Below are 461373 nucleotides of genomic sequence, written 5' to 3' on the forward strand. Positions count from 1 at the left end.
AGCAGGAACGCGGTGAGGCTGTGCCGCAGCACGGCGGTGTGCAGGCCGAGCGGGAGGGTCGTGGTGTCCTCGTACTCGCGGCGCAGCTGGTCAAGGGCCGCGCCGAGTCCGGTGAGTTGCGCGGGGCCGGGGTGCAGCAGGGGCGGGAGGTCGTAGCGGTAGAGGCCGGTGGCCTCGACGGTGGCACGCGGCAGGAAGCCGGGCTGCATGGTCAGGACGGTTCCGCGGTACTCGCTGCCGCGGGAGAACCGGTGGACCTGTCCGGGGCGGATCCACAACAGGTCGCCGGCGCCGGCCTCGTACGTGGCGAAGTCGACCATGTGCCGTACGGGGCCGGCGGTGAACAGCATGACCACGTGGTAGTCGATGCGGTGGACGCGGTGCAGCGGGGCGTCGGAGTGCCAGGTGCGGTCGGTCTCCAGCGGGCCGATCCGCATACCGACGCCGCCGGCGGCCCGGTCGGCCGGGAAGGGGAACGTTCTGATCCCGTCAGCGTCCTGCCCGCGTGCGCCGTCCTGCCCGCGTGCACCGTCCTGCTCGTCTGTTCTGTCCGCCATGTCCTGCTCGTGCCGCCCCTGTCGCCCTGTCGCGCCCGCCGCGCCCGCCGGGGTGTCCCAGATTCACCACAGGCTGACACACGCCGACCTTCCTTCCAAAAAGTCAGACTTTTAGTTTTGAACGCGTCCGGCCGACGTTTCCCCAGATTCCCGCAGCGAACGAGGACTTCTTGAAGATGAGCGCGCAAGCATCCGACGGCTCCGACGGCTTCGAGTGGACGGACCTGGACCGGCGTGCGGTGGACACCGCCCGGCTGCTCGCGGCCGACGCGGTGCAGAAGGTGGGCAACGGCCACCCGGGCACGGCGATGAGCCTGGCCCCGGCGGCGTACACGATCTTTCAGAAGGTGATGCGTCATGACCCGGCCGATCCTGAGTGGGCCGGCCGCGACCGCTTCGTGCTGTCCCCCGGGCACACCTCGCTGACGCTCTACACGCAGCTGTTCCTCGCCGGGTACGAGCTGGAGCTCGCGGACCTGAAGGCGTTCCGCACACACGGCTCGAAGACGCCCGGCCACCCCGAGTACGGGCACACGGCGGGCGTGGAGACCACCACGGGACCGCTCGGGCAGGGCGTCGCGAACGCGGTCGGCATGGCGATGGCCGCCCGCTACGAGCGGGGCCTGTTCGACCCGGACGCCCCCGAGGGCACCTCTCCCTTCGACCACACCGTCTGGGCGATCGTCTCCGACGGCGACCTTCAGGAGGGCGTCTCCGCGGAGGCCTCCTCGCTGGCCGGCCACCAGAGGCTCGGCAACCTGGTCCTCCTCTACGACGACAACCACATCTCCATCGAGGGCGACACGGCGACCGCCTTCTCCGAGGACGTGCTGAAGCGGTACGCGGCATACGGCTGGCACACCCAGCGCATACAGCCGACCGCCGACGGGGACGTCGACGTGGCCGCCCTGCACGCGGCGCTGACGGCCGCGCGGTCCGAGACCGGCCGGCCGTCGATCGTCGCGATGCGCACGGTCATCGCGTGGCCGGCCCCGAACGCGCGGAACACCGAGGCCTCCCACGGCTCGGCGCTGGGCGAGGAGGAGGTCGCCGCCACCAAGCGCCTCCTCGGCTTCGACCCCGGGCGGACCTTCGCGGTGGACGGCGACGTCCTCGCCCACACCCGCGCCGCCCTGGACCGGGGCGCACAGGCGCACGCCGCCTGGGACAAGCGGATCGCCGCCTGGCGCACCGAGCAGCCCGCACGAGCCGAGCTGTTCGAGCGGGTGAGCAAGGGTGAGCTGCCCCCGGGCTGGGAGGCCGCGCTGCCGGTGTTCGAGGAGGGCAGGCCGGTCGCCACCCGTGCCGCCTCGGGCAAGGTGCTGCGGGCGCTCGGCCCGGTGCTGCCGGAGCTGTGGGGCGGTTCCGCCGACCTGGCGGGCTCCAACAACACCACCATCGACCAGGGCAGCTCCTTCCTGCCGGCGGGCAACCCGCTGCCCGGCGCCGACCCGTACGGCCGTACGGTGCACTTCGGGATCCGCGAGTTCTCGATGGCCGCCGCGATGAACGGCGTCGCGCTGCACGGCAACACCCGGATCTACGGCGGCACCTTCCTGGTGTTCTCCGACTACATGCGCAACGCCGTCCGGATGTCGGCGCTGATGCGGCTGCCGGTGACGTACGTGTGGACGCACGACTCCGTCGGCCTCGGCGAGGACGGGCCCACACACCAGCCGGTCGAGCACCTGGCCTCGCTGCGGGCGATCCCGGGCCTGAACGTCGTCCGCCCGGCGGACGCCAACGAGACCGCGGTCGCCTGGGCCGAGATCCTGAAGAGGCACGCCACCCGCCCCGCCCCGCACGGGCTCGCGCTGACCCGCCAGGGCGTGCCGGTGTACGCGCCCCGCGAGGACGCGGCCAAGGGCGGCTACGTGCTGCGCGAGTCCTCGACCGAGGTCCCGGAGGTGATCGTCATCGCGACGGGCTCCGAGGTGCGTCTCGCCGTGGCCGCGCGCGAGGAACTGGAGGCCGGCGGGATCGGCACGCGGGTGGTGTCGATGCCGTGCGTGGAGTGGTTCGAGGAGCAGCCGCGCGCCTACCGGGAGGCGGTGCTGCCGCCGTCGGTGCGGGCCCGGGTCGCGGTGGAGGCCGGCATCGGCCTGACCTGGCACCGGTACATCGGTGACGCGGGCCGGATCGTGTCCCTGGAGCACTTCGGGGCCTCCGCCGACGCCGCCACCCTGTTCGCCGAGTTCGGCTTCACCCCCGAGAACGTGGCCGCGGCGGCCCGCGACGCGCTGGCCGCCGCGCGCGCCTGATCCGCACGTGACGAGAAAGATGATGACTGTGACCGAAGCAATCGCCACCCCGGGAGCCCTCAAGCGCCTCGCCGACGAGGGCGTCTCGATCTGGCTGGACGACCTGTCGCGCACCCGGATCGCCTCGGGCTCGCTGGCCCGGCTCGTCGACGACGCGGGCGTCGTCGGCGTGACCACCAACCCGTCGATCTTCCAGGCCGCCATAGGCTCCGGCGAGGGCTACGAGGAGCAGCTCCGCGAGCTGGCCGTGCGCGGGGTGACAGTGGACGAGGCCGTCCGGATGATGACGACCGCCGACGTGCGGTCCGCCGCCGACATTCTGCATTCCGTATACACCGCGTCCGAGGGGCGCGACGGCCGGGTCTCCATCGAGGTCGACCCGCGCCTCGCCCACCACACGGAGGCGACCGTCGCCGAGGCCAAGCAGCTCGCCTGGCTCGTCGACCGCCCCAACGCGATGATCAAGATCCCGGCCACCCGTGCGGGCCTGCCGGCCATCACCGAGGTCATCGGGCTGGGCATCAGCGTCAACGTCACGCTGATCTTCTCCCTGGAGCGCTACCGCGAGGTCATGGACGCCTACCTGGCCGGGCTGGAGCAGGCCCGCGCGCGGGGCCTGGACCTGTCCACGATCCACTCCGTGGCGTCCTTCTTCGTCTCCCGCGTCGACACCGAGATCGACAAGCGGCTCACCGCCCTCGGCACCCCGGAGGCCCTGGCGCTCAAGGGCCGCGCGGCCCTCGCCAACGCCCGGCTGGCGTACGCGGCGTACGAGCAGGTGTTCGGATCCACTGGCGGTGGAGCCCCCGCCGACGACCGCTGGCGCGCCCTCGCCGCCGAGGGCGCCCACGCGCAGCGCCCGCTGTGGGCGTCCACCGGTGTGAAGGATCCCGCATACAAGGACACGCTGTACGTCGACGAGCTGGTCGCCCCCGGCACGGTCAACACCATGCCCGAGGCCACCCTGGCGGCCACCGCCGACCACGGCGTGATCACGGGCGACACCGTGACCGGCGGCTACGAGCAGGCCCGCGCCGACCTGGCCGCCGTCGAACGGCTCGGCGTCTCCTACGACGAGGTCGTGCGGCAGCTGGAGGACGAGGGCGTGGCCAAGTTCGAGACGGCCTGGCAGGACCTGCTGGACGCCGTCGCGGCGGCCCTGGAGAGCAAGGGAGTTGACGCGTCATGACCGACCAGGCAACGCAGGCCCCCGCCGAGGAGGCGGTGCGGGTGCCCGTCGGCCCGGCGGCCGACTGGGTGAACCCGCTGCGGGACACCGGCGACCGCCGGCTCCCCCGGATCGCCGGCCCGTCGGGGCTGGTCATCTTCGGGGTGACCGGCGACCTGTCCCGCAAGAAGCTGATGCCGGCCGTGTACGACCTGGCCAACCGCGGTCTGCTGCCGCCGGGTTTCTCGCTGGTCGGCTTCGCCCGCCGGGACTGGGAGGACCAGGACTTCGCGCAGGTCGTGCACGACGCGGTGCGCGAGCACTCCCGCACCCCGTTCCGTGAGGAGGTCTGGCAGCAGCTCGCCGAGGGCATGCGGTTCATCCCGGGCGACTTCGACGACGACACCGCGTTCAAGCAGTTGCGGGACGCGGTCGTGGAGCTGAACGCCTCCCGGGGTACCGGCGGCAACTTCGCGTTCTACCTGTCGGTGCCGCCGAAGTTCTTCCCGAAGGTCGTCCAGCAGCTGAAGAAGCACGGCCTGGCGAGCCCGCCGCGGGGCGCCTGGCGGCGCGCGGTCATCGAGAAGCCGTTCGGGCACGACCTGGACAGCGCCTGCGACCTGAACGCCATCCTGCACGACGTGTTCGAGCCGGACCAGGTGTTCCGCATCGACCACTACCTCGGCAAGGAGACCGTCCAGAACATCCTGGCGCTGCGCTTCGCCAACCAGATGTACGAGCCGATCTGGAACCGCAGTTACGTCGACCACGTGCAGATCACCATGGCCGAGGACATCGGCATCGGCGGCCGGGCCGGCTACTACGACGGCATCGGCGCCGCCCGGGACGTCATCCAGAACCACCTGCTGCAGCTGATGGCGCTCACCGCCATGGAGGAGCCGATCGCGTTCGACGCGGAGGCGCTGCTCACCGAGAAGCTGAAGGTCCTGAAGTCGGTGCGGCTGCCCCAGGACCTCGGCCGGCACACGGTGCGCGGCCAGTACGCGGCGGGCTGGCAGGGCGGCGAGAAGGTGGCCGGCTACCTCGAAGAGGACGGCATCGACCCCACGTCGAAGACCGACACGTACGCGGCGATCAAGCTCGGCATCGACAACCGCCGCTGGGCGGGCGTGCCGTTCTACCTGCGTGCCGGGAAGCGGCTCGGCCGCCGGGTGACAGAGATCGCGGTCGTCTTCCAGCGGGCCCCGCACTCCCCGTTCGACTCCACCGCCACCGAGGAACTGGGCCAGAACGCCATCGTCATCCGGGTCCAGCCGGACGAGGGCATGACCGTCCGGTTCGGCTCCAAGGTGCCCGGCACCTCGATGGAGATCCGGGACGTGTCGATGGACTTCGCCTACGGCGAGTCGTTCACCGAGTCGAGTCCGGAGGCGTACGAGCGGCTCATCCTGGACGTACTCCTCGGCGACGCGAATTTGTTCCCCCGGCACCAGGAGGTGGAAGAGTCCTGGCAGATCCTCGACCCGATCGAGCGGTACTGGGCGGAGCACGGCAGGCCGGCCCCGTACGCGTCGGGCAGCTGGGGACCGAGGGAAGCGGACGAGATGCTCGCACGAGACGGACGGAGCTGGCGCAGGCCATGAAGATCGACCTGACCGACACCACGGCAAGCAAGATCAACAAGGCGCTGGTGCGGGGCCGCCGGGCCCTGGGCACCCCGGCCGTGGGCATGGTCCTGACGATGGTCATCGTCACGGACGAGGAGAACGCCTACGACTCGATCCGGGCGGCCGAGGAGGCCTCGCACGAGCATCCCTCACGGACCCTGGTCGTCATCAAGCGGCACGCGCGCACCCTGCGCGACCGGACCCACTCCCGGCTGGACGCCGAGGTGCGGGTCGGCTCCGAGGCCGGCACCGGCGAGACGGTCGTCCTGCGGACGTACGGCGACGTCACCGACCACGCCGACTCCGTCGTGCTGCCGCTGCTGCTGCCGGACGCGCCGGTGGTGGTGTGGTGGCCGGTGGACGCGCCCGACACCCCCTCCGCGGACCCGCTCGGCACGCTGGCCCAGCGCAGGATCACCGACCTGTACGCCTCCGAGCGCCCCCTGGAGATGCTCCAGACCCGGGTCCGCAACTACGCGCCCGGCGACACCGACCTGGCCTGGACCCGGCTCACCCCGTGGCGGTCGATGCTGGCCGCCGCCCTGGACCAGGCGCGGGTGACGGTGACGTCGGCGGCCGTGGAGGCGGAGGCGGAGAACCCCAGCGCCGAACTGCTCTCCCGCTGGCTGGAGGCCCGCCTCGGCGTCCCGGTGGAGCGGGTGGTCACGGCGGGGCCGGTCGTCACGGCCGTGCGCCTGGGCACCGCGGGCGGCGAGATCGTCATCGACCGGCCCGAGGGTCCCCTCGCCACGCTGACCCTGCCCGGCCAGCCCCCGCGGACCCTCGCCCTGAAGGTCCGCCCCACGTCCGAACTGATCGCCGAGGAGCTGCGGCGCCTCGACGCCGACGAGATGTACGCCGTAGCCCTGCGGGGCGAGGCCGCCAAGGAGAACGCCTGATGTCCCCCTCCCCCGCGCTCACGGCACGCCCCGAGTGGGCGGCCCTCGCCGCCCACCGCGACGCGGGCCTGCCGTCCCTGCGCGAGCTGTTCGCGACGGACCCCGGCCGCGCCGAGCGCTACGTCGTCCGCGTCGGCGACCTGTACATCGACTACAGCAAGCACCTCGTCACCGACGAGACCCTGCGGCTGCTGCGCGAACTCGCCGCCGCCACCGACGTGTCCGGGCTGCGGGACGCCATGTTCCGCGGCGAGAGGATCAACCTCACCGAAGGCCGGGCCGTCCTGCACACCGCGCTGCGCGCCCCGCGCGACGCGGTGGTCGAGGTCGACGGCGAGAACGTGGTGCCGCACGTGCACGCCGTGCTCGACAAGATGGCCGGCTTCGCGGAGCGGGTCCGCTCCGGCGCGTGGACGGGCCACACGGGCAAGGGCATCAGGAACGTGGTCAACATCGGCATCGGCGGCTCCGACCTGGGCCCCGCGATGGCCTACGAGGCGCTGCGGGCGTTCAGCGACCGCTCGCTGACCGTCCGGTTCGTCTCCAACGTGGACGGCGCCGACCTGCACGAGGCGACCCGCGACCTGGACCCCGCCGAGACCCTGTTCATCGTGGCGTCCAAGACGTTCACCACGATCGAGACGATCACCAACGCGACCTCGGCCCGCTCCTGGCTGCTCGCCGGCCTGGACGGTGACGAGAAGGCCGTGGCCCGGCACTTCGTGGCGCTGTCGACGAACGCGGAGAAGGTCACCGAGTTCGGCATCGACCCGGACAACATGTTCGAGTTCTGGGACTGGGTCGGCGGCCGCTACTCGTACGACTCGGCGATCGGCCTGTCCCTGATGATCGCCATCGGCCCGGACCGGTTCCGGGAGATGCTGGACGGCTTCCACCTGGTCGACGAGCACTTCCGCACCGCGCCCGCGGAGGCCAACGCGCCGCTGCTGATGGGGCTGCTGGGGATCTGGTACGGCAACTTCCACGACGCCCAGTCGCACGCGGTGCTGCCGTACAGCCACTACCTGTCCAAGTTCACCGCGTACCTCCAGCAGCTGGACATGGAGTCCAATGGCAAGTCGGTGCGGCGGGACGGCGAACCGGTCGACTGGCAGACCGGGCCGGTGGTGTGGGGCACGCCCGGCACCAACGGGCAGCACGCCTACTACCAGTTGATCCACCAGGGTACGAAGCTGATCCCGGCCGACTTCATCGGCTTCGCCCGCCCGGTCGGCGAGCTGAGCGGTGAACTCAAGGCCCAGCACGACCTGTTGATGGCCAACTTCTTCGCCCAGACGCAGGCCCTCGCCTTCGGCAAGAGCGCCGAGGAGGTCCGCGCGGAGGGCGTGCCCGAGGAGCAGGTCCCGCACCGCACCTTCCACGGCAACCACCCGACCACAACGGTCCTCGCCCGCGAGCTGACCCCGTCGGTCCTCGGCCAGCTGGTCGCCCTCTACGAGCACAAGGTGTTCACGCAGGGCGCGGTCTGGAACATCGACTCCTTCGACCAGTGGGGCGTGGAACTGGGCAAGGTCCTCGCCAAGCGCGTCGAACCCGCCCTCACCCGGGGCGCCGACGTCCCCGGTCTGGACGCCTCCACCACGGCCCTCGTCGCCGCCTACCGCACCACCAGGGAAGTGAACTGACATGCAACTCGGTCTCATCGGTCTCGGCAAGATGGGCGGCAACATGCGCGAGCGCATCCGCCGCGCCGGCCACACCGTCATCGGCTACGACCGCGATCCCGCGCTCTCCGACGTCAAGGACCTCGCCGAACTCGTCGAGAAGCTCGACGCGCCCCGCACCGTCTGGGTGATGGTCCCCGCCGGGCACGCCACCCAGTCCGTCATCGACGAACTCAAGGAGCTGCTCGCGGACGGCGACACGGTCGTCGACGGCGGCAACTCCCGCTGGACCGACGACGAGAAGCACGCCGCCGAACTCGGCATCAAGGGCATCGGCTTCGTCGACGCGGGCGTCTCCGGCGGCGTGTGGGGCCTGCAGAACGGCTACGCCCTGATGGTCGGCGGCGACAAGCACCACGTCGAGCGGCTCCAGCCGGTCTTCGACGCGCTCAAGCCCGAGGGGCCGTACGGCTACGTCCACGCGGGCAAGGTCGGCGCCGGGCACTTCTCCAAGATGGTCCACAACGGCATCGAGTACGCCATGATGCAGGCCTACGCCGAGGGCTGGGAGCTGCTGGAGAAGGTGTCCTCGGTGAACAACGTGCGCGAGGTGTTCCGCTCCTGGCAGGAGGGCACCGTCATCCGCTCCTGGCTGCTGGACCTCGCGGTCAACGCCCTGGACGACGACGAGCACCTGGACAAGCTGCGCGGCTACGCGGAGGACTCCGGGGAGGGCCGCTGGACCGTCGAGGCGGCCATCGACAACGCCGTACCGCTGCCGGCGATCACCGCGTCCCTGTTCGCCCGGTTCGCCTCACGGCAGGACGACTCGCCGCAGATGAAGATGGTCGCGGCGCTGCGCAACCAGTTCGGCGGCCACGCCGTCGAGTCGGCGCAGAAGGGCTGACCCCGCCGCCCATGGGGGACCCGGCCCGGCCCGGGTCCCCCATGGCTCCTGCCATCGCCGGCAGGCGTACGGGCCCCCGCGGGCGTCAGCGCCGGGGCACGCCGTACGCCCGCTCCACGTGCAGGCGCACCACCAGCCGGCGGTCGCGGACCATGGCGGCACGGTAGTCGTCCCAGTCGGGGTGCTCGCCCTGGACGTCCCGGTAGAGCCGGATCAGCTCCTCGACCGTCTCGTCGTGCGGGTCCCCGGCGACCGGCGTCAGCTCGGCCGTGCCCTCCGCGACCGCGTACGCCCACCGGTCGGCGCTGGTCACGTGGTACGAGGCACGCGGGTCGCGGCGCAGATTGCGGGTCTTGGCCCGGTCGTCGGTGACCGAGACGCGGATGATCCGCTCCTCGGGGTAGTAGGCGTGGCTGACATTGGACAGCTGGGGCCGGCCGTCGCGCCTGAGGGTGACCAGCACCCCGCCGTGGCCCTCGGAGAGCAGCGTGAGCAGGGCGTCCTGCGTCGGGTCCTGAGTCATACCGACGTCAACGCTCCGGTGCCCGTGCCACATTCCTCAGGTCTGAAGCGGGCCGCCGCCGGGTAAGCCGGAGCGGACCGCACGCGCGCGGACGGGACCGGAGGGACGCGATGGCACAGCTGAGACAGGAAGCCGATCCGGGCGAGGCCGGGCTGGACGCCAAGGCGCTGGACCGCCTCGACGGGCACTTCGCGGGCCTCGTCGACGAGGGCCGGCTGCCCGGCTTCCTGCTGGCCGTGGCCCGCGGCGGCCGCGTCGCCCACCTCACCGCTCACGGCCTGCGGGACCGCGCGGCCGGGCTGCCGGTGGAGGCCGACACGCTGTGGCGGATCTACTCCATGACCAAGCCGGTCACCGCCGTCGCCGTGCTGCTGCTGATGGAGGAGGGCCTGCTGTCCCTCGACGACCCGCTGGAGCGCCACCTGCCGGCCTTCGCCGAGCCGCGCGTGTACGACGGCGGCGAGGGCGCCGCCGTCCGCACCCGCCCGGCGGCGAGACCGGTCCTGCTGCGCCACCTGCTCACCCACACCGCGGGCCTGACCTTCGGCTTCTACCACTCCCACCCCGTCGACGCGCTCTACCGCGAGGCCGGCCTGGAGTACTCGGTGCCGCCCGGCAAGGACCTGGCCGAGACGGCCGACGTCTACGCGCGCATGCCGCTGCAGTTCGAGCCGGGCACGCGGTGGAACTACTCGGTGGCCTCCAACGTGCTGGGCCGGGTCGTCGAGGCGGTCTCGGGGCAGCCGCTGGACGCGTTCTTCGCCGAGCGGATCCTCCGGCCGCTCGGCATGACCGACACCGGCTTCCACGTCCGGCCCGAACAGCAGGGCCGGCTCGCCGAGTTGTACGGCGAGACGGAGGACGGCCGGATCGAGCCGGTGCCGGGGCTGCCGGTCCTCGGGCGGCCCCGCTTCCTGTCGGGCAGCGGCGGACTGGTCTCCTGCGCCCACGACTTCCACCGGTTCATGGAGATGCTGCGCCGGGGCGGCGAACTGGACGGCGTCCGGCTGCTGTCGTCCGCCGCGGTCGACCTGATGACCCGCAACCACCTCCCCGGCGGCGCCACGATCCGCGCCTTCGGCGCCCCCGCCCACCAGGAACCCGGCAACGACGGTCTCGGCTTCGGCTTCAACGTCTCCGTGGTCACCGACCCGTCCCGCACCCTGTCCCCGTCGAGCATGGGCACCTACGGCTGGACGGGCGCCGCGTGCACGGCCTTCTGGATCGCCCCGGCCCTCGATCTGACCGTGCAGTTCATGACCCAGGTGCGCCCGAGGAAGCTGAAGGTGTTCCCCGACCTGCGGCGGCTCGTGCACGCGGCGGTGACGGGCTGACAGACCGGCCGTCAGGACGTGTGCGCCACCGCGTCCAGATGGGGCAGGTGGTGGTCGAGGCGCTCCCGCTTGGTCCGCAGATAGGTGATGTTGCTCTCGCACGGCTCGATCAGCAGCGGCACCTGCTCGGCGACCTGGACTCCGTGCCGTACCAGGGCCTCCCGCTTGCGCGGGTTGTTCGACATCAGCCGCACCGAGCGGACGCCCAGGTCCTGGAGTATCTCGGCGGCCACCCGGTAGTCGCGGGCGTCGACGGGCAGTCCGAGGGCCAGGTTCGCCTCCACCGTGTCCAGGCCCTCCGCCTGCAGGGCCATCGCGCGAAGCTTGGCCAGCAGGCCGATGCCGCGGCCCTCGTGGCCCCGGAGGTAGACGACGATGCCGCTGCCCTCGGCGACGACGGCGCGCAGCGCGGACGCCAGCTGGTCGCCGCACTCGCAGTGCCGGGAGCCGAACGCGTCCCCGGTCAGGCATTCCGAGTGCAGCCGGGTCAGGACGTTCTCCGCGCCGATGTCGCCGTACACGAGCGCGACCTGTTCGTCACCGCGGTCGTGGTCCAGATAGCCCACCGCTTCGAAATCGCCGTACACGGTGGGCAATGGCGCATTCACGACGCGTTCCGCGCCGCGGTGGCGCGGGGACTTCTTGCCGAGGACACCGATGTTTTCTGTCATGATCTGATTCCTAAGCAGAGACGAAAGGCCGTGAAGAGATGACTGGTTCGGGCGCTGGGCCGGCGAGTGACGGGCCGTGGCCGACGGCGGGCGGGCTGGTGCCGACGGACACCACGGAAGACGTACGGACGCGGACGGCGGGCGTTTCAACTCAGGTGGCCGTCCTTCCCGTCGGCAGTTTCGAACAGCACGGCCCCCACCTTCCGCTGGCGACCGACACACTCGTCGCGTGCGCGGTGGCGCGGGAGATCGCCGCCGCGTACCCGGTGCACCTCCTTCCTCCGGTGACGGTCTCCTGCTCGCACGAGCACGCCGGCTGGCCGGGGACCGTCAGCATCTCCGCGGTGACCCTGCACGCGGTGGTCCGGGACATCGCCGACTCGCTGCGCCGCTCCGGTGTCGGCGCGCTCGTCGTGGTGAACGGCCACGGCGGCAACTATGTGCTGGGCAACGTCGTTCAGGAAGCCTCCGCGCGCGGGGAGCGGATGGCGCTGTTCCCGGCCGCCGAGGACTGGGAGACGGCGCGGGAGCGGGCCGGGGTGCGGACCTCGCTGCTCACCGACATGCACGCCGGGGAGATCGAGACCTCGATTCTGCTGCACGCTCACCCCGAATTCGTCCGCCCTGGATATGAGTCCGCTGATTTCACCGCGGACGACCGCCGTCATCTGCTCACCGTCGGAATGTCCGCCTATACCGGATCGGGTGTCATCGGCCGTCCTTCCCTGGGTTCGGCGGAAAAAGGGAAGGAACTGCTGGCGAGCCTCACGGAATCGTTCGGCGCGTACGCCGAGTTGCTCACCTCGCCGCAGGCCGAACGCGAGTAGCCGGGCTGGGCGGTGGCGGGACCGTGGCCGTCGGCCTGCGCGCCGGCGCGCAGGCCGGCGTACCAGCGGGCGACGAGGACGGCGGCGCCGGGCAGGCTCGCCACGAAGCTGAGGACGCCGTACACCACGGCGACCGCGACGCCGCTGCTCGCGCCGAGTCCGGCCGCGCCGAACGCCCAGGCGGCGACGCCCTCCCGGGGGCCGAAGCCGCCGACGTTCAGCGGCAGGCCCATGGCGGCCAGGGCGAGGACCGCGAGCGGCACCAGCACCGGCAGGGGCGCGGCGACGCCCGCCACCCGGGCCGCCACCACGAACGTGGCCAGGTGTCCGGCGAGGACGACGCCGGAGGCCAGCGCGACGCCGGGACCGTTGCGCCGGGACAGCAGACCCTCGCGGGCCTCGCCGAGGAAGGTGCGCAGGGCGCCCGCGCGGCGCGAGGGGGCGCGGTTCATGCGGACGGCCAGGACGACGGCGGCCACCCCCGCGGCGGCCAGCGCGGCCGGCGCGGCGACGGCGCGGGCCTCGTCCCGCACCGGGGACGGCAGTGCCAGCAGCACCACCGTGCCGAAGACGGTGAGCGCGATCTGCCCGGCGACGCGCTCCAGGACGACGGCCTTCACCCCGCGCCGCACGTCACCGGTGCTCTGCCCGTGCCGTACCGCCCGGTGCACGTCTCCGAGCACTCCGCCGGGCAGGGCCGCGTTGAGGAACAGCGCCCGGTAGTAGTCGGCGACGGCGCCGCGCAACGACAACCGGATCCGCAGCCCCCGTGCCACCAACTGCCAGCGCCAGGCGCTCAGGACGGTGGTGACGGCACCGATCCCGACGGCCGCGAGCAGGGCCGGCGCGTCGATCCGCCGCAGCCCGTCGACCAGCACGCCCGTACCGAGCCGCCACAGCAGGGCCGAGAGGATGACGACTCCGACGAGGGTGCCGAAGTGGGTCCGCAGGGCACGGAGTTCGAGGCGGGGACGGCGGCGCCCTGCGGGCGCGTCGAGCGGCGGCGTCGGGAATGCGGAGCCGGTGGAGGTCGCCGCCGGGGCCTGTGCGGCCGGGGCCTTCGGAGTGGCCGCCGGCGAGGTGGCCATCGGCTCTGGGCCGGCCTGCGAGTCCGTGCTCCGCGGGCCGGGGTCGGCCCTCACCAGCTGGGCGCTCATGCCGGGCCGCCTTCGGGGCCGGGCAGGGCCAGCAGGTCGTCGTGGTGGACGACGACGTGCAGGTCGCCGGACGCGCAGGCGGCCAGGCGGTCCTGGAGGTAGCGTTCGGCGCGCTCGTCCAGGTCAGGCCGCTGTTCGACGGCCGCGCCCACCCAGCCGCGCAGCCACTGCGCGGTCAGCGCGGCCTCCCCGGGGCCGAGCCACCAGGCGCTCGGCAGGACCCGCACCGTCGCCCCACGTCCGGTGAACGCCTCCCTCGCCGCGTTCACCGCGTCCGGTCCGAGCAGTCCGCCGCGCCGCTGGTGGGCGTTGAACGCGTCCATGATCTCGGCGTCCAGCGGGTCTGCCGGGCCGAGTTCGACGCGCCCGGCGACGGACAGGGTGAGGAGCGCCGGGCAGCCGGCCCCGGTGCAGGCGTCCGCCAAGGTCTCGACCTCCTCCCGGGTGAGCACGTCCAGCAGGGCCGACGCGGTCACCAGCGAGGCGCCGGCCAGCGCGTCCGCGGTCAGCCGGGACACGTCGGCGCGCCGTGTCTCGACGGTGACCCGGCTGCCGTCGGCGGCGGCCTTCGGGGAGCCGGCGGCGGCGAAGTGCAGCAGATAGGGGTCGCGGTCGTGCAGCACCCAGTGCTGGGCGCCGTCGAGGCGGGGGGCGAGCCACCGGCCCATCGACCCGGTCCCGCATCCCAGATCGTGGACGACGATCCCGCCGGCCCGGCCGGACAGCCTGGTCCTGAGCAGATCCAGCGATTCCTCCGCCCGGGCGGCCGCGTCGGCCCCTTCCCGCAGCCGCAGCCACTCGGGCGCATACCGCGCGGGCTCCTCCTCGGCCCCCTCCCGCAGCCGTACGGTCGCCCGCTCCCCGGGGCGGATGACGGGCCCGGCCCCGGCGATCACCTCGGGGGCACCGCCTCCGGCACCCGACTCAGCGCCGCCGCCCCCGCCACCCGGCGTCGGCACACCAGACCCCGAGTCCGCCTCAGGAGCACCCGAACCCGCGCCCGCCCCGGGGGCACTCGCCCAGGCGATCAGCCCCGCAGCGCCGCCACCGGCCACGGACTGAGCGGCACCGCCACCGGCCACCGACCCGCCCGCGTCGCCACCGGGCGCCGACTCACCCGTGCCGCTTGCCGAGAGCGTCCCGGCGGCGCCGGAGCCGGCATCCCTCTCGGGTGCCTCTCCCCCGGTGTCCCGGGTGAACTCCGCCGCGCTCGGGCCCGGCTGGGTCGGGACCTGGCCGGTTGCCGGTCTCGTGTGCCTCATGCCGCGCTCCTCGGTGCTTCGGGGAGTCGTTGGAGGACTCCGGCCAGGCTGCGGGCGGTGGTGGCCCAGCCGTCGAGGGCGGCGCGGCGGTCGCGGGCGGCGGCCTTGAGGCGGCGGCGTACGTCGGCCTCGCCGAACCAGCCGCGCAGTTCGGCGGCGAGGGCAGCGGGGTCCTCCGGCGGGACGAGGATGCCGGGGACCCCGCCGTCGGGGGCGCGGCCGACCGCCTCGGGCACGCCCCCGACGTCGGTCGCGAGGACGGGGATGCCGCGGGCGAGGGCCTCGGTGACCGCCATGCCGTAGGTCTCGGCGTAGGAGGCGAGGACCATCAGGTCGGCGGCGGCGTAGCTGGCGTCGAGGTCGGCGCCCGAGCGGGGGCCGGTCAGCCGCAGCCGGCCGCTGAGACCGTGCCGGGCGATCTGGTAGCGCAGTCGGGCGACGTACGCGGGGTCGTGGCCGAGGCCGCCCACGCACTCGCACGTCCACGGCAGGTCCCGTACCGCCGCCAGCGCCTCCACCAGCCGGTGCTGCCCCTTGCGCGGGGTGACGCTCGCGACGCACAGCAGCCGGGACACCCCGTCGGTGCCGGGGGCGAGCGGCGCGATGTCCGCGCCGGGCGCGGCCACGTGGACGCGCCGCGGGGCGAGGCCGTGGTGGGAGACGAGCCGGCGTACGGCCCAGTCGCTGGTGGCGATCACGGCGGGGGCCGCGCGCAGCACCGCGCGTTCGCGGGCGTCGAGGTCGGCGGCGACGGCCGGGGCGAGGCCGGTCTCGTCGCCGAGCGGCAGGTGCACCAGCACGGCGAGCCGCAGCCGCTCGGCCTCGGGGGCGACGATCTCGGGGACCCCGCAGGCGACCAGGCCGTCGACCAGGACGACCGCGTCATCGGGCAGCTCCCGCAGCGTACGGCCGAGGGCCTCGCGGTCGGCCTGGGAGGGACGCGGCCAGCCGCCGGGCACGGCGTGCCGGGTGACCTGCCAGCCGAAGCCGGGCAGGTCGAGGCAGACCCGGCGGTCGTAGGCGTTGCCGCCGCTGGGCGCGGTCTGGTCGTCGACACCGCCGGGCATGACGAAGTGCACGGTGCGCAGGGACATGGGGATGATCCCGACGTTCTCGGAGGCGGTCCCGGAAGGGGTGCCAGGGGCGGTCCCGGAGGCGTTTCCCAACAGGGTCCCAGGGGCGGTGGGCTGCCCGGCGGCGGCCTCGGCACCCGCGTCGCCCGCCGGGGCGCCGTTCTGCGCGGGCACGTAGGCGAGCCGCCGCGGCTTCTCCACGATGCTGTCGGTCACAGGCCACGCTCGTAACTCGCCCAGGCGACGTGCGACTCGTGCAGGGTGACGGTGATCCCCGCGAGGCCCTTGGCACCCTCCCCGAGGGCGCCGCGGTGGACGCGGGCGGCGAGCCGGTCGGCGATGACCTTGGCCAGGAACTCCGTGGACGTGTTGATCCCGGCGAAGTCCGGTTCGCTGTCGAGGTTGCGGTAGTTCAGCTCGGCGACGACCGCCCCCAGTTCCTGGGTGGCCAGGCCGATGTCGACGACGATGTTGTCCTCGTCCAGCTGTTCGCGGCGGAAGGTGGCGTCCACGAGGAACGTGGCGCCGTGCAGTCGCTGCGCGGGTCCGAACACCTCGCCGTGAAAGCTGTGGGCGATCATGATGTGATCGCGGACGGTGATGCTGAACAACGGACGACCCTCCAGGTGCGGCGCGTCTGGTGCCCCGGCGGTTCCCTGCCGGGGGATGCCGTGTAGTACGGCTCTTCGCTTCCCCGTGTTCAGCCCCGGGGCACCAACTTTTCTCAGGTCAGGCCGGGTCGCCGTAGCCGATGCGGTGGCACAGGGCGGGGAGCTCGCCGGCGGCGAGCCTCGGCATGACGTCCGGCAGTTCCTCGAAGGCGCTCTCGCCGGTGACGAGGGCGTCCAGCGCGGGGTCGGCGAGCAGGTCCAGGGCGAGGGCCATGCGTTCGGCGTAGCCGCGTCCGGGGCGGGCGGCCGGGGAGACGGTGCCGACCTGGCTGGCGCGTACGGTCAGCCGGCGCGAGTGGAAGGCCTCGCCCAGCGGCAGGGTGACGCGCCGGTCGCCGTACCAGCTGAGTTCGACGACCGTGCCCTCGGCGGCGAGGAGTTCCAGGGAGCGGGTGAGTCCGGCTTCGGTGGCGCTGGCGTGCACGACGAGGTCGCAGTCGCCGAGCGCGTCGGCGGGCGTGGCGAAGTCGACGCCGAGGGCCTCGGCGGTGCGGGCGCGGGCCGGGTCGGCGTCGACGAGCTGCAGTCTGAGGCCCGGGAAGCGGGCCAGCAGCGCGGCGACCGAGCAGCCGATCATGCCGCCGCCGACCACCGCGATCCGGTCGCCGATCTGCGGCCGGGCGTCCCACAGCGCGTTCACGGCGGTCTCCACGGTGCCGGCGAGCACGGCCCGCCGGGCCGGCACCCGCTCCGGCACGACGGTGACGGCGCCGGCCGGGACGACGTAGCGGCTCTGGTGCGGGTACAGGCAGAAGACGGTACGGCCGGCCAGCGCGGCCGGCCCCTCCTCGACCACGCCGACGTTCAGGTAGCCGTACTTCACCGGACCGGGGAAGTCGCCCTCCTGGAACGGTGCCCGCATCGCGGTGTGCTGGCTGCCGGGGACGCGGCCGTCGAAGACCAGCGTCTCGGTGCCGCGGCTGACGCCGGAGTACAGGGTGCGCACCAGCACCTCGTCCGGGCCGGGCGCCGCGAGGGTGACGTCGCGGATCTCGCCGTGGCCCGGTGAGCGCAGCCAGAACGCGCGTGCCGCACGGTTCATCGGCATCCTCCTGAACGATCGGGAAGTGGTTCACGTACCGAGATGTGCACAGGCCGCGCACAGTACGCGGCGTTGATCGACTCTGTCACTCGGCCGGAGGGTGAGCGGTGGCCCTGAACAACACGTTTGACGCGAGGCTCCAGCAGGAGACCGCTGTGGGAGCGGGCATCCAGATCCTGCTGCTGGCCCTGCTCGGCGCGGCGATCGGGCTGGGCCCGGCGGGCTGGCTGACCGGCCTGGTCTTCGCGGTCGCGACCTGGGCGGTCCTCTCCCGCGCCGTGCACCGCTCCCGGCTGAGTTCCTTCGGGCCCGCGAACCGGGTCACGCTCGGCCGGGCCACGCTGGTCGGCGGGGTGACGGCGCTGGTCGCCGACTCCTTCGACGGCTCGCCGCCGGTCACCCTGCTGGTGGCCCTGACCGCCGTGGCCCTGCTCCTGGACGGCGTCGACGGCAAGGTGGCCCGCCGCACCGGTACGTCGACCGCGCTGGGCGCCCGGTTCGACATGGAGGTCGACGCGTTCCTGATCCTGGTGCTCAGCGTGTACGTGTCCACGCAACTGGGCGTGTGGGTACTGCTGATCGGCGGCATGCGCTACGCGTTCGTCGCCGCCGCCCGTGTCGCTCCGTGGCTGAACGCCCCGCTTCCGCCCTCCTTCGCCCGCAAGACGGTCGCCGCGCTCCAGGGCATCTGCCTCCTGCTCGCCGGATCCCAACTCCTGCCGTACGCGGCGAACCTGACCGTCGTGGCGCTGTCACTGGCCTCGCTGGTGTGGTCGTTCGGCCGGGACGTGCTGTGGCTGCGCCGCACCGCACGGACGGCGGTGGGGGTCACGGCCGCGGCCGCGGCCGCAGTCGCCGAACGGCCGGATCCCGAGCGCGCGGCTTCCGAGCCGACGGCGGTCCTGGAGCCGGCGGCCCGCTGAGTACGACGGAGGGTGCGGGCCGGCTCACGGGGGCCCGCTGAGCACGACGAGGGGGCGGGCCCGTTCATGCCGGGCCCGCCCCCTTTACTCGTGCCATCCGCCCGCTAGGCTCGCCCCCCGCGGCCTCGGACGACCGCGAACCCGGCGGCGGCAAGCCCCAGCGCGCCGACGACCAGCCCGGCGATGCCGAGCCCGCGTGCGGTGGAGTCACTCGCCGCGGCGGCCTTGGCCGTCGTGCCGTCACCGGCCTTCGAGGTGCTCTCCGGCCCACCCGTGGAGGCTGCCGAACCGGCCCCGCCCGCCCCGGCCGTGAGCTTCAGCGCCGGTGCGGGGTTCTCCGGCTCCTCTCCTCCGGCCGGCTCCTCGATCCAGCGGACGACCTTGCCGTCGGAGTAGGTCTGCAGCGTCTTGAACGTCAGCGTGCCGGTGTCGTCGGGCAGTTGGCCGAAGGCGACGTCGAAGTCCTCGTACTGTCCGGCGCCGATCTTCCCGCCGGTCCAGGTGATCTCGGAGACGGCGTCGGTGATGGTGCCGTCGTCGGTCTTGACCGGCTTCTTCAGCTTGGCGGTGGTCACCTTGGCCGTCCAGCCGTCCTGCGGGTGGACCAGGACGCCGAGGACCGGGTGGTCGGTGGGCAGGAAGACCTGCACCTTGGTGGTGGAGGCGGAGTCCTCCTCGTTGGGGACGCGGAAGGTGAGTACGCCGTCGGTGGCCCCCTTCGCGTAGCTCTCCGGGTGGACGGTGACGTGCGCGGAGGCGACCCCGGCGGCGGCGAACAGCCCCGCCGCGGCCAGGGCGGTGACAGTGCCGGCACGGCGCAGGGTGGTGCTGATGGACTGGGACATGGGTGAGTGGATCTCCGTACGGGTGACGTGTGCGGGTGGTCGGTTCGGCTACGCCACCGTCACCGGGGGCCCACGACGACTCACCGCGTGCCGGAGCAGGGCCGGACGGTACGGCGCCGGTCCGTCGGGCGTACCAACGGCCCGCCTGTCGCTCTCGGGCAGCGGTGCGTCCCGCCACCAGGCGACGAGCCCGGGCACGAGCCGGCCGGCCCGCCGCAGCAACGCCCACAGCGCGGCCTCACCGCGCCGCAGCAGCCAGGAGGCGAGGAGGGCGGCGAGCAGATGGGCGGCGGAGGCGTGCCCGGTGAGGGCATGGGCGGTGACCGCGTGGCCGGTGTGCGCGGCCGGCGTCCCCATCCCCGGCATCATGTGGCCGGCCATGACGGAATCGCCCATGGAACGGCCGGACATGCCCGCCCCGGCGTGGGCCGCTGCGCTGATCCGGGACGCCGCGTCGAAGGCGACGTGCAGCCCCGCCTGCGTGAGCAGCATGGCCGCCCCGATCCCGGCGAGCGACCGCTCACGTCCGCCGAGCAGCCAGCACACCGCGGACACGGCGAGGAACCCGGCCCCGTCGGCCCACAGCGGCGGCAGATCCCCCATCGCGAGCCCGTGCCCGGCGGCGGCCAGCAGCACGCACACCGCGGCGAACACCGCGGCCCGCAGGCTCCGCACGGCCGCCGACACGCTCATCGCGAGCGATCCTCCCACGCCGGGGTGATACGTACGGCACGGACGCCCCGTTCAGGCCGCCACAGACCGGCACGGCGAGGTCTCAGGCCGCCGCCGCCCGACACAGGTCGACTTCAGACCGCCACCGACCGGCCCGCCGGGCCTCGGGCCCGCCACCAGCCGGCACGGCGGCTCTCGGCCGCCACCCACCGGCCCGCCGCGTCTCGGGCCCGCCACCAGCCAGTCCGCAGGGTCTCAGGCCCGCCACCGACCACCCTGCCGGATCTCAGGCCCGCCACCACCCGGCACGGCGAATCTCAGATCGCCACCGGCCGGACACGGGTGGGTGGGTGTCACGCGGCCGAAGCGGTCCCCCGGTCCCCTCCGTCCCGGTGGATCGGTGTGTCCGCGCCGGTGAGCGGGGTGCCGGTGCCGCCGCGGCGGGCCGCGACGATCTCCGCGGCGATGGACAGGGCCGTCTCCTCGGGTGTGCGGGCGCCGAGGTCGAGGCCGATGGGCGACCTGAGCCGCGCCAGTTCGGTCTCGCTCACGCCGACCTCGCGCAGCCGCCGTTCGCGGTCGGCGTGGGTGCGGCGGGAGCCCATGGCACCGACGAACGCGGCCGGCCCGCGCAGCGCCTCCTTCAGCAGGGGTACGTCGAACTTGGCGTCGTGGGTGAGGACGCACAGCACGGTGCGGGCGTCGGTCCCGGTGCGGCGCAGGTAGCGGTGCGGCCAGTCGACGACGACCTCGTCGGCGTCCGGGAAGCGGGCCCGGGTGGCGAAGACGGGGCGGGCGTCGCAGACGGTGACGCGGTAGCCGAGGAACTTCCCGGCCCGCACCAGGGCCACGGCGAAGTCGACCGCCCCGAAGACGATCATGTGGGGCGGGGGCACGCTGGACTCGACGAGCAGGGTGAGTCCGCCCGGGCAGTGGCTGCCGTCCTCCGCGATCTCCACCGTGCCGGTGCGGCCCAGGTCCAGCAGGGCGCGGGCCCGCTCCGCGGCCGCGCGGTCCAGCCCGGACTGTCCGCCGAACCCGCCGTCGTACGCCCCGTCGGGGCCCACGTACAGGGCGCGGCCGAGGAGTCCGGCCGGGCCCCGTACGACGCGGGCGACGGCGGCCGGCCGGCCGGAGGCGGCTGCCGTCATCGCCGTACGGAGGACGTCCCGGGCGGGGGCGGAGGCGCCGAGCGGGGTGACCATGATGTCGAGGACTCCGCCGCAGGTGAGGCCCACGGCGAAGGCGTCCTCGTCGCTGTAGCCGAAGCGTTCGACCACGGTGCGGCCGTCGGCCAGTGCCTCCCGGCACATGTCGTAGACCGCTCCCTCCACGCAGCCGCCGGAGACCGAGCCGATGACCGTGCCGTCGCTGTCGACGGCGAGGGCGGCGCCGGGGCCGCGCGGCGCGCTGCCGCCGACGGCGACCACGGTGGCCACCGCGAACTCCCGGCCGTCCGCCAGCCAGTCGCGCAGCTCGTCGGCGAGGTCAAGCACGCGGGGCTCCGGCTCCCTGGGCCCGCAGTACCCGGTCGGGGCGGATGGGCAGGTGGCGGTGGCGTACGCCGGTCGCGTGCCAGACGGCGTTGGCGACGGCCGCGGCGGCGCCCACGATGCCGACCTCGCCGACGCCCTTGATGCCGACCGGGTCCTCTGGGTCGGGGTCGTCGATCCAGTCGGCCTCGACGGACTGCACGTCGGCGTGGGTGGCGACGTGGTAGCCGGCGAGGTCGGCCGCGTAGAGGCCGCCGGTGGCCCGGTCCCGGACCGCCTCCTCGTGCAGGGCCATGGAGATGCCCCAGATCATGCCGCCGACGAGCTGGTTGCGGGCGGTGAGCGGGTTGACGATCCGGCCGGCCGCGAAGACGCCGAGCATCCGGCGGACCCGGACCTCGCCGGTCGCGGGGTCCACGGCGACCTCGGCGAACTGCGCGCCGTAGGAGTGGCGTTCCTTCTGCGCGAGGGCGCCGAGGGCCGCGGTGGTGTCGGAGCGGACGGTGATGCCCTCGGGCGGGACGTCGGTGCCGAGCGCGAGCCGTTCGCGCAGTTCCCCGGCCGCGGCGTTGATGGCCCACGCCCAGGAGCGGGTGCCCATCGAGCCGCCGGCGAGCATGGCGGGGCCGAAGTCGCTGTCGCCGATGCGCACTCGTACGCGGTCCACGGGCACCCGGAGGGCGTCGGCGGCGATGAGGGTGAGCGCCGTACGGGCGCCGGTGCCGATGTCGGCGGCGGCGATCCGCACGGTGAACGTGCCGTCCGGCTCCGCCGTGGCCAGCGCCGTCGACGGGCCGGCCCCCGAGTGGAAGGAGGCGCCCGCCACCCCGGTGCCGAGGAGCCAGCGGCCGTCGCGGCGCACGGCGGGGCGCGGGTCGCGGTCGGCCCAGCCGAACCTGCGGGCGCCCTCGTGGAAGCAGCCGAGCAGGTTGCGGGTGCTGAACGGCAGCCCGGAGACCGGTCCCCGGTCGGGTTCGTTGCGCACGCGCAGTTCGATCGGGTCCAGGCCGCATTTCTCGGCGAGTTCGTCGAGCGCCGACTCCAGCGCGAACGAGCCGGGTGCCTCGCCGGGCGCCCGCATGAAGGTCGGGGTCGGCACGTCCAGGGGGACGACAAGGTTGGCCGTGTGGTGGGCGGCGGCGTCGTACATCACCCGGGGGACGCCGGCGCTCGGCTCGACGAACTGGTGCACGGTCGAGGTCTGGTTCACGGAGCGGTGCTCCACCGCACGCAGCCGTCCGTCGGCGTCGGCGCCCAGCCTCAGGCGCTGCGCGGTGGGGCTGCGGTAGCCGGTGAGCGTGAACATCTGACGGCGGGTCAGGACGACGCGTACCGGGCGTTCGAGGACACGGGCCGCCATCACCGCGGCGACCTGGTGGGCGCGCAGCCCCTTGCTGCCGAAGCCGCCGCCGATGTGCTCGGAGCGCACCCGGACCGCGCTCGGGTCGAGGGAGAACATCTTGGAGAGTTCGCCCTGCACCCAAGTGGTGCCCTGGTTGGAGTCGACGAGTTCGAGCCGGTCGCCGTCCCAGCGGGCGGTCGCGGCGTGCGGCTCCATCATGCTGTGGTGCTCTTCGGGGGTGGTGTACTCGGCGTCCACGACGTGCGTGGAGGCGGCGAGTTCGGCCTCCAGGTCGCCCTTCTCCGTCACGCCGGGCAGGACACCGTCGGCCGCGCGCGCCTCGGGGCGGTCCCCGGAGAAGTCGGTGTCGTGCGGCTGTTGTTCGTAGTGGACGACGAGTGACTCGGCGGCCTCGCGGGCCTGTTCGGAGGTCTCGGCGACGACGAGCGCCACCGGCCAGCCGAGATGCGGCACGCGGTCGTTCTGGAAGACGGTCGAGGTCGGGTCCGGCGGGCCCATCATGCCCATGTACTGGGTCTCGACGCGCGGGGCGTTGCCGTGGTGCAGGACGGCGCGCACGCCGGGCATGGCGAGGACGGGTTCGGTGTCGACGGACGTGATGCGGCCGCGGGCGACGGTGGACAGCACCAGCCAGCCGAACGCGAGGTCGGCGAACGGGATCTCCCCGGCGTAGCGGGCCGCGCCGGTGACCTTGTCGCGGCCCTCGACCCGGGTATGGGCGGTGCCGACGACACCGGGCAGCGTCGTGGCCTGGGGGGTGGTGCCGGTGGGTGTCGCGGTGCCGGTCGTGGTGGTGGTCATCGGGCGGCCTCCTCGGCGAGTTCGGTGAGCACGGCCACCACGAGGTTGCGCATCAGCGTCACCTTGTACGTGTTGTCGCGCAGCGGCCGGGCGGCGGCCAGTTCGGCGTCCGCGGCGGCGGCGAAGGTGTCGGCGCCGGCCGGTGCCCCGGTCAGGACGCGTTCGGCGGCGCGGGCCCGCCAGGGCCGGGAGGCGACCGCGCCGAGGGCGAGCCGCACCTCGCGTACGACGCCGTCGTCGACGTCGAGCGCGGCGGCGACCGAGCCGATCGCGAAGGCGTACGAGGCGCGTTCGCGGACCTTGCGGTAGCGGGAGCGGGCGGCGACCGGGGCGGGCGGCAGGGTGACGCCCGTGATCAGGGCGCCCGGCGGCAGGACGGTCTCCCGGTGCGGGGTGTCTCCGACGGGCGGGTAGAAGCCGTCGAGCGGCGACTCACCGGGGCCGTCGGCGGTCTCGTAGTGGACGACGGCGTCGAGCGCGGCCAGTGCCACGCCCATGTCCGAGGGGTGTACGGCGACGCAGTGGTCGGAGGCGCCGAGGATGGCGTGGTTGTGGTGCTCGCCCTCCAGGGCGGGGCAACCGCTGCCGGGGACCCGCTTGTTGCAGGGCTTGGTCACGTCGGTGAAGTAGCCGCAGCGGGTGCGCTGGAGCAGGTTGCCGCCGACGGTGGCCATGTTGCGCAGCTGCCCGGAGGCGCCGGCAAGGACGGCCTGGGTGAGCAGCGGGTAGCGGCGGCGGATCTCGGGGTGGGCGGCGAGGTCGCTGTTGGTGACGGTGGCGCCGATGCGCAGCCCGCCGTCCGGGGTGGACTCGATGTGGTCCAGGGGCAGTTCGCGGACGTCCACGAGGCGGGCGGGGCGTTCGACGCCGGCCTTCATCAGGTCGACGAGGTTGGTGCCGCCGCCGAGGAAGCGTGCGTCCGGGTCGGCGCCGAGGAGGGCGACGGCGCCGGAGACGTCACCGGCGCGCTGGTAGGCGAACTCCTTCATGCCGTCGCCTCCGCGTCCGCCGCGCGGGAGACCGCCTGGACGATGGACATGTAGGCGGCGCAGCGGCACAGGTTGCCGCTCATCCGTTCCCGGATCTCCTCGGGGCTGAGCGGTGGTGGCCCGGCCTCGGGGCGGACGTCGTCGGTGACGGCGCTCGGCCAGCCGGCCGCGTGCTCCTCGATCACCGCGACCGCCGAACAGATCTGTCCGGGCGTGCAGTAGCCGCACTGGTAGCCGTCGAGGTCGAGGAAGGCCTGCTGCACCGGGTGCAACTCCTCGCCGCGTGCGAGCCCTTCGACGGTGGTGACCTCACGTCCCTCGGCCGCGACGGCGAGATTCAGACAGGACAGCGACCGGCGCCCGTCGATCAGGACGGTGCAGGCGCCGCACTGGCCGTGGTCGCAGCCCTTCTTGCTGCCGGTGAGATCGAGCCGCTCGCGCAGGGCGTCGAGGAGGGTGGTGCGGTGGTCGACGGTCAGCGGGTACTTCTCGCCGTTGATCTTCAGGGTGACGGCGCTGGACGTCGAGGGTGCCATGATCAGCTTCTTTCGTGTATCCGGGACACGCGGGTGGGGAGCACACGGGGAAGGAACGCTCAGAGCGGTCGGCATGGGGTCGGAACGCGTCGGGTCACATCGGGGGGCGCGCGCGGCGCCGGGCGCCGGAGGACCCGCGCATGGCGGAAAAGCGCTGCCCACCGCTAGGATGGGGGTCAACCGGACAGCTGTCCGGTATCGCGAAAACCTACCGGACACCTGTCCGCTTAGCAAGAGCGGGACCTCCGGGACACCCGAGGGGAGGACGAATGGGTGCGGGCAAGGACGCTCCCCTGCGCTCGGACGCGCAGCGCAACCGCGAGCGCATCCTGGAGGTGGCGCTGGCCGAGCTGACCCGCTGCGCGGACGCGCCGCTCAGCCTGATCGCCCGGAAGGCGGGTGTCGGTCAGGGCACGTTCTACCGCAACTTCCCCAACCGCGAGGCCCTCGTCCTGGAGATCTACCGGCACGAGATGCAGCAGGTCGCCGACAGCGCGGCCTGCCTGCTGGCGCACCGGGAACCGGACCGGGCCCTGCGCGAGTGGATGGACCGGCTCGCCCGCTTCGCGATGACCAAGGCGGGCCTCGCCGAGGCGATCCGCCAGGCCACCACCGGCCCGGGCAGCCCCGGCCGGCCGGCCCCCACCCCCCTGACGTCCGCCGCCGAACTCCTCCTCCGCGCCTGCGAGGACGCCGGCGCCATCCGCCCCGGCGTCACCGGCGACGACTTCGTCCTCGCCATCTCCGGCCTGTGGATGCTGCCCCCGGACGACGACTGGCAGGAGCGCGCCACCCGCCTTCTGGACCTGGTGATGGACGGGCTCCGCGCGGGGGCACCCGGGCGCTGACGCCTCCGCCTCACACACCTGCTCGCGGTGACCGACGGGCACGGGGACCGGGCGCCCCGCAAACGGGCGGCGGCAGTCGCCCCACTCACTGACGGTCTTCTTCAGGCCAATACTTCCCGACCGCCTGATCCGCGGAGAGGGCAACGCTGGCCGGTGCGTCACCCACCCGCACAGCGGGTGGCCACCCCCGCGAAGGGTCGCTCCAGCACAACCTGTGATCCGGGCACACACGCGGCCCCGGGCGTCGTGCCCGGCTGGGCGGAAACCGGCTTGTCCGAAACCGCGGATTTCACCAACTAACCACAAATAGAAGCAAGTTGAGACGCCTACTGTGACCACCTCGCGGACGGCAGCCGTAATGCGGTGCCGTCCCACCACCAACGAGGGGACACAGCATGCGGATCAGCGTGCACAGAAACGCCGCCGTCGGGACAGCTCTCGCCACGCTCGTCCTCGGCGGGATCGGCACCGCGACCGCGCAGGCCGCGCCGGCGACGTACGGCATCACCGTCGACCGGGCGCCGGCCGTCAGGACCGCCTACACCGGTACGGCCGCGGCGGCGCGTTGCCGGCTCAACACCCTCACGGTCACCCGCACCAGCATGTGCCTGGACATCGCGGCGCGCGTCGACCTGACCCGGAACGGCAGGCCGGTCGGCTCGGCCACGTTCACCATCAAGCACTCCATGACGCTGAAGACCAGCAAGCTCAAGTGGGCGGAGAGCTTCACGGTTGGCAAGGCCTCCCTCGTCAACGCCGGCGGCGTACGCGTCCATGTCTCCGTCGGCGGCGGCAGGGGCGTCAAGACCGCGGTCAAGTTCCCGCAGGGGTCCACCCTCGGCCCGGCCCACAAGGGAAGCGTCGGCTACGCCGCCAGGGTGGCGAAGAAGAAGCTGATAGCCGGCCCCGCCTCGTACCGGTTCACCTTCACCAAGGCCGGGTACACGCCGGGCGGCTTCGCCTACAAGTCCGCCAAATACCGCTGCGACGACACCTTCTGGGGTCCCACGAAGCGCACCAAGAACCCGGGCTGCGTCTTCCCGTCGTTCCCGCCCGTCTTCACCCTCTCCCGGAGCGACGCGAAGGTGAGGCAGTCCGCCAACCACATCCTCGACGCTCAGCGCAGGATCGCGGGACACCCGGGCGCCTCGACACCGCTGCACCGCATCACCGACAGCAGGACCATCGCCGCCCACCGCCGGGCCATGTGCGCGCACGTGCACAACCCCGACCCCAGGAAGTACGACTGCGACGAGTACCCGTTCGCCGCGAGCAAGGAGGGCGGCAACCCGCACCGGGGCAGCACCCGGATCATCTCCGCCGGTGACAACCGCAGTGCCGGTTCCCGCCTCGGCGGCTTCTACAAGAGCCAGCGCGTCCTCAACGGCGACGGCTACTTCGTCCACATCAAGTAGCACCGGCGGCGCGCCTGCCACACTGGCGCACCGCACGACGTGACCGGGCGACACCGCAAGGACGATGGGGGTTCTCCATGCCGCGTTCCACCTGGCCTCTCCTTCAGGGCCGTACCCGGCCGATCAGGATGAAGGAGTGGGGTGACCTGGCCGTCATGGATCCCGACGCCGGCAAGCAGCCGCGCGGGCGCGGGTTCCTGACCGCCGAGAAGGACTGGCTGCACATCGACGCCGGAAACGCCCTGGAGAACCCCGTCGTCACCCTCTACGCCGGACAGGACCCGGGAGCGGAGGACGGCTGGGACGAGGTCGAGGAGATCACCGTCGTCTCCACGACCGGCTTCCTCGCCCTGTGCGACAGCGGATACGAACCCGTCCGCAAGGAGAACCTCGCCACCGCGGGAGCGGGGCCCTACCTGATCCGCGTCCACGCCGGCGACCGGTCGGTGGAAGGCAGGAAGCCCCGCTTCCTCATCCAGGTCATTCCCGGTGAGGGTACGGGCGCCGAGCCCGAGCCGGACTCCCCCACGATCGAGGAGGCCGCCGGTCCCCTCCTGGTGCGGACGTCCTTCGAGCAGCCCGACGAGTGGGCGCGCCTGCTCCAGGTCCTGGAGCGCAGGCCGGGGCGGTACGAGACGATCACGGTCATCGACCATCCCCGCTACGCGAACTTCACCGCGGACCGGATCCAGGCGCGGATCGGACACGACGACGAGGGCTGGCCCGACAGCACCGTCATCCTCCTCGCCGACGAACGTGCCCTCGCGACCCCGGAGTTCCCCCTCCTGGCCGTGAACAACTCCCCCGACGATGACGACGCCCCGTTCAGGATCACCCTCGCCGCCGCCGGTTCCTTCGTCGTCAACCTGGAACTGGGCAACACGGGCTTCGGCGACTGGGGCGCCGGTGTCGAGGCCGACGGGGTCTACCGGGAGGAGCACTACGGGTGACGCATGGGGCTTCGACGGCTCACAACGGCGGCTTGCTGCCCGGAACCCAGTCGAAACCGAAGCCGTACCGCCGATCGATGAGCTCTTGATTCGACAGCCGGGCTGTCGCGGTGAACCAGCGGACCTCACGGTGAAGGTCGAGCCCTTCGCTTCCCTGGGTCAGCAGGGCGATGGCGCATGCGGTGGCACCGGTCGGGGAGTCGTCAAGACGGATGCGCCAGGTACCGCTCGGCGCGCCGACGGTGACGACTCCTCCGAGTGTCCGGAAGTCGGCGGCACCCTCGTAGAGGTACACGTAGACGAGGAGCCTCGTGAACTCGCGCCGGTGTTCGAGGTTGACGCGGACGGTTTCCCCGTCGGAGGTCTCGCCGGTCCGGTCGTCCTGGTCGACGGCGACGTAGGGCCAGGCGTCAAGGCGTCCCCGCTCATCGCCGAGCGGCTGCACCGCCGCACCGGCCCCGTCACGGGTGAGGACCATGCAGCCCAGATCGAGGTCGGCCTCGGAGGTGACCGACCAGTTGAGGTTCACCTTCAGGATGCCGCGGCCGGTGATCCGAACCGGCGACGACTGCCGGGTGAGATCCACGGGACGAGCCTGCTCCTGTGCCGCCCCCGCGTCGGGCCGCACGAGCGGCGCCCCCCGGCCCAGCTGGATGTACGTCCGCTGCCTGCCGTCACCGCTCAACGCAACCCGCCCCAGATCATTGATCCGCGTGAACTCTTCACGCCACGCTGCCTCATCCTTGTGATCTTCGTCTATTATTGCGCGGCTGGTGAAGGAGATGTGAAGGTCTCCCCGGCATGTTCTGCGTGGCGGGGGTTCACGCGGCCTCGTAATGCCGCCCTCATCACGCCTGGAACCGCAGAAGAGCCCGGTGTCACGGGCAGGGGTGGGGAATGGTCGCGGGGACACGACTCGACAGCGGGGTGACGGCGCGTCACCTCGACGACATGGCGCAGGAGCCATTGCTCGCGCCACGCGCCGACGATCTACGATCGCTCGCGCAGGCACTGGACTCCGACGACCCGGAGGCACTCGATCCATGGGCCGATCTCGACCTCATGGGGCATTTCGCGCGGCCCGAGTGCCTCGCCGAGAACACGGAAGACGGCCGCGGGGGGCGGTTCGACTCCTTCTTGGACTGGGTTCTCGGAGCACTGGTCTTCCTGCCCCTGCTCTTCACCTGGTTCGGTCTCTGGCAGGCCTCGAGCGCGTACGGAGCACTCACCGGTGACGACCCCAGGGCAGCGGGCCGGCCGTTCCTGCAGCTGTGGCAGGCCGGGTTCGACGGCCACCTGAGTGACACCTTCAGATTCGGACACGTGGCCGTGGCAGGGTGTCTGACCCTGGGGATGCTGTTCCTCCTCACCGCTGTCCACGGTTACCGTCGTACCGCCGCCGAGCGCCGGGAGGAGCGGCATCAGCGTCGGTCTCGGGCGGTTCTCGCCCGCCTCGCCCCGGTTCTCACGCGGGCGCAGCTGTGCCTCAACCGGCACCGTTTCGCGTCTCCTCAGCGTTTCGCGGCGGAGCTCAACTCGGCGGCCGGGCGACTGCAGCGGATGCACTCGAAGGCCATCGCCACGCAGGAACAGCTCACTCGTGCCGCGGAACTCGTGGGTGAGGCCATGGACAAGGCGGAACAGCGTCTTTCCCAGGCCGAGGCGTACGTGCGGCCGATCGAGCAAGTGGTGAAGCAGGTCGAGGAGACCGTCCGGGACAGCGGTACGGCCATCCAGACGGCCGTGCAGAACCTCGCCGATCCCTTGAGCCGGGCGGGACAGAACCTCACCGACGCCGTCAGCGGGCAGACCAGCGTGCTCGACAGAGCATTGGAAGATCTGCGGGCCACTGGTGACGCGATGCGTGACATCCTCGCCGGCGCCGCGGACCGACTGGAGTCGATGGTCGGCACGAACGGGGAGAACGTCCGCAGCGCTCTGTCCGACGCCGCTCAGCAGGTCGAGGACTCCCTGACGGTGCTGGCGGCCTCCCAGCGGGGGTTCACCACCGGTATCGAGGTGGTCTCGGACGTGAACGGCAGGCTGCTCAGCGACCTCGGCGCGGTGGCCGCGCGGTCCAGCGAGGCCGCGGAGATCTCGCGTGAGGCCCTGCTCGGCATCGAGGCCCGTAGCCGGGCACTGCACGATGCGGCCGACCGCTTCGCAAGCGTCACGGACGCCCTGGTGCTCGCACTCGGTGAGACGGAGGACGCGCGGGCCGACGCGACTGCGGCTCGGGCGGAGGCGAAGGCGGCACGGGCCGGCGCCGAGGCGGCCCAACGACGCGCGGAGGACGAGCTGCGGCAGGCGCAGGAGCTGCGGGCCGGCATCGGATCGGCACGGTGAGCCCGCGCAAGCAGACCACCAGGTTCAACCCCTTGCACCTGGCCGGGTGGCTCTTCGCCGACATGCTGCTCGTTCTCGCGCTGGTGTCCATGGGCGACCGCGGAGACCCACTGGCCGCCCGGGCCGCCGCTCGCCCTTCCCTCTCGGCCGACGCCAAGCCGTCGCCCGGTCCGCGTCCGACACCGACGGGACCACGGTCGGTGGAGCGCAAGCCGGTGAAGCTCCACGTGACGGCGGCGGCAGGTGACACCGCGCGGATGGTGAAGGAACTGCGCGCCGCCACAACCCGGTTCAAGGGGCGCGAAGCGGCCTTCGTACTCACCTTCGGCCAGGCCCGGGAACCCGCTGACGGTCAGGCGTACGCGCGCGAGATCAACAGATCACTGCACGCCGCGCGCGCTGACATGTTCCGCGACGCGACGACACGCGACTTCTGGAACGGCGGCGCCTCCGGGGCGGCCGACCTGGAGATCTACTTCTACACCCGCTGAGGGCGACGCCCTCACTTCCGCTCAGGAGATTCCCATGCAGATCCTGCCCTTCTACATGGTGTGTGACGAGTCGGGTTCCATGGCCGGAGGTGGCGTGGACGCCATCAACTCGGCCCTGCCGGACCTGCACCACGAGATCAGCACCAATCCGAGCGTCGCGGACAAGACCCGTTTCGCGCTGATCGGCTTCTCCACACAGGCTTCCGTGCTTCAGCCGCTCACCGACCTGAGCGAGCTCACGCAGCTGCCGTCCCTGTCGGCAGGCGGAGTCACCTCCTTCGGAGCCGCCTTCCGTCTGCTGAAGAGCACCATCGAGCAGGACGTCACGAAGCTGAAGGCCGACGGCCACGACGTGTACCGGCCGGTCGTCTTCTTCCTCTCCGACGGCATCCCCACGGACGAGGGATGGCGCACCGACCTCAAGGAACTCAACTCCTTCCGGTACGCGCCGAAGATCATCGCCTTCGGGATCAGCGACGCCGACACCGCGACCATCACGGAGGTGGCCAACTTCAAGGCGTTCCTCCAACAGGACAACTCCGTGTCCCCGGCCATGGCACTGCGTGAGTTCGCCTCCAGTCTCACCCGGTCCATCGTCAACTCCGCGACGAGCATGGCCGCCCAGGGCGGTGAGGGCTTCCAGCTCCAGGTCGACGAGCAGGTGCCCGGCTTCACCAGCCTTTCCCTGGACAAGCTGTGAGCGGCCCGGTGAACCACGAGGACTTCCCCGGCGCAGAGCGGGACGCGGTGCGTTCCGCTCCCGCTTCGGACGGCGACGACGCCGACGCGTACTACGCCACCCTGCCGCCCTGGGCCGTCGCACACGAGACGATCTCCCGTGCGGGATCGGCGGGGCCGCCCGCCCCGCGGACGCCGGTGTCCTTCGTGGACTCCGCGGAGGCCACCGGCGAGAGGCCGCGCGGAGTGCCCCAGCACGTCGGCGACCGTCCCCCCAGCTACCCGTCGCATCCCCTGTCCTGTCCCGGTGTCCGGGACGGGGACGGGTTCGCGGCATTCACGCCCGCTGTCGTGCTGGACGGAGCACAGACGGGACCTCTCACAGTCCGGGCCGCCTCGATCCGCGGTGACTCCCACAACTGGGAGGGCAGCTGCCGTCAGGACGCCATGACGGTGACGCGTATCGGTCCCCCGGAAGCCGAACTGCTCCTGCTCGCGGTGGCCGACGGTCTGGGATCCGCCAAGTCGTCCCACCTCGGTTCATACCGCGTCACTCGCCAGACCGCCGTCCACCTCGACCGGGAGGCGGAGAGCATCCATGCGGCGCTGAGCGCTCAGGACGACGGAGAGCTCCGGGCGATCGCCAACAAGGCGATCGCCGGCGCGGTCGGCGAACTGCATCTCGCCCAGGACCAGGCCACCACACTGCACGTTCTGCTGATCCCGACGGACGTCGGCATCCGCGAGCGTGCCGTCTTCAGCGTGGGCGACGGCGGTCTCTTCAGACTGCGCGGCGGCCGCTGGGAACACGGCAGCCCGGTCGGTGAGGACAATCTCCTCGACACCCGCACCGAGGCACTTCCGCATGCCTACCGCAGCGTCAAGTGCAACCGGTTCCAGACCGTCCCGGGCGAGATACTCCTCCTCGGCACCGACGGCGTCACCAATCCACTGACCCAGAAGGATCCGGAGTTCGCCCGCCACCTCGCCGACGCCTGGGGCGGCCCTGAGATCCCCTCGCTGTCCGACTTCCTGTGGCAGGCCCAGACGCGGGCCAAGTCCTACGACGACGACCGCACCGTCATCTGCGTGTGGGAAGGGGACGCATGAGCGCGGAGGACGGTGCGGACGTCGCCCGCGCGTCGCTCGCGCTGGGTGACCGGGTCGGCAGTGGCGGCCAGGGTGATGTGCACGCCCTGGGCGACGGGGCGGTGCTTTTCAAGGAGTACAAGGATCCGTCCAAGGTCAACGGCAGTGCTCTGGCGGACCTGGTCGCGTTCCGGCAGAGCCTCGGCCACTCCGACCGCGGACGCCTGGATTCTCTCGCTGCCTGGCCGCTCTGCCGAGTGGTCGACCGGGGGCGGACACTCGGCTTCCTGATGAGGCGCGCCCCCACTGACATGACATGGCGTACAGCCGCCGGGTCCACGAAGCTTCTCGAGCTCCAGTACCTGATACGACCGCCCAGGGTGGCGTGGCAGGAGGTGGCGCAGCCGGCACCGGAACAGCGCAGGGCCGTGGCTCTGGCCTGTGTGGAGGCCATCAGTTGGTTCCACAGCGCCGGGCTCGTGATCGGCGACATCTCACAGGCCAACATCCTGTGGTCCCTCGATCGGGGCAGCGCCGTCCACTTCCTGGACTGTGACGGCTTCCGCCGCACGGGACACGCGGCCGTGCAGGCCCAGGCCGCCACTCCCGACTGGAACGATCCGCTGGTGCCGTCCACGGAGGCAACGGTGGACACGGACGCCTACAAGACGGCCCTCGTGGCGGGCCGCATCCTCACTCAGGAGCCCTATGTCACCCCGGGGAAGGAGCTCGAACTCGTCGCCGGCTGCCTGAACGACCGCCAGGAGGCCGCCGTCCGCAGGCTCTTCTCGCAAGCTGCCGGGGAGCCCGGTGGCCGACCCCGGCCGGGCGAGTGGCAGACCGCACTGAGTGACCGCGGCACCATCGCTCTCAGCGCGGCCACGCCCAGGCCCCGGCCCGTCATCGACCACACGGTGCTGGACGGGGCACGGGTCCGGACTCCGATCAGCCTGCGCGCACCAGGGGAGTAGCGAGGCGTCCGGCGCTTCTCCGGCGCCGCACAGTGGGCGCGGGGCGCTCCCGGCCCCGCGCCCACTGCCTCTCCCCGCCGGGCCGGGCTCAGGCGGCTCGGCGGGTCTGGGCGCGGTGGACTCGGACGATGTCGGCGTAGCGGTGGCCACTGGACTTGATGGTGCGGGTCTGGGTGGGGTAGTCGACGTGGACGAGGCCGAAGCGCTTGGCGTAGCCGTAGGCCCATTCGAAGTTGTCGAGGAGGGACCAGGCGAAGTAGCCGGCGAGGGGCGCGCCCCTGCGGGCGGCGGAGGCGCAGGCGGCGAGGTGGCGTTCCAGGTAGTCCTGGCGTTCGGGGTCGTTGACGGTGCCGTAGGGGTGGACGACGTCGGGGAAGGCGGAGCCGTTCTCGGTGACGTAGATCCTGCGGGCGCCGTACTCCTCGGTGAGGCGGAGCAGGAGGGTCTCGATGCCGGTGGCGTCGATCTCCCAGTCCATGCCGGTACGGGGGACGTCCGGGCGGCGCACGGAGCGGACGTGGGGGGCGGGGCCGGCCGGGTCGTCGCTGACGTGGGCCGGGAAGTAGTAGTTCAGGCCCAGCCAGTCCAGGGGGGACGCAATCGTTTCCAGGTCGCCTGTGCGATACGGGAGTTCGACGCCATACGTGTCCAGCATGTCGGTGGGGAAGCCTCGCCCGTGCACCGGGTCCAGCCACCAGCGGTTGACGTGGCCGTCGTGGCGGCGGGCGGCCGCGTGGTCCTCGGGGCGGTCGGTGGCGGGGTGGACGGTGGAGAGGTTGTTGACGATGCCGACCTGCGCGTCCGGGGCGGCGGCGCGGATCGCCCGGGTGGCGAGGCCGTGGCCGAGGAGCAGGTGGTAGGAGGCGCGGACGGCGGCCGTGAGGTCGGTCAGGCCGGGGGCCATCGTGCCCTCCAGGTGGCCGATCCAGGCCGAGCAGGACGGCTCGTTGAGGGTGGCCCAGAGCTTGACGCGGTCCCCCAGGCGGGCGGCGACCCGCGCGGCGTACTCGGCGAACGCGGACGCCGTGTCGCGCTCGGGCCAGCCGCCGCGGTCCTGGAGGACCTGCGGGAGGTCCCAGTGGTAGAGGGTGACGGACGGGGTGATGCCCGCCTGGAAGAGGGCGTCCACCAGTTTGTCGTAGAAGTCGAGGCCCTTGGGGTTCACCGGGCCGGTGCCGCCCGGGATCACGCGGGGCCAGGCGACGGACATGCGGTAGGCGTTGACGCCGAGCCGGCGCATGAGGCCGATGTCCTCGCGCCAGCGGTGGTAGTGGTCGCAGGCGACGTCACCGGTGTCGCCGTTCGCGGTCTTCCCCGGGGTGTGGGAGAAGGTGTCCCAGATCGAGGGTGTACGGCCGTCCTCGGCGACGGCCCCCTCGATCTGGTACGCCGCTGTGGCCGTGCCCCACAGGAAGTCGTGCGGGAGTGCGGCGAGGTCGATGCGTGCGGACACGGGAGTCCCTTCGGGATCAGGGGTGGGGGTCACTTGACGGCGCCCGCCGTCAGACCCGCGACGAGATAGCGCTGGAGGAGCAGGAATCCGGCGACCACGGGCACGCTGACGACCAGCGAGGCGGCCATGATCTGGTTCCAGTAGACGTTGTTGAGGGTGGAGTATCCCTGCAGGCCGACGGCGAGGGTGCGGGTGGTGTCGTTGGTCATGACGGACGCGAAGAGGACTTCTCCCCACGCGGTCATGAAGGCGTAGACGGCGACCGCGACGATGCCGGGGACCGCGGCCGGGACGACCACCTTGAACAGCGCGCCGAGCGGGCCGCAGCCGTCGACGAGGGCGGCCTCGTCCAGGTCGCGCGGCACCGAGTCGAAGTAGCCGATCAGCATCCAGATCGAGAAGGGCAGGGAGAACGTGAGATAGGTGAGGATCAGGCCGCCGCGGGAGCCGAACAGGGCGATGCCGGTGGCGTTGCCGATGTTGACGTAGAGGAGGAACAGCGGCAGGAGGAAGAGGATGCCGGGGAACATCTGCGTCGACAGGACGGTCACCGTGAAGACGCGTCTGCCCCGGAAGTCGTAGCGGCTGACGGCGTACGCCGCGAACACGGCGATGACGACGGAGAGAAGCGTCGCCGCGCCCGCCACGATCAGCGAGTTCACGAAGTAGCGGGCGAGCGGGACCGTCGACCAGATGTCGATGTACGGCCGGATCGTCAGGCCGCTGGGCAGCCAGCGGAACTGTCCGGTGACGTCCGCCAGCGGCTTCAGCGAGCTGGAGATCATCACGTACACCGGGATCAGCACGAACCCGGTGAGGAGCGTGAGGAAGATCCGGCGGGACCACAGGAACGAACGCGGTGGCGCCATGGGCGAGTCGGGGCTAGACATCGGACGTCCTCCGTCCGCGTGAGGTGAGCAGGAGGTAGACACCGGTCACGACGAGGAGGAAGAGCAGCAGCAGGACCGACATGGCGGAGCCGGTGCCGAAGTTCCAGGTGACGAACGACGCCTGGTAGATGTGCACGGAGATCAGGTCGGCTGCCTCGGGGGCGGCCCGGCCGAAGAGGACGAACGGCGTGTTGAAGTCGTTGAACGTCCACAGGAACAGCACGAGGACCAGGACCTGGTTGACCGGACGCAGCGACGGCAGGGTGATGCGGCGGATCTGCTGCCACATCCCGGCGCCGTCCAGCGCCGCCGCCTCGTACAGCTCGCGCGGGATGTTCTGCAGGCCGGCCATCACGATGAGGAAGGCGAACGGCCAGCCCTTCCACACCGAGACGACGAGCAGGGCGTAGAAGCTGTTGTCGCCGATCAGCCAGAACGAGCGCTGGTCGGTGAGGTGCAGCTGGTCGTGCAGGACGTGGTTCACCAGGCCGTTGTCGTGCTGGAACATGAACACCCAGGTGATGACGGCCGCGTAGACGGGCAGCGCGTACGGCACCAGGAACAGCGCGCGGAGCAGGCCGCGGCCGCGGAACGTGTCCTGCATGAAGACCGCGGCGGCGGTGCCGATCAGCCAGCACAGCGCGACCGACAGGAGAGTGAAGCCGACGGTGACGAAGAACGAGTGGAGCAGGGCCTGACCGACGGGGGCGTCGAAGTCCACCGACACCTTGTAGTTGCCGAGGCCGGTCCAGGGGGCGGTGCCCCAGTCGCGGATGTAGAACTGGGTGAGTTCCCTGAAGCTCATCACGACGCCGATGACCATCGGCACGAGATGTACGAGGAGTTCGAGGAGCAGGGCGGGCAGGAGCAGCAGGTACGGCAGCGAGACGCGGCGCAGCCGCCCGGGGCGGCGGCGGGATTCACCCGCCGCCCCGGGGGTGGTCGCGCGCACCGGTTCCTTCAGTGCGGTGGTCGTCATCGTCTTTCTCACGCCGCCGGCATCTGCTGCTGGGCCTTCTCCAGCTTGGCCTTGACGGAGGCGGTGGTCACCGCGCGTCCGGCGGCCGCGTCGGCGAAGAGTTCCTTGACCGCCGTGCCGACCGTCGTCTCGAACTGCGACTCGGCGGGCACCTGGGGCAGGGGGGCCGCGCTGGTGGCGAGGGTGTTCTTCAGGACGGCGTTCGCCGGGGTGTTGAACGCCGGGTCGCCTTGCGCGGACTTGACCGGCGGGATGGAGCTATAGGCCTTGTTGAGGATCTTCTGTTCGGCGTCGCTGGTCATGAACTTCACGAAGTTCGTGGCGCCGTCGAGGTTGTGGGTGTTGCGGAACACGGCGATGTTGATGCCGGCGACCATGGAGTTGGTCTGCGTGCCGGTGCCTGGGGTGCCCGACCGGACGGGCACCGGGGCGATGCCGTAGGCGTCCTCGCTCATGCCCTGGGACTTGAGGTTGGCGGGGGCGGACTGCCACAGCAGCATGGCCTGCTTGCCCTTGGCGAAGTCGCTGACGGACTGGTTCTGCGCGTACTCGGCGTCGCCGGTCGGGATGACCTTGTCCGTGGCCATCAGGTCGACGTAGCCCTTGACGGCGTCGACCACCTTGGGGTTGGTGAAGTCGGGCTTGCCGTCGCCGGTGAAGAAGTCCGCGCCGTGCTGCTTGGCGAAGACGAAGACGTGGTGGATGTTCTCCGAGACGTTCGCGCCCTCGGCACCGAGTACCGTCTTGCCGCCGGCCTTGATCTTCTTGCCGTCGGCGATCAACTCGTCCCAGGTGACCGGGGGTTTGGCGATGCCGGCGTCGGCGAAGATCTTCTTGTTGTAGTAGAGGGCGTACGCCATCGAGTACAGCGGGACGGCCGCCGGGTCCTTGCCCTGCGCTCCGGTCGAGCCGAGCGGGGAGTCGACGAAGCGGTCCTTGCCGCCTATCTTGCCGAAGTTCTCGCTGTCCCAGGGCAGCAGGGCGCCGGTGGCCTGGAGGGAGGCGCTCCAGGTGTTGCCGATGTTGAGGACGTCGGGCCCCTGGCCGGAGGTGGTCGCGGTCAGGATCCGGTTCAGCAGGTCCGACCAGGGCACGACCTCCAGCTTCACCTTGACGCCGTACTTCTTCTGGAACTTGTCCAGTTCGGGCTGGAGGACCTTCTTGTCAACGGCGATGCTGGCACCCTGGTTGGAGGCCCAGTACGTGAGCGTCTTCGGGGAGTCGTTGGACCCGCCCCCGGTGGACGAACCGCCGCCGCAGGCCGTGGCCACGAGGGCGAGAGAGAGGGTGACGGCGCCTGTGGCCGCGGCTCGGATACTGCGCATGGCTCCTGGTGTCCCTTTCCGGGAGTCGAGAACCCCGAGGGCCGCTCTGTACGGATCCGGCACCCGGCCGACCTCCCCCAACGCCCTCATGGCTTAATTTAGGACGTGAGTTAATCGTTCTTGGGGGTGGCCGTCAAGGGATACGGCAGAGGTGAGCGGCGGGGAGCCCCGGCAAACCCGGCACGATGCCGTTCGCACCCCGCGCCCGGGTGGGCGCGGGGTGCGAACGGCGGCGGCCGCCCGGTTACGGCTATGGCTACGGCTACCGGGTCTGCTCCGGCACGCGGGCCGGGGTGTACCCCGCGGGGCGGGTGGTGAACGTGCCCCGGCCCTGGGTGCGGCTGCGCAACCGCGTGGCGTAGCCGAACAGTTCGGCCAGCGGCACGGTCGCGGTCAGCACCGCCGCACCGCCGCGCGTCCGCGAGCCGGTGACCCGGCCGCGGCGGGCCGACAGGTCACCGAGCACGCCGCCGACCGCGTCCTCGGGCACGGTGACCGTCACCTCGGTCACCGGTTCGAGCACGACGTGGCGCAGGCCCGCAGCGCCTCGCGCAGGCCGAGCCGGCCCGCGGTGCGGAACGCCATCTCCGAGGAGTCCTTCACATGCGTGGACCCGTCGGTCAGGGTGACCCGCAGCCCCGTCACCGGGTGCCCGCCGAGCGGACCCTCGGCGAGGGCGTCCCGGCAGCCGGCCTCCACCGCGCGGACGTACTCCTGCGGCACCCGGCCCCCGACCACGGCGGACGTGAACGCGAACCCGGTGCCGCCCACCTCGTCCCCGAGCGGCTCCACGTCGAGGACCACATGGGCGAACTGGCCCGCTCCGCCGTCCTGTTTGACGTGCCGGAAGACCAGGCCGCGCACCCCGCGCACGACGGTCTCGCGGTACGAGACCCGCGGGCGTCCCACGGTGACCTCCGGTCCGCCGTCGCGGCGGATCTTCTCCACCGCGACCTCCAGGTGCAGTTCCCCCATCCCGGACAGCACGGTCTGACCGGTCTCGGCGTCGGTGCGCACCACCAGGGAGGGGTCCTCCTCCGCCAGTCGCGCGAGCGCCGTCGCCAGCCGGCCGGTGTCCACACCGCGCCGGGCCTCGACCGCGACGGACACCACCGGGTCGGCGACCACGGGCGGCTCCAGCACCAGCGGGGCGCCGGGGTCGCACAGGGTCGAGCCGGCACGGGCTGACTTCGGGCCGGCGACGGCGACGATGTCCCCGGCGACCGCGCGGTCCAGCCGCACGTGCCGGTCTGCCATGAGCCGCAGGATCCGCGCGACGCGTTCGGTGCGGCGGGCGACCGGGTCCCACACGGTGTCTCCCTTCTCGATCGTGCCGGAGTAGACGCGCAGACAGGTCAGGCGTCCGGTGGCGCTCGCGTTCACCTTGAACGCGAGCGCGGCGAACGGCGCCGCCGGATCGGCCGGCCGCCGCACCTCGTCGCCGTCGTGGATCCCGCGTACGGCGGGCACGTCGAGCGGGGACGGCAGATAGGCGACGACCGCGTCCAGCAGCGGCTCGATGCCGCGGTTGCGGTAGGCCGAGCCGCAGAGGACGACGACGCCGTCACCGGTCCGGGTGAGGTCGCGCAGTGCGGCGCGGAGGGTGGAGGCGGACAGGGCGAGCGCGGCGGCGGCCGGTGCAGAGGGAGTTGCGTGCGGGCCGGATGCCGGTGACTGTGCACCGGATTCCGTCGATCGCATACAGAATTCCTCCAGCGCCGCCGGATGCAGCTCCGCCACCGCTTCCTCCAGCGCGCGCCGTCGCCGCCACGCCTCGACCCTCAGCTCCTCGGGAATCGGCCCCCGGACGGCCGTGCTCTCGCCGTCGGCCCAGACGAGCGCGCGCATCTCCACCAGGTCGACCACGCCGGTGAAGCCGTCCTCGGCGCCGATCGGCAGCTGGACGACGAGCGGCGCCGGGTGCAGTCGCTCCCGGATGGAGGCGACGGCCCGGTCGAGATCGGCGCCCGCCCGGTCCAGCTTGTTGACGAAGGCGATCCTCGGCACACCGTGCCGGTCGGCCTGCCGCCACACCGACTCGCTCTGCGGCTCCACGCCGGCGACGGCGTCGAACACGGCGATCGCGCCGTCGAGGACGCGCAGCGAGCGCTCGACCTCGTCGGCGAAGTCGACGTGGCCGGGGGTGTCGATGAGGTTGACGCGGTGGCCGTCCCAGGCACAGCTCACCGCGGCGGCGAAGATGGTGATGCCGCGGTCGCGTTCCTGGGGGTCGAAGTCGGTGACGGTGGTGCCGTCGTGGACCTCGCCGCGCTTGTGGGTGGTGCCCGTCATATACAGGATCCGCTCGGTGACGGTGGTCTTGCCGGCGTCGACGTGGGCGAGGATGCCCAGGTTGCGGACGGTGGCGAGGGAGTCGGTGACGTTCGGGTGCGTCGGATTGCGCACGGCCCGTGCCTTTCAGGAAGGTGCGGCGAAAAAGGGCGGCGCGATGGCCCGTGAGGCGGGCGGACATGACGGCACACCGGTCGGCGGGGTGCGCCGGAGGTGGTGGTGCCGGGGACGTCAGCGGGGCGTCACGGGGTCCGGTGCCGGCCGCGCAGCGGGCACCGGCCGGCCGAGGACACCAGGATCACCTCGTACCGGGCGCGGGGAGTGGCGACGGCGGTGTGCTCACGCACGGTCGGCTCCCCTCGGACGTCGGACGGGTCGGTGCGCACGACGGGCCCCGCCGCGGGGGCGGCGCCGGACGCAGGGCGAGTCTAGGCACGGTGATCGCCGCCGGGCACGTGGTTTTCCCGGCGCGCCGGCCGCGCCCACCGCGACCACCGCGCCCACCTACAGGCGTCGTTGACGCCCCAGCACCGTTAACGGACGTTTACCGGCTTTCCGTTGTTTTCCGGGGTTCAGTGGCGATTCACCCCGAAGGGGAAATGGAGTTCGCGGCGGGATTCGCCCGACGGGCGCGGCTCTTCGGCCGTTCACTCTTTTCCGGACATTCATGTGGCCGACATTGCGTCCCTGTGTACGACCGCCGGTCACGGGCAAGCAGGACGGCGGCGCGAGTTCCACCAGACCCCATTCCTGGCTGAAAACCGTCGTATGTTCCGCCTGAGAGGCTGGATTTCCCGGCGGGCCCGCCCGGTCGACCGCGGCCCCTGGAACGCCGTTCGCGCGGTGCGGGCCGTACCTGGCGAACGCGCGTGGATCGCGGTGGATCGCCGACGGTGTCCCGCGGGTGGCGAGAAAGCGGGTCGGCTCGCGCGCGCGTGCGCGAGCTGTCGTATCGGTGGAGACGGTGTGTCCGGATGGCCGGTGGGCATCCACTCTCTTAACGGACGGGCCTAATCTGTTGGGCGAGCAGCGTGCATGTACACGACCAGTGGATCGGATCGGACTCGATTGGACACGCAAAAGAGACGGAAGACGACGTTCGCCGCGCTGCGCCCGAATTCGACGCTTCCCGGCGCCGCCCTGATATTGATCGCGGGCACCGTCTTCTCCCGCATCGGCGACTCCCTCGCCTCGCTGGGGCTGGTCCTCAACGCCGCGGACAAGGGCATTCACTGGGGTGTGACCGAGGTCCTGCTGGCCGAGCTGCTGCCCACGGTCGTCGCCGCGCCGCTGCTCGGCGCGGTGGTGGACCGGTTCAGCGCGCGGCCGGTGTGCCTGGCGGCCCTGCTCCTGCAGTCGTTCGCGCTCGGTGCCGCCACGGCGATTCCGACGTTCCACGTCCGGGTGGCGCTCATCGCCCTGTCCGGTCTGGCCGGGGTGGCCTCGGTGGCCGCCGCCTTCAAGATCCTGCCGGCCGTGGCGGGCACGGAGCGGACGGGCCGGGCCAACAGCCTGCTGACGGCGGGCATGTCACTCGCCAGCCTGATCGGCCCGGCGCTCGCGGGCTTCCTGCACTCGGTGTCCGGTACGGCGGTCCTGCTCGGCGCGGACGCGGTGTCGTTCCTGATCCTCGCCGGGTGCACGATGCGGGCCGTGCCGCGTTCGATGGACGTGGCGATCGGCCGGCGGCCGACGTCGAAACTGTCGGACGGCTACCGGGCCCTGCGGCACACGCCCGGCCTCGGCCCGCTGATGCCGGCCATGGCGGCGGTGATCCTGGCGACCAGCATCGAGGGGGTCGCGGGCGTCTTCTACCTGCGGGGCATCGCGAGCGGCAACGACACGGTCTACGGCCTCTTCCTCGCGACCTGGGCGCTGGGCTCGGTGCCGGGAGCGCTGCTCGCGGGCCGCGCGGAATGGGCACAGCGGCACCGGACACTGATCCTGGGCGGGGTCCTGGGCATCTCGCTGGGTCTGCTGACCGTCGGGCTGGTGCCCTTGGCCGGCCTGGTCTTCCCGCTGTTCCTGGTGGCCGGCTTCGGCAACGGCGCCTGCAACGTCGGCCTGCGCAACGCGGTGCACGACCATGTGCCCGCCGAGGTGCAGGGCAACGCCTGGGCGTGCTTCCAGGCGCTGTCCCGCAGCTGCATCGGTCTCGGCTATCTGCTCGGCACCCCCAACTCCCTGATCAGCAGCCAGGGCCAGGTCATCGCCTCGGGTGCCATTCCCCTGGCGGCGGTGGTGTGGGCGGCACTGACCGGCCTGCGGCGCAAGCGGTCCGGCCGGCCGGCGCTGAACGAGACGTCCGGCTGAACAAGACGTCCGGCTGACCGGAACCGCCGTCCTTCCGCGCTGCTGACCGAAACCGCCGTCCTTCCGTTACGCTCCGCAGGTCAGCGTGGGCGTCGCCCAGTCGCCGTGGTCGTTTCCGTTGCCGTCGCCGGCGTCACCGACCCTGAGGTCGATCACCTGGGCGCCGGTGACGTCGACGTCGACCGGCACCGCGCCCTGCTTGCCGCGGAGTGTCGGCGTGGTGACCAGGGTCCGGCCGTCGGCGATCACGGAGAACGTCACGGTTCCCGCGCCGCCGGTCTCGTCGTCGACGCCGACGTCGGCCGTGAACCGCGTGCACCGTCCGCCCAGGTAGAACTGGACGTCGCTGACCGAGTTGGTGCCGAGGCCCTTGGCGTGGCGTACGCCGGCGATGGTGATCGTACGGCCGTCACCGGCCGCGTTCTCGCCGACGCTGCTGTCGCGTTCGACCGGTCCCCAGCCGTTGGTGGACGACAGGAACGGCAGGTCGCCGACGGCGTTCTGCCCGTCCTTCGGGGCGGGCGGGATACCGCCGACGATGCGTTCGTCGACACCGGTGGCCTGCCGTCCTCGCTGCGTGTAGCGCACGCCGGTGGTGAGGGCGGAGGCGGCGGGCAGGTCCGCGGCCGGGGGCTGGACCTGCCAGGTGAAGGTCGCCGAGTCGCCCGGGCGCAGGCGCCGTACCGCGGTGGGGCTCGTCGCCTTCACGGTCCAGCCGTCGGGCGTGGCGAGCGAGGCGGCCAGGCCGGAGGCGGTCGCCCCGTGCTCCGGCACCCGCACGGTCGTCGCCGCCGTGAAGGCGTGCCCCGGCTCCACGGTGTTGGGCACGTCCAGGGTGACACCAACGCCGGGCCGCTTGGGCATCGCGTACTTCGTGCGGTCGTAGCGCGGGCTGTCGTTCTGGGCGACCCGCAGGGACGAGGCGTAGCTGCCGTAGTCGGTGAGCGACACCTTGCCGAGTCCGCCGGTGCTGCCGTCGAGGTTCCACACGGCGATGGCGATGCTGTTGTGGCCGTGCGGGTTCAGGATGCCGTCGGGCACGGGGAAGGTGTGCTGCGGGCCGAGGTAGTTGACGTAGTTGCCGACCTGCCAGCCGTTGACGAAGATAGTGGCGCGGTACTTGCGGGACGGGTCGTCGGTGAAGGTCAGGCCGAGCGAGGTGTCCTGGCCCTGCGGCAGGTGCAGGTTCGCGTCGGTGCGGTACCACGACACGCCGGGGCGGGTGTCGGTGGCGGGCAGGGACACGGGCTTCCAGGTGCCGTCGGGGTAGCCGGGCAGGGACCAGCCGGCCCGCTCGCCGTACAGGCCGCCCGTGGAGAGCGGGCCGCGCACCGGGTCCTGGAGGTCCTCACCGCCGCGGACGCCCTGCAGCCGCCAGGTGACCGGGGTGAGCGGGGCTCCGGTGAGGGAGGCGCTGGTCAGTCCGCGCGCGGCCTTGTTGCCGTTGCTCGCGTTGTAGTCCTCCTCGTGCCCCATGTTCACCGTGAGCACGGAGAGGATGTTGTCGCCCTGGGCCTTGACCGAGCCGTCCGGGAAGGTGAGGTCGGCGCTGCCGGTCGTGGAGCTGCCCAGGAAGGTGCCGTTGAGCCAGGCGGAGAACGCCTGCGCCTTGCCGCCCGAGTCCGAGACGAGGTGGACGCCCTTCTCCTTGCCGGTGGTGTGGAAGCGGCCGCGGTACCAGGTGTTGCCGGTGTGGAAGCCGTAGTCGTCGGCGTAGAGCACGGGCGGCGTGTTGACGCCGGAGGAACTGTTCGTAGTCGTCTTGTCGGCGACCTGCCAGCGCGAGTCGTCGAATCCGGGGGCGGCTTCCGGGGATTCGTCGGCGTGCTTCCAGTCGGTCAGGGCCGGCAGGCGGACGGGGGCGGCGACCGGTATGTGCCCGGTGCGGCTGCCCGTGCCGGTGGCCCTCGTGTCGAGTGCGCGGCCGTTCCAGGTGACGTGGTCGGCCGCGGTGAACACCTCTATGTTCTTGTCGTCGGCGTTGTCGCCGGTAAGGGCGACGGTACGGCCGCCGTCCAGGCTGGTCGCGGTGCGCAGCAGATGGGTGCCGCGCACGAGCACCGGGCCGGTCGCCGTGTCCTGGCGCCAGAACGTCTTGGCGGTGTCCTTGTCGCCGGCGAGGAGCAGCAGGGGGCGGGCTCCGCCGCCGGTGACGCTGATGCGGGTCAGGCCCTTGTGCGTGTAGTTCAGCCGCAGATCGCCGGACTTCGCGTCCCAGGTGGTGGTGACCGCGGAGCCGCCGCTGGTCGTCACGGTCGGCTTGGCGGAGTAGTGCAGGACAGTCTCGCCGTCGCTGCCCTCGTCGCCGTAGAGGACGGCGATGTCGCGGTCGCCGATGGTGGCGTGGGTCATGATCTCCGAGGTGGAGTAGCGCAGGTCGCTGTCGCCGAGGCGGTAGTCGGCCACGATCACGTGCGAGTCGCGTCCGTCGAGCGTGATCGCGGTGCCCGGCTGCTGCGGGACGACCGGGTAGGTCGGCGTGGCGGCGTCGGCGGCCGGGACGTCCACGGCGTCGACGGACACGAAGTCGTCGGTCGACGCCTCACTGTGCCGGCCGCTGACGACGATCTTCAGTTCGTGCGACCCGGCGGCCAGGCCGGTCTTCTGGAAGATCACCGCCTGGTTCTCGCTGCCGGAATCGTCGACGGTCGACACTTTGGTGCCGTCGATATACACGTCGGCGTAGCCGTGGTTGTTCGTCTTCGAGCCGATCCAGCGGACGGCGGTGCCGTCGAACGGGACGGTGACGGAGTCACCGGCCTTGTTGGAGAAGGACTCGGTGTGCCGGTAGTCGCCGCTGGTGTAGCTCTGGTCGGCGACGTGCGACCAGGAGCCGCTGTAGTGCAGCGCCGGGTCGGGGTCGTCCCAGGTGTAGCTGGTGTCCGAGGACGGCTTGGCGTTGAAGTCCAGCGAGATGTGGGTCTTGTCGACGGACGTGGACGTGGAGTCGGCGTGCCGCAGGACGTGGAACTGGGTACCGGTGTCCGGGTTCATCCGGGCGGTGTCGACGATCGCCGTGTCGTCCGGCGACACGGCCTTGATCGGGTCGGTCTTGGTGAGCGGGGCGACCGCCTGCGTGAAGTATCCGATCAGCTTGTCCTCGTAGTACTTCGGGTCGAGCTGCCGGTTCTCGCGGATCGCCGCGCCGTAGTCGTACGACGTGTAGTTCTGCGGCATGCCCAGCCAGCCCCAGTTGGTGCCGCCGTAGGTCATGTAGAAGCTCTGCGCGGTCGCGCCGACGGCGATGTTCTGCTTGTAGAACACGTTCGCGAACTTGTCGTTGATCAGCTGCGCGCACTTGTCGTAGCCGGGCCCGCCCCAGGGGTCGAAGGCGCCGCCCTGGAACTCCGGTGTGTACAGCGGCCGTCCGGCCGGGTGGTCGTAGCTGATGTCCGGGACGCCGCGCCACTGCGAGGGGTTGGAGCAGTTGAAGCCCTGCGGGTAGGAGTCCGGGCCGTCGACGTCGAGGGCGCCGGTGCCGGAGTTGAAGGTGCCGTTGTTGTTGCCGGTCAGCGGGACGGTGATGCCGTCGGCGCGGGCCTTGTCCTCCAGGTGCTTCATGTAGGAGTGGCCGGCCGCCGAGCCGTTGTAGTACTCGTTCTCGACCTGGTAGGCGATGACCGAGCCGGTGCCGTTGGTCAGCTGGTGGCGCGCGATGATCCGGTCGATCCGGGTCAGCCACTCGTCGGCGTACTTCAGGAACTCCGGGTCGTCGCTGCGGTTGTGCCCCGCCTTGGTGGTCAGCCAGCCGGGCAGCCCGCCGCCGTCCACCTCGGCGTTGATGTACGGCGCCGCACGGGCGATCACGTACAGCCCCGCCTCCTGGGCCATGTCCAGCAGTTCGTCGACGTCGCGCACCCCGCTGAAGTCGTACACGCCCGGCTTGGGCGAGTGGTATCCCCAGTCGAAGTACAGCGAGGTGGAGTTGAAGCCGGCGGCCTTCATCTTCTGGAAGATGTCGCGCCACAGGTCCGGGCTCGGCAGCCGGAAGTAGTGGAACTCGCCGGACCACAGGTAGGTGCGCTTGCCGTCCACGAGGAACGAGTAGCCGTCGAAGCTCACCTTGTGCGCCCCTGGGCCGGGCGCCGACGAGGACGCCGCCGGCGGACCGGCGGCCTGCCCCGCGCCGGCCTGGCCCGCGACGAGCTGTCCCGTGACGAGCTGTCCCGCGACGGCCGGTGCCGTCATGCCCGCGGACAGCGCGAGGGTCGCGGCCGCCGCGAGGACGGGCCGCCACCTCGGACGGCGGCGGGGTCTCGGACTCCCGGAACCGCCTTGGACTTTGTGCACTTTGGCCTCCCCGACCGTTCGATCGCCCAACTTCAAACAGACTCAGGCAAAGTCGAACAGTAAGGGCCCGGCGGAGGCCGCACAATGGGGCGGACGGTGAGGAGTTGTGGGCGGTCAGTGGTCGCGGGTGATGGGCCGGCGTTCGAGGCAGACGGAATCCGGGTCCGCGCTCGCGCCCTGACGGCCCTTGATCTCCACATGGGCGCCCAGCCGGATGGTGTCGTAGACCCACTTCCCGTCGTGGGGCGAGAGGGAGATGGCGCCGTCCTCGAACTCGTTGCCGATGGCGTTGAGACCGGCGTCGGGGTTGAGTGCGAACGTCAGCATCCGCTGATGGTGACTGCGGTCGGTGAAGGCGACGACCCAGCGCAGGACCAGCACGTGCTTGGTCATCCGGTCAGGTGGCTGGGGAAGGGAGGGGTACTTCGCGGTGACCGTGACCTCCGTCTCCCCGATCGGGCAGTTCTCCGACGGCTTGCCGATGGGGAAGGTCTTGCCCCCGAGGGTCAGGGTGTAGGAGTCCAGATCGACCGTCACCCGCTGCGCGGGCGCCCGGGACGGGGTGGGCGTGGGGGTGCGGGACAGGGAGGCCGCGGGCGGGGCGTCCGGCCCGGACGGTTCGGCCGGAGAGCCGAGCACGCCGGTGGTGACCACGGTGACGGCCGCCGCCCCGAGCACGGTGGCGGCGAGTGCGGTACGCCGGTTGCGGCGCCGGCGTACCGCCCGGCTCCTGACCTGTGCGCCCGTGGCCGGGACCGGCGCCGTGCCGTGTGCGGCCAGGTGGTGGAGCCGGGCGGACAGATCCGCCTCGGACAGGCTCTGCGGGGGCTGCTGTTCAGGCCGGGACATCCCCATCTGCGGGGGCTGCTGTTCGGGCACGGACGTCCCCATCTGCGGGGACTGCTGTTCGGGCACGGACGTCCCCATCTGCGGGGACTGCTGTTCGGGCACAGGCTTCCCCATCTGCGAGGGCTGCTGTTCAGGCACAGGCTTCCTCCGTCGGGTGCGGTGCGTCGCTCACGAGGTGGGTGGCGAGCGCGGTTCGGCCGCGGGACAGGCGCGCCTTGACGGTGCCGACGGCCGCACCGGTCTCGGCGGCCGTCTGCTCCACACTCAGATCGCACAGGTGGTGCAGCACGATCGCGGTGCGCTGGGCCTCCGGCAGACGCCGCAGAGCCGCGACCAACGCCACGTGATCCGGGCCCGGTTCGGGCACCGGCCGCGCCGCGTGGTCGCCCCGGACCAGCTGCCACCAGTGGCGTGCCCGCCGCCAGCGGCTCATCGCGAGCCGGTGAGCCACCGTACGGATCCACGCCTCTGGGTCTCGTTCGCCGTTCAGGACGGAGGCCCGCCGGTCCCAGGCGCGTATGAACGCCTCCTGGACGACGTCCTGGGCCTCGGCGTGGTCGCCCGTCAGGGCGTACAGCTGGCCGACCAGGCGCGGGTAGGCCGCCGTGTAGAAGAGGTCGAACTCGTCCTCGGTCACGCTGTCGTGCTCTCTTCTCGCGGCGCGGGGCTCGTGACGCAGCGCCGCCGCGGCCGGGGTCATGCGGTGGGGGTGGCGCCGGTGGCGCTGTGCTCGAGCCAGCGCTTCCAGCCGAGGTTCCAGTCGCCGTAGCCGTTGCCGGCGGCGACCACGGGCTTGTGCGCCCCGGTGACCTTGATGACGTCACCGACCATCACCTGGTCGTAGAAGTCCTTGGCCGTCGTCGTGGCCAGTCCGACGCAGCCGTGGGTGACGTTGCTGTGGCCGGCGGCGGTGTCCGCGTGCGGGTTCTGGTGCACATAGGTCCCCGACGTCGTCAGGTGCAGGGCCCAGTAGTAGTAGCCGTGGTAGGTGTCGTTCGGGCCCATGCCCACGGTGCGGGAGTCCATGAGCACCTTGGGCTGCTTGTCCATGACGACCATCGTCCCGTTCCAGGTGTCCCGCCCCGGCTTCCCCGCGGTGATCGGGATGCGGCTCTTCTTCCCGCCGGTGTCGACGGTCATCATGTCCGTCGTCGTGTCGACCGTGGCGACGAGGGACCGGCCCACGGTGAAGTGGCGGACGCCGTGCGAGCCGACGCGGAGGCTGACCTTCGTGCCGGGCCGCCAGTAGGTGGTGCCGGGGCGGAAGTCGACGCGCTGCCCGTCCAGGAGGTTGTGGTCCCGCACCCAGCTCCAGGCTCCGGTGGTGCCGGAGGAGGTACGCACGCGCAGCCAGCTCTCCACGGCCGCGCGCTCGGCGACGGGCACCGGCCGCGGGAAGGTGACGGATATCGGCATGCCGACGCCGACGGTCTGCCGGTCGGGCACGTGCACGGTCGCCCGCGCGAGGACGGCGGGTTCCGGCATCGACGGGGCGGGCGGTGCGGTAGGCGCGGCGGGCGTCTCGCCCCTTCCGCCGTTCTTGTCCCCCGCGGCCTTGGGATGCGCCGCGGCGCTCGGTGTGGCGGCGGACGAACGAAGACCGGTGCCCGCGTCCGTCGAGCACCCGACGGCCGAGAGCAGAGCGGCGCCCGCCAGGAAGGCGGCGCCGAGCCGGCCGGCGGTCCGGCCGGCCGAACGTTCCACGTACATGAGTTTCCCCCGTGTGAGGTGCGGTATCGCCTCCTATACGCACGGGCGCACGGCCAGGTTGCATCGGTCCGGGGACATTTTCGGAAGGAACTGGTTCACAGCCGGAAGAGTTCGGGAAAGGAAGCGCGCTCATCCCGCCGCGCCCGGCGCTTCCGTGGCGCCGAGCAGTCTGTCCACGAGGAGTTCGGGGTAGCCGGAGGCCGGCGGGTCGATGCCGAAGATCGCCCGTACATAGAGCGGGGCGAGGAGCTGGTCCAGCATCTCCTCCACGGCCGGCGGGGTCTCGCCGCGGGCCGCGGCCCGTTCCCGGATGGCCTCGATGGAGGCGATACGGCGCCGGAAGTGCTGGACGCGTTCCGCCTGCGCGGTGGTGCTGCCGGGCATGGACAGGGCGAGGGCGCGCACGAGGAGGCGGCCTTCCGGTGTGCGGATGCTCGCGACCCCCGCCTCCACCCAGGCGATGAGGTCCCCGCGCAGGCTGCCGGTGTCCTTCAGCGGCGAGTCGCGTTCGAGGCGGGTGGTGACCACGTCGGCCAGCACGGCCTCACGGCTCCCCCAACGCCGGTAGACGCTGGTGTGGTTGACCCCGGCGCGCTGAGCGATCGCCGGGACGGTGATCTCGGCGCCGTCGGGATCGGACAGCAGGTCGATGACCGCCTCATGGACGGCCGAACGGACCTGTTCGGGGCTCTTGCGGACGCGCGCGGTCGGTTCCTTCGAAGTCACTCCCCCATCGTAAGCACAGATATTTGCTTCGCGACGCCGGAAGGGGCTACAGTCGTCGCCGTAAGCACAGATCTGTGCTTACGGCGACGAGGAGGCTGCCATGACGAACCTGCTGTTCCCGGACAACTCCCAGTTCTGGTACGAGACCCTGCGGTCGATGAGTCACATCGCCTACGGCGGCGCCGACTTCGGCGAGGTGGTCTCCACCAGCACGCGCATCACCGAGGGCGACTACGACAGCTGGCACGACGAGTGGCTGGCCACGGCCGACCGGGTCGCCGCCGAGGCCGAGAAGGCCCTGGCCGCCGGGCACCCGGTCAGCGCCCGGGACGGGTTCCTGCGGGCCTCCAACTACTACCGCTCGGCGGAGTTCTTCCTCCACGGCCACCCCTGCGACCCGCGACACGACCACGCCTACGACCGCAGCGTGGCCTGCTTCCAGGCAGCGGCGGCACTGTTCACCCCGGTCATCGAACCGGTCCGCATCCCCTACGAGGACACCACCCTGCCCGGCTACCTCTACCGGGCCGACACCACCGGCACCCCCCGCCCGACCGTGATCATGCACAACGGTTTCGACGGCACCGCGGAGGAGATGCACTTCTTCGGGGCGCTGGCCGCCGTCGAACGCGGTTACACCGTGCTCACCTTCGACGGCCCCGGCCAGCCCGGGCCCCGCCACCACCAGGACCTCGTCTTCCGCCCCGACTGGGAGAACGTCATCACCCCCGTGATCGACTTCGCCGAGACGCTCCCCGAGGTCGACCGCGGCCGCATAGCGCTGCTCGGCGCCAGCATGGGCGGCCTGCTCGCGCCGCGGGCGGCGGCCTTCGAGCACCGCCTCGCCGCGCTGATCACCCTCGACGGCCTGTACGACCTCGGGCAGACATCGGTCCGCAACGTCCCCGGCGACCGCGCCGAAGCCGAACGTCTCCTGCGCGCCGACACCGCCCCCGAACTCGACGCCGCCTACGAGCGGATCATGACCAAGGACGCCACCGCACGCTGGGCGATCAACCACGGCATGTACGTCATGGGCGTCAGCACCCCCCGCGCCTTCAACGCCTCCTACCTCGACTACACGCTCCGGGACGGCATCGCCGAGCGGATCCAGTGCCCCACCCTCGTGTGCGACGCCGCCGAGGACGAGTTCTTCAAGGGGCAGCCGGAGCAGCTCTACGACCACCTGACCTGCGCCAAGACCCTCATGGTGTTCACCGCCGAGGAAGGCGCGGGCGCCCACTGCCACCCCGGCGCGATGCGCCTGACCCTGGCCCGCGTCTACGACTGGCTCGACGACACGTTCCGCATTGCGGCCTGAACGGCGGCCGGCCGACCCGGTCTCGCGGACAAGGACACGCGCACACGCAAAGGGCCTCGACCGTACGGTCGAGGCCCTGGCCATCATGTCCAGCACTTGTGGGACGTTCACGAGATCCTTTGACCAGCCACAACAGGGCTAATTGATGTTGAGGTTCCCGCGAGTCGCAAGATCACCCCCCGAGAGTATGCACATGCAAGTTATTGTTGGGATGCATATACGCCCCGGAGGTAGTACCGTCGCACTCCTACCCGACCTCGCCGCCAGCCTGAACGACCTCTCCAAGTGGCTGGGAGCGCTGGAGCGGAACGAGGAGGGCCTGGCTGCGGTCGAGGAAGCCGACGCGCTGAGGGCTACCGCTGAACTCCACCTGACCGCCGACCGTCCGGAACATGCCGCGGAAGCGGCAGCCACTGCTTTGGACCTGTACGCCAGCGACAATCTCAACCGCGCGCCCTCTCACCGTCCTCCAGGGCGCTGATGGTAGCGTCGACAGACCGTCATCCGAAGCGAGACTGCCTCCCGGTCCGCGCGAGTGCATGACACGCCGCCGTGCAGTGCCGGACGAGTCGGCCCGCACCGGTAGGGGAACTGACCAGGGGGAGCAACGTGGAGGAGCAGGACATCAAGGCGGTCGTCTTGGCCGCCAAGCGGCTGGACATCGTCCGGTGCGGACCGGAGTCCGGGCTGAAGCGGTGGGCTCATCTGTCGCTGTGTGTGCTCGACGCGGTCTTCTCGATCAACGCCCATTACTCAGGCGTCGTGAACGTTTGCCGCAGATACGCCGATCATATGAGACTTGAGCAACGGCTGTACCCGCGCGGCACCGAGCACCCCGGTGGGGAGGAGCCGCTGTCCCGGTTCGTGGAGTGTGCTGCGGACATGCCCGCCCTGACCGCCGTCCTCAACAACTGTGGACGCACGTCTCCGAGGGGCGGCATCCTCAAGGCCGAGGCGGCCGTGGACTATGCGCGCATCCTCGTGGGCCATGGCGTGGATCTCCTCATCGACGTTGATGCACTGCTGGCCGACGACAATCGCCTCGCCAGGGTGGAGAAGGCGCTGGCCCAGGTGCCGGGCCATGGCGCCCACGGGGTCCGGCTCAGCTACCTGTGGATGCTTGCCGGCGACGACACAGGCATCAAGCCGGACCGTATGGTTCTGAACTGGCTGGCCCACGTTCTGAAGCGTCCTATGGGCGTGTCTGAGGGCCGCACACTGCTGACTGCTGCAGCGCAGATCATCGGCTGCACTCCCTGGGAACTGGATCATGCCATCTGGCTCTACCAGCGCAGCACGGGCAAGTAATTCACTTCATGGAGCGGCGGAGGTCCGACGGGGAGGAGCATCCCGCGTGGCCGCACCCCCGCTGACTACGAAGACCCGCTGATGACCTGTTCCTCGAAGTCGGCCCACAGTGGCCCGACTCGCTATGCCTCTGTCTCGAGCAGCAGCACGGTACCCGCTCGAAAGAGACTCTCGCCTTCCACCAAAGCCTCTTGCAGTTGCTCGACGAGTTGGCGCAGGCGCGCGTCGAGATCGACCTGGTCTCTCGTCTCCGCGACGATCGCTTCACGCACGTCGTCGACGAACGGCTGCCAGGTGTAACGAGCGCGCTGCGTGCACTCAGTGACGACCTGCTGTCGCTTCTCGGCCGCCGCCTTGTCATGGTTCTGGCGCGCGCGCTCCGTTCCCTGCTCATCGACGACTTTCGCCAGGTAGACGGCGAGGGGAAGCGCGGCTTCCGCGATGCCGATGGGCCGCGCCAGGTCCCGAGCCGCCTTCGCCGAACCGGCCTTCCCGCTGGCGATCTGCCCAGGTGTGTTGTTCGCGGCCTTCAACATACCGATCAACATGGTCCCGACCGTCTCGACATGTTCTGCGACACCGCCGGGCCCCGCCGGGGTCGTGTAGGCATCCTCCCCGGACCCGAGTGTGGCGACCAGCGAAGCAAAGCCTGCCCAGGAGGGTCGGGCGCGCTCTCGCTCCTTGGTCTTGCGGATTGATTGCTGCAACCGTTGGAGGCGGACCTCGTGCTTGGTGAACCACTCGTCGAGCGTGCGCTGAATCTCGGCCTGAAGTTCGTTGGCGCCGGAACTCGGCTCCCACGACCGCCGCATCACCTCTTCGACGAGACCGTCGAGGCTGGCTTGGGCGGCTCGATCGAGAGTGTCGAGTTCTCTCTCCCATACGTCGCGGCGAGCGACGCCACTGGCAGCTACTTCGGCGCGTGCCGTGTAGTCCGACAGTTGCCTCCGAAGTTCGGTCACGGTTTCGTCCAGGACCGCTGTCCAGTACCGTTGCTCGGCCCTATGTCGCCATCCGGGCAGTGCCGAAGGGGACACCGCCTCGAAAGCATCCGCAAGGTCCCTCATGCCGTCCCAGCCACGGAAGTCATCCCAGGTCTCTCGGCTGAGATGTGTATCCGGCCCTGCCGTCTGGAACGGGTCCTGCGAGACAACGAATACCGGTACCCTGTCGTCCAATTCGAACAGTTCTCGCAACTCGCGAACCTTGCGATCACTCAGTTCCCTGTACTCCGCAAGGTCGTACTCTGGGTCCACACCTGCCTCGTCGAACCGCGAGATGACGAACCACATCGTCCCTACCGGCCATCCCTGCGTGAACAGTTTCTGAAGCACGTCACGTTCGGCAGTCGCCAACTGAGGAGTCAGTACCGCAATGCCGACGTCCGTTAGTCCGACCGCCGCCATCGCTCGGCGCGAATTGCTCTGTGCACGAATGTCGGACGCACCGATCGCGAATCCGGGAGTGTCGCGAATTATGCACCCACCGACCTCGGCGTCGTTGACCTCGAAGGTTTCATGGCGTGCGCTGATCGTGAGCCAGCCGGGAACATCGCCGCCCGAATCGACGAGCAGCCGGCGGAGCAGGGAACTCTTGCCGGTGTCGTAGGAACCGAAGAGGGTCACGACCGGTCTGTCCAACTTCTCGAACGCGTCCCAGCCGTCGACGTACCGCCCGACCAACGATCCGCCTGGAAGTCGCCCCAGCCAGTCCCGCACTGCATCGATGTAGACCATTGTTACTCGTTTCTCCCCGTTGTTCCGATCAATTCGTCCGCGGTCGCGATCAAGGTCTCGACCACCTCGGCCCGCACTTTCGCCGAGTCCATCCGTTCCCTGATCGACGATTCGAGATCGAGGTGCTCGTCGAGCAATGTCTCGAGCTCCCTAGTCCGCTGTTCGAGGTATCCGACGGGACCTTCTCCGTGCCCACCATGCACGATCTCTTCGACGATCCCGGAAGCCGCTTCGTCGATCAACTTCAACGCCGCCTCCTGCTGGTTCTTGTATTGCCCAGCCTTTTGAATGTCATTAGCCATCGTAAAGGTATCCACCGCGGCAGCTATGACCCCGAGAATGACCCCGGCCTTGGCAACCTTGGCGCCGCCCTTCACCGCACCCCACGGCTTGAACTTGTGGCCAAACTGCTTGCCGATCACGTAGACCGCGTTCCGATTTCCAAGGGCTTTCGCAAGCCGCGCTGCGGCTCCTGCGACGTTGCCGGCGCCCTCGGTCAGATCCTCGTACCAGGCGTTTCCCTGCGCCTTGAATTCTGCCGCGAACTCGAGTTTCACCTGGAACTCAGCAGCGCGCATCTCGCGTACGATTGCTGATATATGGTCGCTGTACCACTCGTCCAGTTTGCGTGCCGCGTCGGCAAGGTACCGTTCAAGATCAGCTTCGAACTGCGGGGCCTTCCACCAGGAGTCGACGAGGTTCTCCAGCTTCTGGCCGTCCTTCCGATAGAGTTTCGCGACTGCGGATTTCGTCGCTACCAAGTGGCGGTCAACCATAAGGCGGGCGTCTTCTCGCAGTGAACCTTTGAGGACCACGGCGTCGTTCACGGCCGCCCGGAGGGTAGCGATCACCGGTTCCGAGAGACGCAAGTCTTTCGTGCCGTCGACCTGTACCTGGTGAAGTGTGTGCTGGTGGCGCTTGAGAGCGGTGACCGCCGCATCGAAGGCGGCCGACGACGCTGCAGCGGACAGCTGCTCGTCGGAGAGTCCTGATATGGCGCTCGTCAACGCGGCCACGCCGTCCCATAGCCGATTCTCGTCGAAATCACCGGGTTTTGCCGTTGCATCGCCTCCCACCAAGCCGAACGGATCGCCGGACAAGCAGTGGATCCTATCGATCTCGACTTTGATGGAACGAGCGGCGAAAGCTGTATGCAGTTCTTCGCATTTGCGGTCCTGCAGGTTGAGAAATGCCCCGGGTGCAGTCAGCGGATCCACGCCCAGTTCGTCGCACCGATTGACGAGGAACACCATCCGCCCTCCTTTTGCGGCAATCATCTCCGAGCCGCGCGAGAGCTCTTCCAGTATCGAGGTATTGCCGACCAGTAGATTAATGTGGACGACGACGAACACGAGAGCAGCCTCGGCGATCGCCTCAAGTGCGGCGGAGTCGTGCTGGTCATGTCCACTCTGCAAGCCCGGTGTGTCCACGAAATCAAACCGGGGCAACTGGTAGCGGATCGCGGCTGCGGTCGCGGGCAACGCCCGGATGTCGAACGCTGCGTGCGGTTGCTGGCCGCCTTCCACCATGATCCGACGGATCAACGACGACTTTCCCGAGTTGTAGTCACCGAGAACGGCAAGAGCTGGCCTTGCCCCGTCGACGCGCCAGAAGGTTCGTGCGATATCGAACAGCGCCGGGTCGCGTCGGGCCGCGTCCTCGAGGTCGTCTCGCCACGAATGAATGTTTGCCGTCGACGGTGCGCTCCACGCCGCAGCCATCGCGCGCATCAGCCGGCTACGGTCCTCCTCCCGGCGACTCGAGTACGCCTCGTAAACAGCATGGTCGATCTGCGCCGGCTGGCGGTCGACGCCAGACTCGAGCCAGTCCTCGCCCAACAAGGCCCGGGTCACCTCGGCCGGGGATCCCCCCATCCGACGCTGCGCCCGCAGCAGGACGTCGGTCACAGCGGGTGCGGGTTTGATCGAACCGGCGTAGGTCTGCAGGCTGTCGACCAACCGCCCGATCCGGCTGCGCGCCATGCGAAACTCGATCGCAGCGCGGAGCCAATCACCGGCCGCTGGAGCGAACAACCTCCACGCCGCTTCCCGGCTCTCGCGGACGAGGGCATCCTCGTAATCGACGAAGGTCTGATCCACAGCGCGATGGCAGTCTGCAATTGCCTGAGCCTTCGCTTCTCGAGCTCGTTCCGACTCCTGCCGGCTCATCTTCTTGCCGAAATGCTGCTGGAGCTGTCCTGCGATCCCGACACCCGCGACAGCCACGCCCAGTACCCAACCCGCGGGGTTCCAAAAGAGGGCCAGCGCAGGTCCCGCAAGGGCGACCGCGATGCCCGCCCCCCTGACGACATCACCCGCCACACCGCCGCCCTCGTCGCCGAGGATCATCGCGGCGTGCGATACCGCCGTCCCGTTGTCGAGGGACTTATGGTCCACCGCGACTTCAAGCTCACGCTGCAGGAACGCCCGGTAATCCGCCCAGACGGCTTCCGCCGCAGCGGAAATGGCACCTTGATCGAACACAGCCTTCGTGAACGTCGACTCGTCGATCGCTGTGTGCTCGTCGAATGCCCTCCGGATCAGATCATCCGCGTTGGCCTTCGCCTGTCGGCGGCATCCCGCAAGGTGCGAGGCAGCGAGGTGCCGGACGAAGCGGTCCAATGCCCCTTTGGTCGGCAACGTGTACGGGCGGTTCCGCGCCCGCTCGGACATGTCGACCAGATCCGCGCTGAGAGCCGCATCGTGCAGCCACTCGGCACGTTCAGCGTCTTCCGGATAGCCCAACACGGCGAACAGCGACTCGACCCCGCGTTCGAGGGACTCCGCCTCCTGCTCGATCTCGACCGCCAGGTCCTCGAGTTCGCCGACCCCTCGGCGGCACCGTGATCGGACGTCCTCGCGCAGCGCGGTCAACCGGAGATCGGCGCTGCCTTCCGCAATCGAGGTGACTATCAGGCGCTCCAGCGTCCCGAAGTTCGACCAACGATCGTGGTAGTCCGTCCCGAATTCCTCGCGTTCAAGGTGGAAGGCTTCCGAGGCTGGGCCACGGAAGGGAGTCGTGGCGCGCGCCAACAAGGCCCGTCGGCTGTGGATCGCGACGACCGGGGTGTCGGGCAATCCGATCTGTACAAGCTGGGTCCGGATGTTGTCGGCGTGCTGGCGAACCGATCCGGACAGATTCCTGCGGCCAGCCTCGGGAACTTTCGCGGGGTGGCGCCAACGCGAGTTGCGGACGTTGAGGACAGCCACCACCGGCTTTCCGTGGTCGCGGATCCAGGCGGCGATCTTCTCGAACTCCATCTCCTGCTGAGATTGGTTGTCGAAGCACAGAAGCACGATGTCGGCGATCTCGACTGCCTCACGGGCTTTGGCCTCGAGATCGTCCCGGCTCTCGGTCCGTCCCCAGCCGTTAATCCCGGGTGTGTCGAACAGCCGGCAATCCCGCCACTCGATTGGACGCACCTCGGTGGTCCAATCGCTGACACCCGGTGAAACATACTCCCCGTCGAGCTGGCCGAACGCCGACAGCAGGGTGCTCTTTCCGACGCCGGTGCGTCCGAAGAACGCGATGTTGAACGACCCGAGTGACTCACGCTCACGATCGAGATGACGTCGCAGTTCCCCCGGGAACCCACGAGTGAATCTGTCCAGTCGGGTGATCAAGTCAGACGAGGACGGTGCGACGCGTTGCCCTTGCGTAAATGCGCCGATCAGGTCGTCCGTTATGTCATCCAGGTGCGTCAGTTCCGCGTGTCCCTGCTCGACGGCCGATCGAACGGCCTCCTCGAGCGACACCACCTCTGTCGTCAACTCGTCATCGCTTTCTGCTGGCAGACCGGTCACGACGCGACGGTGATGCTCGTCGAGCTGTCCAGGGCCTGGCGGGCGACCTTCCGGAAAAGCCGGCCCGCTGACCCGCTGGCCGGGCCATGAGCAGCGGGTCCGGGCTGAACTCGGCACCGCTGGTCACTTCACGCCCTGGGGATCGACCCACTTGTGGGTCGATCCCCAGGAGGCATTTACCCCTTGTAGCGCGCACCACTGTTGAGCGGTGGCACCCGTGAGCTGAAGACCCAGACCCCTTGGGACAAGGTCGCGCCGAGCATTCGCCCAGGCGTCCGTAGCCAGGGGTTGGCGGCCTGGAGCGGCGCGAAGTTGTCGTTCGAGACGATCACCCCGTCGACGGCGTTGGCGATGTCGACGACGAGTGCGTCTCCGCGCCCCTCGGTGCCGGCCGGCGGCTGCACGACCCGGCGGGCGTCGATCGCCGCCTGTACAGCCCCTCGCTCCTCGGCGTTCACGTCGTGGCGCAGCGTCGCGTCGATGACGACATGAATGTCCCTGTTCGGGTAGCGGCGCTGCAGAGCGGCGACGCCCTCTTCCAGGACGGTGAAACGGGGTCGGCCGCCGGCGGCCCGGCTGGCGCTGGAGACCCAGGCGAGATTGGAACCGTCGACCACCAGCGGGCGATTGTCCACTGTGGCCGCGAGCCGGGCCAGTGCCGCCGGGGACGCCTTGCCAGGTTTCGAGCCCACTGTCTCGGAGGGGACGACAGGCTCGGTCCGGTGCGGGTGTGTGGGCAGGGGAGCAGTGCGCTGGGACGTCCCGCTAAGGGACATCAGGTGGGTCAGCTCCTTCTCGACCTCCGGCGACGCCCCCGTAGTGCCGAAGGTCGACACCGGTTCGTTGAGGACGATCTCGCCGGTCTTGACGAGCGTCGCCTTCACTTCGAGCAGTCCTTCCTTCGTGTAGGTGTAGTCGAGCTCGAAGGTTCCGTCCTGCGCCGAACAACGCCTTTTGTACTCGAGCGTAAGGACGGTGAGCCGAACGTTGTCCGGGTGGTCGACCGGCTTATCCGGGTCGCCTTCCCATACCTCCACCTGGAGAGAGGCCAAGTTGTCCTTGGTCGGTGTGTAGGACTTCTTGCGGATCTGCGGCAACGGCTGATTCCGCGGGATGATCATGCTGAAACTGCGCCTGCCACCGGGGTGGGTCGTCACTGTCCCCAGTGCATGGGAGTTGACCACCTGAATGATGCTGTCGAGCTCGCCGTTAAGAGAAGCGGCGGCGATTGCGGCGCCCTCCGCCACGGCCGTCATAGGATTGCACAGGTCGGCTCCGACCGGCACGCATCCCAGGGCTTCGGAGACCGCCGCGCGTACCGCTGGAATCTGGCTGCTGCCACCGATCATCAGCACAGCGGTCAGTTCGCTCGGATCCATGCGGAGGTCTTCCAGACAGGCCTCGACGGGGTCCAGGGCGCGGGAGATGAGATCCTGGATCTCCTCGGAAAACTCTTCCTGGGTGATTTCCACGCGGAGGCCATCCGGCGTGATGACAGGGACGCTGCTCTGCTGTGACAGGAGGATCTTCGAGCGTTCGATGTCGAGCCCGAACTGTCGCTGCTCGGAAGGCGTCCACTGACGGCGCTGTGGTGCTCTTTCCAGGACGAGGCGCTTCAGACGCTCGTCGATCTCGAGTCCGCCGAGGCGGTTCACTCCCCGGGATGCCTTCTCGTCGAAGAAGCCGTCGTCGTGGAGCAGGATGGTGGAGTCCATGGTCCCACCACCCCAGTCGAAGACTAGGAACTCCCCGGTCTCCTCCAGGGCGTGGGCGTACGCGATTGCTGCTGCCGTCGGCTCGTTGAGCAGGGCCTGCACGCTGATGCCCGCGACTTTGGCCGCCTCGCGGGTCCGGTAGCGCGCCGCGCCCGTCGCGTTGGCCGGCACAGTGACCACAGCGTTGGCGATGTCGGTGGCCGCTTCCTCCTCCGCCACCCTGGCCATGGTGCGGAACACTCCGGCGGCAGCCGTCGTTGCCGCGAAGCGCCGGTTCCCGATCGTGACCAGCTGCTCGTCACGGAGCATGCGCTTGCAGGCTTCCACAGCGCTCTCCGAACGGAGCTTGGCCTCCCAGCCGAACAGCGTGCCGGCGCGCAGGGAACTGGTGCCCACCACGGAGGGGAAGAGACACTCGAAGCCAGGACGTCGCCAGTCCGCGTCGAGTCCGTAGCCGCCGAGCTCAAGCACTTCCACGTATTCGCCGTTCCACTGAGCGGCTACGGAATTGGTCGTTCCGAAATCGATGCCCGTCGCAGTCACTGGCCTCCCTCCGCGACGTACGCCTCGCTGCTCGCAGCTCCCACGCGACGCAATTGACCGGCGAGGGCGAGCTTGCCCGTGGCTTCGTCCACATAGGCCGGCCGCAGAACTTCGAAGGCCTCGCCCTGCCCCTCGGTCACCACGAAAAGCTCCTGCGAGCCGGGGTCCGTGACCCTGCGGAGCTGAAGATGGCCGAGGTGCTCGGTCATGGCGTCCAGCACGGCCTGGGAGACACCCTGCGCATGGAGGAGCGCGTCGATCTCACACAGCCTGCCGACGAACTGGGCGCGGGTGCGGAACTCCGCGATGACTGCGGTGCGGACCGCTTGGGGCAACGCTCTGCTCGTCTCGGCGGCGCGCTGCTCCTCGCTGAGTTCCGCGAGTGCGGCGGGTACGGCTGCCACGATGCCTTTGATCACTTGTGCGGCGTCGAGGGGTTCGCAGGTGGCCCACGCCGTCCGGGGCTGCTGCTCCGTCGCCTTCGCGCGCCGTATCGCCGTGGCGGTGGGTTTTGGGCGTTTCTGTGTCGCCGCGGGACGAACCTGCCCACAGTGCGGACACACCTTGTGCGACCTGAAACGCTTCTCGGGCTTGGTGGCACGCTTCTTGATCGCGATACGGCGGGGCGTGTTCGGCATGACTGAGTGGCCTGGCTTTTCCTGTTGAAGGGGATGTCTCGGACTGTGTGCGAGTACTACGTGGAGCGGTGACGGTCAAGGCGCGGGGGCGCGGTACGGAAGTCCTGGAGAATCTCGACAGCGGCACGCGCGCGCACCGCCTCCATCTCCGCCCCGCTGGTGGCGGGGGTTCGCCGCGGCAACGGCTCCAGCGGCGGGACAAGGGACCGCGGTACGGCGTCGGGCGCTTCGTAGACCGTGTGGTTCAGAGGCAACCGGAAGAAGACCCCGTCTCCGGCTTCGTGTCGGCGCGCCTCGTCGAGTCGACTGCGGATCATGTTGAGCCGTGCGTACTTCACCGTGTCGAAGCGGGACTCGCGGACGAGCTCGCGGTACCGCGTCTCCCAGTCGGCGGAGCTGTGCGGCAGGCCGAGGTCCAAGTACGGATTGGTGAGAGGATCACGGGTGTTCTTAGGCGTCGCACGCCACACTCGTATGAGGGCGAGATTGTCCGACGCCTCGTCCGTAAGCGCCGCCGCGCGCTCCATCAGCCTTTCAGCGCCTTGTAGATCTTCGGCGGCGAGGGCTGCGTAAGCGGCGATGTTGAGGGCTTCGGGCAGCATGTTCGGCATGCTCAGCGGAAGTCTCTTCCCGGGTTTCGCCAGGCGGTCGAAGGCGGCAGCCTGCTGCCCCGCCTCCTCCACCCGGCCTTCGATCACTAGGTCGTAGGCCCTGCGAATGGCTGTCCACGCATGGAAGTCGCTGAGCCGCGGATCGACGGTGGAATCGGGGTCCCACAGCGTGGACATGAGTGCCCACAGGCCGCGGTCGACGAGAAAGTCTCTCGGCCAGTTCCCCTCGTAGGAACCGGCCTTCAGGTTGCGCAGCTGAATGCGCTGTTCCTCGGGAAGGGCGGCGTCCAGCTCCTGAAGGCGGGTAGCGTCACCCACCGACGCTTCGACCAGCAACTCGTAGACGTCCGGCCGACCATCGGCATCAGATCCATCGGCGTCCAGGTCCTGGCCGGACATGAAATCCGCGCGGCGCAGGAACGAGGTCCACTCCAGGGCGCGGGCCTCGTCCCGCGTCACCTTGCCCGGGACAAGCCGAGCACGCAGGTAGACCGCCTCACTGTCGGCCCGATACGCCCATGGACTGTCCTCCGGCAGGATCCCGCCGTGCTCGATGAGGTCGTCGACGACCGGCAGCGGAGCCCAGCGGAGCACCTCGGGGAGCATCTTCCTGGGCACGGGCACGGCTCCGCCCATGGCGACCGAGGTGAACAGCGAGTACGCCGGTCCTCCGGTCAGGCTCCGTGACGACCGTGCCAGCAGCAGACTAGGGGCAGTTGAACAGATGACTGCCTGACGTCCCGTACCCTCCGGCGTCAGCCACTCCACTCCCGCGGCGTGCAGTGTCCTGAGGTGCCTCAAGACGTCGGTGGGGGCGACCCGCTTCAGCAGTGTTCCGACTGCGGGCAGCAGTGAGTCGGCCTCGGGGGAACCCGCGATGGCCTTACGCAGTTGCTCTTCGTGATGGCCGCCGTCGCCGCCCGGACCGGAGCTCGCGTCCCGCAGTTCCTCCAGGATTTCCAGCACAGCGTGCACGGCCTCCTCGCCGTTCACCCCGAGCCACCGCCACTTGCGCAGGAGGAACCCGCTCGTGCGGAGCGAGGGCGCGGCCTCACGTCGCTGCCGCTGCTCGGCCAGACGACGCTTTTCAGCCGCGATGGCAGCTTTTCGGGCCGCTACCGGGTCGGTCATGTCAAACACACAGGCAGGTTAACCGGCGCCACCGACATGCGTCACGAACTGCGCTTATATCGACGACCGTAGCGACTCGACCCTGCTGGCCTGGCTCACCCGTTCCGCTCCGCGGCCTGAGCTGACGTAGCGGAGTAGGTGTCGGGCTCGTCCAGCTTGAGGTTACGCCTTGCAGCCCGCAGCGCGAGTTCCAGCTGCCGGACATGCCTACCGCCCTCGTTCGACGCATCACCCCGGGGGGTCGTCACGGCGGCCAGCCACAACTCGGCGCCGTTGATGGCCCGTGTGACCTGCTTGCGAACCGGCTCTCCCAATGCTCCCTCAAGGGGGCGGAGCTGACTGATCAGGTCCCTGGCCCGATGTCGGCGTTCCTTGTTCTCGGGTTGACGCTCCGCTGCGCCCGTCTGCTCTTCCGAGTCGGCCGCGGTACCGGCCTCCGCCGTCGAACCCGGCGAGCTGACAGCGCTCGCTCCGGTCGTCACGTCGACAAGGCCTGTCGGGCGGATGGAAGTCCGCCCGCATTCGGCGGTGGAGGCCGAAGAGGGAGACCAGAGCCCGGTGCGTTGGGCTTCGTTGGCGTTCAGCCGGATGTAGCGCTCAGCTGTCACGACCCAGCCAGTGCCGCCGTCCGCCACGACAACGCGCGCTCCGTCAGACACTCGGTAGACGTGCCCTGCGTCTGGGGGGTCAGTGTCAGCGGGAAGGGAGACGAGAGCGTGCACGACGGGACTGTCGACGGGCAACACGCAGGCGGCGATCAGGTGCCGGTCTCCGACGTCGAAAGGTGTCCGTTCCGGCACCCTGCTTCCAGGTACGGGGGCGAAGACCAGACCGCCCTGTACCGGGAAACTCGCGGTCCTGTGGCAGGCCTGGGACAGCCGAATGGTCTCCAGAGGTGGAGTGAGCAGACCCGTCGGCGTGAGAGTGCACTCCTCCAAGGGCGTCCATTGGAGCGGATGTCCTTGCGCTGACACTCCGATGTGCACGCGACGCTCGCCACCATGAGTGCTGAGACGGACCCGCAGCGAGTATCCCTGACGGTAGTGCAGTTCGTGTGTCAGCGGTCCGTCCTGCGCGAAGACCCAGTCCGCGCCATCGGCGTCGTGGGCGAACCTCTCAGCGGCCTGGCGCCAGGCGAGGTGGTCGATGGCGGCGAGTTGGAACCGCACGCGTCGTCGTGTACCTGGAACGAACACGTCCACGGCGTCGCCGGGACCGGTGCCGAGATCGCGAGTGCTGACCTTGCCTCGTAGGCCCTGCCGTGCGAGGAGCCGCTCCATGCCGCGCTTGATGAAGAGATGGTCCGCGCTGGATTCGCCGTTGGCGGTGCGGCGGCACACGGCGTTGGGATGGTGGGCGAAGTGGCACACCTTGTCGGTGTAGCGCCGGTCGCTCAGCTCACCGCCGCAGCCGCCTAGCTGGATCCCGCACCAGTAGGTGTAATTGGGGTGCAGCTTTCGCCAGTGGTCCAGCTCGTGATGGTCCATCGGCAGGATCACAGGATCGCCGGAGTACTTGTCTCCGATCACCGCCGTCTGGACGCGTCGGTGATCCAGCGGGACGGACGTCATGAGTGGTGGCCCGGAGTTCCGAAGCTCTGACGGCCGGGCGACGGTGTCTGCCCGAGCCGCATCCAGAAACGGGTCATGGCTCCCCCTCTTGCCTCAGCCTCCGAGCCGGCCGAGGCGCATTCCACTGCGCACAGCATGGGCCGCGTCGGCGCGGTCTGCAATGCGTCGCCGTTCGAGTCCGGTCAGGCCAGCGTCGCTGTGCCGCATGGCGGAGTGAGCTCCACCCACACGGTCTGTCGGGCGCGGGTCGGTGCCCCAGCGGGTCGCCGGCCGGGCCACGAGCAGCAGCCCGCGGCCGGACTCCGCGTCGCCGGGCAATCATGGACGGACCGGGGCAGCACCCGCTCGGCGCGGGTGTCCGTCACCTCCGCGCGGACCGTGTCGGGGGTTGCCCTCAGCTGGAGGCGGAAGTCCCGGCCCGGTTACGCGGCCATGCCGCACGGCGTTAGCGGCGAGTTCGGCCGCGATCAGTGTCAGGAGTTGACGGCGGAGTCGTACCCGTACCCTCCACGTGGGCGGCCTTCATCGGCTTCGCCGCATACCGGGGCGGCAAGGGCTGTGGCTTTTCCGCCTGACGCGGCACAGATCTGCACCATTTGTTCCGTCGAAATGCGATTCCTCGCTGCCTGAATTCCGGTATGGGCGGAAATGATACAGCGCTGTTAGCGCTGTTAACGCGGACACCTTGTCCATCTCCTCCAGGGTGTGTACGGTCTCGCCATGGCCGCCGACGAATCCGCCCCCGCGGCGGTCGTCACGGCTGCCGAGATCGCCCGTCTCGCCGGGGTAACCCGCGCTGCCGTCTCGAACTGGCGTCGGCGCCACCCCGACTTCCCGCGCCCCGCCGCTGGCACGGCGACCAGCCCCCTCTTCGCGCTCGCGGAGGTCCAGCAGTGGCTGGACCGGCAGGGCAAGGTCCGCGAGACCTCCGGCGAGGTGGACCTGTGGCACGAGCTGCGGGCCCAGTACGGCGACGACCTGCTCACCGCACTCGGCGCGGTCGGCGCGCGGTTGGTCGGAACCGCCGTCGAGCAGCCGCTGGCCGAGCCCGCCGCGGCTGCCCTCACCGCCTTGTCCGCGGAGCGTGACGCACACGCCCTCTACGCCGACCTCATCGAGCGCTGTATCGCTTCCACCACCCGCAGCGGCGGTGAGCCGATGACCACTCTCGCCCTGGAGCGGATCGTCGCGGCGTTCACCGGGCCGGCTGGCGAAGCAGCCGAAGCATCGGAGCGCACAGTCCGCACCGTCTACGACCCGGCGTGCGGCATCGGGACACTGCTGCTCACCGCCGTCCCGGGTGCCCACCGGTACGGCCAGGAACTCAATCCGGCGACGGCCGCCATCGCCGAGTTCCGTGCCCGGCTCGACGGCAGGACCGCCACGCTGGCCTGTGGAGACTCGCTGCGCAAGGACGCCTTTCCCGACCTCCGCGCCGATCTGGTCCTCTGCGATCCCCCGGTGGGCGTGGCCGACTGGGGGCGGGACGACCTGCTGCTCGATCCCCGCTGGGAGCTGGGCGTACCCCCGCGCTCGGAGAGCGAACTCGCGTGGGTCCAGCACTGCTACGCCCACACCGCCCCCGGCGGCCGGGCGCTGCTGGTGCTGCCCTCGTCCGTCGCCTACCGCAAGGCCGGTCGCCGGATCCGGGCCGAACTGGTGCGCCGAGGACTGCTGGCCTCCGTGGTGGCACTGCCGCCCGGTCTGATGTCCAGCCACTCGCAGCCCGTGCACCTGTGGATCCTGCGGCGACCTGCCCAGGGCGATCCCGCCCCGACACACATCCGCATGATCGACCTCAGCACCGCCGACCCGGACGGCATCGGCATCGGCATCGGCATCGGCATGAAGGACTGCGCACCGACGCCGGAGCAGATCGCGGACGTTCCGCCCGTCGACATCCTGGACGACGACGTCGACCTGAGCCCCGGCCGTTACGTCACCCCCCATCACGGCGACTACCCCGTCGAGTACGCCGTCCTGCGCGACCGCGTCCAGAGCATCGCCCGGGACCTGCTCGACCTGCTCCCCGAGCTCCCGGCCGGCCCCGGCCACATCGAGGCCGCGCCGATGGGACTCGGCGACCTCGTCCGGGGCGGTCTGGTCGACCTGGACGGCACCGAGCCGACGTCCCGGACCGACCAGCTCGACACCGACTACCTGCGCGGTTTCCTGCGCAGCGCCGCCAACGCCCGCCGCAGCACCACCGCCAGTGGCACCCTCCGCCTGAACGCATCGGGTGCGCAGCTTCCGCAGATGGACATCGGGCGCCAGCGTGAGTACGGCGAGGCCTTCCGGCGTCTGGCCGCCTTCGAGGAACTGCTGCGCGAGGCCGCCGCCATCGGCGACCGGGTCGGCGCGCTCGCGTACGACGGGCTGACCAAGGGTGCCCTGCTGCCGCCGTCGGCCGCCACCAGTGCCTCTTCGGGGGAGAGCGAGTCCCAGGAGGCGCAGGATCAGTGAACCGACCCGCTGATAACCTCGCTCTCGTCCAGCCAGGTCAGGACAGTACGGGGGCAAAGGTGCTGCAGCCGCTCAGAGCGGGCGACCCGACGACGGTCGGGAACTTCCGACTGGTCGGCCGGCTGGGGCAGGGCGCGATGGGTGTCGTGTACCTGGGTTACCGTTCGACCCGCCCGGTCGCGGTGAAGGTCGTCAGACCGCAGCTCGCGGAGGACGAATACTTCCGCAAGCGCTTCGCACTGGAACTGGAGGCGATCCGCCGCGTCGGCGGCTTCCACACCGCCGCTCTGGTGGACGCCGACCCGCAAGCGGCGACGCCTTGGATCGCGACCCAGTACATCAACGCGCCCTCGCTGCTGGAGCTGGTGGAGCAGCACGGCCCGGTCAGCGAGCTGGGTGCGTGGTGGCTGGCAGCGGGTCTCGCGGACGCCCTGATGCACATCCACTCGGTGCGTTTACTGCACCGCGACCTCAAGCCCGGCAACGTCCTGGTCGCTACGGACGGCGTCCGGGTCATAGATTTCGGAATCTCCCACGTCAGCGGCGGCACCGGCCTGACCACGGCGAGCGCGGCCCTCGGCACCCTCTCCTACATGGCACCGGAACAGGCGGCGGACTCCCGTAGGGCCGGCGAGGCGTCGGACGTCTACAGCCTCGGCGCGACGCTGGCGCACGCGGCGACCGGCCACGTCCCCTTCTACGCACAGATGCCGGCACAGCGGACGCTGGACATCCAGCCCGACCTGACCGGCCTCCCGCCCGCGCTGCTCGACCTAGTCACCCACACGCTGGCCTTCGACGCCGAGGACCGGCCGACGGCACAGAACGTGCTGGAGGAGGCGATGGGACGCCTGCTCGACTTCGGCGTGCCGACGGAGGCGCAGGCGTACCCGCCGCTGCCGGAGGCGTTCCTCGCGGCGGTGCTGGAGCGGCAGGCCACACCGGTCGAGGCACCGGATGCCGTACCGGATCCCAATGCCGCGGTGGACGCCGAGCCGGGCGGCGTTCCGGACATCGCCCCCGAGCCGGTGCCCGGGGCCGCGCCGTTCCCCAGGCCCGCGGAGCCGCTCGATCCCGGGCCCCAGCCGGACGCCATGCCGGACCGCTGGGCCGCACGATGGCGCAGTCGTATCGAGGACCGCCGCGGCGACTACGGCGGCTGACCCTGTCAAACCCGTGCACAAACCACAAACGCCCAGTGCTTGAACAGCACAGCGGCAGAGCAGCAATCGAAGGAGACCCGCCGATGACCACCGTCGCCGACAGTGCGTCAGGCAACGTCCCGGGCGATGCGTCCGGTGGCGTCCGGTTCGCCGCCGGGATGCAGGTCCGCGCCCGCGACGAGGACTGGCTGGTCGTGGAGGCCGCCGAGACCGCCAAGGACGGGACCCGCCTGGACGTACGGGGCATCTCGCCCCTGGTCCGCGACCAGCGGGCGGTCTTCTTCGCGCACGAAAGCCTCGACCAGGTGACCCCGCTGCGTCCCGAGGACACTGAGCTTGTCCCCGACGACTCCCCCGAGTGCCGCCGTTCGCGTCTGTTCATCGACGCGTTGATCCGCAAGACCCCGCTGCCCCTCTCCGAGCAGCGCCTCGCCACCGTGGGCACCCACCTTGTCGACGGCCTCGCCTACCAGCGCGAACCCGCCAAGGCCGCCCTGCGCGCCCTACGTCCCCGACTGCTGATCGCGGACGCGGTCGGCCTCGGCAAGACGCTTGAAGTCGGGCTGCTGCTGTCCGAACTGATCAGGCGCGGACGTGGTGAGCGCATCCTGGTGGTGACGCCGAAGCACATCCTGGAACAGTTCCAGCACGAGCTGTGGACGCGCTTCGCGATCCCGGTGGTGCGGCTGGACTCGGCCGGCATCGAGCGGATCAAGAACGACATCCCCGCCGGCCGCAACCCCTTCTCCTACTACAAGCGCGCGATCATCTCCATCGACACCCTGCGCTCCGACCGCTGGCGCAGCCATCTCATGCAGGTCACCTGGGACGCCGTCGTCATCGACGAGTCGCACAAGCTCATCAACACCGGGACGAAGAACAACCGCCTCGCGCAGCTTCTCGCGCCGAAGACTGACGCCCTGATCCTTGCCAGCGCCACACCACACAACGGCCAGCGGGAGTCCTTCGGCGAGCTGCTGAGCCTGCTCGACCCGACGGCCATCCCCAACACCAGCGACTACGACGAGACGCAGCTCCAGCACCTCTACATCCGGCGCCACAAGATGTCCCCCGACGTCTCGGCCGAGATCGGCCACATGTGGGCCACCCGCAAACCGCCCGTCGCCATCGACTGCACGGCGACCCCGGCCGAGCAGCGGGTGTTCGACGAGCTTTACGACGTCTGGATCAACCCGAAGGACGGCCGCAGGTCCCCTGTCTCCGGCAAGGGCGCCCGGCTCTTCCCCTACACCCTGCTGAAGTCCTTCCTCTCCTCCCACTCCGCGCTCGTCGAAACGGTCGACAACCGGATCGACAGCATCGACCGGAGCACCAACCCACAAGAACGCCAGACCGAACGCGACGCACTGGTCAACCTCGGCACCATCGCCGAGGCCATAGACATCGAGGACGCCGCCAAGTTCCGGCAGCTGGTGAAGGTCCTCAAGGAGGAGATCAAGGTCGGCCCCGGGTCCGACACCCGCGTCGTGATCTTCTCCGAACGCCGCGCCACCCTGCAGATACTGCAGGACACCCTGCCGTCGGCCCTCGGCTTCGCCCCCAGCCGGGGAAAGACCAGCGGCGCCGTCCGCCAGCTCCACGGCGGCCTCTCCGACGACGAGCAGCAGCGCACCGTCAAGGACTTCGGCCTGGCGAGCAGCGAACTGCGGGTCCTGCTCACCGGCGACATCGCCGCCGAGGGCGTCAACCTGCACCGCCAGTGCCACCAGATGATCCACTACGACCTGCCCTGGTCGCTGATCACCATCGAGCAGCGCAACGGCCGCATTGACCGCTACGGCCAGCAGCACTCCCCGGAGATCCGCGCGCTGTTGCTGCTCACCGCCGACGAGGACCCCGACCGCCCCTCGGCCGACCGAGCGGTGTCCGAGCGCCTGCTCAAGCGTGAGGACGAGGTCCACCGCACCCTCGGCGAGGCCGCCTCCATCCTCGGTCTGCGCGACGAGGACGCCGAGACGAACGCCATCATGGAACGGCTCCTGGCGAACGAAGAACCGTTCGACGCCGCCGTTCCGTCGGTCCCGCTGGATCCCTTCGAGGCGTTCCTCGCCGACCACACCCCCGACGGCGACTCGCCGGGCTACCGGGTGCCGCAACTGTTCGCCTCCACGCGCGCGTTCGTCGAAGAGGCCCTGGAGGAGGTCTATGGCAACCCGGAGCAGCGCATCGGCAAGCACTGGGACGACGACCACCCCAAGATGATGGTCTTCACCCCGGACCGGGAACTCCAGCGCCGCCTGCTGGTCCTCCCCAAGTCGTACCTGGACGAACGGCAGGTCCTGGACCAGCTCCGGGTCACCTTCGACAAGCAGTTCGGCCAGGACCGGCTGGACCGAGCCCGTGAGCGCAGCGGCAACCGCGCCAAGGGCGCGATCACCAAGCAGGAGCGCACCGAGACCTCCGGCTGGCCCGACGTCAGCTACCTCACGGACCAGCACCCGGTGGTGGAGTGGCTCACTGACAAGGTCCTCGTCAGACTCACTCGCAACACCGCCCCGATCATCACGGCGGACGTCGGCGAACCGGTGTTCCTCACCCAGGGCATGTACTCCAACGCCAAGGGCCACCCGACCGTCCTGGCCTGGACATGCGTGACGGGTTTGGCGAGCGGCACACCCACCTTCGACGACGACCTGGTGGGCGTACTCGAACGGGCCGGGGTCAAGCCGGGAATGCTCAACCGGCCCTTCACGGGCGACAGGACTGCCCTCCAGGCACTGGTCCCGGCGGCGGTACAGGCGAGCCGCGACCACATCGGCGTGCTGCGCAACGAGCAGGAAACTCCGCTGGTGGAACAACTCGTCGAGTACGAACAGCGGTTGGAGACATGGCGGAAGGCCAGCCTGTCGACGTTCGAGCAACTGAGCTTCAGCGGCATGCGGCGGAAGCACGAGGAGACGCGCGTGCACAAGACCGCGGTGGAGGTCGAGCAGCTCATCGAGCAGTTGGCCACACAGGGCGAGGCGATGGTTCGTGTGATCGGAGTCCTGGCGCCACCCGCGGCCGCCGGCGGCAACGTGATTCAGCAGCAGAGGGGCGCGTGACACCGTGGCATTCGAAGCGATCACCAACCGCGGTGAGTACATCTCCGCCCACTACCTCGCCGAGCTGTTCGCCAAGGACCTCACCGAGCTGCGCAAGCGCTGGACCTCCGCCGACCGGGCGGGCGCTCCGTCGTCCCGGTCGGGTGTGAAGGGCCTGCGTCGCGAGTACTTCAAGGCCAAGGTCCGCATCACCGAGAACAAGGCCTTCGACGGTCCCGAGGTACGGGAGCTCAACGACCGCCTGTTGGCGGCGCTGGCGTATGTCGAGCCCGAGGGCGAGGGCAAGGACGCGGAGGCCGCCGCTCCGGAGCCCGCGGGTTCCACCCACACCCGACTGCGCCGGGGCGACTTCGGCGTGATGCAGAGCGACAAGGAACGATCGGTGCCGGTGGCGCTCGCCGTCACGGGCCCTGGCGGCCTGGAACTCGTGGCCCTGGACGTCACCTGGGAGGTCGACGGCGAACTCGTCGTCGCGGACGTCGAGGACGGCGGCGCACAACTCCTCGACCCGATCCAGCTCGACGGCAAGCAGCTCATTACCAGTGCGGCCGACGCCGTCACCTTCCTCTTCGGCTGCGAGGACGGCTACGCCCCGCGCTACGTCCTGCTCCTCGCGGGCGGCGCGGTACTGCTCGCCGACCGCACGGCCTGGCACGAGGGCCGGTTCCTCGCGGTGAGCGTGGACGAGGCCCTGGACCGCAACCTCAGCGCGGACGGCGAGGAACTGGAGGCGGTGGCCGCGCTGTTCGGCGCGGAGTCGCTGCTGACGGAGGGCGGCGTCGCCGGGTACCTGGACGGTCTGGTCGACAAGGGCCGCAAGCACGCGGTGGGTGTGTCGAAGGAGCTGCGGGAAGGGCTTCGGCAGTCCGTGGAGCTCATCGCCCAGGAGATCCTGGACCGGCTGAAGGACGGGGGTGCCGATCCGGCGGAGCTGGGGGACCCGGCAGACCTGGCGAGCCGGCTCACTCGGGAGTCACTGCGGTATCTGTACCGGATCCTGTTCCTGCTCTACGCGGAGGCCCGGCCCGAACTCGGCATCCTGCCCAGCAAGGATGACGCCTACCAGGACGGCTATGGCCTGGCACGGCTCGGCGAACTGGTCTCCTACGACCTCCCGGAGGAGGCCCAGGACGGCACGCACTTCGCCGATTCGCTGAATCTGCTCTTCCGGCTGGTCGACCAGGGACACCGCCCCCTGGGCACGGACGCGGCGCCGACCGAGGGCGGCGTGACCGTCCTCGACGCGGACGGCCTGCGCTTCGAGGCCCTGCGCAGCGACCTGTTCAAGGCCGATGCGACCCCGCTGATCGGCTCGGTGTCGGTCGAGGGCGAGCGGATCGACACGCGTCTGCGCAACAAGGTGCTCTGGCGGGTGCTCAACCTGCTGATGCTCACGCAGGGGCGCCGTAGCGGGCGCGGCAAGGCCGGCGGCGGCACCGGCAAGGGCTTCATCTCGTACGCGCAGCTGGGCATCAACCAGCTCGGTGCGGTGTACGAGGGCCTGATGTCCTACACCGGTTTCTTCGCTTGGGATGACCTATACGAGGTTGCCAAGCCGGATTCGGACGGGCTGAGCGGCACCTGGGTCGTGTCCTTGAAGGACGCCGACAACTACGACGAGGACGTCTTCGTCAAGCGGACGGACGAGCTGACAGGCGTAAAGAAGCGTGTCCTGCACAAGAAGGGCAGCTTCGTCTACCGCCTGTCAGGGCGGGAACGGCAGCGGTCGGCCTCGTACTACACGCCGGAAGTGTTGACCCGGAGCACGGTCAAGCACGCGCTGGCCGAGCTGCTGGACCAGGACGGTGAGACAACGCCTGCGCGGGCGATCCTGAACCTGACGGTGTGTGAGCCCGCCCTGGGCTCGGGCGCGTTCCTCAATGAGGCCATCAATCAGCTGGCTGCGGAGTACCTGAAGCGCAGGATGGCGGAGCTGGGTGGTGAACAACTGCCTCCGGACCGGTACGAGGCGGAGCTTCAGAAGGTCAAGGCGTACCTGGCCCTGCACAACTGCTACGGCGTCGACCTCAACCAGACCGCTGTTGAGCTGGCCGAGGTCTCGCTGTGGCTCAACTCGATGCATGAGGGCCTGAAAGCCCCCTGGTTCGGACTGCACCTACGTCGCGGCAACTCGTTGATCGGGGCGCGGCGGGCTGTGTACGCGGCGGAGGCGCTGAAGCGAAAGGCATGGCTGACGACGGTACCGACGGACCGGACACTGCGGGCGGGAGCCGAGGAAGGCCAGTTCCAGGCTGGCGAGGAGATCCACCACTTCCTGCTCCCGGCAAAGGGCTGGGGCGCTGTCGCGGATGCCAAGCAGGCCAAGGAACTGGCGAAGGAGGAACGCGACGCGCTGGCGAAGTGGCGAACCGCTGTCACGGCGACGCCGTCGGTGGCGCAAGGTAAGCGGCTGCTGGCACTGGCAACGCGAGTCGAGCGCCTGTGGGAGCTGACCCGGCGCCGCCTGATCGTGAGCGAGCGGGAGGTCCGACGCCAGATCGACGTGTGGGAAGTCGACCCCGAGCGGCCGCTGGAGAAGGCGTCCGGAGACCTAACCCGCGAGCAGATCGAGAGCGCACTGAACGAGCCGGGCTCGCCACGCGGCCGGATGAAGCTGGTGATGGATGCCTGGTGCGCTCTGTGGTTCTGGCCCGTGGGGCAGCCTGAGACACCTGCGCCGCCCAGCATGGAGGAGTGGCTGTCGTTCTGCGAGGCAGTGCTGGGAGTTCCGACGGCCAAGGCGAAGGCGAGGCAGTCCAGCCGTGTCGGTGGCGGCGGGGCGGGGCTGGATGACGAGTTCGGGCTGTTCGCCGACACCGCCGAGTTCGAGAAGCTTGCGATGGACGACGAGTTCGACCGGGTGATGAGCCAATGCGTTGACCTGCCGTCCGTGACGGTGCGGTTCCCGTGGTTGGGCGAGGCGGATGCGATCTCACGACGAGAGGGGTTCTTCCACTGGGAGCTGGAGTTCGCGCACATCTTCGAGAAGGGGGGATTTGACCTGCAAGTAGGAAACCCGCCATGGCATAAGCCCGCGTGGGATGACGAGTTGGCTCTTGCTGAATATGATCCGTGGTTCGGTCTAATCAAGGAAGCCCCTGAACAAATTCGTTCGAATCGGCGCAATTCAGTTCTCAGCGCAGAATCGGCAACGCTACACTATCTTTCCGATCTGAACTCATGGGCTGGAATCAATGGCCACCTTGGGGCGTCTATGCTTCATCCAGCTACTGCCGGAATGAAGAACAACTTGTACTTGAACTTCATGGAGCAGACGTGGAGGAACCTGGGGCCCACGGGAGCCATCGGCCTGCTGCACCCAGAGGGGCACTTCACCGACCCCAAGGGCGGCCCATTTCGTGCCGCAACATATCGAAGACTGCGCAAGCATTTTCAATTTCGGAATGAAGCCCGACTGTTTGACGAAGTTCATCATGCGTTCGAATACGGGATTCACATTTACGGATCTCCACAAGATCCGAATTTCGTCAATATTAGTGGAATGTTTATCCCGGAGACCGTTGAAAAGTCGCTGCACCACGATGGCAATGGGGAAATTCCAGGGCTTCAACACGAAAGTGGCGGCTGGGACACCCGCCCTCACTTGAGTCGAGTCGTTATGGTAAATAGAGAAACGCTATCCGAATGGGCATCCCTGCTTGATGAAGAGGGAACTCCGGTCACGGAGGCCAGGATGGCGCGACCCCTAACCAGTGTTGACAGCGACGCCTTGCGCGTTTTGGCTCGCAACCCCGAACGACTCGATGGAAGTAAGCACTGGATGACGCTTGCGTTCGACGAAAAGAAGGCCAAGAAGGACGGTTACATTACATGGCGAACTGAGATTCCATCATCACTAAGCAATGTAGTACTCCAGGGGCCTCATTTCAGCATTGCTACCCCCTTCAGTAAGCAGCCAAACCCGGGGTGCAAGTCAAGAAATGACTACTCGCCGTTTTCTCTTGAGGAACTCTACGAGACCGTAATCCCTCGCACCAATTATGCGCGGTCTCGCCCACTGGAAGAGTTTTCTTCCGCGCAGCGCATCTGGGGCGAGAAGCGATCGACGGGGTATTTTCGAGTTATTTGGCGAAATATGACTTCGCCTGAACACGTACGAGGTCTACACGCTGCCATTGTCATGCCTGGCCCGACGCATGTACACGCTGTTCATACGCTCGCTTTCGCCGAGATGCGGAAAACTGCAATTACGGCTGGTCTCTGGTCTTCTCTTCCGCTCGATTTTCTCGTCAAGGCTTCAGGGACTTCAAAAGTCAGCATGGAGCTCGCTGCGCATTTTCCGGCACCTTTCATGCATCCCCTGACTACACCGCTCCTCCTCCGTGCTCTCCGCCTCAACTGTCTGACTCGCGATTACGGACCCCTCTGGGACGAGCTCTTCGAGCGAACCTGGCTCACCGACCGCTGGTCAGACCCCAGTACCCCCCGCCCCCCGATCCAGGCTGTCGAACCCACCTGGTCCATGGCAACCCCCCTCCGTACCGAGTACGACCGCCGCATGGCCCTAGTCGAGATCGACGCCCTCGTCGCCGTCATGCTCGGCCTCACCGCCGAGCAGCTCTGCGCCATGTACCGCTCCCAGTTCGCCGTACTCCGCAAGTACGAGTGGGAGATGTTCTTCGCCCCCGACGGTCACAAGATCGGCGCGGCGACCCACAACGTCGGCATCCGCCAGACCCCCGAAGAGACCGCCTTCGTCAAGGCCTGGGCCAAAGCCGCCCGCGCAGGCGACCCCACCCCCACCATCCCCGAGGGCTGGGTCAAGCCGAACCGCGAGGCCGAAATGACTCGCGCCCACGCCGACTTCACTGCCCGCCTCCACGCCGGCGAATACGGCGACTACGCCGCCTACCTCGCCGAGCACCCCCTCACCACGCCCACCCCCGCCCCGGAAAGCAGGTAGCACCCAGCCATGCTTCCCTCCCTGGCCGCCGAGGATCTGCGCCGTGCCCTCGCCGCGTACCTGACGACGAGCTTCGCGCTCGCCGATGATGACGTCCGCGAGGAGCTCGAGGCTTTCCTTGAGCGGCCGGAGAGTCGGCTCTTCCGGGGCCCATACCTCCGCGTACGGACGCCCTTCCGGTACGCGCCCCCCGGCTGGGAGAAGGCCCTGGACTGGTCGCCCAGCCTCCGCCCCTACACCCACCAGGCGACCGCCTGGCAGCGGCTGTCCAGCAAGTCCGGCCACGCCCCCGAGCCGACGATCGTCACCACCGGCACCGGCTCCGGAAAGACCGAGTCGTTCCTCGTCCCGATCCTCGACCACTGCGCCCGTGCCCGCGCCGCCGGGGTGAAGGGTGTCAAGGCGCTGCTCCTCTACCCGATGAACGCGCTGGCCGACGACCAGGCTCGCCGTATCGACGACTTTCTCGCCAAGAACGCCGCCCTCTCCTCCGTCACCGCCGGCATCTACATCGGCGGCGCATCCGGCAACCGCCCCCCGGACGACGAGGACGAGAACGCCCCCGGCTCCTACGCCCGCGAGTCCGGCGCGAGCACCATCACCCCCGCCCAACTGTCCCCCGACAGCCGCCTGATCACCGACCGTGAGGCCATCCGCGCCAACCCGCCGGACCTGCTGCTCACCAACTACAAGATGCTGGACCTCCTCCTCCAGCGCATCCCGGACGTCCCGCTCTGGCAGGACGGCGGGCTGACGTACGTCGTCCTGGACGAGTTCCACACCTACGACGGCGCCCAGGGCACCGATGTGGCGATGCTGCTGCGCCGCCTGGGCGCGGCCACCGGCAAGGCTGAGCCGGGCCGCCCCCTCGGCACGATCACCCCCGTCGCCACCTCCGCCACCCTCGGCGGCGGAACCGGCGGAGCGGGCGCAACCAATGGAACCGGCGCCGTCGGCCGCACCCCAGCCACCAGCGGCGCCCCCTCCGCCGAAGCGGCCCCCACCCCCGACGGCCCCCAGAAATCCGACCGCGAACTCCTCCTCGAATTCGCCGAGAAAGTCTTCGGCACCCCCTTCCCGGACGCCGCCCTCATCGGCGAGGACCGCCAGTCGCCGGGCGATTTCGTCGCCGAGCCCGACTTCCTCCTCCCGGTGCCCTCCCCGGCCGCCCTCGCCGCCGTCCCCGACCCCCTCGACGAACCGTCCGCCCTCCACCGACTCGCCGAACTCGTCGTCGGCAGGGACTTCGCGGATCCGATCCAACTCGGCGAGAAGCTCCGCCAGCACAACCTCATCCGCGCCCTTCTCGACGTCGCGGGCGACACTCCCGTCACCGTCCCCGAGATCGCCCGCGAGTTCGCGAAGCGCGGCGGCGGCGCGGCCTGGGACGAGGCGGCCCGGACTGACATCGACCTGGTCGCGACCGGCCTCGCGCGGCTCCTCGCGCTGGTCTCGACCGCCCGCGCCTACGACCCGATCGCCGACCGCATCATCCCCTTCCTCCGCGTCGAGGCCCAGCTCTGGGTCCGTGAGGTGCGCCGCGTGATCCGCGCCGCGACGCCGACGCCCCACTTCCGCTGGTTCGACGACGACGGCCCCACCGGCGACACCCGGCCCAACCCGGCCAACCTCGCCGTCTACCCCTCCGCCGAGGTGGACAGCACAGCCGACGCCGACACGGACCCGTATGCCCCCGGTGACGGCGCCTCCGCCCTCACCCCGGACAGCCCCGTCCCGTTCGTCCGCCCCGTCGGCCCGGCCTACCGCGCCCACCTCCCCGCCGTGTACTGCCGCCACTGCGGACGCTCCGGCTGGGCGGCGCTCTCCACGGATCTGGAGTGGCAACAGCTCAAGACCAAGCCGCTGGAGATCTACCGGGCCTCCGCCCAGGGCAACCGCGCCATCCGCTGGATGATCCGCGCCAGGACCGGCGAGCACACCCCTGTCTTCCTCCACGCCGAGGAAGCCGAACTGCGCACGGTGCCGAGCAACGACACCGTGCCCGTCATCACCGTCGCCGGGCCCCTCCCCGCCAACGCGGGCGACAAGTGTCCTTCCTGCGACCTGACCGACGGTATGCGCTTCCTCGGTGCGGGCACCGCCACCCTCGCCTCCGTCACCACCACCCAGCTGTTCTCCGACCGCGGCCTGACCGACAACGAGCGCAAACTGCTGGTCTTCACGGACTCCGTCCAGGACGCCACGCACCGGGCCGCGTTCATCGCCAACCGCAGCTTCGGCTTCACCTTCCGCGGACTGCTCGCCGAGCAGCTCAAGCCGGGCGCCCCCGTCGCCGTGCACGATCTGGCCACAGATGCCGCCGAAGCCGTGGTGACGGCGGCGGAGAAGGGCGAGATGAGCAAGCTCGCCTCGATCGTGCCGCCCGACCTGCGCGACAACCCGGAGATTCGGACGCTCCTCAGCGGCGACGGGTTCAGCGACGCGGGCGCGTACATGCTGCAGGACCGCATGGTCTTCCAGACCCTGCTGGAGTTCGGGCTGCGCTCACGCCTGGGCCGTACCCTCGAACTGACCCGGACCGCCGCCGCCGAGGTGCACCTCCCCGACGCCGCCGCCGTCGCGGCTCTGCTGCGGGAAGCCCACCAGCGCCTCCCGGGGCAGATCACCCTTCCCCCCGACGACGCCGACTACGTCGTCTACCTGCGCGGCCTGCTGGAGCGCATGCGCCTGCGTGGGGCGCTGTTCCACCCCTGGCTGAAGGAGTACATCGCCCAGGCCGGCGCCCGGCGCTGGCCGATCTGGGGCGGGCGGCCTACGGGCATGCCCGCCTTCCCGCGCGGCCTGGCCGCACCGACCTTCCCGGTCCTCGGGCGCCTCGGCACGTCCGAGTTCGACTCGCTGGCCCGTGACAACACCTGGTTCGCCGACTGGGGGCACCGCACCCTCGGCTGCGAGCGACGCGAGGCCCGTGCCCTCGCCGAACAGGCCATGAAGCTGCTCGCGCAGCGTGAGGTACTGGCGACCTACCCGGCCGAGGGCGGCTCGACCGTCTTCGCTCTCAGGCCGCGCACCATCATGGTGCACAGCCTCGCCACCGGCCCGTCGTCTCCCGACGACGGCAGCGGGGCGGATGGGGCAGGGGCCGACGGAACCGGCGTCAACGACCACGGCGTCCGCTGCGACAGCTGCACCTGGCGGCAGACCGTCCCGCCCGGCCGGCGCGAGGACTGGCTCGGCACGCCCTGCCTGCGCTTCCAGTGCGGCGGCACGTTCACCACCGATGACCGTGACTACAGCGACGACTACTACCGCCGTCTCTACACGGTCGACCGGCCCGGTGACGTCCTCACCGCCGAGCACACGGGCGCGCTCAGCCGTGCCCGCCGTGAGGAGGTCGAGCAGGCCTTCAAGAACCGCCCCTCGCCCTTCGACCCGAACGTGCTGACCTGCACGCCCACCCTCGAACTCGGCATCGACATCGGCGACCTGTCCGCCGTGCTGCTCGCCTCCCTACCGCCCGCGCCCGCCAACTACGCGCAGCGCATCGGCCGTGCCGGCCGCAGCACCGGCAACTCGCTCACTGTCACCTTCGTACCGCGCGGTGCCCGCAACCAGTACTACCTGCACGCACCCGAGCAGATGCTCGCGGGCCGGATCATCCCGCCGGACTGCTACCTCGACGCCTCCGAGATCCTGCGCCGCCAGTACCTGGCGTACCTGCTGGACCGGGCCGCCGACCGCAGCCTGTGGCAGGGGACGATGATGCCTGAGGAGCCCATGCCGCACCGCATCGGCGTCCTCTTCACCCGAGGGCTCGCCGAGGACGGCTGGTTCCGCCGCTTCCTGGACGTCGCCCACGCCCGCCACGCCGAACTCGCGTCCTCCTTCGTCCAGCTCTTCCCCGGCATGTCGCCCGAGGCCGAGCAGGGCCTGCGGCAGTTCGCTCAGCTGGAGCTGGAGCAGACCGTCGGCCAGGCCGCCACCGCATGGCGCAAGCGCCTGGAGGCACTGCGCTCCCGGTCCCGGCAGATCGGCCGGGCCTTCGACGCCCTGTCCACCGCCTCCGGGGACCGCGAACGCGACGAACAGCGCCGCCAGCTCTACGCCGAGCGCAGGTCGGTCAACCGGCGCAGGGACGCCCTGGTCGGCGAGAACTCGGTCAACGCCATGGTCCGTCTGGGCCTGCTGCCCAACTACACCCTCCACGACGACGCCACGCTGCTCGACGCGACGCTGTGGTGGAAGGACGCCGACGGCGAGTTCCAGGATCAGCTGACCGAGTACGGGCGGGGCTCACGCATGGGCCTGCTGGAACTGGCGCCCGGCAACACCTTCCACACCGACGGCTACAAGTACATCGTCAACGGCTTGGACCTGGGCGCCGGTGAGGGCGACACCGCCTACGCCAAGTGGCGGCTGTGCCCCGAGTGCGGCTACGTCGCCACCGCCGAGTCCGGGCTGGACCTGACCGCCTGCCCGCGCTGCCTGACGCCTCAGATCGCCGATCCCGGCGCGCTCCACACCGTGCTCGTGCCCGAACGGGTCACCGCCCGCGAGCGGCGCGAGGACGCACGGCTCACCGACGAGCGCGACGAGCGGGAGCGGCGCCGGTTCAACGACATCACGCTGGTGGACATCGACCCGGAACAGCCCCAGGGACTGCGCGCCTGGAAGCGGGTCGGGGAGCTGCCGTTCGGTGTGGAGTTCGCCCGCGTGGCGACCATCCGCACCCTCAACCTCGGCCCGGCCGCCGCCGCGGGCCCTGAGCATCAGATCGCCGGCGACGACGTCCAGGTGCCCGGCTTCGATACGTGCCTGGAGTGCGGGGCCGTACGCGGCGTGCACCCCCAGGCATGGGACCGGACCGCCCAGCGGATCGGTACCCGGCACGCGTACTGGTGCGGCCACAAGGACGACGGGATCGACGCCGAGACGGCGTCGATGCAGCGACTCGTCCTCGCGCACGAGCTGACCACGCAGGCACTGCGGATCCTGCTGCCCGTCTCCACGATGGAACTGCAGACCCGGCTCGTGTCGTTCAAGGCCGCGCTGCTGCTGGGCATCACCAAGCACTTTGGCGGCGCTCCCGACCACCTGCGCGTCGTACCCGCGACCATGCCGGGCGGCACCCGGGAACTGCGCCGCCGCTTCCTGGTGCTGCACGACTCCATGCCGGGCGGCACCGGCTACCTGGAGCACCTCGCCGACGCGACCGTGCTGCACCGGGTGCTCACCCTCGCCCAGACCACCCTGCGGGACTGCCCCTGCGGCAAGGAGAACCTGCGCACCCCCTGCCACCGCTGCCTGCTGCCGCACGTCAGCAGCAACGAACACCCCTTCGCGTCGCTGCGGGTCGCCAGGGAGCTCCTGGACGAGATCCTCACGGGCTGGGACACGGAGCAGGTCGACACCCTGTCCGGGGTGCGCATCGACCAACTCGCCGAGAGCGAACTGGAGAAGCAGTTCGTCCGCACCCTCGTCGACTGGGGCAGCCGCCGCCCGGAGTCCGGCTCGGTGACGCCCCGCGCCGGGGAACGTGGCATGGAGTACGAGCTGCGCTTCACCCGCCCGGACGGTAGCGGCACCCGCTGGCTCTTCCAGGACCATGTGCGGCAGCTGACGTCCGCGCCCAGCGAACCCGACTATCTGCTGACCCGGATCGACGGGCCGTCGACGCGCATCGCGGTCTTCCTCGACGGCTACGCCTTCCACGCCAGCACCGGCATCAACCGGATCGCCGACGACGCCGCCAAGCGCGAGGCACTGCGGGCCGAGGGCATGCAGGTGTGGCAGTTCACGCACGCGGACGTGATGGCCTGGAAGGCGGCGGTGGAGGGGACCGCGGACGACCGCGAGGTGCGCACCCTTGCCGAACCGCTCCTCGGTGAGGGCGCGCTGCGGACCGCCCGGCAGATCCACCAGATGCTGACGGGCGGCGCACGCCCCGACGACACCCTGGACCCGGCACTGCGCAACCCGATCGAGACGCTGCTCGCGGTGCTCGCCGATCCTGACGCAGAGAAGTGGTCCCGCAGGGCGGCGGCGCTGATCAGCGGTTTCGCCGGGGGCGGAGCGGCGCGGCAGCAGGTCGACCGGCGTGCGGTGGGCGAGCGGCTGCCGGACGTGCTCACGGGCGGCCCCCTGCCGGTCGCCGGCAACCCGGCCGCCGCCGACGCCATCGCGATGGACGTCCGCACCCTGGGCGGGCTGCGCGTCATCGGGCTGCTCGACCGGCGGGCCGAGCCCGCGACCGGGCAGCCCGGGATGTCCGCATGGTCGGCCTTCACCGTGCTGGACGACCGCGACGAGGCGGTCGCCGAGCCGGGACACCGGGCACGGTGGGCCGACTGGCTGCGGTGGTCCAATCTATTGCAGCTGCTGACGGGCGACCGGGGTTCGGCACTGCCGCGTTCCTTCCACCAGGTCGCGATGTCCACGGCCGGGCAGCTCGACCCGCACACGGTCGCCCTCCTCACGGGTGCGCTGCCCACCACCACGGGCCTGCCCGACGAACTGCCGGAACCCTGGGCGGAGGCGGTCGAGTGGGCCTCCTCGCAGGCCGAGGAGCTGCTGTTCGCCCTGTGCCGGGAAGCCCGCACCCGTCACTTCGGCGCCCCGGAGGTCGGCTTCGAGCTTGACGACCGGGTCGCACAGCAGGCGGAACTCGCCTGGCCGGACGCCAGGGTGGCGGTGTTCCTCGACGTGGACGAGCACCGTGACACCGCGTTCGCGGAGGCCGGCTGGCACGTCGTACACGCCGAAACAGTTGATGTGGCCGAGTTGGCCGAGCGTTTGGAGAATGTGTGATGTCCAAGGCCCAGGTCGTCATGGCGGACGTCTTCGGCAAGTACTACGACAAGCTCGACGGGTCGGTCCAGGCACAGGTCCTGCAGTTCATCATGAAGATGCAGCGCGACCCGGACGCCAACGGCCTCAACCTCAAGCCGCCGAAAGGCGCCGAGGACAAGCGGGTGCGCACCGCCAGGATCAACGACAACTTCCGCGCGGTCCTGATGCACTATGCCGACCGGATCTACTACCTGGTCGCGGTGCTGCCGCACGACGACGCCTACACCCTCGCGTCCCACATCATCTTCGACATCAACAAGGTCACCGGCGGCGTCGAGCTGATCAACCTCGCGAGCCTCCACGGCACCCTGAGCGGGCAGCCCGCCCAGGCACCCGCCACCGAGCAACCGTCCGTCTTCGCCCACGTCTCCGACGCCGACTTCGACCGGCTCGGCGTGCACCCCTCGGTCGTACCGGCGTTGCGGGAGATCCGCAGCATCGACGCGATACTCGGCTTCGTGGAGCATCTGCCCAAGCTCGCCAGGGACGTGATCCTCTGCCTCGCCGACGGTATGACCGTCGAGGACGTCTGGGAGCACGTCAGTTCGGTCGCCGCGACCACTGACACCATCGACCCGGACGACTACGAGGCCGCCAACGAGCGCCCCGCGACCAAGGAGTCCTTCGTCGTCACCGGCGACGTCGCCGAGTTCGGCCGGATCATGTCCGAGCCGCTGTCGGCCTGGCGGATCTTCCTGCACCCGGCCCAGCGCGCCCTGGCCGAGCGCAAGACTCCCAACAAAGGCTCGGTACGGGTCACCGGCGGCCCCGGCACGGGCAAGACCGTCGTCGCCCTGCACCGGGTCAAGGCCCTGGCCGAACGGCTGCCGCCCGGCCAGGCGATCCTGCTCACCACCTACACCACCACGCTCGCCGAACTGCTGCGCTCGCTCCTTGAGGACCTCGGCGGCACCCAGCTCACCGCGAAGGTGGACGTCCGCAACATCGACAAGGTCGCCTACGGCATCGCCAAGGAGGTCTTCGGCGCGAAGACCCCCAAGTCGCTCGGCGACGACGAGATCCGCAGGCGCTGGGAGGACCTGGCCGAGGAACAGCAGCCGCACCGCTGGGACGCGCGTTTCCTGGAGGCCGAGTGGAAGCAGGTCGTGCTCGCCCAGGACGTGCGCAGCCGCGACGAGTACCTCGTCGCCAGCCGGGCCGGTCGCGGCCGGCGCCTCAACCGCCCGGAACGGGCGCAGGTGTGGGGGCTGATCGAGGCGTTCGAGCACCGGCTGGACGCGGCCGGTGAGGTCGGCGTCACCCAACTCGCGGCGCAGGCCGCCCGGATCGCCTCGGGCTGGAGCGACGAGACCCGCCCGTACCGGCACATCGTCGTGGACGAGGCCCAGGACCTGCACGCCGCGCACTGGAAGCTGCTGCGGGCGCTCGTCCCGGTCGGCGAGGACGACCTCTTCATCGTCGGCGACGCCCACCAGCGGATCTACGACAACCGGACCGCGCTGAGCACCCACGGCATCAACGTGCGGGGCAGACGCTCCAGGCGACTGACCCTGAACTACCGCACGACCCGTCAGATCCTCGGAACGTCGCTGAGCCTGCTGGGCGACGCGAGCTTCGACGACCTCGACGACGCGACCGAGGACCTGGGTGGCTACCGCTCCGTTCTCGGCGGGGCGAAGCCCGAGTTGACCGAGTACCCGAGCACGGCCGCCGAACTCGCGGGCCTGGCCGGACGGGTCGGGGAATGGCTGGGCGAGGGGCTGAAGGAGGACGAGATCGTCGTCACCGCCCGCACCAACAAGCTCGCGGACGGGGCGGTGGAGGCGTTGCACAACGCGGGGATCAAGGCTGTCAGGGTGAAGCCGCGGCAGACTCCGGCGATCGGTTCCGGGGTGCACGTGATGACGATGCACCGGATCAAGGGCCTGGAGTACCGCGCGGTCGCCATCATCGGAGCGGGCGCGGATCACGTGCCGCAGCCCGGCGCCGTCACCCCGGCCTCCGAGGACCGTACCCAGCACGACCGCGACCTGCAGCGCGAGCGCTCACTGCTGTTCGTCGCGGCCACCAGGGCCCGCGAACAGCTCTCCATCACCTGGGCCGGACCACGCAGCCCGTTCCTGGAGGGAAGCCACTGACCTGCGGTGACGCGACACAACGCCGCCGCGTTAGAGTCACCACGGAGCCGGCCGTCGTCCGGCTCTCACCTCAGAACGGGATCCGGGCGGACGAGACATGTACCTGAAGAACCTTCGCCTACGGAACATCAGGTCGTTCCACGGTGCACGCGACGTCGACCTGGACCTGACCAGGCCCGACGGCTCCTACGCCGGCTGGACGGTCCTGGCGGGCCGCAACGGCTCGGGGAAGACGACCCTGCTGCGCGCGGTCGCCCTGACGATCAGCGGACCTGCCGTGGCCCGCAGTCTCGTCCCCGGGTTCGACACCTGGGTCTCGCGAGACGAGACGGTGGCGAAAGCCGAGGTGTGCCTGGTCCATGACCCGGAGCAGGACCAGTTCACCACCGGGCGGCGTCCGGTCCGCCCGATCTGGGCCGGGCTGCGCTGGACCGCGGCGGAGCAGACGTCTCTCTCCGGCAAGCCGGGTTCCAGCAGGGCCGGGCAGCCGGCGCTGAACGCCATCGGCTACCAGAAGGAACGCCCCGTCGCCCAGCGCGGCCCATGGGCAGACAATCCGGTGGGATGGTTCTGCGCGGGGTACGGTCCCTTCCGCAGGCTCGCCGGGGGATCGAGCGACATCCAGCGGCTGATGTCCAGCTCAGGCGCGGTCGCCCGGCTGACTAGCCTCTTCCACGAGGACGCGTCGCTGGCGGAAGGCGTGAGCTGGCTCATCGAGCAGCACCTGCGCGCATTCGAGGACCGCGACGGCGCCCGGGACCTCAAGGCGGCCGCTCTCGCCATCCTGGGTGACGACCTGCTGCCCGACGACTACCGGATCGACAACGTCGACTCCGAGGGCCTGTGGGTCGTCAACCGCAACCATCGGTTCCCGCTGCGGGAGATGAGCGACGGCTACCGCACGGTGGCTGCCCTGGTCGTGGACATCCTCAAGCAGATCCATGACGCCTACGGCGAACTCGTCCTGGACACGACGGACGGCACGCCGAACGTTCCGAGTTCCGGGGTCGTCATCATCGACGAGATCGACGCCCATCTGCACGTGTCCTGGCAGAAGCGCATCGGCGGCTGGCTGAAGGCGCACTTCCCGAACATCCAGTTCATCGTCACCACGCACAGCCCCTACGTCTGCCAGGCAGCGGACCCGGGCGGACTGATCCGGCTGCCGGGCCCCGACGAGGAGGGCCCTGTGGAGGTCGTGCCCCAGCACCTCTACGACCGCATCATCTTCGGCAGCGGCGACGACGCCGTACTCTCGGACCTGTTCGGGCTCGACACCCCCTACTCCGACCAGGCCGAAGAGAAGCGGGAAGAACTCCTCGCCCTGGAACTGGACGTCGTGCGAGGCCGCGCCAGCGAAGAGGAAAAGGACCAATACCGCCACCTGAAGCGCAAGTTGGCCAGTTCACCGGCAGCTCGCGTCGATGAAATCGCAGCCGGGCTCCACTCCCGCCGTCCACGGCGCGATTCATGATCCGAGTGACGAGGGTGCCACTCCCGCAGTCGACGCTGACTTCCATGGCCGGCTACACCGGTGACATCGGGCAGGCCGCTGCACCCAAGACGCGAGCGGGGCAGTTATGGAAGCACACGTCCGTCCGCAGGCACATACACCCCGTGCTGAGAAGCGCCCTCGCGGAGATGGCACCCGGGCTGGAGCGGTGCATGTACTGCGGGGACAACCAGGGCACGGACATCGACCACTTCGAGCCCGTCCGTGTCAATCCGTTACGGACCTTCGACTGGAACAACCACCTGCTGGCGTGCTCCCTGTGCAACAGCCACCTCAAACGTGGCCTCTTCCCCCTCGCCAACGACGGCACGCCCCTGCTCATCGACCCGAGCAGTGAGGATCCCGCTCCGCATCTACACCTCTCGCTCGCTGCCGGCGAATACATCGATCTCACCGACAGGGGCACCGCCACGATCAAGGTCTTCGGTCTCAACCGGAGAATCCTCGTCCGAGGACGGCTCAATGCTTACCGGATCACCCCGCTTCTGCTGAACAAGTGGCGTACTGCCTTCGAAAAGGACGACCTGGAGGAGGTGGCAGCCTGCGCGGCAACCGTCTGGGAGCAGCCCACCGCCGACGTTGTTCATGCCATGTTCCACCAAGCAGTCGTCCCGGGCGCCGAGGACATCTTCACCGACGAGTCCGACACCCTCGCTCTGCTGCGTGATCCGGTGATCCGTACCGGACTGCTGGGCACCTGCTAGGTCAGCGCTCTGCGCAAGGACGTTCTCGCTGAGAGCTTCCCTCGAGAGAAGAAATGGGAGGACACCGCCGTGAAGCTGAGTTCGGCGGTCGGTGACATCACCGAAGTGGCAGGCTGCACCCGGGTAACAGTCCCTGAAGTATCCGTGCGGCTTGCTGCTCCCCAGACATAGGTCAGATTCGCCGCAATCTCAGCGAGCCGCACGGACGCATCGCACAGACCCTGCTCAATGCCGTCATCATCTTCATGGCGAACCTCAGAGCGATCCGACGGTTCCTCCCCCGCGACCAAGGCATCCAGCCCCGCAAGGCCAGCACACAGAGCGCCGTAACCCAACCCGTTGAACCCTCTGCCCCGTCCCTGGCGCGACCGCTTCCGACCGGGCAGGTCGAGCCTTGGCCACGCGAATGACGCACCTCCGCCGCACCCCCTCATCGAGCCGATCATGAGGCTCAAGGCCCCAGAAACGACGAAATACCGGTGAGTCACATGACTCACCGGTAATTCGTGAACGCTTCGGGACGATCTCGTGAACGTCCCACTTGTGTCCGAGGGGGGACTTGAACCCCCACGCCCGATAAAGGGCACTAGCACCTCAAGCTAGCGCGTCTGCCATTCCGCCACCCGGACGGGGTGTGTGCCGACCGACGGGGTGCTCCCCGCGGCGACATGGACAACAATACCAAGCTTTGGGAGTGCGTTTCACCTGCGTATCCGCCGTGGCCGTGCGCCCGGCGGGCCCGGTGGCCCGGTGGGCGGGGCTCTCGTGAAGCACCCCGCCACCGGGCCGTACGTTCCGTGACGGCGGACGTACCGTTCGTGTCCCTCAGGGGGTGAGCCGGTACTCCGGGAAGTTGCCGGGCAGCCGTTCGTCCGCCGGGCCCCGGGTCACCGCACGGACGAGGAGTTCGCCGCCGACGAAGGCACCGTGCCAGGAGGCGCCCCAGCCGCCGAACCACTCGTCGCGGTCGCCGCGGGAGCGGGGGGTGCCGTGGCCCACCTTGAAGGCGCGGATGTGCGTGGCCAGCCGGTCGTAGGTCCTGCGGTCGTCGGTCGCGAGGGTGGCGACGAGGGCGCCGTTGGAGGCGTTCATCGCGGCCAGCAGTTCGGCCTCGGTGTCGACCAGGACGATCGTGTCGACGGGGCCGAACGGTTCCGCGTGGTGCAGCGGGGAGCTGGGCGGCGGATTGAGCAGGGTGACCGGGTGCAGGTACGCCGACGTGTCCTGGCCGGGCAGGAAGCGCGCCGGATCGGGCCGGCCCCGGTGCAGGGGTACGGCACCCCGGTCGACCGCCTCGGCGACCTGGTCGGCGAGTTCCTTGGCCTTGGCCACGCTGATCAGCGGCCCGAAGTCCAGCTCGGGCAGCGGGTCGCCGGGGCCGGCGACGGCGAGGGGGTGGCCGACGCGGACGGTGCGGACCGCGGGGAGGTAGGCGGACAGGAATCCGTCGAAGAGGGAGCGCTGGACGACGAAACGGGGGTAGGCGGTGCAGCGCTGCTTGCCGTAGTCGAACAGCTTGGGGATCAGCGCGGTCAGCGCGGCCCAGTCGGAGAAGTCCCACACGCCCCAGGTGTTGAGTCCCTCCTGTTCCAGGACGTGCCGGGTGCCCAGGCCGGCGACGGCGTCGGCGACGGCGGCGCCGGTGTCCCGGCCGCCGACGAAGGACACGCAGCCGATCTCCGGCGCCCGCACCAGCGCCTCGGACAGCTCGCCCCCGCTGCCGCCGACCAGGGTGACGGGCACGCCCTCGCGGGCGGCCAGCGCGAAGGCGAGGGTGAGGCAGGCGACGCCGCCGTCGGTCGGGGTCTTCGCGACGACCGCGTTCCCCGCGAGGGCCTGCACCAGCACCGCGTGGACGAGGACGCTCATCGGATAGTTCCAGCTGGCGATGTTGGAGACCGGGCCGTCCAGCGGGGCCCGGCCGGCGAGCATCGGCTCGATGCCGTCGACGTACCAGCGCACGCCGTCGATCGCCCGGTCGACGTCGGCGAGGGCGAGCCGCCAGGGCTTGCCGATCTCCCAGACGAGCAGCAGGGCGAGCAGGTCACGCTGTTCGGACAACGCGTCCAAAGTCGCGGCGATCCGGGCCCGCCGCTCGGGCAGGGGCACGTGCCGCCAGGCGCGGTGCTGGTCAAGCGCGGCGCGCACGGCCCGCACGGCGGTCGGCCCGTCGAGGCGGGGGGCACCGGCGACGGGCGTGCCGTCGACCGGAGTGGTGGCGGGCAGCACCCGGCCGTCCGGCCGCCAGGCGGCGTCCCAGAGGTTGAGGACGCGGTCGTCCCGGAAGGCCTCGGGTGCTACGGCGACACAGCGCTGCCAGGCGTCGGCATAGGCGGTCCCGGGCTTGAGGGTGAGGGTTGAGGTGGAGGCGGGACCGGGGGTGGGCTGTTGCGAGGTGAGGGTGGATGCCATGGGTCGTCAGCTCCGCTCTGGGTGAACGGTCGGGCGGGGGCGGGCGGCTGGGGGCCGGCTGTTCGAGGGACGGGGCGCGGGTGGGGGCTGGAGTGCCGGGGGGCTGAGGCGCCGGGGGGATGGCGGCCGAGATGCCGGGACCTGGGCGCGGGGCCCAGAGCGTGGGGGCCCGGGTCCCGGGACCTGGGTGTGGCGACCCTGGGCCGCGACCCGAGTGCCGGAACCCGGGCACGGGGCCCAGGGTGCGGGGCCCAGCGTGCGCGGGCCCCAGGGTGCGCGAGCCCGGGCGCGGGGCCCAGGGCGTGTGGGCCCGCGTGCCGTGCCAGGCCTCAGCCGTCCTCGAGCGTTTCCAGGGCCAGCCGCGCCGTCTGTGTAGGGGTGCGGCCCACTCGTACGCCCGCCGCCTCCAGTGCCTCCTGCTTGGCCGCGGCCGTGCCCGACGAGCCGGAGACGATGGCGCCGGCGTGGCCCATGGTCCGGCCCTCGGGTGCGGTGACGCCGGCGACGTAGCCGACGACGGGCTTGGTGACGTGTTCGCGGATGTAGGCGGCGGCCCGTTCCTCGGCATCGCCGCCGATCTCCCCGATGAGGACGACGAGTTCGGTGTCGGGGTCGTCCTGGAAGGCGGCGAGGCAGTCGATGTGGCTGGTGCCGACGACCGGGTCGCCGCCGATGCCGACGCAGGTCGAGAAGCCGGTGTCGCGCAGTTCGTGCATGAGCTGGTAGGTGAGCGTGCCCGACTTGGAGACCAGGCCGATCCGGCCCGGTTTGGTGATGTCGGCGGGGATGATGCCGGCGTTGGACTGGCCGGGCGTGATCAGGCCCGGGCAGTTGGGGCCGATGACGCGCGTGCCGCGGCGTGCGGCGTGGGTGGTGAAGGCGACCGTGTCGTGGACGGGGATGCCCTCGGTGATGACAACCGCGAGCGGGATGCGGGCGTCGGCCGCCTCCATGACCGCCGCCTTGGCGAAGGCGGGCGGGACGAAGACGACGGTGACATCGGCCCCGGTCGACCGTATACCGTCGGCGACCGACCCGAAGACGGGGACCGCCCGGTCGTCGAAGTCGACGCGCTGACCGGCCTTGCGCGGGTTGACGCCGCCGACGACGTTCGTGCCGGCCGCGAGCATGCGCCGCGTGTGCTTCATGCCCTCGCCGCCGGTCATGCCCTGGACGAGGACCTTGCTCTCCTGGGTGAGGTAGATGGCCATGGTGCGGCTCCTCAGGCGGTGTGGGCGAGTTCGGCGGCCCGGCGGGCGGCGCCGTCCATGGTGGGGACCTGCTCGACCAGCGGATGCGCGCGCTCGTCGAGGACGGCGCGGCCCCGGGCCGCGTTGTTGCCGTCGAGCCGGACGACGAGCGGCTTGGTCAGCCGTACCGTGTCCAGCGCCTCGACGATGCCGTCGGCGACCGCGTCGCAGGCGGTGATCCCGCCGAAGACGTTGACGAGGACGGACCTCACGGCGGGGTCGGAGAGGATCACGGACAGTCCGTCGGCCATGACCCGGGCCGAGGCGCCGCCGCCGATGTCCAGGAAGTTCGCGGGCCGGGCGCCGCAGCCGGCGACGACGTCGAGAGTGGACATGACCAGGCCCGCGCCGTTGCCGATCACGCCGACCTCGCCGTCGAGCTTGACGTAGGTGAGGCCGCGGGCCGCGGCCACCGCCTCCAGCGGGTCGTGGTGCCCGCCGGGCTCATCGCCCCAGCGGGCCTGCCGGAAGCGGGCGTTGTCGTCGAGGGTGACCTTGCCGTCGAGGGCGAGGACGCCGCCCCGGGCGGTACGCACCAGCGGGTTGACCTCGACGAGCAGGGCGTCCTCGCGGACCAGCACCTGCCACAGCCGTACGAGGACGTCGGCGCACCGGGCCGGCAGGCCGGCGGCGTCGGCGATCTCGCAGGCCTTGGCGGAGGTCACGCCCTCGGCCGGGTCGACGGGGACGCGCGCCACCGCCTCGGGCCTGCTCGCCGCGACCTCCTCGATCTCCATCCCGCCCTCGGCGGAGGCGATCGCGAGGAAGCGGCCGGCCGCCCGGTCGAGGACGTACGAGACGTAGAACTCGTCGGCGATGTCGACGGGTTCGGCGAGCATGACGGTGCGGACCGTGTGGCCGCGGATGTCCATGCCGAGGATCTGCCGGGACGTCCGCTCGGCGGCGGCCGGGTCGGCGGCGAGCCTCACCCCGCCCGCCTTCCCTCGTCCGCCGGTCTTCACCTGTGCCTTGACCACCGCGCTCCCGCCGAGCCGGCGGGCGATGGCCCGGGCCTCGCCGGGCGAGTCCGTGACCTCGGCGCGCGGCACCGGGATGCCGTGTTCCGCGAAGAGGTCCCTTGCCTGGTGTTCGTACAGGTCCATTTCGGCTCCTGTCTGAAAAGTGCCGCACGCCCCCTGGACACCACCCACCGGATGCGGGATAACAAGCTTCATACAGTATTCGTCGACTGTATGCAATGTACTGCCGACCGCCGACAGCATCTCGCTGAGCTGTCCGGCCACGAGCGTTCCCACCCCTACGAAGGGACAGGACTTCGCCATGCCCGACGACACACAGGACCCCGGCCCCCAGGACGTGATCTCCGGTGGTCATCTCGTTGCCAAGGCGCTGAAGGCCGAGGGGGTCGACCGCATCTACACCCTGTGCGGCGGCCACATTATCGACATCTACGACGGCTGCGTCGACGAGGGCATCGAGGTCGTCGACGTACGCCACGAGCAGGTCGCCGCGCACGCCGCCGACGGCTATGCCCGCATCACCGGCAGGCCCGGCTGCGCCGTCGTCACCGCGGGCCCGGGGACCACCGACGCCGTCACCGGTGTCGCCAACGCCTTCCGCGCCGAGTCCCCGATGCTCCTGATCGGCGGCCAGGGCGCGCACACCCAGCACAAGATGGGCTCCCTGCAGGACCTGCCGCACGTCGACATGATGACGCCGATCACCAAGTTCGCGGCGACCGTGCCCGACACGGCGCGGGCGGCGGACATGGTGTCGATGGCGTTCCGCGAGTGCTACCACGGCGCGCCCGGGCCCTCGTTCCTGGAGATCCCGCGCGACGTCCTCGACGCCAAGGTGCCGGTGGCGAAGGCCCGGGTGCCCCGGCCGGGCGGCTACCGGGCCTCGACGCGCTCGGCCGGCGATCCGGAGGCCGTGGAGCGGCTCGCCGATCTGCTCGTGCACGCCGAGAAGCCCGCGATCCTGCTGGGCAGCCAGGTCTGGACGACCCGCGGCACCGAGGCGGCGATCGATCTGGTCCGCACCCTCAACATCCCCGCCTACATGAACGGCGCCGGCCGCGGCACCCTGCCACCGGGCGACCCGCACCACTTCCAGCTCTCACGCCGGTACGCGTTCGCCCACGCCGACGTCATCGTGATCGTCGGCACGCCGTTCGACTTCCGGATGGGCTACGGCAAGCGCCTCTCCCCCGACGCGACCGTCGTGCAGATCGACCTCGACTACCGGACGGTGGGCAAGAACCGCGACATCGACCTCGGGATCGTGGGCGACGCGGGACTGGTCCTGAAGTCGGTCGACGAGGCCGCGTCCGGGCGCGTCAACGGCGGTGCCGCCCGGCGCAAGGAGTGGCTGGACGAGCTGCGCGCCGCCGAACAGGCCGCGCTCGACAAGCGGTTGCCGCAGCTGCGCTCCGACGCCTCGCCGATCCACCCATACCGGCTGGTCAGCGAGATCAACGACTTCCTCACCGAGGACTCCATCTACATTGGCGACGGCGGGGACATCGTCACCTTCTCCGGGCAGGTCGTGCAGCCCAAGTCGCCCGGCCACTGGATGGACCCGGGCCCGCTCGGCACGCTCGGCGTCGGCGTCCCCTTCGTGCTGGCCGCCAAGCAGGCGCGGCCCGACAAGGAGGTCGTGGCGCTCTTCGGCGACGGGGCCTTCTCCCTCACCGGCTGGGACTTCGAGACCCTCGTCCGCTACGGCCTGCCGTTCGTCGGCATCGTCGGCAACAACTCCTCCATGAACCAGATCCGTTACGGCCAGGCCGTCAAGTACGGCAAGGAGCGCGAGCGGGTCGGCAACACCCTCGGCGACGTGCCGTACGACGAGTTCGCGCGGATGCTCGGCGGTCACGGCGAGGAGGTCCGCGACCCCGCCGGCATCGGCCCCGCCCTGCGCCGGGCGCGGGAGTCGGGCAAGCCGTCGCTGATCAACGTCTGGGTCGACCCGGACGCCTACGCCCCCGGAACCATGAACCAGACCATGTACAAGTGAGGTGAACGCCCATGACAGCCAGGGCACTCGAGGGCATTCGCGTCCTCGACATGACCCACGTCCAGTCCGGCCCCTCCGCCACCCAGCTGCTCGCCTGGCTCGGTGCCGACGTGGTCAAGCTGGAGGCGCCGTCCGGGGACATCACCCGCAGGCAGCTGCGGGACCTGCCGGACGTCGATTCCCTCTACTTCACGATGCTCAACTGCAACAAGCGGAGCATCACGCTGAACACCAAGACCGAGCGCGGCAAGGAGATCCTCACCGAGCTGATCCGGCGCTCCGACGTCATGGTGGAGAACTTCGGGCCGGGCGCGGTCGACCGTATGGGATTCACCTGGGACCGCATACAGGAGATCAACCCGCGGCTCGTGTACGCCTCCATCAAGGGGTTCGGTGAAGGCCCCTACACCGGATTCAAGGCGTACGAGGTCGTCGCGCAGGCCATGGGCGGGTCGATGTCGACCACCGGCTTCGAGGACGGGCCGCCGCTCGCGACGGGCGCCCAGATCGGGGACTCGGGCACCGGCGTGCACCTCGTCGCGGCGATCCTCGCGGCGCTGCTCCAGCGCGAGCGCACCGGACGCGGCCAGCGGGTCAACGTGGCCATGCAGCACGCCGTGCTCAACCTGTGCCGGGTGAAGCTGCGCGACCAGCAGCGCCTGGCCCACGGGCCGCTCGCCGAGTACCCGAACGAGGACTTCGGCGACGCGGTCCCCCGCTCCGGGAACGCCTCCGGCGGCGGCCAGCCCGGCTGGGCGGTCAAGTGCGCGCCGGGCGGCCCGAACGACTGGGTGTACGTGATCGTGCAGCCCGTCGGCTGGAAACCCGTCAGTGAGCTGATCGGCCGGCCGGAACTCGCCGACGACCCCGAGTGGGCGACGCCCGAGGCCCGCCTGCCGAAGCTGAACAAGATGTTCCAGCTGATCGAGGAGTGGTCCGCGACGCTGCCCAAGTGGGAGGTGCTGGAGCGGCTCAACGCCCACAACATCCCCTGCGGGCCGATCCTGTCCGCACGGGAGATCATCGAGGACGCCTCGCTGGCCGCCAACGAGATGGTGGTGCGCGTCGAGCACCCCGAGCGCGGCGAGTTCGTCACGGTCGGCAGCCCCCTGAAGCTGTCCGACTCCCCCGTCGAGGTGCGCAGTTCCCCGCTGCTCGGCGAGCACAACGCCGAGGTGTACGTCGGCGAACTGGGCCTCGGTGACGAGGAACTGCGCCTGCTGAAGTCGAACGGGGTGATCTGAGGTGATGGCCGAGGACCGGCTGACGAAGGTGCGGTCGCTGCTCGACGCCGTGCGCGGCGAGGGCCGTACCGCGCTGACGGCGCCCGAGGGCAAGGTGATCGCCGACGCGTACGGGATCGCCGTACCGGGCGAGGCGCTGGCGGCGGACGTGGACGAGGCGGTGGCGGCCGCGGCGCGGTTCGGCGGGCCGGTCGTCATGAAGATCGTCTCGCCGGACATCCTGCACAAGACCGACGCGGGCGGTGTGGTCGTCGGGGTGCGGGGCGCGGCGGACGTGCGGGCCGCGTTCCACCGGATCGTGGAGAACGCGCGCGCGTACGACGCGGACGCCCGGATCGAGGGTGTGCAGGTACAGGAGCTGCTGCCGCCGGGACAGGAGGTCATCGTCGGCGCGGTCACCGATCCGACGTTCGGGAAGGTCGTGGCGTTCGGGCTCGGCGGTGTGCTGGTCGAGGTGCTGAAGGACGTGACGTTCCGGCTGGCCCCGGTCGGCGCCGACGAGGCCCTGTCGATGCTCGACTCCATCCGGGCGGCGCCGGTCCTGCGCGGGGTGCGGGGGCGGCCGGGCGTGGACCGGTGGGCCCTCGCCGAGCAGATCCGGCGGGTGTCCGAACTGGTCGCGGACTTCCCGGAGATCGCCGAGGTGGACCTCAACCCGGTGATCGCGACGCCCGAGGGCGCGGTGGCCGCCGACATCCGGATCATCCTCGCCACCTCGCAGCCGGAACCCCGTCGGCGGTATGCACGCGACGAGATCCTGTCGACGATGCGCCGGCTGATGCAGCCCTCCTCCATCGCCGTGATCGGCGCCTCCAACGAGCCGGGCAAGATCGGCAACTCGGTGATGCGCAACCTCCTCGACGGCGGCTTCGCCGGGGAGATCCACCCGGTGAACCCCAAGGCCGATGACATCCTGGGCCGGAAGGCGTACAAGAGTGTCACGGACGTTCCCGGTGAGGTGGATGTGGCCGTCTTCGCCATTCCCGCCCCGTTCGTGGCCGCGGCGCTGGAGGAGGTGGGGCGCAGGAACATCCCCAACGCCGTCCTGATCCCCTCCGGTTTCGCGGAGACCGGCGAGCACGCGCTCCAGGCGGAGATCGTGGCGGTCGCCGAACGGTACGGCGTCCGCCTGCTCGGCCCGAACATCTACGGCTACTACTCCACCTGGCAGGACCTGTGCGCCACGTTCTGCACGCCGTACGACGTCAAGGGCGGTGTGGCGCTGACCTCGCAGTCCGGGGGCATCGGCATGGCGATCCTCGGCTTCGCGCGCACCACTAAGACGGGTGTGTCGGCGATCGTGGGCCTCGGCAACAAGGCCGACCTGGACGAGGACGACCTGCTCACCTGGTTCGGTGAGGATCCGCACACCGAGTGCATCGCGATGCACCTGGAGGACCTCAAGGACGGGCGGGCCTTCGTGGAGGCGGCGCGCGCGACGGTGCCGAAGAAGCCGGTGGTGGTGCTGAAGGCGGGCCGTACGGCGGCGGGCGCGAAGGCCGCCGGCTCGCACACCGGGGCCCTCGCGGGCGACGACGCGGTGTACGACGACATCCTGCGGCAGGCCGGTGTCATCCGGGCGCCGGGACTCAACGACATGCTGGAGTACGCGCGCGCGTTGCCGGTACTGCCGGCGCCCCGGGGCGACAACGTGGTCATCATCACCGGCGCGGGCGGCAGCGGCGTGCTGCTGTCCGACGCGGTCACCGACAACGGGCTGTCCCTGATGGAGATCCCGCCCGATCTGGACGAGGCGTTCCGCCGGTTCATCCCGCCGTTCGGGGCGGCCGGCAACCCGGTGGACATCACGGGCGGCGAGCCGCCGTCGACGTACGAGGCGACGATCCGGCTGGGACTTGAGGATCCGCGGATCCACGCGCTCGTCCTCGGCTACTGGCACACGATCGTCACCCCGCCGATGGTGTTCGCGGAGTTGGCCGCGCGCGTGGTCGCCGAGTTCCGGTCCAAGGGGATCGAGAAGCCGGTCGTGGCGTCCCTCGCGGGCGACGTCGAGGTCGAGGCGGCCTGCCAGTACCTCTTCGAACACGGCGTCGTGGCCTACCCGTACACGACGGAGAAGCCGGTGGCCGTACTCGGCGCGAAGTACAGGTGGGCGCGGGCGGCGGGGTTGCTGGGGGGCGGTTCATGAGCTGAGTGAGCGTTGGGGCGGCCGGCGGTGCGCGCCGGCCGCGCCCGGGACCCGTGCGCGCACGAAAGGCATTGGACAGGGGGCGCTGGCCAGAACTTTCGACGCAAGGGGCACCACGAGATGCAAACCACCGATCCACCCGCCTCTCTGCTGTGCAGGGAGGTGAGGGACCGCAACGGCCGTGTGTACCGGGTCGGCGAGAGCGCCGGCGAGTTGACGGGACGCGACCGGATCTGGATGGCCGTCCTGCCCTGGCTGGGCATGACGGGCGTCGCCTGCGCCGGGTACGCGTTCCTCGCGGCGCAGGACACGCTGGGGGGCGCCCGTCCGTGGGGCGGGGGCATGCTGTGGCCGGCCGGCCTGTGGGCGGCGGCCCTGGCGGGCGCGGCCCGGTGGTCCGGGCGGCGGCGTGAGAACGGCCCGCTCTCCGCCAGCGCGGCCGTGACCGCGGGGGCGTTCGCCACCCTGCTCGGGTGCCTCGCCCTCGCCCTCGCGCCCGGTGTGCCGGTCGTCCGCCTCGGCTCCGCCCTGGTGGGCGGCACCGGTGCCGGCCTGGTGCACGCGACCTGTCTGACGCTGCCGGGCAAGTGGTGGCCGGAGCGCCGGGGCGGTCCGACGGCGTTCGTGGCGAGTGGCCTCGTCATCGGCGCCGTACCGTTCCTCCCCGGTCTCGCCGGCTGGCCGGCGGCGGACGCCGGGCAGCGCACTGTGCTCGCCGCGGCCGGTGCCGGAGCGTGTCTGGTGGTGGCGGCGGCCGGCCGGCTCCTTGGGGACCCGCCGAAGAACTGGTGGCCGCCGCACACCGACCCGCTCAGGGCTCCGGCGGCCCGGGGCGGACTGGAATCGAACCTGCCTGCCGTACGGCACTACACCCCCGAAGCGGCCGTCCGCGCCCCGGCGTTGTGGCTGCTGGGACTGTGCCTGCTGGGTGCGGCCGGCACCACCGCGCTCGGACTGCGGGGGCTCGCCCACCACGGCGCCGGCCCGGGGGCCGGCGGCGGGCTCGCGTGGGCCGTCGTGGCGGGCGGCGCGGCCGCGGCGGGCGCCGGGGCACTGTCCGACCGGCTGGGCCGGCGCCGCACCCTGGCCGCGGCCTGTCTGCTGCTGGGCGCCGCCCAGTTCGGGGCGGTGGCGGCCGGCCGGACGGACGGCGTGCCGCTGCTGGTGTGCTGTGCGGCCGCCACCGGGCTGGCCGGGGTCGCCGTCCTCGGGCTCGTCACCGCGCTGGCCGCGGACCACTTCGGTGAGAACCACCACGCGAGTGTCTACGGGCTGCTCGCGGGCGCCTGGCTCCTCCCGGCGGTCGTCGTCGGCACCGGCACCGGTGCCGACGGCCGGGACCCGCACGGCGCCCTCCTCCTGGCGGGCTGCACCGGGCTCGCATGCGCCGTACTGGCGCTGTTCCTCAAGGCTCCGGGCCGACCGAGTGCCCGGCGCATCGTCCCCAATCCCCACCCCCTCGGCGAGGAGATGGCCTGACATGACGCCTGATCCGATGGCAACCCGGAACACGCCGGCCGATCCCGGCGCGGCGAACCGCTCGTACCGCGAAGTCACCGACTCCCGGGGGCGGGTCTACCGCGTCGGCGAGACGGACCGCGACCTGCTCGGCCACTCGCGCAAGCTGATGGTGTACCTGCCGTGGATATCCATGATGGCCATCAGCGTGTCCGAGTACGCCTACGGCTCCGCGGAGGACACCCTGTCCGACGCGCACGGCTGGACGCAGAGCAACACCTTCTGGATCCTCAGCGTCTGGGTGTTCTTCCAGGCGGGCATCGCCTTCCCGGCCGGCTGGCTGCGCGAGCGGGGCATCCTCACCGCCCGCCGCGCCATGTACATCGGCTCCGCGATGTGCCTGCTGGGCTTCCTGTCCCTGTCCCACTTCGACAACGTGGCGCTCGCGATCTGCGGCTTCGGGGTCGTGGGCGGGCTGGGCTCCGGGCTGATCTACGCGACCTGCATCAACATGGTCGGCAAGTGGTTCCCGGAGCGGCGCGGTGCGAAGACCGGCTTCGTCAACGGCGGTTTCGCCTACGGTTCGCTGCCGTTCATCTTCATCTTCAACTACGCCTTCGACACCGGGAACTACAACGAGGTACTCGACCTGATCGGCGTCTACGTGCTGATCGTGGTCGCGGTGTGCGCGTTCTTCTTCAAGGACCCGCCGAAGAACTGGTGGCCGGCCGAGGTCGACCCGCTGTCGCACTCCGGGAACAGCAAGAGTGCCGCGAGCCTGGCGAAGAACCCCCCGGCGGTACGGCAGTTCACGCCGAAGGAGGCCATCAGAACCGGCATGCTCCCGCTGATGTGGATCACGGTGGTGATGACGGGAGGCGTGTCGATCTTCGGTATCTCCTTCCAGGTGGACTTCGCGAAGGACATCGGCTTCGGACCGCTGGTCGCGGCCTCGTCGATGGGCGTGATGGCCGTCATCAACGGGGTCGGCCGTGCCGTGGTCGGCTGGCTGTCGGACCTGTGGGGACGCAAGACGGCGCTGATCTTCGTGATCCTCGTCCTGGGCGTCGCCCAGTTCGGGGTCATCTGGGCCGGTGACATGAAGAGCGAGTGGCTGTTCCTGTTCTTCGCGTTCCTCTCCGGTTTCGGCGGCGGCGCCTTCTACCCGATGTTCGCCGCGCTGACCCCGGACTACTTCGGCGAGAACTACAACGCCACCAACTACGGCCTGGTGTACAGCGGCAAGCTGATCAGCGGCCTGTTCGGCGGCGGCCTGGGCTCCATGGTGGTCGGCGCCTGGGGCTACAACGGCGCCTACGCGCTGGCCGGCGGGATCTCGATGCTGGCGGCCGCGCTGGCCCTGCTGCTGCGCCAGCCGGGACGGGACGGCGGCACGGAGACGGCGCCCGCGGCGCCGAAGCCGCAGCCGGCCACCTGACCCCGGCGATTCCGCGGCCTGATCCCCGCCGTCCCGCGGCCTTCCGCCGCCCGTTCCTGTCCGGCTCGCTTTCCCCCGCCGGGCTCCCCGGTGTTCCCCCTCCGCGATCCGCTCCCGGGTCGGGGCGGGGGAACGCGGGCTGCCGGGCGGGGGGCGGCGGGCGCGCGGGTGCTTGGCGGAGGGTGGCCGGGGCGGAGCGGGGTGGCCGGGCCAGAGGCCCATGTCAAGAGGCCCGGATCGGGCCTGGGAAGGCGGGCTGCCGGGCGGCGGGTCGCGGGCGCCCGGGTTGGCGGTGCGGGGCGCGGCCACCCTCAGGAACAGCGGGTCAGGAGCGGCGGCCAGGAGCCCCGGGGCGGGATGCCCGAGGCGGAGGCCCGGGACGCGAGGCCGGCCCGAGGCGGGAGGCCGGTCCGGGTCAGGAGGCGTCGCGTTCGAGGTAGGACTGGCGTGTGTGCTCGGTGTGTTCGCGCATCAGGCGGGTCGCGCGCCGGGCGTCGCGGTCGACGATCGCCAGGATCATCTCCTGGTGCTCCTCCCAGGAGGTGCCGCCGCGCAGCCGGGCCACCGGCGTGTAGTACCAGCGGACGCGCCGGTCGACCTGGGCGGCGAGTTCGGCGAGGACCGCGTTGCCGGCCAGTTCCATGATCTTGGCGTGGAAGGCGGCGTTCAGGGCGACGGCCCGCGTGATGTCGTTCTCGGCGGCGGCGATACGGCCCTCCTCCACGATGCGCTGCAGGGCGGTGATGCCCGCCTCGCCCGCGTTGAGCGCGGCCAGCCGGGCCGCCTCGGCCTCCAGGAGGGTGCGCACGGTCAGGAGCTGGTCGGCCTCCTCCTCGGTCGGCTCGTGCACGAACGCGCCCTGGGCGGGCCGCAGATCGACCCAGCCCTCGGTGTTGAGCCGCTGCAGCGCCTCGCGCACCGGCTGCCGGGAGACGCCGAGGTGTCCGGCGAGTTCGCTCTCCACCAGGTGCTGGCCGGGCTGCAGGGCGCGGGTGGTGATCAGCTCCAGGAGGGCCTCGTAGACGCGCTCGCGCAGCGGGCCGGGACGCTCCAGCCTGGGCACGGAGCCCTGCGGCAGTCCGGTCGGCAACATGGCGATCCCCCTCCTGGGCAGGTGCCGTGTACAGCGGACGGTATGCGGTACACGGTGCACTGCTCACTATGGATTGTTTATCGTCTACAGTCTACGGCGCACAGAAGCCAGACCCGGCGCGCGTTGCGTGCGTCACGGGCACCGTACGACCTGGCCTGCGTACGAGAGGTTGCCGCCGAAACCGAACAGCAGGACCGGGTCGCCGCCGCGTACCGCTCCCTGCTCGATCAGCTTGGACAGGGCGAGCGGGATGCTCGCGGCGGACGTGTTGCCCGATTCGGTGACATCGCGCGCGACCACCGCGTTGACGGCCCCGATCTTCCCGGCGAGCGGCTCGATGATGCGCAGGTTGGCCTGGTGCAGGACGACCCCGGCGAGGGCGGCGGGTTCCAGGCCGGCCTTCTCGCAGGCCTGCCGGGCGATGGCCGGCAGCCGGGTGGTGGCCCAGCGGTAGACGCTCTGCCCCTCCTGGGCGAAACGGGGCGGGGTGCCCTCGATCCGCACGGCGTGCCCCATCTCGGGCACGGAGCCCCACAGCACCGGCCCGATGCCCGCCGCCTCGCCGGGTGCGCAGGCCTCGACCACGGCGGCGCCCGCGCCGTCGCCGACCAGGACACAGGTGGAGCGGTCGCTCCAGTCGGTGACCTCGGACATCTTGTCGGCGCCGATGACGAGCGCGCGGGTCGCCGCGCCCGCGCGGACGGTGTGGTCGGCGGTGGCCAGCGCGTGGGTGAAGCCGGCGCAGACGACGTTGACGTCCATCGCCGCCGGACCGGGGATACCGAGCCGGGCGGCTAGCCGGGCGGCGGTGTTCGGGGAGCGGTCGATCGCGGTGGAGGTGGCGACCAGCACCAGGTCGATGTCCTCCGGGGTGAGCCCCGCGGCGGCGAGGGCCTTGGCGGCGGCGTGCGCGGCGAGTTCGTCGACCGGCTCGTCGGGGCCGGCGATGTGGCGGGTACGGATGCCCACCCGGCTGCGGATCCACTCGTCGCTGGTGTCCACCAGGTCGGCCAGGTCGCCGTTGGTGAGCACGCGGGCGGGCTGGTAGTGGCCGATCGCGGTGATGCGCGAGCCGTTCATCGGGCGTGTCCCCCTCATTGCCGTGGGTAGCGGGACCCACCAGTCTCTTCGGTGACTCACGGGTACGAGGGCAACTGAAGTCACAGGAATCGGACGCGGAGATTGTCGGCTTCCGCAGCGGCGGAGCCTCGGCGCCGTGCGGGTGTGCGCGGACTCTTGTCGGCCGTGACTCCATACTGTAGACAATATTTCGTCGACAACCCATCTCGACACCCCGCCCCCACACCCCACCTCCGCGGTATCCCTCAAACCGAACGGAGTGTTCCGTGAAAGTCGCAGTCCTCGGCGCCGGTGCGATCGGCGCCTACGTCGGTGCCGCGCTCCACCGCGCCGGCGCCGATGTGCATCTCGTCGCCCGTGGACCGCATCTGGCGGCCATGAGGCAGCACGGAGTGCGCGTGCTCAGCCCCCGCGGCGACTACACCGCGCACCCGAACGCCACCGACGACCCGGCCGAGATCGGCCCGGCCGACTACGTCTTCCTGGGCCTGAAGGCCAACTCCTACGCGGCGTGCGGGCCGCTGATCCAGCCGCTGCTGCACGAGCGCACGGCGGTGGTGGCCGCCCAGAACGGCATCCCCTGGTGGTACTTCCACCGGCACGGCGGCCCCTACGACGGCCATCGCGTCGAGAGCGTCGACCCCGGCGGCGCCGTCAGCACCGTCCTCGCCCCCGAACGGGCCGTCGGCTGCGTCGTCTACGCGGCGACGGAACTGGCGGCGCCCGGCGTCGTCCGGCATCTGGAGGGCACGCGGTTCTCCGTCGGCGAGCCCGGCCGCGAGATCTCGGCGCGCTGCCTGGACTTCAGCGAGGCGATGCGCGCCGGCGGCCTGAAGTGCCCCGTCGAACCCGACGTGCGCAACGACATCTGGCTGAAGCTGCTCGGCAACATCTCCTTCAACCCGATCAGCGCCCTCACCCGGGCCACCATGCGGCAGATGTGCCTGCACGGCGGCACCCGCCGGGTCGTGGAGACGATGATGCGCGAGAGCCTGGCGGTCGCCGAGGCCCTCGGGTGCGAGGTCGGCGTCTCCGTCGAACGGCGGCTCGCGGGCGCGGAACGCGTCGGCGACCACCGCACCTCCACGCTCCAGGACCTGGAGCGCGGCAAGCCGCTGGAGCTCGACGTGCTGCTCGCGGCCGTCGTCGAACTCGCGGACGTCACCGGCGTCGAGGTGCCCACCCTGCGCACCGTGCACGCCATCTCGGACCTGCTCGCGCTGACGAGCGCCGCATGAGGAGCGTCGTATGAGGAAGCGGCAACCGAAGACCTACACCCGGCTCACCCACCCCCTGGTGCGCGACGCGCGCGACGAACCGTTCCGGCGGGCGAGCTGGGAGGAGGCGCTGGACCGCACGGCGCGGGGCCTGACACGCAACCGGGGCGCGTTCGGCATGTTCTCCTGCTCCCGCGCGACCAACGAGATGAACTACGTGGCGCAGAAGTTCGCCCGGGTCGTGATGGGCACCCACAACGTCGACTCGTGCAACCGGACCTGTCACGCGCCCAGCGTGGCCGGGCTGGCGGCGGCGTTCGGCTCCGGCGGGGGCACGTCGTCGTACGAGGAGACCGAGCACACCGACGTCATCGTGATGTGGGGCTCCAACGCCCGCTTCGCGCACCCGATCTTCTTCCAGCACGTGCTCAAGGGCATACACAACGGTGCCCGGATGTATGCGGTCGACCCCCGCCGCACCTCCACCGCCGAGTGGGCGGAGAGCTGGCTCGGGCTGAACGTGGGCACCGACATCCCGCTGGCGCACGCGGTCGGCCGCGAGATCATCCACGCGGGCCTGGTCAACGAGGCGTTCGTCGGGCGGGCGACGACCGGTTTCGAGGAGTACGAGAAGCTGGTCGAGCCGTGGACGCTGTCCCTCGCCGAGAAGGTGACGGGCGTGCCGGCCCGCGCGATCCGTGAGCTGGCGCACGCCTACGCGCGGGCCGAGCGCGCCCAGTTGTGCTGGACGCTGGGCATCACCGAGCACCACAACGGCACCGACAACGTCCGCGCGCTGATCAACCTGTCCCTGCTCACCGGTCACGTCGGCCGCTACGGCTCCGGTCTGCAGCCGCTGCGCGGGCAGAACAACGTGCAGGGCGGCGGCGACATGGGCGCGATCCCCAACCGGCTGCCCGGATTCCAGGACATCCTCGACCCCGACGTCCGGCTGCGGTTCGAGTCGGCCTGGGACACGGTGATCGAGCCGCACTACGGGCTGGACCTGACGGACATGTTCAAGGCGATGGAGGACGGCTCGCTGCGGGCCGTGTACTGCGTCGGGGAGAACCCCGCGCAGTCGGAGGCCGACACCGAACAGGCGGTACGCCGGCTGGGGGCGCTGGACTTCCTCGTCGTGCAGGACATCTTCCTCACGAAGACCGCCGAACTGGCCGACGTGGTGCTGCCGGCGACCGCCGGCTGGGCGGAGACGGAGGGCACCACCACCAACAGCGAGCGGCGGGTGCAGCGGGTGCGCCGGGCCGTCACCCCGCCCGGCGAGGCCCGCGAGGACATCGACATCATCTGCGACCTGGCGGCCCGGCTCGGCCACGACTGGAAGTACGCGGACCCGGAGGCCGTCTGGAACGAGCTGCGGTCGGTGTCGCCGGACCACTACGGGATGACGTACGAGCGGCTGGTGGAGCACCAGGGCATCCAGTGGCCCTGCCCGAGCACCGAGTCGCTCGAACCGCCGTATCTGCACGGCCGGTTGTGGGAGACGGACCCCGGCCGGCGGGGCCGGGCGGCGCCGTTCGGGCTGGTGCGGCACGATCCGCCGGTGGACCTCACCGACGAGGAGTACCCCATCCGGCTCACCACCGGGCGGCGGCTGGACTCGTACAACACCGGGGTGCAGAGCGGCGGTTTCGCCTCCCCGCTCAGGCGCGGCGAGTACGTGGAGCTGTGCCCGGAGGACGCCGAGCGGTACGGGGTGGCCGTCGGTGAGGAGGTCCGGGTGTCCTCGCGGCGCGGCTCGGTGGTGGCGCCGGTGTGGGTCGACACGGGGCTGCGGCCCGGCCTGGCCTTCATGACCATGCACTTCCCCGACGAGGTGGACACCAACGCGCTGACGATCGAGGCGACGTGCCCGATCGCGGGGACGGCGGAGTTCAAGGCGTCGGCGATCCGGATCGAGAAGCTCCCGGCCACGACGTACGTGAGGTGATCCGACGTGGACCTGCACTTCGGCGACAGCAAGCCGACGGACGAGGAACGGGCCGCCGTCGACGCCCTGTTGGGGCCCGCGGAGTCCTCCTGGGAGGGCGCCGACCGGTCGGACGCGGACCTGAGGTGGGCGCGTGGCGGCCGTGCGGCCCGTGACCGCCGCGACCTGCTGCTGCCGGGGCTGCACGCGCTCAACGACCGCGTCGGCTGGATCAGCGAGGGCGCCCTGGACTACCTGTGCCGACGACTGACCGTCCCGCCCGCGGAGGCCTACGGGGTGGCGACCTTTTACGCCATGTTCTCCGTACGGCCGCGTCCGGCGACCGTCCTGCACGTCTGCACGGACCTGGCGTGCACGGCCGCCGGCGCCGGTGAACTGTGCGCCGGGATCGAGGCACGGCTCGGGCCGGGCAGCGGGGTGGGCGTGGAGCGCGGCCCCTGCCTGGGCCTGTGCGAACGCGCCCCGGCCGCGCTCGCGATCCGGGCCGGTGATCCGGTCCGTACGGCGGTGTCGGCGCCGGCGACGGTCGAGGCGGCCGTCGCGGCGGCGACCGCGCCGGACGCGGCGCCCGGGGAGCCGCCGGCCGCGGCGGCCGTGCCGCAGGCGGGGCAGGAGGGACTCGTCCTGCTGCGGCGGGTGGGCGTCGTCGACCCGGCCTCGCTGGACGACTACCGGGCGCACGGCGGCTACACGGCGCTGCGCCGGGCCTTCGAGCTGGGGCCCGCCGGAGTGATCCGGGAGGTGACCGACTCGGGGCTGGTCGGGCGGGGCGGGGCCGCGTTCCCGACCGGCCGCAAGTGGCAGGCGACGGCGTCGCATCCCGACCGTCCGCACTATCTGGTGTGCAACGCCGACGAATCGGAGCCGGGCACGTTCAAGGACCGGGTGCTGATGGAAGGCGACCCGTTCGCGCTCGTGGAGGCGATCACGATCGCGTCGTATGCGATCTCGGCGCAGCGGGCTTTCGTATACATCCGCGGTGAATATCCGCGCGCGGTCGACCGTATGCGGCATGCCGTCGACCAGGCCAGGGCCCGCGGTCTGCTCGGCGGCGACATCCTCGGCCAGGGCTACAGCCTGGACATCGAGATCCGCCGGGGCGCCGGGGCGTACATCTGCGGCGAGGAGACCGCCCTGTTCAACTCGATCGAGGGCTACCGGGGCGAGCCGCGCTCCAAGCCGCCGTTCCCGGTGGACCAGGGGCTGTTCGGCCGGCCGACGGTCGAGAACAATGTGGAGACCCTGGTCAACGTGCTGCCGATCCTCACCCTGGGCGCGCCGGCGTACGCGGCGACCGGCACCGCCGGATCCACCGGCCCGAAGCTGTTCTGCGTGTCGGGCAGTGTCGCGCGACCCGGCGTGTACGAGGTGCCCTTCGGGGCGACGCTCGGCGAAGTGCTGGAGCAGGCGGGTGTACGTCCCCGGCTGCGGGCGGTGCTGCTCGGCGGCGCGGCGGGTGGTTTCGTCCGGCCGGACGAGCTGGACCTCCCGCTGACCTTCGAGGGCACCCGGGAGGCGGGCACGACGCTCGGCTCCGGTGTGGTGCTGGCCTTCGACGACACCGTGCCGCTGCCCCGGCTGCTGCTGCGCATCGCCGAGTTCTTCCGGGAGGAGTCCTGCGGGCAGTGCGTGCCCTGCCGGGTCGGGACGGTGCGGCAGGAGGAGGCGCTGCGCCGGATCGCCGGCCGCACGGGCGCGGGGGCCGCCGACGACATCGCGCTGCTGCGTGAGGTGGGGCGGGCGATGCGGGACGCCTCGATCTGCGGTCTGGGGCAGACCGCGTGGAACGCCGTGGAATCCGCCATCGACCGTCTGGGGGCGTACGAATGACCGCGATACCGATCGGAGTGCCGCGCCGGCTGGTCGAGTTCACGCTCGACGGGCGGGAGACGAGGGTTCCGGAGGGCTCCACCGTGCTGGACGCCTGCCGGGCCGCCGGCACGGATGTGCCCACGCTGTGCGAGGGCGACACGCTGCGTCCGAAGAACGCCTGCCGGGTGTGCGTGGTGGAGGTGGAGGGGTCCCGGACGCTGCAGCCGGCCTGCTCGCGCCGGGCCGAGCCCGGCATGGTGGTGCGTACGGACACCGAGCGCACCCGGCACAGCCGCAAGGTGGTCCTGGAGCTGCTCGCCTCCTCGGTCGATCTGTCGACGACGCCGCGGGTGGCCGGCTGGATCAAGGAGTACGAGGCGAAGCCGGACCGGTTCGGCCCGGACGCGGCCCGGCTGAACGAGGAGCCGAGGGTCGACAACGAGCTGTACGTCCGCGACTACGGCAAGTGCATCCTGTGCTACAAGTGCGTCGACGCCTGCGGCGACCAGTGGCAGAACACGTTCGCGATCGCGGTCGCCGGGCGCGGCTTCGACGCCCGGATCGCCGTGGAGCACGACGCGCCGCTGACCGACTCGGCCTGTGTGTACTGCGGGAACTGTGTGGAGGTGTGCCCGACGGGGGCGCTGTCGTTCAAGTCGGAGTTCGACATGCGGGCGGCGGGTACGTGGGACGAGTCGAAGCAGACGGAGACGACGACGGTGTGCGCGTACTGCGGAGTGGGCTGCAACCTCACGCTGCACGTGCAGGACAATGAGATCGTGAAGGTCACCTCGCCGCACGACAGCCCGGTGACCCACGGCAATCTCTGCATCAAGGGCCGTTTCGGCTACCAGCACGTACAGAACCGGGGCTGATCAGGACATGGGACGAGTCACGGAGCGGCGCAAGGTCCTGCGGGTCCGGGACGGGGCGGTCTCCACCCGGCCGGACACGCTCGTCGCCGAGGAACCGCTGGAGATTAGGCTCGGCGGCCGGCCGCTGGCGATCACCATGCGGACGCCGGGCGACGACTTCGCGCTGGCCGCGGGCTTCCTGGTGAGCGAGGGTGTGCTGGCTTCGGCATCCGATCTGCAGAACATCGTCTACTGCGCGGGGGCGACCGCGGACGGCGCCAACACCTACAACGTGGTGGACGTGCGGACCGCGCCGGACGTCCCGCTGCCCGACTTCACGCTGGAGCGGAACGTGTACACGTCCTCCTCGTGCGGGCTGTGCGGCAAGGCCAGCCTGGACGCCGTACGGACGACCGCGCGCTGGCCGATCGCGGACACTCCCCCGCTGCGGGTCACCCCGGAACTGCTGTCGAGCCTCCCGGACCGGCTGCGCGCGGCGCAGCGGGTGTTCGACCGGACCGGCGGTCTGCACGCGGCCGCGCTGTTCACGGAGGACGGCGAGCTGCTGGACATACGGGAGGACGTGGGCCGGCACAACGCGGTCGACAAGCTGGTGGGCCGGGCCCTGCAGAACGACGGTCTGCCCCTGTCGCGGGCGATCCTGCTGGTGTCGGGCCGGGCCTCGTTCGAGCTGGCGCAGAAGGCCGTGATGGCGGGGATCCCGGTACTGGCGGCGGTGTCGGCGCCCTCGTCGCTGGCGGTGGACCTGGCCGCCGAGACCGGGCTGACCCTGGTGGGCTTCCTGCGGGGCAGCTCCATGAACGTGTACGCGGGCGAGGACCGCGTCGCCCTGACGGCCGCGGCCGGGCAGGGCTGAGGCGGGTCCCCGCGGCACGGCGGCGGGGCCCCGGCCGGCGGGGAGCGCCCCCTGCGCCGCCGGGGCCCCGCCGTTCATTGTGCGGGCCCGTGCGTCTTCGGGACGGGTCGGCCGGGGTGAGCCGCGGTCATGGCAGAACGTCAGCCGTCCGTACCGGAGATCCGGGTCAGCAGGTCCGTGAAGTGCTGCCGTTCGGCCGGGGTCAGCGGGGCGAGCAGTTCGTCGTTGGCCTCGCGGGCGGCCCGTTCGCAGCGGACGAGGAGGCGGGTGCCGTCGCCGGTGAGGGAGACGGCGTTCTTGCGGCGGTCCCGGGGGTCGGGCTCGCGGACGACGAGGCCCGCGGACTGCAGGTCGTTCAGGACGCCGACCAGGTCCTTGGGGTCCAGGCCGACACCGCGGCCGAGGTCGGCCTGGGCGACGGGCGCGAGGTCCCGGACGGCGGAGAGCACCACGTGGTGCCACATCTTCATGCCCTCGGCGGCGAGGGCCTCGGCGACCAGGGCGCGGCCGCGGGCGGCGGCCCGGCCGAGGAGCCAGCTGGGCAGGGCGCGGATCGCGGGGAGGGGGGCTTCGGCCATGACGGCAGCGTACCCGGAATCGTTGGACTCCCCCATGAATACCTTGTACCGTTGGGACTCCCAACGACTTTTGGAGGTGGGCGATGCGTCGCGTCCGGTACGGCTCCCCCCGCGGCCCCCTGTTCCTGGAGGAGGTCCCCGCTCCTCGGCCCGGCCCCGGCGAGCTGCTGGTCCGCTGCGAGGCGGTCGGCGTCACCCTGCCCGTGGTCCGCAAGGTCACCGAGGCCGCCGAGCCGATCGCGCTGGGCGGGGAGATCGCCGGCGAGGTGGTGGCCGTCGGTGCGGGTGTCACCCGTTTCCGGGCCGGGGACCGGGTGACCGGCCTGTGCTTCGGGCACGGGTACGCCGACCTGGCCGTGCTCCAGGAGTCCATGGCCTCCCCGATTCCCGGGGGCGCAGGGTGCGTCGACGCGGTCGCGCTGGTGCGCAGCGGGCTGGTCGCGCTCGGGGCGCTGCGGGCGGCGCGGCCGGCGCCCGGCGAGTCGGTGCTCGTGACGGCCGCGGCGAGCGGTGTCGGGCATCTGGCGGTGCAGCTCGCGCGGATCGGGGGCGCGGGCCGGGTGGTGGGGGCGGTGTCGGACCGGTCGAAGGCCGGCTTTGTCCGCTCCCTGGGCGCGGACGACTGTATTCAGTATGGGGACGACGGTTGGGGGGAGCCTGTCGACTGTGTCCTGGACGCGGTCGGCGGTGACCTGCTCACCCCGGCCCTCGCCGCACTCGCCCCGCACGGCCGCCTCGTCGCCTACAGCTCGGGCGGCGGCACCGTCCGGGCGTACGACCTGCTGGTGGGTGCCAAGTCGGTGATCGGCTTCCAGATGGCGCTCATCGCCCGCGGCCGCCCGGACACCTACGAGGAGTGGCGCCGGGAGCTGTGGCGGCTGTTCGCCGAGGGCGCCCTGAAGCCCGCCGTGCACGCGGAGTTCCCGCTGGAGGAGGCGGCGAAGGCACACGAGGTGATCGAGTCACGGGCCAACCTCGGCAAGGTCGTCCTGCGCCCCTGACGGACGAGCCGCGAGCCGGGCTCAGCGCAGGACGCGCTGCCGCGACCGTCCGCCGCCCACCGCACCGGCCCGCTCCCGGGCGGGCTCCTCCGGGTCGCGGGCCCGGCGCTTGGCGATGACCGCGCACACCATCAGCTGCATCTGGTGGAACAGCATCAGCGGCAGGACCGCCAGCGAGGCGTGGGCGCCGAACAGGACGCTCGCCATGGGCAGCCCCGAGGCGAGGGACTTCTTCGACCCGGCGAACTGGATGGCGATGCGGTCCTCGCGGCCGAAGCCGAGTGCCCTGGCGCCGTACCAGGTCAGGGAGAGCATCACGGCGAGCAGGACCGCCTCGACGGCGAGCAGCGCGCCGAGCCGGACCGCGCTGACCTGGTGCCAGATGCCCTGGGCCATGCCCTCGCTGAACGCGGTGTACACGACCAGCAGGATCGAGCCGCGGTCGACCAGCCCGAGGACCTTCTTGTGCCGGGCGACGAAGTCCCCGAGCCAGTGGCGCAGCAGCTGGCCGGCGACGAACGGCACCAGCAGCTGGAGCACGATCTTCACCAGCGAGTCGGCGGAGAACCCGCCCGCGCCGCCGCCGATCAGGCCGGCCGCCAGCAGCGGGGTGAGCACGATGCCGGCGAGGGAGGAGAAGGAACCGGCGCAGATCGCGGCGGGCACGTTGCCGCGCGCGATGGAGGTGAACGCGATCGACGACTGGATCGTCGAGGGCACCAGGGTCAGGAAGAGCAGTCCCTGGTACAGCGGCTGGGTCAGCAGCACCGGCACCAGTCCGCGGGCGGCCAGCCCCAGCACGGGGAAGAGCACGAAGGTGCAGGCCAGGACGGTGATGTGGAGCCGCCAGTGACGCAGGCCGTCCAGCGCCTCGCGGGTGGAGAGCCGTACGCCGTAGAGGAAGAAGAGCAGCGCGATGGCGGCGGTGGACGCCCCCGAGGCCACGTCGGCGCCGGTGCCCTCGGCGGGGAACAGCGCGGCGAGACCCACCGTCCCGAGCAGCAGCAGGATGTACGGGTCGATCGGGATCCAGCTCGGCAGGCGCAGGCTTCTCACGGTGCTCCGATGGGTCTGGTCTCACGGGCCCGGAAGGCCCCCCTCCATCGTCCTCTCCCGCGGGCCGATCGGGAATCCGGCATACCGCTCTGACTGTCATCGCATATCGTGATGACCGGAGATAGTCTGCGGGGGTGTACGACCCCTCGCACCTGCGCACGTTCCTCGCCGTGGCCCAGACCCTCAGCTTCACGCAGGCCGCCCAGCGGCTGGGCCTGCGCCAGTCCACGGTCAGCCAGCACGTGCGCCGCCTGGAGGAAGCCGCCGGACGTCCGCTGTTCAGCCGGGACACGCACTCCGTGGAGCTGACCGACGACGGCGAGGCCATGCTGGGCTTCGCCCGCCGCATCCTGGAGGTGCACGAGCAGGCGACGGCGTTCTTCACCGGCACCCGGGTGCGGGGCCGGCTGCGGTTCGGCGCCTCGGAGGACTTCGTCCTCACCCGGCTGCCGGAGATCCTGGAGGGCTTCCGGCACGACCATCCCGAGGTCGACCTGGAGCTGACCGTGGAGCTGTCCGGCACCCTGCACGAGCAGCTGGCCGGCGGGAAGCTCGACCTGGTGCTGGCCAAGCGGCGCCCGCAGGACCCGCGCGGCGAGCTGGTCTGGCGGGACGACCTGGTGTGGATCGGCGCGCAGCGCCTGCGCCTGGACCCCGACCGCCCGGTCCCGCTGATCGTGTATCCACCGCCGGGGATCACCCGCGCCCGCGCCCTGGAGACCCTGGACGGGCAGGGGCGGGCCTGGCGGATCGCGTGCACCAGCGGCAGCCTCAACGGCCTCGTCGCCGCCGCTCGTGCGGGCCTCGGCGTGATGGCCCACTCCCGGCGGCTGATCCCGCCGGGTCTGGTCCGGCTGCCGGAGCGGGCGGGGCTGCCCGACCTGGGCAAGGTCGACTTCGTCCTCGTCCACGGCCCGCGCCGGGGCACCGCCCAGGAGGCGGCGAACGCCCTGGCCGCGGCGATCCTGGCAGGCGGCGACCGACTGCACCGGGGCGGAACCGGCCCGCACTGACGGCACCCCGGACGCGCTCCCGGCGCGAAACCGGCCCCCGCCGACCCCGCCCCGCACGCGCTCCCGGCGCGCAGCCGGCCCGCGCAGACGGCACCCTGGAAGGGTTCCCGGGCCATGAACCGGAGGCCCCCGTGGGCCGTAATCGGCGCGTACAGATTCGGTGGAGATTACGCTCCCGAAACTTACTGACCCGTCAGTATTGTGTCCGTCCCTTCCCCATGTGCGGGCATTTCCCGGCCACCACCGGGCCGGAACGTACGGTTTGCCCGGCTTCCTTACCCCTCCCGTCCGGCGGGCGGGTGGGGTAGCTTTCACGGCGCTGTGCGGAGCATCACGGGGATGACCTAGGAGCGAGGACCGGGAGCGGGGTTTGCGCGAGTTCACCAACCCTCCGTCGGCGTCTGCGCCGCCCGTGGGCGGTCTGGCCGACACCGTCTTCGAGCGTGCCCAGAACGACCCGCTGCACATCGCCCTGGGCCGCAAGGAGGCCGGGCAGTGGCGTGACGTGACCGCCGCGGAGTTCCGGGACGAGGTCCTCGCGCTCGCCAAGGGGCTCCTCGCGCGCGGTGTCCGCTTCGGCGACCGGGTCGCGATCATGTCCCGCACCCGCTACGAGTGGACCCTGTTCGACTTCGCGCTGTGGACGATCGGCGCCCAGGTGGTACCGATCTACCCGACCTCCTCGGCCGAGCAGTGCTTCTGGATGCTGTACGACGCCGAGGTGTCCGCGGCGGTCGTGGAGCACGAGGACCACGCGATGACCATCGCCACCGTCATCGGCCGGCTGCCGCAGCTGCGCCAGCTGTGGCAGCTGGACTCGGACTGCGTGCAGGAGCTGTACGACGCCGGCGCGCACGTGGACGACGAGGTGGTGCACCGGCACCGGCAGGCGGTCACGGCGGACTCGACGGCCACGATCATCTACACCTCGGGCACGACCGGCCGCCCCAAGGGCTGCGTCCTCTCCCACGGCAACTTCATGTACGAGGCGGACACGATGGTCCGGCGCTGGGAGCCGGTGTTCCATTCCAAGCGCGAGTCCGAGGCCTCCACGCTGCTGTTCCTGCCGCTGGCGCACGTCTTCGGGCGGATGGTCGAGGTCGCCGCGATCCGCGGCGGGGTCCGTTTCGGGCACCAGCCGCAGCTGCACGCGGCGGCGCTGCTGCCGGACCTGGCCGCGTTCCGGCCGACGTTCATCCTGGCCGTGCCGTACATCTTCGAGAAGGTGTTCAACGCGGCCCGGCGGAAGGCGGAGAAGGAAGGGAAGGCGGGGCCGTTCGAGAAGGCGGTCGAGGTCGCGGTGAAGTACGCGGACGCCGTGGAGGCCAAGGCCTGGGGCACCGGGCCGGGCCCGTCGGCGGCGCTGCGCATGCAGCACCAGCTGTTCGACAAGCTGGTGTACACCAAGGTGCGCGCGGCGATGGGCGGCCTGATCCGCAACGCGATGTCCGGCGGCTCGGCCATGGACCGCCGGCTGGGGCTGTTCTTCGCGGGCGCGGGCGTGCAGATCTACGAGGGCTACGGCCTGACCGAGTCGACGGCGGCGGCCACCGCGAACCCGCCCGAGCGCACCCGGTACGGCACGGTCGGCCAGGCCATTCCCGGCGTCACGGTGCACATCGCGGACGACGGGGAGATCTGGCTGCACGGCGACAACGTCTTCCAGGGCTACCTGAACAACCAGAAGGCCACCGACGCGACCCTGCACGACGGCTGGCTCGCCACCGGCGACCTGGGCTCCCTCGACGAGGACGGCTATCTCACGATCACGGGCCGCAAGAAGGAGATCCTGGTCACGTCGGGTGGCAAGAGCGTCTCCCCGGGCGTCCTGGAGGAGCGGGTCCGCGACCATCCGCTGGTCAACCAGTGCATCGTGGTCGGCAACGACCGCCCGTACATCGCCGCCCTGGTCACCCTGGACCAGGAGGCCGTGGAGCACTGGCTGCAGATGCGCGGCAAGCCGCGGATGACCCCGGCGCAGCTGGTCAGGGACGCCGATCTGGAGACGGAGGTGCGGCGCGCGGTCGTCGCCGCGAACACGCTCGTCTCCCAGGCCGAGTCGATCCGCACCTTCCGCATCCTGGCCCAGCCGTTCACCGAGGAGCACGGTCTGCTCACGCCGTCGCTGAAGCTGAAGCGCAAGGCGATCGAGAAGGCGTACGAGGGCGAGGTGGAGGCGCTGTACCGCGCCTGACATCCTTGGGCTGACGCTGCGTCAGTGGCCGGAACGGAATGCATTCCGGCAGCCGGTCGTTGACGATGGCAATACCCCTGTCGACAACCGAAGGATCAACGAGCTCGTGAGCAGCAAGGTCCCCCCGATCATCCTCAACAACGGCGTCGAGATGCCCCAGCTGGGCTTCGGCGTGTGGCAGGTGCCGGACAAGGAGGCCGAGCGGGCCGTCGCCACGGCGCTCGACGCCGGGTACCGCAGCATCGACACCGCGGCGATCTACCGCAACGAGAAGGGCACCGGCAAGGCCGTCGCCTCCTCGGGCCTGCGCCGTGAGGACGTCTTCGTCACCACGAAGGTCTGGAACAACGAGCAGGGCTACGACGCCACGCTGCGCGCCTTCGACGCGTCGCTGAAGAAGCTGCGCCTGGACTACGTCGACCTGTACCTGATCCACTGGCCGGTGCCGGCCCAGGACACGTACGTCGACACCTACCGGGCGCTGGAGAAGCTGCACGCCGACGGCCGGGCCCGGGCGATCGGCGTGTCCAACTTCCTCACCCCGCATCTGCGCCGGCTGCTCGACGAGACGTCCGTCGTCCCGGCGGTCAACCAGATCGAGCTGCACCCGCACCTGCAGCAGCATCAGTCGCGCGCGTTCCACGCCGAGCACGGCATCGCCACCGAGGCCTGGTCCCCGCTCGGCCAGGGCAAGGGCCTGCTGGAGGTGCCGGCGGTGGTGGCCATCGCCCGCAAGCACGAGCGCACCCCGGCGCAGGTCGTGCTGCGCTGGCACCTGCAGCTCGGCAACGTGGTGATCCCCAAGTCCGTGACGCCGTCCCGGATCCGGGAGAACATCGACGTCTTCGACTTCCTGCTGGACGACGAGGACCTCGCGGCGATCAGCGCGCTCGACGAGGACCGGCGCCTGGGCCCCGACCCGGCCGCGTTCGGGGCGAACTAGCCGCCTCGGCCCGTGACGGCCCGGTTCAGCCGCGCCGCACGTCGGCGTGCAGGACCTCGAACTCCTCCAGGCTCGTCACGGTCACGTGCGCCTTGGCGGTGCCCTCGTGCCGGGCGGACGCCTGTCCGGCACGGGAAGCGGCCAGGGAGTGCGCGTCGGCGAACAGCGTGCCGACCATGCCGCGCCCGCGCTCCCGGTCCAGGAACAGGGCGGCCCGGGCGAGTCCGGGCAGCGCTTCCAGCCGGGGCGCGACGGTGCCGCGGAAGGTGTCGGCGAACAGGTCGGCGTCCGCCGGGTCGAACTCGACCCGGGTGAGGCGCAGTCCGCCGCCCAGGGTGGGCCGTCGTACGGCGTGGAAGACGGCGACCTCGTAGTTCTCCACCGCGAGGGTGCCCGCGAAGGGCTCCAGCAGCGCGGGCCGTCGTACGCGCATCACGTCGTCGCTGTTGCGCCGGTCCGCCTCGGAGCTCCACCAGCTGACCGTGAGGAGTTTGCCGAGCTCCCGGTCGGCGAAGACGCCCGCGCCGCGGTACCCCGGGCGTTCTTCGAGCAGGTCGTGTCCCTCGCTGTTCAGGGCCCGGACGGCGGTGTCGAGCTTCGCCGGATCGCCCGTCGCGTACACCGTGCGTACGAACATGACGCCTCGCCTCCCGGGGCTTTGACCGTCGGCGGTGCCGGATATACCGGAGATGTCCGCTGATGCCAGTGTTCCGCCGGGGGCAAAAGCGCGCAATGCGCACGGATTCCGGGAGTTCGCCACCACGGGGTTGACGGGGACATGCCGTTAGGGCCACCTTGTACGGCACCCGGTAAGGAAAGTTTCCTAATAGAAGGGCTCCCCCACAGTGCGCCTTCGAACACTGACCCTCGCCGCGGCCTCCGGGGCCGCGCTGCTCGCCGCCGGGGTGCTCCCGGCGAACGCCTCCTCCGGCGCCGCGCCCGCCTCCGCGAAGGAGGGTTCCGTCAGCGCCTCCGACCTGCTCGCCAAGGTGCGGTCGTGCTCGCGGATATCGCACGGCAAGTACCGGACCGACGAGGAGACGTCGGCCACGGTCCCGGTGTGCGGCAAGAACGGCGCGGTCTTCTGGAAGGCCGACATGGACATCGACTGCGACGGCCGCCGCACCGCCAACTGCAACGAGGACCGCGACCCCTGGTACCAGGACGACACCCGCTTCCACCAGTCCGACGGCCGGCCGCTGTCGGCGGAGTCGCTGCCGTACGTGGTGGTGCCCAGCTCCAGCGGCATCTGGGACTACGCCGGCTCCGGCATCAAGGGCGGCGGGGTCGTCGCGGTGATCTACCAGGGCAGGGTCGAGTACGCCGTCGTCGGCGACACCGGGCCCGAGAAGATCATCGGCGAGGCCTCGTACGCCGCCGCCCGGGCCCTCGGCATCGACCCCGACCCGGCCACCGGCGGCGCCGACTCCGGCGTGACCTACATCCTGTTCGAGAACTCCCGGGTCTCCCCCATCGAGAGCCACAGCGCGGCCGTGTCCCTCGGCGACCAGCTGGCCAGGAAGTTCCTGCGGGACAACTGAGCACCGGCGTACGTCCGCGGGGCCGGCCAGGGGTCGTAAGGCACCGCCGCCGGCCCCGGCGGGCTGCCGGGGCCGGTGGTCACACCGGCCGGACCGCCGTGTGGACCGTGTACGCGCCGAGCACGAAGACGTCCGGGCGCCGGTGCACACCCGCCGGGTCCGCGGGATCCAGCAGCCGGTCCAGGGTGGCGCGGTCCTGTGCGTCCAGGTCGTCCGCGAGGCCGTCGCGGACGCGGGACAGGGACGCGGCGACGTAGGCGCGGGCGCGGTCGGTCGCCGGTGCCGGGAGGTCGAGCAGGAACGTGCGGGTGCGGGTGTGCTTCAGCCCGGCGGAGGTGAGCAGGGCCGGCCAGTCCTCGGTCACCGTGACGGAGCCGGGCAGGTCGGCGCGCATCCGGGCGAACCACTCCTCCTCCAGCGCGTCCACGCGGGCCTGGAGCCCGGGCCGGCCGATGCCGATGTCTCGGGGCAGGAAGCGGGTCGGCAGGCCGCCCTCCAGGAGGGCCAGGGTGCCGCCGGGGGCCAGGCGGGCGGCGAAGGCGGCGAGCGCGGCCCGCTGGTCGCCGAGGTGGTGCAGGCTGCGGCTGGCCCACAACAGGTCGGCCGGGTAGTCCAGTTCACCGAGCACGTCGGGCAGTTCACCGGCGAGGGTCTCGAAGCGGTCGGCCACGCCCTGCCGGGCGGCACGGGCGCGGGCGCGGTCCAGCAGCGGCTCCGTGCCGTCGACGGCCACGACGCGGGCGCCGGGGAAGGCGTCGGCGAACAGGCAGGAGACGACTCCGGGCCCGCTGCCCGCGTCGACGATCAGCCCGGGCTCGGTGACCTCCTGCGCGAGCCAGGCCATGGCCCGCTCGTACACGGGGGCGAACAGCTCCGCCTGCGTCTCCAGCAGGGGACCCATCTCGTTCCAGTCGATGTCGGTGTCCGCACCGCCGTGCCCGTGTCCGTGTCCCTGTCCGTGCCCGTGTCCCTGCTGGTGGGAGTGCTCGCGGTGGGGGTGCTCGTGCGCCATCGGGTCAGCCTCTCTTCCGGGTGCGGCCAGCGTGCGACAGCGCGACCCGGCCGGGCCAGTCACCTTGCCGGTACGGCAAAAGAGACAGCCCGCCCCTCACGCGCCGCCGGCCTCCGTCCTGCGGTAGGCGCGGACCGTGAACACCGGGTCGGGGCGGGGGCGGTCCTGGTCCGGCAGCCGGGACAGCCGTACGGCGAACTCCTCGGTGCGCGGGTCGCCCGGCGGCAGCACGGTGAACCAGCCGCGCCGGAGGTCGGCGATGGTCTCGCGGGGCGAGCGGCCCTGTCCGACGCCCGGGAAGGCGGCCTCGCCGCACGGAACCAGACCGCAGGCGGCGGCGTGCGCGGTGACGCTGTCGGCGGCGTCCCGGGCGGCGCGGTGCGGGCGCGGGGCGAGCACCTCGTCGATGTCGCTGCCCACGTCGTGCGCGGCGGCTTTGTCGACCGTGGTGACGTAGACCCCGCCGGGCCGCAGCACGCGGGCGCACTCGGCGACGACGGCCCCGACACCGGCGGCGTCGTCAAGCAGGTGCAGCAGCCAGATGCTGGTGACGGCGTCGAAGGCGGCGCCGGCGAAGGGCAGGCGGCGGCTGTCGGCCAGCAGGACCGTGCCGGGCAGGCGGGCGGCGGCCCGGTGCGCCATGCCGGGGGCGAGGTCGGATCCGGTCACCCGCAGTCCCGGCCGGGCGGCGGCCAGGCGGCGGGTGACGATGCCGGTGCCGCAGGCGACGTCGAGGAGCCGGCCGGGCCGGTCGGGTATCAGGCCGAGGACGGCCTCGGCGGCCACCTCGGCGCGGGGTTCGCCGCCGCGGGAGGCGTCGTAGGCGTCGGCTTCCTTGTCGTAGTCCAGCACACCGCTCAGTGTGCCCCGTGGCCCGGGGCGACGTCCTCCACCCTGCGGGCGAGGGAGAAGTCCTTCTCGGTGACGACGTCGCCCGCGCTGTGCGTGTTCACGCTGAGGGAGACGGTGTTGTAGCCGAGGGTGAGGTCGGAGTGGTGGTCCAGCTCGTCCTGGAGGCCGGCGATGTGCATGACCAGGGCCGCCGCCGCGAAGTGCGAGCCGAGCCGGTAGGAGCGGGTGAGGCGGTCCCCGTCCACCGACCAGCCGGGCAGTTCGGCGAGCCGGTCCTCGATCTCCTTCTGCGACAGCGGTTCGACGGCCATGTCCTGGTCCCTTCGTGGAGGTCGGCTTCTCGTTCAGCCTGCCACGCCCGGGCCCCGCTCACTCCACCACCGGGCCGTCCGCGCCGCCGCCGGAGGGACCCCGTCCCCCGGTCCGCCGCCCGGCGCGCGCCTGGTACGTCGACTACGGTCGACCGTATGACCCTTGCCGCGCCCGGAGCCGCCGTCACCGCCGCCGCCGTCCCGCCCGCCGACACGGGTGTCGGTCCGCTGCTGCGGGCCTGGCGGGAGCGGCGGCGGATCTCCCAGCTGGAGCTGGCGCTGCGCGCCGACTCCTCGGCCCGGCACATCAGCTTCATCGAGACGGGCCGGTCGCGGCCGAGCGAGGAGATGGTACTGCGGCTGGCCGAGCACCTCGACGTACCGGTGCGGGAGCGCAACGCCCTGCTGCTGGCGGCCGGTTACGCCCCGCACTACCCGGAGACCCCGCTGGACGACCCGGCGCTGGACGCGCTGCGCGACGGCATGGAACGGCTGATCCAGGGCTACGAGCCGTATCCGGCGCTGGTGGTCGACGCCACCTACACGGTGCTGGCCGCGAACCGGGGCATCGCGATGCTGCTGGAGGGCGTGCCGCAGGAGCTGATGACACCGGCGCCGAACGCGATGCGGCTGACGCTGCACCCCGAGGGGCTGGCGCCGCGCATCCACAACCTGCGGGAGTGGCGCGGGCACCTGCTGGCGCAGATGGAACGGCAGATCGCCCTGCACCGCTCCGGCCCGCTGCGGGAGTTGTACGAGGAGGTGGCCGGCTATCCGGTGCCCGCGGACGCGCCCGGCGCCGAACCGGACGAGCCGGTCCCGTACTTCGCGCTGCCGTTGCGGATCGAGCACGACGGCCGGATCCTGTCGTTCGTGTCCTCCATCTCCACGTTCAACACCCCCATGGACGTCACGGTCGCCGAGATCGCCATCGAGACGTTCCTGCCCGCGGACCCGGCCACCGCCAAGTACCTGCACACCCTGGCCGGATGAGCCCCGCGCCCCGGCCGGCCGCCCCCCGTGTGCGAACGGGCGGCGCGTGACAGACTGCCCGCAGGCGTCTGCGCGGAGGGGAGGGCGTGGCGTGAGTGAGCGGCGGCCCGCGCCCACCGTGGGCCAGGTGGTGCTCGGCAGGAGACTGCAGGAACTGCGCGAGGCCGCGGGGCTGACCCGCGAGGAGGCGGCCGGGGTCCTGCGGGTGGCGGCGGCGACCGTACGGCGGATGGAGATGGCCGAGGTCGCGCTGAAGATCCCGTACGTGCAGGTGCTGTTGACCACGTACGGGGTGCCCGGCGAGGAGGCGGACGCGTTCGTGCGGCTCGCCGAGGACGCCAACCTGCCCGGCTGGTGGCAGCGGTTCCACGACGTGCTGCCGGACTGGTTCAGCCTGTACGTCAGCCTGGAGGGCGCCGCCCGTATCATCCGCTCCTACGAGCCGCACTTCGTTCCCGGCCTGCTGCAGACGGAGGCGTACGCGCGGGCCGTGATGACGGCGGGCACGATCGGGCAGACCGGTCCGGAGACGATCGAACGGCACGTGTCGCTGCGCATGGAACGGCAGCGGCTGCTGGACGGGGACGATCCGCCCCGCCTGTGGGTGATCATGGACGAGACGGTGCTGCTGCGGCCGGTGAGCGAGCGCCCCGAGGTGCTGCGCGATCAGCTGGACCGGCTGCTGGAGTACGCCGAGCGGGACCGGGTCACCCTGCAGATCGCCGAGTTCGCGGCCGGCCCGCACCCGGGGACGTACGCCCCGTTCACGCTGTTCCGGTTCGCCGAGCCGGAGTTGCCGGACATGGTGTTCACCGAGTACCTGACCGGCGCCCTGTACCTGGACTCCCGCCGGGAGGTCGCGGCGCACCTGGAGGTGCTGGACCACATGACGGCGCGGGCCGCGTCGGCGCAGCGCACCAAGAAGCTGCTGCGGGAGTTCCGCGAGCGCCTGTAGCAGGTGCCGCGCTCCCCTCGCGGGAACGCGGCACCGCGGGGCCCTACGGCTCTCAGGCCAGCTCGGCCGTCAGCGTGATGGTGGTGCCGGTCAGGGCCTGGCTGACCGGGCAGTTCTTCTTGGCGTCCTCGGCGGCGGCCTGGAAGCCCTGCTCGTCGACTCCGGGCACGGTGCCGCGGACGCTGAGGTGGATGCCGGTGATGCCCTCGCCCGGCTGGAAGGTGACGTCGGCCTTGGTCTCCAGGCTGGTGGGCGGGGTGCCGGCGCCGGCCAGGGCGTGCGAGAGGGCCATGGAGAAGCAGCTGGAGTGGGCGGCGGCGATGAGCTCCTCGGGGCTGGTCCTGCCGTTCGCCTGCTCGGCGCGCGACGGCCACGACACCGGCTGCTGGCCGATGCCGGAGGAGTCGAAGGTGACGACGCCGCTGCCCTTGAGCAGGTCGCCCTCCCAGACGGTGTGTGCGGTGCGCGTGGTGGCCACGGTGGTTCCTTTCGCGTGCGGTCGCGTGGACGGCGTGCCCGCGGCCCTGCACAGGGCGCGGGGTGAGTGCCGTACCCCCCATCCGATCACATCCGGCGGCGCCGCACCGGGAACACCGGCGCGCGGGTGGTCACGCGGCGCGGTCCGGCTCCGCCTCGGCGTCCGCCGGTTCCAGCGGGACCTGCGGTCCGTTCAACTCGCCGAGCCAGCGGCGCAGTACGTGGTGCACCTGCTCGGCGCCGGCCGGTTCCCGGCCGTCGGCGGCGGGCGCGGACAGGGTGAGCGGGGAGAGCAGGAAGGGGCGGGACTGGGCGCCGCCGAGGCCGCCGTGGGAGCCGATCTGCTCCTCGAAGGCGAGGACTTCGCCGTCGGCGGGGTCGTGGCAGGAGTTGACCATGATGTCGGCGGTGTGCGGGAAGGAGTGGGTGCGGCGCACGGCGTCGGCGGCGCCGGGCCCGAACCCGGCCAGCGGTCCGGGCTCCTCGTCGAGCCGGGCCAGCGGAATCTCGGCGCCGAACGGGCCGAGGACGACGCCGTCGTGCTCCTCGCTGCGCACCAGCAGGAATCCGACGCCGGGGTGGTTGGCGAGGGTGGTGAGCAGGGCGGGGTGGCGGGCGTCGATCTCCTCCTTGGTCATGCGGTGGCCGACGTCCGGGAAGGAGACCAGGCCGAGGTTGCCGGAGGCCAGGACGAGCGGCTCCGGCCGGTGGGCGGTGCGGTGGCGGGCCGCGTCCTGCTGCTCGGGCCGGCGCAGCGCCGCCCGGACGGCCGCGCGGGCCTCGGCGCCGCTGCGGGTGCTCCCCCGGTGCTGAACGCCTGGGGGGACCCCCATGGCCTTGCGCGGGACGGGCAGCCCGCAGCCGGCGCGGACGAGGTCGTCGAGGGTGAGGCCGTAGCGGGCGTGGAAGGTCTCGCCGGGGCTCTGGCCGTGGTCGGACAGCACGACGATCCGGTACGGGCGCGGGGCGTGGTCGGCGACCTTCTCGATGAGGGCGAGACAGCGGTCGAGGCGGCGCAGCACCTGTTCGGCGTCGCGGCTGCGCGGCCCGGAGTGGTGGGCGACCTCGTCGTAGGCGACGAGGTCGGCGTAGACGGCGGTGCGGCCGGCGAGCAGGTCGCCCATGACGGCGGCGACCACGACGTCGCGTTCGACGACGGTGGCGAAGGCGCGGACGAGCGGGTAGAGGCCGCCGCGACTCACGCGGGGCCGCTGTCCGCGCAGGCGGGCGCGGGTGGCCTGGCCGGTCTCGCGGAACACCTCGGCGACGAAGGACAGGGCGGTGCGCACGGCGTTGGCGGGGTCGGAGAAGTAGGCGAAGTATCCGGCCCGGCTGCGGTTGCCGCGGCCGCGGCGGCGGGTGGCGATGGACAGGACGAGGGCCTGTTCCCCGGCGCCGCCGCTGAACAGGTTGCCGCGGCTGGCGCCGTCGACGGTGAGCAGTCCGCCGTCGCCGGTGTGCCGGACGGCGCGGCGCTGCAGTTCTGCGGCGCTGGTGGGCCGGTTGCAGACCATCACCTCACCGCGGTCCTTCTCGTACCACCGGAAGGCGGGCACGTCGAAGGTGCTCCCGTGCAGGATGCCGAGCTGGCTGGCACCGGTCTGACTGGACCAGTCGGTGTGCCAGGGGGTGAGGCGGTGGGTGGGGCGCGGGGTGGGGCTGCTGATCACTCCGGGGCCGGTGGGGCCGGTGGGCTGCATACGGTCGGCCGTGGATCGCATACCGTCGGCGAGCGCCGGGACGCCGTCGACGCCGGTGTGCAGCGCGGCGGCGGTCGACAGGATGCCATCGGCGGTCGCCCGCACACCGTCGCCGACCGACTGCACAACGCCGTCGGCCGACGGCAGGTCGTCGCCAGTCGACCGCAGGTCGTCGCCGGTCGACCGCACATCTTCGACGGCCGCCCGCGCACCGCCGTCGCCCGCCCGCAGACCGTCTTCGGTCGACAGCCAGCGGGCGACCGTCGGCATCAGGCCCTTGGCAACCGCGTCCACCAGCACGTCATGTCCCACCCCGTCCAGCTGGACGCAGACCAGGCCAGGGGTGTCGGCACACGGCGGCCGGGATCTGCGGCGGCGGTCGGCGAGCCGGGACAGCCGGCTGCGGTAGGCGTCGTCATCGCGTACGGCGAGGGCGCCGCCGGTGGCCGAGGCGACCGCGGACATCACGGCGGCCACGATGACGGCGGTCTCCGGGGCGGCCTCGCTCTGCCCGGAGGGGTTCAGGCGGAGGGCGAGCAGCAGCAGGGAGCCGTTGAGGAAGAAGACCAGCAGGCCGATGACGAGGGCGGGGACGAGCAGCAGCAGCCGTACCAGCAGCGGCCAGACGACGGCGGACAGCACGCCGAAGGCGCCGGCGCCGCAGGCCGCGGTGACGGCGATACGGGTGGCGCTGTCGCCGTCGGGGGACTGGAGCCGGAAGTCCGGCAGGAGTCCGGCGAGCGCCAGCATGGTGACGGTGGAGACCGCCCACACGACGGCGCTCCGCCCGATCCGGCCGGCGACCCGCCGCCACCGCACGCCCCACACGCCCTGTCTCACGTCCTCCCCGGCCACCTGGTCCCGCTCCCACCCTGCCACACGCTCCGACGCGGGCCCGTGGAAGTGCGGTACCAGTCCGGCGCCGGTCCCCGGCGCCCGGGTCTGAGCCGGGGGCCACCGGCTACCGGCTACCGGCTACCGGCCGTCGTATCCCGCCGTCGGCATCGACAGTCTGCGGTGCACGCGGGCCTTCATCTGGGCGTCGTAGGACGGCTCGGCGCGGCCGACCGTCTCGACCCGCACGCCGCGCCGGGCGCACTCGGCGGTGAACTCCTCCACCGAGGACAGCGCGCGCTGCAGTACCCGCAGGCTGGGGGCGACGAACACGTCGACACCGGGGCGGACGCCGTCCCACAGGGCGCAGTGGTCGTAGCGGAGTCCGCCGACGAGGAGTTCCCGGGCGATCACGTATCCGCGTTCGGCGGCCCAGCGGGCGCACATCGCGTGCTGGCTGCGGGAGTCCACGAGGAAGGGGTCGGCCTCCAGTTCCTCCAGTGGTGTCAGGCTCGCGATGGCGGTCACCCGCACCGGCGCGCGCCCGCCGGAGGCACCCCGCAGCTGTCCCATGGCGTCCCCCTCACCTCCGGGTTTCGCCGCCGACCCTACTCCTGCCCGTAGGCTTCGGGGAGTCGCGCGAAGGGGGCGGAAGAGGGTGCCGGTGGAGATCACCTGGTGGGGTCACGCCACGTGCACGGTGGAGGATTCGAACACGCGGGTGCTCACCGACCCGTTGTTCGCGCGCCGGCTGGCGCATCTGCGCCGGCGCCGGGGCGCGCCGCCGCCGGCGGAGGCCCGCCGCGCTGATCTGGTGCTGGTCTCCCACCTGCACGCCGATCATCTGCACGTGCCGTCGCTGGCCGGTCTGGCCCCGGGCACGCTCCTGCTCGTGCCCCAGGGCGCACGACGGGCGGTGCCCGGACTGCGCCGGCTCCGGCACCTGCGGGTCACCGAGGTCGCCCCGGGGGACGCGGTGCGGGCCGGTGACCTGCGGGTGCGAGTGGTGCCGGCGCGGCACGACGGGCGGCGGCTGCCGGTGGGCCCGCATCGCTGTCCCGCGCTGGGGTACGTCGTGGAGGGCGAGGCGCGGACCTATTTCGCCGGGGACACGGGCCTGTTCGCGTCGATGGCGGAGGAGGTCGGGCCGGTGGAGGTGGCGCTGCTGCCGGTGGGCGGCTGGGGCCCGTACCTCGGGGAGGGGCATCTGGACGCGGGGCGGGCGGCGCAGGCGCTGGCCCGGCTGGCGCCGCGCGCCGCGGTGCCGGTGCACTACGGCACGTACTGGCCGATCGGCATGGACGGGGTGCGCCCGCACGAGTTCCACGCGCCGGGCGACGAGTTCGTGCGCCTGGCGGCCGCGGCCGCGCCCGGGGTGGACGTGCACAAGCTGGGGCACGGCGAGGGCGTGCGGCTGGAGGTCGCGCGGTGACGTGGCTGTCGTCCGCGACGGCGTTCGCCGCGGCCACGACGTCGACGCTGCGGCCGGAGTACGCGCAGCCGGCGATCGGCTATCCGACGCTGTTCCTGCTGGTGCTGGCCGGTGCGCTGGTGCCGGTGGTGCCGACGGGGGCCCTGGTGAGTTCGGCGGCGGTGGTGGCGTTCCACCGGACGGCGACGGTGCCGTACTCGCTGGCGCTGGTGTTCGTGACGGCGGCGCTCGGGGCGTTCCTGGGGGACGCGGCGCTGTACTGGCTGGGCCGGCGCGGGCTGCGGTCGAAGAACGGTTCGCGCTGGCTGGAGGCGATCCGGTCGCGGGCACCGGAGGAGCGGCTGGCGCAGGCGCGGGAGAAGCTGGGCGAGCACGGGGTGGCCGTGCTGGTGCTGTCCCGGCTGGTCCCCGCGGGCCGGCTGCCGGTGATGCTGGCGTGTCTGCTGGCGGAGTGGCCGCTGCGGAGGTTCAGCCGGGGCAACGTGCTCGCGTGTGTGGCGTGGGCGGTCACCTATCAGGTGATCGGGATACTGGGCGGGTCGTTGTTCGAGGAGCCCTGGGAAGGGGTGGTCGTGGCGGTCGCCCTCACCGTCGTGGTGAGTGTGGCGCCCGGTGTGTGGCGGCGGCTGCGGGGGCTCACCGGCGGGCTACGGCGTCCCGGCCAGGACGCGTGACGCGCCGACCGGCAGGTCCCACAGGTCGTCCCGGTCCAGTCCCGCCCGCTCCCAGGCGGCCCGCACCCGGGTGAGCGGTTCGAGGACGGGTTCGGCCGAGAGCACGAAGGTGCCCCAGTGCATGGGGGCCATGGCGCGGGCGCCGAGGTCGACGGTGGCGCGGACCGCTTCCTCGGGGTCGCAGTGGACGTCCCTCAGCCACCAGCGGGGGTCGTAGGCGCCGATGGGCATGAGGGTGAGGTCGATGCCGGGGTAGCGGCGGCCGATGCGGGCGAACCAGTGGCCGTAGCCGGTGTCGCCGGCGAAGTGCACGCGGCGGCTGTCGGGGGCGGTGAGGATCCAGCCGCCCCACAGGCTGTGGCAGGTGTCGGTGAGGGTGCGCTTGGACCAGTGGTGCGCCGGCACGAAGTCGAAGCGGGTGCCGGAGAGTTCGGACGCCTCCCACCAGTCCAGCTCGGTGATCCGGGTGAACTTCCGGCGCCGGAACCAGCGGCCGAGTCCGGCCGGCACGAACACCGGGGTGTCGCGGGGCAGTCGGCGCAGGGTGGGGGCGTCGAGGTGGTCGTAGTGGTTGTGGCTGATGACGACGGCGTCGACGGGCGGCAGGTCGTGCCAGGCGACGCCGACGGGGGTGATGCGGGCGGGGGTGCCGAGGATACGGCGGGACCATACGGGGTCGGTGAGGACGGTGAGCCCGCCGATCCGGATGACCCAACTGGCGTGCCCGGCCCAGGTGACGGCGAGGGTGCGGGCGTCGGCGCGGGGCAACGGGGCGGGTTCGTACGGCAGTCGGGGGATGTCGGCGAGTCCGTCGGCGCGGGGCCGTACGGCACCTTCGCGGGCGAAGCGGGCGAGTGCCTTCAGGCCGGGCAGGGGTGCGGTGAGCCGGTCGTGGAACGTGCGCGGCCACACGCGGTGTTCGCCCGGCGGGCGGGGCTCGGCCAGGGGCGGGGAGGAGGGGGCGAGGGGTGCCGGCGCGGGGGGCGCCGGGGCGGAGGGCGCCGGGGCGGAGGGCGCCGGGGCGGAGGGCGCCGGGGCGGAGGGCGCGGGCGCGGACGGGCCGGCGGCCGGTCTCGCCGCCCCGGCCGTGCGGGGCTCGGTGGAGGTGACCGGCGTGGCGGACTGCGTGGCGGAGGGCGTGGCGGAGGGCGTGGACGGGCCGGGCGGTCGGCTCGGGCGCGGCGGTCGGGTCTGCTGCGTCATCGAGGAGGCTCCCATCGCTGAGCGTCGTCGCGGAGGTCTTCGAACACGGACCTCAAGGAGATCAACGCGCGTTGCACGTGTGGCAGTTCCCGCGGTGAGGGTGACGTGAGGCCTGCGGCACGTTCCTCGTCCGTGCCGCCCAGCAGCCCGGCCGTGCCGAGCCGGACGCGCAGGGCGCCCAGGTCGTCGCCGAAGCGGTGGCCGCCGGGTACGGGCCGGCCGAGCCGGGCGGTCAGCAGGTCCTCCAGTTCCTGTGCGTCGCCGACGCCTTGTGCGGCGAGCGGTTCGCGCAGCGGGTCGAGGTCGGCGTACAGGTGACGGCCGGCCTGCGGGGGCCGGGCGAGGGCGCCGCCGGCGACGACCGCCTCGTGTGCGGCAGCGGCCACGCGCGCGTGCAGGCGTACGGCGGCGGCGCGGCGCTCGGTGACGGGTTCCGGTTCGTCGAGGGCGTACCCGGCGGCGGTGGCGACGGGTCCGGCCACGCGTGCGCCGAGCACGGTGAGCACGTCGAGCACGCGCGCGTGCAGCGCGGCGCCCGCGGCTCCTTCCGGGAAGCGGGCGACGGCGGCGGGCCAGCCGGCGGGGAGCAGCGAGCCGGCCAGGTCGGTGACGACGGTGACCCGGTCGGGGAGCATCTCGGCGGGGCTGAGCAGCACGGTCTCGTGGGGGGCGTGCACGGTGTCGCGCCAGGTCTCGTCGCTGACCAGGTGCAGTCCTTCGGCGGCTGCCGCCTCGACGGTCTCGTGGAGGAGTTCGGGCGGGGCGACGGTGGCGGTGGGGTCGTCGGCGACGGACAGCACCAGCAGCCGCGGGTCGCCGCCCTCGGCGCGGACGCGGCGGACGGTCTCCAGGAGGGCGTAGGGGTCGGGTACGCCGCCGCTCTCGGCGGGGGTCGGCACGTGGAAGACGGGTCTGCCGAGGAGGCGGGCGTACGGCGCCCACCAGGCGGCGCACGGGCGGGGCACCAGGACATCGCCGCCCTGGCCGTTCTCGCCCCGGTCGCCGCCGAGCGCGGCGGTGAGGGCGAGCAGCAGGGCGGGGGCACCGGGGCCGGCAGTCACCCGGTCGGGGACGCAGGGCAGGCCGCGCCGGGTCCAGTAGCCGCAGGCCGCTTCGAGGACGGCGGGGGCGCCGCCGACCGGCTGGGCGTCGGCGCGGCCCGCCGAGGCGGCGAGGACGGCGGCGAGTTCGGGGAGGACCGGCAGGCCGTCGTCGGGAAGGGGAGGCCCGAAGCGGACGGGGCCGTGGCCTACGGGATCCGTCCGCCGCATGTCCGCCTCCGCCCGGTCCGTGCTCGCCGTCCGCTGTCCTGTCGTGCCCTGGCCTGCCATGGGCTGGCCTGTCGTGCGCCGGCCTGTCGTGCCCTGTCCCGTCGCGCCGTGTTTCCGTCGCCGGTCCGCAGGCGCCGCCCTGCCGGGGCGCGGCTGCCGTCCCCGTCGGCCATGCCGCCCGGCGCCGTTCGCGGAGTCGGCCGTCGGTCCCGTCCTGGTCACCGTCTGCCCCGTGCCGTCGGTTCGCCTGCCGCCCGCGCCCTGATAGCCGTCACCGTCGCCCCCGTCCTGGCTGCCCGTCGCTCCGTCCCGCCGCCCGGCGCCGCTCCCCCGCCCGACTGCCGTAGCGGGGTCCGGCGGGCGGGTGCGGTCGTGGTGCCCAACCGTGCGGCTGGTGCGCGCGTGGCCGTTGTCGCCGTCCTGGGCTTGTGTGTACCCGCCCGGCGGCGGTCCATGGCCGGGGGCGCCGATCCGGCCGTGCACCGGGCCCGGCTCAGCCGTCCTCCCGGCGCCGGGGCCGGTGCAGCCGGTAGGCGGCGGCCCCGCAGGCGGCGGCGATCAGGGCCGCGCCGGCGGCCAGGGCCGGTACCGAGTCGTCGAAGGTGCCGCCCTGCCCGGCCGCGACGCCGTGCTGCACGGTGGGCGGCGGGCACCCGGCGACGCCGTCGTCGCCCTCGGGGGAGCCGGGGCAGGTACGGCCACCGGTGCACGGCGACGGGCCGTGAGCCTGCCCGCAGTCCCGGCCGCCTCCGGCACAGGCCGGCCCGGTGTCCGCGGCCGGCCCGGTGTCCGCCGCCGGTCCCGGGCACTGACCGGGCTCCTCACACGGCTGGCCCGGCCGGCACTGCGGGTCCCCGCTCGTCTGGCCGCAGTCCCGTCCGGCGGTGCAGGGCCCGGTCCCCTGAACGTCGTCCGAGCCGTCGTCCGGGGCGTCGGGACGGGTGACGGAGTAGCTCGCGCTCCAGGGGCTGCCCTTGCCGCCCGAGGCCCCGGGGCAGGTTCCGTCGACGGTCCAGGCCGCGTCCGGGCCGGTGCCGGCCGGGTCCCCCTCGGCCTGCTCACCGGCGGTGATCCGGGCGGTGCCCCGGTAGGCGGGGCCGCGGTCCTCGCCGGTGACCCGCTGGAGCCGGACGGTGCCGTCCTCGAAGGCCTGGGAGGTGGCGTCGAGGGTGTCGGGTACGGTGCCGCCGATCTTGTCGCAGGTCACGGACACGGTGACGGTGCCGCCGGGCCGGACGGTGTCCGGGCTGGTCTCGGCGGCGGGGTCCGCGGTCGCGGCGGGCCCGGCCATGGCGAGCGCGGCGCCGGCCAGGGCGGCGACGGACAGGGCTCGGAAGGTGCGGCGCATGGGGCGGGCTCCTCGGACGGCGGGACGGCGACGGCAGGACGGCGAGACGGCGGGCCGAAGGTGGGGCGGCTGCCGGGTGCCGGTGCGGCCGTACGGCTGCCTGTACGGCCGTACGGCTGCCGTGGGGCACGGGGGCGTGCCCTCGCTGCCATCACAGCCCGCCGCGCGGCGCGCCGCGCGCGGCCGGACCCCATTCGCGGGACACGAACGGCCGAGCGGGTGACACCGGCCGCCGGCAGTCGGCGCGGCGGCCGGCGGGGGCGGGTCAGGTTTTTCCTCTCCCCCACCGGTGACTCGGTAGCCACTGACCGGATCGTCGTTCCCCGTACTGGACCGGGAGGTCCCTCCATGAGCACCAAGGTGTCCGACCACATTCTCGAGCGGCTGCGTGACTGGGGCGTGGAGCAGGTCTTCAGCTACCCCGGCGACGGCATCAACGGGCTGCTCGCCGCCTGGGGCCGGGCCGAGGACCAGCCGCGTTTCATCCAGGCCCGGCACGAGGAGATGGCCGCGTTCGAAGCGGTCGGCTACGCCAAGTTCAGCGGGCGGCTGGGCGTGTGCGTGGCCACCTCGGGGCCCGGCGCCGTGCACCTGCTCAACGGCCTGTACGACGCGAAGCTGGACCACGTTCCGGTGCTGGCCATCGTCGGCCAAACGAACCGGACCGCGATGGGCGGCTCCTACCAGCAGGAGATCGACCTGCACACGCTGTTCAAGGACGTCGCCTCCGACTTCCTGGAGACGGTGACCGTGCCGGAGCAGCTGCCGAACGTCATCGACCGGGCGATCCGGACCGCGTACGCCCGCCGGGCCCCCACCGCGATCATCGTGCCGGCGGACGTGCAGCAGCTGGACTACTCGCCCCCGACGCACGACTTCAAGATGGTGCCGTCCAGCCTCGGCATGTCCGACTACACGGCGACTCCGACGGACGAGGCGCTGCAGCGGGCGGCCGAGGTGCTGAACGCCGGTGACAAGCCGGCGATCCTGATCGGGCAGGGCGCGGCCGGGGCCGTGGCCGAGGTCCAGGAGATCGCCGAGCTGCTGGGCGCGGGCGTCGCCAAGGCGCTGCTCGGCAAGGATGTGCTGAGCGACGAACTGCCGTACGTCACCGGGCCGATCGGGCTGCTGGGCAGCCGACCGTCGTACGAGCTGATGCGGGACTGCGACACGCTGCTGACCATCGGTTCGTCGTTCCCGTACACGCAGTTCATGCCGGGGTTCGGCAAGGCGCGCGGGGTGCAGATCGACATCGACCCGCACATGGTCGGCATGCGGTATCCGTACGAGGTGAACCTGGTCGGTGACGCGAAGGCGACGCTGCGCCGGCTGATCCCGCTGCTGGAGCGGGACCGGGGCGGGCGCGAGTGGCGCGACACCGTGTGCGCGAACGTCGAGCGCTGGCACGAGACGATGGACCGGCGGGCCGGTCTCACGGCCGATCCGGTCAACCCGGAGTACGTGGCCCGCGCCCTGGACCCGCTGCTGCCGGACAACGCGATCCTCACCTCGGACTCGGGGTCGGTCGCCAATTGGTACGCGCGGCACATCACGATGCGGCCGGGCATGCGCGGTTCGCTGTCCGGGACGCTGGCGACGATGGGCCCGGGCGTGCCGTACGCCATCGGGGCGAAGTTCGCGCACCCGGACCGGCCGGTGATCGCGCTGGTCGGCGACGGGGCGATGCAGATGAACGGGCTCGCGGAGATGATCACGGCGGCGAAGTACCGGGACCGCTGGTCGGATTCGCGGCTCGTGGTGGGCGTGTGGAACAACCAGGACCTGAACCAGGTGACGTGGGAGATGCGCGCGATGGAGGGCGCCCCGCAGTTCCTTCCGTCGCAGTCGATCCCGGACGTGCAGTACGCGGCCTTCGCCCGGTCGCTGGGGCTGACCGGGATCCGGGTGGAGAAGCCGGAGGACGTCGAGTCGGCCTGGCGGGCGGCGCTGGACGCGGACGGGCCCGCGCTGGTCGAGTTCCTCACCGACCCCGCGGTGCCGCCGATCCCGCCGCACGCCTCCTGGGAGCAGATGGAGGCGACGGCCGCGTCGATCCTCAAGGGCGACGCCGACCGAGGATCCATGATCAGGCAGGGGCTGAAGGCCAAGGTGCAGGAGTTCCTGCCGGGCCGGGAGAAGGAGGAGTGACACGGCCGGGTTCCGGTCGCGTATCGGGTCGTCGTATCGGGGTGGCCGTAGTCGCCGTATCCGGGTCGCCGTATCCGGTGTCGGCCGGCGGGCCGCCGGGTACGCGGGGCGGACCCCGACCCCGACCCCGACCCTCGACCCTGACCTTCGATCCTCTGGAGGCATGACATGCAGCGAGGCAGTGACCGGCTGAACGTCCACCGGGATGACGAGATGAAGCACGAGCTGAAGGGCCTGCTCCGGTCCGGGCACCCGACCCGCGCCGAGGAGTGGCACGACCCCGAGCCGGCCGCCGACGACGACCCGGAGGTGTGGAGCGGGCCGGTGGGCGGTCTGGGCTCCCCGGCGTCGCTGGAGCGGGTACGGCTGGCCCTGGCCCGTGCCTGGGCCGGCACGCCTTCCCGGCCAAGGCGGGCGAGCTGGCCCGGGCGCTGCGCCGGGGCAACGCGCCCGGCGGGCTGATCGACGCGGTCGCCGCGCTGCCGCGCGGGCAGCACTACGGCACCGTCCACGAGCTGGCCGAGGCGCTGGTGGCCGGCGGCACGACCGGCGCGGAAGCCGGCGGGAAAGGGGAATGAGGATGCGGATCGCGTTTCTGGTGGCGCCCGAGGGCGTCGAGCAGGTCGAGCTGACCGAGCCGTGGAAGGCGGCGTCGGACGCCGGGCACGTGACGGTGCTGGTGTCGACGGACTCCGGTGAGGTGCAGGCCTTCGACCACTTGGACAAGGCGGACACGTTCCCCGTGGACGAGGTGGTGGGCGACACGTCCGCGGACTCGTTCGGGGGGCTGGTGCTGCCGGGCGGGGTGGCCAACCCCGACTTCCTGCGGATGGACGACAAGGCCGTCGCGTTCGTGAAGGGCTTCTTCGAGCGGGGCCGTCCCGTCGCCGCGATCTGCCACGCGCCGTGGACGCTGGTGGAGGCGGACGTCGTACGCGGCCGGGAGCTGACCTCGTGGCCCAGCCTGCGGACGGACATCCGCAACGCGGGCGGGACGTGGGTGGACGAGCAGGTGAAGATCTGCGACCACGGCCCCAACCTGCTGGTCACGAGCCGTAAGCCGGACGACCTCAAGGCGTTCTGCGACGCGTTCCTGCACGTGTTCGCCGGGGAGCCGGGCTGACGGAGCCGAGTCTCCCTCCGGAGCCGAGTCTCTCGTCGGGGCCGGCCCGCGTCGTGCGGGCCGGCCCCGACGCCGTGCGGCACACGAAGCGGTCGCTCAGGTACCGGGAGCCGCCGCCTCGCCGCAGCGGCGTTCGCGGGCGCCCTCACGGGTGCGGCCCGCACTGACCAGGCGGCGCGGGTTGCGGCGCAGGTACTCGCCCTCCAACTGCGCCATGCGCTCGTTGTGGGCCCGCAGCGCGTCGTTGGAGCCGTACAGGAGGGTGTCGTGGCGCGTGCGGTGGATCGTCTCCAGCTCTTTCATGAGCTGCTGGTCGTCCAGCCTGCTGGGGTCGACTCCGGTCATGGTGGTGCCCCGCTCGTCGTGTCCGTGTCCGTTCGGCGGTCCGGGTACCCGCCCGGCGTGCGCTGTCCCCGAGCGGATTCCGGGAGGGAGCCATGGAGCTGTTCGCGTTTCCTGAGTCCACTGTACGAACAACCGGGCGCGCGGGCCTCCGCATGCGCCGGCGCCTCGGCGCCTACCTGGCCCGCTCGACCCTGCGCTCGTCCCAGACGGGCTCGGGTGTCTCGCGGACGCGGCCGTCGCTGCCGAAGACCAGATAGCGGTCGAAGGAACGGGCGAACCAGCGGTCGTGGGTGACGGCGAGGACCGTGCCCTCGAAGGCCTCCAGCCCCTCCTGGAGGGCCTCGGCGGACTCCAGGTCGAGGTTGTCGGTGGGCTCGTCGAGGAGGAGCGCGGTGACGCCCTGGAGTTCCAGCAGCAGGATCTGGAAGCGGGCCTGCTGGCCGCCGGAGAGCCGGTCGAAGCTCTGCTCGGCCTGCTGGGTCAGCTCGTAGCGGCGCAGCCGGGACATGGCGGCGCCCCGGTCCTGGGCGTGCTCCTTCCACAGGATGTCCAGGAGGGTGCGGCCGGTCAGTTCGGGGTGGGCGTGGGTCTGCGCGAAGTGTCCGGGTACGACGCGCGCGCCGAGCTTCCACTGTCCGGTGTGTGCGACGTCCTCGCCGGCGAGGAGGCGCAGGAAGTGCGACTTGCCGGAGCCGTTGGAGCCGAGGACGGCGACCCGTTCGCCGTAGAACACCTCCAGGTCGAAGGGGTCCATCAGGCCGGTGAGCTCCAGCCGCTCGCAGGTGATGGCCCGGACGCCGGTCCGGCCGCCCTTGAGGCGCATGGTGATGTCCTGCTCGCGGGGCGGCTCCGGGGGCGGCCCGGCCTCCTCGAACTTGCGCAGGCGGGTCTGGGCGGCCGCATAGCGGGAGGCCATGTCGTGGCTGACGGCGGCCGCCTGACGCAGGGTCAGCACGAGCTTCTTCAGCTGGGCGTGCTTCTCGTCCCAGCGGCGGCGCAACTCCTCGAAGCGGGCGAAGCGTTCGCGGCGGGCCTCGTGGTAGGTGGCGAAGCCGCCGCCGTGCACCCAGGCGTCGGCGCCGGTGGGCGAGGGCTCGACGGAGACGATCTTCTCGGCGGCGCGGGCGAGGAGTTCGCGGTCGTGGGAGACGAACAGGACGGTCTTGCGGGTCTCCTTGAGCTGCTCCTCCAGCCATCGCTTGCCGGGCACGTCGAGGTAGTTGTCCGGCTCGTCGAGCAGCAGCACCTCGTCGGTGCCGCGCAGCAGGGCCTCCAGGACGAGGCGTTTCTGCTCGCCGCCGGAGAGGGTGCTGACCTGCCGCCACTGGGCGCGCTCGTAGGGCATGCCGAGGGCTGCGGTGGTGCACATGTCCCACAGGGTCTCGGCCTCGTAGCCGCGGGCTTCCGCCCAGTCGGCGAGGGCCTGCGCGTAGCGCATCTGGGCGGCTTCGTCGTCGACGGTCATGACGGCGTGCTCGGCGGCGTCGACGGCCTCGGCCGCCTGCCGGATGCGGGGCTGGGCGACCGACACGAGGAGGTCGCGCACCGTCGTCTCGTCGCGTACGGAGCCCACGAACTGGCGCATCACGCCGAGGCCGCCGCTGACGGTGACCGTGCCGCCGTGCGGTTTCAGCTCGCCGGAGATCAGCCGGAGCAGGGTGGTCTTGCCGGCGCCGTTGGGGCCGACGAGGGCGACGACTGCGCCTTCGCCGACCCGGAAGGACACGTCGCCCAGGAGGGCCCTCCCGTCGGGGAGGTAGTACTCCAGGTGCGCGGCTTCGAGGTGTCCCATGAGGAGCGATTGTGCGGGGCGCGCGGAGCGCGGGGCAAACCGATATCCGCGGGGCGCCTCCGGCGGGGTCGCCGTGGTGGCGCCGGCGGCGGGCCCGGGCGCGCGGCCGGCGCACTCCGCCGCTCGGACCTCCCGCGGCCTGGGCGAGTTTCGCTCACCGGCGCTGTGCGGGTGCCGCTGCGCCCACCCGTGCCGCCCCTAGCGGCACGCATGCCCGCAGCTGGGTGCGGCTGGGAGGGGCGCTCGGCCGGGGGCGGCCGGGCGGGCAGCTCGGGCGGGGGCCGGCTGGGTTGGACGCTCAGTTCGGTGGGGTCACGGGCTCTCCTGTTGGGCCGGTTTTGCCGGAGGGCAGGATTGTGGCGCCTGCCCAGGTCAGGGCCTTGAAGCCGGTGGTCGGGGTGCCGTCGAGGGTGACGACGCCGGTGTTCTCCAGGGGGCGGGCGGCGGCGTAGGAGACGTCGATGTTGGCGGCGCGGGCGGCGGTCCACACGCGGATCGCGGCGCCGTGGCTGACCATGACCACCGTGCCCGCGCCGCTGCCGGCGGCCTCGGCGACGACCTGGTCGAAGCGGGCCAGCGCCTCCTCGCCCCTCTCCCCGCCGGGCATGCGCAGTGCGGTGTCCCCGGCCGCCCACGCGAACACGGTGCGCATGTACAGCTCGCCCTGCGCGGAGTGGCCGGGCGCCATCTCCAGGTCGCCGGCCGACAGCTCGCGGAGGCCGTCGCGGACGAGGACCTCCAGGCCGCGCGCCTGGGCCAGCGGGGCGGCGGTCAGCCGGGTGCGGGTCAGCGTGGAGGCGTAGACGGCGTCGACGTCCTCGCCGGCGAGGACGGCGGCCAGCGCGGCGGCCTGCCGTGTGCCCAGCGGGGTGAGGCCGGGCCCCGGTACGGCCGTGTCCAGCAGGAACTCCACGTTGGACGGGGTCTGACCGTGGCGGACGAGGAGCAGGCGCATCCGGGGTTCCTCCCTCGCCGGCGGGCGCGCGGCCCGGGGGCGCGGCGCGCGGGGCCCACACCTTCGGCGCACGAAGAGCACAACAAACGGCCGCTTCAGGGTAACCGCACCCCATGACCCCAGACGTCGACCTGACCGTCCCGGCGACCGGCCGGCACGCCCTGCGCGAGCGGCTGCTCGCCCTGGACTCCCGGCTGTTCGAGGTGGCCGCGCGCCGGCACTGGCCGGCCGCCGAACGGGTGCTGCCCCGGCTGAGCCGCAGCGCGAACCACGGAGTGCTCTGGTTCGCGACGGCGGCCGCGCTGGCCGCGACCCGTACCCCGCGCGCCCGCCGGGCGGCCGTCCGGGGCGTGGCCTCGCTGACCCTGGCCTCGCTCACCATCAACACCCTCGGCAAGCGCTCGGTGCGCCGGGCGCGTCCGGCGCTGGACGCGGTGCCGCTGGTGCGGCAGCTGAAACGGCAGCCGATCACCACGTCGTTCCCGTCCGGCCACGCCGCCTCCGCCGCCGCGTTCGCGACCGGTGTGGCCCTGGAGTCCCCGGCGTGGGGCGCGGCCGTCGCGCCGCTGGCGCTGTCGGTGGCGGCCTCCCGGGTGTACACGGGCGTGCACTTCCCGAGCGACGTGCTGGCGGGTGCGGCCCTGGGCGCGGGCGCCGCGTTCGCGGTACGGCGGCTGGTGCCGACCCGTGCCGGTGCCCGGCCGCCCGCCCGGCCGCGCGCCCACGCCCCGGCGCTGCGGGACGGCGAAGGTCTCATAGTGGTGGCGAACCAGGCGTCGGGCACGGCGGAGCGGGTGCGGGCGCTGCGCGTGGCGCTGCCGGCCGCCGAGATCGGCGAGTGCGCGCCGGACCACATCGGGGAGGAACTGCGCAAGGCGGCGGCCCGCGCCCGGGTGCTCGGGGTGTGCGGCGGCGACGGCACGGTGAACGCGGCGGCGGCACTCGCCCTGCGCCACGACCTGCCGCTCGCGGTGCTGCCGGGCGGCACCCTCAACCACTTCGCCTACGACCTGGGGGTGGAGGACGAGCGGGACTTCGCGTGGGCCGTCCGGCACGGCGAGGCGGTGCGGGTGGACGTCGGCCGGTTCACCGCCGGCGACACGCGGGGCGTGTTCCTGAACACGCTGAGCCTGGGCGTCTATCCGGAGCTGGTGCGCGAGCGGGAGCGCTGGTCGGGCCGGATCGGCGGCTGGCCGGCCGGGCTGCTCGGCGCCTTCCGGGTGCTGCGCGCGGACCGGCATCCGATGCGCGTGGAGGCCGGCGGTGAACAGCGGCCGCTGTGGCTGCTGTTCGTCGGCAACGGCGTCTACCACCGGATGGGTCTCACCCCTGGCCGTCGTACGGATCTGGCCGACGGCCTGCTGGACGTGCGCGTGGTGCACGGCAGCCGCCGCCCGGCGCTGCGGCTGCTCGCCGCCGCGGCGGCCGGCCCGCTCACCCGCTCCCCCGCCCACGCGGCCGTCCAGGTGACCCGGCTCCGGCTGACCGGCGTCGAGCCCGGCACCCCGCTGGCGTACGACGGCGAGGTGGAGCCGGTGTCGGGCGAGGTGACGGTGGAGAAGCTGCCGGAGGCGCTGACGGTCTACCGCCCCCTGCACTGACGGCGGTCGACGCGGGCGACACTGGAATTGACTATCCATCAGTCCACATATCAATACGTGGTTCTCATCATGCGGTCGGCGCGCGTACCGTTCCGAGCATCGGGAGCCGGGCCGGAAGGCCCGGTGGCCGGTCCTACGAGAAGGGGGCACAGCCATGCCGGAAGCGCGGGAGACGGCCGTCTACACGCACGGGCACCACGAGTCGGTCCTGCGGTCGCACACCTGGCGTACGGCCGCCAACTCCGCGGCGTACCTGCTCGGTTCGGTCAAGCCCCACATGCGGATCCTGGACATCGGCTGCGGCCCCGGCACCATCACCGCCGACCTGGCGGAACTGGTCCCGGACGGCCACGTCACCGGCCTCGACCACGCGCCGGGCATCCTGGATCGGGCCCGGGCCACCGCCGAGGAGCGGGGCCTGACGAACGTCGACTTCACGGCCGGCGACGTGCACGCCCTGGTCTACCCCGACGACACGTTCTGCGTGGTCCACGCCCACCAGGTGCTCCAGCACGTGGGCGACCCGGTGCGGGCGCTGCGCGAGATGCGCCGGGTGACGAGACCCGGCGGGTTCGTCGCCGTGCGTGACGCGGACTACTCGGCGATGACCTGGTATCCGGCGGTGGCCGGCCTGGACGACTGGCTGGACCTGTATCTGCGGGTCGCCCGGGCCAACGGGGGCGAGCCGGACGCGGGGCGCCGGCTGCGGTCCTGGGCCCTGGCCGCCGGGTTCACGGACGTCACGGCCACCTCCGGCACCTGGACGTTCGCCACGGCCGAGGAGCGCGCGTGGTGGAGCGGGCTGTGGGCGGACCGCACCCTCGCCTCGGCCTATGCCGAACGGGCCACCGGGGGCGAGCACGCGACGGCCGAGCGGCTGCGCGAGATCTCGGCCGCCTGGCGGGAGTGGGGACGGCGCGAGGACGGCTGGTTCGCGGTCCTGCACGGGGAGATCCTGTGCCGTAAATGAGAACCGGAAACGCCCGAAATGAGTGCCGGGGACGCGCCTGAGCCGCGTGTTCCGGGAAACCCGGGCGGCAGGAGGTTCACGTCATGGTTCCCATCCTGCTCGTCCTGCTTCTGATACTGATCCTCTTCGGTCTCGGATTCGTGGTGAAGATCCTCTGGTGGATCGCCCTGGTGGTGCTCGCCTTCTGGGTGGTCGGATTCCTGCTGCGCAGCGCGAACAGTGCCGCCGGCCGCGGCCGGAGCCGCTGGTACCGGTGGTGAGCCGGGGTCACGCGCGGGTCCAGGCTCGCGGTCAGGCCCGGGGCTGCACTCGCGGTCAGGCGCGGGGCAGCAGGGGTCCGAGCGGCCCGAGGTCCAGGTTCAGGTCCTCGGGCCGCAGGCCGTAACGGTCGCGCAGCTCGGCCATCCGCTCCTCCAGCAGCATCAGGGTGAGCCCGATCCGTTCCTCCTGCTCCTCGGTCAGCTCCCCCGTGTCGAAGCGGCGCATCGCCTGCCGTTCCATGAGCTGGCGCAGCAGTTCCACCACGGTGAGGACGAGTTTCACCAGGTCCCGCTCGACGGTGTCGGGTTCCAGGTCGAGCCGTTTGCGGGCGCTCATGCGGACTCCTCGGCGGGGGGACGGGCCGGCGCGGGCAGCTCGAAGGGTGAGGGCACCTGCTCGTTCACCGAGCTGATCAGCGCGTTGAGGTCGATCCGGACGAGGTCGACGTCCGCGATCCGCAGGGTGATGTCGCCGGTGATGACGACCCCGCCGGCCAGCAGCCGGTCGAGCAGGTCGACGAGGGCGATCTCGCGGCGTTCGACGACGGTCACGGCTCCTCCCCCGTGAACGAGTAGGCCGCCCAGGGACCGGTGAGTTCCACCCGTATTCCGGGGGTCTCGTCCTTCGTACGGTCCACCAGTTCCACGAATTCCTCGGAATCCTCGCGGGACACGAGATAGGCGGCGTTGAGCACGTTCTGGCCGGCCGCTCCGGACAGCGCGGAGTTCTGCGACGGGTGCAGCCGGGAATCCTCGGCGTGCGCGGAGAGCCGCGCGTGGAGGGCCTGAGCGAACGTCCCGGCCCGCCGCCATGTCTCCTCGTGCGCGTGGCTGCTCTGCCGCCGCCGGCGCAGATAGTCCCGGCCGCTCGCGGGCTGTGCCGCGGCGGACGTGACGGCCTCGGCGGGCTCGGGCTCGACGTACACCTTCACGCCCCACTCGACACGGCCGGTCAGCCGGTCCAGGGCGCGCCGGAAGTCGTCCTCGCGGGCCTCGATCATCGTGCGTACGCCGCTGTCGTCACGGAAGACGGTGGCGAGCCGGAGCGGCAGCGGGGTGGTGACGGTGGTGAGCGCGGCGATCACGCCCTGGTGGGCGCGGGCGGTCGCGGCCAGCCAGTCCAGGTCCTCCAGCCGCTCCCGCAGGGCCTCCTCGGAGAAGTCGCCGTGCGGGACCGTGCTGACGACCGCGACCAGGCCGTGGTGGTTCAGCAGGGCCGGCGGGGCGCCCCCGATGCCCGTCAGCTGGGACTGCAGGGGGGCGCCGAAGGGGTGGCAGACGGCGTAGACGTACCGCAGTCCGGTCATGGTGCCTCCTCGGGCGCGCGGCGGGGTTCACTCCGCGTACGGCGGGGTTCACGGGCGGTGCCGCCCGGTTCGAGCTCCTCCAGGCGCGCCAGTCGCTCGCGCAGCTCGGCGTTCTCCCGGGCCAGCTCGTTCTGGCGGGCCCGGGAGGAGAGGGCCGGGTCGGTCTCCCACCAGTCGATGCCCATCTCCTTGGCCTTGTCGACCGACGCGACGACCAGCCGGAGCTTGACGGTGAGCAGTTCGATGTCGAGCAGGTTGATCCGGATGTCGCCGGCGATCACGACACCCTTGTCGAGCACGCGCTCCAGGATGTCGGCGAGGTTGGCCCCGCCGCCCTGTCCGTACGGCTCGGGAAACCGGCTGGGCATCGTCATCGACGGCTCCCGCCCTCGGTGTACTCGGGTTCTTCTTCGTCCTCGTACTCCTCGTCCGCGTCCTCGTACTCCTCCTCGTCCGCAGGCTCCCCGTCGTCCTCGGGCTCCTCCTCGTCCTCCTCGGCTTCCTCGTCCTCGGCGTCGTAACCCTCTTCGTCCTCGTCCTCGTCCACGGGCTCGTCGGACGCCTCGGGCTCCTCGGGTTCGCCGTTCTCCTCCGGCTCGCCGTTGTCCTCGGTCTCGGCGTTCTCCTCCTCGACGGCGTCCTCGTGGCTGCGGACCACCTCGCCGTCACGGATCTCGCCGCGCCAGCCGTCGTCCGCCTCGCCCTTCAGGGTGATGAAGCGGGCGTAGTGCTTCAGATCCAGCCTGGCCCTTCGGCCCTGGGCGCGCCACAGGTTGCCGGTCTTCTCGAAGAAGCCGCTCGGGTAGTACTCCATGACCAGCAGGACCCTGGTGAGGTCGTCGCCCAGGGCATGGAAGGTCACCACGCCCTTGGTGCTGCCCTTCGCGCCCTCGGAGGTCCACTGGATGCGCTGGTCGGGTATTTGCTCGGTGGTCTGCGCCTTCCAGCTGCGGCTGGACCACAGGACCTTCGCCTGCCAGTCGGAGTGGGTGTCGTCGGCGCGGTTCGCGCTCTTGACGCCCTTGGCGAAGGTGCTGAAGTCCTGGTACTGGGTCCACTGGTCGTAGGCGGTGCGCAGCGGCACCCCGACGTCCACGGACTCCATGATGACGGTGGGCTTGTTGCCCCCGCCCCCCTTGCGCTTGCCGCTGCCGCCGAGGTTCTTCACCGCACCCATGACGTTGTCCTTGACCCGCGAGGCGCCCAGCTCCAGTGCGGAGCGCAGTGGCCCCTTGCCCTCGGCGAGCTTGCGGCCGCCGTCCAGGGCCAGCTTGCCGAAGCCGGGGCTGTTCCCCTCGGCGATGTCGTTGAGCTTGACCGTGGTCTCGCCCAGTTTGCGGCCGACGCCGGTCAGCAGCCGCTCGGCCTGGGCGGTCAGGTAGTCCTGGGCCTCCTGCTTCAGGCGGTCGGCGGCCTCGCTGTGGGCGAGTGATGTCAGCGGGTTCTCCTGTGCGGCGCCGGAGGCCCGGCCGGCCGCGGATCCGAGGGTGTCGGTCATCGGTCGTCGCCGCCCTTCGGCAGCCGGTTACGGGCGCCCCGGGAGGCGCTGCCGGCCACGGCCGTCTTCTTGCCGGCGGTCCTGCGGGCCGTGCCGGTCTTCTTGGCCGCCGTCTTCTTGGCCGGGGCCTTCTTCGCGGCGGCCTTCCGTGCCCCGCCCTTCTCGGCGGCCGGCGCCTTCTTGGCGGGCGCCTTCTTCGCGGGCCTCTTCTCGCCGGTGCCGGACTTCCCGCGGGACGAGCGGCCCCGGGCCTCCCGGTCTTCGTCCCGGTCCCGGTCGTCGTCCCGATCCTGGTCGTCGTCCCGATCCTGGTCGTCCTCGTCCCGGACCTCGTCGTCCCGGACCTCGTCCTCCTCCCCATCGGAGCCAGAACCGGAGCCGGTGCCGGGCAGGGCCCCGGTGAGCTGTTCGCGGACCTCGCTGGTCCTGCCGTGCAGCCGGTCGGCGAGCGCGCTCATCTGGCGCTCGACCATGGCCCCGGAAGCGGCCTTGCCCGCGCCCCTGAGGTCCTCGCGCAGCTGGTCGCCGATCTCCTTGAACTGCGGGTTCTCCCGCAGCTGGCGGCCCGCCAGCTCCGCGACCGCCCGCGGGCTCAGGTTCAGCTTCTTGCCGGCCACCAGCGAGCCGACGGCCAGCGCCAGTTTCGCCTTCTTCGTACGTCCGAGGACGTATCCGGCCCCTATGGCGAGGCCGAGTCCCACTCGATTCATCGTGCCGTCCCGTTGCCTGTGGTGTCGCCGGAGCGCAGGGCGGTCTCCAGCCGGTCGAGCAGTTCGTCCTCTCGCCGGTCGAACTCCTCCTCGGTGATCTCGCCCGCCTCCAGCTGCTCTTCGAGGCGCGCGAGTTCGGCCCGCACGGTGGCGGGGTCGTAATAGATCCGTTCCGCTTCACGCAGCACCTGGCGGATCGCCCAGGCGCTGCCGCGCACCGGTGCGAACGGCAGCAGCAGCACCTCACCGATCAGTCCCACGGCCTACTCCTTCCGTCCGCACCCGTCGCGTGGTCGCGCCCGCCCGGTCAGGGGGCGCCGGTGTCCGCTCCGATCGTGGTGCCCGCGGGCTCGGCGGGGCCGGGCTCGACGAAGCTGTACGGCGGCAGCGGTCCGTTGACGCGCACGTCCAGGTGGGCATGGCTCTCGCGCACCTGCTGGACGGCGGCCACGAACTGCTCGGCGGTCTCCCGGGGGACCAGGAAGGACACGTTGAGCAGCCAGCCGGTGGACTCGGGGCCCACGCTCACGGCCGCCGCGGCCGGGGCCAGCCGGCGGTGGACCTCGGCGGCGTCCTCGGCCTCCTTGGCCTGGACGGCGGCCGCGACCATCTCGCCGAGCCTGATCTTGTCCTCGTAGCTGCCGCCGCCCGCGAGCCGGTTGGTCTCGGCGAGGGAGCGCAGCTCGGGGTTCTCGGCCATGACGATGTGCAGCACCGCGTCCTCGACGTGGGCGGCCTTGATGTTGTACTCGACCTTGCCGTCGAGCTGGCCGAGCCGCTCCCGGTAGTGCTCGGCGCGCTCGTCGAGGACCCCGGTGACCGCGTCGTCGTCGGGGGCGACACTGCCGAACCGCATGGGCAGCACGCAGCCGGCCACACCCGCCTCGGCGAGCACGTTCTGGTGGGCGAGCAGGTCCCTGCGCTTGGGCCGCAACCCCTCGGGGGCGTCGCTGACCACGGCGGCCAGCTCACCGGCCGTGAGGACCCGCACCTGGCGGGGCGGCTCCCCGACACCGGTCATGCCCTCGGGAAGCGCCGGGTGCGACCGGGCGGTGATCCCGTAGACGTACGTGCTCACTCCTGCTCCTCCTTCCGGCGGGCCGTGGACTTGCGGGCGCGCGGCCGGGACTCGGTCTCGCGCTCGCCACGGGCCTGCTTGAAGGCGTCGGACACGGTCTCCGCGGCTCCGGACAGCGCGCCCTTGGACTTGCCGCGGGCGCCGGACTCCGTGACCTCGCCGACGATCTCGGGCAGGCCGGGGCTCTTGTTCGGGCCGGACTCCAGGTCGAGGCGGTTGCACGCCTCGGCGAAGCGCAGATAGGTGTCGACGCTGGCCACGACGACCCGGACGTCGATCTTCAGGATCTCGATACCGACCAGGGAGACCCGCACGAACGCGTCGATCACGAGCCCCCTGTCCAGTACCAGTTCCAGGACGTCGTAGAGGCCGCTGCTGCCGCCTCCGCCGCCGGTCTGCTGTGCCGGTACTACAGTCATGCCGGCCGTGCCTCCTCGTCAGTGGTCGGTGCCACGCGATGCGCGTGGCCGCGGGACGCGGTCGGGCGGCCTAACGGCCGCCGGGCCTGCGCGCGTCGGCCCGAGCGCGCTCGTAACGGCGGACGCGCCGGTATCCGGTGAGCCGGCCGCGGGCGTCGAGGTCGAGCTGGTAGCTCGCCATGAGGCTCATCGTGTCCGGCACCCGGGCCAGTTCGAGGACCTCGACCTCCAGCGACCAGCCGTCCTCGCTGCGCTCGAACGCGGTCACGGACTCGGGGACGAGTCCGGTGAGTTCGGCGAGCTGGGCGCGCGCCTGACGAAGGATGTCGATCGGCGCCGGCTCCTGTTCGTCCGTCTCCCGCTCTGCACTGTCTGGACTGTTTGAACTGTCTGAACTGGTCTTGTTTTCTTGGGAGTTCCGGCTCTCGTGTGCATCACGAGAACTCTGAGTCTTCTGTGGTTTCTGTGAACTCTGTGACTGGGAAGTGCTTCTTGTGTTCGACATGGCCACCTCTCCCCTCGGGTGGCCGCTCCTCCGTTGGCCAAACCTTCGCGAGCACGTGACTGCCCGATCCCGCCCGGCGAACGGCCCGGGCGGGACGGAAACGGCAGGTCAGCCACGCAGTCCGGCGAGCCGGCGCCGGGCGGGTCCGAGGGCGCGGCCCCGGCCGGGCAGCACGGCCCACGGCTCGGTTCGGGCCTGGTCGAGGGCGTCCGCGATGGTCCAGCGGCGGGCGTCGAGGCCGGGCGCGTCGAGCTGGTCCCAGGCCAGCGGGACGGCGACGGGGGCGCCGGGGCGGGCCCGGACGGAGTAGGGGGCGACGGCGGTCTGCGCGTAGGCGTTGCGCTGCACGTCGAGGTAGAGCCGGCCGCCGCGCGCGTCCTTGCGGGCGGCGGTGGTGAGTTCCCCGGGGTGCCGTTCGGCCGCCAGCTCGGCGGTCTCGCGGGCGAACCGCCGTACCTCGTCGAAGTCCGCGCGGCCGTCGAGGGGCACCACGAGGTGGAGTCCGCGCGAGCCGGTGGTCATGGGCGCGCAGGGCAGGCCGAGGTCGTCGAGCAGTTCGCGCATCCGGGCGGCGGCCGACCGGACGGCGGCGAAGTCGTCGCCTTCCGGATCGAGGTCGAAGACCAGCCGGTCGGGGTGGCCGGGGCCGGCGGCCCGGTCGGTGCGCGAGAGCCAGCGGTGCAGCGTGACGCAGGCCTGGTCGGCGAGGTACACCAGGGTCGCGGTGTCGTCGCAGACGAGGTGCGTGACCGTGCCGCCCTCCTTGGCGACCTCGGCCCGGGTGATCCAGTCGGGATAGTGCTCGGGCGTGTTCTTCTGCATGAAGCGGGGCCCGCCGACGCCGTCCGGGCAGCGCTCCAGCATCAGCGGGCGGCCCCGTACGTGGGGCAGCAGGTAGGGGGCGATGCTCCGGTAGTAGGCGGCGAGGTCGCCCTTGGTGTACTCCTTCGCGTCGCCGTCGCTCGCGCCGCCGCGGTCGCCGTCACCCTCGCCGGCGCCCGCGCCCGCTCCCGGGAAGAGCACCTTGCCGGGCCGCCGCACAGTGACCGTGCGGCGGCCCGCCCGTATCGTCCGCGCCTCGTCTTCCGGGCCCGCGCTCACCGCACGACCGCCTCCTCCACCAGCAGCCGGGCCGCCGCCGCGACGGCGATGGAGTCGATGCCGGCCGCGTGCAGCTGCTCGTCGGGCGCGGCCGAGCCCGGCATGGTCCGTACGGCGAGCCGCACCAGACGGGGCACGGGCCGTCCGTCGGTGAACGCCTCCAGTACGGCGTCGCCCAGGCCGCCCTCCTCGTGGTGGTCCTCGACGGTCAGCAGGCAGCCGGTCTCCTCGGCGGCCCGGCGCAGCGTGTCGACGTCGACGGGCTTGACCGAGTACAGGTCGACGACCCTGACCTGGATGCCCTCCTCGGCGAGCCGGTCGGCGGCGGCCAGCGCCTCGGGCACGGTGACCCCGGCCGCGACGACCGTCAGCCGGTCCTGCTCGCCGGAGCGGAGCACCTTGCTGCCGCCGATCTCGAACCCCTCGTCCGGGCCGTAGATCACCGGGGTCTTGCCGCGCGAGGTGCGCAGGTAGCGGACGCCCTCCAGCCCGGCCATCGCCGCGACCAGGCGGGCGGTCTGGTTGGCGTCGCACGGGTAGAGCACCGTCGAGCCGTACACGGACCGGAACATCGCCAGGTCCTCCAGTCCCATCTGCGAGGGCCCGTCCTGGCCGATGGCGCAGCCCGCGTGCGAGCCGACCAGATTGATCCCGGAACCGCTGACGGAGGCCATCCGCACGAAGTCGTGGGCGCGGGTGAGGAAGGCGGCGAACGTGGAGGCGTACGGCACCCAGCCGCGGGCCGCCATGCCGACGGCCGCCGCGACGAGCTGCTGTTCGGCGATGTAGCACTCGAAGAACCGGTCGGGGTGCGCCTTGCCGAACTCCTCGGTGCGGGTGGAGTCGCCGACCTCGCCGTCCAGGGCGACGACGTCGCCGCGGGCGCTGCCGAGTGCGGCGAGGGCCGCGCCGAAGGCGTCCCGGGTGGCGACCTCGTCGCCGGTGTCGTAGCCGGGCAGCCGCAGCGGCTCGGTGGTGACCGAGCGGACCGCGGCGGCGGCCTGCGGCTCGCCCACGCGGACGTGCAGGTCGCGCTGCCCGCCCAGCTCGGCGATCGCCTCGTCGGCCTCGGGCAGCGGCTTGCCGTGCAGACCCTCGCGGTCCTCCACGGCGGCGACGCCCTTGCCCTTGAGGGTGCGGGCCAGGATCACGGTGGGCTGCCCGGTGGTCGACAGGGCCTCGCCGTAGGCGCGGTCGACGGCGTCCACGTCGTGGCCGTCGATCTCGATCGTGTGCCAGCCGAACGCCTGGAAGCGGCGGGCGTAGGCGTCCAGGTCGTGTCCGTGCCGGGTGGGGCCGCGCTGGCCGAGCCGGTTGACGTCCACGATCGCGGTGAGGTTGTCGAGATGCTCGTACGACGCGTGCTCGGCGGCCTCCCAGATCGAGCCCTCGGCCAGCTCGCTGTCGCCGCACAGCACCCAGACGCGGTAGCCGGTGCGCTCCAGCCGCTTGCCGGACAGGGCGATGCCGACGCCGACGGGCAGGCCCTGGCCGAGGGAGCCGGTGGCCGTCTCCACCCAGGGCAGCCGGCGGGGCGTGGGGTGCCCTTCGAGACGGCTGCCCAGTTTGCGGAAGGTGACCAGCTCGCCGTCCTCGATGGCGCCGGCCGCCTTGTAGAGGGCGTAGAGCAGGGGTGAGGCATGGCCCTTGGAGAGGACGAAGCGGTCGTTGGCGGGGTGTTCGGGGCGCTCGAAGTCGTAGCGCACGTGGTGGGCGAAGAGGACCGCCACCAGGTCGGCGGCGGACATCGAGGACGTCGGGTGCCCGGACCCCGCCGCGGCGGCGGCCCGCACGCTGTCCACGCGCAACTGCTGCCCGAGTTCGGCGAGTTCGGCAGTGTTCATGAGTCTCCTTCGGCGGCCCGCCCCGGCAGGTCGTCACGCTTGACGGGCCCGGGAGCGGGATGGTCGGGGGCGGGGTGATCGGATTCGGCGTGATCGGCGGGCTGGTTCTTCGCGGGTTCGCCGCCGGGCCGCTTCTTCGCGGGCTCGGCGCCGGGCTGGTTCCTGGCGGGCTCACCGCCCGGCTGGTTCTTCGCGGGTTCGCCGCCCGGCTGGTTCTTCGCGGGCTCCCCGCCCGGCTCGTTCTTCGCGGGCTCGTCACCCGGTCCGCCCGTCGTCGCGCCGGAGGGGACCCGGGGCAGTTCCGGGGAGGCGGTGTCCAGGGGGACGGCCCAGGACCGTACGAGGCCCAGTTGGACGCCCTGGCGCGGGAGTACGGCGTCCAGCAGCCAGTCGGCCGCGACGCGTACGCGGTTGCCGGGCATGGCTGCCAGGTGGTAGCCGCGGGTGACCGCCCCGGCCGGTGGCCCGGCGAGGTGGATGCCGAGCGGGTTGGCGGCGGCCCGGACCCCGCCGAGGTCGACGACGAACCCCAGGTCGCGGTGGCGGTAGGGGCGGCGGCGCCGGCCGAGTCCGAGCGAGGCGGCCACGTTCTCGCCGGCCACCCGGCCCTGCCGCCAGGCGTGCTGGGCGGTCATCGGCGTGAACCCGCCGGGACGCTCCAGGTCGGGCACGGCGGCCGCGTCCCCGCAGGCGAACACCTCGGTCCGGCCCGGCACCTGCAGATGCGGGTCGACGATCAGCCGGCCCCGCTCCAGCGGCTGCCCGACGGCCTCCACCAGCGGATCCGGCCGCACGCCCACGCACCACACCAGGGTCCGGGACTCGACGAACTCACCGTCCGTGAGCAGCACCCCGTCGTGGGTGGCCTCCTTCACGGAGGTCTCCATGCGCACGTCGACTCCCCGCGTGCGCAGCACCCGGTCGGCCGTGCGGGACAGCCGCTCGTCCAGCTCCGGCAGCACCCGTCGCGCCACGTCCAGCAGGATCCAGCGCGGCCGGACGCGCAGCCCGTGCCGGCGCGCGAGGCGGTCGGTGAGCATCTGCATGTGCGCGGCCACCTCGGTGCCCGTGTAGCCGGCGCCGACCACGACGAAGGTGCAGCGGGCGGCGCGGGTTTCCGGATCGTCGGCCGTGGCGGCCAGCTCCACCTGCCGGGTCACGTGGTCGCGCAGGTACAGCGCCTCGGGCAGCCCGCGGAAGCCGTGCGCGTGCTCGGCCACGCCCGGGATCGGCAACAGCTTGTTGACGCTGCCCACGGCCAGCACGAGCCGGTCGTAGGACAGCGTGCGCACACCGCCCTCGGGGTCCGCGTAGTGGACGGTGCGCTCGTCGAGGTCGACGTGGTCCGCCTCGCCGAGCGCGAGCCGCACCCCGCGCAGGGTGCCGGGCAGCGAGACGGTGACCCGGCGGGCGTCCAGGATCCCGGCGGACACCTGCGGCAGCAGGGGCAGGTACAGGAAGTAGTCGGTCGGGTTGAGCAGGGTGATGTCGGCCCGGTTCCGGGTCAGGCGGGCCAGGGTACGGGCCGCCCGGTACCCGGCGAACCCGGCGCCGACGATCACGATGCTGGGTCGGCTCACGGTGCGCCTCCGGCGGTGTGGCTGGTCCGAGGCCTTCCGCGTAACCGAGGCCGGGACACCCAAACGCCGGGGCCGGCCACCCGAACGCCGCCCCGCTCACCCGGACGCCCGCCGCCCCGGCGTTTCACCCGATCGGACCGGGGTTACCCGGCCCGGGTCCGGCACCACTCCAGCTTCGCCGCCGCGGAGGTTTCCCCCATGCCCGAGTACGGCTACTTCCTGTCGTGCGAGCAATTCGGCCCCGCCGAACTCGTCGAGCAGGCCCGCATGGCCGAACAGGCCGGCTTCCAGGCGCTGTGGATCTCCGACCACTACCACCCGTGGAACGACGCGCAGGGGGAGAGCGCGTTCGTGTGGTCGGTGATCGGCGCGCTGTCGGAGGCGGTGTCGCTGCCCGTCGAGACGGCGGTGACCTGCCCGACCGTGCGCATGCATCCGGCGATGGTGGCGCAGGCGGCGGCGACCAGCGCGGTGATGACCGAGGGCCGCTTCCGGCTGGGCGTCGGCACCGGCGAGGCGCTGAACGAGCACATCCTCGGCGACCGGTGGCCGCCGCTCAACGTCCGCCTGGAGATGCTGGAGGAGTCCATCCAGGTGATGCGCCGGCTGTTCACCGGCGAGGAGGTCACCCACCACGGCACGCACTACACGGTGGAGAACGCCCGCCTCTACACGGTGCCGGACGAACCCGTGCCGATCGACATCTCCGGCTTCGGCCCGAAGGCGACGTCGCTGGCCGCGCGTGTGGGCGACGGCTACATCACGATGATGCCCGACGAGGACATGGTGACCCAGTACCGCAAGGGCGGCGGCGGCTCGAAGCTGGTCAGCGGCGGCACGAAGGTCTGCTACGGCCACGACCGCGAGGCGTGCGTCCGAAAGGTGCACCGGCTCTGGTACAACGAGCTGCTGCCCGGCGAGATGGGGCAGGTGCTGCCGACCCCGAGCCACTTCGAGCAACTGTCCGAGCTGGTGACCGAGGAGATGGTGCGGGAGAACTCGGTGTGCGGGGACGACGTCGACGAGCATGTGGCCGCGCTGAAGGAGTTCGCCGATGCCGGGTTCGACCGGGTGTACGTGAACCAGATCGGTGAGGATCAGCGGGGGTTCTTCGACTTCTACCGCACGAAGGTGCTGCCGCAGCTGGGCGGGTGAGGCCGGGGTGGGTACGGTGCGTTGTCGGGTGCGGGTGAGTCGTGGTCGCTCGCGCAGTTCCCCGCGCGCCCCTTGGAAGTTGGCGGCACCCCGACCTGCCCGGGGGCGCGGGGAACTGCGCGACAAGCCACAGCGCACCCGCGCCCGACGACGCGCCCGCACCCCCCTCACGGCAGGTCGGGTCGCATGCGGAAGTCGTAGGAGGCGGGTAGCCGCTCCTCCGTGAGGCGGTTCCAGAGGCGGCCGATCGTGTCCTCACCCTCGCGGAGGTCCGCGACCTCGAAGCCCTCGGCGAAGACGGCGCGGGCCTCCGCGGCCCGCCCCTCCGCGAGCAGCAGCTCCGCCTGGAGGAGCCGGAACCGGCCGCGCCGGCGGACCGCGGGCCCGAGCCGTTCCCACGCGGCCCGCGCCTCCGCCGCACGGCGGACCCGCAGCAACGCCTCGACGGCCTCGCGGCCGAGCGCCGCCCGCGCCGCCGTCCAGGTCTCGCCGTCGTCGCGGCACTCCCGGCACAGATCGTCGAAGGCGTCGGCGTACCGGTCGGCGGCCCGCTCGTGGTGCCCGGACTCCTGGTCGGCGACGGCGAGGCAGCGCAGCAGGGGCCACAGGGAGGGGGCGAGCGGGAGGGCGCGCTCCCAGCTGCGGACGGCCTGGGCGCGGTCGCCGGCGTGCCACTGGGCGACCCCGAGGTGGTATTCGGTGTGCGGGCCGGCGGGCGCGGTCTCCAGCATGTCCCGCCAGTGCGGGGCGACGAGGGTCTCGCCGGGCGGCCGTACCCGGCGGGGTTCCGGGAGCGAGCCGGTGCGCAGCAGTTCCCGCCAGGGTTCCTGGGCCGGGCCGAGGGTGGACTCGGGGAACGGGGTGCCGGGCAGTTTCCAGTCGGCGCGCAGCACTTCCAGGGCGCCCCAGCCGGAGCCGGGGCTGAGGATCTCGCCGGGTTCGGTGTCGGCGTGCGGCCGCCAGGTCTCGTACGCCTCCTCGACGCGGGCGGGTGGCAGGACGGCCGCGAGCCGCCGTTCCGCCTGCTGGACGGCGGTCGTCCACTCCCCGTCGGCGGGTGTGTCGAGCGGGCCGTACGCCTCCAGCCAGGACACCTCGCTCTCGGGTTCCAGGCGGACGTGTTCGAGCTGGGTGCGGGCGAGTCCGGCCTGGATCTCGCAGTAGCCGGGGGTGCCGGGCTCGGTGAGCCATTCCTGCCAGCGCCGGCCGCCGGGGCCGCTGCCCCAGACGAACAGCTTGCGGCCGCGCAGCGCGTCCGTGGAGGTCTGGACGAGTCCGTGCCCGTCGCTGTCGAGGGCGGCGATCCAGCGGCGCCGGCCGTCGGGGACCTCGTAGAAGTAGTCGGCGGCGTAGGGGCTGTTGAAGGGGTAGGTGCGGTCGATCCCGTCGTACGACGGGACGGGGACCCGGCGGAGCCTGCGTTCGTAGCCGAAGTGCCACGCCTCCTGGGCGGGGGCGAGGACGCGGCGGTCCTCGGGGACGGCGATGTTGGACCACCAGTACGTGGGTACGGGCCGCTCGTGCGGGTTGCGGACGCGGACGCCGACGTAGAGGAAGTCGGAGCCGTCGGGCAGCCACAGGTCGACCTGGAAGGGCAGGTCGCGCAGGCGTTCCCACTCCCACAGGCGCAGCATCGGCCCGCCGTCGGGGGCGGGGACGCGGGCGGCGTGCAGGGGGGCGCAGGAGAGGGTGGTGTGGCCGGTGGCGCCGATGTTCCATTCGATGCCACCGGAGTACCAGGCGCCGTTGAGGGCGAAGTTGGCGGGCTGCAGGACGGGGTTGCGGTACAGGAGTTCGCGGCCGGTGGGCAGGTGGAGCAGGGAGGCGACGCGGCCGCCGAGTCCGGGCAGGACGGTGGCGCGCAGCCGGTCGTTCTCGATCACCAGGGCGTCGACGGGACGGGGTGCGCGGCCGCGGCCGTAGCCGTCCCGCACGCGCGCCGGGAGCAGGCTGCGCAGTGGTTCGTAGCCGAGCTGGCGGGCCATGTCGCGGGGCATCTCGTCGCGTTCGCGGTCGTCGATGCGGTGGACCTCGTCCAGGGGGCGCAGCGGGGGCAGGGGGTTGTCCGGCCCCAGCGGCGCGGCGGGCAGCGTCAGTACCTCACGTCGGATCTGCGTCACGATGACCATGGAACCCGGCGTGCGGCCGGTCGGCCAGGGGACGTACCGGTCAGGATTGCGCAAAGGCCGGGCTCCCGGCGGGGGTTCAGGGCAGGTCGCGCATCTCGGTGGTGAGGGCCCAGCGTTCGTGGTCCCGCCAGCCGCCGTCGACGTAGAGCATGGCCGGGGAGAAGCCCTCGCGGCGGAAGCCGGCGCCGCGGGCCAGCGCGAGGGAGGCGGTGTTGCCGGGCTGTGCGTTGATCTCCAGGCGGTGCAGGCGCATCGGGCCGAACGCGTAGCCGATGACGAGTTCCAGTCCTTCGCGCATCAGTCCGCGGCCGGCCGCGTGGGCGAAGGCGCCGTAGCCGAGGGCACCGGACCGGAAGCCGCCCCGGACGATGTTGTTGATGTTGATGAAGCCGGCGACGGCCCCGTCGGCCTTCTCGCAGACGAGGAAGCCGGCCTTGGCCGGGTCGTCGATGAGCGGTCCGGCGTAGGCGGCGTACGCCTCGTCGGTGTCGGGCGGGAACAGCCAGGGGCTGTGCAGGTCCTTGCTCTGTCTGACCCGGGCGGTGAACTCGGGCCCGTCGTCGAGTGTGAAGTGCCGGATGCCCACACGGGGGCCTTCGGCCAGGTAGCGGGGTGCGGTGTGCGGCATCGGGCCAGCGTACGACGTTCTGGCGGCCGGGTCGGGCGGTGAGCGCCGCAGGGCGGGCGGTTTGGTGCCGGGTGCGGGTGCGTTGTGGCCGATCACGCAGTTCCCCGCGCCCCTGGGGGTGGCACTGCCGCCGGCTTTCCAGGGCGCGGCAGCCGCGACTCCCCAAGGGGCGCGGGGAACTGCGCGACAAGCCGCAACGCACCCGCACCCGACGACGCGCCCGCCCCGCTCAGCGCAGCGCCGTCTCGTCCAGGGTCAACGTGCCCGCCTCGGCGTCGAGTTCGGCGGCGGCGCCGAAGGGGATCGTCAGCGCCCCGTCGCAGTGGCCGAATCCGACGTTCTCGGCGACGGGCACGCCGAGGGTGCCGAGGCGGTCGGCGAGCAGGGGGCGGATCTCCTCGGCGTAGCCGGCGCAGTCCTGCCAGGAGCCGAGCAGCACGCCGCGCACGCCGTCGAGCCAGCCGGAGCGCAGGAGTTGGGTGAGGCAGCGGTCCAGGTGGTGCGTCTCCTGTCCGACGTCCTCCAGGCAGAGCAGTCCGCCGCGTGCGGAGCGGCGGGCGTGCGGGAGGCCGAGTTCGGAGGCGAGCAGGGTCAGCCAGCCGCCGAGGGTGACGCCCCGGGCGCGGCCGGGGACGAGGGCGCCGCCGCCGGTGGCGGTGATGGTGCGGACCGTCTCGGGGGCGAACAGGGTGGCCCGCAGGTGTTCCTGGGCCCGCTCGTTCTTGATGAGGTCGAGGCCGGCGGCCATCGGGCCGTGCAGGGTGGCCAGGCCCAGGCGGGTGGCGAAGGCCTCGTGCAGGACGGTGAGGTCGCTGAACCCGACGAACACCTTCGGCCCGGCGGCCCGCATCGCCTCCCAGTCGAGCAGGTCGGCCAGGCGCTGTGCGCCGTATCCGCCGCGCGCGCAGAGGACGGCGTCCACGGCCGGGTCGCACCAGGCGTTCTGCAGGTCGGCCGCCCGGCCGGCGTCGGTGCCGGCGAGGTAGCCGAACTCTGGGTGCCGGTCCAGGGCGTGGGGGGCGGCCACCGGGTCGAGGTCCCAGCCGCGCAACACGTCGAGGCCGGCCTGGAGCCGTTCCTCGGGCACCGGCCCGCTGGTGGCGACGACGGCCACGCGTGCGCCGGGGGCCAGCCGGGCGGGCCGTACCAGTTGCCTCACGTCAGCAGCTCCAGTTCGGGAACGCCGGGCATGTCCAGCTCGAACACCTGAGCGTACAGGGACAGTTCGGCCTGAAGGGCGGTCACCATGGTGCCGGCGCGCCGGAAGCCGTGGCCCTCCCCCTCGAAGGTGCGGTAGGCGTGGGGCACGCCCCGGCCCTGGACGCGGGCCAGGAAGCCCTCGCACTGGGCGGGCGGGCAGATCACGTCGTCCAGGCCCTGGAGCAGCAGGAACGGCACGGTCAGCCGGTCGGCGTGGGTGAGGGGCGAGCGTTCGGTGTAGCGGGCGGGCACCTCGCCCGCCGGGCCGATCAGCGACTCCAGGTAGCGGGACTCGAAGTCGTGGGTGTCACCCGGGCCCCAGGTGGTGAGGTCGAGGATGGGGTAGCTGATGGTGCCGCAGGCGTAGACGTCGGTGGTGGTCAGGGAGGCCGCGGTGGTCCAGCCGCCCGCGCTGCCGCCGCGGATAGCGAGCCGGGCGCGGTCGGCGGTGCCCTCCTCGGCGAGGGCCAGCGCGACGGCGGCGCAGTCCTCGACGTCGACGACGCCCCACTGTTCGCGCAGCCGCTCCCGGTAGGCGCGGCCGTATCCGGTGGACCCGCCGTAGTCGACCTCGGCGACGCCGATGCCGCGGGAGGTGAAGCAGGCGATGGCGAGGTCCAGCACGAGGGGTGCGCGGCTGGTGGGCCCTCCGTGGGCCCAGATGACGTAGGGGGGCAGTTCGCCGTCGGGGGCGGTGCGGGCGGGGTGGTGCGGCGGGTAGACGCGGGCGTGCACCTCGCGGCCGTCGGGGCCGGTGAAGGCGCGGATCTGCGGCTCGGGGTAGTAGGCGGGGTCGACGGGGTCCCGGTGGCGGGCTCCGGTGACCCGGGTGTGTCCGCCGCGGGCGTCGAGTTCGACGACCTCGTAGGCGGTGCGCGGGCTGGCGCCGACGGCGAGGACGCGGTCGCCGGAGGCGGCGAGCGTGGGGGCGAACTCGGTCCACGGTCCGGCGACGTCGACGAGCTCACCGGATTCTGTGTCCAGTACGCCGAGGACGGTCGACCCTCGGCCGTGGATGACCGCGATGCGCCCGTCGTCCAGCGGCGCGAACCAGCGGAGACCCAGTTTCCAGAGCGGCCCGCCGAACTCCTCCTCGCGCGGGCACAGGGGGACGCCGTCCCGGTAGAGGTTCCACCAGCCGCTGCGGTCGCTCGTATACAGAAGACGGCCGTCCGTCGACCACTCGACCTGGGCGATGGCCTCGTCCGGTCCACCGGCGACGGTCTGCACGTCCCGCAGCGTGCCGTCGGCACCGACCTCCCCGACGAGCAGCTCCGTGCCGTCCCAGGGCATCCGCGGGTGGTCCCAGGCCAGCCAGGCGGCCCGGCGGCCGTCGGGCGAGAGCCGGACGCCGGTGACGAACCGGTGCCGGTCGTCGCCGAGTTCGCGGACGGCGCTCCGGTCGGCGGCGGCCGAGCCGTCCAGCGGTACGGCGGCGGGTACGCGCCGCACGTCGTCGGGCCCGTCGCCGGTGTACTCCTCCAGCACGCACCAGACCTCACCCCGGCCGAGGTCCACGCGCGGCTCCGCCCAGCGCAGCTCCCGGCCGGGCGTCGGCGCCGGGGTCAGCGGGCGGGGCTCGCCGCCGGGCTCGTACCGGTAGAGGCGCTGATCGGCGAAGTGCGTGAAGACGACGAGAGGTTGGCCGTCGTCGAGGACACCGTCCCAGGGCCGGCCGCCGTACTCGATGACCCTGCTGCGCACGTTCCACGGCGGGGGCAGCACGGACTCCTCGCGGCCGTCGGCCGTGCGCCGCACGAGGGCGCGGCGGCCGCCCTCAGTGGGCCGGGGCTCGGTCCACCAGGCCTCGTCGCCGACGAAGCCCACCCATTCGGGCTGTCCGTCGTGCGCGGCGGCCAGGGCCGCGTCGACCGGTGAGGGCCAGGAACCGTAGGCCGATGTCAGCACCTCGTCCCCCGTCCCCTAGGCCGTCCGCAGGAAGCGGTCGAGGACACGGACGCCGAAGTGCAGGGCGTCGACGGGGACACGCTCGTCGACACCGTGGAACAGCGCCTGATAGTCGTAGCCCTCGGGGAGCTTCAGCGGGGTGAAACCGTAGCCGGTGATGCCGAGCCGGGAGAACTGCTTGGCGTCGGTGCCACCGGACATGCAGTACGGCACGACGTGTCCCTCGGGCGCGAACTCCTCGACGGCGGCCCGCATCCGGGCGAAGGTCGGCGAGTCCACGGGGGCCTGGAGGGCGACCTCGCGGTGGTGGTACTCCCAGTCCACGTCCGGTCCGGTGAGCCGGTCCAGGGTGGCGCGGAACTCCTCCTCGTCGCCCGCCAGATAGCGTCCGTCGACGTGGGCGACAGCCTCGCCGGGAATGACGTTCACCTTGTAACCGGCGTCCAGCATGGTCGGGTTGGCGCTGTTGCGGACGGTCGACTCGACGAGTTTCGCGGCGGGGCCCAGCTTCTCCAGCAGCCGGTCGACGTCGCGGAAGTCGGCGTCGACGCCGTACAGGGCGGCCAGTTCGGCGAGGGCGGCCCGCACGGTGGGGGTGAGCCGGAGCGGCCACTCGTGCTCGCCGATGCGGGTGACGGCGGCCGCGAGGCGGGTCACCGCGTTGTCGCGGTTGACCTTGGAGCCGTGTCCGGCCCGGCCGCGCGCGGTGAGCTTCAGCCAGCCGGTGCCGCGCTCCCCCGCCGCGATGGGGTAGAGCTGCCGGCCGGAGCCGTCGTGGAAGGTGAACGCGCCGGACTCGCTGACGCCCTCGGTGCAGCCCTCGAACAGTTCGGGGTGCTCGTCGGCGAGGAAGCCGGAGCCGTCCTCGGCGCTGGCCTCCTCGTCGGCGGTGAACGCGATGACGAGGTCACGGCGGGGCCGTACGCCTTGCCGGGCCCAGGACCGGACGACGGCGAGGATCATCGCGTCCATGTTCTTCATGTCGACGGCGCCCCTCCCCCACACGACACCGTCGCGGACCTCCCCGGAGAACGGGTCGACGCTCCAGTCGGCGGCCTCGGCGGGCACCACGTCGAGGTGGCCGTGGACGAGCAGCGCGGGGGCGGCCGGGTCGGAGCCGGGGATCCGGGCGACGACGTTGGTGCGGCCCGGGGTGCGTTCCAGCAGCACCGGTTCGAGGCCCGCGCCGGCCAGCCGCTCGGCCGCGTACTCGGCGGCGGGCCGCTCCCGGCAGTCGCCGCCGCCGCGGTTGGTGGTGTCGATCCGGATCAGGCCGGAGGTGAACTCGACGACCTCGTCCAGTGCCTGCCCGTCAGCCATACTGCTCCTCCACGGCGGCGGAGGCGATCGTCGTGACCGCCTTGAAGGTCCGGATGCCCTCGTACATGGTGCCGCTGGTGTAGGCGACCTTCCGTTCCCCGGTCCGGGCGACGCCGGGCACGACGGTGGCGGCCATCGCCAGGTGCTCGGCGTCGAACTCCACCGCCACCGTGAACGGCCCCGCCTTGACGGGCGCCTGACGGACCGCCAGGTGAGTGGCCTCCTTGGCGGCGGCGCGGATGTCGGCGGCGGTGCGGGCCGGTGTCCGGCACACCGCCGCGTACCGCGACACATGGTCCTTGACGGCGACCTTCAGCGCCTCGGGGGCGTATCCGAGGGCGTCCTCGCAGGCCACGTCGTCGCCGGTGACGAGGACGACGGGGACGCCGTACTCGGCGACCACGTGCGCGTTCAGCAGGCCCTCGCTGGCGCGGACGTCGTTGATCCACACGCCGGTGATCTGGTTGGCCAGATAGGTGTGGGCGAGGACGCCCTCCATGCCGGCGCCCGCGTGGTAGCCGACGAAGGCGATGCCGTCCACGTCACCGTGCTGGACGCCCTCCACCATGGACAGGGACTTGTGCCGACCGGTGAGCATCTCGACCCGCTCGTCGAGCCGCTCCAGCAGCAGGTTGCGCATCGACCAGTGGGCCTCGTTGACGAGCACCTGGTCGGCTCCCCCGTCGTAGAAGCCCTGGACGGCGGCGTCGACGTCCGAGGTGAACATGGACCGGCACCGCTCCCACTGCGGCGTCCCCGGCAGCACGTCGGACGGCCAGGTGACGCCGGTGGCCCCCTCCATGTCCGCACTGATGAGGATCTTCATGCCGTGTCACGTTACGCGCTGCCGGGGTCGGCGGCTACGACCCCGGCGGCGCGGAAACGCTCAGCGGCACGGAGCCACCCGTTCCCTCACTTTCCGGCCAGCACGAACCAGCGCGCGGGCAGGTCGATGCGGGTGCCGTCCGCCAGGTTCTCGGTCTGCGCGAGGGCCGTGTCGCCGCTGGCGAGGACCGTGAGGCCGGCCTCGCCCAGCAGGGCGGGGATCTCGTCGTCGGAGGCGTCGGCGGGCTTCAGTCCGTGGTGGAAGACCCGGCGCAGCTTGGGTCCGGGACCGCCGGGGTCGGCCGCGGCCCGCTGCAGCACCTCCCGGGAGCCCGAGGTCAGCTCGACGACGAAGGCCCGGCCCTCGGCGCCGATGATCTCGGCGACGGCGGCGGCGACCCGGGAGCGGGCTGCGGGTTCGCTCTGGTGGATGACGGCCCGCATGTAGACGTGGCTGTCGCCGAGCCGGGTGTGCAGGGCCCGGACGGCGTCGATGTCGGTGAGGTCCAGTTGCTGGAACTCCACGCCGGTGCCGTTCGCGGCGCGGCGGGCGTGCTCGACGGCGGCGTGGGTGAGGTCCACGCCGACGGCCTTGGCGAACCGGGTCGCGAGGTAGCGGGTCTGGGTGCCGTTGCCGCAGCCGAGGTCGACGATGGTGCGGCTGGTGTCGGCGTACGGCAGGAACAGTTCGCTGTGCGGCTGGGAGGTGAGGGAGGGATCGGCGTCCCAGATCGCCTCACCGGGCGCGTCGGAGGTCTCGCTCCAGTAACTCTCCCACGCGTTGCGGTAGTTCTCCGAGACGTTCATTCGATCTCCCCACGGGTCGGTTCCGTGATCGGGATATCGCGACGGGTGTGTTTTCGGCAAGGGGTGGGGGCCCACCTTCACCGGATGTGCTGGCTCCGGACACCTGCCGGGGGGCGCGCGATGCGGGTGCGCCCCCTGATCAGGTGTCCTACGACGTCCGGTTGACGGCCTGTTCGAACCAGACGGTCTTGCGGTGTCCGGTGGCGCTGGCGCCCCATTCGCGGGCCAGCCGGCTGACCACGCGCAGGCCGCGGCCGAACTCGTCGTAGGGGCGGGCGTTGAGCATGGCGGGCAGGGCCGGCTCGTCGTCCGTGACCTCGAACAGCAGGGCGTCGGTGCGGACCAGCCGCAGCCCGATCCGGCCGCTCCCACCGTGCCGTACGGCGTTGGTGACGACCTCGCTGACCAGGAGTTCCGCCGTGTCCACGGGCTGCGGCAGCGCCCACCGCAGCAGCCGCTCGCGGACCACGCGGCGGGCGCGGGCGACCTCGCGCGGGTCGGCGTCGAACTGCCACTCGGCGACGTGGTCGTCGGGGATGCCGTTGAGCCGGGCCATCAGCAGGGCGACGTCGTCCTTGCGGCCGCCGCGGGTGTTGAGGGCGCGGATGATGGTGTCGCAGGCGTCGTCCATGGAGGCGGCGGGGTGCGCGGCGGACTCGCAGAGCGCGGCGAGGCCCTCGCCGATGTCGGAGCCGCGCACCTCCACCAGGCCGTCGGTGCACAGCACGAGCCGGTCGCCGGGCGCGACCCGGACCACCTTGGCCTCGAAGGGGACGCCGCCGACTCCTATGGGGGCGCCGGTGGGCAGGTCGAGGAGTTCGCTGCGTCCGTCCGCGGCCCGCACCAGGACGGGCGGGATGTGTCCGGCGTTGGCCATGTGCAGTTCGCCGCGGATGGGGTCGTAGACCGCGTAGAGGCAGGTGGCGAGGTAGTTCTCGCCGAGGCGGCGGGCCAGGTCGTCGAGGTTGCGCAGCAGTTGGGCGGGCGGGGTGCCCATGGCGGCCATCGTCTGCACGGCCGTGCGCAACTGGCCCATCATCGCGGCCGAGTTGAGACCGTGGCCCATGACGTCGCCGACGACGAGGGCGGTGCGGGAGCCGCCGAGCTTGATGGTGTCGAACCAGTCGCCGCCGATCCGGCCGAGCCGGGTGCCGGGCAGGTAGCGGGTCGCCACGTCGCAGCCGGCCATGCGCGGCGCGACCTGCGGCAGCATGCTGTCCTGGAGGGTGTCGGCGACGTTCTCCTGGTAGGTGTACATGCGCGCGTTGTCGAGCACGAGGCCCGCGCGGGCGGCGAGTTCGGCGCCGGTGGTGTGGTCCATGTCGTCGAACTGGGCGCGGCCGGGCCGCCGCATCAGCACCATGAAGCCGAGGACGACGTTGCGGGCCTTGAGCGGCACGATCAGCAGGGAGCGGCCGGTGATGAGGGGCCGCAGGTCGCGCTTCTCGAACTCGCCCGCGATGCGGTTGCCCATCTCCTCGCTGATCTGCGGGATGACGACGGGTTCACCGGTGACCATGCACTGGAAGAACGGGGTGTGCTCGGGGAAGGCGAAGGCCTCGCCGACGGGCACGGTGTCGTCCCAGCGGCCGGGTTCGTCGTTGTGCTCGACCCAGACGCGGTGCATCACGGTGCTGGCGTCCGGCGGGCCGTCCGGGAAGCCCTCGCCGGCCAGGACGGCGGCGCGCAGATGGGTGCCGGCGAAGTCGGCGAAGCGAGGGACGGCGGCGCTGGTGACCTCGCGGATGGTCTCGCCGAGGTCGAGGGAGGTGCCGATGGCGGAGCTGACCTCGTTGAGGAACTCCAGCCGCTCGCGCACCGCGAGGTACTCCAGGTCGCGTTCGGCGCCGGCCGGGATCACGGGTGCGGTGCGCTGCTGCGGCAGGACGGGTTCGGGGCGGAGGTGTCCGGCGCGCCGGGGCACGCCCCAGTACGGCGTGACGGGCACCCGCTCGAACTGGCTGAACTCCAGGACGGGGTAGCCGAGTTCGAGGACCTGGGAGACGATGCGGCTGCTGAGTCCGGGGCCCATGTTGGGCAGGATCTCGGGCAGGCGCCGCTCCAGGTCCTCGGGGGCGGGCAGTTCGGTGTGGCGGGCGAAGCCGGGCGAGATGCGTTCGGCGCTCTCGTCGTCGAAGCCGCGTTCCTGCTGGAGGCGGGTGGCGTCGGCGGCGAGGACCAGCAGCCGAGCCGGTCCGGGGCCGACCAGGGGGTAGGCCCACCAGAGCACGTCGAGGCGGGCCTCGCCGGTGGAGCCGGTGCCGGACCGCTCGTCCTTGGGTGCGGCGACCCGTGCCCGGCCGGCCGTGGGGTAGTCGGTGCGTCCGCCGAGGGACGCCTCCAGGTCGGGGCCGAGGCCGTCGTACCCCTCGAAGCAGTCGTCGGGCATGGGGTCGCCGCGCTGGTCGTCGGCGAACGCGCCGGAGACCGGCAGCAGGTCGACGGCGGGCCGGCCCACGGTCTCGTCCCTGCTCATGCCGAACAGGCGTCGTGCTCCGGTGCTCCAGTGGGACACCAGGCCGTCGCGGTCGACGACCACCACGGCCAGCGGAATCCGGCCGGCCGCCGCCGGGTCCGGCGCGCCGTCCCCAGCACCGCGGCTGGGGGGTGCGTCCCGCTCGCTGCCACGGTCCATGGCCCAGGCCCTCTCTCCCCACGGCTGTTCAGTAAACGATCTGTGCCGCCCGCCCCTACGGTACGGCGAGCGCCGCTCGCCATGTGCGGCAATCCGGGAATTGGCACCCCGGAATCACTCGGGCGTGTCCGTTCCGCTTGCGGTCTAGTCCTCGTGCCCGAGCAGCAGGTCCCGTTCGGTGCGGCCGCCGCCGGCGACCTGCAGGACCGTGGCGACCGGCGGGTAACCTGCGGCGATGACGGTGTACTCGCCGGAGGAGAGGTCGACGAACCGGAACGTTCCGTCGGCGGACGTGGTGAGGGTGTCGACGACGTTCCCGGCGGCGTCGAGGAGGGTCACGCGCGCGTCCTCGACGGGTCGCCCGCCGCCGGCCCGGACGGTGCCCTTCAGCACGGCGCCGCCCGCGAGTTCGACGTCCTGGCGGGTCTCCCGGGAGGCCTGGACGCTGACGGGGAGGGCGGCGGGCCGGTAGGCGGGCGCGCTGGCGGCCAGGGTGTACTCGCCGGCGACCAGTTCGGTGATGAGGTAGCCGCCCTCGCGGCCGCTGCGGGTACTGGCGACGACCTCGCCGTGCACGTTGGTGAGGGTGACGGTGGCGTCGCGGACGGGGGTGCCGTCGGCGGTGAGCACGCTGCCGGCGAGGCGTCCGGCGCCGCCGAGGACCACGTCGAGTTCCACGGGCCGCTCGCCGACGGTCACGGAGACGGCCTGCGGCTGGTGGCCGCCGGCGGCGGCGATGAGGACGTACGACCCGGAGCCGGGGGTGGCGAGCGCGTAGCGCCCGTCGTCGCCGCTGGCGCCCCGGCCGATCTGCGCTCCGGCGACGTCGATGAGGGTGAGGGCGGCGCGGGGCACGACGGTGCCGTCGGCGTGCCGCACGGCGCCGCAGACGGGGACTCCGGCGGGGTGGGGCGGACGGGGCGCGGCGGTTCCCTCGGCGGTGGGCCGGGGCCGGGCCTGCGGGACGGCCGCCTTGGCCCGGCCGGTCTCCGGATCGGTGGCGGGGGCGTTGTGGGACACCAGCGGTTTCTCCTTGAGGAAGAAGGCGATGAGCAGGCCGAGCACGAGCACCGGGACGAGGTAGAGGAAGATCCGGGGCATCGCGTCGGCGTAGGCGCGGATGTAGGCGTCGCGCAGCGCCGGCGGCAGCGTGTGGACGAGCTGCGGGGTGAGGGACTCGGCGTCGGGCAGCCGGGCGCCCGCGTGGGCGGGCAGCTCCCGGTGCAGGGCGTCGGTGAGCCGGCCCGCGAAGAGGGTGCCGAAGACGGCGGCGCCGACGCTGCCGCCGATCTGCCGGAAGTAGTTGTTGGCGCTGGTGGCGGTGCCGAGGTCGGCGGGGCGGACGGAGTTCTGCACGGCGAGGACGAGGACGGGCATGACCAGGCCGATGCCGGCGCCGAGGACGGCCATCCAGACGCTGTAGTGCAGGCGCGGGGTGTCGGTGTCCAGGCGGGACAGCAGCCACATGCCGACGGCGGACAGGGCGCCGCCGGTCAGGGGAAAGATCTTGTAGCGGCCGGTGTGGCTGATGAGCTGCCCGGAGACGATCGAGGCGCCGACGATCCCGGCCATCATGGGCAGCATCAGCAGCCCGGACTCGGTGGCGCTGGCGCCGTCGACCATCTGCAGGAAGGTCGGCAGATAGCTGGCCGCGCCGAACAGGGCGACGCCGATGACGAGGCCGACCAGTCCGGTGACGGTGAACACGGAGTCGCGGAACAGCCTGAGCGGGATGAGGGGTTCGGCGGCGCGGGCCTCGGCGAGGACGAAGAGGAGGACGGCCGCGAGGGCGCCCGCGCCGAGGCCGAGGATGGTCCGGGAGCCCCACGCGTACCCGGTGCCGCCCCAGCTGGTGAGCAGCACCAGGCAGGTGGAGGCGGCGGCCAGCAGCAGCGCGCCGGGCACGTCGAGGCGGCCCCGCGCGGCGGGTTTGGGCAGTTTCAGTACGACGGTGACGACGGCCAGGGTGATCAGGCCGAAGGGCACGTTGACGTAGAAGCACCAGCGCCAGGAGAGGTGGTCGGTGAAGTAGCCGCCGAGCAGGGGGCCGGCGACGGAGGCGAGTCCGAAGGCGGCGCCGATCAGGCCCATGTAGCGCCCGCGCTGCCGGGGCGGCACGATGTCGGCGATGATCGCCTGCACGCCGATCATGAGGCCGCCCGCGCCGACGCCCTGGACCGCGCGGAAGGCGATGAGCTGGTCCATGGTCTGAGCGCGTCCGGCGAGCGCGGAGCCGACGACGAAGGCCAGGATCGCGAACTGGAAGACGCCCTTGCGGCCGAAGAGGTCGCCGAGCTTGCCGTACAGGGGGAGGCCGACGGTGGCGGTGAGCAGGTAGGCGGTGATCGCCCAGGACATCTTGTCCAGGCCGTGCAGCTCGCCGACGATCTTCGGCAGCGCGGTGGCGACGATCATCTGGTCGAGCGCGGCGAGGAGCAGGGCCAGCATCAGTCCGGTGAACACCAGCCGGATCCGGCGCGGGCCGAGTCCGGCGGTCCCGGCCGGCCCGGGGGCCTCGGGTTCGCCGTGGGGTGCGGTGGCGGGTTCGTCCCGCACCAGAGTCGTCCCGCCCACGTCCCGCTCCCCTCGTCGCACCTGACTCACCTGCCCCGCGCAAGGCGGCAACTGCGGGCAAGTACGGCTAGTTACGGGACGAACCCGATCCGAAGCGGGAACCACCCGAACCGGTGAAGGGGGTGACGCCCCTTCACCGTCCGGCGGGCGGTGCGGGCCGGCTACTTCTCGACGTGGGCGGCGAGGTTGGCCAGGATCGCGTCGTAGATCCGGCCGAGGCCCTTGGGGGCGAAGGTCTTCTCGAAGAAGCCGCCGATGCCGCCGGCGCCGTTCCAGGCGGTGGTCGCGACGACCCGGGAGGAGCCCTCGCCGGCCGGGGTGACGCGCCAGGTGGTGACCATGGAGGAGTTGCGGTCCTTCTCGACCAGCTCGCCGTCGGTGGGCTCGGTGACCTCCAGCAGGCAGTCGCGCACGCGCTTGCTGGTCGCCTGGAGCTTCCAGTGGACGAGGGTGCCCTCGCCGTCGCCGCCCTCGCGCACCTCGTACTCGCTGAAGTGCTCCGGCAGCAGCTGCTGCCGGGTGCCGCGGTAGTCGGCGAGGGCGTCGAACACCTTCTCCGCGTCCGCCGCGACGACCCGCTCGGTAGTGGCCTCGACCTGCGCCATTGCGTTCCTCCAGGGACCTTGCTGCTCGGCATTGCTCCAGTGCGGTCAAGCCAACCACCCCGGCGCCCGGCCGCCCAAATCGGGGGTCGCACGATCATGGGAACAGATGTTCTATTCTGTGGCCCAGTGCTACCGAGGAGGCCTCATGCGCTGGGAGAACCTCACAGACGAGCCCGAACACGGCCGGGCCGACGCCGCGCTGTTCGGCGCGGACGCCGTCAGGACGCGCACGTTCGACACGCCGGAGTTCGCCGGCATCACCTTCCACGAGGTCCGGGCCCGCTCGATCCTCAACCGGGTGCCGGGCGCGTCCCGCATGCCGTTCGAGTGGACCGTCAACCCGTACCGCGGCTGCACGCACGCGTGCGTCTACTGCTTCGCGCGCAAGACGCACAGCTATCTGGACCTCGACACGGGCCTCGGCTTCGACACCCAGATCGTCGTCAAGGTGAACGCGCCCGAATTGCTGCGCCGCCAGCTGGCCTCCCGGCGCTGGCAGGGCGACCACGTGGCGATGGGCACGAACGTCGACTGCTACCAGCGCGCCGAGGGCCGCTACCGCCTGATGCCGGGCATCATCTCCGCCCTCACCGACCACGCGAACCCGTTCTCGATCCTCACGAAGGGCACGCTGATCCTGCGCGACCTGGACCTGCTCACCCGGGCGGCGCGGGTGACGGACGTCGGGATATCCGTGTCGGTCGGCTTCACCGACCCCGAGCTGTGGCGCACGGTGGAGCCGGGCACCCCGGCGCCCGAGCGCCGGCTCGACGTCGTCCGCACCCTCGGCGAGCACGGCATCGGCTGCGGGGTGCTGATGGCCCCGGTCATCCCGTTCCTCGGCGACCACCCGGCCCAGCTGCGAGCCACGGTGCGCGCGATCGCGGCGGCCGGGGCCACCTCCGTGACCCCCCTGGTGCTGCACCTGCGGCCCGGCGCCCGGGAGTGGTTCATGGCCTGGCTCGGCGCACACCACCCGCACCTGGTGCGCCGCTACGAGCGGCTGTACGCGGAGGGCGCCTACGCGCCGAAGTGGTACCAGCGCCGGATCACCCGTCAGGTGCACGAGCTGGCCGAGGAGTACGGCATCGGGCCCACGCGCGCGGGCGCGGCCCGCCGGATCCGGGCCGCCGAGACGACGGAGCCGGCCGCGCCCGCCGTCGGTACGGGACCGTCCGGTGCCGCATCGACCAGTACGGAACCGACCCAACTCACTCTGATCTGAGCGCGTTCGAGGGCATCCCTCGACCCATTTGGGTCAAGTATGGACAGATCACGTTCTTCGGGGCCCCGACGCCGGGACGATGCGGCGAGGACCGTGAACCTCGCGGTTCACCCCACCCTCCGTCCCGGGAGGACCCATGAGAACTCGCGCAGCCCTGCTGTGCGCCACCGCCGCGATGCTGGCCGGCTCGGTCACGGCCCTGCCCGCGCGGGCCGACACGACCGCCCCCGCGGCCAAGCCGGTGCCCCGGCAGGCGGCACTCGCCTGGAAGAAGTGCGGCACCGACGACTACCCCGCGCTCCAGTGCGCCTCCGTCAAGGTGCCGTTGAACCACGCCGACCCCACCGGCCGGAAGATCACCCTCGCCCTGTCCCGTGTCCCGCACACCGCCCGGACCTTCCAGGGGCCGCTGCTGGTCAACCCCGGCGGCCCCGGCGGCAGCGGTCTCACCCTCGCCGGCTTCGTCGCCTCCGCCCTGCCCACATCGGTGGCGTCCCAGTACGACATCATCGGCTTCGACCCGCGCGGGGTCGGCCGGAGCAGGCCCGCCCTCGACTGCTCGCCCGGGTACGCGAACCCGGTGCGGCCGGACTCCGTGCCGGCCACGCCCGAGCTGGAGCAGGCCGCCCTCGCGCGCGTGCGGTCGTTCGCCGCCGCCTGCGGCCGCAGGTACGCGGACCTGCTGCCGTACATGGACACGGTGAGCGCGGCCCGGGACCTGGACACCGTCCGGCAGGCCCTCGGCGCGCGCAAGGTGAACTACTTCGGCTACTCCTACGGCACCTATCTCGGCGCGGTCTACGCGAAGCTGTACCCGGACCGGGTGCGCCGGCTGGTGCTGGACTCGATCGTGGACCCGAGGGGCGTCTGGTACCAGGACAACCTGGGCCAGGACTACGCGTTCAACGACCGGCACCGGGCGCTGATGGCCTGGATCGCCAAGTACGACTCGACGTACCGGCTGGGCAAGGACCCCGAGAAGGTCGAGGCCGAGTGGTACGCGATGCGGGCGGCCCTGGCGAAGAAGCCGGCGGACGGCAAGGTCGGCGCCTCCGAGCTGGAGGACACCTTCATCCCGGGCGGCTACTACAACGGCTACTGGCCCTACCTCGCCGAGGCGTTCGCGGCCTACGTCCACCACGGGGACACCGGGCCGCTGGAGGAGGCGTACGAGAACTTCGGCGCGGTGGACGCCGCCGGTGACAACGGTTACAGCGTCTACACGGCGGTGCAGTGCCGGGACGCGTCCTGGCCGCGGGCGTGGGAGCGGTGGCGGACGGACACCTGGGAGGTGTACGAGAAGGCTCCGCTCATGGCCTGGAACAACGCCTGGTACAACGCACCGTGCGCGTTCTGGCCGGCGAAGTCGCGGCAGCCGGTGGACGTCACCAACACGAAGCTGCCCCCGGCCCTGCTGTTCCAGGCGACCGACGACGCGGCCACGCCGTACGAGGGCGGTGTGACGACGCATCACCTGCTGGCCCGCTCCAGCCTGGTCGTCGAGGAGGGCGGCGGCAACCACGGCATCACCTTGAGCGACAACGCCTGCCTCGACCGGTACCTGGCGGCCTATCTGACCGACGGCACGGTGCCGCGCGGGACCGGGGAGGCGGACGCCGTCTGCCAGAAGTCCCCGGACCCGGAGCCGCTGGAGGCGAAGGCGGCCGCGACGTCGTCCCGCGGTTCGACCCTGCACGGCCTGCTGGGGTACCGCCGCTGAGCCCGCACACCGTCGCACGCACGGCCGCCGGGCCCTGTCGTCACCTTCCCGCCTGCCCCGCGACGACGCCGTGCACGCTCCCCGGCCTTCGGCCGGGGGTGCCCCCACTCGCCGCACCGGGCCCTGAACCGAGTACGTCCAGTACGAGGATCAGGGCCCGGCACTCCCCCAGCCTCCGGCCGGGGGGACCCCCCAGAGCACGCACCTGACGCCGGAGGCCCGCCCTCCGGGCTAACGACGGGAATTCGACGACAGGACCTGGAGCGCCCGGCCCAGGTCACCGTGGCTGCGGGATGCGGGCCAGTGCGTGGACCGCCGCCTCGGCCAGGGCCGGGTGGGCCAGTGCCTCGTTCAGCACACGCCGGGCCCTCGGGTCGCCGAGCGCGCCCAGGCCCTCCACGCAGGCGAGGGCCACCCGGCGGTAGGGGTCGTGCGGACGGAGCCGCCGCTCCAGGGTGGTGATCAGGGCGGGCACGGACTCGGGGGCGTCCAGTTCGGCCAGGAGCCGTACCGGGTGCAGGGCGTAGGCGACACGGAGTTCGTTGGTGGCGAGGGCGGCCGCCGCGCGGGCCGTGCGGGGGTCGCGGAGCCGGGCGAGGGCGTGGGCGGCGGCGGCACAGCGCGGGGCGTCGCGGTGGTTGAGGAACAGCACCAGGGACTCGAAGGCACGCCGGTCGCCGGCGCGGCCGAGCCGGAACGCGGCCAGCTCCCGGGCCCACAGCGGCTGCCCGGGCGCGGTGAGCACGTCCGCCAGCACCTCCGCGTCCCCGGTCTCCAGCAGCCGGTCGTACGCCACGGACCCCTGCGACTCCCGCCGTAAGCGCTCCGTGAGCGATCGCAACTCTTCGTCCACGACGCCCAGCGTAGGCGGGCCGCGGCCCCGAGGGGACCTACATCACAAAGTCCGGGGGCTGGCGCGCTCGTTACCGGCCGGTTAAGCTCAATCGAGCGAGTTACCCACTCGCGCTTTCGCTTGCGGCGGTCTGGTGACGCGGCCGTCGCGGGCACTGGTCGGTTCGGTACCTCGGTACCGCTGTACGACCCGGCTCCGGGACAGGGCCGGTCGGACGTCAGCCGCTCCGGGGCGTTGTGCGCGCCCCGCACGGACGGCACCGGGCGTGTGCGCCCGTGCCACCGGCAGGCGAACTCCGCCTGCCGAGGGCACCTGCGGCCCGGCAACACCCGCATCCCGCATTCCTTCTCCGCTCCGGCGTGCGCCTTCCGGCGCACCCGGCGCGTTCCTCGTCGTCACCCCTCATTCCTGGAGTCCCGCGATGGCCACTCCCCTGTCCGACCCTTCCCTGTCCCCCTTGAAGACGATCGCGGTCGTCGGCCTCGGCACCATGGGCACCGGCATCACCGAGGTGCTGGCGACGGCCGGCCGCGAGGTGATCGGCGTCGACCTCAGCGAGGCCCGGACGGCCGCCGCGGTCGCCGCCCTGGAGGCCGCCACCGCCCACTCCGTGGAGCGGGGCCGGCTGACCGGTGAGGAGCGCGCCGACGCCCTGGCCCGGGTCCGCACCTCCACCGACCTCGGCGCGGTGGCCGACGCCGACCTCGTCATCGAGGTGGTCCCGGAGTCGTACGAGATCAAGCACCAGGTCTTCCGGGAGCTGGACGCGATCGTCCGGCCGGAGGCGATCCTGGCGACCGGTACCAACGCCCTGTCCGTGACCCGTCTCGCCGCCGACTCGGCGCGTCCGGAGCGGGTGCTCGGCCTGCACTTCTTCAACCCGGCGCCGGCGATGAAGCTCGTCGAGGTCGTCTCCTCGGTGCTGACCGCGCCGCAGGCCGTCGCCGCGGTCACCGACCTGGCGGTCGAGCTGGGCAAGGAGCCGGTCGCGGTCGGCGACCGCCCCGGGTTCGTCGCGGACGGGCTGCTGTTCGGCTACCTCAACCAGGCCGCCGCGATGTACGAGGCCAAGTACGCCTCCCGGGAGGACATCGACGCCGCGATGCGGCTCGGCTGCGGTCTGCCGATGGGCCCCCTCGCCCTGCTGGACCTGATCGGTGTCGACACCGCCCGTACGGTCCTGGAGGCCATGTACGCCGAGTCGCACGACCGGCTGCACGCCCCGGCGCCGATCCTGAAGCAGCTCAGCGAGGCGGGCCTGACCGGCCGCAAGTCCGGTCGCGGCTTCTACACCTACGACGCGCCGGGCAGCGCCACGGTCGTGCGGGACGCGCAGACCCCGCTGGAGGGCGGCTCGCTCACGCCGGGCCGCGCGGTGCACTCGGTGGGTGTCGCGGGGTCGGGCACCATGGCGTCCGGCATCGCCGAGGTCTTCGCCAAGGCGGGCTACGACGTCGTCCTGGCCGCCCGCAGCGACGAGAAGGCCCGGACCGCCAAGGCCCGGATCGGCAAGTCGCTCGCACGCTCCGTCGACAAGGGCCGGCTGACCGCGGAGGCCGCCGCGCAGACCCTGGACCGGATCACCCCGGCGGGTTCCTACGAGGCCTTCGCGGACGTCGACCTGGCCGTCGAGGCGGTCGCCGAGGACCTGGAGATCAAGCAGCAGCTGTTCCGGACGCTGGACAAGGTGTGCAAGCCGGGCGCGATCCTGGCCACCACGACCTCCTCGCTGCCCGTCGTCGCCTGCGCCCGCGCCACCTCGCGCCCGCAGGACGTGATCGGCATGCACTTCTTCAACCCCGCCCCGGCGATGAAGCTGGTCGAGGTCGTGCGGACGGTGCTGACGGCGGACGACGTCCACGCGACGGTCCGCGAGGTCTGCGGGAAGGTCAGGAAGCACGCGGTGGACTGCGGCGACCGGGCCGGCTTCATCGTCAACGCCCTGCTGTTCCCGTACCTGAACAACGCGATCAAGATGGTGCAGGAGCACTACGCGTCGCTCGACGACATCGACGCGGCGATGAAGCTGGGCGGCGGCTACCCGATGGGGCCGTTCGAACTGCTGGACGTGGTCGGCCTCGACGTCTCGCTGGCCATCGAGAAGGTGCTGCACCGCGAGTTCCGCGACCCGGGTCTGGCCCCGGCGCCGCTGCTGGAGCACCTGGTCGCCGCTGGCTGCCTCGGCCGCAAGACCGGCCGCGGCTTCCGCGAGTATGCCCGCCGCTGAGGGCGTCGGCGGCTGGTTCCGGCCGGACCCGGACTGGGGCGGGCTGCTCGATCCCGCCGGTTCTCCCCCGCCCCCCGCGGGCGGGAGAAACCCCGGACCTGTGCGTCGAGCTGGGCACATGCAGTACGTTCGGGTCATGTCCCAGCCCGCCAAGTCCTCACGTACCCCTGCCAAGCCCGACGCGCCGGAAAGTGCCGCCGGCAGTCGCGCCGCGGCCCAGCGGCTGAAAATGCGCCGGGAACTGGCGGCCGCGGCGATGGAGCTGTTCGCGACCAAGGGGTACGAGGCGACCACCGTCGACGAGATCGCGGCCGCGGCCGGGGTCGCGCGCCGCACCTTCTTCCGGCACTTCCGCTCCAAGGAAGAGGCGATCTTCCCGGACCACGACGACACTCTGGTCCGTGCCGAGGCCGTGCTCAACGCCGCCCCGGCGCACGAGCATCCGCTCGACACCGTGTGCCGCGGCATCAAGGAGGTCATGCGGATGTACGCGGCCCGGCCGGAGATCTCGGTCGCCCGCTACAAGCTGACCCGCGAGGTGCCCACCCTGCGGGAGGCGGAGATCGCGTCGGTGGCCCGCTACGAGCGGCTGTTCACCCGGTATCTGCTCGGGCACTTCGACGAGCACGCGCACGACGACGACGCCAACGACGACCCGCTGCTGGCCGAGGTCGCCGCCTCGGCGGTGGTCACCGCCCACAACCACGTGCTGCGGCGCTGGCTGCGGGCCGGCGGCCAGGGCGACGTGGAGAACCAGCTCGACCACGCCTTCGCGATCGTCCGCAAGACCTTCGGCTCGGGCATCGGCGCCGGGCGCGACACGACCGCGCGGCCGGCCGCCACGACGGCCTCCGTGGACGGCGAGGTGCTGGTGACGGTCGCCCGTACCGACGCGCCCCTGGAGGAGGTCATGCGCACCATCGAGCAGGCCCTCAAGGAGCGCTGAGCCTGAGCGAGGCGCTTTTCCCGCTGTGACAACGGCCACCCCACGGGTGGCCGTTTTTGCATGTCAGCGCCCCTTTCCACCCTCCTTCGAGGGGCCATTCGATCGATCATCGCTCATCTGTCAGGTAAAGATTTCACCTGAGAGCAATCTCTGGCACTCAGTGCCTTGCGGGGTGACACGCGGTGTCATACGTTGAAGGTGTTCGGGCTGTCCCCGCAGGCCAATCGCCTCCGTGCCCGGACGCCTGCGTCACAGGCACCCTCCCGCGCCACAAAGCGCTGCCGAAGCACCACCCCGCCGAACCGACGGCACCCTCACCGAAACCCTCAGCAGCTCTCGCAGCAGCACCGACGCAACCCTCAGCGCCCCTCTTGCTCAGGGCGCTCTTCGCCGGAGGCAACACCGTGACCGTGAAGGACATCCTCGACGCGATCCAGTCGCAGGACGCCGCGTCCGCCGACTTCGCCGCCATGCCGCTCCCCGAGTCCTACCGCGCGATCACCGTGCACAAGGACGAGACGGAGATGTTCGCGGGCCTGCAGACCCGCGACAAGGACCCGCGCAAGTCCCTCCACCTCGACGAGGTGCCGCTGCCCGAACTGGGTCCGGGCGAGGCGCTGGTGGCCGTGATGGCCTCCTCCGTGAACTACAACTCCGTGTGGACCTCGATCTTCGAGCCGCTCTCGACGTTCGGGTTCCTGGAGCGCTACGGCAGGGTCAGCGAGCTGACCAAGCGGCACGACCTGCCGTACCACATCATCGGTTCCGACCTCGCCGGCGTGGTCCTGCGCACCGGCCCGGGCGTCAACGCCTGGAAGCCCGGTGACGAGGTCGTCGCCCACTGCCTGTCGGTGGAGCTGGAGTCCTCCGACGGCCACAACGACACCATGCTCGACCCCGAGCAGCGCATCTGGGGCTTCGAGACCAACTTCGGCGGCCTCGCCGAGGTCGCGCTGGTGAAGTCCAACCAGCTGATGCCGAAGCCGGACCACCTCAGCTGGGAGGAGGCCGCCGCCCCCGGCCTGGTCAACTCCACCGCCTACCGCCAGCTGGTCTCCCGCAACGGCGCCGCCATGAAGCAGGGCGACAACGTCCTGATCTGGGGCGCGAGCGGCGGCCTCGGCTCCTACGCCACCCAGTTCGCCCTGGCCGGCGGCGCCAACCCGATCTGCGTCGTCTCCTCGCCGCAGAAGGCGGAGATCTGCCGCTCGATGGGCGCCGAGTCGATCATCGACCGCAACGCCGAGGGCTACCGGTTCTGGAAGGACGAGCAGACCCAGGACCCCAAGGAGTGGAAGCGCTTCGGCAAGCGCATCCGCGAGCTGACCGGCGGCGAGGACATCGACATCGTCTTCGAGCACCCCGGCCGCGAGACGTTCGGCGCCTCGGTGTTCGTCACCCGCAAGGGCGGCACCATCACCACCTGCGCCTCCACCTCGGGCTACATGCACGAGTACGACAACCGCTACCTGTGGATGTCGCTGAAGCGGATCATCGGCTCGCACTTCGCCAACTACCGCGAGGCGTGGGAGGCCAACCGCCTCATCGCCAAGGGCAAGATCCACCCCACCCTGTCGAAGGTGTACTCCCTGGAGGACACCGGCCAGGCCGCCTACGACGTCCACCGCAACCTGCACCAGGGCAAGGTCGGCGTGCTGTGCATGGCCCCCGAGGAAGGCCTCGGCGTGCGCGACCCCGAGATGCGGGCCAAGCACATCGACGCCATCAACCGCTTCCGCAACATCTGAGACACGGGGGGCATCGATGACAGAGCGTCAGCCCGACTCGGGCAGGCGGGAGAAGGACCGGCCGTGGCTCATGCGGACCTATGCCGGTCACTCGACCGCCGAGGCGTCCAACGAGCTGTACCGGCGCAACCTCGCCAAGGGCCAGACCGGTCTGTCGGTGGCGTTCGACCTGCCGACGCAGACCGGCTACGACCCGGACCACATCCTCGCCCGCGGCGAGGTCGGCCGGGTCGGGGTGCCCGTCTCGCACCTCGGTGACATGCGCCGGCTGTTCCAGGACATCCCCCTGGAGCAGATGAACACCTCGATGACGATCAACGCCACCGCCATGTGGCTGCTGGCGCTCTACCAGGTCGTCGCCGAGGAGCAGGGCGCGGACATCACCAAGCTCCAGGGCACGACCCAGAACGACATCGTCAAGGAGTACCTGTCCCGGGGGACGCACGTCTTCCCGCCGGGCCCCTCGCTCCGCCTGACGACGGACATGATCGCGTACACGGTCTCCCACATCCCGAAGTGGAACCCGATCAACATCTGCAGCTACCACCTGCAGGAGGCCGGGGCCACGCCGGTGCAGGAGATCGCGTACGCGATGTCCACCGCGATCGCGGTCCTCGACGCCGTGCGCGACTCCGGGCAGGTGCCCGAGGAGCGCATGGGCGACGTGGTGGCCCGCATCTCCTTCTTCGTCAACGCGGGCGTCCGCTTCGTCGAGGAGATGTGCAAGATGCGCGCCTTCGGCCGCATCTGGGACAAGATCACCCGGGAGCGGTACGGCATCCAGGACCCCAAGCAGCGCCGCTTCCGCTACGGCGTCCAGGTCAACTCGCTCGGCCTGACCGAGGCGCAGCCCGAGAACAACGTCCAGCGGATCGTGCTGGAGATGCTCGCGGTGACCCTCTCCAAGGACGCCCGCGCGCGTGCCGTGCAGCTGCCGGCCTGGAACGAGGCCCTCGGTCTCCCCCGGCCGTGGGACCAGCAGTGGAGCCTGCGCATCCAGCAGGTGCTCGCCCACGAGAGCGACCTGCTGGAGTACGAGGACATCTTCGAGGGCTCGCACGTCGTCGAGGCGAAGGTGGCGCAGCTGGTCGAGGAGTCCCTCGCGGAGATCGACCGCATCCAGGAGATGGGCGGCGCCATGGCGGCCGTCGAGTCCGGCTACCTCAAGGCGCAGCTGGTCTCCTCGCACGCCGAGCGGCGGGGCCGGATCGAGTCCGGCCAGGAGAAGATCGTCGGCGTCAACATCTTCGAGACGACCGAGCCGAACCCGCTCACCGCCGATCTGGACACGGCGATCCAGACGGTCGACCCGGCGGTCGAGAACCGTGTCATCGACGCGCTCACGGGCTGGCGGGACACCCGCTACCAGCCGCCCTTCAACCACCCGCGTCCGTGCAAGGCGCTGGAGAAGCTGAAGGAGGCGGCCAAGGGCACCGGCAACCTGATGGAGGCCACGCTGGAGTGCGCCCGCGCGGGTGTCACGACCGGCGAGTGGGCCGGGGCGCTGCGCGAGGTGTTCGGCGAGTACCGGGCGCCCACCGGGGTGTCCTCCGCGCCGGTGGCCGTCACGGCCGAGGCCGGCTCGGCGCTCGCCGACGTCCGCGCCAAGGTGGACGCGACCGCCCGCGAGCTGGGGGTGGGCAAGCTGCGGTTCCTGGTCGGCAAGCCGGGCCTGGACGGGCACTCCAACGGCGCCGAGCAGATCGCGGTGCGTGCGCGTGACGCCGGGTTCGAGGTGGTCTACCAGGGCATCCGGCTCACCCCGGAGCAGATCGTGGACGCGGCCCTCGCCGAGGACGTGCACGCGGTCGGCCTGTCCATCCTGTCCGGCTCGCACGCGCAGCTGGTGCCGGACGTGCTGGAGCGCCTGCGTGTGGCCGGTGCCACAGACATCCCGGTGATCGCCGGTGGCATCATCCCGAATGGTGACGCCGACCAGCTCAGGGAAGCCGGAGTCGCCGCCGTCTTCACCCCGAAGGACTTCGACATCACCGGGATCATCGGCGCCATAGCCGACGAGATCCGGAAAGCGAACAAGCTCGACCCCCTGGAGGTCCCCGCATGACCGTCAACCGTCTCCGTCCCCGGCGCTCCTGCCTGGCGGTGCCGGGCTCGAACCCCCGGTTCCTGGAGAAGGCGCAGGGCCTCCCCGCCGACCAGGTCTTCCTGGACCTGGAGGACGCGTGCGCGCCGCTCGCCAAGCCCGAGGCGCGGCACACCATTGTCAAGTTCCTCAACGAGGGCGACTGGACGGGCAAGACCCGTGTCGTGCGCGTCAACGACTGGACGACCGAGTGGACGTACCGCGACGTCGTGACGGTCGTCGAGGGCGCCGGGCCGAACCTCGACTGCATCATGCTGCCGAAGGTGCAGAACGCCCAGCAGATCGTGGCGCTGGACCTGCTGCTGACGCAGATCGAGAAGACGATGGGCTTCGAGGTCGGCCGGATCGGCATCGAGGCGCAGATCGAGAACGCGCAGGGTCTGAACAACGTCAACGAGATCGCGCAGGCCTCGCAGCGCATCGAGACGATCATCTTCGGCCCGGCCGACTTCATGGCGTCGATCAACATGAAGTCCCTGGTCGTGGGCGAGCAGCCGCCCGGCTACCCGGCGGACGCCTACCACTACATCCTGATGAAGATCCTGATGGCCGCCCGCGCCAACGACCTCCAGGCGATCGACGGCCCCTACCTGCAGATCCGCAACGTGGACGGCTTCCGCGAGGTCGCCGGCCGCGCCGCCGCGCTGGGCTTCGACGGCAAGTGGGTGCTGCACCCCGGCCAGGTCGACGCCGCCAACGAGGTCTTCTCCCCCACCCAGGAGGACTACGACCACGCCGAGCTGATCCTGGACGCGTACGACTACTGCACGTCCGAGGCCGGCGGCAAGAAGGGCTCCGCGATGCTCGGCGACGAGATGATCGACGAGGCCAGCCGCAAGATGGCCCTGGTCATCGCGGGCAAGGGACGCGCGGCCGGCATGCGCCGCACCAGCAAGTTCGAGATCCCGGAAGGCTGAGCGCGATGCAGTTCGGACGCACCTACGAGGAGTTCGAGGTCGGGGCGACGTACAAGCACTGGCCGGGCAAGACGGTCACCGAGTACGACGACCACCTGTTCTGTCTCCTCACCATGAACCACCACCCGCTCCACATGGACACCAACTATGCGGAGAAGACGACGGACTTCGGCAGGAACGTCGTCGTCGGGAACTACATCTACTCCCTGCTGCTCGGCATGAGCGTGCCGGACATCTCCGGCAAGGCGATCGCCAACCTGGAGATCGAGTCGCTCAAGCACGTGGCGCCGACCTTCCACGGCGACACGATCTACGGCCAGACGACGGTGCTGGACAAGTGGCCGTCCAAGTCGAAGGACGACCGCGGGATCGTCTACGTCGAGACCAAGGGCTACAAGCAGGACGGCACCCTGGTGTGCGTGTTCCGCCGCAAGGTCATGGTGCCGACCGAGACGTACATCAAGGAGCGCGGCGGCGAGCAGCCCGGCCGCCCGGAGCTGTCCGCGCCCGCGGAGAAGAAGTCGGAGAAGTAAGCCATGGCCCGTCTCGCCCAGACCGCCGGTCTGACCGACGTCCAGCAGGAGATCCTCTCCACCGTCCGCGACTTCGTGGACAAGGAGATCATCCCGGTCGCGACCGAGCTGGAGCACCGCGACGAGTACCCGCAAGCGATCGTGGACGGCCTGAAGGAGCTCGGTGTCTTCGGGCTGATGATCCCCGAGGAGTACGGGGGTCTGGGCGAGTCGCTCCTGACCTACGCGCTGTGCGTGGAGGAGATCGCCCGCGGCTGGATGTCGGTGTCCGGCATCATCAACACGCACTTCATCGTGGCGTACATGCTCAAGCAGCACGGCACGCAGGAGCAGAAGGACCACTTCCTGCCGCGCATGGCGGCGGGCGACATCCGGGGCGCGTTCTCGATGTCGGAGCCGGCGCTGGGCTCCGACGTGTCGGCGATCACGTCGAAGGCGGTGAAGGACGGCGACGAGTACGTTCTGAACGGCCAGAAGATGTGGCTGACGAACGGCGGCACGTCCTCGCTGGTGGCCGTTCTGGTCCGCAGTGACGAAGGACACCCCGAGGGCACGGCCCCGCACAAGTCCATGACCACCTTCCTGGTGGAGAAGGAGCCCGGCTTCGGCGAGGTCCGGCCCGGTCTGACGATCCCGGGCAAGATCGAGAAGATGGGCTACAAGGGGGTCGACACCACCGAGCTGATCATGGACGGGCTGCGGGTACCGGCCGATCGGGTGCTCGGCGGCGTCACCGGCCGAGGTTTTTACCAAATGATGGACGGAGTCGAGGTCGGCCGGGTCAACGTGGCCGCGCGCGGCTGCGGTGTCGCCCAGCGCGCCTTCGAGCTGGGTGTGGGCTACGCCCAGCAGCGCAGCACCTTCGGCAAGCCGATCGCCCAGCACCAGGCCATCCAGTTCAAGCTGGCCGAGATGGCCACCAAGGTGGAGGCCGCGCATGCGATGATGGTGAACGCGGCACGCAAAAAGGACTCCGGGGAACGAAACGACCTCGAAGCAGGGATGGCGAAGTACCTCGCCTCCGAATACTGCAAGGAGGTCGTGGAGGACGCCTTCCGGATCCACGGCGGCTACGGCTTCTCCAAGGAGTACGAGATCGAGCGCCTCTACCGGGAGGCCCCGATGCTGCTCATCGGTGAAGGTACCGCCGAGATCCAGAAAATGATCATCGGGCGCAGGTTGCTCGAAGAGTATCGATTCCAGGGCTGATTGTCCGGATACGGGGTGTTTTCTTCGAGAAGAAGATCACACCCCGTAGACACTCTTCGGCCGCCGACTCCGCTTCCTGGCTTGCCCAGTTGTGGCCCGCGACCGGTACGATCCCCGGAAAGCCGCCGTCCCCCGTTATTGTGCGGCATCATCCGCTACGAAGGTCATCCATGCCCCACAGCCAAACCTCTGCACACCGCGACAGCCTGGTAGGCGCACGCCTCGCGCGCGGAGCATCGCCGTGGCTTCTCCCGACCGTCGCCACCGCAGCCCTCAGCCTGGCCCGCGCCCGCCGCTCGGGCGCCGCCAAGGCCGTCGCCGTGCCCGCCACCGCGCTCGCCGCGGGCATGCTGTGGTTCTTCCGCGACCCCGAGCGCGAGATCGCCCGGGGCAGGGTCATCTCGCCCGCCGACGGAGTGGTGCAGAGCATCATGCCGTGGAAGGACGGCCGCACCCGCGTCGCGATCTTCATGAGCCCGCTCAACGTCCACGTCAACCGCGCGCCCCTCGCGGGCACGGTGACGTCGGTCGAGCACATCCCCGGCGGCTTCGTTCCCGCGTTCAACAAGGAGAGCGAGAACAACGAGCGCGTAGTCTGGCATTTCGACACCGAACTCGGCGACATCGAGATGATCCAGATCGCCGGCGCGGTGGCCCGCCGCATCGTGCCCTACCTCCCCGAGGGCACGAAGGTCGAGCAGGGCGACCGTATCGGTCTGATCCGCTTCGGCTCGCGTGTCGACCTCTACCTGCCCGAGGGCGTGGAGGTCGCGGTCGAGGTCGGACAGAAGACCGTGGCTGGGGTGACTCGCATTGACCGTGATTGATCCGGAGACCCAGGCGGGCTGGGTGCCCGAGGCAGACGAGGTGGACGACGGGGAGGAGATGCCGCTCTCGCTCCGCCTGTCGATAGCGGACACCCTCACCCTCGGCAACGCGACCTGCGGGTTCATGGCGGTGTACTTCACCACCACCGGCATCCTGATCCCGCACCTCACCGGCAGCCAGGAGTCGGGCATGGCCCGGCACAGCGCGGCCACGGCCGTCATCCTGATGCTGTGCGCGGCGGTCTTCGACCTGTTCGACGGGCTGGTCGCCCGCAAGCTGCGCAGCTCGCCGATGGGGGCCGAGCTGGACAACCTGTCCGACCTGATCAGCTTCGGCCTGGCACCCGCCTACTTCGTCCTCGTCTACGGCATGGTCGCCGACGACGCGCACCAGAGGGTGGCGGCGCTGGGAGCGATCGTGGTGTTGCTGGCCGTCGTCCTCCGGCTGGCGCGCTTCAGCTGCGTGACGATGAAGGACGGCGTGTTCCAGGGGATGCCGTCGCCGTTCGGCGCGCTGACGGTCGTCTCGATCGTGCTGCTGGAGCTGCCGTTCGTGGCGACGCTGCTGGCGATCCTGGGGACCGCGTGGCTGATGGTGAGCCGGGTGGAGTACCCCAAGCCCCGTGGCCGCCTCGCGGGCGCGATGCTCGGCTGGATCGTCCTCTCCATGGGCCTCCTGGCCGGCTGGGCCTTCGACGCGCCGAGCGGGCAGCTGCTCCTCCAGACGGGGTGCGCGCTGCAGCTGGTCATGGGCGCGGTGATCCCGCTGTTCGCGACGGCGCGGAGGGTGAACAACTTCCGCGACAACCGCCGCGAGGCACGAACGGCGCAGCTGCCGTAGCCTGCGGCGCTTGTACGAGGGGCCCTGGACCGGTGCTGGTCCAGGGCCCCTCGCCGTGGTGACCGCCCCTGGGGGCTCCGCCCCCAGCCCCCCGGCTCTCCCACCCACCCACCCGACTCGCTCGGCCACAAGGCACCCAACACGGGCATCCACCCACCCCCATGCACCAGCCCAGGAGCAACACCTCCAAAACCCACCGAGCCAGGCGGTGCCCACTCGGCCTACCGAGCCGGGCGGCGGGTGGGCAAGGCCCGGGGGGCAGGGGGCGCAGCCCCCAGGCAGTGCCCACTCGGCCTACCGAGCCGGGCAGCGGGTGGGCAAGGCCCCGGGGGCAGGGGGCGGAGCCCCCAGGGGGTGTCTGCTCGGCCCACCGAGTCGGGTGGGGGGGGTGGGCGAGGGCCGGGGCAGGGCGGAGCCCCGGGCGCTCAGGTCAGGTGGGTTTCGGCGATGCTCGCAGCGACGCGCTCCAGGATCGGCCCGGCATCCGCGATGCACCGCGCGACATCCGGCTCCACCGACGTCAGCGGATACGCCCGCGAGATCCCCGCCCGCTCCAGCGCCGCAGGCTCCAGCGCCAGCCGCCCGCACACCGCCACCACGGGCTTCCCCGCGGAGCGGGCCGCCGCGGCGACCCCGGCGGGGGCCTTCCCGTGCAGGGTCTGCTCGTCCAGCGACCCCTCGCCGGTGATCACCAGCGACGCCCGCGCCAGCGCCGGCGCGAACCCCAGCACGTCCAGCATGACCTCGATCCCGGCCCGGAACCGCGCACCCAGCAGCAGCGCCCCGTACCCGATGCCGCCCGCGGCACCCGCACCCGGCGCCGCCGCGTACTCGGCGGCATGCGGCCCCACCTCGGTCTCCAGGACCGTCGCGAAGTGGGCCAGCGCCGCGTCCAGCGTCGCCACGTCCTCCGGCGAAGCCCCCTTCTGCGGACCGTACACCGCCGGCGCGCCCTTCGGCCCGGTCAGCGGATTGTCGACGTCGCTCGCGAGCACCAGCTCCACGGACGACAGGCGCGGGTCGAGACCGGACAGGTCGGTGCGCGCCAGGGCCGCGAGACCGCCGCCGCCCGGCGGCACCGGCTCACCGTCCGCGTCCAGGAGGCGTGCGCCCAGCGCGGACAGCATCCCGGCACCGCCGTCGGTCGTCGCGCTGCCGCCAACACCGAACACGATGGTCCGCGCACCCGCGTCCAGCGCGGCCCGCAGCACCTCGCCGGAGCCGTACGTCGACGCGGTCAGCGGCGCGAAGACGCCGGCGGGCAGCCGCTGCAGCCCGCTCGCCTCGGCCATCTCCACGACCGCCGTGTCGCCGCGCAGCGCGAACGCCGCCGTCACCTCGTCGCCGAGGGGCCCGGTGACCCGTACCTCCCGGCGCTCGAACCCGGCCGCGACCGCCGCGTCCACGGTGCCGTCGCCGCCGTCGGCCACGGGCAGCGCCTCGACGTCGAGACCGGGCACGACCCGGCGCAGCCCGGCCGTCACCCGCTCGGCGACCTGCACGGCCGTCAGCGAGCCCTTGAACTTGTCCGCGGCGATGAGCACCCGACGGGTCTCGTTCACTGCAGCGTCCGCCACCTTGCTTACCCCTTGCTCTCCGGGCCCCGACGCACGTCAGGGCCAGTCGCGCCGCTGCGACCATAACCGGAGGACACCCCCGCCGTCATGCCCCGCCCGATCCCTGGGCACCGCACGCGAGCCACCGGGGCAAAACGGGTACACCCCTGCCATGACGACCCAGGCAACCGCGGCGCCCCTCGCCACCGGGCCCGGCCTCGCCGACCGCGTCCTCGGCGGCTGGCTCGGCCGGATCGCCGGGAACATGCTCGGCAAGCCGGTCGAGCAGGGCGAGGTGTGGACCCGCGAGCGCATCGACCGCTATCTGCGGCGGGCCGGCGCGCTCCCCCTCACCGACTACCTCCCCGAGCCCGCCGACCCGGCCGACCTCGCCTCGCTGCGCCCGGAGTGGCGCGGTTGCGTCCGCGGCCGGATCGACGGCAGCTGCCGGGACGACGACGTCGACTACGCGATCCTCGGCCTGCACCTGCTGGAGACGCACGGCTTCGGCTTCAGCACCGAGCAGGTCGGCGACCTGTGGCTCATGAGACTGCCGTACCTGCAGACGTTCACCGCGGAGCGGGCGGCGTACCGCAACCTCGCGAACGGGCTGAAGCCGCCGCTGACGGCGACGTACGACAACCCGTACCAGGAGTGGATCGGCGCCCTGATCCGCGCCGACGTCCACGGCTGGACCAGTCCGGGCGCACCCCGCCGCGCCGCGTCCCTGGCGCGCCGGGACGCGGTGCTGTCGCACACGGGCAACGGGGTGTACGGCGCGATGTTCGCGGCCGCGCTGATCGCGGCGGCCTTCACCGCGCCGGCCCTGCGGGACGCGCTGGAGACGGCGCTGACGGTGATCCCGGCGAGCAGCCGGCTCGCCCGGACCGTGCGCCGGGTGGTGTCGCTGCACGAGGCCGGGCTGTCCTGGGAGGAGTGCCTGGCGACGCTGTCGGCGGAGACGGCCGGCCTGGGCTGGATCCACACGGTGCCCAACGCGGCCGTCCTGACCGCCGGGCTGCTGTACGGCGACGGCGACTTCACCCGGACGCTCGCGCTGACGGTGCGCGGCGGCCTGGACACCGACTCCAACGGGGCGACGGCCGGTTCGGTGGCCGGGGTGTTCACCGGCGCGGCGGGGATCCCGGCCCAGTGGACGGAGCCGCTGCGGGACACGGTACGGAGCGCGGTGTTCGGTTTCGACGGCGTACGGATCAGTGCGCTGGCCGAACGCACCCTGCGCCTGGCCACGGCCGCCCCGTAGCCCCGCCCTGCCTCGCTACGCTGCCCCCATGACCACCACCAACGACTTCGCCGCGTACATCGCGAGCCTCCCCCGGGTCCTGGCCGGCGCCGGCGTGCTGTTCCGGGACGCCGAGGGGCACGTGCTGCTCGTCGAGCCCAACTACCGCGAGGGGTGGGCGCTGCCGGGCGGCACGATCGAGTCGGACGACGGCGAGACGCCCCGCGCGGGGGCGCGCCGGGAGACGCTGGAGGAGATCGGCCTGGACCGGGAGCCGGGCCGGCTGCTGGCGGTGGACTGGGTGCACGGCGCGGACCGGCCGCCGCTGGTGGCGTACCTGTACGACGGCGGGGTGCTGGCCGAGTCGGACCTCAAGGCGATCCGGCTGCAGGAGGAGGAACTGCTGTCCTGGCGGCTCGTCCCGCGCTCCGGCGTCGGCGACCTGTGCCCGGACGCGCTGGGCCGCCGGATCCTGGCCGCGCTGGACGTCCTGGCCGACGGCGCGTCGGCCACGGCCGAGCTGGAGAACGGCCACCGCGTGGCCTGACCGGTCCCTTGGCCCGCCCGCCGGGTCCGGTGACACCCGGCCGCCCCGCTCCCCCGCCGATATCCGTTCGCCCCGCCCGGACGGCCCGGCCTACGCTCGGTGCATGGCCAAGCCTCTCGTCGCGCTGCTCAGCGGCGCGGGTATCTCCACCGACTCCGGCATCCCCGACTACCGCGGGCCGAACGGGTTGTGGCGGCGCGATCCGGAGGCCGAGAAGCTCGTGACGTACGAGTACTACATGGGCGATCCGGAGATCCGCCGGCGGTCCTGGCAGATGCGGCGGAAGAACCGCGCCCTCGCGGCCGAGCCGAACGCCGCGCACCGCGCCGTCGCCGAGCTGGAGCGGTCCGGCGTACCCGTGCGGGTGCTCACGCAGAACGTGGACGGGCTGCACCAGGTGGCCGGGATGCCCGCCCGCAAGGTGCTGGAGCTGCACGGCAGCGTGCGGAGCGTGGTGTGCACCGCGTGTCATGCGCGCGGGCCGATGGAGGACGCGCTCGCCCGGGTCGAGGCCGGTGAGGACGATCCGCCGTGCCTGGAGTGCGGCGGGATCCTGAAGTCGGCGACCGTGATGTTCGGCGAGCGGCTGGATCCGCTGGTCATCGGCGAGGCGGTGGCGATCAGCAAGGCGTGCACAATGTTCCTCGCCGTCGGCAGCAGCCTCCAGGTGCAGCCGGCGGCCGGGCTGGCCCAGGTCGCCGCCGACCACGGCGCCCGGCTCGTCGTGGTGAACGCCGAGCCGACCCCGTACGACGACCTCGCGCAGGACGTCGTACGGGAACCCATCGGCACCGCCCTGCCCCGGCTGCTGCGCGACCTGGCCGCGGAGCACAGCGGCTGAGGGTCTAGAACAGCGTTGTACCGCGTTCGAACGCCAGCAGGCGCTGCTTGCGGTCCAGGCCGCCGCCGTAGCCGGTGAGGCTGCCGTCGGCGCCGATCACGCGGTGGCAGGGGACGATGATGCCGACGGGGTTGCGGCCGTTGGCGAGGCCGACCGCGCGGCAGGCCTTGGGGTTGCCGAGGGCGTCGGCGAGTTGGCCGTAGGTGCGGGTCTCGCCGTAGGGGATCTTCGTCAGCTGCTCCCAGACGGTGCGCTGGAAGGGTGTGCCGTGCAGCCGGAGCCGTACGGTGAACTCCTTGGTCTCGCCCGCGAAGTAGGCGGTGAGTTGCTCCTCCGCCTCGGCGAAGGCGCGGGCGGTGTCGTCGCGCCGGCCGAAGGTCTCCTCGTCGGGCCGGTGGCGTTGCTCGACCATGTAGAGGCCGCACAGGGCGCCTTCGTCGTCGGCGACGAGGGTGAGCGGGCCGTAGGGGCTGTCGATCACGGTGTGGCTTTTCGCTGTCATGCCGGGAACGTCCTTAGTCCTTATACGGGGAGGAAGTTGATCGGGTGGCTGTCGGTCGCCCACAGGTACTGGACGGCGTAGGCCCGCCAGGGGCGCCAGCTCTCGGCGCGGGCGGTGAGCGCGGCCGGGGTGGAGGGCAGGCCCAGTTCGCCGGCCGCGCGGCGGATGCCGAGGTCGGTAGGGAGGAAGGCGTCGGGGTCGCCGAGGGCGCGCATGGCGACGACGTCGGTGGTCCAGGGCCCGAACCCGGGCAGGTCGAGCAGCCGGGCGCGGGTTTCGGCCCAGTCGGACTCGACGCCCAGGTGCAGGGTGCCGTCGGCGAGCCGGCCCACGAGGGTGGTGAAGGTGGTGCGCCGGGTGCGGGGCATGGCGAGGGTCGCCGGGTCCACGTCGGCCAGTTGCCCGGCGGACGGGAAGAGGTGGGTGAGTCCGCCCTCGGGGTCGTCGATCGGTGTGCCGTACGCGGTGACCAGGCGGGCCGCGTGGGTGCGGGCGGCGGCCGTGGAGACCTGCTGCCCGAGGACGGCGCGGACGGCGAACTCGGCCTCGTCGACGGTGCGCGGCACCCGGCGGCCGGGGGCCTTGTCGACGAGCGGGGCGAGGAGCGGGTCGGTGCGCAGCAGGTCGTCGACGGCGACGGGGTCGGCGTCCAGGTCGAGCAGGCGCCGGCAGCGGCTGATGGCGACGGTCAGGTCGCGCGGGTCGCTGAGGGTGAGGCGGCAGGCGATGTGGTCGGGGCGGGGGCTGAGCGCGGCGATCCCGTGGCCGTAGGGCAGCCGCAGGGTGCGCCGGTAGGCGCCGTCGCGCCACTCCTCCACGCCGGGTACGGCGGTGGCGGCGAGGTGGCCGAAGAGGTTGTCGGGGTTGAGCGGCGCGCGGAACGGCAGCCGCAGGGCGAGGGTTCCGGGGGTGCCGGTGGTGCCGGTCGCGGCCGCCGCCCGGTTCTTCGGCAGGCGGGCGCGCAGGTCGCTCGGGGAGAGGGCGAAGACCTCGCGGACGGTGTCGTTGAAGGTGCGGATGGAGGAGAAACCGGCCGCGAAGGCGATCTGCGCCATGGGCAGCGGGGTCGTCTCGATGAGCAGCCGCGCGGTCTGGGCGCGCTGGGCGCGGGCGAGGGCGAGGGGGCCGGCGCCGAGTTCGGCGAGGAGCTGCCGTTCGATCTGCCGGGTGCTGTAGCCGAGGCGGGCGGCGAGTCCGGGGACGCCCTCGCGGTCGACGACGCCGTCGGCGACGAGCCGCATGGCGCGGGCGACGAGGTCGGCCCGCTGGTTCCATTCCGGGGAGCCGGGGCTGGTGTCGGGGCGGCAGCGCTTGCAGGCCCGGAAGCCGGCCTGCTGGCAGGCGGCGGCGCTCGGGTGGAAGGTCATGTTCTCGGGCTTGGGCGGCACGACCGGGCAGCTGGGCCGGCAGTAGATACGGGTGGTGAGGACGGCCGTGAAGAACCAGCCGTCGAACCGCGCGTCCTTGGAGCGCACAGCGCGCACGCAGCGTTCCCGGTCGAGGTGCATCCCTGTCTGCATGCGTCCAGGATCGGCCACCGGCGCCACCGGAGGCTGGCGGGAATCCGACATCTACCTGCGCCCCGGGAGCGGCCCCGGGGAACCTACGGCGCCGGGTTCAGCGGATCGTCCAGGACGCCGGCCAGGCGGTCCACGTCGGCCGACGGCGCCAGGTGGGGGTCGAGGACACCGGCGACGGAGGTCAGGGCCTTCAGGGCGGGGACGAGGCCGGCGCGTTCCCGGGCGGGCAGGTGGGTGACCAGGGTGCGGATGCCGGCGCGGCGGTGGCGCAGGACCCGGTCGACGAGGTCCTCCCCCGCGGGGGTCAGCCGGAGCACGACCTCGCGCCGGTTGTCCGGGTTGACCCGCCGATCGGTGAGGCCGAAGGACTCCAGGCGCTCGACCATGCGCAGCGCCGTGGACGGGCTGACGCCGAGCGTGGCGGCCATGGCGGCCAGCTTGATCGGGCCGCAGGTGCGCAGGGCCACCAGGGAGCGCAGCTGGGGCAGGGTCAGCGGGACGTCGACGGAGCCGAGGGCGCGCGCGGAGAGCGCGACGATCAGCCGGGAGGCGGCCATCACCGCGAGGGTGACCTCCTCCGCCTCACGGTCCAGCCTCTCGTCGGCGTCGGCCCCGGGCCGGGCTGCGGCGTCGGCCTCGGCACCCGGCCGGGCTGCGGTATCGGGATCGGCCCCGGCTCCGACCTCGGCGTCGGGCCGGGTCTCGGTGTGCTGCCTGCGGCCGTCCTGCTGGGCCATGAACTCCTCGATCCGCCGTTGTCCGTCTACCAGTTGGAACCCGTCTGTCACCCGAGGCGACCATTGCAGTCTGCAATGATATGCTGTTCTCCATACCGGGCCGTGCGGGCGCGACGGCTCCGGTACCGAGGGTGATGACGATGAAAACCGAGCCGATACGAGAAGCCTATTCCTTCGTCTGTCTGCGCTGCGGGCACGCGTGGGAGGGGGCATATGACATCCGGCACATCCGGGACGCCCACGGGCGTCTGCGTGCCGAGTACTTCACGCGGGACGGCCTGAGAGTGCCGTCCCCGTTGACGGACAACACCTGCCGGGTGTGTCAGGGGCGCAGGATCCGCATCCTGCGCCCGGGGCGGGTCAACTCCGTCCGCCCCGCACCCCGGTGACGGCTCCGGTCGCCATCGACCCGCGTCGGACGACGGCTCGCGCCGTCGTCCACCTGTGACGGACGCGCGACGAAGCGCGTCCGTCAGCCATGCCCCGGGGCGCCGCGCCCCGGCGTCACCCTCGTCCGAAGTCCTCCTCCACGGGCAGCGCCGCCCGTGACCACCGCCGTGCCCGGCCGCACCGCTCGCTGCCGGGAGTGCACACGGCTGTGCCGATTCCTGCCGCCATCTTCCCTGACGGAGCCCTCATGTCCTCGTCCACCGCCGCGCCGCCGTCCCAGTCGGACGCGCCGTCCCAGCCGGAGACACCGCCCGCACCAGCCGCACCGGATGCTCCGGCCCGCCGGGCCGGCGCTCATCTGTCCGAGCTCAAGAGCCCGCATCTCGGCGACTTCCACGTCGAGCCGCGCGTCCTGCTGATCTCGGCGCTGGCCGTGCCCGTCGGCGCCGTCGCCGCCCTCGTGGCCGCCGGTCTGCTGAAGCTGATCGCGCTGATCACCAACCTCTCCTTCCTGGGCCGCCTGGCCTTCGGCACCGCCACCCCGGCCGACACCACGCACCGCTGGCTGCTGCTGATCATGCCGGTGGCGGGCGGTCTGATCATCGGCCTCATGGCCCGGTACGGCTCGGAGAAGATCCGCGGTCACGGCATGCCCGAGGCGATCGAGTCGATCCTCGTGGGCGGCAGCCGGGTGCAGCCGCGGGTCGCCGCGCTCAAGCCGGCCTCGGCCGCCATATCCATCGGCACCGGCGGGCCGTTCGGCGCCGAGGGCCCGATCATCATGACGGGCGGGGCGATCGGCTCCCTGCTGGCGCAGTTCCTGCGGGTCACCACCGACGAGCGCAAGGCCCTGCTGGTGGCGGGTTCCGCGGCCGGCATGGCGGCGACGTTCAACGCGCCGCTGGCCTCCATCCTGCTGGCCGTGGAGCTGCTGCTGTTCGAGTGGCGGCCCCGTTCGTACCTGCCGGTCGCCGTCGCCGCGGTCACCGCGACCCTGGTCCGCGGACCGCTGCTGGGCACCAAGCCGCTCTTCGGCGGCGCCCACGTGCCCTCCCACATCGACCTCCCGGCCTACGGCCTGTGCCTGGTCTCCGGTGCCGTGGCCGGACTGCTCGCGCTCGGCGCCACCGCCCTCGTCTACTTCTCCGAGGACACCTTCGCCAAGCTGCGGATCCACTGGATGTGGTGGCCCGCGATCGGCGGCCTGATCATCGGCGTCGGCGGTCTGTTCGAGCCGCGCGCGCTCGGTGTCGGCTACGACGTCATCGACCAGTTGCTGACCGGCCACGCCACGGTCGGACTGATCGTCGGCATCCTGGTCGTCAAGACCCTCATCTGGGGCCTGTCGCTGGGCTCGGGCACCTCCGGCGGCGTCCTGGCGCCGATGTTCATGGTCGGCGGCGCCCTCGGTGCGGCCGAGTCCCTGGTGTTCCCGCACGTCAGCCCCGGCTTCTGGGCGCTGGTCTCGCTGGCCGGCGTGCTCGGCGGTGTGATGCGCTCCCCGCTGACCGGCATCGTCTTCTGCCTGGAACTCACCCACGAGATGAACGCGCTGATCCCGATGGTGATCACCGCGTCGGCCGCGTACCTGCTCTCCGTGGTGCTGCTCAAGCGGTCGGTCCTCACCGAGAAGATCGCCCGCCGCGGTCTGCACCTGACCCGTGAGTACTCCGTCGACCCGCTCGAACTGCACCTCGTGCGCCAGCTGGAGACCCCGGCCGGCGTCACCTTCCGCAGCGACCGCACCGGCGGCGAGATCACCGCGCTGCTGCGGGCCGCGCACGACGCCGGGGACCCCGAGGAACTCCTCGCCCAGCGGCTGTACCCGGTGCTCGGCACGGACGGCTCCCTGGTCGGTGTCGTCACCCGCGGCACGCTCATCCACGGCGACCCGGCGGACACCACCCCGCTCGGCGAGCTGGCCGCACCGGCGGTCACCGCCTACCCGGACGAGACGCTGCGACTGCTCGCCAACCGCATGGCCGAGCACGAGGTGACCCGGCTGCTCGTCGTCACGCGCGAGGAGCAGCCGCAGGTCGAGGGCATCATCAGCCTGCGTCACCTGCTGACCGCCCGGCGCATCGACGTGCACGAGGAGCACCACGTCGAGCGCGTGCTCTCGCTGCGCCGGAAGCGCGCGGCCACGGTCGTCGTCGCGGGGGGACCGGCCGGCGGCTGACGGACTCGGTGCACACCACACACACTGCATGGCGTGCACAACTATTGCAAAGGCCAATAAAAGGTCTCCCCTAGGCAACATCAACATTGCGTAGTCACGCGACTCCTCTCCGCAGTCACCCGCCAAGCTGGTGGGACGAACATCCGACTGCGGAGGGAAGTGACACGGTGGGACGGCGCGGTGCCCGGCGGGAAGCGGAACGAGTGGCGGCCCTGGCCGCCGATCAGCTGCTGCGGGCCGGGAGCATACTGCGGCGGACGGAGACGACCCCCGACCTCAGAGCGGTCTTCCGCACCGACCAGGCCGTCAACGACGCGCCGTACCGGGAGCGTTGGGCACACGACAAGGTGGTGCGCTCCACGCACGGGGTGAACTGCACCGGCTCGTGCTCGTGGAAGGTCTACGTCAAGGACGGCCTGATCACCTGGGAGACCCAGGAGACGGACTATCCGTCGACCGGCCCCGACCGGCCCGAGTACGAGCCGCGCGGCTGCCCGCGCGGGGCGTCCTTCTCCTGGTACACCTACTCGCCCACCCGGGTCCGCCACCCCCATGTGCGGGGGGTGCTGCTGGAGCTGTACCGGGAGGCGCGGGCGCGGCTGGGCGATCCGGTGGCGGCCTGGGCCGAGATCACCGGCGACCCGGTCAAGCGGCGGCGCTACCAGTCGGCGCGGGGCAAGGGCGGGCTGGTGCGGGTCGGCTGGGAGGAGGCCCTGGAGATCGCGGCCGCCGCCCATGTGCACACCATCGCGGAGCACGGCCCGGACCGGGTGGCCGGCTTCTCGCCGATCCCGGCGATGTCGATGGCCTCGCACGCGGTCGGCGCCCGCTTCATGTCGCTGATCGGCGCGCCGATGGTGTCGTTCTACGACTGGTACGCCGACCTGCCGATCGCCTCCCCGCAGGTCTTCGGCGACCAGACGGACGTACCGGAGTCCGGGGACTGGTGGGACGCCGCCTACCTGATGCTGTGGGGCTCCAACGTGCCGGTCACTCGGACCCCGGACGCGCACTGGATGACCGAGGCCCGCTACCGGGGCCAGAAGGTCGTCGTGGTCTCCCCCGACTACTCCGACGCCACCAAGTTCGCCGACGAGTGGCTGCACCCGCACCCCGGCACCGACGGCGCGCTGGCGATGGCCATGGGGCACGTGATCCTCACCGAGTTCTTCGTGACGCGGAAGGTGCCGTACTTCACCGACTACGTCCGGCGCTTCACCGACCTGCCGTTCCTGGTCGAACTCGACGAGCGGGACGGGGCGTTCGTGCCCGGCAAGTTCGTCACCGCCGCCGCGCTCGGCCTCGCCGAGGACGACGAGGAGGCGGCCGCGTGGAAGCCGGTGCTCCTCGACACCGCGTCCGGGCGGCCGGTCGTCCCGAACGGCACGCTCGGGGACCGCTGGTCCAAGGGCGGCGAGGGCCGCTGGAACCTCGATCTCGGCGACATCGAGCCCGAACTGACGCTGCACCGACCGGGCGGGGACGCCGTACGGGTGCTGCTGCCGCGCTTCGACGGCGAACCGCCGAGCGTGCGCGGGGTGCCCGTGCGTGAGGTCGGCGGCCGCCGGGTGACCACCGTGTTCGACCTGCTGCTCGCGCAGTACGGCGTCGGCCGGGAGGGGCTGCCCGGCGACTGGGCCGCCGGCTACGACGACGCCACGCAGCCGAACACGCCCGCCTGGCAGGAGGCGATCACCTCCGTGCCGGCCGGCGCGGTGGTGCGGCTCGCGCGCGAGCTGGCGGACACGGCGGAGAAGACCCGCGGCCGGTGCATGATCGTGATGGGGGCCGGCACCAACCACTGGTTCCACTCCGACACCATCTACCGCTCGTTCCTCACCCTGCTGCTGCTCACCGGCTGCCAGGGCGTCAACGGCGGCGGCTGGGCGCACTACGTCGGCCAGGAGAAGGTCCGCCCCTACGCCGGCTGGCAGCAGTTGCAGTCGGCCGCGGACTGGGTGCGCCCCTCGCGGCAGATGGCGGGCACGCCGTACTGGTACCTGCACACCGACCAGTGGCGCTACGACGCCCACAGTGCCGACGCGCTGGCCGCGCCCACCGGGCAGGGCCTGTTCGAGGGGCGGCACACCGCCGACCTGGTCGCCCAGTCGATGCGGCTGGGCTGGATGCCGTCCGCGCCGACGTTCTCCGCGAACCCGCTCGACCTCGGCCGGGAGGTGCACCGCAGCGGGCACGAGCCGGACGAGTGGGTCGCCGCCGAACTCGACGGCGGACGGCTGTCGTTCGCCTGTGAGGACCCGGACGATCCCGCCAACTGGCCGCGCGTGCTCACCGTGTGGCGGGCCAACCTGATCGGTTCCTCCGCGAAGGGCAACGAGTTCTTCCTGCGCCATCTGCTCGGCGCGAGCGACAACGCGCACGCCGACCAGGCCCCGCCCGGCGCCCGGCCGCGCGATCTGACGTGGCACGAGGAGGCGCCGCGCGGCAAGCTCGACCTGCTGCTCGCGCTGGACTTCCGGATGACGTCGACCACCCTCATGGCCGACCTCGTCCTGCCGGCCGCGACCTGGTACGAGAAGCACGACCTGTCCAGCACCGACATGCACCCCTTCGTGCACGCCTTCTCCCCCGCGATCAGCCCGCCCTGGCAGACCCGGACCGACTTCGAGATCTTTAACGCCCTGGCCGCGAAGTTCAGCGAACTCGCCGCCGGCCGGCTGGACACGGCGTACGACCTGGTGGCCACGCCCCAGCAGCACGACACCCCCGGCGAGACGGCGGAGCCCGGCGGCCGGGTGCGGGACTGGCGCGACGGCTGGACCCCCCGGCCGGGCGGCAACCTGCCCCACTTCACCCTCGTCGAACGGGACTACACGGCCGTCGCCGACAAGCTCGCCTCCTTCGGGCCGCTGTGCGAGGAGCACGGCCTGACCGTGAAGGGCGTCACCGTACGGCCGCTGCCCGAGGCCCGCTGGCTCGCGTCCCGGTGCGGCACCGCCCGCTCCGGACCCGCGCACGGGCGTCCCCTGCTGGACACCGACGTCAAGCTGTGCGAGGCGATCCTCGCCCTGTCCGGCACGACCAACGGGCGCCTGGCGGCGGAGGGGTTCGGACAGCTCGCGGACCGCTGCGGGCCCGGCAGCGGCTTCGCCTCCCTCGCCGAGGCGGTGCACGAGCGGCGGGTCGTCTTCTCCGACACCCAGGACCGGCCCGTCCAGGTCGGCACCAGCTACGAGTGGTCCGGAAAGGAGGCCCCCGACCGGCGCTACTCGCCGTTCACCGTCAACACCGAACACCGCAAGCCCTGGCACACCCTGACGGGACGTCAGCACTTCTACCTGGACCACGACTGGATGGCCGAGGCCGGCGAGCAACTGCCCGTCTACCGGCCGCCGCTGGACCTCGCCGCCGACTCCGTCGCGGGCGAGCGCGAGGTGAGCGTCCGCTACCTCACCCCGCACTCCAAGTGGTCGATCCACTCCGAGTACCAGGAGAACCTGCTCATGCAGACCCTGGCCCGCGGCGGCCCGGTCATCTGGATGAGCGTGGAGGACGCGGCGGCGATCGAAGCCGCCGACAACGACTGGGTGGAGGCGGTCAATCCCAACGGAGTCGTCGTCGCCCGCGCGATCGTCTCCCACCGCATGCCGGCCGGCACGGTGTTCATGTACCACGTGCAGGAACGCCTGGTGAACGTCCCGCGCAGCGAGGCCACCGGCCGGCGCGGCGGCGTGCACAACGCACTCACCCGCGTCCTGATCAAACCCACCCATCTCATCGGCGGCTACGGCCAGTTGTCGTTCGCCCCCAACTACTACGGCCCCACCGGCAACCAGCGCGACGCCCGCACCGTGATCCGCCGGCGCGCCCAGGAGGTGCAGTACTGATGCGCGTCATGAGTCAGATCGCCATGGTGATGAACCTCGACAAGTGCATCGGCTGCCACACCTGTTCGGTCACCTGCAAACAGACGTGGACCAATCGCAAGGGCACCGAATACGCCTGGTTCAACAACGTCGAGACCCGCCCCGGGCAGGGCTATCCGCGCGGTCACGAGGACCAGGAGAAGTGGCGGGGCGGCTGGCGCCTGGGCACCCGGGGCGGCCTGGTGCCGCGCTCCGGCGGCCGGGCCCGGCGCCTGGCCCGCCTCTTCGCCAACCCCGAACTGCCATCCCTGGCCGACTACTACGAGCCGTGGACGTACGACTACGACACCCTGATCTCGGCCCCGCTCGGCGACGACCTGCCCACCGCCCGGCCCCGCTCCCTCGTCGACGGCCGCCCCACCGACATCACCTGGGGCCCCAACTGGGACGACGACCTCGGCGGCGGCCCGGAGCACCTCTCGGCCGACCCGGTGCTGAAGAAGATGAGCGAACGGGTCCAACTGGACTACGAGCAGGCGTTCATGTTCCACCTGCCCCGGATCTGCGAACACTGCCTCAACCCGTCCTGCGTGGCCGTGTGCCCCTCCGGGGCCCTCTACAAGCGGGTCGAGGACGGCATCGTCCTGGTCGACCAGGACCGCTGCCGGGGCTGGCGGATGTGCGTGAGCGGCTGCCCGTACAAGAAGGTCTACTTCAACCACGCCACCGGCAAGGCCGAGAAGTGCACCTTCTGCTACCCGCGCATCGAGGCGGGCGAGCCCACCGTGTGCTCGGAGACCTGCGTGGGCCGGCTGCGCTACCTGGGCGTGATGCTGTACGACGCCGACAAGGTGGGCGAGGCCGCCTCCGTACCGGACGAACAGCGGCTCTACCAGGCCCAGTTGGAGTGCTTCCTCGATCCCCACGACCCCGAGGTGGTGCGGGCGGCCGAGGAGTCGGGCATCCCGCACGACTGGATCACGGCGGCCCGCCGCTCCCCCGTCCGGGACCTGATCACGAGATACCGGGTCGCGCTGCCGCTGCACCCGGAGTACCGGACGATGCCCATGGTCTGGTACGTCCCGCCGCTCTCCCCCGTCGTCGACGCGCTCACCGGCAGCGGCCACGACGGGGAGCACCCCGCCCCGCTGTTCGGCGCGATCGACGCGCTGCGCATCCCGCTGGAGTACCTGGCGGGGCTGTTCACGGCCGGGGACACCGCCCCGGTGGAGGCAGCCCTGTGCCGGCTGGCCGCGATGCGCGCCCACATGCGGCGCGTCAACCTCGGTGAGGAACGCGACCCCGCGATCGCCCGGGGTGTCGGCCTGGACGAGAGCGACCTGGAGGCGATGTACCGGCTGCTGGCGCTCGCCAAGTACGAGGAGCGGTACGTCGTCCCGACCACCTATGTGGCTGGCGCGGGCGGGACACCGGGCGCGGACGCGGGCTGCAGTCTCGACCACGACGGCGGGCCCGGCATGTACGGCGCCGGCGGTGTGGACGGCGTCGAGGGCTTCCACGCCCCGCCCGTCGCCGTCGCGTCGGCCGCACCGGACGGCCGGTCGCTGCGCGGCCGGGTCAACCTGCTCAACTGGAACGGCCGCGGCCGTCCCAGCGGGCTCTTCCCAGAGGGGACGGGCGACGCACGGTGAACCACCGGCACCGGGCGGTGCACCAGGCCGCCTCCCTGCTCCTCGACTACCCCGGCGAGGGCTGGCCGGAGCGGCGCGACCGGGTGGCCGCGGCCCTCGGGACGCTGCCGGGCCCGGAGACGGAGCCCCTGCTGGCGTTCTGCCGGGCCACCGAGGCCGTCGCCCCGCTCGACCTCGCGGCCCGCTACGTCACCACGTTCGACCGCACCCGCCGCCGCACCCTCCACCTCACCCACTACACCGACGGCGACACCCGCCGCCGGGGCGCCTCCCTCGCCGCGCTCAAGTCCCGTTACCGGCGGCACGGCTGGGAACCGGCCGGGGGCGAGCTGCCCGACTTCCTGCCCGCCGTCCTGGAGTTCGCCGCCCGCCACCCCGAGGAGGGCCGGGCCGTCCTGTACGAGCACCGGGCCGCCCTGGGACTGCTGGCCCGCGGGCTCGTCGCCCACGGCAGCCCGTACGCCGAGGTGCTCCGCGCCGTCCGGGCCACGCTGCCCGCCGCGGACGCGCCCCCAACCGCACGGGACCTGCCCGATCCCCTTGCCCTGTACGACCGTTCCGCCCCCGTGCCGTACCCGGTGCCGCACGCCGCGGGCGACGAAGGAGTCCGCCGCTGATGAAGCATCTGCATATCGCGCTGTGGGGCGTCCTGCCCTATCTCGCGCTCGTCGTCCTGGTGGCCGGCACGGCCTGGCGCTACCGCTACGACCGGTTCGGCTTCACCACCCGCTCCAGCCAGCTGCACGAGTCCCGGCTGCTGCGCGTCGGCGGCCCGCTGTTCCACTACGCCCTGTTCCTCGTGATCGGCGGCCATGTGATGGGGCTGCTGGTGCCCGAGTCGCTGACGCGGTGGTTCCGGATCAGCGAGGAGCAGTACCACGCGGTCGCGCTGGCCATGGGCGGCACGGCGGGCGTCGCGGCCGTCGTCGGCCTCGGCGTGCTGCTGTACCGCAGGGTGCGGGTGCCCGCGGTGCGCGGGGCGACCAGCCGCAGCGACCGGGTGACCCTGCCGCTCCTCGCCCTGGTGCTGCTGGCCGGCCTGACCGCCACGGTGTCCTCCGTGACCAACCCCTACGACTACCGGCTCGGGGTCGCCGTCTGGTTCCGCAGCCTGTTCACCCTCGACCCGGACGTGGGCGCCATGGCGCACGCCCCGCTCGTCTACCAGGTGCACGCCCTGCTGGCGCTGACCCTGTTCGCCCTGTGGCCGTTCGGTCGGCTGGTGCACGCGTTCGCCGCGCCGCTCGGGTACGCGGCACGCCCGTACGTCGTCTACCGCTCGCGCGGGCGTGCCGGGGCGCCGGTGCACCCGGCGCTCAGCGCAGGGCCCGGTCGAACGCCTCGTACGCCTGCTGGTCGAACAGGACGAAGGTGACCTCCTCGACGGCGGTGTCCGCGGCCCGGATCGTCTCGACCGCGATGCGGGCGCCGTCGTCGATCGGCCAGCGGTAGACGCCGGTGGAGATGGCGGGGAACGCGACCGTGCGGGCGCCGAGTTCGTCGGCCGCCTTCAGGGACGCGCGGTAGCAGGAGGCCAGCAGCTCCGAGCGGTCCTCGGAGCCGGACCAGACCGGGCCGACGGTGTGGATCACCCAGCGGGCGTCCAGCTCGCCGGCCGTGGTGGCGACCGCCCGGCCGGTGGGCAGGCCCCTGCCGTACCGCGACGCCCGGAGCTTGCGGCACTCCGCCAGGATCGCGGGCCCGCCCCGCCGGTGAATCGCCCCGTCGACGCCGCCACCGCCCAGCAGGGAGGAGTTGGCGGCGTTGACGATCGCGTCGGCGCTCTGCCGGGTGATGTCGCCCTGGACCAGGGTGATGGTGGTCATGTCTGCCTCAGTCTGCGCCAGACGGCCTTGGCCGCGTTGTGCCCCGACATGCCGTGCACCCCGGGGCCCGGCGGAGTGGCCGAGGAGCAGATGAACACGGCCGGGTGCGGGGTGGTGTACGGGAACAGGGACAGTTTGGGCCGCAGCAGGAGCTGGAGTCCGGAGGCGGCGCCGCAGGCGATGTCGCCGCCCACGTAGTTGGCGTTGCGGGCGGCCAGGTCGGCGGGACCCGCGGTGGCGCGGGCGAGCACGCGGTCACGGAACCCGGGGGCGTAGCGCTCCAGTTGGCGCTCCATGGCGTCGGTGAGGTCGCCGTCCCAGCCGTTCGGGACGTGGCCGTACGCCCAGAAGACGTGTTTGCCCTCGGGGGCGCGGGTGGGGTCGGCCACGCTGGGCTGCACAGTGATCATGAAGGGCCGGTCGGGGGCGCGGCCCTCGCGGGAGGCGGCGCGCAGGGCGGTGCCGATCTCGTCCTTGCTGGCGCCGATCTGCACGGTTCCGGCGACGCGAGCCTCGGGTGCGGTCCACGGGACCGGCCCGTCCAGGGCGTAGTCGATCTTGAAGACGCCGGGGCCGTAGCGGAAGCCGTCGTAGTAGGCGCCGAAGCCGGCGATGCGGGCGAGGGCGGCGGGTGAGGTGTCGAAGACGTAGGCGCGGGCCGGCGGCAGGTCGTCCAGGCGCTTGACCTCGTAGTCGGTGTGGACGGCGCCGCCGAGGTCCTTCAGGTAGGCGGCGAGGGCGTCGGAGATCGACTGGGAGCCGCCGCGGGCCACGGGCCAGCCGCGGGCGTGCGCGGCGAGCGCGAAGACCAGGCCGATGGCGCCGGTGGCGAAGCCGCCGAGCGGGGCCATGACGTGGGCGACCAGCCCGGCGAACAGGGCCTTGACGGGCTCGTCGCGGAAGCGGCTCAGCAGCCAGGTGGAGGGCGGCAGCCCGGCCAGGCCGAACCGGGCAAGGGTGACCGGGTCGCGGGGCAGCGCCGTCAGCGGCAGGGACATGAAGTCCCGGGCCAGGGTGTCCCAGCGGGGCAGGAACGGCTCGACCAGCCTGCGGTACGCGCCCGCGTCGCGCGGGCCGAAGGAGGCCGCGGTCTTGGCGACGGACCGGGACAGCACGGCCGCGCTGCCGTCGGGGAACGGGTGTGCCATGGGCAGGTCGGCGTGCAGCCATTCAAGGCCGTACCGCTGAAGCGGCAGGGAGCGGAACGCGGGCGAGTTGATGCCGAGGGGGTGGGCGGCCGAGCACGGGTCGTGCCGGAAGCCGGGGAGGGTCAGCTCCTCGGTGCTCGCCCCGCCGCCGACCGCGGACCGCGCCTCGAACACGGCCACGGAGAAGCCGCGGCGGGCCAGCTCCACGGCGGCGGTCAGTCCGTTCGGTCCCGCACCCACCACGCACGCATCGAGCATCGACGGCACCTTCGGACCCCTTCGTCAGCCGATGGCCTGTATCGGATCAGGATATGCCGCGGGACTGACACGGCCCCGTCGCGGGTGGGTCAGGCCGCCGTCCGCAGCAGTTCCGCCACCCGGCGGGTGGTCGGGGCGTCCCGGGCCGCCGTGAACGGCAGTGCGTTGCCCCCGGTGATCCGGAACGGCTCCCCGTCGCGGGTGAGGTGGGCGCCGCCCGCCTCTTCCACCAGCAGCAGGCCGGCCGCGTGGTCCCAGGCGGCCTCCCAGGAGAAACCGGTGGCGTCCAACTCGCCCCGGGCGACGGCGAGATACTCCAGCCCGGCGGAGCCGCAGTGCCGCGGGGCGAGGCCGTCGCTCCACAGGGTGCGCAGGGCGTGCCGCTGCGCGTCCGTGGTGTAGTCGGGGTGCGAGGTGGCGACGACGAGGTCCCGGCCGGGGGCGGGCGGGCCGGCGAACAGGCGCTCGCCGTCGAGGAACGCGCCCTGCCCGCGGACGGCCGTGGCGAACCGGTCCAGGGCGGGGGCGTAGATCCACGCGCCGTGGACGACGCCCCGGAGCGCGAGCGCGACCATGCTGCAGAAGCCGTCGTCGCCCTGGACGAACTGGCGGGTGCCGTCGACCGGGTCGATGATCCAGACGGGTGCGTCGCCCTGGATCGCCTCGTAGACGGCGGGGTCCGCGTGGACGGCCTCCTCGCCGACCACGACGGAGCCGGGCAGCAGGGCGCCGAGGACCTCGGTGAGCCGCTGCTCGGCGAGGCGGTCGGCGTCCGTCACCAGGTCGTGCGGGCCGCTCTTCTGGTCGATCTCGTGCGCGGCGAGGCGGCGGAAGCGGGGCAGGATCTCGGCCGCGGCGGCCTCGCGGACCGCCCGCTCCACGTCGGCCGAGTGGCGGGCGAGAAACTCGTCGATGGTTTCCGTTTCGTCGATCATGCGTCCATGAGACCACGCGCCACTGACAACGCCCCCCGGCCGGGTGAACGGCGGGCGGACTCGCGCCGAACACTGTGCGCCGCTCAGCGCCCGACCGCGTAGCCCTGCATCCCGCGCGGGTTGGCGGCGGCCGACAGGACGCCGGTCTCCGGGTCGCGGGCGACCGCGCACAGCCGGCCCTCGGACCAGGCCGGGCCGACGGTGACGTCGTGGCCGCGCCGCCGCAGTTCCGCGACGACCTCCGGGGCGGTGCGGGACTCCACGGTCACGCTGCCGGGGCGCCGGCCGCGCGGGTAGAAGGAGCTGGGGAAGCTGTCGTTGTGCCAGTTGGGCGCGTCGACGGCGCCTTGCAGGTCGAGGCCGCCGCGGACCGGTTGACGCAGGGCAGCGGCGAGGAAGAAGTGCGGCTGCCACTGGTCCTGCTGGTCGCCGCCGGGCGTGCCGAACGCCAGCACCGGGGTGCCGCCGCGCAGGGCGAGGGAGGGGCTGAGCGTGGTGCGGGGGCGGCGGCCGGGGGTCAGGGAGTTCGGCAGGCCCTCCTCCAGCCAGGTCATCTGCAGCCGGGTGCCGAGCGGGAAGCCGAGTTCGGGGACGACCGGGTTGGACTGGAGCCAGCCGCCGCTGGGCGTGGCGGAGATCATGTTGCCCCAGCGGTCGACGACGTCGAGGTGGCAGGTGTCGCCGCGGGTGGTGCCGTCGGCGGCGACCTGGGCCTCCCCCGTCAGGTCCGCGACGGTCGGCTCGCCGGTGCCCATCGGGTTGAACACGGACAGCTCCCCCACGTCCACGCACGCGTGCGCCGGGATGCGCGGGACGCGGCCGCCGGGACTTCCGGGGCGCAGCTCCCAGGAGCCCTCGGCGCCGACGAGGGACCGCCTGGCGGCGTTGTACTCGTCCGACAGCAGTGCGGCGAGGGGCACCTCGGCGGCGTCGCCGTACCAGGCCTCGCGGTCGGCCATGGCGAGTTTGCAGCCCTCGATCAGCAGGTGGACGTAGTCGGCGCCGCCGTGGGCCGGCAGCTCGGGCGGGAGCAGGGCGAGCTGCTGGAGGAAGGCGGGGCCCTGGCTCCAGGGGCCGGGCTTGCACACGGTCCAGCCGTTCCAGTCGTAGGTCGCCGGCGTCTCGTAGGCCGCCGACCAGCCGGCGAGGTCGGACTCGGTGAGCGTGCCGGTGTGCCGCGCTCCGCTGGTGTCCAGGGTGGGCCTCCGGGACTGCCGTAGCAGGGCGTCGGCGATGAAGCCGGAGCGCCACACCTCGCGCGCGGCGTCGATGCGTGCCTCCCGGCCGCCGGCGCCCTCGGTCTCGGCGAGCAGCCGTTCCCAGGTGGCGGCGAGCGCCGGGTTGCGCAGGAGCCGGCCGGGCCGGGGGGCGTGGCCGCAGGGCAGGTAGAGGGCCGCCGAGGAAGTCCACTCGGTCTCGAACAGCTCCCGCACGCTCTCGACCGTCTCGCCGACCTTCTCCACGGGCGGGTGGCCGTGCCCGGCGTAGCCGATGGCGTAGGACAGGACGTCGTCGAGGGACCTGGTGCCGTGGTCGCGCAGGAGCAGCAGCCAGGCGTCGAAGGCGCCCGGCACGGCCGCGGCCAGCGGGCCCGTACCGGGCACGAGGTCCAGGCCGAGCCCCCGGTAGTGGGCGACGGTGGCGCCCGCCGGGGCCACGCCCTGCCCGCACAGCACGCGCACCGCGCCGCCCGCCCGGGCGAGCAGGATCGGCACCTCACCGGCGGGCCCGTTGAGGTGCGGTTCCACGACGTGCAGCACGAAGGCACCGGCGACCGCCGCGTCGAACGCGTTGCCGCCGCCCTCCAGGACCGCCATCGCCGACTGGGACGCCAGCCAGTGGGTGGAGGCCACCATGCCGTAGGTGCCCTGGAGGGTGGGCCGGGTGGTGAACCGCATCTGTCGCCTCCGAGGTTCGAGCGTGAGTTCGCGCCTGAGTTCTCGCCGACCGCTCACCGACATAAACGGACATACAACACGACTGCGGTCGGGCAGAGTTACCGGGCGGACACTCAGCGAGTTGACCCTTCCGCCGCACAGGTAGTCGTGTGAGACTGTCGTCCCCGTCCACCATGCGGACCCTTCCGTACCCCCTCCCCCACGAGAAGTGTGCCGTGCCCCTGCCTCTGCCGCTCGCCCTCACCGCGCGCCTGACGCCGGTCGCCGTGCTCGCCTGCGCCGGCTGGGCGCTGACGTCGGGTCCGGCCGCGCCGCCCGCCGCGGATCACCAGCCCGACCCGGCGTCTCCCACGCACTCCTCCTCGGCGCCGTCGTCCACGGCGGTGTCGAAGTCGTACACCACCTCGCCCGCGCCCTGCGGCGCCGTGCCCGCGTCGACCGTGAAGTCCCTCGTGCCGGGTGCGAAGACGGCGGGCAAGGAGATCCCGTCGACCGACACCAAGCTGCGCCGCACGTGCTCGTGGAACGCGCTCAAGGGCTACGACTACCGGTGGCTGGACGTCTCCTTCGAGATCACGGAGTCGGACCAGGCGGCGCAGAAGGAGTACGAGGAGCGCGTCAAGGAGAAGAGCGGCGGAGGCGCCGTGCCGGGGCTCGGCGACTCCGCCTACTCCGTCGTGAACCTCACCACGGAGGACAAGCAGCAGACCCGTGAGGGGGTGGTGCTGGTGCACGTCTCCAACGCGCTGGTGATCGTCACGTACAACGGGAGCGACTTCGAGACGAAGAAGGCGCCGAGTACTGATGTGATCAACAAGGGGGCTATCAAGGCTGCGCGGGCTGCGGTGGGGGTTTTGCCTAAGGGGTGAGCTGGGCTGGGCCTCGCGTCTTCAACTGCGGGCCGGTGGGGGCTGGTCGCGCAGTTCCCCGCGCCCCTTTGGGGCGCTCGTCATCAGGGTCAGATACACCACCAGCGACGTGCCCAGGCCCACTGCCCAGCCGTAGTCGGCCAGGGGGGAGAGGGCTGGGATGGGGCGGCCGTTGAGGAGGGGGTTGAAGTCGGCGCCGCCGATTGCCAGGATGCCGCCGGCCAGGAAGGCGGTGACCGCGCGCCAGTTCCAGCCGGCGTTGTACCAGTAGCGGCCGTCCGGGCGGTACAGATCGGCGAGGACCAGGCGGGTGCGGCGCAGGAACCAGTAATCGGCGATGAGGATGCCGGCGACGGTGCCGAGCAGACCGCCGACCAGGCCGAGCCAGGTGAAGATGTAGCCCTGGGGGTCGGAGTACAGCTTCCAGGGGCAGATCACCACGGCGAGTACGGCGGTGATGAGGGCGCCGGTGCGGAAACTCACGCGGCGGGGCGCGATGTTGGAGAAGTCGAAGGCCGGGGAGACCAGGTTGGCCGCGATGTTCACGGACAGGGTCGCCACCAGCACGGTGACCAGGGCGTAGAGCAGTCCGACCACGTTGTCCGTCTTGGCGGCGAGCTGGACCGGGTCCCAGACCGGCTTGCCGTACACCGCCTGCGAGCCGGAGGTCACCAGCACGGACAGGAAGGCGAACAGGGTCATCGTGGTGGGCAGGCCCAGGGCCTGGCCGCGGGTCTGCGCCTTCTGGCTCCTGCCGTAGCGGGTGAAGTCCGGGATGTTCAGGGACAGTGTGGACCAGAAGCCGATCATGCCCATGAGGGAGGGCCAGAACAGCTTCCAGAAGTCGCCGCCCCAGCCGAGCTTCGACGGCTGGTCGAACAGCGGGCCGACCCCGCCGGCCTTGCTGCTCATCCACCACAGCATCACGAGCGCGCCGACGATCACGAACGGCGCGGCCCAGTTCTCGAAGCGGCGGATGGTCTCCATGCCGCGGTGGATGATGGCGACCTGGAGCACCCAGAAGATCGCGAACGACAGCCACATCGTCCAGGCATAGCCGCCGATGTGGGACGTGTTCGCCCAACTGTCGCCGATGAGCTTCCCGGCGAGGAAGTAGATGGCCTCGCCGCCGATCCAGGTCTGGATGCCGAACCAGCCGCACGCCACCAACGCCCGTACGACGGCGGGCAGGTTGGCGCCGCGCACGCCGAAGGAGGCGCGGGCGAACACGGGGAAGGGGATGCCGTACTTGGGTCCGGCGTGCCCGGTGAGCAGCATCGGGACGAGCACGATCAGGTTGGCCAGGGCGATGGTGAACACCGCCTGCTTCCAGTCCATGCCGACGGCGATCAGACCGGAGGCCAGCGTCCAGGACGCCGTGTTGTGGGCCATGCCGACCCACAGCGCGGAGAAGTTGTACGTCGTCCAGGTGCGCCGGGCGACCGGCACGGGCAGCAGGTCGGCGTTGGCGTAGGGGCCGCTGGGCGGTGGAGTGCCGGGGGCGATCTCCACGCGCCCGTCGGCGAGCGTGACCTGGGCGGAGGACGGTATGCCGGGGGGAGCGGTGTCGGTCATGGGCAGCCCAATCGGAGGATGACCGGTTATCTGGAGTTGACGGCCGGGATGACCTCGGTCCCGTACGCGTCGATCACGGCTTCCCGCGCGTCGTGCATGGCGTACACGGCGAACTGGTCGACGCCCAGTTCGCGCAGCGCGTTCAGCTTCTCGATGTGCTTCTCGACCGGTCCGATCACGCAGAACCGGTCGACGATTCCGTCGGGCACGAAGGCGGTGTCCGGGTTGCCGCTGCGCCCGTGGTGCGCGTAGTCGTAGCCCTGGCGGGCCTTGATGTAGTCGGTGAGTTCGTCGGGGACCTGCGCGGAGTGCTCGCCGTACTTGGCGACGAGGTCGGCGACGTGGTTGCCGACCATGCCGCCGAACCAGCGGCACTGTTCGCGGGCGTGGGCGAGTGCCTCGGGCGAGTCGTCCTCGGTGACGTAGGCGGGGGCGGCCACGCAGATGGTGACGGAGGCGGGGTCGCGTCCGGCGGCTACGGCGGCGTCCTTGACCGCCTTCACCATGTACTCGGTGAGGTAGAGGTCGGACAGCTGGAGGATGAACCCGTCGGCCTCCTCGCCGGCCATCTTGAGCGCCTTCGGCCCGTACGCGGCCATCCACACGGGGAGTTCGGCGCCCGGCCCGACCCACGGGAACTTGATCACCGTGCCGCCGAGGTCGGCCTCCTCGCCCCGGCCGAGGGCACGGATGACCTTCATGGCCTCGCTGATCCGGGCCAGCGTGTTGGGTTTGCGGCCGGCGACGCGCATCGCGGAGTCACCGCGCCCGATGCCGCAGACGGTGCGGTTGCCGAACATGTCGTTGAGGGTGGCGAAGGTGGAGGCGGTCACCTCCCAGGTGCGGGTGCCGGGGTTGGTGACCATCGGGCCGACGGTCAGCCGCGTGGTGTTCGCGAGGATCTGGCTGTAGATGACGAACGGCTCCTGCCACAGCACGGCGGAGTCGAAGGTCCAGCCGTGGCTGAACCCGTTGTGTTCGGCCCGCTGCATCAGGCTGACGACGCGGGAGGCCGGCGGGTCGGTCTGCAGGACGAGTCCGAAGTCCATGGGTGGCACTCCTAGCTGAGGTACTGGCAGGTGGAGCGCGGGGTGAACGCGCCGTGTCCGGCGCGTCCGGTGAACTCCCGCTCGGTGATGACGGGTTCGCCGCGGGAGAGCACGGTCTCGACGCGGCCGGTGATGCGCCGGCCCTCGTAGGCGGAGTAGTCGACGTTCATGTGGTGGGTCTCGGCGGAGAGCACCTGTTCGGCGTGCGGGTCGTAGATGACGACGTCGGCGTCGGCGCCCGGCGCGATGGTGCCCTTCTTCGGGTAGAGGCCGAACATGCGGGCCGGGGTGGCGCAGGCGATCTCGATCCAGCGGCGCCGGGAGATGTGCCCGTCGACGACGGCCTGGTGGAGCAGGTCCATGCGGTTCTCGACGCCGGGCAGCCCGTTGGGGATCTTGGAGAAGTCGCCGCGGCCCAGTTCCTTCTGGCCCACGAAGCAGAACGGGCAGTGGTCGGTGGAGACCACCTGGAGGTCGTTGGTCCTGAGGCCCTGCCACAGGGCGGCCTGGTGCTCCTTGGGCCGCAGCGGCGTGCTGCACACGTACTTGGCGCCCTCGAAGTCGGGCTCGGCGAGGTTGTCGGTGGACAGGAACAGGTACTGGGGGCAGGTCTCGCCGAAGACGTTCAGGCCCTGGTCGCGGGCGCGGGCGAGTTCGGCGACGGCCTCGGTCGCCGAGACGTGGACGACGTACAGGGGGGCGCCGGCGACCTGGGCGAGGCGGATGGCGCGGTGGGTGGCCTCGGCCTCCAGCAGGGCCTTGCGGACCTCGCCGTGGTAGCGCGGGTCGGTCTCGCCCCGGGCGAGGGCCTGCTCGACCAGGACGTCGATGGCGATGCCGTTCTCGGCGTGCATCATGATCAGCCCGCCGTTCCCGGCGGCGCGCTGCATGGCCCGCAGGATCTGGCCGTCGTCGGAGTAGAAGACACCGGGGTACGCCATGAACTGCTTGAACGACGTGACCCCCTCTTCGACTAGCAGGTCCATCTCCTTGAGCGTCTTCGGGTTCACGTCCGAGACGATCATGTGGAAGCCGTAGTCGATCGCGCAGTTGCCCTCGGCCTTGGCGTGCCAGGCGTCCAGGCCGTCGCGCAGGGTTCCGCCGACGCTCTGGATGGCGAAGTCGACGATGGTGGTCGTGCCGCCCCAGGCGGCGGCCCGCGTACCGGTCTCGAAGGTGTCGGAGGCGTAGGTGCCGCCGAAGGGCATCTCCATGTGGGTGTGGCCGTCGACCCCGCCGGGGATGACGTACTTTCCGGTCGCGTCGATGAGATTGTCCGCCGTCAGGGCTTCGGCGGCGGGGGTGCCGGTTGCCGCGATGGCGGCGATGCGGGTGTCTTCGATGAGGATGTCGGCGTGGATCTCGTCTGCGGCGGTGATGACCAGGCCGTTGCGGATGAGGGTGCGGGTGCTCATGGGCCGACTCCCTTGTGGGCATGTGCGGGTTGTGTGTGGCTGGTCGCGCCACGCGGCGGCAGCCGCAAATCGAGTACAGTCCCGCGCCCCTTTCGGGGCGCCTCCCTGGGCCCCGCTTTTACGGCGCCGTCAGCGGGCCGTACGCTCCCGGGACGCGGTCCCTGTAGAACTGCCAGCGGTCTCGGACCTCGCGGAGTTTGGCCATGTCGAGGTCGCGGACGACGAGTTCGGTCTCCTTGTCGCTCGCCACCTCGCCGACGAACTGGGCCTCGGGGTCCACGAAGTACGTCGTGCCGTAGAAGTCGTTGTCGCCGAGGTCCTCGACGCCGACCCGGTTGATCGCGCCGACGAAGTACTCGTTGGCGACGGCCGCCGCCGGCTGCTCCAGCTGCCACAGGTAGCGGGAGAGGCCGCGCGAGGTCGCCGAGGGGTTGAAGACGATCTCGGCACCGGCGAGGCCCAGGGCCCGCCAGCCCTCCGGGAAGTGGCGGTCGTAGCAGATGTAGACGCCGATCCGGCCCACGGCGGTGTCGAAGACGGGCCAGCCGCCGTTGCCGGGGCGGAAGTAGAACTTCTCCCAGAATCCCTGCACTTGGGGGATGTGGGTCTTGCGGTACTTGCCGAGGTAGGAGCCGTCCGCGTCGATCACGGCGGCGGTGTTGTAGAGGACGCCCGGCTGCTCCTCCTCGTACATCGGCAGGATCAGGACGATGCCCAGTTCCCGGGCGAGGGTCTGGAAGCGGCGGACGGTCGGGCCGTCCGGGACGCGCTCGGCGTACTCGTAGAACGCCTTGTCCTGGACCTGGCAGAAGTAGGGCCCGTAGAACAGCTCCTGGAAGCAGAGGACTTGGGCGCCCTGCGCGGCGGCGTCGCGGGCCGCCTGCTCGTGCACCTGGATCATGGACTCCTTGTCGCCGGTCCAGGCGGTCTGGAAGAGGGCGGCACGGATCACTCGGCTCATCGGGACCTCCGGTCGCTCGGTGTAGGGCGAGCCTAGGAAGCCGTACGGGCCGGATTGAGGTGCAGTGTGTCACGTCCGCGGGGGTGCGGCGTGCCACCGTGTCACGTGTTCGCCGGACCATGTTTCACCGCCGTTTTCCCTGGTCGTCACGGGTTGGTCGTCACGGGTGTCACTGCTGTTGCGCGTCGTGCGCGAGGAGCGCGATGTGCACGGAGGCGGCCTGCTCGAAGTCGTCGAGGTCGGCGCCGAGGCGTGCCTGTATCGCCTCCAGGCGGCGGTAGAGGGCGGGGCGCGAGACGTGGTGCAGCTGGGCGGTGCGGGACTTGTTGCGGCCGGTCGCGAGGTAGGTCCGCAGCACGTTCAGCAGTTCGGGACCGCCTGTGTCGAGCAGTCCGGCGAGTTCGCGTTCGGCGAAGGACTGCACCTGCGGGTCGTCCCTGAGCAGCCGGATCAGACCGCGCAGGTGGACGTCGCGGAGGCGGACGACGGCCGGCAGGTCGAGGGCGGCGGCGGAGTCGGCGACCGCGTCGGCGACGTGCCGGGCCTCGCGGAGTCCGGCGGGCACATCGTCCCAGGCGGTGCGGGGATCGGCGGCGGCGACCACCTCGCAGGCCGTGTCGCTCCCGTCGCGCAGGCGGGCCGCGAAGTGGGCGGTCAGGGCGCAGGCGTCCTGGTCGCGGGCGAGGCTGAGCAGGACGGCGGTCGCGTGGTCGCCGAGGTCGGCGACGATTCCCGCCAGGCCCAGCACCCGGAGCAGCCTTTCGAGCCGGCCCGGGTCGCCGCCGGGGACGACGAGCGGCACGAACGTCCGCCGGTTGACGGGCAGTCCGGCGGCCCGCGCGCGGGGCAGCAACTGCCGGGCGGGTACGGCCCCGGAGACCAGGTCGGTGAGCAGGCTCTCGGCGGACTGCTCCTCCCAGGTGCGGGCTGCGGCGCCGCCCAGCATGCGGTGCAGGACGAGCGCCTCGGCGGCCCGTTCGGCGAGCAGCCGTCCGGTGGCCGGGTCGCCGCGGTACCCGCACAGCAGGAGCCGGCCCCACCGCTCGCCCCGGCCGCCGAGTTCGGCGCGGATCCAGCCGTCGCCCTCGGTGCCTCCTCCCGTGCCTGAACGGCCCGGGTGGTGCCCCCATGCCTGCCGGGCGATCCGTTCCCAGTCGCGCAGCACGTCGTCCACGGCGGGCCGCTCCCCCGCCGTGGCGAGGACGCGGTGGGCGAGGTTGGTGACGACGACGGGGCAGGCGGCGTGCTGGGCGACCTCGTCGAGCAGCCGGCCGAGCGGGGCGCCCGCGGTGATCAGCCCGGTGAGGGCGGTGCGTACCGTCTCCGACAGACTGACGGCCGCGAACTTGCGCCGGACCAGCCGGCACTGCACCTCCTCCGTCAGTTCGGCGAAGGGGAACGGCCGGTGCAGGACCACCAGGGGCAGCCCGCACCGCTCGGCGGCGCGCCGCATCACCTCGGGCGGCGTCGGGAACGCCCGCCCGAGGCCGAGCACGACGGCGGCGGCCTCCGCGCGGTGCAGGGACTGGATGTACTCGGCCTGCTTGGCCTCGTCGCCGGCGAGGAGGACGCCGGTGGTGAGGACCATCTCGCCGCCGGTGAGCATCACGCCGACGTCGGCGGCCTCGGCGACGTGCACCCAGCGCACCGGCCGGTCCAGCTGCCCGGCCCCGGCCACCACCTCGGGTTCCCCGGCGAGCACCCGCTCCAGGGTGAGCACCTGCCGGACGGAGAGGGCGGGTTCGAAGGTCTGCCTCGGGTCGGGGACGGTGTGAGCCATGGCGCTGTCCTTCAGGTGATTCAGTACGTGCTCCTGAGGGCGCGTTCGAGGATCGCCGCGCCCTCCTCGGCCTCCGCGACGGTCAGCGACAGCGGTGGGGCGACGCGCAGGGCGCTGGTGCTGTGGCCGCCGCCCTTGCCGATGAGGAGCCCGCCCGCGCGGGCCGCCTCCAGGACGGCGGCGGCCGCCCGCGGATCGGCCTCGTCCGTGCCCGGTTTGACGAGTTCGACGCCGATCATCAGGCCGCGCCCGCGTACCTCTCGGACGCCGGGCAGCTGGGCGCCGACGGAACGCAGCCGTTCCAGGAGCAGGCCGCCGACCCGGCGGGCGTTGCCCTGGAGGTCGTGTTCCAGCAGGTAGGTGAGGTTGGCGAGGGCGCCGGCCATGGTGATCTGGGTGCCGCCGAAGGTGGAGATGCTGTTGGAGTCCAGGCAGTTCATGATCTCGGCGCGGGCGACGACGCCGCCGACGGACATGCCGTTGCCGATGCCCTTGGCGAAGGTGACGATGTCCGGCGGGCCGCTGCGGGCGTGCGCCTGCCAGCCCCAGAAGTGCTCGCCGGTGCGGCCCCAGCCGGTCTGCACCTCGTCGGCGATCCACAGGATCCCGTGCTCGTGGAGCACCTCGCGGAAGGCGGCGTACAGGCCGTCGGGGGGCGAGGTGAAGCCGCCGACGCCCTGGATGGGTTCGGCGATCAGCGCGGCGGGCGGGCGGGTGTGGCCGAGGATGTCTTTCAGATCCGCGACACACGCGTCGATGAACGCGCGGTCGTCGAGTTCGGCGAACGGGCCGCGGCTGCGGACGCCGCCGTGGACGTAGAGGGTCTGCAGCGGGGACAGGGAGGTCGGGGACCAGCTGTTGTTGCCGGTGATGCCGACCGTGCTGAACGAGCGGCCGTGGTAGCTGTTGCGCATCGCGAGCACGGTGTTGCTGCGCCGGAACGCGGTGGCGAGCAGCAGCGCGGTGTCGTTGGCCTCGGTGCCGGAGGTGGTGAAGAAGACGCGGGCGTCCGGGATGCCGCTCAACTGGGCGATGCGCTCGGCGAGTTCGACCATCGGCCGGTTGAGGTAGAGCGTCGAGGAGTGGATGATCCGGCCGGCCTGTTCGCTGACCGCCTTCGTCACCTCGGGCAGGGCGTGCGCGGTCATCGTGGTGAGGATGCCGCCGAAGAAGTCCAGGTACTTGTTGCCCTCGGCGTCCCAGACGTGGCGGCCCTCGCCGTGGGTGATCTCCATCGGCTCGTCGTAGTAGAGGGCGAGCCAGTCCGGGAGGACGGCGCGGTGGCGGGCGTAGAGGTCGGTCACGGCTGCACCAGTCCTTCGTAGGCGTCGGGGCGGCGGTCGCGGTAGAAGGCCCACTGCTGCCGGACCTGCTCGATGAGGTCGAAGTCGAGGTCGCGGACGACGAGTTCCTCGGTCTTGTCGCTCGCCGGGTCGCCGACGAACCGGCCGAGGGGGTCGACGAAGTAGCTCGTGCCGTAGAAGTCGTTGTCGCCGTACTCCTCCTGGCCGACGCGGTTGATGGCGGCGACGAAGTACTCGTTGGCGACGGCGGCCGCGGGCTGCTCCAGCTGCCACAGGTAGGAGGAGAGGCCGCGGTGGGTGGCGGAGGGGTTGTAGACCAGCTGGGCGCCGTTGAGGCCGAGTTGGCGCCAGCCCTCGGGGAAGTGGCGGTCGTAGCAGATGTAGACGCCGACCTTGCCGACGGCGGTGTCGAAGACGGGCCAGCCGAGGTTGCCGGGTTTGAAGTAGTACTTCTCCCAGAACCCCTTGACCTGCGGGATGTGGTGCTTGCGGTACTTGCCGAGATAGCTGCCGTCGGCGTCGATGACGGCGGCGGTGTTGTAGTAGAACCCGGACTGCTCGACCTCGAAGACGGGGACGACGATCACCATGCCGGTCTCGCGGGCCAGCTCCCGCATCCGGGTCACGGTCGGCCCGTCGGGCACCGGCTCGGCCCAGCGGTAGTGCTCGGGCTCCTGGACCTGGCAGAAGTACGGCGCGTTGAAGACTTCCTGGAAGCCGATGACCTTCGCGCCCCGGCGGGCCGCCTCGCGCGCGTGCTCCTCGTGTTTCGCCACCATGGACCCGGTGTCGCCGGTCCAGGCCGCCTGGACCAGGGCGGCACGTACGACGTTGGCCATGAGCTGCTCCTTCGACGCGACGTCCGAGCCTCTACGCCCGTAGAAACGGCCGTAGAGGGACGAACGTAAGCCTCTCGGGCGGCCTTGCCAAGACCATCGTCGCCAACCCCGCGGAGTCGATCACGATTGACACCCCTGTGGGTGAGCGGGCGCCCTGCTCAGGCGGCGGTTTCGGCTGCGCCCACCGGCGCGCACCGGGCCGTGAGGTCGTCCATGGAGAGCCCGAGCACGCGGGCCAGGGCCGCGACGGTGAAGAACGCGGGGGTCGGCGCGCGGCCGGTCTCGATCTTCCGGAGGGTCTCGGCGGAGACGCCCGCCTCGGCGGCGACCTCGGCCATGCTCCGGGCACCGCGCGCCTCGCGGAGCAGCCGGCCGAGCTGTTCGCCGCGTTCGCGCTCTTCGGGGGTGAGGGGGGTGCGCACCATGCGCCCATTCTAATACCGGCCGCGTTCGGCGAGGCCTAGTCCGCCAGACAGGGGGCCCTATTCAAATACCGGTATAGTAATTGGCATGATGGAACTGAAGACGGACGCGTCGATCGATGCGATGTACGCGGTGGGCCAGGTCGTGGGGCGAGCCCTCACGGCCGTACGGCAGGCCGCGGACGTCGGGGTCAGCCTGCTGGAACTGGACGAGGTGGCCCGGGAGGTGCTGCGCGAGGCCGGTGCGTCCTCGCCCTTCCTCGGCTACCGTCCCGCGTTCGCGCCGGTCCCCTTCCCGGCCGTTGTCTGCGCCTCGGTCAACGACGCGATCGTGCACGGCGTCCCGACCGCGTACCGCCTCCGGGACGGTGACCTCGTCTCCATCGACTGCGGCGCCGAACTGGACGGCTGGGTCGGCGACTCCGCGATCAGCTTCGTGGTGGGCCGGCCGGACCCCGCGGACCTGCTGCTGGTCGAGACCGCCGAGCGGGCGCTGGCCGCGGGCATCGGGGCGGCCGTCGTCGGCAACCGCATCGGCGACATCGCGCACGCCGTGGGCCGGGTCTGCCGCGACGCCGGGTACGGCATCATGTCCGGCTTCGGCGGCCACGGCATCGGCCGGCGCATGCACGAGGACCCCGAGGTCCCCAACGAGGGCCGGCCCGGACGCGGCCTGCCCCTGCGCCACGGCATGGTCCTGGCGATCGAGCCGATGCTGATCGCGGGCGGCACGGACGGCTACTTCTCGGCGCCGGACGGCTGGACCCTGCGCACCACCGACGGCTCCCGCGCGGCCCACGCGGAGCATACGGTGGCGATCACGGAGCGGGGGCCGCGGGTCCTTACGGCGCGGTAGCCCCAGCCGGTCTGTAGCGCGGGCCGGGGCTACGGGGCAGGCCGGTAGCGCAGGCGCCCTCCCGGGCGGGGGGGTGCCGTCGTACGGCGGGTGCGGGTCCGTGGGGGCCTGTCGCGCAGTTCCCCGCGCCCCTTGGCGTCCTCCCGGGCGGGGGTGCCGTCGTACGGCGGGTGCGGGTCCGTGGGGGCCTGTCGCGCAGTTCCCCGCGCCTCTTGGCGCCCTCCCGGGCGGGGGGTGCCGGCGTACGGCGGGTGCGGGTCCGTGGGGGCCTGTCGCGCAGTTCCCCGCGCCTCTTGGCGCCCTCCCGGGCGGGGGGTGCTGGCGTGCGGCGGGTGCGGGTCCGTGGGGGCTGGTCGCGCCGTTCCCCGCGCCCCTTCGGGGCGCGCCTCTCAGAAGGGCGTGGGATCGTGGCATGAGCGAGCGGCACCGGGGTTACCCGTCCGTTCCGCACGTCGTCAGCGAAGGAACCCGCGCCATGACCAACGGCTACCCTCCTGACCCCTTCGGTGATTTCCTGGCCCGCTTCTTCGCCGGGAACACCGGCGGACCCTACGGCAGGACCGGCGGAGCACCCCGGCACATCGACATCGGCCGACTGCTCAGCCAGCCGGCCCGGGAGCTGGTCAGAGGAGCCGCGCAGTACGCCGCCGAGCACGGCAGCCGCGACCTGGACACCCAGCACCTGCTGCGCGCCGCCGTGGCCGCCGAGCCCACCCGGAGTCTGCTGACCCGGGCGGGCGCCGACCCGGACTCGCTGGCCACGGAGATCGACGACCGGTCCGGGCCGGTGCAGCACGCCCCGGAGGAGGCGCCGCCGCCGACCTCCCTGTCGCTCACCCCGGCCGTCAAGCGTGCCCTGCTCGACGCGCACGACATGGCCCGGGCGAGCGGCGCCGGATACATCGGCCCGGAACACGTGCTCAGCGCGCTGGCCGCGAACCCGGACTCGGCGGCCGGGCACATCCTGAACGCGGCCCGCTTCTCGGCCGGCCGGCTGCCGCCGGAGGCGCAGGAGAGCGCGCCCCAGCGGCCCGAGCGGCAGCGCTCCTCGTCGACGCCGACGCTGGACAAGTACGGCCGCGATCTGACCGAGCTGGCCCGGCACGGCCGTATCGACCCCGTCATCGGCCGCGACGACGAGATCGAGCAGACCATCGAGGTGCTGTCCCGGCGCGGGAAGAACAACCCCGTGCTGATCGGCGACGCCGGGGTCGGCAAGACGGCCGTCGTCGAGGGGCTCGCGCAGCGCATCACCGACGGCGACGTGCCGGACGTCCTCATCGGGCGCCGGCTGATCGCCCTGGACCTGACCGGAGTCGTCGCCGGCACCCGGTACCGGGGCGACTTCGAGGAACGCATGAACAGCATCGTCGAGGAGATCCGCGCCCACTCCGACCGGCTGATCGTCTTCATCGACGAACTGCACACGGTCGTCGGCGCCGGCTCCGGCGGCGAGGGCGGCGCGCTGGACGCCGGCAACATCCTCAAGCCCGCGCTCGCCCGGGGCGAACTGCACGTCGTCGGCGCGACCACGCTGGAGGAGTTCCGCCGGATCGAGAAGGACGCGGCGCTGGCCCGCCGCTTCCAGCCGATCCTGGTGCCCGAGCCGACCGTCGGGGACACCGTCGAGATCCTGCGCGGGCTGCGCGACCGCTATGAGGCCCACCACCAGGTCCGCTACACCGACGAGGCGCTGGTCGCCGCCGTCGAGCTGTCCGACCGCTACCTCACCGACCGCAGGCTGCCCGACAAGGCGATCGACCTGATCGACCAGGCGGGCGCCCGGGTCCGGCTGGGCTCCCGGACCAAGGGCACCGACGTGCGCGCCATGGAGCGCGAGGTCGAGCAGCTGGTCCGGGACAAGGACCAGGCCGTCGCCGACGAGAGCTACGAGCAGGCCACGCAGCTGCGGGACCGGATCGGCGAGCTGAAGCGGCGGATCGCCGACGCGAGCGGCGGCGACAAGGCCGATGAGGGACTGGACCTGGAGGTGACGGCCGAGGCCGTCGCCGAGGTCGTGTCCCGGCGGACCGGCATCCCGGTCAGCCGGCTCACCCAGGAGGAGAAGGAGCGCCTGCTCGGCCTGGAGCAGCACCTGCACCAGCGGGTGGTCGGCCAGGAGGAGGCGGTCGCCGTGGTCTCCGAGGCGGTGCTGCGCTCGCGCGCCGGGCTCGCCAGCCCGGACCGGCCGATCGGCAGCTTCCTGTTCCTCGGCCCGACCGGCGTCGGCAAGACCGAGCTGGCGCGGGCGCTCGCCGAGGCGCTGTTCGGCAGCGAGGACCGGATGGTCCGGCTCGACATGAGCGAGTACCAGGAGCGGCACACCGTGTCCCGGCTGGTCGGCGCCCCGCCCGGGTACGTCGGCCACGAGGAGGCCGGCCAGCTCACCGAGGTGGTCCGCCGGCACCCGTACTCGCTGCTGCTGCTCGACGAGGTGGAGAAGGCCCACCCGGACGTCTTCAACATCCTGCTCCAGGTGCTGGACGACGGCCGGCTCACCGACTCGCAGGGCCGCACTGTCGACTTCACCAACACGGTCATCGTGATGACCAGCAACCTCGGCTCCGAGGCGATCACCCGGCGGGGCGCCGGGATCGGCTTCGGGCCGGGCGGCGCCCAGGCGGACGAGGACGCGCGGCGCGAGCAGATCCTGCGGCCGCTGCGGGAGCATTTCCGGCCGGAGTTCCTCAACCGTATCGACGAGGTCGTCGTCTTCCGGCAGCTGACCAGTGATCAACTGCGCCGGATCACCGACCTGTTGCTGGAGCGCACCCGCCGGCTCGTGGACGGGCAGGGGGTGACGGTGAGGTTCACCGGTGCGGCCGTCGACTGGCTCGCCGAGCGCGGCTACCAGCCGGAGTACGGCGCCCGCCCGCTGCGCCGCACCATTCAGCGGGAGGTGGACAACCAGCTGTCCCGGCTGCTCCTGAACGGCACGATCACCGAGGGCAGCCGGGTCACCGTGGACACGGCGGACGGGCGGCTGGAGTTCCGCACGGAGGAGGACCCGCCGCCGCAACCGGAGTTGTGAGGCCCGCCGGGCTCAAGGCGCTCCGACTGGTTCTACGGCGCCGGATCGACCACCATCGCCGAGCCGCCGCCGCGCCGTACCCGCTCCGCGGCGGCCAGCCACTTCCCGTCCGGGAGCCGCTGGACGCCCGTGGCCGCGCCGATCTCGGGGTTGACCGTGAAGCTGTGCCCGATGGCCTCCAGCCTGCCCCGCAGCGCGCTGTCGTACAGGGCGGGTTCCAGCTCGGTGCGTGCGGCGTTGCGCTGGCTGGCGCGCGGAGCCGCGATGGCGTCGACCAGGGGGAGGTGCCGGTCGACGAACTCGGTGAGGACCTGGAGCACGGTGGTGATGATGGTCGCGCCGCCGGGTGAACCGAGCGCCACGACGGGCCGGTTGTGGCGGTCGAGCACGATGGTCGGGGAGATCGACGAGCGGGGCCGCTTGCCCGGTCCGGGCAGGTTCGGGTCGTGCACGGCCGGGTTGGCCGGGGTGAAGGAGAAGTCGGTCAGCTCGTTGTTGAGCAGGAAGCCGCGGCCGGGGACGGTCATGCCGCTGCCGCCGGTCTGCTCGATGGTGAGCGTGTAGGAGACGACGTTGCCCCACTTGTCGGCGACCGTCAGATGGGTGGTGTGCTGCCCCTCGTACGTCGTCGGCGCCGCTGTACCCCCGGAGCGGCAGGCCGCCGGGTGGCGCGGGTCGCCCGGTGCGAGCGGGCTGGTGAGGACCGCGTCGTCCCGGACGAGGCAGGCCCGCGAGTCGGCGAACCGCTGGGAGAGCAGCTGCCGGGTCGGCACGTCCTCGAAGGCGGGGTCGCCGACCCAGCGCCCGCGGTCGGCGAACGCGATCCGGCTCGCCTCGATGAAGTGGTGCAGGTACTGCGTCTCGCTCACCCGGGAAAGAGGCGTGTCCTCCATGATGTTGAGCGCCTCGCCGACCGTGGTGCCGCCGGAGGAGGAGGGTGCGATGGAGTACACCTTCAGCCCGCGGTACGACGTCTCGGTCGGCCGCTGGAGCTTGGCGCGGTAGGCGGTGAGGTCCTGGGCGGACAGCTTGCCGGGGCGGGCGTTCCAGCCGGAGGCGGGGTCCACGGGCGGCTTGTTCACGGTGGCGACGATGTCCCTGCCGAGGTCGCCGTGGTAGATCGCGCCCATGCCCTTGCGGGCGAGTTCCTCGTAGGTCCGGGCCAGTTCGGGGTTCTTGAAGGTGGAGCCGACGGCCGGGAGGTGTCCGCCGGGCAGGAACAGCTTGGCGGTGTCCGGGAAGTAGCGGAACCGGGTCTCGTTGGACGCGGTCTGGGAGCGGAAGGTGTCGTCGACGGTGAAGCCGTGCCGGGCGATCCGCTCGGCGGGCTTCAGGACCGTGCCGAGCCGTCTGCTGCCCCACTGGTCCAGCGCGGTCTGCCAGGTGGCGGGGGTGCCCGGGGTGCCGACGCTGAGGCCGCTGGTGACGGCGTCTGCGAAGGAAAGGGGCTTGCCGTCCTCCACGAACAGCTGCGAGTCCGCGGTGAGCGGGGCGGTCTCACGGCCGTCGATGGTGTGCACGGTACGGGACTTGGCGTCGTAGTAGACGAAGAAGCCGCCGCCCCCTACGCCGGCGGAGTACGGCTCGGTGACACCGAGCGCGGCCGCGGTGGCCACGGCCGCGTCGACCGCGTTGCCGCCCTCGCGCAGCACCTCGATACCGGCCGCGGTGGCGTCCGCGTCGACGCTGGCGACCGCGCCGCCGTAGCCGACGGCCACCGGCGTCTTGGCCGGCCGCTCGCCGCCGGCCCCCGGCGGTGCGGCCGCGCCCACCGTGACCAGGGCGGCCGAGACCGCCAGAACCGCCAGTTTCCGCGTGCCAGGACGACCCATGTGCGCCTCCCGTCGGTGACCGTCCGCGCAGCGTAACGGGATCGCCGCAGCCTCGACAGGGCGCCTCGGCCGCCCACCGCACGAATGCCGCACATCGAACACCGGTACGTACGGGGGTTGCAGGGCCGCTAGCATGCGCGGCCATGAACGACGACGTGCGCAACATCGTCCTCGGTGTGATCGCGGCCGGTATCAGTGCGGCGCTGGGCTGGATCGCCCGAACGTATCTGTGGCGGCGCAGGCTCCGCCGCAGACAGGCCTTCCTCGGGCTGCCGGAGAACTCGGAGTCACTGCTCGTCGTCAACCGCGACCCGGCCACGGCGGAACCGGCGGTGCACCGCTTCGACGTGTTCGCCCTGCTGGAACTCTCCGCCCTCGTCAAGGACTGCGGCGCGAACGTCCAGGTGGTCACCCAGGACACGGTCCGGCAGGGGCTCGGCGAGCGCACCGAGTTCTGCGTCGGCGGGCCGGCGTCGAACCGGCGGATGCTCGCGCACATGGCGGCGATGCTGCCGGGCGTGCGCGTGAACGTCGACCCCGAACCCGGGCCGGACCGGGGCGCGTTCCAGATCGGCGGCGAGCGCTACCGCATGGACCCGGGCGTGACCGAGTACGTGCTGCTGGCCCGCCTCACCGCGGGCACCCGGCGCGACACCCGGCCGGTGTTCCTGTTCTGCGGCCAGCGGGCCATCACCAACCAGGCGGCCACCCGCTACCTCGCGCGCGAGCACGAGCGGCTGAGCCGCAAGTACGGGGGCAACTCCTTCGTCCTGCTGCTGAAGGTGGTCAACTCGCAGGCGTACGGCGCCGACGTGGTCGAACTGGTCGCGGACGTCACGCGGGCCGCGCAGGCGCCGCTGCCGGAGGCAGAGGCCGCACGCACCTCGCACCGGGCATCCTGAGCGGCGGTCCTTCCCTGTGCGGGACGAGCACAACTCGTCCGGCGCGCAGCTGACCTTCTCCTCGCCGTCGGACGACCCGTCGTACCTGTCCGTCCCGCTGCGCGAGCAGTGATCTCCGGCTGCCGCCGGACGAGCCTGGCCCGTGTCACCTGCCACCCCCCTGCGGTTCCGGCGCCGCCCGGGTACTCCCCCGACGGCACACACGAGCGAGGCATGCGTGAAGGGCAAAGCCTAGTCGAGGTTCGGCGCGATGGGGTTCGGCGGCGGCGGGCAACTGCGCACGACCGCCCGGAAAGCGGCAGGGACGGCGGCCCGGCCGGGCCGTTCAGTCCTCGGCGACCTCCGCGTACAGCTGGGAGAGTTCGGGGACACCGCTGGCGGCCCAGTCCCGGCCGGGGCCGACGACCTCGACCTCGCGCCCGGAGGCGAGACGGACGACGGGTTCGCCGTCGGGCCGGATCTCCCAGGCGGCGCCGGGGACGGTGCGCACGACGACCGTGCCCAGGTACAGCCCGGCGTCGTTGCCCAGCCAGGGCAGTACTTCCGCGTCGTCGCGCCAGCGCGGGACCATCTGGTCCAGGGCCTCCAGGGAGGCCGGCGTGTCGTCGAGCCGGACGCCCGCCCCGGCCGCCTGGGAGCGGAGCAACTCGCATTCGGACAGCAGCGCGGCGATCGACTCGGGGTCGGCGGGCAGCACCGGATCACCGCTTCTGCCATGACCGCCCTCGCCGGGACTGGTCTCGCCGTGACCGCTCTTGTCGTGACCGCTCTTGTCGTGTCTGAGGCCCAGGAACGGAATGTTCATGGCCCCAGCGTGGCATCAGACGTCGAGGTCGACCACTACCGGCGCGTGGTCGGACGCGCCCTTGCCCTTGCGTTCCTCGCGGTCGACGTATGCGTCCTTGACCGCCTGGGCGAACGGCTCGTTGCCGTACACCAGGTCGATGCGCATGCCGCGGTTCTTCGGGAAGCACAGCTGGCGGTAGTCCCAGTACGTGAACGGGTGCTCGTACTTCAGCGGGCGCGGGACGACGTCCGCGAGGCCCGCCTCGCGCAGGGAGGCGAGGGCGGCGCGCTCGGCGGGCGTGACGTGCGTGGAGCCCTCGAACGCGGCCCGGTCGTAGACGTCGTCGTCCGTCGGTGCCACGTTGTAGTCGCCGAGGACGGCGAAGGGCCGGCCGCCGGCCGCATCGCCCGCGACGGCGGCCTTCAGCGCCTCGAACCACTGGAGCTTGTAGGCGTAGTGCGGGTGCTCGACCTCACGGCCGTTGGGCACGTACACCGACCAGACGCGGACCGGGCCGCAGGTCGCCGAGAGGGCGCGCGGCTCGGTCACGCCGTCGTAGCCCGGGTCGCCGGGCAGCCCCTTGACCACGTCCGTCAGCCCGACGCGGGAGAGCACCGCCACCCCGTTCCACCGGCCGGTCGCGTGCACCGCCGCCTCGTAGCCCAGCTCGCGCAGCTGCTCGAACGGGAACTGCTCCTCGGCGATCTTGGCCTCCTGGAGGCAGAGCACGTCGGTGCCGCTGCTCTCCAGCCAGGCGAGGAGCCGCGGGAGGCGGGCGGTGATCGAGTTCACGTTCCAGGTCGCGATGCGCATGCTCTCCAACCTACCCGGAGGGTGTGACAACCCGGTCCCGGCCGCGGCTCTCAGAGGTCGGCGGAGGCGCCGGGGGCCAGCCGCTGGTGGTCCGCGCCGCCCAGGGCGCCGATCTGGCGGTCGTAGATGGGCCGGGCGAGGTCGGTGAGCAGGGCGTCGTGCACGTCGTAGGCGCGCTGCGGCCGGACCTCGCGGACGTAGTCGATGACCTCGGAGATCTTGTTCCAGGGAGCCATCACGGGGAGCATCAGGGTCCGCACCGGGCGGCCGGGGACGGTGAGGGCGTCGCCGGGGTGGAAGACCATGCCGTCGTCGATCAGGTAGCCGACGTTCGTCACGCGCGGGATGTCCGGGTGGATCACGGCGTGCAGTTCGCCGTGGACCTGGACGTCGAAGCCGGCCGCGGTGAAGGCGTCGCCGTGGCCGACGGTGTGGACCCGGCCGGGGAAGGCCGCCGTGAGCTGTCCGGCGACCGACTCCAGGGTCCAGAGCTCGGCCGCGGGCCGCGCCTCCAGGGCGGCCCGCAGCCGGCCCTCGTCGAAGTGGTCCGGGTGCTCGTGCGTGACGAGGATCGCGTCCGCGCCGGCGGTCGCGTCCTCCTCGCTGAACATGCCCGGGTCGATGACGAGGGTCCGGCCGTCCTTCTCCAGACGGACACATGCGTGGGACTGCTTCGTGAGCCTCATGGTCGTCCATCCTGCCCCGTCCGGTGCGCGGAACGGGCCGCCCAGCCTGGTGCTCCCGCCACCGGTCTGACGATCACCCGCACAGAGGCGGCGGGCAGCCCGTCCGCCGGGCCGCTCCCGGCTCACGCGAGGACCCCCGCCTAACGCGAGGCCCCCCGGCGCTTCACTCCCCGGGGTTCGTCTCCTCCCGGATGACCTGCTGGGCCACCGTGAACGCGGCGCCGGCCGCCGGGAGGCCGCAGTACACGGCGGCCTGGAGGAGCACCTCCTTGATCTCCTCCGGGGTGAGTCCGCCGCGCAGCGCCGCCCGCGTGTGCGCGGCCAGCTCCTCCGTGTGCCCGCCGACGACGAGCGCGGTCAGCGCGACACAGCTGCGGGTACGGCGGTCCAGACCCGGCCGGTCCCAGATCTCGCCCCAGGCGTAGCGGGTGACGAACTCCTGGAAGTCCCCGGAGAACTCGTCGGCCCGCGCCAGCGCCCCGTCGACGTGCGCGTCGCCGAGCACCTCGCGGCGGATCTTCAGCCCGGTCTCGTACCGGTCGGCGGCCGCGAGGGGCTGCGGCTCCGCCGCGGCGGGCGCGATCTCGGCGATCGGCGCGGCCTGCGGCGGCGCGGCCAGGGCCGGGTTCACCGGGGTGGCGGGGAGCACCGTCTGACCGGTCTCCAGCGGCTGCTGCCAGGCGGTGGAGAAGTGCCGTACGAGCAGGTCGGTGACGGCGGCCGGCTGCTCGACCGGCACCAGGTGGGAGGCCCCGGGCACGACGGCGAGCCGGGCGTCCGGGATGCCGGCGACCAGGGTGCGGGCCTCGGCGGGGCCGGTGACGCGGTCGTCGGAGCCGACCAGGACGAGGGTCGGTACGCCGACCCGGCCCAGCTCCTGCCGTACGTCGAACCCGGCCAGCGCCTCGCACGCGGAGATGTAGCAGCCGGGGTCGGTGGTGCGGACCATCTGCACGGCCCACTCGGTGATGGCGGGCTGCGCGGCGGCGAAGCCACCGGTGAACCAGCGGTCGGGAGAGGTCCGGGCGATCGGGTCGAGCCCGTTGGTCCGGACGACCACGCCACGCTGGCGGAACTCGTCGGCGGTGCCGAACCGGGGCGAGGCGGCGACCAGGGCGAGGGACGCGACCCGCTCCGGGTGCCGCAGCGCCAGCTGGATCCCGACGGCACCGCCCAGCGCACAGCCGGCGTACCCGAACCGCTGCACGCCGAGCGCGTCCAGGGTGGCCAGCAGCTGCGCCGTCAGCTCGGCGACGGACCCGGCCGGACGCGCGGGTGCGCCGCCGTGCCCGGGCAGATCGAACCGAAAGACCCGCCACTGCCTCGTCAGCTCCGGGATCTGGCGGTCCCACATGTGCCATGTGGTACCCAGTGAGGGACCCAGGATCAGGACCGGAGCGTCTTCTGGCCCGTCGAAGCGGTATTGCAGGGTGTTCGGGGGTGTCTCACTCACGCCCCAGACCCTCTCACGTCTCACGGACGCCCCTATAACGCGGGGGCGAGGGAGACCGGTCTGACCAGGTTGAAGACCTCGCGGGCGGCATACCGCTTGAGGCATCGGATGATCTCGCGTCGGGTCTTACCCTCCTGGGTGCGGCGTTCGTAGTACGCCCGGGTGCGCGGGTCGTGGCGCAGGCGGGTGAACACGATGCGGTGCAGGGCAGCGTTGGCCTGGCGGTCTCCGCCGTGGTTGAGCCGACGCGTGCTCCGCCGGCCAGAGGAGTACTCGATGGGGCTGACTCCGCAAAGGGCAGCAAACGACGCCTCGGTGTTCAGTCGCTCGGGGTTGTCTCCCATGGTGATCAGGAGAGTGACGGCGCTGTCCGGGCCGATGCCCACCGGTACGAGCAGCTGGGGGCGTGGCGTTCGACGAGCCGGGTCAGGCGTTGGTTCAGCTCGTCGATCTGAGCGGTGAGCTGCTCGATGCGCTCGGCGAGCATACGCAACGTCAGCTGGGTGGCCTGGATCACCGCGTCCTCGTCTCCCCCACCGTCGGGTGAGCCGAGGCGTGCGCAGGTGCGGAACAGCTCGGCATTGCCCAGGCTGGACAGCCGTTCCCGTAGGGCGGGGCTGGCAATGACCAGGACGGCCTTGAGCTGATTGATCGCCTGAGTACGGGCCTTGACCGCGGAGTCCTTGGTCAGCTTGTAGATCCGGGCGCTGTGCACCGGACCGTCGCCGGACTTGGCCCGGGCCCGGGCGCGACCGCTGAGCACAGCTCGCGCGGCGGCCTGAGCGTCGAGCGGGTCCGACTTGCCCAGCAGTCGGCGGGCCGAGCGATCGGGCCGATTCACCCTCGTATACCTCAACCTGTTGCGCCAGCAGGTAGCGGGACAGCCCCGCACCGAGGGTGCCGGTGCCCTCCACACCGGCCCGGCGCACCGTCCCCCGTTTACGGGCCCACACGAGCAGCCGCCGGTAGCCGGCCGTCGTCGCCGGAAAGGACTCGGTGGCCAGGACCTTCCCCAGCGGGGAGATCACGGCGGCGACATGCACCTCGCCGTGCGTGTCCACGCCCAGCACGACCTCCCGCCGAGCGGGAGGATCTGTGCTCGAGGAGGTGCTGCGCTCTCGGCTCGCCATGATGGTTCGCCTCCTGCGTGGTGACATGCTTGGTGGATGGCACCGGCCCGCTCGGGCGGTCTGAACCGTGATGGCGCCTGGAAGTCGGCAAGGCCCCTATAGGGACACGCCCTGTGGCTCGGTGGCAGGCAGCATCCCGCAACGACGGTCGACACGTCCGTGACTGGACACTTCGGTCATAGATCTCATGAGTCAGACCCCCCTCCGGGACGGCATCGCGCAACCGTCCCATTGATCCCGGCACAAGGAGATGACCTGACCGCAGCCGGAAGGCGTCGCCCGAACCAGCACCCAACGTGGCTGGAGCCGGCTGAGAATGAGTTGACTCCCTGCCCACTCGTGACCGGCAATGACTGGCCGTCCGGTCCTTGGCCACCGGATTCGCACTGGATAGTGACTGCCTACTGGAAGGCCGAACCAGGGACCAGGCAACTTGGCGCATATAACTCGACCGGATGGCCATGTCCGCCTATGTGGAGGAGGGCGGCCAATGTAGCCGCTGGTTCCGAGGTGGGTCTGCATGGTGGCGTGGGTGTCGAGCAGCCAGTAGACGACCGAGACAGACACAGTTGGCATCTACCTGCGGCTGGAGCGTAAAGCGGTGCAGGAGGCGCTCACGCGGGCTGAGCAGCCACCGCAGCAGCACCCACGGCGCCTGCCGAAGGGCGCCGCGAACCTGCCCGGTCTCCGACCCGTGTCCCGACACGCCGGCTTCGTCGTCCAGCGGAGGCGCAGAGGGGACGGGCGGGGGCCTGCGGCGATCCATGCCGTCGACTGCACGATGCTCGAGGTCCTGTGCACCGAGTCGACGATCACGACACCCGGATGGCGCTCACCGATTCGAACGCGGCCCCGTGCCAGTTCTGCCAGCCCGACACGAAACTCGGCATCGCCCTGGCCTGAGCCGGGCGACGTACCTTCGTACGCATGCACGACGCGCGCAGACGCGTGATCTCGGCGTGGTCCACGGTCCGGTCGTCATTGCTGCACACGGACTGCGTCTGCGGGTCGTCCGCGGTACTGGGCTTGCTCCACCATCACCGCGGAGTGGGAGCTTCAGGTCGCTCTCAATCACGGTTGGCGCATCGAGAGTGCGGCTCGCCGTCGATGACCAGGCCGTACGGACAACTGCGCCTCGGCGGCCACCACCAGGTCCGGCTTGCGGTCCTGGACCAGCTACCCCCACCGGGTCTGGAGCAACGCCGGGTGACCGTCGAAAGACAAGCCGGTGTTGCAGCCAGTTCACGCCATTCCTCGCGTCCGCGAGTCGCTGTCGTGTCACGATCGCGGTCATGGCGGTTCTTCCGAGGGATGCGGCTCAGCAGGGGACGACCTGCTTAGTAGGGGCACGGGCCCCGTGCAGCAGACCTTCTCGCGGCTGCCGCTGCAGTTCGTCGTGGCAGCCCGCGGCCGCCTCCTGGCCGGCCTCGCCGACCCCGGAGTCGCACCGAAGCTGATGAAACCTGCCTAGCTCCTGGCCACCAACGTGTGCTCGCACCACGGCAGATACTCCGACGGCGAGTTGGTCGCGAGGTCTTGCGGTGGAACGTCGGCCACTGACCGCAAAGGACACAGACACCATGTCCGACGGACACGGGCACGCCGTGGTGTGCGGTGCCGGTATGGCTGGCTTGTTCGCCGCCGCAGCTCTGGCCCCCCACTACCGGCATGTCACCCTCATCGAACGTGACCGCCTCGCCGCCCTCGATTTCCGGCCGCGTAAGGGCATACCGCAAGGACACCACGTCCATGGCCTGCTGCTGCGCGGCGCCGAGGCATTCGAAGAGCTCCTCCCCGGTCTGCGTGACGAGTTGGTGGGCGCCGGTGCCGAACTCGTCAGGGTCCCGGAGGACTTCTGGATAGAGTTTATGGGGCATTCCCTGTCCACCCCGGTCACCGATTACCGGGGAATCATGGCCAGCCGCCCGTTCCTGGAGTCCCATGTCCGCCGCCGCGTCCTGGCCTTGCCCGGCGTGGCATTGCGTGACGGGCACGAGGCCGGCAGCTTGCTGTACAACGCTGGCAACACTCGTGTCGCCGGAGTCCGCCTGACCCGCGCAGGGTCAGACCAACGGTCCGAATCCATGGAGGCCGACCTCGTCGTCGACGCCCAGGGCCGCTCCGCGCGTGGATTGGTGTGGAGGGAGGACCTCGGCTTCCAACGGCCGCGCGAAGCCCGTATCGCCGTCGGCGTGCGTTACACCAGTCAGCACTTTCACTTGCCCCCCAGCACCGCAACGACCGCTGTGAAGCTCTTCAACGTAGCTTTTCCCAGCGGCTCCCGCCGGCGCGGAGCCTTCCTGGCTCGCCAAGAACACGACCAGTGGGTCCTCTCTCTCACCCACTACGACGACGACGTCAAAGCTCCTGCAGACCTGCGTTCCCAGGCCCGCGATCTGCTGCCCGGCCCCGCCTACGAGTTGCTGGCGGCAGGCGAGCCCCTTGATGCACCGGCTGGCTTTCGCTTCCCAGGCGGACATCGCCGCTTCTACGAGCGCCTTCGCCGGCACCCTGCGGGACTCATCTCTACCGGCGACGCCATCTGCTGCCTCAACCCCCTCTACGGCACCGGCATGACCATCGCCGCGGAGCTCGCGCTGCGGCTGCGCAGCAGCCTCGCCGACGGACCGCCCACCACCCTGCCCGCCCGGTTCTACCGCCAGGCAGCCCGCGTCGCCCGCTCCAGCTGGCTCACCAGCAGTCTCTTTGACCGGGTCCTCAACCCTCCAAGGGCGAGGGCTCCCTTCACCGCCATGGCTGCCGGGTACGCCCAGCGCCTGGCCGCTGCCGCGGCACACGACCCTGCCTTGGCCCTCGCGATCGTCGAATGTCTCTCGAGAGTCAGCTCCCCACTTGCCCTGGCCCGCCCGGACGCGATATTGCGCACGCTGTGCCGTTCGAACCCGCGGTTGTGACGGCGGTGGTCGGTGATGACAGCGTGTCAGTGGGTGTCGCGTCGGCGTCAGCGGAGATATCGGCGGGCGGTGTCGATGCCGTGGTCGGTTGCTGTCGACATTCCGCCGAGTTGCAGGACGGTGCCGTCCGGAGCGCGCAGCAGGAGGCGGGCGGTGGAGGGTTGTCGGGTGCGGGCGATGAGGTGGGTGTCGCTGCGGGCGACCAGCGATGCGACGAGCCGGACGGGCGGCACGGCGAAGGGATCGTTGAAGTCGGTCAGGATGATCGCGTTCTGGCCGTCGGTGCGGAACCGGCGGAACAGGCCGACTGCGAGGAGCGGTGACTGGAAGGCGTTGCCCAGCGTGATGCGGCCGGGGAAGCAGTCAACGTGCTGGCTGCGGGCCCTTCCGGTGGGGTCGAGGCCGTTGAGGGCCCTGTTGCAGGCTGGTAGGAATGTGCGGCACAGCCGGTTGTCGACGGGGACGCTGTAGTGGGGGCGTCGCGGGCTGGTGTCCGGCAGGCCCTCGCGGTTGCCGCGTTCCAGGAAGCGTACGAGGGCCAGGTTGGGCTGGCGGGGGTCGAAGACCTGGAGAATGCCCCACATGGAGTGGTCCGGGTTGCGGTGGGCGGGGCCCAGGCGGGCTTCGAGGCTGAACACCTCGGAGCCGGTCTGGCCGGTCCACGCCGCGTAGCCGCCGGCCCGAACGCGGTAGTGCTCGACGCGTGCGTCGAGCACGGACAGGTCCTTCGCGGCGGCGGTGAGGGCTTCCTCGACCTTCTGTGCGGTGGGTGTGGGCCAGGCATCGTCCTCGGGCATGGGTCACCACCTTTGGTGTGGGCGGGCTCGGGGGCCGGCGGGGTCAGGGGGTCGGTTGGGGGCGCAGGTGGTGGCGGTCGCCGGTGCGTGAGGTGGGCGGGGTGTCGGTGAAGGGCTGGCCGATCAGGTAGCGGGGGGTGTGGTTGCTCCAGTGGTTGACGCCGCCGGTGAATTTGCGCAGGCCGTCGGCATAGTGGTGGAGCTGGGCGCGCTGTCCGGCGGGCAGCCCGGAGCCGTCGATGAGGTCGCAGGCTGCCTCGAGGTCGTCGGCCGCAGCGGCGGCCATGTCGGCGATCTCGTTCAGGGTTTCCTGCACGGGCATGTCCAGTTCGTGGGACAGCAGGCGCACGAAGGAGCCTTCGGTGCGTCCGGAGAGGTACTCCTTGATGAAGGAACCGGCGTCGTTGTAGAGGAGGGCGTAGTCGCTGCAGCAGTTCTCCAGGTGGACGACCAGGGGGTGGCGGTAGAGGTGGTCGGGCAGCTCGATGCGGGAGATCCAGCCGATCAGGGCGAAGTAGACGGGCATCGCCGCGGAAGTGCGCCGGTTGGCTATGTAGTCGGCGGTGGAGGGGAACCGCGAGTGGCCTTCTCTGGCCTGTACTTCCTTGCGTGACGAGGAGCCGTAGAGGCGCATGGCGTGCAGGAACCTTTCGGCATGCCGGTCCTGCATGCCATGGCTGCGCATGCGGGCGAAGGAATCGTCGAAAGGGGCGAGTTCGGCGCTGCCGAGGGATTCGAGGACCGAGCACGCGGTCAGACTGGTGGCCGGGCTGGATCTGCGGTCCATGAGATCGTCGAGCCAGACCGCCCAGTGATGGAAGTCGGCCAGTGCCCTTAACTGAGCGGGCTCGGCCTCGGGGTAGACCCAGGAGACGAATCCTCCGACGTCCTCACGGACCAGGCGCTCGTACTCGGACCGTTCCATGGCCACCGTCTGGCCCAGCCATCGGGCGCTGGCGCGGATGGCGGCGGCGTGGAAGTAGTTGCGCTGCACGGGGAACGGTCGCGTCCGGGTGGCCAGATCGTGGCGGGGGGTTGTCAGATCGGTCAGCGGTGTGCCGTCCCACAGCCGGATCGAACCGGCCGCCTCCCTGTACGGGAGGTCGGGTGGAGCGGCGTCGTGCGGGGACGGCGATCGCATGGGCGGCCCTTCGGGGACGGGGGTGTGGGAATCGGTTCGGGTGGAGGGGCGGCCCGGTCAGGTGCGGGCCAGGAGGCGCATTTGCAGGCCGCGGGGCATTAGCGTGGCGTGGACCGCGGGGCGCGGGGTGCGGTCGGTGACGGGGACGAATTGCCAGCCGGTGGCCATCACAGCGAGGGAGAGGGTGGCCTGGATGTGGGCGAAGCGGTCCCCGATGCATTTGCGGGCACCGGCACCGAAGGGGATGTACGCAGTGCGATCGGGTTTGCGGCCCTCCCACCGGTCGGGGTGGAAGCGGTCGGGGTCCGGGTAGAGGTCAGGGCGCCGGTGGATGAGGTAGGCGCTGTAGCCGAGCGTCGTACCGGCCGGCAGCCGTACGTCGCCCAGGCGGGTGTCGCGCGTCGCGGTGCGGGTCAGGAACCAGGCCGGCGGGTACATCCGCAGGGCTTCGGTGGTCACCTGGTCGGCGGCGGTCAGTGCGGGCAGGAGGCCGAAGGAGGGTCGTCGGCCACCGAGCGCATTGACTGTCTGAGCGTGAAGGCGCTCCTGCACCGCTGGGGCCCGGCCGAGTTCGTACAGGGTCCAGGCCAGCAGGTTCGCCGTCGTCTCCGCACCGGCGAGGAAGAAGGTGAGGACCTGCTCGGCTACCTCGGTGTCGCTGAGTGCCGGAGGGCCGTCGGTCGCCTCGGAGTCCTCGGCACTCAAAAGGACCGACAGGAGGCCGTCGTGGTCGGCGAGGTCGGCACGCCGACTGGTGATCGCGTCGGCGACCGTTGCACGCAGGCGGGCCTGGGCGTGGTTGTAGCGGCGGTTGTCGGGAGTCGGGATCCGGTTGAGGCGGGGTGGGGTGAGCATGCGCCGGAAGATGCCGCCGGTGGCGATGGTGAGGTCGTCGACCACCTGGCGGTCCAGTTCTGCTGACAGCTGGGTGGCGAACATGGCCTTGACCATGGCCCGCATCGTGAGGGTGACCATGGCCTCGTTGACGTCGACCACCTCCCCGTCGCGCCAGGAGGAGACGAGCTCTGTGGCGGTGGCGACCATGGCCTCCGTGTACGCGGGGAACCGTACCTGCTGGAAGGCCGGCTGACACAGGCGGCGCTGACGGCGGTGCAAACGGTGCGGGCAGGTCACCAGTCCGTCACCGGAAGCCTCCCGGGCCCGCTCGTAGAACGGACCCCCCTTGTCGTACGTGCGGTCGTCCAGCAGCATCGCCCGGGTCAGCTCGGGAGCGCACGTCATGATCACGTCCTGGGGACCCAGCCGGATGCGCACGAGGTCGCCGTAGGCGGGCAGTGAGGACAGGAATCCGAACGGGTCCCGTGCCAGGAGCAGCCCATGGCCGAGGACGGGCAGTGTTCCCTTGGCCAAGGGGACGACGCCCGTGATGGCTGTCCGACTCATCACACTCATTGCACCTTCCCCAACATTGACGTGACGTGCAGGTGACGCCGACGAGCAAGCCGTCGTGCCCGGTCTCAGGCATGTGCCGCCGCGCGACGTGTTCGTGGTCCGGATCAGGCGGGCCGGTGGGACAGGGCTTGGGCGAAGTTCCTCAGCTGCTCGGCCACGTGCAAGGGCAAGGACACCCGCTGCAGGGCCTCCACGGCCTGCCGCGACCGGGTTTCCACCTGCTGCTCGACCGCTGTCTGGGCGCCGGAGCTGCGCAGTACTTCGCGCAGACGTGCTGCTCCGTGCTCGTCCAGCAACGGGTCGCCCGCATAGCGGCGCAGCACGCGCAGCTGGGCGGGGTCGGCCATGCGGTAGGCCAGGCTCAGAAGCAAGGTCTGCTTCCCCTCGCGCAAATCGTCCAGGTTGGGCTTCCCCGTGACGTCGGGCCGGCCGAAGACGCCCAGCAGGTCGTCGCGGAGCTGGAACGCTTCCCCCGCCGCACGGCCATAGGCCGTCAGGGCACCGACGAGACTTTGGTCGGCGCCGGCGAGTTCGGCTCCGAGCAGCATCGGGTGCTCAATGGTGTAGCCGGCGGTCTTGTAGCGGGCGATCTTCAGCGATTTGGTCGTGCACGGGTTCGGACGGCCCGTTGCCAGGAGGTCCATGTACTGCCCGTACATCACCTCCGTACGCATCCTGTCGGTCCGCGCCAACGCCGCGACAAGTCGACGGGCGGGCAGGCCCGCGGAGTGGAGGAGCTCACCGGCCCAGGCCAGGGCAACGTCCCCCACGAGAAGAGCGCCTGCAGCGCCGAGCATGTCCGCCTCCTCGCGGGTGCGGCCGGCTTCGTGGTGGCGGGCTGCCAGTCGGCGGTGCACGGATGGTTTGCCGCGGCGGATGTCGGAGTGGTCCATCAGGTCGTCGTGGATCAAGGCGAAGGCGTGGAACATCTCCAAGCTGGCCGCCACCTGCACGACCGCGCCCTTCAGCGCGCCGCCGCCCCCGGCCTGCCAGCCCAGCACGCACAACGCGGGCCGAATCCGTTTTCCACCATCCCGGAGGAAGTCCTTCAGCACACATGGCACTTCCTCCGGGAGGCCCTTCGCGACGGCAGTTGTCACCTTGCGCTTCAGGAAATCGTCCAAGAGGGCGTCCACCGCGGCACGCACCCCGTCCGCAGCCACCAACCCAGCCACCGTCACCACAGCCGGCACGGTCGATAAACCCGGCGAGACCATGACCCTCAGCTCCTCCCTGCCTGCCAGCCGACCAGCGACGTCAGCGGCCTCCGCCCAAACCTGCCCAGGCAGCGCGAAGCACCAAACGACGGGGCGCATCTTCAAAAGAAGCGCTGGGGGCACACAGCGCACAGTCCAGCGCGCTGCACATGCACCAGCCATGTGCACGCGCTCCCTTGCCCCTATATGCGCCCCATCGCATCACCGCATCACCTAGCCCGGCGAATATGCGACGACGGCGCGCAGGGCACACGGGAACCTCCCCGGCCCTGGGTTGGCACCGGTACTGGATGCCACTGCTGACTACCGGTAGCACGCGTCCGACGAGGGCGGCACGGTGCCGGCCCGGCTCCAGACCGTCGCCTTCTGTACGCCGACCGACAGCTGAGGAACAGAACCGGATAGCTGACCCATCTCCGCCGAGATCATGCGAGCACTCGCCCACGCTGGCAACTACGTCGCCGGAGCCTACGAGGACAATCGAACTGGTCGCCCTTCACCGGCCACACATGGCGAAGTCCCGCGCTGGAGACGGCGGTGCTCGACACCCAGCTGCGCAGCGCCGGCGAGTCCTTCGGCTCCTACGCCTGACGCCGGACACCGCTGTCGGGGACCCGCCGAGTCCGACCGAGGGAGACCCCTTGGACGCGCTCGCCGGCGCGTGGGACGTCCGCCGCCGCAGCCGGGGAAAGAGCGGCTGGTTCGTGCTGCAGACCCGCCCCGATTCCGTCACCGGGGTCGCCTCCAGGCCCCCTGACAGCTTCGCTGACGGCCGCATGCCGGCCACACCCACAGGTCCGCCTGAGGCCGCAGACCCCGACCGAGCATCAGAAGGGCGCCTCCGCGGTGCTCCCGGATGACATCGCACCCGGCAGCACACCTCCGGGAAGCGGCAGGTTGGTCACCACGAATTGATTCAAGATGTCGTCGCGATCCATGAACATGATTTGGCTTCGCTTCGCCGCGTCCAACGCGTTGCCCAGCCAGTTACGGGCAGCCTTGGTGATCTCCCCTCCGGACACGATGAACGCGTGGTCGACAAGGGAGCGCCGGTTGGTCTCGGGGTCGAAGATCTCGTGCGCCAGCATCATCAGGGCCTGGTTGTGGATCTCGGCGATGTTGGCGTAGCCCGCCCTGGACTCTTCAGCTGCGGGGCGTGGCGTTCGACGAGCCGGGTCAGGCGCTGGTTCAGCTCGTCGATCTGAGCGGTGAGCTGCTCGATGCGCTCGGCGAGCATGCGCAACGTCAGGTGGGTGGCCTGGATCACCGCGTCCTCGTCTCCCCCACCGTCGTACGGGGCGAGGCGCGCGCAGGTGCGGAACAGCTCGGCGTTGCCCAGGCCGGACAGCTGCTCCCGTAGGGCGGGGTCGGCGATGACCAGGACGGCCTTGAGCTGGTTGATCGCCTGGGTCCGGGCCTTGACCGCGGAGTCCTTGGTCAGCTTGTAGATCCGGGCGCTGTGCACAGGGCCGTCGCCGGACTTGGCCCGGGCCCGAGCTCGGCCACTGAGCACGGCTCGCGCGGCGGCCTGTGCGTCGATCGGGTCCGACTTCCCCAGCAGCCGACGGGCCCAGCGGTCGGGCTGATTCACCTCATACACCTGGATCTGCTGGGCCAGCAGGTAGCGGGACAGGCCCGCGCCGAAGGTGCCGGTGCTCTCCACTCCGGCCCGGCTCACCGTCCCCCGCTTAGGGGCCCATACAAGCATCTGCCGGTAGCCAGCCGCCGTCGCCGGGAAAGACTCGGTGCCCAGGATCTTCCCGAGCGGGGAGATCACGGCGGCGACATGCACCTCGCGGTGCGTGTCCACGCCCAGGACGACCTCGCGCCGAACGGGAGGATCTGTGCTCGAGGAGGTGCTGCGCTGTCGGCTCGTCATGATGGTTCGCCTCCTGCGTGGTGACATGCTTGGTGGATGGCACCGGCCCGCTCGGGCGGTCTGAACCGTGATGGCGCCTGGAAGTCGGCAAGGCCCCTATAGGGACACGCCCTGTGGCTCGGTACCAGCAGGCACCATCCCGCAACGACGGTCGACACGTCCGTGACTGGACACTTCGGTCATAGATCTCATGAATCAGACCCCCCTCCGGGACGGCATCGCGCAACCGTCCCATTGGACCCGGCACAACGGCATGTCCCGATCACTGCCGGATGGCTTCGTCCGAACTGGCGCACAACCTGGTCGGCAGGGACCACCCCCGCACAGCGCGGCAAAGGACGCCTCACTGCCCAGGCGTTGCCTGATTCGTTGGGCCAGCAGGCACAGGGTGATGCGGGTGGTCTGCAGCACCGCTCGTTCACCGCCTCCGCCGTTCTTGCCGTCGTCGGAGAGCCTGCGGAGGTACGGAAGAGTTCGCCGTATTCAGCCTGGCCAGTTCTTCCTGCAGGCTCGGGCACTGACGAGAACGGCCTTGAGCCGGTTGATCGCCTGGGTCCGGGCCTTTGACTGCCGAACCCTAGGCGAGTTTGTACAACCGCGCACTCCGCACCGGTCCATCGCTTGACTCGGCCTCCCGGGCCGCGTTCTAGGCATCGGGCGGTTCCGACTTGCCGCGTCGGCGGCGGTCGGGCCGGTTCACGTCGAACACTTCCACGCCCTGGGCCAGCAGGCTATGGGGGCAGGGCCGCCCCGAAGGAGCCTGCCCCCTCCACTCCGGCCCGCCGAATCGCGCCCAGCCCGATGGCCGACTCCCGCCATTCTCGGTATCCCGGACGCTGTGGCCGAGAACACCTCGGTGCCGATCACTGCCCTGCCTCCACCAGGGAGGGCACAGCGGCCACGGGAGAGTCCGGTGCGTGTCCATCCGTCCTTGAACCTGAGTCGGCTCAAAGTCCCTCATGGGACGTCGCGGCGTCCGGAATCGTGCTGCGCCATGGAATGACCGCGAGGGTGGCTGCCAGGCTGACGATCCCTGCGGTCAGGGCGCTCGCTGTGAGGCCGTCGACGAACGCCTGCCGTGCGCCGGGTAAGGGGGGCAGTACGGCGGTCGGGGTGGCCGACGAGGCCATGGGGCCCAAGCGGTCGGTGATGACGGTGCTGAGGATGGATCCCTGGACGGCGACGCCGAGGGAGGCTCCGACCTGGCGGGTGGCGTCGTTGACCGCCGATCCCAGTCCGGCGTGGGAGGGCGGGACCGCGCCCATGACGGTCTCCGTACCGGCGGCCGCAACCAGGCCGGCGCCCAGCCCAGCGATGACTTCGAAGACGAGCAGATGTCCGTAGCCGGAGTCGGCCCGGGTTTGGGTCAGGACGGCAAACGCGGCGGTGACGAGGAGGAGTCCGGCCGCGATCGGCGTTCGTTCGCCGTGCCGGGCCAGCAGTCTTGGTGCTGCGAGCGAGCCCGCGGCGAGGGCTGCGGCCAAGGGCAGAGTACGTACGCCGGCCTGCCAGGGGGTATAGCCGAGGACTCCTTGGAGGTAGAGGGTGATGACGAAGAGTGCTCCGTACATCGCGAAGGACAGCAGCGTAAGAGAGGTGGCGCCGCGCACCACGCCGCGCAGCCGCAGCAGGGGCAGCGGCAGCATCGCGTGGTCGTCGCGGCGCTTCTGGTGCGCGACGAACCCGGACAGCAGAGCGGCGGCCAGGGCAAACCCGGTCAGCACCGGTGTGCTCGTCCATCCCCTTGAGGGGCTTTCGATCACCGCCCAGACCAGCGTGAGCAATCCGCACGCCGACATCATCGCGCCCAGGAGGTCGACCCGCTCCTCGCTGCGGCCTCCGGCACGGGGTCCGCTCTTCGGTACGACGAGCGGGGTGAGGAGCAGGGCCACGGCCACGATCGGGACGTTCACCCAGAATCCGGCGCGCCAGGAGAAGCCCTCGACGAGAGCGCCGCCGAGGACGGGCCCTGTCATGCCGCCCACGCCGAGGGAGGCGGCCCAAAGGGCGATCGCCCGGCGGCGTGGAGCGGGGGTGGTGAAGAGGTTGGTGATGATCGACAGGGTGGCGGGCATGAGCAGGGCTGCCCCGGCGCCCATGCCGCAGCGCGCGGCGATGATCCAGTCCGGTTCCTCGGTGAGGGCTCCGAGTGCGGAGGTGGTTCCGCAGATCGTCATGCCGATCGCGAAGGCTCGGCGTCGGCCGATGCGGTCGGTGAGGGCTCCGGCGGTCAGGACGATGCCGCCGAGGACCAGGGCGTAGGCGTCGACGATCCACTGGACTTGGGCCATGGAGGGTTTCAGGTCGCGGTCCAGGTCGGGTACAGCGACGTTGAGGACGGTCAGGTCCATGCCGAGCAGGAACACGCCGAGGCAGACGACGGCAGCGGCCGTCCAGCGCTCGTGGTCACGGATCACCGGATGGCCCTCTGCAGGTCCTTGGCGAGCTGCTGCACCAGGGCGGGGGCCTGGTGCAGCGGGTAGGTGTGGCGCCCGGCGAAGAGGTGGGGCGTCGTGGGGGTGGTGAACAGGTCGTTCCAGCCCTCCAGGCTACCGGGCGGAACCAAGGGGTCCGCCTCACCTCCATACAGGGCCAGGCATGCCTGCAGGGGCGGTTCGTCGTGGTGGCGGTGGTGCAGTGCGAGGACCAGGTCGGCGAGATGGGGCGTGCACAGGCGGGTCACGGTCATCGGATCTTCGAGGAGTTCGGTGGGGAGCGGCCCCACCAAGTCGGTGAACCTGTCGAGACCCGACGTCACCAAAGTGGCCAGGAGCCGTTCGAGATCTCGATGGTGGGGTGCGGGAAGGGAGGACAGAGCGACCAGCGCGGGCTCGCGTCGAGCAGTGCGGCGCAGGCGTCGTGCGGTCTCGTGGGCGAGCAGGGCGCCGAAGCTGTGCCCGAACAGGGCGAAGGGCCGTGAGTCGGTGGCATCGTCGGTGAGGGTGGCGAGTGCGGCGGTGAGTGCACTCGGGTCGGTCGGTGACGGCTCGTCGCGGCGGTTGCCTCGGCCGGGCAGCGCGAAGGAGTACGGCTCGACGGTGGCCGGCAGCAGGTCGGCCCAGGGCTGGTAGAAATCCGGGCCCGAACCGCCGGGCGGCAGGCAGTACAACCGTACGGCTGCCCGTGGGCGGTGGGCGAGGCGGACAAGTGTGGGCATGGGGGCGGTCCTCATCGGCGTGTTCAGCGGGTGGCGTCGAGGAGGCCGAGTACGCGCTGGGCGAGCGCGGCGAGGTTCGGCAGTCCGGCGAGTTCCATGGTGGGTAGTTCGCAGCCGAGCCGTTGCTGCAGCAGGGTGGCGAGTTCGGCTGCCAGTAGGGAGTCCACGCCCAGCTGGTCCAGGCGGCGGGTCCGGTCGACGCGGTCGGGCGTGGTCTGCAGGACGTGGGCGAGGAGATCGGCCAGGACGTCCTGGACGAGTACGGCCGCGTCGTCGGGCGTGGCCTGCTCCAGCACGTGGCGCAGGCGCTCCGCTCCGTCGGTGTGCTCGGCCGGGGGCAGCAGTTCGGCCGTACGTGGTGCGGTGAGGATGTGCAGGAAGCGCTGCAGCTTTCCCCAGTTGAGATGCCCCACGGTGACCGTGGTGGCATCGGGGTCTGTGAGGAGCTGCTCGAAGACGGCGAGTGCGTCGGCGGTGGCGAGTCCTTCGATGCCCAGTGCCGTCATCTCGCCGTTGCGTTCGGTGCGATGCACGTAGCCGTTGTCGGCGATCACGCCCCACTGCACGGCGAGGGCGGGCAGTCCGGCCCGGCGTCGGTCGCGTACGAGGGCTTCGAGGGCGAGGTTGGCGGCTGCGTACGACGACTGCGCGAGATTGCCGACCACGGCGGCGGCCGAGCTGTAGACGACGAAGAAGTCGAGCGAGCGGTCACGAGTCAGTTCGTCCAGCACGTGCCCGGCCGTCATCTTGGGAGCCAGAACGGCGCGTACCCGGTCGTCGTCCAGTTCTTGGAGCGGGGCGTCGTCGAGCACCATCGCGGCGTGGACGACTCCAGCCAGGCGCCGCCCTTCGGCGTCGAGGTCGTGGATGATGCGGCGCACAGCGTCCGGGTCGGCCGCGTCGGCGCCATACGCACTGACTCGCACGCCGAGCGCGGCGAGGTCGGAGGTCAGTTCGGCAGCGCCGGGTGTGTGCGCGCCACGACGGCCGATCAAGGTCAGATGACGGGCCCCTCGGGCGGCCAGGTGGCGGGCGGTGGCGGCGCCGAAGCCGCCCAGCCCCCCGGTGATCAGGTAGCTGGCGTCGGGATCCAGGACGAGGGGAACTGCGGCGGGGCGGACGGGCACGGATTCGTCGGCGTCGAAGTGGACGACGATCTTCCCGATGTGCCGCGAGTGCTGCATGGCGACGAACGCCTCGCGGATCCGGGCGGCCGGGTAGATGCGATGGGGCAACGGACGGTAGGCGCCCGAGTGGACGGCCCGAGTGATCGACGCAAGATGAGCGTCGGCCAGCGGGGAAGTGTCGGTGAGCAGGGCGGCAACGTCCACCCCGTAGAAGGAGAGGTTGTCGCGGAAGGGTGCCAGGGCGAGAGAGTTGTCGGCGAGGAAGTCGCGCTTGCCGAGCTCCACGAACCGGCCGTGAGGTGCCAGGACGCGTACGCTGCGCGCCATCGCCTCGCCGGCCAGGGAGTTGAGGACGACATCCACGCCCCGGCCCCGGGTGATCGTGTCGACCTCGTCGGCGAAGCGCAGGGTGCGCGAGTCGAGGACGTGCTCAATGCCGAGGAGCCGCAGCAAGTCGCGCTTGGCGGGGCTGCCGGCGGTGGCGATGACCTGGGCGCCGATGTGCTGGGCGTACTGCAGGGCGGCGAGGCCCACGCCGCCGGCCGCGCCGTGCACAAGCACTGTTTCGCCGGGTTGCAGGCGGGCCAGGTGGCCCAGGGCGTGCTGGACGGTCAGGAAGACGGTCGGGATCGTGGCGGCTTCGGTGAAGTCCATGCCGTCCGGGAGCGGGATCGCCCGGTCTGCGCGGGTCCGGGCGTGTGAGCCGTAGCAGCCGATGGCCAGGCAGGCGACCCTGGCACCGACGCTGATGTGTTCGACGCCGGCACCGACGGCGACGACCGTGCCCGCGCATTCCAGACCGATCGGTTCCGCATCGAGTCCGCGCGGGGCCACGGGCGGTGGCACAAGGCTGGTCGCGGTCATGATGTCGCGGTAGTTGAGAGCGGCGGCCGCGACCTCGACCACGATCTCACCCTGTGCCGGCCGGGGCATCTGGGCCGGACGCCAGCCGAGCCGGTAGCGCAGACCAGGATCGTCCAGGGTCAGGGTGTATGAGGCGCCAGCTCCTGAGATCCCTGTCGCCGGATCGGGCACCGGGTGCGAGGCGTGGGGGCGAAGCCGCGTCACGAACCGGCCCTGGTGGGTCAACAGCACCTCGTCGTCGGCCGGACGGGCCGTCAGCTCCTCGGTGAGCCTGTCCTCGGCTCCGGCGGCCAGAGCGATGCGCCGGACGGTCAGCCGTGGCTGCTCGTTTGCCAGACTGCGGGCCGCTCCCCACGCGGCCACGGCGGCGGACGGCGGGATGTCCTGGGCTCCGCACACCACGAGCCACACGGTGATCGCGCGGTCCTCCGGCAGTCGCCGGGTGGCTGTGGCCAGGGCTCGCAGCACGGCCAGGTGGCGAACGGCAGTCTCGGTGGCGGAAGCCGCGCCGACTCCGCTCTGCTCGGCCAGCAGGATCACGTCGTCGGTCTCCGCGAGGAGTTCCGACCATCGCTGCGCGGTCTCACTGGCGGGCTGTGCATCGACACCCAGGGCCGTGGCAGCCGCCAGCGTGAGCGGCCCACCGGTCAGATCGGCCACCACGGGAGGGTGTGCGAAACGCGGATCAGGCACTGCGGTCGTCGGCGAGGGGCGAGTGGCCCTGGCGGTGAGGATGACGGAGTGGTGGTCATATGCGGGCTGTGTGGCATCGCCGGGTTGCACCGTGCCCGCGAATCCGCACTCTTCCAGCAGTCCGGGCCATTGCTCGCGTGCCAGCAGCGGTCCGTTCGGACGCAGGGCGGTGTCCTCGGCGCTCCAGAAGGAGTCCAGCAGGCCGAACACCGGTGTGAGCGCGGCCGGGTCGTGGCTCTCCAAGGCAAGCAGCTGTCCGCCGTCGGCCAGCAGGTCGCCGATCCGGCGCAGGGTGCGTCGCAGATCCCGCGTGGCGTGCAGCACGTTGGCGGCGATGACGAGGTCGTACGACGCGGGGGTGAAGCCTTGGGCGGCCGGGTCGGCGTCGAGGTCGAGACAGCGGTAGTGGACGAAGTCATGGTCGGTGAAACGCTCCTTGGCCGCAGGGAAGAAGGCCGAGGACACATCGGTGTAGGTGTAGTGGGTGCGCTCTGGTGGCAGATGCGGCAGGAGCGCCGCTGTCAGTCCGCCGGTTCCGGCGCCGACCTCCAACACGCGTAGTGGCCGACGCTCGGGCCAGGCGGCGACAGCTGCCTGGAGCAGGAGACGGGCGGTGCGGTACTGGTGGTGCATCACGGGCGTGCTGTCGTAGAAGCGCGCGGCGAGGGAGTCCGGTTCGGCGAACAGCAGCGCGAGAGGATCGGTCCGCCCGCGCAGCACGTCCGCCATATGCAGCCCGCAGACGCCATAGGTCTGCGCGGCGGTGGCCTCGCCCGGGAAGGCCAGGAGGACATCTCTGAAGAGCCGGTGCGGCTGAGGTTCCTCGGCCAGGCGCCACCGGCCGTCCTCGTGGGCAGTGAAGACGCCCTGATCCACGGCGTTCTCGAACAGGGCGGTCAGCAGCTTGCGGTGCCGGGGCCGCACACCGGCCGCAAGCAGGTCGTCCAGGGTGAACTCATTCGCCTCTGGCAGGAGTTCGGCTACGGCTGCTGCCGTCAGGTGTGCGTTCAGGTGCAGGCCCCGGGCGCGAGCGCTGTCGTACGGGTGTGCCCGCCACCTTTGGACGGCCTGCGACAGTTCCGCTGCGCAGGCAGCGAGAGTGACTGCGGGCGAGGGCCAGGGCGAGGCGGCGGCGGGCGTGGGCAGGGGGGCGGCGCGCAGGACCTCTGAGAGCTGCTGGGGCGCGCGGGCGCGTGCCGCGTCGAAGCGGCGCAGTCGGCACCCGAGCGCTTCCAGGGCCACGGTCCCGTCATCGGCCATGACGGTCATGTCCCAGGCGGCCTCGCGTGCGGTGCGGGCACGCAGGCGCACATGGATCAGACCGGTTCGGGGAAGCGGCTGCCAGGAACGCACGGTGTCGATGCCGACGGGCAGGTAGGCGGCCGGTGTGCCCTCAAGATCACCCGGCTGGTCGGTGACCGCGGCGAGCAGCGGCAGGCCCGCCTGGAGCGCGCCGTCGAGAAGAGTCGGGTGCGCGAGGGGAGCGTCGGCGAGGTCGACGGTGGCGGCGTAGGAGGCGAGCACCTCACGGCCGTCGCCGGCGTCGGTGCGCAGGCCGGTCAGGGTACGGAACGCGGGACCGTAGGGCAGTCCGGCGCGGGCACAGAGCGCATAGTGGTCGGCCGCGCTCATCTCGCGGGGCAGACGGGCGCGCAGCGCCTGCAGGTCGGCGCCGGGCGGGCACGCGCGCAGCAGCTCACGCACTCTGCCGCGGGCGTGCTCGATCCACGTGCCCCCACGGCCGTCGCGACTGGAGACGGTGAAGGCGCCGTCTCGCTCCAGTGCGGTGTGGACGGACACGGTTCGGTCCTCGTCGTCGCCCGGCAGGCTCAGCGCACGGCTGATCGAGATGTCGTGCGCCTCGACGGGTGCGTCGTGTACGGCTTGGCCGAGCGCCAGGGCCATGTCCACGTAGCCGGCCGCCGGTACCACGACCGTCTCGCCGACCAGGTGGTCGGACAGCCAGCCCCGCGCGCCGGAGGAGAGCTCCTGCTGCCAGGCGGGCCGCGCGCCGGGCAGACGTGCGCCGAGCAGCGCGTGGGGCGGCCTTGTCGGCTCGCCTTCGTCCTCGGCCGGGGTCTCCAGCCACCATCCGGGAGCGCCGTTCCAGTGGCGTTCGCGCTGCCATGGGTAGGCGGGCAGGTCGACCACCCGTCCCGGTTTCGGGAAGGGGACGCTCCAGTCGGTCTCGGCTCCGTACGCCAGCAGCTGCGCGACGGCGGCATCGAGCGCGCCGGGGCCGGAGGCGGTGCGCGTGAGCGTGCCGATGACGGCGACGGGTCGTCCGGCATCCGTCGTGGCACGCCGCAGATACGCGCCGAGCACCGGGTGTGGGCCGATCTCCACCAGGACATCGCAGCCGGTCTCGTTGACGAGGACGTCCACCGCTTCCGCGAACCGCACCGGTTCACGGACGTTGCGCCACCAGTACTCGGCGTCCAGCGCCGCGTCACCGTTGAGCCGCCCGGTGACCGCGGAGACCAGGGGGATGCGGGCGGGCCGCGTCGGCAGCCCGGACAGCGTGGCCGCGAGGGGCCCGCGCAGCTCGTCCATGGCCGGGCTGTGGAAGGCGTAGTCCAGCCCGAGATCGCGGAAGAACACATTGCGCTCGCCGAGTTCTTCGCCGAGTTTCGCGAGCGCATCGGCGTCCCCGGCGACGGTCACGTCACGGACGCTGTTGATCCCGGCGACGACCAATCGCTTCGCCTGGCCGATCTCGAAGATCAGCTTCTCGGCGTCCGAGGAGCTGAGCCCGACGGCGGCCATCCTCCCGCATCCGGCGGTCGCGCCCTGGGCCCGGCTGCGTGCGGCGATCACCCGGCAGGCGGCCGCACGGTCCAGGGCTCCCGCGCAGTAGGCGGCTGCGACCTCGCCCACGCTGTGCCCGCACACCGCGCTAGGGGCGAACCCGCGTGCCGTGAGCGCCGCGACCAGCCCGGCCTGCAGGGCGAACAACATCGGCTGGGCGATCTCGGTCCGCTGCCACACCTCTTCCCCCCGCGGTGTGGTCATCTCCTCCTTGACCGACCAGCCGAGCAGGGGTCGCAACGCCTCATCGATCGCCTCCACCTCAGCTGTGAAGGAGGCGTCGGCATCGAGGAGTTCTGCTCCCATGCCGGCCCACTGGGAGCCGTTACCACTGAAGACGAATCCGGTACGGCCGCCCTCCACACCAACCCCACGAGCTGCGCCCGGCGCGGGCTCACCTCGTGCCACCCGCCGCAACGACCGAGCCGCCGCCGACGGATCGTCGCCCAGCAGCGCGACGCGATGCTCGTACCGGGCCTGACGTCGGCACGACGTGTAGGCCGTGTCGTAGAAAGCCTCCGTGACCAGCCCCTCCAGGTGCTCGGCCCAATGAACGGCGGCGGCCTCCAGCGCCTGGGGTGTACGGGCCGACACCACCAGCGGGAGCGGGCCTCGGCGGCCGGAATGCGACCGGCCGCGCGGAAGGCCGCCAGCGCTGTCCGAGCCGGACCGGTCGCGTGTCTCCGGGGCGGAGGTGAGCACCACGTGGGCGTTGGCCCCGCCGAACCCGAAAGAGTTCACCCCGACCACGAAGTGCTGCCCTGGCAGGTCACGAGGTTCAGCCACCGGATCCAGACCGAGCCCCGCAAAGTCGATCCGTGAACTCAGGGGAGCCGTGTGCAGCGTCGCGGGAATCCGCCGCTCCCTCAGCACCAGCAGCGCCTTGAGCAGGCCGGGGACTCCGGCCGCCGCTTCAAGGTGCCCCAGGTTCGACTTCACGGATCCGATCGGCAGCGGCGCCCCCGCCGTGCGGCGTCGCCCGAGCACCTCACCCAGCGCCGTGCACTCCACCGGATCACCGGCCTGGGTACCGGTGCCGTGCGCCTCGACATATGCGACCTCGGCCGCACTGATGCCCGCCTCGGCGTACACCCTCTCCAGCAGTGCGGCCTGGCTGCGCGCGCTCGGTAGGGCCAGCCCCACCGTACGGCCGTCCGCATTGACGCCGCTGCCGCGGATCACCCCATGGATCCGGTCACCGTCCGCCAACGCAGCCGCCAACGGCTTGAGTACGAGCACACCGGCACCCTCAGACCGCACAAAACCGTCCGCGTGCTCGGAGAACACGTGGCACCGCCCGGTGGGCGAGAGCATCGATGCCTGAGCGAATCCCACGCTCTCCCAGGGGTTGAGCAGCACGTTGACACCGCCAGTGAGCGCGAGCGCGCTGCGCCCGGAACGTACCTCCTGGCATGCCTGGTGCACGGCGGTCAGCGTCGACGAGCATGCCGTGTCGACCGCGAATGAAGCACCATGAAGGTCGAAGAAGTACGACACCCGGTTCGCGGTGTTGCAGGACGCCATACCGCTCATGGAATAGGCGTTAGTGGTGCGTGGCCGCCGCTGCTGCAGATCGCCGTACCCGTGCGAGGACACCCCGATGATCACCGCCGTGTCACTGCCGGCCAGCGCCGACGGGTCGATACCCGCATCGCCGAACGCCTCGACGGCGCACTCCAGAAGCAGCCGGTGCTGCGGGTCCATCACGGATGCCTCCTTCGGCGAGATACCGAAGAACTCCGCGTCGAATGTGGCCACGTCGTCCAGGAAGCCGCCCGCAGACGTGTACATGCGGCCGGGACGAGGACGTCCGTCGGCCGACACGAAGCGCGTCACGTCGAACCGGTCGCCTGGCACCTCGCCGATCAGATCCCGTCTCTCGGCCAGCGCCGCCCACAACCCCTCCAGCGATCGGATTGCTCCGGGCAGCCGGATTCCCACACCCACCACCGCGACGTCGCCGTCACGGGCCTCGGTGTGCCCGAGCGGGGCAGGACTGGTCGGGGGCACGGCGTGTGCTGCGGAAGCATCGGACATCGAGTGAGCGTGATCATTCGCCTGGGTCACGCCCCGGACAACTCGCCGCGCCGATCTTGGGTTACGGCCGTCGACAAAGAGTGGGACAACACATTGAGGCGTGGCGGGCCGAGCGGTGGTAGGGCGCTGCGCTGGGCGCAATCACACCCCTGGCCGGACAGATCCCCGCTGAGCCAGACGGCCTGACCGGCTGGCGGCGACAAGCGTTCGAGCGGGGACCTCTCGCGGCGCAGGAGCTGATCGTCACCGCCCCTGCATCCGGCTCGCCGTAACAGTCACAGGCCGGAACCGCCACAACCTCACCGAGCTCATGCCGCTGCTGGACACGTCCCATTGAGCCGTGGACGCCCCGCCGCAAACTCCGACGTCTGTACGCCGACCGGGGCTGGATGCTCGCCCGCCCGCGAGCGTGGGCTGATGCCTCCCAGTGCGAAGCCCTGGGCGTCTGACCGAAACGGGGTTTTGGCCGGACCGCGCCGGTGCTTGGGGTGTTCGTCGAGCCGCCGGTCTTCGGAACGATGACGCCGCCGGTGGAGCAAGCCACCCTCTCCGCCGCGCCCCGGCTAAGAATCGGTGATAGTGGTGGGCATCGGTTCGGTACCAGCGGCACCATGCACGGCCGCTCGACGGCGAGCAGGACAAGCCAGTCACCGTCCCGCGCGGGTGCCACGGGATGTGTCTGAGTCGTTCACCGCTGCGAGCGCATCCCCGGCCACCGCCCGCGCCCGGCTGCCGCCCTCCACCGGACGGCGGCCGCACCTCAACCGATCTGCCGCGCCCACCCGCGGAGCCACTGACTTCGCGCGCTTTCGGCATCTGCCTGAGAGAGCGGGGCGGGGAAGGGCTGGCGTTCAGTTTCGCCTGGTGACGCGCCCACTGCAGTCCAGAACCGTGCCTCCCGGCGAGTGCAACCGCAAAGTAGGCGCACCCTGGAAGCGTGACAGTACGCGGACCGCATGAGGCACCGACCGCATCGTGGTGTCAGCGGAGGCCAGCGGGGCCTCGCCGTCTCACCCGCCTATCACGAAGCCATCACCAACTGAGTGCCCCCCCGGTCCTGAAGGCCCTGACCTGCTATTTTATGCCCGCGCTGGACTGGCGTGGATGCCCCTGGACGGTTCCTACAACCTGTGCCACGTCGTCCCGAGTGAGGGGCCGAGGATGAGGACCGGAGCGTCTTCTGGCCCGTCGAAGCGGTATCGCAGGGTGTTCGGGGGTGTCTCACTCACGCCCCAGACCCTCTCACGTCTCACCGACGCCCCTGTAGCGCGGGGTGCGGGCAACCTGTCCGACGTCGGTGCGCCCGGGTGCGCGCGTTTGGCGTTGTGACGCAGGCGTCCCGGATGCTCGGCATCGAACATCGTCGGGCCATCCGAGTGAAGATCGTCATCAGTCGTAGCGGTCAAGTGCCCTGCCATGGTGGGCGATTACACGGGGTGCACAGGGATGGGACACATTCGAACATGCCGGTGGCGCCCGTTTGCCCGCTTACGCTGTGTGCACACTCAATCACCCCCCGCTCTCCCTTTCGGAGGACCGATTCCCGTGCCCTCTCACGCCCCGGATCCGGCGGCCTACTTCGCCTTCCGTGACCGACTGCTCGGCCCGTTGCGCACCACCGTCCTCACCGGTGACCAGCTGTGCGAGGCCGGCCGCCTCATCTACGGCGAGCCCGACGGCCTGTCCCTCTACGGGATCGCGGCCCCCGACATGGCCGCCAAGGGCATCACCCTGCTGGGCCGTACGACCATCGAATGCTCGGTCGACGCCTACGTCGCTCCCGTCGCCGACGCTCTGGCCGACCAGCTGGCCGCCACCGCGCTCGAAGGCCCTGACGCGGACGCGCCGTTGATCGTGGACCTGTTCTGCGGCTCCGGCAATTTCGGCTACCACCTGGGCCGGCGCCTGGCCCTGCCCGTGCAGGCGACGGAACTGGATCCGGCCGTCTACGCCACGACCCGCAACAACCTGGAGCGCATCGGCTCCGCCATGACCCTCCACCCGGTCGACTACCGCGACCTGTTGGGGAAGCTGCCGGCCGCGTCCACGCACGACACCTACGTCGTCGAGCCGCCCTGGGGCCCGGCCTTCACCGCGTCCGGTCTGGACCTGACCCGTACGTCACCGCCCGTACCGGAGATCCTCCAGGACATCCGGCGCTCCCGCGACGGACTCTCCTGTCATGTCGCGATCAAGACCAACGACCAGATCGCCCATGACTCCCTGGCGCGTTCCTTCGCCGGTGCCGAGCATCTGGCGACCCTCACGCCGCCGCCGCAACTGCCGTACGGCGCCAACATGGACTTCCACCTCTACCGCCTGAACGCCTGACAGCACACAGCCGCCCCCGCGTGCTCGCAGCGGCGAGCTCCGGCCGGGCCGGGCTGTCCGGATATTCACGATGTGCAGTTCCGTGCGATGTCGCCGCACCCGGCGGCACCGCCGGTGTCTGATGGGAGAACTACGTGACGATGGTTGCAGGACCCGCGGGGGCCGGCGGCGCCGCGGCTTCTACGTTCGACGTGCTGGGCGGCACTTATGAGGAGACGCACGGGCGGATCCCCGAACTCCTCGCCTCACTGGACTGGTTGATCTCCCGCTTGCCGGAGCGGGCGAAAGTGCTGGACCTCGGCAGCGGAACGGGGCGCCCGACCGCGCAACGGCTGGCCGAGGCCGGGCACGAGGTGCTCGGCTGCGATGTGTCGGCCACCATGGTGGACCTTGCCCGTAGCCGGGTCCCGGCCGCACGCTTCGAGCAGGTCGACCTCCGTGAGCTGCCGGACGAGCCGGACGGCTGGGACGCGGTGACCGCGTACTTCCCGCTGCTGCAGATGTCCCGGGCCGACATCGCCGCCACCGTGCGCCGGGTCGGCACCTGGCTCAAGCCCGGCGGGCTGCTGGCCCTGGCGACGATCCCCGCGGACGCCGAGGACTTCGAACTGACCTGGATGGGCCAGGTGTGCCGGGCCTCCAGCTTCCCCGCCCCGGCGTTCCTGGACCTGGTGCGCGAGGCCGGCCTGCACATCGCGCACGCCCGGACCAGCGTCTTCCGGCCCGACTTCGCCGCCGCGGGCGAGGAAGAGCACCTCTTCGTCCACGCCGTCAAACCCGGCGGCCCCGACGTCCCGTCGCACGCCCTGGCCGGTCCCTATCCGCTGCCCACCTCCTACCGGGGACCGCACGCGCTGGGCCAGGACGGCTGGCTGGGTATGGAGGCCCGCTTCGAACGCCACGACATCTCCGTCGTCGCCGACGCGCTGGCGGGCAACACGAGAGTGCTCGACATCGGCGGCGGCACCGGCGCGGTCGTCAAGGAGATCACCGCGCGGCTGGGCGCGTGCACGACCGTCGAACCGCACCTGGACCGCGAGCGGAGCATGCGGCCTCTCACCCGCGACGGCGTCACCGTCGTGCCCGGGCGCGCCGAGGACCTGCCCGTCCCCGACAACGCGGTGGACGCGGCGGTGGCCACCTGGGTGCTGCACTACACCGACGCCCCACGCCGAGCGGTGCGGGAAATGGTCCGCGTCGTGGACACCGCGCATCCCGAAGCCCGGATCGTCCTGGTGCAGGGCGCCCCGGACAACGAGCTCATCGACCTGTGGAACCGCACCTGCGCGCCTCTGACGGGCCAAGGCCGCGACCACCAGGGCTACCTGCTCACCCTCGCCGCCCGGGAACTCGCCGCGGGCGGGTTCACCGACATCTCCTTCACCCGCGCACCGGTCGACGTCGTCTTCCCCGAGAACGGACCGGAGGCCAAGGCCGAGGCGGCCGCGCAGGCCCTGGCCGAATTCTGGAGCACCGGCGACCCCGCCCCGGCACGCCTGCGCGAGGCCCTGCTGCCTCTCATGCGCGAGCACTTCGCCACGGGGACCGACCGGTTCAACGATGACGGCGTGCTCCTCGTGGCCCGGCCCCGGCCCGCACTCTGACCGTTCCCAGGCACCGGCCCCGGGCGGGGAACGCCCCGTGCCCCGTAGCCCCGTAGCCCTGCCCGGTCGGCCGGCCCGCAGCGGCCCTGTCCGGCCGCGCGGCCCGCAGCAGCCCCGCCCGGCCGGCCGACCGCCACGTACCCGCCCCCACGGCCCGCACGGAGGCCAGCCCTGCCCGGCCCGGCCGCCACGTACCCGCCCCCACGGCCCGCACGGAGGCCAGCCCTGCCCGGCCGCCACGTACCCGCCCCCACGGCCCGCATGGAGGAAACCGCCCCGATGGCCACGACACCGCTCGATCTCTCGGCCGGCGAGCCGGCCCGCGGCTCCGCCATGGACGACCGCATCGGACAGGCCGGTGAGGTCTGCGCCGCCGGGACGCCCGGCTGCCCCGCCGCGAACCGGGGCGGCATCCTGCACCACGGTGCGGGCGACCCCACCCCCTTGTACGCGCATCTGCGCGCGTGTCATCCCGTCTTCCACGACCCCCTGCTCGACGTGTGGGTCGTCTCGCGCCACCAGGACGTCGTCCGGGCCTTCCGCGACACCCCGAGAGACTTCACCAACCAGCGGACCTTCGAACCCCTGTGCCCGCTGGCTCCGCAGGCACAGGCCGTCCTGGCGGCCACGGCCATGGCCCCGGCCGCCAGTTCGCTCGACCCGCCCGAACACACCCGCCTGCGCCAGACCGTCAACGCCGCCTTCCCCACCACCGGACGGCGCGTGAACGGCGTCGACAGCCTCCTGCAGGCCAGGGCGACGGCCCACGCCACCGCCCTGGCCGGACGCCCCTCCCGCGGTGGGGACCTCGTCGCCGACTACGCCCGGCCCCTGTGCCTGGCCACCCTCGGCCACCTCACCGGCGTACCGGATACACACCACCCCGCCATCGCGGCCCAAGCCGCGGCGATGACCGTGCTCGTCGCCGACCGACTCACCCCCGCCCGGCAGGCGGAAGCCGCCCATGCCTTCTCCGATCTGTGGGCCTTCTGCCAGACCCTCGTGCACGACACGCCCCGCCTCGCCCCCGGCAGCCTCCTGCCCACCCTGCTCGCCCACCGGCCCACGAACGGGGCCGCCTTGACTCCCGACGAAGCAGCCTCCGTTCTGATGGAGATGCTCATCACCACCGCCGAGGTGATGCCCAAACTCATCACCAACACCCTCCACCGCCACCTCGGCCCGCGTGAGCACCCCGAGCGCCCTCAACCATCCGGCCTCCGCGCACTCCACCGCACCGAGCTCATCGACCGGGCCATCGCCGACACCCTGCGCCACGCCACTCCCCTCATCGGCTGGCTACGGGCCACCACCCGCCCACTCCACCTCGCCGACACCCCCGTCCCCGCCCACGCCAAACTCATGCTGCTCCTCGGCTCCGCCTGCCAGGACGCCCCACCCACAGCCCCCACCCCCGTCTTCGGCGCCGGCATCCACTACTGCCCCGGCGCCCGCTACGCCCTGCGCCTGACCCGCCACGCCTTGGCCGCCCTCACCCGGGCCTGCCCCGACCTCACCCTCACCGAACCCGTCACCCACGGCCCGGGGAGCACAACACCCTGGCCCCTCAACGCGCTCACACGCGGGCCGGCCCAGCTCAGCGCCACCTGGTGAAGCGGTCATGACGCGAATCCACCCGAAGGTGCCGCCCCGCACGCTGTGTATGAGGCCACCGGCTCACACGTGTGACCTGACTGACAGGCACGGCCCCCCGTTCGGAGTCGGCGAGAAGGTGACTCCGTCAGGTACGGCCGCCGACAGTCCCACGGCCGGCATGTCCACAGGCGATCGCGCACCGTGGTCCGCGCCGAGTCGGCCCACGTCGACGAGGGCGGGGCGCCCGAGAAGGTCGCCGGGATCAAGCTCCTCACGGTGCCGGCATGGGACGGCAAGCTCACCGCCGAACTGACCGACCGTCAGGCATGGGGTTTCGACGACGAGCAGCGGGCCCGGCCCAGGGTCGTCTCGATCGCCCAGTCCACCGAACTCGGCACGGCGCCCGGCTCGCCAACGCCGCCGCCCTCGGCGTGCCCCTGCGGGAGATGACCACCGCCGCCGGCGTGGACGTCCTCTCCCTCGGCGGCACCAAGAACGGGCTGCTCTTCGGCCAGGCGGTGATCGTGCTCAACGAGGACGCGGTGCGCTGCATGGCCCACCTGCGCAAGACGAGCATGCAGCTGGGCTCCAAGATGCGTTTCCTGTCGGTGCGGTTCGAGGCGCTGCTCGGCGGCGACCTCTGGCTCCGCTCGGCGGCCCGCTCCAACGCGACGACCCAGCGGCTGTACGAGGCGGTACGCGAACTGCCGGGCCTGGAGATCCGCCGCCCGGTGCAGGCCAACCAGATCTTCGCCGTCCTGCCGCCGGCCGTCACCGAGCGCCTCCAGAAGCGGTTCCGCTTCTACACCTGGGCCAGCAGGCCGGCGAGGTCCCGCGAACGGCACGACGAAGTAGCGCTGTTCGGCCCGGTGGAGGGCGTCGCGGCCGCGCGGCCGGGTAGGGAGTCCCCCCTGCCCGGCCGCGCCGTGGGTCGTCAGTGCCTGTGGTGGGACTGGCGGACCTTGAGCAGTTCGGTCCGCAGGGCGGGTGTGCCGTCGACGGGCGCCGGGTCGTCGGTGGTCGGTTCGACGCCGCCGGCGGCGATCTTGTCGAGGGTCTTCAGGCCGGCGGCGCCGACGGTGCCGAAGACCGTGTAGTCCGGGCGGAGCGAGGAGTCGCCGTAGACGACGAAGAACTGCGAACCGTTCGTGTCCGGACCGGCGTTGGCCATCGCCAGCAGGCCGCGGCCGTAGAGGCGGCGGACGCCGGTCGGGTCGTTGGGTGCCGGCGGCAGGTCCACCGGCAGTTCGTCCTTGTACTTGTATCCGGGGCCGCCCTCGCCGGTGCCGGTCGGGTCGCCGCACTGCAGGACCTTCAGCGTCGGGTACGACGTCAGCCGGTGGCACACCGTACGGTCGTAGAACCGGTGCCGTGCCAGGTGCAGGAAGCTCTGGACCGTGCACGGCGCCTCCGCGCGGTCCAGACGCAGCGGGAGCGGGCCCTGGCTGGTCGGGACGGCCACGCCGACCGTGCCGTGTGCGGGCGTGTGCCGCGGGTCCGGCGGCAGGGGGACGGGGCGCGCCGCGGGCTCGTCCGGGGTCCGGGTGTACTGGCAGGGACCGTGCGTGGTGCGCGGCGGGGCGTCGGAAGAGGTGGCGGAGGCGGTGGTGCCGCCCCCGGACGCGACCAGCGCCGCTGTCGCCAACGCGGTCATGAGAGCTCGGTTCATATCCTGCACACCCTCCAGAAGATCGTCAGATTTCGGAGCGGTCGCAGTCTAGGGCGCGGCCCGGCGGGCGAATACCCGCCCACCGGCCACATCCGCCCCATCGGCTAGCCGGATTCCGCGAGGCCGAGTTCGTGCTCGCCGAGCGGAGCGAAGAAGCGTTCGACGTCCGCGTCGGTCACCTCGGCCAGGGTGGGCGGCGACCAGCGCGGGTTCCGGTCCTTGTCGATGATCTGGGCGCGGATGCCCTCCACCAGGTCGGGGCTGCGCAGTGCGGCGCAGGAGACGCGGTACTCCTGGTCGAGGACGCGCTCCAGCGAGCCGAGACCCCGGGCGCGGCGCAGGGCGGCGAGGGTGACCTTGAGGGACGTGGGTGAGCGGGTGAGCAGGGTTTCGGCGGCTTCCTTGGCGGCCGGGTCGTCGTACGCGAGGAGCCGGCCGACGATCTCCTCGACCGTGCCGGCGGCGTAGCAGGCGTCGATCCACTCGCGCCGGTCCGCCAACTCCCCTCGCGGCGGCGGCTGCACGTGGCCGGCCAGTGCGTCGGGTACGGGACGGTCGGCGAGGTCGTCCAGGAAGGCGTCCAGGGCGGTGGACGGCAGGTAGTGGTCGGCGAGACCGCAGAGCAGGGCGTCGGCGGCGCCGATCCGCGCGCCGGTCAGCGCCAGGTGCGTGCCCAGTTCGCCGGGGGCCAGGGCGAGCAGGTGGGTGCCGCCGACGTCCGGGACGAAGCCGATGCCGGTTTCCGGCATGGCGATCCGCGACCGTTCGGTGACGACCCGGACGTCGCCGTGCGCGGAGATGCCGACCCCGCCGCCCATCACGATCCCGTCCATGACGGCCACGTACGGCTTGGGGTAGCGGGCGATGCGGGCGTTGAGGCGGTACTCGTCGCGCCAGAACGCCGCCGAGGCGGCGCCGTCGCCGTCGCGGGCGTCGTCGTGCACGGCACGGATGTCGCCGCCCGCGCACAGGCCGCGCTCCCCCGCACCCGTGACGACCACGGCCTCCACGGCCGGGTCGTGTTCCCACGCGGTCAGCGCCGCGTCGACGCGTCGGACCATCTCGTGGTCGAGGGCGTTGAGGGCCCTGGGCCGGTTGAGGGTGATGCGGGCGACCCGGCCGGTGGTGCGGAGCAGGACGGGTTCCCCGGCGGCGCTCATCACGACACCTCCGTCAGGTTCCGGGCCACGATGACACGCATGATCTCGTCGGTTCCTTCCAGGGTCTGGTGGACGCGCGGGCAGTCGCGTGAGCCTCAGGGGTTCACCGTGCGGCGCGGCGGGGTGAAGGCGTACAGGTCGAGGATGTCCGGCAGGGGTGCCACGCCCGGGCCGCCGGCCCGCACCCAGGCGACGATGTCCTCGGTCGCGTCCGCGTCGTTGACGAGACCGAGCCAGACCGGCCGCGCGCCGGCGGCCCGGCCCCTCGCGGAAGGCTGTACGACCATGACGTTGGCCTGGTCGCACACGTCGAGGCAGTCGGAGACGCGCACCGGCACCGCCGCCCGCAGCCGCGCGGTCTGAGCGGCGTGGTCCACCCCGGTCACCTTGGGGCTCCCGCAGCAGCAGTCCCGGCACACGACGACCCGGCACGGCACCGGTTCATCCACCACCGCGGCCCCGCCCGGCGGCTCTTCCCACGGCTTCTCCGGCACGGCACACCACTCCCCTCCCGGGGAGATCCGCCCCGGGGTCGGTCGAGGAGGCGACCGCGTGAGTCTCCTGGCTCCCGGGTCGCCGCTCGCCCCGCCTTCCCACCCCGGTCGGGGCGGTGGCCTGCCGGAACTCGCTCACCGGTCACAGTGGCGGGACCGCGCCGGATTCCCACCGGCTTCCTCGGACCGCCGTCGCCTGTTGTCACCGGTCATCATCTCATCGGGAGGGAGCGAGCCCCTCATCCGGCCGGTGCACGGGTCGGTTCGGCCGGTGCACGGGATGCTTCGGCCGGTGTACCGGACGGTTCGGACGGTGTACCGGACGGTTCGGCCGGCTGGTTCGCGGACTCCGGCCGGCCGGTTCAGCGGCTCGCCCTGCCGGCTCGCGGACTCCGGCCAGCCGACTCGCGGACTGCGGCCGGCCGGCTCGCGGGCTCTGACCGGCCGGCTCGCCGGTTGCGCCCGGCCGGTCCGCGGCCGCCGGCCAGCCGGTTCACGGGATCCGGCCGACTGGTTCAGCGCCCGGCCGGCTCGCGGACTCCGATCGGCCGGCTCGCGGGCTCAGACCGGCCGGTTCAGCGGCCCCGCCCAGCCGGTTCACGGGATCCGGCCGACTGGTTCAGCGCCCGGCCGGCTCGCGGACTCCGATCGGCCGGCTCGCGGGCTCAGACCGGCCGGTTCAGCGGCCCCGCCCAGCCGATTCAGCCGCCCCGCCCGCCCAACTTAGCCGCCGGGCCAGCCGGTACGGCGGCTCCGCCCGCCCAACTTGGCCGCCGGCCCGGCCCGTTCAGCGGCTCCGCCCGGCCGTGTCTGACGGCCGGCGCCCTCACTCCTCGTCGCGCAGGCGCGCCGCCAGGGAGGTCAGCGGTTCGGTCTCCTCCGTGTAGCCGAGGGCGGTCAGGTGGGAGATGGCCGCGTCGAGGCGGGTGAGGGCGGGGGCCGGGCGTTCCAGGTAGACGCCCTCGACCGCGCCGGCGAGGCGGACGCACTCGGCCCACTCGCCGGCCCGCTCCTCGTCCGGTCCGGGCTCGCCGAGCAGGGTGAGGGCCTTGTCCAGGGCGGTGAGGGCGTCGTCGTAGGCGCCGGCGTAGGCGTTGACCCGACCGTGCTCGTAGGCCAGCGCGGTGTCCAGGGAGCGGCCGCGGGGCTCATAGCCGGCCTCGCGGGCCTCGTCGGCGACCCGGCCTGCGTGGGCGAGGTACGCGAGGGCGTGGGTGAGGCCGTCGGCGCCCTCCCGCTGAGCCTGGAGGCGGGCGAGTTCCCGCAGGCAGCTGCTGAGCTGCTCGTAGCGCGGGGCCTCGGCGTGGGCGGCGAGGGCCTGGTCGGCGGCCTCGCGGGCCCGGTCGAACTCGCCTGATTCGCCGAGGAGTACGGCCGTCTCCGCGGCGATCATGGCATGGCTACCGGGGTCGTCGGCCCAGGCGGCCGACTCGGCCGCGAGGGCGACGAACTCCGCGGTGGCGGCCTTCAGGTCCTCGCCCTCGTGCAGGGCGCGGGCGCGGGTCAGGCGCAGTTGGGCGACGAGTCGGTCGTCCAGTTCTCCCGCGGTGACGTCGGGTTCGGCGAGGAGGGAGTCGAGCAGCGCGATGCAGTCCTCGACGCGGCCGAGGTCGAGAGTGAGCTGGGCCGCGTTGCTGTAGGCGCAGAACGCCTCCGTACGGCTGCCGTGGCGCAGGCCCAGTTCGGCCGAGCGCGTCAGGTGGCGCAGTGCCTCGTCGGGGCGGCCCAGGCGCATGGCGGTCTCGGCCAGGTCGCCGTGGAGGCGGGCGGTGCCGACGGCGTCGGCCGGCCAGTCGGCGGCGAGGCGGAGGCTCTCGGTCAGGTCGGCGTGGGCGGCCTCGGCGTCGCGGAGGCCGAGCCGGAAGCGGGCGCGCAGTCCGAGGGTGCGGGGCAGGTGCCAGGCGGGGCCGTCGGCCCTGAGCCGGTCGAGGAGTGCGTCGATCTCGGTGACGGCGGCGGGCAGGTCGCCGGAGATGGCGTGCGTGCCGGCCCGCAGCATCAGGGCGCCGGAGATCTGTCCGGCTATGGCGTGCCGGGTGGCGAACGCGTGCAGCGCGTCTACCTCGGCGCGGGCCGGCGCGATGTGCTCCTCGCTCCGCGTGGTCTGCAGGCGCAGGCCGAGCGCGGTCGCCCGGAGCCGCAGCAGCCGGGCCTCCTGGTACGGGGCCAGGTCCGGCGTCTCCTCTTGGAGGCGGGTGACAGCCGCGTGGGCCTCGGTGAGCGCTGCGGCCTGCTCCTCGGCCGTGCCGGGGCCCTGCCCGGTGAGCTCGGCGGCGGCGAAGGCGGCGCAGGCGCGGGCGACCGCCGCGTCACCGGCCGCGCCGGTCTCGTCGTACAGGGCGGCGGCCTGCTCCTGGAGGTCCGCCGCCGCGGCGAACTCGTCCTTCTCGCCGGCCCGGCTCGCCTCGTCGGCCAGCAGGTCCGCGCGGAGCCGGGCGAGCGGGCCGACGGCCGGGTCGTCGGGGTGGGTGTAGTCGGCGGCGGCGAGGAGCGTGCGCAGCCGCGCCCAGCAGGCCGTGGCGTCCGGATGTCCCTCGGCGTCCAGGGCGCGGGCCCGGAGGACGAGTTCGGGCAGTGCCTCGGGTACGGCGGCTGCCGCGCGGGCGGTGGGCGCGGCGACCGGTGCGGCCGTGACGTCCGGGGTGACGTCGTCGAGGGCGCGGGTGCGCAGGGTCAGTTCGAGGGTGTCCAGGAGCGGGGCACGGTCGAGGCGGTCCCGGCGGCGGTCGGCGTGTGCGGTGGTGCCGTTGCGGGCGTCGAAACGGGCGGCGAGGTCGTCGGCGCGGCCGCGCACCTCGGCGCGCAGGGCGGCCACCGTCCAGGCGCGGCCCGGGTATCCGGCGGCGGGCAGCGCGCCGTGGCCGAGGGTTTCGACGCGCTGGAGGAGGACCTCGACGCCGGTGAGGAAGTCGAGCAGGTCGCGCGGCGAGTCGACCTCCTCGAACAGGTTGCGGTTCTCGGCGAGCAGTTCCAGACCGCGTGCCTCGTTGCCGGTCAGCGCGCAGAACTCCAGGTGCCGGCCCACCTCTCCGGGCATCGAGGGGTTGCGGCGGCAGGCGCGGTAGCCGGCCAGGTGCAGTTCGCGGGCGCGGTCGGCGCGGCCGGTGCGCAGCAGGGGCAGCAGCGCGTACGACACGGAGCGGGCGGGTTCCTCCTGGCAGGACTCCTTGCCGGCCAGGACGGGCTCCCAGGCGGCCAGCGCCCGCCGGTCGTCGCCGGCCGCGAGGTGGTGAAGGGCGCGTTCGCAGGTCTCGCAGGCCTCGCAGTCGCTGAGCCGGGTGCGGGCGCGGCCCGCCCACAGCTCGTAGGCGAGGGCGGTGTCCTCGCCCACGTGGGCGGCGAGCTGGTACGCCTGCCCGTAGTAGGGCTGGAGGCCGAGGCCGGCCTTCTCGTAGCGGTCACGCATCTCCGTCAGCCACTGGCGCAGGCTGGCCAGCGGGATCTCGGGCAGCGCGCGCAGGGCGTTGGCGACCCACTTGAACCGCCAGAACAGGGTGTGGCGCAGCCGCTCGTCGAAGACGTCGGGCTGCTCGTCGAAGAGGGTGAGCAGCCGGGCGAAGACGACGGGTGACTTACGTGGTTCGGAGCCGTAGGTGTACGCCTCCTGCAGTTCGAGGAGGGCGTGCACGAGCGGGCGGGGCTCGGCGAACTGCTCGGCGGCCTCGGCGAGTTCCTCGGCGGTGACGGTGCGGGTACGGCCGTAGGGGCGCCGGTCGTTCTCCTGGAGCGCCTGGTACAGCTCGTCGGTGGTCTGGGGATGGGGTGCGGTCGGCATCGTCAGCTGTCCTTGCGGAGGGCGTGGGCGAGGAGGTCGAGGAAGGAGCGGTTGATGAGGCTCGACTCGGCGGGCCGGAGGGGGCGCCGCGACAGCAGCGCCGCCTGCCCGTAGAGGGCTTCGGCGCTGGTCCGGGCCAGTTCGGGCTCGTCGATGGCGACGGCGGTGCGGACCAGCGGGTTGAGCCGGTTGAGGATCAGCTGGGCGCGGGGGGCCTCCTGGCGGAGGGCGCCGAGGATGTCGCCCCAGAGGCCGCCCTCCTGCTCGCGGGCGAGCTGGGAGCGGGTGCGCTCGTGCCGGGCCTCGCGGCTGTCGACCAGGAGGGCGGGTGCGGAGGCGGGCTGGAAGGTGCGCAGCGCGACGTCGCAGTCGAAGACGGCGAGCGCGTCGCGGGCCCGGGCGAGGTAGGCCGCGGCGGCCAGTTCCGTCTCCCGGTCGACGGGGTCGAGGTGCGCGGTGAGGGTGGCCGGGTCGAGGTCGGCGACGGTCGCCTCGGGCCTGATCTCCGGGAGCCGGTGGACCAGTTCGCGGTCGTAGGTGTAGCCGCCGTTGACGACGCCGAGCCCGGCGGCCGAGGCGATCGCGGCGACCTGCCGGAACTCCTCCACGCTGGAGGTGACGAGCACGGTGCGGTGGGTGCGGGCGAACTCGTCGAGGGTGCAGTGCCCGTCGGTGGTCTCGAACGGCAGCCAGGGCAGCAGCATCCGCAGGATCTCGTCGTCGTGCACGGCGAGGGACTTCACGGCCAGGTGGTGGGCGTGCAGGAATCGGGCGAGCAGGTCCGGGTCGCTGGCGGCGGTACGGGCGATCCACGCGCGCAGCCGCTCGGCGAGGGCGTCGCGGACGGCGGCGAGGGTGTCGTCCTCGTACAGGGACTCGCGGGACGCCGTCGGGCGCAGGCTCTCGGCGTCGACGACGCAGCGGACGAAGAACGCCCACTCGGGCAGGATCTCCTCTGCCTGCTCGGACAGCAGCATGCCCTTGACGTGCACACGGTGCCCGTGGCGCCGGCCGGCCGGTACCGTCTCGGGCAGCACGCAGGCGATGCCCTTGAGGCCCACGGCCGGGAGGTCCAGCTCGATGGTGTCCAGCGGGGTGAAGCCGAAAACGTCCTCGCCGTACGCGGCGAGCGCGCGGGAGCGGGCTCCTGGGGTGGGGTACGTACGCGCCCAGGGTGCGGGCTCGGGGTTGACGGACGTGCCGGTGCCCGCGCTGTGGTCGGTGAAGGTCACCGGGTGGCGCAGCAGGGAGCCGAAGTGCCGGGCCAGCGCGTGCACCTGGGCCGGGCGCGTCCACTCGCCGGCGTCGGCGCGGGGCGTGAGCGTGACGGTGGTGCCGGGGCGGGGGCGGGCGGAGGCGGGCAGGGTGCGGACGGTGTAGCTGCCGTCGCCGCGGCCGCGCCACTCGACGGCGGGGGCGTCGGGGGTGCGGGCGGAGCGGCTCACGACGTGGATCTCGTCGGCGACGAGGAAGCAGGAGAGCAGGCCGATGCCGAACTGGCCGATGAAGTCGGCGCGCTGCTCCGCCACTTGCTCGGCACGTTTGCTGCTGCGGCCGATCGTGGCGAGGAAGGTGTGCACATCGGCCTCGGTGAGGCCGATTCCGTCGTCCTCGACACGGACCACCGCGTTGTCGGCGTACAGCCGGATACCGAACGCGTCGGCGGGGGCGGCGGGTTCGAGGGCGTGCCGGGCGGTGAGCGCGTCGACCGCGTTCTGCATCAGTTCGCGCAGGTAGACGCGGGGGCTGGAGTAGAGGTGGTGGGAGAGGAGGTCGACGAGGCCGCGCAGGTCCACCTGGAAGGTGCGGTCGGCGCCGGGGGCCGAGGTCGGGGCGGTGTCGGGCAGAGTCATCGGGCAGTCCGGGGTGAGTGGTCGGGGAGTGGCAGAAGGGTGCGCCGCTCGGTGCCGGTGGCGGGGTGACGGCTCAGGCGTGGCGTGCGAGGTAGGCGTACCGCTTCTCCGCGTTCGCCACGTACCGCCAGGCGTCCGGGGTGTAGGCGCCCTTCAGCTCGCGGAGGACGCGCGGGCACACGACGTTCTCGCCGGCCAGCGACAGCGCCACCGCGAACGTGTTGAAGTCGTGCTGCCAGCCCGGGCGGCGCTGGTGGGCGGGATACAGGATGCTGCGCTCGGCGGCCTCGCTCAGCTCGGCCCGGACAACCGGATGCTTGAGGCAGTCCGTGTCGTCCGACTCCATCCAGTCCTCGATGTGGGCGACGGCGATGACACAGCCCAGACGGTGGCCGTCGGGGGCTCCGGCGAACGCCTTCCGGGCGAAGGCGAGGGCCTGCCCCGGCTCTCCGCCCCAGCGGGGCTGCAGTTGCGACACCCACTGGACGTGGGTCGCGAGGTCCAGCGGGTCGCGGCGCAGGGCGGCGTCGCGCCGGGTCTCGTTGACGGCCGCGCCCAGCGACATGCCGCGGCCGGAGGTGAGCAGGTGGCACCACGGGGTGACCCACTCCGGCCGCAACTCGGCGGCCTCCAGGAGGTGTTCCTCCGCGATGACGAGCCGCTCGCGGAACACCCGCCACTGTTCCGGGCTGACGTCCGAGGCACGGGCGCGGGTGCGGGCCTCCCAGCCCCAGCTGATGTACCGCGCCCCCGAGATCAGCAGGGCCGTCGCCCGGTGCTCCTTGTCCTCCTCGACGGCCCGGCCGATCCAGTCCTGCACGCCGGGCAGGTCGGCGAGTTCACCGAGAACCCGGTCGTCATGGCCGAGGTCGAAGGGGGTCAGCGCCGCCTTGACCGACTCCCAGTCGCCCATCTCGGCCGCGTGCACCAGGGTGAGGACGCGGGTGTCCCCGAGTGCCTGGAGCGTGTACATCCCGTTTCTCTTGCGCGGCGCGGGCAGGGCCCACGGATCCGCCTCCGGTCTCTGACCGCCCCTGCCGAACAGCTTGCCGAACATGCCGCGCCCTCCCCTGGTCCCGCGTGATCGTCCGTGCAGCATAAGCGGCCCCACCGACAGCGCTGCCACAGGGTTTTCCCGCCAGCTCGGGTCATCGGGTCAGAGGTCGGCCGGACCGCCCAGGCCGGTGAGGGCGCCCACAGGGTCGGGGTCGGGGGTGCCGCGCGGCCACCAGTCGTCCTGGCCGGGTTCGGACTCGTAGGCGTACCACAGCGCGTCCTGGCCGAGGCGGAGCTGGAGCCGGCCGCCCGGGTGGGTGAGGCGGTTGCGCCAGGGGCGGAACACGGGGAAGTCGGCGGCGAGCAGGAGCGGGCGGGCCCGGTCGAAGCGCCCGGCGGGCGGGTCCCAGGGTTCTTCGAGCACGGCCAGGCCGTCGAGTCCGCCCTGCCGCCAGGCGGCGACGGCCCGCGCCAGATCGGCGGGGGTGCGGCCGGTGGCCGCGGCGAGGGTGGCGTACAGGGCGCGGGTGGCGGCGGTCAGTCCGGAGCCGGGGCGGGCGGCGGCGAGGCGCACCGCGTCCTGCCACAGGGTCAGTTCGCCGACCGAGTCATGACCGGTGCCGAGCAGGGTGTGCGCGCGGGCGGCGGCGTCGGTGGCGAGCTGGTCCAGCGCGAAGGGGTCGGGGCCGCCGGGCGCCCCCGGGTAGACGGGGGGCTGCTCGGGGTGCGGTGGCAGTGGCAAGGGGGGTGGCAGCGGCGGGAGTCGGCGCGGGGCGAGGGCCTCGGCCGCGCGGACGCCGGGCAGGGTCCGCGGCTCCCGCTCCTGGGCGGCGCGGGCCGCGCGGGCGGCGCTGCGCCGGGAGAGCGCGTCGAGGAGTTCCCTTTCGCCCCGGCCGCGCAGCAGGAGCAGCACGAAGGGGTCGGCGTCGAGCAGACGCGCCGTCTGGTAGCAGAGGGCGGCCGCGTGTTTGCAGGGGTGCCCCGAGTCGGGGCAGCTGCAGCGGGGGGCGAGGTCGCCGGGGCCGGGCAGCAGGGGTACGCCGCAGTCCGCCAGGGAGTGCGGCAACTCCTTGTCGAGGAGGGCAGCGATGTGCCCCGGGCGGTCGGCGGCGGCGTCCAGGAAGCGGTCCCAGTCGTCGTCCTCCAGTGTGCGCAGCCGCACCTGGACCCGGTAGGGCCGCGGCCGGCTCCCCCGCACGTACGCCAGCACCAGCCCCGGCGTCACGGTGATCGCGTCCACGTGCCCCTGCTCGGCATAACCCCGCCCCCGCGCCAACCGCTTGACGTCGAGCGCCCCCTGCTCCAACGCGTCGACCCACGCGTTCCCCCACCAACTCTCGGCGAACTCCGCACCGCCCTCGCGGGCCGCGAACGCCGGGAAGGTACGCCGGAGGTCGGTGTCCCGGTGGGGGGCGGCCATGCTGAGGGGGAGCCTGGGGGATGCGGGGGCCGGGCGACGGGTCCGGTCGTGGCCGGGGCCGGGGGCAGCGGGATACGGCTCGGCGGGGCCCGGCATTTCGGTATGGGCGGCGCCGCCGGAACCGGCGTCGACCGGGTCGGGGGCGGGCTCGGTACGGCTGAGCGCGCCACTGGAGTCGCCGGGGTGGCCGCCGGTGTCGCCGGGGTGGGGTTCGGTCGGGCCGGGCACGCCGGCGGTGGGTTCCTGGCCCTGGGCCGGGGGGTGGCCGGTGGCGGACCGGTCCTCCGGCAGCTCCCCTTCCTCCGCCCACGCGGGCATGCGGAAGGCGTTCGAGAGGAAGTGCCGCATGTCGCGGACGGCTTGGGCCCGGTCAGGCCGGTGTTCCTCAAGGGGGCGCGGAGACGGGGAACCGGCGGGCGGCGCCGGTGTGCGTGGGCCGCGCCTGGCGCCGGGCGCCCTCGCCGCGTCTCCGCGCAGCGCGTCCCGCCGGGCGGCTCGGAGGGCTTCCCTGGCTACGTCTGCGGGCCGGTCGGCATGCTGGGAGCGCCGTCCGTTCCCTCGGACTCCGGACGCCGACACCCCGGCCGCCGTCGGTCGTGGCCGCCCGGCGTCCACCGATCCCTGCTCCGTGGTACCGGCCGGCCCGGACCTCCGCCCCCGCACCTCCTCCTGCTCCTGCTCCTGCTCCTGCTGCCCCTCAGCCTCTGGCCGCGCGGCCCCGTGCTCGGAACCTCCCGTCTGCGCAGGCGAGTCCTGCTCTGCGGCCGCCCTCTCCCGGGCCGCCCGGAGTGCCTCGCGGGCGGCGTCGGCGGGCCGGGGCGTGCCGGTGGCGTCGGCGGTCATGACGGCCTCCGGAGGGAGACCAGGTCGGAGAGTTCGCGGTCCGTCAGTTCGGTGAGGGCGGATTCGCCGGAGCCGAGGATGGCGTCGGCCAGGGCGCGCTTCGCGGTCAGCATGTCGGCGATGCGGTCCTCCACCGTGCCCTCGGTGACCAGGCGGTGGACCTGGACGGGCTGGGTCTGGCCGATCCGGTAGGCGCGGTCGGTGGCCTGCTCCTCGACGGCCGGGTTCCACCAGCGGTCGAAGTGGACGACATGGCCCGCGCGGGTGAGGTTCAGGCCCGTGCCCGCCGCCTTCAGCGACAGCACGAGGACCGGGGTCTCGCCGCTCTGGAAGCGGTCGACCATGCGCTCGCGCTCAGGCACCGGTGTGCCGCCGTGCAGCAGGTCCACGGGGATCGCTCGGGCGGACAGGTGGGCGGTGATCAGCCGGGCCATGCCGACGTACTGCGTGAAGACGAGCGCCGAGCCGTCCTCGGCGAGCACCGTGTCCAACAGCTCGTCCAGGAGGGCGAGTTTGCCGGAACGGGCGCTGAGCCGGTCGGGGGCCGCCGCCTCCTTGAGGTACAGCGCCGGGTGATCGCAGATCTGCTTCAGCGCGCCGAGGAGCTTGAGGACCAGGCCCCGGCGGCCGATTCCCTCCGCGTTCTCGATGGCGAGCATCGACTCGCGCACCACCGCCTCGTACAGCGCGGCCTGTTCGCGGGTGAGCGGGACGGGATGGTCCGTCTCGGTCTTGGGCGGCAGCTCGGGGACGATGCCGGGGTCGGATTTCTTGCGGCGCAGGAGGAAGGGCCGGACCAGGCGCGCCAGTCGCTCCACCGCCTCCTGGTCCTCGCCGTTCTCCACCGCGCGGGCGTGCCGGGCGCGGAAGGACTTCAGGGGGCCGAGCAGGCCGGGGGTGGTCCAGTCGAGCAGGGCCCACAGCTCGGAGAGGTTGTTCTCCACGGGTGTGCCGGTGAGGGCCACGCGCGCGGGGGTGGGGATCGTGCGCAGCGCCTTGGCGGTCGCCGAGTACGGGTTCTTCACGTGCTGGGCCTCGTCGGCGACGACCATGCCCCAGGGCTGCTCGGCCAGCTGGGCGGCGGTGGACCGCATCGTGCCGTAGGTGGTGAGCACGAAGCCGCCGGCGAGGCCGTCCAGGGTGCGGTCGGGGCCGTGGAAGCGGCGGACGGGCACGCCGGGCGCGAACCGGGTGATCTCCCGCTGCCAGTTGCCCAGCAGGGACGCCGGGCAGACCACGAGGGTGGGTTCCGGGCGGGCCCGTTTCAGGTGCAGGGCGATGAGGGTGATCGTCTTGCCGAGGCCCATGTCGTCGGCGAGGCAGCCGCCGAGGCCGAGGGAGGTCATGAGGTCGAGCCAGGCCAGGCCGCGCAGCTGGTAGTCGCGCAGGGTGGCGTCGAGTCCGGCGGGGGGTTCGGCGGACCGCGGGCCCGCGGTGAGGCGGTCGCGCAGGGCGGCGAGCGCGCCGGCCGGGACCGCCTCGACGGTCTCGCCGTCGACGTCGGCGGTGCCGGTGAGCGCGACGGACAGGGCGTCGACGGGGTCGAGCAGGCCCAGTTCGCGGCGGCGGGCCTTGCGGACGAGGGCGGGGTCGACGAGGACCCAGCGGTCCCGCAGCCGTACGACGGGCCGGTGGGCCTCGGCGAGGGCGTCCATCTCGGCCTCGCCGAGCGGCTCCCCGCCGAGCGCCAGTTGCCAGCGGAACTGGAGCAGTTCCTCGCTGTCGAAGAAGCCGGTGCCGTCGGTCGCCGAGCCGGGAGCGGGCCGTACGACGGCGGCGGCGGTGAGGTCCCGGGCCAGGTCGCGGGGCCAGTGCACGGCGACGCCGGCGCCGGCCAGCCGGCTCGCGGCCACTCCGAGCAGGTCGCCGACCTCCTCCTCGGACAGGGCGAGGACGTCGGGCACGTCCTGTTCGGTGAGCCGGTCCAGCGGCAGCCACACCCGGGCGGCCCGGCGCACGGCGAGCGCGGCGTCCACGCGCGCGCGGGGGCCGAAGGCGCCCTCGGCCTCCCCCGCCCACAGGGCCGCCGCGTCGGCCACCAGGGTCGGGTCGGCGAGGCTGTGCACCTGCACGATCGCGGCCCCCGCGGCCCGGGCCCCGTCGGCGGCGCCGGTGTCGAAGACGTCGGACGCGGACAGGTCCAGGCGCAGCGAGATCCGCACGCCGGCGTCCATGCCGGCGGCGACCTCCGCCGCCCAGTCGTGGGCGCCGGGCAGGGCCTGGGGTTCGCGGGCGGCGAAGGGCCTGCCGGAGGTGTGGGGGGCGGCGGGTGTGCGGGGCAGGGTGTCGGCGACGGCGTCCAGGAAGGAGCGGACGAGCGCCTCCGGCTCGGGGAGCCGCAGCGGGCCGGATCCCGGGAGCGGTACGGCGTGGCCCTCGGCGGGCAGGGCGGCCGCCACCGCGCGCAGGTGGGCGATGTCGTCGGGTTCCAGGGGGCCCGCGCGCCAGGCGTCGTGGCCGGACGGGGTCAGTCCGGGCAGCAGCCGGCCGCGGGCGACCAGCCGCAGCGCGTGCAGGGCGGCGGCGCCCCAGCAGGCGGTGGCCGGGTGGGCGGCCGGGTCGCGCCGGGCCCGGACGAGCAGGGGCAGGGCCTCGCCGACGGGCAGGGTGAGCGCGGGCACCTGACGGCGGCGGACGCCCGCGCCGTGCGGTCGTACGACCGTCAGTTCCTCACCGGTGGCGGTGGGGGGCAGCGGGCCGCCGTCGGGGTCCCAGAAGGCGATCCGTCCCGCGCGCGGGACGGGACCGGGCAGGTAGACGGACGCGAGCCGCACCGGGACCGGGTTCCCGCTTCCGGCGCCCGCCCCGGCCCCGGTCGAGGTCCCCGACCCGGACGACGTCCCCGACCCGGACGACGCCCCCGACCCGGGAGAGCCCGCCGTGCGTTCGGCCACCGCGGCCGTGCCGCCGTTCATACGTCCTGCCACCTCCCGCGCCCCTGCCGTCGTGTCGTCGTCCCGGACGTCTACGACTCTACGGGCGGGGTCTGACATTCGGCTCCGGCTCCTGCGGTGGGCCGGGCCGGGCGGGCCGGGCAGCCGTCACGGGATCGTGCGGGAGACGACGTACACCATCGGGTAGTTCGGGTCGGACATGTTCACGACGACATCCTGGGTGGGCGCCGGGTTCTTCTGGTCGTGGGTCAGCCCGGACCAGGGGCCGGGCCCGGTGAAGTGCCAGCCGGAGACCTGCTGGTCGCGGGAGCTGATGGCGATGTCGTTCTTCTTCAGCTGGTCCCGGCGGACGCCCATGGACTCCAGGAAGCTGTCCAGGCCGGCGCTGTTGGTGCGGAACTGCGCGTACAGGCGGCTGGTCTTCCAGTTGTTGGTCTCGTAGTAGGCGATGTGGTCGGCCGGGTGCGGGACCGTGACCTCGTACAGCCGGCGCTGCAGCCTGGACGGCCAGCCCGGGGTGAGGCCGGTCGCGGAGTACTTGTCCTCCTTGTCCTTGCCGCTGTCCCTGCTCTGGTTGGCGGAGATCACCAGGTAGCCGGCGGGCACCCCGATGAGCAGCACGATGATCAGCAGGGTCAGCGCCCGGCGACCGGCCGTGTGGCGCGGCTTCTCGGGCGGCCGGGGCGGCTCGTCCGGGGGCGCCGCCTGGCGCGGCAGCGAGGCGATCACGCGGTGTCCCGGGTACGGCGGGCCTGGGCGTACCGCTCGTAGCGCTCGAACCGCTCCACGCGGCGCCGCTTGGCCCGGCGGAACCGGCGGGCCACCAGCCGGGCCAGGTCGGCGGCGCCCACCATGCCCGCCTCGGGGCCGAGCTGGGCGCGGGTGATGCGGGCCTCGGGGCGGTAGCCGCGGCCGGTCAGATGGCGCTTGAAGGCGTCCCGGGCGGGTCCGATGAGCAGGTCGTCGGCGGCGCTGACGCCGCCGCCGATCACGAAGCAGGAGGGGTCGAGGGCGGCCGCGAGGTTGGCGATGCCGACGCCCAGCCACTGGCCGATGTCCTGGAGCAGCTCCACGCACATCGCGTCGCCCTCGCGGGCCAGCTCGGTGATCATCGGGCCGGTGATGTCGCCGATGCTGCCCTTGACGTGCTCGATGATCCCGTACGCCACGGGTGAGTCGGCGGCGGCCAGCTCGCGCGCCTCGCGGACGAGGGCGTTGCCGGAGCTGTACTGCTCCCAGCAGCCGCGGTTGCCGCACGGGCAGCGGTGGCCGCCGGGGACGACCTGCATGTGGCCGAACTCACCGGCGACGCCGTACTTGCCGCGCTTGACCTGGCCGTCCTCCAGGATGGCGCCGCCGATGCCGGTGCCGAGCGTGATCATGACCAGGTGGTCCTCGCCGCGGCCGGCGCCGAAGCGCCACTCCGCCCATGCGGCGGTGTTGGCGTCGTTGTCCACGAGGACCGGCACGGAGAGGCGGCCGCTGAGCCGGTCGCGCAGGGGCTCGTTGCGCCAGGAGAGGTGGGGGGCGAACAGGACGCGGTTGCGGTCGGCGTCGACCCAGCCGGCGGCGCCGATGCCGACGGCGTGCACGTCGTGGCGGTCGGAGAGGTCCAGGACCAGTTCGACGATGGTGTCCTCGACGACCTGGGGGCTCTTGGACTTGTCCGGGGTCTCCGCGCGGAGCCTCTCCAGGATGTTGCCGTCGGCGTCGACCACGCCTGCCATGACCTTGGTGCCGCCGATGTCGATGCCGACCGTCGGCACACGGGGGGCGGTCAGGTGGGAGCGGCGTTCCCTGGTGCCGGCGGTGCGCAGGACCGGGGCTCGGCGGGAGCCTATGGGGGCGGTCAGGTCGCGGTAGGTGCTCATCGTTGACCGATTGTGCCTCACGCTCGCGCTGGGCGTCGGACGGTGCGTATTCCGGTGCGGGTGCGTTGTGGTTGTTCGCGCAGTCCCCCGCGCCCCTTCCGGGCGCTGACGTTACGGGCGGACCAGGAGTTGGAATTCGAAGGCGTAGCGGGTGGGGCGGTAGGTGTGGTTGCCGTGTTCCACGGCGCGGCCGGTGTCGTCGAAGGTGGTGCGCTGCATGGTGAGGAGGGGGGCGCCGTCGGGTTCGGCGAGGCGCTCGGCCTCGGCGGGGGTGGCGGCGCGGGCGCCGATGGACTGGCGGGCGCTGTGCAGGGTGATGCCGGCCGAGCGCATCATCCGGTACAGGCCGGTGGTCTCCAGCTGGTGGGTGTCCAGGTCGAGGAGGGCGGGCGGCAGGTGGTTGGTCAGGTAGGCCATCGGCTCGCCGTGCGCGAGGCGCAGCCGTTCGACGCGGTGGACGTCGCTGCCCTCGGCGACGCCGAGCGCGGCGGCGATCTCCGCGGAGGCCGGTACGACCGTGTTGACCAGGACCTTGGTGGCGGGGCGCTGACCGGCCGCCTCCAGGTCGTCGTAGAGGCTGCTCAGCTCCAGGGGGCGTTTGACCTGGCTGTGCACGACCTGGGTGCCGACGCCCCGGCGGCGGACCAGGAGGCCCTTGTCGACGAGGGACTGGATGGCCTGGCGGACGGTCGGCCGGGACAGGCCGAGGCGCGCGGCCAGCTCGATCTCGTTGCCGAGGAGGCTGCCGGGGGTGAGGCTGCCGTGCTCGATGGCGGCCTCCAGCTGCTGGGAGAGCTGGAAGTACAGCGGGACCGGGGAACTGCGGTCCACACTGAGGTCGAGCGACACGGTCGGGTCCACATCTGGTTTCGGCACGGGCCGAGCGTAGCTCCGTGCACGGTTGACGGGAAGTCGTGTAGTCCGATTGTCCGGACATACGCATTGACAGGGTGCGGTGTCGGCCCTCACTTTGTTTCCATGCGCATCGGGGTCATCGGTACGGGCCGGATCGGCACCATCCATGCGAGAACGCTCAGCCGCCACCGCGAGGTCGGGTCGCTGATCCTCACGGACGCGGATCCGGCGCGGGCGCAGGCACTGGCCCACCGGCTGGGCGAGACGGCGGCGCCCGGAGTGGACGAGATCTTCAAGTGGGGCGTGGACGCGGTGGTGATCACCACGGCGACGGCCGCCCACGCCGAACTGATCGGTCGGGCAGCACGCTCGGGTCTGCCGGTGTTCTGCGAGAAGCCCATCGCCCTGGACCTGCCGGGGACGCTGCAGGCGCTCGCCGAGGTGGCCGCGGCCGGCACGGTGCTGCAGATGGGCTTCCAGCGGCGGTTCGACGCGGGCTACGCGGGCGCGCGGGAGGCGGTGCGCTCGGGACAGCTCGGCCGGCTGCACACGGTGCGGGCGACGACCTGCGACCAGTCCCCTCCGCCCGCGGAGTGGCTGCCGCTGTCCGGCGGACTGTTCCGGGACACGCTGATCCACGACTTCGACGCGCTGCGCTGGGTGACGGGCCGCGAAATCGTCGAGGTACGCGCCACCGGGTCGGACGCGGGGCCCGCGATGTTCCGCGAGGCGGGGGACGTCGACACCGGGGCGGCCGTGCTGACGCTGGACGACGGCACGCTGGCCGTGGCCACTGCCGCCCGGCTGAACGGCGCCGGGTACGACGTGCGGATGGAGCTGGCCGGCGAGCGGGACACGGTGGTGGTGGGCCTGGACGACCGTACGCCGATCGCCTCCACCGAGCCGGGCGGCCCGCCGGCCGCGGACAAGCCGTGGACCGGGTTCCTGGAGCGGTTCGGGCCCGCGTACGAGGCCGAGCTGAACGCCTTCGTCGAGGTGCTGAACGGTGAGCGGTCCAACCCGTGCGGCGGCGGCGAGGCCCTGCGGGCGCTGCGGATCGCGGAGGCCTGCGAGCGGTCCCGCCGCGAGCGCAGACCGGTCCCCCTCGCGGAGATCGAGGGCGACGACGGACCGCAGGGGCAAGCGGACTGAGGCGGCCGGCGCCGCGAGACCGGCGCACGCATGAGCACCCGCGGCCGGGAGCCGGCGGCCGGCGGCCGGCGCACGCATGAGTGCCCTCCGAGCCGGCGACCCTCTGCCGCGGTTCACGGTTATCCCGCCGGAGGCCCCACGGCCGCCCTACGGCCGCTCTGCCGAAGGGTCTACGACAACCTCGGCCCCGCTGCCTACCACCGCACCGGCAGCGTGCGTACCCCCCGTATGAGCGTGCCCGGTAGCCAGGGGCCCGGGGGGCCGTCCAGGGCGAGGTCAGGGGCCCTGGTCAGGAGGGCGGCGAGGGCGGTGCGGGCCTCCAGGCGGGCGAGCGGGGCGCCCAGGCAGTAGTGGATGCCGTGGCCGAAGGCGAGGTGGCCGCGGGTGTCGCGGCGGAGGTCGAAGCGGTCCGGTTCGGCGTAGCGGGCGGTGTCGCGCTGGGCGGCGGAGAGGCCGACGATCACCCACTCCCCCTCCGCTATCGCCCTGCCGCCGATCTCCAGCGGCTCGGCCGCGAAGCGGTACGTGGCGTTCTCCACCGGGCCCTCGTAGCGCAGGATTTCCTCGACGGCGCCGTCCAGGAGGCTCATGTCGGCGCGCAGCGCGGCCAGTTGATCGGGGTGCCGGAGGAGGGTCAGGACGCCGTTGCCGATCAGGTTGACGGTGGTCTCGTGGCCGGCGATCAGCAACAGGAAGGCCATGCCGCGCAGTTCTTGCGGGGAGAGCCGGTCACCGTCCTCGGTGGTGGTGCGGACCAGGTCCGACAGCAGGTCGCCGGTGGGGCCGGCGCACCGCTTGTCCTCGATGAGCTCCGTGAGGTACTCGCTGAGGCGCACCGTGGCGTCGTACTCGCTCTCGGCGCTGCTCGGCGCGACCACCTCGGTGGAGATCTTCCGGAATGCGGCGCGGTCCATCTCGGGGACGCCGAGCAGCTCGCAGATGACGGTGATCGGCAGCGGGTAGGCGAGGGACTCCATCAGGTCGGCCCGGCCGCGCGGCAGCATGTCGTCGAGCAGGCCGGCGGTGATCCGCTCGATCCGCGGGCGCAGTGCGGCCACCCGGCGCATCGTGAACGCGCGGGTGACCAGGGCGCGCAGGCGGGTGTGCTGGGGCGGGTCGGTGATCAGCATGTTCTTGCCGAGCAGGTCCTCGTCCAGCGGCATGGCGCCGGTCTTCGTACCGTCCTTGGACAGCCGGGTGTCGGCGAGAGCGGCGCGTGCCTCCTCGTATCCGACGACCAGCCACACCTCCTGGCCGCCTTCGGAGGCCGGCAGCCGGACGCGGTGGACGGGGCCGCGCTCGCGCAGCCGCGCGTACAGCGGATGCGGGTCGCGGCGGAAGGCTTCGCCGTACTCCTCCAGGTCGGTCACTCGCTCCATGCGTTCCCCCTCACGCTGCCCGCGGGTCCCTCCCGCGGACCGCCTGCCGTTCCGGGAACGCCCGGGAGCGCCGGTTAGTGCCCGCCGTCCCCGCTCTCCTCCAGGAATCCCGCGTCGTAGGCCAACAGGGCCACCTGGACACGGTTGTTGAGGCCGAGTTTGGCCAGGATGCGGGAGACGTGGGTCTTGACGGTGGCGACGCTCATGAAAAGTTCGGCGGCGATCTGGGCGTTGGCGAGGCCGCGGCCGACGGCGACGGCGACCTCGCTCTCCCGGTCGTTGAGTTCGGCGAGCCGTTCACGCGCGCGTGCCCGGCGCGTGCCGGCGCCGGTGGTCTCGGCCGCGTGGCGCATCAGCTGGCGGGTGACGGCCGGCGACAGCACCGGCTCGCCGGCCGCGACGCGGCGCACGGCCTGGACGATCTCGGCGGGCGGGGTGTCCTTGAGCACGAAGCCGGCGGCGCCCGCGCGCAGGGCCCGCAGCACCAGGTCGTCGGCGTGGAAGGTGGTCAGCACCACGACCTGGGGCGCGTTCTCCCGTTCGCGCAGCCGCCGGGTGGCGGTCAGGCCGTCCACGGAGGGCATGCGGATGTCCATGAGGACGACGTCCGGCCGGGTCCGGTCGACCAGGGCGACGACCTCGCCGCCGTCGCCGGCCTCCCCGACGATCTCGATGTCATCGGCCCCGCCCATCATCAGGGCCAGCCCGGCCCGCACGAGCGGGTCGTCGTCGACGAGGAGGAGCCGGATCGCGGTCGCAGTCATGGGGCTACGTAATCACGCGGACGGCGGGCGGTGCGGGGCCGGCCGGGCCGAGTGGGTCCGGTCGCGGGCCCGGTCGCGGGTCCGGTCGCGGGTTCGGTCGTGGGTTCGGTCGCGGGTTCGGATCCGGAAGATGACCAGTCCGATCGCGGTGAAGCCGGCCGCCCAGGCCAGCCCCAGGGCGAGGTGCCCCCACAGCGCGGTGTGCCCGAAGGCTCCGCCGACGGCGAACTGCATGGGCCCGAAGGACGGGAACCACTGCAGGACGGGCTTGTTGGCGAGCGGGTTGCCCAGCGGGTTCTGCAGGAACGTGTCCATCAGACCGCCCATGATGATCAGGAAGAACCCCTCCAGATCCCGTTTGACCAGGACGCCGAGGAGGAGCCCGAGGGCGCCGTAGGTCAGGGCGATGACGGCGAAGCCGGTCAGTACGGCGAACCAGCCGGCCGCGCCCGGCCGCCAGAAGCCCAGCATGGCCAGCGCCGTGTAGAGCGCGATGGTGACGGCGACGGCGGCGACGGCGAGGGTCTTGGCGCCGATGAGCGTGGACTGCCGGTACCCGGCGAAGACCAGGCGCCGGTCGAAGACGAGCGCCTTGCGTACCGCGTCGAAGACGACGAACCCGGCGATCATCGTGACCGAGTTGAGCCCGGCCGAGATGAGGGTGAGGTGCCCGCCGTCCACGTGCAGCAGCCGACCGGTGGAGTACAGCTTGAAGTCCAGGGGCTTGGGCCCGGCCATGGCGTCCATCATCAGGTACCAGGCGGGGACGAAGAGGACGAGCAGCAGCCCGGCGAGCCGGTTGCGGGTCTGGTCCCGCACGCAGAACCTGAGTGCGGTGGGGAACTGGCCGTAGGGGGACCGGAGTGGGAGGGCGTCAGGCGTCGGCATGGTGCTCCTTCCGTGCTGCCGCGCGCGGGGTGAGCCGGCCGTCGGCGAGGTCGGCCAGCAGGTCGAAGCGGTCCTGTTCGAAGACGAGATGGGTGATGACGACGACGGCCCTGCCGCGCGCCCGCAGGTCCTCGACGAGGTCCCAGAACCGCAGGTAGGTCTCCCAGTCGAAGCCCTGGTAGGGCTCGTCGAGGAGCAGCACGTCCGGGTCGTGGAGCAGGGCGAGGGTGAGGTTGAGTTTCTGCCGGGTGCCGCCCGACAGCTCGCCGGCCGCGGAGTCCAGGTACTGCTCGTAGCCGAGGAGGCGGACGAGTTCGCGCCCGCGCTCCAGGTCGGGGAGGCGGTGGGCGGCGGCGAAGTACCGCAGGTGCTGTTCGACGGTGAGGCTCGCGTTGACCACCGGGTACTGCGGGCAGTAGCCGAGGCCGCCGGAGAGCAGGACCTCACCGCGGTCCGCGGGCAGGGCGCCGGCGAGGATCTTGAGGAGGGTGGACTTGCCGGCGCCGTTCTCCCCCACGACACCGACGAGCTGTCCGGCGGCGACGGTGAGGTCGGCACCGCGCAGGACGGCGTGCTTGCGATAGGACTTGTGCAGGTCGCGGGCCTGAAGTACGGCGGGCGGCGCGGTGGTCGAGCTGGGCTCCATACGCGGTCTCCCTAGGGGGCTTCTCCTTGCGGTTCCTGTGGTGGCGCGTTCAGCCCGCCGGCGTAGACGGCGAGCAGTTCCGGGGCCCAGCGGGCCATGCCGGCGGCCGACAGCGGGTCGGTGCCGAGGACTTCCCGGAGCCGGTCGCGCAGCAGGAACAGGGCCAGGTCGTTGGCGAGCAGCAGTGCGGCACGCACCTCCGGGTCCCGGCCGGGCGAGGCCATGCCGGCCGCCGCGAGGCCGTGCAGCGCGGTCTTGCTCAGCTCGAACAGCCGCTGGAACAGCTGCCGTCCGGCGTCCGTGTCGGACAGCAGGAGCCGGCGCAGGTAGCCGGGCAGCGGCGAGTCGTCCGGGAGGTGCCGGGCGAAGGCCTCGCTCAGCGAGCCGGCCGCCGCGTCCGGGGCGAGCAGGTCGGGTCCGCCCTCCCCGGTCATCTCGCCGAGCAGTCCCTCGAAGACGTCCAGCACGTACTGGTCGACGGCCTGCCGCAGCCCGTCCTTCGAGCCGAAGTGGTGCACGACCAGGGCGGGCGAGACACCGGCGGCGCCGGCGATCTGCCGCACGGTCACCGCGTCGGGGCCGCTCGCGGCGAAGAGCCGCAGTGCCTCGTCGCGGATGACCGCGCGGGTCGTCCGGTCGTCACGGTTTGAACGCATGTGCAGGATGTTAAACGCTTGTTCAGCTCTCTGTCCAGGCCCGTCCCGGGTGCGGGGACTCGCCGGGCGCGCCCGGGGTACTCGGCGGGGCGTGAAGCGAGCTGATCATGTGAACGGGACGAGCGGATCCGGGCACCGCCGGGCGCGGTCCGGCACCGAGCCGGTGGTGGCGCGCAGCGCGCTCGGCCTGCGGATGGCGCTGTCCGGCTTCTTCTTCCCGCTGTTCGCGGCGGCGTCCGCGGGCTTCGGGGTGTGGGCGTCCGGGTCGACACCGGAGGACCACCCGTCGGACGACTCGCTCTGGTGGGTCTGCGGCATCTGCGGGGTCCTGGCGCTGGTGGCGGCGGTCGACCTGGTGGTGCTGGCGCGGCGCAGGAAGCGCGAGAAGACCCGGCCGCGGCCCTACGCCTCGGACGTGCGGTAGCCGGCCGCGGCCCTACGCCTCGGACGTGCGGTAGCCGGCCGACGGCCCCGTCCAAGCGGGCTTCAGCCGCCCCACGGCAGTGTGCCCCGCACCCGGAAGCCGCCGTCCGGTGTCGGTCCGTGGTCGAGCCGGCCGCCGGCCAGGGTGGCCCGTTCGGTGAGGCCGATCAGCCCCTGACCGGAGCCGGGGACGTGCGGTACGTCGGCCTCGGGAGCGGGGTTGGCGACCGTGATCGTCAGGGCGTCGCCGGGGGTGCCGGTGACGGTGAGGGCGACCTCGGTGCCGGGGGCGTGTTTGCGGGCGTTGGTCAGGGCCTCCTGGGCGATGCGGTAGGCCGTGCGTCCGAGGGAGGCGGGGACCGCCCCGGGGTCGGGCACGCGCAGGTCAAGGGTCACCTTCATGCCCGCATCCCGGCACTCGGCGACCAGCCCGTCCAGCCCGGCCAGCGTCGGCTGCGGGCGGCCGCCGGCCGCGTCGTCGGACTCGCCGGCCCGGAGGACGCCGATGATCTCCCGCAGGTCCTGGAGCGCCTCGTGGGCGCTCTCCCGGATGACGCCGGCCGCCCGGGCGATCTCCTCGCGGGGCGCGTCCGGACGGAACTCCAGGGCGCCCGCGTGCACGCTCAGCAGGGTGAGCCGGTGGGCGAGGACGTCGTGCATCTCACGGGCGATGTCCTCGCGGGCCAGCCGCTGCGCCTGCTCCGCCCGCAGCCGCGCCTCCGTCTCGGCACGCCGGGCCCGGTCGCGGAGGCTGAGCATGAGCTGCCGCTTGGAGCGTACGAACATGCCCCAGCCGACGACGGACACGGTCAGCAGCAGGGCGAACGCGACCGCGCCCGCGTACGACAGGTCCGGTTCTGGACGCAGCCAGTAGAACAGCGGCACGAGGAGCAGCTGGGCGCCGGCGATCCAGCCGACGTACCTCAGCGGCCGGTGCACGGCGACGGTGAACAGGGCGACCAGGCAGACACCGCCCGCGGTGTCGGAGGCGAAGCCGACCGGGATCATCGCGACGGCGAGTCCGACGGGCCAGCGGCGGCGCAGCCAGACGGCCTGGCAGGACAGCGCGCCCAGGGTCAGGTCGAGGACCACCAGGGGGCCGGGCAGGCCGGGCGTGTCGAGGACGGACTGGACGGACACCGCGAACAGCGCCCAGACCAGCAGGTAGCAGCACACGTCGACGATCCAGTCGCGGGCGGTGCGCCGGGGGCGGCGGCCGGCCGTGCCGGTGCCGGGTCCGGCGTCGAGTTCGTGCAGGACGGCGGACGGGAACATCCAGCGCCGGACGGGCTCGGCGTAGCCCGTGGCCTGCTGCGGCGTGTCACCTCTCACAGCCGACCAATCTAGGGACCAAAACGGTGTCCGGCTGCTCAGGGCGCGTCATCGTCGACCAAAGTCGGTCCGCGAGGGACTTTCGATGGTCCCGTATCGGCGAAGGCCGTACCGGCGCGGGACACGACCCGCCCCGCGGCCGGGGGTGGGGGGAGGCCGCGGGGCGGGGGCCGGCTCAGCAGCCGAAGTCGATGCGGGCGAACGTGTCGTAGTGGTCGGCGGTGTAGTAGTCCTCCTGGTGTTCCTCACCGGTGACGACGCGCCGGGCGCCGCGCGTGGGCGAGCCCGGGGTGATCACCGTGTACTCGTGGTAGTAGCCGGACGACTGCGACGGCAGGACGCCCTCCCGGTTCTGGAAGACGGTCCCGTCCTGGGAGTAGGGGAAGGGGCCGCCCCGGTCGATGAGGTCCAGGGTGTCGTGGGCCTGCGTGGGCAGGACGCCATAGCAGACGCTGCCGACGGACGCGGCCGCGGCGTCCGCGGCCGGGGCGGTGACGGCGCCGCCGACGAGGAGGGCGGACAGCAGCGCGGCCGAGGCGCCGGCGCGGGTGATGTGTGGGGGGAATCTCATGACCTCATGATGACGCGCGTAGACGTGGGCACGTCAATGAGAGGTGTGAAGAGCTTCCTGGCAAGTCCCGTGAAGCTTCCGCGACTTCACCCGCCATCTCGGCGACTTCACCCGCCGTTTCCGCGACTTCACCCGCCGCTTAAGCGACCCACCCCGCCGTCCGGCGTCCCCACGCGGTTCCCGCCAGCACCAGCGCCCCGCCCGCGAGACCCGTCGCGCCGAGCCGGTCGCCGCCGAGGGCGAGTCCGGCCGCGGCGGCCCACAGGGGCTCGGTGCCGAGCAGCAGGCCGACCCGGGACGGCGAGGTCCGGCGGACCGCCCACATCTGCTGTGTTAACTGCACCTTGTTTGGCTCGTTGGACGGGGCGATGCACTTCCTCTCCCAAGGAGCCTCACTTGCCCCAGGATCTTCACGGCGAGTTGATCGAAGGACGAGCCGATGTACCCCGCATCGGCTCAGTGATCGAACTCCCCACCGTCCATCCGCCGTACGGCGTCGTTGATGCATCCGGCGAGGTGGTCGAGCCGGTGATGTCATACCTGCGGGAGCTTGCTCTCGATGACAACCGCCCTCTGACCAGCCGCAGTTATGCCTACGACCTGCTTCGCTGGTTCCGGGTGCTGTGGCTTCTCGAAGTGGCATGGGACCGGGCCACCCAGGCCGAGGCTTCCGCGATGGTCGGCTGGCTACGCGTTGCGGCCAATCCTCAACGCCGCCGGAGCAATCCGGCCACGCCCCCACCGGGTTCGGTGAACCCTCGGACGGGCAAGCAGTACCTCAGGGCTGGATACGCGCCGTCCACCATCAACCACGCGCTCACCGTGGTCAGCAGTTTCTACGCGTTCCACCGGCACTACAACCGTGGCCCGCTGGTCAACCCGGTTCCGGGGTCGCTGGCCCGCAGGAGGGCTCTGGCCCATGGCAACCCGATGGAGCCGGTCCCGGCGTTCCGCCGCGCCCGACTGCGGCAGCGGGTTCCGCAGACCGATCCGCGGGCGATTCCCGATGCGATGTGGGACGAGTTCTTCGAGGCCATGACACATGACCGGGACCGGGCTGCCGTCCTGCTCTACGTCTCCAGCGGCTCTCGGGCCAGTGAGCTGCTGGGAGTGACGCCGGGAGACATCGACTGGCCGCGGCAGACGATCTACGTGGTGTCCAAGGGGATGACGGAACGCGAGCCTGTGCCAGCCAGTCCGCAGGCGCTGGCCGTGCTCGCCGCCTACCTGGACGAGGTGGGCCTGCCGCCCGACCACGAGCCGGTGCTGCGGACCCGCCGGGGCCCGGACAAGCCGCTGAGCTACTGGGCGATGCGCCGCATCGTCCAGCGCGCCAACGACAAGCTCTCCACCAACTGGACTCTCCACGACCTGCGTCACACGGCCGCGAAGCGCATGGCCAACGACCCCAGCCTCACTCTCGCCGAGGTACGGGCGATCATGCGGCACTCCGACCTGGCCACCACCGGCCGCTACCTCAACTCTCGGGTCGAGGACCTCTTCGATGCCCTGCAGCAGCACTACAACCGGCCCCGTGTCGAGCGGAGCTTCGCGCCCGGCTACGACCCCGACGACTTCAAGGCGGTGTTCGGTGGTTAACCGAGGAACCCTCTCCGACACCTACACCAGCCGCAACCGACGCACCATCGTGCGCGAGGCCGAGGCTCCGCATCCGACCCGGTTCGCCAGCGCCCACCTCAAAGCCGCCCCGGCACCCAGGCCCGAGAACCCGCCGGCCCCGCTCGGCGACCTGTCCAAGGCCCCGATCAACGAGCTCTGCCGGCTCTCCTCAGAGACCTTGAACGGCAGAACCCGCTCCCTGGGCGAGAAGCGCCGACGCGGCATCCGCCTACTCTTCGGCCACTTGGAGACGCTGCCCGGCACCACTTGGCAGGAACGCTGGGAAGCCAGCGGCTTCAACGACGAACAGACCCCCTCGGTCAACATCCTCGGGCGCCCTGACGGCCGCGACCGCAGCGACCTGATCTCGGCCGTGAAGTGGGCGTTCTGCGCCCGCGTGATCCAGCCCTCATTGTCCGGCTTCCGTGCGAACAAGTTCGTCGAGTACGGAGAAGCCTTCCGTGAGCTGCAGAACGACCCCCAACTTGATGCCTACTTCGCCGCTGTGGATGCCGAGCCCCGGCTCGACCCCCGGCACCGTATCCGGGCCAAGTTCGACCTGACCTGCGCGTTGACGACACAGGGCATCGCCATAGAGCACCTGACGCCATCGGCCCTGCTGCACTACTCGCTGGAGAACCGCCGCCTCGGGTTGACCTACGGGGCGAACAACACGACCAACAAGAAGACGCGGTTCGCGGCTCTTGGGACGTGGGAGATCCTCCACAAGATGGGCCACTTCCCGCCAGGGACTGCTCCGACTCTGCGGACGTTCATCTACAACGGTCAGTACACCGTCGAGGAGCTTGTCGACCGCTACGGCATCCAGCACCAGGGCGTCCGGCAGCTGTTGATCGACTACCTCACCCGTCGACGGGCGGACACCGACTACATCACCGCGGATGGGCTGGCCCGCAACCTGGCCGGGCTCTTCTGGGCCAAGATCGAGGAGATCAATCCCGACCAGGCGGACCTCGCACTCAGCCAGCACGTCTACGACCAGTGGCGGGCCGACCTGCAGTACTGGACCAGAGACAAGACGAAGATCCGCAAGGACGTGGCGTCCATCCTCCTCGCGGTCCGCGGGCTCTACGTCGACCTGCACAGCTGGGCCGTCGAGGAGCCCGAGCGGTGGGGCCCGTGGGTGGCCCCGTGCCCGATCCTGCCCCGGGACTTCACCGGGTTCGGCAAGCGCCGCCGTGAGATCAACCGGCGCATGGCCGACCGCACCCGGACCCGTCAGCCCCTCCTGCCCGTCCTGGTCCAGCACCTTGAGGCACGGCACGAGCGGCTTGCCGGCCTGCTCGACGCCGGCAGCCAGGTCCCTCTGGGAGACGAGTTCGTGCACGCCGGACGGCACTACCGGCGCTCTCACTCCAGAGAAGACCAACGCCGGGCCAAGGTCGGTCTGAGCCTGACCGTCCGGGTCGTCGACACCGCCACCAGCGAGCTCGTCAACGTGTCACTCGCCGAGGATGCGGCCTTCTGGGAGTGGGCCGCGGTCGAGGTGCTTCGGCACAGCGGTATCAGGATCGAGGAGCTCAGCGAACTCACCCACCTGAGCATCCGCCAGTATCAGCGTCCCAACGGGGAGGTGATCGCCCTCCTGGTCGTCGCCCCGTCCAAGAGCGAGCGCGAGCGCGTCATCCCCATGTCAGCCGACCTCTTCCACTCCGTCGCCCAGGTCGTCCGCCGCCACACCCGCGACGGACTGGCCATCCCGCTCGTCTCCCGCTACGACAGTCACGAAAAGACCTGGTCAGAACCGATGCCGTTCCTCTTCCAACGGCAGAACGGCACCGTCCGCGGCGTCCTCGCCCCCGGCACCGTCCTCAACATGCTCGCCCGCACCTGCGAAGAGATCGGCCGCACCAACGAGGCTTTCGCCGGAACGAAGTTCACGCCCCACGACTTCCGCAGACTCTTCGCGACCGAAATCGTCAACGGGGGGCTGCCCATCCACATTGGTGCCGCCCTGCTCGGACACCTGAATCTCCAGACAACTCAGGGTTACGTCGCCGTCTTCGCCGAGGACATCGTCCGCCACTACCAGGAGTTCCTCAACCATCGCCGGTCCCTGCGGTCGCAGGGCGAGTACAGCGAGGTGACTCCGGAGGAGTGGGCTGAGTTCGAGGATCACTTCGACAAGCGCAAGGTCGAGCTGGGCAACTGTGCTCGCCCCTACGGCACCCCCTGCCAGCACGAACACGCCTGCATCCGCTGCCCGATGCTCCAGGTCAATCCCAAGATGCTGTCCCGACTCACGGAGCTCGAAAAGGATCTTCTTGCCCGCCGGAAACGTGCCGAGGAAGAGCAGTGGCTGGGCGAGATCGACGGCATCGACATGACGCTGACGTTCCTGCGCGCCAAGCAAGCTGAAGCAGCCCGCCTCACGCGCAGGCCAGCCGTCGACCTCGGCCTGCCCCGACCCCGTTCCGAAGGAGACTGAAACTCCCCATCACGCGTGGTGACTGGCCTTCCAAGGCCACCAGTTGAAGCGACAAGCAATCACTGCAGGATGACTTGAATGCCCTGCTCCTGGAAGATCTCCAGGAGCAGGTCGAACAGCGTTGCCTCGCCTTCGCCGGTGGCCCTGTTTTCCGCCAGCCGTGCCCTGGCCACGGCCGAGTGCTGCCACTGCAGGGTGAACGGTGAGGTGGCCCCCCAGCCGCCTCTCAAGCAGTCGACGAGAGCATCAAGATTCCATCCGAAGTATCCGCCGGGTCCATTGATGGCTTCACCGAGCGCGCAGTAGAAGCTGTCCACATCGACGCAGTGTCGGCCGTCCAGGGTGAACACCTGACCTGCGGGAGCGTCGAGCTTCCCGCGACGCTGGTACTCCCGCGACCAGAGCGCGACCGACAACCAGGAGTGCCTATCCACGGGATCGAGAACATGCCACATGCCCGTACGGTTCAGGTGCCCCGTGCGGATCAGGTCCCACATCTCCCCTGCTCCAGGCAGGGCTTCATCACACCAGAGAGTCACCGTGACGTCTAGGAAGCCGGCTCCGCGGACGGCGGGCCGGACGTCAACGACAGTGACGTCGTTAACGAAGTAGGACCCCATGGTGGCGCCCTCGGCGTCGAGGATGTCGATCCAGGCATTCCCCGCCAGGGCGCGACGACTGCCGACGCGATCCAGGCTCTTCAGCAGGCCGCCCTGCGGGACGCATCCCACGAGGCGCACTCGACGTGCTCCCTCTTCCTCACGAAGAGGCGTGAACAACCCCTCGGCCTCGTGAGAAAAGCCCCAGAAGTCGGCGTCGTCCTCGTCTGGGGTCAGAGCGTACTTCTGCCCCTCGCTGCCCCGGCCTGGTGCTCGCATCACTCTCACCATGAGAGCGCTGATCCTACTCGTGAGGGTGAAGTGCAGAGAAGCACGAAGAACGCGAACAGCGTGCACAGCGCGGCCAGGAACAGCAGTCCGGCCCACTCCCCCGCGCCGAAGCCGGCCGCCGTCGCCCACGGCGAGGTTCCCCAGCCGGCCGACAGGGCCGCGAAGACGGCGACGGCGGTGCCGAGCTGCACCGTGGTGAGCGGCAGCGCGCCCGCACCCCGCACGGACCGCAGCCGGGACATCGTGAGGACGTGCAGGGTGCGGGCGAGTGCGGCGAGCAGCATGAGGAGGTCGCCGGGGCCGGGGCGGGTGAAGCCGCCGTTCTGGGTGAGCAGGGCCACGCCGAGCACCGACAGGGCGGCCGCGCCGAGGAAGGCCGGGGTGGGCCGGGCCCGGGTGACCGCGGACTCGGCGAGCGGGGTGAAGATCATGGTGAGGCTGATGATCAGGCCCGCGTTGGTCGCCGAGGTGTGCACCACCCCGTAGGTCTCCAGCAGGAAGATACCGCTGAGGATCAGCCCGAGCAGGGCCGCGCCGCGCCACTGCGCCGCCGTCAGCGCGCGCAGGGCCCGGTGCCCGGCGACGGCGAGGACGGGCAGGACGAGCGCGAAGCGCAGCACCAGGACGGCGAGCACCGTGCGGGTGGTGGTGATGTCCTTCGCGGCGAGATAGCTGGCGCCCCAGCACACGGCGACGAGCAGGAGGGACAGGTCGGTGTGCCAGGCACGCGCGGGCCTGAGCGTGCCGGGTACGGCGATCGACGTCATGGGGGCGGCTCTCCGGGTCTGCGTGCGGGGTGCGCAGACGTCGGCGGCTCGCGCGGGGACGATCACCGTACCCGTGGCGGTGATCTCCGGCTAGGCGTTTTCGGGGAGGTCGTAGGAGCCGTACTCGGGGGCGCCCGCCAGGTCGTACGACTGGATGGAGATGCCGGAGCGGGTGATACGGCCGCCGGTGTGGCGGAAGCGGGTGGGGAGCGCGCCGTCCGTGAACAGGCGGCGGCCGGCGCCGAGGACGACGGGGAACGTCGCCAGGTGCAGGGTGTCGAGGAGCCGCAGGTCGACCAGGGAGCGGACCAGGGCGCCGCTGCCGTGGACCTGGAGTTCGCCGTCGGTGCGCTCCTTGAGGGCGGCGACCTCCTTGGCGAGGTCGCCGCCGACCACGGTGGTGCCGGACCACTCGGGCGCGGTCAGAGTGGAGGAGACGACGTACTTCGGCAGCGCGTTGAGCTTGGCGGCGATCGGGTCGGCCGGGTCGGTCATCCTCGGCCAGTAGGAGGCGAAGATGTCGTACGTGCGGCGGCCGAGGAGGAAGGCGCCCACCTGGCCGAAGACCTCGGTGACGAAGGCGCCGAAGTCCTCGTCGCCGTAGGTGAAGCTCCAGCCGCCCTGGTCGAAGCCGCCGCTGGTGTCCTCCTGGGGGCCGCCGGGCGCCTGGTAGACGCCGTCGAGGGTGACGAAGATGGTGGAGACGAGCTTGCCCATGGCGGGTGCCTTCTTCCGGGTGCGGGGTCCGTTGTCATCAGCTCAGACCCCGCCCGGCCCCGCAACTCATCGGTTCAGCCGGCGTTGGTGGAGAACAGTCCTCCGGTCGGGCCCTGCTTGTCGCCGCCCTGGGCCTTTTTCAGCGCGTTCGCGAGGCTCTCGATGGTGAGGGACTGCAGGATGACCCGGCCGTTGCCCTCCAGGGTGGCCAGGGACAGGCCCTCGCCGCCGAACACGGCGTTCATGAGGCCCTGGCGGTTGAGGCCGCCGACGCGCTGGACGCCGTACTGGATGCCCTCCTCGAAGGCGACGACACAGCCGGTGTCGACCTCGATGCGGCCGCCGAAGTCGGCCGGGTTCAGGTCGATGAAGTTGCCGGCGCCGGCGATGATCACGGTGCCGCGGCCGGTGAACTTCTCCAGGACGAAGCCCTCGCCGCCGCTCATGCCGGTGCGGCCGCCCTGGAAGGCGATGCCGAAGTCGACGGTGGACTCGGCGGCCACGAAGGCGTCCTTCTCGGCGAACCACGCGCGCGTGCCGTCGAGTTCCAGGGCGCGCATCTCCCCGGGGAGCACACCGGCGAAGCCGACGGTGCCCTCGCCGCCCTGGGCGCTGAAGTACTGGAAGGCGAGCGACTCGCCGGCGAGCATGCGCTGGCCGGCCTGCATGGCGGTGCCCATCGCCTGGCGGAGCATGCCGCCCATGCCGCCGCCCGGGCCGGAGCCGCCCTGCTGCCGGCCGCCGCCCGACGGGCCGGACAGCCGGGTCTCCATGGTCACGTTCGTGGTCTTGAACAGGAACTTCCCGGCCTCGCAGTAGACGGTCTGGCCGGGGTACAGGTTGACGACCGCCATCTGCATGGCGTTGCCGACGATCTCTTGCTGAAGGGTCACGCGGGAAGAACGCCGGAGGTGGAGTCAAGAGTTCCGCTCACCCCGAGATCGGTGTCCGTCCGCCGCCAGCACTCCGGGTCCCGGCCCGCTGGGATGGACGGCATGACAACGACTAGAGGATCTCTCTACGGCAGGACGGCCCTGGTCACCGGCGGCAGCCGGGGCATCGGAGCGGCCACGGCGCTGCGGCTCGCGCGCGCGGGCGCCGACGTGGCGGTGACCTACGTGAACGGCAAGGAGGCGGCCGAGGACGTCGTACGGGCCGTGGAGGCGCTGGGGCGCCGTGCGGTGGCCCTGCGCGCGGACGCGGCCGACCCGGTGGCGGCGGCGGACGCGGTGGGGCGTACGGCGGAGGCGCTCGGCGGCCTCGACGTGCTCGTCAACAACGCGGGCATCGGTGTGCTGGGCCCGCTGGACACGCTGAGCGTGGCGGACGTCGACCGGGTGCTCGCCGTGAACGTGCGCGGGGTGTTCCTGGCCTCGCAGGCGGCGGCCGCGCACATGCCGTCCGGTGGCCGCATCGTCACGGTCGGCACGTGCATGACGCAGCGGGTGCCCGGGCCCGGCGGGACCCTGTACGCCATGAGCAAGGCGGCCCTGGTCGGCCTGACCAGGGCGCTCGCGCGGGAGCTGGGCGGGCGCGGCATCACGGCGAACATCGTCCACCCGGGCCCGACGGACACGGACATGAACCCGGCGGACGGCCCCTACGCCGCCGGGCAGGCCGGGATGACGGCGCTGGGCCGGTTCGGGACGGCCGACGAGGTGGCCGCCACCGTCACCCACCTGGCCGGCCCGGACGCGGCCTACGTCACCGGCGCGGAGTTCGCCGTCGACGGCGGGCACGCGGCCTGAGGCCGCGACCCGCGCGCGCGTGGCCCCTCACCGCGGTTCGGGTGAGGGTCCGTGCGGCCGGCGAAGGGAACGTGGCCGGTGAGAGGCCGCCTGCCAGGTGAGGAGCCGTGTGGTCGGTGACCGGTGGCCGTGTGCCCGGTGACCGGTGGCCGGTGGCCGTGTGACCGGCTGCCGGTGACCGGTGGCCGGTGGCCGTGTGACCGGCTGCCGTGTGATCGGTGACCGGTGGCCGTGTGGTCGGTGACCGGTGGCCGGTGGCCGTGTGGTCGGGACCGGTGGCCGGTGGCCGTGTGGTCGGGACCGGTGGCCGTGTGGCCCGTGGCGGGGTGTGTGGCTGGGGTGGGGCGCGCCAGTGCTGTCCAGGCCGGTGCGCCCCACGGCTGGGGGCCCGTCAGCCGCCGAGTTCCTGGTGGCGGGCCGTGAGGGCGGTGGCGCCCTGTTCCGTCAGGGAGCCGAACAGGCGGAGGCGGGAGATGCCGCCGTCGGGGTAGATGTCCACGCGCGCGTGGGTGCCGACGGCCGGGGCCGGGAGGACGAAGCGGTGGTTGGTGTCGGGCTGGAGGCGGGTGCGCGGGAGGACCTCGCGCCACTCGCCGCTCTCGCCGTCCTTCACCGACACCGACGCCCAGCCCGCGCTGTTGCCCTTGAGGTAGGCCGTGTCGATCTCGACCGCGCGGATCTCGGACTGGGCGGGCAGCCGGTAGCGGATCCAGTCGTTGCCCTGGTCGCGGCGGCGGCGCGTCTCCCAGCCGTCGTCCATCTTGCGGGAGCGGCCCGGCTGGATGGTGTTGGTGGCCGGCGAGTAGAAGAGGTTGGAGGCGTCCTCGACCTGGCCGCCGTTCTCCAGTGCGACCACGTCGAAGGCGCCGAGGACGCTCAGCCACTTCGGGTCCGGGACGACCTCGCCGTACACGCGCAGGCGGGCGATGCCGCCGTCGGGGTGCTGGTTGACGCGCAGGTGGGTGAAGCGCTGCTCGACGGAGACGGCGAAGCCGTTGGCGGCGTGGCCGCCGACGGCGGTGCGCGGGACGAGGGTCGTCCACTTGACGTCGTCGCCGAGCAGTTCCTCCGGGGACGGCGAGCCGGGTACGGACGTGGCCTCGACGGACACGGCCTGCGGGTAGTTGCCCCGGAAGTGGGCCGTGTCGACGACGATCCCGCGGATCACGCCGGGCGCCCCGAGCCGGACCAGCGCCCAGTCGTGGTCCTCGGCGGTCGGCCACGGGTGCTCGGCGGACACACCGCGCCGGCGGCGGGTCTCCCAGCCGTCCATGATCTTGCCCTTGTGCCCGAAGTGCTCGGGGTCGAACTCGGCGCGCTCGGGCACCAGCAGGTTCTCCCGCTGGGCGAAGAACTCGTCGTTGGCGGCGATGACACCGGCGCCGAGCTGCCGGTCGGCGAGGTTGGCGTACTGGGTGAAGGGGAAGTCGGCGGTGCGGTAGTCCGCGTACGGGTCACCGCCTCCGTAGGGGTTCGCGTCGCCGGTGAAGCTGGGTATCGCCGTCACGGTGATCAGGGATTCCTTTCTGCACGTCGGTCGGCCGGGTGGCCTCGGTGGCTTACTGGGGGCGGGTGAGCAGCGTGCCCTTCGGCTCGGTGAACTCGCCGTCGGCGACGATGCGCTCGCCGCGCAGCCAGGTGGACTTGACGACGCCGTGCAGGGTCTTGCCGGCGTATGCGGTGACGCGGTTGCGGTGCTGGAGGCCGGCCGGGTCGACGGTGAACGTCTCGTCGGGGGCGAGCACGGCGAAGTCGGCGTCGTGGCCGGGCGCGATGGCGCCCTTCGTGGCGCCAAGACCGGCGAGGTCCGCGGTCCGCGCGGACATCCAGCGGACGACGTCCTCCAGGGTGTGACCGCGCCTGCGGGCCTCGGTCCATACGGCGGAGAGGCTGAGCTGGAGGCCGGAGATGCCGCCCCATGCGGTGGCGAAGTCGTCGGTCTTCAGGTCGGTGGTTGAGGGCGAGTGGTCGGTGACGACGCAGTCGATGGTGCCGTCGTTGAGCGCCTGCCAGAGCAGGTCCTGGTTGGCGGCCTCGCGGATCGGCGGGCAGCACTTGAACTCGCTCGCGCCGTCGGGGACTTCCTCGGCGGTCAGGGTGAGGTAGTGCGGGCAGGTCTCGGCGGTGACCCGGACGCCCTCGGCGCGGGCGGCGGCGATCATCGGCAGCGCGTCGCTGGAGGACAGGTGCAGGATGTGCACGCGGGCGTCGAACCGGCGGGCCTGCGCGATGAGCGCGGCGATCGCGGTGTCCTCGGCGTCGCGCGGGCGGGAGGCGAGGAAGTCGGCGTACTTGGGGCCGCCGTGCTGCGGGGCGGCGGCGAGGTGGTGCGGGTCCTCGGCGTGCACGATGAGCAGGCCGCCGAAGCCGGCGATCTCGGCCATGGACCGGGCGAGGTGCTCCTGGTCCAGGTGCGGGAACTCGTCCACGCCGGACGGGGACAGGAAGCACTTGAAGCCGAAGACCCCGGCGTCGTGCAACGGGCGCAGGTCCTTGACGTTGTCGGGCAGGGCGCCGCCCCAGAAGCCGACGTCGATGTGCGCCTTGTCGGCGGCGACCGCGCGCTTCACGTCCAGGTGGTCGACCGTGGTGGTCGGCGGGAGGGAGTTCAGCGGCATGTCGACCAGGGTGGTGATGCCGCCGGCCGCCGCGGCGCGCGTGGCGGTCCAGAAGCCCTCCCACTCGGTGCGGCCGGGGTCGTTGACGTGGACGTGGGTGTCGACGAGGCCGGGCAGCAGCACGTGGTCGCCGAAGTCCTCCAGCCGGGCCGTGGCCGGCACCTCGGCGTCGTGCGGCAGTACGGCCGTGATCTTCCCGGAAGCGACGGTGACCGTGGCGGCCCGCGTCCCTTCCGGAGTGATGACCCGCGTCGAGCGCAGCACCAGTTCAGCGTCGGACACCCGAACCCCTTTCTCCACCGCCGTTGCCGCCCGGAAAACGCCTTGATATGCGGATGTAGATCCACGTAACGGACTTCAACGTTCTGTTGAAGGAGTCTTCACTCCCGCTCGCCCGCCGTCAAGGGGCGCACTTCCGAGCAGGGAGCGGCGACCGCCAACTCTGGACGTTTCCACAAGGCGGAATTAGAATTCCGGTACGCAGAACGTAGCTACGTACAATCAGGGAGTCAACCGACTGCCGGGTAGGCTTCTGCCCTCCCCGCCAGTCCCGAAAGGAACGTGCCGTGCCGACGTCCAGCGCCAGCACCACCGACTCCGCCAAGACCTCCGCCGGCGGCGGGGTCCAGTCCCTGGAGCGCGCCTTCGACCTGCTTGAGCGGATGGCGGACGCGGGGGGCGAGGTCGGCCTGAGCGAGCTGTCCGCGTCCAGCGGGCTGCCCCTGCCGACCATCCACCGGCTGATGCGCACCCTGGTCGCCTGCGGCTACGTGCGCCAGCAGCCCAACCGCCGGTACGCGCTCGGGCCCCGGCTGATCCGGCTCGGCGAGTCGGCCTCCCGGCTGCTCGGCACCTGGGCCCGGCCCTACCTGGCCCGGCTCGTCGAGGAGACCGGCGAGACCGCCAACATGGCGCTGCTGGACGGTGACGAGATCGTCTACGTGGCGCAGGTGCCGTCGAAGCACTCGATGCGGATGTTCACCGAGGTGGGCCGGCGGGTGCTGCCGCACTCGACGGGCGTCGGCAAGGCGCTGCTCGCGAGCACGCCGGACGACGAGGTGCGGGCGCTGCTCGCCCGCACGGGGATGCCGGCGGCGACGGACAAGACGATCACCACCGCGGAGGGGTTCCTGGCGGCGCTGGAGGAGGTACGGCAGGCCGGGTACGCCGTCGACGACAACGAGCAGGAGATCGGGGTGCGGTGCCTCGCGGTGTCCGTGCCGGAGTCTCCGACGGCGGCGGCGATCTCGATCTCCGGGCCGGCGGGGCGGGTCACCGAGGCGGCGACGGAGAAGATCGTGCCGTTGCTGCATGAGGTTGCGCTGGAGCTGTCTCAGGCGTTGGCGAGTTCGGGGGCCTGATCGGTTTGGGGCGCCTGAGGGGGTGGGGGCTGCTGCGCGTGGGCGAGTGCGTAGTGGCTTGTCGCGCAGTTCCCCGCGCCCCTAGGTGGATCTCCGCGGCCCCTGTCTTCAAGAACTCGAAGTTCTCGGGGGCTCGCCGAAGAGGTCTACCGCTTGTTTGACGTCCGAGAGGCCTCGGGCGAGGGCGCTCACTGAGCCGATGGCGCCTGCCACCAGTAACAGGGAGCCGCGGAGGCGGGGGATCTCGGGGGTGCCGCCGGCGGCCATCGCCGCCAGGGCGGCCAGTTCGTCCTCGGCTATCGCGCGGTCGGGGAAGTCGGAACGTATCGCGGCGAGTTCGCGCCGCAGCCGGGACACCGCGGTCCGCAGTTCCGCCACGCGTGGGTCCTCGTCGCTGCCGGTCACTGGCCTCTGTCCCAAGCTCCGCAACACAGCCCTCCCCCTGACACTCCGTCGTGCGCGGGTCAGTAAACGCCACGGCGTCCGGGAGCGCCACAGCGCGGACCGAAATTCAGCCCATCGAAGCCGTCTGCCGTGAGCGCGGGTCCGGTATGCAGGACGCATGACGGATCACCGGGACGGACACGGGGAGATCGCCGGGCTGCTGCTCGCCGCCGGCGGGGGACGACGGCTCGGCGGGCGGCCGAAAGCGCTGCTGGAGCACCGGGGGCGGCTCCTGGTGGAGCACTCCGTCGACGTGCTGCGGGCGGCAGGGTGCGGGACGGTGCACGTCGTGCTGGGCGCGCGGGCGGCGGAGGTCCGGGAGCGGGCCGCACTGGGCGGCTGCGTGCTCGTCGACAACCCCGCGTGGGCGAGCGGCATGGGGTCCTCCCTGCGCGCGGGTCTCGAATCCCTCGCCGGTACGGGCGTACGCGCGGCCCTCGTGAGCCTGGTCGACCAGCCGGGCATCGGGCCGGCGGCGGTGTCCCGGGTACTCGGGGCGTACGAGAACGACTCCTCGCTCGTCTCGGCCGCCTACGACGGCGTGCGCGGTCATCCCGTACTCCTCGGCGCGGCCCACTGGGCGGGCGTCGCGGCGACGGCGGCCGGTGACCGCGGGGCGCGCGCCTACCTGCGGGAGCACGCGGCGGCGGTCAGGCTCGTGGAGTGCGCCGACGTGGCCGAGCCCTACGACATCGACACCGAGGCCGATCTGGGCCACCTTGAGTGAACGGGGTGGCACCCAGCGCCACCTTTCCTCGACTCAGAGAATCTCGATATCAACAAACCATTGAAGTTCCACGATGAGGAAACTACTATCCACTGTTCAGAAGCGCCCGCCCGCACAGCCGGCGCTGTTCGCCCTATTCGTGCCACCTGGCACCCGGTGCCACCGCTGAAGGAAGTGACAGCTCATGTCCGCACCAGCGCCGTCCCCGCTGGCCATCGTCGACGCCGAGCCCCTGCCCCGCCAGGACGAGGTCCTCACCGACGCGGCGCTCGCCTTCGTGGCGGAGCTGCACCAGCGGTTCACCCCGCGCCGTGACGAACTCCTCGCCCGCCGGGCCGAGCGACGCGCCGAGATCGCCCGCACCTCCACGCTCGACTTCCTGCCCGAGACGGCCGCCGTGCGCGCCGACGACTCCTGGCGGGTCGCCCCGGCCCCCGCCGCGCTGAACGACCGGCGCGTCGAGATCACCGGCCCCACCGACCGCAAGATGACCATCAACGCCCTGAACTCCGGGGCGAAGGTCTGGCTCGCCGACTTCGAGGACGCCTCGGCGCCCACCTGGGAGAACGTCGTCCTCGGCCAGCTCAACCTGATCGGCGCCTACACCCGCACCCTCGACTTCACCGACGAGCGCACCGGCAAGTCGTACGCCCTGCGGCCGGCCGAGGAGCTGGCGACGGTCGTCATGCGCCCGCGCGGCTGGCACCTCACCGAGCGCCACCTCGTCGACGCCGACGGCACGCCGGTCCCCGGCGCCCTCGTCGACTTCGGCCTGTACTTCTTCCACAACGCCCAGCGGCTGCTGGACCTCGGCAAGGGACCGTACTTCTACCTGCCGAAGACCGAGTCGCACCTCGAAGCGCGCCTGTGGAACGACGTGTTCGTCTTCGCGCAGGACTACGTCGGCATCCCGCAGGGCACCGTCCGGGCCACCGTCCTCATCGAGACGATCACCGCGGCGTACGAGATGGAGGAGATCCTCTACGAACTCCGCGACCACGCCTCCGGGTTGAACGCCGGCCGCTGGGACTACCTGTTCTCCATCGTGAAGAACTTCCGTGACGGCGGCCCGAAGTTCGTCCTGCCGGACCGCAACGCGGTCACCATGACGGCCCCGTTCATGCGCGCGTACACCGAACTCCTCGTCCGCACCTGCCACAAGCGCGGTGCGCACGCGATCGGCGGCATGGCGGCCTTCATCCCGTCCCGCAGGGACGCCGAGGTCAACAAGGTGGCCTTCGAGAAGGTCCGCGCCGACAAGGACCGCGAGGCCGGCGACGGCTTCGACGGCTCCTGGGTCGCCCACCCGGACCTGGTCCCGATCGCCATGGAGTCCTTCGACGAGGTCCTCGGCGACAGGCCGAACCAGAAGGACCGGCTGCGCGAGGACGTGCACGTCGAGGCAGGTGACCTGATCGCGATCGACTCGCTGGAGGCGAAGCCGACGTACGCGGGCCTGGTCAACGCCGTGCAGGTCGGCATCCGGTACATCGAGGCGTGGCTGCGGGGGCTCGGCGCGGTCGCCATCTTCAACCTGATGGAGGACGCGGCCACCGCCGAGATCTCCCGCTCCCAGATCTGGCAGTGGATCAACGCGGGCGTGGAGTTCGAGAACGGCGAGGAGGCCACTCCGGAGCTGGCCCGCAAGGTCGCCGCCGAGGAACTGTCCAACATCCGCGAGGAGATCGGCGAGGAGGCCTTCGCGGCCGGCCACTGGCAGGAGGCACACGACCTGCTGCTGACGGTGTCCCTCGACGAGGACTACGCCGACTTCCTCACCCTGCCGGCGTACGAGCAGCTCAGGGGCTGACGACCGGCGAGGAGTTCGGCGAGCGGCCCCGGGAACGTGTTCCCCGGGGCCGCTCGGCCGTCTTCACCCCAGGTGGGTCGACCAGTCCTGCTCGGCGGCAGGCCTGCCGTGCAGGTCGGGGACGTGTCTGAGCCAGTCCGGACGGCCCTGCTGGGTCCTGGCGGTGCGTTCGGCGTCCTCGGTGGCGAGTTCGTCCCGGCCGGGGAAATCGGTGGGCAGCCACTCGGGGGAGCGCTCCAGGCGGGCGAGGAGATAGGCGACGTAGGCGTCCCGTACGTCGTCGGGCGTGGCGAAGCCCGCGTCCTCGGCCAGCCAGGCGTCGGGCACCTCGGCGAGGATCCCGCGCAGCAGCTCCTCGGTGACGCGGGGCGCGAGTTCGGCGTCGGCGGCCCGTACGTCGGGGCCGCAGGGGCCGAGCGCGTGGTGCCGGAAGTCGTAGCGGCGGCCCGGGGCGGTGGTGTCCCAGCGGTGGTGGAAGACCAGGGCGGCGCCGTGGTCGATGAGCCACAGACGGGGCCGCGCGATGCCGGACGTCGGCCAGACCATGAGGTTGGAGCTGTGGACCGTACGGTCCACGTTGACGGTCAGCGCGTCCAGCCAGACGATCCGGCCGGCCTCCAGCGGGTCGACGGTGACGTGCCGGGCGACCTCGGGGGTGAAGTCCCGGGCGCCCGGCAGGAAGTCCATGCCAAGGTTGAGGCCCGCACTGGCGCCGTGCAGATCGCGCACCTCCTGGTGGGGCTCCGCGGCGGCGATGGCCGGGTCGAAGTGCACGAGCACCAGTTCGGGGAAGCGGAGGCCGAGGGCACGGGCCAGCTCACCGACGATGATCTCGGCGACCAGCGCCTTGTGGCCCTGCGCCGAGCCGGTGAACTTCACGACGTAGGTGCCGAGATCGTCGGCCTCGACGACAGCGGGGACGGAGCCGCCGGATCGCAGCGGGGTTACGTATCGGACAGCGGTTACGTCGCGTAGCACGGGTTCAGGGTATGCGGTGTGCGCGGTGTGGCGGCCGGTTCCACAGTGCCGGTGCGTTGGGGCTGGTCGCGCAGTTCCCCGCGCCCCTTTCGGGGCGCTCCAGGGCCCGGTGTCAGATGGGCCGAAGGGGGTTGGGCAGAGGCTGGTACCGGGCCGCCGCGCCGTCGGCGCCGGTCCAGCGGAGGAGGAGGTTCGTTTTGGTGGGGAGGATGGGGGTGGTGAGGAGGGTGGGGGTCTCGGGGAGGGGGTGGCGGGAGAGTTCGGCGCGGGCGGCGGGCCAGGGGTCGAACCCGGGGTGGTGTTCGGTGAGGGCGGCGGCGATCTCGGTGAGGTGGTTGACGACCAGGCAGTACACCAGCCGCTCCCAGCCGGCCTCGCGGGACACGTCGGAGAGGAGCTTGGCGCCCTCGGCGTCCCGGAACAGGGCCTGGAGCGGGGTGCCGTCGGCGTCGACGGCGACGAGCGTGTTCTGCAGGTGCGCTTCGAGGACGACCCCGTGCTCGGCGAAGGCCGTCAGCGCCGGTGGGACGACCTGGCGCAGATAGGCCCGCCACCAGGCCGCCGGGTCGGCCGCGGTGGCGAGGGGGCTGCCGTCGAAGCCCTCGGCGAGGCCCGCCGCGAGCAGCGGGGTGGCGCCGGGCAGCAGGTGGCCGCGCAGGCCGTCGCGGACCAGGACGGCGAGTTCCTCGAAGGCGAAGGCGGCGGTGCGGTAGCCGCGGTCGCTCAGCCAGGCCGCCGGGCCGGGGAGCTCCGTGAAGGCACCGGTCACCGCGCTGTCGGTACGGCGCAGCCGGAGCAGGTCGTGCCGCCACAGCCGGCGGATGTCGTTGGTGATCCGCACGTCGAGGCTGAACTTGAGGAACAGGTCCCGCCCGGGCTCGTACAGGGTCCGGACCGCCGCCGTGGGCCAGAAGTGGTCCGGGATCACGCCCAGCCGGAGCAGGCGGCCGTCGGCGAAGGCGGGGGTGAGGTCGCGGGCGGCGAGGTCGAGCTGCCAGGGGTGGGCCGGGAGCAGCCGGTAGCCGGGCGGGGCGGCGCCGAGGGCGTCCAGGGCAGCGGTGTCGCCCTCCTCGGCCACCTGGTCCTCGCGGACGCCGAGCAGCACCAGCGGGAAACGGGCGTGCGCCTCGGGCGCGTACGGCAGCCAGGCCGCCGCCGGACCGCCGCCGCGCGCCTTGGGGGCCGGATGGCAGGGGTGCCCGGTGATCAGGGCCTGCTCGGAGCGAAGGTACGGGTCCGTGGGCGGCGTCGCCCGCTCGCGCGCGGTGAGCAGGGCGGCCACGGCGTCCCGGCTGTCGATCATCTCCGCGGGCAGGTCGCCGCCGGCGAGCCCGGTGTGCCGGCGCAGTTCCTCGGCGACGAGTTTGACCAGTTCGGTGTGGCCGATCCGGTGCCAGGTTCCGGACGCGTACAGCTCGGGTTCGGCGGGTCGCCGGCCGTCGCGCACCCGAAGCAGGCGGCCGGTGGGCAGCCGGTGGACACCCCGGGTCCCGGTGCCTGGGAGCGGTTCGGCCACTTCCCGCAGGAGGCAGTTGAGCAGCGGCGCGGTCGCGTACGCGTCGGCACGCCGGCCGACGGCGTCGGTGGGGGATGTCAGGTCCACGCGATCCATTCGTTCTCGTCCGGTCGGGGTCTCGTCCGATGTCGGGTCTCGTCCGGCCGCTGTCGTCCGGTCGTTCTGGCCCGGCCGTTCTGGCCCGGCCGTTCTCTCGTCCGACGTTCTGGTCCGGCCGCTCTCGACCAGTCGTCCTACCGATCGTGTTACCGGGCCCGATCGCGGCGAGCCGTTCGTACGAGGATCCTTTCGTACGCGGGTCGAGTCCGGTCACGATCAGTATGGCGGTCGTCGCCCGACCATGGTGCCCCGAGCCGCCCGTCCCCAAGGAGCCGACCGTGTCCCGTTCCGCCACCGCCGAGGCGTCGCTCGCCGAGGAGCTGGCCGCCGTCCGGCCCGCCCTGCTGCCCCGGTACCGCCAGGCGCTGCCCGGTGCCCGCGCGGCCGTGCTGAGCCGGCTGTGGCGGGCGCTCGCGCATGAGCCGCTGCCCTGGATCGACCGCAGGACGCGGGGCGCGCACAGCCTCGCCCTGCGGCTCGCCGACGGCCGGGTGCTGCACGGGCCGCCGGCGGATCCGTACGCGACCACGGCGTACGCCCCCGCCGTCCGGCTCGGCCGGGAGCGCTACGACGATCCGGTGCGCCTGATGACGGACCTCGCCGTGCCGCACGCGACGGGTTTCGCGGCCGAACTCGCCCACAGTGTCGCCTCGCTGGCGCTCTCGCGGGCCGGGGCGCATCACCCGAAGGAGTGGCCCGCGCGGGACTGGGAGTGGGAGCGGCGGGTGACCGACGGCCACCCGTTCCACCCCAACTGCCGTTCCCGGCCCGGCTTCTCGGTGGCCGAGCAGCTGGCGTACGGCCCGGAGCACGGCCCGCTGGTGGAGCTGGGCACGGTCGCGGTGCCGGCCGCGCGATGTCTGGTGTCGGGGGTATGGCCGGAGGAACTCCGGGACGGTGAGCGGCTGTTGATTCCGGTGCATCCGTGGCAGGCGGCGCACGTACTCAAACGGTCGTACGACCTGTGGCGCGCCGCGCGGCCGCTGATGTCGCTGCGCACGCTCGCCCTGCCCGGCGGTCCGCACGTGAAGACCGCGCTGAGTGCCCGGCTGACCTCCTCGGTGCGGGACATCTCCGCGTACTCGATCGAGGCGGCGGCGATCCTGTCGTCGTTCGCGACGGAACTGGCGGCGCGCACGGACGGGCTGCTGCACGTGACGCGGACGCTCGGCGCCGTCACCGACGGCTCCCCCGACCTCGCGGCGCTGCTGCGGGAGTCACCCGAGGTGTACGCGGGCCCGGGCGAGCGGATGGTGCCGGTGGCCGCGCTTCCCGGCACCGGCCTGCCCGGCTCCGCCGGCTGGCTGACCGCGTTCACCCGGCTGGCGCTCACGGTGGGCCTGCGGCTGCTGGAACTCGGGGTGGCCCTGGAGGCGCACGGCCAGAACCTGCTGGTGGTCCTGGCGGCGGACGGCACTCCGCTGCGGCTGGTGTACCGGGACCTCGCCGACATCCGGATCAGTCCGGCCCGGCTGGTCCGGCACGGCATCACCCCGCCCGCGCTGACCGGCCGGCTGGTCACGGACGACGAACAGGCCCTGCGCCGCAAGCTGTTCGGTTCGCTGGTGGCGGGAGCGCTCGCGGCGACGGCAGGTTCGGGCCCGGCGCTGGGGGCCGCGGTGGCGGCCGCCGTACCGGACGTTCCGCGCACGCCGGACCTGAACGAGCTGCGCCAATCACCCATCCCGACCAAGGCGTTGACGCTGATGCGGCTCTCCCCGGAGACCCCCGGGGACCAGTGGGCGGCGCTGCCGAACCCGCTCGTTTTGGAGCCCGGCGCCCTGGATCAATAGGATCCGCCGATGATCAGAAGACAACGGCTGGCGGCGGGCGTCTGTGCCCTGCTCGCCGCCCTGGCGGCCGGGATCTCCTTCCCCGGCCAGGCGGTCGCCGACGAGACGGACAAACCCGCGCCCAAGGTCGAACTCGTGCTGGACGTCAGCGGTTCGATGCGCGCCCGGGACATCGACGGCGAGAGCCGGATGGCGGCGGCCAAGCAGGCGTTCGACGAGGTGCTCGACGCGACGCCCGAGGAGGTCCAGCTCGGCATCCGCACGCTCGGCGCCAACTACCGGGGCAACGACCGCAAGGAGGGCTGCAAGGACACCGCGCGGCTGTACCCGGTCGGCCCGCTGGACCGGACCGAGGCGAAGACGGCCGTGGCCACGCTGACCCCGACCGGCTGGACGCCGATCGGTCCGGCGCTGCTGAAGGCCGCGGACGACCTGAACGGTGGCGACGGCACCCGCCGGATCGTCCTGATCAGCGACGGCGAGGACACCTGCCAGCCGCTGGACCCCTGTGAGGTGGCCCGCGAGATAGCCGCCAAGGGCATCGGGCTGACCATCGACACCCTCGGCCTGGTGCCGGACGCGAAGACCCGCGACCAGCTGAGCTGCATCGCGGACGCGACCGGCGGCACGTACACGGACGTACGGCACAAGGAGGAACTCAGCGACCGCGTCGGTCAGTTGGTGGACCGGGCGGCCGATCCCGTCGTGACGCCGGTGGCCACCGAGGGCGCGGCGCAGTGCGCGAAGGCACCGGCCCTGAAGTCCGGGCTCTACACGGACCACGTGGGGTTCGGGCAGCAGCGCTGGTACAAGGTGGACGTCGACGCCGGCCAGGAGCTGCGCGCCGGGGTCAGCGTGGCGGCCGACCGGACCGTGAACCCCGACTACGGGCTGCTGCTGCGGGCGGTGACCGTGCACGGCCGGGAGATCGTGCGCGGTGAGGCCGCCGGCAACGGCCGTACGGACATGATCTCCACGGGTCTTCGCTACCCGAGGCCCGAGAGCGACGACGACAACGCCCCCGCCGAGACCGTGTGCCTGCAGGTCACCCAGTCCTTCTCGGCCGCGCCGGGCGTGAAGACCACGCCCGGGATGCCGCTGGAGCTGACCGTCGACGTCGTCGGCGGGCCGCACCGGGCGAGCGACGTGGCCGCCTTCGGGCTCGGGCGCGGCTGGTGGCTGCTGGGCGCGCTGGTGCTCACGGGCTTCGTCGCCGGTCTGCTGTGGGGCTGGCTGTCACGCTGGCGGGTCGCGGTCTGGAGGACGAACTGATGCGAACGACACGTAAGCTGGGCGCCGTGGTCGGTGCGCTGCTGGCGCTCGGGCTCGCGGCCGGACCGGCCGCCGCCGGCCCCTCGCCCTCCCCGAGCGCGTCGGACGACGGCAAGGCTCCCACCCAGGCGGGCACGTCCTTCCGTACGGCGACGGAGATCGAGCAGGGGCAGGACGCGACGGCCTCCGGGTCGGCGGGCGACTACCTGTACTGGTCGTTCCCGGCGGACGCGGGACAGCGGCCCACCGTCAGGGCGACGGTCAAGCTGCCGGACTCGCACGGGGCGCAGAGCTGGCAGATCGACGTGTACGACGGTCTGCGGCGCCGGCAGTCCTGCCAGTACGGGTCGGCCACGCGCACCGCGGAACAGGGCACGTCGACCGTCGAGTTGGCGTGTGCACTGCGGACGGTGCGGGCCTGGTCGGAGCCGTGGGCCAACGACCCGCTGCCGGGGACGTACTACATCCGGCTGACCGCGGTCGAGCTGGGCTCGGCGGACCTCGGCAAGCCGGTCAGCGCGCAGGTCCGGGTCGACTCCAAGGACATCGGCGGGGCGGCGGCGGTCGACGGCTCGCTGGCGAAGCCGCTGGTGCCGGGGATCGCGGTCGCGTCCGGGACTGACTCCGACGCCGCGGTGCTGTCGAGCACCGCGCCGAAGGACGGCTGGTCCTCGGGGTGGTGGTCCGACCGGTGGGTGTGGACTGCCGTCGGCGGGGCGCTGGCGGCTCTCGCCGGAGTCGGCGGCTACGCCCTGACCCGCGGCACGGGCCGGCGACCGGCACCGTGAGGCGAAGGCCCGCTTCGGCGGGCCTTCCTTCTTTCCCACCCACCCACCCGACTCGCAGAACCGAGAGGCTGAGCAAGGGCCGGAACTGGACGCGCCCCGAAGGGGCGCGGGGAACTGCGCGACCAGCCACATGCGGCCCGCAGCCGAAGTCCGGCCCGGGGACGGGCATCCTCACGGTCAGTCGACAACTCACAGGACCTGGACGCGCCCCCAAGGGGCGCGGGGAACTGCGCGACCAGCCACGCCCGGCCCGCAGCCGAAGTCCGGCCCGGGAGTGTCCCCCCGTGCGGGGCCTCAGTCCTGGCGCAGGGACTTGGCCAAGGGGCCGTCGCCGCTCACCCTCACCGCGCCGGAGGCGACCGCGGACCGGAGGGTCAGTTCACCCCTGGCCAGCGCCTCGCAGAGACCCGCGTCGAGACTCACACGCGCGTCCGGCTCGGCAGGAGCCGGACCCTCGCCGTAGACCGGCCCGGTGTCCGCGCCGGCGCGCACGTGGAACACCCCCTCCTCCAGCTCGACTTCGACCACCCCCTCCCCCTCCAGCGCCCGCAGCAGCGGCAGCGCGAACCAGTGGGCGCGGACCGCGTCGGTCGGGCGCCGGGTGCCCAGTTCGGCCTCGCCCCACCGTCCCAGCGCCTGCAGCACGGGGAGCAACTCCCTCCCCCGATCGCTGAGTTCGTAGACGTAGGCCGCGCCGGGCGGCGGCAGCCGGTGGCGGGTGGCCAGACCGTCCCGCTCCATGTCCTTCAGCCGCGAGGCGAGCACGTCGGTGCTGACACCCGGAAGGTCCGCGTGCAGGTCGGTGTACCGGCGGGGCCCGCCCAGCAGTTCACGGACGATCAGCAGCGTCCAGCGGTCGCCGACGAGGTCGAGCGCGCGGGCGGCGGAACAGTACTGGTCGTAGCTGCGACGTGGTGACATGCGACGCAGTCTAGACAAGTTGTTGGACTTTCCAAGCCGCTACTTGGTAAAACCAAGCAACACCAGTTTCCGGAGGGGCGCATGGAGTTCCGGCAGTCGAACAAGCTCAGCGAGGTCTGCTACGAGATCCGCGGCCCGGTGATCGAGCACGCCAACGCGCTGGAGGAGGCGGGGCACAGCGTGCTGCGCCTGAACACCGGCAACCCCGCGGCCTTCGGCTTCGAGGCGCCGGAGGAGATCCTCCAGGACATGATCCGGATGCTCCCCCAGGCGCACGGCTACACGGACTCACGCGGCGTCCTCTCCGCCCGCCGCGCCGTCGCCCAGCGCTACCAGACGCTCGGCCTGGAGGTGGACGTCGACGACGTATTCCTCGGCAACGGCGTCTCCGAGCTGGTCTCCATGGCCGTACAGGCACTGGTCGAGGACGGCGACGAAATCCTCATCCCCGCCCCGGACTTCCCCCTGTGGACGGCCGTGACGACCCTCGCCGGCGGCAAGGCCGTGCACTACCTCTGCGACGAACAGGCCGAGTGGTACCCGGACCTGGACGACATGGCCGCGAAGATCACGGACCGCACGAAGGCCGTCGTGATCATCAACCCGAACAACCCGACCGGCGCCGTCTACCCCAAGGAGATCCTGGAGGGCATCCTCGACCTCGCCCGGCGGCACGGCCTGATGGTCTTCGCCGACGAGATCTACGACCAGATCCTCTACGACGACGCCGTACACCACTCGACGGCCGCGCTCGCCCCCGACCTGGTCGTCCTCACCTTCTGCGGCCTCTCCAAGACCTACCGGGTGGCCGGCTTCCGGTCCGGCTGGCTGGTGGTGACCGGCCCGAAGCAGCACGCCCGGGACTACCTGGAGGGCCTCACCATGCTGGCCTCCATGCGGCTGTGCGCCAACGCGCCCGCGCAGTACGCCATCCAGGCCGCGCTCGGCGGACGCCAGTCCGTGCGCGAACTGACCGCGCCGGGCGGCAGGCTGTACGAGCAGCGCAACGTGGCCTGGGAGAAGCTGAACGAGATCCCGGGCGTGTCCTGCGTGAAGCCGAAGGGCGCGCTGTACGCCTTCCCGCGCATCGACCCGAAGGTGCACCCGATCCACGACGACGAGAAGTTCGTGCTGGACCTCCTGCTCCGCGAGAAGATCCAGGTGGTGCAGGGAACCGGCTTCAACTGGCCCTCCCCCGACCACTTCCGCGTCCTCACCCTGCCCCACGCGGACGACCTGGAGGCGGCGATCGGCCGCATCGGCCGGTTCCTCGGCGGGTACCGGCAGCGATAGCCGCCGGGCGCGCGGCCGGCCACCCTGTGCGAAGATCGCCTGGTGCTTGACTGCGAGCGGGAAGGGCGCTGACGTGGGTGACCTGTTTCTCGTCCGGCACGGCGAGACCGAGTGGTCGCGCTCCGGACGGCACACCGGGAGCACCGACGTGCCCCTCACCGACCACGGGCGGGAGCAGGCCCGGGGGCTGGCGCCGCTGATCCGGTCCCTCCCGCTGGGCGCCGCGTACGTCAGCCCGCTGCGGCGCGCGCGGGAGACCGCGGAACTGATCGGCGTCCCGGACGCGAAGGTCGACGCCGACCTGCGCGAATGGGACTACGGCGGCTACGAGGGCGTCACCACCGCCGAGATCCAGCGGGAGCGGCCCGCCTGGTTTCTGTTCACGGACGGGGTCGCGCCGGGCCCGCCGGACCACCCCGGGGAGACGCCCGAGCAGGTCGGGGAGCGCGCCGACCGGGTCCTGGCCGGGATCGAGACGGCCCTGGCGGGCGCCGAGAAGGGCGTCCTGCTCGTCGCTCACGGGCACTTCCTCCGCGTCCTCACCGCCCGCCGCCTCGGCCTGCCCGCCCGGGACGGCGCCCTCTTCCAGCTGGAGACGGGCACCCTCTGCCGGCTCGGCACGGAACACGGACGCCCGGTGGTGGCGGGCTGGAACATCCGCCCGGCCGACTGAGCGCTGCCCCGCGGGACGGCGGACGGCGTTGTCACACCCCGGTCGTACGCTTCGGGTGGGTCGTCCTTCGGGCGGCCGGGCCGAGCAGGTGCCGGAGGGAGCATGCCGTGGGCCGACCGACGAGTGCCGCGCAGCGGCGGGTGATCGACGCCGCGGATCCGGTGACCGGCCGGCTGCGGGCCACGCCCGCCCAGCTGGCGGCGCTGGTGAAGCGGGGCCTCGCCTTCCGGCATCCGAGACCGCCGCACGACCACTTCCTTACCCCGGCGGGTCATCGCATACGGGCGGCGGAGCCCGAGGCGGACACTCCACAGGAGGCCGCCACACCGGACGCCGGGGTCTTCACGGCCCGGGTCGGCGGCGAGGAGGACGCCCCGGAGCCGGGGCCGGCCCGGCAGCGCGAGGTGCACAGCGCCTGGCAGGGGCTGCTGGAGATGCGCCGGATGACGAACCCCGACGGCTCCGTGGACCGGCCGTGCGGCTGGGAACGGGCGCACCTGGTGCGGTCGGCCGCGCTGGCCCTGGAGGCGGCCGGGCACCGGCCGGCGGGTGCCGGCGGCGCCGGCGGCTACCGGGTGCGGGCGACCCCGCAGCCCGAGGCGGTCGCCGTGTACGGGCCGGACGAGGAGACGCTGCGGGCGTGCGCGACCACGCTGGAGCGGGCCGGCTGGCAGGCCGGCGTCTGCACGGAACCGCGCACGGCGGTCCGCTACCTGCTGGCCTCGCCGCGCCGCGCGTGAGGCGCGCCAAGTGTGGAGTACGGCGGGCGCGGCCGGCGTGTCAGGATCGGTTGATCAGAACTTCATGATCAGAACATCGTGATCAGTGCGTCCACGAACCGAAGGGGAAGTCGTGAGCGAGCCGTTTTCCGTCCGCGTGACCGTCCGCGGGTACGAGACCGATGTGCAGGGCCACCTCAACCAGGCGGTGTACCTGAACTACGCGGAGCACGCCCGCTGGTCATTGCTGCAGGCGGCCGGGATCAGCCAGGCGCGGCTGATCGGGCAGGGCGTGGGCCCGGTGGCGCTGGAGACGACGATCCGCTACCGGCGTGAACTGCTCGCGGGCGAGGAGGTCGATGTGACCTGCGCGTTCGAGTGGGGCGGCGGCAAGACGTTCCGCATGGTGCAGAGCGTCCGCAAGGCCGACGGTACGGTCGCGGCGGAGATCACCGCGGTGGGCGGGATCCTGGACCTCACGACCCGCAGGCTGGTCGACGATCCGTCGGCCGTGTTCAAGGAACTGGCCACCGACCCGGCCCTGTTCGGCCTGTGACGACAGGGCCCGGGGGTACGGCGGCGTACGTGCCGTACCCCCGGGCCGCCGGCCGCCCCGCGCGGGGGCGGACGGGTCAGTGCGCGGGAGCCAGTTCCTCGCCCGACTCCATGGGGTGGGCGACCTCCTCGGTCTGCTTGCCGCGCCCCAGGTGGTTGAAGAGCACGTTCAGCACGACCGCGGTGACGCAGCCGGTGGAGATCCCGGAGTCGAGGACGATCTTCGCGGTGTCGGGGAAGGCCTGGTAGAACTCTGGCGCCGTGATGGGGATGATGCCCACGGCGAGGGAGACGGCCACGATCATGATGTTGTCGTCCTTGTGCAGACCGGCCCGGACCAGGGTCTGGATGCCGCTCGCGGCGACCGAGCCGAACAGGACGACGCCGGCGCCGCCGAGGACCGGCCGGGGCACGACGGCGATCAGTGAGGCGGCCATCGGGCACAGGCCCATGAGGACCAGGAAGCCGCCGCCGAAGGCGACGACGAAGCGGCTGCGGATCCGGGTCATGGCGACCAGGCCGATGTTCTGCGCGAAGGCGCTGCACATGAACCCGTTGAACAGGGGGCTCAGGGCCGAGCCGAGGGTGTCGGCGCGCAGGCCGGCCGCGATGGTCCGCTCGTCCGAGGGGCGTTCGACGACCTCGCCGAGGGCCAGCATGTCGGCGGTGGACTCGGTCATCGAGACGACCATCACCACGCACATCGACAGGATCGCGGCGATGTGGAACTGCGGGGCGCCGAAGTGGAACGGGGTGGGGAAGCCGACCACGTCGGCGTGGGTGACGGCGTCGAAGTCGACGGCGCCGAACGGTATCGCCAGCACGGTGCCGGCGATCATGCCGAGCAGGACGGCGATCTGCTTGACGAAGCCCCGGGTGAACCGGCGCAGCAGCAGCACGATCACCAGGGTGGCGGCGGCGAGGCCGAGATAGGTTCCGGAGCCGTAGTCGTGGGCCGCGGGGTTCGGTCCCTGGGCCCAGCCGAAGGCGACCGGGAGCAGGGAGACGCCGATCAGGGTGATGACCGTACCGGTGACGACGGGCGGGAAGAAGCGGATCGCCTTGCAGAAGACGGGGGCGGCGAGGAAGCCGAGGAGGCCGGCCACGATGACCGCGCCGAAGATCATCGGCAGGGCGTCGGACTTGTCCTTGGCGGAGGCGACGATCGCCGTCATGGGGGCGACGCCGGCGAAGGTGACGCCGTTGACGAAGGGCAGGCGGGCGCCGATCTTCCAGATGCCGAGGGTCTGCAGGAAGGTGGCGAGTCCGGCGGTGAACAGGCAGGCGCCGGTGAGGAAGGTGAGGTCGGTGGCGGACAGGCCTACGGCCGCGCCGACGATCAGGGGTGGGGCGACGACTCCCGCGTACATGGCGGCCACGTGCTGCAGGCCGCTGGTCGCCATCTTCAGGGCGGGGAGTTTCTCGTCCACGGGATGGATCCCTTGGGGGTGGACGGGTGTCTCGTCGACGGGGCTGGCGGACACGGCGGTTCCTCCGGTCGGTTAAACACGTCGGCTCTGACGCGGGTTTCATGGAGGTGGTGCGTGCGGTCGTGCGGGACCGGGTGGCACACGGCGGCTCGGGGAAGCCGGCGGGGGCCGGGGAACGGAGACCGTTCCGGGACGCGCGCTCGCACGCGCGTCCCGGAGACGGCCGCCGTGGACCCCGCTCGGGTCCACGGCTGCCGACCGGGAGCCGTCCCTCCCGGCCGGAGTCAGCGGCGGCTCAGGCCTGGTGCGCGATGCGCGCCAGGCGCTGGGCCTCGGCCCGCGTGGAGCGGGCGATGGCATCCTCGTCGACGGTCAGCAGTCGTCCGTTCTCGACGATCTGCCGGCCGCCCACGAAGGAGGCGGTGACGGGGGCGGCCGCGCCGAACACCAGCGCGGTCACCGGGTCGGCGATGGACGCGTGGGCGAGCGTGTCCAGCTTCCACAGCACGAGGTCGGCGAGCTTGCCCGGCTCCAGCGAGCCGGTGTCGGCCGCCCGGCCGAGCACCCGGGCGCCGCCGTAGGTGCCGAGCCGCAGTGCCTGCCGGGCGTTCAGCGCGGCCTCGCGGTGGGCGCCGAGCCGGTTGATCAGCAGGGCGTTGCGCAGTTCGGTGTGGAGTTCACCGGACTCGTTGGAGGCGGTGCCGTCGACGCCGAGGCCGACCGGTACGCCGGCCTTCAGCAGGTCGGGGACGCGGGCGATGCCGGCGGCGAGGCGGGCGTTGGACGAGGGGCAGTGCGCGACGCCGGTGCCGGTGCGGGCGAAGGCCGCGATGTCGGAGTCGTTCATGTGGACGCAGTGCGCCATCCACACGTCCTCGCCGAGCCAGCCGGTGGACTCAAGGTAGTCGGTCGGGCCCATGCCGAACTGCTCGTGGCAGAACTTCTCCTCCTCCACCGTCTCCGAACCGTGGGTGTGCAGCCGTACGCCCAGGCGGCGGGCGAGTTCGGCGCCCTGCCGGAGCAGTTCGGTGCTGACCGAGAACGGCGAGCAGGGGGCGACGGCGACCTGGGTCATCGCGTCGGCGGAGGCGTCGTGGTGCCGCTTCACGGTGGCCTCGGTGCCGGCCAGGGCGTCGTCGAGGCTCTCCACGGCGAAGTCCGGCGGCAGTCCGCCGTCCGACTCACCGCGGTCCATGGAACCGCGGGCGAGGGTGAAGCGGACGCCCATCTCACTGGCGGCGCGGATGATCGCGCCGGAGAGGTCTCCGCAGCCCCGGGGGAAGACGTAGTGGTGGTCCATGGCGGTGGTGACACCGCCGCGGGCCATCATGGCGAGCGATCCCTGGGCCGCCGCGTACACCATCTGCTCGTCGACGCGGGCCCAGGTCGGGTACAGCGCGACGAGCCAGTCGAACAGGTTGTGGTCGGTGGCCAGTCCCCGCGTGATCCACTGGTAGAAGTGGTGGTGGGTGTTGACCAGGCCGGGGGTCACGAGGTGACCGGTGGCGTCGATGCGGCGTACGACGTCGTCCAGGCCCTCGGGGGCCCTGCCCGCTCCGACCGCCTCGATGCGGTTGCCGGCGATGACGACGTGACCGGAGGCGTGTTCGGTGTCGTCGGCGTCGACCGTCGCGATCGAGCAGTTCTCGATGACGATGCGCTGGGCTGCTGCCATGGTTCGTCCTTTTCGCTCGGTGGACTCAAGGGGGAGGGCACGCAGGACCTCACGAGTCTTGAGTACCGCGGCCGGGGAGCTGGGCTCACCGGCCGCGGGTGCCGAGAGCGGTGAGGCTCAGAGGTTGGTCATGTCGACCGGGATGAGCTGCTCGGCGCCGTCCCGCAGGATGGTGGCCTCGATCAGGCCGTAGGGGCGGTCGGCGGCGTAGTACACGGCGCCGTCCTTGGCCTCGTTGTCGATCCCGAAGGGCGACAGGTCCGAGCGGAAGTGGTGCTTGTTGGGCATCGAGAAGCGGATCTCGTCGACCTCGTCACGGGAGTTCAGCACCCGCACACCCATCTCGAAGAGGGTCTGCTGGAGCGAGTACGAGTAGGTCTCGGCGAACGCCTGCAGCGCGTGCTTGCGCACACCGTTGTAGGAACGGTCCCAGTCCGGGGCGTGGGAGTCGACGCCGTCCCAGTTGTGCCGCCACCAGGTGGAGACGGTGGTGGCGAGGATGCGGTCGTGGTCCTCCTGGAGGGTGGTGTACTTGTCCTTCAGGAAGCCGAAGAACTCGGAGTTGGTCGAGTTCAGGACGGTCAGGTCCTTGAAGCCGGAGAGCACCTGGATGCCGTGGCCGTCGTAGGTGACCTCGGCGACGCGGGTCTCCTGGCCCTGGCGGACGAAGGAGTGGGCGATCTCGTCCGAGCCGACGAAGCGGGCGCCGGACTGCGAGGTCTCGATCCGCGTCCAGGTGTATTCCTCGATGCGGATGCGGGCCCGGTGGATGGGCTCGGTGTCGTCCACGAAGTGGCGGGCGAGCGCGACGCCGAAGTCCTCGGAGCTCTGGATGCCGTGCTCCTTGGCGAAGGCGAACACGGTGTTCTTCGTGGTGTCGGTCGGCAGGACGTTGGCGTTGGAACCGCTGCGGTGGACCTCCTCCATGTCGCCGGACAGCGCGACGGAGACGTTCAGGTCCTTGATGTGGTGCGTGTCGCCGTCACGCACGATCTTGACGACGCGGTTCTCGGCCTTGCCGTACTGGTTCTGTCCCAGGACGAAACGGGTCATGGTGTCGGTCAGCTCCCTCGGTAAACGGAGTAGCCGAACGGGTTGAGCAGCAGCGGAACGTGGTAGTGCTCGCCGGGTACCACCGCGAAGGCGATGGTCACCTCGGGGAAGAACACCGGCCGGCCGTTCTCGCTGTCCCGGAGCGCGGGGGCGTCCTGCTGGGCCGCGGCTTGTTTCTTTGCGAAGTACGTCTCGGTGTCGAACTCGATCCGTACGTGTGTGGTGCCCTCCGGCAGTGCCGGCAGGTCCTTGCACCGGCCGTCGGCGTCGGTCGCGGAGCCGCCGAGCGCCTGCCAGCCGGCGCTCTGCCCGCTGCGGGCGGAGAGCTGGATGGCGACGCCCTCGGCGGGGCGGCCGACGGAGGTGTCCAGGATGTGGGTGGACACGGAGGCGGTGGTGCTGGTGCTCATGGTGTCAGGCGTCCTCTTCGACGAGTCGGGCCAGGCGGATACGGTTGATCCTGCCCAGCTCGGTGCGGACCGTCTCCCGCTCCTGCTCGGGCGAGTTGCCGATCCGCTCCTTCACCGCGTCGCGCATCTGCTCGCCGGTCCGGCCGGTGGCGCAGATGAGGAAGACATGGCCGAACTTCTCCTGGTAGGCCAGGTTGAGTTCGAGCATCTCCGCCTTGAGGTCCGCGGAGGCGCCCGCCATCCCGGCCTGCTCGCGGGAGGAGGTCGGGTCGCCGGGCTTGGGGCGGCCGATCGGCGGGTGGCCGGCCATCGCTTCCTCGAGGTCCGCGGTGGTCAGCTCGGCCATGGCGGCGTCGCTGGCGGCGTACAGGTCCTCGACGGTGGCGTACGGCCGCTCGGCGAGCAGCCGCCGGGCCCACTCGGTGGAGGCGCACGCCTCGTGGAGGGCGGCGCGTGCCGCGTGGTCCTCCAGGGTGTTGAACCGGGCCAGGCCCGGGGGCGTGGAAATCGACGTCACGGGAGCCTCCGTGGCCGCGATGGGCCTTCGTGCTGAACGGGCTGCGGATAGCTAACGCCCTCGGAAACACCACGTCAACACTTTGTTGAAAATTCCCCCGCTACCACCGGCCGGTCTCAGCAGCCGGACGGACGCCGCGCCAGGAGCGGGGAATGCGGCCCTGCCCGGGCGGGGCCGGGGCGGAACCGGGGCCGAGGCGGGTCCGGGGCGAGGCAGGGGGCAAGGGCCGGGCCGGGGCCGGGGCCGGGCAGGGACGGACCAGGGCAGGGGCCGGACCAGGGCAGGGGCCGGACCAGGGCAGGGGCCGGACCAGGGCAGGGGCAGGGCCGGGGCAGGGGCAGGGCCGGGGCAGGGGCAGGGCCGGGGTGGCAGGGCAGGGGCAGGGCCGGGGCCCGGGACCAGGGCCGGGACCAGAGCAGGGAGGGGCCGGGGCCAGGGCAGGGCAGGGGCCGGGCCGGGGCCGGGACCAGAGCAGGGGCCGGGACCAGGGCAGGGGCCGGGACCAGGGCAGGGGCCGGGACCAGGGCAGGGCCGGGGCCGGTCTCAGGCCTCCTTCTCGCGGTTCAGGTAGTTGTAGACCGTGAAGCGGCTGACGCCCAGGGCGCCGGCGACGGTTTCGACGCCGTGCCGTACGGAGAAGGCGCCGCGCGCCTCCAGTATCCGTACGACCTCCTGCTTGGCCTTGCGGTCCAGGTCGGCCAGTGGCCGGCCCTGCCGGCGCTCCATGGCGGCCAGGATGTGGTCGAGGGAGTCCGCGAGCTGGGGCAGGCGTACGGCGACGACGTCGCTGCCCGCCCAGGCGAGGACGACGTCCTCGGGGCCGGCCTCGTCGGGCGGGAGGAACTCCCCGCCCATGGCGTCGACCAGCGGCTTCACGGCCGTGATGAACGGCTCCTCCCCGTTCACCGGTCGCCCTCCCCGACCACGTTGACCTGGAGCGAGATCCGGGTGGCGCCGGCCTCCAGGGACTCGCGCAGCAGCGCGTCCACGGCGGTGAGCACGCGGTCCGCGCCGCCCTCCGCCGTGTTCCCGAACGGGCCGACGTCCACCGCGTCCAGCTCGGCCGCCTCGATCACCCGGCGGGCCGCCAGGGCGTGGGCCGGGGCCTCGTCCAGGTCGAAGGGTTCGGTCGTGAACTCCACTCTCAATCGCACGCGCACAACCTAACGCGCGGCACCGATTTTCGGGCAGCCCCGCGGGCCACACCCCCCGGCCCGGGGCGGACCCCTCTTGACAAGCGGCGACACCCGACGGCAATCTTCCATTACGCAGAAACAAACTTCCGGATTACGGAAAACGAACCTACGGAAGGGAGCGCGACCCGAATGGGATTTGCAGACCAGCGCTTCAACGTCAACCTGTCGATCCTCTTCACGGAACTCCCGCTCCTGGAGCGCCCCGCGGCCGCCGCCGCGGCGGGCTTCACGGCGGTCGAGCTGTGGTGGCCCTGGGTCGACTCCCCCACCCCCGAGCAGTCCGAGCTCGACGCCCTGAAGAAGGCGATCGAGGACGCGGGCGTCCAGCTCACCGGGCTGAACTTCTACGCCGGGCAGCTGCCGGGCCCCGACCGCGGTGCCCTGTCGATCCCCGGTGAGGAGTCGGAGAGGTTCCGCGCCAACATCGACGTGGCCGCGGACTTCGCCCGATCCCTCGGCTGCACGGCGCTCAACGCGCTCTACGGCAACCGCGTCGACGGCGTGGACCCGGCCGAGCAGGACGCGCTCGCCCTGGAGAACCTGGCTCTCGCGGCCCGGGCCGCCGACCGGATCGGCGCGATCCTCCTGATCGAGGCGCTGAACCAGCCCGAGTCGCCCAAGTGCCCGATCGTGAGCGCCCCCAAGGCCGTCGAGATCGTGGACAAGGTCAACGCGGCGACCGGCCTCGGGAACGCGAAGTTCCTGATGGACCTGTACCACCTGTCGATGAACGGCGAGGACGTCCCGTCGGTCATCGAACAGTACGCGGCGAAGACCGGGCACGTGCAGATCGCCGACAACCCGGGCCGCGGCGCCCCCGGCACGGGCTCGCTCCCGCTGGAGGAGCTGCTCGGCCGGCTGAAGAAGGCCGGATACGACGGCTGGGTCGGCCTGGAGTACAAGGCCGGCGACCGCCCGAGCGCCGAGGCCTTCGACTGGCTCCCGCGCGAGGCCCGCGCCGCGCGCTGAACACCCCTGACGTCGCAAGGCAGTACAGCAGTAGAGAGGTACCCCCAATCATGAGCAACCTTACGAATTCCTCCCACCCGACCCGCCCGGCGATTGCGTGGATCGGCCTCGGCATCATGGGCTCCCCCATGTCCGAGAACCTGATCAAGGCCGGCTACCAGGTCACCGGCTTCACCCTGGAGCAGGACAAGCTGGACCGCCTGGCCGCCGCCGGCGGTACGGCCGCCGCCTCCATCGCCGAGGCCGTGCGCGACGCCGACGTGGTCATCACCATGGTGCCCGCCTCCCCGCACGTCGAGGCCATCTCCTACGGCCCCGAGGGCATCCTGGAGAACGCCAAGCGCGGCGCGCTGCTGATCGACATGTCCTCGATCACCCCGCAGACCTCCGTCGACCTCGCGAAGGCCGCGAAGGACAAGGGCATCCGCGTGCTGGACGCCCCCGTGTCCGGTGGCGAGGCCGGCGCGATCGAGGCCGTGCTGTCGATCATGGTCGGTGGCGACCGGGCCGACTTCGACCTGGCCAAGCCGATCTTCGACGCGCTGGGCAAGACCATCGTGCTGTGCGGCCCGCACGGCTCCGGCCAGACCGTGAAGGCGGCCAACCAGCTGATCGTCGCCGTGAACATCCAGGCGTGCGCCGAGGCCGTGGTCTTCCTGGAGAAGTCGGGCGTGGACCTGCAGGCCGCGCTGGACGTCCTCAACGGCGGCCTCGCGGGCTCGACCGTGCTGACGCGCAAGAAGGACAACTTCCTCAACCGCGACTTCAAGCCGGGTTTCCGCATCGACCTGCACCACAAGGACATGGGCATCGTCACCGACGCCGCCCGCAACGTGGGTGCCGCCCTGCCGGTCGGCGCCGTGGTCGCCCAGCTGGTCGCCTCCCTGCGCGCGCAGGGTGACGGCGGCCTGGACCACTCGGCGCTGCTGCGTGCCGTGGAGCGCCTCTCCGGCGCCCAGCTCTGAGGCACCGGCCTCCTGAACTTCCGGGCGGCGCCGGCGCTGACACCTGTCCTGTCGCGCCCAGGCGCCGGCGCCGCCCGGAATCAACTTCAACAAATTGTTGACGTCTCGATCGCCCCACTTCTAGGCTCACTTTCTCAGCTCCACCAAGCGGAAACAGTTTTCCGCTGAATCTCGCACGCAAGTGCCCCCGCACGGAAGGTCCACGATGTCGAAGCGCGTGCTCACGACAGAGTCCGGCGCCCCGGTCGCCGACAACCAGAACTCCGCCTCCGCCGGCGCCGGCGGTCCGCTCCTCCTCCAGGACCAGCACCTCCTGGAGAAGCTGGCGCGCTTCAACCGCGAGCGCATCCCGGAGCGCGTGGTGCACGCCCGTGGCTCCGGCGCGTACGGCCACTTCGAGGTGACGGACGACGTCAGCGGCTTCACGCACGCCGACTTCCTGAGCACCGTGGGCAAGCGCACCGAGGTGTTCGCGCGCTTCTCCACCGTGGCGGACAACCTCGGCGGCGCGGACGCGGTGCGCGACCCGCGCGGCTTCGCGCTGAAGTTCTACACCGAGGAGGGCAACTACGACCTCGTCGGCAACAACACGCCGGTCTTCTTCATCAAGGACCCGCTGAAGTTCCCCGACTTCATCCACTCGCAGAAGCGCGACCCGTTCACCGGCAAGACCGAGCAGGACAACGTCTGGGACTTCTGGGCCAACTCCCCCGAGGCCACGCACCAGGTGACCTGGGTGATGGGTGACCGCGGCATCCCGGCGTCGTACCGCCACATGGACGGTTTCGGCTCCCACACCTACCAGTGGACGAACGCCAAGGGCGAGGCCTTCTTCGTCAAGTACCACTTCAAGACGAACCAGGGCATCCGCTGCCTGAACGGCGACGAGGCCGCCGAGCTGGCCGGCAAGGACCCCAACTCGCACCAGACGGACCTGCTCCAGGCCATCGAGCGCGGTGTGTTCCCGTCGTGGACGCTGTACGTCCAGCTGATGCCGGCGGAGCAGGCGGCGGACTACCGCTTCAACCCGTTCGACGTGACGAAGGTGTGGCCGCACAAGGACTACCCGCTCCAGCGGGTGGGCCGCCTGGTGCTGGACCGCAACCCGGACAACGTGTTCGCCGAGGTCGAGCAGGCCGCGTTCTCCCCGAACAACTTCGTGCCGGGCATCGGCCCGTCGCCGGACAAGATGCTCCAGGGCCGGATGTTCGCCTACGCCGACGCCCACCGCTACCGCCTGGGCGTCAACCACACCCAGCTCGCGGTGAACGCCCCGAAGGCCGTTCCGGGCGGCGCCAGCAACTACGGGCGTGACGGCTACATGGCGTCCAACTCCCAGGGCCGGCACGCCAAGAACTACGAGCCGAACTCCTACGACGGCCCCGTCGAGACGGGCCGCCCGCTGTCGGCGCCGATCGCGGTGCACGGTCACTCCGGCACCCACGAGGCCCCGCTGCACACCAAGGACGACCACTTCTTCCAGGCCGGAGAGCTGTACCGGGTGATGTCCGAGGAGGAGCGGTCGCGTCTGGTCGCGACCATCGCCGGCGGCCTCTCGCAGGTCTCCCGCAACGACGTCGTCGAGAAGAACCTGGCCCACTTCCACGCCGCCGACCCCGAGTACGGCAAGCGCGTGGAGGAAGCGGTCCGCGCGCTGCGCGAGGACTGAGCACCCCCGGGCTGCGTCCGGGACCCGGCGGGGAGGCCGGGGACCGGACGCGTACGACCCGCCGCCGACCGATCCGGATGAGGGGTGATCGAGCGGTACGGCGGGCAGGGCGAGGACCGCGGTGGCCCGCGAGCCAGTGCGGTGGTCAAGGACCGGGGACCCTTCCCGACGTGAGGGAAGGACCCCCGGCTCCGTCGCGGACCACCGCGGTCCCAGCCCCTGCCTCCTGAGAGGCACCGAGAACGCCGTCCGGCGGCGCGAACGACCTGTCGCGCCCAGCCTCGCGCCGTCGGACGGCCACCACCCTCCCTCCCCCACCCTCACACCGAAGCGCCCCCGCCCAGGGGGCGCTTCGTCGTGTCCGCCCCCGGAAAAGCCCCGGCCCGGGGGGTGCGCGTCCGGCGTGCGCGTCCCGGCGTGCGCGTCCCGGCGTGCGCGTCCGCCGCTTCCGCAGGACGCTGGGGACATGGGCGACACGACCCCGCACCCGCACCTGACGCCGTACCCGCACATCGTGGTCCACCCGCCGGCCCGGGACGGCTCGCGCCGGGTCACCGAGGGCGGGGTGACCCTGGGGCTCGCCTCGCACCTGGACGACGTCGTGGACCTCCTCCGCGGGGTCGGCCTGGACCGTGTGGAGGTCGAGGAGAGCGACCTCATCGACTGGCGGGGCGGTGGCGCGGACGACTGGCCGGACCTGACAGACCTGCCGAACCCATCGGACCGGCCCGCCCCGCCGGACCACCGGCCGCAGGGACCCTGAGCGGCCGCGGACAGCACGAAAGGGGCGGCCCGTCCGTGTGGACGGGCCGCCCCTGCGGCGTACCGGCGTCAGGCCGGTGAGACCTTCGTCAGACCTTCAGCGGCTTGATGGCCGTCGGCGCGTGACCGGGCTCGGTGGCCAGCTCCTCGAACTCGGTGATGTCGCTGATGTCCATCGTCTTGCTCATCGCGATGTTGGTGATCCGCTCCAGGATCGCCTCGACCACGACCGGCACCCGGTACTCCTCGGCCAGCTTCTTGGCCTCCTCGAAGGCCGCGCCCAGCTGGTCCGGCTCGGTGACCCGGATGGCCTTGCAGCCCAGGCCCTCGGCGACCTTGACGTGGTCCACGCCGTAGACGCCGATCTCGGGCGAGTTGATGTTCTCGAACTCCAGGTTGACCTCGAAGTTGATGCCCATGCCGGCCTGCGCCTGACGGATCAGGCCCAGGTAGGAGTTGTTCACCAGGACGTGGACGTAGGGGATCCGGTGGTGCGCGGCGACCGCCAGCTCCTCGATCATGAACTGGAAGTCGTAGTCGCCGGAGAGCGCGACGACCGGGGCCTCCGGGTCGGCCTTGGCGACGCCGATCGCGGCCGGGATCGTCCAGCCGAGCGGGCCGGCCTGGCCGCAGTTGATCCAGTGGCGCGGCTTGTAGACGTGCAGCATCTGCGCGCCGGCGATCTGGGAGAGGCCGATGGTGGTGACGTACCGGGTGTCGGGACCGAAGGCCCGGTTCATCTCCTCGTACACGCGCTGCGGCTTCATCGGCACGTTGTCGAAGTGCGTACGGCGCTGCAGCGTGGCCTTGCGCTCCTGGGTGGAGGCGACCCACGTGCCGCGGTCGGGCAGTTTGCCGGCCGCCTTCAGCTCCTTGGCGGCCTCGACGAACAGCTCCAGCGCGGCCTTCGCGTCGGAGACGACGCCGTAGTCCGGCGGGAAGATCTTGCCGATCTGGGTGGGCTCGATGTCGACGTGGACGAACGTGCGGTCGCCGCGGTAGACGTCGAGCTTGTAGCCGGTGTGGCGGTTGGCCCAGCGGTTGCCGATGCCGAGGACGAAGTCCGACTCCAGGAAGGTGGCGTTGCCGTAGCGGTGCGAGGTCTGCACGCCGACCATGCCGGCGTTCAGCTCGTGGTCGTCGGCCAGCGCGCCCCAGCCCATCAGGGTGGGGATGACGGGGGTCTGCGTCAGCTCGGCGAACTCGACCAGCAGGTCGGCGGCGTCGGCGCTGATGACGCCGCCGCCGGCGACGAGGACGGGGCGCTCTGAGGCGAGCAGGAAGGAGATCGCCTTCTCGATCTGGGCGCGGGTCGCGGCCGGCTTGTAGACCGGGAGCGGCTCGTACGTCTCGGGGTCGAACTCGATCTCCGTGGTCTGGACGTCGATCGGCAGGTCGATGAGGACCGGGCCGGGGCGGCCGGACCGCATCAGGTGGAAGGCCTGCTGGAAGACGCCGGGGACCTGCGCGGCCTCCAGGACGGTGACGGCCATCTTGGTCACCGGCGAGGCGATGGAGGCGATGTCGACGGCCTGGAAGTCCTCCTTGTGGATCACGGAGGTCGGCGCCTGGCCGGTGATGCACAGGATCGGAATGGAGTCGCCGATGGCCGAGTACAGGCCGGTGATCATGTCGGTGCCGGCGGGGCCGGAGGTGCCGATGCACAGGCCGATGTTGCCCGGCCGGGTGCGGGTGTAGCCCTCGGCCATGTGGGAGGCGCCCTCGACGTGGCGGGCGAGGGTGTGGCTGATGCCGCCGCCCTCTTTCAGCGCCTTGTAGAACGGGTTGATCGCCGCGCCGGGCACACCGAAGGCGTCGGTGACGCCCTCGCGCTTGAGGATCTCAACTGCCGCGCGGGCAGCGGTCATACGGGCCATCGAGTACTCCTGCTTCGGCTGTCCGGATGCGTACTCCCGTCGCGCCCCGCGGTGAGCACAGTCTCCGTTGCTGCGGATGATTCCAAATTCCGCGATACGGAATTTAACTTCTACTATCTGGAAGCAATGTATTCGGGCAGGAGAAGAGTCGTCAAGAGCGGCCGAAACCAGGACGCGCGGCGCGCACACAAGAAGGGGGAGAAGAGGCAGCCGGGGCAGCCGCGCCACGGAGAGCCCGGCGCGGGGCGCACAGGGGATCGACGGAGCCGCGCGGCGGACGAGGGGGCCGTGCCGCGGTCGCCACGCGACCCGGCCCACCCTCCCCCGCGCCACTCCGTCATGGCGGGGACTGCGACGTGGCCTGCGATGTGAACCGCGGACTGCGATTAGGAAACTTTCCTAACAGAGCAAAGTAAGGAGGTCACGGCGGGCCGTCAAGGCCGCGGACGGGATCCGTCCATACCGTTGACAGCGCCTCGCGCCGGGGCGTACCAATGCCAGCGGCGGCCTGGCGCGGACGTTCCGAACCCGACGCGCTCACCGCATCCACGGCTCCACGGATGCCCGGTGCCCCGGCCGCGTGCGGTCGTATGCCGTGTCACCGAGCACGTGCCGCCGCACGGCGCCGATCACGGTCCGCCGTGCAGCCGTACGTGCCGCACCTCCAGCCTGTTGCGCGCACCTGACCACTGCGTGCCGCAAGTCGCCCAGGCGTTGCTCACCTCTGTTGCCCGAGGGCCTTCTACGCCCCTCTCCAAGGAGATCAGCATGACGCCTTCCCGCTCCCGGCTCCGCTCCCGGCCAGGGCGGCGTGCCGCCCTGGCGGCCGGCACCAGCATGGCGCTGACCGTGCTCGGCCTGACCGCGGCGGCCGGCGCGTCCCCGGCCGCCGCCGACCCGGCGCCCGGCGCCGCCTCCGTGACGGCCGGCGGCATCCCCCGCCTCGACCACGTGGTGGTCGTGATGGAGGAGAACAAGTACTACGAGGACGTCATGGACTCCTCGTCCGCCCCCTACATCAACTCCCTTGCCAAGCAGGGAGCTTCGTTCAAGGACTTCCACGGCATCACCCACCCGAGCCAGGGCAACTACGTGGCGCTGTTCTCGGGTTCCACCCACGGCATCGCCGACGACGACTGCCCGCACGACTTCTCCTCCGACAACCTCGGCAACCAGCTCCTCACCCACGGCGGTTCGTTCACCGGCTACTCGGAGGACCTGCCGGCCGACGGCTCGAAGGACTGCGGCGACGACGGCGACAGCGGCTACGCGCGCAAGCACAACGGCTGGGTCGACTTCAAGAACGTCCCGGCCTCGTCCAACCTGCGCATGGACCGCTTCCCGTCGGACTACGCCAAGCTGCCCGACGTCGCGTTCGTGACCCCGAACCTCGACGACGACATGCACGACGGCACCGTGCGCGAGGGCGACGACTGGCTGCGCGACCACCTCGACGGCTACGTCCAGTGGGCGAAGACGCACAACAGCGCGCTCGTCGTCACCTGGGACGAGGACGACAGCGACGACGACGTCAACCACATCCCCACGGTGATCGTCGGCGCCCACGTCAAGCAGGGCTACACCTCCACCAAGCGCGGCGACCTGTACTCGCTGCTGCGGACGCTGGAGGACATGCACGGGCTGCCGGCGCTGGGCTCGGCGGCCGACCGCGACCCGCTCACCGACGTCTGGGACACCGGCGGCACCACCCCGCCGCCCACGGACGGCACCAACCTGGCGGCGAACCGGCCGACGAAGACCTCCTCCACCGAGAGCAGCGGCCTCACCGGCGCCAAGGCGGTCGACGGCGACTCCGGTACCCGGTGGGCCAGCAAGGAGGGCTCCGACCCGCAGTGGATCTCGGTCGACCTGGGCGCCGACACCGACATCAGCCGGGTCAAGCTGAGCTGGGAGGCCGCCTTCGGCAAGGCCTACAGGATCCAGACCTCGCAGGACGGCTCCACCTGGTCGACGGTGTACTCCACGACCAGCGGTAACGGCGGCACCGACGACCTGACGGTGCACGGGCACGGCCGCTACGTGCGCATGTACGGCACGCAGCGCGGCACGTCGTACGGCTACTCGCTCTACGAGTTTCAGGTGTACGGCACCGGCGGCACCACCACACCGCCGCCGCCCACCTCCGGGGGCGACCTGAACGACCCCGCCAAGAAGGAGATCGCGATGGAGCTGGTCTCCAGTGCGGAGAACTCCTCGCTGGACTGGAAGGCGCAGTACACGTACATCGAGGACATCGGCGACGGCCGCGGCTACACGGCGGGCATCATCGGGTTCTGCTCCGGCACCGGTGACATGCTCGACCTCGTCGAGCACTACACCGACCTGGAGCCCGGCAACGTCCTGGCCAAGTACCTGCCCGCGCTCAGGGACGTCAACGGCAGCGACTCCCACGCGGGGCTCGGCTCGGCCTTCGTCAGCGACTGGCACAAGGCCGCCGGCGACAGCGTCTTCCGCAAGGCCCAGGACGACGAGCGCGACCGGGTGTACTTCGACCCGGCGGTCGAGCAGGCCAAGGCCGACGGCGTGCAGACACTGGGGCAGTTCATCTACTACGACGCGATCGTGATGCACGGCCCCGGCGACGACGACACCAGTTTCGGCGGGATCCGCGCGCGGGCCATGCGGAACGCGAAGACCCCGGCCCAGGGTGGTGACGAGGTGACGTACCTCAACGCCTTCCTGGACGCCCGCAAGTGGGCCATGGAGCAGGAGGAGGCGCACAGCGACACCAGCAGGGTCGACACCGAGCAGCGCGTGTTCCTGGACGACGGAAACCTCCAGCTGAACCCGCCGCTGCGCTGGAAGGTCTACGGCGACCCGTACGAGATCGACGGCTGACGGATGTACATATCGTCCAGCCGGGCGGCGACCCCCGTGTCGCCGCCCGGCGCCGGGAAGAGGGGCGTCGCCCCCACCGTGCTCGCGCTCGGCTCGGTCAGCCTGGTCACCGACATCTCCTCGGAGATGGTGACCGCGGTGCTGCCGATGTACGTGATGTTCACGCTCGGCCTGAGCCCGCTGCAGTTCGGCGCGCTGAACGGCATGTACGTCGGTGTGACCGCCCTGGTCCGGGTGGCCGGGGGCCAGCTGGCCGACCGCACCCTGCGCCGCAAACTGGTCGCGGGCGCCGGCTACGCCCTGTCCGCGGTGTGCAAACTGGGCCTGCTCGCGGCCGGTTCGTCGGTGCCGGTGCTCGGCGCGGTGATCGCCGCCGACCGCACCGGCAAGGGGCTGCGCACCGGGCCCCGGGACGCGCTGATCTCGCTGAGCAGCACGCCCGCCACGCTGGGCCGCTCCTTCGGGGTGCACCGGGCGATGGACACCACGGGCGCGTTCCTCGGCCCGCTGGTGGCGTTCGGCCTGCTGCTGCTCACCCCCGGCCGCTACGACACCGTGTTCGTGACGAGTTTCCTCGTCGCCGCCGTCGGCGTGGTGATGCTCGGCCTGCTGGTCCGGGAGCGGCCGGCCAAGGAGGAACGGCGCGATCCGGGATCGGCGGGCCTGCGGGACGTGCTCGGGCTGCTGCGCCGGCCCGCCTATCTGCGGGTGGGTCTCGCGGCGGTCGTGCTCGGCGCGGTGGTGCTCGGCGACTCGTTCGTCTATCTGCTGCTCCAGCAACGGCTCGGCGTGCCCGAGGAGTTGTTCCCGCTGCTGCCGCTCGGCACGGCCGGCGCCTATCTGCTGCTCGCGGTACCGCTCGGCCGGCTCGCCGACCGGTTCGGGCGGCTGCGGGTCTACGCCGCCGGGCACCTGGCCCTGCTCGCCGCCTGCCTGCTGCTGCTCGCCCCGGCGGCCCGGCTGCCGCTCGTGGCCGCCGTCCTCGCCCTGCACGGGGTGTTCTACGCGGCGACGGACGGGGTGCTGATGGCGGCCGTCGGCCCGCTCGTACCGCCCCGGCTGCGGGCCGGCGGGCTGTCCCTGATCCAGACCGCGCAGTCGGCGTCCGCGCTGGCGTCCTCGGTGCTGTTCGGCGCCTGCTGGACCCTGTGGGGCCTGACCACCGCGCTGGCGCTGGCCGTGACGGCGCTGGCCGTGGCCCTGGCCCTCGCGGTGTGGATCCTGCCCTGGAAGCACGAGCCCGCGCCGGACCAGCCCGCCCCTGTCCCCCACCGCACCGACGAGGAGCACGCCGTATGACCGCCCGGACCCGTCTGGTGTCCCTGCTGGCCGCCGTCCTGGTGGCGGCCATCCTCGCCACCGGGTACGTGTGGCACGCCCGCGAGAGCGACGACGCGGCGCCCGGCGGCCGGATCCGGCTGGACTCGGCCGGCCGGCTGCTGTTCCGCAACACCGCGCCCGGCGCCGGGTTCGGCCGGATCGCCACCGTGCCGGCCGGCCACCCCGGCGCCGCCCGCACCCTCGGCCGGCTGCGCTGCGACCGGGTGTACGCCGCCCACGGCACCGGTGTCTGCCTGCAGCGCACCGGGCCGGTCCCCGGCACCGAGGTCACCGCGCTCGACCCGGACCTGCGCACGCTGCGCCGGCTGCGCACCGGGGGCTTCCCCAACCGGGCCCGGGTCTCCGCCGACGGGCGGATGCTGTCCTGGACGATGTTCGTGCGCGGCGACTCCTATCTCCGCGACGACTTCTCCACCCGCACCGGCGTCCTGGACACCCGCACCGGCCGGGCGGTGCCGAACATCGAGGGCATCCCGCTGACCCTGGAGGGCCGGCCGTACCACGCGGCCGACGTCAACTACTGGGGCGTCACCTTCGCGTCCGACGACAGCACGTTCTACGCCACCGTCCGCACCGGGGGCCGTACGTACCTGGTCAAGGGCGACTACAAGAAGTGGACCGCGCACACCGTGCGGCGGAACGTGGAGTGCCCGTCGCTGTCGCCGGACGGCACGCGGCTGGTGTTCAAGAAGCGGGTGAGCGCCAGCGCGCAGCGCCCGTGGCGGCTGTACGTGCTGGACCTGGCCACGATGCGGGAGACCCCGCTGGCGGAGCCGCGCAGCGTGGACGACCAGGCGGCCTGGCTGGACGGCCGTACGGTGATGTACGGCCTGCCCCGGCACGGCGGCGGCTGGGACGTGTGGTCCGTCCCCGCCGACGGCTCCGGAAGGCCGCGCCTGCTCGTCCACGACGCGAGTTCCCCCGCGCTGCTCACCCGCTGACCGGCGCCGGCGCCCCGTCAGCCGCCGTAGGTCTGGCGCAGTTCGACCTTGCGGACCTTCCCGGACACCGTCATCGGGAAGGACTCCAGCACCTGGAGCCGGCTCGGCACCTTGTAGTGGGCGAGCCGGCCCGCGCAGTAGGCGCGCAGCTCCTCCAGGGTGAGCGGGTCGGCGGGGTCGAGCGGGATGACGCAGGCGAGAACCTCCTCGCCGTACGTCTCGTGCGGCACACCGACCACCTGGACGTCGCGGATCTTGGGGTGGCCGTAGAGGAACTCCTCGATCTCGCGCGGGTAGATGTTCTCGCCGCCGCGGATGATCATGTCCTTGATACGGCCGACGATCTCGACGTAGCCGTCCTCCCGCATGACCGCGAGGTCGCCGGTGTGCATCCAGCGGCCGGGGTCGATGGCCTCGGCGGTCTTGTCGGGCTCGTTCCAGTAGCCGAGCATCACGCTGGACCCGCGGGTGCACAACTCTCCGGCCGTGCCGCGCGGCCGGGTGACGCCGGTGGCCGGGTCGACGACCTTGACCTCCAGGTGGGGCAGGACGCGGCCGACGGTGCCGGTGCGGTGCTCCAGGTCGTCCTCGATGCGGGTCTGCAGGGAGACGGGTGAGGTCTCAGTCATGCCGTAGCAGATGGAGACCTCCTCCATGTGCATCTCGGCGACCACCCGCTTCATGACCTCCACCGGGCAGGGGGAGCCCGCCATGATGCCGGTGCGCAGCGAGGTGAGGTCGTAGGAGGCGAAGTCGGGGAGGTTCAGCTCGGCGATGAACATGGTCGGTACGCCGTACAGGGAGGTGCAGCGTTCCTGCTGGACGGCGTCCAGGGTGGCCTTCGGTTCGAAGGACGGGGCGGGGATGACCATGCAGGCGCCGTGCGAGGTGGCCGCGAGGTTGCCCATCACCATGCCGAAGCAGTGGTAGAAGGGCACCGGGATGCAGATCCGGTCCTGCTCGCTGTAGGCGACCAGCTCGCCCACGAAGAAGCCGTTGTTGAGGATGTTGTGGTGGGAGAGGGTGGCGCCCTTGGGGAAGCCGGTGGTGCCCGAGGTGTACTGGATGTTGATCGGGTCGTCGCAGGACAACTCGGCCTCGCGCGCCCGCAGTTCCTCGCGCCGGTCGTCCGTGCCGCGCGCGGTGAACTCGTCCCAGGACGGGTCGCCGATGTAGACGGTCTCCCGCAACCCGGGGCACCGGCCGCGCACTTCCTCGACCATGGCGCGGTAGTCGCTGCTCTTGTGGCTGAGGGAGGCGAACAGCAGGGAGATCCCGGCCTGGTTCAGGACGTACTCGACCTCGTGGGTGCGGTAGGCCGGGTTGATGTTGACCATGATGGCGCCGACGCGGGCGGTGGCGTACTGGACGAGCACCCACTCGGCGCAGTTGACCGCCCAGATGCCGACCCGGTCGCCTTTGGCGACGCCGCTCGCGAGGAGCGCGTACGCGAGCCGGTCGACCTCGGCCGAGAAGGCGGTGTAGGTCCAGCGCCGGCCGGTGGGCACGTCGACCAGGGCCTCGCGGCCGGGCCAGGCGGCGACGGCCCGGTCCAGGTTGGCGCCGATGGTGTCGCCGAGCAGCGCGGTGCTGCCCGTGCCGTGCGTGTACGACAGCGGGGCCGTCGCCTGTTCCGAGGTCACCGGAAGTCCTCCTCGCGGTATTCGTCGTCCGAGCCGGCGGCCGTGGCCTCGCGCAGCTCGATCCGGCGGATCTTGCCGGAGACGGTCTTGGGCAGCGCGCCGAACTCCAGCCGGCGGACGCGCTTGTAGGGGGCGAGCACCTCACGGGAGTGCTCGAAGATCGCCTTGGCGGTGCCGGGTCCGGGCTCCCAGCCCTCGGCGAGGACGACGTACGCCTTCGGCACGGCGAGCCGCAGCTCGTCCGGGGCCGGGACGACGGCGGCCTCGGCGACCGCCTCGTGCTCCAGCAGGGCGCTCTCCAGCTCGAACGGGCTGATCTTGTAGTCGGAGGCCTTGAAGACGTCGTCGCTGCGCCCGATGTAGGTCAGGTACCCCTCGTCGTCGCGGGAGGCGACGTCGCCCGTGCGGTAGTAGCCGCCCGCCATGGCCTCGGCGGTGCGGTCCGGGTCGCCGTGGTAGCCGGTCATCAGGCCGACGGGCCGGTCGGAGAGGTCCAGGGCGATCTCGCCCTCGGTGGCGCCGGGCGCGCCGGACACCGGGTCGAGGAGTTCCACGGTGTAGCCGGGGCTGGGGCGGCCCATGGAGCCGGTCTTCAGCGGCTGGCCGGGGCTGTTGGCGACCTGTACGGCGGTCTCGGTCTGTCCGAAGCCGTCCCGGATGGTGATGCCCCAGCTGCGCCGGACCTGCTCGATGACCTCGGGGTTGAGCGGTTCGCCGGCGGCGACGACCTCGCGGGGCGGGGTGGCGAGCTGGGTCAGGTCGGCCTGGATGAGCATCCGCCACACGGTCGGCGGGGCGCAGAAGGTGGTGACGCCGCAGCGGTCCATCTCGGCCATCAGGCGGGCGGCGTCGAAGCGCGTGTAGTTGTGGATGAAGACGGTCGCCTCCGCGTTCCACGGCGCGAACAGGTTGGACCAGGCGTGCTTGGCCCAGCCGGGCGAGGAGATGTTCAGGTGGACGTCGCCGGGCTTGAGGCCGATCCAGTACATGGTGGCCAGGTGGCCGATGGGGTAGGAGCTGTGGGTGTGCTCGACCAGCTTGGGGCGGGCGGTGGTGCCGGACGTGAAGTACAGCATCAGCGGGTCGTCGGCGAGGGTCGGCCCGTCGGGCACGAACCCGGCGGGGGCCGTGTACGCGTCCTCGTACGGCTCCCAGCCCTCCGCCGGCAGTCCGCCGACGCTGATCCGCGTGTAGGCGCCGGGGACGTCGTCGAACTTGGGGGTGTCCTCGGCCCGTACGATCACGTGCTTCACCCGGCCGCGGTCCACCCGGTCGCGCAGGTCGGCCGGGCCCAGCAGCGGGGTCGCCGGGATGACGACCGCGCGCAGTTTCATCGCGGCCAGCGCGGTCTCCCACAGCTCGGCCTGGTTGCCGAGCATGACGAGGACGCGGTCCTCGGCGCCGACGCCCCGGGCGCGCAGCCAGTTCGCGACCCGGTCGGAGCGCTCGGACATCTCGGCGAAGGACAGCCGGACCTCGGTGCCGTCCTCCTCGACGATGTGCAGGGCGGTCCGGTCGTTGCCGTCGGCGATCGCGTCGAACCAGTCCAGCGCCCAGTTGAAGTGCTCGGGCCGGGGCCAGCTGAAGCCCGCGCGGGCGGTGGCGTAGTCCTCGCGGTGCTCCAGCAGGAAGTCCCGCGCCGTGCGGAACTGCTCGGTCGCCGTCGTCATCCGTCCTCCTCGTTCCTGGGCCGTGCGCCTGCGCGCACGCTCCGCCCGTCGCACGCCCCGGCTCACTCCCCTGTTCCGGACCATTGCCGGGCGGCTCTCTGGCATCGTCTAATCCGTGATGCATGTCTCACTACCCCCGAACGGGGGTGTGGACCGCGCACGGGCCGCGTCGAAGGGGTGAACAGGTGACAGCAGACGGCGTGGCGGCGGTGGAGATACGGAGCGCGCTGGCCCGGCTGCGGCGCGGGACGGGTCTCCCGGTCGCCTTCGGCGGGCTGGTCGAGGCGGGCAGGCCGCAGATCCGCATCAGCGAGCTGAGCGGCACGCACACCGCCTCGCTCAGCGCGCTCGCGGTGACCTCCGGCAACGGGCTGGGTGGCCGGGCGGTGGCGCTGGCCCGGCCGTGCGCGGTCACGGACTACGCCGGTTCCCGCCAGATCAGCCACGAGTACGACGCGCCGGTGGCCGCGGAGGGCATCCGCTCGGTGCTCGCGGTGCCGGTGGTGGTGCGGCGCCGGGTGCGCGGGGTGCTGTACGGCGCGCTCCGTGCGGCGCAGCCGCTGGGCGACCGCACGCTGGGCGCGGCGGTGGCGGCGGCGCGGGACGTGGAGCAGGCGCTGGTGGTGCGGGACGAGGCGCGGGCGCTGGTGTCGGCGGCGGGTGCCGGGGCCGCCGGGGCGGTGCCGGAAGCACGGCCGGAGCCGGGGGCGGGGGCGGCCCGGGAGCAGGTGCGGGAGGCCCATGCTGCGCTGCGCGCCCTGGCCCCGCGGATCGCCGACCCCGAACTGCGGGCCGAACTCCTCGCGGCGTGCGGGCTGCTGGCCGAGGAGCGCCGGTCCGGCGGCGCGAGTCTGGCGCCGCGCGAGCTGGACGTGCTCTCCTGGGTGGCGGCGGGCGCCACCAACGCGGGGGTGGCCGAACGGCTGGGACTGCGCCCGGAGACGGTGAAGGGCTATCTGCGCTCGGCGATGCGGAAGCTGGGCGCCCACACGCGAGGGGAGGCGGTGACGGCGGCCCGCCGGGCGGGGCTGCTGCCGTAGTGCCCCGCGGCGGTAAGGAACCCTTCCGGTTGATGCGGGTAGCGCGCTGAATTCGACTTTCTTTGACCGTTTGTTATTTCCCTCACCACGGCTTCCGTCCGGGTTTCCAGGATCGTTGCCTAGAATTTGGCCCGGACACGACACGAGGGGAGCGGTGACCGTGCGACGGGACTTCCAGGAGCCTGCCCGATGCCGCCCCGACCTGCTCATCGGCCGCGACGAACTGTTCACCGGCGCCCGCGACCAGCTCGCCGCCGGCGGCAGCGTGCTGCTCCACGGCCCCGCCGGAATTGGGAAATCGACGGTCCTGCGGGCATTGGCCGAGGAATACGGCGCCACCGCCCGGACGGTGTTGCGCTGCTCGGCCACCGAGTCCGAATCGCACCTCCCCTTCCTCGCCCTCGCCGACCTCCTCGGCCTGGTCCTCGACGAGGTGAGCCCCGGGCTGCCCGCCGCCCAGCGCACCGCCCTGGAGTCGGCGCTCACCGGCCGCGGCGAGTCCAGCCTCCAGCGCGACGGCCTCGCCCTGCGCCTCGCCGTGCTCTCCGCGCTCCGCGCGCTCGCCGCCGAGGGTCCCGTCCTGGTCGTCGCCGACGATCTGCAGTGGCTGGATCCGGCCAGCGCCGAACTGCTCGGCTTCGCCGCCCGCCGGCTCGGCGGCACCCCGGTGCAGCTGCTGTGCGCGACCCGGACGGTCAGCAAGGAGAGCCAGGAGTACGACCGCCACCTGCGTGCCTGCCCGCCGGACACCCTCTCCGTCCGCCTCGGCCCGCTCTCCCGCGCCCAGGTCGCCCAGCTCCTCGACCACCGCGGCCACGGCGGACTGCCCCGCTCCACGGTCCGCGACATCCACCGCACCAGCGGCGGCAACCCGCTGTTCGCCCTGGAGCTGGGCCGCGCCCTCGCCGACAGCCCCACCCCGCCCCGGCCGGGCGAGCCGCTGCCGGTGCCGACCTCGCTGCGCGCCCTGGTGCTCAGCCGGCTGGACATGCTGTCGGTGGAGGCCCGCCGCACCCTGCTGGTGGCCAGTGCCGGCGCCCGCCCCACCGCCGCCCTGCTGCACGCGGCCGGCCGGGGCAACGCCGAGGCCGAGTGCGCCCAGGCCGCCGAACTCGGGCTGCTGGCCCCCGAGGCGGAGGGCCAGGCCATCCGGTTCGCGCACCCGCTGATCTCCGCCGCGCTCTACGCCGAGACGCCCGCCCAGGAACGCCGGGCCGCGCACGCCGCCCTGTCCACGGCGGCCTTCGACCCCATCGAACGGGCCCGGCACCTGGCCCTCGCCACCACCGGCACCGACCCCGAGGTGGCCGCCCGGCTCGCCGAGGCCGCGGCCCTCGCCCGGGACCGGGGCGCACCCTCGGTCGCCGCCCAGCTGGGGCTGCTCGCCGCCCGGCACAGCCCGGCCGGCACCGCGCCCGGCCCGGAGGAGCGGCGGCTGCAGGCCGCCGAGGACGCGATCACCGCCGGCGAGGTCGACCTGGCCCGGGACATCGCCCGCGAGGTGCTGACCCGGACGACCGTGCCCGCCGAACGGGTGCGGGCCTGGATCATCGTCATCGACACCGCCGGACACACCATGGCCGAGGTCGACGCCGCCTTCCCGCAGGCCCTCGCCGACGCCGGCGACGACCCGCGGCTGCTCGCCCTGGTCCACTACCAGCTGGCCTGGCGGGCCCTGATCGTGCAGGGCGACTTCACCGAGGCCCGCGAGGCCGCCGCGCACGCCGCCGGACTGGCCGCGCGGGGCGCCGACCGGCGCACCGAACTCCTCGCGCTCGCCTTCCAGGCCCAGACCGAGACCCTGATGGGCCATCCGGAGGCCCCGCAGACGATCCAGCGCGCCCTGAAGGAGCCCCAGGACCCGGGGGTGGCCTGCCACCACAACGGCGCGGTCAGCGCCCGGTTCCGCTGGCAGATCATGGGCGACCAGCTGTCCGAGGCCCGGGCGACGGTCACCGGGCTGCTGCGCGAGGTGCGCCGGCGCGGCTCGGTGGAGAGCGAGGTGCACTTCGTGCGCTGCCTCGCCGAGACCGAACTGCACGCCGGGCACTGCGGCCGCGCCCTGGAACTCGCCCACGAGGGGCTGCGCCTGGCCCGCGACTCCGGGATCGGCGAGACCGCCTCGGCGATGCTCACCTCGCTGGCCGAGGCCGCCGGCGGGGACGTGGACCGGGCCCTGGCCCTCGCCCGGGAGGCCGTCGAGCACGCCGGGCAGGACGGCGACCAGATGTACCTCTCCCGGGCCCTGGCCGCCCTCGGCCACGCCCAGTTGGTGGCCGGCGACCCGGCCGGCACCGTCCGCTCGCTGCGCCGGGTGCGCCGGCTGGAGCTGGACCTCGGCGTCACCGACCCGGCACGCGGCCGCTGGCACGCCGACCTGGCCGAGGCACTGGTCCGGGTGGGTGAACCCGACGAGGCGCAGGACGTCATCGACACGAGCCGCGAGCACGCGCTGCGGCTGGGCCGGGACAGCGTCCTCGGCGTCCTGGACCGGGCCGAGGGCCTGGTGCTGGCCGCCCGGGGCGAGAAGGAGGCCGCCGTGGAGCGGCTGACCTCCGCTCAGGACCGGCTCGGCAAGCTCGGCTACGGCCTGGAGGAGGCGCGGGCCGCGTTCGCGCTGGCCCGGCTGCGCACCGGCCCCGCCGAGCCGAACGCGCGGCGCGCGGCGGCGTACGACGAGGCGACCCGGCTGTTCCGCCGCTGCCGGGCGCTGCCGTGGTTGCGCCAGGTGGACGAGGCACTCACCCCCCGGGAGCCGGATCCGGCGCTGCCGGCGCCGCAGGCCCCGGACGCCCTGGAGGGCCTGGCGTCGATGGAGCGTCAGGTCGCCTCGCTGGTCATGGAGGGCGCCACCAACCGGGAGATCGCGGCCCGGCTGTTCGTCAGTGTGAAGACGGTGGAGGCCACGCTGACCCGCGTCTACCGCAAGCTGGGGATCCGGTCGCGGGTCGACATCGTCCGATTGGCGGCAGGTCGCCGCGCGGACTGAGGCGGGTCCTTGTTGACTGGGCCGCAGACCGAGGGTTTTCCCTCCCCCGGCCCCCCTAGGGGGTTCCCTCATTGGGAGGCGGGAGTTCGGGTCCTAGCTTAATGAGCGTGCCGCTCGCCCGGGCACACGGGGGTCGGTCCCGCGACCCCCGTGCTCACCCCGTCGAGACCCCCACCGGCAACCCCCACGAGGAGACGCATGTTCGGGACCAGACGTGCCAGACCACTCGCCGCGACACTGGTGGCGACGGCCGCCGCCGCGGCCACCGCGCTGATCGCCTCCCCCACGGCGACCGCCGCACCCCAGCCCATCGTGGGCGGTACGACCACCACGACCGCCGCGTACCCGTTCATGATGCAGATCACCGACGCCGCCGGTAACCAGTTCTGCGGCGGCACCCTGGTCGCCCCCACGAAGGTCGTCACCGCCGCGCACTGCATGGTCGGCGAGAGCCCGAACGGGGTCCGCGTGGTCGGCGGCCGCACCTACCTCAACGGCACCGACGGCACCGTCGCCAAGGTGAGCAGGATCTGGGTGAACCCGGACTACACCGACGCCACCAACGGCGACGACGTGGCCGTCATCACCCTGGCGTCGTCGATGCCGTACACGGCCGCGAAGTACGTGTCCTCCTCGGACACCGGGGTGTACGCGGCCGGCACCACCGCCCGGATCCTCGGGTGGGGCACCACCTCGGAGAACGGCGGCTCCTCCAACCAGCTGCGGACCGCGACCGTCCCGGTCGTGGCCGACGCCGGCTGCGGGAGCGCCTACGGTTCGGACTTCGTCCAGTCCGACATGGTTTGCGCCGGATACACGTCCGGCGGCGTAGACACCTGCCAGGGCGACAGCGGCGGTCCCCTGCTTGTCGGGGGCGTCCTGGCAGGGATCACTTCCTGGGGCGAGGGGTGCGCGGAGGCGGGCTACCCGGGTGTGTACACCCGGCTGGCCGCCTTCTCGGACCTGGTGACCGAGCAGGTCGGCTCGTAACCCGGAAGAAGGACACCTGAGCACCCCTCAGGTAGATGCCAGGGGGGCGTTGCGAGCCACCACGAGCGGCCCGCAACGCCTCCCTATCCATGTGCCGGCCCCTGCCCGGGCCCCGTCCCCCGTCCGGGGCCCGCGCTCGTGCGGCTACCGGTCGGCGGTGCGGCTACCGGTCGGTGGTGAGCTTTCCGGCCACGCCCCAGCTGTCCGCGGGGACCTCGTGGATCCACACCTGCACGGACTCCGCGGGGACCGCGAGCGCGTCGACGAACGCGTCGGTGACCCGCTTGACCAGGTCCCGCTTCAGCTCGGTGTCACGGGGGCCCTGCTGGATGGTGACGATCGGCATGACTGCACTCCCTTGATCGGCCGTTGCCCGGCGCTCCTTCTCGGTGGGTCCAGTCCATCGCGGGACGCGTCCGGGACCAAGGGCCAGTCGGCGACCGCAGCGATCAGCTTTCGTGATCGCCGCAGGCCGTCAGCAGGTCCTCCAGGTGCGGGGTGGGGTCGGTGGCGGAGACGGCGAGGCCGGTGGCGAGGGCCAGGCCGGGCGCGCGGAAGGGCACGTAGGCGACGCGCGGGGTGTGCAGCACGCGCGCGTGGGAGGCGTAGACGACCGTCCACAGGGGGCGGGCGCCGATGGTGGCCAGGGTGTTCTGCAGGGACCCGTTGACCGCCGCGGGCACGGGCTCGAACCCGGCGTCGTGGCAGGCGCCGACGACCAGGTCGACCAGGGCGGGGTTGTCGCGGCGGGCGGTCAGGGCGAGGGGCAGCCCGGCCAGGTCCGCCAGGTCGATCTCGGGCCGCGTGGCGAGCGGGTGCGTGGCGGGGACCGCGGCGACCAGCGGATCGGGCCACAGCGGCAGCACCCGGACGCCGGGCGGCGGCTCGGCCGCCCGGACGAACGCGGCGTCCAGTCCGCCGACGGCGACCCGGGCCAGCCGCTCGGACACCGGCAGGGAGACCAGGTCGACCGGCACGTCCGGCGCCCGTGCGGCGAAGGCGGCGAGCACCCGGTCCAAGTGGGCGCCGAGCCCGGTGCAGGTGCCGAGGCGCAGTCCGGCCGGCGCCGCCACGGCCGCCCTGGCCCGGTCGGCCGCCGCGAGCACCGCCCGCGCCTCGGGCAGCAGCCGCTCCCCCGCCCCGGTCAGCCGCACCCGGCGCGGCGAGCGGTCGAACAGCTCGGCACCCAGCTCCCGCTCCAGCCGCTGTATCTGCTGACTGACCGCCGACTGCACGATATGCAGCCGCTCGGCCGCCCTCCCGAAGTGCAACTCCTCGGCGACGGCGACGAAGTAGCTGAGCTGCCGCAGTTCCATGGGGCGACTGTAGACGCCCCTCCCCGACCAGGAGGGTGCGGGACTGCGCGACGAACCCCGACCGGCCCGCGGCCGACGTACCGTCCCGCCCGGCGGTGCGGATGGCTATCCTCCTCATACCGGCCGCGATCACACCGCGGGCTCGACCGAGAGGCACCTCATGCCCGAGCGTCCCACGGAAAGCGCCCCGGGCAACGCCAGAACCAACGGCGCCGACCCCGCCCTCCCCCGCCCACGGCGTCCCACCGAGTGGATCGAACTCAGCCGCCCCCCGGCTTCCGAACTGCATACCCTCGCTGAGGAGTTCGGCCTGCACCCCCTCGCCGTCGAGGACGCCATGGAGGCGCACCAGCGCCCCAAGCTGGAGCGCTACGGCGACACCCTCTTCGTCGTGCTGCGCGCGGCCCGCTATCTCGACGCGCCCGAGGAGGTCGCCTTCGCCGAGCTGCACGTCTTCGTCGGCCCCGACTTCCTCATCACGGTCCGGCACGGCTCCGCCCCGGACCTGTCCGCGGTCCGCCGCCGTATGGAGGACTCGCCCGAACTGCTGGCGCTCGGCCCGGAGGCGGTCCTGTACGCGATCCTCGACGCGGTCGTCGACGGGTACGCGCCGGTCGTCGCGGGCGTGCAGAACGACATCGACGAGATCGAGACGGAGGTCTTCCGCGGCGACCCCGAGGTCTCCCGCCGGATCTACGAACTGTCGCGGGAGACGGTCGAGTTCCAGCGGGCCACCCGCCCGCTGGTCGGCATGCTGCACGCGCTGATGGCCGGCTTCGCCAAGTACGAGACCCATGAGGAACTCCAGCGCTATCTGCGGGACGTCGCCGACCACGTCACGCACATCAGCGAGCGCGTCGACGGCTTCCGGCAGGCCCTCACCGAGATCCTCACCGTCAACGCGACCCTGGTCACCCAGCAGCAGAACGCGGAGATGCGGGCGCTCGCGGAGGCCGGGTTCGAGCAGAACGAGGAGGTCAAGAAGATCTCCAGCTGGGCGGCGATCCTCTTCGCGCCCACGCTCGTCGGCACGATCTACGGCATGAACTTCCGGGACATGCCGGAGCTGAGCTGGAGTTTCGGATACCCCTTCGCGATCGGGCTGATGGGCGTCGTGTGCGGGACCCTGTACCTGATCTTCAAGCGGCGGGACTGGCTCTGACCGTCCCCCTCGGCCCCGAGTGGTCTAGTCCACCCAGAACAGCCCTGTCCAGGTGCAGAGTCCGACCGGTTCCGGAATTGGTCTAGTCCCATCTTGGTCCAGACCATTGACCCGGCTCATGGATGACCGCTATTCCAGAAGCATCAACATCCCTCCGATGCCGGGCACTTGGCCACCCCCACCTCACACCTGGACTGACATGAGACTCATGCGTTCCTTCCGTGCGACCCTCACCGCAGCCGCCACCGCGGCGGCCGCGGTGGGCCTCGCCGTCACGGGAACCGGCACCGCGCAGGCGGCGACGCCGCTGCCGAACCACGTCTTCGCCCCGTACTTCGAGGCCTGGACGGGCGAGAGCCCCGCCGCCCTGGCCGCGCAGTCCGGCGCCAAGCACCTGACGATGGCGTTCCTGCAGACCGCCTCCCAGGGCTCCTGCACGCCGTACTGGAACGGCGACACCGGTATGCCGGTCGCCTCCTCGACGTTCGGCTCCGACATCAGGACCATCCAGGGCAACGGCGGCGACGTCATCCCCTCGTTCGGCGGATACACGGCCGACACCACCGGCACCGAACTGGCCGACAGCTGCACCGACGTCTCGCAGATCGCCGCCGCCTACGAGAAGGTCATCACGACCTATGACATCTCGCGGCTCGACATGGACGTCGAGGTCGACTCGCTGAACAACACCGCCGGCATCGACCGCCGCAACAAGGCCATCAAGATGGTCGAGGACTGGGCGGCCGCCAACGGGCGCACGGTGCAGTTCTCGTACACCCTGCCGACCACCACCCACGGCCTCGGCGACACCGGCGAGGCGCTCCTGCGCAACGCGGTCAGCAACGGCACCCGGGTCGACGTCGTGAACCTCATGACGTTCGACTACTACGACAACCAGCCGCACGACATGGCGCAGGACACCGAGACCGCAGCCCAGGGCCTGGTCGACACGCTCGCCGGCCTGTACCCGGACAAGAGCACCGCGCAGCTGTGGAGCATGGTCGGCGTCACCGAGATGCCCGGCGTCGACGACTTCGGCAAGGCCGAGACCTTCAGCCTGGCCAACGCGAAGACGGTCTACGACTGGGCCGTCGCCAAGGGCATCAACACCCTGTCGTTCTGGGCCCTGCAGCGGGACAACGGCGGGTGCGCGGGCGGTGCCGCCGCCGACAACTGCTCCGGCATCGAGCAGAACACCTGGGACTTCAGCCACACCTTCGAGCCGTTCACCGGCGGGACCACCACCCCCGCCAACGACTTCTCGGTCGCGCTCAGCCCGTCCTCGGGCACGGTGACCGCCGGGAAGTCCGCCACCGCCACGGTGAAGACGGCCGTCACGTCGGGCAAGGCCCAGAGCGTGAAGCTCGGCGTCAGCGGGGCCCCGCAGGGTGTCACCGCCTCCCTCAGCCCCAGCTCGGTCACGGCGGGCGGCTCCTCCACGCTCACCCTCGCCACCACCTCGGCGACGCCCTCGGGCACCTACACGGTGACCGTCACCGGCGCGGGCGACTCCGGCAGCCACTCCGCGACCTACTCGCTGACCGTCACCGGCGGCACCGGCAACCAGTGCACGGCCGCCCCGTGGGACAAGAGCAAGATCTACACCGGTGGCCAGCAGGTCTCGCACAACGGCCACACCTGGAAGGCCAAGTGGTGGACGACAGGCGAGGAGCCCGGCACCACCGGTGAGTGGGGCGTCTGGCAGGACCTCGGCCCCTGCTGACCCCGCCTCCCACCGGCAACTCCCCAGAGGACCGAGGGCCCGGACGCCGCCACCTGACCACGGCGTCCGGGCCCTCGGGCTGTCGTGTCCGCCATGCCGCCGCCCGCGCCGGCCCCGGTTCAGGACCGGTCGCAGACCGACGGGACCCAGGTGAGGCCGTGGGCGCCGCGCAGGGCGTCCAGGCCGGTCAGCAGGTCGTCCAGCCGGCCGGGGTGGGCGAGGAACTCGATGGCGGCCTCCGCGAAGGCGTCGCGGACCGAGGGCGGCATGGCGTCGGAGGCGTCGAAGCAGTGCACGGCCCGGTCGTCGAGGAGGGTGGCCGCGAGCGAGCGGTGCCAGGCGGCGGAGGCGCCGTCGGCGCCGGAGTCGGGCCGGGCCCGGCTGTCGACCGTGAACCCGGACTCCCCGGCGCTCCAGTTCCGCTGGGCCTCGGTGGAGGCGAGGTAGCGAATCAGCTTCCGCGCCGCGGGTGTGCTGTGCAGCAGCGCGGCCAGGTCGCCGGACACCTCCCAGGTGTCGTGGGCGGTGGCACCGGGGATCAGCCGGCCCGAGGGCACGTACCGGCCGTCGGCGTCCTGCCACGCCGTCCGGTTGCGGATGAACGAGGCCTGGTGTTCCAGCGTGCACTGCTTGCGGGTGAGGAGCCCGGACGCGTTCTGGTACTCGGTGCGCAGCGCCCGCAGCACGAGGGCGCGTGGGCCGCCCGCGCCCACCATGTGCCCCCACGTGGTCCACGCCCGCTGGACCCGCGCGTCCCGCCAGGACAGCTTTCCCCGCGCCCACTGCTCGTACGTCCGCGGGCCGGACTGCTGGAGCAGGATGTCCTCGATCCAGTCGGTGCCGGGCCAGCCGCTGGTGGCGCCGGATCCCATGCCGAGGCACCACTGGTCCGGCCGGCCCGCGGCCTGCTTCAGCCGCTGCCCGCCGGTGCCCGCGGGGTACCAGACGATGCTCTTGAGGTCGGCCTTGAGCGGGAACCAGTACACGTGCCCGTTCAGCGGCGTGGCCCAGGACGCGCTGAACGCGTCGCCGGAGATCAGGTCCTCGACGGGCTGCAACTGCTTCTGCCCCGCGTAGGCGGCGAGTTCGCCGGGTCCGGTGAGCACGGCCACGTCGGGCGGCGTGCCCGACTCCACGTCGGCGCTGAGCACCTGGCTCTCGGCGGAGCTGCCCTGGTAGTCGACGTGGATGTGGTACTTCCGCTCGAAGGGGTCGATCACCGTCCGCCGGAAGATCTGTTCGTCGCCGCCGGTCCAGTTGGCCAGCAGGGTGACGGTCGGCTCCTGGCCGAGGGCCCGTACGGCGACGACGACGGCCGCGACCAGCACGGCCAGGCAGCTCGCCAGCACGACGGCGGTGCGGGTGAGCCGGCGCGGCGGGCGGCGGCGGGCACCGGGGGCGGCGGCCGTGCCGGGGCCGCTGTCCGGGGCGCTCACCGGGACCTGAACCGGTAGTCGTCGAGGTGCCGGCGCAGTCCCGTCTCGGCGAGCGCCATGAGCAGGGCACCTCCTATCACGATCCATACGGCGGCCGCGGCCCGGAAGCCAGTGCCGGACAGGTACGCCGCGGTGCTGCGGGCGGCGTCGGTGATGGCCGGGCCGGCCGGCGACCGGTCGAGCAGGGCGCGGGTGTCCGCCATGCCCTGGTGGGTGCGCACGGTGAACAGCACCAGGGTGACGGACCCACCCGCCAACAGGGCCCCGGCGGCGATCAGTTGGCGGTTGTAGCGGCGCCGGAAGCGGTGACGCAGGAAGAGCTGGGTCTCCAGCAGGGCCGCGCCGAGGGCGAGGACGAGCAGCGCGGTCACGCTCCAGCCGAGCCACAGGGCCCAGCCGAATGAGGTCTGGCGGTGCACCACGGCCCGCTGGTCCGCGCGCAGCGCGTCGAGGCGGGCCACTATGCCGGTGCCGTCGGCCCGCAGGACGCTGTTGGCGTAGCTCAGGTAGGCCGCGCGCAGCACGCTGCCGCTCGGCTCCTGCTGGGCCTTGAGGACGTAGCCGGTGTAGACGGTGATCAGTCCGGTCACGGTCCATACCGCCTGCCGGCCCGCCGCGTCGCCGACGTCGTCCGCCGCCGCGGCGGCCAGGCTCTGCGCGGCGACGGCGATCTGCCGCTGGAACTCGCTGGTGGACGGTGTCTCCGCGGTGGCGGCCTGCCGTGCCTCGCCGAGGGCGTACAGGGCGGTGTCGATGGAGAACACGGCGGGCGCGCTGGAGCCGCGCAGCGGCGCGGCGTCGCCGTGGACGCCCTCGTAGGAGGCGAAGAGGGCGAGGGTGAGCAGGGCCGACAGGGCAAGGAGCAGGCGGTGGCGGACGGTGAGGTCGTGGGCGGTCGTGCTGGCTCCGTCGGCGGGGCGCGGTCCGGCGCCGAGGAACCGGCCCAGCAGCCGGGGCAGGCCGGCCGGGCCGGCGTCCGTGGCCGTACCCGCCGTGCTCATGCGCTCTCCTTCAGCCGCAGGCCGCAGTCGCCGCCGCAGTACACGGAGTCCGCCGGGCCGAGCCAGTGGCAGTGCGGGCACTCGATCAGCTCGTCGGGTTCGGCGGGCACGGGGGCGTCGGTCCCGGGGGGTTCGGGCGGGCCCTCGGCGGGTGGCCGCGGTGGGGTGGTCAGGGCGCTGGAGAGGATGAGGTGCTGCCAGTCGACGTCCTTGAGGCCGTCCCGGATCCGGCCGGTGCCCGGTTCGGCCTCGATGCGCCGGAGGGCGTCGAGGAGCTGGGCGTCGCGGAGGTCGGCGGCGAGCGTCAGGGCCCGGGCCAGCGCGCGGTCCGCCTCGGCCCGGCCGTCGGTGCCGCGCAGCCACGCCCGGTAGGCCTGGGCGACGGCCGCGCTCGACCGCTGGTACAGCTCGTGGCGGTGGACGCCGGGGTGCCGGCGGGAGGCGTCGCGCGGGTCGTCGGTCCAGTGGACCAGGATGGGCCGTGGCGCGGGGAGCCGTACCGGGCGCCCGAAGTCGGGTACGGTCACGTCCACGGCGGCCAGTTGCAGATCGGTGCCGATGTCGCGGCCTGCCGGGTCGGCGGACAGCACGACCTGGAAGTGCCGGACCTCCTCGCCCCAGGCGCGGGTGACGTACTCGACCCCGGAGCCGGCGAACTCGTCCGCGGTGGGCAGGAGTTCCTGCTCGCCGGGCACCACCTGCTTGACCTGGCGGATCACCGTGCCGGGCATCGGGGTGAGCCGGATGCGCAGCTCGGGTACGGCCGTACCGATCATGCCGGTCACCAACTCCTCGTAAGCGGCGGCGAGTTGCGACTCGTCGCGGACGGCTCCGGCGTGGCCGTGCAGCCGCCGGGTGATGCGCAGCAGCAGGTCGGCGTCCCAGTCGTCGCCGATGCCCCAGGCGTCGCAGACGAACCGGCCCTCGCAGGCGTCAAGGGCGGTGTCGAGCCGGATGGCGGCCCGGTGGTCGTGCTCGTTGCGGCCGTCGGTGAGCAGCAGGACGTGTTTGACGGGGGCGGGCTGGTCCTTCAGCAGCCGCCGCGCCTGGTCGAGCCAGGTGCCCATCGCGGTGCCGCCGTCCGCGTCCAGGATCCGTACGGCGTACTCGGCGGCGGCGCGCTCCGCCGGACCGGCGACGGCCATCGGCTCGTGGCCGGCGCCGGGGCCGGGGTGGACCACGGTGGCGTCGAACCGGCCGGAGAGGACGGCGAAGGCGGTTCCCTCGGGCAGCAGCCGGAGCGCGGCGACGGTGGCGTCCTTGGCGGCGTGCAGTTTGGCGGCCGGGTGCAGCATGGAGCGGGAGGTGTCGACGATCAGCACCTCGGCGAGGGCGGGGCCCGGGGCCGGCCGCGGGGCGGGGTCCGCGGGGTCGGCAGGGCCGAGGGGGTCCGCCTCGCCGGCCCCGCTCGTGACGCCGATCTCCAGGATGGCGTGCATCTCCCGGTCGCCCGGGTGCCCGCGCCCTCCGCCGGCCGGCGCGGCGGGCAGCTTCTTGTTCTGGCCGACCGCGAGCGTCACGGCCACGTCCCCGGCGCTGCCGCTCGTCATGGCGTCCCCTTCCCACGGTCTGTCGTGGCTGTCCTGGTGGTTCGGTCGTCGGTGGATGGTGCTGCTGGGTGGTCAGAAGGTCGTCATCGGGCGGACGGCGTGGGCGAGGTCGAGCAGCCGGCCGTGCTCGGCGGCGGTGCGGGCCTGCGCGGCGAGTTGCCGGAAGGACAGTTCCACCAGCGTGCGCAGGGTGTCCGCGCGGCCGTCGCCGAGCAGGTCACCGGCCGGGAAGCCGTCCTCCCCGTCCTGGTCCGGCATGCTGTGCAGGGCGTTCTCCCGGACCTCGGCGACGAGCCGGGCCCGTGACTCGCCGTCGGCCGCGCCGCCGTCCAGGCGCAGTTCGGGCAGCCGCCGGGCCGCGTCCCGCAGGCCGGCCGCGGTGGGCGGGACGCCGTCGAGGATGCCGGCGCGCACCCGGACGGCGGCGACGCGCGCGGCGTCGTAGTGCCGGGAGGTGGACGGGACGTCGTCCAGGACGCGTACGGCCGCGTCCCGGTCGCCCCGGGCCAGGTGGCCGCGGACCAGTCCGAAGGCGGCGGCGGTGTGCGCGAAGTCCCGTTTCCAGACGGCCTCGTAGTACGTCATCGCGTCGGCCGGGCGGCCGCCGAAGCCGTGTTCGGCGCAGTGGCCGAGGGCGAGTTTGGGCACGTACTCGCCGGGCAGCGCCCGGTACACGGCCTCGAAGCCGCCGCCCGCGAGCGCCACCTCCCCCTTGGCGAGGTGGAGTACGGCGCGGTGCCAGGCGATGCGCCAGTCGTGGGCGGCGGCCTCCTCGCCGAGCTGGGTCCCGGCCTCGGTGAGCCAGCTCTCGGCCGCGGCCCGCTCGCCCTTGCGCAGATAGGCGCGGCACAGCCAGAGCGCGGTCTCGGGTGTGCCGAGCCGGGATTCGCGGGGCCATCGTTCGGCGATCCGGTCGGGCGCGTCGGGTGTGAAGGTGTCGAGCAGCAGGGCGGCGCCGTCGTCGGGGTCGGGAACCGGCTGCGGGAGGACGGCGGCGACCTCGGCGGGCGGGGGCGGGGAGATGTCCAGCCCGGCGGGACCGGTGCCGTGGCGGTCGGTCCAGTGGCCGAGGGCGGGGATGGCGCCGAGCCCCGCGTCAAGGCCGGCGTCGGTGGCGCGGAACCGGGTCGAGCTCTCGGGCAGCTGCTCGCCGAACTGCAGGGAGCGGAACTCACGGAGTACCTCCCAGAGTTGGCGGGACATCTCGGCGGCCGACCGGAACCGGGCGGCGGGGGTGGCGTGGGTGGCGCGGTCGACGAGCCGGCGGAAGGACTCGGTGGCGAGGCCGCGGGCCGGTTCCGCGCGCCGGGCCAGGGCGGCGAGGGTCATGCCGACGGTGTACAGGTCACTGTCGAGGTGCCAGCCGCGGCGGTCGATCTCCTCCTTGGGCGGGGCGAAGCCGGCGGTGTACACGTAGGCGGAGGTGCGGTCGCCGATGGCGCGGACCGCGCCGAGGTCGATGATCTTGATGGCTCGGCCGAAGTGGATGACGTTGGCGGGTTTCATGTCGCAGTAGAGCAGCCCGCGTTCGTGCATGTACTGGAGGGCGCCGAGGATCTTGCAGCCGTAGGTGAGGATGTGGTCGTGGCGCAGGCGGCCCGCGAAGCCGCGGTCGGTGTCGTCGGCGTCGACGAGCTGCTGCAGGGAGCGGCCGCCGATGTGGTCCATCACCAGGTAGCCGGTGGGCGGCTGGCCGGGGAGCCGGTGTTCGGCGTAGGTGATGATGCGGACGATGTCGGGGTGGTGCAGGTCGGTCAGCGAGCGGCGTTCCTCGACGGCGTTGCGGCGGGCCAGGGTGTCGTGGACGTTGATCAGGCCCTTGAGGACGACGCGGTAGCCGTCGGCGCGGGTGTCCTCGGCGAGGTGGATCCAGCCGAGGCCGCCGCGGGCGAGGCAGCCGAGGATCTTGTAGTGGCCGGCGACGAGGTCGCCCTTGTGGAGCTGGGGCAGGAAGGAGTAGGGGGTGCCGCAGCGGGGGCAGTGGCCGGTGGCGGGGGCGGGGCGGCCGCCGTAGCCGACGCCGATGGTCATGGTGCAGCCGGCTGCTCCGCACCGGGCGCCTCCGGCGGGTGGGCGGGGGTCCTCGACGAGGGCTAGGGCGCCGGAGCCGGTGTCGGGGACGTCGGGCAGCTCTACGAGGCCGTGCTGGTCGAGATCGCCGGTGCCGGCCACGGCGTGGGTGGGCGTCGGCCCGGAGGTGTCCTCCTCCCGGAGGGGGTGGGGGGTGCTTGGTTGGGTCTGCGGTTCTGTGCGCTCCGTGCCCGGGGCTGGGTGGGGGGCTCCGTGTCCGCAGGTGTCGCAGTAGCCGGTGGCCATGATGTGCCCGGCACAGCCGGGGCGGTGACATGTGGTCATCCGGCAGGTCCCTTTCGCCGGGGGCGGGTGGGGGGTGGGGTGGGTGCGTCGGCCGGGTGCGGGTGGTGTGTGGCTTGTCGCGCAGTTCCCCGCGCCCCTAAGTGGGTGCAGTCACGTTGGCTAGGAGGTGCCGGGCCGCCGGGGTGGTGACATGCGGTCATCCGGGGTGCGCCTTTCGCCGGGGGTGGGGGGTGGGGTGGGTGCGGGTGGTGTGTGGCTTGTCGCGCAGTTCCCCGCGCCCCTGGGTAGGTGTAGTTACGTCGGCTGCGAGGCACCAGCCCGCTTGTCGCGCCCGCGCGGTGGAGCCGCATATCGGCGCAGCCCCGCGCCCCTGGGTGGGTGCAGTCACGTCGGCCGCGAGGTGCCGGGGCGACGGGCGCGCTCGTGTGGTGGGGGCGCTTGTTCGCGCGGCCCGTCATGTGGGGTCCTCGCGGGGTGGGGGCGGGGTGGTGCAGTAGGTGAGGAAGTGGGTGGTGGCTGTTTCTGATCGGTCCAGGTCGCAGGGGGTTTGGTGGAGGTGGGCCAGGGCTTGTTCGTAGAGGCGGTAGGCCTTCATCGTGCGGTCGGTGTCGGCGGCGTTGCGCTCGCGGAAGAGGGGCCAGGTGGCGGTGACGCGGCCGAGGAGTTCCTCGCGGCGGCGCAGGCGGGTGTCGAGGAGGGTGATCGCCTGCTCCAGGCGTTGCCTGCGGCGCTCGGCCGCGTCCTCGAAGGTGAACAGGAGGTCGGCGCGGAGGGGTTCGCGGTCCCGGTCGGGGGCGTGGGCCAGCCAGGCGCTCAGCATGCGGGTGCGGCGTACAGCGGTCTCGGCCTCGGTCAGTAGGTGATGGGTGCCGGAGCCGGGGAGGATGCGGTCCCGGCGTTCTTCGAAGGTGGGGCCCAACTCCTCGTTGATGCATGCCAGTTCCTCGCTCAGCCGGGTCCAGCGGTCGCGCAGTGGGCGGTGTACGAGGGCTTCCGCGGCCTGTTCGAAGCGGTCGTGCCGGTGCCGGAACACCAGCAGCAGCCGGGCGCCCTGCTGGGTGAGCCGGTCCAGCAGACCGAGCAGCGCGTCGGGTTCGGCGGCCTCGTCGACGCCGGCGAGGACCGCGGCGAGCGGGACGCGCAGCGTGCCGAGCCGTTCGGGGAGGGGGTCCGGGCGGATGCCGAGGCGTTCGGCGATGCGGTCGGTGACCTGGGCGGCCGTCATGCCCCGTACGTCCAGGGCGAGATCGTGGCCGCCGGCCGGCGGGACCGTCTCGGGCGGGTCGTGGTCGAAGGCGCTGGTGTTGCGCTCGGTGCGCAGTTCGCGGTCGGCGAGGGTGATCGCCCGTTTCAGCGTCCAGGCGCGGGGGCCGCGGGCGGGCACGACGGTGACCAGCACGGGCCAGCCCTCGCCGCGGAACCAGGAGGCCAGCTCGGTGGCGAACCCCACGTCGAGTTCGCCGCCGGCGCCCCTGGTGCCGGTGCGCAGCGTCCGGTCGACGGCTTCGGCGCCGTACGTCCAGGCGGAGACCTGGGGCAGATGGCGCAGGATGGTCTCGGTGGGGCTCATGTAGGTGAACGCCGTCGGCCTGCCCTCATCGACGCTGAGGACGATGCCGATCACGCGGTCGGTGGAGTGGTCGACGACGCCGGCGCCGCTGAAGCCGGGGCTGGCGAGTTCGCCCTCGGTGCGGGGGCGCAACTGGACCTGGCTGTCCCGGCCGCGGCCGCCGACCAGGGTGGCGTCGTGCCAGCGCCCCACGTCGTCCCCGACGGGGAAGCCGTACATGCTGACCGGGCCGTGCGGGGTGGCGCGCCGGTACAGCCAGGTGGTGTGCTCGGCGGGCAGCGGCTCGTCCAGGCGGAGCAGGGCGAGGTCGCCGCTGCGGTCACCGAAGGGGTCCTCGCGCTGCGGGACGTGCTCCTGCGGCAGGACGTGCGCGGGCACGGAGGGGGCGTCCGGGACTCCGGCGAAGTGGACGACGTAGGGCCGTCCGGGGGCGACCAGGTGGGCGGCGGTGAGCACGCGGTCGGGCGCGAGCAGCACCCCCGCGCCGATCACCCCGTCGTCGCGTGTCTCGATGCGCGCGATCCAACTGGGCATCCTCAAAAGCGATGTGACGGCTCGCTCCCCCGTGCGCGTCATGTCACCCGAGGTTACTCCGCGTGCCTCTCCCGTACCACCGGTGTGCACGGGACGGGCGGGGAACGTCGAGGGGGAAGGGGGCGGCGGTCGTCCGCCGGGGGTGAGGGTGAGGGAGGAGAGCCGGGCGGCACGCCCACTCCTCGCCACTTACAACCTATAGCGCACCGGGGGGCTTGCGGCAAGGCCCCCCTGGTGCCGCACAATCGCAGGCCGACGCCGAATCCAGGGGAATTGGGAGCTTTACGACGTGTGTGCATTGTTGTCTGTGGAGGGACCGTCGTCCGCAGGCGCGTTCGACCTTCCCGACCGTCTCTCGCACAAGGCAGACCCGGCGCTGATCGCCGCCGACGAGGCGCACTTCGCGGCGATCGCGGCGAGCCTCGATGAGTCGGTCGCCGAGCTGGAGGACCGGCTGGCGGCCGAGCTGCGGGCGCCGGGCGGTGTGGGCCGGCAGGCCATGGACCGGGACGCGGAGATCCACCGGCTGACCGCGCGGCTGCGCGCCCTGCGCCGCTTCGGCCTGGACCTGTGCCTCGGGCACATGGCGGGCGCGGACGACGGCGAGCGCGTGTACGTCGGCCGGCTCGGGCTCACCGACAGCGCGGGGCGCCGGCTGCTGGTGGACTGGCGTTCCCCGGCGGCCGAGCCGTTCTTCGCGGCGACCCACGCCCACCCGATGGGGCTGGCGAGCCGCCGCCGCTACCGCTGGACCGGCGGCCGGATCAGCGACTACTGGGACGAGGTGTTCACCGCCGACGGGCTGCGGAGCGGCGCCGCGCTCGACGACCAGTCCGCGTTCATCGCCAGTCTGGGCGGCCACCGCTCGGAGCGGATGCGGGACGTGCTGGCCACCATCCAGGCCGACCAGGACGCCGTCATCCGGGCGGGCTCCCGCGGTGCCCTCGTCGTCGACGGCGGTCCGGGGACGGGCAAGACGGTCGTCGCGCTGCACCGCTCGGCCTACCTGCTGTACTCCGACCCGCGTCTCGGGCAGCGCCGGGGCGGTGTGCTGTTCGTCGGCCCGCACCAGCCGTACCTGGCCTATGTCGCCGACGTGCTGCCGAGCCTCGGCGAGGAGGGGGTGCGCACCTGCACCCTGCGCGACCTGGTGACCGAGGGGGCCGCGGCGGTGGCCGAGAGCGACCCGGAGGTGGCCCGGCTGAAGTCGTCCGCGGACATGGTGCGGGCGGTCGAGACGGCCGTACGGTTCTACGAGGCGCCGCCCACCGAGGGCATGACGGTCACCACCCCCTGGGGCGAGGTGCGGCTGACCGCGCGGGACTGGGCGGAGGCGTTCGAGGCGGCCGCGGGGACGCCGCACAACGAGGGGCGCGAGCGGATCCTGTCGGCCCTGGCCGAGATCCTGCGGGACAAGCACGGCGGCGAGGTCCCGCCCGAGGAGTTCCACCGGGCGCTGCTGCGCGACCAGGAACTGACCGGCACCCTGAACGGTGCCTGGCCGCTGCTCGAAGCGGCCGACCTGGTGGGCGACCTGTGGTCGGTGCCCGCCTACCTCCGGCTCTGTGCCCCCTGGCTGACCCCGGACGAGGTACGGCGGCTGCGGCGCGCGGAGGGCGGGGCGTGGACGGTGTCCGACCTGCCGCTGCTGGACGCGGCCCGGCAGCGGCTCGGCGATCCGCGGGCGGCGGAGCGTGACCGCCGCCGGCGGGCGACCGCCGCCGCGGAACGCGAGCGGATGGCGGGTGTCATCGACAACGTGCTGGCGGCCGACGACGACGGCGAGGGCGCGGTGACGATGCTGCGCGGGCGGGACCTGCGGGACCGGCTGGTCGACGAGGACGCCCTGCCCGGCGCCGAACCCGATCCGCTGGCCGGTCCGTTCGCGCACATCGTGGTGGACGAGACGCAGGAACTGACCGACGCGGAGTGGCAGATGCTGTTGCTGCGCTGTCCGTCCCGGAGTCTCACGGTCGTCGGGGACCGCGCGCAGGCACGGCACGGGTTCACCGAGTCGTGGCGGGAGCGGCTGGAGCGGATCGGGCTCGACCGGATCGAGGTGGCCTCGCTGGGCATCAACTACCGGACGCCGAGGGAGGTCATGGCGGAGGCCGAGCCGGTGATCCGGGCCGTGCTGCCGGACGCCAACGTGCCGGCGTCCGTGCGCGACGCCGGGGAGCCGGTCGTCCACGGGCGGGTCGCGGACCTGGAGCCGGTCCTCGACGCCTGGCTCGCGGAGCACGCCGAGGGGGTGGCGTGCGTGATCGGCGCTCCCGCGTTCCGGCCGTCGTCGCCCCGAGTCCGGTCGCTGACACCGCAGTTGTCGAAGGGACTGGAGTTCGACCTGGTCGTCCTGGTGGAGCCGGAGGCGTTCGGCACGGGTGTCGAGGGCGCCGTCGACCGGTATGTGGCGATGACGCGGTCGACCCGCCGGCTCGTCGTGCTCACGGACCGCTGAGGTCCCGGGCGCCCGGCTCTCCGGTGCGCGCCTGCCAACCGCTCCAGCGGCGGACGGCGACGGTGATCACCGGCCCGGCCGGCGGACGGTCCCGGTACTGCGGGTACTTCTCGCGCAGCAGCGCCACGGCGGCGTCGTACGCCTGCCGTTCGGCCGGATCGGTGGTGCCGGGCGCGAGGATCCGGGCGTCGCCGTCGGCCCGGGACCACCACAACTGGTCCCAGTCCTCGTCGTAGGCGTCGGCGAGGAGGCAGACCTCCGGGTGGGCGGCGATGTGGGCCAGCCGTCTCAGGCGCGGGGTGCTCTTGGGCTTGTGGTCGACGGCGGTCACCAGGCGGTCCGGGCCGCTCGCGGCGGCGAAGGTGACGGGCACCTGATGGGGCCGGCCCGCCGGGTCGACCGTGGCCAGCCGGGCGACGCGGGACGCGGTGAACCTGCGCCGCGCCTCGTCCTCGGTGAGCCGGGGCATCCTCAGCGCCCGTCCAGCGCGGCGAGCACGTCGGCGTCCGACAGTTGCCCGAAGTCGTCGTACCACTGGCCGACGGCGGCGAAGCCGGGCGGGCGGCACGGGCAGACGACGGTGTCGGCCTCGGCGGCGAGCCGTTCGAGCGAGTCGGGGGCGCCGACCGGGACGGCCAGCAGGAGGCGGGCGGGCGCCCGGCGGCGAACGTGGCGGAGGGCGGCGCGGGCGGTGGCGCCGGTGGCCAGACCGTCGTCGACCACGACGACCGTACGGCCGCCCAGTTCGGGCGGCGGGCGCTCGCCCCTGTACCGGCGCTCCCGGCGGCGCAGTTCGCACCGTTCACGCTCCACGAGCGGTGCGAGCGCTTCCCTTGTCAGGCCGAGGCGGTCCAGGGTGTCCTGGTCGAAGAGGGGCGGATCGTCGCCGACGAGCGCGCCGACCGCGAACTCCTGGTGCCGCGGGGCGCCGATCTTGCGTACGACGAGCACGTCGAGCGGCGCGTCGAGGGCGCGGGCGACGGGCGCGGCGACGGTGATGCCGCCGCGGGGCAGAGCCAGGACGACCGGGTCGTGCAGTTCGCCTTGCTCGCCGAGGTCCGTGAGCAGGCCGGCGAGTTCCCGCCCGGCCGCGGCACGGTCCCGGAAGCGCATGGTCCATGTCCTCTCCGCCGGGTCGGTCCCTCCCCGCACCTCCATGGTGCTACGGCGGCGGTGCCGGGCGCGCGGCCGGCCTCCGGTATCCGAGCGCAGCATTCGAACGTGTGGACTATACACTCAGCGTATAGTCCCCGCACGCCTCTTTCGACCGAGAAGATCCCGGCCCGGCCGCGCGCGCCCCACTGTTCGCACGGGAAGATGCGTGCACCGAGCAGAAGGTTGCGGCCTGTCCGCACTCGCGTCCGCCGCCCTCTGCCTGGCGCTGTCCCTCTCCGGCTGCGCCAAGGTCGACACGACCGCGCCGAGCAGCGCAGGGGCCGAGGCGGCACCGGGGGCGCCGGCCCACTTCGGGACCGTCGACTGCAGCAAGGTGAACGGAGCGAAGCCGGAGTGAATGGGGGTGCCCCCTCTGGGGGAGCATCGCGCTCACCTTCGACGCGGGGCCCAGCGAGAACTCGGCGCGGCTGCTCGACATCCTCAAGGAGAAGAAGGTCCCGGCCACCTTCTTCCTGCTCGGCAAGCGGCACATCGAGAAGTACCCGGAGCTGGTCAAGCGGATGGCGGCCGAGGGGCACGAGGTCGCGAGCCACACCTGGGACCACCAGATCCTCACGCGGATATCGGACCACGAGATACGCGCGGAGCTGAAGCGGCCCGACGACGCGATCGAGCGGCTCACCGGGCACAAGCCGACGCTGATGCGGCCGCCGCAGGGGCGCACGGACGAGAACGTCACCCGGATCTGCAAGGAGATGGGGCTCGCGCAGGTGCTGTGGAGTGTGACGGCGAAGGACTACACGACGACCGACTCCGCGCTGATCACCAAGCGGGTGCTGGCGCAGGCGGACCGGGACGGGATCATTCTGCCGCACGACATCTACCAGGGGACCGTGCCTGCCGTGCCCGGGATCATCGATGCACTGAAGGCTCGGGGGTTCGTGTTCGTGACGGTGCCTCAGTTGCTGGCGCCGGGGAAGCCTGTGCCTGGGAAGATTTACCGGCCCTGAACAGTTGGCCTGTGGCCTTGACCGTCGTTCGGCCGCGGGTGCGTTGTGGCTTGTCGCGCCCACGCGGCGGAGCCGCATATCGACACGGCCCCGCGCCCCTCGGGGGGTGCAGGCGCCGCGTGCTTCATCGGCGTCCCGGGTTCATGTGCTGGCTGCGGCGATTGCCTACGATCATCTCCGTGCCCAGCATCTTCTTTCGACGTACCGTGCCGCTCCCCCTCGACGAGGCGTGGCGGCGGCTGACCGTGTGGCCTCGGCATGGGGAGGTCGTGCCGTTGACGAGGGTTCGGGTGATGACGCCTGGGCCCACCCGGGTGGGGACCCGGTTCGTGGCGCGGTCGGGGGTCGGGCCGCTCGGGTTCGACGACGTGATGGAGGTGACCGTCTGGGAGCCGCCGGGGGACGGGGTGGCGGGGCGTTGCCGGCTGGAGAAGCGGGGCCGGGTGGTGCTGGGCTGGGCCGAGATCGAGGTGCACCCGGGGCCGGGCGGCCGTACCCGGGTGGTGTGGCGCGAGGAGGTGCGGCTGCGCTTCCTGCCCGGCGCCTTCGACGGCGTCGTGGCGGGTGTCGGCCGGGTGGTGTTCGGGCGCGCGGCGAACCGGCTCCTCAGGCGGGCATGAGGAAGTGACGGGACGTCAAGCCGCCGGTTCGATGCGGGGCGTCGGGGCTTCCGGTGTGTCGTGGTGGATCGGGGTGTGGGCGCCGGTCAGGGTGCGGCCGGTGCCGCCTCGGCGGGCGGCGACGATCTCCGCCGCGATCGACAGGGCCGTCTCCTCCGGGGTGCGCGCGCCGAGGTCGAGGCCGATCGGGGAGCGCAGGCGGGCGAGTTCGAGTTCGGTGACGCCGGCTGCGCGGAGCCGCTCGTTGCGCTCCAGGTGGGTGCGGCGGGAGCCCATCGCGCCGACGTAGGCCACCGGGAGGCGCAGGGCCAGGCGGAGGAGCGGTACGTCGAACCTGGTGTCGTGGGTGAGGACGCACAGGACGGTACGGGCGTCGGTGGGCGTGCGTTGCAGGTAGATGTGGGGCCACTCGGCGACGACCTCGTCGGCTTCCGGGAAGCGGGCCTTCGTGGCGAACACGGGCCGGGCGTCGCACACGGTGACGTGGTGGTTCAGGAGCTTTCCGACGCGGACCAGCGCGGCGGCGAAGTCGACGGCGCCGAAGACGATCATCCGGGGCGGGGGGACCGAGGACTCCACGAGGACGGTCAGCGGGGCGCCGCAGCGGGAGCCCTGCGTGCCGGTCTCCAGGGTGCCGGTGCGGCCGGCCTCCAGGAAGGCGGCGGCCTCGGCGGCGACCGTGCGGTCCAGTTCGGGGTGGGCACCGAAGCCGCCGTGATGGGCGCCGTCGGGATGGACGAGGAGGGCGCGGCCGAGCAGTTCGGCCGGGCCGGACACGATCCGCGCGACCGCCGCCGCCTCCCCACGGGCGGCGGCGGCCAGCGCGGCCGCGAGCACCGGCCGGGCGGGACCGTCCGCCCGGACCGGTGTGACGAGGATGTCGATGACGCCGCCGCATGTCAGGCCGACGGCGAACGCGTCCTCGTCGCTGTACCCGAAGCGCTCCAGGACGGTCCGGCCGTCCAGGAGCGCCTGCCGGCACAGCTCGTACACGGCGCCCTCCACGCACCCGCCGGAGACCGAGCCGACGGCCGTGCCGCCGGAGTCCACCGCGAGGGCGGCGCCGGGCCGGCGCGGGGCGCTGCCCCGGACGGCCACCACGGTGGCGACGGCGAAGTCACGGCCCTGCTCGACCCACCGGTTCAGCTCGTCGGCGATGTCCAGCATCTGTCGGTCCCCTTCAGGAGCGGGTGGGAGGGTGCGGGTCGGCCGGCTAGTGGACGCCGAGCCAGCCCTCGATGGGGTGGAGCGCGAAGTAGACCAGGAAGATGGCCGTCAGCCCCCACATGAAGGCGCCGATCTCGCGGGCCTTGCCCTGGCCGATCTTGATGACGGCGTAGGAGATGACGCCCGCGGCGACACCGGCGGTGATGCTGTAGGTGAAGGGCATCACGACGACGGTCAGGAAGACCGGGATCGCGGTGGCGCGGTCGGCCCAGTCCACGTGCCGGGCGTTCATCAGCATCATCGAGCCGATGACCACCAGGGCGGCCGAGGCGACCTCCTGCGGGACGATCGCGGTGACCGGAGTGAAGAACAGGCAGGCCGCGAAGAACAGGCCGGTGACCACCGAGGCGAGGCCCGTGCGGGCGCCCTCACCGACACCGGTCGCCGACTCGATGAAGACCGTCTGGCCGGAGCCGCCCGCCACGCCGCCGATCGCACCGCCGGCTCCGTCGATGAACAGCGCCTTGGACAGGCCCGGCATCCGGCCCTTGTCGTCGGCCAGATTGGCCTCGGTGCCGACACCGATGATGGTGGCCATGGCGTCGAAGAACCCGGCGAGCACCAGGGTGAAGACGATCATGCCGACGGTCATCACGCCGACCTTGCCCCAGCCGCCGAACTCGACGTGCCCGAAGAGCGAGAAGTCGGGCATCGAGACCGCGCTGCCGTGGAGTTCGGGGGCGCCGCTGGCCCACTGCTTGGGGTCGATGACGCCGACGGCGTTGAGGACGGCGGCCACGACGGTGCCCGTGACGATGCCGATCAGGATGGCGCCAGGGGTGTTCCGGGCCTGGAGCAGGAAGATCAGCAGCAGGGTGCCGGCGAAGAGGAGGACCGGCCAGCCGGCGAGTTCGCCGACGGGACCGAGGGTGAGCGGGGTGGCCTTGCCCTGGTGCACGAAGCCGGACTTGTAGAAGCCGATGAGGGCGATGAACAGGCCGATGCCCATGGTGATGGCGTGCTTGAGCGCGAGCGGGATCGCATTCATGATCATCTCGCGCAGGCCGGTGACGACCAGCAGCATGATGACCACGCCGTAGATCACACACATGCCCATGGCCTGCGGCCAGGTCATCTCGGGTGCGACCTGCGAGGAGAGGACGCCGGACACGGACAGGCCGGCGGCGAGCGCGAGCGGCACCTTGCCGACGAAGCCCATCACCAGCGTGGTGAAGGCCGCGGCGAACGCGGTCGCGGTGATCAGGGCCTTCTGGCCCATGGTGTCGCCGGCGGCGTCCTTGCCGGACAGGATCAGCGGGTTGAGCAGGAGGATGTAGGCCATCGCCATGAAGGTGGTGATGCCGCCGCGCACCTCACGCGCGACGGTCGAGCCTCTGCCGGATATGTGGAAGTACCGGTCGAGCCAGGATCGCCCTGCCGGGACGCGTGAGCCGGTGCCCGCGTCTTCGGCAGGGGTCCTCGGCTCCACAGACTGCTGGGTCATGGTGCCAACTCCCAAGGTTCAAAGGGGCCCCCGTGCAACCGCCTTGTTCGGCCACGGGATTTGGGAATGGACGACCCGGGGGACGGCCCGAGACGAACGTGATTCCTGGTACTTCAAGGACCGCGAGCGGAGCGGAACTCAAAGGTTCCTCCGGGCGGCGCGGCGGAGTGTGTGACGTTCCCTGCGCCGCCCGGAGAGCTGGGGTGTTACGCGGTCCCCGTCAGGTGCTCGGGCCGCACCGGTGTGCGGCTCAGCTCCAGCCCGGTCGCGTTCCGGATCGCCGCGAGGACGGCCGGGGTGGACGACAGGGTCGGGGCCTCTCCGACGCCGCGCAGCCCGTAGGGGGCGTGCTCGTCGGCGAGTTCGAGGACGTCGACCGGGATGGTCGGCGTGTCGAGGATGGTCGGGATCAGGTAGTCCGTGAACGACGGGTTCCTGACCTTCGCGGTCTTCGGGTCGACGATGATCTCCTCCATCACCGCCACCCCCAGGCCCTGGGTGGTGCCACCCTGGATCTGGCCGAGGACGGACAGCGGGTTGAGCGCCTTGCCGACGTCCTGGGCGCAGGCCAGTTCGATGACCTTGACCAGGCCGAGTTCGGTGTCGACCTCGACGACGGCGCGGTGCGCGGCGAAGGAGTACTGGACGTGGCCGTTGCCCTGGCCGGTGCGCAGGTCGAAGGGCTCGGTCGGCCGGTGCCGCCACTCCGCCTCGATCTCCACGCATCCGTCCTCCAGCACGTCGGCCAGGTCGGCCAGCACCTCACCGCCGTCGGTGACCACCTTGCCGCCCTCCAGCAGGAGTTCGGCGGTGGCCCAGGCGGGGTGGTGGCTGCCGAACTTGCGCCGGCCGATCTCCAGGACCTTGTCGCGGACCAGTTCACAGGCGTTGCGCACGGCGCCGCCGGTGACGTAGGTCTGCCGGGAGGCCGAGGTGGAGCCGGCGCTGCCGACCCGGGTGTCGGCGGGCTGGATGGTCACCTGGGTGACGCCGAGTTCGGTGCGGGCGATCTGGGCGTGCACGGTGACACCGCCCTGGCCGACCTCCGCCATCGCCGTGTGCACGGTCGCGACCGGCACACCGCCGGCGACCTCCATGCGCACCCGGGCGGTGGAGTAGTCGTCGAAGCCCTCGGAGAAGCCGACGTTCTTGATGCCGACCGCGTAGCCGACACCGCGTACGACGCCCTCGCCGTGCGTGGTGTTGGACAGGCCGCCGGGCAGCTGCCGTACGTCGGCGCCCTCGCTGGACTCCCACTGGCGCTCCGGCGGCATGGGCATCGCCTTGACCCGGCGCAGCAGTTCGGCGACCGGGGCCGGGGAGTCGACGGGCTGGCCCGTCGGCATGACGGTGCCCTGTTCCATGGCGTTCAGCTGCCGGAACTCCACCGGGTCCAGGCCGAGTTCGGCGGCGACCTTGTCCATCTGCGCCTCGTAGGCGAAGCACGCCTGGACCGCGCCGAAGCCGCGCATGGCGCCGCAGGGCGGGTTGTTGGTGTAGAGGGCGTACGCCTCGATGTCGACGTCGTCGACGGCGTACGGCCCGACGGAGAGGGAGGCGGCGTTGCCGACGACCGCCGGGGAGGCGGAGGCGTAGGCGCCGCCGTCCAGCACGATCCGGCACTTCACGTGGGTGAGCCGGCCGTCCCGGGTGGCTCCGTGCTCGTAGCGGAGCCTGGCCGGGTGGCGGTGGACGTGGCCGAAGAAGGACTCGAACCGGTTGTAGACGATCTTGACCGGTTTGCCGGTGCGCAGGGCGAGCAGGCAGGCGTGGATCTGCATCGACAGGTCCTCGCGGCCGCCGAACGCGCCGCCGACGCCGGACAGCGTCATGCGCACCTTGTCCTCGGGCAGGCCCAGGACGGGCGCCATCTGGCGCAGGTCGGAGTGGAGCCACTGGGTGGCGATGTAGAGGTGGACGCCGCCGTCCTCCTCCGGTACGGCGAGTCCGGACTCGGGGCCGAGGAAGGCCTGGTCCTGCATGCCGAAGGTGTACTCGCCGCGGACGATCACGTCGGCCCGCCCGGCGGCCCGCGCCGCGTCGCCGCGGACGATCGGCTGGCGGTGCACGATGTTGGGGTGCGGGACGTGGGCCATGTGGTGGTCGGTGCGGTGCTCGTGGACGAGGACCGCGCCGGGGCCGGTGGCCGAGGCCTCGTCGGTGACGACCGGGAGCTCGCGGTACTCGACCCTGATCTTGGCGGCGGCGCGGCGGGCCGTCTCCGGGTGGTCGGCGGCGACGAGCGCGACCGGCTCTCCGTGGTGGCGCACCTTGCCGTGGGCGAGGACCGGGGTGTCCTGGATCTCCAGGCCGTAATGGCGGACCTCGGTGGGCAGGTCGTCGTACGTCATGACGGCGTACACGCCGGGGGTGGCCAGGGCCTCGCCGGTGTCGATGGACACGATCTCGGCGTGGGCGACGGTGGAGCGCAGGATCTGGCCCCACAGCATGTCCTCGTGCCACATGTCGGACGAGTACGCGAACTCGCCGGTGACCTTCAGGGTGCCGTCGGGGCGCAGCGTGGACTCGCCGATGCCGCCCTTCGTGCCGGAGCCTTGGGTGATCTTCGTCGGTGCGCCGATCGCGGGCATGCTCACGCCCCCTCGGACTGGCGGGCGGCCGCGAGGCGGACCGCGTCCATGATCTTCTCGTAGCCCGTGCAGCGGCACAGGTTCCCCGACAGCGCCTCGCGGATGTCGGCGTCGGTGGGGTTCGGGTTGCGCTCCAGCAGTTCGTCGGAGGCGACCAGCAGACCGGGGGTGCAGAAGCCGCACTGGACGGCGCCCGCGTCGATGAACGCCTGCTGCACCGGGGAGAGTTCCGTGTCCTCGCCGGTGCGCCCGGCGGTTCCGGAGCGCTGTGCGGCGTACTCCGCGAGGCCCTCCACGGTGACGACCTCGCGGCCCTCGGCCTGGCCGGCCGCGACCAGGCAGGAGCAGACCGGCACGCCGTCCAGGCGGACCGTGCAGGAGCCGCACTCGCCCTGTTCGCAGGCGTTCTTGGAGCCGGGCAGGCCGAGGCGCTCGCGCAGCACGTACAGCAGGGACTCGCCCTCCCAGACGTCGTCGGCCTGCTGCGGGCGTCCGTTGACGGTGAGGTTGACGCGCATTACGCGGCACCTCCCTTCTGCTGACGGGCGGTGCCTCGTGCGCCGCGGTACGACTCCCAGGTCCAGGTGAGCGTCCGGCGGGCCATCACGCCGACCGCGTGGCGGCGGTAGCTCGCGGTGCCCCGGACGTCGTCGATGGGGTTGCAGGCGCCGGCGCACAGGTCCGCGAACCGCTTGGCGACCGACGGGGTGATGATCCGGCCGTTGTCCCAGAAGCCGCCCTCGTCCAGGGCCGCGGTCAGGAACTCCTCGGCGGCCTTCGCCCGCACGGGGGTGGGGGCGGCGGAGCCGATGCCGGTGCGGACGGTACGGGTCTCGGGGTGCAGGGCGAGGCCGAAGGCGCACACGGCGATGACCATCGCGTTGCGGGTGCCGACCTTCGAGAACTGCTGCGGGCCGTCCGCCTTCCGGATGTGCACGGCGCGGATCAGCTCGTCGGGCTGGAGCGCGTTGCGCTTCACCCCGGTGTAGAACGAGTCGATGGGGATCAGGCGGGTGCCGCGCGCGGCCGACTCGGCCTCGACCTCGGCGCCGGCCGCCAGCAGCGCCGGGTGGGCGTCGCCGGCCGGGGAGGCGGTGCCGAGGTTGCCGCCGACGCCGCCGCGGTTGCGGATCTGCGGGGAGGCGACGGTGTGCGAGGCCAGCGCGAGGCCGGGCAGCTCGGTCCGCAGCTCCTCCATGATCCGGGTGTACGGGACGGAGGCGCCCAGCCGCACGGTGTCCGGGCCGGTCTCCCACTCGGTGAGGTCGCCGACGCGGTTCAGGTCGAGGAGGTACTCGGGCCGGCGGTGGTCGAAGTTGATCTCGACCATCACATCGGTCCCACCCGCAATCGGCACAGCGGTGGGGTGCTCGGCCTTAGCGGCGAGCGCCTCCTCCCAGCTGGCGGGGCGCAGGAAGTCCATGACCGGCTCTCTTCTTCGGCTCGTGCGTCGTACAGCTCGTCAGTCGTACAGATCGAGCCAATCCGTCGGTGACGGTCGCGGCTCGTTCATGTGCTGTTCACGCGGCGTGGACTCAGTACACCGTCCGCTGCTCCGACCGGGTCAGTCACGGAAACCATGAAGGAGTTGGCTGGCCACGGCGATCGTCTTGTAGATTCGTATGAACGGAGGTCGTCGGCTGCCCCTCCGGTTCCCCGAGGAAACACGGGAAACACCCCCGGCGGCCTCGCAGGACGGCCCACGCGCCCCGCGCGCCGGACCCCTCCGGTCCGTCCCCAGGATCCATCGTAGGTTTCGAGACAAAGAACGGCGGCGACGAGATGCGGCTGCGCGCACTGCTGGACACGGACGCGCTGGGCCTGAAGCTGCTCGGCGGCGAGGACGAGCTGGACCGCTCCGTACGCGGGGTGATGACCACCGACCTGCGCGACCCGAGCCGCTACCTCTCCGGCGGCGAGCTGGTGCTGACCGGCCTGGCCTGGCGCCGGGACGCCGGTGACTCGGAGGCGTTCGTACGGATCCTGGTGCAGGCCGGGGTGGCGGCGCTGGCGGCCGGCGAGGCCGAGCTGGGCGATGTGCCGGAGGACCTGCTGCTGGCCTGTGCGCGGCACCGGCTGCCGCTGTTCGCGGTGCACGAGTCGGTGGCGTTCGCGACGATCACCGAGCACGTCGTACGGCAGGTGTCCGGCGAGCGGGCCGGCGACCTGGCCGCCGTGGTGGACCGGCACCGGCGGATGATGACCTCGGGGCCCGCGGGCGGCGGCCCGGACGTGGTCCTGGACCTGCTCGGCACCGACCTGGACCTGCGGGCCTGGGTGCTCTCCCCCACCGGCCGGCTGATCGCCGGCTCCGAGGAGTCGGGTCCGGCGCTGCCCGTGGAGACGTGTGCCAAGCTCGCCGCCGAGCACCTCGCCGCCGCCCGCACCGGCCGGCGCGGACCGCACCGGGTGCTGCGGGGCGGCTCGACGTACTCCCTGTTCCCGGTCCGCTCCTCGGGCCGCTCCCCGCAGGCGGCCCGGGACGTGCGCGAGACGGTCCTGTCGGACTGGGTGCTGGCCGTGGAGGCGGACGCGGGCGACTGGCCGGCGGAGCGCCTGGACCTGCTGCAGGGCGTCACCCAGCTGATCGCCGTCGAGCGGGACCGCCGGGACGCGGCGCGCACGGTGCGGCGCCGGCTCGCCCAGGAGGTGCTGGAGCTGGTGCAGACCGGCGCGGCGCCCGCCGAGATCGCCGCGCGCCTGAGGGTGGCCGCGCCGGTGCTGCTGCCCGGGCTCGGCGCGGCCCCGCACTGGCAGGTCGTCGTCGCCCGCGTGGAGTGGGACGGCGGCGAGGTCGAGGGCGGCCCGGTCGCGCAGTCGCTGCTGGAGGAGATCCTCGTCGACCCGGTCGCGACCGGCCCCGAGCCCTCGGACCGGATCGCCGTCGCCCACACCGGCGACGAGGCGATCGCCCTCGTCCCGCTGCCCGCGGTCACCACCGAGCACGACGGCTCCGAGTCCGGTCTGCTCGCCGACACGCTGCTGCGGACGGTGCGCGACCCGCTGTCCGCCGGCCTGGACGGCGACGGGCGGCTCACGCTCGGCGTCAGCGCGGCCGTGCACTCGGCGGAGGGGCTGCGCGGAGCCCTGGAGGAGGCCCGGCACGCCCGCCGGGTGGCGGCGGCCCGCCCCGGCCGGGTGTGCGCCGCCGGACACCAGGAGCTGGCCTCGCACGTCCTGCTGCTGCCCTTCGTCCCCGACGACGTCCGCCGGGCCTTCACCGCCCGCCTCCTCGACCCGCTGCGGGACTACGACCGCCGGCACCGGGCGGAGCTGATTCCCACCCTGGAGGCGTTCCTCGACTGCGACGGCTCCTGGACTCGCTGCGCCACCCGGCTCCACCTGCACGTCAACACGCTGCGCTACCGGGTCGGGCGGATCGAGCAGTTGACGGGACGGGACCTGTCGCGGCTGGAGGACAAGCTCGACTTCTTCCTCGCGCTGCGCATGAGCTGAGGTCGCGGGGCCGGCGGGCGACGGGCCGGGGTGGCCGGCCGGCGCCCGTTCCGGTCCACGACATTGTGAAAACTTTCACCCACCCCCTTGGCCCGGCCCGCTGATCGGTGCTGGAATGCGGCCACCACTCAACAGCTCGATGGCGTGCTCGGGGAGGGCAACGTGGCGCATACCGCCATGTCTGGTAACGGAACGACCGCCGGTGACGATCCTCTCCAGACCGCGGTGTGGCGGCTGCGCTCGCGGGCCTGCTGGGCCGACGCGGCGGCGCTGCTGCCGCGCGACACCCCCGCGGCGGCGCTGCAGCGGGCCGCACTGCTGGTGGAGCGGTGCCTGTACACCGAGCGGGGCTGGGAGGACGCGGAGGACGCGCTGCGTACGGCGGAGGCGCTGGCCCACGACGACGAGGAGCGGGGGGCGGCGGCCTGCGAACGCGGGCAGCTCGCGTACGCCTCGACGGTGCACGGGGTACGGGACCGGGCCGACGAGGCGCGGGCCGCGCTCGGGCGGGCGGCCGCGCTGATCCCGCCGGGGGCGGTGGGGCGGGCGCTGCTGGACTTCCGGCGGGGGCTGCTGGCGGAGAACCTGACGCGGTCGCCGCAGGCCGCTCGCGCGGCGTACCGGCGGGCGCACGCGGGCGCCGCCACGCAGGCGGATCCGCTGCTGCTGTCGTTCACGTGGCGCCACCTGGCCGGACTGGCCCTGCGGGAGGGGGAGTTGGCGGAGGCGCGGCACGGGTTCGCGGAGTCGCTGCGGATCCGGGAGGAGCTGGGGTATCTGGTCGGTACGGCGCCTGCGCTGGCGTCCCTCGCGGAGACCGAGTCGGACCCCGAGGCGTCCCGCCTCCGCGAGGAGGCTCGCCGCCTGTTCCGACTCCTCGGGGGCGTCCCCACGTGGCTCGCTCGCCAGCTGGCTCCGCCGGCTGCGACGGCTTAGGGGGTTGCCTGCGGCGCGCGCTCGGGTGCGGGCACGTGGTGGCCTGTCGCGCAGTTCCCCGCGCCCCTGGGGGCTGCCCCGCTCGCACCGTCTACGCCCGCGGGTGCGTCGTGGCTGGTCGCGCCCACGCGGCGGAGCCGCATATCGGCACAGCCCCGCGCCCCTTACGGGACGCGTCGCAGCTCTGTCGGCTGCGCGCACCCAGCCTACGTAGCTGCGGGCATGCGTGCCGCTAGGGGCGGCACGGGTGGGCGCAGCGGCACCCGGCCAGCGCCGGGAAGTGGCCCCACCCCCGGTCAGCGCCCGTGCCGGGCAGGTTGCGGCCGGTCGGGCCTCGCGTCGGGGGTGTCACGGTGAGGCGGTGAAGTGGGTGGTCAGGAGGGTGTGGGCCGAGGCCAGGTCGGATGTGGTGAGGGCGTCCAGGAGGGTTACGTGTTGGGTCGCGTCGGCCAGGAGGTCGGCGCGGGCCGGGGCGGTGGACAGGGGCCACTGGGCCCGGCGGTGCAGCTCCGCCGCGATTCGTACGAGCTGCGCGTTGCCCGACAGGGCCAGCATCGCCCCGTGGAACACCCGATCGGCCTCCGCGTACGTCGCCGCGCACCCGGTCGACGCCGCCCGCACCGTGTCCTGCGCCAGCGGCCGCAGCTCACCCCACCGCCCGGCCGGCACCGTCCGCGCCAGCCGCAGCAGCACCGGCACCTCCAGCAGCCCGCGCACCTCCGCCAGCTCGGCCAGCTCGCGGGGCCCGCGCTCGACAACCCGGAAGCCCCGGTTGGGCACGACCTCGACGGCACCCTCCAGCGCGAGCTGCTGCATGGCCTCCCGCACCGGCGTCGCGGACACCCCGAACCGCTCCCCGAGGACCGGCGCCGAGTACACCTCGCCGGGCCGCAGCTCGCCCGTCACGAGCGCCGTACGCAGCGCGTGCAGGATCTGCCCGCGCACCGAGGACCGCCGCACGGCACGCTGCGCCGGCACCCGGACGGCGTCCGACATCGCGGCCTCGGCGGAGCCCTGCGCGTCCGGCGTCGCGGCCTCGGCGGAGCCCTGCGCGTCCGGCGTCGCGGCCTCGGCGGAGCCCTGCGGGTCCTGCTCCACGGGGTCCTCCTCCCGGCGGCTTGTTACTCGTCCGTCAAGCACGATAAGCGCCCCGGGCGGCAGGTCAAACTCCGGAGGCCCGTTAAGATCATCTCCGCCCCGGGACCGGGCAGCACCCCCGCCCTCCGGCCGGTCATTCACAGTTTCCTCACCCGCCCCAGGAACTTTCCGCGAACCACCCGTACGGGTAGTCTTATTCGAACTCAACTCTCGCCCGTCACGCGGCAGTTCGAGCAGAATGCCGCCCTGGGACACCTCTCGCGCTTCCTTGGCGGCCTCTTGCCCCGAAACCCCGTGAGGCCGCTCGGGAGTGGGCCACTATGGCGGGCGTTACGCCCTATCCCAATGCAAGGGACCAGTGATGAGACTGACCGACATATCGCTGAACTGGCTGCTTCCGGGCGCCGTACTGCTCCTGGGCATGCTGACGGCGGTGGCGGTGCTGCGGCGCGGCAAGCGCTCCTCGGGGGAGAGCGCGGGCGCGGACGACTCGTGGGAGCGCAGCGAGGAGCGCCGCAGGCGCAAGGAGGCCCTGTACGGCACCGCCTCCTACGTGCTGCTGTTCTGCTGTGCGGCGGTCGCCGCCGCCCTCTCCTTCCACGGGCTGGTCGGCTTCGGCCAGCAGAACCTGGGCCTGACCGGCGGGTGGGAGTACCTGGTGCCGTTCGGTCTGGACGGCGCGGCGATGTTCTGCTCCGTGCTCGCGGTGCGCGAGGCCAGCCACGGTGACGCGGCCCTCGGCTCCCGGATACTCGTGTGGACCTTCGCGGGCGCCGCGGCCTGGTTCAACTGGGTGCACGCCCCCCGCGGTGTCGATCACGCGGGCGCTCCGCAGTTCTTCGCCGGTATGTCCCTGTCCGCGGCCGTCCTCTTCGACCGCGCGCTGAAGCAGACCCGCCGGGCGGCGCTGCGCGAGCAGGGCCTGGTCCCGCGTCCGCTGCCGCAGATCCGCATCGTCCGCTGGCTGCGGGCCCCCCGCGAGACCTACAAGGCGTGGTCGCTGATGCTGCTGGAGGGTGTGCGCAGCCTGGACGAGGCGGTCGAGGAGGTGCGCGAGGACCAGCAGCGCAAGGAGGAGAACCGGCTGCGGCGCCGCGAGCAGCAGCGGGTCGAGCGGGCCCAGCTGAAGGCGATCAGCCGGGGGCACCGCGGTTTCGTCGGGCGCGGCCTCGGCCGGCAGCCCGAGATGCAGGCCGTGGAGCGCGGCCCCGCGCCGGCGACCGCGGAGCCTGCCATATCCGCGCCGGAACAACTGCCCGTACGCTCTCGGCCCTCCCTCCAGCCGGTCCGCAAGGCGGCTGACCCGGTGAGCACGGTGACCGTCGACCTCACCGCGGAGGACGACACCATGGCCCTGCCGCGCCTGGACTCCCTGGAGCGCAAGCTGAAGGACCTGGAGCAGCAGTTCGGCTAGGAGTACGAAGCGGGCCGGCAGGTCCGCGGTCTTACGGGGCGGGGCGTGACCCACGGGTCACGCCCCGCCCCGTTTGTCAGCGGCCCCCGGCTCCGTCCGGCCTCACGCTGCCTCGCCGTCCCGCCTCACGCCGCCTCGGCGCCGAGTTCGAACCACACCGACTTGCCCACGCCGTGCGGCCGTACGCCCCAGGAGTCCGCGAGGGACTCCACCAGCAGCAGCCCGCGGCCGTGGGTGTCGCCGTCCGGCTCGGGCGTGCGCACCCGGGGGGTGCGGCCCACGAAGTCCCGCACCTCCACGCGCAGGCCGCGCGGCCCCACCACGGCCGTCAGGACGGCGTCGCGGTCGGTGTGGACGAGCGCGTTGGTGACGAGTTCGCTGGTGAGCAGTTCCGCGATCTCGGAACGGCCCGGCTTGCCCCAGTCCCGCAGCAGCGCCCGCAGCTCGCGGCGCGCGTCGGGCACCGCCCTCAGGTCGGCCTGACCGAGTCTGCGGCGCAGCCGGGGCGCACGCGCCCGGACCGCGCCGCCCTCCCGGTCCCCGGGTATCTCCCCGGCGTCGTCGACATCCCCTGTTCCCCCCGGTCTCGCCGAGGAGGCCCCGATGGCCACGGGACCGCCTCCTCGCGCCTGCCTCTTCATGACCCCCGCCCGCACGCCGCCGGCCCTGCCCCTCGTGGTCGAACACGTCCACGGGGATGCTTGCCCAGCCGGCTCCCGGCCAGTCCTGCCCTCGCGCGGACGGCCGCTTGTTCGGCCACCGCGGTACGACCCCTCGCACAGCCCCTCGTACGGCCCCGGAACGCCGCCGTACGTCCGACACGCCCGCCGGGACCGCCGTACCGTGCCACGTGTGCCCCGCGGCGGCGGCCCGCCCCGTTCCGGAACCCGGTGTCGCCTGTCCGTCACCGCACGTGAATGTGGCCGGAAACCGCCGTTGCCGGATCCTCAGGGACGGGGGACGTTGCGCAGGTTCGAGCGGGCCATCTGGAGCATCCGGCCGACACCGCCGTCCAGCACGATCTTCGAGGCGGACAGGGCGAACCCGGTGACCATCTCGGCGCTGATCCGCGGCGGGATGGACAGCGCGTTGGGGTCGGTGACGATGTCCACCAGGGCCGGACCCTTGTGCCGGAAGGCGTCCTTCAGCGCGCCGGCGAGCTGCTTGGGCTTCTCCACCCGCACCCCGTGGGCGCCGCAGGCGCGGGCGACGGCGGCGAAGTCCGGGTTGGCGTTGGCCGTGCCGTACGAGGGCAGGCCGGCGACCAGCATCTCCAACTCGACCATGCCGAGCGAGGAGTTGTCGAACAGCACGACCTTGACCGGCAGATCGTGCTGCACCAAGGTCAGGAAGTCGCCCATCAGCATGGAGAACCCGCCGTCACCGGACATGGAGATCACCTGCCGGCGGCGGTCGGTGAACTGGGCGCCGATGGCCATGGGCAGCGCGTTCGCCATCGAGCCGTGCGAGAACGAACCGATGATCCGGCGGCGGCCGTTGGGCGAGATGTACCGGGCGCCCCATACGTTGCACATTCCGGTGTCGATGGTGAACACCGCGTCGTCGTCGGCGACCTCGTCGAGGACGGCGGCCACGTACTCGGGGTGGATCGGGATGTGCTTGTCGACCTTCCGGGTGTACGCCCGGACCACGCCCTCCAGGGCGTCCGCGTGCTTCTTCAGCATCCGGTCCAGGAAGCGCCGGCTGGTCTTCTCCCTCACCTGCGGGATCAGGCAGCGCAGGGTCTCGCGCACGTCGCCCCACACGGCGAGGTCGAGCCGCGAGCGGCGCCCGAGGACCTCCGGCCGTACGTCGATCTGCGCGATCTTCACGTCGTTCGGCAGGAAGGCGTTGTACGGGAAGTCGGTGCCGAGCAGGATCAGCAGGTCGCACTCGTGGGTGGCCTCGTAGGCGGCGCCGTAGCCGAGCAGACCGCTCATGCCGACGTCGTACGGGTTGTCGTACTGGATGAACTCCTTGCCGCGCAGGGCGTGTCCCACTGGGGACTTGATCTTCCCGGCGAACTCCATGACCTCGGCGTGCGCTCCCGCCGTGCCGCTGCCGCAAAACAGCGTGACCCGCTCGGCCGCGTCGATCATCCGGGCGAGCCGGTCGATCTCGGCGTCGCCGGGCCGGACCGTGGGCCGGGAGGTGACGAGCGCGCTCTGCTGGGACCTCTCCGGGGCGGGCTCGGCGGCGATGTCGCCCGGCAGGGACACCACGCTGACGCCGCGCTGCCCGACCGCGTGCTGGATGGCGGTCTGCAGCAGCCGGGGCATCTGCTTCGGGCTGGAGATCAGCTCGCTGTAGTGGCTGCACTCCTGGAACAGCCGGTCGGGGTGGGTCTCCTGGAAGTACCCCAGGCCGATCTCACTGGACGGGATCTGCGAGGCGAGGGCGAGCACGGGCGCCATGGAGCGGTGGGCGTCGTACAGGCCGTTGATCAGGTGCAGGTTGCCGGGGCCGCAGGAGCCGGCGCAGGCCGCCAGCGTCCCGGTGATCTGCGCCTCGGCACCGGCCGCGAACGCGGCGGTCTCCTCGTGCCGTACGTGGATCCAGTCGATGGCGGAGCTGCGGCGGACGGCGTCGACGACGGGGTTCAGGCTGTCGCCGACGACGCCGTAGAGGCGGCGTACGCCGGCGCGGACGAGGATGTCGACGAACTGCTCGGCGACGTTCTGCTTGGCCATGCCGGTCCACTGCCCTTCGGTGTGCGCGGATGCCTGGAGGCTCCCCGTCCTCAGGTTCCATGGAGGCACACCGGCCGCCGCTACGCCTCCCACACGGCGGCCGCCGTACGGTCGTCCGCGTATCCCTTGACCCTGACCTGGGCGTCCGCCAGGAACTCGGCGAGGCCGGGCGGGGCGGGGCAGGACCAGCGCCGGGCCAGGTAGGCGCACAGGGCCGGCTCGCCGCGCAGCGGGTCGGACAGGCCGCCGGTGCACATCACCAGCGCGTCACCCGGCCGGGCTACGGAGGCGCGGAACCGGAAGGGCGCGCGGGGCGGCGCGGGCGCGGGCTCGTACGGGCTCGGCGGGGTCGGGATGCCGAGGTCCATGGTGAGCCGGTCCCCCTCGGGTGTCTCGGCGGGCGCGGAGCCGAAGCCGGTGGCGGTCCGGCCGGCGGGACCGCCCGGGCCGGCGGCCGGTGGCAGCGGTGGTTCGATGTCCTGCCACTCGCCGCCGCGCAGCCGGAACAGCCCCCCGTCGCCGACGCCGAAGAACACGCGGGTCCGGCAGGAGGGATCGGCCGGCAGCAGCAGGCAGCGCAGGCTCGCCGCGTACTCCTCCGGGTCGAGGCCCTGCTCGACCGCGCTCGCGCGGAGCTTGCCGAGACTGCGGTCGGTGAGCCGGTGCAGCCCGGACTTCAGCTCGCCGCGCCGGGCCGCCCGGATGTCCTCGCCGAGCCGCTGGTGGCTGCGGCCCACGGCCCGCCCGATCAGCCGGCACGCGTCGGCCGCCGCCCGGTGCGCGCCCGGCGTGGCGCGCGCGCCGGTCGCCATCGCGACGAGCACCAGCGCGTGCTCGCCCGAACCGAAGCGCGCGGTCAGCAGCGCGTCCCGGCGCGGCTCGCCCCGGTAGCGCGCCGAGTCCCCGCGCAGCGACACGGCCCGCACGGTGCACGCCCCGTACCGGGCACCGTCCAGCACGGTGTCGGCGACCAGCGCGCCGAGTTCGTCCGGGTCGGCGGCGGGCAGCGCGGTGGGCTCGGCGTCATAGGTCGGGGGGCCGGAACCGACGTAGTCGACGGAGGAGGGGGGCGGCGCCGTGAGGGCCGGGGGGAGGACTGGCTCGGTGACCCGGGCGGGAGGTTCGGGGCGATCGGGATGGGAGGTGGGCGGGGCGGACGCGAGGGTGGCGGGCGGGGCGGGGTCGAGGGTGAGGGCGGGCGGTCCGGGCTGGAGGGCGGGGTCGAGGATGGTGGCGGCGGGCGGTCCGGGTTCGGCGGGTGCCTCGGACAGCTCGGGTGCCTTGTGTGGCTCGGGCGGTTCCGGTTCGGCCGGCGGCTTCGTGAGCCCGGGGGACGCCGGGGGTGCCGGGGCGGCGGGCTGCTCGGGCGGGGCCTGGGATTCGGCCGGAACCTGGGATTCGGGCGCGGCCGTGCGCCTGGGCGGAGTCTGGGATTCGGCCGGAATCCGGGATTCGGGCGCGGCCAAGGGCTCGGACGGAGCCTGGGATTCGGGCGCGGCCGTGGGCTCGGGCCGCGTGGGAGTTGCGGCCGTGGGCTCGGGCCGCGTGGGAGTTGCGGCCGGTTTCGGCGAGGGCGGCTGCGGGGGCTGGGACGGTGCCGGCGGCGGGGTCGGGGTGTCAGGGGGTGTGGAGGTGCGCTGGGGTGGGACCGCCGGTTCGCGGGGCGGGTCCTGGGCGGGTGCCGGGCGGGCCGGGCCCCGCTCTCCGCGTCCTCGCCCCGTCACCGTCCTCTTCGCCGAGGCGAAGCGGTCGTCCAGGGAATCAGGAGCCGCTGTGGGCCCCGTGTCCTCGGTGGAGTCGTCGTACAACTGCCCCCACCAGTCGTCCTCATGACGGGCGGACGTACCCCCCTGCTGGCTCATGCCCCTGATTGTCCACCGCACGGGCCGGATGAAAACGGGGCATCGGGAAATTCCGGCGCTTCAGGACCCGTTCGGGACCCGTCGAACGGCGTGTCGGGTGAAGGAGTGAACTGCCGTGCGAACTGGGGTGCGTGGCCGCCGGGCGGTCCCACCCCCCACGGGAGGACCGCCCGGCGACATCGGGAGTGACCCGGCACCGGATCCCCTACGCGCACGCGCGCGCGTCCGGGCCGGATCACCGTGTGCGGGACCGGGCGATGAGAACGCCGGTCGCATGGCCGGATACCGGCCTGTTTCCCTGGTCTCGGAGGTCCGTGCGGACCATGGCCGTCCGCGCCGCACTGACGTCACCTTGGCAGACTGACCGCCAGTACGGCGATGATGTCCTGAGGCGGGTTTGCGCCGTGGCTGTTTTCCGCCACGGCGCGGTCACCGCCGGGGGCATCGCCCGGTGCCGCCGGGCGGGGTGTCGAGGGAGGGCGACGAGTTGATGCTGGCAGCGCTGGGGCTGGACGAGATCCACGAGGAGGCGTACCGGGCGCTGGTGTCCGTGGGCGCCGCCGACGTCGCCGATCTGGCGCGGCGCCTGACGCTCGGCGAGTCCGACACCGAGCGTGCGCTGCGCCGGCTGGAGCGGCAGGGCCTGGCCGCGCAGTCCTCGGCGCGGCCGGACCGCTGGGTGGCGGCCCCGCCCGGCGTGGCGCTGGGCGCGCTGCTGACCCAGCAGCGGCACGAGCTGGAGAAGGCGGAGCTGGCGGCGGCGCTGCTCGCCGAGGAGTACCGGGCGACGGCGGCGGAGCCGGCGGTGCACGACCTGGTGGAGGTGGTGACGGGCGCCTCCGCGGTCGCCCAGCGGTTCCTGCAGTTGCAGCTGGGCGCCGCCGAGGAGGTGTGCGCGCTGGTCACGGGCAAGCCGGTGGTGGTGTCCGGCATGGAGAACGAGGCGGAGGCGCAGGCGGCCGGCCGCGGGGTGCGCTACCGGGTGGTGGTGGAGCGGGAGGTGCTGGATCCGCCGCACGGGCTGACCGAGCTGACGGCCGCGCTGAACCGGGACGAGCAGGTGCGGGTGGCGGACCGGGTACCGACCAAGCTGGTCGTCGCCGACCGTTCCCTCGCCCTGGTGCCGCTCACCTCGAAGACGGCCGAGCCGGCCGCGCTGGTGGTGCACGCCAGCGGGCTGCTGCAGTTGCTGGCCGGGCTGTTCGAGTCGGTGTGGCGCGAGGCGCTGCCGCTGCGGCTGGGCGCGGCCGGGGTGGCCGAGGAGTGCCCCGACGCCCCGGACCCGACCGACCTGGAGGTGCTGTCGCTGCTCCTGGCCGGGCTGACCGACGCGAGCGTCGCGAAGCAGCTCGATCTGGGCCTGCGGACCGTGCAGCGCCGGGTGCGGCGCCTGATGGAGCTGGCGGGGGTGACGACCCGGCTGCAACTCGGCTGGCACGCCTACGAACGGGGCTGGGTGGCGCGGGAGAACCCGCGGGGGGTGTGAGCCGGGGGGCGTGGGCCGGGCGTACGCGGGCCGTCGTCCCTCTTGGTCTGCGGCTTCCCACGCCGTCCGGCACTCTGGGCAGATGGGAGTGTGGGAACTCCTGCTGGTGGGTCTGGTGATCGCACTCGGCGTGTGCGGGGTGCTGGTGCCGGGTCTGCCCGGGGCCTGGCTGGTGTGGGCGGCGGTCGTGTGGTGGGCGCTGTCGGACGCGCGGCCGGTGGCGTGGTGGGTGCTGGTCGGCGCCACCGCGGTGCTGCTGCTGTCCCTGGCGGTGCGCTGGGCGTTGCCGCCGCGCCGCCCCCGGACGCCGGGCGACACGCCGCCGGGCCTGGGGCCGTACGCCGGTGCGGGCGCGTTCCTCGGCTTCCTGCTGGTCCCGGTGCTCGGCGCCCTGCCGGGCTTCCTGACCGGCATCTACCTGCACGAACGCCGGCGCCTCGGCGGTCACGGCCCGGCCATGGCCTCGCTGCGTACGACGATGCGGTCGGGCGGCGCCGCCGCGCTGGCCGAGCTGTTCGCCTGCCTGCTGATCGCGGGGGCGTGGCTGGGGGCGGTGGTGGGCGCCTGACCGGGGCCGGTCAGCGGGAGCCGGTCAGGGCGTCGGCGACGACGCGGGCGACCGCGAGCATGCCGGCGTCGTCGAAGTGCAGGTGGTCGCCGGGGTCGTAGGCGGGCCGGATGCGCTGGGGGTCGGCCGGGTCGCGTACGGCGGCGTCCGCGTCGGCGACCGCGTCGAAGATGGCGCCGTGCCGGATGAGGGTGTTGACCCGCTGTCGCAGCGCCTCGCGGGCGGGGGTGTGGGCGGGATGGCCTCCGTAGGGGGTGAGGGTGACGCCGACGACGCGGAGGCCGGCGGCGTGGGCCCGGGTCACCAGGGTGCGGTAGGCGGCCGCGAAGTCGTCTGCGACGGGCGCGTCGGCGGTGCCGCGGATGATGTCGTTGATGCCCTCCCAGACGATCAGCACCCGCGCCCCGGCCCGGTCAAGAGCGTCGGCGTCCAGGCGGGCGAGGGCGCTCGGTCCGACGTCGTCGCGCAGCAGCCGGTTGCCGCCGATGCCGGCGTTGAGGACGCCGAGCCGCCGGGGGCGCAGCCGGTCGGCGAGCCGGTCGGGCCAGCGGTGGTTGGTGTCGGGGGTGGAGCCGGTGCCGTCGGTGAGGGAGTCGCCGAAGGCCACGACGCTGCCGAGTGCCGCGCCGCGCACGTCGACGCCCGTGACGTAGTACCAGTGCCTGGTGGTCGCGGTGTACGCCGCACCGCTCACGTCGGCGGCGTGGCCGGTGCCGCTCCGGGCGAGGTAGCTGGTCTGCAGGGCGGTGCCGTGGTCGGTGGCGGGACCGCAGTCGGTGGGGACGAACACGGTGACGAGCAGGTCGGCAGCGGCCGGCACGGGCAGTCCGACGGGGTCGGTGAGCAGGTCCCGGCCGGGCTGGACGGTGGCTGTGGGGGCGCCGAGGAAGGTGGCCCGGCGCAGGGTGCCGGGGACGGCGTCGGGGCCGGTACGGCGCAGTGCCACGGTGACCGCGCCGAGCCGCAGCGGCGCGGTGCCGAGACGGTTGCTGAGCCGGATCCGCAGCGCGGCCCCGCCGACGCTGAGGTGGACGACGTTGCGGATGGCCACCCCCGCCCCGACGGCGGCCACCCCGGAGGCGGCCGCCTCCCAGCTGCCGCTCCAGACCGGCTGCCCCACGGCGCGGGGGCCCGGCACGGACGCGCCCAGAGCCGAGGCCGCGAGCACGGGCGCGTCGGCAGAACCGGATACTCCCGGGCCGGGTTCAGCCCCCGCCGGACTCCCCCACGCCCCGGTCAGCGCCCCCAGCAGAACCGCCGCAAGGACCCGCCCGAACCTGACCATCTACGCGCCCGCCCTTCCACTGCCCATCCGCACAGGACCGTGCCACACACCCACCCCGCAACACCGCAGCCCACCCCCGGTTCCACCCGCTCGGACCAGCAAAAACGAGGAAACGCACGCCGCGGGGCTCCCGACCGCTCGGGCCCCGGCTGGCTTGCGGCGAGCCCCGGGGGCGGGTGGCGGGGGCCGGGACGGCGAGAGGCGGGGCCCGGGACGGCGAGAGGCGAGCGGCGGGTGGCGGGGCCGGGCGGGCGAGCGGCGGATGGGGCCCCGGGACGGCGAACTCCCGGGGGGCCGGACGCCGAGCGACGGCCCTCCTGCACGCCGGGCCACGGCCTTCGGGGGTGATGGCCCTCCCGGGCCACGGGGCGGGCTCCGAAGCGACGGCTCCGGGGGCGACGGACTCCCGGGCAGCGGGCTCCTGAACGGCGATCCGGGGTCGCGGGCTCCCAGGGGGCGGCCCTCCGAACGCCCCCCGGCGGCGGCCTTCGGGGCGACGGCCTCCCGGACGACGCGGCGGCCCCCGAAGCGACGGCACCGGGGGCGGCGGGCTACCTGGTCGCGGGCTGCGGGTGGCCGCCTCGCCTCAGGTGGCCCGGTCCCCCGCCCTCCCCGACGCCTCCGCCACCCGTAGGTGCTGCGCGGCGTACGAGCGCCATGGGCGCCAGGTGTCATGGGTCGGGGTGTCGGGTGGGGGGACGTCGGGGTCGGCCAGGGCGCGGATGCGGAGGGCGGTGATGGCGGCTGAGGGGAGGCCGGGCACGGTGCGGAGGGACTCCTCGGCGGCCTGCCGGTCGGCGCCCGGGTCCAGTCGTATCGTGCCGTCGGCGAGGGCCGCGGCGAGGGTGCGGAGGGGGCCGGTCGGCTCGGCCTCGGCCAGGACCGCGGGGTCGGGGAAGAGGTGGGTGAGGGTGCCGCAGGGGGCGTCGAGGGCCTTGCCGTAGCGGCGGACCAGGCGCTCGGCCTCGTCACGGTCGGCCAGGACCTTCACGGCGGCCTCCAGCGGGTCGACGGCGCCCGGTGAGCGGAGTCCGGGCCGGGCGGCGACCAGGGGCGCGAGGCGGGGGTCGGCGCCGAGCCGCTCGTCGACGGCGTACGGGTCGGCGTCGAGGTCGAAGAGCCGCCGCAGCCGCTGTACGGCGGTCGTGAGGTCCCGCGGGTCGGTGAGCCGCAGCCGCGCGTCCAGCCAGCCGCCCGGCCCGGTGCCGCCGCCCCGCCGCGCCTCCCGGCCGCGCTCCTCGACGGCGACGAGCGCCGTGCCGTACGGCAGTCGCAGCGTGCGCCGGTAGGTACGGCGGCCGGTGTCGCCGGACACCTCCTCGACGCCCGGTACGGCCTCCAGCGCCAGCTGGTCGAAGACGGCGGCGGTCTGGTACGGCCCCCGGTACGCGAGCCGCAGCGGGATGCCGGCGCCCGGGGCGGCCCGCCGTACGCCCCGTCCGCCGGGCGCGGCGCCCCGCACCTCGGTCGGCGTCGCGTCGTACACGGCGCGGACGGTGTCGTTGAACTGCCGCACGCTGGCGAACCCGGACGCGAACGCGATCTCGGTGACGGGCAGGGCGGTGGTCTGCAGCAGCACCCGGGCGGTGTGCGCCCGCTGGGCCCGGGCGAGGGCCACGGGCCCCGCGCCGAGTTCGGCGGTCAGCTGCCGCTGGACCTGGCGGGCGCTGTAGCCGAGCCTGAGGGCGAGCCCGGCGACGCCCTCCCGGTCCACGACGCCGTCGGCGATGAGCCGCATGGCCCGGCCGACGACGTCCGCGCGGACATTCCACTCGGCGGACCCGGGCACCGCGTCGGGCCGGCAGCGCCGGCAGGCACGGAACCCGGAACCCTGCGCCGCGGCGGCCGTCGCGAAGAACCGCACGTTCCGCCGCTTCGGCGTGACCGCCGGGCAGCTGGGCCGGCAGTAGATCCCGGTGGTCGTCACGCCGAAGAAGAACGCCCCGTCGAAGCGCCCGTCCCGGCTCCGTACGGCTTCGTATCCGCTGTCCGCGTCCATCATCACGCCTCCCAGTGTGGAACGGGCGACGGGGACCGGCTGGCGGAAATCGGACACGCAGGTCCCCGTAATCCCCTTCCCGGGAGGCCGGGAGGCCGGGAGGGGCGACGGGGGCCCACACCCGACGTGCCGCCCGGCCTCAGCTCCAGCGGCCCCGCTTGGCCTGCATCGCCGCGCGGCCCTCCGCCCCCTTCCGCTTCCAGTCCTTGCGCAGTTCGGCGCGGACCCGGGCGTCGGTCTTGGCGACGATCCACTGGTTCTCCCGGACGAGCTTGCGGTAGCTCTCCAGCCGCCGTACCGGAAGCTCGCCGTCCTCCACGGCGGCGGCCACCGCGCAGCCCGGCTCGCGTTCGTGGGCGCAGTCGTGGAACCGGCACCGCCCGGCCAGTTCCTCGATCTCGGAGAACACCTGCCCGACCCCGGTCTCGGCGTCGAACAGGCCGACGCCGCGCAGCCCGGGGGTGTCGATCAGCACGCCGCCGCCGGGCAGGGCGAGCAGATTGCGGGTGGTGGTGGTGTGCCGGCCCTTGCCGTCGACGTCCCGCGCCGCCCGCACGTCCATGACGTCCTCGCCGACGAGGGCGTTGGCGAGGGTCGATTTGCCGGCGCCGGACTGTCCCAGCAGCACGGTCGTGCCGGAGCCGACCAGCGAGGCGAGGACGTCGAGTCCGTCCCCGTGCAGGGCGCTGACGGTGAGCACCGGCACGCCCGGCGCGGTCGTCTCCACGTCCTCCACGAGGTGGCTCAGGGTCACCGGGTCCGGGACGAGGTCGGCCTTGGTCAGCACGACCACGGGCTGCGCCCCGGACTCCCAGGCGAGCGCCAGGAACCGTTCGACGCGCCCGAGGTCGAGTTCGACGGCGAGGGACACGGCGACGACGGCGTGGTCGACGTTGGCGGCGAGGATCTGCCCCTCGGACCGCTTGGAGGAGGTGGATCGCACGAAGGCCGTCCGGCGCGGCAGGTACGCGCGGACATAGCGGGGGTTGCCGCCGGGTTCGACGGCGACCCAGTCGCCGGTGCACACGACCCGCATCGGGTCGTGGGGGGTGACGAAAGCGGTGTCGGCGCGGACGGTCCCGCCGGCGGTGACGACGTCGCACTGCCCGCGGTCGACCCGGACGACGCGGCCGGCCAGGAGGCCTTCCCCGGCGTACGGGGCGAACTCGGACTCCCAGCCCGCGTCCCAGCCGTACGGGGCGAGGGGGTGCGAGGAAGGTGAACCCGGAAGAGAAGCCGAGCTCGAAGGAGAAGAGGAAGACAAGGGTGACCCTTCACATGGGTGGCCCCGGCACCGCGTCCTCGGACGCGGGAAGAAAAGGTGTGGTCAGCCGGCGGCCAGAGAGGTGGACTTGACGGACTTCCGGATGCGGGCAACGCCCATCGCAACGACAGTCATCGGTCAACACCTCCTGGGTCACACACACGGCGGGCAGCGGCTGCGGGAGCAACCACGTGAACGGACACCACCCTAGCGACCCGCCCTGACGACGCACCACTGAATTATCAGCGCACCGATGTCCGGCTCCCCAAGCGGCGTGTCGCGGTCGATCGCGCGCCGGCTCCGCTGGGCTCACGCACGCGCAGTACGTCCTGGTCGCCTCGCTGTACGGCATGCGGCGCACCGGCGAGCGGCCCGGTCCGCGCCGGCTCGCCGAGCACACCGGTCTGGAGGCGCTGTACGTCTCGAAGCCGGCGCGCCCTGGAGTCGGCCGGGCTGATCGAGCGCAGCCGCGACCCACGGGACCCACGCGCCGTGCAACTCGCCCTCAGCGAGCAGACACAGGCCGTCACGCGGCAGGCCGTCGGGGTGGTCCAGGAACTGCTCCAGCGGTTGCTGGATCCGCTCGGCGGTCTCGACGGCCCACGGACGCGCGCGTTCACCGACGCGCTGCCGGCCCTGCTCGACACACCGCCGTCGGCGCGGAGACCGCCCCCGTCAGCGCCCGTATCTGGGGCGGGACACCCGCGGCGGACCTCGCCGCCGCGGGCCGCGTCCTCGCTCTGGTCACCGGGCGCGTCAACGCGGAGCTCGCCGCGCCGGCGAGGTGATGCCCGGGGTGAAGCCTCTCAGCACTGCCCGTCGGCGACGACGTAGTAGCCGGGTGACGTCTCGCGCAGGGTGTGCCGCACGAAGACGTTGTAGAGGCCCATGTTCTGGCCGGAGCCGTTGGCGTACGTGGTGCCCATGGTCTGGTGGGCCCGTCCCGCCGCCACCTGGCCGTAGTTGCTGTCGGTGAAGCACTGGCCCGCCGGCGCGCCGGTCGTGGTGGCGACGACTCCGGGCGACGAAGCACCCGGTCGGCCGGAGGAGTCGACGGCCGCCACGGTGTACGTGTAGGCCGTGCCCGCGGAGAGCCCGGTGTCGGTGTACGTCGTGCCGGTGACGGCCGAGGCGGTGACCTTCGTGCCGTCGCGGTACACCGCGTAACCCGCCGCGTCCGGCACGGAGTTCCAGGTCAGGGTTGCCGAGTCGGCCGTGGTGCCGGTGACCTTCAGGCCGGTGGGCGCGGGTTCTCCGGTGCCGGGCGTGCCGTCGAGGCCGAAGAAGTGGGCCGTGTAGTAGCTGGAGCAGATGGCGTCGGGGTAGTAGGTGCCGGTCGTGCCGCACTGGTCGGTGCCGGAGCCGGGGTGGACGGCGAGGCCGTGGGGCATGCCGGAGACGGAGAACGTGACGACCGCGGGCGTTCCGTCGCCGTCGGCGTAGATCCGCTCGGTGGTGCCGCCTGGCAGCGACTGGGTACTGGACGGGGTCTGGGAGATGCCCCAGACGTTCGTCCAGCCGTCCATGCTGTACGTCATCTCCGCCGGGTTGACGGTGGTGTCGGAGCTGCCCTGCCAGACGGCCACCCGGGGCCAGGGGCCGTCGTAGCCGGGGTGGGAGCCGCGGATCAGGTCGCCCCACTGCTGGACGGTCCTGCTGGTCGTGCCCGACGTGCAGTTGGTGTTGAAGATGCCGGTCGTGGAGCACTGGGCGGCCGGGCCGGAGTCGATCGATCCGGCGGCGAAGACGTCGGGGTAGTCGGCGAGCAGGTCGGCGGTCATGCCGCCGCCGGCGGAGAGTCCGGTGACGTAGATCCGGGCCGGGTCGACGTGGTACGTGCTCTCCGCGTACTCGATCATCTGGTGGACGGACTCGGCCTCCCCTTGGTCCCGGCCGTCGTTGGACGGGGTGCCCCAGTCGAAGCAGTTGCTGATGGGGCTGGAGACGGAGGGCTGTTCGGGGAAGACCAGCGTGAAGCCGTACAGGTCGGCGTACTTGGGCCAGCCGGAGTGGGTGTAGTAGTCGTTCGCGCTCTGGGTGCAGCCGTGCAGGGCGACCACGAGGGGCGCGCCGTCGGCGACGCCGGCGGGCCGGTAGCTGTACATGTTCAGGCTGCCGGGGTTGGAGCCGAAGCCGGTGACCTGGGTGAGGCCCGGAGCGGCCGAGGCGGGTGGCGTGGCGGCGGCGAGCCCGGCGAGCGGCAGGAGGAGACCGGCCGCAAGTGCGGTGATTCTGCCGCGCAGTCGGGCTCGCCGGGAGCGGTGCCGCATGGGGAGTGTCATCGTGTACTCCTGGGTGGGGTCCGGTGGGGAGGGGCCAGGATGGCGCCCGGACCCGGGTGCGCGTCATGTGACGGAAACCCAGTGCTGTGCGGGGAGTTGTGGGGGGTGCCCCCATTGGCGCCCGGCGAGGCGCGGCTGCGTCCGGCGACGCGCGGCCGCGCCCTGCGGCACGCGGCTGCGCCCGGCGGCACGGGGCCGGTCAGGCCTCCGCGCCGTCGAGGAGGAGCAGGTGCGCGTCCGTGGCGTCGACGACGTCCTCGATGCCGGTGCCGGGTGCCAGTTCGACGAGGTGCAGTCCGTCCGGGGTGACGTCGATGACCGCCAGGTCGGTGATGATCCGGTCGACGACACCGCGTCCGGTGACGGGCAGCGTGCACTCGCGGACGATCTTCGAGGAGCCGTCCTTCGCGGTGTGCTCCATGACCACGACGACCTTGCGGGCGCCGTGCACGAGGTCCATGGCGCCGCCCATACCCTTCACCGTCCGGCCCGGGATCATCCAGTTGGCGAGGTCGCCGCCGGCGGAGACCTGCATCGCGCCGAGGACCGACACGTCGATGCGTCCGGCGCGGATCATGCCGAAGGAGGTGGCCGAGTCGAAGCAGGCGGCTCCGGCCCGGACCGTGACGGTCTCCTTGCCGGCGTTGATCAGGTCCGGGTGCTCGTCGCCCTCCTCGGGGTACGGGCCGACGCCGAGGATGCCGTTCTCGGAGTGCAGGACGACGTGGATGTCGTCGGGGAGGTGACTGGGGATCAGGGTGGGCAGGCCGATGCCGAGGTTGACGTAGCTCCCGTCGGAGAGTTCGCGGGCGGCGCGGGCGGCGAGCTGGTCGCGGGTCAGGGCCATCGTCAGTTCTCCTGGGCGGCGGTGGCCGGGACGGCCGTACGGGCGGGGCGGACGGCACCGGCGGGGCGGACGGCACCGGCGGGGCGGACCGTGCGGCGTTCGACGCGCTTGTCGGCCGGGTCGGCGAGGACGATCCGGTCCACGTAGATGCCGGGCAGATGCACCGCGTCCGGCGGTATCTCGCCGGGTTCGACGATCTCCTCCGCCTCCAGCAGGGTGGTGCGGCCGGCCATCGCGCACAGCGGGTTGAAGTTGCGGGCGGCCGCGTGGAAGACGGCGTTGCCGTGCCGGTCGGCTACTTGGGCGCGGACGAGCGCGTAGTCGGCGGTGATGGCCCGCTCCAGCAGATAGCGGCGGCCGTCGAACTCCCGTACCTCCTTGGGCGGGGAGCCGATCGCGACGCCGCCGTCGGGGCCGTACCGCCAGGGCAGTCCGCCCTCCTCGACGAGGGTGCCGACGCCGGCCGGGGTGAAGAAGGCGGGGATGCCCGCGCCGCCGGCCCGCAGCCGTTCGGCGAGGGTGCCCTGCGGGGTGAGTTCCACCTCCAGTTCACCGGTGAGGTACTGGCGGGCGAACTCCTTGTTCTCGCCGACGTAGGAGGAGGTCATGCGGGTGATCCGGCCCGCGCGGAGCAGCAGCCCCAGGCCCCAGTCGTCGACGCCGCAGTTGTTCGACACGACCTGCAGACCCGAGGTGCCGGCCTGCGCCAGCGCGGCGATCAGTGTCGACGGGATGCCGCACAGCCCGAATCCGCCGACCGCGAGGGTGCTCCCGTCGGGGATGTCCGCGACCGCCTGCGCTGCCGATGTCGCCACCTTGTCCATGCGTTGCCTTTCCGTCCGGTCCCGGGGGGACGCGTGCCGGGCCTCGTGTCGGGTCCCGGCGCTGCCACCCTCGCCAGCGGCGGCGGCACTGTCCATGTCGGCCGCCGCCATGGAACCGGGCCGGGATACGGGGTGCGGCCACATACCGGCGTCCCGGTGCCGCTCCTAGGTTCAGGGGCCATCACCCCCCTTCACCGCCCGTCATATGGCCCGTCGAACCAGGAGCTTCACCATGCGGTCCCCCCGTTCCCACAGCACCGGCGTCGTGAGACGTACTCCCCGCTCCGCCCCGCCCGCCCCGGCCGTCCCCTCCACCCCCTCCACCCTGTCCGCCGTCTCCGTCCTGGCCGCCGTGGCCCTGCTGGCCGGCTGCTCGGCGGCCGGCACGGCCGGTTCGGGCGGCTCCCACGGCTCCTCGGACCCGGTGAAGGTCGGCGTGGTCTACTCCCGCACCGGACTGCTCGCCTCCTACGGCGCCCAGTACGCACAGGGCTTCAAGGCCGGCCTGGACTACGCCACCCACGGCACCGGCAAGGTGAACGGCCGGCGCGTCGAGGTGACGTACGAGGACGACGCCGGCGACCCGGCCAAGGCGGTCGCCGAGGGCAAGGACTTGATCGGCAAGGGGTACAGGATCCTGGCCGGCACCACCGACTCCGGTGTCGCCCTGCAGATGGCGCCGCTGGCCGCGCAGAACCACGCCCTGTACATCAGCGGGGCCGCCGCGACCGACGCCGTCACCGGGATCAACCGCTACACGTTCCGCTCCGGACGGCAGTCGTACCAGGACATCCTCACGGCCGGCACGATGCTGGGCTCCCTCAAGGGCAAGAAGATCACCGTGCTCGCCCAGGACAGCACCTTCGGGCAGGCCAACGTGGCCGCGGTGAAGGCGGTGCTGGGGGCCAAGGGCGCCAAGGTCGGCTCGGTGCTGGCCCCGCCCAGCGCGACCGACCTCACCCCGTTCGCCCGGCAGACCAAGGCGGGCGGCCCCGACCTGGTGTTCGTCGCCTGGGCCGGGTCCACCGCGTCGGCGCTGTGGACCGCCCTGGACCAGCAGGGCGTGCTGGATTCGGGCAAGGTCGTGACGGGGCTGGCGGGTACGGCGTCGTACTCGGCGTTCGGGCCCGGCGCGGACAAGGTGGCGTTCCTCGCCCACTACTTCCCCGGCGCGGGCGGCGAGAACCCGGTCGAGCAGGCCATGATCGACGGGGTGACCAAGGCAGGCGGCACCCCCGACCTGTTCAGCCCCGACGGGTTCACCGCGGCGCAGATGATCGTGCACGCCATCGCGGCCGGGTCCGCGGACGACACCTCGGCCATGGTGAAGGCGCTGCAGGGCTGGTCGTTCGACGGGCCCAAGGGCCACGAGCAGATCCGCGCCGCGGACCACGCCCTGCTGCAGCCGATGTTCCGGGCCCGGCTCACCAAGGGCAAGCCGGTGCTGGTCGCCACCGAGCCGACCGCGAAGGTGGCCCCGCCCGTCCAGCACATGAAGGGCTGAGGGTGAGCGCCCCTATGACCCCGACGCCGTCAGCGCACCCCGGCGGGGACCACGCGACCGGCGCGGCCGGCTCCCCCGTCCTGCTGCGGCTGGCCGGTCTCGGCTGGACGGTGGGCGGGGCCACCATCGTCGAACACGTCACCCTGGACGTCCGTGAGGGCGAGTTCCTCGCCTTCATCGGGCCCAACGGCGCGGGAAAGACCTCCCTGTTCAACCTGATCAGCGGGCTGGCACCGGTGAGCGCGGGCCGGATCGAACTCGACGGCACCGACCTCACCGCCCGGCCCCGGCACGCCCGCGCCCGGCTCGGTCTCGGCCGCACCTTCCAGACCTCCAGCCTCTGGCCGGGGATGACGGTCGCCGACCACGTCCGGCTGGCCGCCCAGGCCGCCGAGGGCGGCTCCTACCGGATCTGGCGGCGGGCCGGCCGCTACGACGACCAGGTGGGCCGGATCCTGGAGCGCACCGGACTGCGGGGCCGCGAGCACGCGCGGGCCGGCTCCCTGTCCCACGGGGAGAAACGCAAGCTGGAACTCGCCGTCCTCCTCGTCGGCGACCCCCGGGTGATGCTGCTGGACGAGCCGATGGCCGGGGTCAGCGCCGAGGAGGTGCCGCCGCTCACCGAGCTGATCGGCTCGCTGCACCGCGACGAGGGCCGGACCGTGCTCATGGTCGAGCACCACATGGACGTCCTGCTGGGGCTCGCCGACCGGGTCGCCGTCATGCACCACGGCAGCCTGCTGGCCGTGGACGCCCCGGACCGCGTCATGGCCGACCCGACGGTGCAGCAGGCCTACCTCGGGGAGGCGCTGTGAGCCTGCTGACGGTACGTGACCTGCGCGTCGTCATCGGCGGACGGCACATCCTGCACGGGGTGGACCTGGACGTCCCCGCGCACGGCGTCACCGCCCTGCTGGGCCGTAACGGCGCCGGCAAGACCACCACCGTCCGCGCGATCCTCGGTCTCGTCCCACGCACCGGCAGCGTGCTCCTGGACGGCGCGGAGACCACCGAGCTGAGCACCCACGCGCTGGTGCGCCGGGGCATCGGCTACGCCCCGGAGGACCGCGGTGTCTTCGCCGCCCTGACCGTGACCGAGAACCTGCGGCTGGCCGAACGCCCGGGAGCCGGGCCGCCCGACTACGACACGGTGTACGAGCTGTTCCCCGAACTGCTGTGCAGGGGGCGGCAGTCGGCGGGCACGCTGTCGGGCGGCCAGCAGCAGATGGTCGCGATCGCGCGCACGCTGCTGAACGGCAACCGGCTGATCATCGCGGACGAGCCGACCAAGGGGCTGTCGCCGAAGGTCGTCGGCGAGGTCGCGCACGCCCTGGAGCGGGCGGCCGGGGCCGTGCCCGTGCTGCTCGTCGAGCAGAACCTGGCCCTGGTCCGCCGCCTCGCCGGGACCTGCGTGGTCCTGGCCGACGGCCACACCGTACACCGCGGGCCGGCCCCCGAGCTGCTGTCGGACCCGGAGGCCACGCGCCGTCTCCTCGGGGTCGGCAGACGACAGACCCCCGCCGGCACGCCGTCCCTGGGCGCCGGCCGTCCGGACGCGGGAGAGGAACGCTGATGGCCACGATCGTGCTGCTCACCGCCACCGGGCTCGGGCTCGGTGCGCTGTACTTCCTGGTCGCCTCCGGGCTGTCGCTGATCTTCGGCCTGATGGACGTGCTGAACTTCGCGCACGGCGCCCTGCTGTCGGTGGGCGCCTACGCCACCTGGTGGGCCGCGTCCGGTCACCTGCCCGGTGCGGGATCCGACGGCGCCGGGTTCGCCCTCGCGGTCGTGTTCGGCACGGCCGTCGGCACCGTGGCGGCCGTCGTGCTCGAACTGGCCGTCGTCCGCCCGCTGTACGACCGGCCGCGCGAGCAGATCCTCGCCACAGTCGGGGTGGGGCTCGCCGTCCCCGCGCTGCTGTCCGGCATCTGGGGTGCCGACGCCCGGACCTTCCCCGGGCCGAGGGCGCTGTCCGGCACCGTCGCCCTGCTCGGCGCCCGGATCCCCACCAACCGGTTCGTGCTGGTCGGCGCGGCCCTGGTCGTCCTCGTCGCGCTGAGGGTGTTCCTCGGCCGCACCCGGCACGGGCTGGTGGTGCGGGCCGGGGTCGAGGACCGGGCCATGGTGACCGCGCTCGGCACCGACGTCCGTAGGGCGTTCACGCTGGTCTTCGCGATCGGCGGCGCGGCCGCCGCCCTCGCGGGGGCGCTCGGCGGCCTGTACTTCGGCTCCGTCTCGCCGGGCCAGGGCACCTCGCTGCTGGTCTTCGCCTTCGTCGTCGTGGTCACCGGCGGGATGGGCTCGGTCACCGGTGCCGCCGTCGCCGCCCTGGTGGTGGGGCTGGTCCAGCAGTTCGCCAACTACTACGCGGCCGGCGGCCTCGGCGACCTGTCGGTCGTCGTCCTGCTCGCCGTCGTCCTGCTCGTCCGGCCGCACGGACTCACCGGGAGACTCGCATGACCAGCACCCAGCTCACCGATCGGCCGGCGGCGCCGTCCGCGCAAGCCTCCGGTGGGCCGCCGTACCACCGGATCACCCGCTGGTGGCCCGCCGTGCTCCTGGTGGCGCTGTTCGCCGCGCCGTACAGCGCGGTGCCCCTGCCGGGTCTGCTCGACGGGCCGATCGGCAGTCCGGGCAATCTGCAACTGCTGGGCCAGTGCCTGGTGTTCGCGGCGGTGGCGACCGGCTACGACCTGCTGCTCGGCCGTACGGGTCTGCTGTCCTTCGGGCATGCCCTGTACTTCGCCGCCGGTTCCTACCTCACCGCCGTCCTCATGGTCGGCGGCGGGCTGCCGCTCGGTGTGGCGGCGGTGCTCGGACTGGTGTCCGGGGCGCTGCTCGCGGTGCTGCTGGGCTCGGTGAGCCTCAGGGTTACCGGGATCGGGTTCTCGATGGTGACGCTCGCCTTCGCGCAGGCCGGTTCGATCCTGGTGGCCCGGAACCCCGGTTCGCTGACCGGCGGCGAGGAGGGTCTCGCGGCGCCGGCGGAGCGGCTGCCGGACTGGCTGGTCGGCATCGGCAACACCGCGAACCTGTACTGGATCGCGCTCGGTTACCTCGTGCTGACCCTGGCCGTCGTGCACTGGGCCACCCACTCGCCGACCGGCCGGGTCTGGGAGGGCATCAGGGAGAACGAACGCCGGGTGGACGTCCTGGGCCTGCGCCCCTACGGCTTCAAGCTGACCGCGTTCGTCCTGTCGGGCACGCTCGCCGCCCTCGGCGGGATCGTGTACCTGCTGCTGACCGGGGGCGCGACCCCGCAGACCACCACCTCCGACTTCACGCTGTCCCTGCTGGTGATGGTGGTGCTGGGCGGCTCCGGCAGCCGCTGGGGCCCGCTGATCGGCGGCCTGCTCTACACCTGGGCCGACCAGCGCCTCGGCGACCTCGCCGGTTCGGACGCGATCGCCGGCCTCCCGCCGGTCCTGCGGGTGCCGCTCTCCCAGCCGCTGTTCCTGCTCGGCGCGCTGTTCGTCGCCGTCGTCTACCTGCTGCCCGGCGGCATCGCCCGGCTGCCCGAGCGCCTCCGCGCGGCGCGGCACGGCAGGGGCGGCGGCTCGGCCGGGAGCTAGAAACGCCTCGGGGCCCGGAGTCTTCTCCGGGCCCCTGCGCGCTATGCGGACAACAGGTTGAGCTTCAGGGCCAGTTGCAGCTCCAGTGCCCTGTCCGGCTCGTTCCAGCCGGGGCCGAGCAGGGAGCCGATGCGGTCCAGGCGCTGCACCACGGTGTTGACGTGGATGTGCAGGTCGTCCTTGGCGCGGGTCAGGCTGGCCCCGCAGTCGAAGTAGGCCTGGAGGGTGCGGACCAGGTCCGTGCCCCGCTGGGCGTCGTACTCCAGCAGCGGGCCGAGCACGGAGTGCACGAAGCGGCGTACGTCGTGCCCGTCGCCCAGCAGCACGCCGAGGAAGCCGAGTTCGGCGGCGGACGCGCCCTCGCCGGTGCGGCCCAGGACGCCCATGGCCCGCAGGCAGCGGCGGGCCTCGGCGTGGGCGGCGGCCAGCGCGACCGGGCCGGACGCCGGTCCGGACGCGGCGACCGTCACCGGGGCGCCGACGAGGTACGTCAGCCGGCCCGCAGTCGTGCGCGCCACCCCGGCCGGGTCGGTACCGGCCGCGTCGGGGCCATCGTACGGCAGCAGGATCACCGTGGTCTCGTCGTGCTCGGCGCTGATCCCGCCCCGGCCGAAGAGGTGCTGGGCGGCGGCAGCGGACAGCTTGGACCGGGTCCGGGCCGGGGCCTGGGCGACGAGCACGAGGTGCGGGTGCTCCAGGTCGGTGCCGAGCCGCCGGCCCCGGTCGACGAGCCCGGCGGGGTCGCGGTGGGCGGCGGTGAGGACCTCGGTGAGCAGCTCGCCGCGGATCCGGTTCTCCGTCTCGGTGACCGTCCGGCGCAGCAGGAGCAGCAGTGCGGTGACCACGCCCGCGCGTTCGAACAGGCGCCGGTCGGAGTCCTCCAGGGCCGGGCGGTCGAGCGCCACGAGGCTGCCGAGGAGTTCCGGCCCGGCGAGGACGGCGCACACCCAGTGGTCGCCGAGCGGGACCGCGCGGGCGGCGGCCCGGGACTCGGCGACGGCCTCGGCGAGGTCGTCGGGCGTGAGTCCGGGGCCGTCGCCGGCCTGGGCCATGCGGTGGCCGGTGGGGTCGATGATGGCGATGGCACAGCCGAGGAGTTCACCGACGGCGGCGGCGATCTCGCCGGCGGCGCCGCCGCGCAGCACCAGGTCGGTGAGCCGGTCGTGGGCCTCCTCGGTGCGCTGCAGCGCGGCCGAGTGCTCGCGGATGACGGCGTTGGCCTCGGCCAGGTCGGCCAGGGCCGCGCGGGTGTCGGCGAGGGCGCGGGCGGTGTCGATGGCGATCGCGGCGTGCGCGGCCAGCGAGCAGAGCAGGGCGGTCTCGTCCGGGGTGAAGGTGCGCGGCCGGCGGTCCGCGGCGAACAGCACGCCGATCACCTTGCCGCCCTCCGCCGAGCTGGAGCCCAGCAGCAGCGGCACGCCGAGGATGCCGACCAGCCCCTCCTCCCGCACGCCCGCGTCGATGGTCTCGGTGTGCAGGAAGCGCGGGTCGGTGCCGTAGTCGGGGCTGGCGTACGGCTGGGTCGTCTGGGCGACCAGACCGCCGAGGCCCTCGCCGAGGCTGAGCCGGAGGTTCTGGAACAGCGGGGAGACCGAGCCGTCGGTGACCCGCATGTAGGTGTCCCCGGCCCGCTCGTCCGGCAGGGTCAGATAGGCGGTGTCGGTGCCGAGCAGCATCCTGGCCCGGCGCACGATGGACTGCAGGACGTCGTCGAGGTCGCGCAGCCCGGCCAGGTCGCCGGCCGTCTCGAAGAGCGCGGTCAGCTCGGCCTCCCGGCGCCGGTGCTGCCGTAGCGCCCGGCGCACCTTCAGGGCCGAGGCGACGGCGGCCTCCAGCTCCGCGAGATCGCCCGGGCCCGCGCCGGCGGCGCGGGCCCGGGCGGGCACGGCGGTGATGTCCTCGTCCGGGGCGCCCTCCGCGAGGAGTTCCACCAGCCGCCGCATGGCGTGCGCGACGGACCCGGTCGGCGCGGGCGGCCCGGCGGACTCGGCGGAGGGCTTCTCGGTCATCGGACTTCACTCACCGGCGTCGCTCGATCACTCGGTCACTGATTCACTGGTCGGACTTCGTTCGGCCGGACCTCGTGCGCCGGCTCCGCCTCACCGTCGACGGCGGCCAGGTCGCGGCCGCGTGTCTCACGGGCGCACAGCAGGGCGACGACGGTCAGGACCGCGGCCATCGTGACATAGACCGAGATCGGAGTGGAGTCGCCGTACGACTTGATCAGGGCGACGGCGATCAGCGGTGCGGGCGCGCCGGCGGCCACCGAGGCGAACTGGGCGCCGATGGAGGCGCCCGAGTACCGCATCCGGGTGGCGAACAGTTCGGAGAAGAACGCGGCCTGCGGGGCGTACATGGCGCTGTGGAAGACCAGGCCGACGGTGACGGCGAGCACCAGCTCGGGGAACGACTTGGTGTCCAGCAGGCCGAAGAAGGCCCAGGACCAGGCGCCGACGCCGACCGCCCCGACGAGGTAGACGGGCTTGCGGCCGATCCGGTCCGACAGGGCGCCGAACAGCGGGATCAGGCAGAACTGGATCGCGGAGCCGATCAGGACGGCGTTCAGTGCCGTCTGCTTGTCCAGTCCCAGGTGGTCGACGCAGTAGGCGAGGACGAACGTGGTGATCACGTAGTAGGAGATGTTCTCGGCCATCCGGGCGCCCATGGCCACCAGCACGTCCCGCCAGTGGTGGCGGAGCACGGCGAGCAGGGGCGTCTGTTCGGCCTTCGTCTCGGCGCGGCGCGCCTCGGCCCGTGCCTGTGCCTCCTTGAACAGCGGCGACTCGTCGACCCGCAGCCGGATCCACAGCCCGACGCCCACCAGCACCGCCGAGAGCAGGAAGGGGATGCGCCAGCCCCAGGCCACGAACGCGGAGTCGGACTGGACGCTGGTCATGAAGGACAACACGCCGACGGCGAGGAGGTTGCCGGCGGGTGCCCCGCCCTGCGGCCAGGAGGCCCAGAAGCCGCGGCGGCGCGGGTCGCCGTGCTCGGAGACCAGCAGGACGGCACCGCCCCACTCGCCGCCCACCGCGAATCCCTGGATGAGGCGCAGCACGGTGAGCAGGACCGGGGCGGCGACGCCGATGGTGTCGTAGCCGGGGACGAGGCCGATCAGGGTGGTGGCGCAGCCCATCAGCAGCAGGCTGAGCACGAGGAGCCTCTTGCGGCCGATGCGGTCGCCGTAGTGGCCGAAGAACAGCCCGCCGAGCGGCCGGGCGGCGAAGCCGATGGCGTAGGTGAGGAACGACAGCAGGGTTCCGGTGAGCGGATCGGTGTTGGGGAAGAAGACCTTGCTGAAGACGAGGGCGGCCGCGGAGCCGTAGAGGAAGTAGTCGTACCACTCGATGGTGGTGCCGATCAGACTCGCCGCGACCACGCGGGGCAGGGCGGTCGGACGGGCGCCGGCGCGGGGCGCGTCCGGGTGGGTGTGAGTGCCGGCCATGGTGTCACCGTCTCGGGGAGGGAGGTCGGGGAAGGGGACGTGGGGGGCGGGATCGGAAGGGGTGTGGGGAGGGGTTGCGGCGGGCCCGGACTCTGGTGCCGCCTGTCAGTGGGCGGTCCAGCCGCCGTCGAGGGCGAGGGACGTGCCGGTGACGGAGCGGGACTCGGGGCGGCACAGCCACAGCGCGGCCCGCGCGACCTCGTCCGGTTCGATGAGCCGCTTGATCGCCGGGCGTTCGAGGATCACCTCCTCGATGACGTCCTGCGGGGCGATGCCGTGCGCGGTCGCCTGGTCGGCGATCTGCTCCTCGACCAGCGGCGTGCGCACGTAGCCGGGGTTGACGCAGTTGCTGGTGACGCCGTGCGGGGCGCCCTCCAGCGCGATCACCTTGCTGAGGCCTTCCAGTCCGTGCTTGGCGGTGACGTAGGCCGCCTTGTAGGGGCTGGCGCGCAGTCCGTGGACGGAGGAGATGTTGACGATCCGGCCCCACTGCCGCTCGTACATGCGGGGCAGGGTGCGGCGGACGATGCGGAAGGGTGCCTCGACCATGACCCGCTGGATCAGGGTGAACCGTTCCGGCGGGAACTCGTGCAGCGGGGCGACGTGCTGCAGTCCGGCGTTGTTGACGACGATGTCGGCGTCGGCGGGCAGCCCGTCCACGGCGGCGGGATCGGACAGGTCCACCACCAGGGCCGTACCGCCGCACTCCTGGGCGACGGCCTTGGCCGCCTCGCCCGCCCGGTCCACGACGTACACCTGGGCGCCGGCCGCGGCGAAGGCGAGCGCGCAGGCCCGGCCGATCCCGCCGGCGGCGCCGGTGATCAGCGCGGTGCGTCCGCCGAGGAAGCCGGGGTCGTGGGTTCCGTTGTGGGTGCTCTCCATGCCGGTCACCGTAGGGACCCCGGAGACGGTCTCCCATGTGGGCGACAGCCATACCGGGCGCTCGGGATGTGGCCTTCGGCTCCATACCGTGACGGGCGCGGGTTCTGGTGTTCTCACGGAGGGGCACGAGCGCGCGGCGACACGGTGCGCCCGGCCCGGCCCGCCCCTCGACGCACAGGAGATCAGGGATGACCCACACCGGCCCCGCCACTCCGCCCGCAGCTCACCCCCCGGCTCCGCACCCCGCTGCTCTGCACACTCCTGCTCCGCACTCCGGGTCCCGTCACCGGGCGACGGTCTCCGTGCCGGGGGCCGAACTCCAGAAGTCGGCGGTCCTCGACGATCTGACCACGGCCGGCACGCTGCGGTCCGGGCACACGGTCGCGGCCGACTGGGAGGGCCTGCACGCGGCGGAAGACCGCTGGCAGGAGCGGCCCGTGCCGGTCCCCGGCACGCAGATCGACGGCTGCTTCCCCGCGGCGACCGGCCTCAACACGCACCACGGGTGGCGGCACGACGCCCAGTTCGTCCTCCGCCTGCCGGACGCGTGGAACGGCAAGCTGGTCGTCACCGCCGCTCCCGGCATCCGCCGCCAGTACGCCTGCGACCGGATCATGGCGGACTGGCTGCTCGCCCGCGGCTACGCCTGCGCCACGACGGACAAGGGGAACTCGGGACCGGACTTCCACTCCGCCGGCGAGCGGCCCGGCGACGTCCTGGCCGACTGGGAGCGGCGGCTCGCCGAGCTGGCCGTGGCCGCCCGCGCCACCGCGCGCGCCCACTACGGCGCCGAGCCGCACCGCCTGTACGTCGCCGGGGTCTCCAACGGCGGCTACGCGACCCGGGTGCAGCTGGAGCGGCACGCCGACCTCTACGACGGCGGTGTCGACTGGGAGGGCCCGCTGTGGCGGGCCGGGGGCCCGAACCTACTGACCCACCTGCCGGCGTTCCTCGCCCACTATCCGCGTTACCGGGACACCGGGGACCCGGCCGCGCACCGGCGGCTGCTCGCGGCCGGTCTGCCCGCCGGCTCGGAGTTCCTGTGGGCGGCGCACCACCAGGTCTACTGGGACTTCACCCAGCGCACCTACCGGGCGGTCTTCGACCCGGACTACCCGGGGCCCGGCCTGCCGAGCACCGGCACACCGTTCGCCGGGGCCGGCACGCCCGGCGGCGACGCGGACTACGACTACGCCACGCGGCCGGCCGCCGTGCACGAGGCGGTCGCCCGGGTGTCGCTGACCGGGGCGATCGGCCGGCCGCTGCTGTCGTTCCACGGCACCCTCGACACGCTGCTGCCCATCGCCCTGCACTCGGACGCCTACGCCGAGCTGGTGGCCGGGGCGGGCCGGGCTGCTCTGCACCGCCAGTACCGCATCGAGGGCGGGACGCACGTCGACGGCTTCTGCGATCTGCACCCGGGCCGGCTCCGCCCGCTCACGCCCGTCTTCCGCACGGTCTTCCGGGCGCTGGAGGAATGGGTGGAGAACGGCGTCGAGCCGCCGGCGGGCCGCACCGTGCCGTGGCGCGACGGGGTGGACGACACCGACATCCGTACCTGGTGACCGGCCGGGCGCCGCTCGGGGTCAGCCCGCGGCGCAGGGCGCCCCGTTGAGGGTGAAGGCGTACGGCGCCCGGTTCCGGCCCTGCCAGGAGGCGAGGAAGCCGAAGGACAGGGTGCCGTGGGCGCTGACGGACCGGTTGTAGTCGGCGGCGACGGCGGTGACACGGGAGCCGCTCTGCCGCGCGGTGGCGTCCCACATCTGGCCGACCCGCTGGCCGTCGCGGAAGGACCAGGCGACCCGCCAGTCGCTGAGCGCCCCGGCGGTGGTGACGGTGACGGTGGCCTGGAAGCCGTCGGGCCACTGGCCGTCCAGGTGGTAGGAGACCCGGCAGGCGGCGGTCCCGGGGCCGGCGGAAGCGGAGGCGGTGGCGGTGGCCGTGCCCTGTGGTTCGGGGCCGGGCCCGGGCTTCGCGCGGCCGGTCGCCGCCCTGGTGGGGGTCGCGGACTGGTGGGTGACGGACGGCCGGGGGGCGGGGGCGGAGGCCCGGGAGCGGGAGGGGCTCGGGACGGGCGCGGCCTGGGAGGTGGCCGGGTCGGCGACCGGCCGGCTGTCGTCGTGCACGGCCGCGGTGTCGGCGGCGGAACCGCCGAACGGCATCAGCGACGCGCCGAGCGCCAGCGCCGACAGCAGGACGGCGGTGCCCAGCAGCCCGCCCAGCAGGAGCCGGTGGCGGCCCGTGCCCTCCCTGTCCTCGCCCGGTTCGGGTCCGGCCTGCCCCGGCCGGCCCGCGCCGAGCCGGACCTCGGCGGCACGGCGGCGGCGCTCCAGGTAGGCGAGGGCGCCCCAGCCGATCACCCCGCCGGTCAGGGCGGCGGGCAGTCCACCGCCGTGGAGGCGCAGGCAGGCGGCGGCCTCCGCGCACTGCACGCAGGTGGCGAGGTGCCGGGACAGGTCCTCGGGGGTGTCGGCGCCCGCGGAGCGGGTGACCGCGTCCAGGAGGCGGGCGTAGCTGCGGCACTCCGTATCCATCGGGGTGTCCCGGTGGGCGCGGTGGCAGCGGTCCCGGAACAGGGCGCGGACCTCGTCGAGTTCTAGGGCGACCGTGGCCGGGTCCAGGCCGAGACGGCGGGCCACGGCGGGCAGCGGCAGCGCCTCCGCCTCGGCGAGCCACAGCAGCGCGGCGTCCCCCTCCTGCATGTCCCGGAGGCCGCGCAGCGCGACGGGCCGCCGCAGGGGCGGGCCGGTGTAGCGGGCGGCCTGGGGGGAGTTGAGCCAGAGCCGCAGGTCGGGGTCCAGCTTGTGGCCCTGGCCGCCGGCCTCCCAGGCGGCGGCCGTCTCCCGTACGGCGGTGAGGAGCGCCGGGATGACGGGCAGCCGGGTGGAGCGGCGGCCGGCGGCCCGCACGGTGGGCGCCGAGGCCGCCCGGATCTCCCGCATGCCGCGGGTGAACGCCTCCGTGGCCAGCTGGTGCGCGGTCAGCGAGCCGGACGTGCACAGGTCGGCGTAGGAGAGCACCGCGTCCCAGCACTCGGAGAACAGGGCGGCCTCGGTGGGGCCCTGGGGGGCCGGCAGGTCGGGCATGGGACTCCCGCGTCCACGAGCGAGGTCAACTCACCACAGGGAAATCGGAGTTGGAGGGACCCTCGCGGCAGGGCACAGAGCCTTTCACGTCCTCGACACAACTGACAAGCCGCGTTTCCACATCCGCTCGCCGTGCGCCGGGCTCACACCTCGGCGGGCTCCCCGGCCGTCCCGGCGGGCTCCTGCGCCGGCAGGCTGTCCATGAAGGAGCTGACGGAGAACACCGCGTTGCCGGGTCCGGGCGGACCGTAGCCGGGGGGCGAGGACAGGCCGAAGTCGTCCATGGTCTGACGGTAGGCCTGGAGGAGCCGGATGTGGTACTCCAGCGGCGCGCCCTGCGGGTTGGCCTTGCCGAGCGGGGTGGTGGGCTCCGGGCACCAGGTCGTGAAGCGAGGGGTGATGCCGTGCGACATGAAGAAGCGCAGGCCCTCGGTGGTGGAGGCGATGGCCTCGTCGACCGTCTTGAAGCCGAACGGCTCGGCCATCTCCACGCCCGCCACGAAGTTGGGGATCACGTTGCGCGCGCCGAAGACGTCGGCGGAGTCCAGGATGCGCTTGTGCCACTCGTCGCGGCCGACGTAGCGCTCCTTGCCGGGGCAGTACATCTTGAACAGGTACTCGTCCCACACCTCGAAGTTGGGGTGGTAGATCTGCACGCCGTAGTCCTTGAACCGCTGGACGTCCGGCTTGGGCAGGGCCTGCGCGACGACCTTGCCGATCCAGCGGCCGGGGAAGCGCTCCTCGATGGCCTTGGCGTAGTGGCCGTAGAAGTCGGCCTCGTCGCGGCCGGAGACCTTCGAGGTGATGGCGCCGCCGGTCAGGGTGTAGGCGGTGGACGCCTTCGTGGTGTCGTACCGGTCGATGATCTCCAGGGCTTCGAGGACCTCGTCCACGTCCTTGACCCCTGTGTACGGCCGGCCGGCGGCCTTGTGCTGGCGCCAGTTGTGGTTGATGTCGCAGTACTGGCACTCCTCCTTGGCGCCGAAGTACTGGCAGACCCGGAAGACGGTGAGATAGATCAGGTAGCCCCACTGGATGGTGGGGGCCACCTCCATCACGGACTTCCCGTTGGCGAGGGTGTGCCGGTAGTACTCCGGCATCGGGGGTACGCCGACGTCGGAGATCCGCTTGCCGTCGAGGTACAGGCCGAGCTGCCCGTGCTCGTCGGAGGCGACCCGGTAGGGGGACGCGGGGTTCACGCGGACGGAGACGACGGTGCGGCGCAGGTCGTACGGTCCGCCGGTGAGGATGATCTCCTCCGGGGGCCGGCGCAGCGCGGCCTCGCCCAGCTCGGGCAGGGTGCCGTGGTCGAAGGAGAAGATGAAGTACGACTTCGGCTTGACCTCGCCGGCTGCCTCGTTGGCGGTGTCGCTGAGCGCGGAGGGGTCGAAGGCGACGCCTCCGCGGAGCAGGTCCTCCTTGAAGACGGCCTCCCGCGGCACGTGCGGAAAGCGCTCCATCAGATCCTCGACCAGCGCGGTGCGACTGCCCATCCGTATCTCCTCCCGGCTCAGGCGTTCACCCCTCACCGTATGCCCCTGCCCCCGGCCGGGCCGTGCCGGGTCCCGTCAGGCGGGTCAGGCGGTTCGCTCCAGCGTCGACCGGTCGACGGTATGCAGCAGACCGTCGCCCGTGGACAGCCGTCCGGCCTCCTCCACGACCGTCCGGCCGAGCCGGGCCAGTTCGTTGCCCTGGGAGCCGGCGAGGTGCGGGGTGAGGACGACGTTGGGCAGGTCGAACAGCGGCGAGTCGGCGGGCAGCGGTTCGGGGTCGGTGACGTCCAGGACGGCGCTGATGCGGCCGGTGCGCAGTTCCCCGATCAGCGCCCCGTGGTCGACGAGCGCGCCGCGCGCGGTGTTGACCAGCACCGATCCGGTGGGCATCAGGGCGAGCCGGGCGGCGTCGATCAGGTGCCGGGTCTCGGGGGTGTGCGGGGCGTGCAGGGTGACGATGTCGGAGGCGCTCAGCAGGTCGTCCAGCGGCAGCAGCGGCACACCGATGCGGGCCGCCTCGGCGTCGTCGACGTACGGGTCGGCCAGGCTCACGCGCAGGTCGTGGGGGCGCAGCAGTTCGATGAGGCGGCGGCCGATGCGGGAGGCGCCGACGACGCCGACGCGGCGGCCGTGGTTGCCGGCGCCGGGGACGATGTCGCCGTAGGGGAAGGTGCGCCGGTCGCGCAGCCGGTCGCGGACGGCGAAGGTGTCCTTGCCGGCGAGGAGGATCATCGCGAGCGTGTACTCGGCCACGGGCAGGGCGTTGGCGGCGGCGGCCGAGGAGACGGCGATGCCGCGCCGCCAGACGTCGGGGGTGACGAATCCCTTGACCGAGCCGGCCGCGTGCAGCACGGCACGGAGTTTCGGTGCCGCGTCGAGTGCGGCGGTGTCGAGGACGGGACAGCCCCAGCCGGTGATCAGGATCTCGGTGCGGGCCAGGGTGTCCCGCACCCGGGGGTCGGTGAAGTCGTGCGCCACCAGCGTGGGATCGATGTCCACGTACGCGCCGAGCCGTTGGAGGAGGCCGGGCGGGAAGAGGTGCGGCACGTTCCGGGCCGTCATGGCGAAGAGTGCCTGGGGGCGGTCGGGCAAGGGCGTGCCTTCCGGCTCGGGGACGCGCTGACGGCGAGCGCGCCGACAGCAAGCGCTCTCTACGGTAGGTCGCGGCACTGGAGAGGGTCAACGGACGCACCCGCCGCCGGCCGGACGCCCGTCGGCGGCCTCGGCTTCATATGGCCCATTTCCCAACCCCTTGCAGAAGTGTCGGCCGGCTCATAGCCTGACCCCCGCGCCGGTGCCCAGGGGCCCGGCCGGGACGGGAAGGACACGAGGGTTCCGTGAAGCGCACGTCACGTGACATCCGCACCGCGAACCGGTACGAGGTGCTGCGCCAGATCATCGCCGGCTCCCCCACCTCCCGGCAGGAGCTGGCGGCGGCCACGGGGCTCAGCCTGGCCACGGTCGCCACGCTCGTCGGCGAGCTGCTGGACCTGCGGATGATCACGGAGGTCGGGTTCGAGGACTCGGCCGGCGGCCGTCCCCGCGGGCTGGTCGCGGTCCATCCGTCCGGCGGCGCCCTGATCGGCGTCGACATCGCGGAGACGTACGTCCATGCCGAACTGTTCGACCTGGCGCTGAACGTGGTGGCCCGGGCGGAGGAGGATCTGCGGCCCGATGAGAGCCGTCCGGAGCAGGTGGCCGGCCGTGTCGCCGCCGCCGTCGGCTCGGTGGTGGACCGGGCAGGGGCCGATGCGTCCCGGGTGCTCGGCGTCGGCGTGAGCGTGCCGGGCCAGGTGGACCGGGACCGGGGGGTCGTGGAGTACGCGGCCAACTGGGACTGGCACGACGTACCGCTGCTCGATCTGCTCGCCGGGCGGATCCCCCACCCGCTGTACCTCGACAATCCGCTGCGGGCCTGTGTGGTGGCCGAGTTGTGGTTCGGGGCGGCGCGGGGCCGCGAGGACGCCGTGGTGGTCAACCTCGGCACCGGCGTCGGCGCAGGTCTGGCGCTGGGCGGCGGGCTGCACCGCGGGGTGAGCAACAGCGCCGGCGAGTGGGGGCACACCACCCTCGTGCTGGACGGCCGGCCGTGCCACTGCGGCAACCGCGGCTGCGTGGAGACGTACGTCGGCGCGCCGGGCATCATGCGGCACCTGCGCGAACGGGAGCCCGGCTCCCCGTTGTTGCATCCGGACGACCAGACCGCGACCGTCGACGCGCTGGCGCGGGCGGCCGCCGCGGGCGATCCGGTGGCGCTCGGCGTGGTCCGGGAGACGGCCCGCTACCTGGGTGCGGGCATCGCCGACCTGGTCAACCTGCTCAACCCCGAAGTGGTGGTGCTCAGCAGCTGGGTGGCGTCCCGGCTGGGCGAGCCGCTGCTCGGCGAGGTGCGCGAGGCGGTCGCCCGGCACGCGCTGCGGCGGCCGCTGGCCGCCACCGAGATCGTCCTGTCCCCGATCCCCACCGACCCGGTGTCCCTCGGCGCGGCCACGTTCGCGCTGGAGGGCGCGCTGCGGTCCGCCGGCCGGCGGCCGGCCACCACCGGACGCACAGCCCCTGCGGGGAGCCGTGCCGCAGAGCCTTCGCAGACCGGCATCACCGGCTGAGCCAGGAGACCGACCGATGACCTTCAGCACCCGTACGAGCACCGGCTACGTCGAGGACGTCTCCCCGGGGCGCGGAGCCCTGCCGCCCCGCGCCTGGTACGCGTCCTCCGACGCCCCGTCCCTCTCCCTGGGCGGTTCCTGGCGCTTCCGGCTGTCCGGGACGGCGGACGCCGAGGACGACTCCTTCGCGGCCGAGGGCTACGACGCCGGGAGCTGGGCGGAGATCGCCGTCCCGGGGCACTGGGTACTCCAGGGGCACGGGGCGCCCGCCTACACCAACCACGTGTATCCGTTCCCGGTGGACCCGCCGCGGGTCCCCACCGAGAACCCCGCGGGTGACCACCTGCGGTACTTCGACCTGCCGGCCCCCTGGCCCGCCCCGGCCGACGGGGACGCCGTCCTCCGGTTCGACGGTGTGGAGTCCTGTGCCCGCGTCTGGCTGAACGGCACGGAACTCGGCGAGTTCAAGGGCTCCCGGCTGCCGCACGAGTTCACGGTCGGCCATCTTCTGAAGACTGTAGACAATGTCCTGGCGGTCCGTGTCCACCAGTGGTCGGCCGGCTCGTACCTGGAGGACCAGGACCAGTGGTGGCTGCCGGGCATCTTCCGGGACGTCACCCTGCTGCACCGCCCGGTGGACAGCGCCCGGGACTTCTTCGTGCACGCCTCCTACGACCACGCGCACGGCACGGGCACCCTGCGGGTCGACTCCGAGGCCGCCGGCCGGGTGACCGTCCCGCACCTCGGCATCGACGTCGCGACGGGCGAGGAGGTGACGGTGCCGGTCGAGCCGTGGTCGGCGGAGATCCCCCGGCTGTACGACGGGGTGCTGGACACCGGGGGCGAACGGGTGCCGTTGCGCGTCGGCTTCCGCACGGTCGAACTGTCGGACGGGCTGATCAAGGTCAACGGCCGGGCCGTCCTCTTCAAGGGCGTCAACCGGCACGAGTGGCACCCGGAGACGGGCCGCGCGCTGGACCCGGAGACCATGCGCGAGGACGTGCTGCTGATGAAGCGGCACAACGTCAACGCCGTCCGCACCTCCCACTACCCGCCCCACCCCGCCTTCCTCGACCTCTGCGACGAGTACGGGCTCTGGGTGATCGACGAGTGCGACCTGGAGACCCACGGCTTCACCGAACAGGGCTGGCGGGACAACCCCGTCGACGACGACCGCTGGACCCCGGCGCTGCTCGACCGCGCGGCCCGCACGGTCGAACGGGACAAGAACCACCCGTCCGTCGTCATCTGGTCCCTCGGCAACGAGGCCGGCACCGGCCGGGGCCTGACCGCGATGGCCGAGTGGATCCACGGCCGCGACCCCTCCCGGCTCGTGCACTACGAGGGCGACGTCGACTGCCGCGACACGGACATGTACTCGCGGATGTACGCCGGTCACGCCGAGGTCGAGCGGATCGGCCGGCACCTGGACGGCGGGACACTGCGACGCCGCCAACTGCCTTTCATCCTCTGTGAGTACGCCCACGCCATGGGCAACGGCCCCGGCGGACTCGCCGACTACCAGCGGCTGTTCGAGCGCTACGACCGGCTCCAGGGCGGCTTCGTCTGGGAGTGGATCGACCACGGCGTCAAGGACGAACGGTACGGCTACGCCTACGGCGGCGACTTCGGGGAAGAGCTGCACGACGGCAACTTCGTCTGCGACGGCCTGCTCTTCCCCGACCGGCGGCCCTCCCCCGGCCTCGCCGAGTACAAGAAGGTGATCGAGCCGGTCGCGATCGAGGGCGACGCCCGCGACGGCACGATCCGTGTCACCGACAAGTACGACTTCGCCGACCTGTCCGGCCTCGCGTTCACCTGTTCCTACGAGGTGGACGGCGAGTCCGTCGCACGCGGGGACCTGGAGGTGCCGGCGCTGTCCCCGGGCGCGTCCGCCGACGTCAAGCTGCCCGAGCCGCCGCCCGCGGCCCCCGCCGGCGAGGCCCTCTGGACGGTCCGGGCCGTCCTGGCCGCCGACACGGCGTGGGCGCGGCGGGGGCATGAAGTCGCCTGGGGCCAGTTCCCGGTGTCCGCCCGCACGGTCCCGTCGTTCCCGGTCCTCGTCCGCCCGGTGCGGGCCGACGGGCTGATCACCCTCGGCCCCGCCGCGTTCGACGCCCGTACCGGCGCGCTGCAGCGGTTCGGCGACGTGGAGGTGACGGGGCTGCGCCTGGACGTGTGGCGGGCGACCACCGACAACGACGACGGCGCGGACTGGCAGAAGGGCGTCCGCCTCGGCCCGCTGTGGCGCACGCTGGGCCTGCACCGCATGCGGCACCGGCTGGACGCGGTGGAGCGGGGCGACGACGGGCTGACGGTACGGACCCGGGTGGCGCCGGCCGCCCGGGAGTTGGCGCTGTCGACGGTATACCGCTGGCAGTCGGACGGAGACCGGCTCCGGCTGACCGTCTCCGTCGAGCCGGAGGGCGACTGGACGCTCCCGCTGCCCCGGCTGGGCATCCGCTTCGGATTGTCTGCGGCCGACCGTGTGCGGTGGTTCGGGGGCGGTCCCGGCGAGGCGTATCCCGACACCAGGACGGCGGCGGCGGTCGGCCGCTGGCAGTCGACGGTGGACAGCATGCAGACGCCGTACGTCCGTCCGCAGGAGAACGGCGCCCGCATCGGCGTCCGCTGGGCCGAGCTGGGCGGCCTGCGCGTCGAGGGCGATCCGGAGTTCCTCCTCGCCGCCCGCCGCTGGAACACCGAGCACCTGGACGCCGCCGCCCACCGCACCGACCTGACCCCCGGGAATACGGTCTGGGTCAACCTGGACCACGCCCAGCACGGCATCGGCTCCCAGTCCTGCGGTCCCGGCCCGCTCCCCCAGTACCACCTGCACGCCGAACCGGCGGAGTTCACCTTCGTCTTCTCCGCGGCCGGCTGATCCCCGGGCCGCCGCGGGTCACGCCACGCCGCGGGTCACGTCTCGCCGTGGGCGGCCCGGCGCACCGGCGTGAGGAGGGCGGCCGCGGCGATCAGGACGCAGGCGCCGCCCGCGAGCGCGGCGACCGGGGTGGTCCCGTGCTGTTCGGCCGCCCAGGTCAGGACGGCGGCGCCGACGGGGGCGGCGGAGTAGTGCAGGGTCCAGAAGGCGGAGGTCACCCGCCCGAGGAGGTGTTCCGGGGTGACCTCCTGACGCAGGGACATGGAGCAGGTGCCGGCCATGGCCACGCAGGCGAGGAAGGCCGCGCTGAGGCCGGCCAGGGCGACGACGGGATGGAGCAGTCCCAGGCCGGCGAAGGCCAGGCCGCACACGGTGACCGAGCCGATCCAGGTGGGGCCGAAGCCCGCCCGGCGGCGCACCCGGGCGACGAGCAGGGAGCCGGCGATGCTGCCGACGGCGCCGGCCGCCATGACCGTGCCGACGGTGCCGTCGTCGTGGCCGAGGTCGTGCTTGATGTGGTAGATCACCAGGTCGTTCAGGCCGAGGGTGAAGAAGCTGAAGCCGAACAGCAGCACGGTCAGCGAGCGCAGCACCGGGTGCCGGTACAGGAAGGCGACACCGGTGCGCAGGTCCCGCCAGAGGCCACCGGCCCCGGCCGTGGCGGGCGCCGCCTCGGCCGAGCCGTCGTCGGCGGGGCGCGGCCGCAGTCGTACGAGGGACAGGCAGGCGGCCGACACGGCGAAGCTCGCGGCGTCGACGGCCACGGCGCCGGCGGGTCCGGTCCAGGCGGCGACCAGGCCGGCGCCGAGCGGGCCGAGGACCCCGGCGAGGGCGGCGGTGGCGTTCAGCCGGCCGTTGGCCTCGGTGAGCCGGCCGGTGCCGACGAGGCCGCGGACGACGGTGACGTAGCCGACGGCGAACAGCGTTCCGACGGCCTCGCAGACGGGCAGGACCGCGTACAGCAGCCAGACGCGGGCGCCGAAGACCCAGACGACGGGGATGAGGCCGTACAGGACCATGCGGACGAGGTCGCAGCCGATGAGCAGACGGCGCCGGTCGACCCGGTCCACGACGGTGCCGGCGAAGACGGCGGCGAGCACGGAGGCGGCACCGCCGACGGCGGTGAGCAGGCCCATGCTCGCCACGGATCCGGTGGCCTGGAGGACCAGCAGGGGCAGGGCGATGAGGGCGAAGGCGTCACCGAGGACGGACAGGGTCTGGGCGGCCCAGAAGATGCCGAAGTCCCGCTGTCTGCCCAGGGGCGTGGGTCCGGTGGACGCACGGCCCTTCCCGACGAACGGTTTCTTCAACAAGCTCGCGTACCCCTCCGGTTGGCCTGGCTCCCGCGCACGCTAACAGGGCGGCTCCCTAGAGGGCCTAGGATTTTCCCTGGATGTCCGAGGAGGTGACGCATGGCCCGTGCGGGGCTCACCGTCGAGCGGCTGGTCGGGGCCGCCGCCGAACTGGCCGACGAGGCCGGGTTCGAGGGGGTCAGCGTGTCCGCGCTGGCCCGGCGGTTCGGAGTGAAGGACGCCAGCCTGTACTCGCACGTCCGCAATCTCCAGGAGCTGCGCGTCCGGCTCGCGCTGTACGCGGGCGGCGAGCTGATCGAGCGGATCGCCGGCGCCGTGGCCGGACGGGCGGGCAAGGACGCGCTGGCCGCGTTCGCCGGCGCCTACCGGTCCTACGCCCTGGAGCATCCGGGCCGGTACGCGGCCACCCAGATCCGGATCGACCAGGCGCTGATCGCCGACTCCCCCGCCCTGCGCCGCACCGCCGAGATCACCTACGGCATGCTCCGCGCGTACGGCCTGGAGGAACCCGACCTGACCGACGCGGTCCGACTGCTGCGCTCCACCTTCCACGGCTACTGCGCCCTGGAGTCCGCGGGCGGTTTCGGCGCGGCCCGGGACGTGCAGGCGTCCTGGGACCGGGCGATCGACGCCCTGCACGTGACGCTGGAGCACTGGCCCCGGCAGACGTAGCGTCGTGCCATGAGCAGCACCCCCTTCGCCCGGGCGCTCGGCGCCGGGACGCTCGTCCTCGACGGCGGGCTGGCCAGTCAGCTGGAGGCGGCCGGGCACGACCTGAGTGACGAGCTGTGGTCGGCGCGGCTGCTGGCCGACCGGCCGGAGGCGGTCACCGCGGCGCACCTGGCCTACTTCCGGGCGGGCGCCGACGTGGCCATCACGGCCAGTTACCAGGCCACGTTCGAGGGCTTCGCCCGGCGCGGCACCGGCCGGGCGGAGGCGGCGCGGCTGCTCGCGCTGAGCGTGGAGCTGGCCCGGGACGCCGTGGCGGAGGCTCACGCGGGCGGGGTGACGCGGCCGTTGTGGGTGGCGGCGTCGGCCGGGCCGTACGGGGCGATGCTCGCGGACGGCTCGGAGTACCGCGGGCGGTACGGGCTGGGCGTGTCCGAGCTGGAGCGGTTCCACCGGCCCCGCCTGGAGGTGCTAGCCGGGGCCGGGCCGGACGTCCTGGCGCTGGAGACGGTGCCGGACGCGGCGGAGGCGGAGGCGCTGCTACGGGCGGTACGGGGGCTCGGGGTGCCGGCGTGGCTGTCGTACACCGTCGACGGTGTACGGACGCGGGCCGGCCAGCCGCTGGAGGAGGCGTTCGCGCTCGCCGCGCCGGTGGAGGAGATCGTCGCGGTCGGTGTGAACTGCTGTGCGCCCGAGGACGTGGACCGGGCGGTGGAGATCGCGGCGCACGTCACCGGCAAGCCGGTCGTCGTCTATCCCAACAGCGGGGAGACCTGGGACGCGCGGGCCCGGGCCTGGGACGGGCGCGTCACGTTCGGCGCGGGACGGACGGAACGGGCCGAGGCGTGGCGGGCGGCCGGGGCACGGTTGATCGGCGGGTGCTGCCGGGTGGGACCGACGGGGATCGCCGGCATCGCGCGCACCCTGGGCACGGGCTGAGCGTCTCGCGCCCCCCGGCGCGTCGCTGTCATCTGCGGCGGGCCGGGGGCCCGGGGTTCGGCGGGCGGGGGCGGGTGGAGCCGGCGGGGATCGCCGGCATCGCGCGCACCCTGCGCGGGCTGAGCGTCCCGCGCCCACGGGACGTCGTTCTCATCTGCGGCGGGCGCCCACCGAGCGGCGCAGGCGGCGCATGGCGGCGGCCAGTTCGGCGCCGGGGGCGCGGGGTTCGGCGGGCGGGGGCGGCGCGGGGACCCTCGGGGCGGTCGACCAGAGGGCGAGTTCCGCGTCCCGTGGACCGTATGCGGTATGCGGTGGGCCGTCGTCGAAGACCCGCACGGGGTGGGTGACGTCCCACGGCTGCCAGCCGGGGTCGCCGCTGGTGGCGAACCGTACCCAGGCCCCGTGCATCGCGTCGCACAGCTCCTGCGGGGCGCCCGCGCCGGCGAGTTTCGCCGACTCGGGGATGTCCCCGCTGTCGAAGACGAAGCCCAGTTCGAGGGCGTGGCAGGAGCCGAGGTGGGGCAGGCGGGACGGCCAGGCGAACTCGTAGAGGTAGGAGGCGCCGGGCCGGGCGTCGGCGAGCCGGTGCAGGGGCACGCGCAGCATGTGGTCGGTGACCATCTGGCCGACGATCTCGGCGGGGCCGGCGTCGGGGTGCAGGGCGCGGTAGCCGCGCGGCACCTCGTGGCCGACGTGGCAGCGGGCCATGGCCCCGGCCAGGGCGACCGCGCCGAGCCGGTCGACGCGTTCCACCAGGCCGCCCGGCACCAGCCACAGCCGGTACTCGTCGCGGGTCCAGCCCATCAGCAGGTCGACGCCCCGGGCGGCCTCCCCGTCGACGATGGCCTTCAGCGGGTCGCCCGGCACCAGGTCTCCGTCGACGACGACGCCGAAGGCGGGGCCGCCCAGGACGGGGCTGCTCAGCCGGCCGACCTCGGCCTGGGTGCGCAGCAGCAGACCGGGGTCGACGCCGGCGAAGGCCTCGGCGGTGGCGGGGATCTTCAGCCGGGTGGCGACGCGGCGCACCATCCGCCGCACCTTGTCGCGGGTGGACACCTCCGGCGCGCCGCTCTGGAGCACGGCCCGCCGGACGAGGCCCTGGCTCTGCGGGGCGGCGAGCAGGATGCCGGCGCTGATCGCGCCGGCGGACTGGCCGCACAGGGTGATCCGGCCGGGGTCGCCGCCGAAGGCCGCGATGGACCGGTGGACCCAGCGCAGGGCGGCGAGCTGGTCGCGCAGGCCGGGGTTGGGCGGGGCGTCGGGGAAGAGGCCGTAGCCTTCGAGGCCGAGCCGGTAGTTGGCGGAGACGCAGACGACCCCGTCGCGGGCGAAGGCCCGGCCGTCGTAGACGGGAACGGCGGAGGATCCCCTGGTCAGGGCGCCGCCGTGCAGCCAGAGCAGGACGGGCAGCCGGGCGCCGGGGCCGGGCTCGGGGGTCCACACGTTCAGGTTGAGGCAGTCGTCGCCGGGGATGTCGGGGTCGGACAGGTACTGGGCGAAGGCTTCGGAGTACGGCGGTTTCGGCGCGGTCGGCCCGAAGGACCCTGCGTCGCGTACGCCGTCCCAGGGCTCGGGCGGCTCGGGCGGCCGGAACCGCAGACGGCCGACGGGCGGGGCGGCGTACGGGATGCCGCGGAACACCGCGACGCCGTCCTCGTACCGGCCGCGTACGGCTCCGTGCGGCGTCCTGACCACGGGCCCGCTCTGCTCTCCCGTCATCGCCCACCAGCCCTTCGCCGTGCTCATGCCCGGTCTTTTCACAGCGTCGTACCGCCTGAATATATTCCCGCGCACAGGCCGTCACGCGCCTGTCGAGGGCGAGGCACGCGTACGGTCGGGCACCTCCCGCACGGGGTGCCCGACCGTTTCCTTTCGCCTACTCCTCCCCTTCGTCGTCGGACGCGCCCATCAGGGCCTCCACCACGTCCACGGCGCTGCCGTCGTGGTCGCTTCCGGCGGTGCCGCTGCCGGTCTGGACGTTGGCCGTGCGGTCGACCTCCAGGATGGAGTCGGCGTTGGAGTTGTCGATCACCGTGATCAGGCCGCCGGCCGCCACCGCGGGCGCGGTGGCGGCGGCCAGGGCGGCCGCGGCGAGCGCCGCGGCCGCCCCGAGCCGGGGGACGGGCCCGGTACGCCTCACACGCCCACGCCCTCGGGGGTGCGCCGGCCGGGGTCGATGTTCCGCTCCAGCAGCGTGGTCGACGCCTTGACGCCGACGCCGGCGGCCGGGTCCACCTGGGGCAGGCGGCCGTCGGCGGCCTTGAGGCCGGTGAGCGCGCTGTCCATGGCCTCGTGCGCGGCGAACAGGCAGGGGGTGCTGTAGATCGCCACGTCGACCCCGAGGTCGGACAGTTCGCCCAGGGACAGGCGCGGGGACTTGCCGCCGGCGATCTGGTTGAACAGCAGCGGTTTGTCGCCGACGACCTCGCGGATGCGCTTGATCCACTCCACGCTGCGCACGCCGTCGACGAGGACGACGTCGGCGTCGGTGGCGGCGAGCATCTCGGCCCGGTGCAGGATGTCGTGCTCGTCGGTGGCGTCCGTGCGGGCGACGACCACCAGGTCCCTGCGGGTTTCCAGCACCCGGTGCAGCTTCTCCAGGTACTCCTCCAGCGGCAGCACCTGCTTGCCGTCGGCGTGGCCGCAGCGGCGGGGCCGCTTCTGGTCCTCCAGGATGACGCCGGAGGCGCCGATCCGTTCGAGCCCCTCGACGACGTGGCAGGCGACCTCGGGGTCCACGTAGCCGTCGTCGATGTCGACCAGCAGGTGGTGGTGCGGGAACGCGCCGCGCAGGCGCTGCACGAAGGCCACCATGTCCGGCCAGGCGATGAACCCGATGTCCGGGAGTCCGTAGTACGAGGCCGCGAAGCCGAAGCCCGAGACGAACATCCCGTCGTAGTGCTTGGCCGCGATCGACGCCGAGTACATGTCGTACACGCCGATCAGCGGTGTGGTCCCGGGCCCGGCGATGCTGTCGCGCAGCTGGTTTCCGTGAGTCAAGGTCCGGCTCCTCCTGTGGGTGGGTGACATGCGGCGGGGACCGCACGTCTCGACGCCCTTTACCAAGCCAAGAGCATCTCTAGATATTCACGTGACCTTCTCCTCGCGCGAGCTTTACTCACCCCAATGGCGGAGCCGATTCACCGCAGAAACGTCACGCGGGGAGCCGTACGGTCCGGGCCGCAGGACCCTGTTCGGCCGTTCGGGTCACGGCGTCCGCCCCGAGCCGGTAACACTGTGCGCATGAGTGATGGCTGGAAGCGACAGTTGGACGCGCTGCACGAGGAGTTGGTGCGCCGGGACGACCCGGCGGCCTGGGTGCGGGAGGTCGACGCGGTCGAGGCGTCCCTGCGGTATCCCCATCTCGCGCTGCGCGGGCCCGTGTTCGGGATCGCGGTGCTCGATCCGGCGCGGGGGCCGCGCTGGAGGCTGCTGAAGCCGGTGACGGACGGCATGCCGCAGATGGCGCGGGACGGCCTGAACTCACACCTGTGGTTCACCGCCAAGGACGAGACGGACGACCCCGGCGTACGACGGGAACTGCTGGACGCGGTCGCCGTGCTGGAGCGGGAGCCGGCCGACGAGATCGAGGCGTGCGGGGTGCGCTACCGGGTGGTGCGGGCGGACGAGTTCACCCGGGTCGGCGAGGACGGTCTGGAGCCGCCCCGGCCCACGGACCCGGAGCCGATGGAACGCTCCTGGGACGGGCGGAGCCGCTCCGGCCCCCTGCGGGACGCCGGCTTCGTCCTCGATCCGCGGGTCACGGACGGCCCGGCCGCGGGCGCGCTGAAACTGGGGCTGCGGACCTTCTCCTACATGGGCGAGCGGTTCCCCGCGGACGTCCGCGAGGACTCCGAGCGGGCGGTCGCCAGCCATCCCGAACTCGTGCTGCTGCCGACCGCCTTCAGCGTGGCCGAGCGGGGCGGGGACGGCGACTGGCAGCCGCTCGGGGCGCTGATGCCGACCCCGCACGACGCCCGGCACATGCTGTACGACGGCATGAACGAGATATGGGCGATGCTCTACGAGTACGACGCCGCCCGGAAGGCGCGGTACGCGGAGGCGGCCGCGGAGTACCGGGCGCTGGAGCGCGCCGACGAGTTCCGCGTCGACGACCGGGTGTTCCGGATCTGCCGGGTCCAGCGGATGCTGCGCGTCGGCCCGGACGGACCGGAGACACCCCGGCCCTCGGACGTCGACGAGTACGGTCCGATGAAGATGCACCCGACCATGCACGAGGACGGCACGATCGTCCACGACTGACCGGATCGGCTCCCGCCGCCGGTCAACTGGCGCCCTCGGGCACGCTGTTGTCGGGTGCGCCGCCGCCCGGCGGGAGGTCGCCGCGCTGCACCGGCACGCCGTCCGTGAAGTCCGGCCGGGGATCGGGCAGCAGGGCGGCCAGCTCGGCGGCGGAGGGGCGGTGGACGGCGCGGGCCGCCGCGCGCAGCACCGAACGCGGAACCTTCTCGCCCCGCAGGCGGACGACCCGGCCCTTCTCCGGCACCACGCACTCCTCGTCCCCGGGGCAGTCGGCGGGGGCGGGCGGGACCCGGTCCACGAACAGGGTCAGTACGGCGCCGTCCTCGGCGGTGTACGAGACGGAGAAGCCGTCGTCACCGTTCACGCCGACGGACTGGCGGGCCGGGGTGTAGCCGGACACGTCGGTGACGTACACCAGCTCGGGTGCGACGCCCAGCGCCCTGACCCGGGCGTCGACTTCGGCCTGGTCGGGGGTGGCGGACGCGGCGGGCCCGGAGGCGGGGGCCGAGGGGCCGGGGGCCGAGGAGGCGCCGCCCGCCGCCCGGCCGGGGGTGTGGTCGGCCTTCTCGGTACCGCAGGCCGTGAGCAGGACGGGCAGGAACAGCAGGGGCAGGACGCGCACGGTACGGATCATGCGCTCCATGGTGCCGTACAGGTGTTCCAGGCCGAGGCGCACCTGGTCGGCACTAGGGCCTGTATTGAGTTCCCCGTCGTCGCCCGGAGGGCGGCCTCGCGGCGTCTGGTGCGGTGCATCGCCGTGCGCCCGTTTCGCCCTCGTACTGGGCGTACTCGGGTGAAGCGGGCGTGCGGCGAGGTGCCGTGCCAGGCGTCGCGAGGCAGACGGGGAACTCAATACAGGCCCTAACGGCCGCGCACCGCCTCCGAGTTGCCGGGCGCCGGCGTCGCGGCCGGTCAGACGTACCGGGTGAGGAACTGGGCCGCCAGGCTGGTGGCGGAGACCACGAGCCACAGGCAGCCGCCGAGGAGCAGCGGGGCGGGGCCGGTGCGGCGCAGCCGGGCCGGTTCGGTGGACAGGCCGATGGCGGACAGGGCCACGGTGATCAGGAACACCGCGAGTGTGCCGAGCGGGCCGTGCGCGGCGGACGGGACGAGGCCGGCGGTGTTGACGGCGGCCAGGACGAGGAATCCGACGAGGAACCAGGGGACCAGGCCGCCGATCCGCACGGGGCGGCCGGGGGCCGTCTCCGCTGCGGTGAGGGCCGCCTTGGGCGCGGCCGGGACCGTTTGCCCCGCACTCGCCGTGGTCGTCGCGCCGGCCGTTTCCCCCGCGCTCGCCGTGGCCGCCGCGCTCGCCGCTGCCTCCCGCTGGGCGCGGCGGCGGGTCAGGGCGGCGAGGGCCAGGCAGACCGGGATGATCAGCAGGGTGCGGGCCAGCTTGACCACCACCGCGTAGTCGGCGGCCGGACCGCCGTAGGTGGTGGCGGCGGCGACCACCGACGACATGTCGTTCACGGCCGTGCCCGCGAACAGTCCGAAGGCGTGCTGGCCCATGCCGAGCAGGTGCCCGAGGACCGGGAAGGTGAGGACGGCGGCGATGTTGAAGACGAAGATCGTGGAGACGGCGTACGCCACCTCGGCCTCCGCCGCGCCGATGACCGGGGTGACCGCCGCGATCGCCGAGGCGCCGCAGATGCCCGTGCCGACGCCGATGAGGGTGCGCAGGTCGCGGACGATGCCCAGGCGGCGCCCGAGCCAGTAGGCGGCCCCCAGACAGGCGCCGAGGGTGACGATCATGACGGGCAGGGAGCCGACGCCCACCCGGAGCACCTGGCCGAGCGACAGTTGCGCGCCGAGGACGACCACCGCGGCCTGGAGCAGCTGGCGTCCCGCGAACGCGACGCCGGGCCGCAGCCGCTCCCCGGGGCGCACCGCGAGCGCCACCAGCACGCCGAGCACGATGCCGGTCACCGGGCCGCCGACCACCGGGACGAGCCGGCCGGCCCAGGTGGCGACCGCGGCGATGCCGACGGCGAGGGCGAGGCCGGGGAGGCGGGTCGTGGCCGCGCGGGCGGCGCGGGCGGCGGCGCCCGAGGTGAGCCACGGAGTGACGGCCGGACGAGGATTGACGTCATGCATGATCACCACTGTGGTGGCCCACGGGCGGGGGCTGTAGCCCTTGATCGGGCAAGAGGTCATAGCGGCACTGCATGACCGGGTCATGACGTGGGGCTGTGAGTCTTACCGTGGGCCTGTGACAGAGACTTCCGCCTCCCTCCCGCTCCGCACGCCCGACCTGGAGTCGCTGCGGCTGCTCGTGCTCGTCGCCGACCTGGGGAGCCTCGGCCGGGCGGCCGAGCGGCTGCGGATCTCGCAGCCGTCCGCGAGCCGCCGGCTCTCCACGCTGGAACGCGGGCTCGGGCTGGTGCTGGTCGACCGGACCCGCCGGGGTTCCCGGCTGACGCTCGCCGGGCAGCTCGTCGCCGGGCACGCGCGCCGGGTCCTCGACGAGCTGGACGAGCTGCTCGCGGGCGCGGAGAAGCTGCGCAACCGGCGAGAGGCCGAGCTGCGGGTCGCCGCGAGCCTGACCATCGCGGAGTATCTACTGCCGGTCTGGATCAGCACGCTGCGGGCCCGGCGGCCCGAGCTGTACATCGGGCTGCAGGTGACCAACAGCGAGCACGTGCCGGGGCTCGTGGAGTCCGGGGAGGCGGACATCGGGTTCATCGAGGGGCCGCGGCTGGCGCGGGTGATGTCGACCCGGCAGGTCGCCGAGGACCGCCTGGTGGTCGTGGCCGACCCCGGTCACCCCTGGGCGCGCCGACGCGAGGCGCTGTCCGCGCGGGAGCTGGCGCGCACCCCGCTGGTGCTGCGCGAGAGCGGCTCCGGCACCCGGCAGACCCTCGACCGGGCGCTGCACCTGGCCGGCTGCGACCGTGCCTGGCCCCTGGTCGAACTGGGCTCCACGGCCGCCGTCCGCGGCGCGGTCATCGCCGGCACCGGCCCGTCGGTGCTGAGCGAACTGGCCGTACGCGGCGACATCGCCGAGGGCCGCCTGGTCGCGGTGGACGTCGCCGGCATCGACCTCACCCGCGAACTACGAGCGGTCTGGCCAACGGGCCGCCGCCTGGTCGGCCCGGCGGCGGAACTCGTCGCGGTGGCCCGCGAGGCGGCGGGCGGGGGCCGGGAGGCGCGCGGGGGGTAGGGGTCCCGCAGCCCCACGACCGGAGACGACCCGGCGCCGAGGCGGTGCCGGCTCGTGACCACCCACGTGCGCCCGGCGCCGTCCACGGGCCGGGGACACCGAGTCGTCACCGCCGGGCCTTATCCGGGCGGAGGCCTGGAGGAAGGGCGGTCCGGCCCCGCTCCGGGCCCGTGGTGCCACACCCTCGCCGGTGGGTCTGTCCGGGGTGGGCGCCCGGAGGAATGCCGGCCCCGTCCCGGTGGGGGCCGGGGGACCGAGTCGTTGTCACCCGGGGCCGCCCGGGTTGTGGGAGCGGCGGAAGCCCAGTCCCGATCACGGAACGGGGAGGGCCGAGCCGTCGCAGCCGGAGCTGCCCGGGCAGGGGCCTGGGCAGGGGCCCGGCGAAAGGGCGACCCCGGTCCCCCGTCACACGCCAGGAGGTGTCGAGCCGTTGTCGCCCGGTTTGGACGGGGTGTGGGAGCCGTTGTGGGGGGAGGGGTGGCGGGGGTGGGTGCGGAGGCGGGCCGTGACGTCCTCCGGGGGGAGGAAGCGGGACCAGCGTTCGGGGAACTCGGAGGGCATGTCGGGGTCGTCGGGGTCGGCCTCGCGGGCGGCGGCGGCGCGGGCCACGTACTCGGCGACCTGCGCCTCCCGCAGCCGCTCGTTGGCCGCGCGGGCCGCCGCCGTCGCGGCGGCCGGCCAGACCCGGTCGATCGCGGCGTTCACCGCGGCCCCGACGAGCACGGCGAACGCGGACATGCCGATCCACAGCAGCACGGCGACGGCGGCTGCCAGGGAGCCGTAGATCGTGGCGCCCTCGATGGTGGCCGTGAGGTAGATGCGCAGCAGGAAGCTGCCGAGGACCCACATGGCGAGGGCGACCAGCGCGCCGGGCACGTCCTCGATCCAGGGCGAGCGGACCGGCACGGACACGTGGTACAGCGTGGTCAGGAAGACGATGGACAGGACGATGACCACGGGCCAGTACAGCACCTGGACGACCGTCTCCGACCAGGGCACGATCCGCACCACCGCGTCCGGCCCGGCCACCATCAGCGGCAGCGCGATCGACCCGATCAGCAGGGCCACGATGAACAGCAGGAAGGCCATGATGCGGGTCTTGACGATGCCCCGGACGCCGTCGAGGCCGTACATGACGGTGATGCTGTCGATGAAGACGTTCACCGCGCGGGACCCGGACCACAGGGCGAACAGGAAGCCGATGGAGATGACGTCGGGCCGGCCGCCCTTCATCACGTCGTGCAGGATCGGCTCGGCGATCTCCTTGACGCCCTTGTCCGACAGAACGGTGCGGGACGCGTCCAGGAGGTTGTTCTCCAGGCTCTTGATGGTGTCGGCGCCGGTCCAGGCGTCGACGTAGCCGAGCAGCCCGATGAGGCTCAGCAGCAACGGCGGCACGGACAGCAGCGTGAAGAACGCCGCCTCGGCCGCGAGCCCCAGGATGCGGTACTCCACACAGGAGTTGACGGTGTCCTTCAGCAGCAGCCAGGCGGTCCTGCGCTTGGAGACGTTCCGGTAGAGGGCTCGGGCCCGGTGGAGCCGGCCGGCGGGCCGCTCTGGGGATTCACTTGCTGGCTGCACGCCCTAACGGTATCCGCCGTACCGGGCCGCTCTCACCTCCCGGGGGCCGCTCCCCGGGTGCGGCGCCCGCCGGCCCGGCGCGGTGCGGGGCCGGGCGGTGAGCGCCGCCGTCCCGGGTAGGTTCAGCTGCATGGCAGGCACCTCCACCCACACCGTGACGAACCAGCCGCCCCCGCTGTCCGGCTACGACGTGTTCGGCGCCGACCGCGCCCTCGTCGAGGCGGTCGAACGGCACCTCGGCCCGGGCCCGGCGGACGCGGCCCACGAGGAGCTGTCCGCGCTCGGCCGCACCACCGGTTCGGCGCCGGTGCAGGAGTGGGCCGCGCAGGCGGAGGCGCATCCACCGCGGCTGCGCACACACGACCGCTACGGCCACCGGATCGACGAGGTCGAGTTCCACCCGGCCTGGCACCGGCTGCTCGGCAAGGGCGTGTCGGCGGGACTGACCGGCGCCTGGAGCCGGCCGGGCGGGCATGTGCGCAGGGCGGCCGCGTTCCTGGTGTGGTCCCAGGTCGAGGCGGGCACCTGCGGCCCGCTGTCCATGACGCACGCCGCGGTGCCCGCGCTGCGCGCCGACCCGGACCTGGCCGCCGTCTGGGAGCCGCTGATCGCGTCCACGGTCTACGACCGTGATCCCCGGCCGGCCGGACAGAAGCCGGGCGTCCTGATCGGGACGGGCGGGACGGGCAGGACCGGGGAGCAGGCCGGCGGAGACCCGCGGGCGGATCATGTCACGGCCCGCCCGCTCGCCGAGGACGGCGCCTACGCGCTCACCGGGCAGCGGTGGCCGTGCCCGGCGCCCATGTCGGACGCGTTCCTGGTGCTGGCCGACGCCCCGGGCGGCCCGACCTGCTTCCTGGTGCCGCGCGTCCTCGCCGACGGCAGCCGCAACGTCTTCCTCCTCCAGCGGCTCAGGGACCTGCCGGGCAACCGCTCCAGCGCCTTCGCCGAGGCCGACTTCCAGGGCACCTGGGCACGCCGGGTCGGCGAGGAGGGGCGCGGGGAGCAGGTCCTCGCCGGGACGGCCGCCGCGGCCCGGCTGGACCGCGCGCTCGGCTCGGCCGGTCTGATGCGGCAGGCCGTGGCGCGGGCGATCCACCACTGCGCCCACCGGGAGGCGTCCGGCGGACGGCTCGCCGACCAGCCGCTCGTGCGCAACGTGCTGGCCGACCTCGCGCTGGAGTCGGAGGCCGCGACGGCGCTCACGCTGCGCCTGGCGGCGGCCCACGACGACGACGGCGAGCAGGAGCGGGCGTTCCTGCGGCTCGCGGTGCCGGCCGCCAAGTACTGGATCACCAAACGGTGTACGCCGGTCGCGGTCGAGGCGGCCGAGTGCCTGGGCGACGACGGCTGCGCCGAGGAGTCGGGACTGCCCCGGCTGGTGCGCGGGGCCCCGCTGAACTCCCTCTGGGACGGCGCCGGGAACACCCAGGCGCTGGACGTGCTGCGGGTGCTGCGGCAGGACCCGGCCGCGCTGGACGCCTGCCTCACGGAGATCGGCCGCGCCCACGGCACCGACCACCGCCTCGACCGCGCGGTGAGAGCCCTGTTCACCGAACTCGCCGACCTGGACGGCAGCGAGCCCCACGCCCGCCGCCTGGCCGAACGCCTCGCCCTGATCCTCCAGGCATCCCTCCTGACCCGCCACGCCCCACCCGAGGTCTCCGACGCCTTCTGCGCCTCCCGCCTCACCCCGGACCAGGCCGCCACCTTCGGCACCCTGCCAAGAGGCCTGAACCTCAAGGCAGTCGTGGACAGAGCAGCCCCGACGTCTTGATCCAGGGCAAGTGGTCCCACCCAAGGGGCGCGGGGAACTGCGCGAGTGACCACCACGGACCCGCGGCCGCCGACGCACCGCCACCACGCACCCGGAACCGCGAAACCGGCCAAAGCCCACAGCGGGGGTGGTGCTGCGCCGACACGGCACCACCCCCGCCCCTTGGGCCCCTTGGAGGCCAAGAAACGCCGCCCGTGGGCGGCGTCGGGGTCAAGTCTCGGCCACCCCGCGACGGTCCACCAGGGTTGCAGGGGGTTGCAACTTGTTGGCGTACGTGCGCGGAGTGTGTGCCTCCGGCATGCTCCAAAAGGCACTATGGGAGGAACAGTCGGACCGGAAACCGCCGCCCGGACGGCTTGACAACTCACACTCTCGACGTCCTTCGGGGAGGACACCAGTGGCGAAGTCGCCGATGAACGTGGCGCGTCTGGCCGCCGTGGACGCGGCGCGGGCGGCGCGGATGCTCAGCGAGGCGCGGGACGCGACGCTGTCCGGGCACCGTGCGCGGATCGCGCCCCGGCCGGTGATCGAGCAGTCCTGGGGGCGGATGCTGCGCGGCGGCGTCGACCCCGAACACGACTTCAGGTCGGGGCTGCTGCCCCTGGAGGAGGTGCGGCGCCGGCGGGAGGAGTCACCGCTGCGGCATGTGCTGCCGGTGCTGCGTGAGGGTCTGCTTTCGGTCGCCGACGTCGCCCAGCACATCATGGTCGTCGCGGACGCGGACGGCCGTGTGCTGTGGCGGGAGGGGTCCGCGCAGGTGCTGCGCAAGGCCGACGGGCTGGGACTCCAGCTCGGTGCGGACTGGCGGGAAGACGTCGTCGGCACCAACGGGGTGGGCACGGCGGCGGTGGTGCGCCGGCCGGTGCAGGTGTTCGCCGCCGAGCACTTCGTGCGCTCGCACGCCTCCTGGACCTGCTCGGGCGCGCCGATCACCGACCCCAGGGACGGCCGGCTGCTCGGCGTGGTGGACGTGAGCGGCCCGCTGGAGACCATGCATCCGGCGACCCTGGCGTGGGTGGACTCGGTGGCCAAGCTCGCCGAGGCGCGGCTGCGCGAGTTGCACGTGGGCTCGCTGGAGCGGCTGCGGGCGGTGGCGGCGCCGGTGCTGGCCCGGCTGGGCGGGCGGGCGCTGGTGGTGGACGGCGGCGGCTGGACGGCGGCGGTGACGGGGATGCCGTACGTGGCGCGGGTCTCGTTGCCCAAGTCGCTGCGCCCCGGCCGCCACTGGCTGCCCGCGCTCGGCTCGTGCACGGTGGAGCCGCTGGCCGGGGGCTGGTTGCTCCGGGCCGCCGACGAGGCGTCGGCGGGGGACGCGACCCGGATCGTGCTGGACCTCTCCCGGCCGCACCGCGCGGTGCTGACCGTCTCGGCGCCGGCGGGGTCGTGGTCGCGTGAACTCAGTCCCCGGCACGCCGAATTGCTGTATCTGCTGGCGGCGCGCCCCGGGGGCCGTGGGGCGTCCGCGCTGGCGGAGGACCTTTTCGGCGATGCGTCCCGGACGGTGACTGTCCGGGCGGAGATGTCCCGGGTGCGGCGGTATCTCGGGGCGCTGCTGCAGCATCGACCGTATCGTTTCTGCGAGGCGGCGGAGGTCGAGGTCGTGCTGCCCGGCGACGTGCGCGAGCTGCTGCCGCAGTCGACGGCGCCGGCGGTGGCGCGGGTCCGGGCGGGGCGTCCGTAAGAGTGTCTTCCGCATATTTGCGGGGTCTTGGCCACCCGCGGCCTCTTGCTGCCGTAGCATCCGGTACGGGCCTCCCCACCTGCTCCTCGGTCAACGTAACCAGCACCAGGCGCAGTTGGTCCCGCCCCGGGAGGAGACATGAAGCATCGCGGCAGACACCGCCGGCGCAGGCGGGGCGCAGCGCTGCGCGCGGCCCTGGCCGGGACCGCGCTGGCGCTCACCGCGGCGGCCACGCTGATCAGCGCCTCGCAGGCCACGGTGCCGGACGACCCCGGCGCGCTGAAGCCGCTGACCTCCCGGGCGGACACGGCCGCGCTGCGGCTCCGGGAGCGGCTGGTTCCCGCCCGCACGCTGGACCGGCTGGCCGCCTCGATGGGCCGTCCGGTCGGGGTGGACGACGTTCTGCGCGGCGCGGACCGCAGCCTGCGCGAGGCGGCCGACTGCGGTGCCGGGGACCGGGCGTCCCTGCCCGTCACCCCGGCCGCCACGCAGGCGTACTGCTGGGACCGGGCCGACGCCGCCGCCGGCTGGCGTCCCGCGTCCGTGACCACGTCCGCGGACGCCGACGACGACGGCGCCTGGGGATCCCACCGGGTCGTCCTCAGCGGCTGGACGCACAGCACCACCGACGGCCCGGCCGCGGAGCGGGGCCTCGCCCGGGTCGCCGTCGTCGACGCGGACGGCCCCACCCGGCTCGCCTACGACTGGGTGCTCCTCACGGTCCCGGTCGACGGCGGCCGGAACTACCAGGGTCTGGTCTCGCGGATCTCCGGAATGGTCTGGTACCAGGACAAGCTGCTGGTGAGCACGGCCACGGGCAGCGCCGACGCGCTCTACGTCTACGACCTGAACCGCATCCAGCGCACCTCGGTGGACGGGCCGGCGATCGGCCGGGTGCGGGGCGGCTGGTCCGCCGACGGGTACCGGTACGTGATGCCCGCCGTGGGGTCGTACCGCGTCCCCGCGGCCCACTGCTCCCCCGCCGGGTCCCCCTGTCCGGGCGCGCTGGCCCTGGACCGCGGCTCGGCGCCGGCCGGTCTGGTCGCCGCCGAGTGGACGGCGCCCGGCGGACCGAAGCGGGCCCGGCTGTGGCGGTACGCGTTCAGCACGGACCGGGCGCGCGGCGGCCTGCTCGCCGCGGACGCGGCCGGGCGCGTGGACGCGGTCGAGGCGTACCGGACGCACGCGGCGGGCATCCGCGGCGTGCTGAGCGAGCGGCGGCCCGGTGCCGCCCGCCCGGACTGGTACGTCGGCCATCTGCCCGGTTCCTGGCAGGGCCACGGCAGCCTGTGGCGGCTGGGCACGGGCGGGGCGACGGCGGCCCGCTGCGGCTCGGACTCCTCCCACCACTGCTGGGCGCTGTCGGGCGGCTCCCTGTCCTACGCGCCCGGGACGGGCGAGGTGTGGTCGGTGTCCGAACGGATGCTGTTCTCGGTACCGCTGACCGCGATAGACGCGTCCCTGCACTGAGCGCCGGACGGTCGCCGGGCGGGGCTCGGGTGTCCGCGTGCCGGTCCGCGATCGACAGACCGGTGGGCCGGATGATTCCCTGGCCCGCATGAGCAGCGTCCCCGTCACCACCTGGTCCCTGGAGCAGACCTCCCCGGCCGACCTCCTGCCGGCCGCCGCGCCGGAGGGCGACGTCCGCGTCGTCCGGGGCGAGGTCCCCTCCCCCGAGTTCAGCCGGTTCCTGTACGCCTCGGTCGGCGGGGACATCCGCTGGACCGACCGGCTCGGCTGGAGCTACCCGCGCTGGCAGGAATACCTGGACCGGCCCGGGGTGGAGACGTGGGTGGCGTACGACCGGGGCACCCCGGCCGGGTACGTGGAGTTGGAGGCGCAGGACGAGGGCGTCGTGGAGATCGTCTACTTCGGCCTGATCCCCGCCTTCCGCGGCCGGCGCATCGGCGGCCACCTGCTGTCGTACGGCGCCGCGCGCGCCTGGGACCTGGCCGAGCGGTGGCCCGGCCGGACGCCGACGAAGCGGGTGTGGCTGCACACGTGCAGCAAGGACGGCGAGTTCGCGATGGACAACTACCTGCGGCGCGGCTTCACGCTGTTCGACACGAAGGTGGAAGCGGAGCCGGACGTACCGGCCCCGGGGCCGTGGCCCGGAGCGTGAGACTCCGCGGGCGCGGCCGTCGCTTCCGGAACGTGACCCACACCACCCTGTCTCATCATTCAGAATAGTTTCGTCCATATACTGGACAACGGTGGACTGGCCAGAGATCCCCGTGCCACGCTTCCGTCATGCCTGGAACTGGAATTGCCTTGGTGAGTCGGCGGCACGTCGACCTCGGCCGCATGTCCAGCGCCATCTGTCCGGCGAGCTGACCGCACCAGCACCGCCGCTTCTCCCGCATTCACTTCCTGCTGCGCAATGACGCGCACGCCTGCCCGCGTGCGCGTCATTGCGCAGGTCAGATTCGCTTTCCGCCTGTCCCGAAGGACTAACACCATGGCCGCCAGCCCCCAGAACCCCGCTGCCACCGCGCCGCGCCGCACGGTGAGCCGTCACCGCGGCGAGGGTCAGTGGGGAGTGGGACACCTGACCCCGCTCAACGGCGCCGAGCAGTTCAAGAAGGACGACGACGGTCTCAATGTGCGGACACGCATTGAGACGATCTACTCCAAGCGCGGCTTCGACTCCATCGACCCCAGCGACCTGCGGGGACGTTTCCGCTGGTGGGGTCTCTACACCCAGCGCCGCCCCGGGATCGACGGCGGCCGCACCGGTCTGCTGGAGCCCGAGGAGCTGGAGGACTCGTACTTCATGATGCGGGTCCGCGTCACGGGCGGCCGGCTCACCACCGAGCAGCTGCGGGCGATCGGCGAGGTGTCGGAGACGTACGCGCGCGGCACCGCGGACATCACGGACCGGCAGAACATCCAGTTCCACTGGGTCCGTATCGAGGACGTGCCCGCGATATGGGACCGCCTGGAGTCGGTCGGCCTGTCCACCACCGAGGCGTGCGGCGACTGCCCGCGCGGCATGCTCGGCTCCCCGGTCGCCGGGGTCGCCGAGGACGAGATCATCGACGGCACCGCCGCGCTGGACGAGATCGCCCGCCGCTACATCGGCGACCCGCGCTTCTCCAACCTGCCGCGCAAGTACAAGACGGCCGTCTCGGGTTCGCCGCTGCTGGACGTGGCGCACGAGATCAACGACATCTCCTTCGTCGGCGTGGTCCACCCCGAACACGGCCCCGGCTTCGACCTGTGGGTCGGCGGCGGCCTGTCCACCAACCCCCGGTTCGGGGTGCGGCTGGGCGCCTGGGTGCCCGAGGCGGACGTGCCCGAGGTGTGGGAGGCCGTGACCTCCGTCTTCCGCGACTACGGCTACCGGCGGCTGCGCAACCGGGCCCGGCTGAAGTTCCTGGTCGCCGACTGGGGCGCGGAGAAGTTCCGCCAGGTCGTGGAGGACGAGTACCTCGGCCGCAAGCTGACCGACGGTCCCGCGCCCGAGATGCCGGCCCAGGCCTGGCGCGACCACATCGGTGTGCACCGCCAGAAGGACGGCCGCTTCTACGTCGGGTTCGCCCCGCGGGTGGGCCGGATGGACGGCTCGCTGCTCACCAAGGTCGCCGCCCTCGCCGAGGACCACGGATCGGGACGGGTGTCCACCACCGTCGAGCAGAAGATGATCATCCTGGACGTGCCGGCGGACCGGGTCGACTCGCTCGTCGACGGCCTGGAGGCGCTGGACCTCCGGGTGAGCCCCTCGCCGTTCCGGCGCGGCACCATGGCCTGCACGGGCATCGAGTTCTGCAAGCTCGCCATCGTGGAGACCAAGGAGCGCGGCAGCGAGCTGATCGACGACCTGGAGCGGCGGCTGCCCGACTTCGACGAGCCGCTGACCATCAACATCAACGGCTGCCCGAACGCCTGCGCCCGCATCCAGACCGCGGACATCGGTCTCAAGGGACAGCTGGTCACCGACGCCGACGGCAACCAGGTCGGCGGCTACCAGGTGCACCTGGGCGGCGCACTCGGCCTGGAGCCGTCGTTCGGCCGCAAGGTCCGCGGCCTGAAGGTCACCTCCGAGGAGCTGCCGGACTACATCGAGCGGGTCCTCAAGCGCTTCCAGGCGGAGCGCGAGGACGGCGAGCGGTTCGCCGCCTGGGCCGCGCGGGCCTCCGAGGAGGCCCTGTCATGAGCGAGCGGGCGGCGCCCTTCTACTGCCCCTACTGCGGCGAGGAGGACCTGCGTCCGGGCGAGCAGGGGCCCGGCGCCTGGGAATGCGTGGCGTGCAACCGGGGCTTCGCACTGAGGTTCCAGGGCCTGCTGGCCCGGGGGCTCGCGGCAGCCGACAACGGAGGGGACGACCGGATATGACGACCGCTCAGCAACCGCGTACGGACGCCGAGTTGAAGGCCCTCGCCGAGCAGGCGGGCCGTGACCTGGAGGACGCCTCCGCGCTGGAGATCCTCCAGTGGGCGGTGGACACCTTCGGCACGGAGTTCTGCGTCACCTCCTCCATGGAGGACGCCGTGGTCGCGCACCTCGCGTCCCGCGTGCTCAAGGGCGTCGACGTCGTCTTCCTCGACACCGGCTACCACTTCCCGGAGACCATCGGCACCCGGGACGCCGTGGAGGCCGTGATGGACGTCAACGTCATCACGCTCACGCCGCGGCAGACGGTGGCCGAGCAGGACGCCGAGTACGGGCCGAAGCTGCACGACCGCGACCCCGACCTGTGCTGCGCGCTGCGCAAGGTCAAGCCGCTGGAAGAGGGCCTCACGGCCTACCGGGCGTGGGCGACCGGGCTGCGCCGCGACGAGTCCCCGACCCGGGCGAACACCCCGGTCGTCGGCTGGGACGAGAAGCGGCGCAAGGTCAAGATCTCCCCGATCGCCCGCTGGACCCAGGACGACGTGGACGCCTACGTCGCCGAACACGGCGTACTGACCAACCCGCTGCTGATGGACGGCTACGCGTCCGTCGGCTGCGCCCCCTGCACCCGCCGGGTCCTGGCGGGCGAGGACGCGCGGGCCGGCCGCTGGGCCGGCCGCGCCAAGACCGAGTGCGGGCTGCACGGATGACGGCCCCACGGACGACGACCCACCCCCACCAGGAGAACCACGTGACCACCGGAGCCACCGTCTGGCTCACGGGTCTGCCGAGCGCCGGCAAGACCACCATCGCGCACGAACTGGCCGGCCGGCTGCGCGCCGAGGGCCACCGCGTCGAGGTGCTCGACGGCGACGAGATCCGCGAGTTCATCTCCGCGGGCCTCGGCTTCAGCCGCGAGGACCGGCACACCAACGTGCAGCGCATCGGCTTCGTCGCCGAACTGCTCGCCCGCAACGGCGTCCTGGCGCTGGTCCCGGTGATCGCGCCGTACGCGGACAGCCGGGACGCGGTCCGCAAGCGGCACGAGGAGAACGGGACGGCGTACGTGGAGGTCCACGTGGCCACCCCGGTCGAGGTGTGCTCGGTGCGTGACGTGAAGGGGCTCTACGCCAAGCAGGCCGCCGGCGAGCTGTCCGGCCTGACCGGCGTCGACGACCCGTACGAGGAGCCCGAGGCGCCGGACCTGCGGATCGAGTCGCAGGACCAGACCGTGCAGGAGTCCGCGGCGTCGGTGTACGCCCTGCTGAGCGAGAGGGGACTGGCATGACGACCGTCGCGAAGGTCGAGGAGGGGACGGGAAGTCCGTACGCCCTCTCGCATCTGGACGCGCTGGAGTCCGAGGCGGTGCACATCTTCCGCGAGGTGGCCGGCGAGTTCGAGAACCCGGTGATCCTGTTCTCCGGCGGCAAGGACTCCATCCTGATGCTGCACCTGGCGCTGAAGGCGTTCGCGCCGGCGCCGGTGCCGTTCACGCTGCTGCACGTGGACACCGGGCACAACTTCCCCGAGGTGCTCCAGTACCGGGACCGCACGGTCGCCGAGCACGGGCTGCGCCTGCACGTGGCCTCCGTGCAGGACTACATCGACCGCGGGGCGCTCAAGGAGCGCCCGGACGGCACCCGCAACCCGCTGCAGATCGTGCCGCTCACGGAGAAGATCCAGAGCGAGAAGTTCGACGCGGTGTTCGGCGGCGGCCGCCGTGACGAGGAGAAGGCCCGCGCCAAGGAGCGGGTGTTCTCCCTGCGGGACGAGTTCTCCCAGTGGGACCCGCGCCGCCAGCGCCCGGAGCTGTGGAACCTCTACAACGGCCGGCACGCGCCCGGCGAGCACGTGCGCGTGTTCCCGCTGTCCAACTGGACCGAGCTGGACGTGTGGCAGTACATCGCCCGCGAGGAGGTCGAGCTGCCGCAGATCTACTTCGCCCACGAGCGCGAGGTGTTCCAGCGCAGCGGCATGTGGCTGACCGCCGGCGAGTGGGGTGGCCCGAAGGACGGCGAGACCGTGGAGAAGCGGCGGGTCCGCTACCGCACGGTCGGTGACATGTCCTGCACGGGTGCCGTCGACTCCGACGCCGACACCATCGAGAAGGTCATCACCGAGATCGCCGCGTCCCGGCTCACCGAGCGCGGCGCCACCCGTGCCGACGACAAGCTCTCCGAGGCCGCGATGGAAGACCGCAAGCGCGAGGGGTACTTCTAGACATGAGCACGACCACGACCGAAGCGCTCCCCGAGACCACACTGCTGCGGTTCGCCACCGCCGGTTCCGTCGACGACGGCAAGTCCACCCTCGTGGGCCGGCTGCTGCACGACTCCAAGTCGGTCCTCACCGACCAGCTGGAGGCCGTGGAGCGGGCGTCGGCGAGCCGCGGCCAAGAGGCCCCGGACCTCGCGCTGCTCACCGACGGCCTGCGGGCCGAGCGGGAGCAGGGCATCACCATCGACGTCGCCTACCGCTACTTCGCGACCCCGCGCCGCCGGTTCATCCTGGCCGACACGCCGGGACACGTGCAGTACACGCGGAACATGGTCACCGGAGCCTCCACCGCCGAGCTGACGGTGATCCTCGTCGACGCCCGCAACGGCGTCGTCGAGCAGACCCGCCGGCACGCGGCCATCGCCGCGCTGCTGCGGGTGCCGCACGTCGTCCTCGCCGTGAACAAGATGGACCTGGTCGATTACCGGGAGTCCGTGTTCGCCGCGATCGCCGAGGAGTTCACGGCGTACGCGACCGAGCTGGGCGTCCCCGAGGTCACCGCGATCCCGATCTCGGCGCTGGAGGGCGACAACGTGGTGGAGCCGTCCGCCACGATGGACTGGTACGGCGGCCCGACCGTCCTGGAGCACCTGGAAACCGTCCCGGTCAGCCACGACCTGGCGCACTGCCACGCCCGGCTGCCCGTGCAGTACGTGATCCGGCCGCGCACCGCCGAGCACCCCGACTACCGGGGCTACGCGGGCCAGATCGCGGCCGGCACCTTCCGGGTCGGCGACGCGGTGACCGTCCTGCCGTCCGGGCGGACCACGACGATCTCCGGCATCGACCTGCTGGGCGAGCCGGTCGACGTGGCCTGGACGACGCAGTCGGTGACGGTCCTGCTCGCGGACGACATCGACGTCTCGCGCGGCGACCTGATCGTGCCGACGAAGGACGCGCCGGCCACCACCCAGGACGTGGAGGCGACCGTCTGCCACGTGGCCGACGCCCCGCTGACCGTCGGGCACCGGGTGCTGCTCAAGCACGGCACGCGCACGGTGAAGGCGGTCGTCAAGGACATCCCGTCGCGGCTCACGCTGGACGACCTGTCGCTGCACCCGCACCCGGGGCAGCTCGTCGCCAACGACATCGGCCGGGTGAAGATCCGTACCGCCGAGCCGCTGCCGGTCGACTCCTACGCCGACTCCCGCCGCACCGGCTCCTTCATCCTGATCGACCCCGCCGACGGCACCACGCTCACCGCGGGCATGGTCGGCGAGTCGTTCGCCGCGCCGGACCCGGTCAAGGACGAGTCCGACGACGACGGCTGGGACTTCTGACATGAACTCCCCGGACTTCTACTCGCTGTTCGCCAAGGAGGGCGGAGGGGTCGGCTGGGGGTCCCCCCGGACGGAGTCTGGGGGAGGCAAGGGAGGCGCCGGGCAGGGCGGCACCGGGCGATGTGCGCGGTGACGTACGCGCACCGCTCGCGCGCCCTCACCCCCCACCGCCGCAGACCTGCCGACCTCCCGGCCACGACCTGAAACGGTCGTGACCGCCGGGCCGACGAGAGGAATCCCTCCCGTGCCTGCCTCGACCGCCCTCCGCCGCACCCTGGCGGCCCTGACCGCGCTCCCCCTGCTCACCCTCGCCGCCTGCGGCTACGGCTCCCAGGCCAAGACCGACGACACCGCGAAGATCGCCGCAGGGGCGAAGAAGACCGACGGACTCGACTCCGTCCGGATCGGCTACTTCGGCAACCTGACGCACGCGACCGCGCTCGTCGGCCGGGAACAGGGCCTGTTCCAGAAGGAACTGGGCGCCACCAAGGCCCAGTACGCCGTTTTCAACGCCGGGCCCTCCGAGATCGAGGCGCTCAACTCCGGCTCCATCGACATCGGCTGGCTCGGCCCCTCCCCGGCGATCAACGGCTACACCAAGTCCGGCGGCAAGGACCTGAAGATCATCGGCGGTTCGGCGTCCGGCGGGGTGAAGCTGGTCGTGAACCCGAAGAAGATCTCCTCCCTGAAGGACGTCAGGGGCAAGCGGATCGCCACCCCGCAGCTCGGCAACACCCAGGACGTCGCGTTCCTCAACTGGGCGGCGGAGCAGGGCTGGAAGGTCGACGCGCAGACCGGCAAGGGTGACGTCACCGTCGTCCGCAGCGACAACAAGGTGACGCCGGACGCGTTCAAGTCGGGGTCGGTCGACGGGGCGTGGGTGCCGGAGCCGACCGCGTCCCGGCTGGTCGCCGAGGGCGGCAAGGTGCTGCTGGACGAGGCGTCGCTGTGGCCGGACAAGAAGTTCGTGATCACGAACATCGTCGTACGGCAGGGCTTCCTCACGGAGCACCCCAAGGCCGTCGAGGCGGTACTGCGGGCCTCCGTCGAGGCCAACAAGTGGATCAACGCCAACCCGGAGCAAGCCAAGGCGGCGGCCAACAAGCAGCTGGCGGTCGACTCCGGCAAGCCGCTCCCGGCGGACATCCTCGCCCCGGCGTGGAAGTCCATCCGGGTCACCGACGACCCGCTGGCGGCCACGCTGCGCACCGAGGCGGACCACGCGGTCAAGTCCGGTCTGCTCGACGAGCCCGACCTCAGCGGGATCTACGACCTGACGCTGCTGAACAAGGTCCTCAAGGCCGACGGAGCGAAGCCGGTGGACGCCGCCGGACTCGGCTCCGACTGATCCCAAGCCCCTACCAGTTCCCAGGAGGTGACGACCATGGCCACGACTCTCGCCAAGGCCGACGAGGCGGTCGACTGCGCCGCCCGCCTCGCGCATGTCTCGAAGTCCTATCCCGGACCCGGTGGGCAGCAGCTCGTCCTGGACGACATCAGCCTCGATGTCGCTCCGGGTGAGTTCGTCACCCTCCTGGGGGCCTCGGGCTGCGGCAAGTCGACGCTGCTGAACCTGGTGGCGGGCCTGGACCGGCCCAGCGCCGGGTCCATCACGACGGACGGCCGGCCGGCGCTGATGTTCCAGGAGCACGCCCTGTTCCCGTGGCTGACCGCCGGCAAGAACATCGAACTCGCCCTGAAGCTGCGGGGCGTTCCGAAGGCCGAGCGGCGCGGCAAGGCCGAGGAGCTGCTCGAACTCGTGCGGCTGAAGGGCGCGCACGGCAAGCGGGTGCACGAGCTGTCCGGCGGCATGCGCCAGCGGGTGGCGATGGCGCGGGCGCTGGCCCAGGAGAGCAGCCTGCTGCTGATGGACGAGCCGTTCGCGGCGCTCGACGCCATCACCCGGGACGTCCTGCACGACGAACTGACCCGTATCTGGGCGGAGACCGGCCTGTCCGTGCTCTTCGTGACGCACAACGTGCGCGAGGCCGTGCGGCTGGCCGAACGGGTCGTGCTGCTGTCCTCCCGTCCGGGCCGGGTGGCCCGCGAGTGGCGGGTGGACATACCGCAGCCGCGCCGCATCGAGGACGCCCCCGTGGCGGAACTGTCCCTCGAGATCACCGAAGTCCTGCGTGGGGAGATCCGCCGCCATGGCCAGCACTGACACGACGACCGCCCCGGACTCCGGGAGCGTGGAGGCGGGCCTCGACGCGCTGGAGACCACGCAGTCGGGCCGCACCCCGTGGCGGAAGACGTTCGTCGACAAGATCGTGCCGCCCCTCACCGCGATCGTGGTGGTGCTGGTGGTGTGGCAGGGCCTGATCAGCTTCGGCGTGGTCGGCGACCCCACGAAGCTGCCGTCGCCGGGCGCGGTCTGGCACGCGCTGCGCCGGGACTGGCTGCAGGGCACCCTGCTCGGCTACATCTGGACATCCGTCTCGCGCGGACTCCTCGGCTTCTGCTTCGCCCTGCTGATCGGCACGCCGCTGGGTCTGGTGGTGGCCCGGGTGAAGTTCGTGCGCGCGGCGATCGGGCCGATCCTGTCCGGTCTCCAGTCGCTGCCGTCGGTGGCGTGGGTGCCGCCGGCCGTGATCTGGCTGGGCCTGAACAACTCGATGATGTACGCGGTGATCCTGCTGGGCGCGGTGCCGTCGATCGCCAACGGCCTGGTGTCCGGCGTGGACCAGGTGCCGCCGCTGTTCCAGCGGGCGGGCCGCACGATGGGCGCGACCGGGCTGAAGGGCACCTGGCACATCACGCTGCCGGCGGCGCTGCCCGGCTACGTGGCCGGCATGAAGCAGGGCTGGGCGTTCTCCTGGCGGTCGCTGATGGCCGCGGAGATCATCGCGAGCTTCCCCGACCTGGGCGTGGGCCTCGGCCAACTGCTGGAGAACGCGCGGACCGCGAGTGACATGGCGATGGTGTTCGAGGCGATCCTGCTGATCCTGTTCGTCGGTATCGCCATCGACCTGCTGATCTTCAGCCCGCTGGAGCGGTGGGTACTGCGCAGCCGCGGTCTGCTGGTGCGGGGCTGACATGGCCGCCCCCGTCCTCGTCGTCGTCGCCCACGGCAGCCGCGATCCGCGGCACGCCGCGACGGTGCACGCCCTGGTGGAGCGGGTACGGTCGCTGCGGCCGGGCCTGCGGGTGGAGACCGGGTTCCTGGACTTCAACGTGCCGTCCGTGCCGGCCGTGCTGGAGTCGCTCGCGGCGGACGGTGTGCGGGACGTGGTCGCGCTGCCGTTGCTGCTGACGCGGGCGTTCCACGCCAAGGCGGACATCCCGGCCGTGCTGCGGGCGGCTCCGGCGCGGCTGCGGATCCGGCAGGCCGAGGTGCTCGGCCCGTCCCCGCTGCTGCTGTCGGCGCTGGAACGGCGGCTGTACGAGGCGGGGCTGACGCCCGCCGACAAGTCCTCGACCGGGGTCGTGCTGGCCTCGGCGGGGTCGACGGACCCGGAGGCGGGCGCGGTGATCGCCGACATCGCGCGGGAGTGGTGGCGCACCGGTTGGTGTGCCGTGCGACCCGCGTTCGCCTCCGCATCTCTGCCCCGCACCGAGGACGCGGTGCGGGAACTGCGGGCGCTGGGCTGCGAGCGCGTCGCGGTCGCGCCGTACGTGCTCGCACCCGGCTTCCTGCCGGACCGGATCGCGCGGGGCGCGGCCGGGGCGGACGTCCTGGCGGACGTGCTCGGCCCGGCACCCGAGGTGGCGCGGCTGCTGCTGCGCCGCTACGCCGAGGCGAACCGGCCGGCGCTGACCGCGCTCGGCGCCTGAGCTTCAGGCGCCCGGGCGGGTCACAGGGCCAGCATCTGGACCAGTTCGCGGGTGTAGGCGAGGCTGCCGGTGCCGGCGGCCGCGCCGATCGTGACGGCCTCCAGGGCGGTGCGGATCTTGCCGCGGTTGGGCGGACCGCCGTCCTCCGCGGAGAGTTCAGCCTCGCCCTGGATGATCTCGCCGTAGCGGACGAGCCCCGGGTACTCGGCGCGCAGCGACTGGAGGAGGCCTCCGGTGAGCTGGAGCAGCGCGTCCGGGTCCGGGTGGTGGCCGTTGGTGGGGTTCCCGTGGAAGTTGTAGGTGCTCATGTCCTGTTCTCACTCCTGGGCCGGTGGGGCCGTCTGGACGGGCGAGGTGCTGGAGCCGCGGGCGGTGCCGATCGTACGGGTCCGGCGGGAGCGCCCGGGGAGGTTTCCCGTCTTACGGTCCGCTCGCGCCCGGGAACACGCGGAGAGGGCCGAAAATCGCCACCCGTACGAGTGAACGGACCGCATTGACCGTGCGGTTGGGGACGACCCGTGCCCCGGTGCGGAGCCGCCTCGTCCGTGCGGCACGGCGGCCCGGGGCCGACGCCGCCGGCGCGTCGGGCGGTTGGCCGGGACGCCTGCGCCCGCGGTCCGGCGCTCCCCTGTGACGTCGGACCGCGGGCGGCTCTTCGTTCTGCGTCTGCCGCGGCCCGCGCGTCACACGTGGGGACCGGTCATCGCGCCGGAAGGGCGGTAATCGGCCATGTACGGCGGGTCAGTCGAAGCGGAGGGCACCGGTGCGGGTGCGCTTGAGTTCGAAGACGTCGGGATGGCGGGCCAACACCCGGAAGCTGTCGAAGAGTTCGGCCGCCTCCGCGCCGCGCGGAATGGCCCGCAGGACGGGGCCGAACCACACCGTGCCGTCGACGTGGATCGTGGGTGTGCCGACGTAGTGGCCCGTCTCCGGCTCGGCGCCCGCGTCGTGGCCGCGGCGCACGGCCTCGTCGTACGCCGGGTCGTGGGCGGCACCGGCCAGGTCCGCGGGGAGTCCCAGCTCGGCCAGGGAGCCGGTGACGACCTCATCGAAGTCCTTGACGCCCTGTTCGTGGATCCGGGTGCCGAACGCGCTGTACAGCTCGCGCAGGACCGGTGCGCCATGGCGTTCCGCGGCGGCCGCGGCGACCCGCACCGGGCCGATCGAGCGGTCCACCAGGTCCCGGTACCAGTCGGGCAGTTCGTTGCCCGTGTTGTGCAGGTACAGGCTCATGACGTGGAAGCGGAGGTCGAGCGGGCGCTGCCGTTCGACCTCCAGCATCCAGCGGGAGGTGATCCAGGCGAAGGGGCAGGCGGGGTCGAAGTAGAAGTCCACCCGGGTCGGCTCCGCGGTGGTGTCGTTGGCGCTGATGGTGTTCGCGTGCGTCATGACACGGACGTTAGGCGACCAGTGGACCGGAGTCCCGGCCCAATTCTCTCCCTTGCGGCTGGGCCAATTCCGTCAGTCCCCGGTGCCGGCGACCTCGATCCCCATCTTCCGCAGCCGCTCCGGCTCCGCGACGATGTCGATGCCGGTGATCCGCGTGCCGTCCGCGGAGAACGTGAAGGAGAGGGCCAGGCGCGGCCTGCCGTGCGGGGCCATGACCAGGCCGAAGTCGCCGTCCAGCAGGGCGAGGCCGGTGTGTCCGGCGCGGATCGCGGCGCGCGTGGCGCCCCGGGCGACCGATTCGGCGCCCCGGACCGTGACCGGTTCGCCCGTGGGGGCGGCGAACGCGTCGGCGCGCAGCACCACGTCCGGGTCGAGCAGGGCGACCAGCGCGGCGAAGTCACCGCCGCGGGCGGCGGCCAGGTACGCCTCGACGGCCGCCCGGCGGCGCCTCGTGTCCGCTCCGGGCGCGGGGGTGCGGCCCCGGACACGGCGGCGGGCGCGGCTGGCCAGTTGCCGGGTGGCGTCCGGGGTCCTCTCGATCACGGACGCGATCTCGTCGAAGGGCACGGCGAACATGTCGTGCAGCACGAAGGCGACCCGCTCGGCGGGGCCGAGCGTGTCGAGGACGACCAGCAGGGCGACGCCGACCTCGTCGGCCAGCAGTGACTCCCGGGCCGGGTCGCCCGCCTCGGCGGCCGGGGCGGGCGCGGTCGCCGCCGCGGCCTGGGGCTCGTAGGCGTCGACGAACTCCTCGCGCCTGCTGCGGCGGGCGCGCAGGTGGTTGAGGCAGACGCGGGTGACGATGGTGGTCAGCCAGCCGGTGAGGTTCTCGATGCCCTCGGTCTCGGCCTGCTGGGCGCGCAGCCAGGCGTCCTGCAGCGCGTCGTCGGCCTCGGCCGCCGAGCCGAGCAGCCGGTACGCCACGGCCGCGAGGTGGGCCCGGTCCGCCTCGAACCGCTCCGCCAGCCGCGCCATGTCCCCCGTGATGTCGTCCACCGTGTGTCACTCCCCTGTGTCCCGGCGCGCGGATGCGCGGCCCCCCATGATCCAGGAAACGCGCACGGGCGGCAGGGAGTTCCGCCGCGCGGGCCGGTCGCGGCGGCCGGCGGGCCGTCACGCCGGCGGAGCGGTCAGTTCGATCAGTTTGAGGACCGTGTTCCAGTTGCGGGAGGTGGCGACGACGCCCTTGGCGGGAGGCCGCCGGGAGAGGAGTTCGGCGAGCTTGGAGCGGCCGAGACCGTCGGGGGCGTAGAGGTAGAGGCAGCGGTCGCCGAGGCGGAACTCCTCGGGCAGGTGCGCGGCCTGGTCGATCCCGGCGAAGTGCTCGGGGCCGACGGGGGCCGAGAAGTAGGTGACGTGCAGCTGCTTGGGCTGGAGGTCGGCGGCCGGGAAGGGGCAGGCCTCGGCCACCGCCCGCAGATAGGCGTGGTCGCGCACGATGACGTCGACGGTGAAGCCGAACCGCTCCTCGATCGCCTTGGCCAGCCGGGCGGCCAGGGACTCCTCGTCGCCGTGGTCCGACGTGCCCGGGGTGAAGACGGCCTGGCCGCTCTGCAGGTGGGTGCGTACGCCGGTGTGGCCGAGGCCGGTCATCAGCTCGCGCAGGTCGGCCATCGGGAGCTTTCTGCTGCCGCCCACGTTGATTCCGCGCAGCAGCGCCGCATAGGTCGTCATCCGCACACCATAGAGCGGCCGTCGTGCCCCGTGGGGGTGGGCACGACGGCCGGGTCCCCGGCGTGCGGGACTCCGCGAAACTCTGGCGGATGCACAGGGCGCGGATCAACTCCTACACGCAGCTGTGACTTGTTCAACAAGGTTTCACAATCACAAAGTGGATCTCTGTCGGCGGAACGGACACCCCGAGACGCGGCCCCGAGAACCGGCGATAGATGTAAGGGACCCCCATCATCCTCTGCGGTGAGGCGGCGGCACCCCACTTCGTCGAACAGCAGGACGAGACGTCCGGATCGTGACCGTAGCGTCGTGGAGGAGCAAGCGAAGACGTGGCGGCAGGGGGCCGTCACCGCACACGAGGGGGCAGGCCCGTCATGGGGAACGAGGACGTGCGGGTGCGGGGACTGGCCGCCCGCGCCGGCGGCTGGAGCGCCCGGCACCGCTGGGCGGCCGTCGGCATATGGGTGCTGTTCGTCGTCCTGGCGATGGGGCTCGGCTCGGCCGCGGGCCGGGTCGACGTGGACGAGAACAACCAGCTGAAGGGCGAGACGCACACCGCCGCCCAGATCATCGACGACGCCGGGATCAAGGAGCCGGCTGGGGAGACCGTGCTCATCCAGTCCAGGGACGGCTCCGGGAAGGCGACGGACGCCGGCTTCCGCGCCGCGGTCGCCGATGTCGTCAAGGCCGTCGAGGGCACCGGCGAGGTCACCGGGGTGACCTCGCCGTACGACACCCACACGATCTCCCGTGACGGGCGCACCGCGCTGGTCCAGTTCGACATGCGGGGCGACGCCGACACGGCCGCCGACCGGGTCCAGCCGGTGCTGGACGCGGTCGCGGGGGTGCAGAAGGACCACGCCGGGCTGCGGATCGCGGAGATCGGCGGTGCCAGCATGAACAAGCAGTACCAGGACGCCTTCGGCAACGACTTCCAGCAGGCCGAGTACTCGGCGGTGCCGGTGGCCTTCGGCATCCTGCTGGTCGCGTTCGGCGCGCTGGTGGCCGCCCTGCTCCCGGTGGGCCTCGCGATCACCGCGATCATGGCGACGATGGGCCTGATGGGCCTGGTCAGCCACGTACAGCCGATGAGCGACACCGCCAACTCCGTGATGCTGCTGGTCGGCATGGCCGTCGGCGTCGACTACTGCCTGTTCTACCTGCGCCGGGAGCGCGAGGAGCGGGCCGCCGGACGGGACGCGGGCACGGCGCTGCGCATCGCCGCCGCCACCAGTGGCCGGGCGGTCATCGTCTCCGGTGTCACGGTGTGCGTGGCGATGGCGGGCATGCTGTTCACCGGGCTCGCCGAGTTCGAGGCGATGGGACTGGCCTCCCTGATGGTGGTCGCGGTCGCCATGGTCGGTTCGGTCACCGTGCTGCCCGCGCTGCTGTCGCTGCTGGGCGAGCGGGTGGAGAAGGGCCGGCTGCCGTTCCTGGGCCGTGGGCGCCGCCGCTCCGGCGGAAGCCGGGAGAGCAGGTTCTGGACGGCCGTGCTGCGGGGCGTGCTGGCCAAGCCGCTGGTGTCCGTGCTGGTCGCGGTCGGCGCGCTGCTCGCGGTCGCCGCGCCCGCGCTGGGCATGAAGACCCAGCAGCTCACGCTGGACCAGGAGTTCGGCGACTCGCTGCCGATCGTGCAGACCTACGACCGGCTCAACGCGGCCTTCCCCGGCGGGTCCGAGCCCGCGCAGGTCGTCGTCAAGGCCAAGGACATCAACGCGCCGGAAGTGCGGCAGGCGCTGGCCGACTTCAAGAAGCGGGCGATCTCCTCCGGTGCCTCGCGCGGCCCGGTCACCATCAAGCTGCACGACGCGCAGAATGTCGCCGTGGTGTCGGTGCCGCTGGTCGGCGGCTCGGACATGGACAAGGCGGTCAAGAGCCTGGACACGCTGCGCGACGACGTACGGCCGGACACGCTCGGCAAGGTCGACGGCGTCCAGGCTCCGATCACCGGCCAGGTCGCGGGCAACCACGACTTCAACGACCAGCTGCTCGGCTCGGTCGTCCCGGTCTTCGTGTTCGTGATCGTCTTCGCCTTCCTGCTGATGCTGGTGTCGTTCCGCTCGCTGACCGTCGCGATCACCTCGATCGTGCTGAACCTGCTGTCGGTGGCGGCGGCCTACGGCATCCTCGTCGCCGTGTTCCAGCACGGCTGGGGCGCCTCGCTGGTGGGCGCGGAGGGCGTCGGCGCGATCGTGACCTGGCTGCCACTGTTCCTCTTCGTGATCCTGTTCGGCCTGTCGATGGACTACCACGTGTTCGTGGTGTCCCGGATCCGTGAGGCCCGGGCCCGGGGCCGGTCGACGCCGGACGCCATCCAGCACGGCGTGGTCACCACGGCCGGGGTGGTCACCAGCGCCGCGGTCATCATGGTCGCCGTGTTCGCGATCTTCGGCACGCTGTCGATGCAGTCCATGAAGCAGATGGGCGTGGGCCTGGCGGCCGCCGTCCTGATCGACGCGACCGTGATCCGGGGCGTGCTGCTCCCGGCGGTGATGGCGCTGCTCGGCGAGCGCAACTGGTACCTGCCGAAGTGGCTGCACCGCCTCCCGGACCTCACCCACGACGAGGCCCCCGAGCCGCCGGCGGCCCCGGTCCGCGACGAGGGCGAGCGGCTCCCGGTCTGACGCCTCCCCACCTCGCCCGGAGGGCCTGTCGGTGTGCCGCACACCGACAGGCCCTTCGCCGTTCAGCGCTGGTAGCGCGCGAGGACCAGATTGCCGTCCTTCTGCAGACGGTCGCGGAGACCGGCGAGGCCGATCGCTCCGCTGTAGTACTCCTGGAGGGCCGGGGTGGCGACCTTGTCCTTCCATTCCGGGTAGCCGCGCACCGACTGCGCGGGGGCCGGGCGCAGCGAGGCCGCCAGGGCGGTTCCGGTCGCCCAGCCGTTCGCGCCGGTGTGCAGGGCGGGGTCGGCCAGGGCGTCGGTGCCCGTCGGGAGCATCCAGTCGCCGAGGGCGAGGCGGACCATGTTCTTCGGGCGGAGCAGGAAGTCGAGGAAGGCGGCGGCCTCCTTCTTGTGGGGGCAGTCGGTGGCGATGGACAGGGTCTGCGGGCTGACGCCCTGGGTGAGACCGTCGGCGCCCGCGGGGGCGGGCAGCACCTCCCAGCGGAAGCCCTTGGGGGCCTGCTGCACGATCTGCTGGCGGTAGGAGAAGCCGAGCGGGACCATCGCGTACTTGCCGGCGAAGAAGCCGGGCAGGGTGTCCGAGCCGCCGCTGCCCAGGGTGGCGGCGGGGGTGCTGTGGTCGAGGGCCACCTGGTCGTGGACGGTGCGGGGGACGACCGCGTCTGCGGCCGTGAAGCGGACGTTGACCTTGCCGTCGGCGCCCCGGTGGAAGAGACGGCCCCCCGTGGAGAGGGCGAGGTTGAGGGTGGCCGAGACGGGTTCCTTCAGCGGCCAGGCCACCCCGTACCTGCCGTGGCCGCTGAGCTTCTTTGTGATCCGGCGGAACTCGGGCCAGCTCCAGGGGTGTTGCGGGGTCGGGATGCGGACGTGCGCGGCGCGGAGCCAGGTCGCGTTGGCGATCAGCACCCGGGGTTCCTGGAGGAACGGCACGCCGTAGATCCGGCCCTCGAAGGTCGCCGTGTCCCAACTGCGCCCCGGTATCCGCGCTCTGAGGCCGGGCGGCAGCAGGTGGGTGAGGTCGGCGAGGTAGCCGCCGTAGGCGAAGTCGGCCAGGTCGTCGGAGGCGTCGTGAATGATGTCGGGGGCCTCGCCGCCCTCGAAGGAGGTGAGGAGCTGGTCGTGGACGCTGTCCCAGCTTCCCTGCACGTACTCGACCCTGACATTCGGGTGGGTCGCGTTCCACTCCTTCACCAGCTGCTTGTTGGCGGCGACGGACTCCTGCTGCCAGGCCAGGGACTGGAAGCGCAGGGTGACGGTCCCGCCGTGCGCGCGGCCGCCCGAGGAGCAGCCCGCGAGCAGCAGCAGGAGTACGGCCACGACCGTGGTGATCCTCGTCCGCATCAGCTCTTCACCGCCCCGGTGAGCAGTCCACTGGTGATCCGCCGCTGGATGAGCGCGAAGACGAGGAGGGAAGGCAAGGTGGCGAGGGACGCGGCCGCGGCGAGCGGGCCGAGGTCGGCGACGCCCTCCGCGCCGATGAAGTGGGTGAGGACGACCGGCAGCGTCTGGTGCTCCGGTGTCTTCAGCAGCACGAGGGCGAAGAAGAACTCGTTCCACGCGGTGACGAACGCGAACAGCGCGGTCGCGGCGAGGCCCGGCGCGAGCAGGGGCGCCGTCACCGACACCAGCGTTCTGAGCCGTCCGGCGCCGTCGACGGCCGCCGCCTCCTCCAGCTCCACGGGCACCGCGCGGACGTAGCCGACGAGCATCCACAGCGCGAACGGCAGCGACCACACCACGTAGACCAGCACGAGTCCGGCCAGGGAGTCGATCAGCCGCAGGTTCTTCAGCACCAGGAACAGCGGGATGATCACCAGGACGAAGGGGAACGCCTGGCTGATCACGACCCATCCGGTGGCGGCGCGGGCGAGCGGGCCGCGGTGGCGTGCCATCACGTACGCCATCGGTGTGGCGAGCAGTACGGCGACGACGGCGGCGCCGAGCGCGACGAGCAGGGAGTTGAGGGCGGCGTGCAGCAGCGGCTGCTCGTCGAAGGCCTGCCGGAAGTTGCCCAGGGTGGGGTGGCGCGGGATCCAGGCCGGATGCAGACTGCCCAGCTCGCGCGGCGTCTTGAACGCGGTGGACAGCAGCCACAGGAACGGGAAGGCCAGGAAGACGAGGTAGGCGAGGAGGGCCGCGTACTGCCCGGCCCGGGCGGCGGTGCGACCGGCCGGGCTGGGCGTGGTGGCGGTCCTGGGCGTGCGGTGGTTCCTCATGTGTCGTCGCCTCCCCGCAGCCGGCCCGCCAGGAAGACGGCGAGCAGGATCGCGATCACCGCGACCATCACGCACCCCATCGCCGCCGCGTAGCCGAACTGGCCGTAACGGAAGGCCTCTTCGTAGGCGAACAGCATGGGCAGCCGGGTCTTTCCGCCGGGTCCGCCGTTCGTGAGCACGTACACGAGGGCGAAGGAGTTGACGTTCCAGATCAGGTTGAGCGCGGTGATGGCCAGGGCCACCGGTCTGAGCACGGGCCAGGTGACCGTGCGGAAGCGGCGCCAGGCGCCGGCACCGTCCACCGCGGCGGCCTCGTGCAGTTCGCGCGGGGTGTTCTGCAGGCCGGCGAGGAGGGCGACCGTGGTCTGCGGCAGGCCGGCCCAGACGCCGACGACGATGACGGCGGGCAGCGCGGTGCCCAGGCCGCTCAGCCAGTCCCGCCCGCCGCCGAGGCCCAGATGGCGCAGGGTCTCGTTGAGGACGCCGGCGTCTGGGTTGTAGACGACGCGCCACATGATGCCGACGACGACCTCGGGCATGGCCCAGGGGACGATCGCGAGGGCACGGGCGGCCCAGCGGAGCCGGAGGTCCTGGTCGAGCAGCAGGGCGAGGCCGAGCGCCAGCAGGAACTGGGGCAGGGTCACGCCAACCGCCCACACCAGGCCGATGCGGAACGACTCCCAGAAGAGCGTGTCGTGCAGCAGGTCCTGGAAGTTGAGGCCACCGATCCAGCGGGTGGCCGCGGTCCGGCCGGACTGTGCGTCGGTGAACGCCAGCAGCAGCCCGTACAGCAGGGGGCCCACGCTGAGCAGGAGGATCGGGATCAGCGCGGGCAGGACCAGGAACCAGGCGGCGCGGTCGGTGGCGGGACGGCCGGCCGGCCGTCTCGCCTCGGCCACTGATGTCATGGAATCAGCCCCTTTGCCGACTCGATTGGCATGGTCATGGTCGTGAAGGCGCCGTACCCCGTCAAGGGACCGCGCACACGGCCCCACCTGTGCGAATGGGAGACTGGCCGCACGGACCGGCCAGGGAACGGCCCCGACAGGAACGCCCGGGACAGAAACGGACCGGTCAGGAACGGACCGAACAGGTATGGGACGGGACAGGAGGCGGAGGCGCGGGATGGACGAGGCACGGGCGCGGGACGTACTGGCCGCGGCGAAGGTGCTGCCCGGGCCGGCCGGCGGCGCACGCCTCCTCGCCCTGGGCGAGAACGCGGTGTTCGCGGCCGGCGACCTGGTGGTCAAGGTGGGCCGCGACGCCGAGCTGCTGGACCGCGCCCGGCGCGAGCTGGACATCGCCGGCTGGCTCGCCGGGGCCGGCGTCCCGGCGGTGCGGGCGGCCGGGCCGGAGCCGCTGCTGGTGGCCGGTCACCCGGTGACGGTGTGGCACCGGCTGCCCGACCCCGTACGCCCCGCCGGGCCACGCGACCTCGCCGAACTGCTCCGCGTGGTCCACGCACTCCCCGCGCCCCCCTTCACCCTGCCGCCCCGGGACCTGCTGGGCGGCGTGGAACGCTGGCTGCGGCTGGCCGGCGACGCCATCGACGCCGAGGACGCGGCCTGCCTCCGGGCACGCCGGGACGGTTTCGCGGCCGCGGCGGCGGCGCTGACACCCCGTCTGACGCCGGGCCCGATCCACGGCGACGCCCTGCCCCGCAACGTCCATGTCGGCCCGGACGGCCCCGTCCTCGTCGACCTGGAGACCTTCTCCGCGGACCTGCGCGAACACGACCTGGTCGTGATGGCCCTCTCCCGGGACCGCTACGGCCTGCCCGCCGACGCCTACGACGCCTTCACCGGGGCCTACGGCTGGGACGTGCGCGACTGGGAGGGCTGCGCCGTCCTGCGGGGCGCCCGCGAGACGGCGAGCTGCGCCTGGGTCGCCCAGCACGCCCCGGCGAACCCCGCCGCCCTCACCGAGTTCCGCCGCCGGGTCGACTCCCTGCGGTCCGGGGACGAGACGGTGCGCTGGTATCCGTTCTGAGGGCATGTCCGAGGACTCGCCCGCACACGGGACGCCCGGCTACACCGGTCGCGCCTCAGCCGGCTCGCGCAGCGGCCACAGCCCCTCGACCACCGCGTCCGCGTTGCCCTTGCGGCGCAGGAACGCCTCGAAGTCCGCCGCCCACGCCGCGTACCACTCGATCTGGTGGCGGTGCAGCTCCGCCGGACCCAGGGCGGCGATCTTGGGGTGGCGGACGGCTATCGCCGAGGCGAGGCGGGCCGCGGCCAGGGCGTCGGACATCGCGTTGTGTGCCGCGTCGAGGACCACGCCGTACTCGCCGCAGACCGCTTCCAGGTTCCGCTTGCCGCGCCGGTAGCGGTCGACCGAGCGGTCGATGGTGTAGGGGTCGATGACGGGGGCGGGCAGGGCGCCGCCCAGCCGGTCCGCGAGGGACGGCAGGCCGTGCCGGCGCAGCTCGGCCGAGAGCAGGGTGAGGTCGAAGACCGCGTTGTAGGCGACGACCGGGACGCCCGTCTTCCAGTAGCCGGTCAGCGCCTCGGCGATGGCGTCCGCGACCTGGTCGGCCGGTCTGCCCTCGGCTGCCGCCCGCTCGCTGCTGATGCCGTGCACCGCGACCGCGTCGGCCGGGATCGGGACGCCCGGGTCCGCCAGCCATTCGCGGCGGCCCAGCGGCTCCCCGGCCCTGACCTCGATGACCGCGCCGGTGACGATGCGGGACTCGTGCGGGTCCGTCCCCGTCGTCTCCAGGTCGAAGCCGATCAGCAGTTCCCGGTGCCAGCCCATGGCTGTCCCCCCTTCTCGGTGGTGCTTCCCCCAGTGCTCCTCACCTTCGCACGAGGCACTGACAACGCGAGGACCGCGTGCCGCCGACCGGGTGGGACGGGTCAGGACACCGGGCGCGAATCCGCCCAGGCCAGCTCGAATTCCTCGCGGTATGTGGGGAAGAGGCCGGCTTCGCCCACCTCGTCCGACTTGACCACCCGGCTGCCGCCGCGCAGCACCAGCACGGGCGACTCCATGCCGCGGGCGCCGCGCAGGTAGGACTGGACCACCGCTATGCCGTCCGCGCCGTCGCCGTCCACCAGGTAGGCGCTGAAGCGCGGCGTCTCGTCGTAGACCTGGATCTCGAAGGCGCCCGGGTCGCGCAGCCGGGACCGGACCCGGCGCATGTGCAGGATGTTCATCTCGACCGACCTGCTCAGTTCGCCCCGCTTCATCCCGAGTTCGCGCTCGCGGCGCTTGACGGCGCTGGAGGCCGGGTTGAGGAAGAGCAGCCGCACCCGGCAGCCGGACTCGGCGAGGCGGACCAGGCGGCGGCCCGAGAAGTTCTGCACGAGCAGGTTGAGGCCGATGCCGATGGCGTCCAGCCGGCGGGCGCCGCCGAAGATGTCCTCGGCCGGGAACTGGCGCATCAGCCGCACCCGGTCGGGGTGGACGGCGACCACGTCCGCGTACCGCTCGCCGACCAGGTCCTCGACGGCGTCGACGGGCAGCCGGCGCGCGGAGGGCACGTCCCCGCCCGTGCCGAGCGTCTCCAGCAGCCGGGCGGAGGCCCGCTCGGCCTGGTGCAGCACCGCCTCGGACAGGGCCCGGTTGCGGGAGACGACGTTGCGGGTCACCTCCAGCTCGTCCAGGGCGAGTTCGACGTCCCGGCGGTCGTCGAAGTACGGCTCGAAGCAGGGCCAGTGCTGCACCATCAGCTCGCGCAGCTGCGGCAGCGTCAGGAAGCTGAGCACGTTGTCGTCGGCGGGGTCGAGCAGATAGCCCTTGCGGCGGCTGACCTCCCGGACGGCGACCGCCCGCTGCACCCACTCCTGCCCGGCGGGGCCGGCCGCGGCGACCACCCAGTCGGCGCCGTGCACGGGCTCGTAGACGGGGCGCAGCACGGCGGCGACGACCGCGCGCAGCCGCTGTTCGACGAGGTTCAGCCAGATGTAGGCCCGGCCCGCCCGCTGTGCGCGGGTGCGCACCTCCAGCCACGCGTCGGCGTCCCAGTCCAGTTCCGGCCCGATGGACCCGGCGTCCATCGGACGGGCCAGGGACACCGCGCCGGGCGGGACGTCTGTGGAGTTCCCCTCGTGACCCTCGTCACCAGGCGGCAGCTCCAGCCCTCCCGAGCCCACCCGTGCACCGCCTTCCGCCCCCCGGGCCTTCCCCGTCTCAACGATCAAGGAAGGGTACTCCGGGAGGGGTCGGCGGTGCAGCCGGATGGACAGGTCGGTTTCCCGGCTCTTTCGCTCAACTACGCGGCTGCCAATGGCCGTTCTGCCACGCCAGGGCGTCGGGAGTGAGCGGATTCATAGCCGTGACGTCGCGGGGTGCGACGGCGAAGCCCTGCCAGTGGATCGGCATGGGCTGCTGGTCCTCGTCCCGGGCGATGTGGTGGAAGCCGACGTTCATCCAGACCACCGGGTGAGCCAGGGTCTGCCCGTTGACCCATGTGTCGACGGACTTGCCCGCGCCGGCGGGGCAGTTGCCCGGATTGTTGCTGGCGAACCGTTCGCATGTGTTGTACTCGGTGAAGTAGAGATCGTGCCTGGTGAAGCCGCGGCCCGGGTACTTGGTGGTGGGTCCGGGGACGATCTCGTACGAGCGGGCGTGGCCGTCCTTGTTCTTGCCGGTCGCGCTGACGACGCGCCACCAGCGGTACGCCTTGTAGTCGCCGGCGAGTTCCTTGGTGACCTTGGTGCGGGTGGTCCGGGCGGTGGGCGCCGCCTGTCCGCGCGCGGGCGGGGTGACGGCCGAGTCGTACTGCTCGATCCTCGTCTTCGAGGAGCCGTCGAGGCCGAAGTCCAGTCGCCAGAACACGTTGTGGCTGTGGCTGGTGGCGTAGGCCTTGGCGCCCTTGCCGATGGGCCAGCCGCGGCCGTCGCCGGCGTCGTAGTCGCCGTAGGAGAGGCTGCCGGTGGCGCCGACGTTCATGTTGATCGTGCCGTCGTCCTGGAAGCGCCATTCGGTCATGTACTCGTACCAGCCGACCTGGTTGACGGTGTAGACGAGGAGGTCCTTGCCCTGCGCCTGGAAGATCTTGTTCGCGCTGTCGCCCTGCATGCGGTAGGCGTGGCCGCGTGAACGGGTGGTGGTGCACAGGCCCTTGACGTTCGGGTGGCGCGGGTCCCAGGCGTCGGGGACCTTGATGGTCCTGATCGTTCCGCCGGGGCATTCGCCGGGCGCGAGGTTGACCAGGCCCTGGGCGAAGCCGAAGCCGGTGAGGTCGTCGTACTCGACGCTGCCGTCGTCGTAGGGGACGTCGATCTGGGCGAGCCGGGCGCTGTTCAGCACCTTGATCGGCTTGCTCTCGCCCTTGGGCTGGTAGGACACGTCGTCCAGGACGAGTCCGGCCCCGCTGTCGTAGCGCCAGCACATCCGCCAGGTGGTGCCGCTCGAGAGTTTCTGCTCGATCTTGTAGGCGGTGCTGCACGGGGCGGCCGCCGCCGCGGGGGCGGCCTGGGGCCGGGCCGCGGCGGGGCCCGCTTGGACGGTGGCGCCGGCGGTCAGTGCGGCCACGCCGAGGCCGACGGCCGCACGCGTGCGTGCCCGGCCCATGGTGGTTGTGCGCATGACGAAGTCGCTCCCTCACGAAGGGGGGGTGGAAAACGGGATGGAGTGCGGGTGCCGGATACGGGCTGCGGCTCAGTGCCGGCCGAGTGCGACGACCTTGCGGGCGCTGAGGTCGACGATCAGCGACCGGGCGTCGATCCACGGGCCGTTGACGACCTTCGGGAACAGCCGTACGCAGCGGTGCTCGCCGCACTTGTCTAGCGCGGCGGGCCGGGCTCCGGGACTTGCCCGGTAGACCGCGCCGTTGAGCAGGAGCTGGCCGGGGGTGGTGAGTTCACGGCCGGTGGCGTCCCGGTAGTCGGCCTTCAGGCCGGCGCCCAGCGGGTCGGCGATCAGCAGCCGGGCCGCCTCGGCGTTCTCCGCGCGGCTCATCGGCGGCTGCACGCCGTGCTGGGTTCCCGTCCGGACGACCTTGCCGGTCGCCAGGTCGATCGTCTCGGTGACGAGGGTGTCGCTCCGGTAGTCGTAGAAGGTCGCGTCCGCCCGGCGTGGCGCGTCCGGATCGTCCAGCTCGCCGGCGTCCGGGTCGGCGAGGTCGACGGTGAGCCGCTGCGGGCCGCGGCCCCCGGCGACGTTCTCGCCGCCGGCCGGCGTGTGCCCGTTCAGCGCGATCCGCTCGACGCGCCGGATCTCGTCGTCGGTCAGCGGATCGCGCCCGGTGCCGTTCTTCCCCTCGGCCGGCGCCCGCTCCACGACACCCGGCCGTACCCCGTCCGCGCCCGGTCCCGGCTGCCGGGCGGCGGGCCCGGAGCCGGCGGTGCCCGCCGTGTCGTCCGCCCCCGCCGTGCCAGGCAGGGTGACGGCCGCCATCACCGCCGTCCCCGTCACCGCCAGGGCCGCGGCGGCCATCACCTTCCCCAGGTGACGGCGCACTGTCTCGCGCACTTCTTCCCCCTGCCCCCCGCGGTGTCACGGGAGTCCGTGTTCGCCCCACTGGTTCGGCGCGCTGCGGGTACCCGGCCCGCCGCGCGCGCTGGTCGGCCGGTAAGAGGGCGGTAAGTCAGGGGAGGTTCCGTCAGGTTCCGTCACTTTCGAAGGAGACTCGCGGCCAACACCGCCCCCGCGGGCGGCACACCTGGGAGAGTCGTGTCCATGCAGGTCTGGCCTGGAGAGGCGTATCCGCTCGGCGCCACCTATGACGGCGCCGGGACCAACTTCGCGGTCTTCACGGAGGCCGCGCACCGAGTAGAGCTGTGTCTGCTGCACGACGACGGCTCGGAGACGGCGGTGGAACTGCGCGAGAGCGACGCGTTCGTGCGGCACGCGTACCTGCCGGGCGTGATGCCGGGGCAGCGGTACGGGTTCCGGGCGCACGGCCCGTACGAGCCCGCGCGCGGGCTGCGCTGCAACTCGGCGAAGCTGCTGCTCGACCCGTACGCGAAGGCGGTCAGCGGGTCCGTGCGGTGGGGCGAGGAGGTGTACGGCTACCACTTCGGCGCCCCCGAGGAGCGCAACGACCTGGACTCGGCGCCGCACACCATGACCTCGGTGGTGATCAATCCGTACTTCGACTGGGGCGACGACCGGCCGCCGCGCACCGAGTACCACCACACGGTGATCTACGAGGCCCACGTCAAGGGCCTGACCATGCGTCACCCGGGGCTGCCGGAGGAGCTGCGCGGCACCTACGCGGGCCTCGCCCATCCGGTGATCATCGAACACTTGACCAAGCTCGGTGTGACGGCGCTGGAGCTGATGCCCGTACACCAGTTCGTGAACGACCACCGGCTGGTCGACATGGGCCTGAACAACTACTGGGGCTACAACACCATCGGCTTCTTCGCCCCGCACAACGCGTACGCCTCCTGGGGCGACCGCGGCCAGCAGGTCCTGGAGTTCAAGTCGGCGGTCCGGGCGCTGCACGAGGCCGGGATCGAGGTCATCCTCGACGTGGTCTACAACCACACGGCCGAGGGCAACCACCTGGGCCCGACCCTGTCGTTCAAGGGCCTGGACAACCCGTCGTACTACCGCCTCACCCACGACCCGCGCTACTACATGGACACCACGGGCACCGGGAACTCGCTGCTCATGCGGTCCCCGCACGTCCTGCAAATGATCATGGACTCGCTGCGGTACTGGGTCACCGAGATGCACGTGGACGGCTTCCGCTTCGACCTCGCGGCCACGCTGGCCCGGCAGTTCCACGAGGTGGACCGGCTTTCGTCGTTCTTCGACCTGGTGCAGCAGGACCCGGTGGTCTCCCAGGTGAAGCTGATCGCCGAGCCGTGGGACGTGGGCGAGGGCGGCTACCAGGTGGGCAACTTCCCGCCGCTGTGGACCGAGTGGAACGGCATGTACCGCGACACGGTGCGGGACCTGTGGCGGGGCGAGCCGCGTACGCTCGCCGAGTTCGCCTCCCGGCTGACCGGCTCCTCCGACCTGTACCAGGACGACGGGCGCCGTCCGCTGGCCTCCATCAACTTCGTGACCTGCCACGACGGGTTCACCCTGCACGACCTGGTGTCCTACAACCACAAGCACAACCGCGCCAACGGCGAGGACAACCGGGACGGCGAGGGCCACAACCGGTCCTGGAACTGCGGGGCGGAGGGCGACAGCGACGACCCGGCCGTACTGCGGCTGCGCGCCCGGCAGACGCGGAACTTCCTCGCCACCCTGATGCTGTCCCAGGGCGTGCCGATGATCAGCCACGGCGACGAGTTCGCCCGCACCCAGCGGGGCAACAACAACGCCTACTGCCAGGACAACGAGCTGTCCTGGCTCCAGTGGCCCGAGGAGGACACCGAGCTGCTGGAGTTCGTCCGGGCGATGGTGTGGCTGCGCCGGGACCACCCGGTGCTCAGGCGGCGCCGCTTCTTCCACGGCCGGCCGGTGGAGGGCACCCATGACGAGCTGTCCGACATCGCCTGGTTCACTCCCGAGGGCGAGGAGATGACCCAGCGGGACTGGGAGTCCGCTCCCGCCTCGGCGCTGGCGGTGTTCCTCAACGGCAACGCGATCTCCGAACCCGGCCCGCGCGGGGAGCGGATCGCCGACGACTCCTTCCTGCTGATGTTCAACGCCTCCCCGCAGGAGCTGGACTTCGTGGTGCCGGCCGACCACGGCCGGCAGTGGCAGGTGGTCGTCAACACCGCCCGGCCGGAGGGCGTGCCGCCGGGCGCGGGCCCGAAGGTCGCGGCCGGCGAACGGCTGACGCTGGTGGACCGCAGCCTGACGGTGCTGCAGCGGCCGGCGTGACGGCCGGCGGGCGGGGGCCGGCGGGAGGTCCTGTGGCCGGCGGTCGGCGTCACGCCCTGCGGCCGGCCGGCGGACGAGGCGACGGCTTGCGGCCGGGGGGCGCCTCCCGGCCGCCGGCTTCACCGGAATGGATGACACGAAAGGCGGCGAGCGGGGTACGTAGGGTTCCATGACCTCTGAGCGACCCGGACCGGGAGTGCCGACGGCCACCTACCGGCTGCAGCTCCAGCCCGCCTTCCCGTTCGCCGCCGCCGCGGCCGCCGTACCGTACCTGGCCTCGCTCGGCGTCTCCCACCTGCACCTCTCCCCCGTCCTGGAGGCGGTGCCGGGCTCGACCCACGGCTACGACGTCGTCGACCCCGCGCGCGTGCGGGCCGAACTGGGCGGTGAGGAGGGACTGCGCGCGCTGTCCCGCACGGCGCGGGAGCACGGCCTCGGCCTGGTTCTGGACATCGTGCCGAACCACATGGCCATGGCGCCCCGGCACAACCACGCCCTGTGGGAGGTGCTGCGCGAGGGCCCCGCCTCGCCGTACGCGCGCTGGTTCGACATCGACTGGGACGCGCAGGACGGCCGGATGCTGCTGCCGGTCCTCGGCGGTCCGGTCGGCACCCAGCTGGAGCACCTGACCGTCGACGGCGGGGTGCTGCGCTACTTCGGCCACGCCTTCCCCCTCCGCGAGGGCACCGAGGACCTGCCGCTGCCCCGGCTGCTGGACGCCCAGTGGTACCGGCCCGTGTGGTGGCGGCTGGCCCGCACCGAGCTGAACTACCGGCGCTTCTTCAGCATCTCCGAGCTGATCGGGGTGCGCGTGGAGGACCCCGAGGTGTTCGACGCCACGCACGCCACGGTCCTGCGGCTGCTGGACGAGGGCGTGGCCGACGGCCTGCGGATCGACCACCCGGACGGGCTCGCCGACCCCGACACCTACCTCGCGCGGCTGCACGAGGCCACGGGCGGGCGCTGGACGGTCGTGGAGAAGATCCTCGCCGACGGCGAGCACCTGCCCGCCTCCTGGCCCGTCGCCGGCACCACCGGCTACGACGCCCTGCGCCACGTCGACGGGCTTTTCACGGACGCCACCGGGGCGTACGAACTGCTCGGCCAGTACCGCAGGTTCGCGGCCCCGCAGACGGACCGGGGCGGCAACTGGGAGGCCACGGTGCGGCGCGCCGCCTACAAGGTGCTCACGCACGAGCTGGCCACCGAGACCGACCGGCTCACCCGGGTGGCCGCCCGGCTGTGCGCCGCCTCGCCCGACCTCGCGCTGCGCGACCGGGCGCCCTGGGCGCTGCGCACCGCCCTGGAGGAGCTGCTGGTACGGCTGCGGGTGTACCGGCCGTACGCCTCGCAGGACGTCTCCGCCGTCGTCACCGGGGAGGCCGCCGAGGAGGCCCGGCTGGCGTTCGTGGTGCCCGAGGAGGCGGAGGCCGTCGACGTCGTACGACGGCTGCTCGTCGAGCCGGCCGGTGACGCCTCGGCGCCGGACCACGCGGACCGGGTGGAGCTGCGGACCCGGTTCGCGCAGACCGCGTCGGCGCTGCGTGCCAAGTCGGTGGAGGACACGGCGTTCTACCGCTACGTGCCGCTGCTGTCGGCGACGGAGGTGGGCGGGGCGCCGGGCAGCCCGGGCGTGTCGCCGGACGACTTCCACGCCTACTGCGCGCGCGTGCAGCGCGACTGGCCGCTCACCGGGACGGTCGTGTCCACCCATGACACCAAGCGCAGCGCCGACGTGCGCGCGGCCCTGTCCGTGCTCACCGAGTGCCCCGGACGTTGGGCCGAGGTGCTCGCCGAGGTGACGGCGGCCGGGGACGGCGTCCCCGACGGGCAGCTGGCGTGGGCCGCCTGGCAGACGGTGTTCGGGCTCGGTGAGGCGGAGGAGGAGCGGGTCCAGGAGGCGCTGCTGAAGCACGCGCGCGAGGCGGGCCTCTACACCAGCTGGACGGAGCAGGAGCCGCCCTACGAGGAGGCGGTCGCGGCCTTCGTCGCGGCGGGGCCGTGCGGCGCGCCGGGCGAGCGGGTGGCAGCCCTCCGCAAGGCGTTGGAGCCGCACGTCCGGGCCAACGTCCTGGGCACCGCGCTGGTCCATCTGACGATGCCGGGCGTGCCGGACGTGTACCAGGGCACCGAGGGCGAGTACCGGGCGCTGGTGGACCCCGACAACCGGCGGCCGGTGGAGTTCCCGCCGTCGCTGCCCGGGGAGAAGGACGCGCTCACGGCGGCGGCCCTGCGGCTGCGCTCCCGCCGGCCCGGCGCCTTCGGTCCCTCGGCGACGTACGCCCCGCTGGCCGCGGAGGGCCGGGCGGCCGGGCACTGCCTGGCCTTCGCCCGGTCCGGTGAGGTGGTCACGGCGGCGACCCGGCTGTCGCTCCGGCTGGCGGACGCGGGCGGCTGGGACGAGACGCTGCTGCCCCTGCCGCCGGGCCGGTGGACGGACCTGCTCGCCCCGGACCGGCGGTTCACGGGGCACGCGCGCGTGGCCGACCTGTTCGCACACCTGCCGGTGGCGCTGCTGGAGCGGACGGAGGACTGACGCCACGGGGGCCAACTCCAGACAGGGCATGACGCTCCCGGGCGCCCCCGGAAGGCTTCCGGAGGCCGCCTGCCGAATGCTTGACAGTTCACGCGGGCCGTGCGGGACTGGGAGGGCGAAGCAGGGCAGACCAAACGGGGGGTGAGTCTCCTGCCGCGACTGCGCTACCCCACCGTTCCCGAACTGGTCGACTCCGCCCGCGCGCTGACCGCCCAGGAGCCCGGGCTGTGCGTCCTGCGGCCGGTGGGTTCCTCGCGGGCCGGCCGCCCCCTGCACCTGCTGTCCGTCGGACACGCGCGCCGCGCCGTGCTGGTGGTCGCCGGGGCCCACGCGAACGAGCCGACCGGTGGCTGCACGCTGCGGGTGCTGGCCGAACGCGTCCTCGCCGAGCGGGAGTTGCGTGCGGACACCTCCTGGCACTTCCTGCTGTGCGCGGACCCGGACGGGGCGAGCCTGCACGTGACCCCGGCGCCGCGCAGCCTGCTCGACTACCACCTCGGTTTCTACCGCCCGACCGGTTCGGAGCAGCCCGAGTGGTCGCCCTCGGTGCTGCCGCCGGACCGGCTGCCGCCGGAGACCCGGGCCCTGACCGGGGTGATCGACGAGCTGCGCCCCTACCTCCAGGTGACGCTGCACGGCACCGACCTGGGCGGCAGCTGGGTGCAGCTGACGAGGGACGTGCCGGGGCTCGCGGAGCCGTTCGCCAAGTCCGCGGCGCAGTTGCACATCCCGGTGGAGACCGGTGCCTCGGACGCGGCCGGGTGGCCCGCCAGTGGGCCCGGGGTGCATGTGATGCCGGGGCCGGAGTCGGGCGTGCCGTACCCGAGCATGCCGGACGACGCGCGGCACAGCACCTGGTACCACGCCCACCGGTACGGCGGTCTGACCGCGGTGGTGGAGGTGCCGATGTGGGCCAGCGACCTGGTGGACGACCCGGCCCCGCATCCGGCGCCCGAGGCGGCGATGCGGCGGCTGGCACGGCGGCTGCTGCGGGACTCGCTGGAGGTGGAGGCGGTGCTCGCCGAGGCGCTGCCGCGGCTGGACGGCGCGGACGGTCCGCTGCTGCGGGCCTCGCGGTGGGCGCTGGAGCTGATCCCGGGGCTCGCGGAGGACTGGAGCGGGCGGCCGCCGGCCGGGACGACGATGGCGTACGTCGGCAGCGTCGACGCGTTCGGGCGGCGGCTGCCGTTGCGGGCGGCGGCGATGCTGCTGCGGGTGCTGCGGGAGGTGGATGACCGGTCGGCGCCGCGTCTTGAGCGGCTCGTGGCCACGTGGTGCGAGGCGTACGCGGAGCGGTTCCGGGCGCGGTGGGTGCCGTTGGCGCATCAGGTGGAGCACCAGTCGCGCACGGTGCTGGTGGCGGCCCAGCAGGCCCGCGACCACGCGTCGTGAGCCGCCGGCACCCGGCGCCGTCTCCCAGGGGGCTCCGCCCACCGGACCCCCGGCCTCCGCCCACCCACCGCCCGACTCGGTGGGGCGAGAGGTGGACGAACAGCCGGCGACCCGGTGGGTCGAGAGATGGACGAACAGCCACCCCGACTCGGTGGGGCGACAGGTACGCGCACGGCCACCGACTCGGTGGGGCGACAGGTGCGCGCACGGCGTCCGACTCGGTGGGGCGAGAGGTGGACGAACAGCCCGCCCGACTCGGTCGGCCGGGAGGTGGACGCACGGCGTCCGGATCCGTCCGTCGAGAGGTGGGCGGACCGCGTGCGGGGCGGGGGCCGGGGGCGCGGGGTGGGTTCAGTCGGTCGGGGTGAAGATCGTGCCTGTTCGGGCGCTCATGACGCAGGGGTTGGCGAAGGTCTGCTGGTAGGTGATCGGGCGGCCGTTCCAGCGGCCGCGGGCCTGGGCGGTGACCGGGGCGTAGATCATGGGGCAGATGCCGTGCCGGACCGGGATGCTGCGGATGTTCCCGCCGGCGGCGGCGAGTTCGGCGCAGGCGTCGGCCTGGGCGTGGCCCTGGGGCGGGTCGCACAGCAGCAGGGTGCCGGGCGTGGCGGCGGTGGGGGCGGCGCCGTGGGTGACGGTGAGGTAGAGCCAGTTGCCGGGGCCGACGTCCTTGGGGGCGGCGTCGGCGGGGCCCGCGGTGAGGAGGCCGGTGGCCGCTGCCAGCAGGGCGCCGGCCGTGACTGTCGCTCGGATGAGATGCGTCATTCCCCGTGCATCGGCACGGCGGCCCGCGTTCCCCAGCCCGGCTCACCCGAACGAGAGCCCACGGGGGCCCGGCCGTGCGCCAGTTCGAACGCGTGCAGCACCACGCGCGCCTGGTACTCGGCCTGGCGGGCGACCGGGATCCAGCGGGCCCCGCAGTCGTCGCGGAACTCCGCGCACCACAGGTCGATGAGCCGGTCGAGGTCGGGCAGCACGCCGGCCGGGTCCCGGCCGGTGCCGCGCACGAGCCGGTGCAGCAGTCCGGCGGTGCGCAGGGCGAGGCGCCGCCCGGCGATGCGCAGGGCGGCCAGGTGGGCGCGGCTGAGCGGCGGCAGCGGGTGGGCCGTGCCGGTGTCGGTGCCGGGGTCCCAATCGTCGGCGAGGCCGGGGCAGACCAGCACGTAGTCGTCGACCGGCGCGAGCATCCGGGCGGCGTCGGGCGTGCCGTCGAGATGCGGCCGGATACGGGCCAGGATGCCGCCGAGAAGCCGGACGTCACGGCGCAGCGAACGGCTGACGGTCCGCAGCTCCGCGTCCCGGTCGGCGGGCGGTGCACCGTCCTCGACGCCCGTCGCACCCCACATGGGTGCCTCGACGACGGCCGTGACGGTGCCGTACCGGTGCGGATGGTACCACGTCGACTCTACGGCGGCCTCGGTGATGGCGGCGGCCAGGCCGCCGCGGCGGGGCGGCGGGATGCGGTAGACGGCGGGCGCCAGGGTGGGCCAGTACAGGGTGTCGTAGGCGCCGAGTTCACGGGGGACGCCCAGTTCGGCCGCGGTGCGGGCGAGGCGCCGGCCGAGGCCGGGCAGGTCGCGGGTCAGCTCGACGAAGCCGCCGCCGACGTCGACGCCGTGCAGCGAGCACTGCAGGACCGGGCGGAGTTCGTCCTGGAGGGCGAGCAGGGCGCGGGTCTCGGGCAGGGCGGCGGCGGCCGGGCCGTCGGGCAGCCATTCGGGCTGTTCGAGGAAGCCGGGCCGGAAGAAGTTCCGGAAGTAGTGCCCGAGGGTGTACGGCCCGGCCAGCCAGCCCTCGTTGCGGCGCGCGCCGTCGGGGTCGAGGCACAGCAGCAGGTTCCAGGTGGCGTCGGTGTCGTCGGTGAGCGCGGGATCGGCGAGGACGCGGGCGGCGAGGGTGAGGAGCGTGGCGCCGCCGACGGGTTCGTTGGCGTGCGGGCCGGCGACGACCAGGGTGTGGCGGTCGCCGTGACCGATGGAAAGCAGCCACATCGGTGTGCCGGCGCGGGAGGTGCCGACGCGGCGCAGCCGGGCGTCGCGGGGGTGGCGGGCGGCGAGGACGGAGGCGCGGGCGGCGAGTTCGCCGACGGACGGGTAGCGCTGGAGTGGCGGCAGGACACACCTCCACACTGTGGTGCCGTCGGTTCACCGGTTGCGCATGGTGTACGCACAGTCAGTCACGACTTGGGGGGTACGTCAACACCGTGGCGGACAAGAGGTTTTCGGCCACGCCGGCCGGACGGTGCGTCAGCTCGTGGCGAGCCGGAACGCCACCCGCCCGAAGGTCACCTGGTCGCCCTCGCGGACGACGACGGCGCCGGTCACCTGGCGTCCGTTGACGGTGGTGCCGTTGGTGGAGCCGAGGTCCCGCAGGATCCACAGGCCGCCCTGGCGGCGCAGTTCGGCGTGGACGCGGGAGACCGTCTCGTGGTTCAGGCGCAGCCCGCTGGCCGGATCCCGTCCGGTCAGGGCCCGGTGCGGCGAGTGGGGGCACCTCCCGGCCGAAGGCTGGGGGAGCGTGCATGGCGTCGCGGGGCAGGCGGGAATGTGACGACAGGGCCTGGGCGCGGCGCAGTCGTACGGTGAAGCCGGAGACGGCCTCGACGGTGCCGAGGACCGCGCGGGAGAAGCCGTTCTCGCGGGGCAGGTCGGCGGTGAGGGCGGCGAGTTCGTCGGCGCGGCGGGCGGCGAGGGCGAGTTCCATGCGGTGCAGGAAGGTGTCGTGGGAGAGGCGGCCCATGGCGACGCCGTCCCGCAGGGCCCGCAGCGCCTTGTCCCGTTCCGCGTCGGACAGCCGCGCGGGGTAGGTGGGGAACTCGAAGGACGACGTCACGCTGGAGATTGTCCGGTGCGGTGGCCCCCGGTGTCCAGACGACGCGGAAGCGGTGCCCACGCGCGTGGTGGGCCCGACACCTGCGGGGAAAGGGTGGTTTCGACGGCGGATCGATCTCGTTCGGGGCACGATGGGCGGGCGGGACATCACGGTGAGCAGACGAAGGGGAACCGTCCGTGCAGTTCGAGGTGTGGGCACCGCAGGCAGACCGAGTGACGCTCCAGTGCGACGGCGCGGCGCGCGCGCTGGAACGCGATCCGGAACGGGACGGCTGGTGGACCGGGGAGGCGGAGGCGGGGGACGGCTCGCGGTACGGGTTCGCGCTGGACGACGGCCCGGTGCTGCCCGATCCGCGCTCGCGGCGGCAGCCGGACGGCCCGGACGGGCTGAGCGCGGTCGTGGACCACGGGCGGTACGCGTGGCGTGCCGCGTGGGCGGGGCGCGGGCTGCCGGGCGCGGTGCTGTACGAGCTGCACGTGGGGACGTACACCCGGGAGGGCACCCTGGACGCGGCCGCCGCCCGGCTGGAGCACCTCGTGGAACTGGGCGTCACGCACGTCGAGTTGATGCCGCTGTGCCCGTTCCCGGGGCGGCACGGCTGGGGGTACGACGGGGTGTCGCCGTGGGCGGTGCACGAGCCGTACGGCGGCCCCGAGGCACTGAAACGGTTCGTCGACCGGGCGCACGAGCTGGGGCTGGCCGTCGTCCTGGACGTCGTGCACAACCATTTGGGCCCGTCGGGCAACTATCTGCCGCTGTTCGGCCCGTACTTCACGGACGCGTACCACACGCCGTGGGGTTCGGCGGTGAACCTGGACGGGGCCGGCTCGGACGAGGTGCGCGCCTTCCTGGTGGGCAGCGCGCTGGCGTGGCTGCGGGACTACCGGGTGGACGGGCTGCGCCTGGACGCGGTGCACGCGCTGTACGACACGCGCGCGTGCCACTTCCTGGAGGAGCTGTCGGCGGCCGTGGACGCGCTCACAGCGGAGCTGGGCCGGCCGCTGTTCCTGATCCCCGAGTCCGACCTGAACGACCCGCGTCTGATCACCCCGCGCGCGGAGCACGGCCTCGGGCTGCACGCGCAGTGGAACGACGACTTCCACCACGCCCTGCACACCGCGCTGACCGGCGAGTCGCAGGGCTACTACGCCGATTTCGCGCACGCCCCGCTGGCCGCGCTCGCCAAGACGCTCACCGGCGGGTACTTCCACGACGGCACGTACTCCAGTTTCCGGCGCCGTCACCACGGCCGGCCGCTGGACCGGGCGCGGGTGGCCGGGCACCGGCTGCTCGGCTACAGCCAGACCCACGACCAGGTCGGCAACCGCGCCCAGGGCGACCGGCTCGCCGCGCTCCTCTCCCCCGGTCTGCTGGCCTGCGCGGCCACGCTCGTGCTGGCCTCGCCGTTCACGCCGATGCTGTTCATGGGCGAGGAGTGGGCCGCGGGCACGCCCTGGCAGTACTTCACCGACCATCCGGACCCCGAACTGGCCGAGGCGGTACGGCGGGGCAGGCGCCGGGAGTTCGCGGCGCACGGCTGGGCCGAGGAGGACGTACCGGATCCGCAGGACCCGAAGACGCGGGAGCGGTCCTGCCTGGACTGGGCGGAGCAGGAGCGTGAGCCCCACGCGCGCGTGCTGGACTGGTACCGGCGGCTGATCGCGCTGCGCCACGAGCAGCCCGACCTCACCGATCCCGACCTCGCCGACACCAAGGTGGCCTACGACGAGGAGGCCCGCTGGCTGGCCTTCCGGCGCGGCGACGTCCGGGTGGCGGTGAACCTGGCCGGGGAGCCGGCGGCGATCCCGCTGGGCACGGGCCGCACGGAGATCCTCGCCGCATGGGACCCGGCGGCGACGGCCCCGGACGCCGACGGCCTGCTCCACCTCCCCGGCGAGTCCTGCGTGGTGCTGACCCAGCCGTAGGGGTCGGAGCGGCCGGGCGGCCGGGCCGCTTTCGGCACGCCCCGGCCGCCGGGCCGCCAGGACTCACACCATCGGCGGACCGCTGGGGCTCGCGCCAGCGCCGGGCCGCTGGGGCTCGCGCCATCGGCAGACCACCAGGGCTCGCGCCAGCGCCGGGCCGCCGGGGCTCGCGCCATCGGCGGACCACCGGGGCTCGCGCCATCGGCGGACCACCGGGGCTCGCGCCATCGGCGGACCACCGGGGCTCGCGCCATCGGCGGGCCTCCGGGGCTTGCTCGGCCGTGTCCTACTCCTCCTTGAGTTCGGTCACCCGTTCCAGCAGGATCGGCTCCCAGGCGCGGCGCAGCTGGCTGCGGAGCAGGGTGAGGGAGCCGGCGGTCCGGCCTTCGAGGTGGTCGGCGAGGCGCGTCACGGTGTCGCAGCGGGCGAGCCACAGGCCGCGCAGGCAGGGGCGGGCGCCGTAGCCGGCGAGGGTGGCGGCGCGGACGGCCGCCGGGGAGCCGACGGCGACGGCGAGGCCGGCGATGTCCTCGGCGGGGTCGCCGAGGGCGGCCTCGGTCCAGTCCAGGATGCCCCGCACCCGTCCGTCGGGGCTGACGACGACGTGGTCACCGGTGAGCCCGTGGTGGGTCAGCACCGCGGTGCCGGGCTGTGCGGCGAGCTGGGCGGCGCCGGGCGGGGTGAGCTGGAGCAGCCGGGCGGCGTCGAACTCGTCGGCCGCCGCGAGCCGCTGTGCCGCCTGCACCGCCATGCGGCGCAGCGCCTCCAGGGACCGGGGCGCGGAGCGCGGCACGCCGAGCGTCTCGGCCTGCCGTACGGGCACGGCGCGGACCCCGGTGAGGAGGCCCGCGAGGTCGGCCTCGCCGACGGCGGAGACGTCGTGCTCGTCGGCGGTGCCGCCGGGCAGCTTGGCGTCGAGCGTGTAGGCGAGGCCGGGCGCCCAGTCGCCGTGCGCCACGCTGGCCGGGACGGCGACCGGCAGGTGCGGGCGCACCAGGTCGCGCAGGCGCAGTTCGCGACGCCGGCGCAGGGTGGCCTCGCGGTCGGGGGCGAGACGCAGGACGTGGCGGGTGCCGACCCACCAGGTGTGCGTACGGCCCTCCGTGACGGGCCGGACGTCGGGTCCCCCGGCGCCGTCCGCGCTCTCCGGGAGCAGGGAACGGACCAGTCTGCGGACGGTGTCCGCGGTGGGTGTCGGTGGCTGGGTCATGGGTCGCGCGTCGCCGTTCCGGGATGTCGTCGAGGTCGTCGGGGATGTCTCTCCTGGGCCGTTCAGCCCACTATGACCATCTCACGGGTGGTGTTGTTCAGGCGCCGTCCGCCGTCCCCGGTCACCGTGACGATGTCCTCGATGCGCACCCCGAACCGGCCGGGGAGGTAGATGCCGGGCTCCACGGAGAAGCACATGCCGGGGACGAGGGGCTGCTCCTCCCCTTCGATCATGTACGGGGGCTCGTGCGTGGTGACGCCGATGCCGTGCCCGGTGCGGTGGATGAAGTACTCGCCGTATCCGGCGTCGGCGATGACCGCGCGGGCGGCCCGGTCGACGTCCTGGCAGGCCGCGCCGGGCCGTACGGCCCGGAAGCCGGCTTCCTGGGCGGCGCGGACGGTGTCGTGCACCCGGCGCTCCTCGTCGGTGGGCTCGCCGACGTGGACGGTGCGGGTGGTGTCGGAGCCGTAGCCGTCCTTGAGGCCGCCGAAGTCGAGGACGACCATGTCACCGTCCTGGATGACGCGGTCGCCGACCTCGTGGTGGGGGTTGGCGCCGTTCGGTCCGGAGCCGACGATGGTGAAGTCGACCTGGGAGTGGCCGAAGCGGCGCAGCAGGCCGGCGAGGTCCCGGCCGACGTCGGATTCGCGGCGGCCGGCGAACGGGACGTTCCTGATCTCCTCGAACGCGGCGTCGGCGGCGGCCCCGGCAGCGGCGAGGAGCTCCAGTTCGGCGGCGTCCTTGACGGCGCGCAGCATGGGCAGGGCGTCGGTGAGGGCGGCCCAGGTCGTGCCGGGCATGGTCCGCTGGAGGCCGAGGAGGTGCAGGGCCCAGGTGTTGTCACTGATGCCGAACCGGCCGTGGCCGTCGAGGAGGGCGGCGGTGACGGCGTAGGGGTCCTTGCCGTCGGTCCAGTCCCGCAGGGTGAGGGCGGGGGCGCCGGCCGCGTGCGCGGCGTCGGGGGCTTCGAGGGTGGGCACGACGAGGACGGGGTCGTGGCCGGGGGTGAGGACCAGCAGGGTGAGGCGTTCGGTGACGGCGGTGGGCGCGTACCCGGTCAGCCACACCAGGTCGGGGCCCGGTGCCACGAGGAGCCCGGCGAGCCCGGCCTCGGCGGCCGCGTGTGCGGCTCGCTCCATGCGGGCCCTGTAGTCGGCGGCGGTGAAGGGCGCGGGCGTACTACCGGTCATCCGGACCTCCGGGCGCGGGTGGGTGGACGGGCGAAGGAGTCCCGGGCAGCATCCTGCCCGGCCGGGGAGGGGGACGCGAGCGGGTTCCCGCGGTTGCGGTGCCGGCGGGGCGGGGCGGCGGGCCGGTCAGGTCAGGTCAGGTCAGGTGGCCACGGTGCGGTTGCTCTCGCACGGCGTTCGGTCAGGTCACCACGCCTGGGGTGGCCGTCAACTGCTGGTAGGCCCCGCTGTGGTGACGCACGGTGAGGGTCACCGGGGTGCCCGGGTGGGCGCGGGCGACGGCGCGGGCGAGGTCGGCGGCGCTGTCGACGCGGTGGGTGCCGAACTGCAGCAGGACGTCGCCGCGGACCAGGCCCGCGGTGTAGCCGGGGCCGGGCACGTGGACGCCGATCACCAGCGCGCCGGCCTTGTCGGCGTCGACGGCCTCCAGTCCAAGGGTCGCGGCCGTGACGCCCGGGCCGGTGGGCGCGGTGGCCGGGGCGGAGGGGGTGGCGTGGGCGGCGGGGGGAGGTGTGGCCTGACGGCGCAGGTCGGCGAGTTTGCCCAGGCCGATCACGGTGGCGCCGACGGTGCCGAGGCCGATCCCGCACAGCACGAGGACGGTGCCGACGAGCAGGCCGGACAGCAGGGTCCGCAGCCGCCGTCCGCGGCGGCGCGCGCCGTGCGGGCTCCGGGTGGTCCGGGACGGGTCGCCGTCCCGGCGCTCCTGGCCGGGCATGGGCTTGGGACGCAACGCAGTCTGTTCCATGGTTCGCTCGCCTCCGGCTGATGCTCTACCCGGGGCGCCCGGCACCGACGAGCCACGAACGAGTGAGACTGGCCGAAGGGTGGCGGAGGGTAGTCATGGCCGACCGGCTGCGGCCCCTCCGGTCAGTGTCCGGATCAGTTCCGCCGCCGCTCCCGCCGCTCCCGCCGGTGTCCCGGCGTGCACCAGTTCGGTGCGGTGGACGACGCGCGGGTGCGTCAGCGGGATCGCGGCCGTGCCGGGTACGCCCTCGCAGGCACGGCGGGGCAGCAGGGCGAGGCCGTGGCCGGCGGCGGTGAGCGCGGTGAGGGTGCGCAGGTCGGTGCCCTCGTAGCGCAGGGCGGGGCGGAAGGCGCCGCCGCCGTTGGCGGTACGCAGCTGGGCGAGCGGGAGGGCGGTGTCGGGCGCGTCGATCCACCGGGCGTCGGCGAGGTCGGCGAGGCGCAGGCCGGTGCGGCGGGCCAGCGGGTGGGTGGCGGGCAGCAGGACGGCCACGGCTTCCTCGGCGACACCGCGCGTGGTCAGCGGTGCCACGTCCGGCAGCCGGAGGGGGTCGCTGGGGGCGGCCAGTCCGTCGAGGAGTCCGAGGCCGGCGGTGCCGGTGGCGACGGCGGCCGGGATGTCCGCGCGGGCGAGGATCCGCAGGGTCAGCCCGGCGGCGGGGAGCGCGTCGAGGGGGCCGGGACCGAGGGCGGTCGGTGTGGTGGCGAGGGTGAGTCCGTGGGCAGGTGCGGCGGCCATGCGGAGCACGTCGGCGCGGGCCGCGTCCAGGCGCCTACGGCCCCTCCGCCACCTCGATACGCTCCGCGCTCACGGCCTGCGCTTCTCGGGGTTCGACGAGGACGGCGGGCCCCGCGTCGCCGAACTCCCGGGCACCCCTTCTTCCTGGCCACCCTCTTCCAGCCGGAGCTGTACGGCGACGGCACGCGGCCGCACCCGGTGGTGCGCGCGCTGGCCGGAGCGGCCACCGACCACGCGGCGTGGGTGGGGCAGCCGTCCTGAGACGGGGCCCGGCGGCGCGGGTGCGGCAGCCGTCCTGACGTCGGGCCCGGCGGCGCGCCTCAGCCGGCGAGCCGGACCGGGACGGGGGGCCGGTCCGGCACGAAGGTGTGGGCCCGGCGGCCCAGCCACGCGGCCTTGTAGCGGTCGACCTCGCGATGCCAGTTCAGGATGCCGGCCATCCAGTTCTGCAGGTCGAGGACATAGGCGTCCATCGCCGCGCGGGCCTCTTCGGTCAGCTCGAAGTCGTCGTAGAGGACCGGCAGTTCGTTGGCGAGGACGTGCTCGAACTGCTGCATGCGCTGGTTCAGGAGGTCGGCCACCACCTTGAGCGCCCGGGGGTAGTCCACGCCGAAGAAGTTCTGCACGACGAGGATCGCGTTGTGGATCTCCCCCTCGTACTCGATCTCCTTCTGGTACGAGAACACGTCGTTGAGGAGGCAGGCGTAGTCGATGGCCGCGTTCTCCAGGGAGCGGACTGGCCCGCTGCGGTACACCTCCGGTGGGATCGCGGGTCCGTGGCCCATGCGGCACAGGCTGAGGGTGAGGTCGGAGCCGAAGGTCGAGCGGCGCATCTCCAGGTAGTCGACCGGGTCGGGGACGCGGTTGTAGAGCTGGTTGGACAGTTCCCACACCCAGCTCTCGGTCATGCTGTCCACGGACGCCTTGAGGGTGCGCCGCTGGCCGGGGGTCATCTCCGCCGTCGTCTCGGCCCAGAGTTCGAGCAGTCCGCGTTCCATGGCGTCGCGGGGGACGAGGGCGGGTTCGCCGTCGACCGGCATGCACCGCGACAGCCGGGCCGTGGTCAGGCGGGCGGCGGCCAGGTCGCGGCGGTGGCCGTAGACCAGGGGGTAGTAGTCGTCGCCGTAGGTGCCCCAGGCGAGCCACTTGGCGCTGAGGTCGAGGGCCTCGGGGGTGGCGTCCGGGTCCAGGCCGGCGGAGCAGAGGGCGAGGTCGTACGCGGCGAGTTTGTCCTCGTCCCAGACGCCCTCGTGGAGGATGCCCGTGCGGTGGGTCCAGGCGAGGAGGTTGCGGCGGGCGGCGTCCAGGTGCGGGCTCAGCCGGAGTTCGTAGGGCATGTGGAACTCGGGGAGCAGGGAGGGGCCCACCTTCTGGTACGGCACGTGGGAGTGGGCGCGCAGGCGTTCCTGGGCGGCCGACGCGAGCAGCGCGGCGACGTCGGCGGCGGTTCCGGCGCCGTTCGGCGGCTGCCAGGGGGAGCCGGAGACGGCGCCCTCGTTCATGTAGCGGCTGGAGCGCAGGTGCCATTCGTGGCCGCCGGACTGCCAGTCCTGGAGGCCCTTGGTGTAGGCGGCGACGGCGGCCACCTCGTGCGGCGCGAGGCCCTGTTCCAGGGCGACGCCGGGTACTTCGGTGAGCGCGGTGTGCTCGAACTGGTGCAGCCGGGAGGTGAGGACGTCGTTGACGGTGTCGGCGGCCTCCTGGGTGGTGCAGCCGAAGAAGGTCTCCAGGACGAGCACGCCGTTACTGTTCTCGCCCTCGTCCTCGACCTCCCGCTGGTAGGAGAAGAGGTCGTTGCGCAGGTGGACGGCGTCGGAGAAGGACTCCATGAGGACCCTCAGGGGCCGGGTGGAGGCGACGGAGGCGGGCACCTCGGCCGTCGCGTACTCGACGAGACCCGCCGACCAGGGGGCGCCGCCCACCTTGCGGCGCATCTCGATGTACTCGACGGGGTTGGCGATGCGTCCCTCGTTGATGTTGGCCAGTTCCCACAGGGACTCGTTGAGCAGGTGCTCGGTGGCGACGGAGAACCGGCGGCGCCAGTCGACGGACATGGCGGGCACCGTGCGCGCCCACAGGTCGGCGAGGCCGGCCTCCACGGGGTTCTCGGGTTCCGGCACGGGCGTGGCGAGGTCGAGCGGCATGAACAGCGGCAGCCGGTCGAGGTGCGCCTTCCCGGCGGCGCGGTCCTGGGTGCGCTTGAACATGTCCAGGAAGTGGTCGTCGAAGAAGAACACCCACACGTACCAGTCGGTGATGAGCGAGAGCGCGGGCCCGTCGCAGTCGGGGTGCGTGTAGGCGCACAGGAGTCCGTAGTCGTGCGCCTCCAGGTCCGTCTGCTCCCAGATCCCGGAGCCCTCCAGCATGCCCATCTCGCGCGCCCACGCGGTCGAGTGGGCACGCGCCTGGTCGACGTGCGGATTGAGCCGCGCGGGATACGGCATGTAGAAGTGCGGGAGTACGAACGGCTGCGTCATGGCCGGGGACTACCCGCGGCTCTCCGGCGCCATCCGGACCGCCGGACATGATCACACCATCGCGTGAACCGTCGCCGAAACGGGAACTCCGGGCAGCAAACACGGACTTGGCGCCCCCAGGGGTCGCCTACGCCCGCGCCCCCGCACACACTCCGCCCCCTTGCCGAGCCCCCGCGCGCGGGCCACGGTAGGCGCATGACCTCCTTCGTACTGCCCAACGAGGTGCACGGCGACGGCGCCCACAAGGTGTTCGCCGTGCACGGCTGGTTCGCCGACCGCTCCGCGTACGCGGCCGTCCTGCCCGACCTGGACCGCGCCGCCTTCACCTACGCCCTGGTCGATCTGCGCGGCTACGGCGAGGCCCGCGACGCCGCGGGTTCGTTCACGACGACCGAGGCCGCGCGGGACCTGGTGGAACTCGCCGACCGGCTGGGCTGGGAGCGGTTCTCGGTGCTCGGGCACTCCATGGGCGGCTCCGTGGCGCAACGGCTGCTGTCCGTCGCCCCGCACCGGCTGCGCCGTATCGTCGGCGTGTCCCCCGTGCCCGCATCGGGCCTGCCGCTCTCCGGTGAGCAGGGCGCGCTGTTCACGGACGCGGCGCACAAGGCGGAGAACCGGCGCGCGATCATCGACTTCACCACCGGGGGCCGCCGTCCCGCCGCCTGGCTGGACCGGATGGTCGCCCGCTCGCTGGCACGCAGCGACGCGAAGGCGTTCCGGACCTGGCTCGACTCGTGGGCGGGCGAGGACTTCCGTGCCGACGTGGAGGGCTGCGAGGTGCCCGCGCTGGCCGTGGCCGGCGAACTCGATCCCGCCCTGTCCCCGGCGGTGCTGCGGCAGACGTGGCTGGCCTGGTATCCGCGGGCCGGCCTCACCGCGCTGCCGTCCGCCGGGCACTACGCGATGGACGAGACGCCGCTGGAGCTGATCCGGGTGGTGGAGGACTTCCTGCGGGCGGACGGCACCGGCGACGGCGACACCGATGAGGGCAACACGGGTGACCGCGACACCGAAGCGGGCGCCGTACGGGTCGTCGGCGGCGGCGTGGGCGAGCCGGCGTGAGCGTGCGCGAGGCCGCCCCGCCCGTGCCCGACGTGTTCGATCCGCGCCGGTACGCGGCCGGGGTGCCCTACGCCGACTACCGGGTGCTGCGCGACCACCATCCCGTGGCCTGGCAGGACGAGCGGGAGGTGCTGGGCTGGCCGGCCGGGCCCGGCTTCTGGGCCGTGACCCGGCACGCGGACGTGGTGCGGGTGCTCAAGGACGCGGCGACGTACTCCTCGTGCCTCGGCGCGACCCAGATCCGCGACCCGGACCCGGAGGACCTGCCGTTCATCCGCCGCATGATGCTCAACCAGGACCCGCCACGGCACGGCAGGCTGCGGCGGCTGGTGAGCCGCGCGTTCACCCCGGCCCGGGTCGACCGGTTCGCGTCCGTCGCCCGGGAGCGGGCCCGCTCGCTGCTCGCGGACGCGGTCGCCCGCGCGGGCGCGGCGGACGGCACGGTCGACCTGGTGGCGGCCGTCACCGACGAGTACGCACTGCTCAACCTGGCCGATCTGCTGGGCGTTCCGGCGAGCGACCGGCGGCTGCTGCTGCACTGGACGCAGCGGGTCATCGGCTACCAGGACCCGGACGAGGCCGACACGCCGGTGCTGGACGGCACGGGCAAGCCGGTCAACCCGCGCTCGCCCGCGATGCTGCGGGACATGTTCGACTACGTCCGGCAGCTGGCCGTATACAAACGACAGAATCCCGCCGACGACATCCTGACGACACTCGCCCACGACCCGGAACTCGCCGAGGCCGAGCTGGAGATGTTCTTCTTCCTGCTCACCGTCGCGGGCAACGACACCGTGCGCAGCGCCGCCCCCGGCGGACTGCTGGCCCTCGCCGAGCATCCGGAGGCCTACGCGTCGCTCCGCGCGGGGAAGGCGGGCCTGCCGTCGGCGGTCGACGAACTGCTGCGCTGGCACCCGCCCGTGCTGACGTTCCGCCGGACCGCCGCGCGGGACACCGAGCTGGCGGGACGGCGGATCCGGGCCGGGGACAAGGTCGTCGTCTTCCACGCCTCCGCCAACCGGGACGAACGCGCCTTCGCCGAGCCCGGCCGGCTCGGCCTGGACCGCTCCCCCAATCCACACGTGTCCTTCGGTGACGGCCCGCACGTGTGCCTGGGCGCGCACTTCGCCCGGCTCCAACTGCGCCTGCTGTACGAGGAGACACTCACCGCGCTGCCGGAGCTGCGGCCGGCCAGACCTCCCGGGCGGCTGGTGTCGAACTTCATCAACGGCATCAAGTCGCTGCCGATGCGGGTCCTCTGAGTCAGACGGTTCTGATCTCCCGTTCCAGCTGCGAGGCGAGGGTGAGATAGCGGGGGCGGCGGTGCACCGGGACCAGGCCGCGGATCATCAGGTGCCACATCTCGGCCACCCTGCGCGGCAGCCGCCCGACGGGTTCGAGGGAGCGGCCGGCGACCCGGGTGCCGATGAAGAAGCAGACCAGGGAGTGGGCGACGACGCCGACGTCGAGGTCGCTGTGCACGTCGGACTCGCGGACGGCGGCGGTGAACTTGCGGGTGGCGAACTCCAGCCACTCGGTGAAGGGGTGGCGCAGCGGGGGCCGCATCGCGATGTCCGCGGTGGCGAGCCGGAGTCCGGCGCGCGGGACGGGGTCCGCGACGGCCAGCCGGACGATCCCGAACGTGGTCCGGATCAGCGCCTCCAGGGCGGAGCAGCCGCGGCTCTCGACGTCGGTGACCATCTTGCGGGCGGCCTCGGCCTGGAGTTCCAGGATGGCGTGGGCCAGGTCCTCCTTGGCGGCGAAGTGGAAGTACAGCGCGCCCTTGGTGACCTTCGCGTGTTCGACGATGTCGCTCAGACTGGTGGACTCGTAGCCGCGCCGGTCGAACAGGTCGGCGGCGGCCCTGATGATCGTTGCGCGGGTCTGCTCGGCACGTAACTGCCTCGCCATCGAAAAGACCCCTTCTCGCGACATGAACATACGGGACATCAGGTGCGTTTCACTCGCCCCGCACAACGATAACTCACGTGTGGATCACGAAAGTCGGGGGTACGACCCACCGCTCGGACCACGTCGGCCGGTCCGGCCCGCGGCGGCCACCGGCCGCACGGGGCACGGAGTGCCGCCGCGCCGGTGATCACCACCCTACGAGCCTCGTGGACCGTCCTCAACGGCGCCTCCGCCGACCCCGCGGGGGAGGGTGCCACCTCGGCCAACCGGGCCGGAACCGCGCCCGGTCCGGCCGGAGCCCGCTCCTGGTGAACACGGGCGGCGTGGGCGCCGTACTGGAAGCGGCAGACCCCGTTCCCGTGCCCGCCGAGGAGATGTCCCGGATGACTCGGACGACCGCCCGCCTGAGCGTCACGGTGGCCGCAGCCGCGGCTCCGCTCCTGCTCCTGCCGTGGGCGGCGGGGTCCGCCCAGGCCCACGGCGCCCCCACGGACCCGGTGAGCCGGGTGTACGCCTGCTCCCCCGAGGGCGACGCCGCCGCCCGCCGTTCGGCGGCCTGCCGCGCGGCGGTCGCGGCGAACGGGGCTCCGTTCACCGCCTGGGACAACCTGCGCGTGGCGGGCGTGAACGGCCGCGACCGGCAGGTGATCCCGGACGGCAGGCTGTGCAGCGGGAACCTGCCGGCCTACCGGGGGCTCGATCTGGCCCGTACGGACTGGCCGGCGACCCGGCTGACCCCGGGCGCCCGGCTGACGATGACGTACGCCTCGACGATCGCCCACTCCGGTACGTTCCGCCTCTACCTCACCCGGCCCGGCTACGACCCGGCGAAGCCGCTGAGGTGGTCCGACCTGCCCGCGCGGCCGCTCGCGACGGTCACGGACCCGCCGCTGACGAACGGGGCGTACCACATCACGGCCACCCTGCCGAAGGACCGGACGGGGCGTCAGATGCTGTATACGGTATGGCAGAACAGTAGTACACCGGACACCTACTACTCGTGTTGCGACGTGGTGTTCCCCAAGGCGGGCGAGGGGGCGACGGCGGCGGGCACCCCGGCGGCCCGGTCCACGACCCCGGCGGCCCCGTCGGCCGGGCGTGCTACGGCGGCGGCCGGGAAGCCCGTGTCGGGCGCCGCGGCCCCGCCTTCCGCGAAGGGGGCCGCGCATTCCCCCGCCGGCAGCACGCCGGTCGCCGGGGCCACCCGCTCCGGATCGGGGCCGGCGGCGCCGGCGATCGCGGGCGGCGCCGCCGCGGTGCTGGTGCTCGCCGGGGGCGCCGCCCTCGCTCTGCGCCTGCGTCGACGCTGAACGCTGTTGCCCTGTACGTCAGTTGACGGAGACCGCGGCGCCCCCGTCCGTCACCGGGGCGTACTTGGCGGTGAAGTAGCCGCTGGCGAAGCACAGCCCCGAACCGGAGACCTTGCTGAACTGCTGGTTGGTGAAGGTGATGCTGTTGTCGGCGTTGTCGGCCTTCCCGGTCAGGCTGGGCGCCTGGTAGACGCAGGTGATGCTGCCGAGCAGGGTGCGCAGCTTGACCGTGGTCTGGATGGTCGAGCCGGCCGCGGGCAGGACGGTGAGGGTGCCGTCGGAGCCGACCGTCGCCGTGTACGGCAGGTGGTCGACCGTGATGCCGCTGACGCCGAGCACACCCATGACGTTGCTGGTGCAGCTGCTGCTGTCGAAGGTGTGCCCGGTAACCGATTCGGTGGCCGTGCCCGGCGCGTCCGGGTTGCCGGTGACGGTGGCGGTGAACTGGGACGACGTGCAGGTCACGCCGCTGGTGCCGGTCGCGCTGGAGTAGAGCGTGGCGGAGGTGCCACTGGCCAGCGGCGCGGTGAGGGTGTCGCCGACGGCGACGGCCGTACCGCCGGTGCCGCCGGTGGTGAGGACGGCGCCGGCCGCGGAGGCGGGGCCGGCCGCCGTGAGGCCGAGCGCGGCGACGGTGCCCGCGAGGGCCAGGAGGGTGCGCTTGCGCATGGGGGTGTGCCTCTCTTCCGGTGGGGGTGAGGTGATGTGGGGGTGTGGGGTGTGGGGGGTGGGCTCATGGGGCCGCCGCCGGCGAGGCGGCCGACCGGTCCCGGCCGGAGTCCCCGGGGGAAAGGGCTCCGGCCGGGCGTGCTGGGCAGCGGCCGGCGGGACACGGACCGGGAGGGATGCGGCCGCGCCGGGGCCGAACGGTGCGAAGCGGTTGCCGAGAGGGCCGGGAGGCGGCCGATGCCGCGGCGGCGGATCCGGCGCCACGGATCCATGGGGAAACTGGGGAGAGTTGTAGACCTGATGAACCATCAACGTCAATACGGCGCAAGGTACTTGATGACCACGCGTGGTCCTTGTCAGGCCGTCCGCGCAGCGTCGACACGGATTTTTCACATCTCCCTTGACCCTCGAATGTAACCGGCGGTAACTTCCTCGGAGGCTACTGCCGCGTAACGAGAAAGCCCTTGCACCCGCCGGGAGTTGTGAGGAGTCGTGCGCGGCAGCCGCTGTCCGCGCCAGGACAACGCGCCACTGGAGCCCAACCCGCATTGACCTATGCCCATGGGAGCAGACATGGCCTCGTCCCCGGACGTCTCGTCCGCCGGCACCAACCCCGAGAACCCGGGAAGCGGTTCACCGTCCGACACCTCGGCCGCGTCCGGGTCCGCGACCGGTGGCGTGAGACGCGGCCGGGTCCGGCTGCGCCGGGCGGCGGTGATGGCGGTCCCCGCCACCGTGATCGCCGCGGGCCTCGCGGTCCTCACCGCGCAGGGCGCGCTGGGCGTGCAGTTCGCGATCTCCGGCATGCCGTTCACGGTCACCGCGACCCAGCTCGACGGCACCGGTTTCGAGCAGTTCGGCGGCCTCGACAACATGGCGGACGGCAGCCCGAACGCCGGTGACACCGGCGGGCAGGTGCTGATCGTCACCTCCGCCATCAGGAACGCCACCCTCACCAAGCTGTGCCAGAGCGTCGACCTCGGCGGCACCAACCTGCTGATCACGGCGGGCAGCGGCGCGGACAAGGTGACGGCGAGCGACCTCACCACCGACTCCACCGTGCTGTCGGGCGACGCGTCCTTCGACAACATCGAGATCGGCAACGACGCCAGCACGCTCGACAAGGCGAACGCCAAGGGCCCGATCGGCGTCTTCAGCCAGCAGGCCGACACCGTGCACATCGCCCACCTGCGGCAGACCAACTACGCGACGACCGCCGGTGTGTTCAAGCTGCCCGGGCTCAAGCTCCGGTTCAGCGGTTCGGGCTGCTGATCCGATGCCGGACCGTCCACGACAGGGACCAAGGCCCGCCTTCCGCGGATGGCGGGCCCGCCGGCCGTTCTGGGGCGGGCTGCTGCTCGCCCTGGGCGGGGGCGAGATCCTGCTGACCGAGAAGGCGTCACTGAAGGTCGTCCTGCACATCGGCATGCAGGGCCTGGCCGGCTATCTGCTGCCGGGGCTGATGATGCTGCTGGGGCTGCTGATCCTGTTCAACCCGGCCCAGCGGCTCTTCTACTCCATCACCGGCGTCCTGCTCTCCCTGGGCACCTGGCTCACCTCCAACCTGGGCGGCTTCCTCGTCGGCCTGCTCCTCGGCGTCATCGGCAGCTGCCTCGCCTTCGGCTGGCTCCCGGACCAGGAACCCCGGGTGAGCCGCCGCAAACGCCGTAAGGAGGCACGGGCGGCGGGCGTCTGACCCACGCCGCCGGGGCTTGTAACCCACCCCGTCGGGCGCGTCAAGTCCCGAGCTGTCGGAACGTGACCCTGTCGCGGGCCGCGGGCCTACTTGAAGTGCGGGCTTCACCGGAGACACCGGAACGAACGAAGCCCGGACGGCACGGCACAGTGCCGCACACTTCAGGAGGAGCACATCATGATCAAGCAGACCCGTAACACCGAGGGCACCGTTTCCAAGCGCCGGCTGGGCATCGGAGCGGCCGTGGCAGGGGCCTTCGCCGTCGCCGGAGGCGTCATCCTGCCGGCCGTCTCGGCCACCGCCGCCCCGATGCCCCAGGCTCCGCCGCCCAGCCTGGCCCAGGGCCACCACCACAAGGACGACCACCACAAGAAGCACTGCGAGAAGAAGCCCGGCAAGGGCAAGAAGGGCCACAAGTACGTCTGCTGGTCCAACGGCCACAAGTACTACTGGGACGAGCACTACGACTGCTACTACTACGTCGTAGACCACCACAAGTACTACTGGGACAACTACCGCGACTGCTACTTCGTGGTCACGAACCACCACAAGTACTACTGGGACGACCACTACGACTGCTACTACGTGATCGTCAAGCACGACAAGTACTACTACTGGGACAGCAAGGACCACTACCACTACTGGGAGCACCACAAGAACGACCACCACTGGAACCCCAAGGACAAGGACCACTGGAAGGACGAGGACCAGGCCAAGAAGGACTCCGACCACTCGGACTCCGACAAGTCCGACAAGAAGGGCTCCGACGACCAGGGCGCCGAGAACAAGGGTCCCGGCGACGACGGCTCCAAGGACAAGGGCTCCCAGGACAAGGGTTCCGACGACAGCACGTCCAAGGACAAGGGCTCGAAGGACTCCAAGGACTCCTCGGACTCCAAGGACAGCGACTCGAAGGACAAGGGCACCGACGACAGCGGGTCCAAGGACAAGGGCAAGGACGACAGCGGGTCCAAGGACAAGGGCACCGAGGACAAGGGCTCCGACACCGGCACCCAGGACAAGGGCACGGACAAGGGCAACTCCGAGGACAAGGGCACCGACACCGGCTCGGACACCGGGACCCAGGACAAGGGGACCGACACGGGCACCACCCAGGACGCCCCGAAGACCGACCAGGGCACGGGCCAGGACACGAACCCGGACACCAAGCCGAACCCGAACCCGAACCCGAACCCGAACCCCAACCCGGACACCAACACGAACCCGGACACGGCCACCAACACCAACCCGGACACCACCACCACGGACGGCGGTGACCTGTAACACCACCACACACGCCGCGAGGCGGGGTGAAGGCTCAAGGGCCTTCACCCCGCCTCTTCACGCGCGCCCCCACATCCCCGCAGACCGGGACATCTCCTCCACCGCTGGATAGACTCTCCCCATGCGGGAGAGCGGGTCGTTCGATCTGGTCGGAACGCGGATCGCCGGCTACGAGGTGCAGCGCGAGCTGGGCCGGGGCGGCATGGCGGTCGTCTACCGCGCCCGTGACCTGCGACTGGAGCGGACCGTGGCGCTGAAGCTGCTGGCCCCGGAGATGGCCCGCAACGACACGTTCCGCCGGCGCTTCACCCACGAGTCCCGGGTCGCCGCCGCGATCGACCACCCGCACATCGTGCCGATCTTCGAGGCCGGGGAGACGGACGGTGTGCTGTACATCGCGATGCGTTATGTGTCGGGCCTCGACCTGCGCGCCCTGCTCGACCGGGAAGGCGCGCTGCCGGTGGACACCGCGCTCAGGATCGCAGGCCAGGTCGCCTCGGCGCTCGACGCGGCGCACCAGCACGATCTGGTGCACCGGGACGTCAAGCCGGGCAACATCCTGGTCGCGGAGGGCACCGACAGCGCCCATCCCGAGCACATCTACCTGACGGATTTCGGGCTGACGAAGAAGTCCCTGTCGCTGACGGGGTTCACGACGGTCGGCGAGTTCGTCGGCACGCTGGACTACGTGGCTCCGGAGCAGATCTCCGGCCGCCCCGTCGACGGCCGATGCGATCTGTACAGCCTGGCCTGTGTGGTCTTCGAGGTCCTCACCGGCGGGCCGCCGTTCGTCCGCGACGAGGACATCGCGCTGCTGTGGGCGCACCAGTACGACAGTCCGCCCGCGGTCAGCGAGGTACGGCCGGGGCTGCCGCCGGCGCTGGACGACGTCCTCGCGAGGGCGCTGGCCAAGGTGCCCGAGGACCGGTTCGACTCGTGTCTGGAGTTCGTGGGGGCGCTGCGGTCCGCCCTGGCGGGCGGTGCGGCGGGCGGCGGCGTGGACGGCCGGGCGGGCGGCGCGGGGATGGCCGTATCTCCAGCGGCCCCGGACCCGCCGTCCGAGCCGGCGCCGGGGCCGCCCGCCTGGGCCCAGCCGGTCTTCGGGCCGGTCGTCGGCGGGCCGGCTAGCCGGTCGCGGTGAGGAACTGTTCCGCCCAGACGGTCTTGCCCGTGGTGGTGTGCCGGGTCCCCCAGCGCTGGGAGAGCTGGCCGACCAGGAGGAGTCCGCGGCCGCCCTCGTCGAACGTCCGCGCGCGGCGCATGTGCGGCGCGGTGTTGCTGGAGTCGAAGACCTCGCAGGTCAGGGTGCGGTCGTCGTGGATGAGGCGGAGCCGGGCTGGCGGGCGGCCGTAGCGGATGGCGTTGGTGACGAGTTCGCTGACGACGAGTTCCGTGACGAAGGCCGCCTCGTCCAGCTGCCACGCGGCGAGCTGGTCGGTGGCCCGCTGCCGGGCCTCGGAGACGACCGCCGTGTCGAAGGGCAGGTCCCAGCTGGCGACGCGGTCGGCGTGCAGGGCGTGGGTGCGGGCGACGAGGAGGGCGATGTCGTCCTCGGGACGCCGGCTGAGCATGGAGGTCAGGACGCGGTCGCAGACGGTGTCCAGGCTCTGGGCGGGGCGGCCCAGCGCGGCGAACATCCGGTCCAGGGCCTCGTCGATGTCGTGGTCGCGGCCTTCGAGCAGGCCGTCCGTGTAGAGGGCGAGGAGGCTGCCCTCGGGCAGTTCCGTCTCGAAGGCCTCGAAGGGCAGTCCGCCCAGGCCCAGCGGGGGCCCGGCCGGGACGTCGAGGAGGCGGACGTCGCCGTCGGGGGTGACGACGGCGGGCGGGGGGTGGCCGGCCCGGGCGAGGGCGCACTGGCGGGAGACGGGGTCGTAGACGGCGTACAGGCAGGTCGTGCCGACCCCGCCGGCGGCCTCGGCGTCGGCGTCGGCCTCCACGGCGGACAGGTGGATGACGAGGTCGTCGAGGTGGCTGAGGAGTTCGTCGGGCGGCAGGTCGACGTCGGCGAGGGTGCGGACCGCCGTGCGTACCCGGCCCATGGTGGCGGAGGCGCGGATGCCGTGGCCGACGACGTCGCCGACGACGAGTGCGACGCGGGTGCCGGACAGCGGGATGACGTCGAACCAGTCCCCGCCGACGCCGGCCTGGCCGACGGCGGGCAGATAGCGGGTGGCGAGGTCCACCGCCCCCTGTTCGGGCAGCGTCTGCGGCAGCAGGCTGCGCTGGAGGGTCATCGTGGTGGTGTGCGAGCGCGGGGCGCGGTCGGTCTCGCGGACGCTCGTCGCCGCCTTGGCCGCGAGTTCGCCGGCCAGCCACAGGTCGTCCGCGTCGAAGGGTTCCGGGCGTTCGTGCCGGGCGAACACGGCCGTTCCCAGCGTGGTGCCGGCCGCCCGGACCGGCACGACCAGCAGGGAGTGGGTGCCGCCGTCCCGGATCCAGGTGGCCTGCGGGTCCTCCCGGGCCCACCGGACGAGGGCCTCCTCGCCGCCTTCGTACAGCGCGCCCTCTCCCATCGCCAGACACCGGGCGGGCGGTGACCAGGCGGCACAGTGCAGGGTCTCGCCGGCCGGACGCGGCGGGTGGGAGGCGTCGTGCCCCGTCCCCGCGGCGGCCCGCCTGAGCGTGACACCGGCGGTCGACCAGGCGCCCGGGGCCTCGCCGTGCCGGGGAGTGTCCAGCAGATCCACCACACACGTGTCCGCGAACTCGGGCACGGCAACGTCGACCAGCTCCTGCGCAGTCCGCCGAACGTCAGAGGTCGTCCCGACCCCGGTCCCCGCCCGACTCAACAACCGCATCCGCCGCCGCACCAAGGAGGCGGGGAGGAGGACATCGCGGGGCGCGGCGCCGGGGGCAGGGGCGCCGGGAGCCGGGAACGCGGTGGCGGTGGGGACGTCGGCCGAGAGCCCAGCGACCGGCGATGGCCCGCCGGTCTGCGGGGCGGCCGCTGGGGTCCCGGTGGGCGGGGAGCCAGGGCCCGTGGAAGCGGCAGCTGGGAAGTCCGGAGCCGAGGCCCCGCCGGCCTGGGACGGCCCGCCGACCTGCGCAGCGGGCGCCGGGACGTCGGTGGACAGGGAA

The 461373-nt window shown here is 72.4% G+C and carries 354 protein-coding genes, 1 tRNA gene, 15 pseudogenes and 1 riboswitch (2 of these 371 only partly in view); of the genes and pseudogenes, 162 read left to right on the top strand and 208 right to left on the bottom strand.

All coding sequences use genetic code 11. The features are described from left to right. Positions 1-557 carry the 5' portion of an AraC family transcriptional regulator gene (locus DBP14_RS03780; RefSeq protein WP_129305625.1) on the bottom strand. 394 nt of this gene lie to the left of the window's left edge, so the window shows 557 of its 951 coding nt (coding positions 1-557); its start codon is at positions 555-557; the stop codon falls past the left edge of the window. 176 nt (positions 558-733) lie between these two features. Between DBP14_RS03780 and tkt the strand changes: the two genes are divergently transcribed. Genes tkt through gnd form a run of 6 tightly spaced genes read left to right on the top strand, consistent with a single transcriptional unit; the run spans position 734 to position 9045 of the window. Then, complete coding sequence (gene tkt / locus DBP14_RS03785) at positions 734-2818, top strand: transketolase (RefSeq protein WP_129305626.1); 2085 nt, start codon at positions 734-736, stop codon at positions 2816-2818. A 19-nt stretch (positions 2819-2837) separates the two neighbouring features. Further along, complete coding sequence (tal, locus tag DBP14_RS03790; protein WP_129305627.1) at positions 2838-4007, top strand: transaldolase; 1170 nt, start codon at positions 2838-2840, stop codon at positions 4005-4007. Then, positions 4004-5590 (top strand): glucose-6-phosphate dehydrogenase, encoded by a 1587-nt coding sequence (zwf, locus tag DBP14_RS03795; RefSeq protein WP_129305628.1) that lies wholly within the window; start codon positions 4004-4006, stop codon positions 5588-5590. Before tal ends, zwf begins: the two co-directional genes overlap by 4 nt. Next, the gene (gene opcA / locus DBP14_RS03800) at positions 5587-6513 is read left to right on the top strand and encodes a glucose-6-phosphate dehydrogenase assembly protein OpcA (protein ID WP_129305629.1); all 927 of its coding nucleotides are present in this window, start codon (positions 5587-5589) and stop codon (positions 6511-6513) included. The genes zwf and opcA overlap by 4 nt, the downstream gene beginning before the upstream one ends. After that, positions 6513-8159 carry a glucose-6-phosphate isomerase gene (gene pgi, locus DBP14_RS03805; RefSeq protein WP_129305630.1) on the top strand — a complete coding sequence of 549 codons (1647 nt, stop codon included), beginning with the start codon at positions 6513-6515 and terminating at the stop codon, positions 8157-8159. The genes opcA and pgi overlap by 1 nt, the downstream gene beginning before the upstream one ends. Before the next feature lies 1 nt (position 8160). Then, positions 8161-9045, top strand: a complete 885-nt coding sequence (gene gnd / locus DBP14_RS03810; protein ID WP_129305631.1) for a phosphogluconate dehydrogenase (NAD(+)-dependent, decarboxylating) — start codon at positions 8161-8163, stop codon at positions 9043-9045. A gap of 85 nt (positions 9046-9130) precedes the next feature. Here gnd and DBP14_RS03815 read toward each other — a convergent pair whose 3' ends face one another. Then, positions 9131-9568 (bottom strand): PPOX class F420-dependent oxidoreductase, encoded by a 438-nt coding sequence (locus tag DBP14_RS03815; RefSeq protein WP_129305632.1) that lies wholly within the window; start codon positions 9566-9568, stop codon positions 9131-9133. Between the two features lie 110 nt (positions 9569-9678). On the opposite strand from DBP14_RS03815, the gene DBP14_RS03820 reads away from it, so the two are divergent. Continuing rightward, positions 9679-10902, top strand: coding sequence for a serine hydrolase domain-containing protein (locus tag DBP14_RS03820; protein WP_129305633.1), 1224 nt, complete (start codon positions 9679-9681; stop codon positions 10900-10902). 11 nt (positions 10903-10913) lie between these two features. Here DBP14_RS03820 and ribA read toward each other — a convergent pair whose 3' ends face one another. After that, complete coding sequence (ribA, locus tag DBP14_RS03825; RefSeq protein ID WP_129305634.1) at positions 10914-11573, bottom strand: GTP cyclohydrolase II; 660 nt, start codon at positions 11571-11573, stop codon at positions 10914-10916. A gap of 38 nt (positions 11574-11611) precedes the next feature. Here ribA and DBP14_RS03830 point away from each other — a divergent pair, with 38 nt between their 5' ends. Continuing rightward, entirely contained in the window at positions 11612-12400 is a 789-nt protein-coding gene (locus DBP14_RS03830; protein ID WP_129305635.1) for a creatininase family protein, read from the top strand. Positions 12401-12546: 146 nt separating this feature from the next. On the opposite strand, the pseudogene DBP14_RS03835 reads toward DBP14_RS03830, so the two are convergent. The 5 genes and pseudogenes from DBP14_RS03835 to DBP14_RS03855 form a co-directional block, all read right to left on the bottom strand. Then, positions 12547-13557, bottom strand: a pseudogene (locus DBP14_RS03835) (lysylphosphatidylglycerol synthase transmembrane domain-containing protein); the annotation flags it as partial. Beyond that, the gene (locus tag DBP14_RS03840; protein ID WP_129311661.1) at positions 13554-14453 is read right to left on the bottom strand and encodes a methyltransferase domain-containing protein; all 900 of its coding nucleotides are present in this window, start codon (positions 14451-14453) and stop codon (positions 13554-13556) included. The pseudogene DBP14_RS03835 and the gene DBP14_RS03840, both read right to left, overlap by 4 nt. Before the next feature lie 362 nt (positions 14454-14815). Beyond that, positions 14816-15985: a glycosyltransferase family 4 protein gene (locus DBP14_RS03845; protein ID WP_241741162.1), complete on the bottom strand. Its 1170-nt coding sequence runs from the start codon at positions 15983-15985 to the stop codon at positions 14816-14818. 119 nt (positions 15986-16104) lie between these two features. Continuing rightward, a complete protein-coding gene (locus DBP14_RS03850) occupies positions 16105-16503 on the bottom strand; it encodes a 6-carboxytetrahydropterin synthase (RefSeq protein ID WP_129305636.1) in 399 nt (132 codons plus the stop codon). A gap of 118 nt (positions 16504-16621) precedes the next feature. Beyond that, positions 16622-17605 carry a zinc-binding alcohol dehydrogenase gene (locus tag DBP14_RS03855; RefSeq protein WP_129305637.1) on the bottom strand — a complete coding sequence of 328 codons (984 nt, stop codon included), beginning with the start codon at positions 17603-17605 and terminating at the stop codon, positions 16622-16624. A gap of 107 nt (positions 17606-17712) precedes the next feature. On the opposite strand from DBP14_RS03855, the gene DBP14_RS03860 reads away from it, so the two are divergent. Continuing rightward, positions 17713-18528, top strand: coding sequence for a CDP-alcohol phosphatidyltransferase family protein (locus DBP14_RS03860; RefSeq protein WP_129305638.1), 816 nt, complete (start codon positions 17713-17715; stop codon positions 18526-18528). A gap of 104 nt (positions 18529-18632) precedes the next feature. Here the strand turns inward: DBP14_RS03860 and DBP14_RS03865 are convergent, their stop codons facing one another. The 6 genes from DBP14_RS03865 to DBP14_RS03890 form a co-directional block, all read right to left on the bottom strand. Continuing rightward, positions 18633-19373 carry a YcnI family protein gene (locus DBP14_RS03865; RefSeq protein ID WP_129305639.1) on the bottom strand — a complete coding sequence of 247 codons (741 nt, stop codon included), beginning with the start codon at positions 19371-19373 and terminating at the stop codon, positions 18633-18635. Positions 19374-19421: 48 nt separating this feature from the next. Continuing rightward, positions 19422-20066 carry a hypothetical protein gene (locus DBP14_RS03870; protein ID WP_129305640.1) on the bottom strand — a complete coding sequence of 215 codons (645 nt, stop codon included), beginning with the start codon at positions 20064-20066 and terminating at the stop codon, positions 19422-19424. A gap of 332 nt (positions 20067-20398) precedes the next feature. Next, a complete protein-coding gene (locus tag DBP14_RS03875; protein WP_129305641.1) occupies positions 20399-21541 on the bottom strand; it encodes an XdhC/CoxI family protein in 1143 nt (380 codons plus the stop codon). Beyond that, on the bottom strand, positions 21534-23702 hold the full coding sequence (locus tag DBP14_RS03880; RefSeq protein ID WP_129305642.1) for a xanthine dehydrogenase family protein molybdopterin-binding subunit: 2169 nt from the start codon (positions 23700-23702) through the stop codon (positions 21534-21536). The genes DBP14_RS03875 and DBP14_RS03880 overlap by 8 nt, the downstream gene beginning before the upstream one ends. Next, complete coding sequence (locus DBP14_RS03885) at positions 23699-24691, bottom strand: xanthine dehydrogenase family protein subunit M (RefSeq protein ID WP_129305643.1); 993 nt, start codon at positions 24689-24691, stop codon at positions 23699-23701. Before DBP14_RS03885 ends, DBP14_RS03880 begins: the two co-directional genes overlap by 4 nt. Further along, positions 24688-25227 carry a 2Fe-2S iron-sulfur cluster-binding protein gene (locus DBP14_RS03890; RefSeq protein WP_129305644.1) on the bottom strand — a complete coding sequence of 180 codons (540 nt, stop codon included), beginning with the start codon at positions 25225-25227 and terminating at the stop codon, positions 24688-24690. Before DBP14_RS03890 ends, DBP14_RS03885 begins: the two co-directional genes overlap by 4 nt. Before the next feature lie 269 nt (positions 25228-25496). Here DBP14_RS03890 and DBP14_RS03895 point away from each other — a divergent pair, with 269 nt between their 5' ends. The 3 genes from DBP14_RS03895 to DBP14_RS03905 all read left to right on the top strand — a co-directional run bounded on the left by DBP14_RS03895 (position 25497) and on the right by DBP14_RS03905 (position 28440). Further along, on the top strand, positions 25497-26075 hold the full coding sequence (locus DBP14_RS03895) for a TetR/AcrR family transcriptional regulator (RefSeq protein WP_129305645.1): 579 nt from the start codon (positions 25497-25499) through the stop codon (positions 26073-26075). A gap of 395 nt (positions 26076-26470) precedes the next feature. Beyond that, complete coding sequence (locus DBP14_RS03900) at positions 26471-27490, top strand: NucA/NucB deoxyribonuclease domain-containing protein (RefSeq protein WP_129305646.1); 1020 nt, start codon at positions 26471-26473, stop codon at positions 27488-27490. Between the two features lie 77 nt (positions 27491-27567). Then, positions 27568-28440 carry a hypothetical protein gene (locus DBP14_RS03905; RefSeq protein ID WP_129305647.1) on the top strand — a complete coding sequence of 291 codons (873 nt, stop codon included), beginning with the start codon at positions 27568-27570 and terminating at the stop codon, positions 28438-28440. Between the two features lie 19 nt (positions 28441-28459). On the opposite strand, the gene DBP14_RS03910 is transcribed toward DBP14_RS03905, so the two are convergent. Next, on the bottom strand, positions 28460-29026 hold the full coding sequence (locus tag DBP14_RS03910) for a tellurium resistance protein (protein ID WP_241740791.1): 567 nt from the start codon (positions 29024-29026) through the stop codon (positions 28460-28462). A 365-nt stretch (positions 29027-29391) separates the two neighbouring features. On the opposite strand from DBP14_RS03910, the gene DBP14_RS03915 reads away from it, so the two are divergent. Genes DBP14_RS03915 through DBP14_RS03935 form a run of 5 tightly spaced genes read left to right on the top strand, consistent with a single transcriptional unit; the run spans position 29392 to position 34015 of the window. After that, positions 29392-30786 (top strand): hypothetical protein, encoded by a 1395-nt coding sequence (locus DBP14_RS03915; RefSeq protein ID WP_241740792.1) that lies wholly within the window; start codon positions 29392-29394, stop codon positions 30784-30786. After that, positions 30783-31277, top strand: coding sequence for a hypothetical protein (locus tag DBP14_RS03920; protein WP_129305649.1), 495 nt, complete (start codon positions 30783-30785; stop codon positions 31275-31277). Before DBP14_RS03915 ends, DBP14_RS03920 begins: the two co-directional genes overlap by 4 nt. A 34-nt stretch (positions 31278-31311) precedes the next feature. After that, entirely contained in the window at positions 31312-31977 is a 666-nt protein-coding gene (locus tag DBP14_RS03925; RefSeq protein ID WP_129305650.1) for a VWA domain-containing protein, read from the top strand. Then, positions 31974-33065, top strand: coding sequence for a protein phosphatase 2C domain-containing protein (locus DBP14_RS03930; protein WP_129305651.1), 1092 nt, complete (start codon positions 31974-31976; stop codon positions 33063-33065). The genes DBP14_RS03925 and DBP14_RS03930 overlap by 4 nt, the downstream gene beginning before the upstream one ends. Then, positions 33062-34015, top strand: coding sequence for a hypothetical protein (locus DBP14_RS03935; protein ID WP_129305652.1), 954 nt, complete (start codon positions 33062-33064; stop codon positions 34013-34015). The genes DBP14_RS03930 and DBP14_RS03935 overlap by 4 nt, the downstream gene beginning before the upstream one ends. A gap of 88 nt (positions 34016-34103) precedes the next feature. On the opposite strand, the gene DBP14_RS03940 is transcribed toward DBP14_RS03935, so the two are convergent. From DBP14_RS03940 to DBP14_RS03960, 5 genes and pseudogenes are all read right to left on the bottom strand, one after another. Continuing rightward, complete coding sequence (locus DBP14_RS03940; protein WP_129305653.1) at positions 34104-35468, bottom strand: GH1 family beta-glucosidase; 1365 nt, start codon at positions 35466-35468, stop codon at positions 34104-34106. Between the two features lie 29 nt (positions 35469-35497). Beyond that, entirely contained in the window at positions 35498-36337 is an 840-nt protein-coding gene (locus DBP14_RS03945) for a carbohydrate ABC transporter permease (protein ID WP_129311664.1), read from the bottom strand. A 13-nt stretch (positions 36338-36350) separates the two neighbouring features. After that, positions 36351-37337: a sugar ABC transporter permease gene (locus DBP14_RS03950; protein ID WP_129305654.1), complete on the bottom strand. Its 987-nt coding sequence runs from the start codon at positions 37335-37337 to the stop codon at positions 36351-36353. A gap of 8 nt (positions 37338-37345) precedes the next feature. Further along, positions 37346-38662, bottom strand: a complete 1317-nt coding sequence (locus DBP14_RS03955) for a sugar ABC transporter substrate-binding protein (protein WP_129305655.1) — start codon at positions 38660-38662, stop codon at positions 37346-37348. 262 nt (positions 38663-38924) lie between these two features. Further along, positions 38925-41068, bottom strand: a pseudogene (locus tag DBP14_RS03960) (elongation factor G). A gap of 954 nt (positions 41069-42022) precedes the next feature. On the opposite strand from DBP14_RS03960, the gene DBP14_RS03965 reads away from it, so the two are divergent. Beyond that, the gene (locus DBP14_RS03965) at positions 42023-43267 is read left to right on the top strand and encodes an MFS transporter (RefSeq protein WP_164992246.1); all 1245 of its coding nucleotides are present in this window, start codon (positions 42023-42025) and stop codon (positions 43265-43267) included. Positions 43268-43333: 66 nt separating this feature from the next. Here the strand turns inward: DBP14_RS03965 and DBP14_RS03970 are convergent, their stop codons facing one another. The 5 genes from DBP14_RS03970 to DBP14_RS03990 form a co-directional block, all read right to left on the bottom strand. Next, positions 43334-47557 (bottom strand): beta-galactosidase, encoded by a 4224-nt coding sequence (locus DBP14_RS03970; protein ID WP_129305657.1) that lies wholly within the window; start codon positions 47555-47557, stop codon positions 43334-43336. Between the two features lie 114 nt (positions 47558-47671). Then, complete coding sequence (locus DBP14_RS03975; protein WP_129305658.1) at positions 47672-48544, bottom strand: hypothetical protein; 873 nt, start codon at positions 48542-48544, stop codon at positions 47672-47674. Beyond that, on the bottom strand, positions 48537-49043 hold the full coding sequence (locus DBP14_RS03980) for a SigE family RNA polymerase sigma factor (protein WP_241741165.1): 507 nt from the start codon (positions 49041-49043) through the stop codon (positions 48537-48539). The genes DBP14_RS03975 and DBP14_RS03980 overlap by 8 nt, the downstream gene beginning before the upstream one ends. 59 nt (positions 49044-49102) lie before the next feature. After that, the gene (locus tag DBP14_RS03985; RefSeq protein ID WP_241740793.1) at positions 49103-50110 is read right to left on the bottom strand and encodes a L,D-transpeptidase; all 1008 of its coding nucleotides are present in this window, start codon (positions 50108-50110) and stop codon (positions 49103-49105) included. 135 nt (positions 50111-50245) lie between these two features. Next, positions 50246-50842, bottom strand: coding sequence for a TetR/AcrR family transcriptional regulator (locus DBP14_RS03990; protein ID WP_129305661.1), 597 nt, complete (start codon positions 50840-50842; stop codon positions 50246-50248). A 100-nt stretch (positions 50843-50942) separates the two neighbouring features. Between DBP14_RS03990 and DBP14_RS03995 the strand changes: the two genes are divergently transcribed. Both DBP14_RS03995 and DBP14_RS04000 read left to right on the top strand, forming a co-directional pair. After that, positions 50943-52163, top strand: coding sequence for an alpha/beta fold hydrolase (locus DBP14_RS03995; RefSeq protein WP_129305662.1), 1221 nt, complete (start codon positions 50943-50945; stop codon positions 52161-52163). Between the two features lie 609 nt (positions 52164-52772). Then, positions 52773-53471, top strand: coding sequence for a hypothetical protein (locus DBP14_RS04000; RefSeq protein WP_129305663.1), 699 nt, complete (start codon positions 52773-52775; stop codon positions 53469-53471). Positions 53472-53593: 122 nt separating this feature from the next. On the opposite strand, the gene DBP14_RS04005 is transcribed toward DBP14_RS04000, so the two are convergent. From DBP14_RS04005 to DBP14_RS37230, 7 genes and pseudogenes are all read right to left on the bottom strand, one after another. After that, positions 53594-55207, bottom strand: a complete 1614-nt coding sequence (locus tag DBP14_RS04005; RefSeq protein ID WP_129305664.1) for a GTPase domain-containing protein — start codon at positions 55205-55207, stop codon at positions 53594-53596. Positions 55208-55209: 2 nt separating this feature from the next. Next, the gene (locus DBP14_RS04010) at positions 55210-59010 is read right to left on the bottom strand and encodes a GTPase (protein WP_164992247.1); all 3801 of its coding nucleotides are present in this window, start codon (positions 59008-59010) and stop codon (positions 55210-55212) included. Between the two features lie 176 nt (positions 59011-59186). After that, on the bottom strand, positions 59187-61268 hold the full coding sequence (locus DBP14_RS04015; RefSeq protein ID WP_129305666.1) for an Hsp70 family protein: 2082 nt from the start codon (positions 61266-61268) through the stop codon (positions 59187-59189). Then, entirely contained in the window at positions 61265-61672 is a 408-nt protein-coding gene (locus DBP14_RS04020; RefSeq protein ID WP_129305667.1) for a hypothetical protein, read from the bottom strand. Before DBP14_RS04020 ends, DBP14_RS04015 begins: the two co-directional genes overlap by 4 nt. Before the next feature lie 290 nt (positions 61673-61962). Then, positions 61963-63648 (bottom strand): hypothetical protein, encoded by a 1686-nt coding sequence (locus tag DBP14_RS04025; RefSeq protein ID WP_129311665.1) that lies wholly within the window; start codon positions 63646-63648, stop codon positions 61963-61965. Positions 63649-63743: 95 nt separating this feature from the next. Then, positions 63744-65219 carry a hypothetical protein gene (locus DBP14_RS04030; RefSeq protein WP_129305668.1) on the bottom strand — a complete coding sequence of 492 codons (1476 nt, stop codon included), beginning with the start codon at positions 65217-65219 and terminating at the stop codon, positions 63744-63746. A 212-nt stretch (positions 65220-65431) separates the two neighbouring features. After that, positions 65432-65690: pseudogene (locus tag DBP14_RS37230) on the bottom strand (ATP-binding protein); the annotation flags it as partial. A 249-nt stretch (positions 65691-65939) separates the two neighbouring features. Between DBP14_RS37230 and DBP14_RS04040 the strand changes: the two are divergent. From DBP14_RS04040 to DBP14_RS04075, 8 genes are all read left to right on the top strand, one after another. Further along, complete coding sequence (locus DBP14_RS04040; protein WP_129305669.1) at positions 65940-67682, top strand: N-6 DNA methylase; 1743 nt, start codon at positions 65940-65942, stop codon at positions 67680-67682. A gap of 59 nt (positions 67683-67741) precedes the next feature. Continuing rightward, positions 67742-68845, top strand: a complete 1104-nt coding sequence (locus DBP14_RS04045; RefSeq protein ID WP_241740794.1) for a serine/threonine-protein kinase — start codon at positions 67742-67744, stop codon at positions 68843-68845. Positions 68846-68928: 83 nt separating this feature from the next. After that, positions 68929-71910 carry a DEAD/DEAH box helicase gene (locus tag DBP14_RS04050; RefSeq protein ID WP_129305671.1) on the top strand — a complete coding sequence of 994 codons (2982 nt, stop codon included), beginning with the start codon at positions 68929-68931 and terminating at the stop codon, positions 71908-71910. A 4-nt stretch (positions 71911-71914) separates the two neighbouring features. Continuing rightward, complete coding sequence (locus DBP14_RS04055; protein WP_129305672.1) at positions 71915-76834, top strand: type II restriction endonuclease subunit M; 4920 nt, start codon at positions 71915-71917, stop codon at positions 76832-76834. A 9-nt stretch (positions 76835-76843) separates the two neighbouring features. Beyond that, positions 76844-83602, top strand: coding sequence for a DEAD/DEAH box helicase (locus DBP14_RS04060; RefSeq protein WP_129305673.1), 6759 nt, complete (start codon positions 76844-76846; stop codon positions 83600-83602). Continuing rightward, positions 83602-85743: a UvrD-helicase domain-containing protein gene (locus DBP14_RS04065; protein ID WP_129305674.1), complete on the top strand. Its 2142-nt coding sequence runs from the start codon at positions 83602-83604 to the stop codon at positions 85741-85743. Before DBP14_RS04060 ends, DBP14_RS04065 begins: the two co-directional genes overlap by 1 nt. A gap of 97 nt (positions 85744-85840) precedes the next feature. Continuing rightward, entirely contained in the window at positions 85841-87217 is a 1377-nt protein-coding gene (locus DBP14_RS04070) for an AAA family ATPase (protein WP_129305675.1), read from the top strand. Positions 87218-87261: 44 nt separating this feature from the next. Continuing rightward, entirely contained in the window at positions 87262-87960 is a 699-nt protein-coding gene (locus DBP14_RS04075) for an HNH endonuclease (protein WP_241740795.1), read from the top strand. 544 nt (positions 87961-88504) lie between these two features. On the opposite strand, the gene DBP14_RS04080 is transcribed toward DBP14_RS04075, so the two are convergent. From DBP14_RS04080 to sucC, 4 genes are all read right to left on the bottom strand, one after another. Continuing rightward, a tRNA-Leu gene (locus tag DBP14_RS04080) sits at positions 88505-88589 on the bottom strand. Between the two features lie 196 nt (positions 88590-88785). Further along, positions 88786-90372 (bottom strand): aldehyde dehydrogenase family protein, encoded by a 1587-nt coding sequence (locus DBP14_RS04085; RefSeq protein WP_129305676.1) that lies wholly within the window; start codon positions 90370-90372, stop codon positions 88786-88788. Positions 90373-90701: 329 nt separating this feature from the next. Further along, entirely contained in the window at positions 90702-91583 is an 882-nt protein-coding gene (gene sucD, locus DBP14_RS04090; RefSeq protein ID WP_129305677.1) for a succinate--CoA ligase subunit alpha, read from the bottom strand. Positions 91584-91594: 11 nt separating this feature from the next. Then, positions 91595-92725 carry an ADP-forming succinate--CoA ligase subunit beta gene (gene sucC / locus DBP14_RS04095; RefSeq protein ID WP_129305678.1) on the bottom strand — a complete coding sequence of 377 codons (1131 nt, stop codon included), beginning with the start codon at positions 92723-92725 and terminating at the stop codon, positions 91595-91597. A gap of 178 nt (positions 92726-92903) precedes the next feature. Here sucC and DBP14_RS04100 point away from each other — a divergent pair, with 178 nt between their 5' ends. From DBP14_RS04100 to DBP14_RS04120, 5 genes are all read left to right on the top strand, one after another. Further along, positions 92904-94601: a thiamine pyrophosphate-binding protein gene (locus tag DBP14_RS04100; RefSeq protein WP_129305679.1), complete on the top strand. Its 1698-nt coding sequence runs from the start codon at positions 92904-92906 to the stop codon at positions 94599-94601. Between the two features lie 11 nt (positions 94602-94612). Next, positions 94613-95845, top strand: a complete 1233-nt coding sequence (frc, locus tag DBP14_RS04105) for a formyl-CoA transferase (protein WP_129305680.1) — start codon at positions 94613-94615, stop codon at positions 95843-95845. A 4-nt stretch (positions 95846-95849) separates the two neighbouring features. Further along, positions 95850-97994 carry an acetate--CoA ligase family protein gene (locus tag DBP14_RS04110; protein ID WP_129305681.1) on the top strand — a complete coding sequence of 715 codons (2145 nt, stop codon included), beginning with the start codon at positions 95850-95852 and terminating at the stop codon, positions 97992-97994. A gap of 120 nt (positions 97995-98114) precedes the next feature. Beyond that, positions 98115-99473 carry an MFS transporter gene (locus DBP14_RS04115; RefSeq protein ID WP_129305682.1) on the top strand — a complete coding sequence of 453 codons (1359 nt, stop codon included), beginning with the start codon at positions 98115-98117 and terminating at the stop codon, positions 99471-99473. Position 99474: 1 nt separating this feature from the next. Then, positions 99475-100890, top strand: a complete 1416-nt coding sequence (locus DBP14_RS04120; protein ID WP_129305683.1) for an OFA family MFS transporter — start codon at positions 99475-99477, stop codon at positions 100888-100890. A 415-nt stretch (positions 100891-101305) separates the two neighbouring features. Here DBP14_RS04120 and DBP14_RS04125 read toward each other — a convergent pair whose 3' ends face one another. Both DBP14_RS04125 and DBP14_RS04130 read right to left on the bottom strand, forming a co-directional pair. Then, a complete protein-coding gene (locus tag DBP14_RS04125) occupies positions 101306-101983 on the bottom strand; it encodes a GntR family transcriptional regulator (RefSeq protein ID WP_129305684.1) in 678 nt (225 codons plus the stop codon). A 132-nt stretch (positions 101984-102115) separates the two neighbouring features. Beyond that, positions 102116-103063, bottom strand: a complete 948-nt coding sequence (locus DBP14_RS04130) for a beta-ketoacyl-ACP synthase III (RefSeq protein WP_129305685.1) — start codon at positions 103061-103063, stop codon at positions 102116-102118. A 266-nt stretch (positions 103064-103329) separates the two neighbouring features. Between DBP14_RS04130 and DBP14_RS04135 the strand changes: the two genes are divergently transcribed. Genes DBP14_RS04135 through fdhD form a run of 5 tightly spaced genes read left to right on the top strand, consistent with a single transcriptional unit; the run spans position 103330 to position 109774 of the window. Beyond that, on the top strand, positions 103330-104301 hold the full coding sequence (locus DBP14_RS04135; protein WP_129305686.1) for a 2-dehydropantoate 2-reductase: 972 nt from the start codon (positions 103330-103332) through the stop codon (positions 104299-104301). Between the two features lie 10 nt (positions 104302-104311). Further along, positions 104312-106231 carry a molybdopterin-dependent oxidoreductase gene (locus DBP14_RS04140; RefSeq protein WP_129305687.1) on the top strand — a complete coding sequence of 640 codons (1920 nt, stop codon included), beginning with the start codon at positions 104312-104314 and terminating at the stop codon, positions 106229-106231. A gap of 6 nt (positions 106232-106237) precedes the next feature. Then, positions 106238-108061, top strand: a complete 1824-nt coding sequence (locus DBP14_RS04145) for an NADH-ubiquinone oxidoreductase-F iron-sulfur binding region domain-containing protein (RefSeq protein ID WP_129305688.1) — start codon at positions 106238-106240, stop codon at positions 108059-108061. After that, positions 108058-108918: a 2Fe-2S iron-sulfur cluster-binding protein gene (locus DBP14_RS04150; protein WP_129305689.1), complete on the top strand. Its 861-nt coding sequence runs from the start codon at positions 108058-108060 to the stop codon at positions 108916-108918. The genes DBP14_RS04145 and DBP14_RS04150 overlap by 4 nt, the downstream gene beginning before the upstream one ends. 7 nt (positions 108919-108925) lie before the next feature. Then, entirely contained in the window at positions 108926-109774 is an 849-nt protein-coding gene (gene fdhD / locus DBP14_RS04155) for a formate dehydrogenase accessory sulfurtransferase FdhD (RefSeq protein ID WP_129305690.1), read from the top strand. Between the two features lie 140 nt (positions 109775-109914). Here fdhD and DBP14_RS04160 read toward each other — a convergent pair whose 3' ends face one another. Next, the gene (locus DBP14_RS04160) at positions 109915-110352 is read right to left on the bottom strand and encodes a MarR family winged helix-turn-helix transcriptional regulator (RefSeq protein WP_129305691.1); all 438 of its coding nucleotides are present in this window, start codon (positions 110350-110352) and stop codon (positions 109915-109917) included. An 83-nt stretch (positions 110353-110435) separates the two neighbouring features. On the opposite strand from DBP14_RS04160, the gene DBP14_RS04165 reads away from it, so the two are divergent. Next, entirely contained in the window at positions 110436-111353 is a 918-nt protein-coding gene (locus DBP14_RS04165; protein ID WP_129305692.1) for a zinc-binding dehydrogenase, read from the top strand. 21 nt (positions 111354-111374) lie between these two features. On the opposite strand, the gene DBP14_RS04170 is transcribed toward DBP14_RS04165, so the two are convergent. Further along, complete coding sequence (locus DBP14_RS04170) at positions 111375-112409, bottom strand: bile acid:sodium symporter family protein (protein ID WP_129305693.1); 1035 nt, start codon at positions 112407-112409, stop codon at positions 111375-111377. A 134-nt stretch (positions 112410-112543) separates the two neighbouring features. Between DBP14_RS04170 and DBP14_RS04175 the strand changes: the two genes are divergently transcribed. The 3 genes from DBP14_RS04175 to DBP14_RS04185 all read left to right on the top strand — a co-directional run bounded on the left by DBP14_RS04175 (position 112544) and on the right by DBP14_RS04185 (position 116559). Continuing rightward, a complete protein-coding gene (locus DBP14_RS04175) occupies positions 112544-113422 on the top strand; it encodes a LysR substrate-binding domain-containing protein (protein ID WP_129305694.1) in 879 nt (292 codons plus the stop codon). A gap of 370 nt (positions 113423-113792) precedes the next feature. After that, a complete protein-coding gene (locus tag DBP14_RS04180; RefSeq protein ID WP_129305695.1) occupies positions 113793-115616 on the top strand; it encodes an AMP-dependent synthetase/ligase in 1824 nt (607 codons plus the stop codon). 106 nt (positions 115617-115722) lie between these two features. Continuing rightward, positions 115723-116559: an aldo/keto reductase gene (locus DBP14_RS04185; protein ID WP_129305696.1), complete on the top strand. Its 837-nt coding sequence runs from the start codon at positions 115723-115725 to the stop codon at positions 116557-116559. 25 nt (positions 116560-116584) lie between these two features. Here DBP14_RS04185 and DBP14_RS04190 read toward each other — a convergent pair whose 3' ends face one another. Beyond that, positions 116585-117196: a hypothetical protein gene (locus DBP14_RS04190; protein ID WP_129305697.1), complete on the bottom strand. Its 612-nt coding sequence runs from the start codon at positions 117194-117196 to the stop codon at positions 116585-116587. Positions 117197-117404: 208 nt separating this feature from the next. Here DBP14_RS04190 and DBP14_RS04195 point away from each other — a divergent pair, with 208 nt between their 5' ends. After that, positions 117405-118100: a glycoside hydrolase family 75 protein gene (locus tag DBP14_RS04195; protein WP_129305698.1), complete on the top strand. Its 696-nt coding sequence runs from the start codon at positions 117405-117407 to the stop codon at positions 118098-118100. 79 nt (positions 118101-118179) lie between these two features. Here DBP14_RS04195 and DBP14_RS04200 read toward each other — a convergent pair whose 3' ends face one another. The 3 genes from DBP14_RS04200 to DBP14_RS04210 all read right to left on the bottom strand — a co-directional run bounded on the left by DBP14_RS04200 (position 118180) and on the right by DBP14_RS04210 (position 120275). After that, positions 118180-119112: a class I SAM-dependent methyltransferase gene (locus tag DBP14_RS04200; RefSeq protein WP_129305699.1), complete on the bottom strand. Its 933-nt coding sequence runs from the start codon at positions 119110-119112 to the stop codon at positions 118180-118182. Positions 119113-119208: 96 nt separating this feature from the next. After that, the gene (locus DBP14_RS04205; protein WP_129305700.1) at positions 119209-119964 is read right to left on the bottom strand and encodes a class I SAM-dependent methyltransferase; all 756 of its coding nucleotides are present in this window, start codon (positions 119962-119964) and stop codon (positions 119209-119211) included. Positions 119965-119969: 5 nt separating this feature from the next. After that, the gene (locus DBP14_RS04210) at positions 119970-120275 is read right to left on the bottom strand and encodes a 4a-hydroxytetrahydrobiopterin dehydratase (protein WP_129305701.1); all 306 of its coding nucleotides are present in this window, start codon (positions 120273-120275) and stop codon (positions 119970-119972) included. A 156-nt stretch (positions 120276-120431) separates the two neighbouring features. Here DBP14_RS04210 and DBP14_RS04215 point away from each other — a divergent pair, with 156 nt between their 5' ends. Then, a complete protein-coding gene (locus DBP14_RS04215; protein ID WP_129305702.1) occupies positions 120432-121268 on the top strand; it encodes a helix-turn-helix transcriptional regulator in 837 nt (278 codons plus the stop codon). A gap of 91 nt (positions 121269-121359) precedes the next feature. Next, the gene (locus DBP14_RS04220) at positions 121360-122223 is read left to right on the top strand and encodes a helix-turn-helix transcriptional regulator (protein WP_129305703.1); all 864 of its coding nucleotides are present in this window, start codon (positions 121360-121362) and stop codon (positions 122221-122223) included. A gap of 52 nt (positions 122224-122275) precedes the next feature. Here the strand turns inward: DBP14_RS04220 and DBP14_RS04225 are convergent, their stop codons facing one another. The 3 genes from DBP14_RS04225 to DBP14_RS04240 form a co-directional block, all read right to left on the bottom strand. Then, positions 122276-122701, bottom strand: a complete 426-nt coding sequence (locus DBP14_RS04225) for an OsmC family protein (protein ID WP_129305704.1) — start codon at positions 122699-122701, stop codon at positions 122276-122278. 130 nt (positions 122702-122831) lie between these two features. Beyond that, positions 122832-125228: a phage holin family protein gene (locus DBP14_RS04230; protein WP_277752749.1), complete on the bottom strand. Its 2397-nt coding sequence runs from the start codon at positions 125226-125228 to the stop codon at positions 122832-122834. Positions 125229-125375: 147 nt separating this feature from the next. Beyond that, positions 125376-125807, bottom strand: a complete 432-nt coding sequence (locus tag DBP14_RS04240) for a hypothetical protein (protein ID WP_129305705.1) — start codon at positions 125805-125807, stop codon at positions 125376-125378. Positions 125808-125892: 85 nt separating this feature from the next. Here DBP14_RS04240 and DBP14_RS04245 point away from each other — a divergent pair, with 85 nt between their 5' ends. Together DBP14_RS04245 and DBP14_RS04250 are read left to right on the top strand one after the other, a co-directional pair. After that, positions 125893-126666, top strand: coding sequence for an MBL fold metallo-hydrolase (locus DBP14_RS04245; RefSeq protein WP_129305706.1), 774 nt, complete (start codon positions 125893-125895; stop codon positions 126664-126666). Continuing rightward, positions 126663-127340 carry a VTT domain-containing protein gene (locus DBP14_RS04250; protein WP_129305707.1) on the top strand — a complete coding sequence of 226 codons (678 nt, stop codon included), beginning with the start codon at positions 126663-126665 and terminating at the stop codon, positions 127338-127340. The genes DBP14_RS04245 and DBP14_RS04250 overlap by 4 nt, the downstream gene beginning before the upstream one ends. On the opposite strand, the gene DBP14_RS04255 is transcribed toward DBP14_RS04250, so the two are convergent. The 3 genes from DBP14_RS04255 to DBP14_RS04265 form a co-directional block, all read right to left on the bottom strand. Then, positions 127314-128543, bottom strand: coding sequence for an MBL fold metallo-hydrolase (locus tag DBP14_RS04255; protein ID WP_129305708.1), 1230 nt, complete (start codon positions 128541-128543; stop codon positions 127314-127316). The genes DBP14_RS04250 and DBP14_RS04255 overlap by 27 nt on opposite strands. Then, positions 128540-129814, bottom strand: coding sequence for an aminotransferase class I/II-fold pyridoxal phosphate-dependent enzyme (locus tag DBP14_RS04260; protein ID WP_129311667.1), 1275 nt, complete (start codon positions 129812-129814; stop codon positions 128540-128542). Before DBP14_RS04260 ends, DBP14_RS04255 begins: the two co-directional genes overlap by 4 nt. Before the next feature lie 493 nt (positions 129815-130307). Then, positions 130308-131162 carry a hypothetical protein gene (locus DBP14_RS04265; RefSeq protein WP_129305709.1) on the bottom strand — a complete coding sequence of 285 codons (855 nt, stop codon included), beginning with the start codon at positions 131160-131162 and terminating at the stop codon, positions 130308-130310. A gap of 348 nt (positions 131163-131510) precedes the next feature. Here DBP14_RS04265 and DBP14_RS04270 point away from each other — a divergent pair, with 348 nt between their 5' ends. The 3 genes and pseudogenes from DBP14_RS04270 (at position 131511) to DBP14_RS04280 (ending at position 134433) form a co-directional block, all read left to right on the top strand. Then, entirely contained in the window at positions 131511-133310 is a 1800-nt protein-coding gene (locus DBP14_RS04270) for a thiamine pyrophosphate-requiring protein (protein ID WP_129305710.1), read from the top strand. 168 nt (positions 133311-133478) lie between these two features. Continuing rightward, positions 133479-133888, top strand: a pseudogene (locus DBP14_RS04275) (DUF2795 domain-containing protein). Positions 133889-133890: 2 nt separating this feature from the next. Then, positions 133891-134433 (top strand): type 1 glutamine amidotransferase domain-containing protein, encoded by a 543-nt coding sequence (locus DBP14_RS04280; RefSeq protein ID WP_129305711.1) that lies wholly within the window; start codon positions 133891-133893, stop codon positions 134431-134433. A 96-nt stretch (positions 134434-134529) separates the two neighbouring features. On the opposite strand, the gene DBP14_RS04285 is transcribed toward DBP14_RS04280, so the two are convergent. From DBP14_RS04285 to DBP14_RS04295, 3 genes are all read right to left on the bottom strand, one after another. Further along, positions 134530-134778, bottom strand: a complete 249-nt coding sequence (locus DBP14_RS04285) for a DUF6158 family protein (protein WP_129305712.1) — start codon at positions 134776-134778, stop codon at positions 134530-134532. Positions 134779-134950: 172 nt separating this feature from the next. Beyond that, positions 134951-136570: an ATP-binding cassette domain-containing protein gene (locus tag DBP14_RS04290; RefSeq protein WP_129305713.1), complete on the bottom strand. Its 1620-nt coding sequence runs from the start codon at positions 136568-136570 to the stop codon at positions 134951-134953. A gap of 298 nt (positions 136571-136868) precedes the next feature. Then, on the bottom strand, positions 136869-137525 hold the full coding sequence (locus tag DBP14_RS04295) for a histidine phosphatase family protein (protein WP_129305714.1): 657 nt from the start codon (positions 137523-137525) through the stop codon (positions 136869-136871). Positions 137526-137638: 113 nt separating this feature from the next. On the opposite strand from DBP14_RS04295, the gene DBP14_RS04300 reads away from it, so the two are divergent. The 3 genes from DBP14_RS04300 (at position 137639) to DBP14_RS04310 (ending at position 140356) form a co-directional block, all read left to right on the top strand. Further along, the gene (locus DBP14_RS04300; RefSeq protein WP_129305715.1) at positions 137639-139126 is read left to right on the top strand and encodes a bifunctional phosphatase PAP2/diacylglycerol kinase family protein; all 1488 of its coding nucleotides are present in this window, start codon (positions 137639-137641) and stop codon (positions 139124-139126) included. Positions 139127-139280: 154 nt separating this feature from the next. Beyond that, positions 139281-140096 (top strand): class I SAM-dependent methyltransferase, encoded by an 816-nt coding sequence (locus DBP14_RS04305; RefSeq protein ID WP_129305716.1) that lies wholly within the window; start codon positions 139281-139283, stop codon positions 140094-140096. 83 nt (positions 140097-140179) lie between these two features. Continuing rightward, positions 140180-140356 carry a hydrophobic protein gene (locus DBP14_RS04310; protein ID WP_129305717.1) on the top strand — a complete coding sequence of 59 codons (177 nt, stop codon included), beginning with the start codon at positions 140180-140182 and terminating at the stop codon, positions 140354-140356. Between the two features lie 55 nt (positions 140357-140411). Here the strand turns inward: DBP14_RS04310 and DBP14_RS04315 are convergent, their stop codons facing one another. The 13 genes from DBP14_RS04315 to DBP14_RS04375 form a co-directional block, all read right to left on the bottom strand. Continuing rightward, positions 140412-140693, bottom strand: a complete 282-nt coding sequence (locus DBP14_RS04315) for a gas vesicle protein K (RefSeq protein ID WP_129305718.1) — start codon at positions 140691-140693, stop codon at positions 140412-140414. After that, positions 140690-140908: a gas vesicle protein gene (locus tag DBP14_RS04320; protein WP_129305719.1), complete on the bottom strand. Its 219-nt coding sequence runs from the start codon at positions 140906-140908 to the stop codon at positions 140690-140692. Before DBP14_RS04320 ends, DBP14_RS04315 begins: the two co-directional genes overlap by 4 nt. Then, a complete protein-coding gene (locus tag DBP14_RS04325) occupies positions 140905-141663 on the bottom strand; it encodes a GvpL/GvpF family gas vesicle protein (protein ID WP_129305720.1) in 759 nt (252 codons plus the stop codon). The genes DBP14_RS04320 and DBP14_RS04325 overlap by 4 nt, the downstream gene beginning before the upstream one ends. Next, positions 141660-142037 (bottom strand): gas vesicle protein, encoded by a 378-nt coding sequence (locus tag DBP14_RS04330; protein WP_241740796.1) that lies wholly within the window; start codon positions 142035-142037, stop codon positions 141660-141662. The genes DBP14_RS04325 and DBP14_RS04330 overlap by 4 nt, the downstream gene beginning before the upstream one ends. Further along, a complete protein-coding gene (locus tag DBP14_RS04335; RefSeq protein WP_129305721.1) occupies positions 142034-143161 on the bottom strand; it encodes an SRPBCC family protein in 1128 nt (375 codons plus the stop codon). The genes DBP14_RS04330 and DBP14_RS04335 overlap by 4 nt, the downstream gene beginning before the upstream one ends. Continuing rightward, positions 143158-143871, bottom strand: a complete 714-nt coding sequence (locus tag DBP14_RS04340) for a DNA primase (protein ID WP_129305722.1) — start codon at positions 143869-143871, stop codon at positions 143158-143160. Before DBP14_RS04340 ends, DBP14_RS04335 begins: the two co-directional genes overlap by 4 nt. After that, positions 143868-144131 (bottom strand): gas vesicle protein GvpG, encoded by a 264-nt coding sequence (locus tag DBP14_RS04345; protein WP_129305723.1) that lies wholly within the window; start codon positions 144129-144131, stop codon positions 143868-143870. The genes DBP14_RS04340 and DBP14_RS04345 overlap by 4 nt, the downstream gene beginning before the upstream one ends. Before the next feature lie 47 nt (positions 144132-144178). Then, complete coding sequence (locus DBP14_RS04350) at positions 144179-144949, bottom strand: GvpL/GvpF family gas vesicle protein (RefSeq protein WP_129305724.1); 771 nt, start codon at positions 144947-144949, stop codon at positions 144179-144181. Continuing rightward, positions 144946-145368: a gas vesicle structural protein GvpA gene (locus DBP14_RS04355; protein WP_129305725.1), complete on the bottom strand. Its 423-nt coding sequence runs from the start codon at positions 145366-145368 to the stop codon at positions 144946-144948. The genes DBP14_RS04350 and DBP14_RS04355 overlap by 4 nt, the downstream gene beginning before the upstream one ends. A 70-nt stretch (positions 145369-145438) precedes the next feature. Beyond that, positions 145439-145873, bottom strand: a complete 435-nt coding sequence (locus DBP14_RS04360; protein ID WP_129305726.1) for a gas vesicle protein — start codon at positions 145871-145873, stop codon at positions 145439-145441. Positions 145874-145981: 108 nt separating this feature from the next. Further along, positions 145982-146974, bottom strand: coding sequence for a non-homologous end-joining DNA ligase (ligD, locus tag DBP14_RS04365; protein WP_129305727.1), 993 nt, complete (start codon positions 146972-146974; stop codon positions 145982-145984). Continuing rightward, on the bottom strand, positions 146971-148818 hold the full coding sequence (locus tag DBP14_RS04370; RefSeq protein ID WP_129305728.1) for a transketolase: 1848 nt from the start codon (positions 148816-148818) through the stop codon (positions 146971-146973). Before DBP14_RS04370 ends, ligD begins: the two co-directional genes overlap by 4 nt. After that, positions 148815-150398, bottom strand: coding sequence for an FAD-dependent oxidoreductase (locus DBP14_RS04375; RefSeq protein WP_129305729.1), 1584 nt, complete (start codon positions 150396-150398; stop codon positions 148815-148817). The genes DBP14_RS04370 and DBP14_RS04375 overlap by 4 nt, the downstream gene beginning before the upstream one ends. A 198-nt stretch (positions 150399-150596) precedes the next feature. Between DBP14_RS04375 and DBP14_RS04380 the strand changes: the two genes are divergently transcribed. After that, a complete protein-coding gene (locus DBP14_RS04380; RefSeq protein ID WP_129305730.1) occupies positions 150597-151553 on the top strand; it encodes an LLM class F420-dependent oxidoreductase in 957 nt (318 codons plus the stop codon). Between the two features lie 167 nt (positions 151554-151720). On the opposite strand, the gene DBP14_RS04385 is transcribed toward DBP14_RS04380, so the two are convergent. The 10 genes from DBP14_RS04385 to DBP14_RS04430 form a co-directional block, all read right to left on the bottom strand. Then, positions 151721-153682, bottom strand: coding sequence for a DUF5107 domain-containing protein (locus DBP14_RS04385; protein WP_129311668.1), 1962 nt, complete (start codon positions 153680-153682; stop codon positions 151721-151723). A 76-nt stretch (positions 153683-153758) separates the two neighbouring features. Further along, positions 153759-154310, bottom strand: a complete 552-nt coding sequence (locus DBP14_RS04390) for a GNAT family N-acetyltransferase (protein WP_129305731.1) — start codon at positions 154308-154310, stop codon at positions 153759-153761. 229 nt (positions 154311-154539) lie between these two features. Continuing rightward, on the bottom strand, positions 154540-155469 hold the full coding sequence (locus DBP14_RS04395) for an LD-carboxypeptidase (protein ID WP_129305732.1): 930 nt from the start codon (positions 155467-155469) through the stop codon (positions 154540-154542). Beyond that, complete coding sequence (locus DBP14_RS04400) at positions 155466-157418, bottom strand: LpqB family beta-propeller domain-containing protein (protein ID WP_129305733.1); 1953 nt, start codon at positions 157416-157418, stop codon at positions 155466-155468. Before DBP14_RS04400 ends, DBP14_RS04395 begins: the two co-directional genes overlap by 4 nt. A gap of 15 nt (positions 157419-157433) precedes the next feature. Next, positions 157434-158738: a M20/M25/M40 family metallo-hydrolase gene (locus tag DBP14_RS04405; RefSeq protein WP_129305734.1), complete on the bottom strand. Its 1305-nt coding sequence runs from the start codon at positions 158736-158738 to the stop codon at positions 157434-157436. Beyond that, a complete protein-coding gene (locus tag DBP14_RS04410; RefSeq protein ID WP_129305735.1) occupies positions 158731-159564 on the bottom strand; it encodes a M55 family metallopeptidase in 834 nt (277 codons plus the stop codon). Before DBP14_RS04410 ends, DBP14_RS04405 begins: the two co-directional genes overlap by 8 nt. Before the next feature lie 86 nt (positions 159565-159650). Beyond that, on the bottom strand, positions 159651-160370 hold the full coding sequence (locus DBP14_RS04415; protein ID WP_129305736.1) for a class I SAM-dependent methyltransferase: 720 nt from the start codon (positions 160368-160370) through the stop codon (positions 159651-159653). 148 nt (positions 160371-160518) lie between these two features. After that, a complete protein-coding gene (locus tag DBP14_RS04420) occupies positions 160519-163005 on the bottom strand; it encodes a SpoIIE family protein phosphatase (RefSeq protein ID WP_129305737.1) in 2487 nt (828 codons plus the stop codon). A 144-nt stretch (positions 163006-163149) separates the two neighbouring features. Next, positions 163150-165579 carry an MFS transporter gene (locus DBP14_RS04425; RefSeq protein ID WP_129305738.1) on the bottom strand — a complete coding sequence of 810 codons (2430 nt, stop codon included), beginning with the start codon at positions 165577-165579 and terminating at the stop codon, positions 163150-163152. Positions 165580-165740: 161 nt separating this feature from the next. Next, positions 165741-166184, bottom strand: coding sequence for an SRPBCC family protein (locus tag DBP14_RS04430; RefSeq protein WP_129305739.1), 444 nt, complete (start codon positions 166182-166184; stop codon positions 165741-165743). 145 nt (positions 166185-166329) lie between these two features. Here DBP14_RS04430 and DBP14_RS04435 point away from each other — a divergent pair, with 145 nt between their 5' ends. Further along, complete coding sequence (locus DBP14_RS04435; protein WP_241740797.1) at positions 166330-167409, top strand: Rv2578c family radical SAM protein; 1080 nt, start codon at positions 166330-166332, stop codon at positions 167407-167409. Between the two features lie 136 nt (positions 167410-167545). Next, positions 167546-169129: an alpha/beta hydrolase gene (locus DBP14_RS04440; RefSeq protein WP_129305740.1), complete on the top strand. Its 1584-nt coding sequence runs from the start codon at positions 167546-167548 to the stop codon at positions 169127-169129. A gap of 277 nt (positions 169130-169406) precedes the next feature. Here the strand turns inward: DBP14_RS04440 and DBP14_RS04445 are convergent, their stop codons facing one another. Next, on the bottom strand, positions 169407-169982 hold the full coding sequence (locus DBP14_RS04445) for an adenylosuccinate lyase (RefSeq protein ID WP_129305741.1): 576 nt from the start codon (positions 169980-169982) through the stop codon (positions 169407-169409). A gap of 421 nt (positions 169983-170403) precedes the next feature. Between DBP14_RS04445 and DBP14_RS04450 the strand changes: the two genes are divergently transcribed. The 9 genes from DBP14_RS04450 (at position 170404) to pssA (ending at position 181334) form a co-directional block, all read left to right on the top strand. Further along, positions 170404-172209, top strand: coding sequence for a 3-hydroxyacyl-CoA dehydrogenase family protein (locus tag DBP14_RS04450; RefSeq protein WP_129305742.1), 1806 nt, complete (start codon positions 170404-170406; stop codon positions 172207-172209). Between the two features lie 136 nt (positions 172210-172345). Further along, positions 172346-173155: a TetR family transcriptional regulator gene (locus DBP14_RS04455; RefSeq protein ID WP_206739201.1), complete on the top strand. Its 810-nt coding sequence runs from the start codon at positions 172346-172348 to the stop codon at positions 173153-173155. 410 nt (positions 173156-173565) lie between these two features. Beyond that, the gene (gene ccrA, locus DBP14_RS04460) at positions 173566-174903 is read left to right on the top strand and encodes a crotonyl-CoA carboxylase/reductase (RefSeq protein WP_129311669.1); all 1338 of its coding nucleotides are present in this window, start codon (positions 173566-173568) and stop codon (positions 174901-174903) included. Positions 174904-174919: 16 nt separating this feature from the next. After that, the gene (locus DBP14_RS04465; RefSeq protein ID WP_129305744.1) at positions 174920-176968 is read left to right on the top strand and encodes a protein meaA; all 2049 of its coding nucleotides are present in this window, start codon (positions 174920-174922) and stop codon (positions 176966-176968) included. Then, on the top strand, positions 176965-177924 hold the full coding sequence (locus DBP14_RS04470; RefSeq protein WP_129305745.1) for a CoA ester lyase: 960 nt from the start codon (positions 176965-176967) through the stop codon (positions 177922-177924). Before DBP14_RS04465 ends, DBP14_RS04470 begins: the two co-directional genes overlap by 4 nt. Before the next feature lie 5 nt (positions 177925-177929). Beyond that, positions 177930-178457, top strand: coding sequence for a MaoC family dehydratase (locus DBP14_RS04475; RefSeq protein ID WP_129305746.1), 528 nt, complete (start codon positions 177930-177932; stop codon positions 178455-178457). Between the two features lie 3 nt (positions 178458-178460). Continuing rightward, positions 178461-179666 (top strand): acyl-CoA dehydrogenase family protein, encoded by a 1206-nt coding sequence (locus DBP14_RS04480; protein ID WP_129305747.1) that lies wholly within the window; start codon positions 178461-178463, stop codon positions 179664-179666. A gap of 170 nt (positions 179667-179836) precedes the next feature. Further along, positions 179837-180493 carry a phosphatidylserine decarboxylase gene (locus DBP14_RS04485; protein WP_129305748.1) on the top strand — a complete coding sequence of 219 codons (657 nt, stop codon included), beginning with the start codon at positions 179837-179839 and terminating at the stop codon, positions 180491-180493. 22 nt (positions 180494-180515) lie between these two features. Beyond that, entirely contained in the window at positions 180516-181334 is an 819-nt protein-coding gene (gene pssA / locus DBP14_RS04490; protein ID WP_129311670.1) for a CDP-diacylglycerol--serine O-phosphatidyltransferase, read from the top strand. Between the two features lie 425 nt (positions 181335-181759). Here the strand turns inward: pssA and DBP14_RS04495 are convergent, their stop codons facing one another. Further along, complete coding sequence (locus DBP14_RS04495; RefSeq protein WP_129305749.1) at positions 181760-182896, bottom strand: glycerate kinase; 1137 nt, start codon at positions 182894-182896, stop codon at positions 181760-181762. A 166-nt stretch (positions 182897-183062) separates the two neighbouring features. On the opposite strand from DBP14_RS04495, the gene DBP14_RS04500 reads away from it, so the two are divergent. The 3 genes from DBP14_RS04500 to DBP14_RS04510 all read left to right on the top strand — a co-directional run bounded on the left by DBP14_RS04500 (position 183063) and on the right by DBP14_RS04510 (position 185521). Further along, positions 183063-184154 (top strand): ADP-ribosylglycohydrolase family protein, encoded by a 1092-nt coding sequence (locus tag DBP14_RS04500; protein WP_129305750.1) that lies wholly within the window; start codon positions 183063-183065, stop codon positions 184152-184154. Between the two features lie 28 nt (positions 184155-184182). Then, positions 184183-184680, top strand: coding sequence for an NUDIX hydrolase (locus tag DBP14_RS04505; RefSeq protein WP_129305751.1), 498 nt, complete (start codon positions 184183-184185; stop codon positions 184678-184680). Between the two features lie 103 nt (positions 184681-184783). Next, on the top strand, positions 184784-185521 hold the full coding sequence (locus tag DBP14_RS04510) for a Sir2 family NAD-dependent protein deacetylase (protein WP_129305752.1): 738 nt from the start codon (positions 184784-184786) through the stop codon (positions 185519-185521). Positions 185522-185525: 4 nt separating this feature from the next. Here DBP14_RS04510 and DBP14_RS04515 read toward each other — a convergent pair whose 3' ends face one another. From DBP14_RS04515 to DBP14_RS04525, 3 genes are all read right to left on the bottom strand, one after another. Next, positions 185526-186023, bottom strand: a complete 498-nt coding sequence (locus DBP14_RS04515) for a methylated-DNA--[protein]-cysteine S-methyltransferase (RefSeq protein WP_129305753.1) — start codon at positions 186021-186023, stop codon at positions 185526-185528. 20 nt (positions 186024-186043) lie between these two features. Continuing rightward, entirely contained in the window at positions 186044-187543 is a 1500-nt protein-coding gene (locus DBP14_RS04520; RefSeq protein WP_277752688.1) for an AlkA N-terminal domain-containing protein, read from the bottom strand. A gap of 83 nt (positions 187544-187626) precedes the next feature. Continuing rightward, entirely contained in the window at positions 187627-188100 is a 474-nt protein-coding gene (locus DBP14_RS04525; protein ID WP_241741171.1) for a MarR family transcriptional regulator, read from the bottom strand. 817 nt (positions 188101-188917) lie between these two features. Here DBP14_RS04525 and DBP14_RS04535 point away from each other — a divergent pair. The 5 genes from DBP14_RS04535 to narI all read left to right on the top strand — a co-directional run bounded on the left by DBP14_RS04535 (position 188918) and on the right by narI (position 197703). Continuing rightward, positions 188918-190849: a chloride channel protein gene (locus DBP14_RS04535; RefSeq protein ID WP_129305756.1), complete on the top strand. Its 1932-nt coding sequence runs from the start codon at positions 188918-188920 to the stop codon at positions 190847-190849. A 167-nt stretch (positions 190850-191016) separates the two neighbouring features. After that, complete coding sequence (locus DBP14_RS04540) at positions 191017-194697, top strand: nitrate reductase subunit alpha (RefSeq protein ID WP_241740798.1); 3681 nt, start codon at positions 191017-191019, stop codon at positions 194695-194697. Further along, entirely contained in the window at positions 194697-196328 is a 1632-nt protein-coding gene (gene narH / locus DBP14_RS04545; protein WP_164992248.1) for a nitrate reductase subunit beta, read from the top strand. Before DBP14_RS04540 ends, narH begins: the two co-directional genes overlap by 1 nt. Further along, positions 196325-196945, top strand: coding sequence for a nitrate reductase molybdenum cofactor assembly chaperone (gene narJ, locus DBP14_RS04550; protein WP_129305757.1), 621 nt, complete (start codon positions 196325-196327; stop codon positions 196943-196945). The genes narH and narJ overlap by 4 nt, the downstream gene beginning before the upstream one ends. Further along, complete coding sequence (gene narI, locus DBP14_RS04555; protein ID WP_129305758.1) at positions 196945-197703, top strand: respiratory nitrate reductase subunit gamma; 759 nt, start codon at positions 196945-196947, stop codon at positions 197701-197703. Before narJ ends, narI begins: the two co-directional genes overlap by 1 nt. On the opposite strand, the gene DBP14_RS04560 is transcribed toward narI, so the two are convergent. From DBP14_RS04560 to DBP14_RS04575, 4 genes are all read right to left on the bottom strand, one after another. Then, on the bottom strand, positions 197645-198154 hold the full coding sequence (locus DBP14_RS04560; protein WP_129305759.1) for an O-acetyl-ADP-ribose deacetylase: 510 nt from the start codon (positions 198152-198154) through the stop codon (positions 197645-197647). The two genes, narI and DBP14_RS04560, sit on opposite strands and share 59 nt — an antisense overlap. Continuing rightward, complete coding sequence (locus tag DBP14_RS04565) at positions 198151-199560, bottom strand: NAD(P)/FAD-dependent oxidoreductase (RefSeq protein ID WP_164992249.1); 1410 nt, start codon at positions 199558-199560, stop codon at positions 198151-198153. Before DBP14_RS04565 ends, DBP14_RS04560 begins: the two co-directional genes overlap by 4 nt. Before the next feature lie 89 nt (positions 199561-199649). Further along, the gene (locus DBP14_RS04570) at positions 199650-200495 is read right to left on the bottom strand and encodes an inositol monophosphatase family protein (RefSeq protein WP_129305761.1); all 846 of its coding nucleotides are present in this window, start codon (positions 200493-200495) and stop codon (positions 199650-199652) included. An 83-nt stretch (positions 200496-200578) separates the two neighbouring features. After that, entirely contained in the window at positions 200579-202393 is a 1815-nt protein-coding gene (locus tag DBP14_RS04575) for a gamma-glutamyltransferase (protein ID WP_129305762.1), read from the bottom strand. A gap of 173 nt (positions 202394-202566) precedes the next feature. On the opposite strand from DBP14_RS04575, the gene DBP14_RS04580 reads away from it, so the two are divergent. After that, positions 202567-203262: a DUF3558 domain-containing protein gene (locus DBP14_RS04580; protein WP_129305763.1), complete on the top strand. Its 696-nt coding sequence runs from the start codon at positions 202567-202569 to the stop codon at positions 203260-203262. 21 nt (positions 203263-203283) lie between these two features. Here DBP14_RS04580 and DBP14_RS04585 read toward each other — a convergent pair whose 3' ends face one another. The 8 genes from DBP14_RS04585 to DBP14_RS04620 all read right to left on the bottom strand — a co-directional run bounded on the left by DBP14_RS04585 (position 203284) and on the right by DBP14_RS04620 (position 212610). After that, entirely contained in the window at positions 203284-204837 is a 1554-nt protein-coding gene (locus DBP14_RS04585; protein ID WP_129305764.1) for an NCS1 family nucleobase:cation symporter-1, read from the bottom strand. A gap of 26 nt (positions 204838-204863) precedes the next feature. Then, positions 204864-205886, bottom strand: a complete 1023-nt coding sequence (locus DBP14_RS04590) for a TIGR03842 family LLM class F420-dependent oxidoreductase (protein WP_129305765.1) — start codon at positions 205884-205886, stop codon at positions 204864-204866. 11 nt (positions 205887-205897) lie between these two features. Then, entirely contained in the window at positions 205898-207301 is a 1404-nt protein-coding gene (gene hydA, locus DBP14_RS04595; protein WP_129305766.1) for a dihydropyrimidinase, read from the bottom strand. Positions 207302-207419: 118 nt separating this feature from the next. Next, positions 207420-208262 (bottom strand): nitrilase-related carbon-nitrogen hydrolase, encoded by an 843-nt coding sequence (locus DBP14_RS04600; protein WP_129305767.1) that lies wholly within the window; start codon positions 208260-208262, stop codon positions 207420-207422. Positions 208263-208431: 169 nt separating this feature from the next. After that, positions 208432-210042 carry a PucR family transcriptional regulator gene (locus tag DBP14_RS04605; RefSeq protein WP_129305768.1) on the bottom strand — a complete coding sequence of 537 codons (1611 nt, stop codon included), beginning with the start codon at positions 210040-210042 and terminating at the stop codon, positions 208432-208434. Between the two features lie 20 nt (positions 210043-210062). After that, on the bottom strand, positions 210063-211346 hold the full coding sequence (locus DBP14_RS04610; RefSeq protein WP_129305769.1) for an aspartate aminotransferase family protein: 1284 nt from the start codon (positions 211344-211346) through the stop codon (positions 210063-210065). Beyond that, positions 211343-212185, bottom strand: a complete 843-nt coding sequence (locus tag DBP14_RS04615) for a nitrilase-related carbon-nitrogen hydrolase (protein ID WP_129305770.1) — start codon at positions 212183-212185, stop codon at positions 211343-211345. Before DBP14_RS04615 ends, DBP14_RS04610 begins: the two co-directional genes overlap by 4 nt. A gap of 158 nt (positions 212186-212343) precedes the next feature. Further along, positions 212344-212610 (bottom strand): helix-turn-helix transcriptional regulator, encoded by a 267-nt coding sequence (locus DBP14_RS04620; RefSeq protein WP_129305771.1) that lies wholly within the window; start codon positions 212608-212610, stop codon positions 212344-212346. Between the two features lie 85 nt (positions 212611-212695). On the opposite strand from DBP14_RS04620, the gene map reads away from it, so the two are divergent. Both map and DBP14_RS04630 read left to right on the top strand, forming a co-directional pair. Continuing rightward, positions 212696-213463, top strand: a complete 768-nt coding sequence (gene map / locus DBP14_RS04625; protein ID WP_129305772.1) for a type I methionyl aminopeptidase — start codon at positions 212696-212698, stop codon at positions 213461-213463. Positions 213464-213938: 475 nt separating this feature from the next. Next, complete coding sequence (locus DBP14_RS04630; RefSeq protein ID WP_129305773.1) at positions 213939-216494, top strand: ATP-dependent Clp protease ATP-binding subunit; 2556 nt, start codon at positions 213939-213941, stop codon at positions 216492-216494. 32 nt (positions 216495-216526) lie between these two features. Here the strand turns inward: DBP14_RS04630 and ggt are convergent, their stop codons facing one another. Then, the gene (gene ggt / locus DBP14_RS04635) at positions 216527-218326 is read right to left on the bottom strand and encodes a gamma-glutamyltransferase (protein ID WP_129305774.1); all 1800 of its coding nucleotides are present in this window, start codon (positions 218324-218326) and stop codon (positions 216527-216529) included. 143 nt (positions 218327-218469) lie between these two features. Between ggt and DBP14_RS04640 the strand changes: the two genes are divergently transcribed. Next, positions 218470-219228, top strand: a complete 759-nt coding sequence (locus DBP14_RS04640; RefSeq protein WP_129305775.1) for a hypothetical protein — start codon at positions 218470-218472, stop codon at positions 219226-219228. A 325-nt stretch (positions 219229-219553) separates the two neighbouring features. Here the strand turns inward: DBP14_RS04640 and DBP14_RS04645 are convergent, their stop codons facing one another. The 7 genes and pseudogenes from DBP14_RS04645 to DBP14_RS37400 form a co-directional block, all read right to left on the bottom strand. Continuing rightward, the gene (locus DBP14_RS04645) at positions 219554-220033 is read right to left on the bottom strand and encodes a DUF6278 family protein (protein ID WP_129305776.1); all 480 of its coding nucleotides are present in this window, start codon (positions 220031-220033) and stop codon (positions 219554-219556) included. Between the two features lie 15 nt (positions 220034-220048). Beyond that, a complete protein-coding gene (locus DBP14_RS04650; protein ID WP_129305777.1) occupies positions 220049-220828 on the bottom strand; it encodes an exodeoxyribonuclease III in 780 nt (259 codons plus the stop codon). Positions 220829-220878: 50 nt separating this feature from the next. Then, positions 220879-221514, bottom strand: coding sequence for an MBL fold metallo-hydrolase (locus DBP14_RS04655; RefSeq protein WP_129305778.1), 636 nt, complete (start codon positions 221512-221514; stop codon positions 220879-220881). Positions 221515-221677: 163 nt separating this feature from the next. Continuing rightward, the gene (locus DBP14_RS04660) at positions 221678-222967 is read right to left on the bottom strand and encodes an alpha/beta fold hydrolase (protein WP_129305779.1); all 1290 of its coding nucleotides are present in this window, start codon (positions 222965-222967) and stop codon (positions 221678-221680) included. Positions 222968-222999: 32 nt separating this feature from the next. Further along, positions 223000-223311, bottom strand: coding sequence for a transposase (locus tag DBP14_RS37390; protein WP_347239682.1), 312 nt, complete (start codon positions 223309-223311; stop codon positions 223000-223002). A 5-nt stretch (positions 223312-223316) separates the two neighbouring features. Then, positions 223317-223808, bottom strand: coding sequence for a hypothetical protein (locus DBP14_RS37395; protein WP_347239686.1), 492 nt, complete (start codon positions 223806-223808; stop codon positions 223317-223319). 16 nt (positions 223809-223824) lie between these two features. After that, positions 223825-224124, bottom strand: a pseudogene (locus tag DBP14_RS37400) (transposase); the annotation flags it as partial. 1553 nt (positions 224125-225677) lie between these two features. Between DBP14_RS37400 and DBP14_RS04670 the strand changes: the two are divergent. Beyond that, positions 225678-227012 (top strand): FAD-binding monooxygenase, encoded by a 1335-nt coding sequence (locus tag DBP14_RS04670; protein WP_129305780.1) that lies wholly within the window; start codon positions 225678-225680, stop codon positions 227010-227012. A gap of 47 nt (positions 227013-227059) precedes the next feature. Here DBP14_RS04670 and DBP14_RS04675 read toward each other — a convergent pair whose 3' ends face one another. The 9 genes from DBP14_RS04675 to DBP14_RS04720 all read right to left on the bottom strand — a co-directional run bounded on the left by DBP14_RS04675 (position 227060) and on the right by DBP14_RS04720 (position 244145). Next, entirely contained in the window at positions 227060-227809 is a 750-nt protein-coding gene (locus DBP14_RS04675) for a hypothetical protein (RefSeq protein WP_129305781.1), read from the bottom strand. A gap of 43 nt (positions 227810-227852) precedes the next feature. Continuing rightward, positions 227853-228950 carry a hypothetical protein gene (locus DBP14_RS04680; protein ID WP_129305782.1) on the bottom strand — a complete coding sequence of 366 codons (1098 nt, stop codon included), beginning with the start codon at positions 228948-228950 and terminating at the stop codon, positions 227853-227855. Between the two features lie 57 nt (positions 228951-229007). Further along, positions 229008-230354 (bottom strand): cytochrome P450, encoded by a 1347-nt coding sequence (locus DBP14_RS04685; RefSeq protein WP_129305783.1) that lies wholly within the window; start codon positions 230352-230354, stop codon positions 229008-229010. Between the two features lie 113 nt (positions 230355-230467). Beyond that, entirely contained in the window at positions 230468-231580 is a 1113-nt protein-coding gene (locus DBP14_RS04690) for a polyprenyl synthetase family protein (RefSeq protein ID WP_129305784.1), read from the bottom strand. Positions 231581-232407: 827 nt separating this feature from the next. Then, positions 232408-232671, bottom strand: coding sequence for a hypothetical protein (locus DBP14_RS04700; RefSeq protein WP_241740799.1), 264 nt, complete (start codon positions 232669-232671; stop codon positions 232408-232410). Then, a complete protein-coding gene (locus DBP14_RS04705) occupies positions 232671-233459 on the bottom strand; it encodes a transposase (RefSeq protein WP_241740800.1) in 789 nt (262 codons plus the stop codon). The genes DBP14_RS04700 and DBP14_RS04705 overlap by 1 nt, the downstream gene beginning before the upstream one ends. A 947-nt stretch (positions 233460-234406) precedes the next feature. Next, positions 234407-235876 carry an MFS transporter gene (locus DBP14_RS04710; protein WP_241740801.1) on the bottom strand — a complete coding sequence of 490 codons (1470 nt, stop codon included), beginning with the start codon at positions 235874-235876 and terminating at the stop codon, positions 234407-234409. After that, positions 235873-236616 carry an alpha/beta fold hydrolase gene (locus DBP14_RS04715; RefSeq protein WP_164992250.1) on the bottom strand — a complete coding sequence of 248 codons (744 nt, stop codon included), beginning with the start codon at positions 236614-236616 and terminating at the stop codon, positions 235873-235875. Before DBP14_RS04715 ends, DBP14_RS04710 begins: the two co-directional genes overlap by 4 nt. A gap of 23 nt (positions 236617-236639) precedes the next feature. Next, complete coding sequence (locus tag DBP14_RS04720; RefSeq protein ID WP_129305786.1) at positions 236640-244145, bottom strand: type I polyketide synthase; 7506 nt, start codon at positions 244143-244145, stop codon at positions 236640-236642. A gap of 1545 nt (positions 244146-245690) precedes the next feature. Here DBP14_RS04720 and DBP14_RS04725 point away from each other — a divergent pair. From DBP14_RS04725 to DBP14_RS04740, 4 genes and pseudogenes are all read left to right on the top strand, one after another. After that, positions 245691-246476: a hypothetical protein gene (locus DBP14_RS04725; RefSeq protein WP_129305787.1), complete on the top strand. Its 786-nt coding sequence runs from the start codon at positions 245691-245693 to the stop codon at positions 246474-246476. Between the two features lie 140 nt (positions 246477-246616). Then, positions 246617-248080: a methyltransferase domain-containing protein gene (locus tag DBP14_RS37405; protein ID WP_129311675.1), complete on the top strand. Its 1464-nt coding sequence runs from the start codon at positions 246617-246619 to the stop codon at positions 248078-248080. 279 nt (positions 248081-248359) lie between these two features. Then, positions 248360-249694 carry a cytochrome P450 gene (locus tag DBP14_RS04735; protein WP_129305788.1) on the top strand — a complete coding sequence of 445 codons (1335 nt, stop codon included), beginning with the start codon at positions 248360-248362 and terminating at the stop codon, positions 249692-249694. A gap of 183 nt (positions 249695-249877) precedes the next feature. Beyond that, positions 249878-250488: pseudogene (locus DBP14_RS04740) on the top strand (beta-eliminating lyase-related protein); the annotation flags it as partial. Positions 250489-250610: 122 nt separating this feature from the next. Here the strand turns inward: DBP14_RS04740 and DBP14_RS04745 are convergent. The 11 genes from DBP14_RS04745 to DBP14_RS04795 form a co-directional block, all read right to left on the bottom strand. Then, on the bottom strand, positions 250611-251345 hold the full coding sequence (locus tag DBP14_RS04745; RefSeq protein ID WP_129305789.1) for a peptidylprolyl isomerase: 735 nt from the start codon (positions 251343-251345) through the stop codon (positions 250611-250613). A 104-nt stretch (positions 251346-251449) separates the two neighbouring features. After that, on the bottom strand, positions 251450-252505 hold the full coding sequence (locus tag DBP14_RS04750) for an enoyl-CoA hydratase/isomerase family protein (RefSeq protein WP_129305790.1): 1056 nt from the start codon (positions 252503-252505) through the stop codon (positions 251450-251452). Positions 252506-252600: 95 nt separating this feature from the next. After that, positions 252601-252942: a (2Fe-2S) ferredoxin domain-containing protein gene (locus tag DBP14_RS04755; RefSeq protein ID WP_241741175.1), complete on the bottom strand. Its 342-nt coding sequence runs from the start codon at positions 252940-252942 to the stop codon at positions 252601-252603. A gap of 117 nt (positions 252943-253059) precedes the next feature. Then, a riboswitch (cobalamin riboswitch) is annotated at positions 253060-253182 on the bottom strand. 643 nt (positions 253183-253825) lie between these two features. After that, positions 253826-256774, bottom strand: a complete 2949-nt coding sequence (locus DBP14_RS04760) for a hypothetical protein (RefSeq protein WP_129305791.1) — start codon at positions 256772-256774, stop codon at positions 253826-253828. A gap of 2 nt (positions 256775-256776) precedes the next feature. Next, a complete protein-coding gene (locus tag DBP14_RS04765) occupies positions 256777-258627 on the bottom strand; it encodes an HSP90 family protein (protein ID WP_129305792.1) in 1851 nt (616 codons plus the stop codon). Positions 258628-258700: 73 nt separating this feature from the next. Continuing rightward, on the bottom strand, positions 258701-259684 hold the full coding sequence (locus tag DBP14_RS04770) for a hypothetical protein (RefSeq protein WP_129305793.1): 984 nt from the start codon (positions 259682-259684) through the stop codon (positions 258701-258703). Between the two features lie 99 nt (positions 259685-259783). Next, entirely contained in the window at positions 259784-261886 is a 2103-nt protein-coding gene (locus DBP14_RS04775; protein WP_129305794.1) for an SWIM zinc finger family protein, read from the bottom strand. Further along, positions 261883-264813, bottom strand: a complete 2931-nt coding sequence (locus DBP14_RS04780) for a DEAD/DEAH box helicase (protein ID WP_241740802.1) — start codon at positions 264811-264813, stop codon at positions 261883-261885. Before DBP14_RS04780 ends, DBP14_RS04775 begins: the two co-directional genes overlap by 4 nt. A 114-nt stretch (positions 264814-264927) precedes the next feature. Further along, positions 264928-265509, bottom strand: a complete 582-nt coding sequence (locus tag DBP14_RS04785) for a sugar kinase (protein WP_129305795.1) — start codon at positions 265507-265509, stop codon at positions 264928-264930. Next, complete coding sequence (locus DBP14_RS04790) at positions 265506-266651, bottom strand: ROK family glucokinase (RefSeq protein WP_129305796.1); 1146 nt, start codon at positions 266649-266651, stop codon at positions 265506-265508. Before DBP14_RS04790 ends, DBP14_RS04785 begins: the two co-directional genes overlap by 4 nt. A 111-nt stretch (positions 266652-266762) precedes the next feature. Then, complete coding sequence (locus tag DBP14_RS04795) at positions 266763-267500, bottom strand: GntR family transcriptional regulator (RefSeq protein ID WP_129311678.1); 738 nt, start codon at positions 267498-267500, stop codon at positions 266763-266765. A gap of 129 nt (positions 267501-267629) precedes the next feature. Here DBP14_RS04795 and DBP14_RS04800 point away from each other — a divergent pair, with 129 nt between their 5' ends. Continuing rightward, a complete protein-coding gene (locus tag DBP14_RS04800) occupies positions 267630-268658 on the top strand; it encodes a Gfo/Idh/MocA family oxidoreductase (RefSeq protein WP_129305797.1) in 1029 nt (342 codons plus the stop codon). A 194-nt stretch (positions 268659-268852) separates the two neighbouring features. On the opposite strand, the gene DBP14_RS04805 is transcribed toward DBP14_RS04800, so the two are convergent. The 5 genes from DBP14_RS04805 to DBP14_RS04825 all read right to left on the bottom strand — a co-directional run bounded on the left by DBP14_RS04805 (position 268853) and on the right by DBP14_RS04825 (position 272991). Continuing rightward, positions 268853-270037 carry a cytochrome P450 gene (locus tag DBP14_RS04805; RefSeq protein ID WP_206739202.1) on the bottom strand — a complete coding sequence of 395 codons (1185 nt, stop codon included), beginning with the start codon at positions 270035-270037 and terminating at the stop codon, positions 268853-268855. Between the two features lie 74 nt (positions 270038-270111). Continuing rightward, positions 270112-270801, bottom strand: coding sequence for a response regulator transcription factor (locus DBP14_RS04810; RefSeq protein ID WP_129305798.1), 690 nt, complete (start codon positions 270799-270801; stop codon positions 270112-270114). Between the two features lie 12 nt (positions 270802-270813). Then, positions 270814-271689 (bottom strand): hypothetical protein, encoded by an 876-nt coding sequence (locus DBP14_RS04815; protein ID WP_241740803.1) that lies wholly within the window; start codon positions 271687-271689, stop codon positions 270814-270816. Further along, positions 271676-272335, bottom strand: coding sequence for an ABC transporter ATP-binding protein (locus DBP14_RS04820; RefSeq protein ID WP_129305799.1), 660 nt, complete (start codon positions 272333-272335; stop codon positions 271676-271678). The genes DBP14_RS04815 and DBP14_RS04820 overlap by 14 nt, the downstream gene beginning before the upstream one ends. Before the next feature lie 11 nt (positions 272336-272346). Next, the gene (locus DBP14_RS04825) at positions 272347-272991 is read right to left on the bottom strand and encodes a TetR/AcrR family transcriptional regulator (RefSeq protein WP_129305800.1); all 645 of its coding nucleotides are present in this window, start codon (positions 272989-272991) and stop codon (positions 272347-272349) included. A 91-nt stretch (positions 272992-273082) separates the two neighbouring features. Between DBP14_RS04825 and DBP14_RS04830 the strand changes: the two genes are divergently transcribed. Beyond that, the gene (locus DBP14_RS04830; protein WP_129305801.1) at positions 273083-273415 is read left to right on the top strand and encodes a DUF6343 family protein; all 333 of its coding nucleotides are present in this window, start codon (positions 273083-273085) and stop codon (positions 273413-273415) included. 62 nt (positions 273416-273477) lie between these two features. On the opposite strand, the gene DBP14_RS04835 is transcribed toward DBP14_RS04830, so the two are convergent. From DBP14_RS04835 to DBP14_RS04845, 3 genes and pseudogenes are all read right to left on the bottom strand, one after another. Next, a complete protein-coding gene (locus DBP14_RS04835; protein ID WP_129311680.1) occupies positions 273478-274689 on the bottom strand; it encodes a histidine kinase in 1212 nt (403 codons plus the stop codon). A 232-nt stretch (positions 274690-274921) separates the two neighbouring features. Next, positions 274922-275317, bottom strand: coding sequence for a ribonuclease domain-containing protein (locus tag DBP14_RS04840; protein ID WP_129305802.1), 396 nt, complete (start codon positions 275315-275317; stop codon positions 274922-274924). Between the two features lie 139 nt (positions 275318-275456). Continuing rightward, positions 275457-275645, bottom strand: a pseudogene (locus DBP14_RS04845) (EamA family transporter); the annotation flags it as partial. Between the two features lie 68 nt (positions 275646-275713). Here DBP14_RS04845 and DBP14_RS04850 point away from each other — a divergent pair. Then, the gene (locus DBP14_RS04850; protein ID WP_241740804.1) at positions 275714-276916 is read left to right on the top strand and encodes a site-specific integrase; all 1203 of its coding nucleotides are present in this window, start codon (positions 275714-275716) and stop codon (positions 276914-276916) included. After that, the gene (locus tag DBP14_RS04855) at positions 276909-279386 is read left to right on the top strand and encodes a site-specific integrase (RefSeq protein WP_241740805.1); all 2478 of its coding nucleotides are present in this window, start codon (positions 276909-276911) and stop codon (positions 279384-279386) included. Before DBP14_RS04850 ends, DBP14_RS04855 begins: the two co-directional genes overlap by 8 nt. Before the next feature lie 59 nt (positions 279387-279445). On the opposite strand, the gene DBP14_RS04860 is transcribed toward DBP14_RS04855, so the two are convergent. From DBP14_RS04860 to DBP14_RS04875, 4 genes are all read right to left on the bottom strand, one after another. After that, positions 279446-280264, bottom strand: a complete 819-nt coding sequence (locus DBP14_RS04860; RefSeq protein WP_129305804.1) for a barstar family protein — start codon at positions 280262-280264, stop codon at positions 279446-279448. A gap of 5 nt (positions 280265-280269) precedes the next feature. Continuing rightward, entirely contained in the window at positions 280270-281043 is a 774-nt protein-coding gene (locus DBP14_RS04865) for a DMT family transporter (RefSeq protein ID WP_129305805.1), read from the bottom strand. Positions 281044-281133: 90 nt separating this feature from the next. Next, positions 281134-281760: a dihydrofolate reductase family protein gene (locus tag DBP14_RS04870; protein ID WP_129305806.1), complete on the bottom strand. Its 627-nt coding sequence runs from the start codon at positions 281758-281760 to the stop codon at positions 281134-281136. Between the two features lie 74 nt (positions 281761-281834). Continuing rightward, entirely contained in the window at positions 281835-282653 is an 819-nt protein-coding gene (locus DBP14_RS04875; protein ID WP_129305807.1) for an AIM24 family protein, read from the bottom strand. 102 nt (positions 282654-282755) lie between these two features. Here DBP14_RS04875 and DBP14_RS04880 point away from each other — a divergent pair, with 102 nt between their 5' ends. Beyond that, a complete protein-coding gene (locus DBP14_RS04880) occupies positions 282756-283508 on the top strand; it encodes an SDR family oxidoreductase (RefSeq protein ID WP_129305808.1) in 753 nt (250 codons plus the stop codon). Between the two features lie 391 nt (positions 283509-283899). On the opposite strand, the gene alc is transcribed toward DBP14_RS04880, so the two are convergent. Together alc and allB are read right to left on the bottom strand one after the other, a co-directional pair. Beyond that, a complete protein-coding gene (gene alc / locus DBP14_RS04885) occupies positions 283900-285015 on the bottom strand; it encodes an allantoicase (protein WP_129305809.1) in 1116 nt (371 codons plus the stop codon). A gap of 52 nt (positions 285016-285067) precedes the next feature. Continuing rightward, positions 285068-286408, bottom strand: coding sequence for an allantoinase AllB (gene allB, locus DBP14_RS04890; RefSeq protein ID WP_129305810.1), 1341 nt, complete (start codon positions 286406-286408; stop codon positions 285068-285070). Positions 286409-286692: 284 nt separating this feature from the next. On the opposite strand from allB, the gene DBP14_RS04895 reads away from it, so the two are divergent. Beyond that, entirely contained in the window at positions 286693-287487 is a 795-nt protein-coding gene (locus DBP14_RS04895) for an IclR family transcriptional regulator (protein ID WP_129305811.1), read from the top strand. 108 nt (positions 287488-287595) lie between these two features. Here the strand turns inward: DBP14_RS04895 and DBP14_RS04900 are convergent, their stop codons facing one another. Further along, positions 287596-287919 (bottom strand): DUF5955 family protein, encoded by a 324-nt coding sequence (locus DBP14_RS04900; protein WP_129305812.1) that lies wholly within the window; start codon positions 287917-287919, stop codon positions 287596-287598. 130 nt (positions 287920-288049) lie between these two features. Here DBP14_RS04900 and DBP14_RS04905 point away from each other — a divergent pair, with 130 nt between their 5' ends. Together DBP14_RS04905 and aceB are read left to right on the top strand one after the other, a co-directional pair. Next, on the top strand, positions 288050-288658 hold the full coding sequence (locus DBP14_RS04905) for a nucleotidyltransferase family protein (protein WP_129305813.1): 609 nt from the start codon (positions 288050-288052) through the stop codon (positions 288656-288658). Between the two features lie 184 nt (positions 288659-288842). Beyond that, on the top strand, positions 288843-290468 hold the full coding sequence (gene aceB, locus DBP14_RS04910; RefSeq protein ID WP_129305814.1) for a malate synthase A: 1626 nt from the start codon (positions 288843-288845) through the stop codon (positions 290466-290468). Positions 290469-290531: 63 nt separating this feature from the next. Here the strand turns inward: aceB and DBP14_RS04915 are convergent, their stop codons facing one another. Next, positions 290532-291446: a HipA family kinase gene (locus tag DBP14_RS04915; protein WP_129305815.1), complete on the bottom strand. Its 915-nt coding sequence runs from the start codon at positions 291444-291446 to the stop codon at positions 290532-290534. Positions 291447-291558: 112 nt separating this feature from the next. Further along, on the bottom strand, positions 291559-293058 hold the full coding sequence (locus DBP14_RS04920; protein ID WP_129305816.1) for an IucA/IucC family protein: 1500 nt from the start codon (positions 293056-293058) through the stop codon (positions 291559-291561). A 281-nt stretch (positions 293059-293339) separates the two neighbouring features. Between DBP14_RS04920 and DBP14_RS04925 the strand changes: the two genes are divergently transcribed. The 3 genes from DBP14_RS04925 to DBP14_RS04935 are packed head-to-tail and all read left to right on the top strand — an operon-like array spanning position 293340 to position 296914. Next, the gene (locus DBP14_RS04925) at positions 293340-294854 is read left to right on the top strand and encodes an IucA/IucC family siderophore biosynthesis protein (protein ID WP_129305817.1); all 1515 of its coding nucleotides are present in this window, start codon (positions 293340-293342) and stop codon (positions 294852-294854) included. 9 nt (positions 294855-294863) lie between these two features. Beyond that, a complete protein-coding gene (locus DBP14_RS04930; protein WP_129305818.1) occupies positions 294864-296126 on the top strand; it encodes a VWA domain-containing protein in 1263 nt (420 codons plus the stop codon). Then, positions 296126-296914: a hypothetical protein gene (locus DBP14_RS04935; RefSeq protein WP_129305819.1), complete on the top strand. Its 789-nt coding sequence runs from the start codon at positions 296126-296128 to the stop codon at positions 296912-296914. Before DBP14_RS04930 ends, DBP14_RS04935 begins: the two co-directional genes overlap by 1 nt. Positions 296915-297208: 294 nt before the next feature. On the opposite strand, the gene DBP14_RS04940 is transcribed toward DBP14_RS04935, so the two are convergent. Beyond that, entirely contained in the window at positions 297209-297835 is a 627-nt protein-coding gene (locus tag DBP14_RS04940) for a helix-turn-helix domain-containing protein (RefSeq protein ID WP_129305820.1), read from the bottom strand. 81 nt (positions 297836-297916) lie between these two features. On the opposite strand from DBP14_RS04940, the gene DBP14_RS04945 reads away from it, so the two are divergent. The 4 genes from DBP14_RS04945 (at position 297917) to DBP14_RS04960 (ending at position 301076) form a co-directional block, all read left to right on the top strand. After that, complete coding sequence (locus DBP14_RS04945; RefSeq protein WP_129305821.1) at positions 297917-299128, top strand: pyridoxal phosphate-dependent aminotransferase; 1212 nt, start codon at positions 297917-297919, stop codon at positions 299126-299128. A gap of 73 nt (positions 299129-299201) precedes the next feature. Beyond that, positions 299202-299801, top strand: a complete 600-nt coding sequence (locus tag DBP14_RS04950) for a histidine phosphatase family protein (RefSeq protein WP_129305822.1) — start codon at positions 299202-299204, stop codon at positions 299799-299801. A 107-nt stretch (positions 299802-299908) separates the two neighbouring features. After that, on the top strand, positions 299909-300541 hold the full coding sequence (locus tag DBP14_RS04955) for a hypothetical protein (protein ID WP_129305823.1): 633 nt from the start codon (positions 299909-299911) through the stop codon (positions 300539-300541). Positions 300542-300653: 112 nt separating this feature from the next. Continuing rightward, positions 300654-301076, top strand: coding sequence for an acyl-CoA thioesterase (locus DBP14_RS04960; protein WP_129305824.1), 423 nt, complete (start codon positions 300654-300656; stop codon positions 301074-301076). 76 nt (positions 301077-301152) lie between these two features. Here the strand turns inward: DBP14_RS04960 and DBP14_RS04965 are convergent, their stop codons facing one another. The 7 genes from DBP14_RS04965 to DBP14_RS04995 form a co-directional block, all read right to left on the bottom strand. Further along, complete coding sequence (locus tag DBP14_RS04965; RefSeq protein ID WP_277752689.1) at positions 301153-302559, bottom strand: nucleobase:cation symporter-2 family protein; 1407 nt, start codon at positions 302557-302559, stop codon at positions 301153-301155. 241 nt (positions 302560-302800) lie between these two features. Next, entirely contained in the window at positions 302801-304180 is a 1380-nt protein-coding gene (locus tag DBP14_RS04970) for an 8-oxoguanine deaminase (protein ID WP_129305825.1), read from the bottom strand. Between the two features lie 117 nt (positions 304181-304297). Continuing rightward, positions 304298-305233, bottom strand: coding sequence for a factor-independent urate hydroxylase (gene pucL / locus DBP14_RS04975; protein WP_129305826.1), 936 nt, complete (start codon positions 305231-305233; stop codon positions 304298-304300). Positions 305234-305241: 8 nt separating this feature from the next. Beyond that, positions 305242-305643, bottom strand: coding sequence for a hydroxyisourate hydrolase (gene uraH / locus DBP14_RS04980; RefSeq protein WP_129305827.1), 402 nt, complete (start codon positions 305641-305643; stop codon positions 305242-305244). 4 nt (positions 305644-305647) lie between these two features. Continuing rightward, a complete protein-coding gene (uraD, locus tag DBP14_RS04985) occupies positions 305648-306160 on the bottom strand; it encodes a 2-oxo-4-hydroxy-4-carboxy-5-ureidoimidazoline decarboxylase (RefSeq protein WP_129305828.1) in 513 nt (170 codons plus the stop codon). A gap of 543 nt (positions 306161-306703) precedes the next feature. Continuing rightward, a complete protein-coding gene (locus DBP14_RS04990; protein WP_129311683.1) occupies positions 306704-307015 on the bottom strand; it encodes a helix-turn-helix domain-containing protein in 312 nt (103 codons plus the stop codon). 47 nt (positions 307016-307062) lie between these two features. Further along, a complete protein-coding gene (locus tag DBP14_RS04995; protein ID WP_129305829.1) occupies positions 307063-307314 on the bottom strand; it encodes a hypothetical protein in 252 nt (83 codons plus the stop codon). A 171-nt stretch (positions 307315-307485) separates the two neighbouring features. On the opposite strand from DBP14_RS04995, the gene DBP14_RS05000 reads away from it, so the two are divergent. The 4 genes from DBP14_RS05000 to DBP14_RS05015 all read left to right on the top strand — a co-directional run bounded on the left by DBP14_RS05000 (position 307486) and on the right by DBP14_RS05015 (position 311722). Next, positions 307486-308325: a TIM barrel protein gene (locus DBP14_RS05000; protein WP_129305830.1), complete on the top strand. Its 840-nt coding sequence runs from the start codon at positions 307486-307488 to the stop codon at positions 308323-308325. 50 nt (positions 308326-308375) lie between these two features. Continuing rightward, a complete protein-coding gene (locus DBP14_RS05005) occupies positions 308376-309290 on the top strand; it encodes a 2-hydroxy-3-oxopropionate reductase (RefSeq protein WP_129305831.1) in 915 nt (304 codons plus the stop codon). A 205-nt stretch (positions 309291-309495) separates the two neighbouring features. Beyond that, the gene (locus DBP14_RS05010; protein ID WP_129305832.1) at positions 309496-310959 is read left to right on the top strand and encodes a catalase; all 1464 of its coding nucleotides are present in this window, start codon (positions 309496-309498) and stop codon (positions 310957-310959) included. A 466-nt stretch (positions 310960-311425) separates the two neighbouring features. After that, positions 311426-311722: a hypothetical protein gene (locus DBP14_RS05015; protein ID WP_129305833.1), complete on the top strand. Its 297-nt coding sequence runs from the start codon at positions 311426-311428 to the stop codon at positions 311720-311722. A gap of 88 nt (positions 311723-311810) precedes the next feature. Here DBP14_RS05015 and gcl read toward each other — a convergent pair whose 3' ends face one another. Beyond that, on the bottom strand, positions 311811-313598 hold the full coding sequence (gene gcl, locus DBP14_RS05020; protein ID WP_129305834.1) for a glyoxylate carboligase: 1788 nt from the start codon (positions 313596-313598) through the stop codon (positions 311811-311813). Between the two features lie 993 nt (positions 313599-314591). On the opposite strand from gcl, the pseudogene DBP14_RS36655 reads away from it, so the two are divergent. The 4 genes and pseudogenes from DBP14_RS36655 to DBP14_RS05035 form a co-directional block, all read left to right on the top strand. Further along, positions 314592-315680: pseudogene (locus DBP14_RS36655) on the top strand (alkaline phosphatase family protein); the annotation flags it as partial. 72 nt (positions 315681-315752) lie between these two features. Continuing rightward, positions 315753-316457 (top strand): annotated as a pseudogene (locus DBP14_RS36660) (chitosanase); the annotation flags it as partial. Positions 316458-316460: 3 nt separating this feature from the next. Continuing rightward, positions 316461-317756, top strand: a complete 1296-nt coding sequence (locus tag DBP14_RS05030; RefSeq protein ID WP_129305836.1) for an MFS transporter — start codon at positions 316461-316463, stop codon at positions 317754-317756. After that, positions 317753-318739, top strand: a complete 987-nt coding sequence (locus DBP14_RS05035) for a PD40 domain-containing protein (RefSeq protein ID WP_164992251.1) — start codon at positions 317753-317755, stop codon at positions 318737-318739. The genes DBP14_RS05030 and DBP14_RS05035 overlap by 4 nt, the downstream gene beginning before the upstream one ends. A gap of 17 nt (positions 318740-318756) precedes the next feature. Here the strand turns inward: DBP14_RS05035 and DBP14_RS05040 are convergent, their stop codons facing one another. Then, positions 318757-320382 (bottom strand): AMP-binding protein, encoded by a 1626-nt coding sequence (locus DBP14_RS05040; RefSeq protein ID WP_129305837.1) that lies wholly within the window; start codon positions 320380-320382, stop codon positions 318757-318759. Beyond that, positions 320379-322052: an AMP-binding protein gene (locus tag DBP14_RS05045; protein ID WP_129305838.1), complete on the bottom strand. Its 1674-nt coding sequence runs from the start codon at positions 322050-322052 to the stop codon at positions 320379-320381. Before DBP14_RS05045 ends, DBP14_RS05040 begins: the two co-directional genes overlap by 4 nt. 185 nt (positions 322053-322237) lie before the next feature. On the opposite strand from DBP14_RS05045, the gene DBP14_RS05050 reads away from it, so the two are divergent. From DBP14_RS05050 to DBP14_RS05060, 3 genes are all read left to right on the top strand, one after another. Then, entirely contained in the window at positions 322238-323092 is an 855-nt protein-coding gene (locus DBP14_RS05050; protein WP_129305839.1) for a helix-turn-helix transcriptional regulator, read from the top strand. A 154-nt stretch (positions 323093-323246) separates the two neighbouring features. Beyond that, positions 323247-326081 carry a helix-turn-helix transcriptional regulator gene (locus DBP14_RS05055; protein ID WP_206739203.1) on the top strand — a complete coding sequence of 945 codons (2835 nt, stop codon included), beginning with the start codon at positions 323247-323249 and terminating at the stop codon, positions 326079-326081. 198 nt (positions 326082-326279) lie between these two features. Next, the gene (locus tag DBP14_RS05060; RefSeq protein ID WP_129305840.1) at positions 326280-327071 is read left to right on the top strand and encodes a serine protease; all 792 of its coding nucleotides are present in this window, start codon (positions 326280-326282) and stop codon (positions 327069-327071) included. A gap of 163 nt (positions 327072-327234) precedes the next feature. Here DBP14_RS05060 and dmpI read toward each other — a convergent pair whose 3' ends face one another. Next, a complete protein-coding gene (gene dmpI, locus DBP14_RS05065) occupies positions 327235-327417 on the bottom strand; it encodes a 4-oxalocrotonate tautomerase DmpI (protein ID WP_129305841.1) in 183 nt (60 codons plus the stop codon). Between the two features lie 103 nt (positions 327418-327520). After that, on the bottom strand, positions 327521-328387 hold the full coding sequence (locus DBP14_RS05070; protein ID WP_129305842.1) for a LysR family transcriptional regulator: 867 nt from the start codon (positions 328385-328387) through the stop codon (positions 327521-327523). Between the two features lie 160 nt (positions 328388-328547). Between DBP14_RS05070 and DBP14_RS05075 the strand changes: the two genes are divergently transcribed. Together DBP14_RS05075 and DBP14_RS05080 are read left to right on the top strand one after the other, a co-directional pair. Then, positions 328548-329549, top strand: coding sequence for a magnesium and cobalt transport protein CorA (locus DBP14_RS05075; RefSeq protein ID WP_241740806.1), 1002 nt, complete (start codon positions 328548-328550; stop codon positions 329547-329549). 199 nt (positions 329550-329748) lie between these two features. Next, entirely contained in the window at positions 329749-331272 is a 1524-nt protein-coding gene (locus DBP14_RS05080; RefSeq protein ID WP_129305843.1) for a chitinase, read from the top strand. A gap of 119 nt (positions 331273-331391) precedes the next feature. On the opposite strand, the gene DBP14_RS05085 is transcribed toward DBP14_RS05080, so the two are convergent. The 5 genes from DBP14_RS05085 to DBP14_RS05105 all read right to left on the bottom strand — a co-directional run bounded on the left by DBP14_RS05085 (position 331392) and on the right by DBP14_RS05105 (position 339679). After that, positions 331392-332708, bottom strand: a complete 1317-nt coding sequence (locus DBP14_RS05085) for an ABC transporter substrate-binding protein (RefSeq protein ID WP_241740807.1) — start codon at positions 332706-332708, stop codon at positions 331392-331394. Continuing rightward, positions 332705-333709, bottom strand: coding sequence for a hypothetical protein (locus DBP14_RS05090; RefSeq protein ID WP_206739204.1), 1005 nt, complete (start codon positions 333707-333709; stop codon positions 332705-332707). The genes DBP14_RS05085 and DBP14_RS05090 overlap by 4 nt, the downstream gene beginning before the upstream one ends. Then, complete coding sequence (locus DBP14_RS05095; protein WP_129305845.1) at positions 333706-335259, bottom strand: VWA domain-containing protein; 1554 nt, start codon at positions 335257-335259, stop codon at positions 333706-333708. The genes DBP14_RS05090 and DBP14_RS05095 overlap by 4 nt, the downstream gene beginning before the upstream one ends. Positions 335260-335331: 72 nt before the next feature. Next, the gene (locus DBP14_RS05100) at positions 335332-337614 is read right to left on the bottom strand and encodes a serine/threonine-protein kinase (RefSeq protein ID WP_129305846.1); all 2283 of its coding nucleotides are present in this window, start codon (positions 337612-337614) and stop codon (positions 335332-335334) included. Positions 337615-338029: 415 nt separating this feature from the next. After that, positions 338030-339679, bottom strand: a complete 1650-nt coding sequence (locus tag DBP14_RS05105) for a trypsin-like peptidase domain-containing protein (RefSeq protein WP_241740808.1) — start codon at positions 339677-339679, stop codon at positions 338030-338032. A gap of 307 nt (positions 339680-339986) precedes the next feature. Between DBP14_RS05105 and helR the strand changes: the two genes are divergently transcribed. Continuing rightward, positions 339987-342137, top strand: coding sequence for an RNA polymerase recycling motor ATPase HelR (gene helR, locus DBP14_RS05110; RefSeq protein ID WP_129305848.1), 2151 nt, complete (start codon positions 339987-339989; stop codon positions 342135-342137). On the opposite strand, the gene DBP14_RS05115 is transcribed toward helR, so the two are convergent. Further along, on the bottom strand, positions 342124-342606 hold the full coding sequence (locus tag DBP14_RS05115; protein WP_129305849.1) for a TIGR03668 family PPOX class F420-dependent oxidoreductase: 483 nt from the start codon (positions 342604-342606) through the stop codon (positions 342124-342126). The two genes, helR and DBP14_RS05115, sit on opposite strands and share 14 nt — an antisense overlap. 2 nt (positions 342607-342608) lie before the next feature. Beyond that, on the bottom strand, positions 342609-343250 hold the full coding sequence (locus tag DBP14_RS05120; protein WP_129305850.1) for a phosphoribosyltransferase family protein: 642 nt from the start codon (positions 343248-343250) through the stop codon (positions 342609-342611). Positions 343251-343482: 232 nt separating this feature from the next. Between DBP14_RS05120 and DBP14_RS05125 the strand changes: the two are divergent. Together DBP14_RS05125 and DBP14_RS05130 are read left to right on the top strand one after the other, a co-directional pair. Further along, positions 343483-344263, top strand: a pseudogene (locus DBP14_RS05125) (polysaccharide deacetylase family protein). A 143-nt stretch (positions 344264-344406) separates the two neighbouring features. Beyond that, positions 344407-344883, top strand: coding sequence for an SRPBCC family protein (locus DBP14_RS05130; RefSeq protein ID WP_206739423.1), 477 nt, complete (start codon positions 344407-344409; stop codon positions 344881-344883). A gap of 15 nt (positions 344884-344898) precedes the next feature. Here DBP14_RS05130 and DBP14_RS05135 read toward each other — a convergent pair whose 3' ends face one another. From DBP14_RS05135 to DBP14_RS05155, 5 genes are all read right to left on the bottom strand, one after another. Then, on the bottom strand, positions 344899-346050 hold the full coding sequence (locus DBP14_RS05135) for an XdhC/CoxI family protein (RefSeq protein ID WP_129305852.1): 1152 nt from the start codon (positions 346048-346050) through the stop codon (positions 344899-344901). Between the two features lie 46 nt (positions 346051-346096). Further along, positions 346097-347554: an NCS2 family permease gene (locus tag DBP14_RS05140; RefSeq protein ID WP_129305853.1), complete on the bottom strand. Its 1458-nt coding sequence runs from the start codon at positions 347552-347554 to the stop codon at positions 346097-346099. Between the two features lie 206 nt (positions 347555-347760). Then, positions 347761-350145 carry a molybdopterin cofactor-binding domain-containing protein gene (locus DBP14_RS05145; protein WP_129305854.1) on the bottom strand — a complete coding sequence of 795 codons (2385 nt, stop codon included), beginning with the start codon at positions 350143-350145 and terminating at the stop codon, positions 347761-347763. 2 nt (positions 350146-350147) lie between these two features. Continuing rightward, on the bottom strand, positions 350148-350663 hold the full coding sequence (locus DBP14_RS05150) for a (2Fe-2S)-binding protein (protein ID WP_129305855.1): 516 nt from the start codon (positions 350661-350663) through the stop codon (positions 350148-350150). Continuing rightward, positions 350663-351568 carry an FAD binding domain-containing protein gene (locus DBP14_RS05155; RefSeq protein WP_129305856.1) on the bottom strand — a complete coding sequence of 302 codons (906 nt, stop codon included), beginning with the start codon at positions 351566-351568 and terminating at the stop codon, positions 350663-350665. Before DBP14_RS05155 ends, DBP14_RS05150 begins: the two co-directional genes overlap by 1 nt. Positions 351569-351927: 359 nt before the next feature. Here DBP14_RS05155 and DBP14_RS05160 point away from each other — a divergent pair, with 359 nt between their 5' ends. Next, positions 351928-353601: a PucR family transcriptional regulator ligand-binding domain-containing protein gene (locus DBP14_RS05160; RefSeq protein WP_129305857.1), complete on the top strand. Its 1674-nt coding sequence runs from the start codon at positions 351928-351930 to the stop codon at positions 353599-353601. 177 nt (positions 353602-353778) lie between these two features. After that, on the top strand, positions 353779-354537 hold the full coding sequence (locus DBP14_RS05165; RefSeq protein WP_164992252.1) for a hypothetical protein: 759 nt from the start codon (positions 353779-353781) through the stop codon (positions 354535-354537). A 348-nt stretch (positions 354538-354885) separates the two neighbouring features. On the opposite strand, the gene DBP14_RS05170 is transcribed toward DBP14_RS05165, so the two are convergent. Beyond that, positions 354886-355635, bottom strand: a complete 750-nt coding sequence (locus DBP14_RS05170; RefSeq protein ID WP_241740809.1) for a GntR family transcriptional regulator — start codon at positions 355633-355635, stop codon at positions 354886-354888. A gap of 361 nt (positions 355636-355996) precedes the next feature. Between DBP14_RS05170 and DBP14_RS05175 the strand changes: the two genes are divergently transcribed. Continuing rightward, positions 355997-357049, top strand: a complete 1053-nt coding sequence (locus tag DBP14_RS05175) for a DUF2637 domain-containing protein (protein ID WP_129305859.1) — start codon at positions 355997-355999, stop codon at positions 357047-357049. A 125-nt stretch (positions 357050-357174) separates the two neighbouring features. On the opposite strand, the gene DBP14_RS05180 is transcribed toward DBP14_RS05175, so the two are convergent. The 3 genes from DBP14_RS05180 to DBP14_RS05190 form a co-directional block, all read right to left on the bottom strand. After that, entirely contained in the window at positions 357175-357690 is a 516-nt protein-coding gene (locus tag DBP14_RS05180; protein WP_129305860.1) for an ATP-binding protein, read from the bottom strand. A gap of 306 nt (positions 357691-357996) precedes the next feature. Beyond that, the gene (locus tag DBP14_RS05185; RefSeq protein ID WP_129305861.1) at positions 357997-359739 is read right to left on the bottom strand and encodes a pyruvate dehydrogenase; all 1743 of its coding nucleotides are present in this window, start codon (positions 359737-359739) and stop codon (positions 357997-357999) included. 80 nt (positions 359740-359819) lie between these two features. Further along, positions 359820-361601, bottom strand: a complete 1782-nt coding sequence (locus DBP14_RS05190) for a protein phosphatase 2C domain-containing protein (protein WP_129305862.1) — start codon at positions 361599-361601, stop codon at positions 359820-359822. A gap of 490 nt (positions 361602-362091) precedes the next feature. Between DBP14_RS05190 and DBP14_RS05200 the strand changes: the two genes are divergently transcribed. After that, entirely contained in the window at positions 362092-363087 is a 996-nt protein-coding gene (locus DBP14_RS05200) for a TrmB family transcriptional regulator (protein WP_129305863.1), read from the top strand. Positions 363088-363169: 82 nt separating this feature from the next. Next, complete coding sequence (locus DBP14_RS05205) at positions 363170-363655, top strand: DUF456 domain-containing protein (protein WP_129305864.1); 486 nt, start codon at positions 363170-363172, stop codon at positions 363653-363655. A 10-nt stretch (positions 363656-363665) separates the two neighbouring features. On the opposite strand, the gene DBP14_RS05210 is transcribed toward DBP14_RS05205, so the two are convergent. The 3 genes from DBP14_RS05210 to rsgA form a co-directional block, all read right to left on the bottom strand. Then, the gene (locus DBP14_RS05210; RefSeq protein WP_241740810.1) at positions 363666-364823 is read right to left on the bottom strand and encodes a GDSL-type esterase/lipase family protein; all 1158 of its coding nucleotides are present in this window, start codon (positions 364821-364823) and stop codon (positions 363666-363668) included. A gap of 703 nt (positions 364824-365526) precedes the next feature. Continuing rightward, on the bottom strand, positions 365527-366939 hold the full coding sequence (locus tag DBP14_RS05215) for an AlkA N-terminal domain-containing protein (protein ID WP_206739424.1): 1413 nt from the start codon (positions 366937-366939) through the stop codon (positions 365527-365529). A 139-nt stretch (positions 366940-367078) separates the two neighbouring features. Beyond that, on the bottom strand, positions 367079-368203 hold the full coding sequence (gene rsgA, locus DBP14_RS05220; RefSeq protein ID WP_129305866.1) for a ribosome small subunit-dependent GTPase A: 1125 nt from the start codon (positions 368201-368203) through the stop codon (positions 367079-367081). Positions 368204-368437: 234 nt separating this feature from the next. Between rsgA and DBP14_RS36665 the strand changes: the two are divergent. Both DBP14_RS36665 and DBP14_RS36670 read left to right on the top strand, forming a co-directional pair. Beyond that, a pseudogene (locus DBP14_RS36665) lies at positions 368438-368854 on the top strand (MarR family transcriptional regulator); the annotation flags it as partial. An 8-nt stretch (positions 368855-368862) separates the two neighbouring features. Beyond that, positions 368863-368991 (top strand): annotated as a pseudogene (locus DBP14_RS36670) (MarR family transcriptional regulator); the annotation flags it as partial. 18 nt (positions 368992-369009) lie between these two features. Here the strand turns inward: DBP14_RS36670 and DBP14_RS05235 are convergent. From DBP14_RS05235 to DBP14_RS05245, 3 genes are all read right to left on the bottom strand, one after another. After that, a complete protein-coding gene (locus DBP14_RS05235; RefSeq protein ID WP_206739206.1) occupies positions 369010-370485 on the bottom strand; it encodes a PHB depolymerase family esterase in 1476 nt (491 codons plus the stop codon). Positions 370486-370684: 199 nt separating this feature from the next. Then, a complete protein-coding gene (locus DBP14_RS05240; protein ID WP_129305867.1) occupies positions 370685-371332 on the bottom strand; it encodes a 3-oxoacid CoA-transferase subunit B in 648 nt (215 codons plus the stop codon). A 2-nt stretch (positions 371333-371334) separates the two neighbouring features. Beyond that, entirely contained in the window at positions 371335-372156 is an 822-nt protein-coding gene (locus DBP14_RS05245; protein ID WP_129305868.1) for a CoA transferase subunit A, read from the bottom strand. Between the two features lie 325 nt (positions 372157-372481). Here DBP14_RS05245 and DBP14_RS05250 point away from each other — a divergent pair, with 325 nt between their 5' ends. The 5 genes from DBP14_RS05250 to DBP14_RS05270 are packed head-to-tail and all read left to right on the top strand — an operon-like array spanning position 372482 to position 377232. After that, the gene (locus tag DBP14_RS05250) at positions 372482-373660 is read left to right on the top strand and encodes a substrate-binding domain-containing protein (protein ID WP_241741184.1); all 1179 of its coding nucleotides are present in this window, start codon (positions 372482-372484) and stop codon (positions 373658-373660) included. A gap of 14 nt (positions 373661-373674) precedes the next feature. Further along, on the top strand, positions 373675-374475 hold the full coding sequence (locus DBP14_RS05255; protein WP_129305870.1) for an ABC transporter ATP-binding protein: 801 nt from the start codon (positions 373675-373677) through the stop codon (positions 374473-374475). Further along, the gene (locus DBP14_RS05260) at positions 374472-375233 is read left to right on the top strand and encodes an ABC transporter ATP-binding protein (RefSeq protein WP_129305871.1); all 762 of its coding nucleotides are present in this window, start codon (positions 374472-374474) and stop codon (positions 375231-375233) included. The genes DBP14_RS05255 and DBP14_RS05260 overlap by 4 nt, the downstream gene beginning before the upstream one ends. Then, positions 375233-376120 (top strand): branched-chain amino acid ABC transporter permease, encoded by an 888-nt coding sequence (locus DBP14_RS05265; protein ID WP_129305872.1) that lies wholly within the window; start codon positions 375233-375235, stop codon positions 376118-376120. The genes DBP14_RS05260 and DBP14_RS05265 overlap by 1 nt, the downstream gene beginning before the upstream one ends. After that, positions 376117-377232, top strand: a complete 1116-nt coding sequence (locus tag DBP14_RS05270) for a branched-chain amino acid ABC transporter permease (protein WP_129305873.1) — start codon at positions 376117-376119, stop codon at positions 377230-377232. Before DBP14_RS05265 ends, DBP14_RS05270 begins: the two co-directional genes overlap by 4 nt. Before the next feature lie 41 nt (positions 377233-377273). Here DBP14_RS05270 and DBP14_RS05275 read toward each other — a convergent pair whose 3' ends face one another. From DBP14_RS05275 to DBP14_RS05285, 3 genes are all read right to left on the bottom strand, one after another. Further along, on the bottom strand, positions 377274-379175 hold the full coding sequence (locus tag DBP14_RS05275) for a GAF domain-containing protein (RefSeq protein WP_129311689.1): 1902 nt from the start codon (positions 379173-379175) through the stop codon (positions 377274-377276). A gap of 101 nt (positions 379176-379276) precedes the next feature. Further along, the gene (locus tag DBP14_RS05280) at positions 379277-380677 is read right to left on the bottom strand and encodes an MFS transporter (RefSeq protein WP_129305874.1); all 1401 of its coding nucleotides are present in this window, start codon (positions 380675-380677) and stop codon (positions 379277-379279) included. A 105-nt stretch (positions 380678-380782) separates the two neighbouring features. Next, complete coding sequence (locus tag DBP14_RS05285; RefSeq protein ID WP_129305875.1) at positions 380783-381559, bottom strand: 3-hydroxybutyrate dehydrogenase; 777 nt, start codon at positions 381557-381559, stop codon at positions 380783-380785. A gap of 188 nt (positions 381560-381747) precedes the next feature. On the opposite strand from DBP14_RS05285, the gene DBP14_RS05290 reads away from it, so the two are divergent. Further along, on the top strand, positions 381748-383124 hold the full coding sequence (locus DBP14_RS05290) for a tannase/feruloyl esterase family alpha/beta hydrolase (protein ID WP_129305876.1): 1377 nt from the start codon (positions 381748-381750) through the stop codon (positions 383122-383124). A gap of 21 nt (positions 383125-383145) precedes the next feature. Here DBP14_RS05290 and DBP14_RS05295 read toward each other — a convergent pair whose 3' ends face one another. The 3 genes from DBP14_RS05295 to DBP14_RS05305 form a co-directional block, all read right to left on the bottom strand. Beyond that, complete coding sequence (locus tag DBP14_RS05295) at positions 383146-384645, bottom strand: cellulose-binding domain-containing protein (protein WP_129305877.1); 1500 nt, start codon at positions 384643-384645, stop codon at positions 383146-383148. A gap of 143 nt (positions 384646-384788) precedes the next feature. Beyond that, complete coding sequence (locus tag DBP14_RS05300) at positions 384789-386138, bottom strand: radical SAM protein (RefSeq protein WP_129305878.1); 1350 nt, start codon at positions 386136-386138, stop codon at positions 384789-384791. A gap of 84 nt (positions 386139-386222) precedes the next feature. Next, a complete protein-coding gene (locus tag DBP14_RS05305) occupies positions 386223-387230 on the bottom strand; it encodes a hydroxyacid dehydrogenase (protein ID WP_129305879.1) in 1008 nt (335 codons plus the stop codon). 245 nt (positions 387231-387475) lie between these two features. Between DBP14_RS05305 and DBP14_RS05310 the strand changes: the two genes are divergently transcribed. Both DBP14_RS05310 and DBP14_RS05315 read left to right on the top strand, forming a co-directional pair. Further along, positions 387476-388744, top strand: coding sequence for an ROK family protein (locus tag DBP14_RS05310; protein WP_129305880.1), 1269 nt, complete (start codon positions 387476-387478; stop codon positions 388742-388744). A 16-nt stretch (positions 388745-388760) separates the two neighbouring features. Next, positions 388761-391628, top strand: a complete 2868-nt coding sequence (locus tag DBP14_RS05315) for a glycoside hydrolase family 2 TIM barrel-domain containing protein (protein WP_129305881.1) — start codon at positions 388761-388763, stop codon at positions 391626-391628. 35 nt (positions 391629-391663) lie between these two features. On the opposite strand, the gene DBP14_RS05320 is transcribed toward DBP14_RS05315, so the two are convergent. Continuing rightward, positions 391664-392941 (bottom strand): MFS transporter, encoded by a 1278-nt coding sequence (locus DBP14_RS05320; RefSeq protein WP_129305882.1) that lies wholly within the window; start codon positions 392939-392941, stop codon positions 391664-391666. 99 nt (positions 392942-393040) lie between these two features. Between DBP14_RS05320 and DBP14_RS05325 the strand changes: the two genes are divergently transcribed. Continuing rightward, positions 393041-393613 carry a TetR/AcrR family transcriptional regulator gene (locus DBP14_RS05325; protein WP_129305883.1) on the top strand — a complete coding sequence of 191 codons (573 nt, stop codon included), beginning with the start codon at positions 393041-393043 and terminating at the stop codon, positions 393611-393613. 9 nt (positions 393614-393622) lie between these two features. After that, entirely contained in the window at positions 393623-394549 is a 927-nt protein-coding gene (gene mmuM / locus DBP14_RS05330; protein ID WP_129305884.1) for a homocysteine S-methyltransferase, read from the top strand. Positions 394550-394699: 150 nt separating this feature from the next. Here mmuM and DBP14_RS05335 read toward each other — a convergent pair whose 3' ends face one another. The 3 genes from DBP14_RS05335 to DBP14_RS05345 all read right to left on the bottom strand — a co-directional run bounded on the left by DBP14_RS05335 (position 394700) and on the right by DBP14_RS05345 (position 397549). Then, the gene (locus tag DBP14_RS05335; RefSeq protein WP_206739425.1) at positions 394700-396268 is read right to left on the bottom strand and encodes a carboxylesterase family protein; all 1569 of its coding nucleotides are present in this window, start codon (positions 396266-396268) and stop codon (positions 394700-394702) included. A gap of 157 nt (positions 396269-396425) precedes the next feature. After that, complete coding sequence (locus DBP14_RS05340) at positions 396426-396689, bottom strand: hypothetical protein (RefSeq protein ID WP_241740811.1); 264 nt, start codon at positions 396687-396689, stop codon at positions 396426-396428. Continuing rightward, a complete protein-coding gene (locus tag DBP14_RS05345) occupies positions 396686-397549 on the bottom strand; it encodes an isocitrate lyase/PEP mutase family protein (protein ID WP_129305885.1) in 864 nt (287 codons plus the stop codon). Before DBP14_RS05345 ends, DBP14_RS05340 begins: the two co-directional genes overlap by 4 nt. A 243-nt stretch (positions 397550-397792) precedes the next feature. Here DBP14_RS05345 and DBP14_RS05350 point away from each other — a divergent pair, with 243 nt between their 5' ends. Continuing rightward, entirely contained in the window at positions 397793-398812 is a 1020-nt protein-coding gene (locus tag DBP14_RS05350; RefSeq protein ID WP_129305886.1) for a DUF5954 family protein, read from the top strand. Between the two features lie 22 nt (positions 398813-398834). Here DBP14_RS05350 and DBP14_RS05355 read toward each other — a convergent pair whose 3' ends face one another. Both DBP14_RS05355 and DBP14_RS05360 read right to left on the bottom strand, forming a co-directional pair. Continuing rightward, positions 398835-399446: a membrane lipoprotein gene (locus DBP14_RS05355; protein WP_129311692.1), complete on the bottom strand. Its 612-nt coding sequence runs from the start codon at positions 399444-399446 to the stop codon at positions 398835-398837. A gap of 278 nt (positions 399447-399724) precedes the next feature. Then, positions 399725-400969: a putative sulfate exporter family transporter gene (locus DBP14_RS05360; protein ID WP_241740812.1), complete on the bottom strand. Its 1245-nt coding sequence runs from the start codon at positions 400967-400969 to the stop codon at positions 399725-399727. A 55-nt stretch (positions 400970-401024) separates the two neighbouring features. Here DBP14_RS05360 and DBP14_RS05365 point away from each other — a divergent pair, with 55 nt between their 5' ends. After that, positions 401025-401975 (top strand): LysR family transcriptional regulator, encoded by a 951-nt coding sequence (locus tag DBP14_RS05365; RefSeq protein WP_241740813.1) that lies wholly within the window; start codon positions 401025-401027, stop codon positions 401973-401975. A 405-nt stretch (positions 401976-402380) separates the two neighbouring features. Here DBP14_RS05365 and DBP14_RS05370 read toward each other — a convergent pair whose 3' ends face one another. After that, entirely contained in the window at positions 402381-403556 is a 1176-nt protein-coding gene (locus DBP14_RS05370) for a YihY/virulence factor BrkB family protein (protein WP_241740814.1), read from the bottom strand. A 130-nt stretch (positions 403557-403686) separates the two neighbouring features. Between DBP14_RS05370 and DBP14_RS05375 the strand changes: the two genes are divergently transcribed. The 15 genes from DBP14_RS05375 (at position 403687) to DBP14_RS05440 (ending at position 418677) form a co-directional block, all read left to right on the top strand. Further along, positions 403687-405333 carry an acyl-CoA dehydrogenase family protein gene (locus DBP14_RS05375; protein ID WP_129305888.1) on the top strand — a complete coding sequence of 549 codons (1647 nt, stop codon included), beginning with the start codon at positions 403687-403689 and terminating at the stop codon, positions 405331-405333. Positions 405334-405730: 397 nt separating this feature from the next. After that, the gene (locus DBP14_RS05380; RefSeq protein ID WP_129305889.1) at positions 405731-407014 is read left to right on the top strand and encodes a helix-turn-helix domain-containing protein; all 1284 of its coding nucleotides are present in this window, start codon (positions 405731-405733) and stop codon (positions 407012-407014) included. Positions 407015-407152: 138 nt separating this feature from the next. Next, on the top strand, positions 407153-408484 hold the full coding sequence (locus DBP14_RS05385) for a hypothetical protein (protein WP_129305890.1): 1332 nt from the start codon (positions 407153-407155) through the stop codon (positions 408482-408484). Between the two features lie 88 nt (positions 408485-408572). After that, complete coding sequence (locus DBP14_RS05390; RefSeq protein WP_129305891.1) at positions 408573-409136, top strand: GNAT family N-acetyltransferase; 564 nt, start codon at positions 408573-408575, stop codon at positions 409134-409136. Between the two features lie 128 nt (positions 409137-409264). Further along, positions 409265-409348, top strand: coding sequence for a putative leader peptide (locus tag DBP14_RS37410; RefSeq protein WP_310739661.1), 84 nt, complete (start codon positions 409265-409267; stop codon positions 409346-409348). Between the two features lie 124 nt (positions 409349-409472). Then, entirely contained in the window at positions 409473-411170 is a 1698-nt protein-coding gene (locus DBP14_RS05395) for a nitrite/sulfite reductase (RefSeq protein ID WP_129305892.1), read from the top strand. Beyond that, positions 411167-411349 (top strand): hypothetical protein, encoded by a 183-nt coding sequence (locus DBP14_RS05400; protein ID WP_129305893.1) that lies wholly within the window; start codon positions 411167-411169, stop codon positions 411347-411349. Before DBP14_RS05395 ends, DBP14_RS05400 begins: the two co-directional genes overlap by 4 nt. Beyond that, on the top strand, positions 411346-412056 hold the full coding sequence (locus tag DBP14_RS05405; protein ID WP_129305894.1) for a phosphoadenylyl-sulfate reductase: 711 nt from the start codon (positions 411346-411348) through the stop codon (positions 412054-412056). Before DBP14_RS05400 ends, DBP14_RS05405 begins: the two co-directional genes overlap by 4 nt. Next, positions 412053-412634 carry an adenylyl-sulfate kinase gene (gene cysC / locus DBP14_RS05410; protein WP_129305895.1) on the top strand — a complete coding sequence of 194 codons (582 nt, stop codon included), beginning with the start codon at positions 412053-412055 and terminating at the stop codon, positions 412632-412634. The genes DBP14_RS05405 and cysC overlap by 4 nt, the downstream gene beginning before the upstream one ends. Next, the gene (gene cysD, locus DBP14_RS05415; protein ID WP_129305896.1) at positions 412631-413566 is read left to right on the top strand and encodes a sulfate adenylyltransferase subunit CysD; all 936 of its coding nucleotides are present in this window, start codon (positions 412631-412633) and stop codon (positions 413564-413566) included. The genes cysC and cysD overlap by 4 nt, the downstream gene beginning before the upstream one ends. A gap of 2 nt (positions 413567-413568) precedes the next feature. Beyond that, positions 413569-414903, top strand: coding sequence for a GTP-binding protein (locus tag DBP14_RS05420; RefSeq protein ID WP_129305897.1), 1335 nt, complete (start codon positions 413569-413571; stop codon positions 414901-414903). A gap of 244 nt (positions 414904-415147) precedes the next feature. Then, positions 415148-416251 (top strand): aliphatic sulfonate ABC transporter substrate-binding protein, encoded by a 1104-nt coding sequence (locus DBP14_RS05425; protein ID WP_129305898.1) that lies wholly within the window; start codon positions 415148-415150, stop codon positions 416249-416251. 36 nt (positions 416252-416287) lie between these two features. Then, a complete protein-coding gene (locus DBP14_RS05430) occupies positions 416288-417067 on the top strand; it encodes an ABC transporter ATP-binding protein (protein ID WP_129305899.1) in 780 nt (259 codons plus the stop codon). Then, entirely contained in the window at positions 417054-417938 is an 885-nt protein-coding gene (locus DBP14_RS05435; protein ID WP_129305900.1) for an ABC transporter permease, read from the top strand. Before DBP14_RS05430 ends, DBP14_RS05435 begins: the two co-directional genes overlap by 14 nt. 1 nt (position 417939) lies before the next feature. Then, positions 417940-418677, top strand: coding sequence for a sirohydrochlorin chelatase (locus DBP14_RS05440; protein WP_129305901.1), 738 nt, complete (start codon positions 417940-417942; stop codon positions 418675-418677). A 20-nt stretch (positions 418678-418697) separates the two neighbouring features. Here DBP14_RS05440 and DBP14_RS05445 read toward each other — a convergent pair whose 3' ends face one another. The 4 genes from DBP14_RS05445 to DBP14_RS05460 form a co-directional block, all read right to left on the bottom strand. Beyond that, the gene (locus DBP14_RS05445; protein ID WP_129305902.1) at positions 418698-418985 is read right to left on the bottom strand and encodes a hypothetical protein; all 288 of its coding nucleotides are present in this window, start codon (positions 418983-418985) and stop codon (positions 418698-418700) included. Positions 418986-419418: 433 nt separating this feature from the next. Further along, positions 419419-420066, bottom strand: coding sequence for a DsbA family protein (locus DBP14_RS05450; RefSeq protein ID WP_129305903.1), 648 nt, complete (start codon positions 420064-420066; stop codon positions 419419-419421). A 72-nt stretch (positions 420067-420138) separates the two neighbouring features. Then, the gene (locus tag DBP14_RS05455) at positions 420139-421041 is read right to left on the bottom strand and encodes a sigma-70 family RNA polymerase sigma factor (protein WP_129311695.1); all 903 of its coding nucleotides are present in this window, start codon (positions 421039-421041) and stop codon (positions 420139-420141) included. A gap of 138 nt (positions 421042-421179) precedes the next feature. After that, on the bottom strand, positions 421180-421740 hold the full coding sequence (locus DBP14_RS05460; protein ID WP_129305904.1) for a DUF1697 domain-containing protein: 561 nt from the start codon (positions 421738-421740) through the stop codon (positions 421180-421182). A gap of 374 nt (positions 421741-422114) precedes the next feature. Between DBP14_RS05460 and DBP14_RS05470 the strand changes: the two genes are divergently transcribed. After that, entirely contained in the window at positions 422115-424364 is a 2250-nt protein-coding gene (locus tag DBP14_RS05470) for an MMPL family transporter (RefSeq protein ID WP_129305905.1), read from the top strand. 62 nt (positions 424365-424426) lie between these two features. Here the strand turns inward: DBP14_RS05470 and DBP14_RS05475 are convergent, their stop codons facing one another. From DBP14_RS05475 to DBP14_RS05485, 3 genes are read right to left on the bottom strand one after another with little or no spacing between them, the layout of a single operon-like run. After that, positions 424427-425707, bottom strand: a complete 1281-nt coding sequence (locus DBP14_RS05475; protein ID WP_129305906.1) for a sugar ABC transporter substrate-binding protein — start codon at positions 425705-425707, stop codon at positions 424427-424429. Continuing rightward, the gene (locus DBP14_RS05480) at positions 425707-426582 is read right to left on the bottom strand and encodes a carbohydrate ABC transporter permease (protein WP_129305907.1); all 876 of its coding nucleotides are present in this window, start codon (positions 426580-426582) and stop codon (positions 425707-425709) included. The genes DBP14_RS05475 and DBP14_RS05480 overlap by 1 nt, the downstream gene beginning before the upstream one ends. Then, complete coding sequence (locus DBP14_RS05485) at positions 426579-427490, bottom strand: sugar ABC transporter permease (RefSeq protein ID WP_129305908.1); 912 nt, start codon at positions 427488-427490, stop codon at positions 426579-426581. The genes DBP14_RS05480 and DBP14_RS05485 overlap by 4 nt, the downstream gene beginning before the upstream one ends. Positions 427491-427707: 217 nt before the next feature. Here DBP14_RS05485 and DBP14_RS05490 point away from each other — a divergent pair, with 217 nt between their 5' ends. Further along, positions 427708-428571: an aminoglycoside phosphotransferase family protein gene (locus DBP14_RS05490; RefSeq protein ID WP_129305909.1), complete on the top strand. Its 864-nt coding sequence runs from the start codon at positions 427708-427710 to the stop codon at positions 428569-428571. 39 nt (positions 428572-428610) lie between these two features. Here the strand turns inward: DBP14_RS05490 and DBP14_RS05495 are convergent, their stop codons facing one another. The 4 genes from DBP14_RS05495 to DBP14_RS05510 form a co-directional block, all read right to left on the bottom strand. Beyond that, on the bottom strand, positions 428611-429336 hold the full coding sequence (locus DBP14_RS05495; RefSeq protein ID WP_129305910.1) for a 3'-5' exonuclease: 726 nt from the start codon (positions 429334-429336) through the stop codon (positions 428611-428613). A gap of 101 nt (positions 429337-429437) precedes the next feature. Beyond that, on the bottom strand, positions 429438-430676 hold the full coding sequence (locus DBP14_RS05500) for an SAV2148 family HEPN domain-containing protein (RefSeq protein ID WP_129305911.1): 1239 nt from the start codon (positions 430674-430676) through the stop codon (positions 429438-429440). 115 nt (positions 430677-430791) lie between these two features. Further along, the gene (locus tag DBP14_RS05505; RefSeq protein WP_129305912.1) at positions 430792-432114 is read right to left on the bottom strand and encodes a copper amine oxidase; all 1323 of its coding nucleotides are present in this window, start codon (positions 432112-432114) and stop codon (positions 430792-430794) included. Positions 432115-432186: 72 nt separating this feature from the next. Continuing rightward, positions 432187-432999 carry a Tat pathway signal sequence domain protein gene (locus DBP14_RS05510; RefSeq protein ID WP_129305913.1) on the bottom strand — a complete coding sequence of 271 codons (813 nt, stop codon included), beginning with the start codon at positions 432997-432999 and terminating at the stop codon, positions 432187-432189. Positions 433000-433206: 207 nt separating this feature from the next. Between DBP14_RS05510 and glgX the strand changes: the two genes are divergently transcribed. The 3 genes from glgX to DBP14_RS05530 all read left to right on the top strand — a co-directional run bounded on the left by glgX (position 433207) and on the right by DBP14_RS05530 (position 439243). Then, positions 433207-435315, top strand: coding sequence for a glycogen debranching protein GlgX (gene glgX, locus DBP14_RS05520; RefSeq protein ID WP_129305914.1), 2109 nt, complete (start codon positions 433207-433209; stop codon positions 435313-435315). Positions 435316-435484: 169 nt separating this feature from the next. After that, entirely contained in the window at positions 435485-437851 is a 2367-nt protein-coding gene (gene treY / locus DBP14_RS05525; protein ID WP_241740816.1) for a malto-oligosyltrehalose synthase, read from the top strand. A 141-nt stretch (positions 437852-437992) separates the two neighbouring features. Continuing rightward, a complete protein-coding gene (locus DBP14_RS05530; protein ID WP_129305915.1) occupies positions 437993-439243 on the top strand; it encodes a M14 family zinc carboxypeptidase in 1251 nt (416 codons plus the stop codon). A 351-nt stretch (positions 439244-439594) separates the two neighbouring features. On the opposite strand, the gene DBP14_RS05535 is transcribed toward DBP14_RS05530, so the two are convergent. The 3 genes and pseudogenes from DBP14_RS05535 to DBP14_RS05545 form a co-directional block, all read right to left on the bottom strand. Beyond that, positions 439595-440008 (bottom strand): SSI family serine proteinase inhibitor, encoded by a 414-nt coding sequence (locus tag DBP14_RS05535; protein WP_129305916.1) that lies wholly within the window; start codon positions 440006-440008, stop codon positions 439595-439597. Further along, positions 440005-441372, bottom strand: a complete 1368-nt coding sequence (locus DBP14_RS05540; protein WP_129305917.1) for a M14 family zinc carboxypeptidase — start codon at positions 441370-441372, stop codon at positions 440005-440007. Before DBP14_RS05540 ends, DBP14_RS05535 begins: the two co-directional genes overlap by 4 nt. A gap of 117 nt (positions 441373-441489) precedes the next feature. After that, positions 441490-442075 (bottom strand): annotated as a pseudogene (locus tag DBP14_RS05545) (DUF1707 and FHA domain-containing protein). 176 nt (positions 442076-442251) lie between these two features. Here DBP14_RS05545 and treZ point away from each other — a divergent pair. Next, positions 442252-444000, top strand: coding sequence for a malto-oligosyltrehalose trehalohydrolase (treZ, locus tag DBP14_RS05550; RefSeq protein WP_129305918.1), 1749 nt, complete (start codon positions 442252-442254; stop codon positions 443998-444000). A 286-nt stretch (positions 444001-444286) separates the two neighbouring features. Here the strand turns inward: treZ and DBP14_RS05555 are convergent, their stop codons facing one another. The 4 genes and pseudogenes from DBP14_RS05555 to DBP14_RS05570 form a co-directional block, all read right to left on the bottom strand. Continuing rightward, a complete protein-coding gene (locus DBP14_RS05555; protein ID WP_129305919.1) occupies positions 444287-445210 on the bottom strand; it encodes an aminoglycoside phosphotransferase family protein in 924 nt (307 codons plus the stop codon). Between the two features lie 62 nt (positions 445211-445272). Then, on the bottom strand, positions 445273-446400 hold the full coding sequence (locus DBP14_RS05560; RefSeq protein ID WP_129305920.1) for an aminopeptidase P family protein: 1128 nt from the start codon (positions 446398-446400) through the stop codon (positions 445273-445275). Positions 446401-446581: 181 nt separating this feature from the next. Then, positions 446582-447148 carry a PDZ domain-containing protein gene (locus DBP14_RS05565; RefSeq protein ID WP_129305921.1) on the bottom strand — a complete coding sequence of 189 codons (567 nt, stop codon included), beginning with the start codon at positions 447146-447148 and terminating at the stop codon, positions 446582-446584. Between the two features lie 93 nt (positions 447149-447241). After that, positions 447242-447919: pseudogene (locus DBP14_RS05570) on the bottom strand (LysR substrate-binding domain-containing protein); the annotation flags it as partial. Between the two features lie 13 nt (positions 447920-447932). On the opposite strand from DBP14_RS05570, the pseudogene DBP14_RS36675 reads away from it, so the two are divergent. Next, positions 447933-448147, top strand: a pseudogene (locus DBP14_RS36675) (hypothetical protein); the annotation flags it as partial. A gap of 59 nt (positions 448148-448206) precedes the next feature. Here the strand turns inward: DBP14_RS36675 and cyc2 are convergent. After that, the gene (gene cyc2 / locus DBP14_RS05575; protein WP_129305923.1) at positions 448207-450363 is read right to left on the bottom strand and encodes a germacradienol/geosmin synthase Cyc2; all 2157 of its coding nucleotides are present in this window, start codon (positions 450361-450363) and stop codon (positions 448207-448209) included. 195 nt (positions 450364-450558) lie between these two features. Here cyc2 and DBP14_RS05580 point away from each other — a divergent pair, with 195 nt between their 5' ends. Together DBP14_RS05580 and DBP14_RS05585 are read left to right on the top strand one after the other, a co-directional pair. Further along, the gene (locus DBP14_RS05580; protein ID WP_129305924.1) at positions 450559-451425 is read left to right on the top strand and encodes an alpha/beta hydrolase; all 867 of its coding nucleotides are present in this window, start codon (positions 450559-450561) and stop codon (positions 451423-451425) included. Then, a complete protein-coding gene (locus DBP14_RS05585) occupies positions 451422-452687 on the top strand; it encodes a cytochrome P450 (protein ID WP_129305925.1) in 1266 nt (421 codons plus the stop codon). The genes DBP14_RS05580 and DBP14_RS05585 overlap by 4 nt, the downstream gene beginning before the upstream one ends. A 1-nt stretch (position 452688) precedes the next feature. On the opposite strand, the gene DBP14_RS05590 is transcribed toward DBP14_RS05585, so the two are convergent. Continuing rightward, on the bottom strand, positions 452689-453336 hold the full coding sequence (locus DBP14_RS05590; protein WP_129305926.1) for a ScbR family autoregulator-binding transcription factor: 648 nt from the start codon (positions 453334-453336) through the stop codon (positions 452689-452691). Between the two features lie 183 nt (positions 453337-453519). Between DBP14_RS05590 and DBP14_RS37235 the strand changes: the two genes are divergently transcribed. Together DBP14_RS37235 and DBP14_RS05595 are read left to right on the top strand one after the other, a co-directional pair. Further along, complete coding sequence (locus DBP14_RS37235; protein ID WP_277752692.1) at positions 453520-453648, top strand: hypothetical protein; 129 nt, start codon at positions 453520-453522, stop codon at positions 453646-453648. 71 nt (positions 453649-453719) lie between these two features. Then, entirely contained in the window at positions 453720-454646 is a 927-nt protein-coding gene (locus DBP14_RS05595; protein ID WP_129305927.1) for a lytic polysaccharide monooxygenase, read from the top strand. A gap of 18 nt (positions 454647-454664) precedes the next feature. Here the strand turns inward: DBP14_RS05595 and DBP14_RS05600 are convergent, their stop codons facing one another. Next, positions 454665-455315, bottom strand: a complete 651-nt coding sequence (locus DBP14_RS05600) for a Tat pathway signal sequence domain protein (protein WP_129305928.1) — start codon at positions 455313-455315, stop codon at positions 454665-454667. 573 nt (positions 455316-455888) lie between these two features. Here DBP14_RS05600 and DBP14_RS05605 point away from each other — a divergent pair. The 4 genes from DBP14_RS05605 (at position 455889) to DBP14_RS05620 (ending at position 459436) form a co-directional block, all read left to right on the top strand. Further along, positions 455889-456587: a DUF6230 family protein gene (locus DBP14_RS05605; RefSeq protein ID WP_129311697.1), complete on the top strand. Its 699-nt coding sequence runs from the start codon at positions 455889-455891 to the stop codon at positions 456585-456587. A gap of 4 nt (positions 456588-456591) precedes the next feature. Then, entirely contained in the window at positions 456592-457011 is a 420-nt protein-coding gene (locus DBP14_RS05610; RefSeq protein ID WP_129305929.1) for a DUF6114 domain-containing protein, read from the top strand. 177 nt (positions 457012-457188) lie between these two features. Next, positions 457189-458295, top strand: coding sequence for a hypothetical protein (locus tag DBP14_RS05615; protein ID WP_129305930.1), 1107 nt, complete (start codon positions 457189-457191; stop codon positions 458293-458295). 121 nt (positions 458296-458416) lie between these two features. After that, positions 458417-459436, top strand: coding sequence for a serine/threonine-protein kinase (locus DBP14_RS05620; protein WP_129305931.1), 1020 nt, complete (start codon positions 458417-458419; stop codon positions 459434-459436). On the opposite strand, the gene DBP14_RS05625 is transcribed toward DBP14_RS05620, so the two are convergent. Next, positions 459420-461373, bottom strand: the 3' portion of a protein-coding gene (locus DBP14_RS05625; protein ID WP_129305932.1) for a SpoIIE family protein phosphatase. The gene runs 842 nt beyond the window's last position; only the last 1954 of its 2796 coding nucleotides appear in the window; the start codon falls outside the window, past its right edge — the gene reads right to left on this strand; the stop codon is at positions 459420-459422. The two genes, DBP14_RS05620 and DBP14_RS05625, sit on opposite strands and share 17 nt — an antisense overlap.

It is taken from the genome of Streptomyces sp. L2 (genome assembly GCF_004124325.1).
Taxonomy (GTDB): Bacteria; Actinomycetota; Actinomycetes; order Streptomycetales; family Streptomycetaceae; genus Streptomyces.

Bases quoted from the DNA above. Each gene is read 5' to 3' on its own strand.
- tkt (WP_129305626.1), top strand. From the start codon at position 734: ATGAGCGCGCAAGCATCCGACGGCTCCGACGGCTTCGAGTGGACGGAC.
- tal (WP_129305627.1), top strand. From the start codon at position 2,838: ATGATGACTGTGACCGAAGCAATCGCCACCCCGGGAGCCCTCAAGCGC.
- zwf (WP_129305628.1), top strand. From the start codon at position 4,004: ATGACCGACCAGGCAACGCAGGCCCCCGCCGAGGAGGCGGTGCGGGTG.
- opcA (WP_129305629.1), top strand. From the start codon at position 5,587: ATGAAGATCGACCTGACCGACACCACGGCAAGCAAGATCAACAAGGCG.
- pgi (WP_129305630.1), top strand. From the start codon at position 6,513: ATGTCCCCCTCCCCCGCGCTCACGGCACGCCCCGAGTGGGCGGCCCTC.
- gnd (WP_129305631.1), top strand. From the start codon at position 8,161: ATGCAACTCGGTCTCATCGGTCTCGGCAAGATGGGCGGCAACATGCGC.
- DBP14_RS03815 (WP_129305632.1), bottom strand. From the start codon at position 9,568: ATGACTCAGGACCCGACGCAGGACGCCCTGCTCACGCTGCTCTCCGAG.
- DBP14_RS03820 (WP_129305633.1), top strand. From the start codon at position 9,679: ATGGCACAGCTGAGACAGGAAGCCGATCCGGGCGAGGCCGGGCTGGAC.
- ribA (WP_129305634.1), bottom strand. From the start codon at position 11,573: ATGACAGAAAACATCGGTGTCCTCGGCAAGAAGTCCCCGCGCCACCGC.
- DBP14_RS03830 (WP_129305635.1), top strand. From the start codon at position 11,612: ATGACTGGTTCGGGCGCTGGGCCGGCGAGTGACGGGCCGTGGCCGACG.
- DBP14_RS03855 (WP_129305637.1), bottom strand. From the start codon at position 17,605: ATGAACCGTGCGGCACGCGCGTTCTGGCTGCGCTCACCGGGCCACGGC.
- DBP14_RS03865 (WP_129305639.1), bottom strand. From the start codon at position 19,373: ATGTCCCAGTCCATCAGCACCACCCTGCGCCGTGCCGGCACTGTCACC.
- DBP14_RS03870 (WP_129305640.1), bottom strand. From the start codon at position 20,066: ATGAGCGTGTCGGCGGCCGTGCGGAGCCTGCGGGCCGCGGTGTTCGCC.
- DBP14_RS03880 (WP_129305642.1), bottom strand. From the start codon at position 23,702: ATGACCACCACCACGACCGGCACCGCGACACCCACCGGCACCACCCCC.
- DBP14_RS03885 (WP_129305643.1), bottom strand. From the start codon at position 24,691: ATGAAGGAGTTCGCCTACCAGCGCGCCGGTGACGTCTCCGGCGCCGTC.
- DBP14_RS03890 (WP_129305644.1), bottom strand. From the start codon at position 25,227: ATGGCACCCTCGACGTCCAGCGCCGTCACCCTGAAGATCAACGGCGAG.
- DBP14_RS03895 (WP_129305645.1), top strand. From the start codon at position 25,497: ATGGGTGCGGGCAAGGACGCTCCCCTGCGCTCGGACGCGCAGCGCAAC.
- DBP14_RS03900 (WP_129305646.1), top strand. From the start codon at position 26,471: ATGCGGATCAGCGTGCACAGAAACGCCGCCGTCGGGACAGCTCTCGCC.
- DBP14_RS03905 (WP_129305647.1), top strand. From the start codon at position 27,568: ATGCCGCGTTCCACCTGGCCTCTCCTTCAGGGCCGTACCCGGCCGATC.
- DBP14_RS03915 (WP_241740792.1), top strand. From the start codon at position 29,392: ATGGCGCAGGAGCCATTGCTCGCGCCACGCGCCGACGATCTACGATCG.
- DBP14_RS03925 (WP_129305650.1), top strand. From the start codon at position 31,312: ATGCAGATCCTGCCCTTCTACATGGTGTGTGACGAGTCGGGTTCCATG.
- DBP14_RS03935 (WP_129305652.1), top strand. From the start codon at position 33,062: ATGAGCGCGGAGGACGGTGCGGACGTCGCCCGCGCGTCGCTCGCGCTG.
- DBP14_RS03945 (WP_129311664.1), bottom strand. From the start codon at position 36,337: ATGGCGCCACCGCGTTCGTTCCTGTGGTCCCGCCGGATCTTCCTCACG.
- DBP14_RS03950 (WP_129305654.1), bottom strand. From the start codon at position 37,337: ATGACGACCACCGCACTGAAGGAACCGGTGCGCGCGACCACCCCCGGG.
- DBP14_RS03955 (WP_129305655.1), bottom strand. From the start codon at position 38,662: ATGCGCAGTATCCGAGCCGCGGCCACAGGCGCCGTCACCCTCTCTCTC.
- DBP14_RS03995 (WP_129305662.1), top strand. From the start codon at position 50,943: ATGACGAACCTGCTGTTCCCGGACAACTCCCAGTTCTGGTACGAGACC.
- DBP14_RS04005 (WP_129305664.1), bottom strand. From the start codon at position 55,207: ATGGTCTACATCGATGCAGTGCGGGACTGGCTGGGGCGACTTCCAGGC.
- DBP14_RS04025 (WP_129311665.1), bottom strand. From the start codon at position 63,648: ATGACCGACCCGGTAGCGGCCCGAAAAGCTGCCATCGCGGCTGAAAAG.
- DBP14_RS04030 (WP_129305668.1), bottom strand. From the start codon at position 65,219: ATGACGTCCGTCCCGCTGGATCACCGACGCGTCCAGACGGCGGTGATC.
- DBP14_RS04040 (WP_129305669.1), top strand. From the start codon at position 65,940: ATGGCCGCCGACGAATCCGCCCCCGCGGCGGTCGTCACGGCTGCCGAG.
- DBP14_RS04050 (WP_129305671.1), top strand. From the start codon at position 68,929: ATGACCACCGTCGCCGACAGTGCGTCAGGCAACGTCCCGGGCGATGCG.
- DBP14_RS04060 (WP_129305673.1), top strand. From the start codon at position 76,844: ATGCTTCCCTCCCTGGCCGCCGAGGATCTGCGCCGTGCCCTCGCCGCG.
- DBP14_RS04065 (WP_129305674.1), top strand. From the start codon at position 83,602: ATGTCCAAGGCCCAGGTCGTCATGGCGGACGTCTTCGGCAAGTACTAC.
- DBP14_RS04070 (WP_129305675.1), top strand. From the start codon at position 85,841: ATGTACCTGAAGAACCTTCGCCTACGGAACATCAGGTCGTTCCACGGT.
- DBP14_RS04075 (WP_241740795.1), top strand. From the start codon at position 87,262: ATGGCCGGCTACACCGGTGACATCGGGCAGGCCGCTGCACCCAAGACG.
- DBP14_RS04085 (WP_129305676.1), bottom strand. From the start codon at position 90,372: ATGGCATCCACCCTCACCTCGCAACAGCCCACCCCCGGTCCCGCCTCC.
- sucD (WP_129305677.1), bottom strand. From the start codon at position 91,583: ATGGCCATCTACCTCACCCAGGAGAGCAAGGTCCTCGTCCAGGGCATG.
- sucC (WP_129305678.1), bottom strand. From the start codon at position 92,725: ATGGACCTGTACGAACACCAGGCAAGGGACCTCTTCGCGGAACACGGC.
- DBP14_RS04100 (WP_129305679.1), top strand. From the start codon at position 92,904: ATGCCCGACGACACACAGGACCCCGGCCCCCAGGACGTGATCTCCGGT.
- frc (WP_129305680.1), top strand. From the start codon at position 94,613: ATGACAGCCAGGGCACTCGAGGGCATTCGCGTCCTCGACATGACCCAC.
- DBP14_RS04110 (WP_129305681.1), top strand. From the start codon at position 95,850: ATGGCCGAGGACCGGCTGACGAAGGTGCGGTCGCTGCTCGACGCCGTG.
- DBP14_RS04115 (WP_129305682.1), top strand. From the start codon at position 98,115: ATGCAAACCACCGATCCACCCGCCTCTCTGCTGTGCAGGGAGGTGAGG.
- DBP14_RS04120 (WP_129305683.1), top strand. From the start codon at position 99,475: ATGACGCCTGATCCGATGGCAACCCGGAACACGCCGGCCGATCCCGGC.
- DBP14_RS04125 (WP_129305684.1), bottom strand. From the start codon at position 101,983: ATGTTGCCGACCGGACTGCCGCAGGGCTCCGTGCCCAGGCTGGAGCGT.
- DBP14_RS04130 (WP_129305685.1), bottom strand. From the start codon at position 103,063: ATGAACGGCTCGCGCATCACCGCGATCGGCCACTACCAGCCCGCCCGC.
- DBP14_RS04140 (WP_129305687.1), top strand. From the start codon at position 104,312: ATGAGGAAGCGGCAACCGAAGACCTACACCCGGCTCACCCACCCCCTG.
- DBP14_RS04150 (WP_129305689.1), top strand. From the start codon at position 108,058: ATGACCGCGATACCGATCGGAGTGCCGCGCCGGCTGGTCGAGTTCACG.
- fdhD (WP_129305690.1), top strand. From the start codon at position 108,926: ATGGGACGAGTCACGGAGCGGCGCAAGGTCCTGCGGGTCCGGGACGGG.
- DBP14_RS04160 (WP_129305691.1), bottom strand. From the start codon at position 110,352: ATGGCCGAAGCCCCCCTCCCCGCGATCCGCGCCCTGCCCAGCTGGCTC.
- DBP14_RS04165 (WP_129305692.1), top strand. From the start codon at position 110,436: ATGCGTCGCGTCCGGTACGGCTCCCCCCGCGGCCCCCTGTTCCTGGAG.
- DBP14_RS04190 (WP_129305697.1), bottom strand. From the start codon at position 117,196: ATGTTCGTACGCACGGTGTACGCGACGGGCGATCCGGCGAAGCTCGAC.
- DBP14_RS04200 (WP_129305699.1), bottom strand. From the start codon at position 119,112: ATGGCGCACGAGCACCCCCACCGCGAGCACTCCCACCAGCAGGGACAC.
- DBP14_RS04210 (WP_129305701.1), bottom strand. From the start codon at position 120,275: ATGGCCGTCGAACCGCTGTCGCAGAAGGAGATCGAGGACCGGCTCGCC.
- DBP14_RS04215 (WP_129305702.1), top strand. From the start codon at position 120,432: ATGACCCTTGCCGCGCCCGGAGCCGCCGTCACCGCCGCCGCCGTCCCG.
- DBP14_RS04240 (WP_129305705.1), bottom strand. From the start codon at position 125,807: ATGGGACAGCTGCGGGGTGCCTCCGGCGGGCGCGCGCCGGTGCGGGTG.
- DBP14_RS04255 (WP_129305708.1), bottom strand. From the start codon at position 128,543: ATGACGCAGCAGACCCGACCGCCGCGCCCGAGCCGACCGCCCGGCCCG.
- DBP14_RS04260 (WP_129311667.1), bottom strand. From the start codon at position 129,814: ATGCGGCGGACGGATCCCGTAGGCCACGGCCCCGTCCGCTTCGGGCCT.
- DBP14_RS04265 (WP_129305709.1), bottom strand. From the start codon at position 131,162: ATGCGCCGCACCTTCCGAGCCCTGTCCGTCGCCGCCCTGGCCGGCGCC.
- DBP14_RS04270 (WP_129305710.1), top strand. From the start codon at position 131,511: ATGAGCACCAAGGTGTCCGACCACATTCTCGAGCGGCTGCGTGACTGG.
- DBP14_RS04280 (WP_129305711.1), top strand. From the start codon at position 133,891: ATGCGGATCGCGTTTCTGGTGGCGCCCGAGGGCGTCGAGCAGGTCGAG.
- DBP14_RS04285 (WP_129305712.1), bottom strand. From the start codon at position 134,778: ATGACCGGAGTCGACCCCAGCAGGCTGGACGACCAGCAGCTCATGAAA.
- DBP14_RS04290 (WP_129305713.1), bottom strand. From the start codon at position 136,570: ATGGGACACCTCGAAGCCGCGCACCTGGAGTACTACCTCCCCGACGGG.
- DBP14_RS04295 (WP_129305714.1), bottom strand. From the start codon at position 137,525: ATGCGCCTGCTCCTCGTCCGCCACGGTCAGACCCCGTCCAACGTGGAG.
- DBP14_RS04300 (WP_129305715.1), top strand. From the start codon at position 137,639: ATGACCCCAGACGTCGACCTGACCGTCCCGGCGACCGGCCGGCACGCC.
- DBP14_RS04305 (WP_129305716.1), top strand. From the start codon at position 139,281: ATGCCGGAAGCGCGGGAGACGGCCGTCTACACGCACGGGCACCACGAG.
- DBP14_RS04310 (WP_129305717.1), top strand. From the start codon at position 140,180: ATGGTTCCCATCCTGCTCGTCCTGCTTCTGATACTGATCCTCTTCGGT.
- DBP14_RS04315 (WP_129305718.1), bottom strand. From the start codon at position 140,693: ATGAGCGCCCGCAAACGGCTCGACCTGGAACCCGACACCGTCGAGCGG.
- DBP14_RS04325 (WP_129305720.1), bottom strand. From the start codon at position 141,663: ATGACCGGACTGCGGTACGTCTACGCCGTCTGCCACCCCTTCGGCGCC.
- DBP14_RS04330 (WP_241740796.1), bottom strand. From the start codon at position 142,037: ATGACGATGCCCAGCCGGTTTCCCGAGCCGTACGGACAGGGCGGCGGG.
- DBP14_RS04335 (WP_129305721.1), bottom strand. From the start codon at position 143,161: ATGACCGACACCCTCGGATCCGCGGCCGGCCGGGCCTCCGGCGCCGCA.
- DBP14_RS04340 (WP_129305722.1), bottom strand. From the start codon at position 143,871: ATGAATCGAGTGGGACTCGGCCTCGCCATAGGGGCCGGATACGTCCTC.
- DBP14_RS04355 (WP_129305725.1), bottom strand. From the start codon at position 145,368: ATGACTGTAGTACCGGCACAGCAGACCGGCGGCGGAGGCGGCAGCAGC.
- DBP14_RS04360 (WP_129305726.1), bottom strand. From the start codon at position 145,873: ATGTCGAACACAAGAAGCACTTCCCAGTCACAGAGTTCACAGAAACCA.
- DBP14_RS04370 (WP_129305728.1), bottom strand. From the start codon at position 148,818: ATGAACACTGCCGAACTCGCCGAACTCGGGCAGCAGTTGCGCGTGGAC.
- DBP14_RS04380 (WP_129305730.1), top strand. From the start codon at position 150,597: ATGCCCGAGTACGGCTACTTCCTGTCGTGCGAGCAATTCGGCCCCGCC.
- DBP14_RS04385 (WP_129311668.1), bottom strand. From the start codon at position 153,682: ATGGTCATCGTGACGCAGATCCGACGTGAGGTACTGACGCTGCCCGCC.
- DBP14_RS04390 (WP_129305731.1), bottom strand. From the start codon at position 154,310: ATGCCGCACACCGCACCCCGCTACCTGGCCGAAGGCCCCCGTGTGGGC.
- DBP14_RS04405 (WP_129305734.1), bottom strand. From the start codon at position 158,738: ATGGCTGACGGGCAGGCACTGGACGAGGTCGTCGAGTTCACCTCCGGC.
- DBP14_RS04410 (WP_129305735.1), bottom strand. From the start codon at position 159,564: ATGAAGATCCTCATCAGTGCGGACATGGAGGGGGCCACCGGCGTCACC.
- DBP14_RS04415 (WP_129305736.1), bottom strand. From the start codon at position 160,370: ATGAACGTCTCGGAGAACTACCGCAACGCGTGGGAGAGTTACTGGAGC.
- DBP14_RS04420 (WP_129305737.1), bottom strand. From the start codon at position 163,005: ATGGACCGTGGCAGCGAGCGGGACGCACCCCCCAGCCGCGGTGCTGGG.
- DBP14_RS04430 (WP_129305739.1), bottom strand. From the start codon at position 166,184: ATGGCGCAGGTCGAGGCCACTACCGAGCGGGTCGTCGCGGCGGACGCG.
- DBP14_RS04435 (WP_241740797.1), top strand. From the start codon at position 166,330: ATGCGCTGGGAGAACCTCACAGACGAGCCCGAACACGGCCGGGCCGAC.
- DBP14_RS04440 (WP_129305740.1), top strand. From the start codon at position 167,546: ATGAGAACTCGCGCAGCCCTGCTGTGCGCCACCGCCGCGATGCTGGCC.
- DBP14_RS04450 (WP_129305742.1), top strand. From the start codon at position 170,404: ATGGCCACTCCCCTGTCCGACCCTTCCCTGTCCCCCTTGAAGACGATC.
- DBP14_RS04455 (WP_206739201.1), top strand. From the start codon at position 172,346: ATGTCCCAGCCCGCCAAGTCCTCACGTACCCCTGCCAAGCCCGACGCG.
- DBP14_RS04465 (WP_129305744.1), top strand. From the start codon at position 174,920: ATGACAGAGCGTCAGCCCGACTCGGGCAGGCGGGAGAAGGACCGGCCG.
- DBP14_RS04470 (WP_129305745.1), top strand. From the start codon at position 176,965: ATGACCGTCAACCGTCTCCGTCCCCGGCGCTCCTGCCTGGCGGTGCCG.
- DBP14_RS04475 (WP_129305746.1), top strand. From the start codon at position 177,930: ATGCAGTTCGGACGCACCTACGAGGAGTTCGAGGTCGGGGCGACGTAC.
- DBP14_RS04480 (WP_129305747.1), top strand. From the start codon at position 178,461: ATGGCCCGTCTCGCCCAGACCGCCGGTCTGACCGACGTCCAGCAGGAG.
- DBP14_RS04485 (WP_129305748.1), top strand. From the start codon at position 179,837: ATGCCCCACAGCCAAACCTCTGCACACCGCGACAGCCTGGTAGGCGCA.
- DBP14_RS04500 (WP_129305750.1), top strand. From the start codon at position 183,063: ATGACGACCCAGGCAACCGCGGCGCCCCTCGCCACCGGGCCCGGCCTC.
- DBP14_RS04505 (WP_129305751.1), top strand. From the start codon at position 184,183: ATGACCACCACCAACGACTTCGCCGCGTACATCGCGAGCCTCCCCCGG.
- DBP14_RS04510 (WP_129305752.1), top strand. From the start codon at position 184,784: ATGGCCAAGCCTCTCGTCGCGCTGCTCAGCGGCGCGGGTATCTCCACC.
- DBP14_RS04515 (WP_129305753.1), bottom strand. From the start codon at position 186,023: ATGACAGCGAAAAGCCACACCGTGATCGACAGCCCCTACGGCCCGCTC.
- DBP14_RS04520 (WP_277752688.1), bottom strand. From the start codon at position 187,543: ATGCAGACAGGGATGCACCTCGACCGGGAACGCTGCGTGCGCGCTGTG.
- DBP14_RS04525 (WP_241741171.1), bottom strand. From the start codon at position 188,100: ATGGCCGCCTCCCGGCTGATCGTCGCGCTCTCCGCGCGCGCCCTCGGC.
- DBP14_RS04535 (WP_129305756.1), top strand. From the start codon at position 188,918: ATGTCCTCGTCCACCGCCGCGCCGCCGTCCCAGTCGGACGCGCCGTCC.
- narH (WP_164992248.1), top strand. From the start codon at position 194,697: ATGCGCGTCATGAGTCAGATCGCCATGGTGATGAACCTCGACAAGTGC.
- narI (WP_129305758.1), top strand. From the start codon at position 196,945: ATGAAGCATCTGCATATCGCGCTGTGGGGCGTCCTGCCCTATCTCGCG.
- DBP14_RS04560 (WP_129305759.1), bottom strand. From the start codon at position 198,154: ATGACCACCATCACCCTGGTCCAGGGCGACATCACCCGGCAGAGCGCC.
- DBP14_RS04565 (WP_164992249.1), bottom strand. From the start codon at position 199,560: ATGCTCGATGCGTGCGTGGTGGGTGCGGGACCGAACGGACTGACCGCC.
- DBP14_RS04570 (WP_129305761.1), bottom strand. From the start codon at position 200,495: ATGATCGACGAAACGGAAACCATCGACGAGTTTCTCGCCCGCCACTCG.
- DBP14_RS04575 (WP_129305762.1), bottom strand. From the start codon at position 202,393: ATGCGGTTCACCACCCGGCCCACCCTCCAGGGCACCTACGGCATGGTG.
- DBP14_RS04580 (WP_129305763.1), top strand. From the start codon at position 202,567: ATGCGGACCCTTCCGTACCCCCTCCCCCACGAGAAGTGTGCCGTGCCC.
- DBP14_RS04585 (WP_129305764.1), bottom strand. From the start codon at position 204,837: ATGACCGACACCGCTCCCCCCGGCATACCGTCCTCCGCCCAGGTCACG.
- DBP14_RS04590 (WP_129305765.1), bottom strand. From the start codon at position 205,886: ATGGACTTCGGACTCGTCCTGCAGACCGACCCGCCGGCCTCCCGCGTC.
- hydA (WP_129305766.1), bottom strand. From the start codon at position 207,301: ATGAGCACCCGCACCCTCATCCGCAACGGCCTGGTCATCACCGCCGCA.
- DBP14_RS04600 (WP_129305767.1), bottom strand. From the start codon at position 208,262: ATGAGCCGAGTGATCCGTGCCGCCCTCTTCCAGACCGCCTGGACCGGC.
- DBP14_RS04605 (WP_129305768.1), bottom strand. From the start codon at position 210,042: ATGGCTCACACCGTCCCCGACCCGAGGCAGACCTTCGAACCCGCCCTC.
- DBP14_RS04615 (WP_129305770.1), bottom strand. From the start codon at position 212,185: ATGGCCAACGTCGTACGTGCCGCCCTGGTCCAGGCGGCCTGGACCGGC.
- DBP14_RS04620 (WP_129305771.1), bottom strand. From the start codon at position 212,610: ATGGTGCGCACCCCCCTCACCCCCGAAGAGCGCGAACGCGGCGAACAG.
- map (WP_129305772.1), top strand. From the start codon at position 212,696: ATGATGGAACTGAAGACGGACGCGTCGATCGATGCGATGTACGCGGTG.
- DBP14_RS04630 (WP_129305773.1), top strand. From the start codon at position 213,939: ATGACCAACGGCTACCCTCCTGACCCCTTCGGTGATTTCCTGGCCCGC.
- ggt (WP_129305774.1), bottom strand. From the start codon at position 218,326: ATGGGTCGTCCTGGCACGCGGAAACTGGCGGTTCTGGCGGTCTCGGCC.
- DBP14_RS04640 (WP_129305775.1), top strand. From the start codon at position 218,470: ATGAACGACGACGTGCGCAACATCGTCCTCGGTGTGATCGCGGCCGGT.
- DBP14_RS04645 (WP_129305776.1), bottom strand. From the start codon at position 220,033: ATGAACATTCCGTTCCTGGGCCTCAGACACGACAAGAGCGGTCACGAC.
- DBP14_RS04650 (WP_129305777.1), bottom strand. From the start codon at position 220,828: ATGCGCATCGCGACCTGGAACGTGAACTCGATCACCGCCCGCCTCCCG.
- DBP14_RS04655 (WP_129305778.1), bottom strand. From the start codon at position 221,514: ATGAGGCTCACGAAGCAGTCCCACGCATGTGTCCGTCTGGAGAAGGAC.
- DBP14_RS37390 (WP_347239682.1), bottom strand. From the start codon at position 223,311: ATGGGAGACAACCCCGAGCGACTGAACACCGAGGCGTCGTTTGCTGCC.
- DBP14_RS04670 (WP_129305780.1), top strand. From the start codon at position 225,678: ATGTCCGACGGACACGGGCACGCCGTGGTGTGCGGTGCCGGTATGGCT.
- DBP14_RS04675 (WP_129305781.1), bottom strand. From the start codon at position 227,809: ATGCCCGAGGACGATGCCTGGCCCACACCCACCGCACAGAAGGTCGAG.
- DBP14_RS04680 (WP_129305782.1), bottom strand. From the start codon at position 228,950: ATGCGATCGCCGTCCCCGCACGACGCCGCTCCACCCGACCTCCCGTAC.
- DBP14_RS04685 (WP_129305783.1), bottom strand. From the start codon at position 230,354: ATGAGTCGGACAGCCATCACGGGCGTCGTCCCCTTGGCCAAGGGAACA.
- DBP14_RS04690 (WP_129305784.1), bottom strand. From the start codon at position 231,580: ATGGTCTCGCCGGGTTTATCGACCGTGCCGGCTGTGGTGACGGTGGCT.
- DBP14_RS04700 (WP_241740799.1), bottom strand. From the start codon at position 232,671: ATGATGCTGGCGCACGAGATCTTCGACCCCGAGACCAACCGGCGCTCC.
- DBP14_RS04705 (WP_241740800.1), bottom strand. From the start codon at position 233,459: ATGACGAGCCGACAGCGCAGCACCTCCTCGAGCACAGATCCTCCCGTT.
- DBP14_RS04715 (WP_164992250.1), bottom strand. From the start codon at position 236,616: ATGCCCACACTTGTCCGCCTCGCCCACCGCCCACGGGCAGCCGTACGG.
- DBP14_RS04720 (WP_129305786.1), bottom strand. From the start codon at position 244,145: ATGTCCGATGCTTCCGCAGCACACGCCGTGCCCCCGACCAGTCCTGCC.
- DBP14_RS37405 (WP_129311675.1), top strand. From the start codon at position 246,617: ATGGTTGCAGGACCCGCGGGGGCCGGCGGCGCCGCGGCTTCTACGTTC.
- DBP14_RS04735 (WP_129305788.1), top strand. From the start codon at position 248,360: ATGGCCACGACACCGCTCGATCTCTCGGCCGGCGAGCCGGCCCGCGGC.
- DBP14_RS04745 (WP_129305789.1), bottom strand. From the start codon at position 251,345: ATGAACCGAGCTCTCATGACCGCGTTGGCGACAGCGGCGCTGGTCGCG.
- DBP14_RS04750 (WP_129305790.1), bottom strand. From the start codon at position 252,505: ATGAGCGCCGCCGGGGAACCCGTCCTGCTCCGCACCACCGGCCGGGTC.
- DBP14_RS04760 (WP_129305791.1), bottom strand. From the start codon at position 256,774: ATGCCGACCGCACCCCATCCCCAGACCACCGACGAGCTGTACCAGGCG.
- DBP14_RS04765 (WP_129305792.1), bottom strand. From the start codon at position 258,627: ATGACTCTGCCCGACACCGCCCCGACCTCGGCCCCCGGCGCCGACCGC.
- DBP14_RS04770 (WP_129305793.1), bottom strand. From the start codon at position 259,684: ATGTTCGGCAAGCTGTTCGGCAGGGGCGGTCAGAGACCGGAGGCGGAT.
- DBP14_RS04775 (WP_129305794.1), bottom strand. From the start codon at position 261,886: ATGACCGCCGACGCCACCGGCACGCCCCGGCCCGCCGACGCCGCCCGC.
- DBP14_RS04790 (WP_129305796.1), bottom strand. From the start codon at position 266,651: ATGAGCACCTACCGCGACCTGACCGCCCCCATAGGCTCCCGCCGAGCC.
- DBP14_RS04800 (WP_129305797.1), top strand. From the start codon at position 267,630: ATGCGCATCGGGGTCATCGGTACGGGCCGGATCGGCACCATCCATGCG.
- DBP14_RS04805 (WP_206739202.1), bottom strand. From the start codon at position 270,037: ATGGAGCGAGTGACCGACCTGGAGGAGTACGGCGAAGCCTTCCGCCGC.
- DBP14_RS04810 (WP_129305798.1), bottom strand. From the start codon at position 270,801: ATGACTGCGACCGCGATCCGGCTCCTCCTCGTCGACGACGACCCGCTC.
- DBP14_RS04815 (WP_241740803.1), bottom strand. From the start codon at position 271,689: ATGCCGACGCCTGACGCCCTCCCACTCCGGTCCCCCTACGGCCAGTTC.
- DBP14_RS04820 (WP_129305799.1), bottom strand. From the start codon at position 272,335: ATGGAGCCCAGCTCGACCACCGCGCCGCCCGCCGTACTTCAGGCCCGC.
- DBP14_RS04825 (WP_129305800.1), bottom strand. From the start codon at position 272,991: ATGCGTTCAAACCGTGACGACCGGACGACCCGCGCGGTCATCCGCGAC.
- DBP14_RS04835 (WP_129311680.1), bottom strand. From the start codon at position 274,689: ATGTTCCCGTCCGCCGTCCTGCACGAACTCGACGCCGGACCCGGCACC.
- DBP14_RS04840 (WP_129305802.1), bottom strand. From the start codon at position 275,317: ATGAGATTCCCCCCACACATCACCCGCGCCGGCGCCTCGGCCGCGCTG.
- DBP14_RS04860 (WP_129305804.1), bottom strand. From the start codon at position 280,264: ATGCGAGCACCAGGCCGGGGCAGCGAGGGGCAGAAGTACGCTCTGACC.
- DBP14_RS04865 (WP_129305805.1), bottom strand. From the start codon at position 281,043: ATGACGTCGATCGCCGTACCCGGCACGCTCAGGCCCGCGCGTGCCTGG.
- DBP14_RS04870 (WP_129305806.1), bottom strand. From the start codon at position 281,760: ATGGGCAAGCTCGTCTCCACCATCTTCGTCACCCTCGACGGCGTCTAC.
- DBP14_RS04880 (WP_129305808.1), top strand. From the start codon at position 282,756: ATGACAACGACTAGAGGATCTCTCTACGGCAGGACGGCCCTGGTCACC.
- DBP14_RS04905 (WP_129305813.1), top strand. From the start codon at position 288,050: ATGACGGATCACCGGGACGGACACGGGGAGATCGCCGGGCTGCTGCTC.
- aceB (WP_129305814.1), top strand. From the start codon at position 288,843: ATGTCCGCACCAGCGCCGTCCCCGCTGGCCATCGTCGACGCCGAGCCC.
- DBP14_RS04920 (WP_129305816.1), bottom strand. From the start codon at position 293,058: ATGGATCGCGTGGACCTGACATCCCCCACCGACGCCGTCGGCCGGCGT.
- DBP14_RS04930 (WP_129305818.1), top strand. From the start codon at position 294,864: ATGATCAGAAGACAACGGCTGGCGGCGGGCGTCTGTGCCCTGCTCGCC.
- DBP14_RS04935 (WP_129305819.1), top strand. From the start codon at position 296,126: ATGCGAACGACACGTAAGCTGGGCGCCGTGGTCGGTGCGCTGCTGGCG.
- DBP14_RS04940 (WP_129305820.1), bottom strand. From the start codon at position 297,835: ATGTCACCACGTCGCAGCTACGACCAGTACTGTTCCGCCGCCCGCGCG.
- DBP14_RS04945 (WP_129305821.1), top strand. From the start codon at position 297,917: ATGGAGTTCCGGCAGTCGAACAAGCTCAGCGAGGTCTGCTACGAGATC.
- DBP14_RS04970 (WP_129305825.1), bottom strand. From the start codon at position 304,180: ATGGCAGCAGCCCAGCGCATCGTCATCGAGAACTGCTCGATCGCGACG.
- pucL (WP_129305826.1), bottom strand. From the start codon at position 305,233: ATGACCCGTTTCGTCCTGGGACAGAACCAGTACGGCAAGGCCGAGAAC.
- uraH (WP_129305827.1), bottom strand. From the start codon at position 305,643: ATGAGCACCAGCACCACCGCCTCCGTGTCCACCCACATCCTGGACACC.
- DBP14_RS04990 (WP_129311683.1), bottom strand. From the start codon at position 307,015: ATGGGCGGGGAGTTCCTCCCGCCCGACGAGGCCGGCCCCGAGGACGTC.
- DBP14_RS05000 (WP_129305830.1), top strand. From the start codon at position 307,486: ATGGGATTTGCAGACCAGCGCTTCAACGTCAACCTGTCGATCCTCTTC.
- DBP14_RS05005 (WP_129305831.1), top strand. From the start codon at position 308,376: ATGAGCAACCTTACGAATTCCTCCCACCCGACCCGCCCGGCGATTGCG.
- DBP14_RS05010 (WP_129305832.1), top strand. From the start codon at position 309,496: ATGTCGAAGCGCGTGCTCACGACAGAGTCCGGCGCCCCGGTCGCCGAC.
- DBP14_RS05015 (WP_129305833.1), top strand. From the start codon at position 311,426: ATGGGCGACACGACCCCGCACCCGCACCTGACGCCGTACCCGCACATC.
- gcl (WP_129305834.1), bottom strand. From the start codon at position 313,598: ATGGCCCGTATGACCGCTGCCCGCGCGGCAGTTGAGATCCTCAAGCGC.
- DBP14_RS05030 (WP_129305836.1), top strand. From the start codon at position 316,461: ATGTACATATCGTCCAGCCGGGCGGCGACCCCCGTGTCGCCGCCCGGC.
- DBP14_RS05035 (WP_164992251.1), top strand. From the start codon at position 317,753: ATGACCGCCCGGACCCGTCTGGTGTCCCTGCTGGCCGCCGTCCTGGTG.
- DBP14_RS05045 (WP_129305838.1), bottom strand. From the start codon at position 322,052: ATGACGACGGCGACCGAGCAGTTCCGCACGGCGCGGGACTTCCTGCTG.
- DBP14_RS05060 (WP_129305840.1), top strand. From the start codon at position 326,280: ATGTTCGGGACCAGACGTGCCAGACCACTCGCCGCGACACTGGTGGCG.
- dmpI (WP_129305841.1), bottom strand. From the start codon at position 327,417: ATGCCGATCGTCACCATCCAGCAGGGCCCCCGTGACACCGAGCTGAAG.
- DBP14_RS05070 (WP_129305842.1), bottom strand. From the start codon at position 328,387: ATGGAACTGCGGCAGCTCAGCTACTTCGTCGCCGTCGCCGAGGAGTTG.
- DBP14_RS05075 (WP_241740806.1), top strand. From the start codon at position 328,548: ATGCCCGAGCGTCCCACGGAAAGCGCCCCGGGCAACGCCAGAACCAAC.
- DBP14_RS05080 (WP_129305843.1), top strand. From the start codon at position 329,749: ATGAGACTCATGCGTTCCTTCCGTGCGACCCTCACCGCAGCCGCCACC.
- DBP14_RS05090 (WP_206739204.1), bottom strand. From the start codon at position 333,709: ATGAGCACGGCGGGTACGGCCACGGACGCCGGCCCGGCCGGCCTGCCC.
- DBP14_RS05095 (WP_129305845.1), bottom strand. From the start codon at position 335,259: ATGACGAGCGGCAGCGCCGGGGACGTGGCCGTGACGCTCGCGGTCGGC.
- DBP14_RS05100 (WP_129305846.1), bottom strand. From the start codon at position 337,614: ATGACCACATGTCACCGCCCCGGCTGTGCCGGGCACATCATGGCCACC.
- DBP14_RS05105 (WP_241740808.1), bottom strand. From the start codon at position 339,679: ATGCCCAGTTGGATCGCGCGCATCGAGACACGCGACGACGGGGTGATC.
- DBP14_RS05115 (WP_129305849.1), bottom strand. From the start codon at position 342,606: ATGCCCCGGCTCACCGAGGACGAGGCGCGGCGCAGGTTCACCGCGTCC.
- DBP14_RS05120 (WP_129305850.1), bottom strand. From the start codon at position 343,250: ATGCGCTTCCGGGACCGTGCCGCGGCCGGGCGGGAACTCGCCGGCCTG.
- DBP14_RS05130 (WP_206739423.1), top strand. From the start codon at position 344,407: ATGTGCTGGCTGCGGCGATTGCCTACGATCATCTCCGTGCCCAGCATC.
- DBP14_RS05135 (WP_129305852.1), bottom strand. From the start codon at position 346,050: ATGCTGGACATCGCCGACGAGCTGAACCGGTGGGTCGAGCAGGGCCGT.
- DBP14_RS05140 (WP_129305853.1), bottom strand. From the start codon at position 347,554: ATGACCCAGCAGTCTGTGGAGCCGAGGACCCCTGCCGAAGACGCGGGC.
- DBP14_RS05145 (WP_129305854.1), bottom strand. From the start codon at position 350,145: ATGCCCGCGATCGGCGCACCGACGAAGATCACCCAAGGCTCCGGCACG.
- DBP14_RS05150 (WP_129305855.1), bottom strand. From the start codon at position 350,663: ATGCGCGTCAACCTCACCGTCAACGGACGCCCGCAGCAGGCCGACGAC.
- DBP14_RS05155 (WP_129305856.1), bottom strand. From the start codon at position 351,568: ATGGACTTCCTGCGCCCCGCCAGCTGGGAGGAGGCGCTCGCCGCTAAG.
- DBP14_RS05160 (WP_129305857.1), top strand. From the start codon at position 351,928: ATGCGGCTGCGCGCACTGCTGGACACGGACGCGCTGGGCCTGAAGCTG.
- DBP14_RS05165 (WP_164992252.1), top strand. From the start codon at position 353,779: ATGTCTGGTAACGGAACGACCGCCGGTGACGATCCTCTCCAGACCGCG.
- DBP14_RS05175 (WP_129305859.1), top strand. From the start codon at position 355,997: ATGAGACTGACCGACATATCGCTGAACTGGCTGCTTCCGGGCGCCGTA.
- DBP14_RS05180 (WP_129305860.1), bottom strand. From the start codon at position 357,690: ATGAAGAGGCAGGCGCGAGGAGGCGGTCCCGTGGCCATCGGGGCCTCC.
- DBP14_RS05185 (WP_129305861.1), bottom strand. From the start codon at position 359,739: ATGGCCAAGCAGAACGTCGCCGAGCAGTTCGTCGACATCCTCGTCCGC.
- DBP14_RS05190 (WP_129305862.1), bottom strand. From the start codon at position 361,601: ATGAGCCAGCAGGGGGGTACGTCCGCCCGTCATGAGGACGACTGGTGG.
- DBP14_RS05200 (WP_129305863.1), top strand. From the start codon at position 362,092: ATGCTGGCAGCGCTGGGGCTGGACGAGATCCACGAGGAGGCGTACCGG.
- DBP14_RS05205 (WP_129305864.1), top strand. From the start codon at position 363,170: ATGGGAGTGTGGGAACTCCTGCTGGTGGGTCTGGTGATCGCACTCGGC.
- DBP14_RS05215 (WP_206739424.1), bottom strand. From the start codon at position 366,939: ATGGACGCGGACAGCGGATACGAAGCCGTACGGAGCCGGGACGGGCGC.
- DBP14_RS05235 (WP_206739206.1), bottom strand. From the start codon at position 370,485: ATGACACTCCCCATGCGGCACCGCTCCCGGCGAGCCCGACTGCGCGGC.
- DBP14_RS05240 (WP_129305867.1), bottom strand. From the start codon at position 371,332: ATGGCCCTGACCCGCGACCAGCTCGCCGCCCGCGCCGCCCGCGAACTC.
- DBP14_RS05245 (WP_129305868.1), bottom strand. From the start codon at position 372,156: ATGGACAAGGTGGCGACATCGGCAGCGCAGGCGGTCGCGGACATCCCC.
- DBP14_RS05255 (WP_129305870.1), top strand. From the start codon at position 373,675: ATGACCCCGACGCCGTCAGCGCACCCCGGCGGGGACCACGCGACCGGC.
- DBP14_RS05265 (WP_129305872.1), top strand. From the start codon at position 375,233: ATGGCCACGATCGTGCTGCTCACCGCCACCGGGCTCGGGCTCGGTGCG.
- DBP14_RS05270 (WP_129305873.1), top strand. From the start codon at position 376,117: ATGACCAGCACCCAGCTCACCGATCGGCCGGCGGCGCCGTCCGCGCAA.
- DBP14_RS05275 (WP_129311689.1), bottom strand. From the start codon at position 379,175: ATGCGGCGGCTGGTGGAACTCCTCGCGGAGGGCGCCCCGGACGAGGAC.
- DBP14_RS05280 (WP_129305874.1), bottom strand. From the start codon at position 380,677: ATGGCCGGCACTCACACCCACCCGGACGCGCCCCGCGCCGGCGCCCGT.
- DBP14_RS05285 (WP_129305875.1), bottom strand. From the start codon at position 381,559: ATGGAGAGCACCCACAACGGAACCCACGACCCCGGCTTCCTCGGCGGA.
- DBP14_RS05290 (WP_129305876.1), top strand. From the start codon at position 381,748: ATGACCCACACCGGCCCCGCCACTCCGCCCGCAGCTCACCCCCCGGCT.
- DBP14_RS05295 (WP_129305877.1), bottom strand. From the start codon at position 384,645: ATGCCCGACCTGCCGGCCCCCCAGGGCCCCACCGAGGCCGCCCTGTTC.
- DBP14_RS05300 (WP_129305878.1), bottom strand. From the start codon at position 386,138: ATGGGCAGTCGCACCGCGCTGGTCGAGGATCTGATGGAGCGCTTTCCG.
- DBP14_RS05315 (WP_129305881.1), top strand. From the start codon at position 388,761: ATGACCTTCAGCACCCGTACGAGCACCGGCTACGTCGAGGACGTCTCC.
- DBP14_RS05325 (WP_129305883.1), top strand. From the start codon at position 393,041: ATGGCCCGTGCGGGGCTCACCGTCGAGCGGCTGGTCGGGGCCGCCGCC.
- mmuM (WP_129305884.1), top strand. From the start codon at position 393,623: ATGAGCAGCACCCCCTTCGCCCGGGCGCTCGGCGCCGGGACGCTCGTC.
- DBP14_RS05335 (WP_206739425.1), bottom strand. From the start codon at position 396,268: ATGACGGGAGAGCAGAGCGGGCCCGTGGTCAGGACGCCGCACGGAGCC.
- DBP14_RS05350 (WP_129305886.1), top strand. From the start codon at position 397,793: ATGAGTGATGGCTGGAAGCGACAGTTGGACGCGCTGCACGAGGAGTTG.
- DBP14_RS05355 (WP_129311692.1), bottom strand. From the start codon at position 399,446: ATGATCCGTACCGTGCGCGTCCTGCCCCTGCTGTTCCTGCCCGTCCTG.
- DBP14_RS05360 (WP_241740812.1), bottom strand. From the start codon at position 400,969: ATGACCTCTTGCCCGATCAAGGGCTACAGCCCCCGCCCGTGGGCCACC.
- DBP14_RS05375 (WP_129305888.1), top strand. From the start codon at position 403,687: ATGGCAGGCACCTCCACCCACACCGTGACGAACCAGCCGCCCCCGCTG.
- DBP14_RS05385 (WP_129305890.1), top strand. From the start codon at position 407,153: ATGAAGCATCGCGGCAGACACCGCCGGCGCAGGCGGGGCGCAGCGCTG.
- DBP14_RS05390 (WP_129305891.1), top strand. From the start codon at position 408,573: ATGAGCAGCGTCCCCGTCACCACCTGGTCCCTGGAGCAGACCTCCCCG.
- DBP14_RS37410 (WP_310739661.1), top strand. From the start codon at position 409,265: ATGCCTGGAACTGGAATTGCCTTGGTGAGTCGGCGGCACGTCGACCTC.
- DBP14_RS05395 (WP_129305892.1), top strand. From the start codon at position 409,473: ATGGCCGCCAGCCCCCAGAACCCCGCTGCCACCGCGCCGCGCCGCACG.
- DBP14_RS05400 (WP_129305893.1), top strand. From the start codon at position 411,167: ATGAGCGAGCGGGCGGCGCCCTTCTACTGCCCCTACTGCGGCGAGGAG.
- DBP14_RS05405 (WP_129305894.1), top strand. From the start codon at position 411,346: ATGACGACCGCTCAGCAACCGCGTACGGACGCCGAGTTGAAGGCCCTC.
- cysC (WP_129305895.1), top strand. From the start codon at position 412,053: ATGACGGCCCCACGGACGACGACCCACCCCCACCAGGAGAACCACGTG.
- cysD (WP_129305896.1), top strand. From the start codon at position 412,631: ATGACGACCGTCGCGAAGGTCGAGGAGGGGACGGGAAGTCCGTACGCC.
- DBP14_RS05420 (WP_129305897.1), top strand. From the start codon at position 413,569: ATGAGCACGACCACGACCGAAGCGCTCCCCGAGACCACACTGCTGCGG.
- DBP14_RS05430 (WP_129305899.1), top strand. From the start codon at position 416,288: ATGGCCACGACTCTCGCCAAGGCCGACGAGGCGGTCGACTGCGCCGCC.
- DBP14_RS05435 (WP_129305900.1), top strand. From the start codon at position 417,054: ATGGCCAGCACTGACACGACGACCGCCCCGGACTCCGGGAGCGTGGAG.
- DBP14_RS05440 (WP_129305901.1), top strand. From the start codon at position 417,940: ATGGCCGCCCCCGTCCTCGTCGTCGTCGCCCACGGCAGCCGCGATCCG.
- DBP14_RS05445 (WP_129305902.1), bottom strand. From the start codon at position 418,985: ATGAGCACCTACAACTTCCACGGGAACCCCACCAACGGCCACCACCCG.
- DBP14_RS05450 (WP_129305903.1), bottom strand. From the start codon at position 420,066: ATGACGCACGCGAACACCATCAGCGCCAACGACACCACCGCGGAGCCG.
- DBP14_RS05455 (WP_129311695.1), bottom strand. From the start codon at position 421,041: ATGGCGCGGCTGGCGGAGCGGTTCGAGGCGGACCGGGCCCACCTCGCG.
- DBP14_RS05460 (WP_129305904.1), bottom strand. From the start codon at position 421,740: ATGACGACCTATGCGGCGCTGCTGCGCGGAATCAACGTGGGCGGCAGC.
- DBP14_RS05470 (WP_129305905.1), top strand. From the start codon at position 422,115: ATGGGGAACGAGGACGTGCGGGTGCGGGGACTGGCCGCCCGCGCCGGC.
- DBP14_RS05475 (WP_129305906.1), bottom strand. From the start codon at position 425,707: ATGCGGACGAGGATCACCACGGTCGTGGCCGTACTCCTGCTGCTGCTC.
- DBP14_RS05480 (WP_129305907.1), bottom strand. From the start codon at position 426,582: ATGAGGAACCACCGCACGCCCAGGACCGCCACCACGCCCAGCCCGGCC.
- DBP14_RS05485 (WP_129305908.1), bottom strand. From the start codon at position 427,490: ATGACATCAGTGGCCGAGGCGAGACGGCCGGCCGGCCGTCCCGCCACC.
- DBP14_RS05490 (WP_129305909.1), top strand. From the start codon at position 427,708: ATGGACGAGGCACGGGCGCGGGACGTACTGGCCGCGGCGAAGGTGCTG.
- DBP14_RS05495 (WP_129305910.1), bottom strand. From the start codon at position 429,336: ATGGGCTGGCACCGGGAACTGCTGATCGGCTTCGACCTGGAGACGACG.
- DBP14_RS05505 (WP_129305912.1), bottom strand. From the start codon at position 432,114: ATGCGCACAACCACCATGGGCCGGGCACGCACGCGTGCGGCCGTCGGC.
- glgX (WP_129305914.1), top strand. From the start codon at position 433,207: ATGCAGGTCTGGCCTGGAGAGGCGTATCCGCTCGGCGCCACCTATGAC.
- treY (WP_241740816.1), top strand. From the start codon at position 435,485: ATGACCTCTGAGCGACCCGGACCGGGAGTGCCGACGGCCACCTACCGG.
- DBP14_RS05535 (WP_129305916.1), bottom strand. From the start codon at position 440,008: ATGACGCATCTCATCCGAGCGACAGTCACGGCCGGCGCCCTGCTGGCA.
- DBP14_RS05555 (WP_129305919.1), bottom strand. From the start codon at position 445,210: ATGACCCAGCCACCGACACCCACCGCGGACACCGTCCGCAGACTGGTC.
- DBP14_RS05560 (WP_129305920.1), bottom strand. From the start codon at position 446,400: ATGACCGGTAGTACGCCCGCGCCCTTCACCGCCGCCGACTACAGGGCC.
- DBP14_RS05565 (WP_129305921.1), bottom strand. From the start codon at position 447,148: ATGGAACAGACTGCGTTGCGTCCCAAGCCCATGCCCGGCCAGGAGCGC.
- cyc2 (WP_129305923.1), bottom strand. From the start codon at position 450,363: ATGACGCAGCCGTTCGTACTCCCGCACTTCTACATGCCGTATCCCGCG.
- DBP14_RS05580 (WP_129305924.1), top strand. From the start codon at position 450,559: ATGACCTCCTTCGTACTGCCCAACGAGGTGCACGGCGACGGCGCCCAC.
- DBP14_RS05590 (WP_129305926.1), bottom strand. From the start codon at position 453,336: ATGGCGAGGCAGTTACGTGCCGAGCAGACCCGCGCAACGATCATCAGG.
- DBP14_RS05595 (WP_129305927.1), top strand. From the start codon at position 453,720: ATGACTCGGACGACCGCCCGCCTGAGCGTCACGGTGGCCGCAGCCGCG.
- DBP14_RS05600 (WP_129305928.1), bottom strand. From the start codon at position 455,315: ATGCGCAAGCGCACCCTCCTGGCCCTCGCGGGCACCGTCGCCGCGCTC.
- DBP14_RS05605 (WP_129311697.1), top strand. From the start codon at position 455,889: ATGGCCTCGTCCCCGGACGTCTCGTCCGCCGGCACCAACCCCGAGAAC.
- DBP14_RS05610 (WP_129305929.1), top strand. From the start codon at position 456,592: ATGCCGGACCGTCCACGACAGGGACCAAGGCCCGCCTTCCGCGGATGG.
- DBP14_RS05615 (WP_129305930.1), top strand. From the start codon at position 457,189: ATGATCAAGCAGACCCGTAACACCGAGGGCACCGTTTCCAAGCGCCGG.
- DBP14_RS05620 (WP_129305931.1), top strand. From the start codon at position 458,417: ATGCGGGAGAGCGGGTCGTTCGATCTGGTCGGAACGCGGATCGCCGGC.